The following is a 366,890-nucleotide window of genomic DNA, read 5'->3' on the forward strand; positions in this document are numbered from 1 at the left end:
GTTCGGGGATCGCCATGCTGTGCAGCACCGGGACAGGCACGCCCAGCGACACGGCCCAGATCGTCAGCAATATGGGCAGGGTCAGGGCCCCCAGGATCGAGCCGAGAAACAGGCATTGCATGGCAGCAAACCCTGCAGGACCCAGATCGCGCCAGAGCTGCGCGGGCCCGCGCATATGGACCACATAGGTGGCCATGTAGCCTTTGATCCAGCGGGAGCGCTGCTTGATCCAGGGCCAGATCCGGACATTGGCCTCTTCCTGCGTGACGGTGTCAATCAGCTGGACGCGGTAGCCAAAGCGATAGAACCGCATGCCGAGATCCGCATCCTCGGTGACGTTATGGGCGTCCCACGGTCCGGTCCGGTCCAGCGAGGCGCGGCGCAGGAAGAGCGTCGTGCCGCCCAGCGGGATCGGCAGGCGCAGCCGGTCCAGCCCCTGCAGCATCAGGCCGAACCAGCCCGCATATTCCGCCGTGAAGCACCGCGCGACGATGTTGTAGCGCGTGTTGAAGAAGTCGAGCCGCCCTTGCAAGCAGGCGACCTCCGGATCCGCATGGCGGAACCCCTCAGCGACCTTCAGCAGCTGGTCCGGGTCGGGCCGGTCCTCGGCGTCGTAGATCCCGATCACCTCGCCCTTGCAGAAGGGCAGCGCGAAGTTCAGCGCGCGGGGCTTGGTTTGCACCGTTCCGGCAGGCACTTCGAGCATGCGGAAGCTCTGCGGCAGGTGGAGCTGCGACAGAGCGTTCTTGGTTACATCGTCATCCGCCTCCACCACGAAGATCACTTCGAGCAGGGCACGCGGATAGCGCAACCGATCCAGATTGTTGAGCAGCTTGGCGGCGACCTCGGATTCCCGCAAGAGCGGCACGAGGACGGTCATCCGCGGCAGGGGGGTCCTGGTGTTCCGCGGCGCGGCTTCCGCAGGTGGGGGCGGCCGGGCGAGCAGGCAGGCCAGTGTCAGAACCAGCTTGAACGCCATGGTGATCGCCAGCGTGCCGAGGGTGATCCAGACCAGAGTGGTTGCCAGCAGCCCAGGCACCAGCATGAGAAAAGCCGCCCCCAGCGCCATGGTCAGCAGCCACAGGGCTGCCTGGGGCGGTTTGAGGCCACGGCAGCTCCAGCGCCAGGGCACCGCACTCTCGGCCTCGGCCACGAGGCGGCCCGCATGGGCGCTGCGCAGGGCCTCGATGATCTCGTTCATGGGCGCGACGGCGAGGATCGGACGCCCGGCAGAGGCCGGCAGACTGTCCTTCAGGGTTTCGAACTCTTCCGGTGCGGCGGTGATGAAGACCGTCGCCCCCGAGAGCCGCCGCCAGGGCAGGATCCCGTGTGTGATGCACCAATGCAGCCCGAAGTCGTCCACCAGGGCTGGGTCCGCCGGGCTGCGGTCCGGCACGATGCGCGATGCGGTCATGAGCGTGCAGCGGGCCCAGATCAGCGCCTCATCGCTCAGCCAGCCTTCGGCCACCAGCACTTCGAGGGGCGTGGTGCCATGGAGCCGCGCCATATGGGTGGCCTGCACCCGCTCGCCCGACGAGATATGTCCGTGGTTCACCAGCAGATCGAGCAACAGGTCGCGATGCGCACGCGGCTTGGCCGCGCGCCGGGGGCGCGCAGGCGTATTGGAAATCGGCCCCGGCTCGAAAGCGGGTTTGAGAGGCACGACGGACATAACACTCACTCAGCCGAACAACGGCCCAGCTAAAGTGAGAGTTCAGGGTTAAGAAACCGTAAAAAACAGGGCGCAAAGACTGGCCCATTCGGCCAGCCGGGGCCCGTTTCAGTCGGCAGAGACGGCCTGTTTCGCCTCGATTGCGGCGACGAAGCGCTCGAACAGGTAGTAGCTGTCCTGCGGGCCGGGGCTCGCCTCGGGGTGATACTGCACCGAAAACACCGGGCGGTCGGTCATCCGAATCCCGCAATTGGAGCCGTCAAACAGCGAGCGATGGGTCTCCATTACGCCCTCGGGCAGGCTCTGGCTGTCCACGGTAAAGCCGTGGTTCATGGAGGTGATCTCGACCTTGCCGGTCTCGAGATCCTTCACCGGGTGGTTCGCCCCGTGATGGCCGTGGTTCATCTTGACCGTTTGTGCGCCAAGCGCCAGCGCCAGCATCTGGTGACCGAGGCAGATCCCGAAGACCGGCAGGTCACTCTGTTCGAGCACGCCCTGGATCATCGGCACCGCATAGGCGCCCGTGGCCGCCGGATCGCCCGGGCCGTTGGACAGAAAAACACCGGCGGGGTTCTGGGCCAGAACCTCTTCGGCGGTGGTGCTGGCAGGCATGACCATCACGTCGCAACCCGCCGAGGCGAGACAGCGCAAGATGTTGCGCTTGGCCCCGTAATCGATGGCAACAACCTTGTGACCCGGGGTCTCCCGCCGTGCGTAGCCCTCGGGCCAGGCCCAGCGTTTCTCATCCCAGAGATAGGATTGCGCGCAGGTCACTTCCTTGGCCAGATCCACCCCCTCGAGCCCCGCAAAGCCCCGGGCCTGTGCCACCAGCGCCTCAAGGTCAAACTTGCCCTCGGGGTCATGGGCCAGCGCCACATGGGGCGCCCCCTGCTGGCGGATCTGCCGGGTGAGGCGCCGCGTGTCCACACCGCCGATCCCGATCCGCCCGGTCCGCGCCAGCCAATCGGTCAACTCGCCCTGCGCGCGCCAGTTCGACGGCTCGGTCGGATCCCATTTCACGACCATCCCTGCGGCCACCGGATCCGCGGTCTCGTCATCCTCGGCTGTGACACCGGTATTGCCGATATGCGGGAAGGTGAAGGTCACCACCTGTCCGGCATAGGACGGGTCGGTCATGATCTCCTGATACCCGGTCATCGCGGTATTGAAGCACAGCTCGGCCGAGGTCGTGCCGGTCGCCCCGAACCCGCGCCCGTAAAAGACAGTCCCATCTGCGAGAACGAGGCAGGCGGTCGGCGTGTCGGAGGGGGCGGACATGGGTGACTCCTTGAAGGCGGCAAAATCTGGCGGACCCTAAGGGCGGCGGGCAGGCGGGTCAAGCAACCATCGGGCCCGCCGCGACCCCACGACACCGTGCAATCCAAGATGGTTGTCATGGGGGGTGTCAGCTCCTAGATTATGCGCTCGAACCGTCACACGGGAACAGGTGATATGGATCTGCGAGACAAGATTTCTGCCGAGCTGAAATCCGCGATGAAGAGCAAAGAGGCGGCCAAGCTGTCGACCCTCCGGCTGATCAGTGCCGCGATCAAGGACAAGGATATCGCCCTGCGCGGGCAGGGCAAAGCCGATGGCGTGTCCGAGGCGGATATCCTTGGTATTCTTGGCAAAATGGTCAAGCAGCGCCAGGAAACAGCCCGGACCTATGAAGAGGCCGGGCGGCTGGAACTGGCGGAACAGGAACTTGCGGAGATCGAGGTGATCGAGGCGTTCCTGCCGACACCGTTGGACGAGGCGGAGATCGACACCGCGATCCAGGCGGCGATCACCGAGCTCAAGGCCGAGTCGATCCGCGATATGGGGCGGGTCATCGGTGCGCTGAAGTCGCGCTATACCGGTCAGATGGATTTCGGTCGCGTCGGCCCGATGGTGAAGGAACGCCTGAGCGCCTGACCGATGACGACGACCGACGCGCCCGACCTCCCCGCCCTGGACGCCAAGTACCGCCCTCTGCTGGATCGGGAAATGGCGGAGCTTGATCAGGTCTCGGACCAGAGCAGCGCGGATCGCAAGCCGGTCACGCTGGATCAGCAAAGCATCGGACGCCTGTCCCGGATGGACGCCCTGCAGGGGAAGGCCATGGCCGCCGCGCTGGAAGTTCGGCGGCGCGGGCGTCGCGCCCGGATCGTGGCGGCGTTGCATAGGCTGGAAACCGGTGAGTTCGGCTATTGCGTGGATTGTGGGGCGTTTATCGGGACGGGCCGTCTGGACGTTGATCCGACCAGTGCGCGCTGCAAGGATTGCACGACCTGACGGGTGCCTGAGCTGGTCGCTCGGGCACCCGCAGATCTGTCACTCGTCACTTCACAGGGTTGCGATACACGCGCAGTCACATAGGCAGGCTGCGTCGAGATCACGCGCAAAGGGTCAACGCGCGATCTCGCAGCAGGTCGTCACTAAAAAACTCTCTCCAAGGGGCTCCAGACGTGGCACCGGACCGAAGTCCAAATGCCACGCTGAAGTACTCAAGCACCGTTCACACTGAGACCGACCGGGCGGGCCCCCTGCTTGCGCAGTACACATGACCCTAAACCAAACCGAAAACCGGTCGCTCTCTACGTCGCTCCGACCCCGAGGGGCCGAAGGTGCAGATTGGCCATCACTCCGCACTGCACTGGTCGGCCCGAAATTACGGACCTGTCTCGTACCGGCGGGCGTTTCAGGAAAACCGAAGGTTTATTTCCATCAAATTTGCCGCTCAGCACATGACCGACATTAGGGATTCGGGGGGCTGGGGTATGTGAACTCGCTCACATTCACCGAAAAAACCGAAAAAAGTTTCCGTATCGGGATCAGAGCTGGTTCGGCTCAGCCAACGCACGCATGGCGCCGCGCTCCAGGATGCGCAGGGCGCCCCGGTTGGCCTCGATCACGCGGGCCCGCTTCCATTCACCGAGGGTCTTGGAGACCGCCTCGCGGGTCGCACCGACAAACTCGGCAAGCTGGGCCTGGGAGAGAAACAGCTCTCCCTCGGGATTGGCCTCGGTGAGGTAGAGCAGCTTGCGCGCAAGGCGGGTCGACAGGGGCAGAAAGGCCTGATCCTCGATCTGGGCGCTCATGCTGCGCATCCGGCGTCCGGCCAGATGGATCAGGTCCACGGCCATGTCTGGCGATTTGCGAATCGCGTTCATCAGATCGGCATTCTTCAACCGCCGCAGCCGGGTCGGCCCGACTGCGATCGCGGTCGCCGTCCGCACGCCCGGATCGAACAGCGCGATCTCGCCCAGCAGCGCGCCGGGCCGCATGATGTCGAGCACCAGTTTGCGCCCATCCGGAGACAGGACGCTGATCTCGACGATTCCCTCGACCACCGCAAAAAGCGCATCCCCCGGATCCCCCTGTTCGAAGAGGGTCTCGTCATCCTCCATGACCCGTTCCTGGGCGAGGGATTCGAGAAGTTGCCGCAGCTCCGGAGAGGTGTCGGCGAGAAATCCGGTATCGGGCAGAGGGGGGAGGGGCTTGGCTTGCATGGCTCGACTGTAGGGTTTGACCCGGAGGAGGGAAAGCCCCGCGCAGATCGCGCGGGCTGACATCCGCCGCGCGCGCTAGGGAATGCGGCGCAGCTGGTTGAGGCGGTCCTGCAGCTCTGCATGCAGGTCGAGCCGTTCTTCGGGCGACAGGAACGCGCCCAGCTCGACCTCGCGATCACTGCCGCGCAGGGTCAGGTAGTTCTCGACCGGCCCCTGTTTCGGATGCAGCCGCAGCTCGACCCAATAGGGATTGGCCTCCCAATGCTGGTTGTCGCGGCGCGGATTGTGCCGGGTCAGGGCGATCCGATCCTCTTCGAGCACCAGCACCTCATGCAGGCTCAGATCCCGTTGATTGCGCCGGATGCCGTACCAAACCCCGCCCAGCACCAGCAGCATAAAGGGCAACAGCCCCCAGAGCACCGCCGTCCCCAGCACCGCGATCAGGGGCAGCGACAGGGCCGTGGCCGTGATCCCGATGAACCAGGCAAACCCCTTGGCCGTCAGGGAACGGTGTGGCCAGAGATGGAGCTCTGCCACGGGAAAACAGGCCCCGGATTGCTCCGGAGCCTGCTGTGTTCGTGTAATCCACTCAAGCGGCATATGGTCAGTGCGAGGTCTGCTTGTCCCACATGTCCCGAGTCGGGAGCTGCTCGAACGTGTGCTCGGGCGGCGGGTTCGGCAGGGTCCATTCCAGCGTGTCCGCGTGCTCGTTCCAGTAGTTCTCTTCCTCGACGCGCTTGCCTTTGGTGATCGTGTAGAACACCACGCCGATGAAGAAGAGGAAGGAGGCGAAGGACAGGAAGGCGCCCCAGCTCGACACGTAGTTCCAGAGCGCGAAGGCATCCGGGTAGTCGATATAGCGGCGCGGCATGCCCTGACGGCCCAGGAAGTGCTGCGGGAAGAAGGTCAGGTTGGCACCGACGAAGAAGGTCCAGAAGTGCACCTTGCCTGCCCATTCCGGGTACTGACGGCCCGACATCTTGCCGATCCAGAAATAGATCCCGGCGAAGATCCCGAACACGGCACCCAGCGACATCACGTAGTGGAAGTGTGCCACCACGTAGTAGGTGTCGTGATAGGCCCGGTCCACGCCCGCCTGGGACAGAACGATGCCGGTCACACCGCCCACGGTGAACAGGAACAGGAACCCGATGGCAAAGAGCATCGGCGTTTCGAAGGTGATCGAGCCCTTCCACATGGTGGCGATCCAGCTGAAGATCTTCACCCCTGTCGGCACGGCGATGACCATGGTCGCGAGCATGAAGTAACTCTGCTGGGTCAGGGACATGCCCACCGTGTACATGTGGTGCGCCCAGACGACGAAGCCGAGGCCGCCGATGGCGATCATGGCCCAGACCATCGGCATGTAGCCGAAGATCGGCTTGCGCGAGAAGGTGCCAATCACGTGGGAGATGATGCCGAAGGCCGGCAGGATCACGATATAAACTTCCGGGTGTCCGAAGAACCAAAGGATGTGTTGATAAAGGATCGGGTCACCGCCGCCGGACGGGTCGAAGAAGGTCGTCCCGAAGTTACGGTCGGTCAGCAGCATGGTGATCGCGCCCGCCAGAACCGGCAGCGCCAGAAGGATCAGCCAGGCTGTCACAAAGATCGACCAGGCAAAGAGCGGCACCTTGAACAGGGTCATGCCCGGGGCACGCATGTTCAGGAAGGTGGTGATGATGTTGATCGCACCAAGGATCGACGAGGCGCCCGAAACGTGCACCGCGAAGATCGCGAGATCCATGGAGAACCCGTCTTCATTGGTCGAGAGCGGCGGGTAGAGCACCCAGCCCACGCCCGATCCGGTCTGGCCATTGCCGCCCGGTGCCAGCACCGAGGCCACGGCGAGAGAGGTGCCCGCCACATAGAGCCAGAAGGACAGGTTGTTCAGCCGCGGAAAGGCCATGTCCGGCGCACCGATGTGCAAGGGCATGAAATAGTTGCCAAATCCGCCGAAGAGCGCCGGAATGACCACAAAGAACATCATCAGGATGCCGTGGCCGGTAATCAGCACGTTCCAGAGGTGACCGTTGGGGGTACATACGTCGCCTGCGCCTGCCGCGATCAGCCGCGCGCCTTCTGCGCACATGAATTGCACGCCGGGGTTCATCAACTCCATGCGCATGTAAACTGTGAAAGCGACCGAGATGAACCCGGCAAGACCGGCCACCAGGATATACAGGATCCCGATATCCTTGTGGTTGGTCGACATGAACCACCGGGTGAAGAACCCGCGGGTGTCTTCGTGACCGTGGCCATGGACTGCTGCGTCTGCCATGCTGCGCTCCTGTTTGTCGTTCGTCGCGGGGGAGGCCGGCCGAAAGGTCGTTCAGACGGATCTGTCCCGATGTTTCCTGCAGGTCGTTCTATCCGCCGCTCCCGAATGCGGCAATGGCGTAGACCATGACATACAACAAAAAACGCATATGTTTTTGGCGATCTGGGCGCAAAGGTCGCATTCTATGCGTGTGCGACGCGACTTTGGTCGAGGGTGCTGGCGGTCCCGGACGCGGTGTGCTGCGAGTCAGTTAGCGCCGGAGCCCAGGACGGCATCATTTGTGATCACAAAGCGTGGGTAGCATGCCACCATGCGCGATCGCCGATATCTGGCCGCGACAGTCGGGCGGTTGTCGGGGTGCTACGCCTCCGCGGTCTCCGGGCGGGGCCAGGTCACGAGGCAGACGGAATTCGGCGTAAAAGACCGGGTCTTGCGCACGATGTCGAAATGCGCGCCCAGCCGCGTCGCCCACCAGCGCGCCGGGCGGACGGTGCAATGGGCGTTCTCGCCATTGGGCAGGATCTCGGCGGCTTTCACGCAGGAAATGTTGAAAAAGGCGTGGGGCGAGATGCTGCGGATCTCGGCCAGCACCCGGTCCACATCTTCGAGCGGGATATGCTCCATCACGTCTGTGCAGATCACCAGATCCGCTGTCACCTCCGGACGCTCCGCGTGATCCGGCAGACCCGGGTCATAGCGATAGGCCTCGGCGTCAAAGATCTTGGCGAGCCAATCCACGGTCCGCGCCTGTCCGCAGCCATAGTCGAAGATCCGGCGCGGCGGGGGCAGGAACGCCACCTGACGCAGGATATACCCCGTCAGCAGCTCGGAAGTCTGGCCATAGACCTTGCCCGCATGGACCTTGCGGTACTCAGAGATGAGGTCTTCGGATCGCGACACGGGCAAAGCTCCTTTGGTGCAGCGGAGCCTGCACCGCGCCGGGATGTCAAGCGGCCGCCCCGGGATCGGCGGGCGCGGGCGGATCAGCCGTCGGCGATCGGTCCGAACTGCTGCTCGAAGGTATATCGCAAGGCGACATCCACATCATCCATGGTGACCGGCAGGCCGAGATCCACGAGGCTCGTCACGCCGTGCTCGGAGATCCCGCAGGGCACAATGCCCGAGAAATGCGAGAGATCCGGTTCCACATTGATCGACAACCCGTGAAAGCTCACCCATTTGCGCAGGCGCACGCCGATGGCGGCGACCTTGTCTTCCGGGGGCTGGCCAAGGACGGTGAGCGGCTTGTCCCGCCGCTGCACCCAGACGCCGACGCGGCCCTCGCGCCGCTCGCCGGTGACATTGAACTCTGCAAGGGTCGCGATCACCCAAGCCTCCATCTGCGAGACGAACTTGCGGACATCGCGCCCGCGCTTGCCGAGATCGAGCATGACATAGACCACCCGTTGGCCCGGGCCGTGATAGGTATATTGCCCGCCGCGCTTGGCCTCGTAGACCGGAAAGCGGTCCGGATCGGTCAGATCCTCGATCTTTGCGCTGGTCCCGGCCGTGTAGAGTGGCGGATGCTCCAAGAGCCAGACCATCTCGGGCGCGCGCCCTTCGGCAATCGCGCTCACGCGGTCTTCCATGGTGGCGAGGGCGGTCTCGTAGGCCACCAGGCCGTCGCTAATGATCCAGTCCATGGGCCCCTCCAGCGGTTCAGATGCGTCGTGCCGCAATCCCCGGCGCTGGGCAAGAGAGCGTGCGGCACCACGAGGGCGAAAAATCCGCGCAGGGGGGCGTATTTCCCTCTTGGCATTGCCGAACAGTCCCGCTAAACCGCGCCTCATTCTCCAAGGCGTGCGGTCGTGGCGGAATTGGTAGACGCGCAGCGTTGAGGTCGCTGTGGGGTAACACCCGTGGAAGTTCGAGTCTTCTCGACCGCACCATTCTCCCCAAGAGACATATGATTGACGAGGCGGCACGTACAGCGCCGCTGCCATCATGCCGCGTGCCGCGTCACGGCTTTCTCATCCCACGCGATCCCCAGTCCCGGTCCCTTGGCCGTCAGGGTGCCCTGGGTAATCTCATAGGGCGCGGCCAGGATCCCTCCGGCCACATCGAGATATTCCAGCAGGTGCCGATTGGGGGTCGCGGCGAGGACACGGGCGCTCGCTTCCACGAAGATATGACTGGAAACAGGCATCGACGCGGCGTCTGCCAGAGGAGCGGCGCGCATCCAGCCGGTGATGCCGCCGATCTTCGTGATGTCCAGCATGGCATGGTCCGAGATCCGCGCCCCGATGGCCCGGGCGGCATCTTCGGGCAGCCACCAGTTCTCTCCGGCCTGCAGCGGCGTGCGGACCGCACTGCGCAGGGTCTGGTAGCCGGCGACGTCTTCGGCGGGCAAAGGTTCCTCGATCCAGGCGAGGTCGAACCGGTCTTCGAGTGCGCGGACCCGCCGGACCGCCTCGGGGGTGCTCAGCGATTGGTTGTAGTCCACCATCACGTCTACCTCCGGGCCAGCGATCTCGGTGATCTCGGCGAGGGCGCGGATGTCGTCACCGACCGTTCCGTTACCGATCTTGAACTTCACGGCGCGGAACCCCTCCTGCAGCGACTGCTCCAGCAGCGCGCGGTCGCGCCGCCCGTCAAAGATCCCGTGGCTGTCATAACAGGGCAGAGGCATCGCTGCGGCGCCGAGCAACTCGGCGACACTGCGGTTGCAGGATTTGCCGAGCGCATCCCAGAGCGCCATATCGAGACCCGCCATCGCCATGGCAACAAGCCCCTGCCGCCCCAGCAGTCGGAACATCCCGGTCAACTCGGCAAAGCGCGGCAGAGGATCCACGGTCTTGCCGATCAGGCCGTCCCCGATGTTCTGGATCAGGCTGCTCAGCGGGGCCAGTGCCAGCGGCGTGTAGGTGAACAGGTAGCTGCGCCCCACGACCCCCTCGCGCGTCTCGAGATCGATCAAGAGCAAGGGCGCCTTCTCGATCGCCGCCACAGCGGTGGTGATGGGCCGGGGCAGAGGGGCGAGGACAGCACGAGTTCGGATGGCGGTGATGGTGGGCGATGGCATGGGGATCTCCTGATGGCGTCCCCCGAGGGCTAGCGCGGCTGTCCTCGCGAATACGTTCACTGTTGAGCATAGAAACCCCATGTCCCGCTCCTCGGCCCCTACGATCAACCGGATTTTGACGGCCGCGTTCCGGCTGTTCTTTCGGCGCGGCTATTCTCGGGTCAGCATGGATGAGATCGCGTCAGAGGCGGGCGTGACCAAGCGGACGCTCTACAACCACTTCGCGAGCAAGGATGCCCTGATCGGCGCGGTGATGGACCGGCAGGCGGATCTGACCCTCGACACGGTCCGGGGGTGGGCCGACCCGGAGGCCGTGACGTCCCATGCCTTTCTCGACGGTCTGCTGGTGAAACTCGCTGACTGGGCGGGGGCACCGGGATGGACCGGGTCGGGCTTCACGCGCCTGACACTGGAACTGGCCGATCTGCCGGGCCATCCGGTCCGGGCCGCGGCGGATCGGCATAAGCGCGCGGTGCAGGATTGGATCGCGGCGGAGCTTGCGGCGCGGCACCATGCGCGCCCCGCGCGCGCTGCCGAAACCTTTTGCATCCTGCTCGAGGGGGCGCTGGTACTGACCCTGATCCACGGCGATCCGGGCTATATCATGCGCTTGCGGTCCGAGGTGCCGCGATTGACCGACGCCTGAGCCCGCTTCGGCGGGTTTGCCTTGCGCGAGAAGACCGGCCGTCAGAGTCCCTTTTCCGTCAGGGGGCGTCGCGCGCCATCTTGCTGTCAGGCCGCGCGCTGCCTGAGGTCCCGCGATAAACCCCCGGCAACGGAGCGGGTTTCAGGCGCTGCCCGGCGGACCGCTGCACGATCGTGGTGGCAGGTCAGGTCTTGCTGCGTGTCGGGACGCAGGCGGATTGGGTTTGGGGGGGGCAGCCGCCAGCGTAACAGCCCTTGCCATCGGGTCGCCATGCCGCGACATCTGTCACGTGCCGCGCAGCCGCTTGATGGAGACCCCGGACATGCTCGAAAGCTTTCACCACGTCGCCCTGATCGTCAGTGACTATGAGCGCTCCAAGCGCTTCTATACCGAGGTGCTGGGCTTGGCCGTGATTGCCGAGACCCATCGCGCGGCGCGGCACTCCTGGAAGCTGGACCTGCAGATCCCCGGGGGTGGGCAGCTTGAACTCTTCTCCTTCCCCGAGCCGCCTGCGCGTCCCAACCAGCCCGAGGCCTGCGGCCTGCGGCATCTGGCGTTCCAGGTGGCGGACATGGATGCGGCCATCGCGCGCCTGACCTGCCTGGACGTGGCGGTGGAGCCTGTGCGTATCGATCCCCTCACCGCGGCGCGCTTTACGTTTTTCAAGGATCCAGACGGTCTGCCGATCGAGCTGTACGAACTCGCGCAGAGCTGAACCGCCGCATCTTGGATGATCGCAAATTTTTTGCTTGCGCAATTTGGATCGTTCCAATAGCTACGGAGCTAACGAATATGGAACGTTCCAAGGCTTCGGGAGGAGGGGCAGATGAACTGGATCTTTGTCGGAGCAAGCACCATCGCCTCTCAGCACATGATCGCGGCAGTCCGGGCACAGCCCGCAGGCGCGGTAACCTGGGTCGTCAGTGGCAATGCAGACCGGGCGCAGGGCTGGGCCACGGATCACGGGATCGCGCAGGCGACCGATGATCTGTCTCAGGCGCTGGCCGATCCGGAGGCTGCCTGCGTCTACATCTCTTCGACCAATGAAAAGCACCACGCGCAGGCCATGGCGGCCATCGCAGCGGGCAAGCATGTGCTTTGTGAAAAGCCCCTTGGGCTGAGCCTTGCCGAAGCGGATGAGATGGTGGCGGCGGCCCGGGATGTGGGCGTTGTCTTTGCGACCAATCATCACCTGCGCTGCTCGGGCTCCCACCGGGCGATGCGTGCGCTGATCGATGATGGCGCGGTGGGGCGTGTCCTGTCCCTGCGGATTCACCACGCGGTGCATCTGCCGGAAAACCTGCAGGGATGGCGGATCAACGACGCCTCTGCCGGGGGCGGCGTGATCCCGGATATCACCGTTCATGACGCGGATGTGGCGCGCTTCCTGCTGGGTGAGGACCCGGTGGATGTGGTGGCGCAACTCGCAAGCTCCGGCATGGGGCAGGGGGTCGAGGATAGCTGCATGTCCGTCTGGGCCATGCCCTCGGGCGCCATGGTCATGTCCCATGAAAGCTTCACCCATCCCTTCGCCGGCAGCGGGCTCGAAATCCACGGCACCGAGGGCTCGATCTTTGCCCGCGATGTCATGACCCAGATGCCCGTGGGCACGATCACCCTGCGCACCGCAAGCGGGACGCGCGAGGTGCCCTATTCCGACCACTCGCTCTACGTGCAAGGGGTTGCGGATTTCTATGCCGCCGTGGCTGGGCGCGGCGCTCCGGCCGCCAGCGGGTCGGACGGGATCAAATCGCTCGCCGTGGCAATGGCCGTCCGCGCTGCCGCCCAGAGCGGTCAGAAGGTCACCGTCGCGTATGGAGAGGTGGCATGAGCAAGGTCCTTCCCGCCGCCGACGCCGTGGCCCGGATCCCCGATGGGGCCGTGATCTCGGTCTCTTCCTCCTCGACGCTGGGCTGCCCGGATGCGGTGCTCGCGGCCATCGGAGACCGGTTCGACGCCGAGGGGCACCCGCGCGGGGTCACCTCGCTGCATCCGATAGCGGCCGGCGATGTCTATGGCGTCAAGGGGATGGACCATCTGGCCAAGGACGGGCTGCTGCGCCGTGTGCTCGCGGGGTCCTACCCCTCGGGGCCGTCCAGCGTCGAGATGCCCGAGATCTGGAAGATGATCGTCGAGGATCGGGTCGCTGCCTATAACGTGCCCTCGGGCATCATGTTCGACATGCATCGCGAAGCTGCCGCCCATCGCCCCGGCGTGCTGACCAAGGTCGGACTGGAGACCTTCGTGGACCCCAACCTCCAAGGCTGCGCAATGAACGAGACCGGCGCGGCGACCCCGATTGTCGACCGGGTGGAGTTTGCCGGCGAAACCTGGCTGCACTTTCCCAATATCGTGCCGAATGTCGCCGTGATCCGTGCGACCACGGCCGATGAGCGGGGCAATCTCACCTATGAACACGAAGGCGCCTATCTCGGCGGGCTCGAGCAGGCGATCTGCGTGCGCAACAATGGCGGCATTGTCATCGCGCAGGTCAAGCGCGTCACAGCCAATGGCAGCCTGCGCCCCCACGATGTGCGCGTGCCCGGGCATCTGGTGGATTGCATCGTGGTCGACCCGGACCAGAAGCAGACCACCGAGACCGGCTATGACCCGGCCATCTCGGGCGAGATCATGCGCCCCTGGGACAGTTTCAGCCGCGCCGAACACGGGGTCGAAAAGGTTATCGCCCGCCGCGCTGCGCAGGAGTTGCGCCGGGGCATGACCGCCAATCTCGGCTTCGGGATCAGCGCCATGGTTCCGCGTGTTCTCTTGGAAGAGGGGCATCCGGACGCGGTCACCTGGGCCATCGAACAGGGCGCTGTCGGGGGCGTGCCGCTGACAGGGTTCGCCTTTGGCTGCGCGTCGAATGCCGATGCCTTCATGCCCTCGCCGCAGCAGTTCATCTACTTCCAGGGCGCCGGGTTCGACATGTCGTTCCTCTCCTTTCTCGAGGTCGATGTGGAGGGCAATGTGAATGTCTCGAAGCTCGGCAAGAAGCCCTATCTCACCGCCGGTTGCGGCGGCTTTGTCGACATTACGGCGCGGGCCCGGAACATCGTCTTCTCCGGCTGGTTCGAGGCCGGGGCGAAGATCAACCTGACCGATGACGGGATCGAGATCGCCGCGCCCGGACGCTTCACCAAGATGGTGGATGAGGTCGAGCATGTGACCTTCTCGGGCCGCCGTGCGCGCGAGCAGGGGCAGAACGTGCTCTATGTCACCGAGCGCTGCGTGATCCAGCTGACCGGGAACGGGCTGCTCGCGACCGAGATCATGCCGGGGATCGACCCGCAGGAGCATATCGTCGGAGCCTCCGGAGGCCGGGTGCAGGTGGCCGAGAACGCCAAGCTCATGCCGAAATCCCTGCTGGTCGATGCGCCCATGGGGCTGGCCCTATGACGGGCGTCAGCTGCACCATAACCGACGCGACGGCCGTGCTGACGCTGGAAAACGGCGCGAAACTCAACGCGCTCACCACGGGCATGCTGCGGGAGCTGGCCGCCCATCTCGACGCGCTGGAACGGCAGCCCGACATTCGCGCGGTGATCCTGACCGGAGAGGGGCCCAAGGCGTTCTGCTGTGGCGCCGATATCGCGGAATGGGGTGCGCTCGGCCCGGCGGAGTTTGCCCGCCACTGGGTGCGCGACGGGCACCGGGTCTTTGACCGGCTGGCAAGGCTCAGCAAGCCCGTGATCGGCGCGCTCAACGGGCATGCCTTTGGCGGCGGGCTGGAGCTTGCGGCCTGCTGCGATATCCGGGTGATGACCCCGCGCGCGACGCTGGCCCTGCCTGAGGCGAAGGTCGGGATCGTGCCCGGCTGGTCCGGGACCCAACGCCTGACCCGGCTCTTGCCGGAGCCGGTGGTCAAGGAGATGGCGCTGTTCGGGCGGCGTATCCCGGCACCCCGCGCCGAGGCGCTGGGCTTTGCCGCCGCGATTGCCGAGGACGTGCTGGCCGCCGCGCATGAGATCGCCGCCGCGCTGTCCGATGTCTCGCCCCGGGCCAATGAACTGGCCAAGGCGATGATCCACGGGGCCGTGGGCGAGGACCGCGCCGCCGCCATCGAGGCGCTGGGCAGTGCCGCCGCGGGTGCCAGTGCCGACCGGGACGAGGGCGTCGCGGCCTTCCTTGAAAAACGCTCCCCCCAATTTGACGGGCTCTGAACGCATGAACGACATGACCATCAACACTGCCATCGCCTATGACCTGCCGCCGGTTTTCACCGGACGGCACCTGATCGACGGGGCCTGGGTCGGCAGCGCGGCGCAGTTTGAGCGGCGCGCGCCCTCCCATGACCGGGTGGTGAGCCGCTCGGCGCTGGGGGGTGTGGCCGAAACCGAGGCGGCGATCGCGGCCGCGCGCCGGGCGTTCGAGGCCGGGAGCTGGAGCCGGATCTCCGGCAAGGCGCGGGCCGAGGTTCTGTTGCGCGTGGCCGATCTGATCGAGGCCAATGTGGACCGGATCGCGGTGCAGGAAACGCTCGAAAGCGGCAAGCCGATTTCTCAGGCGCGGGGCGAGGTTGGGGGCGCGGCGGATCTGTGGCGCTATGCGGCCTCGCTCGCCCGCAGCAGCCATGGCGACAGCCACAACACGCTGGGCGAGGACATGCTGGGTGTGGTTCTGAAAGAGCCCATCGGGGTGGTCTCGATCATCACCCCTTGGAACTTCCCGTTCTGGATCCTCAGCCAGAAGCTGCCCTTCGCCCTCGCGGCGGGCTGTACGGTCGTGGTCAAACCGTCCGAGATGACACCCTCATCGACGGTGATGATGGGCGAGTTGCTGATCGAGGCGGGCCTGCCCGCGGGGGTCTGCAACATCGTGCTGGGTCATGGCGATCCGGTGGGCAGCCTGATGTCATCCCACGCAGATGTGGACATGGTGACCTTCACCGGCTCCACGGCCGTGGGCAAGCTGATCACCCAGGCGGCCTCGGGGACGCTGAAGAAAGTCGCGCTGGAGCTTGGCGGCAAGAACCCGCAGGTGATCTGCCCGGATGCCGATCTCGACAGTGCGGCCGATGCCGTGACCTTCGGGGTCTATTTCAATGTCGGCCAGTGCTGCAATTCCTCCAGCCGGATCATCGTGCATGAGGATATCGCCGAGGCCTTCGTTGCCAGGGTCGTGGCGCTGTCGCGACAGGTGCGGTTCGGCGACCCGCTGGATCCCACGACGCAGGTCGGTGCCATCGTCACTGCCGAGCACAATGCCAAGATCGACGGCTATGTCCGCGATGCACGCAATGCGGGAGCCACGATCGCGCTCGGCGGCGCAGCCCTGCGGGTCGAGGGGCTGGGCCCGCAGTTTTACCAGCCCACGGTGGTCACCGGTGTGACGCCGGATATGGCCATTGCCCGCGAGGAGGTGTTCGGCCCGGTCCTGACCGTGCTGACCTATCGCACGCTGGATGAGGCGATCGCGCTGGTCAATGACAGCGAGTATGGCCTCTCCGCCGGGATCTGGAGCGAGAATATCCATACCTGCCTTGAGTTTGCGCGGCGCGCCGAGGCTGGCACGGTCTGGACCAATACCTGGATGGATGGCTTCCCCGAGCTGGCCTTCGGGGGCGTCAAACAATCTGGTCAAGGCCGCGAGATTGGTCATTATGGCTTTGAGGAATTTCTCGAGGTGAAATCGGTGGTGATGCGCATCGGGCGCAGCCGGGCACCTTGGGTCACAACACACGCATAAAGCGTGGGCATAACCAGAATGCAAAATGGGAGGATACCAAATGCGTTCGATCAAGAAGACCAGCACGGCTGTTGCGCTTGTCCTGATGATGAGTGGGGGCGCCGCCTCTGCGCAGGACGGAGGCGTCGAGGTGTTGCACTGGTGGACCTCGGGCGGTGAAGCGGCGGCGCTGAACGTCCTGAAGGGCGATCTCGAGGGGCAGGGCATCGGCTGGACCGACATGCCGGTCGCAGGGGGTGGCGGCGAGCAGGCGATGACCGTGCTGCGCGCCCGGGTCACTGCGGGCAACGCGCCCACCGCCGTGCAGGGCCTCGGCTTTGACATCGTGGACTGGGCCAAGCAGGGCTCGCTTGCGGATCTGAACACCGTGGCCGCCAAGGAAGGCTGGGACGACGTGGTGCCCGCCGCGCTGCAGGAGTTCGCCAAGATCGACGGCAAATGGGTCTCGGCCCCGGTGAATGTGCATTCCACCAACTGGGTCTGGGCCAACAAGGCCGTGCTCGACGCCAATGGCATCGCGGTTCCCACCACGTGGGAAGAGTTCACCGCCGCGCTCGAGACCCTGAAGGCGGCAGGCATCACGCCCATCGCCCATGGGGGTCAGGCCTGGCAGGACGCGACCGTCTTTGACGCGGTGGCCATGTCGGTGCTCGGTCCGGACGGCTATCAGGCGGCCTTCATCGATCTCGACGAGGATGTGCTCGGCGGCGCCAAGATGCAGGAAGCCTTCGAACGGATGGACGTGATCCGCGCCAATGTGGATGACAACTTCTCGGGCCGCGACTGGAACCTGGCCACGGCCATGGTGATCAATGGCGAAGCGGGCTTCCAGATGATGGGCGACTGGGCCAAGGGCGAGTTCCTGAACGCGGGCAAGGTGCCGGATCAGGACTTCCTGTGCTTCCGTTTCCCGGGCACGGCCGAGCAGGTCACGTTCAATGCCGACCAGTTCATGATGTTCGATCAGGGCGGTCAGGTCTCTGACGAGCAGGCCGCGCTGGCCTCGGCGATCCTGTCGCCGTCCTTCCAGTCGGCCTTCAACGTGGTCAAGGGCTCGGTCCCGGCGCGCACGGATGTCTCGGACGAGGCGTTTGACGCCTGCGGCAAGAAGGGGATGGCCGATCTCGCCGCTGCGGCGGCCTCGGGCAACCTTTTTGGCTCCATGGCCCATGGCCACGCGGCACCGGCCTCGGTGAAAAACGCGGTCTATGACGTGGTGACGGCGCATTTCAATGGCGAGTTCGACAGCGAAGAAGCTGTGGCGGAACTCGTGGACGCCGTGTCGATCGCGAAGTGATCCTCCCCGGTGGGGCGGCCCGACGGGCCGCTCCATCCCTGTGCCGTCCCGGCGGCACCAATCCCGACAACCTGACCCGAGGGGGAGTGTGATGGCCGTACACGCCAACGCAGATTTCAAGACGCGACTACAGGTATGGTTGCCCAAGCTGATCCTGTCGCCGTCCCTGGCGATGATCCTGGTCTTTGTCTACGGCTTCATCCTGTTCTCGGTCTACCTGTCCTTCACCGACAGCCGTCTGCTGCCCTCCTATGGCTGGGTCGGCTGGGAGAACTACTCCAAGCTCTGGCGTCTGAGCCACTGGGAGATTTCCCTCAAGAATATGGGGGTCTTCGCGGCGCTCTATATCGGGATCTGCACCTGTCTCGGGCTGGGGCTCGCGATCTTTCTCGACCAGAAAATCCGCGCCGAGGGGATGCTGCGGACGATCTATCTCTACCCCATGGCGCTGAGCTTCATCGTGACGGGGACAGCGTGGAAATGGTTCCTCGATCCCGGGATCGGGCTTGAGAATGTCATGCACACATGGGGGTGGGAGACGTTCAAGTTCGACTGGATCAAGAACCGCGACTTCGCGATCTACACGGTCGTGCTCGCGGCGGTCTGGCAGACCAGCGGCTTTGTCATGGCGATGTTCCTCGCCGGGCTGCGCGGGATCGATAACGAGATCCTGAAGGCGGCACAGATGGACGGGGCCTCGAACTGGAACCTCTATCGCCGGATCATCATCCCGCAACTGCGCCCCGCGTTCCTCTCGGCCTTCGTGATCCTGAGTCATCTGGCGATCAAGACCTTTGATCTGGTCATCGCGCTCACGGGGGGCGGGCCGGGGCGGGCGACCGAGCTGCCGGCCACCTTCATGTATTCCTATACCTTCACGCGGAACCAGATGGGCATCGGCGCGGCCTCGGCGGTCATCATGCTGATGACGATTGCCGCGATCATGATCCCCTATCTCTATGCCGAATTGCGGGAGAAGAAGTGATGTCTGTCGCAAGCCAAGATACTGCCATCCGGACCGGGCGCGTCATGCGCACCCTGATCTACGTTGTCCTGCTGCTCTTTGCGCTGTTCTACCTGCTGCCGCTTTACGTGATGCTGGTGAACTCGGTGAAGCCGCTCGACGAGATCACCGGCGGCGGGATGATGAACCTGCCGCAAGTCTTCACCCTGGAGCCCTGGGCCAAGGCCTGGTCCTCGGCGCAGATCGGCGTCGATCCCACGGGGCTGTCGCCCTATTTCTGGAACTCGATCAAGATGGTCGTCCCGGCGGTGATCGTCTCGACCATCCTCGGCGCGCTCAACGGCTATGTCCTGACGAAATGGCGGTTCCGGGGGGATACGATCCTGTTTGGGTTGATGCTCTTTGCCTGCTTCATCCCCTTCCAGATCGTGCTGATCCCCATGGCGCGGATGCTCGGTCTGATGGGGCTGGCGGGCACGACCTGGGGTCTGGCGCTGGTGCATGTGGTCTACGGGATCGGGTTCACCACGCTCTATTTCCGCAACTATTACGCGGTCTTCCCGACCGAGCTGGTGCGCGCGGCCCAGATCGACGGGGCCGGGTTCTTCCAGATCTTCTGGCGGATCCTGTTGCCGTCTTCCGGGCCCATCGCGGTGGTCTCGATCATCTGGCAGTTCACCAATATCTGGAACGACTTCCTGTTCGGAGCGTCATTTGCCGATGCCAATTCGCAACCGATGACGGTCGCGCTCAACAACCTCGTGCAGTCCTCGACCGGTGTGAAGGAATACAATGTCCACTTCGCCGGAGCGATCCTCGCCGCCCTCCCAACCCTGCTCGTCTACATCGTCGCGGGCCGCTACTTCGTGCGCGGTCTGATGGCGGGCTCCGTGAAAGGATAAACGTTATGGGCTTTCTCGATATCGACAATACCACAAAGTCCTATGGCGCCGTCGAGGTCCTGCACAAGGTCGACATCTCGGTGGAAGAGGGGGAGTTCCTCGTGCTTGTCGGCCCGTCGGGCTGTGGGAAATCCACCCTGCTGAACATGATCGCGGGGCTGGAGGAAATCTCCAGCGGCGAGATCCGGATCAAGGACGCGGTGATGAACGGGGTCCACCCGTCCAAGCGCAATATCGCGATGGTGTTCCAGTCCTACGCGCTTTATCCGAACATGACCGTGGGCAAGAACATCACCTTCGGGCTCGAGATGCATGGCGTACCCAAGGCGGAGCGCGACAAGGCCATGACCGATGTGGCCAAGCTGCTGCAGATCGAGCAGCTTCTGGACCGAAAGCCGGGCGCGCTCTCGGGCGGGCAGCGGCAGCGGGTGGCCATGGGGCGCGCGCTGGTGCGCAACCCGGATGTGTTCCTCTTTGACGAGCCGCTCTCGAACCTCGATGCGAAGCTGCGCGTGGATATGCGCACCGAGATCAAGAAGCTCCACCAGAAGCTCGGCACCACGATCGTCTACGTGACCCATGACCAGATCGAGGCGATGACCCTTTCGACCCGGATCGCGGTGATGAATGGCGGCTATGTCCAGCAGCTTGGCACCCCGCAGGAGATCTACGACACGCCCGCGAACATCTTTGTCGCGACCTTCATGGGCTCGCCGGCCATGAATGTGGTCCCGGCCAAGGTCGCATTGGAGAATGGCAGGCCCGTGGCGCAGGTCGCGCTCCATGACGGGAGCCATTGCGCGCTGCCCTTCAGCCAGGACAACATGGCAGCCTGGGCGGGCAAGGAGATCCTGCTCGGGATCCGGCCCGAGACGATCACCGACGAGGACGCGGCGGATCGCAAGTCGTCGAATATCGCACAGCTGACCAACCGGATCGTGGTGACGGAACCTGCGGGGTCGGACACCTTTGTGTCCATGAACCTCGGCGGGCGGGACGTGATCGCCCGGATGCGGTCCGATGCCGAGGTGGCGCCGGGGATCGATTTCACCTTTGCGGTGAACATGGAAAAGGCGGTGGCCTTTGACCCCGAAACCGAGAGCCGCATTGCGCCCTGATGCAACCTGATGTGGTTATCATTGGCTCGGGCATGGGCGGCGCGACCCTTGCGGCGGCGCTGGCGCCGTCCGGGCGGCGGATCCTGATCCTGGAGCGGGGGGAGCGGTTGCGGCCCTCGCCTCGGGACCGGGATGCCGGGGCGATTTTCGGCACCGGGCACTTTCGCCCGGACGAGAGCTGGCTCGACGGTCAGGACCGCCCCTTCAACCCCGGGAATTTCTATTATGTGGGCGGAAACTCGAAATTCTACGGCGCGGCGCTGATCCGCTACCGGGCTGAGGATTTCGAGGCGCGCGGCCATCCCGGGGGATCGACCCCCGGATGGCCGCTCGTCTACGGCGATCTGGAGCCCGACTATCAGGCCGCCGAGGAGATGTACCGCGTCCGCGGCGCCCTCGGCCAGGATCCCACCGAGCCGCCTCATTCCGGGACCTATCCCCACGGGCCCGTGCCCGACGAACCCGAGATCGCGGATCTGCGCGCGCGGCTGCAGCGCGTGGGCCTGACCCCCGCCAGCCTGCCGCTGGGCGTGGATCTGGACACGTGGCGCGGGGCCGGGGACACCACCTGGGATGGCTATCCCGATACCTGCGGCGGCAAGATGGATGCGGAAAGCTGCGGGCTCGCGCAGGCGCTGGCCCACCCGAATGTGGAGCTGCGAACCGGCTGCCGGGTGACGCGTCTGGAGGCCGGGGCCGGGGGGCGGATCACAGCGGTGCAGTATGAGGCTGACGGGAAAGCTGAGACGCTGCGGCCTCGGATTGTCGGGCTCGCCTGCGGGGCGGTGCAGAGCGCGGCGCTCCTTCTGGCTTCGGCCGATGAAGCCCGTCCGACCGGTCTTGCCAATCGCTCGGATCAGGTGGGGCGCAATTTCATGAACCACAACTGCTCGGCTGTGCTGGCCCTGCATCCGCTGCGCCGCAACCGCGCGATCTATCAGAAGACGCTCATGGTCAATGACTACTATAACGGCGATGGGGCGGGGGGGCTGCCTCTCGGCAATATCCAGCTTCTGGGCAAGATCACCGGGCCGATCCTCGCCGCCAATTCAAAGCTGCCGGGCTGGCTCGCGCAAGCCGTCGCGGCGCGCAGTGTCGACCTTTATGCGATGTCCGAGGATCTGCCCAATCCCGACAGCCGTGTGACCCTGAAAGATGGGCAGATCCGGCTCGATTGGCAACGCTCGAACTGGGAGGCCCATCTGCAGCTGGTCGCGACCCTCAAGGCCAAGCTGCGCGCGGCGGGCTTTCCGATCGTGCTGTCCCAGCCTTTCGACCGGCGCACCCCGTCGCATCAATGCGGCACGGCGCGGATGGGGGCGGATCCGGCCACCAGCGTTGTGGATGTGTTCTGCCGCAGCCACGACCACAAGAACCTTTTCATCACTGATGCGTCGGTCCTGCCGACCTCGGCCGCGGTGAACCCGGCCCTGACCATCGCCGCATTGGCTCTGCGGGCCGGGCGTCACATCACCGAGACGGAGCTTGCGGCATGAGCGGCGTCGCCCTGATCACCGGCGGGCAGCAAGGCATTGGCCTCGCCATCGCAACGGAGCTCGCAGCGGCGGGGTTCAAGATCGCCATCGCCTCGCTGCCCGCGCCTGACGCGGCCCCGGTGGCGGCGTCCCTCGCCGCGCTGGGCCAAGACGCGCGGTACTATCAGCACGACATCCGCGATATAGCGGCGGTGCACGGGCTACTGGCGCGCATCGAGGCGGATCTCGGTCCGGTCACCACGCTGGTCAACAATGCCGGGATGGGCGCGCCCGCCCGTGGCGATATGCTGGAGATGGCGCCCGAGAGTTTCGATCAGGTGATGGCGGTCAATCTGCGCGGCGGTTTCTTCCTGACCCAGGAGGTTGCCCGCCGGATGTGCGCCCTGCCGCAGGCGCCCTATCGCGCGATCATCTTCATCACCTCGGTGAGTGCGACCATGGCCTCGGTCGAGCGGGCGGAATACTGCATCTCCAAGGCGGGCGCCTCGATGGCGAGTACGCTCTTTGCCCTGCGTCTCGCGCCCGAGGGGATCGGGGTGTTCGAGCTGCGCCCGGGCATCATCGCCACCGAGATGACCGCCGGAGCGCGGGACAGCTACACCCCCCGGATCGAGAACGGGCTCGTCCCCGCCAGACGCTGGGGAGAGCCCGAGGATATCGGCCGGGTCGTCCTGCCGCTGGTCACCGGCCAGATGCCCTTTGCCACCGGCGCGGTCATTCCCGTCGATGGCGGGCTCTCCATCGCCAGATTGTGAGGCTTGAAGATGGCTGAAGGATACGACTTCATCGTGATCGGTGGCGGCTCGGCGGGCTCGGTTCTGGCCGCGCGGCTGAGCGAGATCCCCGAGGCCTCGGTGCTGTTGCTGGAGGCCGGGGGCGGTGATCGCCATCCGTTTTTCCACCTGCCGGCCGGGTTTGCGAAGATGACCAAGGGCATTGGCTCCTGGGGCTGGTCGACCACGCCGCAAGGGGCGATGCAGGACCGGGTGTTCACCTATACGCAGGCGAAGGTGATCGGCGGCGGCTCGGCCATCAACGCGCAGATCTACACGCGCGGCGCGGCGCAGGATTACGACGAGTGGCGGCAAATGGGTTGCGACGGCTGGAGCTATGCCGAGGTCCTGCCGTACTTCAAGAAATCCGAGGACAACGATACCTATTCCGGAGAGTTTCACGGGCAGGGCGGCCCGCTGGGCGTGTCCATGCCCGCAGCCCCCTTGCCGATCTGCGATGCGTTCATCGCGGCGGCTGGCGAGATCGGGATCCCCAAGACCACGGATGTGAACGGGGCCAAGCCCGACGGGGCCGGGTATTATCAGCTCACCCAACGCAACGCCCGGCGGTCTTCGGCGGCCATGGCCTTTCTCGGCCCGGCCAAGGGGCGGCCCAACCTGACGATCCGGATGCAGGCACAGGTCCGCCGGATCACCGTCGCAAACGGGCGCGCCACGGGGGTGGAGATGGCCGATGGCAGCCGGATCACCGCCGATCGTGAGGTCATCCTGTCCTCGGGGGCAATCGGGTCTCCGAGGCTGCTGCAATTGTCGGGGATCGGTCCGGCCGAGGATCTGCGCGGACTTGGGATCGAGGTGGTCTGCGACCAGCCCGGTGTCGGTGCGAACCTGCAGGATCATCTGGATCTCTACGCGATCTGTGAGGTCACCGGCCCGCACACCTATGACCGCTTTGCCAAGCTGCATCTCTCGGCGCTGGCGGGGCTGCAATACCTGTTCACCCGCAAGGGGCCGGTGGCCTCCAGCCTGTTTGAGACGGGCGGGTTCTGGTACGCGGATGAAAACGCGCGCTCGCCGGATATCCAGATGCATCTGGGCCTGGGCACCGGGATCGAGGCGGGGGTCGAGGCGATGCCCAACGGCGGTGTCACGCTGAACGCCTGTCATTTGCGGCCCCGTTCGCGCGGGACGGTCCGGCTGCAAAGCGACAATCCCGCCGACATGCCGCTGATCAATCCGAATTACCTGTCGGACCCTTATGATCGCGAGATGTCGATCCGGGGCCTCAAGCTGGTGCAGGAGATCCTTGCCCAAGACGCCTTGAAGCCCTTCATCCTCGCCGAACGGTTGCCCGGGCCGGGCGTGCGCACGGATGCGGAGTATTTCGATTTCATCTGCGCCCATTCCAAGACCTCGCACCATTGCGCGGGCACCTGCCGGATGGGCAGCGATGCCGAGGCCGTGCTCGACCCGCGGCTGCGCTTCAGCGGGATCGACGGGCTGCGCGTGGCCGATGCCTCGGTCATGCCGCGCGTCAATTCCTCCAACACCAATGCACCAACGATCATGATCGGCGAGAAAGCTGCCGATATGATCAAGCAAGATCAGGGGTTTCTGCAATGATCCGACATATCGTCCTTACCAAGTTCAAGCCCGGCACCCCGGAGGCGAAGATCGCCGAGATCTATGGTGGCCTCGCCGCCTTGACCGAGCAGCTGCCAGGGGCCCGAGGGTTTACCGGTGGACGCTCGGAAAGCCCCGAGCAGATCGAGCGCGGCTTTATGCATGGCTTCGTCATCGATTTCGACAGCTGGGAGGCGCTGCAGGCCTATGCCGAGAACCCCGACCATCAGGCGCTGGGCGGGCAGTTGGTCGAGAACGCCGTGGGCGGGATCGACGGGCTCTGCGTGCTTGATCTCGATGTGTGAGGCGCGCCGATGCTGACCCTGCCAACTGCCGAGGGCGGGCTTGCGCCCTACAGGATGCGGGCCACGCCGCTGGTGGCGCGCGCGCCCCGCGTGCCCCTGACGCGCACCGCCTTTGCCGCCGCCCATGTGGTCAGTGACCCGCTGCGTGAGCGCAACCCGTGGGACGGCCGTCCCGCCGTGGACTGGGAGGCGACCTTGCGGTTCCGCACGGGCCTCTGGGATCAGGGGCTCGGGTTGGCCGAGGCCATGGATACGGCCCAGCGGGGCATGGGGGTGGACTGGTTGACGGCGAAGGAGCTGATCGAGCGAACCATGGTCGCAGCCAAGGCGCATCCGCTACGTCCACGCGTGGCCTGCGGGGCCGGGACCGATCACAAGGATATGGCCGATCTCGGCAGCCCCGAGGCGATCCTCGCAGCCTATCAGGAGCAGGCCGAGGCGATCGAGGCGGCAGGCGGGCAGCTGATCCTGATGGCGTCCCGCGCCTTCCCGGCCATGGGGGCGACGCCCGACGACTATCACAAGGTCTACCGCGCGTTGATCGATGGCGCGCAGGCGCCGGTCGTGCTCCACTGGCTGGGCGAGATGTTCGATCCGGCCCTGACCGGCTATTGGGGTCACACGGGTCTGGAGGCGGCCAATTGCTTTGTCCTCGACCTGATCGCCGAGAACCCGGGGCAGGTGGACGGGATCAAGATCTCCCTCCTCGATCAGGCCCATGAGGAGGCGTTCCGGGCCCGTCTGCCCGAGGGCGTGCGGCTCTATACCGGGGATGATTTCAACTATGCGGACCTGATCGCCGGGGATGGGGCGCATTACAGCCACGCGTTGCTCGGGATCTTCGCGGCCATCGCCCCCGCCGCCAGTCAGGCGCTGGAGGCTTTGGCCGAGGGCGACACGGACCGCTATCACGCGCTCTTTGCGCCGACGGTGCACCTGAGCCGCGAGATCTTCAGGGCGCCGACCCGGTTCTACAAGGCCGGGATCGCCTTTCTGGCCTGGCTGAACGGGTCGCAGAGCCACTTCATCATGCCCGCAGGATTTCAGTCCAGCCGCGACATCACCCATTATGCACAGGTCTTTCGGCTGGCCGATCAGGCCGATCTGCTGTTACAGCCAGATATGGCCGAGGCGCGGATGAAGGCCCTGCTGGCCACCCACGGGATCGACCACTGAGGAGCATATGGCCCGCCGACCGACCATCCTGGATGTTGCCAAGCAGGCCGGCGTGTCGAAATCCACGGTCAGCCTCGTCCTGCAGGGCAGCAACACGGTCAAGGACAGCACCCGGGCCCGGGTGCGCGAAGCCATGGGCGAGATCGGCTATGTCTATAACCGCTCGGCGGCGACGCTGCGCTCGGCCTCTTCGGGGCTGATCGGGCTGGTCATCAACGATCTGCGCAACCCGTTCTTCACCGAGTTCGCGGCCTCGCTGCAGATGCAGCTGGCGGATGCGGGCTATGCCACGGTGATTGCCAACACCGATGAGGACCCGGCCCTGCAGATCCGGATGATTGCCTCGCTGGTCGAGCATGGTGTCTCGGGGCTGATCCTGTCCCCGGCCTATGGCCAGCATGCCGAGACCCTCGCGGCGCTACAGGCTGCGGGCACGCCGACGATCCAGGTTCTGCGGCAGCTCGAAGGCTCCTGCGCCGAGGTCCCCTTCATCGCGCCGGATTTTCAGCGTGGCAGCGCGCTCGCAACCCGTCACCTGATCGAGGCCGGGTGCCGCAACATCGCCTTTCTCGGCGGGCTGGAAGGGCGGCCCGTCACCCAAGAACGCATGAGCGGCTATCTGGAGGTTCTGGACGCGCATGGCCGCGACCCGATCATCCTGACCGGGCAGGCGACGCGGGCCTTCGGCAAGTCCGTCGCGCGCGATCTGCGGGATCGTCAGCCGCAGGTCGACGGGGTGTTGTGCTTCAACGATCTGGTGGCGCTGGGGGTGCTTGCGGGCTGCGCCGAACATGGCCCCCGGGTGGGGCGCGAGCTGCGGGTGATCGGGATCGACGATATCGAGGATTGCCGCGACAGCTTTCCGGCGCTGACCTCGGTCAGCTGCAACATCCCCGAGCTCGCCCGGACCACCGCCCAGAGCGCCCTGTCCTGGATCAAGACCGGCATCGCACCGGCGCCGGTCACCCGGATGCCCGTGGCGCTGGTGCGCCGCGCCTCGAGCGGGCAGGGCGACTGACGCAGGCCACCCGGGCGCCTGCGCCTATGGTGCTACATCTTGCGCACCCGCAAGTGCTTGACCGCGCAAATCCGATGACATACGACCTTCATGCTACGCGGGCGTTGTGTAGTGGTAAGACCTTAGCCTTCCAAGCTAATGACGCGGGTTCGATTCCCGCCGCCCGCTCCAAGCACCCCGGCCGGACGGGCCGTCTCTGAGCGGAGGCAGCCACACGGCCGAGACCTGAGACTGCTGGCGGAGCCGGGACAGGAGCCCCGATCTGCCGGTGCGGCGGATCCGCCCCTCGGGCAGGCTGTCGTTTGAGTGACCTTCGGGGGACATGCAGCGGGGCGTGGGGCCGCGCACGTGCTCCGCACAGTGTGAGAGCTGCCGCCGATGGCCAGACAACCCGCGCCGAGCGCGCCCAATACCGCTTCCGAAGAGCGCGCGAAATCCAAGAATATCAGTGCGCTGAAGACGCTGTTTCCCTTCATCATGCCCTATCGCAGCCTGTTGACGGCGGCGGGCGTGGCGTTGGTGCTGACGGCGTTTCTGTCGCTGCTGCTGCCCATGGCGGTGCGTCGCGTGGTCGATGGGTTCGATGCGCGGGACACGGCACTCCTCGATCAGTATTTCGGCGCGGCCATCGCCGTGGCGGCCCTGCTCGCGATCGGCACCGGCCTGCGCTACTACCTCGTGACCCGGCTGGGCGAGCGTGTGGTGGCCGATATTCGCAAGGCTGTCTTCGACCGCACCCTCGGGATGAGCCCGGCCTTTTTCGAGAAGGTCATGACCGGCGAAGTGCTCAGCCGTCTGACCACGGACACCACGCTGATCCTGTCGGTAATCTCATCGTCCGTGTCGGTTGCGCTGCGGAACTTCCTGATCCTGCTGGGCGGCATGGTGCTGATGCTGCTGACCTCCAGCAAGCTGACGATGCTGGTGCTGTTGCTGGTGCCCATGGTGCTGGTCCCCATCGTCGTGCTGGGCCGCAAGCTGCGCAAGCTGAGCCGCGCGAACCAGGACTGGATCGCGGCGAGCTCGGGCAATGCCTCCGAGGCGCTCTTGTCGGTGCAGACCGTACAGGCCTTCACCCATGTGCAGGAGAGCCGCGCCGAGTTCGACCGGATGACCGAGGCGTCCTTCGACAGTGCCAAGCGCCGCATCGGTGTGCGCTCGCTGATGACAGTAATCGTGATCTTCCTGATCTTCACCGGCATTGTCGGCGTGCTCTGGATGGGTGCGCGGGACGTGCGCGACGAGCTGATGACGCCCGGGGGTCTGGTACAATTCGTGATCTATGCGGTGATGGTGGCTGGCTCGGTCGGTGCGCTCTCGGAGATCTGGAGCGAGCTGCAGCGCGCGGCAGGCGCGACCGAGCGTCTGGTCGAGCTCTTGACCATGAAGGACAGTGTCGAGGACCCCGCCGATCCCAAGCCGCTGCCCAACGAATGCGTCGGCCATATCCAGTTCGAAGGGGTGAGCTTCAGATACCCGGCCCGGCCCGATACGCCTGTGCTTGACGGGATCGACATCGATATCCAACCGGGCGAGACCGTGGCCCTCGTGGGCCCCTCGGGCGCGGGCAAATCGACGATCCTGCAACTGCTGCTGCGCTTCTTCGATCCGTCCGAAGGCACGGTGAAACTTGACGGGATCGACCTGCGCGAGACCGAGCGGGATGCCTTCCGTCGCAAGATGGCTTTCGTGCCGCAGGATGCGGTGATCTTTGCCGCCAGCGCGCGGGACAATATCCGCTTTGGCCGCCCCGAAGCCAGCGACGCCGAGGTGGAGGCCGCCGCCAAGGCCGCCGCCGCGGATGAGTTCCTGACCCGTCTGCCCGAAGGCTATGACAGCTATGTGGGCGAGCGCGGCGTGATGCTGTCGGGTGGGCAGAAACAGCGCATCGCGCTGGCTCGGGCGATCCTGCGGGATGCGCCGGTGCTGCTGCTCGATGAGGCGACATCGGCGCTCGACGCGGAATCCGAATTGGCCGTCCAGCGCGCGGTGGAACAGCTGTCCGAAGGCCGCACGACCCTGATCGTGGCCCACCGTCTGGCCACGGTTAAGAAGGCCGACCGCATCCTCGTCTTCGAAGAGGGCCGGATCGTGGCCGAGGGCACCCATGACGCGCTGGTGGCGCAGGGCGGGCTCTATGCCCGGCTCGCGCGGCTGCAATTCACGGCCGGGCTCGCCGCGGAATAGCCTCCGTTTCCGGCCCATTGGGCCCCTTGACGTCGCGGCGCGCGCGGTTCGACGTAACGTTGCCAAGTTGCGCGGTGGGTTGCGTCACTCTGTCATTTGCGTATCTCTGGATCCCGGATCAGCGCCCGGTTGCGGGCAGAAAACAGGCTGACAGGGAAAAACAGGGGGGAAGGCGCGATGGGAGTTTCCATTTCGACGCTTGCAGACAAGGCCGATCTGGAGGCCGCACATCCGTGGGACACCGCGCAGCCCGCGCAGACCATCTATGAGCTGCTGACCAAGACCAAAAACGCCCATGGCGACCGCAAGGCGGTGACCTTCACGCTCACCTCGGACCCCAAGGATGCGGGAGAGACTCTGACCTGGCGCGAGCTGCACGGCAAGGCGACCCAGGCGGCGAACCTGTTCCGCGCGCTGGGCGTGGGTGAGAATGACGTTGTCGCCTATGTGCTGCCCAACACCTCGGAGACGGTCTGGGCCTATCTCGGCGGGTCCGTGGCCGGGGTGGTCAACCCGATCAATCCCCTGCTCGAAGCCGAGCAGATCGGGGCCATCCTGAACGAGACCAAGGCCAAGGTCGTCGTGACCCTGAAATCCTTTCTCAAGACCGATGTTGCCCAGAAGACCGCCGAGGCCGTCGCCATGGCGCCGGGCGTGACCCATGTGCTTGAGATCGATCTCTTGCGCTATCTCAGCCCGCCCAAGAGCTGGATCGCCGGTCTGCTCCGGCCCAAGAACCCGGTCTCGCACCGTGCGACGGTGCTGAACTTCAACACCGAGATCGCCCGCCAGCCCGCTGATGGCCTGACCTTCCCGGACAGTTTCGAGGACCGGGTGGCGGCCTATTTCCACACCGGTGGCACCACCGGCATGCCGAAGGTGGCGCAGCACACTTATTCAGGGATGCTCTATAACGGCTGGCTCGGCTCCGAGCTGCTCTTTACCCATGACGACACGCTGATCTGCCCGCTGCCGCTGTTTCACGTCTTTGCCTGCTATCCGGTTCTGATGTCCGTGCTCACCTCGGGCGGCCATGTGGTCTTCCCCACGCCCCAGGGCTATCGCGGCGAGGGCGTGTTCGACAATTTCTGGAAGCTGATCGAGCGGTGGGACGTGACCTTCATGATCACCGTGCCCACGGCGCTCTCAGCGCTGATGCAGCGCCCGGTGGATGCCAATGTCTCGTCCCTGCGGATCGCGATCTCGGGCTCGGCGCCGCTGCCGCTGGAGCTTTATACGAGGTTCCAGAAAGCCACGGGCGTGAACATTGCCGAGGGCTACGGGCTGACCGAGGCGACCTGCCTTGTCTCCTGCAACCCGATCGATGGCGTTCAGAAGGTCGGCTCCGTCGGCATTCCGCTGCCCCATACAGATGTGCGGATCCTCCATTGCGGGGAGGATGGCAGCATCACCTATGAATGCAGCACCGATGAGGTCGGCGAGATCTGCATCGCCAATCCGGGCGTCAATGACGGCTCGACCTATACGGAGGCGGGCAAGAATCTCGGGCTTTATGCGGACAAGGTCTACCTGCGGACAGGGGATCTGGGCCGGATCGATGACGAAGGCTATCTCTGGATCACCGGGCGGGCCAAGGACCTGATCATCCGGTCGGGCCACAATATCGATCCCGCGGTGATCGAAGAGGCGCTGATGGCGCATCCGGCCGTGGCCATGGCCGGGGCGATCGGCCAGCCGGATTCCTACGCGGGCGAGTTGCCCGTGGCCTATGTGGAACTCGTGGGCGGGGCCGAGGCGACCTCGGAGGAGCTCATGGCCCATGCCGCCGGGATCGTGACCGAGCGTGCAGCCCATCCCAAGCGGATCGAGGTTCTGGACGAGCTGCCCAAGACCGCAGTGGGCAAGGTGTTCAAGCCCGATCTGCGCAAGCGCGCCATTCGGCTGGTCTATGACAAGGCCCTGAGCGAGGCGGGCCATGCCGCCGAGGTGGCCGAGGTGGTCGAGGACAAGAAACGCGGTCTGGTCGCGCGGCTGCGCAAGACCGGTGACGTGGATACCGAGGCGCTGGGCCATACGCTGGGCAACTTCACCCGGCCATGGGAATGGGCCGACTGACGGATCGGAACAATTGAAGGCGTTTCGGCGGTCCCGAGGTGCCTTCCGTAAACCTTCGTTAAGACTCTGGTAAGATTCGCTAAGCTACCCTTCATTTGTACCAACCCGATGGAGGACTGCATGATCTACGCGCTCATAGGAACGGTTTTCGGCGTTCTGAGCGCAGGCATGTCCCTTGTCCTCGGCGCCCCGCTTTTCGTTGCCCTGCTGATCTATGCCGGGACGGGCGCGGCCTGTCTCGGCGGTGGCTTCGCGGTGGCCGCCTTCTGCCTCTGGCGCAACGGCTCCGATGATCGGGAGCTTCCGCTTCAGGGCTGAGCTGTTTCGCTCTGCCCGGGTCGCCGCCCCCCCCTGCAAGACCCTCTCCGCACTGACTGTGGCTGTCCGACCGAGCCCCTTCGGCCGGCCTAACCCGCCCCGGTCTGACTGAGCTTCCCCGGATCTGCGTGATCCGTTCCGGTCCGCAGATTCCGCGACCTGCTCAGGCGGCGTTTTCTACCGGGATCATGTCCACACCCTGCGCGCTCGTACCCACTGCGGCCGTGCGCAGCACGCCCTTGATCGGCGAGACATCCGAGTAGTCCCGGCCATAGGCCACCACCACGTGATCGGTCTCGATGGACAGGTCATTGGTCGGATCGTACTCGATCCACCCCATATCCGTGCCGCACCACGCGCTGACCCAGGCATGCATGGCATCCGCCCCCTCCAGGCGCGGTTTGCCCGGCGGCGGCAGGGTGCGCAGGAAGCCCGAGACATAGCGCGCCGGGATCCCGAGGCTGCGCAGCGCGGCGATCAGGATATGGCTGAAATCCTGACAGACCCCGTGACGCTTCTCAAAGGCCTCGATCATCGGGGTCTCGACAGTGGTGGCGGTGGCGTCGAACTTCATCTGCCGGTGCAGCGCCCGGCCGAGCGCCCGCATCTGCGGCAGTGCCCCGCCGCGGGTTTCGGCCACGATCTCGCGGGCGAATTGGGCGATCTCCGAGCGCAGGGGCACCCGCGGCGAGGGGCCGAGAAAGTGATGCGGCGCGGCGGGTCCGAGGGCCGGGACCTGCGCAATCTCGCGCGTCAGCCGAGCGCGGTCGGGGGACATGTCCAGCTTGGCCTCGGGCGCGTCGCATTGCACCCGCGCCTGCATGGTCACGATCATCTCGTCATGGGGCCGGTCATGATAGAACACGGTCGCCTCATTGCCGAAGAAGTCGCGAAACCCGTGGCGCGTATCGGCCAGCGGCGCGCAGCTCAGCAGGCTGGTGCGCACCACCTGCCGGCCGGGCAGGTTCGCAGGGACGACCCGCGTGAGGTGCCGCGCCCCGCTGGCACGCCCGGAATAGCTGTGGCTCAGCTCCAGCCGGATGTCATAGAGCATCCCGTTCCCTCAGCGCATATAGGTCTCGGACAGAAGGTCCGAGAGCGTCCAGATCTGGGCCCGCAAGGCTCGCAGCCTCGCGGGGTCGAGGCTCTCAGCGCTTTGCACGGCGAGATCCGTATGGGCCTGCAACATGCAGCGCGCAACGGGCGACAGGGTGTCGTCCTGCCGGGTCCGGGGCAGGGCGTCGATATGATGTTTCAACCGTTCCAGATGATACAGGACCGAGCGCGGGTTCAGGCTATCCAGGGCAAGGATCTGGGTCAGGCTCTCGGGCGTGGCGGGTTTCATGAAACGGCCACGATGAGCCATGACGCTGTCGCCCAGCTCGAGCGCGAGATCGAGCGCCCCCTCGGGCGCATCCGGATCGCCGATCCGGGCGAGCGTCGTGCACATGGCGCTGGCCCGTTCGATCGACATGCCCGCGCTCATGAACCGCCAGCCCGTGGAGCGGTACATGTTCTCATGCACCAGCCCCGAAAACCCGGTCAGCTTGCGCAGCAGGATCCCCGTGGCCGGGGCGGCCTCCTCGATGGGGATCGGCGCCTCGATGAGTTTCTGCACCGCTTTCGAGACGTCTTTCAGCGCCAGCAGGCCATCCACCGAGATCCGGTCGCGGATCCGGGCACCGCAGGCCAGCGCGGCCTCGAGCGGCTCCTGAAACTGCGCGGCGAGCACCTTTGGATCCGCGCTGCGCGCCCGGAGCAGATCCGACAGGATGAAGGTCGGCAACTCGGCCTCCGCCACGACCCCTGCAGAGAGCAGCCCGAAAAACGCACGATAGGCGCGCATGGCGCCTTCGGCCCGTTCCACGTAGCGCCCCAGCCAGTAGAGGTTGTCCGCCGCCCGGCTCGGCAGGGAAGCCGCGTGCCCATCTCCGCTGACGCCGGGGGTGGGCGTGGCGATCATGGTTGGTTTCGGGACCGGCCCGTCGCTGACGATCCAGACATCCGAGACCGCGCCGCCCGCCTGCATCGCGATGGCCGAGGCGTTGTTCTGGGCGGCCACCCTCGCGTATCCGCCGGGCATGACCCGCCAGCCCGTCGGCGTGCGCGCGAGGAAGACGCGCAGGGACATCGGCCGCGGTGCGAGGCGGCCCTCGTCCCAGACCGGCGTGGTCGAGAGGGTCACGATTTCCTGGCCCACAAGGTCGCGGCCCTTGGTCTGCAGAAGCTCTGCAACCCGGTCGCCGCCCTCGCTGCGCAGGTCTTCGGGGACGCTCGTGCCGCCCGGATCGTCATAGGGCAGGCGCGTGGCATAGGCCGAGCTGATCATCATCCGGTCGCGGTTGGCCAGAACATGGGCGCGCTCGGCCTCCTGCCCGCACCACCATGTGGCGATATTGGGCAGGGCCAGCGGCCCGCCGGTGAGCGCGCGCGAGATCTTTGGCAAAAAGGCCAGCATCGCCCGGGTTTCCAGCACCCCGGCGCCGAGCGCATTGACGCTCGCCACCTCGCCGCGCCGGACCACATCCACAAGGCCGGGAGTGCCCAGTGTCGAGCTCTCGTTCAGCTCCAGCGGGTCGCAGAACTCGGCATCCAGCCTGCGCCACAGGACCGAGATGGGCCGCAACCCGTCCACGGAGCGGACCTTGAGACGGCCCTGATCCACGGTCAGGTCCTCGCCCTCCACCAGCAGCATCCCGAGATAGCGGGCGAGATAGGCATGCTCGAAATAGACATCGTTCATCTGCCCGGGCGTGAGCAGGGCGATGGGCTCGTCCCGGTCCCGGCGATGGCCGACCAGCCCCTCGCGAAAGGCCTGAAAGAACCCGGCGAGGCGGTGGACATTCGCCTTGGCATAGAAATTCGGAAAGATCCGGCTGGTCGCGATCCGGTTTTCCAGCGCGAAGCCTGCGCCGGATGGCGCATCCGTGCGATCCCCCAGCACCCACCATTGCCCCGAGGGCGCGCGCCCGACCTCGAAGGCGATGAAGTTCAGAAAATGCCCCGAGGACGGCGTGACCCCGACCAGCGGACGCAACCAGGCCGGGTTCTGGGCGATCAGCTCGGCGGGCAGATGCCCCTCGGCGAGCAGACGGTTCTCGCCATAGAGATCCGCGACCACGCGCTCCAGCAGGTCCGCACGCTCGATCAGGCCAGAGGCGATCCGGGTCCATTCCTCCTGGCTGAGCAGAACGGGAATATGGCTCAGGGGCCAGTCCCGCTCGCTCGCCGCCTCTGCGCCGTATTTGCGATAGAAGACGCCCGCATCGCGCAGGTATTGCTCGCCGCGATTGAACCGGTTGGCGATGCCGCTCTCGTCCAGCCGTGCCAGATGGCGGACGAAGGCGCGCCAGACCGGGCGGATCTCGCCCGCGCTGTCATAGAGCTCGTCGGCGACGCCGGGCTGAGGGGTATATCCCGACAGCAGCGCCTGCGTCTCGATCGGATCGTCCGCAGGCGCGGCCAGGGGGTCAGACATTCGGGGGCCGTCTCAAATCCAGGGTCATCGGGAATTCCGGGTGCGGGGTCTCCGCAATCGGGGCGTAGGTCCCGGCATTATGGCCATGGGCCTCGAACCGGGCAAGGCGGCGCGCCTCGGCCTCGTTGCCATTGATGGGGAAGGTGTCGTAGTTGCGCCCGCCCGGATGGGCCACGTGGTACCGGCACCCGCCCAGGGCGCGCCCGGTCCAGGTATCGAAGATGTCGAAGGTCAGGGGCGCCTGCACGGGCAGGGTCGGGTGCAGGGACTCGGCAGGTTGCCACGCCTTGAACCGCACGCCCGCCACCGCTTCCTCAGGCGAGGCGGTGGGGCGCAGGGGCACCCGCCGCCCATTGGCGGTCACCACATAGCGGTTGGGGTCGGCGCCGCTCAGCTTGACCTGCATCCGCTCCACCGAGCTGTCGGTGTAGCGCACGGTCCCGCCAATCGCGCCTGTCTCGCCCAGCACATGCCACGGCTCCAGCGCCTGACGCAGCTCCAGCGTCATGCCCTCATAGGTGACCTCGCCGCAGAACGGGAAGCGGAACTCGGACTGCGCCCTGAACCATTCGGGATCGACAGGCAGGCCATGGGCGGCCAGATCGCGGCAGACCTCGGTGAAGTCCTCCCAGAGGAAATGGGGCAGCATGAACCGATCATGGAGCTGCGTGCCCCAGCGCGTCAGGTTGCCCGAAAGCGGCGCGTCCCAGAACCGCGCGATCAGGGCGCGGATCAGCACCTGCTGGGCCAACGACATGCGCGGGTTGGGCGGCATCTCGAAGCCGCGGAATTCGACCAGCCCGAGCCGCCCGGTGGGACCATCGGGCGAGTAGAGCTTGTCGATGCAGATCTCCGAGCGGTGGGTGTTGCCGGTCACGTCGATCAGGGCGTTGCGCAGCAGCCGGTCCACCAGCCACGGGGGCGGGGCCTGCCCGGCGCTGGGATCGGGGATATTGGCCAGCGCGATCTCAAGCTCATAGAGCCCGTCATGGCGGGCCTCGTCGATGCGCGGGGCTTGCGAGGTCGGGCCGACAAACACGCCCGAGAAGAGATAGCTCAGGCTCGGATGCCGGTTCCATTGCAGGATCAGCGATTTCAGCAGATCGGGCCGCCGCAGGAAGGGGCTGTCCTCGGTCGAGGCGCCGCCCACCACCACGTGGTTGCCGCCGCCGGTACCGGTGTGACGTCCGTCCACCATGAACTTGTCCGCGCCGAGCCGGGATTGCCGCGCCTCTTCATAGACGGCTTCGGTGATCGCCACGCAATCGTCCCAGCTATGGGCCGGATGGATGTTCACCTCGATCACGCCCGGGTCCGGGGCTACGCGGATCACGTTCAGCCGGTCATCGCCCGGGGGGGCGTAGCCCTCGATATGCACCGGCTGCTCCAGCGCCGTGGCCGCCGCCTCAGTCGCGGCCAGAAGTTCGAGGTAGTCCGCCGCGCTTTCGACCGGGGGCAGGAAGACGCAGAGCTTGCCATCGCGCGGCTCGACGCTGATCGCGGTGCGGACCGGGCCGCCCAGCTCGGTCAGGTATTGCCCGGTCTGGGCCTCCCCCGCTGCGGCGACGCTGGTCTGGGCCGGGGCCAGTTCACGCCGGTCGCGCAGGCGCTCTGCCTCCTTGGCGACGAGGTCGGGCTCGGGCAGGGGGGATTTCTCGGCAAAGGGATCCGCCGGATAGGTATAGGGATAGGCCGCAGGGGACACATGGGGCAGGGAGCCCAAGGGCAGGCGGTAACCCACGGGGCTGTCCCCGGGGGTCAGGAACAACCGGCCACGCCGCAGGCTCCAGCGCTCCGAATGCCAGCCCGCGCCGGATTTCGCCTGCCAGCGCTGCACGGGCAGGACATAGCCCGAGGGCGTGGTCAACCCGCGCTCGAACACCCGGGCGATGCGGTGCCGTTCTTCCGGGTCCTTCAGCTTGGAGTTCTCGGGCGTGACATTCTCCGGCAGCCTGGCCTCGCGCACGAGCCATTCGGCAGGGTCCTCGAAGGCCGGGGTGACGTTCTCTTCGGGCACCTCGAGGGCGGCGGCAATCGCGCCAAGCAGCGCTTCGGCATCCTCGGCACCCGGGGTCGCGTCGCTCTCCTCGCGCGCGATCAGGTCCGAGTTCGACCAGAGTGGTTTGCCATCGCCCCGCCAGTAAAGCGAGAAGGTCCAGCGCGGCAAGGTCTCGCCGGGATACCACTTGCCTTGGCCGTAATGCAGGAACCCTCCGGGCGCGAACCGGTCGCGCAGCTTGCGGATCAGCTCGTCCGCCAGGGCGCGCTTGGTGGGGCCCACGGCGGCCGTGTTCCATTCGGCGCTCTCGAAATCGTCGATCGACACAAAGGTCGGCTCGCCGCCCATGGTCAGGCGCACATCGCCCTCGGCCAGTTTCTCATCGACCTTGTGCCCCAGCGCATTGAGCGCGTCCCAGGCCTGATCTGAGAACGGCTTGGTGATACGCGGATGCTCGGCGGTGCGGGTCACCTGCATGTCGAAATTGAACGTAACATCCGCAGCGCTCGCCATGCCCGCAATGGGCGCGGCGTTGCGGTAATGGGGCGTGGCGGCCAGGGGAATGTGGCTTTCGCCTGCCAGCAGCCCGCTTGTGGGGTCGAGCCCGATCCAGCCCGCCCCGGGCAGATAGACCTCGGCCCAGGCATGCAGGTCGGTGAAGTCGTGATCCGTGCCCGAGGGGCCGTCCAGCGCCTTGAGGTCCGGTTTCAGCTGGATCAGGTAGCCCGAGCAGAACCGAGCCGCAAATCCGAGGTTGCGCAGGATCTGGATCAGCAACCACGAGCTGTCCCGGCAGGAGCCCTTGACGCTGGTCAGGGTCTCTTCGGGGGTCTGCACCCCCGGCTCCATCCGGATGACATAGCCGATATCGCTGGCGATCTTGGCGTTCAGCCCCACGAGGAAGTCCACGGTCCGCTCAGTCTCGCGCGGCAAGGCGTCGAGATAGGCGCGCAGCTTCGGTCCGACCGGTTCGGGCGTCTTGTAGATCACCAGATCCGGCGCCAGATCCTCGGGATAGTCAAAGGGCCATGTCTCGGCGGTTTCCTCGACGAAGAAATCGAACGGGTTGTAGACGCTCATATCCGCGACCAGATCGACCTCGATCTTGAACTCGCGCACGGGCTCGGGAAAGACGAAGCGCGCCAACCAGTTGCCATAGGGGTCCTGCTGGTGGTTCACGAAATGCCCGCCGGGCGACACCTTGAGCGCATGGGAGATCACCCGGGTCCGGCTGTGCGGCGCCGGGCGCAGGCGGATGATCTGCGGGCCAAGCGTGACCGGGCGGTCATACTGGTAATGGGTCAAATGATAGATGCTGGCGGTAATGGACATGGGGGATTCTCGACCTGTGCAGGGATCTATCGGTCCTACCCCATGGGCGCGGTATTGCAAGAGACTGCGCCATCCCCCCGGGGCAGGCGGTCGCAGATGGTGGCAAATGGGGCAGCCTGAAAACGGCTGATCCGGATTTGCCGGTTTCTGCAGCGGCAAGAATTGCGATTTGCGAGGCGGATCCTGCCGGATTTCGGGCAAATGCTCGAAAACCGGCCCGGAATCAGCCGAAATCACGGACAAAACGCCGTCAGCGCCTAATTTGAGCGCGCACCCCGGAGAGAGCGGTCATTTCGCGGTCATCGTCTCGGCATTCTGCCGCAGTGCCGCTAATCCCTTGGTTGAACGCCGCGCAGCCATGCTACGCCAGAGGCAACCCCGAGACACAGTCGTCTCTCAATGCGGAGCAAGGACGTTCCGTTTCGACTGGCAGCAATGATGCGCCACACGCCCACCGTTTGCGCGGTGAGGATGGTTCTCCTGCTGCATGAGGATTTCCCCATTGTCCTTGTCCGACCCCGGATTTTTGAGCGACCCCGTTTCTGAACCTGCCCCCCCCGGCGTGGTGGTGGTGGGCGGTGGCCCTGTCGGTGTCCGCGCCGCCAACGAGATCGCCCGGCGCGGTCAGCCTGTCACCCTGCTGACGGCGGAGCCCTATCAGCCTTATAACCGTGTCCGCCTGACCCCGCTGCTGGCCGGCGATGTCCAGTTCGGCGAGATCGAGGTGCCCCAGATGGGCGGCGCCGAGGGCGTGACCTGCCTCACGGGCCTGCCGGTGACGGCCATCGATCGCGACGCGTGCCAGGTCCGTACTGCCGATGGCGGGGTCTGGCCCTATGACAAGCTGGTGCTGGCCACCGGGTCGCGCGCTTTCGTGCCCTCGATCCCCGGCGCGGATCTGACCGGGGTCTATACCTTCCGGACGGCAGCAGATGCCTCTGCCCTTCTGGCGCGCAGCTTTTCGGCGCGCAAGGTGGTGGTCATCGGGGGCGGATTGCTCGGGCTCGAGGCCGCGCGCGGGATGCGCCAGCGGCAGGCCGAGGTGACCGTGATCGAACATGAGGGCCGGGTGATGCCGCGCCAGCTCGATGCCGAGGCGGGGGCGCTTCTGGCCCAGAGCATCGAGGCGCTGGGCGTCAAGGTCTTCACCGGAGTGGCGGTGAAATCCATCGCGGGCGAGAATGGCAAGGTCACGGGGCTCGCGCTGGCCAACGGGACCGAGATCGAGGCCGATACGGTAATCATCTGCACCGGGGTGCGTGCCAATACCCAGATCGCGCTGGCGGCGGGGCTGCCGGTCGGGCGCGGCGTCATCGTCAATGATGCGATGCAGACGGCGGATCCCGACATCTATGCCATTGGCGAGTGCGCCGAGCATCGCGGGCAGGTCTATGGCCTCGTGGGGCCGGGCTATGCCCAGGCGGATGTGGCCGCCGCCGTCCTGAGCGGCGGGACGGCCAGCTATTCGGGTACCGCTCCGGCCACCAAGCTCAAGGTGATCGGCGCCGAAGTGTTCTCGGCAGGCGAGGTCGAGCAGCTCGATGCGCGCCCGGATGTGCGCAGCCATGTCTGGCGCGGACCGGCGGGATACCGGCGGATCTTTCTCGCGCGGGGCAAGCTCAAAGGCGCCATGGCCGTGGGTGGTTGGGGCCAGTCGAGCCGGGTTCAGAACGCGGTGCAGAGCGAGATGCCGGTCCATCCTTGGCAAGTCTGGCGCTTTCGCACAACGGGTCAGCTTTGGCCCGATGAGGATCTCGGGGTCGCGGACCTGCCCGAGGAGGCGACCGTGTGCAACTGCACCGGTGTAACGGCGGGCCGTCTGCGGGCCTGCCAAGCGGCCGGGGCAGGCGACGCGCCTGCGCTGAGCCTCGCCACGGGGGCGGGCACGGTCTGCGGCAGTTGCGTGCCGCAGCTGGAGGAGCTGGCAGATGCGGGCGGGCCGCCCAAGCCGGTCCGGCTCTTCACGGCGCTGATCGCGCTCTCGTCTCTAGCGGCGCTTCTGGCGCTGGCGCTCGCGTTGCTGCCGCGGGTGCCGTACCCGACAAGCTTTGATGCGGCCTCCCTGCGGGACTGGCTCTGGCGCGATCCGATCGTCAAGCAGTGGACGGGCTGGACCCTGTTCGGCATCGCGGTGGCGGCCATGGCGGTGGGGCTGCGCAAGCGGCTGCGGATCACGGACCGTCTGGGCGCCTATGACTGGTGGCGGGTGATCCATCTCGGCATCGGGCTGCTCGCCGCAATTGCGCTGGTCGTGCATACCGGTCTGCGGCCCGGGGCGAACACCAATCTCGCGCTCTTTGTGGCCTTCACCGCAACGCTGGTGATGGGGGCCGTGGCGGGCATGGCCACGGGCGGGGATCACGCCCTGCGCGCCCGCCGGATCGGCACCGCGCGCAAGCCGGCGCGCGCCTTGCCCACCTGGCTGCATATTCTTGCGATCTGGCCCTTGCCGGTCCTGATCCTCGTCCATGTCCTGACCGTCTATGCGTATTGAGGAGGCCGTTCGATGACCCGTACACAACTCCTCTGGACCCTCTGGATCATTGGCACTCTTGCCCTGGCCGGGGTGGCCGGCGCGCGGATCTTCGTGACCGGCGACCGCACGGCCTTTCTGCCGGGGCAGACCACCGGTGTCCACCATCAGCTCGAGATTGCTTGCGAGACCTGTCACACCTCGAAACCCTTCGCTTCGACCACGAAGGTGCGCAAGGACATCAACAAGACCTGCGTGACCTGTCACAAGGACGAGCTCAAGGCCGCCGATGACAGCCACCCGAAGAAGAAATTCACCCCGCCGCGCATGGCGCAGTTCTGGGACAAGGTGGATGGGCGGTTCTGCACGACCTGCCATTCCGAGCACCTGCCGGAGGTGACGTTGGCCGGGATGGTCACGATCCAGGGCGACTACTGTGTCGCCTGCCATTCCGAAGGCGAGCAGGACGTCCGGGTCAACCGCGCAAGCCACGCGGACCTGACCTTTGACACCTGTGCTTCGTCGGGATGTCACAACTACCACGACAATCGCGCGCTTTATGAGGATTTCCTCGTTAAACATGCGGACAGTCCCTGGATCGCCGAGGATCCCGTCCACGCGGCCTCGGCAGCGGCGCGCCAACGCCCCAAGCCTGATGCAGACGCAATCCGAACCTATCTCGCCGCGCTGCCGCCTGCGCCGGAGCCCCATCCCCAGGACGAGGCCATTGCCCATGACTGGGCAGGTTCCGCCCATGCAGCGGCGGATGTGGGCTGCGCCTCCTGCCATGCGCCGAAATCCGAGACGGCCGAAGAGATTGCCGCGAACTGGGTCGAAAGCCCCGACCCTCAGGAGATCTGTTCAAGCTGCCACAAGGCCGAGGCCAAGACCTTCCGTCTGGGGCGTCACGGCACGCGCACCCATCCCAAGCTGGGCAAGCCCCGCGATGCCAAGCACATCACCCGGGATGTGGGCTGGAAGGCCGACAAGGAGCTGCTGGCCCAGCTCGATGCCTATCTCAGCGACGCCACGCCGCCGCCCCTCATGAGCACCGCCGAGGCGCGTGTGCCTCTCCACGCAGAGGCCATGGGCCAGGAGCTGACCTGCACCACCTGCCACGGGCCCCACAAGGTCGATGTGGTGAAGGCCCAGGTGGAAAGCTGCACCAGCTGCCATGCGGACGACCATTCCATGGCCTATGAGGGCAGTCCCCATCACCAGCTCTGGCAGGCCGAGCTTGCGGGCGATCTGCCCCCGGGCAGTGGCGTGACCTGTGCGACCTGCCACATGCCCAAGGAAGAGACCTCCAAGGGCGTGGTTTCAAACCACAACCAGAACGACACCCTGCGACCGAACGAGAAAATGATCCGGCCCATCTGCATGGATTGCCATGGCCTGCGCTTTGCCATCGATGCGCTGGCGGATCCGGATCTCGTGGCGAACAATTTCGCAGGCCAACCTTCCCGCACGATCGAAAGTGTCGATTGGGCGGTCCGTCGCGTGGACCAACCGGACGAAGGCTCCAACCAATGACCCGGCTGTTCCACGCATCCCCCACCTCCCGTAGAAAATGAGGACACTCTCTATGTATACCAAAATGCGCAAGTTCAAAGCCGCCGCCCTGCTTGCGGCCGGTCTGTCGGTCGTGGCCCCCGCCACCCAGGCCGAAGATATGGAATACCAGCAGGTCGCGGATCTTCTGCACCTCGTGATGAGCTCGGACCGGACGGTCTATACCCGCATGATCGTGAACCGCCTCGCGGTGAAGGAAGGCGTGATCAAGGCTTCCGAGCATTTCATGGATGACAAGGCGCTCGTGCTGCCCGCGCAGATGTTCCGCTTTGGCGCCGAGATGGTGGCCGAAGAGACCGACGCCTTCTCCTACTCGCTGCTGTCGCTCTGGCCGATCAACAAGCAGAACGCGCCGACCACCGATCTCGAGAAGGAAGGCCTGCAGTATATCGCGGACAACCCGGGCGAGAATTTCTACGGCGAGGAAGAGCTGGGCGGGACCACCTATTTCACCGCGTTTTACCCGGACATCTCCGTCGCCGAGGCCTGCTCCTCCTGCCATAACGAGCATAAGGACAGCCCGCGCACCGACTTTGAGGGCGGCGACGTGATGGGTGGCGTGGTCATCCGGATCCCGGTCGATTGATGCGCGCCTGGCGATGCTGGGTGGTGGCCTGCACCACGCTTGTGCTGAGCGCGCAGGCCGGGGCTGAGGGCGTGGCATCGCCAGAGGGTCTGCCGGGGCTGGTGGCGCTGGAGGCGCTGCCGGTCCCGGACGATCCGGTGCTCGCCCTGGGCCGCGAGGTTTGGGGCGGGCCCTGTGTGAATTGCCACAATGGCAACCGATACACCGGTGCGCCCAAGGTAACCTCGACCGAGGCTTGGGCCCCGCGGATCGCCAAGGGCTTTCCGCAGCTTTTCATCCACGCAACCGAGGGGTTCGTGGGCCCGAAATTCACAGAAATGCCCGCGCGGGGCGGCAATCCGGACCTGACCGACCGGCAGGTCGCGGCTGCCCTCGCCTTTATGGTCTGGGCCAGCGGAGGCGCGGAAGACGCCCTGGCCTATACCCAATCTCCTGACTTCCCGAGGGACTGACATGACACCTGATCAAGTAAACCTGGTCCAGACCAGCTTCAAAAGCGTGGCGCCGATTGCCGAGACGGCCGCGGATATCTTCTATGCGCGGCTCTTCGAGATCGCGCCGGAAACCCGGGCGCTCTTTCCCGAGGTGATGACCGACCAGAAGAAAAAGCTGATGCAGATGCTGGGGGTGGCGGTGAACGGGCTGACCAATCTGGAGGCGATCGTGCCCGCCGTGCAGGAGCTCGGCGCACGCCATCAGGGCTACAAGGTGACTGATGCCCATTATGACAGCGTGGGGGCGGCTCTGCTCTACACGCTCGAAAAAGGGCTGGGTGACGCTTTCACGCCCGAGGTCGAAGCGGCTTGGGCCGAGACCTACGGCACCCTGGCCAGCGTGATGAAAGACGCGCAAAAAGCCGTCGCTTGAGCCTCTTCGGGCGGTGATCCAAAGGCGCGCCTGCGGCGCATATCACTCTGCACTGCGTGCCAGAGGGGGCCCCGCCCCCTCCGACGCCGGGGCGGCGTCGCCCCCGGTGCTCCTCGCCCGACCCGTCAGCGTGCTCGACCCGAGGGGGCCAGTGCGACCCGTCTGCCAGACTTAAGTCCGGAAATATCCCGGGGGTGCGGGGGCTGGCCCCCGCGATCCTGACCTTGTCGCCCAAACTAGACCCCGAGCCAGCGCGCGGCGCTCTCCGCGTCCAGCCCGGCCATCTCTCCGGCCCAGACGGTTTTGCCCCGGGCGAGGATCACCGCCTGATCCGCGACCTGCCGCAACTCGCGCAGGGACTTGTCCACAAGGATCAGGCTCAGCCCTCCTTCGGCGCGGAGCTGGGCCACGGCTGCCCAGATTTCCTGCCGCACCACCGGGGCGAGCCCTTCTGTCGCCTCGTCCAGTACCAGGAGCCTCGGGTTGGTCATCAAGGCGCGGCCGATCGCGAGCATCTGTTGCTCGCCCCCGGACAGGGACGCCGCGCGCTGGTCCCCTCGTTCGGCCAGACGCGGGAACAGGGCCGCGACGCGGTCCAGATCCCACGGGCCCGGCCGCGCCGTCGCCATCAGGTTCTCGATCACGGTCAGCGGGGCGAAGCACCGGCGTCCCTCGGGCACGAGCCCGAGCCCGAGCCGTGCGATGCGATGCGCCGGCAGGCCCGCCGTCTCGACCCCGGCAAACCGGATCTGCCCCGCGCTGGGCGGCAGGAGCCCGCAAAGTGTCTTCAGCGTTGTGCTCTTGCCCATGCCGTTGCGGCCCATCAGCGCCAGCGCGCCGCCCTCCGGCAGGGTCAGGTCCACCCCGAACAGAGCCTGAGACGCCCCATAGCTTGCGGTCACGCCGCGCATCTCGACGAGGGGCGCGCTCATGGGTCCTCCTCCCCGAGATAGGCGAGGCGCACCGCCGGATCGGCGCGGATTTCGTCCGGTGTCCCCGAGGCGATCACCGCCCCCGCCACCAGCACCGAGATCCGGTCCGCCAGCGCAAAGACCGCATCCATGTCATGCTCGACCAGCAGGATCGGCGCTTCAGTGCGCAAGCCGTCGAGCAGACGGGTCATCGCTGCCGTCCCCTCAATCCCCAGCCCGGCCATGGGCTCATCCATCAGGAACAGCTTGGGCGACAGGGTCAGGGCCACCGCGACCTCGAGTTGCCGCCGTTGCCCGTGGGAGAGGGTCGCCGTGATGGTCCCGGCCTGGTCACCCAGACCGACCCGCTCCAAGGCCGCTTCGGCCACGGCGCGCAGCCCGGCAGCCCGCTGGATCGGGCGCCAGAGCGACAACCGCCCGCCCCGCGCCCCCTGCGCGCCGAGCAGGGCGTTTTCCAGCGCCGTATGCTCCATGGCCAAAGCGGAGATCTGAAACGTTCGGCCCAGCCCGCGCCGCGCCCGCGCGGGCGTGTCGAGCGCGGTGACATCCTCGCCCGCCAGCCACACGCGCCCAGCATCGGGGCGCAATGCCCCGGCGATCTGCGCGATCAGCGTCGACTTGCCAGCGCCATTCGGCCCGATCAACGCGTGGATCTCACCGGGGCGCAGATCGAGGGTCACCGCGTCGCTCGCCACTAGCGCGCCGAAGCGCTTGGTGATCCCCTCCAGTGCCAGCACGCTCATGAGCGCCCCCGCACCAGCGTGCCCACCAACCCACCCCGGGCGAACAGAACCACTCCCAGCAGGAGCGCGCCGAGATAGATGTGCCAATAGTCGCTGAGCCCGCCCAGCCAGTGTTCGAGCAGGATGAAGAGCGCGGCACCCGCCACCGGCCCAAAGAGCCGCGCAACCCCGCCGAGGATCACGAAGACCATGATCTCGCCCGAGGTGTGCCAGCTGAACATGGTCGGGCTGACAAAACGGTTGAGATCGGCAAAGAGCGCCCCTGCGAGCCCGGTGATCGCGCCCGAGATCACGAAGGCGATCAGGCGCAGGCGAAAGGGCGAGAAGCCCAGCGTCTCGGCCCGGGCGGGGCTTTGGCGCGCGGTGCTGAGGGCCAGCCCGAAGGGCGAGGCGGCGATCCGCGCGCTTACGAACAGCGCCAGCAGCAAAAGCCCATAGCAGATCCCGAAGAACTGGATCGGGTCGAGCGTGTTCAGCCCGGGAAACCCGTTGCGCACATAGATCGACAGCCCGTCCTCGCCGCCATAGGCCGGCCAGGAGATCGCGAAGTAGTAGAACATCTGACCGAAGGCGAGCGTGATCATGATGAAATAGACGCCCGAGGTGCGCAGGGACAGGGCTCCTACGGCGAGAGCGGCGAGCGCGCTTGTCACCATGGCCACCAGCCAGATCACCGGCATGGATTTCGTCCCCTCGATCAGGAATGGCACCTCCATCAGGGGGGTATAGGTCTGGGCGTGATGGGCGAGAATGCCCATGGCATAGCCACCGATCCCGAAGAAGAGCGCATGTCCGAGGCTCACCAGCCCGCCGAGCCCCAGCGCGAGGTTTAGCCCCACACCCGCCAGCGCGAGGACGGCCACCCGGGTGGCCAGCGTGATCGTGAAGGGCTCATCGGCCCAGAGCGCCCAGAGCGGCACCGCCAGCAGGCCCGCCGCGATGGCGGCGTTCAGCATCCCCTCGCGTGTCATCTCAGGCCCGCCCATAGAGTCCCGTGGGCCGCAGGACCAGCACGCAGGCCATCAAGATGTAAATCGCCATGGAGGCGATGGCCGAGCCGACACTCGTGGCGGCCGAGGGCTCCATCACCGTTCCCAGCAGCACCGGCAGCAGGGTCCGGCCCAGCGTGTCCGTCAGCCCCAGCAGTATCGCGCCCACAAGCGCGCCCTTGATCGAGCCGATGCCACCGATCACGATCACCACAAAGGCGAGGATCAGCACCGGCTCGCCCATGCCCACCTGCACCGATTGGATCGCGCCGACCAGCGCGCCTGCAAGCCCGGCAAGGGCCGCGCCCAGGGCAAAGACCAGCGTATAGAGCCGGTTGATGTCCACCCCGAGCGCGCCGATCATCTCGCGATCGGCTTCGCCCGCGCGGATCTGCACGCCGATCCGCGTCCGCCCGATCAACCAGAAAAGCCCCACCGCCACGGCCAGCCCGACACCGATAATCGCCAGCCGGTAGGCCGGGTATTGGATCCCGCCGGGCAGGGTGACCGGCCCCGCCAGCGCGGCGGGGACATCGAGAAAGAGCGGGAAGGACCCGAAGATCCAGCGCGTGCCCTCGGAAAAGATCAGGATCAGCGCGAAGGTCGCCAGCACCTGATCCAGATGGTCGCGATCATAGAGCCTGCGGATTACCGTCACCTCGATCAGCGCGCCTGCCGCTGCCGCCGCCGCAAGGGCTGCCGCGAGGCCCAGCAGGAACGACCCCGTCGCCCCGGCTACCGCCGCCGCTGCGAACGCGCCCACCATATAGAGCGAGCCATGGGCCAGATTGATCAGACCCATGACCCCGAAGATCAGCGTCAGACCGGCGGCCATCAGGAACAGCATGATCCCGAATTGCACGCCGTTCAGCACTTGCTCGATCAGCAGAACCGCACTCACCGTCTAGGCCACCCCGACTGGGCGCCCGGCCCGCAGGCCGGGCCACCGATCACATCTTGCACTCGGCCGCGTAGGCGTCCGCATGGTCCGTCAGGGCCGCGCCGAGGGTCTTGTTGGTGAAGACATCGCCCTCCTGAATGACCTCGCGGATATAGATGTCCTGGATCGGGTGGTGGTTCGGGCCAAAGGCGAAATCCCCCCGGGTGGAAGCGAAATCCGCCTCTTTCAGGGCCGCGCGGAAGGCATCCGCATCCGCCACATCGGCCTTGGCCATCGCGCTCAGGAGCAGGTTCGCCGTGTCAAACCCCTGGCTCGCATAGAGCGAAGGCAGGCGGCCATACTCGGCCTGAAAGCTTTCGACAAAGGCGGCGTTGGTGGGGTTGTCCAGATCCTTGTTCCACTGGCTGGTGTTTTTCACACCAAGCGCCGCATCGCCCACGGCCTGCAGGATGCCCTGATCAAAGCTGAAGGCGGGTCCGACAACGGGCAGGTCCACACCCGAGGCCGCGTATTGCTTGAGGAAGGAAATCCCCATCCCACCGGGCAGGAAGAAGAACACGCTATCGGCACCCGAGGCGCGGATCTGCGCGATCTCGGCGGCGTAGTCGGTCTGGCCCAGCTTGGTATAGATCTCACCAGCCAGATCACCCTCGTAGAACCGCTTGTAGCCGGTCAGCGCATCCTGACCCGCCGGGTAGTTCGGCGCGAGGATAAAGGAGTTCTTCAGCCCGGCCTCGTTGGCATAGGCTCCTGCCGCCTCGTGCAGGTTGTCATTCTGCCAGGCCACGTTGAAGTAATTCGGGTGGCAGCCGCGCCCGGCCAGCGCCGAGGGGCCCGCATTGGGCGACAGGTAGAACTTGCCCTGCGCCGTGGCCGCCGGGACCACCGCCATGGCGAGATTGGACCAGATGATGCCCGTCAGCACGTCGACCTTTTCGGACTGGATCATCTTGTCGGCCAGCTGCACCGCGATATCCGGCTTGCGCTGATCATCCTCGATCACCACCTCAAGCTTGTCATTGCCCGCCTGCTTCACGGCCAGCATGAAGCCGTCGCGCACATCGATCCCGAGGCCCGCGCCGCCGCCCGACAGGGTGGTGATCATCCCGACCTTGACCGCGCCGCCATGGCCCTCGGCCAGGCCCATGCCCGCGGTCGTTGCGGCCAGAAGTGCCGCGACTAGCGTTGTTTTCAGTGTCATCTCGTCTCTCCCGTTGGTGTCCGGCGTTTCTCAGAACGCCTTGAACGTCAATGTGGTCAGCGTGCGTTCGATCCCGTCGATATCCAGCAGGTTCTCGTTGATGAACCGGCCCACATCCGCGTCCTGCGGGATGTAGAGCTTCAGCAGCAGGTCATACTCGCCGCTGGTGGAATAGAGCTCGGAATGGATCTCGCGCAGGGTGATGTCATCGGCCACGCGATAGGCTGTCCCCGGTCGGCACCTGATCTGAACGAACACACAATTCATCGCTTTCCCTCCATCGCTGACGCGCATCACGCACGGGCCAAACGGAACCGGGTTTTGCGCCGAAAGGCCAGAGGGATCATGCCTTTGACCGCGATTTTTCTCTGAACCCCCGCGCATCTCGGTTTCGAGAAAACAACCAATGTGCGTCAGCGCGCGGAAATAGCGCTAAACAAATCGCCATTCGGGGTTAAGTTAGAGCGTCTAACACCACAGATCCGATGACGGGGAGGTCTCGATGGTCAGCTTTACGCTTAATGGCGCGCCAACCACGGTCGATGTCGAAGAGGACATGCCGCTGCTGTGGCTGTTGCGCGACGAACTCAAGATGACGGGAACGAAGTTTGGCTGCGGGGTGGCCTCCTGCGGGGCTTGCACCGTGCATGTGGACGGGGTTCCGACCCGGTCCTGCCAGATCGCGGTGGGCGATCTCGAAGGGGCCGACGTGACCTCGATCGAAGGCGTCGACACCAAGGCCGCCGCCGCGATCCAGGCCGCCTGGGTCGAGATGCAGGTGCCGCAATGCGGCTATTGCCAGTCGGGCCAGATCATGTCCGCCACGGCCCTGTTGGCTGAGACGCCGAAGCCCTCGGATGAGGACATCGATTTTGCCATGGAAGGCAATGTCTGCCGCTGTGCCACCTATGCCCGGATCCGCAAGGCGATCCACCGTGCATCCGAAATCATGGAGGCCTGAGATGCTGCATTATCTGGAACAGGCCCTGACCGCTCCGGCCCCGTCGCGCCGGACCTTTCTGAAGCTGTCTGCGGGCGCGATCGGCGGGCTGCTGATCGGCGCGAGCCTACCGCGCGGGGCGCAGGCCATGGGCGAGGGCGGCTTCACGCAACCTTTCGTTCATATCACACCCGACGGCACCGTGACCGTGCTGATCAAGCATCTGGACAAGGGGCAGGGGGCCGCGACCGGTCTCGCCACGCTTGTCGCCGAAGAGCTTGACGCCGATCCCGATCAGGTGGCGGTGGAATTCGCACCGTCGAACCCGCAGGTCTATGTCAATACCGCCTTCGGTGTGCAGGGCACGGGTGGCTCGACCGCCATGGCGAATTCCTTCATGCAATATCGCGAGGCCGGAGCGGCTGCGCGCGCCATGCTCGTGGCGGCGGCTGCCGAGACCTGGGGTGTCGCGCCCGAGACCATCTCGGTCGCCAAGGGTCAGGTGACCAGCGGCGATGACAGCGCGAGCTTCGGCGATCTGGCCGAGGCCGCGGGTCGTCAGGCCGTCCCTGAAAGCGTGTCCCTGAAATCTGCTGCGGATTGGACGGTGATCGGCAAGGACATGGCCCGGGTCGAGCTGCCGCTCAAGACCCAAGGGTCCGTGGGCATGTTCGGCATGGATGCCAAGCCCGAGGGGATCCTGATCGCCGTGACCGCGCGTCCGCCGAAATTCGGGGCCACCGTGGCCTCGGTGAATGCCGATGCGGCCAAGGCAATGCCGGGTGTTTCGGCCGTTCTGACCATCCCCCAGGGCGTGGTCGTCGTGGCCGACAACACATGGCGCGCGATGATGGCGCGCGATGCGTTGGACATCGAATGGGACATGTCCACCGCCGAGACCCGCAGCACGGACACCCTCACCGAGGAGTTTTCCGCCCTGCTGGACACGCAAGGGAACACGGCCGTCGCGCGTGGCGATGCCGCGGGCAAGCTCGCAGGGGCCGCGCAAGTGGTCGAGGCGAGCTACCATTTCCCCTATCTCGCCCATGCCCCCATGGAGCCGCTCAACATGACCGTCCTCTTTGACGGCGAGACGGCGACGTTCTGGGGCGGCAGCCAGATCCAGACGATCGACCATAATGTGGCCGCCGCCGTGCTCGGGATCCCGTTCGAGAATGTGGCGATCAACACCATGTGGGGCGGCGGCTCTTTCGGGCGGCGCGCCACGGCGGACGGGCATCTGGTGGCCGAAACCGCGAGCATCGGGGCCGCATGGCTCGCCGAGACCGGCTCCGCGGCGCCGATCAAGCTGGTCTATTCCCGCGAGGATGACATCCGCGGCGGCTATTACCGTCCCCTGACCCTGCACAAGGTCCGCGCGGGCGTGGATGCCGAGGGCAAGATCTCGGGCTGGGAGCATCGCATCGTCGGCCAGGGCATCATGATCGGCACGCCCTTCGAAAGCTTCCTCGTCAAGGACGGCGTGGACCATTCCAGCACCGAGGGGGCTGCGGATTCCACCTACAGCCTGCCGGACATGGCCATGGATGTGCACCACCCGAACGTCGGGATCCCGGTGCTGTGGTGGCGCTCGGTCGGGCATACCCACTCCGCCTATGTGATGGAGACCATGATGGACCAGCTCGCCGAAGCGGCGGGGCAGGATCCGGTGGCCTTCCGTCTCGCGCATCTGGGTGATGATCCGCGCCTTGCGGGCGTGCTTCGTCTGGCGGCTGAAAAGGCGGGCTGGGACAGCCCTGCGCCCGAGGGCCTGCATCGCGGCGTCGCGGTCCACAAGAGCTTCAACAGCTATGTGGCCGAGATCGCCGAGGTGCGCATGCGCGAGGACGGTACGGTGAAGGTCGAGAAGGTCACCTGCGCGGTGGATTGCGGCATCGCCGTGAACCCCGACAATATCCGCGCGCAAATCGAAGGCGGGCTGGCTTATGGCCTGTCCGGGATCCTGCGCGAGGAGGTGACGCTGACCGACGGGGAAGTCGACCAGTTCAACTACCCCGACTACATGCCCCTGCGCATCACCGACATGCCCGTGGTCGACGTCCATATCGTCGCCTCGTCGGAGGCACCCACGGGTGTGGGCGAACCTGGCACCCCGCCCATTGGTCCGGCTGTGGCCAATGCGGTGGCCCGCGCCACCGGGCAGCGTATTACCGAACTGCCCTTTTCCAAGCACGGGCTCGCCTGAGCCCAAAGCCAACCACTCACGACCGGCCCCGTCCTGCGACGGGGCCGTTTGCGTTTTCCCCACTGCCCTTTGGTCGGGGCTGCGGCCTGCGCAGATGAACCAACCGCCGCCGCCTGCGCCATGAGGCTCGGGGTCGGAGCCTCGCCGCGCGCCCGGGCCGGTCCGCCGTCTTTCTCGGAATCAGGACCCCCCGACCCCGAGGACGCCGGGATGTCTCATCCCCATGCCACGCCCGGCCATGTGCGCAGAGCTTTCGCAGGCGTTTGGGCCTTGCTCCACGGCTCGTGCCAGTGGCGCCTTAGCGTGCCGCATCGCGATTGCGGGCGCGCGCTCCGGCGGCCTTGACCCCGGGCATGGCGCTCGTCACGCTGCCGCCATCTCATGCAGGAGCCGCCCGATGCCCGACCCACAGCCGACCACCGTCTGGATCCATGGCGCGGGGCTGTCGGCCCAGACATGGGAGGGGCGGGCCGAGGGCCTCTGCCTCAACCTGCCGGGCCATGCGGGCCAGCCCCGCGCGCGGCAGGCCTCGGTGGCGGGCTTTGCCGAGATGCTGCTGCCGCAGCTGCCGCCCCGCTGCGCCTTGGTGGGGCATTCGCTGGGCGGGATGATCGGTCTGCATCTGGCCGCGACCCAGCCAGAGCGGATCACCCGGCTCGTCTTCGCCGAGAGCGCCTTCAGCATGCAGAGCCGCTGGATCGACCGAAAGGGCGCGGGCTTCGCCAGCTGGCTGACCGCCAAGCTCGGACCGCGGGGGACGGCCAAGCTCGCGGCCATGGGCGAGAAGGGGGCGGCAAAAAAGGCCTATCTGACCGAGGTGGCCCGGATGGATCCCGAAGGGCTCAACGACGCGATGACCGCAGCGCACGGCTTTGACGGGCGCGATCTGATCGCGCGGATCCGGTGCCCCGTGCTGATCCTGACCGGGCGGAACAACCCGCGCACCCATAAGCAGGCAATGGATCTGGCCCGACGCCTGCCTGAGGCCCGGCACCGCATGCTCGAGGCCGGGCATATGCTGCACAAGGATGCGCCCACGGCCTTTTATGGCGCGGTGCAGGCCTTTCTGGCCGAGGGCTAGCCCGGCTGCGGATGGCTGGACAAACCGCTCGTCCCCCGGTCAAGTCAGGGGCGCGTTTCCCTTTGCAGAGATCATGCCATGACCCCTTCCGATCCGATGCCTGCCGCCTTGCCCCCGGTGGCGCGCCCGCGCGCGCCCAAGGCCGCGATCCCGCAGGGGGCCTGCGATGCCCATGTCCATATGGTCGCCGATGACATCCCGCTTTGGGACGGGCGGGTCGAGGATCCGGCCCCCGGGACCCTGCAGGACTGGGTGGCCCGGCTGGAGACCCATCTCGACACGCTGCAGATGGCGCGGGTCGTGATCGTCCATTCCATCCTCTACGGCGGAGACAACACGGTAACGCGCGCCGCCGTGGCGGCTTTGGGAGGCCGCGCGCGCGGGATCGGGCTGGTGCGCGACGGCGCGCCCGATGCCGAACTGGCCGCGCTGGCCGAGGCCGGGGTGGTGGGCGTGCGCCTGAACTATGTCCATGGCGGCATCCTGTCCTGGGAGGGGGTGCGCGAGATGGCGCCCCGGCTCGCGGCCCATGGCCTGCATGTGCAGATGCTCATGAACACCCATAAACACATGATCGAGCTGGCGCCGGATGTGCCCGGGCTCGGGGTGCCGGTGGTCTTCGACCATATCGGCTGGCCCGATCTCGCGGCGGGACCGGCTGAGCCCGGATTTGCCACGCTCTGTCGTCTGGTGGCCGAGGGGCAGGCATATGTGAAGCTTTCGGCGCCCTACCGGCTGTGTTCCGCGCCCTATGACGGGGCGGCGGCGGCAGTCGCAGCGCTGGTGGCGGCGAACCCGGATCGGTGCCTCTGGGGCAGCGACTGGCCGCACCTGATGCTGGCCGATGCCGCCCAGCCCGATGCGGGCGACCTGCTCAATGCGTTTCTCGACGCGGTCCCCTCGACGGAGAACCGCCGACGCATCCTCACGGACACGCCGGCGGCGCTTTACGGGTTCTGAGACCACTCAGCTCAGGCGTCGGGGAAGCTGTAATCGCCATCCCAAGCCGGGTAGAGATAGCAGGTGTCGCCATCCTGCACCTCGGCGCAATTGGCCAGCAGCCAAGCCTTGGCCTGCAAACCATCGGCTTTCACGTCCAGTTCGCCGGCGCTGCGCGCGAGGCTGAGATAGCCCGCCACCAGAGCCGAAGCCGCCGAGGTGCCGCCGAAGCTGCAGAAATAGGAGCCGAATTCGCGCAGACCCGTTTCCGGCTCGAGCGAGCGATAGGGGCTGTCGGAGTAGCCATAGATCCCCGGCACATCCGTCGAGATGACGTCGTAATGGGAATACTTGTGGTTCTCATTGGGTTCCGGCACGCCGACCGGATCATAGTCATGGCGCCGCGTGTCGAGCCGCACCTGCGTGCGGTCGAACACTTCGGCATCGCCCGAGGGCGCCATCACCGTCAGACCCTGACTGGCCGAGAACCCCGCGAGGACCCCCTTGGCATTCATGGCCCCGACCGAGATGATCCCGTTATGGTCGGTGGCGAGGTTCGCGGGATAGATCCCGTTCTCCTCATTGGCGTTGCCTGCTGCGCAGACCACGGGCCGGGCCATCGAGATATTCACGATCAGTTCGGCCAGCTCGGCCCAGAGCTGCGCCTCCTCGGGGGTGGTGGCCGCCGGGGCGGTGGCCTCGCTCAGCGGGACGCCATCGATGGTGCGGGTGAAGATCTCGGGCACGGTCCGCACCGGGTCCGGCACGTTGCGCGGCAAGAGCACCACATCCGCATCGATCAGTTCCGCATAGAGGAACGCCACGATCAGGACCTCGGGATCCGGGTCGAAATTCGTCGAGATCGGCACGATCTCGCAGAACGGATCCACGCCCACATAAGGTAGGGGGATCGAGGTGATCTCGTCGGTCGGCTCGGGCACCACGGCCTGCACGCGGGTGGGTTTGGCACCGATCAGCCCGGCAATCGCCGTGCCATGGGACGAGAACTCGGCACCCACGCAGGGCTGCAGATTGTTCTGCCAGGCGAGACTGCCATGGCTGGTGCGGTCGATCAGACGGCCGAGGATCTCGGTGATCCCGGGCAGGCCATCGGCCACGCGGGTGCGGGTGTTGAGGCACAGATCCTCGAGCTTCTCATCGGGTTTGCGATAGGCAAAGCTGCCCAGCGGGGCCGAGAAGAGATCCAGCGCCAGCTTCTTGTTGATCGCCGGTTCGAGGTTGGGATGATCCACCGCCACCGAGGTGTCGATCATCGCCACCCGGGTGCGCTTGCGGTCACTGCGCTTGTACTTCCAGCCATTGGGCCGATGCTTGTCCGTGCGCACACCCATGGACTGCAGATGCCACAGCGCGTCGTATTCGGGGTAATTCTCACGTCCTGTTGTCATGCTCCGGTCCCCCTCACATCCACTCGGATGCCGCGGCGAGCATCTGTTTCTTCAACACTTTTTCCAGAACCGGGGTCACCATCCGCGCCAGTTGATAGCCCGCTTCGGTGTCCGAGGCGTAATGCACCCCGGCCCATTCCCGGTTCTCCGCGATGCGGCGGGCCGAGCGGAACAGCTCGGAGCTTGCCGGATGCTCGGGCAACATGCGCGAGAACACGAAGGCCAGCGAGAAGGACTGGAACGAGTGGTTGGACGGCTGGCTCTCATGGCCCGGATAAGGCAGGAACGGGCGCAGCCGGGGCTCGACCTGGTTCGGGCGTGGCGTGTTGAACCGGGCCTTGTAGCGCAGGCCGATCTCGTCGGTCAGCGCGAGCACGGTCATGAACAGCCCGACGGTCGCGTCATAGCCGCTGACCCCCTCGATGCCCAAGGGGCGCAGATAGCCCGACAGCTCGAACTCCGCCTCGCGCAGGATCTCTGCGCGGCGCTGGCCGCCCTCGGGGCGATGCAACAGCACCTGCTTTTCCAACAGGTCGACCGCCTCGGCGCGCAGTTGCTCCATATCGGGGGGCAGGGCCAGGGGCAGGTTGATCCATTCGCCGATGATCTTGTGCAGGGCCTCGCGCTCGCGCCAGGGCTCCTGCATGCTCATCCCGCCGCCATCTTCCATTGGCCCGCGATTGCGGTTCCGATTGCGGTTGCGGTTCCTGTTGCGATTGCGGTTCCGGTTTCTGTTCCGATTGCGGTTCCGGTTGCGGTTCAGCGCCACCATCACCGACCCCGACGCACCGCCGGGCCCGGCCGCATCCCCGACCGCGCCATCCCCCTGCGCGTCACTGGTGCCGGACAGTTTCAGGCCGACGCCCGTTACCGAAAATGTATGAGACAGCAGAATATCGTCGCTGTCAGGCTGGTCTTCCATACCGTGTCCCCTTCACGTGGTCAGTCGTTTCAAAATCCCCAAAACCGAGCTTTCATCCTGCTTGTGCGCGAAGCGGAACCGCTCCTTTTGCACTTCGGGATCGTGGAACTCGGGATCCACATCGAGCAGACGACCATAGATCGCCTGTGCCTCCGCCTCGCGGCCCAGCTTGGAATAGTTCAACAGAAGATACCGCATGGCCGCCGCAAAGCGCGGCTGTTTCCGCAAGGCCCGCTGGCCCGCCATGATCGCACGGCGGTGGTCGCCGGCCATGGTCGCGGCCATCGCGAGCGTGGTGTCATAGCTGTAGCTGATCGGGCTGAAACTGCCCAGGCTCGCCCCGCGCTCGGCAGCGCGGTAGGCGGCCTCGAACTCGCCGGTATAGAGCTTGTGCAGCGCATAGTGATCCCAGACGAAGGGCTGGGACTGGTTCAGGTTCAGTGCCTGTTCCAGCAACCCGCCCGCCAGATCATGCTCGTGGAACACATAGCCCAGCACATGGGCGATGCAGGCCAGCGAGATCGAGTTGAACGGGTTGTTGGCCAGCGCGCTCTCGGCGGCCAGCCGGGCATCGTCCAGCTCGCCCCGGTTCAGCACCCCGACATTCTCGCCGATCTTGAAGGTCGTCAGATAGGCCCGCAGCGCCGGATAGACCGAGGCCGCATCATGGGCGTCATCCCCCTGCAGCAGCATGGTCTCGGAATTGCTCAGCGCATTCTCGTCGAGCTTGAACATCAGGTTCAGCGCCGTGTAGCCGACCTTGGGCGGCCAGTCGTCGCGGCTGTCGAGCATCCGCAGCCGGTCCTCGAACATCGACTTGGCCATACGGTCCACATTCTGCGCGATGAACCCCTCGAGCATCATGGAATTCTGCATGATCTGATCGGCGGAGGTCTGGATCGACTGGGACCATTCCAGCGCCATCCGGCTGGAACGATAGAGGAAAAACGTCAGGGTCAGGCTGTCGCGCACCTGCATGGTGCGCACGCGGGTGTAGTACTCGGTCTCGAAGGCCTGGGTGAACTGGTCGGAATGCACGGTCGGGTCGCGGAAATCGAACACCGCGACCGGCTCGAACTCGCGCAGGTTCCGGGCGACCCCTTCCAGCACGTAATCCGCCAGATGCTGGGTATTGGCATCGCAGCCCTGCTGGATATTCGGCAGGAACCCGACACTGAAGGTGCCCGGCTCGGGGTTCTCCGACAGATCCTCGGTGCTGCGCGTCGGCACAAGCAGACCACGGGTCTGGGCGGGTGTCGGTTTGCTCGGGGCCGGGCGGGGATGCGCCTCAAGGATCTCGGTCGCCTTGTCGTACCAGATCTGGCGCTCCATCTGGAGCCAGTCCTCGAACTCCTCATCGGCGACATCGATGCCTTCGAGCAGTTCGGTGTCTTCGCTCACCTCCAGCTTGTGCAGGGCGGTGGGATCTTCGCTGACCACGTGATGGTCGATCCAGATCCGGTCGAGCCGCAGCCCGATGGACATCCGGTTGATGTCGAGGATTTCATCGGCCAGCGGCCCCAGATCCTTGCGCAGCTCGAACACGGTCTGGCGCAAGGACGACGCCGATTTCTGTTCGTCGCTGGCACTCCAGAGCTTGTCGCGCAGCCAGACCCGGGTGCGCTGTCCGCGCGGTGCCAGCGCCAGAAGCGCCAGCAGGCCTTGTGTCTTTTTCCCCCGAGGGGTCAGGTTCCGGTCGCCCGCCGAGAAAAGGCCCAGCGGACCAAGCACGTAGAGCTTGGCCAGCTGGGCAGTCCCCGATTGGGGCTCCGCACTCACTTCGGACCCCCGAGACGGGGTGAACAGAGGGGTAGGGAAGGTTTGGGAATGTACCCGCCCCTCTGTCTCCACCGGGAAGGGTGCATCTGAACAGGGTTTGGACACATCGAAGTCGAGCTCCAGGTTTTGGTTCTTCAAACGTATCGGGCGGGAACAGTGCCCTTGATCGAAAAGATTAGCTACTGAAAAATTGCTTTTGTTCAAAGGTTTGGAGCCCATCTTGTCAGCGTTAACCGCATCCTGTCCAGATGCCTGCTGACCTTGCGTCACGTACCGTTAGAGAACTGTTAGTGATTCTGAAGCTCAGCTTTGACGGGGGCCGGGCCGCGCCGGGCGGGGGGCGTTAACCTTTATTTCCAACATGTTGCACCGCGTGCCGAGGCCGCCATGTCGGTCGCGCGCAGAGGATGTGCGCCTGCCGGGCATTGGCCGAAGCGCCGAACCGGGGCAGTGTCCGTGAGACCAGGAGGAGAAAAAAATGCAAAAAACATCCGTTGCCAAACTCGACGCGCTCGCAGACCGCGCGCCAGCTTACGCTCTGGTGGGCGAGGTCGATCTGGTCGTGGTGCGCTTCGACGAGACGGTCTCCGTCTTCTATGGGCGCTGCCTGCATCGCGGGGCCCTGATGTCCGATGGCTTTGTGAAGGGCGACAACCTGATCTGCGGGGTGCATTACTGGGATTACCGGCTCGACAGTGGCGTGTCGGAATATGCCAATGAAGAGGCCTTGCCGAAATTCTCTTCCTGGATCGAGGCGGGGGAGGTCTGGGTCGATGCCGATGAGATCGCCGACTGGGCGCAGGCCAACCCGCAGCCTTTCGACCGGGACGCCTATCTCGGGCTCTATGCGGACACGTCCCACGGCACCGCCGAGGAACCCCATAACGGGCTGATCCAGCAATATGCCCGGGACGGGCTCAGCAAGACGGGCCATCACGGGGTGGTGTCGTCCATGGGCGTGCCCCGGGACGAGCTGCCGGTGTGGGACGACCTGCAGATCCTGACAGCGCAGCTTCACCGTGCGCCCCTGCTCGATGATGACCCGGTGGGCACGGATGTGGTGATCGGACCCAATGCCCAGAAACCTCTGCGGCTCAAGATCCCGCTCTTTGTGTCGGACATGTCCTTCGGCGCGCTGTCGGAGCCTGCCAAGGTCGCGCTCGCGCGCGGGGCCGAGCTGGCCGGGACGGGCATCTGCTCGGGCGAGGGCGGGATGCTCCCCGAAGAGCAGGCCGCGAATTCGCGCTATTTCTACGAGCTGGCCTCGGCCCGGTTCGGGTTCGACTGGGACAAACTCGCCAAGGTGCAGGCCTTTCATTTCAAGGGCGGCCAAGGCGCCAAGACCGGCACCGGAGGGCATCTGCCCGGCACCAAGGTCAAGGGCAAGATCGCCGAGGTGCGCGGGCTTGACGAGGGGCAGGACGCGATCTCGCCGCCGCGCTTTCCCGACTGGACCGAGCCGGCGCAGATCCGCGCCTTTGCCGACGAGGTGCGCGACCGGACCGGGGGGGTCCCCATCGGCTACAAGCTGAGCGCGCAGCATATCGAGAAGGATATCGATGCCGCGCTCGAGGTCGGGGTGGATTACATCATCCTCGACGGGCGGGGTGGGGGCACCGGGGCCGCACCGATCATCTTTCGCGACAACATCTCGGTCCCGACCATCCCCGCGCTCGCCCGGGCGCGGCGGCATCTGGACCGGCTCGGGCGCGGCGATGTCAGCCTCGTGATCACCGGCGGGCTGCGCAAACCGGCGGATTTCCTCAAGGCGCTGGCGCTCGGGGCGGATGCGGTGGCGGTGTCGAACTCGGCCATGCAGGCCATCGGCTGCCTCGCCATGCGGGCCTGCCATACGAATAACTGCCCCGTGGGGATCGCCACCCAGAAACCCCATCTGGTCAACCGGCTGGTGGTCGAGAAATCCGCGCGGCAGCTGGCCAATTTCTTCGACGCCTCGGTGGAGCTCATGCAGGTCATGGCGCGCGCCTGCGGCCATGATCACCTCTCGGGCTTCTCGGCCGAGGACCTCACCACCTGGAAACGGGACATGCGCGATCTGACCGGTGTGGCCTATGGCGGCATCGCCTGACGCCACAGCCCGATTTGCGATCAGGCCCCGGATCCGCGCCGGGGCTTGACGCGGGGGCGGGGCATTTCGGCCTTGCGTTCTGCTCCGGCCCCGTCATTCTTTTTCCCGGCGCCTGTCGAGGCGGTCACGCGAAGAGGACACCCGACAGCGCGGCGGATGGCGCGTTCTGCCACACCCGCCGAACCATAACTGGGAGATACGATCCATGAAAAAAACGACCCTCCTGCTGGCCACATCGGCGCTCGTCCTGACGCCGCTGCTCGCCAGCGCTGAAACCCTCAACTGGGCGCGCGCCGGTGACAGCCTCACGCTTGACCCGCACGCCCAGAACGAAGGCCCGACCCACACGCTCGCGCATCAGATCTACGAGCCGCTGATCATCCGCGATCACTTCGGCCAGTTCGAAGGCGCGCTCGCGACGGAATGGGCCCCCAAGGCCGATGACCCGAATGTCTGGGTCTTCAAGCTGCGCGAGGGCGTGACCTTCCACGATGGTTCCGCCTTCACGGCCGAGGATGTCGTCTTCTCCTTCGAGCGGGCGAAATCCGAGACCTCCGCGATGAAGGAACTGCTGACCTCGATCACCGAGGTGCGTGCGGTCGACGACATGACCGTCGAGTTCGTGACCGACGGGCCGAACCCGATCCTGCCGAACAACTTCACCAACCTGTTCATCATGGACAAGGGCTGGACCGAGGCGAATGGCGTGACCAAGGTGCAGGACATCGCCAATGGCGAGACCACCTTTGCGGCCACCAACGCCATGGGCACCGGACCCTATGTCCTGACCAGCCGCGAGCCCGATGTGCGCACCGTGCTCACGCTGAATGGCGATTACTGGGGCACGGACCAGTTCCCGCTGGGCGTGACCGAGATCATCTATACCCCGATCCAGAACGCCGCGACCCGCGTGGCGGCCCTGCTGACGGGCGAGGTGGATTTCATCCAGGACGTGCCGGTGCAGGATCTTGAGCGTGTCGGCGGGACCGATGGCCTCGAAGTGCGCACGGCCGCGCAGAACCGTGTCATCTTCTTCGGCATGAATTCCGGACCCGATGACATCACCCGCGACAATGTCGAGGGGGCCAACCCGCTGGGCGATGCCCGCGTGCGCAAGGCCATGAGCATGGCGATCAACCGCGATGCCATCAAACAGGTGGTGATGCGCGGCCAGTCCGCGCCCGCAGGCATGATCGCACCGCCCTTCGTCAATGGCTGGACCGAGGAAATGGACGGCGCGTCCATGACCGATATCGATGCGGCCAAGGCTCTGATGGAAGAAGCGGGCTATGCCGATGGCTTCTCGATCCAGCTCGACTGCCCGAATGACCGCTACATCAACGATGAGGCGATCTGTCAGGCCGCCGTGGGCATGATGGGTCAGATTGGCATCACCGTGAACCTCGACGCCAAGCCCAAGGCCCAGCACTTCCCGCTGATCCAGAATGGCGAGACGGATTTCTACATGCTGGGCTGGGGCGTGCCGACCTACGATTCCGAGTATATCTTCAACTTCCTCGTGCATTCGCGCGGCGGCGACCGGGGATCCTGGAACGGCACCGGCTTCAGCGACGCGGATGTGGATGCCAAGATCGTCAGCCTCGCCTCCGAAACCGATCTGGCCAAGCGGAACGCAACCATCGGCGAGATCTGGTCCGTGGTGCAGGAAGAGCAGCTCTACCTGCCGATCCACCACCAGGTGCTGAACTGGGGCGGCAAGACCACGGTCGGCTATCCGAACGTGTCTCCCGAGGATGATCCGAAGTTCAAGTATTTCACCATGAACTGATCCCTCTGACCTGAGGAATGACAGACCATGCCGGGCCCTCGGGTCCGGCATGTTTCGTTTCGAGCCGCGCAAATGGGCCGGTTTTGCCGCAGCTATGATCGGAACGGGCGCAGATTGATCCGTGCGGGCGCAGGCTTTCTCTGGCCGGGGCGGGGGGCTGCGCCTAGGCTGCGGCCCATGACCCATGCCATGCAGGATATCGCGCCGGGCTTTCACATCCGGCAATACCGCCGCGCCCGGTTCGATCGCCTGATCAGCCCGCTGCCGGCGGTGATCCGGGTCGAGGCGGGCGAAAAGCGCCTGACGGCGGCCGGTCTGACCGCCCGGGCCACGGCCGGAACGCTGATCCTTTTGCCCGAGGAGACGCCCCTGCTGGTGGAAAACCTGCCCCTCGGTGAGGCGCCCTATGCGGCCACGGTGCTGGCCTTTCCCCGCGCGGTCTTCGAGGCGGCCTATGCCCGCCTGCCGCGCGATGGCGCGCGCGCCCCCTATCCCCTGCAATCCTGCCTCGATCTGGGGGCCGCGGCCGAGGCGTTTGGTATGGCGCTCGCCGGGCTCAGTCAGGATCCGGAGCATCCCCGCACCGGGCTGCACTGCGAGGCGCTCGCCCTGGAAATGGCACTGGCGCGGGCCTGGCTGCCTCCGGCGCCCGCCCGCAGTCTCGCAGCTCAGGTGCGGCAGCATCTGGCCACGGATCTCGCCGCGCCCTGGACGGCCGAGACCCTGGCGCGCGCCCTGCAGATCAGCCCGGCGACCCTGCGCCGCCGCCTGCGCGCCGAAGGCTGCGCGTTTCAGGACATCCTGCGTGACTTGCGTCTCGGCAGCGGGCTGCATCTCTTGCAGACCACGCGCTGGCCCGTGGCCTCCGTGGCCGAGGCGGTGGGCTATCGCTCCGCCTCGCGCTTTGCCCGCCGGTTTCACGACCGGTTTGCCCTTTCCCCCGGCGCCGTGCGGCGCCCGCTTTCAGATCCGTCCAAGGAGACCCCGCATGAGTGACGACACCGCCTCCAAACCTAAGGCCGCACTGGCCACCGAGATCCCGGCCCGGGCCGCCAAATCGGGTTATCCCGCCCCCTTTGCCGCCCGGGTCGCGGGCCGGGTAAAGCGCCAGCTCGGCAATGCGTTCGGCCTGACGAATTTCGGCGTGAACCTCACGGATCTGGCCCCGGGCGCGGAATCCGCGCTGCTCCATCGGCACAAGACGCAGGATGAGTTCATCTATATCCTCAGCGGCCATCCGACCCTGAAAACTGATCAGGGCGAGATCCGCCTCGCGCCGGGCATGTGCGCCGGGTTTCCCGCAGGGGGCGTGGCCCATCATCTGGTCAACGAGACCGCGACGCCAGTGCGGTACCTCGAGATCGGGGATCGCAGCCCGGGCGATAGCGGCACCTATCCCGACGATGATCTGGAGGCCCATCTGGTGCAGGGCACCTACATCTTCACCCGCAAGAACGGCACGCCCTTTGAGGACTGACCGACCCGCGTTCGCCACCCCGTCACGCGGAAATCCGCGCCATCACAGCCCCGTGATCGCCGCGTTTTCGCGATGACCCTGCGACATTTTGGCGGCATGCTGCCCGGGTTGCTGCACATACCACAAAGGACAGATCATGACGCGATTGCTGACCTCGACCGCGCTGGCGCTGCTTGTCGCGGTTCCGGCTTCGGCCAACGAGTTCCGCTGGGCTTCGACCACCGATCCCCAGACCATGGACCCCCATGCGGTGAACTCCGCCCCGGTTCTCGGCTTTCTCAACAACGTCTATGAGGGGCTTGTCCGGCGCGGCAAGGATATGAGCGTAGAGCCTGCGCTCGCCACCAGCTGGGAGCCGATCGGCGATGGCGAGGGCTGGCGCTTCACCCTGCGCGAGGGCGTGACCTTCCATGATGGCGCGGCCTTCACCGCCGAGGATGTGCTCTTTTCCTATCAGCGCGCCTCGGACGAGACCTCCGACACCCGCAGCTGGTTCGCGCCCGTCTCTGGGGTGACGGTGGTCGATGACTACACGGTCGACATCATGACCTCGGCCCCGAACCCGATCTTTCCCGACAGCATCGCGAACTGGATGATCCTCGACAGCGGCTGGGCCGAGGCCAATGGCGCCGCCCTGCCGGATAAGGAAGCGGGAAACTACGCCACCCTGAACGCCAATGGCACCGGCGCCTTCCGGGTGACCGCGCGCGAGCCGGGCCTGCGCACCGTGCTCGAACCCTTCGCGGGCTGGTGGGGCGAGGCGGAGCATAACATCACCCGCGCCGAGTTCACCCCGATCCAGAACCCGGCCACGGCGGTGGCGGCGCTGCTGTCGGGGGATATCGACATGATCAACCCGGTCCCGATCCAGGACGCGGCGCGCCTGTCGGGGCAGGCGGGGGTGCAGGTCATCCAGGGGATCGAGGCGCGGGTCATCATGCTGGGCTTTCCCCATGAGGCCGAGACGCTGAAATACTCGCAATCGGATGATCCCGGAAACCCTTTCACCGATCTGCGCGTCCGGCAGGCCGTGTCCCACGCGATCAACGTGCCCGCGATCCTGCAGACGATCATGCGCGGCAATGCCGAGCCCGCGAGCCAGCTCGTGAGCCCCGCCATGCGCGGCTATTCCGAAAGCCTCGCCGCCCGGCCCGCCTATGACCCGGAGGCCGCGCGCGCGCTTCTGACCGAGGCCGGCTATCCCGACGGGTTCTCCTTTGGCCTGAAATGCCCCAATGACCGCTACCTGAATGACGAGGCCGTCTGTCAGGCGGTCACCTCCATGCTCGCACAGGTCGGGATCACCGCACAGCTTGAGGCGATGCCCGTGCGGGGCTACTGGCCGCGCCTGCGCGAGGATGATTTCGACATGTACCTGCTGGGCTGGTCGCCGGGCACCTTCGATGCCGAGCACCCGATCCGCTTCCTCGCCTCGACCCCGAATGCGGAAAAGAAGCTGGGCTCGTGGAATTTCGGCGGCTACTCGAATGCGCGGGTCGATGAGCTCCTGCCGATGATCCAGTCCGAGATCGACGACACGAAGCGGCAGGCCATGCTCGACGAGGTCACGCAGATCCTGCAGGACGACGCGGCCTATGTGCCTCTCTACGTCCAGCCGCTGGTCTGGGGCACCCGCGACACCGTCACCCTGACCCAACGCCCGGACAACTTCTTCATCCTTCGCTGGGTGACGATGAACTGAGCCGTCCCGGGCTGTGACAGAGTGAAACGGCGCGGTCCCGGACTGCGCCGTTTTCTTTTGCGCAGGCGCAGGGCCTCCTCCGGGGGATCCAAGGCCCGGCCCCGGGTGCACCCTGACAGGTCGGGCCGATCCATCGCGCCGGACCAGCCTTTGGCCGCGCCGGTCAAAACGCTGGCATGGCCGGTCAAGACCCGGCAGCCCCATGATCCCTAAACCTTGGCCATCAACTTCAGCCAAGGAACGTCACCATGCATCTCTCCCGTCTTCAGAAAATCGCCCTCGGTCTCAGCGGCTTCACGGCACTGGCCATCGGCCTGTCCATCCTGCTTGTGCCCCATGCCTTCTATGCCAGCTACGGCATCCCGCTCGATGACAACCCCAACCGGCTGAGCGAGCTGCGCGCGCCCGGCGCGGGGCTCGCCAGTTTCGGGGCCATCATGCTCGCCGGGATGATGCGCCCACGCCTTGCGCCGCTGGCCTTCAAGATCGCGCTGACGGTCTATCTGAGCTTTCCGGCCGGGCGCTGTGTCAGCCTTCTGGTCGACGGGGTGCCCTCGGCCAGCATTCTCGGCGCGCTCGCGGTGGAGCTGGCGCTGGCCGGGCTTTTGCTCTTTGCCTTCGGGTGGCGGTCCTCGGTGGACCCCCAAGGTCCGCGACTGGCCGGATCGTAATGCCTCGGGCGGCCCCGGCGGGCCGGTGTCGCCCGGATGCGCGGATGGGGTCCCGACCGGTTCAGACGGCGAGGATCCCCGCGTATTTCGTGCCACTGATCGGCCTGCCGTCATTGGCCAGCACGAAGCCCGAGATCACGCGGGTCAGGCCCCAGACCACGAGGAAGAGCCAGACGAAAAAGCCGATCCCGACGGCCAGAAGCACCACCGCCACGATCGCGAGCCCCAGACCGATCCAGAAGGTCCGGATCTGAAAGGTGAAATGGCTGTCGGCCACCGGGTCGGATCCGCGGGTGATATAGGCATAGATCAGCCCGGCGAGGCTTGTGAGCCCCACGAAATACCCCACCGCATAGAGACCATAGACGATCTTCACCGGCAGGAGCGGATCCTTGGAGGCCGGTGCCGGGGCGGGAGGCGGTGTCGTGGTCGGGTCGGTCATGGCAGGGTCCTTGTCTCTCTTGTGAACGCAAACGCCGCACGGGTCCCATGGTTCCCGGCGCGGCGCAGCGTGGCGCTGCGGAGTTATTCGAAATTCACCGTCAGGCTGGGGTTCCCCGGCAGGCCGAGATACTCGACCGTGGCCATGCCCTTGGCCTTGGCCGGCGGCATGAGCGGCCCGATGGAGCCCACCGAGATCATGTCCCCCTCCTTGAAGGTGATGCCGGTGCTGCGCAGCCAGATCACCGATCGCAGCGGGTTGCCCAGAACCGCCGCACCCGGCGCCTCGGACAGGACCGTGCCCTCGGCATCGGTGACGCGCACCTGCATCTCGGCCAGCAGGTCGATCATCGCGCCGCCATCCTCGAACGGGATCGCCGGGCCGAGCACACCCGCCCGCGCGCCGACGCCGCCCGCGGTGATCGTGGCACCGGTCAGGGGCTCGTCCTTGGCATACATCAGGTCCGGCAGCTCGATGAACCCGTGCACCGAGGCGATGGCATCCATCACATCCGCGCCGGTCTCGGCGGTGTTGATCGCGGCACTGCCCACGACCAGAACCAGATCCGCCTCGAACAGGGGCCGTGCCCCGTGGGGGCCGGTCACCGTCGCGCCGTCTTCGAGGAACATGTCGCGGTACAGAACGCCCGCCACCGGCTCGGAGACGCCAAAGGCCTCCATGGCGCGGTCGCTGGTCAGGCCCGCCTTGTAGCCCACGACCGGGCCCAAATGGGGCTCCAGCGCCTTGGCGACCTTGGCCTGGGTGCAGAACGCCTCCTCCATGGTGGCATTCACGCCAAGCGCCTTGGTCGGGGTCTTGGCGATGTAATCCGCAACGAAACTGGCAACCTCGTCATCGGTCGCGCAGGCCGCAAGCGCAGCCGAGGGCAGGGCGAAGGCCGCCATGGCGGCAAGAGCTGTCCAGGGTTTCATGAAATCTCCTCCTGAAATGGGCCGGGCATGGGTGGGCGCCCCGGCTGTCACACTGTCTCTGCGCGCCCGAAACCGGGCGGTTGCTGTGACCATGCCTTTCGCTTGGGCAGGGGGCAACGGTTTTTGCCTCAGGCCGCGCCACCTTCGGCTTGCCGTGACGGCGCGTGCCCGGCCGAGGAGACGGGCCTTGACCATGACCGCCCGGCGCGGGACAACGGAGAGCAGCTTGGGGAGGGTGCATGCTCGCATTTATCATTCGCCGCGTTGTGCAGTCGCTGGTCGTGCTGCTCATCGTCGGTCTGGTCGCGTTCTCGATGTTCCGCTTCGTCGGGGATCCGATCGACAACCTGCTGGGGCAGGAGCGCACGCTGGAAGATATCGAGCGTCTGCGCACGCAGCTCGGGCTCGATGACCCGTTCCTCGTGCAATACTGGAGCTTTCTCAGCCGCGCCTTTCAGGGCGATCTGGGGATCTCCTATCGCCAGTCCCGCCCCGTGGCCGAGATCCTGCTGGAACGCGCCCCTGCGACGCTGGAACTCGCCGCTGTCTCGGGCGTGCTGGCCATCGGGTTCGGCATTATCCTCGGCATCTTTACCGCGATCCGCCGCGATGGCTGGGCCGCGAGCGCGGTGATGTCGGTCTCGCTGATCGGGGTCTCCCTGCCGACCTTCCTGATCGGGATCCTCTTGATCTATGTCTTCGCGGTCGAGCTCAACTGGTTGCCCAGTTTCGGACGCGGAGAGGTCGTCGATCTCGGCGGGTGGAGCACAGGCTTCCTCACCGCATCAGGGCTCAAGGCGCTGATATTGCCCGCGATTACGCTGGGGCTGTATCAGATGACGCTGATCATGCGGTTGGTCAGGTCCGAGATGCTCGAAGTGCTGCGACAGGACTATATCCGCTTTGCCCGGGCGCGCGGACTGACCGAAAAGGCGGTGAATTTCCGCCACGCGCTCAAGAACACGCTCGTCCCGGTGATCACGGTCACCGGCCTGCAGCTCGGCTCGATCATCGCCTTCGCGATCATCACCGAGACCGTGTTCCAGTGGCCCGGTGTGGGGCTCCTCTTCATCAACGCGATCCAGTTTGTCGATATCCCGGTGATGGCCGCCTACCTGATGCTGATCTCGGTGATGTTCGTGGGCATCAACCTGATCGTCGATCTGCTTTATTTCGCGATCGATCCGCGCCTGCGCGTGGATCGCTCCGGGTCCGGAGGACATTGAGATGACGGATATGCCCAACGACACGCCCGCGCCGGTGAAAGAGCCCTCGCGCCTCGCCGTGGCCTGGCAGTCGGATTTCGCGTGGAAATTCCGCCGCTCGCCCGTGGCGCTGATCTCTTTCACATTGGTGGTGGTGCTGGTGCTCTCGGCGGTCTTCGCGCCGCTGATCGCGCCCTATGACCCGTTCAACCCGGCCTCGCTGAACCTGATGAACGGCTTCTCGCAGCCGATGCAGCCCAATGCCTTTACCGGCGATGTGTTCTGGCTGGGCACCGATGATCAGGGCCGGGACGTGTTCTCGACGATCCTTTACGGGATGCGGATCTCGCTCTTCGTGGGCTTCGCCGCGGTGATGTTCGCCATGGTGCTCGGCGTCACGCTGGGGCTGATCGCGGGCTATGTGGGCGGCTGGGTCGAGACGCTGATCATGCGTGTGGCCGATGTGCAGCTGACCTTCCCGGCGATCCTCGTGGCCATGCTGATCTTCGGGATCGCCAAGGGGATCACGCCCGTCGAATACCGCGACCAAATGGCGATCTGGGTGCTGATCCTGGCCATCGGCCTGTCGGACTGGGTGCAGTTCGCGCGGGTCGTGCGGGGCGCCACGCTGGTTGAGAAGAACAAGGAATACGTGCAGGCCGCGCGCCTGATCGGGCGCGGATCCGGCGCCATCATGCTGCGCCATATCCTGCCCAATGTGCTCTCGCCGGTGCTGGTCATCGCCACAATCTCGCTGGCCCTCGCGATCATCGCCGAGGCGACGCTCAGCTTCCTCGGGGTCGGTGCGCCGCCGACGCAGCCAAGCCTTGGCACGCTGATCCGCATCGGGCAGGGCTTCCTGTTCTCCGGCGAGTGGTGGATCCTGTTCTTCCCGGCGATCACGCTGCTGGTGCTCGCGCTCAGCGTGAACCTGCTGGGCGACTGGCTGCGCGACGCCCTGAACCCGAGGCTGCGATGACCGCTCAGTGGACGGGCGAGAACCGCGCCAATCGGTCGAGCTGGGGCGCCATGGTGCACCATTCATCATCGGATGTGAGCACCCAATGCACGTCGCCGGTCTCGGCGGCCACGATGATCCGTCCGGGATCGGTGGTCACCAGATCCGAGCCAATCAGGTTGAGGAACAGGACAAGGGCTTGGGTCGACAGGCACATGAGGGGCACTCCTTCGGCAGGTTCTGTGATGCGCGCCGGTCCCCCCGCATGGCGGCTTGAACGGACTATGCCACGGGACGCCCGCCGTTGCGGGATGGCTTATGCTGCGCTGCGGCATTCGTCCGCAGGCGCAACGGGCCCTGCTGCCCCTGGGGCACCGATTGGGCGCCTCTGCCCGGAAATGAGGCGCTTTGCGGTCCCCGCCACCGCCAGACCCGCCCCCGAAACAGGAGCCCGTCGCCCCAAATGACCGAACCGGTTCTCTCGATCCGCAACCTGACTGTGGATATTCCGACCCGTTACGCGGTGCTGCGGCCCGTGGACAACGTCTCCTACGACATCGCCCCGGGGGAGATCCTCGGCGTGGTGGGCGAATCCGGCGCGGGCAAGTCCATGGCCGGGAACGCGGTGATCGGCCTTCTGAACCCGCCCGCCCATATCTCCAGCGGCGAGGTCTGGCTCAACGGCAAGCGCATCGACCAGCTGGGCATCGACGCCCTGCGCCGGGTGCGCGGCAAGGATATCGGCATGGTCTTTCAGGACCCGCTGACCTCGCTCAACCCGCTTTTGCGGATCGGGGATCAGCTGACCGAGACGATGCTCGCCCATTTGCCGATCTCCCGGGCCGAGGCCGATGAACGCGCGGTTGCCGCCCTTGAGGAGGTCGGCATTCCCGCCGCCCGCCAGCGGGTGAACAGCTATCCGCATGAGTTTTCCGGCGGGATGCGTCAACGGGTGGTGATCGCGCTGGCGCTCTGTGCCGAGCCGAGCCTGGTGATCGCCGACGAGCCGACCACGGCGCTCGATGTCTCGGTGCAGGCCCAGATCATCGCGCTCCTGAAGCGGCTCTGCCGCGAGCGGGGGACGGCGGTGATGCTGATCACCCATGATATGGGCGTGATCGCCGAGGCCGCGGACCGGGTCGCGGTGATGTATGCCGGGCGTCTGGCCGAGCTGGGCCCGGTGCGCGATGTGATCAGTCAGCCGAGCCACCCCTATACCCACGGGCTGATGGGCTCGACCCCGCTCGCCTCCAAGGGGCTGGCGCGGCTCCACCAGATCCCGGGCTCCATGCCCCGGCTCGGGCGGCTGCCCGAGGGCTGCGCCTTCAACCCGCGCTGCCCGCGTGCGGCGGATCGGTGTCGTCAGGACCCGCGCCCGGTCATCGGCGCGACGGAGCGGGCCGCCTGCTGGTATCCGATGGAGGGCGCGCCGGCCGCAGCGGACGCAACACCACCGAACGCAGGTGCCCGACACTTGCCCGACACAAGTCCGACAGAAGGCCGACCCGGTGCCGACGCGGGTTTGCAGGGAGGAAATCCATGACCGCGCTTGTCTCCGTCAAAGAGCTGAGCCGCCGTTTCGACGTCTCGAAACCCTGGCTGAACCGCGTGCTGGAGCGTTTGCCCAAAGCGATCCTGACGGCGGTCTCGGATGTCAGTTTCGATGTCGAGGAACGCTCGGTCTATGCCCTCGTGGGCGAGAGCGGCTCGGGCAAGTCCACCATCGGCAAGATGGTGGTCGGACTGCTCGGCCCCTCCGAAGGCGGCGTTGAAATCAACGGGATAGACCTCGCGCGCGAGACCGACGAGGCGGCGCTGGACGCGGTACGCTCAGACATCCAGATGATCTTTCAGGACCCCTTCGCCAGCCTAAATCCCCGCTGGCGCGTGCGCGATATCATTGCCGAACCCGTGGCCGCCCGGGGGGGCGAGACGCAGGGCCTCGCCGAGCGGTTGCTGGAACAGGTGGGCCTGTCCGCCGAGGATGCGGGCAAGTTCCCCCACGAGTTTTCCGGCGGTCAGCGGCAACGGATCTGCATCGCCCGCGCCCTCGCCTCCGAACCCAAACTGATCGTCTGCGACGAGCCGACCTCGGCGCTGGATGTCTCGGTTCAGGCGCAGGTGCTGAACCTGATGTCCGACCTCAAGGATGAGTTCGGGCTGACTTATCTGTTTATTTCCCATGACTTGACCGTGGTCCAGCATATGGCGGACCGGATCGGGGTGCTCTATCTCGGGCGGCTGGTGGAGGAGGCGGATCCCGATACGCTGTTCGACACGCCGCGCCATCCCTACACCCAGATGCTGCTTGCCGCGGCGCCCAAGATGGATGGGTTCGGGCGCGAGGTAGACCCGCCCCAGGGCGAGATCCCCGATCCGATCAACCCGCCCTCAGGCTGTGCCTTCCATCCGCGCTGCCCCATCGCCGAGGCCCGTTGCAGTGCCGAGCGGCCCAAGCTGCGCGAGATCGGCGGCGCGCGGGTCGCCTGCCATCTGGCGGGCTGAGCGGGCGGGTTACTCGGCGGCCATGCGCGGCGCCTGACCGCCGATCCGGGCGGTGACCTCGGCTGCGGCGGCCCGCACGGCCTCGCCCAGCCCGGGCAGGGCAGCGGCCGAGAACCGCGCCGACGGGCCAGAGACCGAGATGCCTGCCACAGGCTCCTGAAAGCTGTCATAGATCGGGGCCGCGACGCAGCACATGCCCTCGAACCGTTCTTCATTGTCGAAGGCCCAGCCCCGCGCCCGCGCCGCCGCGAGATCCGACAAGAGCGCATCCGGCGCGGTCAGGGTCTTGGCGGAGAACTGCTCCAACCCCGTGCGCCGCAAGAGCTTTTCCGTATCCGGCTGCGCCATCGCCGCCAGCAGGGCCTTGCCGATCCCGGAGGCATGCATGGGCCCGCGCGAGCCCGGACGGTGAAAGGCGCGGATCGGGTTATGGGTCTCGACCTGCCCGATGAAGACCACATGGTCGCTGTCGGCGATGCCCATATTCGCAGTCTCGCCGGTCTGTTCCATCAGGGTCCGCATCGTACTGCGCCCGACCTCCAGCAGGTTCGTGCGTTGCATGAAGCTGGACCCGACGCGAAACGCCTCCAGCCCCACGCGCCATGTCTGTGTGGCTTCGTCCATATCCACGTAGCCATGTTTCTCCAGCGTTGCGAGGACACGGTGCGCGGTGGAGGCGGGCATGCCCAAGCGCATGGAAAGATCCGAGAGCGTCCCGCCCCCATCCCGGGCCAATGCGCTGAGCACCGAGAGCCCGCGGTCCAGCGCCTGAATCGTGCTGGTCTGCGTTTCGGAAAACGGGTTTTTCGGGCGTCCACGGCTGCGGCGCTGGGGGTTGGTCGAGTCGGTCATGATCTCTCCGGTCTGGCTGTCTATGAGTATCTCGCAGTGAAAAATATTTTCAATACCGGGATGAAAACTTTCTTTGGAAATTGTAAAATCACATGAAAACATGGGTTAAGGCAGATTTTTCCAAAAACGAAAAATGTTTTCGAAAAAATTGGAAAAATAGAAAGCCCTGTCTATGTTGCTGCTCAAAGGAGGACTGCACCATGTTTGAGCAAAACCCAGTTTTTATCCCGGGGCCGACCAATGTACCGGACCGTCTGCGGCGCGCCATGGATGTGCAGACCCGCGACCATCGCTCGCCGGAATTCGGCGCGATGCTGCCTGCGCTCTTTGATGGCGTGCGCAAAGTGTTCAACACCAAGACCGCCGAGATCATCACCTTCCCGGCCAGTGGCACGGGCGGCTGGGAAGCCGCGGTGAGCAACACGCTCTCGCCCGGAGATACGGTGCTGATCGCGCGCTACGGGATGTTCAGCCATCGCTGGATCGACCTGTGCGAGCGCCATGGCCTCAATGTCGAGATCATCGAATGCGCCTGGGGCTCCGGCGCGCCGGCGGACCTGTTTGCGGCCAAGCTGGCGGCGGACACGTCACATCGGATCAAGGCGGTCCTGGTGACCCATAACGAAACCGCCACCGGCGTGCGCTCGGATATCGGCGCGGTGCGGCGGGCCATGGACAGTGCCGATCACCCGGCGCTGCTGATGGTGGATTGCGTGTCGTCACTGGCGTCGATGCCCTTCGATTTCGACGGCTGGGGCGTGGATATTGCCATCACCGGCTCGCAGAAGGGCTTCATGCTGTTCACCGGCATGTGCATCGTGGCCGTCAGCCAGAAGGCGCTGGATTATCGCGCGACGGCGAAACTGCCGCGCACCTTCTTCAGCTTCGACGACATGCTCGCGGCCAATGGTGCGGGGGGCTACCCCTACACCCCGCCGATCCAGTTGATGTTCGGCCTCGCCGAGAGCCTCAAGATGCTGGCCGAGGAGGGGATGGAAAACGTCTATGCCCGCCACTTCCGTCTGGCCGAGGGTGTGCGTCGCGCGGTCTCTGCCTGGGGGCTGAGCCTCTGCGCCGAGCGGCCCGAGCTTTACTCCGACACGGTGAGCGCCATTTACGTACCCAAGGGCTTTGACAGCAACGCGCTGACCCAGCACGCCTTCGACACCTATGACATCTCCTTCGGGGTGGGTCTGGGCGAGATGAATGGCCGGGCCTTCCGGATCGGACATCTGGGCGCGCTGACGGATGTGACCATGCTGTCGGGGCTGGCGACCATCGAGATGGCAATGGCCGATCTCGACTATCCGATCGAGCTGGGCTCCGGCGTGGCCGCCGCCCAGCAGTTCTACCGGACCACGGCGGGCGCAAGCCTCGCCAAAGCAGCGTGAGGGCGTGATGAAAGACACGATCGAACCCGCGGTGATCCCGACCTATGAGGACGTGGTCGCCGCCCATGAGCGGATCAAACCCTATATTCACCGAACCCCGGTTCTGACCTCGTCCTATTTCAACGAGCTGACGGGCGCGGAGCTGTTCTTCAAATGCGAGAACTTCCAGAAGGCCGGTGCCTTCAAGGTGCGTGGGGCCTCCAACGCGGTCTTCGGGCTGACCGAAGAGATGGCCGACAAGGGCGTCGCGACCCATTCCTCGGGCAACCACGCGCTCTCGCTCAGCTACGCCGCCGGGCGGCGCGGGATCCCGTGCCATGTGGTCATGCCGCGCACGGCCCCCGAGGCCAAGAAAGCGGCTGTGCGGGGCTATGGCGGCATCATCACCGAATGTGAGCCCTCCACCACCTCGCGCGAGGCTGTCTTCGCCGAGGTGCAGGCCGCGACCGGTGCCGAGTTCGTGCACCCCTATAACGACCCGCGGGTCGTTGCGGGGCAGGGCACCTGTTCACGCGAGTTGATGGAACAGACCGACGGGCTCGACATGGTGATCGCGCCCATCGGTGGGGGTGGCATGATCTCGGGCTGCTGCCTGACGCTCAGCAATATCGCCCCCGAGGTAAAGATCATCGCCGCCGAGCCCGAGCAGGCCGACGACGCCTATCGCAGCTTCAAGGCCGGTCACATCATCGCCGATGATGCGCCGGTGACGATTGCCGACGGGCTCAAGGTACCGCTCAAGGATCTGACCTGGCATTTCGTGTCGAACCATGTGTCCGACATCCTGACGGCCTCCGAGCAGGAGATCATCGACGCCATGAAGATCACCTGGCAGCGGATGAAGATCGTGATGGAGCCGAGCTGCGCCGTGCCGCTCGCCACCATTCTGAAGAACAAGGAAAAATTCGCCGGCAAGCGCGTCGGTGTCATCGTAACGGGCGGCAATGTCGATATGGACAAGCTGCCGTGGATCATGGGCTAAGGGGAGCCAGGTTATGAACGCAGAAACCAAATTCGCAGAGCTCGAAGTGGGCTACAACATCCCGGCGGCGATTGGGATGGACGAGGCGGACATCCAGACCCCGTGCCTGGTCGTCGATCTCGACGCGCTGGAGCGCAACGTGGTCAAGATGGGCAACTTCGCCAAGGAGATGGGCGTCCGTCACCGGGTCCATGGCAAGATGCACAAATCCGTCGATGTCGCCAAAATGCAGATGGAGCTCGGCGGGGCCTGCGGCGTCTGCTGCCAGAAGGTCTCCGAGGCTGAGGCCTTTGCCCGTGGCGGCATCAAGGACGTGCTGGTCTCGAACCAGGTGCGCGACCCAGCCAAGATCGACCGTCTGGCCCGCATCCCGCGTCTGGGCGCGCGCGCCATCTGCTGCGTCGATGACATCGAGAATGTCGCCGATCTCTCGGCCGCGGCCACCAAGCATGGCACACAGATCGAATGCCTCGTGGAGATCGACTGCGGCGCGGGACGCTGCGGCGTCACCACCACCCCCGCCGTGGTCGAGATCGCCAAGGCCATTGACGCGGCACCGGGCCTGAAATTCTCGGGCCTGCAGGCCTATCAGGGCGCCATGCAGCACATGGACGACTACTATGACCGCAAAGCCAAGATCGACATCGCCGTGGCCATGGTGAAAGACGCCGTGGACACCCTGAAGGCCGAAGGTCTGGACTGCGACATCGTCGGCGGCGGCGGCACGGGGTCTTACTACTTCGAGGGCAACTCGGGCGTCTATAACGAGCTGCAATGCGGGTCCTACGCCTTCATGGATGCGGATTATGGCCGGATCCTCGACAAGGACGGCAAGCGCATCGATCAGGGCGAGTGGGAAAACGCGCTCTTCATCCTGACCTCGGTCATGTCCCACGCCAAGGCGGACAAGGCGATCTGCGATGCGGGCCTCAAGGCGCAATCCGTGGATAGCGGGCTGCCCTTCATCTATGGCCGTGACGACGTCACCTACGTCAAATGCTCGGATGAGCACGGTGTCATCGCGGACCCGGATGCCAAGCTCAAGGTCAATGACAAGCTCAAGCTCGTCCCCGGCCATTGCGACCCGACCTGCAACGTCCATGACTGGTATGTGGGCGTGCGCGGCGGCAAGGTCGAAGCCCTCTGGCCAGTCACGGCCCGCGGTCTGGCCTACTGATCCGGACCTCTGACAACGGTGGGGGTGGCACGCACCACCCCCCTCATTGTTCCTGAAATACTCCCGCCGGAGGCGTCCGACGCCCGAGGCAGAGCTGCCATCTGAGGGGAGGCACCCATGCTCAAGAAACTGGACACGGACGGGCTCGTCATTGTCACCGAAGAGATCTGCCAAAAGGTCATCGACCGCAATCTCGCCTTCACCGCCGTGCGCGACGTCTTCGGCGCCATGGCGCGGGACGACGCCTATAACTTCCCGGTGATCCGCGAAGCGATCGGCCATGAGGATGCGCTCTACGGCTTCAAATCCGGCTTCGACAAGGCAGGCATGGTGCTGGGCGTGAAGGCCGGCGGCTACTGGCCCAACAACATGTCCAAGGGCATCATCAATCACCAGTCCACGGTGTTCCTCTTTGACCCGGATACGGGCAAGCTCAAGGGGCTCGTGGGGGGCAACTACCTGACAGCGATCCGCACGGCGGCCTCCTCGGCGGTCTCCATCGACCAGCTTGCGCGCAAGGACGCCAAGGTGCTCGGCATGGTCGGCGCTGGGCATCAATCCACCTTCCAGTTGCGCGCCGCGGTCGAGCAGCGTGATTTCGAGAAGGTCGTCTGCTGGAACCCGCATCCGGACATGATCCCCAATCTGGGCAAGGTTGCGGATGAACTCGGCATCCCGTTTAAAGCCGTCACCCGCGAAGAGCTGGGCGCGCAATCGGACGTGATCATCACCATCACCTCGGCCTTCGAGCCGCTGATTGCAGCGGACTATATCAAGCCCGGCACCCACCTGGCTTGCATGGGCACGGACACCAAGGGCAAGCAGGAGGTCGACGCGGCCCTCGTGGCCAATGCGACCCTCTTCACCGATGAGGTGGCCCAGTCCACGACAATCGGCGAGACCCAGCACGCTATAGCCTCCGGCGCGATTTCCGAGGCCGATGTCACGCCGATCGGGCGCGTGATCAATGGCGATCACCCGGGGCGGACCTCCGAGGACGAGATCACGCTCTTTGATGGCACAGGCGTCGGGTTGCAGGATCTGGCCGTGGCCGCCGTGGCCGCCGAGCAGGCCGTGGCAACCGGCGCGGCGCAGATCGTTTCTCTGTAAGCTGAGCGCAAACAATCCAGCGAAAGGCGGCAACACTGTTTGCCGCCTTTTTTCGTTTTCACGCGTTAACCATGTTTCTGCCCGTGCCGTGATTTGCCGATGTTTTCCGGCCTGATCGAATTGGGGCCAAAAAGAAATTATATTTCAGAGCGCTATGAGAATTGCTGCAAATGCATACCCGCGGAATGCCCGCTCGCAATTGCGTGATCGTTAACTTGTTGCTTGACCGCCGAGCAGCCGTGATTAATCTTGTTACAGTTTCAAGGTGATGGAGGATCGCCGCTGGACTGTGTGTTCTGAAGTAACCTGCCGTATATTCAGCGGCTTTTATGGTTGTCTTGATGTAAATTGATTTTCGCCCTCTTTGGGTGTCAAGATGTTCTGAATTCGCACCTGTGGCGTTTCCTTTCGACGTGTCTGAAAGGATCGACTGCATGAATACCCCGCTGACCCCCGAAAAAATCATCAACGCATTTATTGTCGATGATCAGGACCTTCCGGCAATTACGACGCTGGCAGATGGTCGGTTTGTCGTGACTTGGCAATCCGATGGCCAGGATGGGGATCAGAACGCAATCGTCGCCCAGGTGTTCTCGGCCCAGGGGGAGCGGATCGGGCTCGAGTTTCTGGTCAACGACACCCGCGCAGGCGCGCAGAGCAACCCGGCCATCGCGGGGACGGAGGATGGCGGCTTTGTCATTGTCTGGGAGTCTGCCGATGGCAGTGGCACAGGTATCTTCTCGCAGCGCTATGATGTGAACGCAGAGCCCATCGGCGGCGAAGTCATCGTGAACGATACGCTCTCGTCGACCCAGAACGGTCCATCCGTGACCGGGCTGCCTGGGGGCGGTTACGTCGTGACCTTCTATGATGAAGGGTCCGGTGCGGATTTCAACGACGACGTTCGCGCCCGGATCTTCGACGCGAATGGCGTGCCGGCTGGCGCGCCTTTCACCGTCAACACGACCGGTGCGCAGTCAGGGGTGAACCAGACGGCTGCCGAGGTCGCCGCCATCCCGCCATCGGGTGCTGCGGACAATCTCGCTGCGGGCGGGTTTGTTGTCACGTTCATCAGCGGCTCGATGGCGTATCTGCAGGTGTTCGACACCTCCGGGAACGCCGTGGGAACCGAGACCTCCCTTGCATCGCTCGGCGTGGCAACCTCGTCCGAACCCGTGGTTGCCGGTCTGGTTGGCGGGGGCTTTGTCGCCGTGTTCCGCGACGCGGCTGGCGAGATTTCGGCGCATCTCTTCTCGGGCGATGGGACGCCCGTCGGGGGCGCGTTTCAGGTCAATGTCGAAACCCAATCCACGCAGTCTCAGCCGGAAGTGATCGGAACCCCTGACGGGGGCTTTGCCGTCGTCTGGACCTCGCGCACCAGCGGACCCGCCGGCGATGGCAGCGGGGAGGGTGTGATCGCGCGCAGCTTCGATGCGTCCGGAACTCCGACCACAGGTGAAGTGATCGTCAACGAGCAGATCGCAGGCGGCCAAACGCAGCCCGTGATTACGGCTCTGCCCGATGGCACCATTGCCGCTGCCTGGACAAGCGTTACCTCTGGGGCGTCCGGGGATGGCGACGGCTCTGGCGTTGTCCTGCGACTTCTGGGGGATCCGCAGACCTTTGTGGCCGCCCCCGCCTCGCCGGAAATCGAAGCCGTCTCGACCGAGCGGACCCTGCTCGAGGCAGATCTCAATGCCGGCCCGATCCTGATCGATGCGGATGGCGCAGCGGCTGTCTCGGATATGGATTCCGCCAATTTCGATGGCGGGCGCCTGATCGTGGGTGCGATCGCGCAATCGGCCAGCGAGGACGAGTTTCCGGATCAGGACGCGGATGCGCAGGACAATTTCGGGCTGAACACTGCCGGGGCCGTGGCGATCAACGGGACAGATGTCTCTGTCGACGGAACGGTGATCGGGACAATCGTGTCCGACGGGCAGGGCGGTGCGCCGCTTGAGATTGCCCTGAACAGCGATGCGGATGCGGACGCGGTCGAGATCCTTGTCGAAAACCTCACCTATGCCAATCCGTCCGATGATCCGCGCGACAGCGTGGTGGTGGGCATTCAACTCGAAGACGGCGATGGCGCCTCCTCTGATCCGGTGGTGGTGACCATCACCATCACGCCCGAGATGGATGCCGATCCCAAGATCCGCGGCGAGGTTCAGGTCAACACCGTCTTTTCCGCGGCCCAGAACGATTCCGACATCGCGACCCTGGCCGATGGTGGTTACATCTCTGTCTGGAACTCCACGAACCAGGACAATCCGGGCGACAGTAGTATCGGCATCTTTGCGCAGCGCTATGATGCGAGCGGTGCGGTTGTCGGCGATGAGTTCCAGATCAACACCACCGTTGTAGGCTCGCAATCCGACGCGTCCGTTGCAGGTCTCGACGATGGCGGTTTCGTAGTTGTCTGGGATGACAACACAATCGACAGCATCCGGTTGAGCCGCTTCGACGCCAATGGTGTCGAGACCATTTCGGAGTTGCAGGTCGCGACTAATCAGGCTGGCTCGCAATTCGAACCCCATGTCACCGCGCTGAGCAATGGCGGCTACGTCGTCACCTGGACCAGCAACGGCGGCGGCGGGGATGGCGATTTCAACGCAGTGAAGGCGCAGGTCTTCAACGCGGCAGGCGCGGCCGTTGGCGGCGAGATCCTGATCAACGAGTTCACCGATGGGGACCAGGACACCCCGCGGGTCACCGCCCTCGAGAATGGCCGCTTCGCCGTGGTCTGGGAGCAGAAAAACCCGGCCGACGGGGATGGCAGCGGCCTCTCTGTCGCGGCCCGTATCTTTGAGGCGAATGCCACCCCGGCGGGCGGCGAGTTCCAAGTCAATACATTTGCCGACGGTGCCCAGGCCCAGTCGGATGTGGCCACGCTGTCCAATGGCGACATTATCGTGGTCTGGCGCTCGGAGGACCAGGATGGTTTCTCGGGCGGGATCTATGGTCAGCGCTTTACCGATCAGGGCGTCGCGGTCGGCGGAGAATTCCGGATCAACGACTTCACCGGTAATAACGAGCGTGACCCCAAGGTGATCGGTCTCGATACCGGTGGCTTCGTCGTCGCCTGGGAGGCGGATACCAATGTGGGATCGGGCACGGATGTCATCGCGCAGGTGTTTGACGCCGATGGTACTCGGATTGACGGCGAAGTGCTGGTCAACACGCTCGTATCCAGCACGCAGGACGAGATTGCGCTGACGGCACTGCCCGACGGCAATTACGTGGTCCAGTGGACCTCAGACAATGGCGATGGCAGCGGCGATGGGATCTTCCAGCAGATCTTTGGCGATCCGAACGAAATCAACACCTCTGCCGCGCCGACCATCGAGGGTCTGGCGTCGAATATCGCGCTGACCGAGGCCGAGGCCAATGGGGGCGTGCTGCTCTTCCCCGCAGGAGCGGTGAGCCTGACAGATCTGGACTCCGCGGATTTGGACGGGGGGCAGCTGCGGGTGAACCGCATCGTCTCCGAACCCCTGCAGGAGCAGTTCAACGACCCTGACGGGCCGGAGCAAGACGCACTGACCGTCGCCGTTGGGGGCGATATCACGCAAGCCGGGGCGACCCTGTCCGTGAACGGCACGGCCGTGGCCACGGTCGTGTCCGATGGAGCCGATGGTACGTCCCTTGTTCTGGAGTTCCTGCCCGGCGCGACCGTCGAGGCGGTCGAGACCCTGCTCGGCGCGCTGTCCTATCAGAACTCCTCCGACAATCCGCGGGAGAGCCGCACCTATTCCGTGACCCTTCTGGATGGGGATGGCGGAGCCACCACACCTTTCGTGTTTGAGATCGATCTGAGCCAAAGTCCGGATCTCGTCGGGCTCGACAAGGTGGGGGCGGAGACACAGGTCAATAGCTTCACTCCCGGCTCCCAGTCGGATCCCGGCATCGCGGTTCTGGCCGATGGCGGTTGGGTCGTGGTCTGGACCTCCGTTGGTCAAGATGGATCGGGCAACGGCATATATGCGCAGCGCTACGCGGCGGATGGGGCAAACATTGGCGGCGAAGTCCAAGTTGCATCGACCTTTGACGGTTCGCAGGCCGATGCGGTGGTCACTGGTCTGAGCAATGGCGGCTACGCGATCTCCTGGGAGGGGAATGGCCCCGGGGACGGATCCGGTGTCTTCACCAAACTGTTCGACGCTGCCGGCGTTGCGATCACCGGGGACATTCTCGTCAATACCAATGTCAGCAGTTCACAAGTCGATCCGGCGATCACCGCGCTCGGCACCGGCTTTGTGGTCAGCTACACGTCCTTTAATGTGGATGGCAGTTCAGACGGCATCGCCTTCCAGCGCTTCGACGCAAGCGGGGTCCCGCAAGGCCCTGAAACAATTGCCAATGAAGAGATAGCGAGCAGCCAGTTCGACTCCGATATCGTAGAATTGGCCGATGGACGCTTTGTCGTCGTCTGGACGAGCGCCACCTCCGGGAGCGCCGGGGATGGCAGCTCCAACGGGGTGTTTGGCCGGATCTTCAATGCGGACGGTACGGCGGCGACCGGCGAGTTCCTGATCAACGAGATCACCCTGAATGCGCAGGGCACGCCCTCGGTTGTGGGCACCCCGGATGGCGGGTTCCTTGTGGCCTTCGAAGATAGTTCGAATGCGCTGGACGGCTCTGGCGTTTCGATCATCGCCCGCAAGTTCGACACGACAGGTGCGCCTGAGGACGATCAGTTTGTCGTCAACAGCTTCACCTCCAGCACGCAGTTCCAGCCTGACATCACCGTGCTTGCCGATGGGCGCTTTGTGGTCAGCTATATGAGCAACAGCAATGATGGGGACCGGAACGGGAACTCCGTCATCGCCCAAGTCTATGCCGCTGATGGCAGCCGCATTGACGAATCCTTCATCGTCAATTCCGAAACCGCCAGCTCGCAGGATCAGGGTCAGGTCGTGGCCTTGCCGGGGGGTGGCTTTGTGGTGGTCTGGTCCTCTGTCACCTCCGGGGATGCCGGGGATGGCAATGACCGCGGTATCTTCCAGCAGATTTACGGCGTTCCGGGTGATTTCAACCTCGACGAGGCACCGGTGATCATTGGGGTGGCAGGTACGCGCACGATTTCCGAGGCGGAGGCGAATGCGGGCCTCGTGGCGCTCGAGGCGGATCGCGCAATCGCGGTCGGGGATCTGGACGCGACCGACTATGATGGCGGTGTGCTCCAAGTGGAGATTGATCAGGTAGCGGATCTACTGGATCAGATCCCGGGCATTGATGGAGTCGCTCAGGACGAGCTTGGGTTGCTGACCGACGCGGTTGGCAATGGCGCGGTATCGGTCTCCGGAACCAGTGTTCTGGTGGACGGTGTCACGGTAGGGACCCTGACCAGTGACGGGACCGCGGGACAGCCTTTGACCATTGAGTTCAATGGCAATTCCACGGTGGAATCCGTCGAGGCGGTGATGGGCGCTCTGGCCTATGCGAACGCCTCGGACGGCCCCGCCTCGGATCGTCGGATCAAGATCCAGCTCACCGATCCCCAAGGCAATTCCGCGCCGGAACAGTTCATCGAGCTGACGATTGAGCCGAGCGCTGACAGCACGCTCGTGGCGGGCGACGAGATGCGTGTGAATGCCCACACCCAGAGCGAGCAGTCGATCCCGGTGCTGGCCGAACTGACCGGTGGCGGCCATGTGGTTGTCTGGTCTTCGGCCAGTCAGGACAACCTGAATGTCGAAGGCAGTACTGGCGTCTTCGCTCAGCTTTATGACGCGAACGGCGTGCCCGTGGGGCCGGAATTCCAGGTCACCACGGCCTTCGATCAGGCGCAAACGGACCCCAGCGTCGCGGCAACCTCGGATGGCGGCTTCGTCGTGGTCTGGGAGAGCATCAATCAGGACCAGCCCGGCTTCTTCAACAACGGTATCTTCGGACAGCGTTATGATGCGAGCGGGACCCAGGTCGGCAGCGAGTTCCAGGTCAACACCACGGTCGCTGCGCAGCAGTTCGATGCCTCGGTCGCAGCCTTTGCCGATGGTGGGTTCATCGTGGTCTGGAATGCCGATGCGGGCGATGGCAGTGGGGATGCGATCATCTCCCAACGCTACGATGCGACGGGTGCCCCGGTCGGTGGCGAGGTCACGGTCAATGTGGACCAGACCCAGAGCAATCAGTTCGATGCCGAGGTCGCGACGCTGGTCACGGCCGGAGGCCAGAGTGCCGGGCATGCGATCGTCTTCACGGGCCCCACATCGGGCGGCGATGGGGATGGGGATCGCAACGGTGTTTACCTGCGTGTCTTTGATGCGAGCGGTGCCGCGCTGGGCGCAGAGACCCTCGTCAATACCACGACCCTCGAGGATCAGTTCGACGCAGACATCACGGGTCTTTCCGGGGGCGGATTTGTCGTCACCTGGACCGATGACGAGGCCGACGGGAATTTCGACGGCATCTATGCCCAGATCTACACGAATGCGGGCGCGAAGGTCGGCGGCGAGTTTCGGGTCAACACCAACACGGACTCGAACCAGTTCAATTCCTCTGTGAAGGCCATGGCCGATGGCGGCTTCGTGGTCACATGGACCTCCTCAACTGGCGACGGATCAGGGCAGGGCGTCTTTGGTCAGCGCTACGACGCCAATGGTGTGCGCATTGATGGCGAGTTCCAGGTCAATCAGGAATTCTCCAGCACCCAGAGCCAGAGCGCCGCGCTCGGTCTGGCCGATGGCGGGCTCATCGTGTCCTGGCGCTCCGAGGCCAGCTCCACGGCAGGCGATGGCTCCGGCGGGGCGATCATACAACGGGTGTTCGATGCCACGCCCACGGCGGATACGTCGCCGGTTCTGTCCGACGTTGCGCGGATCTCGAATGTCGGCGCCAATGATGTGACTGGCGGGGCGATCGCCTTGCTGGATGCGGGCGTGTCGCTCGTGGATCCGGATGGCGGCAACTTCGACGGTGGCACCCTGCGGATCTACTACACCGCGGGCGAAACTGCGGATGATCAGCTCTCCGTGGTGGACAATGGTGTCGTGACGGTCGCGGGCGCTGTGGTCTCGGTCAACGGGACGGCGATCGGCACGATCAGCGGCGCCGAAGACGGTGTGAACGGCGTACCGCTTGCCATCGATCTGAACGCGAATGCGACCGCGACCGAAGTGGCCCTGCTCTTTGAGGCCATCGGCTTCAGCTTCGGCGGGATCGCCGGGGACATCCAGAACACAGATCGCGGGATCGGCTTTACCCTGACCGACGGGGCCGGCGGGCAGACACAGCCGGATTCCGTCTTCCTGAACTTCTTCCAGGGCTCGAACAACCCCGTTTTCCAGCTCTCGGATTTCGGTGCGGATGAGAACGGTTCTGGTCCGACCATCCTCGGCAGTGTCGCGGAATCCGACCTGCTGACAACGCCCCTCCGCCTCGATGCGGCGGTCAATCTGACCAACACCTCGGGTGTGACCTTCGCCTCGGGGCAGGTCACCGTCAGCAACAGTTCGGGCGGGCTCAGCGTCGATATCCTGTCGGTGGCCGATATCGGCACTGGGACTGGACAGATCGGCTTCAACGGCTTGGATGTGAGCTACGAAGGGATCTTGATCGGGACGGTGAACGCCACCAGCAATGGGCAGAACGGATCAGCGCTCGGCATTGATCTGAACGCCTCTGCGGATGCCGAGGCCATCGAGGCCCTGATCGAGGCCTTCACCTATGCGACCACGGGCGCGATCAACCGCACTGCGCAGACCTTCAATGTCTCTGTGTCCGGGTCCGGGGGCTCGACCTCCGCATCTGCTGTTCTGCAGATCGAGAATGATCTGGTCCTGCCCGCCACGGGCGAGGATGAGCAGGTCAACAGCTTCATCACCCGTGATCAGTCCAATCCGGTCATCGCCGAGCTCAGCACGGGCGGATACGTCATCGCGTGGACATCAACGAGCCAGGACAACCCGAACGCGACCTTTGAAACCGGCGTCTTCGCGCAGGTCTATAATGCGAACGGGTCTCCGGTCGGGGTCGAGTTCCAGGTCAATGACATCGCGATCCGCACCCAGTTTGAACCGAGCATCACCGGGTTGAGCAACGGCAATTTTGTCGTGACCTTCACGGACACCAATGGCGCACGCGATGGATCGAGCAGCGCAGTCGTCGCGCAGGTTTTTGACAGCAGCGGTGCGCCCATCGGGGCCAATTTCGTGGTCAATGAAGAGACCTCGAGCGTCCAGGACTTGTCCGAGGTTGTCGCGCTCGACAATGGGCGCTTCATGGTGCTGTGGGATTCCGAAACCTCCGGCAATGCCGGGGACGGCAACCGCGAAGGCGTCTTCGGCCGCGTCTTCGCGGCCAATGGCACGCCCGAGGGCGGCGAGTTCCAGATCAACAGCAGCACCATCCAGAACCAGCGCGAGGTTTCTGCCGCTGTGCTCGACAATGGCGATGTCATCGTTGTCTGGCAAGACAATGGCGGCGCAGATGGAAATTCCAACGGCATCTTCTCGCAGCGTCTGGATGACACGGGCACGTTGCTACTGATTGACGGGTCCGCGCCTGGCGCCGATGAGCAACAGGTGAATGTCGAAACCATCGGGGGCCAACTTCTGCCCGACGTGGCCGCGATTCCGCCGGGCGGAACCTTGTTGAACGGTGGCTATGTGGTGGTCTGGCAGGGGCCGGGCCAGAGTGGCACCGATATCTTTGGACAGGTTTTTGACGCGGCCGGCAACGGGCTGGGTGAGTTCCAAGTCAATGTGAGCGAGCGCTTCACACAGTCCGACCCGCAAGTGATGGCGCGTCCCGACGGGACCTTCACCGTGGTGTGGACGGATAACGACTCGCTGGATGGCAACGGAAATGCGATCATCGCGCAGAACTTTTCCGGTCTGGGCATTCCGCTGGGCGCGTCCTTCGTGGTCAATTCCGAGGGGGCCTCGAGCCAGAGTCAGCCGGACCTGATGGCACTGCCCGATGGTTCCATTGTCGTGGTTTGGAGCAGCGCGACCTCCGGAACGGCCGGGGATGGCAATGGCACCGGTGTCTTCCAGAAGATCATCGACGCGCCTCCGCCGGCTGCAGGCGCGACTGACCCGGTCGTCGAAGGGGTCTCTTCCGAGATTTCTTTTGCCGAGGAAGACGTCAATAGCGGCCTGCAACTGCTTGAAATCGATGGGGCATTGACGGTTGTTGATGTGGATTCTCCCAATTTCGACGGCGGTCAGCTCTCCGTTGGGCGGATTGTCGGTACGGGCGATGTTCTGGCCGCGCAGCTTGGTGCCGGTCTGGGCATCGAGCAGGACCAGTTGGGTCTGGTGACCGGCAATGGCGTGAGCATTGTCGGCAATACGGTGGAGGTGGATTCCGTCTCCGTCGGTGTGATCAGCTCCAATGGCGCGGATGGCGCGCTCTTTGTGGTGGACCTCAACGCGAATGCCACCCCGGAACTGATCGAGCGCGTGATCGCACAGCTCGGCTATGCCAACACCTCTGGCAACCCCACTGCTGAGCGCGAGATCGCCATTCGGCTCAATGATGGCGATGGCGGTGCCTCCGACACGATCCGCGTCAATGTCACGGTGGAGCCCTTTACGGATCGCACCCAGTTTGCCGTGGGCTCGGAAGAGCAGGTCAACACCACAAGCGAGAATACGCAAAGCGCGCCGGAAACCTCGAAAATCTTCGACAGCAACGGGGTGCAGGTCGGCTACGTGGTCGTCTGGGACTCTCTGGATCAGGACCGGGTGGCGGATGCGAACGCGGGTGTCTTTGCCCAGATCTATGACTTGAATGGCGACCCTGTGGGCGTGGAATTCCTGGTCAATACAGAGACGCAATTCACCCAGGATGACCCGCATGTGGCCGGGGTGCCGACCGGCGGGTTCGTCGTCGGTTGGAGCTCCAGCGCGGACAGCAATAGCTACCTGCGCTTCTTCGAGGCGGATGGCACACCGCGCACGGACGAGATCCAGGTCAACGATGTCACGCCCGGCACGCAGGACCTGACCGATATCGCGGTGCAGGATGATGGCACGGTGATTGCCGTTTTCACGGATAACAATTCGCGCGATAGCAGCGGCTCCGGTGTTTTTCAGGCTCGGTTTGACGCTGCGGGCAACGCCCTAGGGGGCAGCAGCCTCGTGAACACCCAGACCTCCAGCACCCAGAACGAGCCCTCGGTGACGGTGCTGCTCGATGGTCGCTATGTGATCAGCTGGACCTCCCAGACCAGCGGCAGCGCGGGTGACGGGTCCGGCGGAGGTATCTTTGCCCAGCTCTTCGAGGCGAATGGCACCCCGATTGGGGGCGAGTTCGGCGTGCCGACCTTCACCGATGGCAGCCAGTCGGATTCCTCCATCGCGGCACTGACGGATGGCGGCTTCGTGATCGTTTGGACGGATCAGAACGCGCTCGACGGCAGCGTTTGGAGCACGCAGCTCCAACGCTATGACGCGACCGGGGCCGCCGTGGGGCCGCAGGTGCGGGTCAACGAAACCACCGTCAGCAGCCAATTTCAAGCCGAGGCCATCGGCTTGGATACGGGCGGCTGGCTTGTGGTCTGGACGGATGATAGCGGCCTCGATAGCAGCGGGTCGGGCATCTTTGCTCAGGTTTATGACGCGACGGGCAACCGGATCGACGGTCAGTTCCAGGTCAACACGGAGGTCTCCAGCACGCAGAGCTTGCCGGTGGCGGTGGCGCTGCCCAATGGGGATTTCACGATCATCTGGACCTCGGACACCAGCGGTTCAGCCGGAGATGGCAGCAGCACCGGGATCTTCCAGCAGGTCTTCAGCTCGGGTGGTGTTGGCGGCTCTGCTGCGCCGATCCTTGTGGGTCTGTCCAGTGCGGTGACCTTCGATGAAGCCGATGTGAACGCGGCGCCGCAGCTTCTGGCGCCGGCCATCGCCCTCGGAGACGCGGACTCCGCGAATTTCGATGGCGGTCACCTGGTGCTTGCCATGCTGGACAATGCGACCGTGCAGTCGCAATTTGCCGCGCCGGACGAAGCCTCTCAGGATCAGCTTGCCGTTGATATGAGCGGCTCGGTCTCCGTCGTTGGCCAATCGGTCCGTGTGGACGGCACAGAGATCGGCACGATCGTGAGCGATGGCGTCGACGGAGCCCCGCTGCAGATTGATTTCAACGCCAATGCCACGCCCGAGCGGGTTGAGACCGTTATCGAAGCCTTGAGCTATGGCAATGCTTCCGATGACCCGGAGGCCGAGCGCAAGGTCGCCCTGCAGATTACCGATGGGGAGGGCGGGACTGTCCGCGAGGTGATTGATGTCACCATCACTCCCGAGACCGACGGTCTTGAGGCCATCGGCCCCGAGCGCCAGACCAACAGCTTCACGATCAACAACCAGTTCGACAGCCAGATCGCGAGCCTGGCAGATGGCGGCTATGTCATCGTCTGGACCTCTACCAATCAGGACGCGACAGGCGACAATAACAACGGTATCTTCCTGCAACGCTACGATGCCGCCGGAGCCCCGGTAGGTGGCGAAATCCAGGTCAACAGCACTGTGCAGAGTGCTCAGACCGATCCCGTCATTGTGGGCCTCGCCAATGGTGGCTTTGCGGTCGCCTATGAGGACAATTCCGGCATTCTGAGCCCGAATAATGACTTCGAGATCCTGCTGCAGGTCTATGACGCAAATGGGGACGAGGTCGGTGTCGAAACCGTGGTCAACAGCGCCTCGGTGAACCAGCCCTTCACCCCGGCGATGGCGGCCTTCGAGAACGGCAATTTCGTGGTCGTTGCCGAGAGCCGGACCAACGCGACGTTCCAGGACACGATCAACGGACAGATCTACGACGCGACGGGCGGACAGGTCGGGGTCGGTTTCGAGCTTCCGACAACGGGTAATAGGATCGGAGACCCCGACGTGGCGACACAGGCGGACGGCACCTTTGCCATCGTCTATGTCGAACGCAGTGTCGACAACGCGCCTGTGAGTGACGACGGTATTCTGTTCCAACGGTTTGCCGCAGACGGCTCGCTGGTGGGCGGCCCGATCGTGGTCAATACCCGGGTTGAGGGCGCCCAGAACGAGCCGTCGATTACGGCGCTGCAGGGCGGCGGCTATGTGGTCGTCTATACTGCGCCCGGCGATGACACGGGCGGGCAGACTGGCGTCTTTGGTCAGATGCTCGCGGCTGATGGCACTAAGATCAACGGCGAGTTCCTGATCAACGAGCAGGTCAATTCTAACCAGCGCGAAGCGGATGTGGTTGCACTGGACGGGGGCGGCTTCGCGGTCTCCTACACCGACGACAATAGCGCCGATGGCGACAGTTCGGGCGTTTTCGTTCAGCAGTATGACGCGGCTGGCAACCGCGTTGATGGGGCCGTTCTGGTCAATGAAGAAACCAGTGGCGCGCAGATCCAGTCCTCCATCGCAGCACTTCCGGGGGGCAACCTTGTAGTGTCCTACACCTCCGCCACCTCCGGGGCTGCAGGGGATGGCAACAGCAACGGGATCTTCCACCGGATCCTTGGCGATCCGGCAGATTTCTCCTTCGGGCTGGAGCCTGTGCTCGACGGTCTGAATGCCGAGGTGAATTATATCGAAGACGATGTGAACGGCGTTCCCCAGCTGATCGATGCCAATGGCGCCGTGGCCGTTTCGGATCCGGATTCCGCGGATTTCGAGGGTGGTTCGATCCTCGTGTCGAACCTCGTCTCCTCGGCGCCACTGATCGACCAGATCAACGCGCCCGATGACCTGACCCAGGACCAGCTCGGTCTGCGCCAGGCCGACGGGATCACGATCCTCGGGACGGATGTCTCGGTGAACGGGACGCTGGTCGGCGAGATCGTGCAGGGCGGGCAGAACGGCGCTCCATTCGAGCTGCTGCTGAATGCGAACGCGGATGTGGCGATTGTCGAGCTTCTGGTCGAGAACCTGACCTATCGCAATATCTCGGATGATCCGCTGGAGCTGCGGCAGCTGCGTGTGCAGATCACGGATGGCGATGGCGGGGCCTCGGATCCTGCGATTGTCACGGTCAACATCACCGCCTCGCCTGATGGGGCGCAGCCCGTGGGCGGCGAGCGTGTGGTCAACACCTCGACCGGGACGCAGGACAACCCCTCGGTCGCCGAGCTTCCGGGCACGGGCGGTGACTTCATCGTCGTCTGGGAGAATTTCGGCGCCGATGGCGACCGCGAGGGCATCTACGCGCAGCGCTTTGACGTGCTGGGCAACCCGATCGCGCGCGATGGCACAGGCCTGCCCGATGGGGTGACGGATGAGTTCCTCGTGAACTCCACGACGGCGGATGATCAATTCCAGCCGCAAGTGACCGGCTATGCCGATGGCGGCTGGGTGGTTGTCTGGACCGATGATTTGGAAGACGGGTCCAGCGACGGTGTCTTCCTGCAGCGCTACAATCCGGATGGCACGGTCAATGGGGGCCAGACCCAGGTCAACTCCTTCACCAGCTCGACCCAGAACGAGCCCGATGTGGCCGCGCTGTCCAATGGCAACACGGTCGTTGTCTTCAATGCGCAGAGTTCGGCGGGCTCCGGCGACGGCTCCAGCACGGGTATCTCCGCACGGATCTTCGATACCAATGGCAATCCGCTCGCGACGGAATTCGTGGTCAATATCGAGACCAGCGGGGCCCAGTCCTCGCCGGAGGTCACGGCGCTCAGCACGGGCGGCTTCCTTGTCACCTATGTCTCGCAGACCTCCGGTACGGCCGGTGATGGCAACAGCAATGGCATCTTCGCGCAGGCCTTTGACGCCAATGGGGCCGCTGTCGGATCCGAGTTCCAGGTCAACACGACCGTGGTCGGCTCGCAGGTGGCGCCGCAGATCACCGAGCTTGCCAATGGCGATCTGGTCTTCGTCTGGCAGGACGACCGGAACGACCTGAGCAGCACAGGGATCTTCGCGCAGATCTATGACGTGAGCGGCGCGCCGATCTCCGAGGAGTTCCGGGTCAATGACCGCCGCACGAGCTCGCAATCGGAGCCGGACATCGCGGCCCTCGATACGGGCGGCTTCGTGATCACCTGGACCGATAATGGCGGTGCGGATGGCAGCCAGGGTGCGGTCTTTGCCCAGCAATATGATGGCACAGGCGCCCGGATCGACAGTCAGATTCTGGTCAATACGACGACCTCGGGAAACCAAAACCAGCCCAGTGTCACGAGCCTGCCCGAAGGCGGATTTGTCATCACCTACAGTGGTGTGGATGCAAATGCTCAGATCCTGCTGCAGGTCTATGGCAATGATGCGCCCATCGTCTCGCCGGTCTCGGCCAGCGGCGACGAGGATACGGCCATTGTGCTGGATGCGTCGATCTTCGACGCGGGCTTCAGTGATCCCGATGGCAACAGCCTGCAGGCGATCCGGATCGAGAATTTCCCGACGGGCGGCACCTTGACGCTCTCGGGTGTGCCGGTCTCGGTCGATCAGGTGATCAGCCGTGCGGACCTTCTGGCGGGCAATCTCGTCTATCTCGGCGCGCAGGATTTCAACGGGCCGGACAGCTTCCTGTGGTCGGGCTCGGACGGGATCGTGTTCTCGAATGACGTGGTGGCCGCCGAGATCACCGTGAACCCGGTCAATGATGCCCCGGGCCTTGAAGCCGGGCCGAACCAGACCCTCGAGGAAGGGCAGAACCTGAACCGGGCGATCACCCTGACGGATCCGGACACCGATAACCGCACCTTCACGGTCGACTTCGGAGATGGCGATATACGGGTGTTCAACTCGACCAATGTGAACCAGGTTCTCAACAAGACCTATGCGGGCGAAGGCGTGTTCACGGTCACCGTGACCGTGGATGACAATGCCGGCGAGGCCAATTCCGTCGAAACGGACAGCTTCGAGGTCACGGTCGAGAACGCGCCGCCCCAAGTGGTCGACAACAACGACAGCGTGCGCGAGGACGGCCCCTCCACCACAGGCAATGTCCTGACCAATGACTCGGATCCGGGGGGCGATGCGCTGACCGTGACCGAGGTCAACGGGGAGGCGGCCGATGTCGGGGTGGAGATCACGCTGGGCTCCGGCGCGCTCTTGACGCTGAATGCCGATGGCAGCTACGACTACGACCCCAACGGCGCCTTTGAGGATCTCGGACGGTTCCAGTCCCGCACCGACAGCTTCACCTATACGGCCGATGACGGGGATGGCGGATCGGGGCAGGCCACCGTCAGGATCCGGGTCGATGGCGACAATGACGACCCCGAGGGCGTGGATGATACCTTTGCCACCAACGACACGGATGTGGTGTCGGGCAATGTCCTGACCAATGACACGGATGTGGATACGGGTGATGTCCTGACCGTCACCGAGGTGAACGGCGAAGCCGCAAATGTGGGTGTCGAGATCACGCTCGCCTCGGGGGCATTGCTGACGCTGAATGCCAATGGCAGCTTCGATTACGATCCGAGCAGTGCGACGATCCCCGGCGGGTCGGACAGCTTCACCTATACGGTCTCGGACGGGCTTGCCTCGGACGGGGCGACGGTCACGCTGAACATCGTGACCACGAACCAGTCGCCCGTCGCGCAGGATGACGATGTTTCGGCCAGTGAGGACGGGGTCTCCAACGGCAACCTCTTTGCCGATAATGGCAATGGGGTCGACAGTGACCCGGATGGCGACACGATCGAGGTCAGCCAGGTCAATGGATCGGCCGCGAATGTGGGCAACCAGATCGCGCTTTCGGGTGGCGGGTTGCTGACCGTGAATGCCGATGGCAGCTACAGCTTTGATGCCAATGGCGCCTATGAGGACCTGGCCTTCGGTGAAAGCACGCAAGAGACCTTTGCCTACACGATCATCGACGGCAATGGCGGCAGCAACGCGGCGCAGGTGCTCCTCACGATCAACGGCGCTAATGACCAGCCGGACGCTGATACCGACACGGCCACCACGGATGAGGCCACGGCCATCAACGGCAATGTCCTGACCAATGACGACGATCCGGACACGACGGACGCGCTCGAGGTGATCGAGGTCGGAGGCTCCAGTCTTGCCGTGGGCCAGTCGGTCACCGGCAGTGCGGGTGGCACCTTCATCATCGAGACGGATGGGTCCTATACCTATGATCCGGCGGGCGCGCTCGAAGGTCTCGATGACAATGAGAGCACGGTCGATATCGTCACCTACCGGATTTCGGACGGCAATGGCGGTGAGGATACGGCCCAGCTCCGTGTGACAGTGAACGGTCTGAATGATGACCCGGTGGCGCAGGATGACGACTTCACCCTCGGCGAAGACGACACCGTGAATGGCAACCTGCAGGACGATAACGGCAACGGACCGGACAGTGATCCGGACGTGTCCGATATCGGCGTCGTGACGGCGGTCAATGGTCAGGCGACCAATGTGGGCAGCCAGATCACGCTTGGCTCGGGGGCGCTACTGGTGGTGAATGCCTCGGGCACCTTCACCTATGACACCAATGGCGCGTTCTTCATGCTCTCGACCGGCGATACGGCGACCGAGAGCTTCACCTACACCCTGACCGACGATAGCGGGGTGAGCGATACGGCCACGGTGACCTTCACCATCCAGGGCAACTCCTCCAACCCGGTTGCGGTCGATGACAGCGTGACCACCGATGAGGACAGCGCGGTCAATGGCGCGGTTCTGGGCAATGACAGCGATGGGGATGCCGATCCGCTGGTGGTGTCGGCGGTCAATGGCAATGGCGCCGCCGTGGGGACCCAGATCACTCTGGCCTCGGGCGCGCTGCTGACGCTGAACGCCGATGGCACCTTTGCCTATGATCCCAATGATCAGTTCGAAAGCCTGGCCGTGGGCGAGAGCGACACGGACAGTTTCACCTACACGATCAGCGACGGGAACGGAGGCACTGATACGGCGACCGTCACCATCGATATCGACGGGGTGAATGACGCACCGCGCGCCCGCCCGGATACCCTGACCACCAATGAGGATCAGGCCCTGACGGACGATCTGTTCGCCAATAACGGGGCAGGGGTGGATCGCGACCCGGATGCCTCCGACGTGATCGAGCTGGTCGAGGTCAACGGCTCAGCCGCGAATGTCGGGATGCAGATCGCACTGCCCTCGGGCGCGCTGCTGACGGTGCTGGCGGACGGGACGGTCGATTACGACCCGAATGGTCAGTTCGAAAGCCTCGCCCAGGGCGATACCGCTTCGGACAGCTTCACCTACCGGATCTCGGACGGGAATGGCGGCTTTGACGGGGCGAATGTCACGGTCCTGATCCGCGGCCAGAATGACGATCCCGACGCGGTGGATGACGATGTCGCCACGGCTGTGTCGAATGTCCTGAACGGCAATGTTCTGGTCGATAACGGCAATGGTCCGGACACGGATGTGGACGCCGGTGACACGATCTCGGTCAACGAGGTCGAGGGCTCTGCCGCCAATGTCGGCACGCAGATCACGCTCGCCTCGGGCGCCCTTCTGACCCTGAACGCGGACGGAACCTTTGCCTATGATGACAACGGGGTCTTCGGGATGCTGGGCGCGGGCCAGAGCGAGACCGACAGCTTCACCTACTCCATCATCGATGGCAGCGGGGCGAGCGATACGGCGACGGTGACGGTGACCATCGGGGGCGACAACCTTCCCCCTGCGGCCATCGACGACCCGGTGACCACGGACGAGGACACGGCCGTTCAGGGCAATGTGCTCGACAATGACACCGACCCGAACGCGGATCCGCTGACGGTGACCGAGGTCAATGGCAATGCCGCCGATGTCGGGATGCAGATCGCACTGGCCTCCGGGGCTCTGCTCACGCTCAACTCGGATGGGACGTTCGACTACAATCCGAACGGCCAGTTCGAGAGCCTGGCTGTGGGCGAAAGCGACACGGATAGCTTCACCTATACGGTCATTGACGGAAATGGTGGCACGGATACGGCCACCGTGACGGTCACGGTCAATGGGGTGAACGACATGCCCCATGCGCGTCGCGACGACCTGACCACCAACGAGGATCAGGCGCTGGCGGCCAACCTCTTTGACGATAATGGCAATGGGGCCGACCGCGATCCGGATGCGTCGGACATCCTCGAAGTGGCCGAGGTCAACGGCTCTGCCGCCAATGTCGGGACCGAGATCACCCTGGCCTCCGGCGCGCTGCTGACGGTGCTGGCGGATGGGTCGGTGGATTACGATCCCAATGGCCAGTTCGAGAGCCTCGCCATCGGCGAGAGCACAACGGACAGCTTCACCTATCGCGTTTCAGACGGGAATGGGGGCTTCGACGGTGCCACCGTCTTCATCCAGATCGATGGTCGCAATGATGCGCCCGTCGCCGCGGATGACGATGTGACCACCAATGAAGACACGGCGCTGATGGGTTCGGTCTTTGCGGATAACGGGTCCGGTCCCGATAGCGACGTGGATGCGTCCGACGTGATCACGGTCTCCGAGGTCAACGGCTCTGCCGCTGCGGTGGGCACCCAGATCACACTGGCCTCGGGCGCTCTGCTGACGCTGAACGCGGATGGAACCTTTGACTACGATCCGAACGATCAGTTCGAGGCCCTGGCCGTGACCGAAACCGCGACGGACAGCTTCACCTACACGATCATTGACGGGAATGGCGGCTCTGACATGGCCACTGTCACCGTGACGATCGAGGGCGTGAATGATGCGCCGGTCGCCGCGGATGACGCCGTCAGCACGGATGAAGACACCGCGCTGAGCGGATCGGTTCTCGTGGATAACGGGTCCGGTGCGGATAGCGATGTGGACGCCTCCGACACGCTGACGGTGAGCCAGGTGAATGGCGCGGCCGCCAGTGTGGGCACCCAGATCACGCTGGCCTCGGGCGCTCTGTTGACGCTGAACGCGGATGGGAGCTTCGATTATGATCCGAACGATCAGTTCGAAGCCCTAGCTGTGGGCGAGAGCGATACGGACAGCTTCTCCTACACTGTCTCTGACGGGAATGGCGGGAGCGATACCGCGACGGTGACCGTGACGATCAACGGGGCCAATGACGCGCCGGTCTTCGTTTCGAGCGATGCGTTCTCGCTGCCGGAGAACACCAGTTTGGTGGGCACGGTGGCGACCACGGATCTGGATGCGTCGGACGATGTGACCTACGCGATTGCGGGCGGGGCGGATGAGCTTCTGTTCAACATCGACGCGGATACGGGCGAGCTGTCCTTCATCACCGCGCCCGATTTCGAGATGCCCGGCGATGTCGGGGAGGACAACACCTACAATGTCACGGTTTCCGCCTTCGATGGCACCGACACCGTGACCCAGGATGTCACCATCTCGGTCACCGATGTGGACGAGACCGGCGGCCCGACGGTGCTGACGGGGACCAGCGGGTTCGATGTTCTCTTCGGGTCTTCGGAGGACGAGATCTTCCAGACCCTGGGCGGGCGCATCGACCAGAGCTTCGCCGGAGGCGGCGCGGATGTGTTCGAGTTCGGCAGCGAGACCAGCAATGGTCAGCGCGAGTTCGACTTCATCTTCGGCTTTGACGGGGACGACGCGCTCGATCTCGGCACTGCCTCAATTTTGCTCGAAGTGAACCGGCCCGCAGCAACCTATCTGGTTCTGGACGGAGACTTCGACATCGTTGTGCTGTTCGGCACGGCGGACTTTGACGAGACGACGCAACTGCTATGATAACAGGAGACATTCAATGCCAAGGCATAGACAGATGGCCCCGGTTATCCGGACAGGTTTTCAAGGAAGACGCGCAGGGCTGCGCAGGAGTGTATCATGATTAAGCAAGTGTTCGCAGCGACGGTCCTCGCCCTTGGACTGTCAAGCATGGGCGCCAAGGCGGTCACGCTCGATCTGGGCAATTTCGAGCTCGGGTCAGAAATCGTCAGCGCCACAGGGGCGGCGGATATCATCGCGGGCGGGATGATCCCGGCCTCTTTCCTTGGGATCGGGGCCTCGTTTGGCCCGTTCGAGGTCGTCACTGTCACCGGGTTCGACCCGTTCGATGCCGGTGATTTCTCTGTGACCTACGCAGTGCCTTCCACGACCAGCAGTCTGTCCGGCATCGCCACGGACTTGGTCACCACGGATACGACCATCGAGATCCTGTTCGATGTGGCGGCGGGCAATATCGCCATCCCGTCGGGCAAATTCGTTGTCGTGATCGAGGATATCGATCCGGTCAACGATTACGGCGCCGACCCGTTCGGCTTCATTGGTGCGGCAACCCTGGGACCTGACCCTGTTCTGAGCTCCTTCACACTCACGGCGCTTGTGCCGATCCCGTTGCCGGGCGCTTTGCCGCTTCTGGCATTGGGACTGGGATCCCTGGCGGTGGCGCGGCGACGCAAGACCGGCTGATCCCGCTCCGGGGCGCAGATCCCGGGCGGCATGACCTCACCAATCACGGCGGCGCAGGTACTCTGCGCCGCTTTGTGGTTCCGGCGGACTGGATCAGCGCTGCCAGAGGGGATGATCCGAGGGCACATGCCCATTCTGCGCCGCATGGGCGCAGTCAGAGAGGCTGCCGAAGCGCACGCGACGCCCGCTCAGCCCCGGCGCGTAATGGGCGTATTTCCCGGAATTGGTCATCAGCACGGTGGTGTCCGGCGGAAAGACCGGTTCCACGATCGAGCACCAGCAGAGATCCGCGTGAAACCGCACGCCCGTGGCCTCCAGCGCGGCGACCAACCCCTCGGCCATGGCGCTCTGATACACGTCGCGACCCAGAGTGATGATCACCGAGACCCCGGCCCGCACCGCCCCGCCGGACATCAGCGCGGCGAAGGCGCGGGTTTCCTCCAGCGAGAAATGCGGGCTGCCAAGCGCGATCAGGTTCACGTCGGCGGGTCCGCCATTGAGTTGCGCCCAGGCGTCGCTCAGATCCGCCTCGGTGATCCGCAGGTGCTGCGCATCCTCCAACGGGGGCAGGGTGCTTTCGGGCGTGACCCCCGCTATATGAAGCATTGGCGCCGCCGAGGTCGTCCCGAAGGCTGCGCAAATCGCGCGCAGGTCGTCGCGGCTGGGCGCAGCCTCGGCCAGCCCGGTCAGCAGGGGGATCCCCTCGGGCGACATCCGGCCCGCGAGCCAGCCGATCAGGGGCCAGATCCCATCATCGTAGCGCGCGGGCAGATCCACCTCGAGGATCACGTTGGGCCGCCGTCCCTCGGTCAGGTAGACGCCGGTTTCCGGCGCTCGCCCGGTCATCGCGATGAACAGGTCAAGGTAGTCGGGATGCTTGGCCGTGCGCGCACCAAGCACCGTGTTGGCAAAGATCACTGCGTTGGATTCCGACCAGCCGATATCCTCGCCACGGCGCGGGACATCCTCCAGCAGATAGGGCGCGCAGGTGAAGGTCGGGCGCGCGCCCATCTCGACATAGGCATCCGCCAGCGCGCTGGCCGCCGCCCCGAACGCCGGCGGGAGGGAGGGCTCGGGGCATGCCGCGCGATCCACCGAGACCGCGTTGATCGTCGTGGGGATCGCCACCCGCGCGCCCATCTCGGCCATGGCCCGGGCAAAGGTCAGGTTCGCGGGATGGGCATAGATGCAGCCATCAATATGTCCGCGCATCACATTCCGCAGACCCGTCGCCCCCTGGGCCGTGGCAATCGTGGCGATCACATCCATGGCGAGAGCCACGGGCGCGCCCTTTGCCCCGTCCAGCATGGCCCGATCCGCCTCGGACAGGGCGAGATCGGTGGCCGAGGCGCGGTGCAGGGGCAGATCAAGCCCCGGCGCGACGAGCCGCCCGCCCGCGATCCGGGCCGAGGGCTGTGCGGCCAGCTGGTCATAGGCCGCAGGGGGCAGGCGCAGGATCCCGATCGTCTTGTGAAACATCCGGTGCGCGATCAGCGCGCCCAGGGTCAGGATCTCTTCCGCCTCGCGAAAGACCAGCGCGGCGGGCGCATGGCCGTTCAGGGCAAGCTCCAGCAGGACACCGCTGCCCGAACAGGACCCCCGGCTCGTGGGCATCAGGACAATCCTGTCGGCCAGCGATTGTCCGTGGAGGGGGTGATGGGCGTCGATCACCTCGCCGGTTTCGGGATCGACCCCGCCCCAGAAGCTCAAGCCCTCCGCCAAGACGAGGATGTCTCCGGCCAGATCAGCGGGCAGGATCATGCGGGCAGGGGGGGCGGTCATGGCGGTCCTCGGGGCTCGGATGGACCGACCCCGCGGGGGCAGTCCTCGGGGCGCAGCTTGGGCCAGCGATGTGGGGCGCAGCAAGGCGAGATCTGCCCTTGCGGGGTTTTTCGACGCCACGGAGCGCGCGCGCCCCTCGCCAAATGCCTCCGCAGCGCGGATAACGGGCATGTCCGTCAAGGGAGACGCCCATGCGCAGCCGCAAAACCATCCATGTCGTGTCCTGCCATGCGGAGGGCGAGGTCGGCGATGTGATCGTCGGCGGTGTCGCGCCGCCGCCGGGCGACACGCTCTGGGCGCAACGCAGCTGGATCGCGCAGGACCAGAGCCTGCGCAATTTCGTGCTGAACGAGCCGCGCGGCGGGGTATTCCGCCATGTGAACCTGCTGGTGCCGCCAAAGCACCCCGAGGCGCAGATGGGCTGGATCATCATGGAGCCGGAGGACACGCCCCCCATGTCCGGTTCGAACTCGATCTGCGTGTCGACGGTGCTGTTGGACAGTGGAATCCTGCCCATGACCGAGCCCGAGACCCATATGGTGCTCGAGGCGCCGGGCGGGCTGGTGCGCGTGCGCGCCGAATGCGCAGACGGCAAGGCGCAGCGGATCCATGTGCGCAACCTGCCCTCCTTTGCCGCCGAGCAGGGGGTGACACTGGACGTGCCGGGGTTTGGCCCGCTCACGGTGGACACCGCCTATGGCGGCGATAGCTTCGTGATTGTCGACGGGGCCGCGCTCGGTCTCAGCTTTCAGCCGGACGAGGCGCGCAAGCTGGCGGAGTTCGGGGTGCAGATCACCAATGCGGCCAATGAGCAGCTGCGTTTTGTCCATCCGGAGAACCCGGATTGGGCGCATTTCTCCTTTTGCCTGTTTGCCGGACCGCTGAGCGAGGTCGCCGGGCGGTTGACCGCGCCCTCGGCGGTGGCGATCCAGCCGGGCAAGATCGACCGCTCCCCCACGGGCACTGCGGTTTCGGCGCGCATGGCCCTGCTCCATGCGCAGGGGCGGATGGCGGTGGGCGACCGGTTCGAGGCGCGCTCGCTGATCGGTTCGACCTTCACGGGCCGGATCGTCGAGGAGACCATGGTCGGGGCGAGCCAAGCGATCATCCCCGAAATCTCGGGCCGGGCCTGGATCACCGGCACCCATCAGCACATGCTGGACCCGGACGATCCCTGGCCCGGTGGCTATCGCCTGTCGGACACATGGCCCGGGGCAGGCGGGGGCGGCTAGCCCCCGCAGCCCCTATTGCGCGGCCAGAAGGGAGGCATTGCCTCCCGCCGCCGTGGTGTCGATGCAAAGATGCCGCTCATGGGTGCAAAGCTCCGCCATCGCATCCGTCGCGATCAGGGGCAGGATCGCCCCCTGGCGCGCCGCAAGCGCCTTGCGGGCCTCGGTCAGGAGCGTCCGATCGGCCCAGAGCGCCACAGCCGCAAACCCCCGGAGCGTTTCCAGCGCGGCGGGTGGCAGGACCCCGGACAGGGTGTCCGGACCCTCCGCGCCCAGTGCGATGCCGAGGACCGGGCATCCCATGCGCCGGGCGATCTCCATCTGTGCGGTCATGTCCGCGAGGCTGGGACCAAGGCAGAGGATCGTGCCCCGTGGAACCAGCGACCAGCGGTTCGACTCCCCGGTGGGCCCGGGCATGTCCCGCGTCTCCAGCGGCGCATGGGTGACACGGGCCCGGGCGTCGAGCGCTGCCTGCACGACCAGCGGGTCCACCGCATCGCCCGGTATGAGGCGGTGATCCGGCAGGGCCAGACGCTTGAACCGCTGCACATATTTCGGACCGCCCGCCTTCGGGCCCGTCCCCGAGAGCCCCTCGCCGCCAAAGGGTTGCGAGCCGACCACCGCGCCGATCTGGTTGCGGTTCACGTAGAGGTTCCCGACTTTCAGGCGGCTGGTGATATGCTCCACCCGGTCATCGATCCGCGTGTGCAACCCAAAGGTCAGGCCATAGCCGCTGCCATTGATCGCTTTGAGGATGCTGTCGATCTCGTCCGCCTCGAAGGTGCAGACATGCAGGACCGGGCCGAACACCTCGCGCTCCAGATCGGCAATCCCATCGACCCGGATCACTGCGGGCCCGATAAAGAGCCCGTCCTGCGGCACGTCGAGCTGTTTGAGCAGGCGCCCTGCCTTGCGCGCGGTCTCCACATGGGTGGCGATGCCCTGCCGCGCGGCCCTGGTGATGACGGGCCCCAGATCCGAGGACAGGTTCCAGGGGTGGGAGACCTCCAGCTCGTCCATGGCCCCGTAAAGCATCTCGAGGAAGCCTTCGGCGATGTCCTTTTGCAAATAGAGAATCCGCAGGGCCGAGCAGCGTTGCCCGCAGGACCGAAAGGCGGAATCCACGATATCACGGATCGCCTGCTCGGGCAGGGCGGTGGAATCCACGATCATCGCGTTCAACCCGCCGGTCTCGGCGATGAGGGTCGCGTCGGGTTCGAGGGTCGCAGCCGCCGCGCGATTGATGGTCTGGGCCACGCCCGTGGACCCCGTGAAGCAGATCCCATGGACCCGGGGATCCGTGGTCAGCTTGGCTCCGACCACGGGCCCTGCGCCGGGCACCAGCTGCAAGGCGGTGTCGGGCACCCCGGCGGCGCGCATCAGGCGCACGCCGATGGCGGCGGTGATCGGGGTCGGATCGGCGGGCTTGGCCAGCACGCCATTGCCCGCCGCAAGTGCGGCCGCGATCTGGCCCGAGAAAATCGCCAGCGGGAAGTTCCAGGGCGAGATACAGGTGATGATCCCGCGTGGCGCCTGCGCACCGTTGCGGATGGCCTCAGCCCCGTAGTAGCGCAGGAAATCCACGGCCTCGCGGATCTCGGCAATGGCATCCAACCCGGTCTTGCCCGCCTCGCGACACAGGGCGGCAAAAATCTCGCCCGCGTGTTCTTCGTAAAGGTCTGCGGCGCGTTTCAGGATCCGGCACCTCTCTGCCGGGGGCGTGTCCTGCCAGGGCCTTGCGGCGGCGAGGGCCTGCTCGGCGGTCTCCAACGTGGCCAGCGCCACGGTGCCAAGGCGGTCCGCCTGATCGTTGGGGCTAACCACGGGTGTCGCCTCCAGCGTCGGGGCGGTTCCGGCGATCATCGGGCCCACATGCCACTCATGGGTTTTGAACTGGTCGCGCGCGGCATGGAAGGCGGCCACGTCATCGGTATTGCGCAGATCCCAACCGAGGGAATTGGGACGCTCGGGCTGGTAGAGATCCGCAGGCATGGTCACGAGGCCCGGGTCCGACGGGTCCGCGTCGAGCGATGCGAAAGGGTCCTGTGCGATCTCGGCGGGATCGACATCCTCATCCACGATCTGGTTCACGAAGGACGAGTTCGCCCCGTTCTCGAGCAGCCGCCGCACCAGATAGGCGAGCAGGTCGCTATGGGCCCCCACGGGCGCGTAGATCCGGCAGCGCGTGTCGTGGCGATCCAGCACGATCTTGTGCAGGGTCTCGCCCATCCCGTGCAGCCGCTGGAATTCATAGGCCTCGCGCGGCGCGCCCATCTCCAGAATGGCGCAGACCGTATGGGCGTTATGGGTGGCGAATTGCGGATAGATCCGGTCCGCATGGTCCAGCAGCTTGCGCGCGCAGCAGATATACGAGACATCCGTCGCCGGTTTGCGGGTATAGACCGGGAAATCGGCCACCCCATCCACTTGTGCCTGCTTGATCTCGGTGTCCCAATAGGCACCCTTCACCAGCCGCACCATGATCTTGCGATCCAGTTCGGTGGCCAGTGCCGCGAGCCAGTCGATCACCGCCGGGGCGCGCTTGCCATAGGCCTGCACCACCACGCCGAACCCGTCCCAGCCCGAAAGGCGGTCATCGCGCAGCACGGCCTCGATCACGTCGAGCGAGATGTCGAGTCGGTCGGACTCTTCGGCGTCGATATTGAGGCCCATCTGCGCCGCCTTGGCCATGAGCGCCAGCTCGGTCACCCGCGGCACCAGCTCGGCCATGACCCGCGCGCTCTGGCTCAATTCGTAACGCGGGTGCAGCGCCGAAAGCTTGATCGAGATGCCGGGATTGCGCCGTGTATCCGCCTGGGCGGCATGGGCCCCGAGCTGCGTGATCGCATCCGCATAGGCGTCGTAATAGACCTTGGCATCCCGTGCCGTCAGCGCGGCCTCGCCCAGCATGTCATAGGAATAGGTGAAGCCCTTCTTCTCCATGCCCTTGCCGCGGGTGATGGCCTCCTGCGTGGTCTGGCCCAGCACGAATTGATGCCCCATTTCCTTCATGGCGCGCTTGACGGCGGTGCGGATGACCGGCTCGCCGAGGCGCTTGACCGCGCTGCGCAGGGTGTCGGCCAGCCCGTGGGCGCCGGGCTCCTGCAGGACCTTGCCTGTCAGCATCAGCGCCCAGGTCGAGGCATTGACCAGCGACGAGCTCGACTGTCCCAGATGCGCGCCCCATGCCGAGGGCGCGATCTTGTCCTCGATCAGCTCGTCAATCGTAGCGGCATCTGGCACCCGCAACAGCGCCTCGGCAAGGCACATCAGGGCGACGCCCTCATCGCTCGACAGGCCGTATTCGGCGAGGAACACCTCCATCAGGCCCGGCGTTCCACTGGCGCGGATGTCCCGGATCAAGCCCTCGGCCGCGGCGCAGGCGGCCGCGCGCGTCGGGGCATCGGGGCCATGGGCTGCGGCCAGTGCCGCAAGGGTGGTCGTTTCCTCGGCCCTGTGCAGGTGCCGGATCCGGGTTCTGAGGTCTGACAGCTGGCTCATTCTCACGCTCCTTGGTGCCTGCCACAGAGGGTATCATTGACCGCGAAGTCGATTTCACTTAGTTTTCGGAATTCCAGGGTGGTCCGGCTTATTTTGGGCCTCAATTGGGAAGAAGTGGCTATCAGAACCGACCCAAATAGTGAACTTGACCGCATCGATCGTCGGATCATCGACGAACTGTCGGTGGATGGTCGCATGACCATCACGCAACTGGCGCAGCGGCTGGGGCTGTCCAAGACCCCTTGCACCGTGCGCCTGAACCGTCTGATCCGGGATGGTTACATCCTTGGATTTCGGGCGGTGACCAATCCGGTAAAGCTGGACCGCAGCCATGTCGCCTTTGTCGAGGTTAAGCTCAGCGACACCAAGGAGGCCGCACTGCGCGCCTTCAACGAGGCGGTCCGGGCGCTGCCGGAGGTCGAGCAATGCCATATGATCGCCGGGCCGTTCGATTATCTGCTGAAGGTCCGCTCGAAGGATATTCTGGAGTATCGCCGAGTGCTGGGGGAGCGGATCTCGACCCTGCCTTACGTGTCGAACTCCTCGACCTATGTGGCGATGGAATCGGTGAAGGAAACCGGCGCTTAGGATACGGTTTGCCCACAGAACGTGCGCCAAGCCCGGTGCGGCGCCCGATGCGCGATTCAGAAATGCGCATTCGAACAGCAGGTTGCGCGAAGTTCGGGAGGCGCCGTCGTTCCCCTTGATTTGTCGACAGGCTGTATGCAACGCTCGGGCAACTCGCATGAGGACCGTGAATGGAGCGCACGAAGTATCGACGAGGATCCGCCGGGACGGAGATCTGCGACCGTCTGCGCACGGAGATCCTGACGCTCCAGCTGGAGCCCGGGAGCCCGCTGGACGAGACGGCCCTCTCCGAGCGGTTCGGGGTGTCCCGCTCGCCGATCCGCGAAGCGCTGAACCGCTTGCTGGTCGAGCGGCTGGTGCAGACCCTGCCGAACCGCTCCACCGTGGTAGCACCAATCGACCTGCGCAATTTCCCGCAATTCATCCAGGCCTTCGACGTGCAGCAGCGCTTTGCCACGCGGCTCGCGGCCCAGCACCGGACCGAGGATGATCTTACCCGTCTGAGGGCCCTTGCAACGGCCTATAACGAGCACGCGATTGCCGGGGGCGGGCTTGCGATCATCCATGCCAATTACGAGTTCCACGCGGCGGTGGGCGCGGCCAGCCGGAACAAGGTGGTCCAACGGCAATATGGCGAGCTGCTTTCGGAAACCCGGCGACTTCTGCATATTCACATCGACTATCTCGACACGAAGCGGGATCGCTCGCTGCTGCGGGATCAGCATTTCGACATCGTGGATGCGATCGAGGCACAGGATGTGCTGCTCGCCGACAAGCTGGCCCATGCTCATACGATGCAGTTCCACGACCGCTTTCTCAAGGCGCTGCAGCACCAGCCCGAAGAGCGGCTGATGGCACTCGACCTCTGGCCCGAGGAGAGGCCATGACCCGGATCGCGCGCGTGGAACTCTATGCCCATTGCAACGCGCTGGGCGGCAAGGTCTGGAACCCGGCGATCCGCTGGTCCGACAAATTCGCGATCTTCGTGGTCGTGCGCGACACGGCGGGGCAAGTTGGCATCGGGGAATGCTGGTGCTTTGACGCGGCGCCGGATGCCCTGGTGGCATTCTTGCGTACCGAGGTCGTGCCGCAGTTTCTGGGCGCGCCGCTCGCAGCCATGGAAGAGATCGCGCGCGCCATGCTCGACAAGGCGACGCTGACCGCCCGGCACGGGATCCTGAGCTCGGCCCTGTCGGGGCTGGATCTGGCGATCTGGGATCTGCGGGCGCGCCATGCGGGACGTCCCCTGTGGCAGCTGCTCAACCCTGCGGGCACGGGCCGCGCGCCGGTCTATGGCAGCGGCGGGCTCTACGGGGTCGATAAAACTCCGGCGGATCTGCGGGACGAGGTGGCGGGCATGGTCGCGGCGGGCCACAGCATCGCCAAGATGAAGGTCGGGGCCCTGAGCCCGGACGAGGATCGCCTCCGCGTCGAAGCCTCGCTGACGGCCTTGCCCCCGGGGCGCAGCCTGATCATCGACGGGGTCTACAGCTATACTGCGGCGGAGGCCCGCGCCTTCTACGCATGTCTGCCGCAGGACCGGATCCTGGCCTTTCAATCGCCCGTGCCCGCCTCGGACCTTGCGGGGATGCGCGCCCTGACCGCGGCGGGCGTGCCGGTCATGGCGGTGGAGGCCGAATACCGCCCCGAGCTGCAGGCGCAGCTTGTGGACGAGGGGTGTGTGCGCTTCCTGCAGGTCGCGCCTATCGCTGTGGGGGGCGTGTCGCGGATCCGGGCCTTGTGCGATCTGGTGGCGGGGACGCCTGTGGATCTGTCGCTCGAGGTGTCCTCGACGGCCCATGCCTTTGTCGCGGCGGCGCATATGGCGGCGGCCTATCCGCAGATCGCCCATGTGGAATACCACTTTGTCCACCATGTCTTCTTCGATCACCTGAGCGCCCAACCGGTCGGAGGGGCTTTTGCCCTGCCGATGCGGCCCGGCATCGGGATGGCGCCGCCGCTCGATCAGCTCACCCATCACGCGACCCTGACCCATGAGGGCGCTGCCCCCGTACCAGACCTTCAGCCATCGATTGAAGCTTAACCTGTCCAACTTCAGGAGGACCAAATGATTGGAAACCTATTCACACGCCTGACCGCGACCGCTGTGGCGTTCGGCATGGCCACGGCGGCCCAGGCCGCCGATCCCGGCCCGACCGTCACCGCGATCAAGGAGCGCGGGACGCTGCTCTGCACCGGCCATAACGGCAGCTATCTGGGCTTTGCCGAAGTCGACGACCAGGGCGAATGGACCGGCTTCGATATCGAGTTCTGCAAGGCGCTGGCCACCACCATCCTCGGCTCGCCCGACGCGCTGCAGATCATCCCGGTGAGCTGGGCCCAGCGGTTCCCGGCGCTGCAATCAGGCGATATCGACGTCATCATCAAGGTGACCGGCTGGACCCAGAGCCGCGATACCGAGCTTGGCCTGCAATACGGGCGGACCTATTTCATCGGGCCGACCAATGTGCTGGTGCGGTCGGATCTGGGCGCCGAGAGCACGGCGGATCTCGAAGGCGGTGTGTTCTGCATCAATGCGGGCACCTCGATCGAGCGGATCGTGGCCGATTACATGGGCGCACGCGGGATCTCCTACGAGGCGCTGAACTTCGAGAAGGGCGAAGAGCTCCGCGCGGCTCTCTATGCTGGGCGTTGTGACGCGCTGGCGGGCTTCGGGCCGTTCCTTGCGGCGACGCGGTTCAACGCACCCAATGCCGAGGATTTCACCATTCTCGATGAGGTGCTCGCACTTGAGCCCGAGGGCATTGCCGCCCGCGAAGGCGATGACGGCTTCATCGACATCATCAACTGGATGGTCTCGGCCCTGCTCATGGCCGAGCAGAACGGCATCACCATGGCCAATGTGGACGAGATCCGCGCCAATCCGCCCTCGGCCTCCATCGAGCGGCTTCTGGGTGTCAGCCCGGGTGTGGGCGAGCGCCTCGGCCTGTCTGATGACTGGGCCTATAACATGATCAAGGCCGTCGGGAATTACGGCGAGATCTATGACCGCACGGTGGGCGAGAACAGCCCCTACAAACTGCCGCGCGGCAAGAACCACCTGTGGACCAATGGCGGCATGCTCTACCCGCTGGTCCTCGACTAAGGGAGACGGGTGCGGGCGGCCTCGGGTCGCCTGCATCCACCATGCACCATGGCTCAAACCGCCCCGAAACGCATCAATGTCAAGCACTGGCTGATCCAGGGCACCTTTCTGGTGGCCGTGATCGGGGTGGTGGTCAGCTTCACGGTGATTGCCCGTGACAACCTGCTCTCACAGGGCATCGCCACGGGTTTCGGCTTTCTGGAGCGGAGCACGGGCTGGCCCATCAATTTCGCCCTGATCGAGGTCTCGGACCGGTCGAGCTATGCGCGCATGCTGAGCGCGGGCCTGCTCAACACCCTGGTGGTCGGGCTGCTGGGGCTGTTTTTCGCCACCCTGTTCGGGGTGGTTCTGGCCCTCGCGCGGATCTCGAGCAACGCGGTGCTGAACCTGATCGGCACGGTCTATGTCGAGGTGTTCCGGAACGTCCCGCTGATCCTGCAGGCGTTTTTCTGGTACGCGGTCATGACCCATCTGCCGCGCCCGCGCGAGGCGATCTCGCTGGGCGGGTTTGGGTATATCTCGAACCGCGGCATCATGCTGCCGGGTCTGGATTTCGGGCTCTGGGATCTGGTGCTGCTGGTGGCGGGGCTGGGGCTTCTGTGGGTCGGGCTGCGGTGGCTGGTCCAGCAGGGACGGCTGCGTCCGACCCTGTTCTGGCCGAGCCTTGTGGGGATCGGCGCGCTCCTCTTTCTCGTGCTGCTCCTGACCGGGCGGACGCCTGACGCGGCCCTCGTCTCGATCCCGGAACTCAAGGGCCTGCGCTTTGTCGGCGGCTTTGCCATCAAACCCGAATTTTCAGCCCTGCTGATCGCGATCACGGTTTTCGGGGCCGCTTATGTGGGCGAGATCTTTCGCGGCGGCTTCCTGTCCGTGGATGTGGGCAAGACCGAGGCCGCCATGGCGCTGGGCCTTTCCCCGTGGCAGGTCAACCGGCTGATACGGATCCCGCTGGCGATCCGCGCGGTGCTGCCGGCGCTGTCGAACCAGTATATCTGGCTGATGAAGGCGACGACGATCGGGATCGCCATCGGCTTCCCGGATTACTTCATGATCGTGTCGACCTCGATCAACCAGAGCGGCCAGACCATGGAGCTTCTGGGCCTTCTGATGGCGGGCTTTCTGCTGATCAACCTGTCCATCGGGACGGTGATGAACATCATCAACAAGCGTTTGGCGATCAAGGGACGGGAGGCTGAGTGATGGCGATGATGACCGACACCCCCATGGCCCCGCCCGTGCGGCTTGGCCTGCTGAGCTGGATCCGCAAACGCCTGTTCGCGACTTGGTTCGACGGGATCGTGACGCTGCTCTTCGGCATCGGCGTGGCCTGGGGGCTGTGGCAGGTGCTGGAATGGGCGCTGGTCGACACGGTGCTCGAGGCCGAATCCGGCGCCGCCTGCCGCGAGGTGAGCGGGGCCTGCTGGGCGGTGATCAACGCGCGCGGTCGGCTTATCCTGTTCGGGCTCTACCCCTATGAAGCACACTGGCGCTCGGCGCTGGCCTGTCTTGCCATCATCATCGTGGCGGTCTGTTCCTGCATCCCCTGGTTCTGGCGGATGAGCCGTCTGGCGGTCCTCTGGGTGTTGGGGTTCGGCACCTTCCTTGCGCTGATGTATGGCGGGTTCCTCGGGCTCGAGGTGGTCACGACCGAAAAATGGGGCGGGCTGTCCCTGACGGTGCTGCTCTTTGCCTCGGCGCTTGTCTTCGGGATGCCCCTGGCGATCTGCCTTGCGCTTCTGCGGCGGTCGAAACTGCCGGTGATCCGCAAGGTGGTCGGGCTGTTCATCGACACCATTCGGTCGCTGCCCCTGCTGACCCTGCTCTTTGCGGCGGCGGTGGTGGTGCCCTTCGTGGTGCCGGACTGGGCCCAGGGCGACAAGCTCGTGCGGGTGATCATCGCCTTCACCATCTTCTTTTCCGCCTATCAGGCCGAGATCATCCGCGCCGGCCTGCAGGCCATCCCCGAAGGCCAGGAGGAGGCGGGTGCCGCCCTCGGCCTGCACTATTTCGGTGTGGTCTTCCTGATCCTGCTGCCGCAGGCCTTCCGCAATGCGTTGCCGGCGACGATCAACCAGGTGGTGATCACCTTCAAGGAAACCTCCATCGTGACGATCATCGGCTTTTTCGAGATCATGGCCTCGGCCAACGCGGCCATCGGGCGCGGCGACTGGAGCGGCCAGTTCATCGAGGTCTACGTCTTTGTCGGCGCGATCTACTTCGCCTTTGCCTTTGGCCTGTCGCGCTACGGTGCCTATCTCGAACACCGCGCGAAACGCGCCGATCGATGACACCGATTCCGTACCCCATGCGAAACCCTATGACTGAGAAAGATCCGCGCCGATGAGCCAGGACACGCACACCACCCACAGCGCCGAAGACGATATCCGCAATCGCGACATCAAGATCTATGTGAACGGCGCGCTCCTGCATCGGGATGAGGCCAAGGTCTCGGTCTATGATGCGGGCTTCATGCTGGGCGACGGGATGTGGGAGGGGATGCGCCTCTATAATGGGAAATGGGCGTTCTTCGACGAGCATATGGACCGGTTCTTCAACTCCTGCAAAGCGGTCTCGCTGGATGTGGGGATGGACGCGGACGGGATCCTCGAGGCGCTGACCATGACCGCCGAGGCGAACGGGATGACCGATAATGCCCATTGCCGGATGATGCTGACCCGGGGGATCAAGGACAAACCGTTCCAGCACCCCTCGCTCAGCCGCTCGGGCCCGACCCTCGTGATCATCATGGAGCATTCGCGCCCGGTCGAGGCCCTGCAAAGCCGGGGGATCCGTCTGGCCACCGTGCCCCAGGCGCGCGGGCTGCCCATGACCCAGGACGCCAAGTATAACAGCCATTCCAAGCTGAACTGCGTGATCGCCTGCCTGCAGGCCGAGCAGGCCGGGGCGGATGAGGGGCTGATGCTGGACCCCCATGGCTTCGTGAACACCACCAATGCCTGCAACTTCTTCATCGTGCGCCGGGGCGAGGTTTGGACCTCGACCGGGGATTACTGTATGAACGGCGTGACCCGTCAGAAGGTCATCGACCTCTGCCGGGCCGATGGCATCCCGGTCTTCGAGAAGAACTATTCGCTCTACGAGGCTTACGGCGCCGAGGAGGCCTTCCTGACCGGCACCTTCGGTGCGCAGACCCCGGTGAGTGAGATCGACGGCAAGCCCATCGGCAGCGGGGAACGCCCGATGACCGCGCGGATCCGGGCGCTCTACAAGGCGGCCATTCAGGAAAATGTAGGAGCAGTCCCATAGAGCCCACCACCGACCTGTCCCTCGACGAGATCCACGCGCTCGTCCTCGCCGTCTTGCAGGCCCATGGCGCTGACGAGGCCAATGCCGGGGCGGTGGCCGAGACCGTCACCCGGGCCGAGCGCGACCGGGCACTGTCCCACGGGCTGTTCCGGGTGCCCGGTTACGTCAAGGCACTGCAAAGTGGCAAGGTGAAGGGCGATGCCCGCCCCGTGCTGAACGCGGCGACCCCGGCGGTCATGCGCTGCGATGCGGGCAACGCCTTTGCCCCCATGGCGCACAAGACCTGCCTGCCGCCGCTGATCGAGGCCGCGCAGACCTTTGGTCTTGCCGGTGTTTCGATCCAGCGCTGCCATCATTTCGCAGCCCTCTGGCCCGAGATCGAAACCCTCGCCCAGGCCGGGCTCGTGGGCATCACCTGCGTGTCCTACCTGCCCTGGGTGGCGCCCCATGGCGGGCAGGTGCCGATCTTTGGGACCAACCCGTTCGGCTTTGCCTGGCCGCGCCCGGGGCGCGATCCCATCGTGATCGACATGGCCACGGCGGCCATGGCCATGGGCGAGGTGCAGATCGCCGCCCGTGAAGGGCAGGCGGTGCCCCTCGGTACAGGCCTCTCCCCCAGTGGGGAGCTGACAACCGATGCGGCGGAGATCGCGAAGGGGGTGCTCTTGCCCTTTGGCGGGCACAAGGGCTCGGCGCTCGCGCTGATGATCGAGCTTCTGGCCGGTCCCATGGTGGGGGAGGCTTTCTCCTTTGAAGCGCAGGCGCGCGACAATGGCGATGGCGGCCCGGCGCAGGGCGGGCAGTTCATCCTCGCCATGTCGCCGGCGGTGTTTTCCGACGCGGATTGGGCCGCGCAGACCGAGCGCTTTGTCGCGGTCTATGACGGCATCGAAGGCGCGCGCCTGCCCGGGGCCAAGCGCCATGCCGCGCGGCGCGATCCCGGCGTGCGGGCGGTGAACACGCCGCTCCTGACGGAGATTCGCGGCCTGTTGTCCTGAAACCGCGCGCAGTGAAGGGGTGCGCAGGACGGGGCAGGGCCGGAGCGGGCGCGCGAGTCACCTGCCTCATGGCGGCGAACGGCGCTGCGCTTCGCGCGCTCTGTCATCGTCTTGTCTGTGTGGGAAAGCGCGTTCAGGATCAACGCGATACGATCGGAAAATGGCAGCCCGTAGGGGAATCGAACCCCTCTTTCCAGGTTGAAAACCTGGCGTCCTAACCGATAGACGAACGGGCCACTCAGATCGTGGAGAGGTTACTAGGCAAAGCCTGCCACGCGCGCAAGCGGAAAATGCACGAATTTGCGTGGCAAATTTTGCCGCGCTTCAGGTGGCCTCGGCCGCGTCCTCGATCCGCAGTTGCGGCGTCTGGCGACCACCCCATGTGTTGATCTCCACCCGGCCTGCGAGATGCATCGGCGGCGCGTTCGTAGCGGACAGAACCGGGCCGAGCGGACCGTCAAATGCGCCAAAGGCGATGGCGTTCATCCGCGTGCCGCAGGGGCCTGCAAAGGTCACGCGCAGATGGCTTTCCCCCACCCGTTTGGCAAAGCTGATCCGGACATTCGGGAAGGCAAAGCGCGGGGCAGGGGCGGCAGCGCCGAAGGGACCGGCGGCCTCGATCTGGGTGATGAGCTCGGGCGTGATCGCCGCCGGGGCGAGCAGACCGTCGAGCTTCAGCGAGCTCGGCCCCAGCTCATCTGCGCCCTGCTGCGCGAGCAGCTCCGTCAGGCGCGCCATGGCCGGGTCGAGCTGCGCACGGCTCAGGGACAGGCCCGCCGCCATCTTGTGTCCGCCCCCTTTCGCGATCAGCCCTTCCTGGGACAGACGCTGGATCGCGGCGCCAAGATCGATTCCCGGGACCGACCGGCCCGACCCCTTGCCGTCATCGCCATCGAATCCGATGACGATGGCCGGGCGCTGGGCGGTTTCCTTCAGGCGCGAGGCAACAATGCCCACCACGCCGGGATGCCACCCGTCGCCAGCAGCCCAGGCCAGCGGCTTGTCGAGACCGCGCGCCTCAGCCTGGTCGAGCGCCTGGGCGCGGACGCTGGCCTCGATCTCGCGCCGCTCGGTGTTGAGCGCATCGAGGCGTTCGGCCAGGGCGGCTGCCTCGTGCGGATCATCCGTGGACAAGAGCCGCGCACCGAGATCCGCCGCGCCAATCCGGCCCCCGGCATTCACGCGCGGACCCAGCACGAAGCCCAGATGGTAGGCCGAAGGCGCCGTGTCGAGCCGCGCCACATCCGCCAGCGCCGTCAGGCCCGGACGCGCGCGCCGCCCCATCACCGACAGCCCCTGCCGCACGAAGGCGCGGTTCACCCCGGTCAGCGGCGCGACATCGGCCACCGTAGCCAGCGCCACCAGATCCAGCAGGCCCATCAGGTCGGGCGTCTGCTGTCCGGCGGCACGCAATTGCCGGTTGGCCTCGACCAGGGCGAGAAACACCACTGCCGCCGCACAAAGATGGGCAAGCGCGCCATCCTCGTCCTGCCGGTTCGGGTTCACCACCGCGAGGGCGGCTGGCAGCTCTTCGGCGCCCAGATGGTGGTCGAGCACGATGACATCGGCCCCCTCGACCGCGGCAATGGGCTCGAAGGACAATGTCCCGCAATCGACGCAGAGGATGAGGTCATGCGCCGCCGCGAGTTTGGTCATGGCGGGCGTGTTCGGGCCATAGCCCTCGTCGATCCGGTCGGGAATATAGAGCGTCGCATGTCGCCCGAGGGCACGCAGCCATGACAGCAGCAATGCTGCGGACGACCCCCCGTCCACATCGTAATCCGCAAAGATCGCGATGCGCTCGTTCTGCGTGACGGCGGCGTTCAGCCGGGCTGCGGCGGCCTCCATATCCCGGAGGGCGCGCGGATCAGGCAGGAGATCCCGAAGGGTGGGCGCGAGAAAGGCCTCGACCTCCTCCGGGGAGACGCCGCGCCGGGCCAGAACGCGACAGAGCGCGTCCGGCAGCCCGGTCATCTGCACCAGATGTTCGGAGGCGCGATCCTGATCCGCGGACAGACCTGTCCACCGCCGACCCGTGATCGACGTCTGGACCCCCAGAAACGCAGGGGGCGTGGTCATGTCAGGCGGCGGATGTGGGGTTCCGATAGATCATGCGCCGCACGGAGCCGGTCTTGGACCGCATCAGGATCGTCTCGGTGGTCAGGTAGCCGACCTCCCGCTTGATGCCCGACACGACCGATCCATCGGTCACGCCCGTGGCGGCAAAGATCACATCGGCGGTCACCAGCTCGTCACGGGTATAGATCCGGTCGAGATCCTCGATCCCGGCCTTGCGGGCGCGGCCGATCTCGTCGTCATTCCGGAAGAGCAGTTTGCCATACATCTGCCCGCCCATGCATTTCAGGGCTGCCGCGGCCAGAACGCCCTCAGGTGCGCCGCCGGAGCCCATATACATGTCGATCCCGGTGATCGCGGCCTCGGCGCAGTGGATAACCCCGGCCACATCCCCATCGGTGATCAGGCGGATCGCGGCGCCGGTCTTGCGGATCTCTGCAATGGTCTCTTCGTGGCGCGGACGTTCCAGAACGCAGACGGTCACGTCCTCGGCGGACCCGCCTTTGGCCTTGGCGAGGGCATGGACCCGCTCGGACGGGCTCATGTCGAGGGTCACGGTGTCTGTCGGATAGCCCGGCCCGATCGCCAGCTTGTCCATGTAGACGTCCGGCGCATGCAGCATCGAGCCCCGCGGACCCATGGCAATCACCGTCAGGGCATTCGGCATGTCCTTGGCGGTCAGGGTCGTCCCCTCCAGCGGGTCCAGCGCGATATCCACCGCGGGGCCGGTCCCGGTGCCCACCTCTTCGCCGATATAGAGCATCGGGGCTTCGTCCCGCTCGCCTTCGCCGATCACCACCACGCCGTTGATGTCGAGCATGTTCAGCTGGTCGCGCATGGCGTTCACGGCGGCCTGATCCGCCGCCTTCTCGTCACCGCGCCCGATCAGGCTGGCGGAGGCGAGAGCAGCCTGCTCGGCGACACGGGCCAGGCCCAGGGAAAGCAAACGGTCGTTAAAATCGGCAGGGGCGGTCATGGAGTGTCCTTGTCAGCAGAAAAAGTCGCTGGCGTATGGATACCGATGCTGCACTGCAAAGAAAACCCTGCGCCTGAGAGAGCTGGGCGGAATGGCGCTTTCGTCACAGCGGCAAATGGGCCGGTCAGTCGGCCTCGATGCGCAGGGCGACCGGGTCTCCGAGGACCACGCCGGTCTTGGGCAGGGCTTCGAGGGCGGCGTCGATGGCGTTACGCGCGGCCTTGTGCGTCACGATCAGCACCGGGGCCGAGGCATCCTCGTGGCCGTATTGACGCATCCGGTCGATGGAGACGCCGGCATCGCCGAGCACGCTGGCGACCTTGGCGAGGGCCCCGGGTTTGTCCTCCAGCTCGAGCCGCAGGTAATAGGGCGCCGCCACGGCGGATTGCGCGCGGATCGGGGTGACCAGCGCGGTGGCCGGTTGCCCGAAGGTCGAAATCCGGTCGCCGCGCGCGATATCCATGACGTCCGACAGAACCGCCGAGGCGGTCGGGCCTTCGCCAGCCCCTGCGCCGCGCAGCACGATCTGGCCGACCTCGTCGCCCTCGATGACCACCATATTCGTGCCGCCCTCAAGCTGACCAAGGGGCGATGTCGCCGGAACGAGGCAGGGGCGCATGCGTTGCTCGAGCCCGCGACCGCTGCGCTGGGCGACACCCAGCAGCTTGATCCGGAACCCCATATCGGCCGCATGGCGGATATCGTCGAGGGTCACGCGGTCGATCCCCTCCAGCTCGACGCCCTCGAAATCCACCTTGGTGCCAAAGGCGATGGATGCCAGCAGGGCCAGCTTGTGGCCCGCATCGATCCCGCCCACATCGAGCGACGGATCGGCTTCCAGATAGCCAAGCTTGCCCGCTTCTTCGAAGAGGATGTTGTAGCCCAGGCCCTCGGCCTCCATCCGCGTGAGGATGTAGTTGCAGGTGCCATTCATCACGCCCATGACGCGCAGGATCTCGTTGCCGGCGAGCCCCTCGGTCAGGCCTTTGACCACCGGAATCCCCCCGGCCACGGCGGCCTCGAAGCGGATCACATGGCCTGCGGCTTCGGCCATCTCGGCCAGCGCCTGCCCATGGATCGCGAGCATCGCCTTGTTCGCGGTGACCACATCCTTGCCCGCTTGCAAAGCGGCTTCGGTTGCGGCCTTGGCCGCTCCGGCCTCGCCGCCCATCAGCTCGACAAAGACATCCACGTCATCGCGGGTGGCCAGCGCCACCGGATCGTCTTCCCAGGCATAACCGCTCAGATCGACGCCGCGATCCTTGTCGCGGCTGCGTGCGGAGACGGCGGTGACCACGACCGGGCGGCCTGCGCGGGCGCTCAGCAACTCGGCCTTGCCGGCTACGATTTTGACGACACCGGCACCAACCGTGCCGAGCCCGGCGATGCCTAGGCGAAGGGGGGACGTCATGGGGCTGCCTCCGAGGGTGAGCGATGAGCAAACAGAACTTGCGTTCTCGTAATCAATCAGATCGCCGCATGCAACGCGGTAGCTCTATTGCGCCGCCGCGGCGCGACGCTGCAGGGCCGCGCCCCGGTTCAGAAGACGCTCGGTCTCCTCGCTGGGTTCGGCATCCTCCGCGGTCGGCAGGTCAAGCTGTGCGCGCGGCAGCAATTCCGGCGCAGGCTCCGTGCGTCCGGCCTCGGTCACCGCCGCGTCGAGAAATGTCAGGTCCGTGCAACCCGCAAGCAGCAGGGTCATGGCCGCGATGGAAAGGAGGGGTCGACGCATGGTGGCAGCTTATGTCGGCGCAGCGGGGCGCTAAAGTGAAAAAAGCCGCTGTCAATTGAACGATCGTTCACCTAGGCTCGGCCCATGGCGCGGAAAACCGGATCCCATTCTGACATCACCGGACCCAAGGTCCGGGCGGCGGCGCAGCAGCTGATCGCGCGCGATGGGTTCGCGGCGGTCTCCATGCGCCAGATTGCCCGCGAGGTCGGGGTGCAGGCCGGGGCGCTCTATCTCTATACGCCGGACAAGCAGACACTGCTGTTCGATCTGATGCGGGTGCATATGGAGGAGTTGATGGAGGCCGTGGCCGCGCTCGACCTGAGCGGGCCGCCGCAGGACGCGCTGGAGACCTTTGCGCGCTTTCACATCACATTTCACCTGGACCGGGCCGAGGCGGTGTTCATCTCGTATATGGAATTGCGCAACCTGACGCCCGAGAACTTCGCCCATATCGCGGACTTGCGCCTGCAATACGAGACGCTGCTGGAGACCATCCTGAAACGCGGCAAGGCCGCCGGACGCTTCACGGTGCCGGACACGAAACTCGCGACCATGGCGCTCATCGCCATGCTGACCGGGTTGACCACGTGGTACCGGGATGACGGGCGGCTGGACCGTGCCGAGATCGAGCGGATCTATCTCACCATGGTCCGTCAGATGGTCAGTGACGGGGCGACGGAGCGGGTCGAGCCCCTCGCGGTGCCTCTATGAGCGATCCTGAGGAGTTCGAGCTGCCGGAGCGGCCCGTGCTGCACCTGACGCCCGCGCCCTTCAAGCGCGGTGTGTCGGCGGCGATGCTGTTTCTGCTGGCGTTCCTGCTGGGCTACGTGCTGCTTTTGCATCCGCCCGCGTCCTTCGGGTGGATGGCGTTCCTGGGTGTCATGACCGCCGGGGCGGGCTGGCTCGGGATCTCCATGGCTCAGGCGCGCCCTCAGGGGCTGGAGTTGCGGTCGGATGGGCTCTACCGCGCCGATGGCGAGGTGATCTGCCTGCTCTCCGAAATTGTCTCGGTGAACCGGGGGGCCTTTGCATTTAAGCCATCAAACGGGTTCCTGCTGCGTCTGGCCGAGCCGCGGGACCGGGCCTGGATGCCGGGGCTCTACTGGCGGCTGGGGCGGTTTGTCGGGGTCGGCGGTGTCACCCACAAAGCCCAGGGCGACATGATCGCCGAGACCATTGCCCTGACCCTGTCGAGCCAGGGCAAAGACTAGCTCTGGGGCGGGTAGACGACCCGCGGCGCGAAGCGCGGCGAGGTCACCATGTAATTGTGAAACTCGAGCCCCTGGGACACGCCGACGGAAAACAGCGTGTTGTAGGTCGACCAGCTTTCCACCAGCAAGACATGCTCCCCATCCACAAGAACGGGCAGACGATCGCTCATGCCCGCCAGATCCGCGGTTGTCAGCCTGTCCCGCTCGCCGGTCGCATAGGACCAGTCGACTTCATAGCGGGACTGCGCGGCGACCCATTTCAGCGAGGTATAGCGCAGCTCGGCGTCGCTGCCGAACTTGATCAGGTACTCATAGAGCCCCTGCAGGCCGTTGAGGAAACTGTCATCGATCTCGACCATCTGCCGCGACAGGATATCGCCCACAGTGTAGGTCGCCTTGATCGAGGCGTTGTACTGGCGGAACCCGTCGAAGATCGCGAAGCTCGCCACGTACCACCAGCAGAGCCAGCACATGGCAAAGAGGAACTCGGTGATGACAAGACCGTCTTCATCGCGGGCAAAGCGCCTGGCAAGGGGGCGGATCCGGAAGGCTTTCATGCCACGCTCCTCAAGGCTCTGCCACAAAGGCCGAGGCCGTGGTCATCTGGTAGCCGCCGCTCTCGTCTTTCGACAGGGCAAGCCCCAGACCGGTGAGGGGGAACCAGGGATCCACGATGGTGCAGAGGCGCACCAGCACGAGCTTGTTGGCCTGGGCTTGCGTGTAGGTGACCACGGGCAGGGTGTCGTTGATCCGGTCCGCACAGGCCGCGCGGGTCGCGGGCCAGGTCCAGACCGGCGGATTGATCTCGCTCATCTCGACCACGATGGTGGAGCGGCAATCGGAGATCAGCAGGGTTTCCTGACAGATCATGTCCTTCACATCGCTCTCGCTGAGCGGGGTGTCGGCATTCAGCCGCAGCTCGCGGATCGTCAGGTCCAGTGCGCGCTCCATCATGGTGTATTTCGCCGTCAGCATGGCGGCCTCGAAGGTCGACATGAATACGGCGATGATCAGCGGAAACACGATCACGAACTCGATCGTGGCCGTGCCCCGCTCGTCATGTCGTAGAAATTTCCGCAGGGCGTGGATCACAGGGACAACCTCAGCTGCTGGATCGTGTTCGCGATGGAGCTGAAGGCCTGCGAGATCTCGACCCCCTTCACGTCGAAGTAATGCCCGGACGAGGAGGCGCAGTACTTCATCAGGGTCTGACCGCGGGCCGGGGCTTCGAAGCCGATGGTGAAGATCACCACGTCCTTGGCCTTGAGCTTGTCGCAGAGCGCCTCGGTGTAGTCGTCGGCAGTGCCATCGCCGGTATATCGCGTCACCGCGTTGCGATAGGTGCTGCGCGTGCTGGACTGGCTGTCATTCTCGACCCGGAAGAAATACTCCGAAATGTAGCGTACGCTGAAGGTCCCGAAGAGCTCTGCATGGCTGAGCTGTCGGGCATCCGGGCGTTCGATCGCCGGATCCCAGTCACCATCGCCGTATTTGGCGTCGTTGCCGTTCGTGTCACTTTCCGGTGTGCGGCCCACATCCCACCAGGGTTGTTTGTTCTGGTTCGCGCGGTTCTGGAAATAGACGAAGAACTCGTCACTCGGCTCGTGCCACCAGACCGGCGACATGGTCCCCTTGAAACTGTCCTTCAGATCGTATTGCGAGGTGTTTTCCCCGTCGGTCATGAGCACCACGACCTTGATCGTCTCGGTATCCTCATAGGCCACGGGCCGACCGGCGAGCGCGCCGTCCAGATGCCCTTCGGTGATCAGGTCGGTGACAACACTCTGGGTGCCGGGGTCAAGGAGTGCGGCCGCCCATTTCATGCCCAGATCCGTCGCCGTGTTGCCGCTGGCCCCGAGGGAGGCAACCTTGGCGGTCAGGTCCGTGAGATTCGTGGACAGGGGCAGGATCGCGCCGTAATCGCCGACCTGACACCAGGGGCGCTTGATCTTGCGATCGCCATTCTGGGTGTAGAGGTTGCTGTTATTGCGGTCGAAATGGGCCAGCCGATCCAGGGGATCGGTGGTGCTGAGCGAGATCGACTGGAAATCGCTGGGGGCAAAGCGCACGCAATTGCTGACCTCCTGCTGGGTCGAGACATTGTATTTCGCGATCAGGTAATCGGGCAGGCTGACCACCGCGTGATAGGGGATGATCGAGACCGAGGTCAGGCCGGTGCCGTCGGCGGTGATGTTGTCATTCGCGGCCATCATCGTGCGCACGAACTTGTCCGCCGCCGTGCGCAGGTTCTGGATCTTGTTGTTGCTGCCCATGGAGCCTGAGATGTCCACGACCAGAGAGACCTCGATATTCTGGATCCGCTCCTCCGCCTTGCTGCGGGCAAAGGCGTTCAGGGTGTCGATGCCGGACATGTTCATGAACCAGGTCGGGATTTCCGCACTCACGCGGGCCTCGACCTCCTTGTAGTTCAGGCCCTTGGAGACCTGCACCCCTTCGAGATAGTCGGCCATTCCGGCTTTGGCGAAGTAATCCTCGACCACGGCGACGGCGTCGGTTGTCTGGTCGAGATCCGCCGCCGCGAGAACCGCGCGATCGGAGGTGGCCTGCAGCCGCGTGCGCACCGCTTCATAGCGCATGACGTCGATGGTCAGGCCTGCGATCATCATCATCAGGATGAAGATATAGAGGGAAAACCCGGTCAGAACCCCGGCCTCGTCGCGCCAGAACGCCACCACTGCGCGCAAGGGGGTTGCGCGTGCCCTTGGGTCGTGGCCTTCGTTTTTGCCCGTACTCATCACACACCTACTTTCACACGTTCCACGGAACGCAAATCCGCCCCGCCAGTCTCTGCGATATTGCGGCAGAAATCGGGCAAAGCTGGTCAGGAACCGGGACATGCCTGTCAAATGCAGGGGGTTTCCGGGCTCCGGGATCTGCGCGCTCTTATGCCGTGCATTCAATGAAGGGCGCGTTAAACGCCCCGGGCCGGGCGTCGCAACCAGACCGGAAAGCGGTGAAATCAGGGGCGTGCAAGGTGTTGCGGCTTTGCTAAGCTGCAGGCAAAGGCCTGGACGCGAGGTCGAACACGGGAGAGCCATGCGCTATTCGGCTTTTGAACTTCTCAAACAGGGCTTGCGCGGCAATCGCGGCTGGCCGGCCCTGTGGCGCAGCCCGGAGCCGCAAGCGGCATATGACGCGATCATCATCGGGGGCGGCGGTCACGGGCTCTCGACGGCGTATTACCTGGCGCGCAACCACGGCATGACGCGGATCGCGGTGCTGGAAAAAGGCTATCTCGGCGGCGGCAATGTGGGCCGGAACACGACGATCGTGCGGGCGAACTACCTGTTACCGGGGAATTCCGAGTTCTATTCCCATTCCCTGAAGCTCTGGGAGGGGATGGAGGCGGATCTCAACTTCAACGCGATGCATTCCCAGCGCGGGATTATCAACCTGTTCCACTCCGACGGCCAGCGCGATGCGGCGGTGCGCCGGGGCAACGCCATGATCACCCAGGGCGACGACGCGGTGCTGCTGGACCGGGACGCGCTGCGTCGGATGGTGCCCTATCTCGACTATGACCAGACGCGGTTCCCGATCTATGGCGGGCTCTGGCACAAGCGGGGCGGGACCGCGCGCCATGATGCGGTGGCCTGGGGCTATGCCCGGGCGGCGGACCGGCTGGGCGTGGATCTGATCCAGAATTGCGAGGTCACCGGCTTTCGGATCGAGGGCGGCGCGGTCAAGGGGGTTGAGACCACGCGCGGGCCCATCGCCGCGCCCAAGGTCGCGATGGTTGTGGCAGGGCGTTCCAGCCAGGTGGCCGAGATGGCCGGGTTTCGCCTGCCAATCGAGAGCCATGTGCTCCAGGCTTTCGTGACCGAGGGGCTCAAGCCCTGCATCGATCAGGTCATCACCTATGGGATGGGGCATTTCTATATCAGCCAGTCCGACAAGGGCGGGCTGGTCTTTGGCGGCGATCTGGATTTCTACGCCTCCTATGCCCAGCGGGGCAATCTGCCCATGGCAGAGCATGTGGCCGAGGCGGGCATGACCCTGATGCCGATGATCGGCAAAGCCAAGATGCTCCGCTCCTGGGGCGGGATCATGGACATGACCCCGGATGGCTCACCTATCATCGATCACAGCCCGGTCGCCGGGCTCTATGTCAATGCGGGCTGGTGCTATGGCGGGTTCAAGGCGGTGCCGGCCTCGGGCTGGTGTCTTGCCCATCTGATGGCCACCGACCAGCCCCATGAAGTGGCCCGTCGCTTCCGGCTGGACCGGTTCCGGACGGGCCATCTGATCGACGAAGAGGCAACGGGCAGCCAGCACAACCTGCACTAGCACCGCCCCCAAACCGGCCTCAGGGCGTGTCCGGAAGCGTCGGCGCGGCCATGCCTGTCAGGACGATCACCTGCTCGCGCCGTCCGTTGAAGGATTGTGACCACGCATTGATCGTCATCGTCCCATCGGTCGTGAATTCGGTGGCCCCTGTTTCGATCCACATGAACCGCATATCCTCCGGTTGCCGTTCCGCACCCGGGGGGCCGACGGCGCCCAGTGTCGTCTCTTCGCGATTCAGGTTGAACGTATGGGTGATCCTGTCGCCGTCGGGCGACCGGGTGAAGGTCGCGGGTTGGACCGTGCCGAGGCCATCGGTGCGGTAAGACAGCGCGACATCCTGAAGGCCGAAGCCGGTGGAGGTCACGTCCTCGATGCCGATGACGCTCCACTCGGACAAGACCGCCGTGACGTTGCGGATGCGCGGTGCGAACACCAGGGTGCCATCGGAGTCCAGTCGGACAACGCGGTCCTGAACCTCGCCCGTGATGGAGAGGTCTTCGTTCCCGCTGCCGCCAGTGATGAAGGTTGCCGAAAACGGGATGATTTCGTCCCGCACAACCGTTCCGGACAAATCGCCTTCCCGCAGTTCATTATCCGTGGGTGTCGGCGATCCGGTGGTCGTTCCGGTTCCGCACGCGCTCAGAATGGCAATCGCTGCGCATCCGGCGCTCAGGGTGCTGAACCGGCGAAACGACCGGGATGGGATCTGGTGATCGGGCGCGCGCGCAGTCAAAAATGGCATATATGATCCTGTAGCTTTGAGGTGAAGATGCCCGAAGTCTTGCGCGCCCACCGTGAGCCTTTCGTCATCGATTGGTCAGAAGGGCTGCGCGCGGTTTCCCCGCCGGGCGTCGCAAACCGAGGTACAGCGCGTCGCGGATGTGTTGTCAGGCGCGGATCGGGCGGCTTTAGTGAGGCCGAGGTTCCATAGAAAGGCGTCCGACCTGCGCATTCCCTGTCCCCTTTGCGGCCCGCGCGATGTGCGGGAGTTCACCTATCGCGGCGATGAGACCTATCTGGCCCGGCCCGCGCCCGGCGATGCGGCGGGCTATGACGGCTATCTGCATCTGCGCGACAACCCGGCGGGGGTGGTGCGCGAGCTCTGGTATCACGGCGCGGGATGCGGCAGCTGGCTGGTTGTGCGGCGCGACACCCGAACCCATGAGATCATCGGGGTGGCGCTGCCCTCTGCGGAGGCCGGGGCATGAGGCTCGACCGGGGCGGCCTGATCGACCGCGACGCGCCATTGCGGTTTCAGTTCGATGATGCCTGGATGGGCGGGTTTGCCGGGGACACGCTCGCCTCCGCCCTGATGGCGAATGGCGTCCGGGTGCTGGGGCGGTCGTTCAAGTATCACCGCCCGCGCGGGCTCTGGTCCGCCGGATCCGACGAGCCCAACGCCCTGATGCAGGTCGGGCAGTTCGCGCGGCAGGTCCCGAATGTGCGGGCCACGCAGGTCGAGCTCTCTCAGGGCCTGTACGCCCGCAGCCAGAACCGCTGGCCGTCCCTGCGGTTTGACCTGATGGAGGTGACGGACCTCGCCGCGCGCTTTCTCGGCGCGGGGTTCTATTACAAGACCTTCATGTGGCCGCGCCGGTTCTGGGAACGGGTCTATGAGCCCGCGATCCGCCGGGCGGCGGGGCTTGGCGCGCTGTCAGGGCAGGCCAATACCGAGACCTACGAGAAGGCATTTGCCCATTGCGACTTGCTGGTCATCGGCGCGGGTCCTGCCGGGTTGATGGCGGCGCTCACGGCGGCGCGGGCCGGGGCGGATGTGATCCTTGCCGAGGAGGATACGCGTTGCGGCGGGCGGCTCCTGTCGGAGTGCGAGGCGGTGGATGGCCAGCCCGGGCCTGTCTGGGCCGCAGAGATGGTCCGCAAGCTGGAGGCGACGGGCCGGGTCCGCGTCATGATGCGCACCACAGTGACCGGTGCCTATGACGGCGGCGTGTTTGGCGCGCTCGAGCGGGTGGGGCTGCATCTGGCGCAGCCGCCCGAAGCCCTGCCGCGGGAGTGTTTCTGGCGGATCACCGCACGCCGGGCGATCCTTGCGTCCGGCGCGCTCGAGCGGCCCATCGCCTTTCCGATGAATGACCGCCCCGGGATCCTGTCCGCGGCAGCGCTGCGCAGCTACGCCAATCGCTATGCCACCGCGCCGGGGCCGCGGGTTGCGGTCTTCGGGAACAGTGATGACGCGCATCGCACGGCGCGGGACCTGCAGGCTGCCGGGGTCACGGTCGTCGCGATGATCGACACCCGTCCGGAGGGGCCGTCCGGCGACTACCCTGTGCTGCGCGCGGCACAGGTGGTCGGCACCAAGGGGCGGCTCGGCCTGCGGGAGATCACGGTCCGCACCCCGTCCGGGCTGGAGAGGTTGCAGGTTGACGCGCTGGGCGTGTCCGGCGGCTGGAACCCGACGCTCCACCTGACCTGCCACATGAATGGCCGCCCCGTTTGGGACCCGGATCTGGCAACCTTCTTGCCGCGCCCGGGTGCGGTGCCCGGCCTCGCGGCGGTGGGCGCGGCGGCGGGCGTGTTTTCTACCCATGGGGCGTTGCGCTCAGGGTTCGAGGGGGCGCAGCGGGCTCTGGCCGAGCTGGAGCTCCGCGCGCCCGAGATCGCGCTCCCCGAGGCGGAGGATGCGCCCTATGCCCTCGCCCCGATCTATGCGGTGGAGGGGCTGCGCCCGGGCAAGGATCGCGCCTGGCTCGACTTGCAGAATGACGTCACGGTCAAGGATGTCCGTCAGGCCGCCGCCGAGAACATGACCAGCGTCGAGCATATGAAACGCTACACCACCCAGGGCATGGCCACGGATCAGGGCAAGAGCTCGAACCTTTTGGCGCTGGCGGTGCTGGCCGATGCGACCCGGCGCGGCATCCCCGAGACCGGCACAACCACCTACCGCCCGCCCTATACCCCCGTCTCGCTGGCCGCGATCGGGGCCGGGGCGCAGGGCAAGGGCTTTGCGCCCGAGCGGCGCACGACCGCGCACCGGGCGGCAACCGAGGCGGGCGCGCCCATGCTGGAGGCCGGTCTCTGGTACCGCCCGAGCCATTTCCCGCGCCCGGGCGAGCGGGACTGGCGCATCGCCTGCGCCCGGGAGGTCCGCTTTGTCCGCGAGACGGTGGGCGTTTGCGATGTCTCGACCCTCGGCAAGATCGAGCTGAGTGGGCCGGATGCGGCGGCCTTCCTTGATTTTGTCTATGCCAACCGGATCTCCACCCTGAAGCCCGGGCGGTGCCGCTATGGGATCATGCTGCACGAGGACGGGCATGTGATGGATGACGGGACCGTGGCCTGTCTCGGGCCGGATCGCTACCTGATCACCACCACGACCGCTGCGGCCGGGCAGGTGATGCAGCATCTGGACTTCGTGCAGCAATGCCTGCGCCCCGAGCTGCGTCTGCGGTTTCTGTCGGTGACCGAGCACTGGGCACAATTCGCGATTGCAGGCCCACAGGCCCGCGCGTTGCTGGGTGGGGTGCTGGGCACGGCACCCGAGGCGGCCCGCTTTCCGTTCATGTCCTGTGGGCCGGTGGCGGTTCAGGCGGGGGAGGGGCGCATCTCTTCCCGACGGGCGCGGATCTGACGCCGCAAACCAGTCAGGGCCATGTGAGCAGCAGTTGCTATTCCCCGACCCTCGGGACGCCCCTGGCGCTGGGGTTCCTGCGCGCGGGGCGCGGGCGGCATGGCGAGACGGTGCGGCTGGTGGATCACCTGCGCGGGGTGGCAACCGACTGCGTGGTCACGGGCCCGGTGGCCTATGACCCGGATGGAGGGCGCGCCCGTGGCTGACCTGCATGCTGAAACGCCCTTCGCGACCCTGAAACCGGTGCAGATCGGGCCTTGGGTGCTGACCGAGCCCGCACCGGAGCCGGTCCATGCGATCTTGCCCCTTCCGGGGGCGCACGAAGCCGCCTCCGACGCCTTGTGCGCGGTCACCGGGCTGGGGCTGCCCGGACCGGGCCAATCGGTGGAGAGCCCGCATCTGCGCTGTCTCTGGGCCGGGCGGGACCAGATCCTGGCGGTCGGGGCGCTGCCCCCGGGGGCGATCCCGCCGGACTGCGCGATGGTGACCGAGCTGTCCGATGGCTGGGCGCGGCTGCGCCTCGCCGGCCCGGGCTGGGAGGACGTGCTGGCGCGGGGCACCCCGCTTGACCTGCGTCCGAGCGCTTTTGCGGTCCATGCCACGGCGCGCACCGAGTGGCATCACATGGCGGTCCTGCTGGTGCGCCTGTCCTCGGCGGTCGAGCTTTGGGTCATGCGCTCTTACGCGGAGACGGCTCTGGCGCATCTGCGGCGGGACATGACCCAGCGCGCCGCGCGCCACCGCGTCTCGCCGCCGCAGGGCCGCTAGGCAAAGACTCTGACCGCGAGCGCTGGACTTCGCGGGGCAGGGCACCGATATTTCACAGATGAGTCTGCCACCCGGTTTCCTTGACGAATTACGCGGTCGCGTGTCCATGGCACAGGTGGCGGGGCGCAAGCTTGTCTGGGATATGCGTAAGTCCCAGCAGGGCAAGGGCGATATGTGGGCCCCGTGCCCGTTCCATCAGGAAAAGACCGCCTCCTTCCATGTGGATGATCGCAAAGGGTATTATTACTGCTTTGGCTGCCACGCAAAGGGCGATGCGATCTCCTTCGTGCGCGAAACAGAGAATGTCGGCTTCATGGAAGCGGTGGAGATCCTCGCCGCCGAGGCGGGCATGACCATGCCTGCCCGCGACCCACAGGCCGCGGCCAAGGCGGACCGGCGCACCCAGCTCAGCGAGGTCGCCGAACAGGCGGTGCAGTTCTTCCGGCTCAACCTCAAGGCCGGCGCGGCCCGGGATGCGCGGGCCTATCTGGCCGGGCGCGGCCTGTCCGAGGCCGCCTGCGAACGCTGGGAAATCGGCTTTGCCCCCGAAGGCTGGCAGCATCTCTGGGACCATCTGCGCGGCAAGGGCGTGGCCGAGGAGCTGATCCTCGGGGCCGGGCTCGCCAAGCCCTCGCGCAAGGAGGGCGGGCGGCCCTACGACGTGTTCCGCAACCGCATCATGTTCCCGATCCGCGATGCGCGGGGCCGGGCAATTGCGTTTGGCGGGCGGGCCATGGACCCGGAGGATGGCGCGAAATACCTCAACTCGCCTGAGACCGAGCTCTTCGACAAGTCGCGGGTGCTGTTCAATCATGCGCGTGCCCGGGAGGCGGCGGGCAAGTCCGATATGCTGGTCGTGGCCGAGGGCTATATGGATGTGATCGCGCTCTCGGAGGCGGGGTTCCCGGCCGCGGTCGCGCCTCTGGGTACGGCTGTCACCGAACCACAGCTGGAATTGCTCTGGCGGATTTCGCCCGAGCCGATCTTTGCGCTGGACGGGGACCGTGCGGGCCTGCAGGCCGGGCAGCGCGTGGTCGATCTGGCCCTGCCGTTGATCGAAGCGGGCAAATCCCTGCGCTTCTGCATCCTGCCGGAGAAGAAGGACCCCGATGACGTCATACGACAGGACGGGGCCGAGGCGATGGGCGCGCTGTTGCGGGACGCACAGCCCATGCTGAACCTGATCTGGCAGCGCGAGACCGAGGGGCGCGCCTTTGACAGCCCTGAGCGCAAGGCCGCCCTGGGCAAGGCGCTGCGCATGTCGGTGGCGAAGATCAAGGACCCCTCGATCAAGCAGCATTACGGGCAGGAGATCAAAGCCCGGCTCGATACGCTGTTTGGTTATGGCGGTGGCGAGGCGGTTCGGTCCGGCCCCTCGGGCGGGCGCGGCCCGGGCCGGGGCGGGGGCTGGAAATCCAAGGGGCCCGAACGCCCGACGGCGAACCTCAAGGCCTCGGCACTGGTCACCTCGGAGGCGGATGAGCAGCTGCAAGAGGCGCTGATCCTCGCGACGCTCTGCACCCATCCGGCCCTGATCGACGAGTTCGAAACCGCCCTGCTGGATCACCGGTTCGGGTCGACGGGCTACGGGCAGATCGCCCTGGCCCTGACGGCCACGGACCCGGAGGCCCGCAGCACACCGATCACCTTCGAGGACAGGGATTGCAGCGAGACCCTTGATCTCATCCTGCGCGAACGCCATGTGCAGATTGCGCCATCCCTGCGCCCGGGCTGCGACGAAGAGGTCGCCCGGCTCTCGGTCGCGGCGGCGTTTGCCAAGCTTTCGGCGCAGGTGGGATGGCAGCGGGAACTGGAAGAGGCCATCGAAGATTTCGCCTCGGCCTCAAACGAAGAACTCACCTGGCGGCTGGGGCAGGCCGCCGAAGCCCGCAATTCCGCGGGCCGTGTCGCCCAGGATGACAAGACCGAATATGACATTGCCGATAACGGTGCGCGAATCAGTCGGGACGAACGCAGCGCCTTTGACGACTTGCTCAACGGCATCAGCTTTGGCAAAGGACAGACAAACGGGGGCTGACCCCGCACGGAAAGTTAAGTAAACACGGATAAAAGCGGGAAGCGCGAATCACTTACGACCTGATTCGCATACGGGGTGGAACACGACGATGAACCGGCACGCTCCCCTTTAATCAAGGAAACCTGAATGGCCGCCAAAGACACTGACGACCGCAAGACCGACGACCAGGAAGCCGAAGCCATGCTCGACATGAGCCAAGCGGCGGTCAAGAAGATGATCGCCGAGGCGCGTGCGCGCGGCTACATCACCTACGATCAGCTCAACCAGGTCCTTCCCCCGGACCAGGTCAGCTCCGAACAGATCGAAGACGTGATGTCGATGCTGTCCGAGATGGGGATCAACATCATCGAGGAGGACGAGGCCGAAGAGGGCGACGCCCAAGGTTCGAACTCCACGCAGGTGGTCGAGGCCTCCGGCTCGCGCGAAGTGGCTGTCTCCACGACCTCTTCCGAGGCGCTGGACCGGACCGATGACCCGGTGCGGATGTATCTGCGCGAGATGGGCTCGGTCGAACTGCTGAGCCGCGAGGGCGAGATCGCCATCGCCAAGCGGATCGAAGCCGGGCGCAACACGATGATCGCCGGTCTCTGCGAGAGCCCGCTGACCTTTCAGGCGATCACGATCTGGCGCGACGAACTTCTGTCCGAGGACATCCTGCTGCGCGACGTGATCGACCTCGAGGCGACCATGGGCGGGGCGATGGAAGATGACGAGGAAAGCTCCTCGGTCGTCGAGATGGCCGCGAACAGCCCGACCGCCCCCTCGGAAAAGACCGCCGAGCCCGAGCTCGACGCCGATGGCAACCCGATTGCCAAGACCGAGGACGAGGATGACGAGGACGATCAGGCCAACATGTCGCTGGCCGCGATGGAGGCCGCACTCAAGCCCAAGGTGCTTGAGACGCTGGACCTGATCGCGCGGGATTACACCCAGCTCAGCGATATGCAGGATCTGCGGATTTCCGCGACCTTGAACGAGGATGAGAGCTTCTCGATCGAGGATGAGGCGAATTACCAGAAACTGCGTGCCGAGATCGTGCTGCTGGTCAATGAGCTGCATCTGCACAACAACCGGATCGAAGCGCTGATCGACCAGCTCTACGGGATCAACCGGCGCATCATGTCCATCGACTCGAACATGGTGAAGCTGGCGGATCAGGCGCGGATCAACCGGCGCGAATTCGTCGAGGCCTATCGCGGTTACGAGCTTGACCCGACCTGGGTCGAGCGGATGTCCGCAAAGCCCGGGCGCGGCTGGCAGGCTTTCATCGAACGCTCCAGCACCAAGATCGAAGAGTTGCGCGCCGACATGGCGCAGGTCGGCACCTATGTGGGCGTCGACATTACCGAGTTCCGCCGCATCGTGCAGCAGGTCCAGAAGGGCGAGAAAGAAGCCCGGCAGGCCAAGAAAGAGATGGTCGAGGCCAACCTGCGCCTCGTGATCTCGATCGCCAAGAAATACACCAATCGCGGGCTGCAATTCCTCGACCTGATCCAGGAAGGCAATATCGGCCTGATGAAGGCGGTCGATAAGTTCGAATACCGCCGCGGCTACAAGTTCTCGACCTATGCGACCTGGTGGATCCGTCAGGCGATCACCCGCTCCATCGCGGATCAGGCGCGCACGATCCGGATCCCGGTGCACATGATCGAGACGATCAACAAGCTGGTGCGGACCGGGCGGCAGATGCTGCACGAGATCGGCCGCGAGCCGACACCGGAAGAGTTGGCCGAGAAGCTCCAGATGCCGCTGGAGAAGGTGCGCAAGGTGATGAAGATCGCCAAGGAGCCGATCTCGCTCGAGACGCCGATTGGCGACGAGGAAGACAGCCAGCTGGGCGATTTCATCGAGGACAAGAACGCCGTTCTGCCCCTCGACAGCGCGATCCAGGAGAACCTCAAGGAAACCACGACCCGGGTTCTGGCCTCGCTCACACCGCGCGAGGAGCGCGTGCTGCGCATGCGCTTCGGGATCGGGATGAACACCGACCACACGCTCGAAGAAGTGGGTCAGCAGTTCAGCGTGACCCGCGAGCGGATCCGTCAGATCGAAGCCAAGGCGCTGCGCAAGCTCAAGCATCCGAGCCGCAGCCGCAAGCTGCGCAGTTTCCTGGACCAGTAAGCGCCTCGGGCGTGCCATCTCGGCGCGCCCGGACCGCCCGTTCCCCGCATGAGCAGCAAGTTTATCATTTTCGTCCTCGGCGTCGCGCTGGTGGTGTTCTGCGCCTATGTCTTCCGCGACCGCATCCCGAGCCCGACTGTCAGCGCCAAGCGACCCTATTCCGCGCCGAACGGCCACAAGGTCGCCCCGCTGGAGCAAGGTCCCGAGCAGTTCGAGGTGTGGGACCGTCCCGGTGCCATCGGGCGGGACTATTTCTGTGCCGCTGCGAAATATGCCGAGGCGGTTCTGCGGGCCGAGCCCACGGATCATCTCCGGGTGACAACAGCCTTCGGTCCGAGCCAGGTGCGGGACAATCGCCGCGCCGTGGGCTTCGAGTTGGTCTGCGCCGCTGAGCTGAGCGATTCAACTGCGCCCAATAATCGGGCACCGGTCATAGACCAGCCCGGAGAGTCCCGGTCTATCCTCGTATCTCGGCGGTTTTGCGCCTAATCTCACCGTTTGTGTCAGGATTGTTTTGGCTTCTCGCTGGCATCCACCGGTCAGCTGGCTAGGCTCCGTAGGAGAGGCACACTTGGGGGAGTGACCATGACACAATCTGTTCGACTGCTTTGCCTTCTGGGCGCCTGCATGGTTTTGATGGCCGCCGCGGTGGTCTTTCCCTAGACCCGCCACGGGCGACACACGGGACCGTTATTGTGCAGCCGGTCGATCCGGGCGTAGGCTGCTGCGACCCAGACCATTCGCAGTGTCGGGCCTGATCCGCAAATCCACAGGAGCGTGTTTCATGATGTCTCGACCCGGCTTTCATGGGCTCACCCGCATGACCTCCACTTGTTTGGTGGCCGGTCTCATGATCCTCACCTCCGCCTCCGCCGAGGCGCGCAGCCTGTCGGAACGCTATACGCCGACATCTCCCTATCGTGCGCTCAACGAGTTCGGGGTGATCCTCAGCGCCGAGGAGGGCGCCGTGCTTGAGGTTTATGCCAAGCCGAGCGCATCCGGGATGAAGTATTTCTGCGCGGCAGCGGAATTCGCGCAACGCTTCCTGCGGGCCCAGCCCAGCGACCGGCTTGTCATCACACGCGCCGAGGGGCCCAGCACGACGCGGGATGGGGCCACCAGCGTCTTGTTCGACATCGTCCCGCGCGCCGAGGCGCAGGGCCTGCCATCGGGGGGCGTCACCCTCAGCCCAAGGCGCGTGGGTGAGAACAGAAGCGTCAATTCCGGCAAATCCTTTTGCAAGCCCGTGGATCGCCGTCGCGATGACGACTAGATAAGGTGCAGGGCAGGACGCATCGCTGTTGCGCGCCCGCCATGACATGAGGGTCAGATCACAGGGGGGCGCGATGCCATTTCTTTCAAAACTCTTTGGCAAATCCGAGCCCACCGGGGCCCCATCGGAAACCCATAAGGGCTTCACCATCACGCCGCAAAGCGTGAAGGAGGGCGGGCAGTACCGGCTGACGGCGCTGATCGAGAAGGATGGCAAGTCGCACGAATTGATCCGCGCCGACCATTTCGCCAGCGCGGATGAGGCCAATGCGGCTGCGCTCACCAAGGCCAGGATGCTCATAGACCAGATCGGCGATGGCCTGTTTCGAGGCTGAGGGACGCGCGCGGCTCTTTTGCGACGCAGACCGTAACTGGTTCACGGACCACCGGGCTGCCCCTCGCTATTCTGGGCGCAACCAGAGGATAGGGGTCTCATCATGCGTAAATTCGTCGTCTGCCTTTTCACCGCTCTCGGGCTGACCAGCGCGGCCAGCGCGGATACCACTTTGTTCTTTGATGATTTCGAGAGCTCTGCGCAGGGGCTGAATACAACGCCGTCAAATTGGGCCCTGATCAGCGGCACGGTGGATGTGCTCGGTGGCGGGGTTTTCGGGGGCTTCTGCAGCAACGGTACGAATTGCGTTGATCTGGACGGATCCTCGAACGCGGCGGGCGTTATCAACTCGCTGGCGACGTTCGATCTGGACGCGCAGACGACCTACACGCTGTCCTTTGACTACACGAACAATGGCAACGGCACGAACACGCTGAATTGGGGGCTGGCCACGCTCAGCGAGACGCTGGTGGTCACAGGACCGTCGAACCCCTATGCCTCGGCCAGTGCGACCTTCACCGGGCAGAGCACGTTGAACGCCGCGATCATCTTTTCCCATGAGGGGGCGGACAATCAGGGGGTGATCATCGACAATGTCCGTCTGACCGCCTCGGTTGCCCCGGTTCCGCTTCCGGCGGCGGGTCTTCTGCTGCTGGGGGGGCTCGGTGGTCTTGTGGCCCTGCGCCGCAAGCGGGCGGCGGCCTGATCCAACGGCATTTGTGACCCCTCTTGCGTCCGGCCCGAGGGTCGGGCGCCACGACATGCGCGCAGTTTCGACTTGCCCTGACAGTGTCGGCGGAGAACACTTCGCCCCATGGCGCATAGGATCTTCACAGTCACGACACGCGGCCCGGGCCTCACGGAGATGACCCGAGACGTGTCCCGCTGGGTCGCGGAACAGGGCCCGGACGAGGCGCTGCTGACCCTGCAGATCCAGCACACATCGGCGTCTCTGCTGATCCAGGAGAACGCGGATCCCGAAGTGCAGACCGACCTGCAGGCCTTCTTTCACCGGCTGGTGCCGCCCACCACCGACCCGACCATGGCCTATCTCACCCATACCTATGAGGGGCCCGATGACATGCCGGGCCATATCAAGGCGGCCTTGCTGCCCACATCGCTCCAGATCCCGGTGATGGCGGGGCGGATGGCGCTGGGCACTTGGCAGGGGATCTATCTGGTGGAACATCGGGATCGCCCCCATGATCGACGGGTTGTGGCGCTTTTGCGCTGAGCCTTGCCCGGTGAGTGCGGCATTCCGGACTCAGGTCCCGCCCCAAGATAAGCCCTGTCCAATTGCCCTCTACCCAAGCCATAGAGAGCTACCTATAGTGCCTGTGGATAACTGGGGGCCAACCCCAAGAGCAGGAACACGAGGGAGCAACCATGCGCTGCCCATTTTGCGGAAATGTCGATACGCAGGTGAAAGACTCGCGCCCGGCGGAAGACCATGTCGCCATCCGGCGGCGTCGGTTCTGCCCGGCTTGCGGCGGGCGGTTCACCACCTATGAACGAGTGCAGCTCAGGGATCTGATCGTCATCAAATCCTCGGGCAAGCGCGAGGATTTCGACCGCGACAAGCTGGAGCGTTCGATCCGTATCGCGATGCAGAAACGCCCGGTGGAGCCGGACCGCCTGGATCAGATGATCTCGGGGATTGTCCGGCGGCTCGAAAGCATGGGCGAGACGGATATTCCCTCGGCCACGATCGGCGAGATCGTGATGGAGGCGCTGGCCCGGATCGACACGGTCGGCTATGTGCGTTTCGCAAGCGTTTACAAGAACTTCCAGGCGGCGGATGACTTCGACAAGTTCGTCAGTGAACTGCGTCCCCCGACCAGCCCGGACAACTGAGCCATGACCGCAGACCTGCGCTGGATGCAGGTTGCGCTGACCCTAGGACGCCGCGGGATGGGCCGGACCTGGCCCAACCCGGCGGTGGGCTGCGTGATTGTCAGCCCCGAAGGGCGTGTCGTCGGGCGCGGCTGGACCCAGCCCGGTGGGCGTCCCCATGCCGAAGTGATGGCCCTGGGGCAGGCCGGGGATTCGGCCCGAGGCGCGACGGCTTATGTCACGCTGGAGCCTTGCGCCCATCACGGTAAGACCGGCCCCTGCGCCGAAGCCCTGAGTCAGGCCGGGATCGCCCGGGTCGTCTCCGCCTTGCAGGACCCCGATCCCCGCGTCTCCGGCGGCGGACATGACATCCTGCGCAAGGCGGGGATTGCGGTCACCGAAGGGGTCGGCGCGGATCACGCCCGGATCGATCATAAGGGCTTTCTGACCAGGGCGACCCTGGGTCGTCCCATGCTGACACTGAAGCTCGCGCTGACACTGGACGGACGGCTTGCCACGGCGCGCGGGGAAAGCCAGTGGATCACCGGGCCCGAGGCGCGCCGCGCCGGGCACGCGATGCGGGCGCGCCATGATGCGGTGCTGATTGGCGCCGGCACGGCCCGGGCCGATGACCCGACGCTGACGGTCCGGGACATGGGTGTTGCGCAGCAACCGGTGCGGATCGTGGCGGCGCGGGGTCTTGATGTTCGCTTGCCCTCGCGGCTCAGCGAAACGGCCAGCGACGCAGCGCCGGTCTGGATCTGCCATGGCGAGGATGCGCCCGCGGCGCGGATTGCCGCGGCAGAGGCGCATGGCCTGACCTGCCTCGAAACCCCGGAGGGCCCGGACGGGCTCGATCCGGAGGGGTTGTTGCAGGTCCTCGGCGCGCAAGGCGTGACCCGGGTCTATTGCGAAGGCGGTGGCGCGCTCGGCGCTGCACTCATGCGCGCGGGGCTGGTGGACCGGCTCGCCGTGTTCCACGCCGGTTGCGCGATCGGGGCGGATGGCCGCGCCGGGCTCGGCCCCATGGGGCTCGAGCGGTTGGCGGAGGCACCGCGTTTCGACCGGGTGCGGAGCGCGGTTCTGGGGGCGGATGTCTTGACGGAATGGCGCCGCCGCTAGCGCCAGAGCCAGCTCTGCGATGCAAGCACCCCTTGCAGTTTGGACAATAGCCGCAGGGGCGGGGCCGGGGTCGGCGGGCCGCTCTCCAACCGGTCGAGGATGACCTCGACAGGGCAGGGCAGGTTCGTCACCGGGTCGTGGTAGCGCGGGTAGTCGATCAACACGGCCTCGACCAGTGCGGCCAGATCCGGTCGTGCCGCCCGTCGCGCGAAGGCCGGATGAGGGGGCGAGGTCAGATCCCGGGCCAGATCCCGGGTCAGCCCCCAGCCTGCATAGAACGGCAGTCCGGCACAGGTCACCGGGCGGCCCCGTATCAGTGCTTCGAACCCGAGAAGAGAGGACAGCGTCCAGACCTCATCCGCTGCCATCACACAGGCCACCGGGTCCGCCCCGCGCGCGATGCTGTCGGCCAGCGGGGTCTCCGTGAGGCCGGGGCGCAGGCCTGCCTCCACATCCGGGTGGGGCTTGTAGAGGATATGGGCCGCGGGATTGGCAGCGCGGGCCGCTGTGAGCAGAGCCTCCATATCCCGGACCTCGCCCCCGTGGCCGAGCGTGACCGAGGCATCATCCGCGACCTGCCCGATAACGAGAAGTGTCCTCGCGCCGTCGGGGGCGGGGTCGGGGGGCCGCCCGTCCGTGTTGTACTTCGTCAGCCCGCCCGCGCGCAGCCGCGCAAGCAGCGCGCGGCCCCGGGGCGAGGCCCCGCGCGCAGCGGCGCGGGTGATACAGTGCTCAAGATCGCTGGGGCCCGCCGGATCGTAGTAGATCCCCGTGCCATCGCGCACCAGAGACAGGGGGGGCACGAGCGCTGCGCCCAGCCCCTTGGAGCGCAGGAAGCCGTCCTCCACCCGGTAAAGCGGCGCGCGTGCTTCGGCCATCTCGGGACGTACCGCCTGTGCCCAGCTCAGGATGGGGCGCCCGGTCGCCTGTGCCGCGCGGCCCGGATCGAGCGGGAAACTCAGCCCGCCGCTGCCAAAGACCTTGCGGATCGTTGGGCGCTTCCACAGGCGCATGCCATGGGCGACATAGCCGTGGTGGTCCTCCCGCCAGGCCCGCGCGCGACTGGCGAGTTGGGCGATGACCTCCTCGACCTCGCAAAGCCGGTCGCGAAAGGGGTCATACCAGACCGGGTAGAGCGCGAGGGTGCCGAGGGCCAGCTGCGCCGCGCTCAGCACGCGCTGGCGTCGGGGCAGGGGCGCGCGATCCTCGCTGAGGCCCCATCCGGCATAGAATGGCTGGCCAAAGACATGGGGCCGGTGGCCAGAAAGGATGGCCTCGAACCCGACCTGCGAGCTGACGGTGTAGACCTGCGCAGCACCCGCGAGCAGGGGCCAGATCGCACAGGGTCCGCAGCCATCGGGCCCCAGATGTCCGGGACGGTCCGACCGCGCCGCCGGGTGCCCCTTGATCAGGATTTCGCGCCCGGGGTTCTCGTCGCGCGCGGCCTGCAGCATGGCGTCAAACCGGGCGGCATCCGCGCCGCCATAGCGGATCGACGCGTCATCGCGGAGCTGGTCGACCACCAGCACATAGCCCGGGGCGATTGCGGGGGGCGGGGCCGTGGCGGCGTTGTACTTGCTGAGCCCTGCCTCCTGCAGTGCGGCGATAAGGGCCTCTCCGCGGGCAATGTCCTGCAGCGGGTGGGTGGCGAGCAGATCCTCAAGATCGCTGGGACCCGTCGCATCGTAATAGGGCCGTTGCTGGTCGAGGGTGATCCCGTGGCGCGGCCCACCTGCCTTGCCCGGCAGCACTGAACGCAGAAACGCGTCCTCGAGATAGAGCGGTTTGGCACCGCTGCGACGGGCGAGGGCCTCGCCCCGGGCCCCGGTGCGCCCAGAGCGCCCCCAGATCGCCACATGCCCGCCGGGCTTGGGCCAGCCCAGACGCAGCTCCAAACCCTTGAGCGAGAGGATCCGGCGCAGGTTTCGGTCGGTCAGGTGACTGAGCGAGGACAGGTAGACCGGGGTTCCGGGACGCAAAAAGGGCGCGCGCGGGTCTCCGCGCACGCCCTCCTGTCTGTCGCTGTCCCGCGTCAGTTGCTTGTCAGCGTTTCGATATTGGCTGCGGGCTGAACCACAGCACCCAGCAGCAGGCTGACAGTCTTGTTCCAACGGGCGATCGGCGCTTCGGTCACGTAGAGCGTGTCACTGTCCTTCACGAGGAAGTCCTCGGCCACGAAGAGCCCGGTCGGTTGGGTCAGATCGAGGATGTAGACGACGCGCTGTTCGCCCTGCAACTCAGGGCGACCCAGAACGCGGCGGGCCACTTCCTCGTTTTCATCCCGCAGGATGAACACGCCGGTGGGGTCCGCGAGATTGGGGTCCAGACCACCGACCTGCGCCAGGGCTTCCAGCGCCGTCAGGTCTTGGGAGTCGAAGCGCACCCGTGTCTGGCCGCGCGTCGCACCAAGAGCGATGAAGCTGCGCGGATCCTGCTCGATCACGATGCGGTCGCCGCCCCGCAGGGCGATGTCGAGCTCGGGGTTGCTGTAGAGATCGGTGAGCCAGATCGTGCCCATCTGACCCTGGCGGATCACGCGGACGAGAACCTGCTCGTAATCGGCGAACTCGGCATTCACGCCACCGGCCCGTGCGATCATCGAGGACAGGGTCCGGGTCGGACGCTCAATCGTGTAGACGCCCTGACCGTTGACATTGCCCACCACGGTGACGGTCGCGCCGTCGCCGGCGATGCGGCGCACGCTGACCTGCGGGTCCGGTGTCTGGGTTTCAAGCTGGCGTGTGATGATCCCGCGCAGGGCTTCGGGGGTGTTGCCCGCGGCCATGATTCGGCCCGCATAGGGCACGAAGATGAACCCGGCGCTGTCCACCTGGACCTCGTCGATCACCGAGGCGGCGGCCCCGCCGCGGGCCAGAAGGCCCTCGACCACGTTTTCCCAGATGGTCAGTCCCAGCGTGTCACCGGGGCGGATCGCATCGGGGCTTACGGTGCCTGCACCCAAGAAGTTGCTTGAAAAGCCGAGCTGGTCCCGGAGCACCGTCTGCTGTGCCACCGCATCATTCACGGGGACGATATAGGCATCGCCCAACTCCGTGACGGATGCGTCAAACAGTTCGTTTTTGACCGGGCCGCTGCGCGGTAGCCCACAGGCTGCGACCGCTCCAGCGATGACCAGCACCATGCTTGCCCGGCTGATGCGGGCAATGAGACTTGTTCTGCCGAACATGATGTTTCTGCTCCTCGAGACGCATTGCGTACATTTTTCCCAAAACCCTAGGTATCTGGTCTGGCTTTGAAAAGCAGGAACGCCGCCCCTGCGCCAAACAGCAGCAGAACCGTGGTTATTTGACAACGCGTAGGGGGTGGCGACGGCGTGGCGACCCGGTTTCGAGCGCCTCATAGGGGTCTTTGGCCGACAGGATCATATCCGTGACCTGCCGCAGCAGGTGACGCCGACCCTCGGCCGAGTAGAACCCCCCGGTTACCTGGCTACTTTCGAGCAGGAAGTGCCGGAAATCGCGATAGGCGCGCATATCCGGCGGGGACGGGTCGCGGAAAAACGCGGGCAGGGTCTGGGACGAGACAAGCTCCGGCTTGCCGTAGATCGCCTGGCCGAGACACTTCACCGGCAGGCCGCGCCAGAGCGCCTGCTGCGCGGCGGTGGAATTCACCGTCAGGACCGAACGCGCCTGATCGAGGATCCGCGCCAGTTTGCCGCCCGGCACGTAATGCACCCGGTCCGACACCTTGTAGCGCCGGGCAATGCGCCGGATCTGCGCGCGGATATGGGCGCGGCCATCCTCCAGCGGGTGGGCCTTGAACACGAGGTGATGGTGGCGCGGCGCCGCGCTGGCGAAGGCGGCCATCACCTCGACCAGCACTTCGGTCATCGTGTCGTAGTCGCTATGGGCCTGAAAGGCGCTGTCATGGTCGAGCTGCAGCAGGAAGAGGTGATAGGGATATCCGCCAACCCGCACGCGGCGCGTGGCCAGCCGGCGCTCGACCATGGTGGCAGGAAGCCTCAGCAACAGCTTGAGGTATAACAGAAACTCCCGCCGAACGCTCAGGGCGCGATGGGGCTTGAAAGCGGCGTAATCCGCATTTCGGAACAGCACGTGAAAATGATAGAGCGCGCCATAGAACATGTGCTGGCGCATGTCGCCCCAGCGCGCGGGCGCTGCGGGCAGTTCGGGCATATGGCCATTCAGGGTCTGGGTCATCTCGTCGATGCCGAGAGACATCAGCCGCGAATGACCATTCGCGCCGTCCCGTTCATAGGTCACCCAGGAGGGCCGGAGATAGCCCTCTTCGAAGACATGGATCCGCAGGCCCCGACGCTCCGCCGCGCGGATCGCGGCCCGGTGGATACCCCGCACATCCCCGTAGAGCACCAGATCGGTGATCGCGTGTTCGGTCAGGATCCGGGCACAGGCGGCGGGCCAGTCCTCGGGCCGCCCGTCATAGGGCAGATAGCTGCTGCGATCGGTCCAGAACCGGGCATCCCCCGCGTTGAACCCCACACGCCAGCAGCGCGCGCCCGATTGGGTCAGCAGGCTGGCGAGCTGCGCAAAGAATGGGCCATGGGGCCCCTGCAGGAACAGGAAGCGCCGCTGGCCTGGCGATGTGATCTCGGTCGGGTGCACCGGGGGATTGTCCGTGACTGCTCTGAGCGTGGTTACCGTATCCAAGAAGGAATAGAATGGTTTCCATTAAGTAAACTACCGCCCGAAGCCTTGCCGGTTTGCAGCGAAGTCTTGCCGGGGCTCGCCCGGCCCGCTAGCTGTGCCCTACGCGCAGACCATCGGGAGACTTGGGTTCATGTTCACGGGAATCATCACGGATATCGGCACCATCCGCGCGCTGGAACAGGCGGGCGATCTGCGTGCGCGCATCGGGTGCTCCTATGACCCGGCGGGGATCGATCTGGGCGCGTCGATTGCCTGCAATGGCGTCTGCCTGACGGTGATCGAAACGGGCGCGGATCCCGAGACCGGCCCATGGTTTGATGTGCAGATCAGCGCCGAGAGTGTGGACAAGACCAATATCGGCGACTGGACCCTCGGTCACAGGCTGAACCTGGAACGCGCGCTCAAGGTCGGGGATGAGCTGGGCGGGCATATCGTATCGGGGCATGTGGACGGGGTCGCCGTGGTCACCCGGATGCGCGATGAGGGCGACAGCACCCGGGTCACCTTCCGTGCGCCCGATGCGCTGGCCAAATTCGTTGCGCCCAAGGGCTCGGTCGCGCTGGATGGCACCTCGCTGACCGTGAACGAGGTCGAGGGCGCGGAGTTCGGGATCAACTTCATCCCGCATACCAAATCCGCCACGACCTGGGGCGATGTCGCCGTGGGCGACCGCATCAATCTCGAGATCGACACCCTCGCGCGCTATGTTGCGCGGCTCAAGGACTGGGGCTGACCGGCGAACCAGAGGCCGTGCGCCCGCCAAGAGACGTCCGGTCGCTCTGGCGCTTCCCGAATGGCTGAGGTATCTGGCGCGCAGCACGATAGGAGCGACGATGGCCGAGACACTTGAGACGGACTTCTCCGACGCGATTTCCAGCGTCGATGAGATCATCGAAGACGCGCGCAATGGCCGGATGTTCATCCTTGTGGACCATGAGGACCGCGAGAATGAAGGGGATCTGGTGATCCCGGCCCAGATGGCGACACCGGATGCGGTCAACTTCATGGCGACCTATGGCCGGGGCCTGATCTGCCTGACCCTGACCGGGGAGCGGATCGACCAGCTGGGGCTGCCGCTGATGGCGTCGCATAACTCCTCGCGCCATGAGACCGCCTTCACCGTCTCGATCGAAGCCCGCGAAGGCGTCTCGACGGGGATCTCGGCGGCTGACCGGGCCTTGACCGTGGCCGTGGCGATCGACGGCTCCAAGGGCGCCTCGGATATCGCGACCCCGGGCCACGTCTTCCCGCTGCGCGCCCGCGATGGCGGCGTGCTCGTGCGTGCAGGCCATACCGAGGCCGCCGTGGATGTGAGCCGTTTGGCCGGTTTGAACCCGTCGGGCGTGATCTGCGAGATCATGAATGATGACGGCTCCATGGCGCGGCTGCCGGATCTGGTGGCTTTCGCCCAGCGGCACAACCTCAAGATCGGGACGATCTCGGACTTGATTGCCTATCGCCGCCGCAACGACAATCTCGTGAAGGTGACCAAGGAAAGCACGCTCACCTCGGAGTTTGGCGGCGAGTGGTCGCTGAAGATCTACACCGACGAGACCCAGGGCGCCGAGCATATCGCGCTGATCAAGGGCGACATCACCACGCCGGAGCCGGTGCTGGTGCGGATGCATGCACTCGATCCGATGCTCGACATCGTGGGCACCGGCGGGGCCGGGCGCGCCGGTGAGTTCGGCGATGCCATGCGCTGTGTCGCCGAAGAGGGGCGCGGTATCGTGGTCTTGCTGCGTGATACGACCATGAAGCTGGTGGCCGATGAAGAGGTCTCGCCGCAGACCCTGCGCCAATACGGGCTGGGGGCACAGATCCTGTCCTCGCTCGGCCTGTCGGAGCTCATCCTTCTGACCAATTCCCCGTCGCCCAAGGTGATCGGCCTCGAGGCTTACGGCCTCACGATCCTGGGCACCCGCAAAATTCCGATACAGAGATAATCATGGCCCAGACAGACGCCCATACCGAGCTGCCGACGCCGCAGTTTGACAAGCCGGTGAAGCTGCTCATCGTGCAATCGCCCTATTACAAGGAGATCGCCGAGGGGCTTCTGACCGGTGCCAAGGCCGTGCTCGACGCGGCCGGGGCCAGCTATGACGTGGTCCAGATGCCCGGCGCGCTGGAGATCCCGCCCGCGATCCGGATCGCCCATGTGCAGTCGAACTATGATGGCTATGTGGCGCTAGGCTGTGTGATCCGGGGCGAGACCACCCATTACGAGACCGTCTGCAATGACAGCTCGCACGGGCTGATGCTGCTCGGTCTGCAGGGGGCCTGCCTCGGCAATGGCATCCTGACGGTGGAGAATGAGCAGCAAGCCCTCGTGCGCGCCGATCCCGAGGGCCAGAACAAGGGCGGCGGGGCTGCGGCGGCGGCGCTGCATCTGATCGCCCTGTCGCGCTCTTATGCCAGCGAGACCAAGGGCGTTGGCTTCAAGCCCAAATCCGAGACCATTCTGGTGGCGGGCCGTGGCGAAGGAACGACCACCGCATGAGCAAGGTACCGGCCAAACTCGCCGCCAAGCGGCAGGCGAAATCCGCCGCGCGCCTCTATGGCGTGCAGGCCCTGTTCCAGATGGAAGTCTCGGGGCAGATGACCGATGACGTGATCCGCGAGTTCGAAGATCACCGGTTCGGCGCGACCTATGACGAGGTCGAGATGGCCGAGGGCCATGTGGACCTCTTTCGCCGGATCGTGCGCGATGCGGTGAACCTGCAGGCGAAGATCGACCAGATGACCGACCGGGCGCTGGCCTCGGCCTGGCCCATCGACCGGATCGACCCGACCCTGCGCGCGCTTTTCCGCGCCGCGGGGGCCGAGCTGTCGGATGCGGGGACACCGCCCAAGGTGGTGATCACCGAATATGTGGATGTGGCGCGCGCCTTCTTTCCCGAAGGCAAAGAGCCGCGTTTCGTCAACGCCGTGCTCGACCACATGGCACGCGAAGCGCGCCCCGAAGACTTCGCCTAACGCAAATGGGCCCCGGGTGGGGCCCATGTCTTACCGGACACCCCTGTCCATCTGTGGCCGTTGGTGCGCGGCCTAGAGCGCGCGTGCCTGACGGAAGGAGACCAGCCGTCGGCTGCCTTCGTCCCACAGATGCAGGCGGGCGCAGGCAAAGCTTTCCCACAGGGTCAGGCGGCTGATCTCCACCAGCGATCCGTGATCCCGCAGGACCTCGGTCAGCCGATAGAACGGGATCCGGCTATAAAGGTGGTGCACATGGTGAATCCCGATATTCCCGGTCAGCCAGCGCAGGGGCTTGGGCAGATCGTAGTGGGAGCTGCCGGCCAGCGCGGCTTCATGCAGTTGCCAGTCCTCGGCCTCGTCCCAATGGGTCGTCTCGAACTGGTGCTGGACATAGAAGAGCCAGACGCCCATGGCTGCCGCGGCCGCTCCGGTGGGCACATAGATCGCCAGCACGACCGAGGAGCCGCCGAGATACCAGATCGTCGCGATCAGGCAGGCGAGCGCCAGGTTCGTGCCCATGGCGCTGATCCAGTAGCGCGCACCGGCCCGCATCAGGCCGATGGGCAGGCGGTGCTGGATGAAGAACTGATAGACCGGACCGATCGCGAACAGGGTCAGCGGATGGCGGTAGGCGCGGTAGCGCAGCTTCCCGAGCCAGTCGCGGGCATTGTATTCCGCCACCGTCAGGGTCGTCACATCGCCCAGCCCGCGCGCATCCAGGTTCCCCGAAGAGTTGTGATGGATCGCATGGGTCCGGCGCCAGTAATCATAGGGCGTCAGGGTCAGAACACCGATGCTGCGCCCGAGCCAGTCCGCGACCTTGCGGTTCTGCAGGTAGGATCCGTGTCCGCAATCATGCTGGATGATGAACAGACGGACCAGAAAGATCCCGTTGATCATCGCAATGGCCACCGCGGCGAGCACGCTGCTCTGCAGGGCCCAGACCGCCAGCGCCCACATGCCGAGAAATCCGGCCAGGGTCACAAGGAGCTCAAAGACGCTCCGGGCTGTGTTGGGGGTTCGATACGCGGCCAGAACACGGACCCAGTCCTGTGCGCTACGCTCTACGGGGGCTGGCGACGCCAGTGTTGTCTGAAAGGTCATTGTCCATCCGCATTACCTCGCAGACCCGACCTATAGAAAAACCCTGATTGCGCAAGCAGAATGCACCTTGCCCGCGAAATAGTCGCGCCGGAAACGCGGGCAAGATGGGGTCGTTTCGGGGGCTGTGCTCAGCTCATGCAGCCCGGAACGCGGACCAGCGCGCGGGCGCTGTCATCGAAGGTCCCTTCGAGCACGCCGGCCCCGGATTGTGCCACACGCGCCTTGGCGCCACGGATCTCGGCCCCCGAGACCACGGTGGGACGGCTGCCTGCGCTGTCATCCACATCGACGGTGAAGGCGGCGTGCTGCATCGGCATCATCCGGTCGAAGCGGATGGTGACGCTGCGATCCCCGTCGCGCAACTCGCTGACCCCGGCGATGTCTTCGGCACCCAGAATGACATCAATGGGTTGAAAGACTTCGACCCCGGCGCCGCCTTCGGCTACATCAAAGATCAACGCCCCGTCCGAGCCTTCGAGATCGACGATCACATCCGTCGGGCCCAGCGGGCATTCGCCGGTATAGACGATCATGAACCGGTCCTTGGGCGCGCCCTCGTCAAAGGCGATCGAGACATCCGCCAGGGCAAGGCTGCCGGATAGGCTGAGCGCCGCGAGGCCGAGGGCGGGGATGCGGGCGGATCGGGGAAAGGGCATGCTGTGTCTCCTATGGCTGAGGGACAGCTAGCGCGCGCTCCGGCTGCGTCCATATTAGTGCAAATCCCGCATCCGGGCGGTTTTCGGCTTATTTCTTCGGCAGAGGGGCCAATGCGCGCGCACCCCCGGTCGGTGGCTCTGGCAAAGCGCGTTGGGGATGCTATTTCTAGCAGGGAAAGGGAGTGCCCCAATGCCCGAACTCATTCGTCTTTATATCCGCCAGTGCTTCATCGGCTTTGGCATCGCAATCGCCTTTGTCGGCATGCTCTATGCCTTCGATATCGGCGGGCTCTGGTCGCTGGTGTCCCACTCGGATGAGGCAGTGCTCGTCACCGCGATGCTCGTCATCTCGAATGCGGTGGTCTTCTGCGGGGTGCAGTTTGCCATCGCCATCATGCGCATGGCTGAGCCCGAGGACAAGGACACGCCCCGCGGCGGGACCCGTGCGCGCTCGCCGCGCCTGCAGCCCAGCCCGATCCCGGTCGTGCGGCGCCCGCGCAAGCGCGGTCCGGATCTGCAAGAGCGGCATCTGGTCTGACGGGCAAGCGGCGGGACCACCCTGTACCGGGGAGGCGTTGAATTCCCGAGGACCTGTATATACAGGTGGGCGCCAGGTAAGTGGACCACGGTCCAAACAGAGCCAGCTCCCTCGGAGTTGCTTAAGGCCACCGGAATTTGGCCCATGTCGAGTACGGCAGTACCCGCCTTCTTGGGTACATAGGGCCTGCACCTGCCCCGAACAAGCGCGAAACGTCTGGACAGATGTTCATGACTTGTTCATATTTTCCGGTATGCCCAATGACCTCCAGCCCGGCCAGAAACTGGCCCGCGGTGTCAGCCGCCATCTGCGCAGCCTCGATTTCGCCTGTCTCGAGGAATTCGTGCCCGAACGCGGGCTGCGCGTGGATGTCATGGCGCTCGGCCCCAAGGGCGAGCTTTGGGTGGTGGAATGCAAATCGAGCCGCGCGGATTTCACCTCGGATGCGAAATGGGGCGGTTATCTCGATTGGTGCGACCGCTATTTCTGGGCCGTGGACGGGGCGTTTCCCTGTGATCTCTTGCCCGAGGATACCGGGTTGATCCTGGCCGATGCCTATGACGCCGAGATCCAGCGCATGCCCGCCGAGCACAAGCTGGCCGGGGCGAGGCGTACCGCGTTGACCCGACGGTTCGCGCGCACGGCGGCTCTGCGCCTGCATCTGGCCCGGGACCCGGAACTGGCGCTGGCCTGAGGGTGGTTGCGCGTTGCCAGATCGCTGTCTAACCCTGTGACGAGACCTGCCCAAGGAGCATCGCTGCCCATGTCCGCGCCCAGCCCATCCTATCTCGAGACCCCGCAGGGACGCCGCCTCGCCTATCATGCCACCGAGGGACAAGGGCCCATGGTGGTCTTTCTCGGTGGGCTGAAATCCGACATGGACGGCTCCAAGGCGCTCCATCTTGAAGCCTGGGCGCAACAGACCGGGCGCGCCTTTCTGCGGTTCGACTATTCCGGCCACGGCCAGAGCAGCGGCGTCTTCGCCGAGGGCTGCATCGGTGAGTGGAGCGAGGACGCCGCCGAAATGCTCGCGGCGCGCACCGAAGGGCCGCTCGTGCTGGTCGGATCTTCCATGGGCGGCTGGATCTCCTTGCGGATGGCGCGCGCGCTGCCCGAGCGGGTGGTCGGGCTCGTGACCGTCGCCGCCGCGCCGGACTTCACCGAGGATGAATGGTGGGAGGGCATGTCCGAGGCCGAAAAGGCGCAGATGGACCGCGATGGCTTCATCGCCCGGCCGTCGGATTACGAGGACAGCGACTATATCATCACCCGCAAGTTCATCGAGGATGGCCGTCAGAACCTCGTGCTGCGCGATCCGCTGCCCTTGCCGATGGTGACGCGGTTCCTCCACGGCACCGGGGATGAGACCGTGCCCACGCGGCTGGCCCTGCGGCTGCTTGATCATGCGCAGGGGCCTGATATGCGCCTGACCCTCGTGGATGGGGCGGACCACCGGTTTTCCGATGACCGCTGTCTGGCGCTGATCGCGGCCACGGTCGAGGACGTGCTGGCGCAAGCCGCAGCCGCCTGACGGAGGGCAGGGCGTGCTTCAGTCCCATGACCCGACCGGGGCCATCGCCGGGCTCCACCAAGCGCTCTACCATGATCTGGCAGGCGGGGCCGAAGCCGGGCGCGCGGCCTTTGCCGAGGGGGCCGCGATCCGTCTCTGTCACCCGCTGGGGGATCTGACCGGCTGGGACGGGCTTTGGTCCGGGGCGCTCGCCCCGCTGGCCGCGGCCATGCCCGATGCGGAGCGTCGGGACTACATCCGGATCGCCGGAGAGGATCATGACGGGGCCCTCTGGATCGGCAGCGCCGGTCTCTATCTCGGCAGTTTCATCGCGCCCTTCCTCGGCATTCCGCCGACCCAGCGCGTCGCCCATATGCGCTTCCACGAGTTTTTTCGCGTCGAGGCAGGCAGGATCGTCGAGATGCAGGCGATCTGGGACCTGCCGGAGCTGATGATGCAGGCGGGCGCCTGGCCCATGGCGCCGAGCCTCGGGCGCGATTGGTGCATCCCCGGCCCAGCCGATGGCAGCGGGCAGGGGCCACACGGGGATGAAGGGGCGGCCTCCTGCGCCCATGTGGTGGCCATGCTGGAGGCGATGATCCGGCATCCCGGGCAAGGCGGTCCCGAGGTGATGGAGCTCGACCGGTTTTGGCACCCGAAGATGATGTGGTACGGCCCGGCCGGGATCGGCACCGGGCGCGGGACCGCTGGATTTCGCCACCACCACCAGATCCCGTTCCTCAAGGCCATGCCCGATCGCGGTGCCTATCCGGAACGGGTCACGCATCACTTCTTCGGCGAGGGGGCGTTTGTTGGCGTGACCGGATGGCCCAACATGGCCCAGACGATCGCCGGCGATGGCTGGCTTGGGATCGCGCCCGCGGGGCAGGAGGTGACCCTCCGCTCGCTCGATTTCTGGCGGCTCGAGGACGGGCTGATCCGGGAAAACTGGGTGCTGGTCGATCTGCTCGACCTTTACCGCCAGATCGGCGTCGATGTGATGGCGCGGATGCGGGAGCTGCCACCCCGGGGCGGGATCGCCTTGCGATGAGCCGGGATCCGACCCGCATCCCCCGCAAAAAGCCCGGCACCTATGTCGGATTGGAGGATTTGGGTCGCGTTCGCCTCAGCAGATATTTCGCATTACGAGACTTTCTGGGCTCTGAAATCGGGAATTTCTATCAGATATCGAATATTCCCGACGATCCGGCCCTAGCAATCGCGGCTGGCCGGGCCTTGGCGGTCAATTTGCTGGATCCGCTTGTCGAAACCTTCGGGCCGATCGATATCCGCTCGGCTTATCGTGCGCCGGAGCTGAACCATTTCGGGGCCAGCTCGGTGCGCCCTCAGAAATGCGCGGCCAACCCGAAGAACTACGCGGGCCATATCTGGGACCGGCGGGATGCCAAAGGGCGGATGGGGGCCTGCACCAGCCTCTCGATCCCGTGGTTCGCGCGGCGCTATGCCGAGGGGCGCGATTGGCGCGATCTGGCCTGGTGGCTCTGGGATCACCTGGACTTCCACGAGGTGTACTTCTTTCCCAAGACGGCGGCCTTCAACCTGACCTGGCGCGAGGCACCGCGCAAACGGATCCTGTCCTATATCCGCCCCAAGGGGCTGCTGGCCTCGGCCCGGCATCCACCACCCCCGGACCGGGCCGAACGCTACGCGGATTTTCCGCCGTTTCGCGCCATAAAATATCCGGACTGAGCCTCGACAGGGCACAGATGGCAGGCTAGCACTTGGGCTTGCATAGGATTGCAAGAACGCAGAGCCCCGATGACCCTTCCCCGTACTCCTTCCTTTCGTCTCGATGGCCGCCGGGCCCTCGTCACCGGTGCCTCGCGCGGGATCGGGCTGGGCTGCGCCGTGGCGCTGGCCGAGGCCGGGGCCCATGTGGTGCTTGCAGCGCGCGGTGCCGAGACACTCAATGACGTGGTGACCGAGATGCGGGCCGAAGGCTGGTCGGTTGAGGCCAAGGCGCTGGACGTCACCGATCTGGCGGCGCAGAGCGCGTTCTTTGACGCGCAGGCGCCCTTTGATTGCCTCGTGAATTCGGCAGGGCTGGCGCGCCATTCGGCGGCGCTCGACACGGATCCGGCGGATTTCGACGCGGTGATGTCCGTGAACCTGCGCGCGGCCTATTTCCTTGCGACCAATGCGGCCCGGGACATGCCCGAGGGCGGCAGCATCGTGCAGATCAGCAGTCAGATGGGCCATGTGGGCGGGCTCGACCGGGCGGTCTATTGTGCCTCCAAGCACGGGGTCGAGGGGATGACCAAGGCCATGGCGCAGGAGTTCGGACCGCGCGGCATCCGCGTCAACACGCTCTGCCCGACCTTCATCCGCACCCCCCTGACGGAGCCGACCTTTGCGGACCCGGAGAAACGCGCCTGGATCATGAGCAAGATCAAGCTGCCCCGGGTGGCCGAGGTCGAGGATATCATGGGCGCGGTCGTGTTCCTCTGCGCGCCGGCCAGCGCCATGGTGACGGGCACCGGCCTCTTGGTCGATGGCGGCTGGACCAGCGGCTGACCATGGCCCGCGACAGGATCACCTCGACCGATGTGGCGCGCGCGGCGGGCGTCAGCCAGTCGGCGGTGAGCCGGGTCTTCACGCCGGGGGCCTCGGTCTCGCCCAAGACGGCGCGCAAGGTGCGGGATGCGGCGGATCAACTGGGCTACCGGCCCAACGTCCTCGCGCGGTCGCTGATCACCGGGCGGTCCAAGATCATCGGCCTCGTGGTCGCCTATCTCGACAACCAGTTCTATCCCGATGCTCTGGAGCGTCTGTCCACCGCCCTGCAGGACAAGGGCTATCACATCCTGATCTTCATGGCCTCGGGCACCGGCGCGCAGGTGGACAAGGTGATTGGCGAGCTGCTGGATTATCAGGTGGACGGGATCATCACCGCCTCGGTGGGCATGTCCGACGAGATCACCGCACGCTGCGAGGCGGCGGGGATTCCGGTCGTGCTGTTCAATCGCGGGCAGGATGATCCGCGCCTGTCCTCTGTCACCTCGGACAATTTCAACGGCGCGCGCGAAGTGGCGCGCTTTCTGGTGGCGGGGGGGCATGGGCGGATTGCCCATATCACCGGCTGGACCGGCTCCAGCACGGGTCGGGACCGCGAGGCGGGCTTTCTCGCGGGGCTGGCGGATCTGGGCCGTGCGCCCTGTGCCGTGCTCGACGGCCACTACCGGCGCCATGAGGCGGCGGAGGCCGCCAAGGCCCTGTTCGCGATGGACACGCCGCCGGATGCGATCTTTGTGGGCAATGACCATATGGCGTTTTCCGTGCTCGACGCGTTGCGGGGCCCGCTCGGCCTGCGCGTCCCCGAGGATGTTTCGGTCGTGGGATATGACGACGTCCCGCTTGCGGAATGGGGCGCTTATCAGCTGACCACGTGGCGGCAACCCTCGAACCGCATGGTATCGGAGGCGGTGGAGCTGATGCTCGGTCTGATCGAAGACCCGGACCGCCCGCCCGAGAAGAAAGAAATCACCGGGAGGCTCGTTCTGCGCGCCTCCGCACGCGTGCCGGAAGGATGGCCAGATGCAGGGCTTTGACCCCAAGTTTCAGGATTTCCCCGACTATATCATCGGGATCACCAAGGAGATCTGGGAGGATCGCGGGATCGCGACCCTCCACCAATACTATGCGCCGGATATCGTCGTGCGCTCGCCGGCCTCGGTGGTGATCGGGAATGAGGGGGTGATCGCGGCGACCATGGCGACTCTGGCGGAGTTCCCTGATCGCACGCTGCTGGGCGAAGACGTCATCTGGTCCGGGACGCCGGAGACCGGGATGCTCAGCTCGCACCGGTTGCTGAGTACCGCGACCCATATGGGCGACGGGGCGTATGGGGCGGCCACGGGCAAACGGCTGACCTATCGGATCATGGCCGATTGCCATGCGCGCGAGAACCGGATCGATGACGAATGGCTGATCCGCGATCAGGGCGCCATCGTGCGACAGATGGGCTGGGATCCCAAGGCCTTTGCCGCGGATCAGATCGCCCGTGAGGGCGGGCCAGAGCTCTGTCCGCGTCCGCTCAGCCCGGCAGTGGATCGACCGGGGCCCTATAAAGGGCGCGGCAATGCCAGTCGTTGGGGCGACCGGGCTGCCGAGATCCTGACCCGGATCATGGGGGCGGACATGGCCGTCATTCCCGAGACCTATGACCGGGCCTGTCAGGTCGAGTACCCGGGCGGGCTGACCGGGCATTCCCACGAGGCGGTGGACCGGTTCTGGATGCAGTTGCGCGCGGCTTTTCCCTCGGCGACGTTCCAGATCGATCACCTGATCGGTCGCGACGACCCGTTGATGCCGCCCCGTGCGGCCATGCGTTGGTCGCTCCACGGGCGGCATGATGGCTGGGGGGCGTTCGGGGCGCCGACCGGGGCCGAGGTCTATATCCTCGGGATCACCCATCTGGAGTTTGGCAGCCTTGGCGCCGCCGAACCCAAGGTTCGGCGCGACTATACGATCTATGACGAGACAGCGATCTGGAAACAGATCCTGCTGGCGACGGGCTAGAGGCCCGCGCCCACGCCCCCCGGGGGGACCGACGACCACGCCGCGCCGATCGGGGCGGCGGAGACGATCCGAGTGAGGAGGAACATCGGTGGCTATCAGAACAACCCATGTGGGCAGCCTGCCCCGCAGCCAGGAGGTGGTGGATTTCATCTTCGCCCGCGAGCAGGAGGCAGCCTATGACGCCGACGCCTTTGCAGCGGCCATGACCAAGGGCAGTGCCGAGACGGTGGCCAAGCAGGTTGCGGCGGGGATCGACATCGTGAGCGATGGCGAGACCTCGAAGATCAGCTATGCCACCTATGTGAAGGACCGCTACACGGGCTTTGCCGGGGACAGCAAACGCAATGCGCCTGCGGATCTGAAGATGTTTCCGGCCTTTCTGGAACGGCTGAAAGATGATGGCGGGACCCCGACCTATGCGCGGCCCATGTGCGTGGGCGAGGTGCGCTCCAAGGGGCAGGGCGAGCTGGAGATCGACATTGCCAACCTCAAGGCGGCCATGGCGGCGGAGGGCGCCTCGGAGGGGTTCATGAACGCGGCCTCGCCGGGGGTGATATCGCTTTTTCTGCAAAACGACTTCTACCCAACGCGCGACGCCTATCTCGCGGCGCTGGCCGATGCGATGGCCGAGGAGTACCGCACGATTGTCGATGCCGGGCTCTACCTGCAGCTCGACTGCCCGGATCTGGCCCTGTCGCGGCACATGCTCTTCACCGACCTGTCCGATCACGAATTCCTCAAGATCGCGGCCAGCCATGTGGAGGCGCTGAACCACGCGCTGTCAGGGATCGATCCGTCGCGGGTGCGGGTCCATATCTGCTGGGGCAATTACGAGGGTCCCCATGTCTGCGACATCGATATGGACAAGGTGTTCAGCACGCTGATGGGGGTGGGGGCGCAACAAATCTTGTTTGAAACCTCCAACCCGCGGCATGCCCATGAATGGACCGTGTTCCGCGACCGCAAGGCAGAGATCCCCGAGGACAAGATCCTGGTGCCGGGCGTGGTGGACAGCACCACGAACTTCGTTGAACACCCCGAACTGGTGGCGCAGCGGATCGAGACCTTTGCGGGGATCGTCGGAGCGGAGCGGGTCATCGCGGGATCCGATTGCGGTTTCGGGACCTTTGCCGGGTTCGGCGCCGTGGACCCGGATATCGCCTATGCCAAGCTTGCCGCCTTGTCGGAAGGTGCGTGGCGCGCGTCGGATCGCCTGGGGTGAAGCGTTACTTGCGCTTCTGTCTTCAGTTGCCTGAGTTAAAATGAAAAATGCCGCCCAGAGGGGCGGCATTTTGCGTCATTATTGGGGGCGCTCAGTTGGCGGCCGTGCCCGCATTGGTGTTGGCCGCCTTCGGCTCGAGATCGCTATTGGCGTCGATGAACTCCAGCACAAGCGGCCGGATGTTGTTGCGCCAGGAGCGGCCCGCGAAGATGCCGTAATGGCCCGCGCCCGGTTCCAGATGGCTTGCCTTTTTCGATTGCGGCAGGCCGGTGCAGAGGTCGAGCGCCGCGACGCATTGGCCCGGGGCCGAGATGTCGTCATCCATGCCTTCGACCGTCTTCACGGCCACGGTGGTGATCTTGCCCAGATCCACCTGCACCCCGTTCACGGTAAAGATATTCTTGGCAATCTCGCGGTTCTTGAAGACCCGCTCCACCGTCGAGAGGTAGAATTCCGCCGTCATGTCCATGACCGCCAGATACTCGTCATAGAAGCGGTTATGGGCGTCGTGATCCGTGGCCTCGCCCTTGGCAACGCGGACCACCTGATCCGTGAAGGCCTTGGAGTGCCGCTCGGCATTCATCGACATGAAGGACGCCAGCTGCAGCAGGCCCGGATAGACCAGCCGGCCCACGCCCGCATATTTGAAGCCGACCCGCTGGATCATCGTCTGTTCCAGCTGGCCCATGGTCACCCGGTTGCCGAAATCGGTCACCTCGGTCGGGGTGGCGTCCGGGTCGATGGGACCGCCGATCAGGGTCAGGGAGCGGGGCTGAGCGTCCGGCTCTTCGCCTGCCAGGTATGCAGTCGCTGCAAGGGTCAGCGGGGCGGGCTGACACACGGCGATGACATGGGTGTCGGGGCCCATCTCCTTGAGGAAGTCCACGAGGTAGAGGGTGTAATCCTCCACGTCGAACTTGCCCTCGGAGACCGGGATGTCCCGGGCGTTGTGCCAGTCGGTGATATAGACTTCGCAATCGGGCAGCAGGCTCAGCACGGTGGAGCGCAGCAGGGTCGCGTAATGCCCGGACATGGGCGCCACGAGCAGCACCTTGCGGCGCTTCTTCGGACGGCCCAACACATTGAAACGAATGAGATCTCCGAAGGGCCGCGGCACCACGATCTCGGTCTCGACCAGGTGGTCGCGGCCGTCCTCGGCGACCACGGACCGGATGCCCCAGTCGGGCTTCGCGACCATGCGCGCGAAGGTCCGTTCGGTCACTTCGCCCCAGCCGGCCATCACCTTGAAGAACGGGTTCGGGATCATGCCCGTGGCCGGGTAGGAGGCCATTGCACGAGCGGTCGCCCCCAGCCACTCATTCGTATTTCGCGCACTTTCCATCAGATCGTATGTCACGAGGTACTTCACGACGTCTCCTTCACTCCCGGTTGCCCGGATCAATTCGTCGCTTTGCCCCCCCGTGCAGGCGACGATAGTCTCAGGTCGCGGAACATACGGGGAAAGTGGTGGTATGACAACCGAGTCGAAGGAGCGCAGCGTCGCAGGCGAAGATATGGGCGAAAACTTAGAGAAATTGAATGCGAATGTTGCGAGAATGGAAGATCTTTCGCAACGATTGGTCCGAGCCATCTCTCAGCGTGAGTCCCATGATACCGGCCTTCAGGGGCCGGGAACGGACGTCTACATGAAGGCCGCATCGGCCTATGTGACGGAGGTTCTGAACAATCCTGCGAAGCTGATGGAGCACCAGGTCCAGTACTGGGGCAAGACATTGAAACACGTGGTGGAGGCGCAGCAGATGCTGGCCAAGGGCAAGCTTGCCGCCCCCCATGATGAGCATACGGGCGACCGGCGGTTCAAGAACCCGCTCTGGGACACCCATCCTTATTTTAACTTTGTAAAACAGCAGTATCTGATCTCTGCCGAGACCATCGAAAAGGCCGTGGCGGACCTTGATCATCTGGAGCCGAACGACAAGAAACGGGTGGAATTCTTCTCCAAGCAGATCGTGGATCTGTTCTCGCCGGCGAACTTCCTGTCGACCAATCCGGACGCGCTGGAGAAGGCGGTCGAGACCAATGGCGAGTCCCTTGTCCGGGGCATGGAGAACCTGGTCCGCGACATAGAGTCCAATCACGGCGAGCATCTGGTGACCCTGTCGGATCCGGAGGCGTTCCATGTGGGTCAGGATCTTGCCACCACCGAAGGTTCGGTCGTCTTCCGAAACCGCATGTTCGAACTGATCCAGTACGCGCCCAAGACGGAGACGGTCTGCAAGACGCCGCTCATCCTCTTCCCGCCCTGGATCAACAAGTTCTACATCCTCGACCTGAAGCCCAAGAACTCGCTGATCAAATGGATCGTGGAGCAAGGCTACACCCTTTTCGTGGTGAGCTGGGTGAACCCGGATGACCGCTATGCGGATGTCAGCCTCGATACCTATGTCGAAGAGGGCTACCTGACGGCGATCGAGGAGGTGAAGAAGATCACCGGCGAGAAGCAGGTCAACACGGTGGGGTATTGCATCGCCGGGACCACGCTGACCTCGGTGCTGGCGCTGATGAACAAGCGCGGCGATAAATCCGTGCGCTCGGCGACCTTCTTTACCACGCTCACGGATTTCGAGGATGCGGGCGAGATGGCCGTGTTCCTCGATGATGACTTCGTGGACGGGATCGAGCGCGAGGTGGCCAACAAGGGCTACCTGCACTCCTTCTTCATGTCCCGGACCTTCTCGTATCTGCGGGCCAATGACCTGGTCTATGGCCCCGCGATCCGCAGCTACATGATGGGGGAGGCGCCGCCTGCCTTCGATCTGCTGCATTGGAATGGCGACAGCACGAACTTGCCGGGCAAGATGGTGGTGCAGTATCTGCGCGACCTGTGCCAGGGCAACAAGCTCGCCAAGGGGGAGTTCGAGCTCTGCGGCGAAACCCTGTCCCTGTCGGATGTGAAAACCCCGGCCTATTCCATCGCCTGCGAGACCGATCATATCGCCCATTGGAAAGGGGCCTATGCCGGGTTCAAGCAGTTCGGCAGCCGTGACAAGACCTTTGTGGTCTCGGAATCGGGCCATATCGCCGGGATCGTGAACCCGCCGAGCAAGATGAAATACGGGCACTACACCAATGACGGCCCCATGGGCGAGGACGAGACCTGGCTGGCGGAGGCCGAGTTCCACGAGGGCTCCTGGTGGCCGCGCTGGTCGGACTGGCTCAAGCGGCGCTCCGGGGCACAGATCCCGGCCCGTCAACCGGGGGATGCGACTCACCCTGTTCTCGCTGCGGCACCCGGAAATTACGTGGTTTCCACGCCAAGCGACTGATAATTCGCAATTTAAAAAATACTGCACTGCAGCAATCACGACTTGATTTGCTGCAGTGCAGCACGTATATATCTTTCCAGACGCAGAAGACACCCGGCGGTCGGGTGGAAGCGCCGAGGAGAGAAACAATGGCTAAAGCTGAAGACTTCACCAAATACATGTCCGACCTGATGGCTTCGTTCCCGATGGACACATCCGCCATGACGGACGCCTTCAAGAACTCCGCCGCTCTGAGCGAGAAGCTGTCGAAAGTGGCTCTGGAAGCCGCTGACAAGTCGACCGAGATCTCCACCAAGTGGACCAAAGAGACCATCTCGAAGCTGGGCGACGTCACCGCCGCCAAGACCGAGCCGACCGACTACACCAAAGCGATGACCGATTTCGCCTCCGCACAGGCTGAAATGGCGTCCGAGAACATGGCTGCCTTCGCTGAAGTTGCCAAGAAAGTTCAGATGGAAACCGTCGAGCTGATGCTGGCCGCTGGCAAGGAAGTCCAGGAAGAGACCACCGCCGCTGTCAAGAAAGCAACTGCTGAAGCCACTTCCGCAGCCAAGAAAGTCGCTGCTGCAAAGTAAGCGCTTGTAACAGAACACCTTCCTCCTCCCAATCAGGTGTTCCGTTAGAAGGGGTGGGCCGCAAGGCTCACCTCTTTTTTTTATGCGGGCTGGGGCATATCGCTGCACTGCAGCAGAATCCTGTTGGAGGACCAAGCGGTCTTTCCGTACAGTCGTTGCGCGGTCTGTTAATGTCCTGCACGGACACATCTGAGGAAAAGAACATGGTCAAGAACGACGATTTCACCAAATACATCACGGACATGCTGGCGGCGTATAAAATGGACAACAGCGCCATGACCGGCGCGTTCAAGAATTCCGCCGAGCTGGCCGACAAGATGTCCCAGGTCGCTCTCGAAGCGGCGGAACGCGCCAATGACGTCTCCGCGCAATGGGCCAAGGACACGCTCAGCAAGATGGGCGACGTGACGACCTCCAAGTCGGATCCGGCCGACTACACCAAGGCGATGAGCGAGTTCGCCGCGGCGCAGGCAGAGATGTCCGCCGAGATGATGTCGGCCTATGCCGAAATCGCCAAGAAGGTGCAGATGGAGACGGTCGAGCTGATGATGGGCGCGACCAAGGACATGCAGGAGGAGATCGCCTCTGCAGTCAGCACGCCGAAACCGGCCGCCAAGAAAAAGGCCGCACCGCGCCGGAAGACCAAGTAAACGGTCGATTGTTTCCGGATCCGGGGCGCTGAACCGATCGCGCCCCGGGATTGGCTCACCCCCTCTTTCTTTTTCTGCAGCGCTGCCCTAAGCTTCGCTGCACCGCCAAAAGAAGGAGGGGTCTTGTGGCAGAAACTGATAAACCGCTGCTGATCAAGCGTTATGCGAGCCGGCGTCTCTATAACACCGAGACGAGTGACTACGTCACATTGGAAGATATCGCGCGGTTCATCCGGGATGGCCGTGAGGTCCAGATTGTCGACCTCAAGAGTGGTGACAACCTGACCCGCCAGTACCTGCTTCAAATCATTGCGGAACATGAGAGCCGCGGCGAGAATGTGCTGCCGATCTCCGTGCTGACGGATCTGGTCCGCAGCTATGCGGGGCAGTCCACATCCGTGGTGCCGCAGTTCCTGGCCGCGTCCTTCGAAATGCTGCGCGACAGCCAGGAGAAGATGATCAACAACCTCGGAGGGATGCCCAATCCCATGGCCGCCGTGCCCGGGTTCGATCAGATGCAGAAGCAGCAACGCGCCTTTCTGGAGACCATGATGGGGGGCTGGAAAACGCCCGGCACCGTGCCTGGTGCCGAGGGCGAGGAAGCTCCGACCGAGGAGACGTCGGATATCGACGATATCAAGCGCCAGCTCGCGGATCTGCAAAAGAAGCTCTCCGGCATGAGCTGATCCACGGGGCTTTGCCCGAAGCGAACAGGCCGCGTTTGCCCATTGAGCCGGCGCGGCTTTTTTCGTCAGAGGGGCAGGCGATCGCTCAGGGCCGCCGCGCTCATCGCGCCGAAGAGGAGCGGACCGCGCAGGGCAGGCCCCCCGGGAAAGGCCCGCACCGGCAGTTCGGCGAAGCGCGCGAACCGTCGATCATCGCCATCGATGGCTTGCGCCATGGCGCGCCCGAGCCAGATCGACAAGGCCACGCCATGCCCGGAGTACCCTCCCGCGCTCAGCACGCGCGGGCTGGGACGGGTGGCATAGGGCAGGCGGCTGCGGGTGATGCCCAGCGTGCCCCCCCATGCATAGTCGATCTCGACCTGCGCCAGTTGCGGAAAGATCTGTGCCAGCGGGCGGCGCACCTTCGCCGCGATATCCTTCGGAAAGCGGTAGCTGTAGCTCTCGCCACCGCCAAAGAGCAGCCGGCGGTCCGGTGACAGGCGGAAATAGTTCACCACGAAGCGGCTGTCGGCAACCGCGTGGCGCTGCGGCAGGATCTCGTCCGCCAAATCGCCCAGAGGCGCGGTCGCGATCATATAGGAGTTGATCGGCATGACATGGGCGGCGGTGCGCGGGTCCAGCTCCCCCAGATAGCCATTCCCGGCGAGGACCACATGCTCGGCGGTGATATTGGCCTCGGCCGTGGTGATCTGCACATGGGGGCCGTCATCGGTGATCCCGGTGACGCGACTGCCCTCGCAAAGCTGCGCGCCCGCATTCTGCGCCTGCCTTGCAAGCCCAAGGACCAGCTTGAACGGGTTGAGATGGGCCGCACCGGGATCCAGAACGCCGCCGCAATAGGCCGGGCTGCCGGTCAGGGCCTGAACCTCGGAGCGATCCAGCGGGGTGGTGACATAGCCATAGCGGTCGGCCAGATGCGCGGCGCTGTCCTGGGCCGGGCCGATATCGCCGCTCCGTTCGGTGGCATAGATCACGCCGGGGGTCAGATCGCAGTCGATCCCCTCGGCCACGAGGCTGTCCACAAGGGCGCGCGCCTCCTGCGCGCTGTCCCAGAGAAACCGCGCAGGCTCCGCCCCGTAGCGGGCCTCGAGCACTTCCTGTTCGAGCCGTTGGCCCGAGCCCACCTGACCGCCATTGCGCCCGGAGGCGCCAAAACCGAAGCGCTGCGCCTCGAGCACCAGCACGTCATAGCCGCGCCGCGCCAGATGCAGCGCCGCCGAAAGGCCCGTATAGCCGCCGCCCACCACGCAGACATCCGTGTGCAGGTGGCCTTGCGCGCCGGGGAAGGGGGCGAGGGGCGGGGTGGTCTCGGCGTAGTAGCTCGGCGGGTAGGTCCCGGGGCTGTCATTGACGTCGAGCAGGTTCACCTCAGACGTTCAGAAGCAGATGCTCCCGCTCCCATGGTGAGATGACCTGCAGGAATTCGCCATATTCGTGGCGTTTGACGATCTCGTAGACCCGGCAAAACTCTGGCCCGAGCACCTCGCGCAGCTCTCCGGCCTCGGCAAAGAGGTCCAGAGCCGCGCCCAGTTCGGGCGGCAAATCATCGGAGCCGGAATAGGCATCGCCGATATATTGCGGCTTGGGATCGGTCTGGGCCACAAGCCCGAGATAGCCGCAGGCCAGCGAGGCCGCGATCCCGAGATAGGGGTTGCAATCCATGCCCGCCAGCCGGTTCTCCACCCGCCGCGCCGCGGGGGTGGCCACGGGCACGCGCAGCCCGGCGGTCCGGTTGTCGCGCGCCCATTCGAGATTGATCGGTGCGGCATTGTCCGGGACATAGCGGCGGTAGCTGTTCACGTAAGGAGCATAGAGCGGCACCACGCTGGCCAGATGCCGCTGCAGCCCGGCGATGAAGTGCTGAAAGGCCGGGGTTTCAGAGCCGTCCTGGGCGGTGAAGATATTCGCACCGGTGACCGCGTCGATCACCGAATGGTGGATATGCATGGCCGAGCCCGGCTCGTCCTGAATCGGCTTGGCCATGAAGGTCGCGAAACAGTCATGGCGCAGGGCGGCTTCGCGGATCAGCCGTTTGAAATAGAACACCTCGTCGGCCAGCCGCAGCGGGTCGCCATGGCGCAGGTTGATCTCGATCTGCCCGGCGCCGCCCTCTTGGGTGATGCCATCAATCTCGAGCCCCTGCGCCTCGGCGAAATCATAGATGTCGTCGATCACCGGGCCGTATTCGTCCACGGCGGACATGGAATAGGCCTGCCGGGCGGCGGCCCGGCGCCCCGTGCGGCCCATGGGCGGCTGGATCGCAATGGCCGGGTCCACGTTGCGCGCGGTCAGGTAGAACTCCATCTCCGGGGCGACCACCGGGGTCCAGCCCCGCGCCTCATAGAGCCCGATCACCCGCTTGAGCACATTGCGCGGGGCGACGGGCATGGGCGCGCCGGTCTGATCCTCGATGTCGTGGATGATCTGCAGGGTCCAATCTGCGGTCCAGGGCGCGGGCATGGCCGTGCTCAGATCCGGTTTCAGTACCATGTCCGGCTCGGTGAACCCGTCGAGCGCGGCCTCGGCCCAACTGCCGGTGATGGTCTGAAAGAAGATCGAGTTCGGCAGGAAGAAGGACATCTGCCGCGCGAACTTGCCCGCAGGCATCGCCTTGCCCCGCGCCACACCGGCGAGGTCCGAGACGATGCACTCCACCTCGTCCAGTCGTCTGCCATCAAGGTAGTCCCGTGCCGTCTCGGGGACGGCGGTGAGCATCCGCTCAAGCGGCGTTTCGGCCATGATCCGGGGTCCTGTCCAAGTGGAAAAAGGCGGCAATCGCGTCGGCGATCTTTGCATTGTCCACCGGTTGATCCACTTGGAGCGCCGCCGTGTCAAGCTGGCTGGCGGGCACGTTGTCGATGGCCCGGCGCGAGGTGATCAGCGTGCTCAGCACCTCCGGCGTGAATTCCGGATGGGCCTGCACGCTCCAGGCGCGGGTGTCATAGACCAGCCCGGCATGGGCGCAGAAGGCGCTGGAGACGAAGGTCTCGGCGCTGGGCGGGGCCTCGACCACCTGATCGCGGTGCCAGGCGTTGAGATAGAGCGTACCGAGGGTCTCGGAATAATAGCCCTGCCGCCCCACGGCCCAGCCCCCGGCAAAGGGTTCGACCCGCCCGCCCAGGGCCTGGGCGATGACCTGGTGGCCGAAACAGATCCCGACCATGGGGATATGGGCGGCATAGGCGGCGCGGATGAACCGTTCCAGCGCCGGAATGAAATCGTGGCTTTCATAGGCCCCATGGCGCGAGCCGGAGACGAGCCAGCCCTGCTGATCGGTGGGGGCACTGGGGAAGGCCATATTCTCGACATCATAGGTCGTGAACCGCATGCCCGCCCCCTCGAGAAGCTGCGGGTAAAGGGTCTCGTATCCGCCATGGCGAGACCGCACCTCCTCCGGAGGCTCACCGCATTGCAGAATGCCGATATCCATCGTGACCTAGTGTTTCCCTGCGTCAGCCTAGTCGCATTAATCCTAGTGTCGCAAGCGTGGTCGAAAGGTTAACGGATAAGCTGAGGCCGATATTTCAGTTTTGGGCGCTGTTGCGGGGCCAGATGCCGGTTGAGACGGCGGTTCACGAGGCCAAAGCCCATGATGACCGCGAGGGTCAGCAGGATGAAATAGAAGGCCACGATCGGGTAGGGGATGAACGGGTTGAAGGTCTTGGTGGCGAAATAATTCGCGTAGTACAGCGCATCGCCCCGCTGCTGAAACGCGGGGAAGCCCGCGAAGAAGACCAGGGTTGTGGCGTGAAACAGAAAGATCGCCTCGTTCGTATAAGAGGGCCAGGCAAGCCGCAGCATGGTCGGCCATGTCACCCGCCGGAACTTTGTCCAGCCGGCAAGGCCATAGGCATCCGCAGCCTCCAGATCGCCCTTGGGCACCGAGCGCAGCGCGCCGTAGAAGATCTCGCCCGCATAGGCGGAAGTGTTGAAAAAGAGTACCACCAGCGCCCCGGCCCAGGCGGATGTGAAGGGGTCAAAGAAACCGGAGACGGATTTGAGCTGGATGAAGAAGAAATAGGCCAGAAAGAACTGGATGAAGAGCGGAGAGCCCCGGAACACGAAGATGAACCAGTCCGCCGGGCGCCGGATCCACGGTCTGTCCGAGGCCTTGCCCATGGCCACCAGCGTGGCGAGGAAAAACCCCAGCGCCAGCGCGCAGGCCCCGAAATAGATGTTCCAGATCAGGCCTGAGCCGATGAGGGTGAACTGCTCGCACAGGGTGAAATCCGAGCGGGGCAGCAAACGCTCCCCATAGCCGATGGACCGAAACGCGTAGTCCTGAATGGTCTGCCAACAGCTCATGCCGGGGCCGCCTTGCGCTGGGCCTCACCGGCCATGGTCGCCTGCCCATGACTGAGCCGCTGCATCAGCTTGCCAAAGAGACGCTCCGAGATCGATGTCAGGAACAGGTAGAAGACCAGCAAGCCGAGGAAGTAATAGAGCCGCCAATCCCCGTGCGGGTAATCGGTGAACCGCGCCGTCTTGGACCCGCCCAGTTCGCGCGCCCAATAGACGATATCCTCTACCCCCAGCAGGAACAGAAGCGGCGTCGCCTTCACCAGGATCTGCCACAGGTTCGACAGGCCGGGCAGAGCAAACAGCCACATCTGCGGAACCATGACGCGCCAGAAGCTCTGGCGCCGGGTCATGCCATAGGCTTCGGCGGTCTCCATCTGGGCGCGGGGCACGGCCTGCATCGCGCCAAAGAGCACATTGGCCGCAAAGGCACCGAACACGATCGCAAAGGCCAGCACGGCCAGCGAGAAGCCATAGACCTCATGCACCCATTGCGGGCTGGTCGAGAGCGGCAGCTTGGCCTCGGCACAGACCACGAAATCGCTGCCTTGCCGGATGGCCTCGGTCCAGTCGGGGCATTTCGCGTGGTGGCGCAGGTATTCCAGCCCCTGATCCAGTGCGATCGGCACGAACAGGAAGAACGCGATATCGGGGATGCCGCGCACCATCGAGCTGTAGCCCTTCCCGATCCAGCGCAGGGGCGCGAGGGTGGACCGCGCCGCCACCGCGCCGCCAAACCCGAACAGCAGGGCCGCCGGGGCCGTCACCGCCAACAGGATCATGACCGTCCCGAAACTGGCGTAGAAGGCCATATGCTTTCCGGTGGTCAGGTAGCAGGACAGCCAGGTCAGTCCCGAGAGCGTCGACGGATCAGTGCAGTAGGAAAACATCAGGCCCCGTTTGTTCCGGGGCGCAAGGTGCCGCGCCCCGACTGTCACGATGTTCCAGCTTGCGGGGGATTACAACAAATCCCGCAGGCCTAGCGCCGTTTTCTCCGCATGGCTGCGATCCCTGCCACTCCGCTGAGCAGAAGCAGACCGCCCGCGGGCAGGGGCACCGGTGTCGGGCTGGGGGCGTTGCTGAGCAGGGTCGCCCCGGCGATCAAGGCGTCGTCGAAGAGCACCTCGGCCAGACCGGTGTAGTTGTTTGAGCTTTGCACGGCCTCAACCTCGAAAAGGACACTGGTCACGTTGCTGACCACGGCATCGAAGGTGAAGGCCTGGGCTTTGTCCGTATCCGGCGACAGCGCGACATCGTCAAAGCTCTCGATCACCGTTGTGCCGTTCAGAAGCGTCAGGTCGAACAGCACCGGCTCGTAACCATCATTGCTGGAGATGACGTTGGAGCGGTGGTTCCAGATATAGATCCCGCCGAGATCGGACGGCCCGGCGAAGCTCCACTCGATCGAGGCATCTTCCGCTACGGTGTTGCGCGCCGTGGTCCAGTGATTGTTGACCGCGTAATCCGCATGGCTCGCGCCCGGATCACCCGGCGCAGACAGCCCGGAGCCGTCGATCGTGTTCTCAGCAACATATTGCAAGCTGAATTCGCTCGAAGCGCTCGCGCCGGTGGCCGAGAATGTGGCGGCGTGGCCGGTCGTGGCCAAGATGGCGAACAGACCGCTGAGAATGACTTTTTTCATGATCTCTCTCCCTCAAAATCGTACTCCTGTTAACCAAATCAGCAAAAAGGGGCGCAACCTGTCAAGTTGCGCCCCCGAAACCGTCTCGATTGTTTCCGATCAGAACAGCGGTGAGCCCGGCAGCCACTTTTTGATCAGTTCGTTCAAGGATCCGTCATCCTTCATGGTCTGGATCGCCGCGTCGAGCTTGGCCTTGAGCTCGGGGTCGCTCTCGCGGACCCCGATCCCGATGCCGCCGCCGAGGGGGACGTCCTCGCCAATGAACATCAGCGTATCGGATTCATCTGCGAAGGGAACGAGGAAGTCCTTATCCGCCAGCACCGCGTCCACTTCGCCGTTGGTGACGGCGGCAATGGTCTCGTCCGGGGTGGCGAACTCCAGCAGGGTCGCACCGGATTGCGCAACATGGGCGGCCTGGATCGTGCCGGTCTGCGCGGCAATCACAGCGCCCGAGAGGTCGAGATCCTCGGAGCTGCCGAGATAGGCCGAGGACACGGGCGGCACGTAGTTCTGGGTGAAGTCGATCACTTCATCCCGCTCTGCCGTGATCGACATGCCCGCGATGATCGTGTCGTAATTGCCCGAGACAAGGTTCGGGATGATCGAGTCCCAGTCATTGGTGACCCATTCGCAGGTCAGCTCGGCTCGCGCGCATACCTCGTCGCCAACCTCGCGTTCCAGACCGTCAACCTCACCGGCATCATTGATGAAGTTATACGGAGGATAGGCGCCCTCAGTGCCCATGCGGACGGTTGTGCCGTGGCCTGCTGCGAACGCCGCGCCTGCGGTGATCGCCAACAAAGCTGTGCCGAGGAACAGGTTTCTCATGTGAAGTCTCCCCTTAGGTGGATGGGTTTTTACCCGGTGTGTCAGTGTGAAACGGTGGCGCTCAGAAACTGTTTGAGCCGCGCGGATTGTGGATTGCCGAAGAGCGCATCGGGCGGCCCTTCTTCCTCGATCAGACCCTGGTGGAGAAAGACCACATGGTCCGAGACATCGGCCGCGAGCCGCATGTCATGGGTCACGATGAGCATGGTGCGGCCCTCGACGGCCAGATCCTTGATGACCTTGACCACTTCCTGTTCCAGTTCCGGGTCGAGCGCCGAGGTCGGCTCGTCGAACAGCAGCGCCTTGGGCTCCATCGCCAGGCCACGCGCAATCGCGGCGCGCTGTTGCTGCCCGCCCGACAATTGGGCCGGATAAACCTCGCACTTGTCGCCGATCCCGACCTTGTCGAGCAGCATCCGGGCGCGCGCCTCGACCTCGGCCGGGTCCTGACCCAGCACGGTGACCGGAGCCTCCATCACGTTCTGCAGGATTGTCATGTGCGACCACAGGTTGAACTGCTGGAACACCATGGAAAGGTTCGTGCGGATGCGGATCACCTGTTTTTTGTCCGCCGGCTCCCGGGCGCCGCCGGTCCCGGCCCAGCTCACGGGCTCGCCGCAGAAATGCACCTCGCCCTGCTGGCTGTGTTCCAGCAGGTTGCAACAGCGCAAAAGAGTGGACTTGCCGGAGCCCGAAGACCCGATCAGCGACACCACATCCCCCCGTTCCGCCCGGATGCTGACCCCTTTGAGCACTTCGAGCGCCCCATAGGCCTTGTGTAGATTCCGGATTTCAATCACGGGGGCTGTTGTGTCTGTCACGCCGCGCCTCTCTTCATAATTTGCAAAAGTAGGGCGAAGAACACGCCGGATTGCAAGCGGGCGCGGGGTCTGACGTACGGGAAAGCGATGGATTTCGATGCGAATGCTTCGATCATGGGCAATATTCTGCCCGGTCACGGGGATTGGCCTGCGCCTCTGGGCTAGCTCTTGGCTTCGACTCGCTGACGCGCCAGCGCGCTGTCGCGGTCATTCACCCCGAGCAGGTTCGCAGTCAGCCGCAGGAGCGAGTTCTCTTCAGGATCGCGCACGCCATCGGCGAGAACCACGCCCCAGAGCGCCTCGATCACCTCGATCCGTTCTTCGTAGATCACGCCATCCTTGATGGCCCGGGTGAACCGGACCGTGTCGGGTGCCTGGGATTCGAGGGTTTCCGCATCGCCGCGCATCTTCGCGGCCTCAAAGGGTGACAGTCCGTGGCGCGTGGCAAGGATCTTGTCGATCCGCGCGATCTCGGCTTCGGCGTAATCGCCATCGGACCGGGCAATGCGAACCAGCAGGGCCGCCATGGCCAGCTTGGCATCCGGTTCCGGAAAGGGCTCGGTTGCGGGCGTCGTCAGACGTTTGAGCAGATCAGCAAACATGTGGGGGATATAGACCCGGGTCTTCCGGGAGAAAAGGGCGCGACATTGCTGCGCGCCCGGAACTTGGTGTGGGGTGGCTTACGCCAGAGCGAGGTTCGTCGCGCTCTCCCGGCCGTCACGGCCAGCTTCGATGTCGAAGGTCACCTTCTGGTTGTCCTTCAGGCCGGTCAGACCGGCGCGCTCGACTGCAGAGATATGCACGAACACATCCTTGCTCGCCCCATCGGGTGCGATAAAGCCGTAGCCCTTCGTTTCATTGAACCATTTCACGGTGCCAGTGGCCATCCGCTTGTCTCCTCAAAGAATGCTGCCCGCGGATCTGCGGCAGCCTCGGCGTCATGTCGTGCAGGTCGAAACTGAAGCCGGTAGGGAGACAGTGGGTCGAGTGCGCCTCATTCGCCCACGACATGTGTGGCTGCGCGGGGCAAAAGGCAAGGCGAATTCCTGCGCATTTCACGCTTTTGGCGACCTATTTTTGGGCTTTTTCGCTGTTTTTGACCCGCGTTAAGCGCGGGCGGGGCGGTGGGGGCGCAGGAGGGCAGGGAGGGTGGCGAGGGTGAGGGCGGCTCCGGCGGTCAGGGCGATCCAGCCGAAATACCACATCTGACCGGCCAGCGCGTCCTCGGCATAGGAGGCGGCGAAGGCGATCCTGCCTTGGGTGGCCGCCCAGAACGCCGCCCCGCTCAGGGCCAGTCCGGCCAACGCGCCGATCCCGGGGCGGGCGCGCAGGGTGGCCAGCAGAGCAAGGACAAGGCCAAGCGGCGCGCCGATCCAGAGCACCTGCGTGGCCCAGAAGGGATGCGCCCCGAGCGTACGGGGCAGGCCGATCTGATTGGCAAGGGCGAGCAGGGCCACGGCCAGCGCAGTCCCGATCAGGGCGGAAGAAAAGCGAGACATATCAGGGTCCTTCATGGTGATGGACCCCATATGGGGCGGGCGCGTCCCCCGCGCCCGTTTATGTCGCGATGCTGGCGCGCATGTGAGGGTGCGTGCGTTTGGTGTGAGCGCTTACTGCGCGGCTTCGGCGATGGCGTCGCCTGCGTCGGAGAGGTCTTCGCCCACGCCCTCGACGGTGTTGCACGCGGCCAGAAGGAAGGGTGCGGTGAGCAGGATGGCGAGGAAGGGTTTGATCTTCATGGATTCTTCTCCGAGTTGGTGTTGGCCATATTTAGGCGTGGTTTTGCAGGAGGGGCAAGGGCCGGCCGTTCAGCATTGGGGCGCTGCGGGGGGCCGAAGGGTCTGACCCGCTGTCGGCGGGGTGTCGGCCCCCTGTCGGACATGTGTCGGGCAAGTGTCGGGCACGGGCGCGCGTTGGTCTCAGGCCCTGTTAACCGCTCTGCGGCATGGTTTTCGCCCAGATCCCCCGCGGCGTCCGCCCCGCATCCCCACCATCCGGCCCGGAGACCACGCCATGCCGACCCTGCCTCCCCACCCGCTCTGGCACGATGCCAAGGGCGAAACCCGGACCCAGCGCCTCGCGCGGGAGCGGCTGACCCTGTCGCTCTATGGTCTGTCGCGGGATGACGACTGGCTGGGCGAGATCCAGCGGCTGGTGCCGGAGGCGTGGTACACGCTCGAAGCGGATGTGCCGGTGGTGGAGAAGAAGGAGAAGGTGACGCTGCGGCTCGATGAGAGCGTGGCGAAATTCTTCCGCGCCATGGGGCCGGGATACCAGACACGGATCAACCGGCTGCTTGCGACCTATGCGCAGATGCGGATCGCGGAGGTCTATAAACAGGAACGCTTCGCCCGGAGCCGCAAGGAAACCCTCGGGATCAGGTTGCCGGGGGAGTGAGCAGCGGTTCGGCCAAAGGCCGACAAAAGGTCCGGGGGACCTTTTGAGCTGCGAACGCGCGGAGCGCAAGCCGAGTCGCCGGAGGCGGTGAAAGGTCCGGGGGACCTTTTGAGCTGCGAACGCGCGGAGCGCAAGCCGAGCCGCCGGAGGCGGTGAGAGGTCCAGTGGACCTTTCAAGGCGTGAACGCGCGGAGCGCAAGCCGAGCCATCGCTGGCGGAACGTCCAGTGGACGCTCCGAGGTCCGCACGCGCGGGGGTGAGGGCCGGTCCGCGTAGCGGCAAACCGTCCGGGGGACGGTTTGAGGCCTGAACGCGTGGAGCGCAGTCCGAACCTTACGTTTCTCGTGAGCCTGCCGCGCGGGGCGCGGTCGGGGCGGGCGTTAGCTGGGGAGGCCTGATGGTTTTTGGTGCTGCGTTCGTGTCGTATGGGGGCGGCGAGATATGCGACCAGTGTTAGCCCTATATCGGCCACGCTGCGCGTGCCTCTTGCGCCATCGTCCGCCAATCGGTGCGCCCCTCTTTGTGACCGTCGACCAATTGCTGCAACCGACGGGCGTAGTGTTCGTTTGCCCCATCTTCCTGCACGTCGCCGCCAGAGGCGAAGTATTGGAGGGAGCTGTTGTAAGTTTCCGGTCGGTCGAGGTGGTGAATATCAGCCAGGCATTCTTCGGGCATTCCTGCGTTTTGGAGATACTGCACGTGTTTCAGGATGTCTTCTTTGCGCATGTGTAGAGTCCATTGTGACGTTTGGTCGATGGTACCGTTGCGATGACGCCCTTTGCCAGTGGTTTGCAGAAAACAGGCCAGATTTGGGGTCTGCTACGGTCGCGCAGCAAATCCAGATGGCGGCATGGGGTCTGAACTGGTGGAGCCACGGGGAAGCGAATGTCACAAGTAGCGCGGTCGAACCGAGGCCAGCGTCCGGCCTGATGGGGTGAGCGCCGGTCCGGCTTGCCGGTGAAACGTCCAGTGGACGTTTCAAGGCGCGAACGGGCGGAGCCCCGGGGGCGTTTGTCTGATGTACCACGGTTGAAATTATGCCAGCGCCCGGCCCGAGGGTGGGAAGCGAAGCGCCCGCCCTGGGGGTCGGGTCGGGCGCTGCCCGCGCTCTGCGCGGGCTTTCACTTTCGGTTGAAGGTGCTCTGAGTGGGAAGGGCGGCCGAAGCCGCCCGACGTCACAAGATCAAGCCAATGACCGTCAGAATAAGCGCGATGGTTCCGACTATGTCAGAATACCGCACTCTCCCTTCCACCTTGAATGAAAATCGCATTGGAACTTTTCCTAAGCGATGCCCATCCGGATGAGCGATTAAAGTCGCTCAGTATTTATATACCGCCCTAATTCCAGCGGTTCGCAAATCTCTATGATCACTCGAGACTCGCAGTTCGGCGCGCCCCAACAACTCTTCGAGTTGCCTGACCGCCTTAGCCTACTCACCGCTAGGCTTTCGACACAGCGCCGCTAAGCACTTCCTATGTTCAGGCGGCTGGAAAGGCTACCCAAATGGGATCTGACCGCTGCCTCACGAAACGCTTCACGCGCCTCTCCATAGGTGCGTAGAGCTTACAACCATTCACTCTGTGCTTCAACTACATTTTGTGCCTGGGCTGGTTGAGGGGCACAAAATGGTCTATGGCTCAAATCGACTGACGCTGAAGCCAAAGAATGACTATCGTTTGGCGTCTCGCTGGTAACATTCAGTGCGAGGATGAAGCACTCGCAACGACGAACTTGAGAAAGTCGAATTGCTCGTTTGGTCTCTAGCTAGGGGCTGCCGTTGAAACTTTTGACCAGCAGGCAGCCGAAAAGACCGGAGAAAACGACAGTGCAAATAAGCAGATCCACTTGGCTCGGCTCCGGTGAGAATTCGAAAAATTCCGTGAAAACCAGTGCAATCACAAAGCCGAGGAATGAAGTGACAGAAGAGAAAGCCGCAGCAGATTTTCGCCTCGATCGATGGCTATTTTCGCGTTCCGCAGCGTTTCTTAGGGTTGATCTCAGCGCTTCAATTTCTTCGGCTGCATCGGCTTTCATGCGTGCTTCGTCGAATTGACCCGGAGCCGATCTTAGTTTTGAGACGATGTCGTGCTTGTCGTACGAGGCCATATGATAAACTCCACCAACCCACGTCCATAATCTGCACCGAGTGCGCCCGCGATTTCGCTGCGCAAAACTACTGTTGCGCACAGCGCACCCCTTGGCCGACCTACAATACGTTCCCCCTAACGGGTAAACTTCTTGTACTTCACGCGCTTGGGCTCCAGGGCGTCTGGTCCCAGTCTGCGGGCCTTGTCCTCTTCATAGGCCTCGAAGTTGCCCTCGAACCATTCCACATGGGCGTCGCCTTCAAACGCGAGGATATGGGTGCAGAGGCGGTCGAGGAAGAAGCGGTCGTGGCTTATGATCACGGCGCAGCCGGCGAAATCCTCGAGCGCGTCTTCGAGGGCGCGGAGGGTTTCGACGTCGAGATCGTTGGTGGGCTCGTCGAGGAGCAGCACGTTGCCGCCGGATTTCAACAGTTTCGCCATGTGGACGCGGTTGCGTTCGCCGCCTGACAGGAGGCCGACCTTTTTCTGCTGGTCGCCGCCCTTGAAGTTGAAGGCCGAGCAATAGGCGCGGGAGTTCATCTGGGCGTCGCCGAGCTGGATGATCTCGCCGCCATCGGAGATTTCCTCCCAGACGGTTTTGTCCGCCTCGAGCGCGTCGCGGGACTGGTCGACATAGGAGAGCTCCACCGTGTCGCCATAGCTGAGGCTGCCGCCATCGGGCTCTTCCTGGCCGGTGAGCATGCGGAAGAGGGTGGATTTGCCCGCGCCGTTCGGGCCGATCACGCCGACGATGCCGCCGGGGGGGAGGGAGAAGGAGAGGTCCTCGATCAGGAGCTTGTCGCCATAGGCCTTGGAGAGGCCGTCGATCTCGATCACCTTCTGGCCGAGGCGGGGGCCGTTGGGGATGATGATCTGGGCGCGGCTGAGTTTCTCGCGTTCGGACTGGCCGGCGAGTTCTTCATAGGCGTTGATCCGGGCTTTCTGCTTGGCCTGGCGGGCCTTGGCGCCGGCGCGGATCCATTCGAGCTCCCGTTCGAGGGTTTTCTGGCGGGATTTGTCTTCCTTGGCCTCGCGTTCGAGGCGTTTGGCCTTCTGTTCGAGCCAGGCGGAGTAGTTGCCCTCGTAGGGGATGCCGCGGCCGCGGTCGAGCTCGAGGATCCAGCCGGTGATGTCGTCGAGGAAGTAGCGGTCGTGGGTGACGATCAGGATGGTGCCCTTGTACTCGATCAGGTGCTTTTGCAGCCAGGCGATGGTCTCGGCGTCGAGGTGGTTGGTCGGTTCGTCCAGCAGCAGCATGTCGGGCGCTTCGAGCAGCAGCTTGCAGAGGGCCACGCGGCGGCGTTCCCCGCCCGACAGGTTCTCGGGCATGGCCTCGTCGGGAGGGCAGCGCAGGGCCTCCATGGAGACGTCGATCTGGGCGTCGAGATCCCAGAGGTTCTGGGCGTCGATCTCGTCCTGCAGGGTCGCCATCTCTTCGGCGGTCTCGTCGGAATAGTTCATGGCCAGCTCGTTATAGCGGTCGAGGATGGCCTTCTTCTCGGCCACGCCGAGCATGACGTTCTCGCGGACGGTGAGGGTCTCGTCGAGATGCGGCTCCTGGGGCAGGTAGCCGACCTTGGCGCCCTCGGCGGCCCAGGCCTCGCCGGAGAAGTCCTTGTCGAGCCCGGCCATGATCTTCATCAGGGTGGATTTACCCGCGCCATTGACGCCCACAACGCCGATCTTGACGCCCGGCAAAAAGGACAAGCGGATGTTCTCGAAGCATTTCTTGCCGCCGGGATAGGTCTTGGAGACGCCATCCATGTGGTAGACGTATTGATAGGCTGCCATGGGTCACTCCGCCCTGAAGGTTCCGGTTTTCCCGGGTTCTATCCAGTCTCGGCGGGCGGGGCAATGGAGGGTGATTGCGCGGTGATCGGGGGGCGGCTCCGCCTTTGAGCGGCCCTCTCCATCGCGGGGATGTTCCTCAGCCGAACCACGCATGGCCGCAGAGAAACCCAAGTGGGGGGCGAAACGGCCCTGAGCGCGGGCCTTCCCCTTGTGGTGCTGCGGCTTTGGGCCGGGCGTCCGGTCGGTGGTCTGGCTTTGTGGTCGCGTCTGTGTTTCGATCCGCCGGATGCTGGGCGGTGACGTGGGGTCCAGCCTGTCGAGGGGCGCGCGCCCGCCCTGATCAACCGGACGAGGAAAAACTCCGATATGTCGCTGATCCCGAACACGCCCTATGAGGTCCTGCGATTTACAAACCCTGTTTTGAAACCGGTCGTGCCTGTCTTGCTTTGGGCCGCGGAAAAGCTCGGGCTCTGGAAAACCCCAAGACCAGGCTCTGCCAGTGACATCACGCAAATGGGGGTGCTGGATAACCTCTACTGGGTCTTCAAGAGCAAGAACCTCGTGCGGCTTCCGGATCCGGAGCTGGACACCTCCGAATTCATGACCTCCGATCAGGCGCGGATTTCATTGGCCGATGGCGATGGGGCGCAAACCGTCACGCTGAGCTTCGTCGGCGATATCCTGAGATGTCACCGGGCTGATGTGGCGCGGGATGAGGTCTATGCCGAGGTGGCGGATCTTTGGTCCCGGAGCGATCTCAGCATTGCCAATTACGAGTCGCCCGTCACAACGCAGCCTTTGGTGGACGAGGTCATCGGGGATGCGGGGCCGCCCACGGAATGTGCGTCCGAGGCGCAGTTCGATGCGCTGACCAGCTATGGAGGGCGGCCATTCGACGTTCTGAACCTTGCCAATAATCACATCCTGGATATGGGCGCCGAAGGGGTAGAGACCACGTTATCTGCCCTTGAGGCGCGCGGCATTCTGCAGGTCGGGATCCAGGAGAACCGGGCGGATCCGACGCGTATCAAGACATTGGACCGGAACGGCATCCGGGTCGGATTTGCGACCTGCACCTTCGGGACCAACGGGCATTCCCTGCCAAAGGACAGCGCGCGGGCGGTATTGGTCGCAAACCTGTCCTCCAAACACGAAGCGCCGGAGACGGGCTTGCTCAAGCAGCAAATCCGCGAGGCGAAGCAATCGGGCTGTGATGTGATCGTGGCGATGATCCATTGGGGTTACGAGTTCGAGATGTTTCCCCGGCGCGCGCAGCAGGACGCCGCGCAGGACCTGGCGGATTGTGGCGCCGATTTGATCGTGTGCCACCACCCGCATGTGGCGCAGCCGGTGCAGCTTTACCGAACACGGGACGGGGATCGTATCGTTCCGATCGCCTATTCGCTCGGCAGCCTGCTCTGGGGGTTCGGGCATGAGGCCATCGCGCGCTCGCTGGTTCTGAGGGTTGCGGTGGAAAAGACGTCGGATCGGGCCAGGCTCACGGAGCTTGAGATCGTTCCGGTGCGTGCGCGGGCCTATGAGGTAAACGGGCAGGTGTTTCAGAAGGTCGAGAGAGTTTAGGGGGCGCGCATGGGCATCAGGGTCATCGGTCTCTATCGGCGCAGGACCGGCGGTGCTGGGCCGCTCCTTTCCGGTCGGGACGTGCTCGGACCCGCGCAGCTCCAAGGTTGCATCGCCCCGGGACGCCAGAGCGGACTGGGAGGCGGCCATGTCTGAGCTTCGCAAGATGATGGCCCGGCGGGCGCAGGCGGGGCGGCTGGACTGGATCGGTCTGCGCCCGGCGCGGCGGGCCGGGATGGTGCCGGTGGAGGCGGTCGAGGTGACGGGCTCAGGTCTGGACGGGGACCGCGCGAAGCCCGGCAAGCGGGCGGTGACCCTCATTCAGGCCGAGCATCTGCCGGCGATCGGGGCCTATCTGGGGCGCGCTCCGGTGCCGCCGGACCTGCTGCGCCGGAACCTGGTGATCTCGGGTTTGAACCTGCTCTCGCTGCGGGACCGGGATCTGCGGATCGGTGCGACGGTTGTCCTGCGGATCAAGGGGATCTGCGCGCCCTGTTCCCGGATGGAGGAGGTGTTCGGCCATGGCGGCTATGCGGCCGTGCGCGGGCATGGCGGCATGGTGGCCGAGGTGCTGGCACCGGGGCGGATCGCGCTTGGGGACGGTGTCGATCTGGTCCCTGCGGCCCAGTCGGGTTGAGGCCTGCGCCTCAGGCCCCGTGCTCAGCCCGGCCCGACCCCGGGGGCGCCGCGGTCAGGCGCGTTGCGCGCGCCTGCGGGTGACCCAGCCGAGCCCGCCGAGCGCCAGAACGCCCAGAGGCAGGGTCGCGGGCAGCGGGATGGCCTCGACCGGGACCTCTTCGAAGCTGACGCATCCGTTGCAGAAGATGAACTGGGAGCTTCCGGGGTTGGCCACAAGGAAGGTGTTGTTCGTCGAGCCGCGGACTTCGCCAGCGCCACTGGAGAGGATGAAGCCGAAATCGAGCACCTCATTGGCGTCGTCGATCTGGATTCTGTCCAGAAGGGAGTTCGGCTCCACATCTGCGAGGGACCAGGATTGGGTGCCCGTCGTCAGGGTAAAGGACAGCAGAACGGGTTGCAGGTCGTACGTCCCGGCGCCCGAGAAGCTGGAATCGTCGAAGGTGAAACTGCCGCTGACGCTGTCACCGGTGGACAATCCGAAGGGCGCGCTGCGTGCGGATTGGCCGAGGGGATCGGCGGTGAAATTGATCTGGCGGGTTGCGGCTGATGCGGCGGTTGCCGCCATGAGCAGACAGGTCGTCGTAGCGAGAAGGACGGGTTTCACCGGGGTCTCCTGAGTAACGGGCTGGGCTTTATTGCAAATTTCATAAAAGTTTAGTGTCTGCAAGAGGCTATGGTGTCCGCGACATTCGGTGGGTCCGGGCTATTGCGGGGGTGCTGCGAGCGGGGTCAGTTCGGGCCAGATCCGCACGGCATCGGGCGCATGGTGGGAAATCCAGAGGCCTAGATCCGTGGAATCCGTGTCCGGCACCTGTTTGCGCCATGTGGGCGTGTAGGTGCCGTGGCGGCGCGGGACGCGCAGGTCTCGGGCGCCACAGGCCGCGCGGTCGGGGATGCCGCTGGCGAACAGGACGGCGATCACATGCTCCTCGGGGCCGTCCGGACCGTCGAGCTTGGCCAGCAGGGGGCTGCCGCTGTCGCCGGTGAGGATCCGCTCGCCATTCGGGCGGACCGGGGGGAGGGCCACGAGGTTACAGCGGGTCTTGCTGAAGCCGCGCACTGGGCCAGTCTGGCGTTTGGCGCCTGCCTCGGGGCCGCCTTTGGGCGCGCCCCAGCCGGCATGGCGCAGGGTCATGTCGCGCCAGGGCGGGGCGACCTGGCGGTGCGGGGCGAGGACCAGCACGGGCAGGGGGCGGGCCACGGCCTCGGGCACGTCATGGGCGAGCCGCAAGAGCGCCATGTCGGCGCAACGCGGCAGGCTGTAGGCCTCGGCGCGCATGGAGATCCGCCGCGCCCCGCTATCGGCACCGAAGCGCGCGGTGGGGGCGGCGCGGGCCTCGAACGCGGTCCATTCGAACGGGTTCTCGTGTGGGGATTTGGCGAGGCTGTGCTGATGGGGCAGGGCGAGGCAGCGGTCCCGGGGCGGTGTCGCCGGGGCCTCGGCCCGCAGGCCCACGGGGATGCAATGGGCGGCGGTGAGGATCACCCGGCGCGTGATCAGCGTCCCCGTGCAGCGGCCCAGCGAGACCACCGCATTGCGCAGGGCCGTGTCGCGGTCATTCTGGACCTGGGCTGTGGCGGGCGCGCAGAGCAGGAGCGCGGCGAAGCTGCTGACAAGGGCCGATCTTAACCAATTCATGATTTCAAGTTTAGGCTGTCTTGCGGCGCGGTCCAGACAGTTGAATTGACTTCGCCGAGATCAGGCCGCAAGAAACCCATCGGCAAAAGGAGAGCCAGATGCGGTCAGGGCAGCCCTGGGCCGGGCGGGGTCAGGTCGTGGGATTGCTGGGCGGATCCTTTGACCCGGCGCACGAGGGTCATGTGCATATCACCGAAGAGGCGCTGCGGCGGTTCGGGCTGGATCGGGTCTGGTGGCTGGTGAGCCCGGGCAACCCGCTCAAGCCCGATGCGCCTGCGGCCCTAGAGGCGCGGATGGCGCGGGCGCGGACGATCATGGATCACCCGGCGGTGACGGTCACCGATCTCGAGGCACAGCTCGGGACGCGTTATACCGCCGAGACGCTGACCGCCCTGAGGCGGCACGCGCCGGGACAGCGGTTCGTCTGGCTGATGGGGGCGGATAATCTCGCGCAGTTTCACCGCTGGGAGCGTTGGCGCGATATTCTGGCCCAGGTCCCCTTGGGCGTTCTGGCGCGGCCCGGGCAGCGGCTGGCGGGTCTGACCTCGCCCGCGGCGCGGTACATGGCCCATGCAAGGTTGCGCGGGAATGAGATGCACCTTCTGGGCCGGACCGAGGCCCCGGCCTGGGCCTTTGCCACGATCCCGATGCTGCGGGCCTCGTCGAGCGCGATCCGTGCCGCGGGCGACTGGACCGCGCGCCGCTGACCCGCGCAAGAAAAACGCCGCGACAGGGCGCGGCGTTTTCCGGTTCGTCATGGGAGTGTCGGTCAGATGCGGGCCGAAGCGCCGCCCTTGGGACCGGCCACCAACCAGGCGATAAAGCCCAGAACCGGCAGCAGCACGATCACGACCGTCCAGATGACCTTTTCAAGCGTCGATGCGCCGCTCGTCAGCACGCGGTAGATCGCATAGATGTCCGCGATCAGGATCAGAAGCCCGATGATACCATATTCCATGTCATATTCCTTTGATGCGAAGTGTCTTGTTCTGGACACTCAACCATCAAGGGCTGAATTGGTTCCATCGGGCGGATCGTGGGGTTCGTCGCCGGGCCCGGTCAGTCGAGGGTGCGGTGACGCGCGCTGGCGCCCCGCTCGATCGCGGCGGCACTGAGCCGGTCGATATTCAGCTCGAACCGGATCTCTTCGAGAAAGCGCAATTCGGGCTCGTCAAGCTGGCCATCGGCGGCGGCCACATCGCAGGCCAGGGCATAGGCGGTCTCGTTCAGCTCGGCGGGCAGCGCGTCGCGCAGCAGGCCAAACAGCGCGTCGAGGCCATCCTCCTCCTCAAAGAGGTCGAAGACCAATCGGGTCAGGACCGGCGTGCGATCGGCGTCGAAGGCCGCAAAGATCGGCAGGTGGTTGATGATCTGGGTGATCTTCACCAGTTCCGAGGTCTGGATGTCCTCATTCGAGGCGGAGGCGGCGACCATGAGCGCGACAAGGGCGTCTTGTGGGCTGAGAAGCGGGTTCGCGGTCATCTGTCTGGGTCCTTTCGCAGAGCTTAGGGGCTAGATATTGACCCGAGGCCGCGCCCGCAATAGGCAGCGCGGGTCCGGGCGCTCGAATGCCCGCCAAGCAAGGAACCCGATCCCCATGTCCGCTCACTCTTCTGACACCCGCGACCTTGCCATGTCCTCCAAGGCCTGGCCGTTCGAAGAGGCGCGGCGGCTGCTCAAACGCTATGCCAAGGGCGCGCCGGAGAAGGGCTATGTGCTGTTCCAGACGGGGTACGGGCCCAGCGGTCTGCCGCATATCGGGACCTTTGGCGAGGTGGCGCGCACGACCATGGTGCGCCGCGCCTTCGAGGTGCTGTCGGACATCCCCACCAAGCTGATCTGTTTTTCGGATGACATGGACGGGTTCCGCAAGGTGCCCGGCAATGTGCCGATGCAGGAGGAGCTGGCGCAGGATCTGAACCTGCCGCTGACCAAGGTGCGCGATCCGTTCGGCACCCATGCCGGGTTCGCGCAGCACAACAATGCCCGGCTGTGCGAGTTTCTCGACAGCTTCGGGTTCGAGTACGAGTTTGCCAGCGCCACCGAGTATTACACCGCCGGCAAGTTCGACGAGATGTTGATGGTCGCGCTGGAGCGGTTCGACGACATCCAGAAGATCATGCTGCCGACGCTGGGCGCGGATCGTCAGGCGACCTATTCCTGTTTCCTGCCGGTCTCGCCCAAGACGGGCCATGTGTTGCAGGTTCCGACGCTGGAGCGGAATGTGGCCAAGGGCACGATCGTCTATGAAGAACCCGATGGCGAGCGGGTCGAGATCCCGGTCACGGGTGGCAACGTCAAGATGCAGTGGAAGCCCGACTGGGCCATGCGCTGGGCCGCCTTGGGCGTGGATTACGAGATGTCCGGCAAGGACCTGATCGACAGCGTGACCCAGTCGAGCAAGATCTGCCGCGCGCTGGGCAAGCGCCCGCCGGAGAGCTTGTCCTATGAGCTGTTCAATGACGAGCAGGGCCAGAAGATCTCCAAATCCAAGGGCAATGGCCTCTCCATGGAGGAGTGGCTGACCTATGCCGCCCCCGAGAGCCTGCAGTATTTCATGTACCAGAAGCCCAAGACCGCCAAGCGTTTGTATTTCGACGTGATCCCCAAGGCGGTGGATGAGTATCACCAGCAATTGCGCGGCTATCCGGGCCAAGAGCCCAAGGCGCAGCTGAACAACCCGGTGTTTCACATCCATGGCGCGGATGTGCCCGCCTCGAACCTCGATGTGCCGTTTGCGATGCTGTTGAACCTCGCGAGCGTGGCCTCGGCCGAGGATAAGGGGACGCTCTGGGGCTTCATCCAGCGCTATGCGCCGGAGGCTTCGGCCGAGACCCATCCGGATCTGGATGCGGCGGCGGGCTTTGCGGTGCGCTATTACAATGACTTCGTGAAGCCCACGAAATCCTATCGCGCCCCCACGGATCTGGAGCGTGAGGCGCTGGAGGATCTGCGCGACCGGCTCAAGGCCTGGGATGGCGGGCTCGATGCCGAGGCCCTGCAATCGGAGGTCTTTGCCTGCGGGCGCGAGCGGTTCGATCCGCTGCGCGGCTGGTTCACGGCGCTTTACGAGGTGTTGCTGGGGGCGTCGCAGGGGCCGCGCTTTGGCGGGTTCATCGCGCTTTACGGTGTGGACGAGACCGTCGCCCTGATCGAGGCGGCGCTGGCCGGTGAGTTGACCGGATAAGGGCCGGGCCTAGGTTTTGCCGGGATCAGACCCCGGGAGAGACCGAATGCGACCCATCCTTGCCGGCCTGCTGGCCCCTGTTTTTTTGGCGGTGTTCCTCTTGGGCACCGGCCCCGCCGCCGCGCAGGAGCGCGACGGCATCACCGCCACGATCCAGAGCCAGATCGACGCGTTCCGTGCGGATGATTTCGCGCAGGCGTTCACTTATGCCTCGCCCAACATTCAGGGCATGTTCGGCAATTCCGAGCGGTTCGGGATGATGGTGCGCAACGGCTATCCGATGGTCTGGCGCCCGGCGGAGGTGCAGTATCTCGAGCTCGAGGATCGGGGTGGATTGCTGTACCAGAAGGTGATGATCCGCGACGGACAGGGCGGGTTGCACCTGCTGGAGTACCAGATGGTGCAAAATGGTGGCGACTGGCGGATCAACGGTGTGCAGCTGCTGCGCATGCCTGGCATCGGCGCCTGAAGCGCGGCAGGCCACGCGCCAGATCGGGACCCGGCGCGCGGCTGGCGGGCATGTCAGTCGAGCGCGAAGGTCTCGAGCAGGTAGCCATTGTCATAGGTCCGGACGCTGAGCCGGGTGACGTCGCGGGGCTGTGTCGCCCCGTCAAAGAGCGGCACACCGGCCCCATAGCAGACCGGAGCGCGTTTCAGGATCAGGCGATCGATCAGGCCGCGATCCAGCGCCCAGCCCGCGAAAGCGCCGCCTCCGCAGAGATAGATCGGGCGATCTGCGCGGGATTTCAGGGCGCGCAGGGCCTCGGCCCACTGCCCTGGGACGACCGAGACCGGGCTGCCATCGGGAAGGCGCAGGCCCCGCGAGAAAACCAGCGTGTCCATGTGGGGATAGGGGGGGTGGCCCGGGGTCAGACCGTAGGCATAGCCAAACCCATAGGTCTTTCGCCCCATGATCGCGGTGCCGTAGCCGCCGAGCCGGGCGGCGTAGTCGTCGACCACCGGGCCGGTCTGGGCGAAGCGGGAAATGTCCCCATCGGGACCGGAAATAAAGCCGTCCAGCGAGACGGCCACATCATAGATGACGGGTTGCATGGTGCACTCCTGCAGTAAATCCAAATGCCGCATGGGCGGTGGGGTGGGATTTACTGGATCATTGGCAGGGCGCTCCTTTGGTGGGTGAAGTCTATCCAATGCACTTGGACCGGCCCAGAGCCGCGCGCCTGCGGGCGCGTGTGCGGCCTAGACCTCATCCGGAAGCATGGGCAGATCCGTGGCGCCGGGATCCACCCCGGCAGCGGTGAGCATGGCATGGACCTGCCCCCGGTGGTGGGTGGCATGGTTGAACATGTGGATCAGGTTGAGGGCAAAGGGGGTTTCGACCGTCTCGGGCCCCCGTTGCCAGGTCACGTCGCGCGCGATGTCCGTGGCGGTCAGCCCGCTGACCCAGCTGCGGATCCCGTCATCCAGTGCGGCGCGCGCGTCCTTGTAGGTCGCCCAGTCGCGGGGCCCATCCGTATAGGGGTGGCGCTGGTTCAATGCGCGCGCGGCGTCGGTATCGCCTTGCTGGCGCGCCAGCCAGACCCGGTGATCCCAGAGGATATGATTGAGCGTTTCGGCGATGGAGCGAAAGAACGCGCCGCGATCCTGCCAGCGTGCCGCATCGTCCAGCCTGTCGGCGGCGGCGATCAGGGCGCCGTTCTGCCAGCGGTCATAGCGGGCCATCAGGCGGGCGTAATCCGGGGTGATCATGGTCGGTATCCTCGTCGGGGTTGGGAATGCGCAGGGTCTGCGGGCGCAGGTGCATGGGCAGGATCGGGCCCCAGGCTGTCTCTTCCACCGGACCCGCGGGGCGGAAGCCGAGCTTGCCATAGGCCGCAATCGCGCGCTGGTTCTCCGGATGCGGATCCGTGGCGATGAGCGGTGCGCCCTGCGCCAGCAAGCTGCGCAGATGCGTGGCGAGGAAGGCCGGTCCATGGCCGCGCCCCAGCAGCTCTGGCGGGCCGATATACTGGTCGATCCCGCGCGCAGCGGCGGGCAGATGGGCGAAGTGATGCCCCTCGTCCCAGCCATGGACGCTGTAATCCTGCAGAAAGGCCATGGGGCGGGTGTTCAGCGCCACGATCCAGCGGGAGACGCGCGGGTCGCGGAGGGCGTCGGCGTCATAGGGGCGCTCCTCCCCCCACCAGCGGTGGACATGGGGCTGTGCACGCCACCGCGCGAGCAGGGGCGCATCCGCTAGGGTCATGGGGCGAAAGCTGTAGCGGGCCGGGCGCGTCATGGCCCCTCTCTAGCACGGGCGGTCGTGGCAGGCTCAACTGCTGGCGAGGCGGCTCCAGCGGAGCACGAGGTCGTTCTGCAGCTTGCGGGCGCGGCGGGCCCAGGCGCGACCGCCATCCGGACGCTCCCGTTCCGCGCGGGTCAGCCGGGCGCGGCGCGCGAGATCGGCAGAAAAGATCGCGAAGGCGAGGGGGCGGCCCGAGGGCGGGGTGATATAGCCCGACAGGCCCGAGACGAAGTTGAGCGTGCCGGTCTTGGCAACGACCTGTGCCGGTTGAAGGCCATGCGGCGTGCCCTTGGCGTCACGGGTCAGATAGGGTTTCAGGAGCGACGCAAGGGCCGGCGCGCTGCCATGGGTCGCGAGCAGCAGGGCCATATCCGCGCTGGAGATGCGCGACTGTTCCCCCAGGCCGGAATGGTCTACAAAGCCCAGCTCCGAGCTGATCGGGAGTTGGGCGCGGTGCCAGGCGGACATCTGCGCGCCAGAGGCAGCGAGGCTATCGGGGCGTGCGCCAAGGCTGCGGGAGGTCGCGAGGCCAAGGCATTCCGCCGTCAGGTTGGTCGAGTATTTCAGCATCCCCCGGGCGATCTCGGTCAGGGGCGGGCTGAGATGTTCGGCAAGTCGTTGTGCGCCGTCGGGGAGGGTACGGCTGCTGGAGCCCAGGGTCAGGCGCAGGCCCTGTGCGCCTGCGAGGGTCTGGAACACATCCGCCGCATAGCCCGCCGGGTTGCGCACGGGCAGCCAGCGCCCGCCCTCGACCCCGAGGGCGCCGCGCGCGACGGTCCAGTGATCCTCGGCTCCGCGCTGCTCATAGGTGTAGATCGGGACGTCGCGCGGCTGCACGGACATGGATGAGACCCGGACCTGCGGGCGCAGATCGCCCGCGCGCGCATCCATCGTCACGGCATAATCGCTGCCTAGACGCCGCCATTCGAAATAGACCCGGTTGAAATTCAGGTTCAGGCCAGAGATCGCGGGAGAATAGCCCAGATGATCCGGTTGGCCGGGATCGATGGTGCGGATCGCAGGCAGGGCGCTGTCCACCACGCGCAGGGCTCCGGTCACTTCGGTGAGCCCCGCTGCGCGGAGCTGGGCAACCAGCCCGCCGAGCGCGGCCGTGTCGAGCACGGGATCACCGCCGCCCATGAGGTAGAGATCCCCGTCGAGCCGCCCCCCGGAGATCACGCCATCCGCCATCACCCGGGTGGCAAAGCGGTGGGACGGGCCCAGCACCCGCAGGGCATAGAGCGCGGTCGCGGCCTTTGCCACACTGGCCGGGGGCAGGGCGGTGGCGCTGGCATACCCTTCGAGCGGCTGGCCGGTTTCCATATCGATCACGGTCAGGCTGGTCTCTCCTCCCAGCCCGGCGCGGTGTACCAGCGTGCCAAGCTCCGCCAGGCTGCGCCGCCACAGGCCCGTGGGGCGCGGGGCCGGATGGGGCGAGGAGGTCAGGGCATGGGCCGGGTGCGCGAGCGTGCTGCCGGCGGCGAGGAGGCCACCGAGCATGCCGCGTCGTGTCAGGGACGTGTGCGGGCCGGTCATGGTTCAACTAAAGCGCAACCTGCCCGTTCGGGCAAGCGACATGACGTCCGCTTGAATGCGTTAACTCTTTGTGTCCTAAGGCAGGTTCACCCCGGACGCCCCCTCTCAGACAGATTGGATTCGCCATGGCCCGCACGGTCGCCATCATGCTTCTGGCCATGAGCCTGATCCCGTTCGGGGACACGGCGGGAAAGATCCTTGTGGCCTCTGGGGTCTCGCCCTTCTTCGTCGGCTGGAGCCGGTTTGCCCTCGGCGCGCTGATGGTGCTGCCGTTTCTGGCGGGCTCTTTGGACCTGCAGCTCTACCGCAACCCGAAGATCTGGCTGCGCGGCGCGCTGATCGCGGGCGGGGTTGCCTGCATCCTGTCGGCCCTGCGCACGGAGCCTTTGGCCAATGTCTTTGGCGCGTTCTTTGTCGGGCCGATCTTGTCTTACTTTCTGTCCGGGCTATTGCTTGGAGAGCGGTTGAGCGCATCGCGTACCGTTTTGTTATTGATTGGTTTTCTTGGTGTTCTGCTGGTCGTCAAGCCCGGCTTCGGGATGACGCCGGGGCTTGCCTTTGCGGTGGCGGCGGGCGTCTTTTACGGGCTGTTTCTGGTGGCGAGCCGATGGGTGGCGGGGGTGGCCTCGTCCCCCGTGCTGCTCCTGTCGCAGCTTGTGATCGCGGCGCTTTTGCTCGCGCCGCTGGGCCTTGCGACGATCCCGGAGCTGAGCGCGCCCGTGGCGGGTCTGGTAATCTGGAGCGCCGGAGGCTCGATGCTGGGCAACCTGCTGCTGGTGGTGGCGTTCCAGCGCGCCGAGGCCGGGCAGCTCGCGCCCTTTGTCTATTTTCAGCTGATCGCGGCCACCGCGCTGGGCTGGCTGTTTTTCGGCGATCTGCCCGATGGTCTGGCCCTTCTGGGTCTCGGATTGTTGATCTCGGCGGGCTTCGGATCGCTGGTGTTGCGCCGGGCCTGAGCGCGCGCAGGGTTTCGAACTCGTTAAGACGCGCCCCGTAATCTGCGCGCAATGCCGGTCTCATCCGGCGCAATTTTCCGACAGAGCACAGCCCTGATGATCCCGGCGCGTGGGCGCGCTGGGCCGCTGCGCCTGTCTGCCATGTGAAAGGGGTTCGGATGAACAAGGCGATCACGGATGGATTGGACCTGATGCCGCCGCAATTTGCGGATGGGCTCGAGGTCTGGTCCCAGGGCAATGGCACACCGGCGACCGCAACCTGGGAGGGTGCCTCCAACGCCACCCTTGTTCCCGCGGATGCGGATTTCGGCAGCTGTCTCGAAATCCAGAAGCAGAATGACCTGACGCGCGTGCGCTACAAGGGCGAGACGCCGATCCTGCCGGGGTGCTACCTGCGCATCACCGCGCGGGTGAAGGTCCTGTCGGGCGCGCTGCCGAATGCGCGGATCGGCTCCTGGGCCGGGGGCGCGGGCGGCTCGAGCGTCGGCGGCATCGTCGAGGAGGGCCCCCTGGTCGCTCTCGACGCCTATGGCGAGGTGTTCGAAATCAGCGCCATCGTCGGCAGTGGCAGCCGGGGCGGGGTTGACCTCGTTTGGGGCACCACGCCGATCTATGGCCATTTCGGGGTGGATTTCACCGGCGCGAATGGGGGTCTGATCCGCATTGATGACATCACGATCGAGGATGTGACCACGGTCTATCTGCGCAAGATGATGGATTGGGTCGATGTGAAGGATTACGGCGCCAAAGGCGATGGCGTCACCGATGACACCCTGGCCTTCCGCGCCGCCGATGCGGCGGCAAATGGCCGCCGCGTGCTGGTGCCCGAGGGGATCTATCGCCTCACGAGCAACGTCACCATGACCGCCGAGACGCGGTTCGAAGGCACGGTGTCGATGCCCGATGACAAGCGGCTGTCGCTGACGCGCAATTTCGACCTGAACGCTTATTACGACGCGTTTGGCGATGAGGTTCTGGCCTTCAAGAAGGCTGTGCAGTGCTACCTCAACTTTTCGGACCATGACGCGCTGGATCTCTGCGGGCGCTCGATCGAGCTGACCGAGCCAATCGACATCCATGCGGCTGTGGGCAATCAGGATACGTTCACCATCCGCCGCGTGATCCGCAATGGGCAGTTCAACTGCTCGGCCAGCCCGGCCTGGGACACGGTGGTGACCACCTCGAAGGCGACCTATGCCACTTCGAACCCGCTGGAGCTGAGCGGTGTGGTCAATGTCGCCCAGATCGTGCCGGGCAGCCTCGTGGAGGGCAATGGTGTCGGGCGTGAGGTCTATGTGCGCGAAGTCAATGTCGGAGCGGCCCGGGTGACCCTGAGCCAGCCCTTGTACGATGCCGAGGGCACGCAGACCTTCACCTTCCGCAAGTTCCAGTATGCGCTGGATTTCAGCGGCTTCTCGCGGTTGGCGAAATTCACCCTGCAGAACATCGATCTGCGGCTGAACGAGCATGCCTCGGGTATTCTGCTGGCCCCGGATGGGGATGTCTTCGCGGTCGAGGAATGCGATTTCACCAAGCCCAAGGATCGTGGCATCACCTCGCACGGGGTCGGCTGTCAGAACCTGCATGTGGATCGCTGCCAGTTCCTGTCGCCGGAGATCGATCTGGACGTGTCCGAGCGCAACTCCATCGGGATCAACATCAATGCCAATGATGCCAAGATCCGCGACAACCGGGCGGTGCGGTTCAAGCACTTCATGGTGGTCCACGGGGCGGGCCATATCTTCACCGGGAACCATTGGTTCCAGGGCGATGGCACCTCGGATGGGCCGCGCACGGCGGGGGTGGTTCTGACCAATCTCAACGTCAAGACGACCTTCACGGGCAACTATCTGGACAACAGCACGCTGGAATGGACCAACGAGCATGACGCGGAGCCGGATTTCGGTGTCGAGCTGTCGTTTGGCGGGCTGACGGTGACGGGCAATATCTTCACCGTGAATGATGCGGGCGCGTGGTTCCGGTTCATCCAGATCAAGCCCTATGGCGCGGGACATTTCATCCAGGGGCTCAGCGTCTCAGACAATGTGTTCAAGTCGATCAACGGCACGATCGAGCGGGTGGACGGGGTCGACAGTTCCATCGCGCCGCTGGATGTAAGCCGGACGCGCAACGTGACCTTCGATGCCAATGCCTATAACGCCGTGGATCGGATCACGGTGAACCCGGTGACCCTGCCGCTGGAGCAGAATACCGAGGCGCGGCAATGGGTTCTGTCCACGGATGGCTACCTGCCTTTCGAGGGGCGGGCGCGCTTTGTCACCGGGGTGATTGCTGAGGGCAACATCACCACAGCGACCGGGCAGCTGGTCTATGCGATGCCGACGATGAACTTCAACCATGGTCCGGACAAGGATCAGGTGCGGCTCAACTGGCCCGACGAATGCAAGGGTACGGTCCATGTGACTGTGCGCGCGGATCGTCCGGTCTGAGCCACCGCGAGAGGGCTGGTTCGGAGGCGGGGGGTCTGATATCGTTTTGTGGTCGGCTCCCTGCCACTGCGCCCTGTTCGACGGCGCCCCTCCATTGAGATTGTGTTCATGACGGTCCTCCCGGTCGAGAACGTTCAGGACTACCCGCGCCCGCCTGCTCTTGAGCCGGTGGGCGTTCGGCTGCGCGTGATCCTGTCGGGGACGGTGGTGGCCGAGACCCGGGCCGGGTTGAGGGTGCTTGAGACCCATCACGCGCCAACCTATTATTTCCCGCCGACGGATATTCGCCCCGGTGTCCTTCAGCCCGCGCCGGGACGCTCGTTCTGCGAATGGAAGGGGACCGCGCAGTATTTCGACGTCGCGGCGAATGGCATGGTGAGCCACAAGGCCGCTTGGGCCTATGCCGACCCGACCGCGCGCTTTGCCGAGCTCAAGGATTACGTGGCCTTCTACCCCGAGCGGATGGAGGCCTGTTTCGTTGGCGATTTGCTGGTGACGGAGCAGCCCGGTGCCTTCTATGGCGGCTGGGTGACGCCGAACCTGCGCGGCACGGTCAAGGGCGCGCCCGGCACCCGCGGCTGGTAGCGCCTAGCCGAGGCCCAAATCGCCGGGTGTCAGCGTAAAGGCCTTGCCGAACCCGCCATTGAGCGCGGCCGCCTGCACATCGAACAGGGCGAAGTGGAAATCCGTGAAATCGATATAGAGCTGCGCCTTGGGATGCGTGGTCAGGTAGTGACCCCGCAGGGCGGCGTAATCGGCGGTGCCATTGGCCACGAAGCCCGCGCGCATCTGCAGCGTGATACGGGGATGGGTGAGCGGGTCGCCTTTCTCCCCCGGCTCCCCCAAGAGCAGCGAGCACCGGGGGTCCGCGCTCAGCGCCTTGGTGTGCAGGGAGAGCTCCGAGATCAGGGTGAGGGGTCGCCCGTCCGGCGCGGTCCCCACGGCGACCCGGGTCACCATGGGGCCGCCGGTCTCGGGATCCACGGTCCCCAGCGCGCCAAACCGTGCGTTGCAGACCAGCCCGCGGGCAAGCGCGCGCGCGTCGTCATCGGTCGGTCGGATCGGATTGATCTTGTCGGGCATGGGCGTCTCCGGATCATGATTTCAATCAAGGTGCGAACGAGTCAGCTTTGCTAGAACAGTCTCGAAAGCCCAAGGATGAGACAAGGAGCGATCCCATGTACAAGAACGTTTTAGTGGCCGTCGACGTGGATCACGCAGAAACCGGACGCGACGCGCTGGCCTTGGCGCGGGCGCTCTGCGCCGAAGGGGCGGAGATCACGGCGCTCTACGTGCTGGAAGCCTTGCCGAGCTATGCGACGCAATACCTGCCGGATGATCATGGCAAGGCGCAGATCAAGGAATACGAAACCGCTCTGGCCGGCGAACTGGGCATGCCCGAGGACATCACCGTCAAGGTGGTCACGGGCCATTCCGGCGCGACACTGGTGGATTACGCGATTTCCAAGGAGATCGATTGCATCGTGCTCACCTCGCATAAACCGGGGATCCAGGACTACTTCCTGGGATCCACTGCCGGTCGCGTGGTGCGTCATGCGCCGTGCTCGGTCCATGTGATCCGATAGCCGGGCCTGATCGGCGGATCTGTGCTAGAATGGCGGGGGAGGAGACCCCGCCATGCCACAAATTACCAAATCCGCCGATCTGCAAACCGTCGTGACCACGTTCGAGGTCACGCCGGGCACCTGTCAGGACCTGCTCGAGGCGCTGACCGATGCCTATGCCAGTTTCATCTCGCAACAGCCCGGCTTCATCTCTGCCGGGTTGCATGTGAATGACGCCCAGACCCGGATCGCCAATTACAGCCAGTGGAACCGGCGCGAAGACTTCCAGGCCATGTTGCGCACGGATGAGATGCGCGACCGCAATCGCCAGATCAGCGCATTGTGCCGGAGTTTTGAGCCGGTGCTTTACGACGTGGCCGCGGTGTTCGACTGAGCACTAGAAGCGCGACCAGACCCCGAATTTGACCCGCGGATCCTCATCCCCGAGGATTGGTAGGGTCACGGCGGTCTCCACCTGAAACAGGTCCGAGAAGTGCCAGACATAGGTCGGTACGAGCTTGGCGAGCGGGTCCTGATCGTATTCCTGCGAGGTCTGGAGTTGCAGATAGACCAGATGCTTGTTCTCGCGCTGCCAGCCGATGGTGGCATCGACCTTGATCAACCGCCTGCTGCCGAAACTGTCCTTGTGCCGAAATCGCGCGCTGGCATCCACCGCCGTCCAGCCATTGCCGAAAGGGTAGCTCAGCCCGCGCCCCCAACTCGCCCCGATCACCCAGAGCGGCTTCGGCGGGCGCACCAGATTGCCCGAGGCGCCCACGCCGCCCAGAATCGCAAAGCGGTGCGGGCCGTCGTTTTGAAACACCGGATAGCGGGCAAAGGCGTATCCCTCGGCCACGAAGGCGTTGGCGCTGCCGTCAAAGCCGAGGGTCAGATTCTCGGTCAGACCGTATTCCGCATAAAGCGTGGCGACCCAGTCTTCCTCTTCCCCGGCGGTTTCCTGCGCGGCGGTGACGAAAAGGCGCCCGTCCTCCTGCGGCCACGGACCCGCAAGGGCTGCAGACGCGCAAAACGCGGCGCAACCGGATCGTGCAAGAAGGCGAAGGAGCGGTCGGATCATCTCTTGCCTAAATTCCCGACAATTGAGCGCATCTGTCCAGCCTGCCCCCATATTTCGCGTGCACCCCCCTCAGAATCACCGCAAGTTGTGACCGCAAGAGCGCATGGGGGGCAGAATGACCGGTAAAATCTTAACGATTGCTCAACAAAAGGGAGGATCGGGCAAGACCACGCTGGCGGTCAACCTGGCGGTGGCCGGTCTGCGCGCGGGGCAGAGCGTCGCGGTGATCGATACCGACCCGCAGGGCTCGCTGGGACGCTGGTTCATGACCCGGCTCGAACGGCTGGACGGGGAGCCCGATATGGAGTTTTCCACCGCGTCGGCCTGGGGGGTCGGCTACGAGGTGGGCAAGCTCGCCAAGGCCTGCGATCTGGTGATCATCGACACGCCGCCCAAGGTGGATAGCGACCTGAAACCGGCGCTGCGCGCGGCGGATCTGGTGGTGGTGCCCGTGGCGACCTCTCATGTGGATCTCTGGGCGACTGAGGGCGTGCTCGATCTGGCGGACCGGGTGGGCAAGCCGACGCTTCTGGTTCTGAACCGGACGCGGGCGGGGACGCGTCTCGGGGCCGAGGTGGCGGAGGCCGCCGCCGAGACCAGCGCGGATCTGGCGGAGGCGCAGCTCGCCAACCGGATCGTCTATGCCGAGACGCTGGGCCAAGGGCTCGGCGCGCCGGAGGCCGCCCGCAAGGGCGCGGCGGTGGCCGAGGTCGACGCGCTCTATGCCGAGATCATGGGGATGTTCACCTGAACTTGCGACCCGCCGTTTGATCCCCATCTGTAGAGGGAGCAACACGGAGAAACGCCCATGAAATGCCCGATCGACGGAACCGAGCTTGTGATGACCGACCGCAGCGGGGTCGAGATCGACTACTGCCCGAGCTGCCGAGGTGTCTGGCTGGATCGCGGCGAGCTCGACAAGATCATCGAGCGCTCGGTCCCGGCGTCAGCCCCGAAACCGACGCGGGATTTCGACGACGATTACCCGGGAGGCCGCGCGCCCCGGCGGAAGAAGAAAGAGAGCTTCCTGATGGAGCTGTTTGATTTCTGAGAGGTGGTTTTGCGCCGGGCTGCGCCCGTCGCCCCGGCGAGAGGGGCCAGCCCCTCTCGCGCTCTCCCCGGGATATTTGGAGACTTAAGAAACGAATGTGCATTGAGCAAAGGCTGCCGAAGAGACTTCGGGAGCAGCACCGTCGCTTAGAGTACTGCGAGGCTATCTCCATACCAGTGAATAACCTCAACCCGAACGCGAATTTCTAAAATGAAACTGGAAAAATCTCTCGGCTAGGTGGGCCAAAATTTCCCGGAGTGATCGCTTCGGCGTTTGTGTCAGATACCATACCGGAACTAGTTTAAATCCGTTGCAATGTTTGGCGATTGTATATTTGACAAACCCAAGCGGAGTGACTATCTTTAACTCAACAAGTTAGAGGTCTCCGCTATGTCCGTTCTGTCCGCCAAGTACATGTATGACGAAGCCGCTGCGTTCGAGCACGTGGAGTCTATGCTGTGGGCTGACGGTCCGGCGTGCCCGCACTGTGGCGTTGTGGATTGCGCCTACCGCCTGACGGGCGTCCGCACCAAGCCGAGCAAGAAGAACCCTGAAGGCAAGGAGCGTCACGGCCTGTGGAAGTGCCGCGAGTGCCGCAAGCAGTTCACCGTTCGCAAAGGCACCATTTTTGAGGAAAGCCACCTGCCGCTGCACCTGTGGCTGCAAGCCATTCACCTGATGGTTTCCAGCAAGAAGGGCATCAGCAGCCACCAGCTTCACCGCGTTCTGGGCATCACCTACAAGTCCGCGTGGTTCCTGACCCACCGCATCCGCGAGTGCATGCGCTCTGACACTCTGGCCCCGTTTGGCAGCAACGGCGGCGCGGTTGAGGTTGACGAGACGTTTATTGGCAAAGAGCCGGGCGTCGTCAAAGCCAAGAACGCGCGCGGCGGCTCTCACAAGATGAAGGTTCTGACATTGGTGGATCGCGACACCAAGCAGGCAAAGAGCATCGTAGTAGACGACCTAAGAAAGTCTACGCTGATCCCGATCCTACAAGACAATATTGCAAAGGAAGCGTTCGTTCTGACCGACGAGGCCAGCCAGTACCAAGGCATCGGCGCTGGCCGCGTGTTTGAGGCCCATGACTGGACCAATCATAGCGCTGGTGAGTACGTCCGCTACGAGGCCCCCGAGGTCCACACCAATACGGTTGAAGGGTTCTACAGCATCTTCAAGCGCGGCATGAAGGGCGTGTACCAGCACTGCGGCAAGCAACACCTGCACCGCTACGCGGCGGAGTTCGATTTCCGTTACAACAATCGAAAGGCAAATGGTGTAGACGATTCTCAGCGCGCCGAGAACGTGCTATCATCGGCCACTGGCAAGCGTCTGACATATAAATTGCCTCACTGAGAAACCTATGGCACCGCCCGGCGGAACTGATCTTAAATTCACACTGTACGGCCTTGAGCACCATGGAGATGGCGAGGTTGACGGTGAGATATTTGCGGCAAAGCTGAAGAAACTGATTGCTGGTCTCAAACGCCTCGATAGCGACTACAATACTCGGGGACAGCATCGCTTTATGATAAGTGATCTTGAGTTTGCTAGCGCCACCGTGGTCCTTCGCGAAAAGAGCCTAAAGCCCAGAGCGGTCAGAAAGTCGCCATCGCAAAGGTTTGCCGAAATAGGCGCAGCGGCAAATTCCGCGACACCTTTCGCTGTTCAAAATGCGGCAGACGAGTATGCGCTAGGTATATACAAGAGCCTCTCGACGGGAGCGGGCAAAACCTTTTCATACGGCGTCGTGAGCGCACCAGAAATATCTGCCGTCAGGATTGATGATCTTCTCAAGGCACGAGTAGAGGGTATTATCTCCAACGCTCTTGAAATCGCTCAAGGCGCAGAACCTAAGTACTTTCGTGGCGTGTCTTTCGACACCTATGACGGCACGATGAAGCTGGTAGACCTTCGCGGCCTGTTCCCTGAGGCCAAGCTAGTTCTGTCCGCTGGTGGCAAAGAGGTTAGTTGCGTTGTGCCTCGGTCAGACGTCGAAATGCTGCGAAACGCGCTGAACCGACGCGTCCTTGTATCGGGCCAATCCCAATATGACGGCCACAGCATGGTTCCCTCTCGAATTGACGTGAGCAACATCAGAATTGTAGGCGACGGTCATAACATTCTAGAGTTTCGCGGTAGCCTCAAAAATGCCGATCCCTCAGCAATCGAGGGGATTGGCTGATGGCTTCTTCATCGTTTCTCTGGGACACCTGCGTTCTGTACAGATTTCTAAACGGGGAACCGGAGGAGTGGCTGGATCATATTGAGGCCCACTTGTCTGATGTCCAGTCGGGCAAATCCGATATCTTTGTTTCAACTACTATTCTTGCTGAAATTCGCCCTTCGAAGGTTTTCAAGCCGGGGCAAACACCATTGCAAATCGTTCAGGCCGTCAGCGCGGCGTTTAAGTACATTCCTCCATCGCCAGACATTATGTCGCTGGCCGGGCACCTGCGAGACCAAGAGTACACGTACATAAACGGGCCCGAAGACAAAGCCAGCACCAGAGAACTTAGTTTAGGAGACGCGATACACTTAGCGACTGGCATCGCGTTGCAGGAGGAGTTTGGGGTTCAAAACCTGACAGTTCACTCCTTTGACGAAGGTAAGACGAAAGACGGGCAAATAGGAAAGAAAACTGTCCCGATGGTTGGTTTTCATAACTGGTGCCGCAACAACAAAAACGATGAAGAAATACAGCGGGTGCTGTCACTCAAAATCACCAAGCCGGAGCATCCTTCATGCAAGCTGCCGAAGACAAATCCCAAGCCGACAAGTTCCGCGAAGCCGCCCGCCAGCTAGAGACGGACGACGACGAAGCGAAGTTCAACGAAAAGCTGGGCAAGCTGGTGAAACAGAAGTCAGTCGAGAAGAAGGACGACTAAGGTATTATAATACCGTCCATTGTGTGGTATCTTATACCCATGAACGCTTCGTCACTCGAATTAACGATGAATCTGTAAGGCTTGTTGTGCTCAGTCTGGCCCGAGAATGTCATGATTTTGCTATTTCTTGCGGTATCGCGAGCCATTCTGTTGAGCATCAACTGGAGCTCGTCCTTGGCATAATCGACAGCCATAGAAGCGACCTTCTCGACGTCCGCGATGTTCCCGCACTCAACACAACCGACATCGCCGCCATCCGCATCGGCTTCTCCGATGAAGGCTACCTTCTGCTTGCAGAGGCCGCAAAGGATCGGCTGACTAACTCCCTCAACGTTGATGCAGACGTCTTCTGACATTTCTCGAATCCCCGTAACCAGTGGAGTCCGAGCCTGTCGCTACACGACTGGTTTGTCAAATATACAATCGCCCAATGTTTTCCTAAATGCTTCTTCATGCAAATCTATCTTATGGTCTAGCCAGTCCAAAAAGTTCAGAGATTTATTTGCTTGGTGTTCGTCCCTGAGCATGGTTACGAGGCGCATAGCGTTCTCAGTATTAAGGAATCTCACTGCGCCGAAGTACTGGCGAACGCCATCAGATTTCAATAACTTGTGGAAATGACCCGATTGAATGAGTGGATCCATCGCCGAGTAATTGAACGAATCCATTGAGATGAAAAGCTCCGAATCTTGAACTTGACCAGCTGAAATTCTTCCACGCAGCAATCGGAGCTGGGTTCTGAGGTTTTCCAGTTCGCTAGTGTTAAGTTCTACTTCACTTCTCAAGATTTCAATTGCGTTTTTTGTCTGGAAGTGAAACATGATAAAATGTGCCATTAGTTGCACAAAAACTCCTGCCACAATTCCTAGGAAAACTCCCAAGCCCGTTATCATCTCAGTATGCATGCCTTTGAGTGTCCAATTTCTTTAAGCCGAGCGTCCATTTTTGAACCGTGACTGTCTTCAGGGTCGTTTCCGCCGCTTCACATTCCCACCCCTTTGCCCCGGCCTTCCGGCGGTGCTTCGGCCCGAGGCCTTGGCGCTTTCTTCGACGGCGGCCTCAACGGCTGACTGGCGCGCCAGCGGGTCGTCGGCGATGGCCAGATCGACGGCTTCGAGCCGTTTGACCTCGTCGCGCAGGCGGGCGGCTTCTTCGAATTCCAGGTTCTCGGCGGCCTTGCGCATATCCGTGCGCAGCCCGTCCAGCACGGCTTCGAGGTTGCCGCCATGGAGCGGCTTGTCGACCTTGGCGGTCACGCGGTTCATGTCCACATCGCCCTCGTAGAGCCCGGCGAGCACGTCTTCGACGTTCTTCTTCACCGTCTCCGGGGTGATGCCGTGTTCCTTGTTATAGGCGATCTGCTTCGCGCGGCGGCGGTTGGTTTCGGCCAGCGCACGCTCCATGGACCCGGTGATCCGGTCGGCATACATGATCACGCGGCCCTCGGCGTTCCGCGCGGCACGACCGATGGTCTGCACCAGCGAGGTTTCCGAGCGCAGGAAGCCTTCCTTATCCGCATCCAGGATCGCCACCAGCCCGCATTCCGGGATGTCGAGCCCCTCGCGCAGCAGGTTGATCCCGATCAGTACGTCGAAGGCCCCGAGCCGCAGGTCGCGCAGGATCTCGATCCGCTCCAGCGTGTCGATGTCGGAATGCATGTAGCGGACGCGGATCCCCTGTTCATGCATGTACTCTGTCAGGTCCTCGGCCATGCGTTTCGTCAGAGTCGTCACCAGCGTGCGGAACCCGTCGGCGGAGACCTTGCGCACCTCGTCCAGCAGGTCATCCACCTGCATCTCGACCGGGCGGATCTCGACCTGCGGATCCAGCAGGCCGGTGGGGCGGATCACCTGTTCGGTGAAGATGCCGCCGGTCTGTTCCAGCTCCCATGCTGCGGGGGTGGCCGAGACGAAGACCGATTGCGGGCGCATGGCGTCCCATTCCTCGAATTTCAGCGGGCGGTTGTCCATGCAGGAGGGCAGGCGGAAGCCGTGCTCGGCCAGCGTCATCTTGCGGCGGAAGTCGCCCTTGTACATGCCGCCGATCTGCGGAACCGAGACATGGCTTTCATCGGCGAAGACGATCGCGTTGTCGGGGATGTATTCGAACAGGGTGGGGGGCGGCTCGCCCGGGGCGCGGCCCGTCAGGTAACGCGAGTAGTTCTCGATGCCATTGCAGACGCCCGTGGCCTCCAGCATCTCGATATCGAAATTCGTGCGTTGCTCCAGCCGTTGCGCCTCCAGCAGCTTTCCCTCGGCGACCAGTTGGTCGAGCCGTATCCGCAGCTCCTTTTTGATCGACACGATCGCCTGCTGCATGGTGGGGCGGGGGGTCACGTAATGCGAGTTGGCGTAGATCCGGATCCGGTCCACCGTGTCGGCCTTGGCCCCGGTGAGCGGGTCGAATTCGGTGATGCTCTCGAGCTCTTCGCCGAAGAAGGAAAACTTCAGCGCGCGGTCCTCCAGGTGGGCAGGCCAGACCTCGAGACTGTCGCCGCGCACCCGGAAGGACCCCCGCTGGAAGGCGGCATCGTTGCGGCGGTATTGCTGGGCCACGAGATCGGCCATGATCTGGCGCTGGTCGTATTCGTTCCCGGCGATCAGGTCCTGTGTCATCGCGCCATAGGTTTCCACCGAGCCGATACCATAGATGCAAGAGACGGACGCCACGATGATCACGTCATCCCGTTCCAGAAGCGCCCGCGTCGCCGAGTGGCGCATGCGGTCGATCTGCTCGTTGATCTGGGATTCCTTCTCGATATAGGTGTCCGAACGGGCGACATAGGCCTCGGGCTGGTAGTAGTCGTAATAGCTGACGAAATACTCGACCGCATTGTCGGGAAAGAAGCCCTTGAACTCCCCATAGAGCTGCGCCGCCAAGGTCTTGTTGGGTGCAAGGATAATCGCCGGGCGCTGGGTCTCTTCGATCACCTTGGCCATGGTGAAGGTCTTGCCTGTCCCCGTGGCGCCCAGCAGAACCTGATCGCGCTCGCCATCGCGTACGCCCTGGCTCAGCTCGACAATCGCCGTCGGCTGGTCGCCTGCGGGGGAAAAGCTGGTCTCCATGCGAAAGGTCTGGCCGCCCTCGAGTTTCGGGCGACTGCGGACGTCTTCGGCAATGGCATTCAGAACGGGCTGGTCCATGGGTCGATTCCTTTCTGGACCTCTAAGGTGATCTGTTTTTGTTCTCTTGCAAGGGGGCGCGACGCGTCAACGCGTTGCAAGATGCGAAGATTATGGGTTGAGTTGTTGACCGCGATCAATAATATCGCCCCTGCGCGGCGTGCATCAAAAAAAACCTCTAAGACCAAGGTCTTGGGCCATAATGCCGCAACTGAACAAATTTAATAAAAAAATCAAATAATTAAAGGTGACTCCTGAGCGAAGCTTTGTTTGGGCTCTCAACCAAGGCGAGAAAATTCAATTGTATTGAGTGTACCGAGCGCCTAACTTTCTACTGCAAGCAGCAAATGGCTGTCGGTCGGTCTCGCACCACCCACCCCACCCCTCGCTCCCTCGAGGCTGATCGGCAGTCGCTTGTAATCCCCCTCAGATCCGGATCCGAGTGTCGCCGTCGCGGCTCTGCGTCGCAGAACGCGTGGCTTGCATCGCAGCGGGCCAATGGTGATAGTGCCGCCAAGCAGAGAAAGGGTCGCTATGCGCGCGCGAGTTTACCAGCCAGCCAAAACCGCCATGTCCTCGGGTCAGGCGAAGACCAAGGGATGGGTGCTGGAGCATGCGCCGAACAGCGCGCGCGAGATCGATCCTCTGATGGGCTGGACGAGCTCCGACGACACGCAGAGCCAGGTGAAGCTGCGGTTCGACACCAAGGAAGCCGCGCTGGACTACGCCCGTGAGAAGGGGATCGAGGTCACGGTGACCGAGCCCAAGAAGCGCAAGGTGAATATCCGCCCGGGCGGCTATGGCGACAACTTCGCAACCAACCGCCGGACGGTCTGGACTCACTAGTCCCCGCGCGGATCTACACCCTCACAAGATGATTGTCCCAGGCGAGGCCCTGGGCATTGGCGCTCTGGGCAACGGCCCTCTCTGACAGGGTGCGCAACGCGCCGGTGCCCGACGTTACGGCAAAGCCATCAGGGTGGGTGTCGATCCCGCTGACATCCGCAAGCGCGCGCGTGTCCGCCAACTGGCCCGTGGCCCCATCATAGATATGCACCAGCCCCCCGCGCGGTGAGGTGGCCGCGATGCGCGCAGCGTCCGGTGTGATCGCGATGCTGCCGATATAGCCGCGCAGGTCACGCAGGGCGTCCCGCTCCGCCTGGCAGAGCCGGATCTGCGCGCCCCTCCGGTGCAGCCCCACGAGGGCCGGGCTCGGCCCATCCCCTTGCCATTGCATGCCGAAGGCCACGGTCCCGTCCTGCGCAACCGCCATGTGGCGGATGGAGTTCAGGTGCATCTCCTGGGGCAGGGCCACTGTTTCGACGATTTCGCCCGCGCGCAGGTAGCTGAGGTTCGGTGCCATGGTCGGCAGGTTCAACTTGGTGCGCCCGGTGTCGGGATGCGTCTCGATCCCGCCATTGGCCACCACCAGCGTCTCGGTCCCGGGCAGACGGCGGATGTCATGGGGGCCGACGCCGCCGCTGGCGACACTGCCAGCCCGGCGATAGCCCGCCGCCACGTCCCAGATGCCGACGGCGCCGGTTCCGGCCTCAAAGTCATTCTCGGTGGTGAAAAGCCACTCCCCTGCGCCGGAGAACACCCCGTGCCCGTAGAAATGCCGCCCCGCGGGCGCATCCAGCCGAGCGATGGCCCGGCCGGAGCGGCAATCGATCACCTCGGCAAAGGTCCCGGGCCGCCGGGCAAAGGCCACGGCCTCGGGGCGCATCGGATGTGCCGCTGCTGCGTGGCCCCGGGCGGGAAGGGGCAGCTCGAACAGGATCTCGAGCTCGGCACTCAGCCCGCACAGCACCGAGCGGCCATCGGACCGGCCCGCTGCGCTGAGATAGGCTGGCGCTCCGGCGTCAGACCAGCTCGGCGCGGGCATCACCCCTGCGGCGAGCAACCCGCCCAGAAAGGCGCGGCGACCCGGGCCCGTCCCGGGCATCAGTCCCCGTCCAGCGCGTTGAACCCGGCCGCCACGCCGAGGGTCGGGCCGAGCGATCCGCTGACGAGGGCGCGGATTTCCTCGATGCTGTATTGCAGGGCCTCGACCCGGAATCGGCCAGCGGGCTCGGCCACCGTCGCAAAGACCGGATCCTCCAGCGCCGCGAGCCGCGCGAGACTGCGGTCGAAATGGGCCGCGAGATCGGCATTGAGCTTTGGGTCGTTCCGCGAGAGCCGGTCCGCCAGATCCGCAAGCGCGGTCAGGCTGACCGCCACATGGTGGCCTGAGCGGCCCGAGCGCCGCGCCTCGGCGCGCGCGGGGCGGGGGCGTTCAAAGGTGCCCATGGGCCGCCCGAGCCGCGTCTCGGAGGTGAATTGCAACCCGGTCGAGAGGGCCTTGAACCCCTCTTGCAGCACTTCGGTCTCGCTGCGATAGATCGCGTCCGGGCCGGGCTGGGTGAAGGCCTGCGCATAGCGCTCGCGCCAATCGGCGGCCATCGCGGCGCTGGTCGCGGCGATATCGGCGGCAATGGTCTGGACCAGCTGGCAATGATAGGCCGGATCCCCGGCGGTCATCAGCGTCGGGTCGTAGAGCAACAGTTCCAGCGCATAAAAGCCACGCGCCGCGATGGAGACCTGCGCGTAGTCCGTAACCGTCTCGGCGATCGGGTCCGCCTCGGCGAGCAGCCCGGCCAAAACGCGCGGCCCGGTGCTGCGCGGATCGGGCCAGAAGGCCAGGGCAAAGGCGCGCTGCTCGGCCTCGGAGGGGCCAAAGCGCAGATGGCTCATGGCGATCCAGGCGTCGAAGGCGCTGGCAAATGCCGCGCGCAGCTCCGCATCCTCGGGCGCGCAGTGGGTCGATGCGGTCTCGGAAAGAGCCGCGCCGGTGGCTGCGAGGCTTTCGACCCGGGGCAGGATATGCCCGGTCAGGATGTCCTCGATCATCACCGAGGCCATGGGCGCTTCGGGTGGGGCCGAGGGCGTATCGGCGTGCAGGGCGGGGCCGGTCAGGGCAAAGGTGGCGCCAAGCAGGGCGGCGGCGATCAGGGCCTGTGTCATAAACTCTCCAGAAACGCGATGAGTGCGTTACGGTCTTCGGTGGGCAGTCGGGCGACCCTGTCGCGGGCGCGCTCGGCCTCGCCACCATGCCAAAGGATGGCCTCCAGAATGGAGCGCGCCCGTCCGTCATGGAGGAACTGGCTGTGCCCGCTGACCTTCCATGTCAGTCCGATACCCCAAAGCGGCGGCGTGCGCCACTCGCGCCCTGTCGCACGGGCCTCGGGACGGTTGTCGGCCAGACCGGGACCCATGTCATGGAGCAAAAGGTCCGTATAGGGCCAGATCAGCTGGAAGCTTTGCGCCGGTTGGTCAGGCAGGCGGTGGGTGACGAAACTCGGGCGGTGGCAGGCGGCGCATCCTGCGGCGTGGAACACGGCCTTGCCGCGCAGCACCTGCGGGTCACCGGCATCCGGGCGGGCGGGCACCCCGAGATTGCGGCTGTAGAACACCACGAGATCCATCGCATCCGCGGCGATTTCGAAGCTGCGGACATCCTTGTCGCCATGCGGCGCGTCACGGCAGGCCGCCTGTGCGGCGGTGCAGTCCCCCCAAGGGGCCGGGCGCAGGGGGCTCGAGATGCCGATATCGCCAGAGAACGCGTCCGCGACCTGCGCGCGCAAGCTGGGCATGCCCGCTTTCAGACCGAAGCGGCCCAGCATGGGTTGGTTGAACTCTGTGGACCAGACGATGTTCGGACGCCCTGAGATGCCGTCCCCATCGGCATCCTGCGGGTCGGCAAGGGCAAGGATATCCGCAGCCGGGATCGCCTCCAGCAGGCCGAGGCCGATCATCTGTGGCGCGACCCGGGCGCTGATCTTCGCCTCGGGTCCGAGAGGGCCGTAGCGCAGGTCCGCAAGGCCGTAATCCGGGCGGCGCAGCTGCACGACCTCACCATCGGGCAGGGTCACGCTCTGCTCGGTATAGGTGACTTCGAGCCGGTACTCGCCCGCCTGGCCGGGCGTGCCGAGATCCTGCAGCTGCCCGCCATAGACCGGGTGCGGCTGGTCCCCGTGAAACCCGGGGATCGGGGGCAGGGCGTCGTCCTGCGCGGCCGGGACCGATAGGCGCAGCAGCATGGAGGTGGCATCATCCTCCGGGCCCTCGGGCGCATGTCCGCGCCCGTCATTCACATGGCAGCGTTGGCAGGAGCGCGCATTGTAGAGCGGGCCAAGCCCGTCCGAGGCCAGGGTCGAAGAGGGCGAAGAGACCCAGAGCTTGGCAAACATCGCGTCGCCCAGATGGAAGGTCATCTTGGCGTCATGGGCAAGATTTGCCGAGGGCTGCGAGAAGGCCGCGTCCCCGGGGGTGCGGGGCACGGTGGCGGCCCCTGCGGGCATCGCCTCGAACCGGTGCGGGGTGTCGAACTGGGTCGGCGGGGCGAGCACGGCCTTGATCCGCGCGGTTTCTGCCGCGCTGCGGGGCGCGGGGTTCAGATGCAGATCCGCAAGGGCGGGCAGCGGGGTGGTTTCGAGACCGGTGGCGCTGCACGGCAAGCCGAGCAGCGCGGTCGCGATCAGAACGAAACGTGGCATCAAATAGGCTCCGGATCGACAGGGCGTGCGCGTATGGGGCAGCCGGATGTGGGGAGAACCGCCCCGTTTGGGGCGGTCCGGATATCACGGGCGCGCGGGGCCGGGGACCCCGGTGCGGGCCGGTTTACTCGAAGACAGCGCCGGGATTGTCGAGGCTGTCGGAGCCTTCGAACGCGATCGAGCTGACACCGAGGGCGGCGACCACACGTTCGATGGAACGGGTTTGGTCCACCAGCCCGTTCACACCGCCCATGACCAGCGCTTCGCCGGCGGCATTGCCCTGCTCCAGCATCATGTCATAGCTGAACCCGGCTTCGGCGGCGGTCTTGATCCGCGCCAGCGCCATCATCGTGGTCGACAGCTTCTGGCTCATCTCGGTGTCGAGCGCCGGATCCGCCGCGGCGACGAGATCCTGCAGGGAGGGGCCTGCCACCAGCGAGCCGTCCACGCGGACATACTCGCCCAGATAGACGTTCTGCACGCCCAGCCCGTCATAATAGTGGCTGTTATGGGTGTTGTCGGAGAAGCAGTCATGCTCTTCCTCGGGATCGTTCAGCATCAGCCCGAGCCGCATCCGTTCGCCCGCCTGTTCCCCGTAGGAGAGCGAGCCCATCCCCGTCAGCATGGCCGAAAGCGCTGCGGTTTCGTCTGCGATGAGTTGGTTGCGGGCTGCTCCGCCTTCCTGCCATTGCGCGGTCATCCACTCGAGATCCGAAACAAGCAACGCCGTTGCTGCTTGGAGATAAGCCGCGCGACGGGCGCAGTTCCCGCCCGTGCAGGTGTCACCCCCCGCGTAATCCGTCCAAGGACGGTCACCTGCACCGGGGCCGTGACCATTCAGGTCCTGACCCCAAAGGAGAAATTCGATGGCATGATAGCCGGTGGCCACGTTCGCCTCGACCCCGTCCGCCTCGTGCAGGGTCTCCGACAGGAGGGCGGGCGTGATGTCGGTGGCATCCACGTCGCTTCCGGCGACCGAGAACATCGGGGTTGCCACCACGTTGAGCACTGCGAGCTCGTTCTCGTCGGTCGGGCCGCCATAGCCCGCATCCACATAATCGATCAGGCCTTCGTCGAGGGGCCAGGCATTCACCTTGCCTTCCCAGTCATCGACGATGGCGTTGCCGAAGCGATAGACCTCGGTCTGCTGATAGGGCACGCGCGCGGCGATCCATGCGGCCTTGGCGGCTTCCAGCGCCTCCGCAGAGGGGGTCTCGACCAGCGCGTCCACGGCCGTCAGCAGGCGCTGGGCGGTGGTCAGGCTGTCTTCGTATTTGGCAGCGGCAATATCGGCGTAGTTGGCAACCACTGCGCCGGGTTCGACGGCGAGGGCCGGGGCGGTGAGCCCGAACATGAGAGTCGTTGAAAGAAGAGCCTGGCGTTTCACTGGTCTGGTGTCCTTTGGGTTAGTGAAGTGTCGGAGAGACGGCGGGGCGTCGTGGGTCGACCGGCGTCTCGCAGAGATGCATCCGCTTGAGCGCATGGCCGAAATCGGCCGCAAGGGCGGCGATGAGAGGGGCAACATCCGGGCGCACCATGAGGATCGCGATCAGCATCGCGTCCTCGCGGTCGCCCTCGGTGGCGGTGGTGATGAACTGGGCGAAACAGGCCTCGTCCGCGCCCAGACAGCGGCAATTCACGCCGTGGCAGGCCAGCGGGCGGCGGCCATGGCGCGCGCAGAGATTGACCAGATCCTCGAAAGTGGACATGACCCGGCGCCCGTCCTCGAGACCGAGGCCGCTGGCCAGGGCATTCCAGAGCCGGGCGCGGGCCTCGGGGCCATCGCGCCAGAGCCGCAGATAGCACACGGCGGTCGCTGCCGGGCGGTCGAGATCGGCCACAAGCCCGATCGGCGCGCCGCCGGGAACATACTGGGGCTGCCGCCTCATTGCGCGTCTCCGAGCGGGCCCGCAACGGGCTGGTTCTGCAGGACGCGGTTCACTGGTCCCGATCCTTGCGCGTGTCGCGATAGGCCAGCATCCACTCCATGGGGAGGCCTTCTGTGCTGGCGATCTCTTCGATCAGATCAAACGCCTCGGCCCGGTCAAAGGCGGGCAGGTCGTCCGGATCTGGCGGCGGTGGCGGGGTCGGGGCAGCAGACATGGCGGAAGTCCTCACAAACAGGGCGTGTCGGGCTTCCCTGATCTGCAACCGGGGTGGCTGGACTTGGCGTAAACTTGAGTGAAACGATAGGGAATGTCAATCCGACAAGTTTTGTCGGAAATAGATTTTCTGTCGCATCGCTCCGCACCGGTGCCTCTCTGCACAGACACAGAGACGGGCCAGACATGGCCCGTCACGGGGGGACGGAGGTTCGGGCAGGACGTGAAAAGACCCGCACGACGCCATACGCGGTGCGGGTCGCGCGGCCAGAGGCCGCGCCACCGAAAACCGGGGCAGCGCGCGTTAGAGGATCTGCGCCAGCAGAGCGCGCGTGTTCTCTTCGGTCATCTCGATCGGGTTGCCGCCCGTGCTCGGATCGGCGAGGGCCCCGGCCACGACCCGGTCCATGTCCAGATCTTGCACCCCCAGCCCGGACAGGCTGGTCGGAATCCCGAGGCTGCCATTCAGCGCATCCACAAAGGCGCAGAATCCGTCAAACCCGCCCTCGATGCCGAGATAGGCCGCCGCATTGTCGAACCGCGCCGCGATCGCGGGCCGGTTGAACTGCAGGACCGCGGGCATGCAGACCGCATTCGTGGTGCCATGATGGGTGTGATAGATCGCGCCGATGGGATGGGACAGGGCATGGATCGCCCCCAGCCCCTTTTGAAAGGCCGTCGCCCCCATGGCCGCCGCCGACATCATATGCGCCCGCGCCTCCAGATCCGTGCCATCCGCATAGGCGCGGGGCAGGTAGTCCTTGACCAGCCGCATCCCCTCCAGCGCCATGCCCTGGGACATGGGGTGGTAATGGGGCGAGCTGAACGCCTCGACACAATGGGCGAAGGCATCGAGCCCCGTGCCCGCTGTGATCGTCTTCGGCATGCCGACTGTCAGCTCCGGATCGCAGATCACCTGCGCGGGCAGGAATTTCGGATGGAAGATGATCTTTTTCTCTTCGGTCTCGGAATTGGTGATGACCGAGGCGCGCCCCACTTCCGATCCGGTCCCGGCGGTGGTGGGCACGGCCACGATGGGCGCGATGGCGTCGGGATCCGCGCGGGTCCACCAGTCGCCGATATCCTCGAAATCCCAGAGAGGCCGCGTCTGGCCCGCATAGAACGCCACCAGCTTGCCGAGATCGAGCCCGGACCCGCCGCCAAAGGCCACCACCCCGTCATGGCCGCCCTCCTTGAAGGCACGCACGCCGGCCTCGGCGTTCTTCTCGTTGGGGTTCGGATCCACATCCGAAAAGAGCGCGCGCCCCAGCCCTGCGGCCTCCAGCAGATCGAGCGTGCGGGTGGTGATCTCCATCTCCGCGAGCCCGCGATCCGTGATCAGCAGTGGCTTGGTGATGCCAGCCGCCGCGCAGGCTTCGGCAATCTCGGAAATACGGCCCGCCCCGAACCGGATGGCGGTGGGGTAGGACCAGTTGGCAGTGAGCGACATGGGCGTCAGGCCTTCTTCAGGTGGTAGGATTTCGGTCGGGTCAGGTTGTGATAGCCGATGAGCGACAGGCCCCCGCCGCGCCCGGTATCCTTGCAGCCGGTCCAGCACAGGCCCGGATCCAGATAGTCGGCGCGGTTCATGAAGACGGTGCCGGTCTCGATCTGATCGGCGATGGTCTCGGCGCGGGCGGCATCCTGGGTCCAGACCGAGGCGGTCAGCCCGAAATCGCTGTCATTCATCATGGCAATCGCCTCGGCATCGTCCTTGACGGGCATGATCCCGACCACGGGGCCGAAGCTTTCCTCGCGCATCACGCGCATCTCATGGGTCACCCCGGTGAGGATTTGCGGGGTCAGATAGGCGCCGCCATCATCCTCGGCAAAGGTCGGGATATGGGCCGTGGCTCCGGCGGCCACCGCCTCGGCGACCTGACCGCGCACGGTCTCGGCAAAGCGGGCATGGGCCATGGGACCCAGCGTCGTTTCCGGATCCAGCGGGTTGCCCAGCTTGTAGCCCGAGACAATCGCCACGGCCTTCTCGACAAAGGCCTCAAACAGCGCTTCGGCCACATAGATCCGCTCGATCCCGCAGCAGCACTGGCCCGAGTTGAACATCGCCCCGTCGATCAGGGTCTCGGCCGCCGCATCCAGATCCGCATCGTCGCAGACATAGCCCGGATCCTTGCCGCCCAGCTCCAGCCCGACACCGGTGAAGGTGCCCGCCGCCGCGCGTTCCATCGCCTGTCCGCCGGGGACGGAGCCGGTGAAGTTTACAAAGCCGAAGCTCCGCGCCGCGATCAGCTCGGACGTGGTCTGGTGGTCGAGAAAGACGTTCTGGAACACAGCCTCCGGCACGCCCGCCGCATGAAACGCCTGCTCCATGCGTTCGCCCACAAGCGGTGTCTGGCTCGCATGTTTCAGCACCACCGCATTCCCGGCGATGAGCGCGGGCGCGACCGTGTTGATCGCGGTCATGTAAGGGTAGTTCCACGGCGCCACGACCAGCACGACGCCGTGGGGCACGCGCTTGATCACCCGGCGAAACGCGTCGCTGTCCTCGACGATGATATCGGCCAGCGCCTCTTCGGCGATCTCGGCCATGTAGCTTGCCCGCTCGTCAAACCCGCCGAACTCGCCGCCATAGCGGATGGGGCGGCCCATCTGATGGGCGAGCTCCGGTACGATCTCGTCATTCATCGCGCCCACATTGGCGACACCCGCACGCACCAGCGCGATCCGTTCAGCAAGCGGACGGGCGGCCCAGTCAGCCTGCGCCGCGCGGGCCTGCGCGACCTGCGCATGGGCGGCCTCGGCGGTCAGAGGCGTGCGCTCGGCATAAACCGAGCCATCGATTGGAGAGATACAGCGGATCATGTCAGGCCCTTTCAAAGCCGCGGGCGATTTCCCAGTCGGTGACGACGCGGTCGAACTCTTCCTGTTCCCATTCGCAGGCGCGGGTGTAGTGGTCGATCACACCGTCCCCCATGGCCGCGCGGAGCATGGCCGAGCCGCGCAGGGTCTCGGTGGCCGCGCGCAGGGTCTGGGGGATGTCCTGCGCCTCGGCGGCGTCATAGACATCGCCGGTGGTGGCTGGGGCGAGTTGCATCTTGTCCTCGATGCCCTTGATCCCGGCGGCGAGCATGGCGGCCTGGGCGAGATAGGGGTTCAGGTCCGAGCCGCCGATCCGGCACTCAACCCGCACGCCCTTGGTTCCGTCGCCGCAGAGCCGGAAGCCCGCCGTGCGGTTATCCACGGACCAGACGGTCTTGGTCGGCGCAAAGGTCCCCTTGGCGAAGCGTTTGTAGCTGTTGATGTAGGGCGCAAGGAAAGCGGTGTAATCGGGCGCATAGGCGATCACGCCCGCCATGTAATGCTCCATCAGCTCGGACATGCCCAGGGGCCGGTCCGCGTCGTAAAACGCAGGCTCCCCATCGCGCCAGAGCGACTGGTGTACATGGGAGGACGAGCCCACCTTGGTGTGATGCCATTTCGGCAGGAAGCTCGCCGCATGGCCATGCTGCCAGGCGATCTCCTTGATGCCGTTCTTGGCGATGGTGTGGTGATCGGCGCAGGCCAGCGCCTCGGCGTAACGAATGTTCAGCTCTTCCTGACCGGTCTCGGCCTCGCCCTTGGAGTTCTCGATCGGCAGGCCCGCACCGTAAAGCTGGTTGCGGATCGGGCGCATCACGCCCTCTTCCTTGGTGGTCTGGAGGATGTGGTAATCCTCATTATAGCCCGAGATCGGCGTCAGCTCGCGGAAGCCGCCCTTGCGGATCTCGTCAAAGGATTTCTCGAAGAGAAAGAACTCCAGCTCGGTGGCCATCATTGCCGTCAGACCCATCGCCTCGAGCCGGGCGATCTGCGCCTTCAGGACCTGCCGCGGGGCATGGGGCACGGGCGCATGGGTGTGGTGGTCGAGAATATCGCAGAGCACCATCGCTGTCCCCTCCAGCCAGGGGAGCACGCGGATCGTGCTCAAATCCGGGGCCATGATGTAATCGCCATAGCCTTGCGACCAGCTGCTGGAGGCATAGCCATCGGGCGTCGCCATCTCGAGATCCGTGGCCAGCAGGTAGTTGCAGCAATGGGTCTCCTTGAACGACGTTTCCACGAAATTCACCGCGTGGAAGCGCTTGCCCATCAACCGCCCCTGCATGTCGGGAAAGCAGGTCAGCACGGTGTCGATCTCGCCCGCGGCGACGGCCTCTTTCAGCTCTTCAAAGGTCATCGGTGTCCCTTATCCATTCTCTATCGTCAGGCCCTCATGGGCGATTTCCAGTGTCTCGATGGCCACTTCATTGCCGTCGGATTTCAGGTCTGTGCCGGTGATTTTCGTAGGAAAGGCATTGGTCAATCTCCACACCATCGTGGGCTTCCCCTCTTCGTCCAACAAAGAGATCTCGACGGGCTCGCGCTTGATCGTGTTCATCTTGATCTGCTGGAACCAGTCCCAGAACCGGTTGTCCTTCACACAGACGCCCTTCTTGAGCGTGACGTTGCGCGTCTGGCTCAGGCCCGGCGTCTTGATGGTGGAAAACACCTTTGAGTTGCCCGCGCGGTACTCGATGATCTGGGTCTCGATGTCGAGGCCCGAGACCTCCTGGAACGCGATCGCGTCGCGCGCGCCGATTTTCACCGAGAAGTAGAATTTCGGCAGGGGCCAATTGGTGTCTTGGATTTCACCGGACATGTCAGGAGGTCTGCATTTTCAGTTGGAAGGGGATCTCGATGAACTCGGCAGGGCGGGTGATCGCGACCTGGACCACGATGCGCATATAGCCATCGAGGATATCGTTGCCTGTCATGGTCGATCCCAGACCGACGCTGACCCGATAGGCTTCCTCCGCGGTGGCCCCGGCCAGCGCACCGGCCTTCCATTGGTTGGTCAGAAAGTTCTCGATCACCGTTCTCACGAGCCCCCATGTGTCCGCCGTATTGGGCTCGAATACACAGGCCTGCGCGGCGTTCGCGATGGACTGCTCCAGCATGATCATCGTGCGACGCACGTTCACGTAGCGCCAGTCCTGGGAATTTCCGTCGAGTGTGCGCGCGCCCCAGACCACATTTCCCCGGCCCCTGAAACTGCGGATCGCGTTGATGGCCTTCCCGTCCAGCGGCACGTTCAGATCTTCCTGCTCGGTGTCGTTGATCGTAATCGCGGGGCCGACCGTGCCTGCGACTGCGGTATTGGCCGGGGCTTTCCAAACGCCGATGTCCACGTCTGTCCTGCTCCAGACACCGGCCATTGCGCCGCTCGGCGGAATGATATTGATCTCATCCGCAAGGGCGGACATCACCGACCAGTAGGTTGTGGAGACGACAGACAGATCTTTGTGGCATCTGGTGCAGTCCTCCGCGCTGATCTCGGACTTGGTCAAGAGCGTCAGGAGCGCCTCGGTGTCGGAGGGCAAGGGGCCTGTCTTGGGGGTCAGCTCCGCTGTGATCTGAGCTGCGAGGGAGGCGCGGCTGTCTGCATCGAGCATCGCAAAGCTGACCTCGTGCTCTGAGATCAGGCTTGAATTGAGCCAGGGGAAATAGGCCGCGCCAAAGCTCGCTTTGTCGCCCAAATCGATCGCGCGGAACCCGGTGGGACCGTTGATCGCCTCGGCATGCCAGTCGAACTCGGCGGGGGACATGCCCGCGGGCACGCGCCCGTCATAGATGTCGAGGATCGCCATGCGGTCTTGCAGTTTCTGGCATTCCTGCATCATCCGTTCGGTGATCTTGCGATGATCGTCACGGCTCAGGGCCACGGCATCGGGCATGACATAGGCGGTGGGCTCGGGCTCTTTGGCCAGTGCGTCCCAGATCGCATCGCTTGCATCCGCCGCGCCATAGCTCTCGGCCTCAAACCCGCCAAGGGAGATAACCCAGCAGGCGTTACCGCCGTTGTCGAAGAACATCCGCATGGCCAGATCGAGGTAAAAGCGCTGCCCGACGGGGGTGAAGAACACGTCCCCGTCCTCTGTTCGGGACATCGCGAAACGCCGCGCCGGCGCCTCGCCAAAGACCTCGAGATACTCGGCATAGCTTGCGATCCGCTCCGGAACACCGGTGACATCCTCGGACCAGCGCGAGGCCTGAGCCGTGTAACCAAGAAAGGCAGGGAACGCCATGGGCACTTCGACCACAGCGCTCGGGAAGGCGTTTCTTTCGGTGATATAGACGCCTGGTGTTTTGTACTGCGCCATGTCGGTCCCCGCTCAAAATGTGGACGGGGCGCGTGACTGCGCCCCGTTCCGGTTGGATCAGGTATACCGGTAGGGCCGTCCGGCCTTTTCCATATCCGCGTTATACTTCTTGAAGATCTCGACCACCTTGCGCTTGGTCTCGCTCTCGGCGGCGATCTCTTCCCAGAACTCGCGCCCGGCGGCCTCGACCGTGGCCCATTCCTCGTCCGGGATGGAGGTCAGCTCCATCTTGGTGCCGTTGACGCGCAGGTCGGCCTCGCCGCCCCAATACCAGTGCTGGCGATAGTAATGCGACTGCTCGCAGCACACTTCGAACAGCGTCTTGAGGTCATCCGGCAGCTCGTTCCAGCGGTCCATATTCGCAAAGAAATGGCCGATCCACGCGCCCGAGATGTTGTTGGTCAGGAAGTAGTTGGTCACATCCGCCCAGCCGACGGTGTAATCCTCGGTGATGCCGGACCATGCGATGCCGTCGAGCTCGCCGGTCTGCACCGCGACCTCGATATCCTCCCAGGGCAGGTTTACCGGCACAACGCCGAACTGGCTCAGGAAGCGCCCGGCAGTGGGGAAGGTGAAGACGCGCTTGCCCTTGAGGTCCTCGAGCGAGCGGATCGGGTCCTTGGTCGCGAAGTGGCATGGATCCCAGGCACCGGCAGAGACGTGCTTGACGCCCACGGCGCTGTATTCTTCGTCCCAGATCTCTTTCAGGCCATAACGATTAAAGAGCACCGGCACATCCAGCGAATAGCGCGAGCCGAAGGGGAAGTAGCCGCCGAACACGGTCACCTCGGTCGGCGAGGCCATGGAATCGTCGTCCGATTGCACCGCATCGATCGTGCCGCGCTGCATCGCCTGGAACAGCTCGCCCGTGGGCACCAGCTGATCGGCGTAAAAGAGCTCGATCTGCATCCGGTCGCCGGCGATCTTGTTGAACATGGCAATGGCCGGATCCACCACCTCGGCGGCCAGAGCGGCCCCCGCATAGGTCTGCATCCGCCACTTGATCGTGCTCTGGGCGAGCGCGGGCGCGGCGAGGGCGGCGGGGGCAGTTGCGGCCCCGGCGATAAACTTACGTCTTGTGGTCATCCCATTTCTCCTTGTTTTCAAAGCAGTGAACCGGTTGGTCCGGTTTCGTGATTTCATTTTCCGTAAACATAATCGGGCAGCCATGTCGCCAGGCCCGGGAAGACCATGACAAGCGCGAGGGCCAGCACCATCACCAGAACAAAGGGGGTGATCGAGCTGTAGATATCGCGCAGGCTGATCTCTTTCGGGGCCATGGCGCGCATCAGGAAGAGGTTATAGCCGAAGGGCGGCGTCATATAGGCGATCTGCGTCGTGATCGTGTAGAGGATCCCGTACCAGATCAAGTCAAAGCCGAGCGCCCCCACCAGCGGCACATAGAGCGGGGCGACGATCACGAGCATGGCCGTGTCGTCGAGGAAGGTCCCCATCAGGATGAAGCTCAGCTGCATCAGGATCAGGATCATCCAGGGATTCAGGTTCAGCTTTTCGGTGAACAGGCTCTCGATGGCCTTCACCGCGCCCAGCCCGTCAAACACCGCGCCAAAGGCCAGTGCGGCGAGGATGATCCACATGAACATGCAGGTGATCCCGAGCGTGTTGCGCACCGAGTTCTCGAAGACCTCTTTCGTCATGCGCCCCTTCAGGACCGCCGCCGCGAAGGCCGCAAGCGCGCCGATGGCCGAGCTTTCGACCAGCGAGGTCCAGCCATTGACGAAGGGCACCATCATCACCGCGAAGATCACCAGCGGCAGCAGTCCCGCGCGCAGCAGACGCAGCTTCTCGGCGCGCGGGATGTCGCGATCCGCGTCGTCGAGCACCGGGCCGAGGCTCGGGTTCATCCGGCAGCGGATCACGATATAGGCCACGAACATCGCCGCCATCATCAGCCCCGGCACCACGCCCGCGAGCCAAAGCTGGCCCACCGGTTGCCGTGCGATCATCGCATAGAGCACCAGTACCACCGAGGGCGGCACGAGGATGCCCAGGGACGAGCCCGCCTGGATCACGCCCGTGACCATGCGCTTGTCGTAACCGCGCTTCAGCAGTTCCGGCAGGGCGATGGTGGCCCCGATGGCCATGCCCGCCACCGACAACCCGTTCATGGCCGAGATCAGCACCATCAGCCCGATCGTCCCGATCGCCAGCCCGCCGCGCAGCCCGCCCATCCAGACATGGAACATCCGGTAGAGGTCATCGGCGATCTTGCTCTCGCTCAGCACGTAACCCATGAAAATGAACATCGGCAGGGTCAGCAGCGGATACCATTTCATCAGCTTCATCGCCGCCGCGAAGCCCAGGTCATAGCCGCCGCGGTCCCCCCAGAGCAGAAGCGCGGCGATCACGGCCACAAAGCCGATGGCCCCGAACACGCGCTGGCCGGTCAACAGCATCAGCATCATGGTCGAGAACATCAGGGTGGCGATCAGCTCATAGGGCATCAGATCTCCTCACCCCGGATCCGCAGGATATCCTTGCAGAGCTCCGAGACGCATTGCAGCAGCATGAGCGTGAAGCCGAGGATCATCACCGCCTTGACCGGCCACATATAAGGCCGCCACGCGGAGGAAGAGCGTTCGAGCCGCCCGACCTCCTCGGTGCCGGTCACGAGGCCAAGGAAATAGGAAAACGGCTCGGTTTTCCAATACCCGAGCGAATAGGCCGTCGAGCCCACCGCGCCATAGATCATCACGCAGAGATAGAAGATCAGGAAGAGGACCGTGATCGCGTCGAACCACGCTTTGCGCCGCATCGACCAGCCGCCATAGAGCAGATCCATCCGCACATTCGAGCCGAGCTGCAGCGAGTAAGGCCCGCCAAGGATGTAATAGCCCACCATCACGAACTGGGCCATTTCCAGGGTCCAGAGCGAGGGCAGAAAGAAGGTCTTGGACACCGAAGACCACAGCAGGATCCCCATCAGCACGAAGATCCCGTACATCACCACCCGGCCGAGCCGGTAGTTCACGGCATCGACGCCGCGGATATAGCCGCGCATCACGCCGTGCATGGGCTCTCTCCGATCCGGGCGCAGGCCACGCGCAGCCAGCCTGCCAGCAGCTCGGCGATCTTGTCCTGATCCTCGGGGGTGGTCAGCAGGTCGTTGCGGATCTCGATCATCACATTCGGATGGCCTTGGGGCAGGGCCTGATCGCGCAGGGTGTGGGTGACGCCATGCTCGGGACCGTAAGGTTCATTCCGCGCGACCTGCAGGGCGGTGGTGCCCTCCGCCGCCTCCAGCAGGGCATCGGCCAGCCGCGTATCCGTGTCATGGAGGATTCCGATCTGCACCGCGCGGGTCTGGCCGTGATAGATCGGGGTGAAACTGTGCATGGTAACGAGGATCGGCGCGGGTTTGCCTGCCAGAACCTCCCGAAGGGTTTCGCGGAACGGGGTGTAATAGCGGTGCGCGCGCTCGGCGCGCTCCGCGTCACTCAGGCCCTCATTGCCGGGCACCCGGATCACTTCGCTCCGGGCGGGCATGGCATCGGGGGCGTCGGGCGGACGGTTGCAATCATAGACCAGCCGCGACACCGTCGCGGCCACCAGCGTCGCGCCAAGGCGCTCGGCCAGACCTTCTGCCACGGCCAGAGCCCCCGGATCCCAGACCGCATGGCTCTGCCGGACCTCGGGCGCGAGGCCGAGATCGGCAAACCGCGCCGGAATATGGGCGCTGGCATGTTCGCAGACCACCACGATGGCACTGTCGCCCGGCGCGTTGCGCACGGCGATCGGGTGATCGGGCTTGGTGTGGTCTTGCTGATTCATCTGTGCTCCTGCGTCACAAAAGTCTTGCCAGCGTCGCGTTCTGTCAACAGAATTGTGAAATAATTATCACTCGATGACGCGCTCTGATATTTCTGTACAAGAAAGAGGCAGCATGACCCCTCCGGCCCAGACCATCGCGGACCGCATTCAGGCCCAGCTCGACACGCTGACCCGCGCCGAACGCCAGCTCGCCCTGTCGGTGCTTGAGAATTATCCGGCCTCGGGCCTTGGCCCGCTCGCGGCTTTGGCCAAGGGGGCCGGGGTCTCGGTCCCGACCGTCGCGCGCATGGTGCAAAAGCTCGGCTACAAGGGCTATCCGGAGTTTCAGGCCGAGCTGCGCGAAGAACTGGGCGCCATCGGCAAGGGCCCCATCGCCAAGCATGAGACCTGGGCGGGGGCCGCGCCCTCGGGCCATATCCTGAACCGCTTCACCGAAGCCGTGATCGACAATATCCGCAACTCGCTGGCCCAGATCGACCCGGCGGAGTTCGACCGGGCCTGCGCGCTGGTCGCGGATCGCGACCGTGCACTCTATATCGTCGGCGGGCGGATCACCCATACCCTGGCCGAGTATCTCTTCCTGCACATGCAGGTGATCCGCCCGGATGTGATCCATGTGCAATCGACCTCGAACACCTGGCCCCATGACCTGCTCAACGCGGGGGAGGGGGATGTCTTCGTGATCTTCGACATGCGCCGGTATGAGAACAACACGCTCAAACTGGCCGAGATCGCCCGGGATCGCGGAGCGCAGATCATCCTGTTCACGGATCAGTGGCGCTCGCCGGTGCACCGGCTCTCGGATATCTGCCTGTCGAGCCGGATCATCGTGCCTTCGGCCTGGGATTCGCTGGCCACCTGCATGTTACTCGTCGAAAGCATGATCGCCGCGGTGCAGACCCTGAACTGGGAAGACACCAAGGACCGGATGCAGGAGCTCGAAGAGATCTTCGATCAGACCAAGCTCTTTCGGAAGTTTACCTGAGCGGTCTAGCGCGCCGGATCGATCCGCGAGAGGGCCTCGGCCACATGCGCCCCGATCACCGCCGAGCCCCGCGCATTGGGGTGGATCAGGTCCGAGGAAAAGAGCTCCGGCGTGCGCGGCCCCATCACCGGATCCGCATCGACGAAGAACACCCCCTCCCGCGCGGCGGCCAGCTGGGACAGGCGCGCATCCACGATGGCCAACTCATCGGCACAGCGGTCCGTGCGCCCGCCGCGTCCGGTGGGGCCATAATATCCGACGATCATCACCCGTTCCGCGCCGCCCGCCCGCAGGCCCGCCACCAGGTCCGGCCAAGTGCCGCGCTGCCCATCGGCCGAGATCATGGCCGCGATCTCGGCGTCACAGCGGTTGCAGCCGCAATTGCGGTTCAGGTCATTGGCCCCGCCATTCACGATCACCCAATCCCAGCTCCCACGCCGGAATTGCGCCTCGACCGAGCGGGCGATCAGGCTGCTGCGGGTCAGACGGGCACCGGCGCGCGCGTTGTTGTCCACCGGCTCGCCCAGAGCCCGGGCGATCACCTCGGGAATGGCGTTGCGCCCATTCCAGGTCATGACACTGTCGCCCACGACCTGGATCTTCGGGTCCGCCGCGACGGCCTCCGGCGCGGCCCCGAGCATCAGTGCGACAACCCCCAGCAGGGCCCAAACGGGGCGACGACGGGTCTGGCCGGGGACGGTTATCTGCATGGCGCGGTCTCCTCGAACGGGCGCGACGGGCCGCCCGCCGACCAGATAGGCCGCGCGCCGCGCCCTCCCAGCCCCCATGTCTCGGGACAGGATCACGAGCCCGTGGGCGCAGATCGACTTGCACTCCCCCCGGCGGCGCGCAACAGTCTGGCAAATGCGTTTGGGAGGATCGTCATGACATTTCTGAAGACACTGACCGTGACCGCCGCGGCGGCCTGCGTGCTCAGCAGCGCGGCCTGGGCCGAGACCCGGGTCACCTACAAATCCGCCAAGGCGGGCTCATCCTATTTCCAGATGGCGGTGCAGATCGCCGAGGCCATGAAAGAAGGCTCGGGCGGCGAGATCTCGGTCACGGTCGAGGAAAGCCAGGGCTCGGTCCAGAACGTGATGGAGGTGCGCGCGCGGGGCGGCGATTACGTCTTCACCACGCCGCCGGCCCTCGTGGGGCTGGCTCAGGGCGGGCGCGCCATGTTCGAGGGCAAGGGCAACCCGGCCTTCGACGAGATCCGCGCGCTGTTCCCGATCCCGTCTTTGACCATGCATTTCGTGATGTCCGCTGACAGCGGTGTCGACAGTTTCGAGGATATGGCTGGCAAGACCATCCTGCTCGGCAGCGGGTCCTTCGGCGCGCGCGAGGGGGCGAAGTATCTCGACCTTTTCGGCGTCAAGGATCAGGTGAAGATCGCCGATAGCGAGCTGTCCAACGCCGTCAACGCGCTCAAGAACGGCCAGATCGACGGCTTTGTCACCGCCGGGTCCTATCCGGCCCCGAATGTGATCGAGGCGGCGGCCTCCACAGGCGTCAAGGTGCTCTCGCTGACGCCGGATCAGGTGGCAGCATCCAAGCGGACCGAGCTGACGATCCCGGCGGGCACCTATGCGGGTCAGGACGCGGATATCACCACAACCTCCCTGCCGGTGGTGGCCTATACCACCTCCAAGATGGATGAGGACACGGCCTATGCCCTGACCAAGACCTATTGGGAGACCAAGGCCGACATGGCGGGCGACGCCAAATGGTGGGACGGGGTCTCGGTGGACATGCTGGCCAATATCACCAGCCAGATCCACCCGGGTGCCCTGCGCTATTACAAGGAAATCGGCGCAGCCCTCAGCGACGCGCATATGTAAGCGCGCACCGGGATGATCGGCACTGACGGGGAGATCCCGGCGCGACGGATCTGGATCGCGCTGGGCACGCTGACGGCGGTCTTTCATCTCGGGCTGATTTTCTACGGGCTGGTCCCCAATCTGGTGGCCCGCCCGTTGCATATGGCGCTGACCCTGCCTTGGGTCTTCCTGTTCGCGGCCACGGGACCGGTGTCCCGGGCCAGCGGGGCGATCCTCGCCGGGCTAGGGATCGCGGGCTGCCTCTGGATCGCGCTGAACCACCAGATGCTGCGCAACCAGTACGGCTTTCTCGAAAACCAGTTTCAGGTGGGTCTCGCCATCCTGCTGCTCGGCGTCGCCATGGAAGGCGCGCGGCGCGCCATTGGCTGGCCCTTGCCGCTGGTGGCGTTGGCCGCGCTGCTCTATGGCCTCTACGGCCAGCATATTCCCGGCGAGTTCGGCCATGCGGGAACCCCGCTGCAGAGCTTTCTCGGCACGCTGATCGTGGCCGAAGGCGGGCTCTGGGGCAGTCTCACCGGGGTCTCGGTGGGGGTCGTGGCGATCTTCGTGATTTTCGGCGCGGTGCTGAATGCGGGCGAGGCGGGGCAGGGCTTCATGAATGTCGCCGCCGCTGCCGCCGGGCGCTTAACGGGCGGGGCGGCCAAGGTCTCGGTCCTGTCCTCGGCGCTCTTCGGGTCGATCTCGGGCTCTGCCTCGGCCAATGTCGCCTCCACCGGGGCGATCACCCTGCCGGCCATGACCAAGCTCGGCTATCCCAAGCGGTTGGCGGCAGCAACGGAGGCGGTGGCCTCCTCGGGCGGGCAGATCATGCCGCCCCTGATGGGGGCCGGGGCCTTCGTGATGGTCGAGCTGACCGGCGTGCCCTATTCCGAGATCATGCTCGCGGCGCTTCTGCCCGCGATCCTCTATTTCGCGACGGTCTGGCAGGGGTTGAACGCGTTCGCCTCGCGCTTTGACCTGCAGCCTATCCCCGAAGAGGACCGCCCCGCGCGCCGTCAGGTCCTGATCACCTCGGCGTTCTTCATGGTGCCATTCTCGACCCTGCTGATCGCAATGTTTGCGCTGGGCTACACGCCGCAATACGCCGCCGCTCTGGCGATCTTCACCGGGCTCGCGCTCTTGTTCATCGACGTGTCCCTGCGCCCGAACCCGGGTCAAGGGCTCGCGCGGCTGGGGGATGCGATGCTCAATGCCGGGCGGCAGGTGGCGATGATCGCCTCGATCATCATCTGCGCCTCGATCATCATCGGGGTGCTGGGGATCACCGGGCTGGGGGTCAAGATCACCTCCGTCATCCTGTCGGGCTCGGGCGGGGAGCTCTGGCCTGCGCTCATGCTGACCGCTCTGGCCTGCCTGCTTTTGGGGATGGAGGTGCCGACGACGGCGGCCTACGTCATCTGCGTCTCGGTGGCCGGGCCCGCCCTGATCGAACTGGGGCTGGAGCCCTTGCAGGCGCATCTCTTCGTTTTCTGGTTCGCGCTTTTGTCGACCATCACCCCGCCGGTCTGCGGGGCGGTCTTCATCGCCTCGGGCATGGTGCAGGAGAACTGGCTGCGCGTGGCGCTGACGGCGATGGCGCTCGGCGTCGGGCTTTACATCATTCCGCTGGCGATGATTGCCAATGACGCGCTGATCCGGGTCTCGACCGAGCCCGTCGCGGCCTTGCTGGCCATGGCGATGGTCGGACTGGGGCTTGGCGGGATCTCGCGCGGGCTGATCGGGCGCGGACCCTGGTGGCGTCGGCTCGCCCTGGGCGGGCTGGGAGGATCGCTCTGTTTCGCGGGGCTGTGGCTTTAGGGCAAACGGGCGGTTGCTAATTCCCTGCCGCGACGTAATGTCATGGGTAGCCCCACATAAATGACGACTGGGAGGAATGTCATGTTGAGGAATACCCTGATCTTGGCCGCGTGCGCGTCCGTACTGGGTTCGGCGGCGATCTCTGCCGAGAAGATGCGGATCTCGCTCCAGCTGCCGCTGACCAGCCATCTGGGCGAGAACCTGACCCTGTTTGAAAAAGAGGTGGAGGAGCGCACTGGCGGCAAGATCGATGTCGAGATCTATGACAGTGCGACGCTCTACAAGGATAAGGAAGTGCCCGCCGCGGTGGGCTCCGGCGCGATCGAGGCCGGGGTTGCATCGCTGACCCGCTATGTGGGCGACGCGCCGGTGGTGGATGTGTTCTACATGCCCTTCCTGTTCAACACCGAGGACAAGGTCCGCGCGGCGGTGGCCGAGGGCTCGCCCGTGCGCGAGGTGCTGGAAACCGAGATCGCCAAGACCGGCGGCGAGGTTCTCTACTGGCAGGCCTATGGCGGGGCGATCCTGCTCAGCCAGGATGATCCGATCCGCACACCTGCGGATATGGAGGGCAAGAAGGCCCGCGTCTTCGGCAAGACGCTGGGCGATTTCGTCTCCGCCGCCGGTGGGGCCCCGACGCTGATCTCGGGCTCCGAGCAGTACCTCGCCTATCAGCGCGGCACGGTCGATGTGGGCATGACGGGCGTGTCGGGTGTGAAATCCCGCAAGCTCTGGGAGGTGATGGACACGATCACCAAGACCAACCACGCCAATATCGAATTCGTCGTTGTGGTGAACAGCGAGTGGTGGGACGGGCTCGATGCCGAGACCCAGGGCCATATCAACGCCGCTGCCAAGGTGGCTCAGGATGACGTGCGCGACCGGATGGCCGCCATCGAGGCCGAGGCCTATGCCGCCGCCGAGGCCAATGGCATGACCATTGTCGAGCTCACCGACGAGGAGCTTGCCAAGTGGCAATCCGTGGCCCAGCCGGTCTATGACGGCTATCTGGCGGCAACCGGCGATGCGGGGCAGAAGATCCTCGACGCGCTGGGCGTCGGCTCCGGTTCCTGACGCCGATCGTCAGCCAAACCTGAACTCGGGCGGTCCTTCGGGGCCGTCCGAACGGTGTCTCCATGTCCCTGATAAGCTCTGTTTCCCGTCTCGCCTGCCTCTTGGGCGCGGTGCTGATGGCCGCCACCGGCGTGATGCTGACCTATGAGGTCGTGGCGCGCTATTTCTTTGTCAAACCAACGATCTGGGCGGCGGAGCTCAGCCAGCTCTGCCTGATCTGGGGCTGTCTCTTGGCCATGGCCCATCTGCTGACCTTGCGGCGCCATATCACCGTGAACGCGGTCACCGGCCTGCTGCCGCCCGGCGCGCAGAAGATCTGCGCGATGGTGGCGCTGGTGGTGGTGATCCTGTTCTCGGCCATCGTCGCGATCTACGGGTTTGACATCTTTTATGACAGTTTTGAACGCGGGCGGACGACCGGGTCCCTCCTGAACTTGCCGGTCTGGATCGCGGAGGCCTCGGTGCCCGTGGGCTTTGGCCTGCTGACCATCCAGGCGGTGGTGGAGCTGATCCGGATGCGCCACGGGGATGCGGCCAGTCTCGGAGCGACCCACGAATGACCATCATCCTGATCCTCGTGGCGCTCTTTGTGCTCTTGCTGCTGGGCGTGCCGGTGGCCTTTGCCCTGGGGGGCATGGGGCTGGCCATGCTGATCCTTGGAGGCTTCTCGCCCCTGATGGCGCCGCAATCGATCCTGTCGACGCTGGACGGGTTCATCCTGCTGGCGGTGCCGCTGTTCCTGCTGATGTCGAACCTGCTCTTGAAAGGGGGCGTGGGGCGCGATCTCTTTGCCGCCGTGCAGGCCTGGGTCGGGCATTGGCCCGGCGGGCTCGCGGTGGCGACAATCCTGAGCTGCGCGCTGTTTGCGGCGATCTCGGGCTCGTCGGTCGCGACGGCGGCCACGATCGGGACCGTAGCCATCCCCGAGATGATCAATCGCGGCTATGAAAAGAAATTCGTCTACGGGCTACTGGCGGCGGGGGGGACCCTCGGGATCCTGATCCCGCCCTCGATCCCGATGATCGTCTACGGGTTCGTCACCGAGCAGTCGGTGATTGCGCTCTTTCTCGCGGGGATCGGACCGGGCCTTGTGCTGGTCACGCTCTTTGTCCTCTTCGCGATGCTCCATGCCCGGCTCTCGGGGCATTACACGCCGGTGCCCAAAGCCACCACGGCCGAGCGGATCGCGGCGTCGAAACGGGCGCTGCCCTCGGTGGCGCTCGCCGCGCTGGTGATCATTGGCCTCTATTCCGGGGCCTTCACCCCGACCGAGGCCGCCGCAGTGGGCTTTGCCGCAGCCCTGCTGATCACGACGCTCTGGCTGCGCACGCTCACCTGGGCAACCTTCTGGGAGGCGATCCGCGAAAGCGCGATCACCACCGCCGCGATCCTGCTGATCGTCGCGGGGGCGAAGGTGTTCGGCAAGGCCATCGCGCTGTACCGGATCCCGCAGGATATCTCTGCATTCCTCGCGCAGGTGATCGATGGGCCGATCATGTTCATCATCGTGGTGTCCCTGGTGCTCTTGCTGATGGGGCTCGTCTTCGAGGCGCTCTCGATGATCCTGATCATGACGCCGGTGCTCTTGCCGGCGGCCATGGGGCTGGGTTTCGATCCGATCTGGTTCGGGATCTACATGGTGATCATGGTGGAATGCGCCCTGATCACGCCGCCCGTGGGGCTCAACCTCTATGTGATCCAGTCCGTCGCGCGCACCACCTTGTCCAATGTGGCGCGCGGGGTCTGGCCTTTCCTTGCCCTGATGCTGGTGACGGTGGCGATCCTCTATGCGTTCCCGGGCCTCGCCCTTTACATCCCTTTCCAATGGTGACCCGATGACGACCCCCGCCCAGACCTTGCGAAGCCTGCTGGCGCAGGACCGCTGCCATGTAATGCCCTGCTGTTACGACGCGCTCTCGGCCAAGCTGATCGCGCAGGAAGGGTATGACCTGACCTTCATGTCGGGCTTTGCCGCCTCGGCCAGCCGGATCGGCGCGCCGGATCTGGGGCTGATGAGCTATGGCGAGGTGGTGGATCAGGCGCGCAATATCACCGATGCGATCTCGATCCCGCTCATTGGGGATGGCGATACGGGCTATGGCAACGCGATGAATGTGCGCCGCACGGTTGCGGGCTTTGCCAAGGCGGGTTGCGCGGCGGTGATGATCGAGGATCAGCTTGCGCCCAAACGCTGCGGCCATACGCCGGGCAAGGCGGTGGTCGGGCGCGACGAGGCCTTTGACCGGATCCGGGCGGCGGTGGATGAGCGCGAGGCCCTGCGTGCGGCGGGCGGTGACATCCTGATCCTTGCACGTACCGATGCGCGCCACGAACACGGGCTGGCCGAGGCCATCGACCGGGCGGGCAGGTTCGCCGAGCTCGGTGCCGATATCCTCTTTGTCGAGGCGCCGCGCAGCGCGGCGGAGATGCGCGAGGTCTGTCGCAACCTGCCGGGCCCCAAGATGGCGAATATAGTCGAGGGCGGGGACACGCCGGACCTGTCGAATGCCGAGCTGCACGAGATCGGCTATGCCATTGCCGCCTATCCCCTGTCCCTGATGGCGGCGGCGATGCAGGCCATGGTCACGACGCTGAAATCCATGCGCTCCGATGCGCGGCCGGACCTGATGGATTTCGTCGAACTGCGCGACCGGATCGGGTTTGACGCCTATTACGACGCCTCCGAGCGCTATGCCTCGGCCCGGCGCGACAAGGGCTAGGCGCTGGGGGCGGGCGGCTCAGGCGGTGGGACGCCCCCGCCGCCAGACCACGGCGCTATCCTTGCGTTTCAGCCGCGCCCAGAGTGCTGTCGAGACAAAGACCGTCACATAGGCGATCCCGTCCAGCGGATGGGCCAGCAGCGTGCGCAGCGAGGCGCGCAGATCATTGCGCGCCCCGTCATTGACCAGCAGCTCGGGATAGAGACCCGCGAACTCGCGATTGCCCTCATTCCAGCGCAGGCGCACCCTGATCAGGTTGCCCAGACCGTCCGGCACGGGCCAGACATAGGGGGCGGGGACCTTGCGACGCTCTTCGGGGGCGAATTGCAGGCGCACGAAGCGGTCATCGGAATGGATCAGCGGAAAGCTTCCCCAGCGGCTGCGCGCGGCGGCCGTGACACCGTAGAGCCCCATGCCGGGCACGCCGTCGCGCACGAAGGGCATGGCGAGCATGAAGCGGCCATAGGCCCGGCTGACCCAGCTCCGGGCCGGGGCGACCTGGATCGTGGCACTGCAATAGATCTCCTCGTCGCTCAGAAGCAGGGGGAGGAGCTGCGCGAGGACCTCGGGCGCGAGCGTGACATCGGCATCCACGTAGAGCCGCGGCGCAAACTGCGCCCGCGCATCGGCCGTGTTGAGCGCGCCCGCCTTGCCGGGCTCGGGAAGGTCGATGACCCCAAGGGAGAAGCCGGCCGCCTCGAGCGCCGCGCGGGCCTCTTCGGCCACGGCGCAAGTCCGGTCCTTGCAGGCATTGGCCACCACCAGAATTTCGATCCGGTGATCCTCCGCGAGGTCCGTCTGGGCGGCGAGCGAGCTCAGGAGCGCCCCGAGCACGAGTTCCTCGTTATGGCAGGGGATGATGAGCGAGATCATCCGGCCGTTCCTTGTGCGGCGCGGGCAGCGAGCCGGGCGCGGATGTCGTCCAGCGTATGCCGCAATCCGTCTGCGAGCGGGACGGACGGCGCCCAGTTGAGCTCCGCCTTGGCGCGCGTGATATCCGGGCAGCGCCGCCTCGGATCGTCGGTCGCCGCTGGACCGGACACGACCGGACTGTCCGAGCCGGTCAGAGCTTTGATCTGCTCGGCCAGCGCGCGCACGGTGATCTCACCGGGATTGCCGATATTGTAGGGTCCGGTCTGGGTGTCGTCGCTGTCCATTAGCGCCAGCATGCCCGCGATCGTATCGCTGACATAGCAGAAACTGCGCGTCTGGCTCCCGTCGCCATGGAGCTGAAGCGGCGCATCGCGCAGGGCAGCCGCCAGGAAATTGGTGACGACCCGGCCATCCTCGATGTCCATGGCCGGGCCATAGGTGTTGAACAGGCGCATGATCTTGACGCGCACCCCGTGGCGTCGGTGATAGTCGAAACACAAGGTCTCGGCCGCGCGCTTGCCCTCGTTGTAGCAGGCCCGCGGACTGAGCGGATCGATCTGACCAACATAGCTCTCGGGCTGCGGGTGGCAGTCTGGGTCGCCGTAGATCTCCGAGGTGGAGGCCTGGATCATCACCGCACCGCAAGTCTGCGCCACGCGCAGCGCGTGATCCGCGCCCAGCACATTTGTGCGCAATGTGTGGACCGGGTCGATCTGATATTTCGGGGGGGAGGCCGCCGATGCCATGTTGAAAATGACGTCCACTTCCGCCTCGTAGGGCAGCGAGACATCCCATTTGCGGAAGGAAAACCCCTTGTGCTCGAGCAGATCATGGAGCGTTTCCATGCGCCCGGTCAGCAGGTTGTCCATCGCGAGAACCTGATGGCCCCGCCCCAGCAGGGCACGACATAAATGGCTGCCCAAAAATCCCGCACCACCGGTCACCAACACACGCATCTACTCAACAATACCTTTGGAATGATTTGATCGTTACGCAATTCTCCATTGCCCTTTCAGTATATTCACAGGCCCCGGAGGCTGGCTATAGCCGGGCAGATGTTTATTCGGGTCTTTAGGGATCATTAAGGCTTTTTCCCACTTCGTTTAATTCGGGGACTTGCGGGATATAGCGCTGTAGTTAAATGGTTTTGTTCCGGACAGGCTCGGGAAAACCCCATGGCAGGATTGAGAAAATGCCGCAGGTGCCACATTTATGCGCGTGTGCGGCAAGCCGGGCGAACGACAGCGCTCTGAAGGCGTCGCGAGCTCGGGACGCGGCCGCGCGCAGGGCGCCGTATTGTTCTGTGTTTCGGGACAATGCCAGAGACATTCGAGCCTGATGAGGTTGTCTCAAACGCTTAGACCACCCAGTGCAGACGGGCGTTCCGGGCAGCCGCAGATGGCCGGAGAAGGGGGGGCAGGCCCGGCGCGCATGTCCCAAAGGGCAGGGCCCGGCACTGGGTGCAGATTGGCGAAGATGCGCCGATGGGGCCGGGCCGATCCTTGTCGGATTAGGGCCAACATGGTATAAATCCAATTATTGTTTCTATTTGCTGAACGCTGTGTGTTTGTCACGGTGCCTTATTTGATCGGCGATTTGAGGTTTGAATGTTTATTGGAATGTCCACGGAGTTTGGGCAAATAAGTGCCTGTGTCGCGGCCGCAAAAGACCGTCTCTCCCATCGTGCTGATGCACTCCTTCTGCGGGACCCGCCCATTGACCGGGATGTCCCCGAGAACTCGGATCTCGATTTTCTGGCAATCGGCGCTGCGGAAGACTTTCTGCCCGAGCGGCTGACGCTGCCGGGGGAACGCCGCATCGATGTGATGTGGGTGCCGCAACGCGATCTGCAGGACCTTCCGGCGCTGGCGGTGCGGGGCCTGATCCCGCACCGGATCCTGAGCTCGCGGCTCGTGCATGACCGGGACGGAACCTGCGCCCCGGCCCTTGCAGAGCTCGGCAGGTTGTTCGAGACCCCGGAGCTGCGCGCCCGGCGGGTCGCGGGGCTGCTGGAGATGGGCTTCGCCACGGTGCGCGAGATCGGGGTGAGCTGGGACAGCCCGGCGGTGGCCTTGTTCTGGTTGCACATGGCCCACTCGGCCTGTCTCGCGGCGCTGGCGGATGGGCTCGGCATGCTCTGTCCGAATGTCTATACGCGGCCCACCGAGACACTCCGCCGGGTCGATGTTGTGCTGGGGCGCGACGAACGCGCGGGCATTGGCCGGGCGTTGCGGCTTGAGGGCGATCTCGAGGGGATGATCGCGCGCCTGCGGCGCTTCCACGGTCAGCTTCATGCCCGTTTCCCCGAACCCGACTGGCCCGAGGCGATGCGACAGATGACCCGATGGGAGTACCGCTATTTCGCGGCCCCCGACGAGCTCGACTGGCGCATCGCCATCGCGCGCGAACTCGCCGCCGGGGGCGACCTGATGGGGGCGATGTTTTACCTGCGGTTTCACGCATATGCGTTGACCCGTTTGCCGCTGGTGGCGGCGCGGGCCGAGGCGGGCGGTGACGAGAACTTCCTGCGGCCCTCCGAACGGGTCGGTCCGGAATTCGCGCGGCTCTGCCCGGATCTGGCCGAGGACATGGCCCTGCTCCTTGCCGGGCCGGATGTCGGGCGGCCCGAGCTCGATGCCGCGCTGGATCATCTGCAGGGGTTTCGCGCCCGCACCCTTGGCGCGCTCGCCGCGCGCGGCCTGCGCCTGCCGGAGCTGCCCCCATGGGCGCCCTTCGTGGCACCCCCATCCCCCCACAACACGCCCAAGAATTACAAGGAGGAGACACATAATGCCCATTCTTGATTTGGTCTGCGACCGCTGTCGCCAGGAGATCGAGACCCTGATCGGTTCGGATCCACGGCAGTCAGAGGTCATCACCGGGGACTTCCCGGTCCATGAATGCTGCTTCATCCGCGACGAGATCCGCTTTCTGAACAACGGGCGGCTGATCTTCGAACCCCAGAAGCGCGACGATAACGAAGGGGATTACTGCCGGGATTACACGGTCGTGTGCCGTCGGCTGGTCGTGGTGGGGGGCGGGGCGCCGATCACCCTCAACCCTTGCGGCCCCGAGGATCCGGGCAACCAGTACACCAACAAGAATGTCATCACATGGCGGCAGCGCCTGATCGTGAATGACCAGCCCATTCCCAACCCTCTCAAGGCGCCGGACGGCCAGGATTTCGGCAATTGGCAGGATCAGGGTCAGGGCAATAGCGGCGTCACCGGCGGCGCGGGCACCAACGGCAATCCTGGGAACAAAGGGGACAATGGCCGGTTCGCGCCGAATTTCGCGCTGATCGCGCTGGAGGTCGTGTTCGAGGGGCTGGACGGTCACCTGATCATCGACTTTGACGGACAGGTCGGCGGCCGCGGCCAGCGCGGCCAGAATGGCGGCAAGGGCGGCAAGGGCATGAATGGCCGACAGGGCCAGTCCGACAACAGCTGGCCCGGCGAGGGCTGCGACCGGCAGCCCGGCCATGGCGGCGACGGTGGCAGCGGCGGCGATGGCGGCAAGGGCGGTCAGGGCGGCGATGGCGGAAATGCGGGCAACATCACCATCGCCTCCGGCGCGGATGTGATCGCCTCGGGCATCTTCGTCGGCGGCAAGTTCACCTATGTGAATGACGGCGGCAACGAGGGCAGCGGGGGTCTGGGGGGCTTTGGCGGCCTGCCGGGTGGCGGCGGTCAGGCGGGGTTCAAGACCAACCAATGCGACGCGGCCTCCAATGGCGAGACGGGCAATCCCGGCTTCCCGCCCTCGGGTCTCGGCGCTGGCTCGAATGCCAATGAAGGCGGGATCGGCGCGGCAGGGGCGGCGGGCTCGCTAACCTTCGAGACGCTGGTCGATCCGGGTTGTCTCGATGGGCTGGCACTGAAGCCGGTGGTCAACATGGTCGAGCCCACCGTGCTCTGCCGGGGTTTTGCAAGCCCGGCGAACAATGTCTCGGTCAGCCTGTTTGGCCAGAACCTGGCTCAGGTGACGGCGGTAAGCACCACGCTCGGCGGGGTCAGCATCTCGATCCAGCCGACGAGCACGGATACGGAGCTCAAGCTTTCGGTGGATATTCTCGGCACCTCGGATCTCGGGCCGGGCGATCTGATCCTGTCGCGGCCACTCGCCTCGGACGAGGTCTTTGGCAACGCCATCGAGGTGCGCCGTTTCGAGGTCACCGCCGTCACACCGAATTCGGTGGCCCGGGGGGAAAGCGGGGTGCTGAACATCGACGGCAGCTGCTTTGACCCAAGTGCGGCCATCCTGCAGGTCAATGTCTCGGGCATCGGGGTATCGACCAACTCGGTGGTGATCCTGAACGACACCCAGATCCAGGCGAATTTCGACGTGGGCAATGCCGCGCCGACCGGGCAGCGGGATGTGACCGTGGTCAACGGCACCACGTCCCACACGCTCGTCAACGCGCTGACCGTGACCGGGTGAGCCTGCGCGCGGCCCTCGGCCCGGCGATTGACCGGGCCGGGGCGTTTCTCGAGGCCGAAGGGGCGGCGGGGTTTCCCGAGGCGCATCACCGCATGAGGTTCCCGCGCTGGGCCGGGGTCGGGGGCGGGTCTGTGGAGCATGTGGCCGAAGTCTTTGCCCCGGCGGTGATCGCCGATCTGCTGGTTGACGCGGCGGATCTCTGCGAGGGGGAGGCGGCGGTGCGCTGGCGCGCGGTGGCCCGGAGGCAGGCAGACCGGGTGGCCCAGGCGCGGCTGAGCGACCGGCCCGGCGGCTGGAGCTATTTCCCGGACCTGCCAGACCTGCCACCGGACCTCGACAGCCTCGGGGCGGCGATCCGCCTCTTTGCCCGGGCCGCGCCGGAGCACCTGCCTCTGGTCGGGGACCCGATCAGAATAGCGCTTGCGGGGACCGAGGCGAACGGGCTGCCGCGCACCTGGATCATCGCCCCTGACGCGCCGCTCAAGGCGCGCAAGCGGATGAGGCGTGGAGTGCGCTGGCATTGGGGCGATACGGTGGATCCGGAGGTTTGCGCGCGGTTCTTTCTCGGCCTGCATGCGATGGATGCGGCGCGCTTCGCGCCCGAGATTGCCCGCGGGGCCGCAGCCATAGCCGCGGCGCAAGCGCCCGGCGGGCTTTGGCCGGCCACGTGGTATGCCGGACCGGTCTATGGCACCGCGCTGTGTGCCGAGTTGATGGTGGCCACGGGCCATACCCGCGCCGCAGAGGCAGGGTGCGCAGCCCTCGCGAAGGCCGTGCATCCGGCGGGCGGTTGGGGGATGTGGGAGGCGGTCCCGCTGGATACCGCCATGGCACTGGCCCTGTTGGCGGACGGTTTGCCGCCAGAGGCCGTGACCCGCGCGGTCGAGCTGTTGCTGAGCTATCAGAACCCCGATGGTAGCTGGCCCGGCACCCAGTGGATCCAGATGGAGGTTGGGCGCGCCCTGGGTCGGGTCCGGCGCCGGATCACATGGCAAAGTGATACGGTCACGACTGCCTTTGCATTGCGGGCTCTGCTGGCCGTATCGCGTCGGATCGACCCCGATATGACAACCGAGAAGGCCGAGACGGCCTGAACGGCAATGGCCCGCCCGAAGGGTGTCCGGGTGGGCCCTGTGCTGTGGCTGCGGGCTTAGCCGCGCAGGCGGTGGTGCAGGATGATCGGCACGGCCAGATCCTCCTCATCGCCGAGATGGCGCTGCAGAAAGGCCTCGATCACGGCGCTGGTGCCCTGCACCTGCGCGACCTCCTCGCGGGCTTGCGGCGGGTCGAGATGGCTCAGTTGCAGGACCCGGTTGGCATGTCGGGTAAACTCCGCCAGCACCTTGTCGAGATCCACATGATCCTGTTCCAGCACTGCGAGCCCGGCATCAAACCGGGGATCAGCCGCCGAGAGCTCGGGGAAGTAGCTGCGATCTTCCCAGCCGTGATGACCATGCAGATTGCCCACGAGCGCACCGCCATACTGCATGAGCCGCTCGGCATGGGTCTCGGGGGACAGGTCGCGGTCGAGACAGGCCTCGGCATCCAGCCGGACCCGTTCGGCCAGCTGGCGGAACATCTGATGCGCCCCCAGCCAGTGGCGGGTTTTCTCTGCAAAGCCGGGATGGGCCGCCCAGCTGTCGCGCGGGTATTGGTCCAGCAGGACCCGCATCTCGTCGGGCATATCGGTTTTGCGCATGTCATAAGTGTCGAGCATCGGTCTACTCCTTTCCCCACAGACGTGGGGACGTGTGCCGGGCCCGGTTAGAGGGGGCGTGGCAAGGCCGCTATGCGTCTGGTGACGTAGCGGCAGCCGCATCCGCGCGAGATCCACGCCCCCATTGCAACAGCCCGGCGCAGGGGGGATGCTCGGCCCGGGGGCAGACCCCGCGGGACAGGAGAGGGGGCCATGTCATGAGCGAGCTACGCCGGAGCTGGGTCGAGAGCGCGAATAGCGCGGCGACGCCCTTTCCGTTGAACAATCTGCCCTACGGGGTCTTCTCGACCGGACCCACGCCGCCGCGCTGCGGGGTGGCCATCGGCGACCGGATCCTGGATCTCGCCGGGTTGGAGGCTGCGGGGGCGCTGGCCTTTGGCGGCGTGTTCGCGGAGGCAAGCTGGAACCGGTTCATGGCGCGGGGACAGGCCGACTGGGCGCGGTTGCGCGCCGCGCTGACCGCAGCCCTGGCCGAGGGATCGGACCAGCGCGCGGCGCTTGCCCCCCATCTGGTCCCCATGGACACCGCCAAGCTGCATTTGCCCTTCGAGGTGCGCGAATACACGGATTTCTATGCCAGCCGGCACCATGCCACCAATGTCGGCACTATGTTTCGCGGCGCCGACAAGGCCTTGCCGCCGAACTGGCTGCATATTCCTATCGGCTATAACGGTCGGGCCTCCTCCGTGGTGGTCTCGGGCACGGATGTGATCCGGCCCCATGGTCAGATCAAGGGGCCGGACGATGTGCTGCCGCGCTTTGCGCCCTCGGCCCGGTTCGATCTGGAGCTGGAGCTGGGCGCGATTGTCGGTCAGCCTTCATCGGGACCCCTCAGCGTGGCCGAGGGGTTTGCGGCGATCTTTGGCTACGTCTTGCTGAATGATTGGTCGGCGCGGGATATTCAGGCTTGGGAATACCAGCCGCTCGGCCCGTTTCAGGGCAAGGCAACCGCGACCACGATCAGCCCCTGGATCGTCACCGTCGCCGCGCTCGCACCGTTTCGCGTCGCAGCCCCGCCGCGCGAGGTGCCGCTCTTGCCCTATCTCGAAGAGCCGGGGCCGATGCTCTACGACATCGCGCTGGAGGTCGGTCTGACACCCGAGGACGGCGTCGAAACGATCCTCGCACGGACCAATGCGCGCGAGCTTTACTATTCCGCCGCACAGCAATTGGCCCATCATGCGAGCTCGGGCTGTCCCATGCGGGTCGGGGACCTTCTGGGATCGGGCACGATCTCTGGGGCGGGACCGGAGGCGCGGGGATCGCTGCTTGAGATGAGCTGGGGCGGGGCGGAGCCGATCACCTTGGCCGATGGCCAATGCCGGCGCTTTCTCGAGGATGGTGATACGCTGACCCTGCGGGGGGCGGCCCGGGGCGCGGGCTATCAGATCGGATTCGGCCCCTGTCGCGGGCGCGTCCTGCCCGCGCGCGCGCTCTGACGACCACGTCCCCTTGCACCCGCGCGCCATGGCCAAAGCGTCTGCGTTTCATCTGGCCCGTCCGCGTGGGGCGCTGCGGGGTTGCGAGACCTGAAAGGATTATGAAAGCGAAAGGCTCTATCCTGTGAGAGAGGGGTGCTCTGGGGGAGGCCACGGCATGCTGATCGCGGTCGTCGAAGACAATGAAGGGCTGGCGCAGGCGATTGCCGATGTTCTCACCGATGGCGGGCACGGGGTGGACGTGATCCATAACGGGCACGATGCGGACCAGTTCCTGAGCCGCGAGGATGTCAATCTGGTGATCCTTGATCTCGGTCTGCCGGGCATTGCCGGGCTCGAGGTTCTGACCCGCATGCGCGCGCGGGGGATTCCACGCCGGTGATCATCCTGACGGCCCAGAGCGATACGAAGGACGCGATTGCCGGGCTGAATGCCGGGGCCGACGACTATATCGGCAAGCCGGTCGAGATCGCCGAGCTGGTCGCGCGAGTGGCGGCGATGTTGCGCCGGAGTGTGAAATTCACCGAGACCGAGCGCTTTGGCGCCATCGATTTCGAGCGCGAGAGCCGCTCGCTCAGCGTGGCGGGCACGCCTCTGGATCTGCCGCGCAAGGAGCTTGCCGTGTTCGAATGCCTCGCCAACAGCAAGGGCCGCCTCGTGTCCAAGGAGGCGCTGTTGAGCTTCGTCTATGGCTCGGGCGCGGATGTCAGCGCCTCGGCGATCGAGGTCTATGTCTCGCGCCTGCGCAGCCGGATCGGACCCCATGGGGTCTCGATCAAGGCCGCGCGTGGCATCGGATACCGACTGGAGTGCTGACGCCGCGCAACTCTGTGCGCTCGCTCAAGCTGCGCCTGCTGATCCGGATCGTGCTGCCGCTCTCTGCGGTTGCGCTGGCGCTGGGCGGGTGGCGGACCTGGTATGTGTTCGAGACCGCCAAGGAAATCTTCGACCGCAACCTGACGGCCGTGTCCCTGGCTGTGGCGCGGGATCTGGCCTCCTCCGGGGTGGAGCTTCTGTCACAGGAGACGCTGCTTTTGCTGACCAATGCCAGCGGCGGCAAGATATTCTATCATGTCCACGGCCCGGACGGCGCCTATGTGGCGGGGTTTGGCTATCCGCCCCGCAGCGCGGTCACCCCGCTCTCGGGGGCGACGGCGCCGGAGCTGTTCGACTCGACCCATCTCGGGCGGCCCGTGCGCGCGGTTGCCCTCGGGCAGCTGGTCAATTCCGCCGGGCTGGAGGGGATCGCCACGATCACCGTCTGGCAGGAGCAGGCCGTCCGTCAGCAATTCGCGATCTGACAGGCGGTCTCCTCGGCGGTGATCATCGTGCTGCTGGTGGGGGCGGTGATCGCCTTTGTCTGGTTCGGGGTCAGTTCCGGGCTCGCCCCGCTCAACCAGATGCGCAGCGCAGTGGGCCGACGCAATCCGCAGGAGTTGCGCCCGATTGCCCAGGCCGTCCCGGAGGAGGTGCAGCCCCTCGTGGGTACGCTCAATGATCTGTTTCAGGAGGTGCAGAACTCCATCGATGCGCGGGACCGGTTCATCAGCAACGCCGCCCATCAGCTGCGCAATCCCATCGCTGCGGTGCAGGCCTTGGCGGAATCCGCGCTCAACGCGAAGACCACCGACGAGATGACCCGCCGCGTCGGCAAGACCCTGACGGAGGCGCGCCATACCTCGCAACTGGCCGAGCAGCTTTTGATGCTCGAACGGTTGCGTCATTCCCCCGAAAGCTTCAAGCGCGAGCCCTTCGATGCGGCGGACAGCCTTCTCTACGTGGCGCAGCGGTTCAGCGACCGGGCATTGGACCGCAATGTGGAGTTCGGGTTCGACCAGGATGACCAGCCCGCCCCGCTCGTGGGGGATCCGGAGCTTTTTGGCGAGGCCATCGAGAACCTTCTGGACAATGCGCTGGCCCATGCGGGTCCCGGGCTGCGCGGGATTGCCCTGATCCTTGGCAGTGCCGAGGGCGAGGCGCGGATCACCGTGCGCGATGATGGCCGCGGGATCCCGGAGGCCGATCGCGAGATCATCTTCGAGCGGTTCACCCAGCTCGATTTCGGCCGGGGCAGTGGGCTCGGACTTGCCATCGCGCGCGAGATCCTGCGCGCCCATGGCGGCGAGATCCGCGCCACCGGGGGGTTGAGCGACACCGGGGCCGGGTTCGCCATCACTCTGCCCCTGCGCAATTCGCCCGGAAGCTGAACCGGCAACAAGTTCGTTCCATGAAAAGTTGATGAAAGGAACTTGGTGTAAGCTCGCCATGCGCGGGCTCCGAGCACTGCGACAGATTTACGAACAAGCGGCAAAAGCCGTGACCTGGGAGGATAACATGAATTCAATCGCGAAAGCGGTGCGCCTTTTTGCGGCCGCCTCTTGTGTGACCGGAATGACCGCGGCCAGCGCGCTGGCAGAGGTCGATTTATCCGGCAAGACAGTGGAATGGGTGATCCCCTTTTCCGAAACGGGCGGCTCCGCCAAATGGGCGAATTTCTTTGCGCCACTTTTGTCCGAGGCCCTGCCGGGCGCGCCGACCGTGGTGGTGAAATTCATGCCGGGTGCGGGGTCGACCAAGGGGGCGAACTGGTTCCAGCGCGAAGAGCACGAGGATGGCACGCTGCTGTTCGGGACATCCGGCTCGACCCAGTTCCCCTATCTGCTGGGGGACCCGCGGGTGCGCTATGAATATGGCGACTGGCATGCTGTGATGGCCTCGGGCACGGGCGGCGTGGCCTATCTGAACGCCGAGGCCGGCGCGATGTTCGATGGCTCGGCCAACAAGCTCAAGGAGATCGATTTCGTCTATGGCAGCCAGGGCGCGACACGCCTTGATCTGGTGCCGCTGCTGGCCTGGCAGATGCTGGGCATGACCGTGGAGCCGGTCTTTGGCATCAAGGGGCGCGGCGACGGGCGGCTGATGTTCGAGCGGGGCGAGGCCAATATCGATTACCAGACCTCGTCGGGCTATCTCTCGGGATCGGCGCCACTGGTCGAGGATGGCAGCGCCGTGCCGATGATGTCCTGGGGCGCACTGGATGCCGAGGGCAATATCGTCCGCGATCCGACCTTCCCGGATCTCCCGACCTTCAAGGAGGTCTGCGAAGCGACGGAGGGCTGCGAGACCTCGGGGGATTCCTGGGATGCGTGGAAAGCCTTCTTCATTGCCGGGTTCCCGGTGCAGAAGCTCGCCTTCCTGCCCGCGGGCACGCCCCAGGAGGTGATCGACACCTACACCGCCGCCTTCGAGGCGGTCACCGAGCGCGCCGATTTCGCCGAGATTTCGACCAAGCGCGTGGGCAAGTACCCGGTCTTTGTCGGGGGCGGGGCCCAGGATGCACTGGCCACCGCCACGGGTGTCCCGGACAGCGCGAAGACCTTTGTGACCAACTGGTTGCAAGAGGAATACGGCGTCCGCCTCAAGTAACCCTTTGAAAATCCTTATGCCCGGCGCACGCGCGCCGGGTTCGTTCCTTGAGCTCTAGGGGAGGGGCAGGATGGAGACGTTGAGTATCGCGTTGCCGGCATTGAGCGAGGCCATCGGACTGATCTCGCAACCGATTGTGCTCGGCTACCTCGTTCTGGGGGTGGTGATGGGGCTGTCCATCGGGGTCTTTCCGGGGCTTGGCGGGATTGCCGGGCTGTCGCTGCTGCTGCCGTTCATGTTCGGGATGGACCCGGTTCTGGGCCTTGCGCTGATGATCGGAATGGTGGCCGTCGTGCCCACTTCGGATACATTTGCCTCGGTCCTGATGGGGATCCCGGGCTCGTCGGCCTCGCAAGCGACAGTGCTGGACGGCTTTCCCATGGCCAAGAAGGGCGAGGCGGCGCGGGCGCTCTCGGCGGCCTTCGCCTCGTCACTCTTTGGCGGGCTTGTGGGCGCGACCTTTCTGACGGTCTTCATCCTGATTGCGCGGCCACTGGTGCTGGCTTTTGGCCTGCCCGAGATGCTGATGGTGACCATTCTGGGTCTGTCCATGGTGGCGATCCTCGCCGGGCGGGTGGTCTGGAAAGGGCTTGCGGCGGCCGGGCTGGGCCTGATGGTGGGCACCATCGGCGAGGCAGATGCGGGCGGCAGCCTGCGCATGGCCACCTATGACCTGCCCTATCTGACGGACGGGCTGAAGCTGGTCATCGTCGGTCTCGGCATCTTCGCGGTACCCGAGATCGTCTCGCTCCTGCGGCAGGACAGCTCGATTTCGAAAAGCGCCACCTTGGGCAGCGGCTGGATGGAGGGCGTGCGCGACTGGTTCAGGAATATCTGGCTCAGCATGCGGTGTTCGATCATCGGGGTGATGGTCGGTGTGATCCCCGGCCTGGGCGGATCCGTGGTCGACTGGATCTCTTATGGCCACGCGGTGCAGACCACCAAGGACAAGAGCCAGTTCGGCAAGGGCGAGATCCGGGGGATTGTCGGTCCGGAAAGCTCCAACAACGCCAAGGAGGGCGGGGGCCTCGTGCCGACGCTCCTCTTCGGGATCCCGGGATCGGGCTCCATGGCGATCTTCATTGGGGCCATCGCCCTGCTCGGTTCGGGCGATATCGAGGTCGGCCCGGCCATGCTCAAGAACAATCTCGACATCACCTATTCCATCGTCTGGCTGCTGGCGCTGGCTAATGTGGTGGGGACGGTCCTGTGCATCGCCTCTTCGGGGATGATCGCCAGGCTGACCACGATCCGTTTCACCCTCGTGGCACCGTTCCTCTTCATGCTGATTGCCTTTGCGGCCTTCCAGTCGGGGCAGAACCTCGCGGATCTGGTGGCGCTCTTCGTGATCGGGCTGATCGGGATCTTCCTGCGCCGGTTCGACTGGTCGCGCCCGGCCTTCCTGATCGGCTTCGTGCTGTCCAACCCGGCCGAGACCTTCACCAACCAGGCCTACCAAATCGCCGCCAGCCGCTTCCGCAAGAGCTTTGAGGAGGGCATCGACTACATCTTTAGCCCGATCGTCATCGTGCTGCTGATCGTGACCGTGCTCTCGGTGTTTTTCGGTCTGCGTCAGGCCAAGATGCTGCAGGCGGAGGGTGATGTGAAATCGGGCTCCAAGCGGGCGCCGGTCACCTTTCTGCTGGTCGTGACCGCCTATCTGGCCGTGGCCGTAATCAACGCGTCGTTCATTCCGAACTACGCCTTTACCGACAAGGTCTTTCCGCTCTTTGTCGGGTCGGTCGCGCTGGTCTGCTGCCTGATCCTGGTGTTCCAGATGATGATGAAGCCCGAGGCCGATGTGATCTTTGCGGACAAGGAAGCGCAGGGCGAGGATGCGGATGCGCCCCATGGCCTCTGGTCGACGCTGGCATGGTTCGCGGGGTTGCTCGCGCTCTCGGCGCTCTTTGGGTTCATCATCGCGCTGGCGCTGTTCCTGGTCTCGTTCTTTCGGGTGCGGGCGCAGGTGTCCTGGACCAAGGCGGTCTTGCTGGCGGCGTGCGGGATCGGGTTCATGCTGGTCATGGCCGGCGCGCTGAACCGCGACTTCCCGCCGGGACTGTTGCAGAGCCTCGTCGATCTGCCCTGGCCGCTGACATGACACAGACGGGAATCCCTTTCGTCTTCATGCGCGGCGGCACGTCGCGCGGGCCTTATTTCCGGCGCGAGGATTTGCCCGAGGATCGTGAGACCCTCGCGCAGGTGCTGGTCAGTGCCTTGGGGTCGGGACATGCGCTCAACATCGACGGGATCGGCGGGGGGACCGCCGTGACCACCAAGGTGGCGATGCTGTCGAAATCCAAGGATAACTGGGCGGATATCGACTACTTCTTCGCGCAGGTCTCGGTCGAGGATCAGCTGGTGGACTTCAAGCCGACCTGCGGGAACATCCTCTCGGGCGTCGGGCCGGCGGCCATCGAGATGGGGCTCTTGGAGCCGGACACGGATGTCACGCGGATCCGGATCAACGCGGTCAATACCGGTGCCCGGATCGAGGCGCGGATCCAGACCCCCGAGGGCCGGCTGACCTATGCGGGCGAGACCGAGATTGCCGGGGTGCCGGGGCAGGCCGCGCCGATCGAGCTGACCTTCATGGGGGTTGTGGGGGCCGCCACGGGGGCCTTCCTGCCTACGGGGCAGCTGCGTGACCGGATCGACGGGATCGAGGTGACCTGCATGGATGTGGCCGTGCCCATGGTTCTCGCCCGGGCGGAGGATTTCGGGCTCAGCGGCTATGAGAGCTGCCAAGAGCTCGACGACCACACCGCGTTCTTCGCCCGGATGGAGGCGATCCGGATCGCGGCTGGGGCCCGCATGGGGATGGGTGATGTTTCCAGCTCGGTGACGCCGAAATTCGGCCTGCTGGCACCGCCCTCCGGGTCCGGATCCATCGCCGCGCGCTATTTCATGCCATAAAAGACCCACCCGACCATGGCCGTCACGGGCGCGCAATGTCTGGCCTCTTGCGCGCTGACACCCGGCACCATCGCCGACGGCATGATGGCCCCGCCAGAGACCAGTCCGGCGCAGCTTGTCCTTGAGCATCCCTCGGGCACGATTGACGTGCTGGTGGAATTCTCTGCCGAGGACGGCTTTGACCTGCAGGCGGCTGGGCTTGTGCGCACGGCCCGCAAACTCGCGGAGGGCCATGTCTATGTCCCCGCCGCGATCTGGCCCGGATTTGGGAGTTGAACCATGAGCCTCAGGAACATCCTCGCCGCCTTCAACGGCACCGAAAGCGCCGTCTCGGCGATGCAATATGCCGCGGGAATGGCGCGCGGCCACGGGGCCCATGTGACGGCGCTTTTGGCCTATGCCACCCATGACGCCCTCAACAGCCATGCGGCCTGGGCGCCCCGCGAGGCCACCCGCATCATCGCCGATGCCAGCGCCGAGTTCCTCGACGGGATCGAGGCGCAGTTCGAGGCGCAGTTCGAGGCGCTGCGCCCGAGCCTCGAGCTGGGTGACAGGCTGCAGTTTCGCAGGGTGCCGGGCAGGGTCGATACGGTGCTGTCGGACTGCGCGCAGGTTCACGATGTGCTGGTCGTCGGACAGGATCAATCCGCCGAGACGGACAGCCATGTGTCGATCCATAATGACCGCATCGCGCTGATGAGCGGACGACCGGTGCTCGTCATCCCCAAGGGCTGCGTCGAGCGGCAATCGGGCCACTCGGTGCTCGCCTGGGATGGTGGCCGCGCGGCGGCACGGGCCATGGCCGATGCGCTCGACATGCTGACGGGGCAAACGCGCATCGACGTGCTCACGGTGGGAAACCCGAGCCTCGCGCGCCCGATCGATGAGGTCCTGCAGCATCTGACGCGCCACGGGATCGAGGCCAGCCACGCAGAGCGCGCCGTGGAAAAGAGCATCGCTGAGACGATCCTCAAGTACTGCCGGAAGCATAAGCCGGGGACCCTTGTGATGGGTGCCTACGAGCATTCGAAGTTCCGCGAGGATTTCTTTGGCGGTGTGACCGCACGGATCCTTGTGGACGCGCCGATCCCCATCCTGCTCTCGCACTAGCGGGAGGGGCCGAGGTGCCCGAGTGCACGGGCCCCGCCCCTAAATAGCCGCAACGCCGCGTCTCCTATGCCCGCCCCAACCGATGATGATCTTTCGCCTCGGTCGGCCTTCGCAGCCGAGGGCAGGCGCGTCGCCGTTGCGGACGGATCCCGGGGCCCGTCCGGAATGTTGCCGCCGCGAGGCGCCGCACAGGACCAAACAGACCCGCACCCGGAGCTTTTTCTTTGGGCTGGTTCAGCTGAGCCAAAGCAACTAGGTCCGGCGCGCGTCCTTCGCTTGATCCAGCGTTTCTGCATGCGCCAAGTTAAAGTCAAAAGAACCTCTGTTCTTGCGAGGTTAAGGCTGACCCCATCATACTCCTCGCGATGAACACGGTTGCGAGTATCACAGTGTCAAACCTCTTGCGTCGATCTGTGTCGATCGATCTCGAGGTGACCCCGGAGGAGGCGCAAATCTTTGCGCTTGCGGCGGTCGCGTTTGACGCGAACGGTCCCAAACTGGTCGCGCGCGCGGATATCCCCACAGCTTCCGGCGCTCTCGCGGTTTGACAAGACCGGGGCGCTGACGGTCGTGATCTCTCCGTTGGTGGCGCTGATGGCCGATCAGGTCCAGGGAATGGCACGGGCCGGCATCGCCTCGGCCGTGACCATCAACGGCATGCTCTCTCTCCCGGAACGAAGCGTTGCCCTCGACAAGGTCCGACTGGGCGATGCCGCCATTCTCATCATCTCGCCGGAGCAACTTCGGAGTGTCTCCGTCCGGTCAGTACTGGCCCAACGCGAGATCGGTCTATGGGTCCTCGACGAGGCGCATTGCGTTTCGAAATGGGGGCATGATTTCCGACCGGACTATCGCTATATCGGCCGGTTCATCAAGGAAAGCTCGGGCGACGAGATCGCGCCTGTTCTCTGCCTTACCGCAACCGCTAAGCCCGATGTCGTCGCGGATATCTGCGAGCATTTCAATGCGCGCCTGGGGCTTGAGCTTCTGCGCATTGATGGCGGTGCAGCCCGGTCCAACCTGAGTTTCGAAGTGTCCCCTACGGGCCGCAGCTCCAAGAACGCGGACATTCTGGAGGCCATCGAGGCCCATCTCCCCGAAGCTGGTGCTTCCGGTGCCGTGGTCTACTGCGCCACACGGAGCAATGCAGAGAACGTGGCCGCGTTCCTGAAGACCTATGGTCTTGCGGCTGACTACTACCATGCAAAGCGCACAGCCGAAGAGAAGACCGACATTCAAGAAGAGTTTCGGGTCGGCGAGCTTCGCGTTATTGCTGCGACGAATGCCTTCGGCATGGGGATCGATAAGCCGGATATTCGGCTTGTCGTTCATGGCGATGTGCCCGGATCCCTTGAGCATTACCTGCAAGAAGCGGGGCGAGCCGGACGTGACAGAGCACCCGCCCATTGCGTCCTGTTGTTCAACGCCGAGGATGTGGACCGTCAATTCAGTCTCAGCGCGCGTTCCCGGCTGGCGCGCCACGAGATCGGCGCCATTCTGAAGGCGGTGCGCCGATTGGATAGCCGCACCCGCCGCAGCGGAGAGGTCGTGGCGACACCCGGCGAGATCGTCAAGGAAGAGCGAGACCACGAGTTTCAGCGGGATGACGCGACCGATGACACGCGGATGAAAACGGCCGTTGCCTGGCTTGAAGAGGCAAAGCTTCTTCGGCGGGAGGAAAACCGGGTTCAGGTCTTTCCGGCCTCCCTGACGGTTCGGGGGCTCGAGGATGCACAAGCTGTTTTGGCCCGCGCAGAGATATCCGAGACGCGACGCGCAGACCTTCTCCGGGTCGTCAGCCACATCATCAATGCGCCAAAGGAAGAGGGCATCTCGACCGAAGAGCTCGGCGGAGCGAGCGGGCTATCACTCCCGGCTTTGCGCAAGGCGCTCACCGATCTCGAAGCGCTTGGCCTTGCAACCGATGACACCAATATCACGGTGTTCGTGCATGTGGGCGTCGAGGACCGCTCGAGCGTGCGTTTGGAAGCCGCGGCGCGTCTCGAAGCTGAGTTGATCGCACTCCTGCGGGAGGAGGCACCGGACGCGGATAGCGGCACGCTTTACCCCTTTAATCTGGCAGCAACCTGTCAAGCGCTCCGCGAAAAGGGGTACACAGCAGTGCGCCCCGACATCGTGTCAGGTTTGCTTTATGGGATGACGCAGGATGGGCGCGATCTGGATGGCGAACGGGGCAATATCCATGTGCGTCGCGCTTCGCGTGGCAGTCTCTTCGTTCGCCTTCAGCGGACCTGGGATGTTGTCGAGAAATCTGCGGAGCTGAGGCGTCAGACGGCGTCTCGACCGCTGGCGCATTTGACCGACAAGGTGCCGAAAGGCGTTCGTGGAAAGGATGTCTCGGTCGAGACCACTCTGGGGGATCTACTGGCCGGTATCAGCGGCGACGCGATCCTGCGCGCTTCGGTCAATGACCCCAACAAGCTGATGGACCGAGCCCTGTTGTGGCTTCACGAGCAGCATGTCGCAACGCTTGGCAAAGGATTGTCGGTGTTCCGCCCTGCAATCACGCTGCATCTCAACCCGAACGGTGGTGTCTTCACGGTCGACGATTTCGCGCCCCTTGAAGAGCACTACGCGGAACAGACCATACGGACCCACGTCATGGCCACCTATGCGGAAAAGGGCTTGGAGAACATGCCGGACGCAGAACGGCTGGCACTGGACTACTTCGATCTGGACCGCGATCGCTTCATGCGCAGGTGGGTGCGCGGGCGCGGAACCGAGTTCCGTCGGCAGGCGACGGGCGAAACCTGGAACCGGATCGTTGCGGCGCTGAACAACGCCACGCAAGGGCAGATCGTAAGAGACAACCGCGAACAGACAAACGTCCTTGGTCTGGCGGGGCCGGGGTCCGGGAAAACCCGCGTTCTCGTCCACCGCATCGCGTATCCTGTAAAGATCAAGCGGGAGGATCCCAGGGGCATCTTGGTTCTGGCCTATAACCGACATGCTGTTGCGGAAATCCGGGAGCGGCTCCGTCAGCTGATTGGCGATGAAGCGCGCTTTGTCGCTGTATCGACCATCCATACCCTTGCCATGCGCCCTGTCGGCGCCAGCTTCGCCGGTCGCGCCAGCGGCGATCGGCAAGACTTCGACACGCTTCTTCTGGATGCGGTCAAGCTCGTCCGAGGCGATGGACCAGACCGCAGCACGGCAGAAGCCCTGCGCGAAACGCTCGTGCAGGGATATCGCTGGCTATTGGTCGACGAGTATCAGGATGTCGGTCCCGAGGAATATGCCCTCATCTCCGCAGTGGCCGGGCGCAGCTTGGACGATCCCGACCTCAGGATCAGTCTTTTCGCCGTCGGGGATGATGATCAGAACATCTATTCCTTCTCAGGTGCATCCGTCCGCCACATTCGCCAGTTTGAGGAGGATTACGCCGCGAAACCGGTCTACCTCACGAGCAACTATCGGTCTTCGCAACACATCATCACGGCGGCGAATGCCGTCATCGGACAGTGCTCTGACCGCATGAAGGTGGATCATCCCATCGTCATCAATGATGCGCGCCAACAAGCGCCGCATGGGGGCGAGATGACCGGGCGCGACCCCGTGGCCCAGGGGCGCGTGCAAATCCTGGAATGCCCGCCCGGCAATGACGCGCAAGCGATGGCGGCCATAGACGAGTTGCGGCGGCTCTCGACCCTTGTTCCGGATTGGAACTGGGCGCGGACCGCGATCATCTCACGCGATTGGTGCAAACTTGCACCCGTGCGGGACTATGCAGAGGCTCTGGGCATTCCGGTGGAACTGGCCAGCGAGCGGCTCCCTCGCCTGTGGCGGATGCGAGAGATGCAAGACTTCGTCGCGGCGGTGCGCGCCTCCCGTGGTGAGCTTCTCGGCATTGGCGATCTGACAGATCGGCTCAACCAGATCCCGTCTTCACGATGGACCGACCGGATTGGAGAAGGCCTTGGACTTCTCGCAAGGGAGATTAACACTCGGCCTTGCCGGCGGAGGACATCATCGAGTAGCTGGCGGAATGGGCGGACGAGACATGGGGGGAACAGCGCGGGCTCAAGCTCGTGACAGCGCACAGTGCCAAAGGTCTCGAATTTGACGACGTGATCATTCTTGACGGCGGCTGGGAGCGCCCGGGCAAAAACGAGGATCAAGATGCCCCGCGACGCCTGTTTTATTTCGCCATGACGCGCGCTCGCCGCAACCTGATCGTGATGAGCAACGACAATCACGAATACCTGCCGGCGCGGTCACCTGCCATTGTGAGCCGGGCCGTTGCCACGGACATCAATGCATTCCCGAAACCAAGACATTTCTTTCAATCCGCCGAGGCGCGTATGGTCGACCTGTCCTTTGCCGGTCGCCTTGCGAACACCAACCCGTCGCTTGCGGCAATTCGCGAGGCGCGGATTGGGGATCCCGTCACGTTGGAGCGACAGGAAAGCGGTGTCTGGGTTCTGGCGGATATCAAGGGGCGCATTCTCGGGCGCATGGCAAAGAAGAGCTCCGCGCCCCCGGAGAGGGCCGTCTTCGCGCATGGCGAAGTCGCCGCCATCCTGCGGCGATACCGATACGACAACGAGGAGGCGTTCCTGCACCTTCTGAAGTGAGACGTATGGGAGGTGATTGTTCCCGAGTTGGTGTTTGAAGAAGCACCGTGAAAATCGGCATCTTACGTCGTCGTCCGGAGCCGGTTACCGACAAGGTGCCTTCAGAAACGGATCAGATCCCGAAATCGTATCTGGTCCGTACCGTGCGATCCAACCGAAGAGGAACGGTTCGGCAAAGCTCCTGGTCTTTTGCGCGCGTGGCCGAAAGACCCGAAGTGAGGTCTGGGCGTGATATCGCGCGAAGCTTTCCAAACACCGGTGGCCCGTATCCGGTCGCGGCCGCCAGAGCGGAGGTTGCGTCGCCGTTTCCGCGCAACTGATCTTCGCTAAGGGCGCAGTTCTGTCGCGCCGGGGCAGGGGCGCGGGGCGCGAAAACGACCGGGTTTCCTCCGTCTCTTCATCCCAATCCACGTGATCTGGCGGCATGCTCATGCCGCCCCAACCATTGCGATTAATGGCAGGAAGATCCAAATTTGCGGCAGACCCTGATAGAGGCTCATCTCATCTATCGCAAAGCCAGTGGCGTTGGCCGCCACCAAGACGCGAAAACATCCAAAGAAGAAATACGCGAAGGTTTTGCGTGCTAGGGTCAGGACACACAGCCAATAGATGGCGGTAACTGCGAAGGCGATGGCAGAAAGGAAGACCTTCGGACGCTTGTCGTATCGTGTCGCAACGCGTCACCAATCCTTTAGCCGGCCGAATATGATCGCGATCCGGTTCCGGCGTTTGTATCGGCGCGTGTTGTATTTCACCGGCTTCTTGCACTGCTTACGTCCGGGGATGCAGGCGCGTATGTCCTTGTCTTCCAATGCTTCTCTGAACCAGTCGGCATCATAACCGCGGTTCCCGAGCAACCAATCGACATCCAGCTAGCTACCGAAAAGTGCCCGTGCGCCGATGTAGCCACTGACTTGTCCGGCGGTGACGAAGAGGTTGAGCGATCGACCCTGGCTGTCGCAGATGGCGTGCAGTTTGGCCCCTCTCGGTGATTGTTCCAATCACCTGCCGATCAAGGGTTCATGCCGCCCTTCGTTCGACCAAGCAGGCGCCCACGCCCCCCTTTTCCATGCCCAAGCCGGTCGCTGTTCGGTGGGACTTGAGATACGTTGCGTCGATCTTCACGGTCTTCGTATCACCGTACTCGGCAGCCAGACCGGCCATCATTCGCGCGAAGATACCGTTGTCGCTCCATCGTTTCCAACGGTTATAGAGCGTCTTATATGGCCCGTAGGTGGTGGGGGCATCCGGCCACCGCAAGCTATTGCGATTGACGAAGATAATCCCACCTAGCAAACGTCGGTCATCGACCCGCGGCTTGCCGTGTGCCTTGGGAAAGAAGGGCTCAAGACGCGCGATCTGGGCGTCGGTCAGCCAGAACAGATCAGACATGCTCACCGCTCGTTTTTCGGACCGTGACACACGCCAGAGAAATCAATGGGTCCTGACCCTAGTGTGGCAGCATGATTGCCGAAGTCTTTGACAAAACTAGAGCCGCAAGCCTGTCGCAAGGCTGCTGTATACTCTCTGTGGTTTGGCCCCGTGCCCGCGGAGCAGATGAGGGCATGCGGCGCAGGGTCAAAGTCCACACGCCGTGATCTATCGCCTTCGAGGCGAGGGGGGGCAAAATGCGGTTGGGATCTCTGGGGTGACAAGCGGGGCAGGGTCCGAATTGGGATTTTGACGGTTCTGGACGAACACACCGGCTGATGAACGTGCCTCTCACCTGTCGATCAAGCGGAAGTCATGCGGCCTCGTTTGGGCGTCTCGTCATTGCCTTTCACGCCAACCCTGCCGTTCGGGGATCCAAGAGGTCTGGTTGTCATCGGGCACCAGCGACGCGCACAGGCGTGCCGCCGCAAAGGCCCAGGCCCCGACCGCGTGGGCGGGGGTCGTCATACGCTGCAGGAGCGCCTCGCGCTGGCCGGGCGGGCGTGGGAGCTCCAGCCCCATGGCGAGCAACTCCCGTTCGCCGCGTTTCCAACGGGCGCGCATTCGAACCCATCCGGCAAAATCAGACGGAGGACATGTGCTTGCCGTCACCTCCGAGAGGATCAGGCGCCGGTCTGCGGGGATGTGAGACGCAGCGAAGATATCGTCGCCGGAAACCTTGGGCCACGCGCCCCACTGGCCGCGCCCTGCCGCAGAGAGACCGACAGCCCCCAAAAACCCCGTATGATGTGCATGGGGCAACGCATCCCATGTCTGCGCCATCGCAGCTGAGAGCCAGGAGACCCCTTCGGTGCGGTGCACACGCCGCGCGCCCACAAGGTCCATTTCCCCATCGCATAGCGGGCGCAGAAGCTTTTGGAATGCTCCGTCCTGCAGCACGACATCCGCGTCGAGGTAGAAGCGCGGAAAGAGATCGCCAAGGACGACATCGCCGGCCTGCAACGCGCCCGTCTTTCCCGGGCGCGGCAGCTCGATCACGGTGACACGATCCCCGCCCAGCTCTCGGATGGTCCGGGCCGAGTCGTCCTGGCACCCGTTGCAAACGCAGACCAGTTTGGCGGGCAGTCCGCTCAGTTGCCGCAGCAGCGGGGGCAACGTCCTGCGCAGAGCGTCGGTTTCGTTTCGGACCGGCATCACGACACCGAAGGGGGGCGGCGACGCGGACATCCCTATTCCTTCGGGTTGGAGATCAGGAGATAGGCCGCAAAGCTCCAGACGGCGGCGGAGCACAGCAGGGGCAGCAGCTCCGGTGGTCCCGTGAACACAGCGTCCAGCAGGAACATGCCCAGTCCGAGACCGAGAAACACGCCTTTGGTGGATATTTGCCAACGCGACCCGAGGAAGGTTTTGGGGCGATGCGCGGGCAGCCAGCTCTCCCAGTTTCCATGCGTCTCATCGGCGTTGATTTCCTGAAGATACGCCTTGATCTGAGCCGTGCGCACACCGTGGTGGCACCATTGGCTGGCCCCACTCAGCACAACGCACTGAAACGCGAAATGGAGCAGGGAGGACGCCTCCGGCACCACCGCAACTGCGATGGCAAAGGCCGAAAATAGGACGAGGAGAGCTTGCAGCAGCATGTTCTGAAACAGGATTCTCTGCTTGAGTTCCTGCCTCAGGGACTGAATTTCAACCGGAACATCCTGCATGTCTACCAAGCCATCCTTTTCCAGATTTTCCAGCGGCGTTGCACCCGGTCCACCCATCCGGAGACGCGGTTGCGGTAACTATCGCCGTACCAGGGCATCAGGCGCAGCCCGTCAGTGCCCCGCTCCCGGTAGAAATTCGGCACCGGGTGAAAGTTGCGCATTTTGAGGTGAAAGACGTCATGCGCGGACCCGGCCTGCGGGGGCACGATCCAACGCCAGTCCCCGGCGACCCGGCGTCCGCGCGCCTGTTCACGGCTGTGGAAGGTCATGAATTGCTCCGACGCCTTGTGGTGATCGATGATCGTCGCCCGGGCGGTCTGGAAGGATTGCAGCACCGCGCGGTTCAGCTCGGTCAGCGCCACATCCTGCCAAAGGGAGGATCCTTCGGAGACCCCGATCGCGCGCGCCACTTGCGGCAGCAGGTCATAGCGTTGGGCATCCGCGAGATTGCGAGAGGCAATCTCTGTGCACATGTAGTGACCGTTGAACGGCGCACAGGGATAGTCCACGCCGCCAATGGTCATGATCATGTTGCTGACAAGCGGAACCGCATACCAGCGCAAGCCCAACGCATCGAAATCCGGGTATTGCGGATGGCGGATGTCGACCTGCCGGATGGCCTCGACAGGGGCATCAATCATGATGCGCCGATCCTTGGGGTCGCGCATGAAATAGGGCAGCAGATCAAAGGCGCCAGGCTCCTCTGGAGGTGTCCAACCCATTGACCGCGCGAGCTTTGTGGATTCCGCGTTCTGCCGGTCTCCCAACGTGCGTCCGTTCTCCAGCGTGTGGCAGGCATAGCGCGAAATCTGCCCGCTTTCGATCCAGCTCGGCATCGCGTCGCCCTGGATTGGTGCGAACACCGAGATGATCGACCGAATGCCCTTGCCGGAATCAGCCTCCCTGAGGTGATCGGCCATCCGCGCCGCCATGGCATCGGGGCTTGTAAGCTTTCGGCAATCATTCACCTCAAGGCTTTCCCATGGCAGGCGACCGATGCATTTGCCCGTGTTGCGCCAGGCAAGCCGTGCCCCGAAGGCCAATTCTTCCAGGGTGTGTTCGTAATATCCGTGCCTGCGCAGGTCGCTCCGAACCTCGGCCCACCTGCGTTGCCGGAGGGTGCGTCCATGGCCGGATGCGTCATGAAACGTGTTAAGGAACGCTTTTGCTTCCTCCTTGCGTTCCAGCGCAGACAGCGTCCGGATGCGCCGCTGGAGGGATGTGCCCCTGCTTGCGTCGGAGCGGACATAGAACTTTCGGCGCATGGTCTTACATCAGCCCATCAAACTGCCGCGCCGCATCGCTCAGAGCCTTGCGATTGATGTCATAGACGATCGAGAGCGCGCGGGCTTTCGCCCGACGATAGGCCCGGTCGCGCGGCACCGTGTAGCGGTACTCCGAACGTGCCCGTGCGTGGCGATGCTCACGAATATGCAGCGGCAGATCCTCTTCCCCGGCCTTGTCCTGCATCGCCTGCCAGATCGGCGTGTCCGTATGCAGCGTGAAGTCATTGAACCGGACCCGGCCGAGATAGGGCGCATGCTCCTCGAGAAAATCCGCCGTGGCTTTCATGTCCTGAGCCGTCTCGCCGGGAAATCCCTTGAACATGGTGCAGCGCACCGAGATGCCTGCCATATGCGCGTCGCGGATGAACTGGGAGTTGCGCTCGACCGAGCTGCCTTTGCGCATCGCGTCCAAGAGTGTCTGGCTGCCACTTTCGAGCCCGAAGGAAATGCGCCGCATCCCGCCATCCGCGGCCGATTGCAGATCGGCCCGGGACAGCCCGTTATCCCGTCGCGTGTCGACATGGACGGTGCCCACCCATTCCGCGCCGCGGACATAGCGCCTGATATTCTTACCGATATCGCGCAACATGCCGGGCCAGGAGTTCAGCTTCAGATCCAGGAAGAGAAAGTTGGTGGTCTCGTGCCGCCGTGCCTGTTCTTCGATCTCGTAGAGGACGTTTTCCACGCTGCGCGTCCGGAATGTGCGGCCCGATGCGGAAATGACATCAGAGCAGAACAGACACTTGTCCCATTGGCATCCCCGTCCGGTCATCACTGGGACGATGCGCACCGGATAGCGGTCCCAGGGAAAGTCGGAAAAGTCGGGAAGGGGGATCTGGTCCAGCGGGCGCAGCGGGCGCGCCGGAGCCGAGGATCGCCCATCCGGCAATTGCACCCCCGGAAACTGCAGCAGGTCTTCACCAGCATGGAGCGCCCGAACGATCTCGGGGAGGTTCAGATCCACCTCGGCCCCGACAATTGCCGACAACCCCGGGAGGTCTCGCCACGCTGCCGCCACGTCGGGCAGATTGAACATCGGCCCGCCAAGCACCACCGGAACTCCATGCTCCTTGGCCCGTCGTCCGATCTCACGGATGGTGGTCTGGTGGTGCAGATAGGCAGACAGAAGAATGGCATCGGGCTTTTTCTTCAACGCATTGGTGACTTCTCGCAGAACCGTCGCATGGGGGCGCTCCGTATAGCGCTGTCGGCTCCGGCGGGCGTAGTCACGCAATGTCAGAGCAGGCTGCCAATCGGTGAGATGGATGCGGCGCCGAACGTGATCAAACAGCCATTCCCGGCGTTCCCGTTGCGTGGCCGGCGCATCAAAGGCGAGCGGGCAAAGCACGCTCACACTGTGCCCGTTCTCGCGCAGGCTCGCCGTCAACAAGCCGATTGCGAGCGTTGGGAAGGATGCGAAATTGTTGAGATCGACGATAAAAATATCCAGCGCGTCGCCGCGGTCCGCCGATGCCTCGCGAAGGCCTGTCGCGTCGTCTGGAGATGCTGCCGCGATCCGGTTGGCTGGTCGTAATCCACGCAGGCTTTGCCTCATGATCAGCTCCCAAACACCAAATACAACTACACGCGGGGCTATTAACCACTATCACGAATTCGAGAGAATCAAACAAAAAAGGACATGGACCTCACGCCCCGAGGGGCGTGGAGACAGTGCCGATCACTCGGATGGAAGGGTGGGTTTCACTGCCACGGGAGGAGCATCGCGGTGGGGCGATCGTGGTAAGGAGGCCCTTCAGCCGCCTACAGAACCGCGGTGCCATGCTCCAACAGTCTCTGAGCCCGCTGAGCTTGATGTCCATGCAGATGTGGAGTGTGCCTGTTCGTCGCAGGTTTCGAGCATCACGCTCGATCTAGGAGAAATGCGCGTAGCCCTATGGTTCGCAAAGTTGTTCTGAGCCACTCCACGTCACAGCCGTCAAAGCTGTCATCGCCGAGCAGCCGAGACCTTTTCAAAGCATTGCTTGGTCTCCCACCGCTCCCTACATGAGACGGGAAAAAGCCCAACAGCAGAAAACGAATATAGGCGGCCCTTTGATCTTTCGAACGAAGTCCTCGCGCGTCCTCGATCAACATCGTGCAATGGCACCATGTAAGCGCTGCATCTCTCGCAATAGTGCGCCCTCAACACCGCCGTCACACATACGAAACAAGCGTGACAGAAACCCCGGTTCCTCATCGCTGCTGGAAGCATTGAGGGAATTTAGGGCAAATGGTTTTTGTAATGGTGCCCGGGGGCGGAATCGAACCACCGACACGAGGATTTTCAATCCACTGCTCTACCCCTGAGCTACCCGGGCACGGGACGGCTGGGCCGTCTCAGGGTGCGAGCGTTCTAGACGTGAGAACGGGAAGTGTCCATAGGGGTTTGGGGAAAAAACTTGGTCTCAATGTCGCGTTTTTTGCGCGTCTTGGAACGCCGGGTCTGCCGCATCGTCGGACGGGGTTTCGGCGAGCCGCGCCATGGCCTGTTCGGCCTCTTCAACGTCCTCATCCCGCTCCGAGGCGATGGCGTAGCCGCCGGTCATCCAGCGCCCCAGATCCACATCTGCACAACGTTTGGAACAGAAGGGGCGGTAGCGGTCTGCGGCGTCTTTCTGGCAGATCGGGCAGCTCATGGCAGGTCTCTCCGGCGCAGCGGGATGCGGTCGCGTTTGCGCTGCAGCTCATAATGGCCAAGCGGGGTCCAGCCCACCAGCGACGTCTCGGTAGCGTCCTGCCGGAAGGCGGTGCGCAGGGCCTGTTCCAACGCTTTGCGGTCCTTCTTGGGCATCGGGGCGAAATCCACGGTGATCTGTCCGCCGAGCCCGCGCAGGCGGAGCTGCCGGGGCAGGGCGCGCGCCGCAGCGATGTTGGCCTTCATCCCCGCGGCGGGGGAGGTGTCATTGCCGGTATTCACATCCACCGCGATCAGGGCGCGGGTCGGCTCGACCACGAGGCTGCCGCCCCCGGGCAGGGCCGCCTCGGGATCCGCCAGATCCGCCAGCGCGTCCAGCACGCCCAGATCCTCGAACCCGCCGGCCTGCGTGATGATCTCGTCCGGGGCGGGATCGCTCCAGTCGCGCCAGGCCAGGTGATGTGCGTCGGGCGCGTCGATCAGCAGGGCAGGCGCGTCAGCTGTGCGCTCAGCCGTGATCGCCTCGGCCAGCGCCAGGGTTTCGGCGATATCCTCGGCCAGTTCGTCCTCTGGGGCGTCTGCGGCGGCCGAACGCAGGATCATGCCGGTCTGATCCGCAGGGGCCAGGTCCTCGGCCAGGATCCGCAGGCGGGCGCGGATCTCTTCGTCGCGAATCGAGCGCGCGATGTTGAGGCCGGGGGCGCCCGGGCTGACGATCACGTAGCGGCTCTTGAACAGCACCCGGTCCGTCACGGGCACGGCCTTGCCCGGCTCGGCCACGCCCGAGACCTGCACCAGCAGGGACTGGCCCGGTCGCCGTCCCCCGCCGCCGCGCAAGAAGCCCTGCATCCCGCCGAGCTTGACGAAGGCGCCGCCCTGACCCTTGACCGGACGGTCGACAATCGCGCGGAAGATGGCGCCGGGCAGGGGCGGGTCGCCCTCATCCGGGTCGAGGGTGAAATCGTGGAGCCGCCCCTCCACCACGCGGGCGGCGGCGCGCCGGCCGTTCAGGTGGTCGAGGATGATCATGCAGCCCTTCATGTGCCGCGTCCTTCTGGGGGCGCATGTCCCGAGGGGCCCGGCGCGACGATACCGGCATGTGTGAGAAGCGCGGCGGTTTCCGCCAGGGGCAGGCCCACCACCGCTGTATAAGAGCCGCTGATCCAGGGGATGAAGGCAGCGGCAGCGCCCTGGATGCCGTAGCCGCCCGCCTTGCCGACCCAATCCTCGCTGTCGAGATAGGTGGCGATATCCGCTGGGCTCAGGTGGCGCATGCGCAGGGTCGTCTTGACCTCGCGGCTCACCAGCCGGTCGCCATGGCGCAGGGCGATCGCGGTGATTACCGCGTGCCGGCGTCCGGACATCAGGGTGAGAAAGGCCTCCGCCTCGGCGCGGTCTTCGGGCTTGCCGAGGATCCGCAGCCCGACACTGACCGTGGTGTCGGCCGTCAGCAGCACCTCATCCGGCGCAATCTCGAGCGCTTCGGATTTCTCGCGCGCCATGCGCTGCACATAGGGCAGGGGCCGTTCGCCCGCATGGGGCGTCTCGTCGATATCCGCCGCGCGCACGGCATCAGGCACCAGCCCGATCTGAGCCAGCAGCTCCAGCCGCCGGGGCGATCCCGATCCCAGGATCAGGCGGGGTCGGGGCGTCACCGTTACTTGAAGCGGTAGTTGATCCGACCCTTGGTCAGATCATAGGGGGTCATCTCGACCTGCACCTTGTCGCCCGCCAGAACACGGATGCGGTTCTTGCGCATCTTGCCTGCCGTATGTGCGATAATCTCATGGCCGTTCTCAAGCTCGACCCGGAATGTCGCGTTCGGCAGGAGTTCCTTCACGACGCCGGGAAATTCGAGCAATTCTTCCTTGGCCATGGTGTCTCCAACTAAAACTGCCCGCTCAACGACGGGCGCGCCAGCATATGCGCGGATTTCCCGAAGTTTTCAAGCGTGTTTCTGCGCAAAGGGCGTGAGCTGTGCCATATTGTGCTGCCCATCCCATGCCGACGCGATGTCAACCTGCTCCGGGAGGCGCGGGGAGACCGGGGCGCGGGCCCAACCGAGGGTGTCGGGGGCGGTTTCAGCGAGGATGCCGTCGGGGGGCGCGCCGCTGTCCGGGGCCACATAAATCCCGGCCCGCCCGGCGGAACGGTCGAGATAGGACGACATGGCGCAATCGCCTACGGTCTGGGCGAGGGCCACATGTCCGCCGCTCTCGAGGGCTCGGGCCCGGGCAGCGATGCGGACACGGCTGGCCCCGGTGGCCCCTTCCGTCGCCGAGGGCATCAGGAGAAGCTGCGCGCCGGTCTGCCGGATCGCACGCGCCTGAGACGGAAATTCCCCGTCATAGCAGATCAGGACACCAAGCCGGGGCAGGCCGGGCGGATCGAATACCGGCAGGGCCGTGCCGGGGCAGAGGGGCGTCTCGGCCTGCTCCCACGGAGTGAGCTGGCGCTTGTCGACAAAGGCGACCCCGCCCTGCGGCGTCACCAGAGCGGCCCGGTTGACCAGATCACCCGTCTCGCTGCGCGCGGGCAGGGATCCGGCCAGCAAGGTGATCTTGTGCGCCCGGGCGATCGCGGTGACCATCTGCCAATAGCGCGGGGCGGCCTTAGCCGCGCGGTCGGTTTCCTCGGCAGTGCCGAGCGGGGTCGTGGCCCCGATCAGCGCCGCCTCGAGCCCCGCATATTCCGGAAAGACCACAAGCTCTGCATCCGCCTCGGCCACCCACTGCGCGATCTTGCGGTGCAGGCTGTCCCAATCGGGCAGGACCTCGACCGGATAGGCGGCTGCGGCGATGCGCATGATCACGCCCCGGACCCTCTGGTGCGTCCCCGGCTCACAGGGCCCGCATCCAGATCTGCAGCGGTTTTTCGGTTTCCTCTGATGCGCCGACATCCAGCCAGCGCATCCGCAGCGCGGCCCCGTCCACCGGCGCATAGCCGCGCTTGCGCCAGAACGGCTGCAGATCCCGCGCCTCAGCCGGGCGCGCGGGATGATCCGCAGGTCGCGTCACCGCACAGAAACTGGCATGGGTCGCGCCGAGCGCGCGCGCATGGGCCTCGCGCGCATCGAAAAACCGGTGCCCCGCCCCCTGCCCGCGATAGGCCGGGTGCAGCACCGATTCCGCGCAATAGAAAATCTCCATCCCCGGCTTGGACAGGGGGTCATAGGCCTCGGCCACATCCGCGTGGTCCCGTGCGGGCATGCCGGTGGCCGCCCCGACAACCTCGCCCTCTGCGGTCTCGGTCAGAATCACCACGGACTGCGGGCAATCGCGGTAGCATTCCAGATAGCGCGCCTCATAGGCGACATCCCCGTCATAGAGATAGGGCCAGTCACGAAACACCGCGATCCGAAGGGCGGCCAATGCCGGGATCGCCTCGGCCACCTCGGCCCCGCGCAAGGTCCGAAACCGCAGGCTCATGCCACATGCCCCGGTGGGCCGAACCGGGCGAGCATCCGCTCGCGGATCTGGTCACGGGTCTGGCGATAGCTGCGCAGCTTGGCCTCGCGGGTCTCGGCCATCCCGGCTGGATCCATGACCGGCCAGTATTCCACATCGAGGTGAAACAGCCGGGTCAACTCCAGGGCCTGCCGCTGGCTCGCAGGCGAGAGCGCCACGATCAGATCGAAAGAGGACAGGTCATCGCCCCAATTGTGCATATCCTCGAAGGACCGCGTGCGGTGCGCCTCCAGCGTCACGCCGATCTCGTTGCACACGGCCACGGCAAAGCCGTCGATATCGAGATCGTTCTTCACCCCCGCCGACTGGATATAGGCGCGCTGGCCGTAAAACTTCTTCATCATCCCCTCCGCCATGGGCGAGCGGATCGCATTGTGGTCGCAGCAGAACAGGACCGAGGAGGGGAAGGGCATGGCCTAGCCCCCGAAATGCAACACGCAAATCAGGGTGAACAGGCGTCGGGAAGTGTCGATATCCACCTCCGCCTTGCCATCGAGCCGTTCGAGCAGAAGCCGCGCGCCCTCGTTATGAATGCCGCGTCGGGCCATATCGATGGCCTCGATCTGGCTCGGAGGCAGGCGTTTGACCGCGTCGAAATAGCTCTCGCAGATCTGGAAATAGTCCTTCACCACCTGACGGAACGGCCCGAGCGAGAGGTGGAATTCCGCAACCTGCTTGGCTTCGGCATCCGACAGGTCAAAGACCAGCCGCCGTTCCCGGATCGCCAGAAGCAGGCGGAAAGGCCCGGGCGGCACGTCGCGATCCTCGCGCGGCGGCAGCTTGAAGGCATTGTCCTCGAGAAGATCAAAGATCGCGACCTTGCGCTCTTGCTCGATCTCGGGCGTCGGCGGGGGCAGGGCGCTGTCATCAATGGAGATGTCGATCAGATAGCTCATTCCGCAGCCTCCCCGCGGTTCAGGCGGTCGAGGCGGGCGCGGACGCTGAGGCCATGCGCCTCGAGGCTTTCGGAAATCGCCAGCCGTTCGGCGGCGGGGCCGATCTCTGCCAGCGCCTCGGGTGTCATCTTGGCGAGCGTCGTGCGCTTGACGAAATCCATCACCGAAAGGCCGGACGAGAACCGCGCCGAGCGTGCCGTGGGCAACACGTGGTTCGGGCCACCGATGTAGTCGCCGATCGCTTCGGGCGTCCAGGCGCCGAGAAAGATCGCACCGGCATGGGTGATCTTCTCGGCCAGCGCATCGGGATCGGCCACGCAAAGCTCAAGATGTTCCGGCGCCACACGGTTCGACAGGGCGGCGGCCTCGTCGAGATCGCGGACCGTGACCACAGCTCCGAAATCGCGCCAGCTCGGGCCCGCAATCGCGCGCCGCTCGAGGGTTTCGAGCCGGGTCTCGACCGCGGCGGCGACCGCGCGTCCAAACTCCGCGTCATCGGTGATCAGGATGGACTGCGCGCTCTCGTCATGCTCGGCCTGGCTCAGCAGGTCCACGGCGATCCAGTCCGGGTCATTGTCGCGATCGGCGATCACGAGGATCTCTGACGGGCCGGCAATCATGTCGATCCCGACGCGGCCAAAGACCCGGCGCTTGGCGGCGGCCACATAAGCGTTGCCCGGCCCGGTGATCTTGTCCACGGTCGCGATGGTCTCAGTGCCATAGGCCAGCGCCGCAATCGCCTGCGCCCCCCCGATCCGGTAGACGGTGTCGACCCCCGACAGTCGGGCGGCCAGCAGGACCAGCGGGTTCACCACACCGTCCGGGGTCGGCGCGCAGATCACGAGCCGTTCCACCCCGGCCACCTGAGCGGGGATCGCATTCATCAGCACCGAAGACGGGTAGGAGGCCAGCCCCCCGGGCACATAGAGCCCCGCCGCCGAAACCGGGGTCCAGCGCCAACCCAGCTCAGCCCCGGTCAGCTCGGTCCAGCGGGCATCTTCGGGCATCTGGCGGGCGTGGTAGGCGCGGATGCGCTCGGCGGCGAGTTCCAAAGCCGCGCGTTCATCGGCGGGGACCTTGGCAATCTCGGCCTCGATCTCGGCGGGCGAGAAGGCCAGCGTCTCGGGCGTCAGCTCCAGCCGGTCGAACTTCGCCGTCAGCTCGAGCACCGCGGCATCGCCCCGGGCGCGCACATCGGCGATGATCGCGGCCACCGTGTCGTCCACATCCACGGCATCCTCGCGCTTCATCGTCAGGAGCTGTGCGACCTGCGTTTCGAATTGCGGATCGGTGCTGGACAGGAACATCGGCATGGGGCTCTCCTTTGTGGGGCGAGACATAGCCGCCGCCGCCAGCCACCTCAAGCGCGCGCGTTACGGGTGCGAGGGGGATTTCCGCGAGGGCGCGAGATAGGGGCGGGTCACATCCTGCAGGGTGACGTTGATGCACTCGACCGACAGAGCAATCGCCCCATCCCCCGCCAGCGTCAGCTCCAGCGTGCCCGCGCCATCCTCAGTGGCGGCAAAGGACAGTGACAGCAGCGACAGGATCGTGTCCGCATCACCGCGCACGACACCCGCACTGCGCACCGCCAGCGCATCATCGATAACCAGCATGGATTGCACCCGCTCGACGGGGCGGCCCCGCGCCTCGGCGCGGTCGCGATCCTCCCAGCGGAAGCGGTTGAGCAGCAGGGCAAAGCGCCGTTCAGATTTCCGCCAGCTCATCTCGCTGGCCGGAAACACGGCGTCCTGCACCAGCGCGGAGATCACTTCCAGATCCTTGGCATCCTCCGCCATCAGGCGCAGGGGGCTCTCGCCGCCATCTTCGAAGGTTGCGTCTTGGCTCATTGCTCTTTCACCCGCTCGATACTCGCCCCGCAGGCGCTCAGCTTTTCCTCGACCCGTTCATAGCCGCGATCCAGATGATAAACCCGGCTGACAACGGTTTCCCCCTCGGCGGCCAGGGCCGCGAGGATCAGCGAGACACTGGCGCGCAGATCCGTCGCCATGACCGGCGCGCCCTTGAGACGCTCGACCCCGGTCACGGTGGCCGTACCGCCATGGACGTCGATCTGCGCCCCCATGCGGATCAGTTCCGGCGCGTGCATGAAGCGGTTCTCGAAGATCTTCTCCTCGAGCACCGAGACCCCCTCGGCGGTGCAGAGCAACGCCATCATCTGGGCCTGCAGATCCGTGGGAAAGCCCGGGAAGGGCTCGGTCACCACATCCACGGCCCGCACGCGACCATTGGCACGGGCCACGCGCAATCCGCCCTCGGTCTCGGTCACGCTGATGCCTGCCGCATCGAGCTTTTCGGCGAAGGACGCCACGAGGTCCATGCGCCCGCCCAGCAATTCAACCTCGCCGCCGGTGATGGCCGGGGCCAGCATATAGGTGCCCAGCTCGATCCGGTCGGTAACCACAGGATGGGTCGCCCCATGCAGCCGGTCGACGCCTTCCACGGTGATGGTCGATGTTCCGGCCCCGTCGATTTTCGCGCCCATCTTGGTCAGGCAGGCCGCCAGATCGACGATCTCGGGCTCGCGCGCCGCGTTCTTGAGCACCGTGGTGCCCTTGGCGAGGGTCGCCGCCATCAGGATGTTCTCGGTGGCCCCGACCGAGACAAAAGGAAACTCGAAGGTCGCGCCCCTGAGCCCGCCGGGGGCCTTGGCATGGACATAGCCCTCGCGCAGATCGAGCTCGGCCCCCAGCGCCTCAAGACCCTTGAGATGAAGGTCCACGGGCCGCGCGCCGATCGCGCAGCCACCGGGCAGGGACACGACCGCATGCCCGTCCCGCGCCAGCATGGGCCCGAGGACGAGGATCGAGGCCCGCATCTTGCGGACGATGTCGTAATCGGCGGTGTGGTTGTTGATGTCATGGCTCGACAGGGCGAGGACCTTGCCCTCCTGCAGGCTGCTCACTTCGGCCCCCAGCGAGCCCAAAAGCGCCGTCATCGTCGCGATATCGCTCAGCCGCGGGGCATTGGTCAGCGTCAGGGGCTCATCGCTGAGCAGCGTGGCAGGCATCAGCGTGAGACAGGCGTTCTTCGCCCCGGCAATCGGGATCGCGCCCCTCAGAGGTGCGCCGCCGCGAATGATAATCTGGTCCATCTGTGCCTGTCCTTATGCCCGGCCATTCTCGTCGGTCGGAGTCTGATCTGCCTCGGGGTCTGCCGCTCTGCGCGCCCTGGCCTGCGCCTTGCGCCGCTGCATGTTCGCCTTCAGCGCATCCTTGAGACGCGCCGCGCGCGCATCCTTTTCGGTTGGCCTGTCGCCCAAGCTATGTCCAGAGTTTTTTCGCCCCATGGGGGACGTCTTATCGCAGCCGGAAAAAAGGGTCCAGATTGCGCTTGCGCCGCTCTGCGTTTGGGCGTAATCAGCCGCCCATCGCGAAGGCCACTTCGCAGGCTGCTGCTGTAGCTCAGAGGTAGAGCACTCCCTTGGTAAGGGAGAGGTCGAGAGTTCAATTCTCTCCAGCAGCACCATCTCGCTTTTCAGTCCCGAAAATCCCCCTAAGTATCTGAAAGGGAACGATAATTCGGGAGTTCCATACATACCATTTGGACAGTATCGAAGTGGCTCAGCAAACGCCAACCGAAGCACGGTTTGGCGCATAGCGTAGTCACCATTTTTGTATATTTTCCAAGGACTTGATAGGAACCGCAAGGCGAGTTCCATACAATCCTCAAACCGACCCTTTTCAGGGACGGAATTTTCAATCTTCTCCTTCAGCAGAATCTTGTCTCGTTCGAGCTTTTCGATCTTGTCTTCATAGGCGCTGACGACCGAGGCGTTGTTCGCCTCAACTATGCGATCCAAAAGGCTTTCGATCTGACGGTTCAGATCATCAAGCTGATTTTTGAGCGCCGTCTTCTCACCCTGCACGATGGCAAAGCGTTTGTCCCAAGCATCGCGCATCATGGCCTTGGCGAGTTCAAAGAAACTCTCGGCAGGCGCGAGCGCCTTCATGATCTCGGCAAAGCCGTCCTCCATCTTGGCGCGTGGCACCGACTTGCTCTTAGCTTCGCAGCCGCGTGTCTCACACCGATAGTATGCAAAGTACTTGGTTTTGCCCTTCGTCCAAGCTGCCGTCATGTTGTTGCCGCAGCAGTCGCAACGAACGAACCCACGCAGCGGAAAATCTTCGTTGTAGTCTTTACGCGCCGGAGCGTTTCTTTTTTTGCCTTCGATGTTCTCGATGATGCGCTGATGCGTTTCAAAGCTGATCAGGCCTTCATGATAGCCTTTGCGCACACTCACACCCCATTTTGGCGCTTCGACATAACCTGCATAGACGACCTTCTTGAGAAGCCTGTTCACCGTCATTGGACGCATGGTTCCGTCTGACTTGTCCTTCGGAAACTCTGGCTTGCTTTCGAGGAAGCGTTGCACTTCGGCCTGAGAGGCGAAGTGTCCTTTCGCGTATCCTTCGAGCGCTTCGCGCACGATTGGACCAAGCACTTCATCGGGAACAAGTACTCTTCCACCGCCTGACGGCGCGTTCACATAGCGATAGCCGACTGGCGCACGGAAAACCCAATAGCCATTCTCGACGCGCGCCTTCATCTTCTGGACGACCTGACGGCGGTTTTGTTCTCGTTCAAGCTCGCCTTGCGCGGCAATCACTGTCTCGATGAACTTACCCTCAGGAGAGTCCTCAATACGGAAATTCAGGCACTCGATTGTCGCGCCGCGCGTTGCGAACTCTCGGCGCAGTTTTAGGTGAAATTCGGTATCGCGCGCAAAGCGTTTCAGATCATCAAAGATTACTTTGTATGAGACTCCTGGCTGCGCATCGATGTAGCTAAGCAGCGCTACCATCCCGGGGCGGCGCATGAAGTCTCCGCCACCACTGACATCATCAGGAAAGACGGCTTCGACTGTGTAGCCTTTCTCTTCCGCATAGGCGCGGCAACGCTGTTCCTGGCTTTCAAGGCCGCTGCCTTCTAGCCGTTGCTTGGTGGAAGAAACGCGGCAATAGATCAGTGCGCGTTTGATTTCAGTGCTTCTTGTGTATTCATCCTTCATGGCATCTCCAGACCGCCCCTATGGGGTTGGCCTCTTCGGTTTTTCTTCTTGTTCAGCTTCCCCTGAGCTTACCGCATTCATCGCCTCTTTGGCACGGCCAGAAACCGATCCAGCGTCTTTTCCACAGACTTCTTGGAGGGGATGAACGCCGTAGCCGAGTTCGACAAAGCTCACGATGATCTGCCAGAGCGCTTGAAGGAACTCTTCCTTCTCCGCTTGGTTCATATCCGATCCATCGAGAAATTTTTGGTATCTCTCCACATCAACCGTCATCGTCGGCTTTGCGGAGAGATCAAACGTAGGGCTCAGGCCTTCACTACCTGATTTGTTTTTGTCATCATCATACATTACTTCCTCCTTTCGGAGGCAGGTTTTTACACCTTGCCCCATTGTACCATAATTCTCGAAAAACCCCTAATTTCTGCGGGTTACAGAGGGTTTCGCGCCTTAGGTTTCCCATCAACGGCTCCATGAGCGTGTGCGCCGTTCTTGGCCCACCCGCCGATCAGTTGCCGTCTGAAAATCACCGATCAGCTTCTCGCGTCGCTTGCCTCGCAGCAGAGCCTTATCGAGGCACAAGCGCGTGGCTTCGGTCTCTCGTTTGTCGATTTTGGCGAGTTCGGATTTATGCGCTGCGCGCACTGCAAGCTTTGCCTGAGTACGAATACGCTCACGATTGAACCCGTCACCGCCAAGTCCGCGCGGCGTCAGGTGGCGTTTCACCGAACCCGCTTCGTTGATCAGTCTCTGACTGACCCTAGCAACGCGACCTTCAAATTCTTTCTCGTAAGAGCGCTTCACGGCGCGGCGTTCTTGCTCGAACTCTTCCGATGCTTTCTTCAATGACTTCCACTCGTCCGCATTCAAAAGCTTGGCGGCTTGAACACGCAGCTTGTTCAGTTCGGATCGAGGTTCAAAGAGCTCTCTGACTTCCTGAGACAAGCTGGCCATCACAAAAGCCCACCACATGGCCGCGAAATTTGCGTCGGAAGAATCCGATCTGGTAGGATTAATACGCGATGAAATTCAAAGACGCCGATGATGTTGTAGCGTGGCTTGAGCCGATGGATTACGAGACCTTCTGGAAGGAAATTAAACCCTTCGGTCTGATCCTTATCCCCCGCGAAAAGTGTGACCGCGATATTGCGAGCGGAGCGACTGACGAAGAAACCGTTCTCTACGTCATGAAGAACCTTGTGCGCGTCGAGCTGAGTTCGATTCTGAAGCTCGAATGGCGAGAGCCCATGCCGTCCCATGCTGTGCATTAGCGCGCCTCCTTTTTGAAAAACCGAACCCAGCCGCACTTGCCGTTTTCGGCAGGCCGCTCGAATTCGCCGTAAGGACCGATGAAGTGGCAGCTCGTGTAGGTGCGGTGTGCAAACACATCGTGACCCTGGCCTTCATCGATCCAAGAGTAGGACCAGATCGCATGTGGTAGGCCGAACGCCTGATGGGTCAGCCAAAGGCTCACAGGTACGATGAGCCAGAAGAAGTAGCTGAGCTTGATGAAACGCGGCTTCATGATCCGCCCACCTTCTGAATGTCAATGGTGACTTTCGGATCGGCTGGCCGTTGCGCGCCCTCCAGAGGATTGGCGGCAAGCTCGCCGTGACAGAACGGGGCAATTTGGTGCTGGCCAACTTTTTCGCAGAGTATCCAGCCGACATTTTTCACATGGATTAGTTGCTCGTTCGGCTTCATCCGCATGAGCCGCTCGGCTGGAATGCGGCGATCCTTGCTGGTGCCGATGCTCGCATTGTAATCAAGCCCCGCGCTGCTCAGGCTAAGGCTGTGTTGCTGCACCAAGGTTTCTCCGATTGCGCGCGAGACGCGCTCGCACTCTTCGAAGGAAGAGAAGCCAAAATACTGTTTTACAACAGCATTCTCTTCAATCGTGGCCGTCTCCTTGTCAGAGTAAGCGCGCTGAATCTCAGAGCGTGACTGCGCGATGAAATGCAGATTGCCGCCATAGCCACGAAGAACCGTCATCGCCGAGATCAGGGATTTGAGCGGGGCGTTTGTTGCCTCATCCAAGATGAAATCAACAGGCACGCCCGCGCCCGACAACACAACATCGATAAAGGATTGCAGGTGCAACGCATAATGCGGGCCGAGACGCGCCATATGACGCTGCGGCCCGACGATGAATATCACGTAGCGGCCATGTATTAAGTCTTCATGCGTCAGCTTTGCGTGACGCCCCGCCCGATGGAGTGGACTGCCTGCACTGTAAATTCGCAAGGACTTCAGGGCGGCAGCGCGGTGCTGCCCCCAATGTTCTTTATTCTCATGCATGTCGAGAACATGCGCGCCGAGGGCTTTACGCACCTCATCGCCATCTTCGACGGCAATGCGCGCAGCGCTCAATAGCACGTCAGGATTGGCCAGCATCGACCACACCATGCCAGGGCTCAGCATGCGGGGATCACCGCTCAAAAGTTCGTTCTTGCAAAACTCCAAAAGCGTGCGCGGCTCATCCCTGAAATATTGGTTCTTGCCATCATTTGGTGGCTCAGGGATCAGCGCGTGGTTGGCATTATCGATGGCAAAGACCAACTCGCCATTTTCTTTTTCAAAGGCATCACGCACGCTGCCATAGGGCGATAAATCTACCCGAAAAGGATTGTCCTCACCCGTGATTGCCGTCTCATCAAGGATCGCGACATTGCGACCGTATCGGGCGCACATCTCTGCAGACTGAATGGCCGCTTCACCATCTTTACAGTCATTGATGACGATTGCTCGGTTTGTATCGGGGAGCAAAGAAAACAGCCACGGCATCGCGCCGCAGGTGGTCTTACCGCCGCCCGCTGCAGAAAGCAGTAGGCTATGAGAGTCACGCGGCGCGTAGATCGGCTTGCCGTCCGCAGGGTTGATGCCGAGCAGTCGTTTGACGGGCTTAGTCATCGATCATCCCCGCATCTATAAGGGCATTTTGATCGGCAAGGTCAGACGGCGCAGGGGCGCGGCTTGTAGCCGCAAATCGCGCCAGTTCTTTTTCACGACCATAGAGTTTGACCATTGCGCGCAGCGCCATCAGCAGTTTGTTCAAAGATGCTGCGCCGAGCACGATGCTCAGCACGCCAAGCCCCCACCATTCAGGCGAAGACGGCCAGAGCCACCTGGCGCATGCACCAAACAGGAAGGCTTGGAGCAGATAGCCGTTGACGCTCAGGATGCCACTTTTGGATGGCGTGCTGATTTCCATCGGAAAACCCTCCTTAAAAGTTGAAGAAGCTGCCAGTGACGAGAACTGAGTCAGCGCCTGCCGCTTCGAGGAACTCCTCCCACTGAGGAACAAGACGGCCTGCCAAACCTTCGGCGCTCAGCGTGCCTTTAACTTGGCCAACGCCAAGCATTTCGACATGACAGCCACGCAAATATTCATCGCGCGGCGCAGGGAGAGACGCAGCGCCGCTCATCAGGGCGCGACCATCGACCGTTGAACTCCACTCGATGCCATCGGTGAACATGACAATGCGTGTGCCACCCCGTTCGCAGACAGGTTCGACAGCTTCGAGAAACTCGATTATCGATGTTGTGTTTTGCGGGCTCAGATCACCGCTTTGCACCAGACCAGGCAGTGCACGGAAATATCCACCGAACATCGCTGACAAAGTGCGGGCGCTCGAGGAACGTCGATCCGATATGTCTGCTTTAATGTTGATGATGCGGTGAGCCAGACCTGGCTCACCGAAAGATAGCATCCAAAGCCTGTGCGGATGATCAAGCCCGGCAATGTAGTCTTCGACATATTCTGCCGTTTCATCCGCCACGATCTGATCAAACAAATGACCGACCGAGCCCGAGATATCGACCGCAAATAGAGTTGCGCTGATATCGTCTTGAGCCGTGGCGGCGCTCGCTGCCAGCGTCAGGCTGGCAGCAACAGCAATCTCTTTGAAAGTCATTGTGTTTCTCCTTTTTCTGGAAGGCCTGTGAGGATGCGCAGCACGTTGTGAATGCGCATCTGGTCGATCTGATCCGCCATGTGGCGACAGAACTCTTCTTCGGTTTTGAACCTGCTTGGAATGCTGGCCGCATCGGCGTCGTGGAAGGCCATCGCCAGCGGATCATCCATGCGGATCGGATCGAATTTGCGCTGCGCTGCTGCGAGCTTGGCCTGCAATACCTCCCAACTCACATGGAAGGCTTCGCGGGCGAACTTGTGCTTCATATCGAGGGGCATCTTCCAGCGCGCCGCTTCGTCTTCGCTTTGCAGCGCGCGGAAGACGCTCATTTCGCGCTTGATGACATCGACGTTTGACTTGAGCTCTGCGCTGATCGGCGGCGTGAGGGTCAAGAGATTGAAGGCTTGAAGCGCCCGCCCAAGGCAGAACGAGGCAAAGTAGATCGTGATGATCATCCCGAAGGACAAACCAAGGAACAGTAGACCGTTGGGGATCACGCTAATCCAACTCGCAAAGCCCGCCGTCTCGGCAGGCTGCGCCTCAATGGCGCGTGCACCCAGCATGCCCGTTGGACCCGTTGATACGAACGAGACGGCATCGCGCGCCGCTTGCCATGCCGAGTAGCCCACCATAAGTGACATACCGAGCGCGAAGACGAGAACGCCGATCCCGCTCAGCTTCTTCAGCCACATCTTGGTGAAGTGATCGCTTTCTTGGTGGAGCTTAACATGCACCGTGGCAATCACCACGGGCACCATCAGGGCAAAGGCAGCGCCCGAGACGACTTTGCCCAAGACTTCGACCTGAATGATCGAAAACATCAGCGTCGCAAACAACGTTTCGCCGATCAGTAGCGCGACGAATATCGCAGCGAAGAAGCTGCCGACGATCACGGCCACGCGCCTGCGGTGGATCGCTAAGCGCACTTCATACTCAAGGCCGCTCAGGACAATCATGAGCTTGTCCAGACCACTTGCCGTTCGAAAAGCGGGCATCAGAAATCCCCCTTATGATCGACAAAGCGGTTCAGTTCGAGGCGATGCTTCGCGGCTGCGCGCTCGACCATGTCGGGCGCGAGTGACTGGATGCGGGCAAAGCCAGAAGCGATGTTCGAGAAGCGCTCGCTCATCAGGCGACGCCGTTCGTTGAACGGCCCGTTCAGTTCTTCGCAGTAGAGATCATAAGCATGCAGGATCACCTCTTCCGACGGGGCGAGCGCGTTCGCCTTGAGAGACGCCGTCAAGACTTGCTGCCACGCGGGAACTTCGTGCTTTGCGGCAAGCTGCACTGCAGGCTTGGGCTTTGGCTCGGTTTCTTCAACAGGAATAGCCGCTCGCTTTGGCACCAAGCGGTAGACAACATAGATGAGTCCAGCGGCAGCTATGATGATCGCTGCCAAGCCAAAATCACCTGTCAGACCGACTAAGCCAAATAGCTTGATGAGCCACAAACCAAGCATCAGCGTGGACAGCAGCAATCCAATGAAGAAAAGTGTCTTCATGCGAGAGCCCAGCGACTTGACTGATTTTCTTGGTGTGCGGATGTGTAGATTTAGATTTTCATCGTTCATGAAGGTACACCTCATCTGTTGCCTGACCATCAATGATCACGCGTTTCGCGGAAGCTCGATTAGGAGGTTCGTCAGCTCTCAGATTTGGCGATTGCCAAGATTCTTTGCCATCAGAAGTTCATAAGAACCATGGCTGTAGATGATCCAAGAAGTTACGAGCGCTATGATGAGGACCCGAGTGTTGCCGGCACGAGGCTCATGCACCGCGTCAATATCGAGCGCCTGCAAGATGAAATGCGAAGGATCAAAATGTCGCTGAGTTTTGATGCCATGGCCAGGCTCATTCCAAAGACCGTAGCGCAATGGGCTCCTCAATTTCCAAGCGGTGGCGATCTTGTATCCCAGAACATCTATGATTTCTTGAAACTCAGGTCGCCGAGTACACCATCGCCTCCGCGCCGTCTGGCATTTCATGCATTCATGATGGTGGTGGATAGGCCTTATCGCGAGAAGTGGAACTACGACTACTTCGTTCGGAACGCAGGACTGACGTTGTGCGATTTCTTTGCGAGCACCAAAGGGGCGAGCCCTTACGAACACAGCCTGAATCTCCAAAAAGCATCAGGCTTTTTCACCTATATGGAACCTGAGAACATCGCAGCACCAAGTTGGAAGGCTGGTTTTGAGTTCAGGTGCCTCTTGCTTAAAGCACCAAAAGATTTGCCGTTCTTGTTGGCTTATGACTTCGACTATGTTGCTCCGAACAAGGCAACAAGCGATCTGTCGGAAGAAGAAATCAAGCAGTATGGAACGTATGTTTCAGAAAGCAGAGACCTCGACGCACGAGTCGGTTTTTACATACCGAAGAGGTCCGCTGAGGAAGGCATCTTGCTATTGAATAGCTTCAAATGGGATTGGCCCACCATTTACGGATCAATTTTCAACTACGTCACGGACGATTTCGCGGACAGCAACAGCGGCCAAGTGATCGATTTGATTTTGGCCGATGTCAACTCTAGGCAGATCATTGACCGAACCGAACGCAGTTATCATGCATCAGACTACGAGGTGCCTGATGACCGTAAGGTCTTTGTGAAACGCAGTGCTCTGAAACCGCATGACTTTGGTCCACTAGCTTCACTTTTCGAAACCCGTTTCTCGTGGGGGATTGATCTGTGAGTGATACTTCAATCGTTGCGAAGCCTGACAAGAAAAGTCATGAGTTCGACATCTACTACGGCGCAGATGCGAACGATCTTGCCGAGATCAATGGAGCGCTCATCAACGATCCAATGGCCTTGGACCGCCCCGAAGAACTGACGGGAAAGACCGCTCTGACCATCGCCGCAGCCGACGGTAACTATCTTGCCGCTTGGTATCTCTTGGTTGAGAAAGGTGCCGATCCTTGGATCGCCGATAATCACGGATGGATGGCACTCGATTATGCCCGAGCCATCGGGCATGAGCGACTTCGCCAAATGCTCTTGGAAGCGATGCACGACGATTTGGATGGACCGGAAGGAAACGTGGACGTCATTTCCGTTTTCCCAAGGCGATAGCCAGAGAGAATGTATTGAACTCTCATGGCCACGGACCTGCACTGCGACACCCAGAGAGAGCAGATTTTGGCCATTCATCCGCACCCGCAAGATGTGTTTTGTAGTACAAAACCATCTTGGCAAGGGGGCCGCTGCGCACCCCCGTTGCATCCCCCAGGCTGTGGCTCTTTCAGGGCGTTGAACCCGTTTCAGAGCCAGTAGATCGTATCGCCGATCAATCACTCGCGGTAGACTTCGCTCTCCCTGCACCCATCGATCAATGGGCTATCGCGCTCCTTGAAACCCACTCGCACCGTCTGGCCGTTGCATCACCAATCAGGGGCGCGTTCCTGCTCCCCCGATACCCCCATGACCATTTCATGGAGACGATTTCATCGAGACCGAATGAAGGGAGCATTCGCGCTACCCTTCCTTGGAACCATCCCATCGACCAAGAAGCCTTTGAACCCCTTGGAACCCTGACCAACCTTGCGCTGATTGGATACGTCCATGAGCTATGCCATTTGGCGCTCAAGTTTGAGTTTTCTCTTCTCCCAATCTGGCATCACACGGCGCAAAAGATCAAAGAACTCACGCCCGTGATGAGGATGCTCGATATGGCAAAGCTCGTGGGTGATTACGTAGTCAATCGCTTCCGTTGACGCACCTATCAATGACCGATTGAGGACAAGATTACCTCGCCCAGTCATCGATCCCCATCGATGGGACAGATCGCGAATAATAAGGCTTTGCGGTGTCATTTTCTCTTTGTTTGCGAACCGTTCCTTCGATACCTCAAGGCGCTCAGCAAACTTGATCTTTGCCCGCTTGAGTAGCCACAGGCGCAATAGCTCGCGAGTTTGTTCTTCGCGTCGTGGCCTAGTGCTGCTTACAACGATCTGACCTCGCTGCATTTTGACTGTATTCTGAATGCTGGGCTGAACTTTCAGTTTGTATTGTCGCCCAAGGTAAAGGTGAGTTTCGCCCCCAATGTAGCGTCGTTCAGGGGTTCTCGGCTGGAACTGATCAAAATAGCGAAGCTGCTTCTGTATCCAGGGTGCGCGCTTTTTCACCCGATCAATGATTTGCTCAACGCAAGCGTCTATAGGTGCAATTACTTCGACCGATTGATCGGGCAAGACGCTAATCGATAGCGTCTTGCGATCTCGACGCTCGACACCGAATCTTATCGTTTCACTGCCGAAGCTCGTCTCAAGCAGCTCGGCGCTCATCCTGGAAACCTCGCGCGCGCGACATCCATAATGCGAAGCTCAATATCATCGAGCTGATCCAGCGGAATCTCGATGCCTTTTTTATCCCGCACAACATCGAAGAAGTAGTCGTCGATGGCGTTGCGCATTTTGTTTTGGGCTACTTCGTTCGACCAGACATCGACAATATGATGATCCTTCACGATGGCGATGATCGACTGCGCTACGTCAGCTGTGATGGCATCATCGACACCGTCGTTGATTGATTTAAGGATTGGCTCAAGGACACCGAAGACAGCTTGCGCATCCGCATCGCCTTTGATGCTTTCCGGCACATCCCGACCGTGTTCGCGGCGAGCGACCCGTCCAGCTAGATCGACAACGGACTTAAGATAATCCTTCTCGGATATCCGCTTCTCGCGATAGTCGCGGATTGTCTCGGCTAGCATTTCCGAAAACTGCATATAGAAAGACGGGTCTTCATCCATCTTCTCGGTGATCGTTCGCTTAGTTGCGCTCGCGATCCTATCCGCTTTGGATGCCGCCGTTGTTCCTTCTTCTTCGATCACGGCATTAAGCGCATTCGGATCGTTAATATTCACCAGATCAATAATGACCTCGGCAGGCTTGGCCGTCACATGATCATCAAGCAGCTTTTGGATCTTCGGTTCGAACTCCTTCACATCGACCGTTTCCTGATAACGCAGCTGAACGGAGCGCTTTAGCTCAGAAAAAGCCTTCCAGTCCTTGGTAAAGGTCGTCACTTCTTTCTCGTCAAAAACATCGTAAAGCTTCTCAGATGAGAGCGAGATGTGAAGGCAGCGACCGTAGTCTTTCAGACGCCTATAGAAGTCATGGCGCTTCGCTTCGTCTGCAAGGAATTGCTCGAACTGCTCCATGTCCTTCTTGTTTCGGACCTCCTTGAAGACATCCCAGAGCTGCCCGTGCAGCTGGGGCAGTCTTCGGATTTCCTCACGGATATCATGCAGTGTTCCTGCGACATCATCGCCGTCGAAGCCTGCAAAGGCGCTGTAAGTTGTTAGCGCTTTGTCGAGCTCGCCAAGCAGCCCCTCATAGTCGATAATAAAGCCGAATTGTTTCTCTTTGTCTTCGTCCTCGAACAAACGGTTCACGCGAGCGATGGCTTGCAGAAGATTGTGTTCGCGCAGCGGCTTGCACACGTAGAGCACGGTGTTGCGCGGCGCATCGAAGCCCGTCAGGAGCTTAGAAACAACGATCAGAATTTCAGGATCGCCCGAGCCTTTGAATGCGCTGATGATCTGGCGATTATACTCATCCTCGCTTTTGTACTTGGCCATCATCTTGTCCCAGAACTTGCGAACCAAATCCTTGGATTCCTGATCGACTTCCTCATTTCCTTCTTTGTCATCAGGTGCGGAGATCACGATCTCGCTTGTGACATGACCAATCTCGTCGAGTACTTCCTTGAAACGCACAGCGGCAGCCTTTGAGGGTGCAACAAGTTGCGCCTTAAAACCTGTGCCTTGCCAGTATTTGCGGAAGTGCTCTGAGATATCGAAAGCCTTTGCGCGGATCGCTTGACCTGTCTTGGAGAGAGCGTCCATTCGCGAAAACTTGCGCTTTAGGTCAGCCTTCTGCTTGTCGGTCAGACCTTCGCTGATCTTCTCAAACCAGGTGTCCACGACATCGCCGCTGACCTGCTGCTCGACAATCCGCCCCTCATAAAGAAGAGGGACGACCGCCTCGTCCTCGACCGCTTCATCAATTGTGTATTTGTGGATGAGTCCGCCGAATGTATCGAGCGTATTCTTCTCTTTTTTCAGAAGCGGCGTGCCCGTGAAGCCGAGGTAGCAGGCGTTGGGCAGTATCCGCCGCATCTTCAGTGCAAACTTACCGTGCCCGCCGTAGCGACCTGTTTGACTACGATGGCTTTCGTCCACGAGGACGAAGATGTCTGCGCTCTCATCCTTGAAGTCGCTCGCCTTCATCGCAGTATCGAACTTATTGATGATCGTTGTGATGAGCGGTGTCTTGTTCGAAATCAACTCGATCAAGTTGGAACCCGTGGCTGCGCGGACGGGCTCAAGTTCACAAGATTTGAAAGTTCCTTTTATTTGTTTGTCGAGGTCATCGCGGTCAGTGACAATGAGGATGCGTGGGTTCTTGACCTTCTTATCGAGCGCAAGCGCCCGACCGAGCATGACCATTGTCAGGCTCTTGCCCGATCCTTGAGTGTGCCAGATGACACCGCCCTTACGGCGTCCATCTACATCGCGCCTTTTCAGGCGCTCAATCGCGGTTCGGATACTGAAGAACTGTTGGTGACGGGCAACTTTTCGTACACCAGCGTCGAACACGGTAAAACGGCGAACGAGATCAAGTAGGCGATCAGGACGGCAAAGCGCATAGACTGCGCGATCTTGTTCGCTAATTGAGCGATCCCCAGCCGCCGCAAGTTCATCAAAAAATCGGCGCGCGTCAGCCAGATCACCAGAAAAGACAGCCTTCTTTTCTTCGTCTGTCAAAGGACGATTGATGGCAGTCTCGATGTCACTGTCCTGGTCTTCCTCGTCCCGCCAAATCTGCCAAAACTTGCGCGGCGTTCCAACGGTCGCATAGCGGGCTTCTTGCCGCTTCATGCTCATCAAGAGCTGCGCGTAATGAAAAAGCTGCGGGATATTGTCTTCGTTCTGATATTTGATGAGCTGGCTATCGGCCTTCTTCAATGACTCCGTAGGGCGTTTATTTTCGATTACGATGAAGGGGATGCCGTTAACAAAACAGACGATATCACAGCGGCGCGTCGCCGTGCTGGCTGTCCTCTCGACCGTCATTTCTGCGGTCACGTGGAAAACGTTATTCTCGGGTTTTTCCCAATCGATGTATTTGAAAGAATAACTCTTGCTGTCTCCCTCGATGGCCTTAGAGATTGTTGTCCCTAACACCATCAAGTCATACAAATCCTGGTTCGTCCCGCGTAGTCCCTTCAGCTTGTCGGGCGTCGGTTTAAGGCGGCGCAACGCCTCGTGGGCGTCCTCAAGATCAAACGCATAGCTCTTTCCCCGATAGCTATAGCTGTTCAATTCGAGCATCCGTTCAACAACGATGTCATCGAGGATAACATTGCGGGTCTTGCCGCGCAGCCTATCGACTTGAGCTTGAGACAGCGGCTTGAATCCAAGCGCAGTAAGAGTCTGGATCGCAGGAATCTGCGACTGATGTTTTTCGGCGGGGTTAAAGCCTTGCGTGCTCACAGCTGCCACCCCGCGTGCTTCGCTTGCTCATAGAATTGATTGCAGACAGCGCCTGGCGTTCGCCCGATCTTCTCGCGTGCCCTTTCTAGGATATCTACAAGCCCCGCATAATATGCTTGCTCGCCTGGATATGCTTCCGCCTCGTCCATCAGTTCCAGATGCCGACGATACACATAAGAAAGTGCATCAGCGACCTGCACCAATGACGAGTGGTTCGACTTGATGGCAAAGGACGTGTTGATGATGTGATCGAAGCGGTTTCTTGCAGTTCTATCGACCCAGACCATTGAACCCCGTCTGCGCTTTTGGATTTGGTATAGGCCGTCATACCAGGGATCGCAGCTGTACAAAGCGTCGGAATAGTTCGCCATCTCGCGCTTGTTGTCGTCCATGATGACGACCGTAAGCCCCTTGCCACCACTGACGCCCTGCATTTTTTTCTGCACGATTGAGCTGGTAAACATCGCCGAGCCGATCCAATAGCTGTTTCCAAACGGGTGCTCGTGCCCGTTGTTCGCAGCCGTATCGAAGGCTTCAAACGAAAGACCAATGCCGAATATCTTCCCGCCATTGGCGACTGCCAGCTCACAGACTTCCGTCAAGAACTGTTTGCGCTCCTCACCGTCGATCTGACCCCAAGCCCCAGCCCCGTTGATAAAGCGTTTTGTCTTTAGCTCCGTCCGCGCGCCAGGATGGCGCGCGAACAACTCTTCGAGCTTGGCGTCGAAATCCGCCGTCTTCTTACGCAACTTGTAGGCATCCACCATCAAGCCACACATTACGAAGACATCGCCTTGGTCGCTGGCACCGCTCTCATCGACATAGATGAACTTCATGCCGCAGCCTCGCCTTCGTCAGAAACTTCGACACGCCATTCGCCCGTCAGTAGCTTTTGCATGAGGCCGCGCTTTTGGTCTGTCACGGCTTTGATCTCGGCGTCCAAACAGGCGAGCTCCGCGTGTGAGGTGTTCACGACATCGGCGATTGCAGCTTGTTCGTTGGGGTCCATTGGCAGATAAAGCTTTCCTTCGAGGAACTGCTTGTTGGTCACGGCAATCGTGTTCTTGGCTCCCTTTTGCACCAGCGGGTGCAAGTAATTGCGCGCAGCCAAGGGTGACTCGAAGAGTGCATCGAGGATGATGCCAAGCGCGAAGGTTTGCGGGGTGAAAACACCGTAGAGTGGTGAGACGATGACCTCGCTGTCGATCTTGCTCTGTTTGATGATGCCAAGCGGGAAGTCGCCAGTGGGGCTCTTTGTGTAGACGATATCCCCAGGGAGAACACGGTTGTAGTGATCCGTGCTCGCCGCCGAGAATGAACGTCCGAGATGCTCGACCTGATTGACCAGCCCCTTGTGAACCGAAACGGAGTAGACTTCCTCAGCGCCCGTGGACTTTGAGCCATGCTCATGCAGCACATTGCTCAGGGGCACTTTGTGCCATTCGCCCGCAAACCCCGGCAAGCGCACCTTACCCGTGAAGAGATGGGTGCGCAGCCAAACACGGCGACGGAGATTCAGTGCCCGGAGGGCGTAGAGCTTTTCAAGTGCCTCGTCCCAGGTTCGCAAAAGCGCAGCAATCTTTTGCTGCTCGGTAAGCGACGCGACAGGGATGCGGATTTCTCTAACAAGCTCCGCACTTAAGTTATCTTGTCCGCCAGAGTTTGAAAGCGCACGGATACGCTGATAGTCGTTCTGAAGCACGTAAAACATGAATTCAGTATCAAAATCCGAATTCGGCAGAATCGCTGCGCATGCTTGGTTCGTTGCTGCATCTACACCAAGAATACCTACTTGGCCTCTTGTTTTGCCTTGGCCGTAGAGCGCTATGAGCAACGTGCCCTTCGGAAAGATTTTGGCCGCTGAATTGCGCAAGCCTTCTTCAGAAATCTGCTCTTTTGTTTCGCAAATCACAGAGTAATTCACTTCGGACGTTGTTGCCCAAGGAATCCCGCCGTTCTGCCAGTACTTAGAGTTTTTCCTGTCCGGCGTACCGCCAGATTTTATGGTCGCAACACTACCGAGTGCCACCGTTTTTCTTTCTTTTGATTGGTCAAGCATCAATCCCGAGCTCCCTGAGGTAGCCCGACATTTTGGCGCGCACATCCGCCAGCTCACCTTCAATCCGCACGATGTCCGCCTGCACGGCGGCAACGTCGATCTCTTCCTCCGGTTCGAAGGTGTCCACATAGCGTGGGATGTTGAGGTTGTAGCCGTTCTCGGCGATCTCCTCGGTGCTGGCGAGGTGGGAATACTTCTCGACCTCGGCGCGGGCGTTGTAGGTGTCGAGCACCTTCTTGATGTGGGTATCTTCCTCCATCACGTTCTGGGCCTTGCCAGGCGTGAACTCCTTGCTCGCGTCGATGAAGAGCACGTCCTTGCGATCTGCGTTTGCGCCGCCTTCCTCGCGGGAGCGGTCGAAGATCAGAATGGCGACAGGGATGCCTGTCGTGGTGAAGAGGTTGGCAGGTAGACCAACAACGGCGTCGAGAAGGTTCTCCTCGATCAGCTGCTGGCGGATTTTGCCCTCTGCCCCGCCACGGAACAGCACGCCATGCGGGACGATCACTGCCACGCGGCCTGATTGGCGCTTGGCGATCTCGATCATGTGCGTGATGAAGGCATAATCGCCCTTAGATTTGGGCGGAATGCCCCGCCAGTAGCGGTTGTACTGGTCTGTATCCGCACCATCCGCGCCCCACTTGTCGAGGGAGAATGGCGGATTGGCGAGGACGACATCGAACTTCTGAAGGTGGTCGCCTTCGATCAGCGCGGGGCTGTTTAGGGTATCGCACCACTCAATCCTGGCGGCATCCTTGGCATGCAGGAACATGTTCATGCGCGCCAGCGCCCAGGTCGCACCGTTAACTTCTTGCCCGTAGAGAGCGAAGTTGTCTGAGCCGACTTCCTCGGCAGTTCGGATCAATAGCGAGCCCGAGCCACACGCGGGGTCACAAATGGTGTTGCCTGCCTTCGGTGCGGCAAGCTTTGCTAGAAGCCCCGACACAGCAGCTGGAGTAAAGAACTCACCAGCTTTTTTTCCCGCATCTGAGGCGAAGCGCGAAATCAGGTAGATATAGCACTCACCGATAATGTCTTCTTTGACGCGCGAAGGACGTAGGTCGAGCGCTGGCTTGTTGAAATCTTCAAGCAGGTTCTTCAGACGGCGGTTGCGATCCTTGGTGCGGCCAAGGTTCGATTCCGAATTGAAGTCGATGTTGCGAAACACGCCTTCAAGCTTGGCGCGGTTCGAGTCCTCAATTTTTTCAAGCGACATGTTGATGAGTTCGCCGATGTTCGCTTCGTTGCGCTGGTCGTAGAGGTCATAGAAGCTCGCGCCTTCGGGAAGATAAAAGCGTTCGCGTTCCATGCGACGGCGAATACGCACGTCATCATCGCCGAACTGCTCGCGGTAGGTCTCGAAATGGTCGTTCCAGAGGTCTGAAATATACTTCAAGAACAACATCACGAGGATGTAGTCTTTATATTGTGCAGGATCGACTGCGCCTCGGAACGTGTCGCACGCAGCCCACGCTGCATTGTTCACTTCCGCCTGTGTCAGTTTGTCATTCATTCTTAATTCCTTTCGCGTCTCATATTGAGGCGGGAAACTCTCCCGCCCCAACAAATTTCTCAAATCAATCCACAAGGCGGTTTGTACTGCGAGCGCAATTGTCGCTCGATGAGCATGCGGTTCTGCTCGTCAGCGTAGATGGCAGCCACGCTCAGCTCGGCATGCCCCTGACCACGCCAGCAAGGCGCACGGTCGTGATTGGCGACGCGCTCACGAATGTTTGCTGACTCGCCAACGTCTACAACATTCCAAGTGGCCGCCATGCTCCGACGGCCAAGGATCACATAGACGCCCGAGCAAGGCTGTAGATAGTTGTCATTGCCGAAGGGCCCTTCGGCGTGATAGTTTCCGATATTGATCGGCATTATTCACCTCATGTGTTTGTCGGTTGATTTTTGCCCGCACGCTTGGACGGCTGACGGGCTCCAGGATGCCCAGCTTCATTGCCGTGAAGCTGGGCGTTTCGCACCTGACGCAGCAGGACGAAGCTCGTAAATTCTTCTTTCTTTCTCGCGAGTTCGCGCAGCAAGGCCGACTCACGCTCAGCGAGACGCCCAACCTCAACCACCAACTTCTGCGTTGCCAGATCGGGGATGCTGACTGGCATTTTCTCAAGCGCCTTACGCTTGATCATCCGAAGCTTGGTGCCTTGCGCAGAGCTATCCAAATAGCGCTGCGCCTCGGGCTGATTGATGAGCCACATTAGAAACTCAGGAAGCACCGCGTCTCCGTGCGCGCGAAGGATCATCAAGGGCAGCAGCGCGACCGCTCTTTCACCTTCGCCACCAACAGCAACCGTCGCCGTATTGTTCTCACCCCGCGAGCGAAAAAGCACATCTCCAGGCGCGACCATGTACCGATCCAGCTTTCCTTCCAGCCTAAATCGGGACGCAGCGCTCAACTCCACCAACCCATCACCACGCAGATCGCCAAGCTGAAGGGCGGGCACTCCGGTATGCTCATCACCGATGAGCGCAGAGCGGGCAGTAAAGCCGCTTTGTATGTCGCATACATCCGCGAGGGTCGTATTTTTATCTCTGTAGATCATTCTCATACATTACAACCCAACCCAACTGCTGTCAAGTCATTTTTTTGCAGTAGCTATACCTACAGATTTTCTGGCGCTCCTTTCAGGTCGGGCTGTCGTGAACCGAGCCTGTCGTCTCGGCCCTGCGGCTTCCATCCCTTGCGCGTGATCTGATGCCAGCCCAGGGGGCTGACTTTCTCTTTCTTCTTGCTTGGGGTCTGCGACCCCGTCCTCCGTCAAGACCAAGCCCTTCGTTTGATCTTCGGGCGCATCCAGCGGTCTCCCCGTCCTTCCGCATCTTCGATTTGTGCAGGGCGGGTGATCCCCCTCCGCTGGATGCGGTCTTGACGGTCTCCCCCCGCTCATTGGCGCGGGCCTAGTCCGGTTGCATGCGCAACCGACTAACCAAAGAGAAGGAAAAGCCAATGAAACAAGATATTTATCAAAAAGTGACGGACAAAATCATTGCCGATCTGGAACAAGGCGAGCTGACTTGGCTCAAGCCTTGGTCAGCAGGAAGCCTTGACGGGCGGATTGTCAAACCGCTGCGCCATAACGGTATGGCCTATAGCGGCATTAACGTCTTGATGCTTTGGGGCGCAGGCCTCGAGGCGGGTTTTCTCTCGCCCTACTGGATGACCTTCAAACAGGCCAAAGAACTTGGAGCGCACGTCAAGAAAGGCGAGCGCGGTAATCCCGTAGTCTATGCAAACACTCTCACCAAAACAGAAGAGCAAGAAGACGGCAGCGAGGAAGAGCGGAAAATCCCCTTTTTGAAGGCTTACACCGTCTTCAATGTCGAGCAGATTGAAGGGCTGCCCGAGCACTACTACGCCAAGCCTGAGCCCGTGATTGATGGGGCGCAGCGCATCGACCATGCGGAGGAGTTCTTTGCGGCAAGCGGCGCTGATGTCAGGCACGGCGGCAACCGCGCTTACTATTCAGGCGGCAGTGATCATGTGCAGATGCCGCCCTTTGAGTGCTTTCATAGCCCCGAGAGCTACTACGCAACCCTTGCCCATGAGCTGACCCATTGGACAAAACACCCAACCCGCCTTGACCGCGAATTCGGGCGCACGAAATGGGGCGATGAAGGCTACGCCCGTGAAGAGCTTGTTGCCGAGCTTGGCGCAGCGTTCTTGTGCGCTGATCTGGGACTGACCCCCGAGGCGGGCACCGATCATGCGGCTTATATCCAGAGCTGGCTTAAAGTCTTGAAAGACGACAAGCGCGCGATTTTTTCCGCTGCGGCGCATGCACAGAAGGCTGCCGACTATCTGCACAGCTTCCAAGCCACTCCGGAAACCCAAGAAGAAGGAGTCGCCGCGTAAGCGGCGGCTCCCCTGACAGGAGGAGGCAAGAGGCATGGAACAGCACACAATCATATGGCGGCACGTCGAAATCGAGATCACATACACCCCTGAAAAATGGATTGTGGTCGATCACATCGAACTGAGAACCAAGAACAAGGCCGCACTGCCTGTCACCGAGACAGGCTATCGCTCACACTATGTCGATGTCGGGACGGTCACGCACTATGGCGGCGTGGTCGCCTTCGTCACCGCGTGGCTTGATCATGAGGCCGAGCGCACGGGCTGGAGCAATGATCAGTTGAGCTTGTTTTGAGGGAGAGGAAAAATTTTCGGCTGGCCAGTCGGTCAGCCACTAACAACTCATTCTAGACAGATTTTCGATCATGGGTAATTTTATGGACAGAATCTGATTATCTATGGTAAAATAAGTAATGAAATCAATTCTTTGCTCGAAAAGCATTATTACTCTGTTTGCTTGGATGTCCGCAGCTTTTCCCTACATCTTCTATGGCTTGCTGCCTTATCAGCACTCCTATTGGCCTGGCTTAATATCGGTCTCATTTAGCGCGCTATGTTTTATCTATCTCTTTTTTCAGTGGGGGTACTTTGAAAAATCTCACAAATAGATCCGAGCTTAAAGAAGTTAGGGCATCGGGAAATGTTTTTGTCCTGATTTTCATAGCAGTAATTTTATTTGGATTATTGGGATATACCTTCACAAAGAGCGCAAATAAGGGCACTGGGAACCTCACAAAACAACAATCAAAGCTATACGCACAGCGGCTCATTTCATTCTTTAACCTTGTCGACGGAGCATTCAACAAATTGCGTCTGAAAGGCTGCTCCGAGAACGACATCAGCTTCTCAAATAGTGCAGATACGGGCCCTTTCGTTTCGGACAATGACTCGGTAACAGCGCCATTAGATAATTCTTGTCATATTTTTTCTGACAATGGCGGCAAGGTGGTCTTCAATATGAATTGGTCAGATTATCAGGTAGAACAGAGCGAGATGCCTTCGCCCAACAACCATGGGAACATCTATTTCTTACAACGCAACGGGAAAACTTTAGGTGTGGGAACGGCGGCTAATGACCTGATGGTTCATTTAAATTATGTGCAAGAAGATATTTGTCGAGCGTATAATGATGCTCTGAATCTAAGTATTGATTATACTGTAGACGACACAGGTTCAGTCGTTGGGGATGAGAATCCAGACTACATTGGCCTTGAAAATTTTTGCAGATATAATGTTAGCGATCGGCGCGGCCAGATCAGGAAAACTTGGATTGCAAAATAGATGAGCAATCACAAGAACCTTCGAGATGGTGAGACTGCCTTTGGTACGATCAACTACTATCTTTCAAAGCTATGGCGAACGCTTCGCGAGTTCGCTTTCGATGGCACGCATCGAGGCAAGAGCGTTGCGTTGCTCCTGAGAGCCGCGCGCAGCAGCCGAAAATGCGATAAACGCTTCTTTGCGCAATCCATATAGTTCTGCGGTGCCAAGTGTTGCCGCTTCAAATCGTGAGACGAGTTTCATCGTATCCTCCTTTTGTTCAAGGAGGCCCCGAACCGCTCAGGGCCTTTCGGCCCCGAACATCATCATCCGACTATGAAGGCTCTGATGGGTCGGGCGTCTCTACGGACAAAGGAAAAGGATACGCAGGTCTCGCATCACTGGTTTGCAGCAAGCATCACAGCGGCAGCTCTGGACTATCTGATTGATCGAAAAAGGGCGCGGTTGGCGCGTTATGGCTGTGCCGTCTCAAAGCGAGTGGCACGCGCCACTATTCCATGCGGATTATCGAACTCGGAAGAACAGCGAGGCTGCCCCAGGAGGATCGGTTTGGCTCAGGTGCAGCATGTCTTTGCTTCAGCCGCATCCCTGATCCCCTTGGTCGAGATGGGCATGCAAGAAAACACCCATGAATCCCTGACCGAAGGCGGCGTCGCATATCAATGGCCTGCCCGCACCACCTGCCCGAGGGCAGCCGTGTTGACCATGACCTGCGAGCCTATGCCTTCGGCCCAACGGGAGGGCGTTAGCAAGCCAACCCAAACAAAGGAGATCACATCATGGCACGCGAAAAAACCAACAACACCCAAGCACAAAACGCCCCTCAATATCTGGCCTGGCACGTTACAGAGAAGGGCGAGAAATCCTACTGGAACAAAGTCGGTGCAGCCTGGCCGCACAAGGACGGCAAAGGCTACACGCTCCAGCTCGAAACTTGCCCGATCAATGGACGCATCGTCCTGCGGCTTCCTTTGGAAGATACCCCAGAAGAGCAAACCGAGGGGCGCGCGTAAGCGCCCCTTGCCATTGCCTACGGCCCCGATGGGCGGCGTGTCCTTTGACGAGATCGACGCCGCTCTTCTTTGCGGCCTCGCTCAGGATCAGGGCGCTCGATCTCTCGATAGTTTGCCACGTCCTTGCGCAGTTGCATCAGTTCGCTGCTGGCAAGTGATCTCTGACGCTTGATATCGCGCTGTAAAGCTTCACGCTCTTCGATCTGCTTGAATATCAGTGCGTCTTTTTCCGCGCGATCACGCTGCCATGCCAGCAGTGTCTCTTGCTCATTCTGTTCTTTGATCTTGGCATATTGCCCAGTCAGGCGATGCCATATCCCAGAAAACCCACTTGGCAATCGCCGAGCGCGCTGTTGGCCTTCAGCCTGCCAACGCTTATCATGAGATGCGTAGAGTTTCGCGCGTTCTTCTTGATGCCGCGCGACCATCTCGGTCTTGCGAAAATCCAGCATGGCAAGGCGCTGCCTTGTGCTGGCTTCTGCTTCTTTGATGAAATCCTGAACTTTACGCGTCATGGCTTGCGCAATCGTCGCTTTGACCTGCTCGGTAGATGGCAGGGCTTCACGATTTCCAAGACGCGCTTCGAGCTCTTTGGTCTTCAGCCCCACATAGCGCGAGAGCGAATAGACCTCGCCGCGATAATCAAGAGCCACAAACCCGCGACGATCACCTCTTGCCAGCCAGAAGCCCCGTTCTTTCAGTGCCGCTTCGAACGAGGCGCGATTATCGGAGTGCTTCCAAGTATCTTGGAGCGCAGCCTTAATCTCGCGAGGATCGACACCTGAGCGCTTTGCTTGCTGCCACTCTTCGCGCGTGAAGTTCAGCGGATCACGAAGGCGACGATCCTGTAGGCCGCGCGGCATGTCCCATCCATGTTCCAGATAGAGAGAACGCGAGACATCGCGGAGCTTCGTCTTGTAGTGCGGCAAGTTGATCGCGCGCATCTTTTCGGCATCGATGCGCGACCAGACAACATGTGCATGGCGTCTGCCATCTTTTTCGTGAAAGACGATGGCACGGGGTTGGTTTTCAAGACCGAGCTTCTTCTCGATCAGGTCAGCGGTCTTCTCAAAGACTTCGGTTTCGACGCAAGCGCCCTCTGGTGGGTTCAAACTCATTGAGAACAGGTAGTTCTTGCAGCGCGTCCCGCGAGCGATGGCATCAGCTTCATGGAAGGCATCTAGGAGATCATCACTGACAAAGCCCGAGACTTCGTGCAGTGCGACATGTTCATTGTCGCGCGTGGCCATAAGATAGCGCGCAAGTTGTCCTCCATCGCCCCGTTCTTTGGCCTTCAAGATCATGGCGAAGCTCCTGGCGATTTGCCAAGCGCTCGCATGAGTTCAAGGCGCAGTTCTCTGATCTCTTCGCATGCGGCGACCAAGTCAGCTTCGGTCTCAGGTGTGACAGGCAGTGAGCCTGTGTTCACCGCCTTAGCAAGTTGGTTGATGTTCTGAGATAGACGCGAGTTACCCAACGCGCCCAGCACGCGTCCCAAAGCTTCGGCATCCCCTACAGACGTGTTTCCTGGCTTCTTGCGGATAGAGGCTTCATCACCGAACAGGCGCTCTCTGATATGTGCGGCCAGCGAATGCCTACCGCGCTCAGCATCTAGACGCGCCCGCTCTTCGAAGGTGAAGCGGATCGAAAACGGCGGCGGATAGCTGGCACTACGTGCCTTATCCTCTGCTATCTCGTTGAAGTTATGGTCTAAAGTGCTCATCATCGCACTCCAGACTTGGCATGTCTGATCGTACGAGATGGTATTCCCAAAGTTCGAGCGTGTCGAACAAAAGTGTTATTTCTTCATCGGTTAGGGAATCGAACTGGGAGTTCAATCTTTCTCCCGACGAGCGCACCATTTCGCATTTCCCGGATAACCCTCCTAACACCTTAAAACGTAAGGTCGTTTTTGGAGTTCCGCACACACCTTCCGGCGTGTGGGTCAGCGGATCAGAAAATGCCCGTCTGAGCGTCGTCTGACGAACCGCACAGCTTCCACTTTTGTATATATCCCAAGGCCTTGAGGGGAGCCGCAAGGCGCGTTCCATGCATTCTTCAAGCTTCGCCGCGTTCGGGGTTGGTTCTTCGGCCTTGGCGACTGACACCAACTTCTTACGTTCGAGCTCTTCGATCTTCGCTTCCAGCGCTTTGAGAACGGACGAGTTCCTGGTCTCGACCATACGATCAACGAGTATCCAAGATACTCTCATCAGCAGCTTTCGATTGCCGCGCCCATTCGGCGCGCTCCGCTGTTGCTAGCTCCAAAGATCCGTTCCAGCCGTCTTTGAATATAGCGATTGCCAGATCGACCAAGCGTAGTTGACTGGAGGCTTTTGAGGACATCCTCGAAACCACCTTCAAGTCTGGCTTGCGGGATCGACTTGCTCTTTTGCGAGCAACCGAGTGTTTCGCAGCGGTAGTATGCGTAATGCTTGTATTTGCCTTTGGACCAAGCACCTGTCATCGCGTTTCCGCACGCGCCGCAATGAACGTGACCGCATAGCGGGAAGTCAGGAAAGAAGTCAGCTCTTGCTATGGGACGCGCACCCTCTTTCAGGTTCCGCAAGATTTGCTCATGGGTCGCATGACCAATCAGCGGTTCGTGATGGCCACGACGGAGCGAAACTCTCCACTTCTTGGCCTGAACATGCCCCGCGGCTTTGTTGCGCAAAGCGTGTAGATGCCGAATTTCCCCTTTCCCCAGAGATAGTTATCCTGCGGGCTCGGTGACGGGTACGCCGAGCGCGGTGTAGCCGTTGAGCACGGCGGTGCGGATCTGTAGTTCGGCAACCTGACGATCGAAATCCCGTGCCATAGGCTCTGCCCCAACAGCTTCACGCAGTGCATATTCGTCTCGGCGCGGCTTCGGCGCTGATAGCTGCTCCACATTCGCCAGATCGCGCGGCCGAGGTAATTGGACGTGCGTAGAGCCTCGTTCCGGGCAATCGCGCCGGCTGTTGAGGGCTTCCCCGGTTTGGCGTTATTGCGTGTGTGCCATGTCTTTCCTCCGTTTTCCTTAAACACAGCGGAGGACCAATCCAGTGGGGAAGACTAGGTCAGCCAGAAAAGACCAGACATGTTTACCGCTCGGTTTCCGAGCCGTGAAACTCGCCGACAGAGGGAAATCAGCGGCTCCTGCGCCTAGGTTTCACTGAAATCGGTTCGCGTTTGTCGCCAAACAGAGCGATCCGAGCGGTCGCCAGTGGAAGGACCTTCGAAGCTCGCATGCGCGGCGATCATCACCCGCGGTCGACCTAATTCAATAGAGCCTTACCCCAGGCCATTTCTATGATCTTGCGGACCAACTTGACCTCGCCGCTTGCGTCTAAAGCAGACCAATGGGCCTTCATTGCCCGTCCAAATGATGCAACGTCGCGTTGAACACGATGGTGTGGGATGCCAGTGTTGGTGCGGCGGATACTGCGTCGGCAAGCGCGTGAGGGGCCTTGGAGGATTTCGAGCTCATTCGGCGGATCGGGCGGGGCGACACCCGGGCGATGCGCAGTCTCTACGAGAGGCATAACGGGGCGGTTTACGCCTTCGCGATGTCGCGCGCGAAAAATGCGGAACTGGCTTCGGACTGTGTCCATGACACGATGATGGAGGTCTGGCGCACTGCCGACAGGTTCGCCGAGAGGTCCTCGGTGCGGACCTGGCTCTTTGCCATTGCGCGCAACAAGCTCGTTGATGCTTTGCGGAAACGGGGTCGTATGTCCTATGTCGAAGACGTGCCCGAGACCGAAGATCCGGCCCCCAGCCCGGAGGCAGCGGCCATCGCAGCGGCGGAGCGCGGGCGCCTTTATCGCTGTCTCGAGGGGCTATCCGGACCGCATAGCGCGGCGATCCGGCTCGCGTTTTTCGAGGAGTTGACCTATCCGGAAGTGGCCGAGGTCGAAGATGTGCCCGTGGGCACGATCAAGACGCGGATCTTTCACGCCAAGCAGGCGCTGATGCGATGTCTTGAAACGGGGCTGCGGAAAGCGCGCTAATCCGCGATCAGCTCCACAAGCTCGGGACGCGCGGCAAGCGCCTGCCGCGCGGCTGCAGCGGCGTCGGCATCCGGGAAGGACAACTGCACAAACCCGAGCGCCGTGGGCCCGTCGGTGATTGTGCCGCCGAGAGGCGTGAGCGCCTCGGCGATCTCCGCCAAGGTCGCGGTTTCAGCAAAGCGGACCTGCAACGCGGCCTCGACCTGAGCATCACTGGCCGTGCGGAAATTGCCCTCGCCCTGGAGGAAGCGTGGGCCGAGCGTGACCTGCCAGACGGCGATTGCCAGCACGGCCACCGCCGCGTAGCGCAACGCCTGAGCCCAGGGGCGGCGGTTCTCGTTGGCGGGTGTCGGCATCTCAATCTGTGCGGCGATCCGATCCCATACGGCCTCGGCTTGGTGATGCTCCGGTCCGTTGGCCAGCTCTGCCTGAACCTTGCGCAACAGGTCGACCTCAGCCGCGAGCGCGGCATCGCGGGTCATCTCAGCCTCGAACGCGGATTGCGCCTCGGGGCGCATCCGGTTCTGCAGGTAGTCGAGAATATCCTGTTCGCGATCCACGGTTTTCCGCTCGTTTTTGGCTGTTTAAAATTGGTTGTCGCACAAACCGGGCCGAAGGTTCAAAATTATTGTGATCGGAGGGGCATTGACCGCGGGGGTGCGTCGATGTCCCCAACGGAGTGTCGCCGAGCAGGAGAGTGCCATGCCAGTTCAATCGTCTCGGGCCGTGCGGTTCGCCCTGCTGATCGCGGCGCTTGCGCTGGCCGGATGCGCTGCGCTCCTCGATGACGCGGGGTCTCAGGATACGCCAGACCTCGTGAACCCACGGCAGGTGATCGCGCTCTTGCCCGATGCGCAAGGGGTGGCGCAGATGCGCGCCGAGACCGAGGCGGAGGGCTATCGCGAGCTGCGCGTCACGCGGCTTGCCGGGCTGGGCTTGACGATGATGACCTACCGAATGCCCGACGGGGTCACCGGGGAAGAGGCGATCTTCGCGCTGGAGACGGCGGTTCCGTCCTCGTCGGTGGGCCTGAACCACGCCTATCGACCACAGCAGGCCGGCGCGGTGCGGGGGCTCGACTATGCCGATGGGTTGATGGGCTGGACCGAAGGGGCGTGCCGGGCGCAGATGGCCATCGGGATGATCGACACTGCCATCGATCCCTTGACGCCGAGCCTAGCAGGGGTGCGGGTCGAGACGCGGCAGTTCTTCGACGGCCCGGCGGCAGACCCGCAGCACGGCACGGATGTCGCCTCGATCCTCGCAGACCCGGCGCGGTTGCGCGATGTCACGCTCTACAGCGCGAATGTGTTCGGTGGCTCGGGGGGCGGGGACCTCGTGACCGGGGCGGAGGCGCTGGTCCGCGCGCTCGACTGGCTGGCAACCGAGGAGGTTCGGCTGGTCAATCTTGCGTTGGCGGGCCCTTACAACAAGCTTCTGGATCTTGCCGTGGCGCGGGCCAGCGCGCGCGGGCTGATCCTGGTGGCGGCTGTGGGGAATGATGGCCCGGCCGTTGAGCCGATGTATCCGGCAGGCTTCGACAATGCGATCGCGGTGACAGCCGTCGATGTAGACCGGCGGGTCTACCGAAATGCGGTGCGCGGGCCCCATGTGGACGTGGCCGCCCCGGGGGTCGATGTCCGGATCCGCGGAGCCGGAGGGGCACGGTTCGTGACCGGCACCTCGATCGCGACCCCGTTTGTCACCGCCCGGCTCGCCGCCGATCCCGACGTGGTGGCAGCACGAAACACGGACGAGGTGCGCGCCCTGCTGGCCCGCACCAGCGCCGAGTTGGGCGCGTCGGGCCGCGATCCGACTTTCGGCTTTGGTCTGGCCAAGGCCGAAGGCGTCTGCGGGGGCTGACGCGGCATTGCTGCCGCGTGTTTTTCTAAAATGAACCCCCGCCAGGAGGGCGGGGGTGAGGACCGAACCCGGGTTCGGTCAGGCGATCAGGAACATGTCGGCGGTGAAATCGGCGACCGCAACATCCTCGAAGGTGATGAGCTTGTTGTTCAGCGCCAGTTCCACGTCATCGCCCGTCTGGGACAGGCTGTCCAAGAGGTTGGCCTCGGTCACATCCGGGTCGTTGGTAAAGAAGGCCAGCTGGTCGATGCCGACTTCGAAATCGAGGATCACGTCGACGCCCGCGTCCTCCTGAAAGAAGACGAACGTATCCGCCCCCTCGCCGCCGCTCATGGTGTCGTCGCCCGACCCGCCGCGGATCACGTTGTCCGCGTCATTGCCGGTCAGGATGTCATTGCTGGCCGTGCCGGTGACGTTTTCGAAGTTGATGGCGTGACCGTCCGGGCCCGCACCATTGTCGATCTCGATCACCCCGGTGGCAAGGTCCACACTGACCGGCCCGGAGGCCGCACCGAGGTCGAGCGTGTCGACACCCGCGCCGCCGTCGAGGTCCAGCGTGATCGCATTCACCACATCGCCCTCGAGGACTGCGGTGTCATCGCCGCCGCCGAAATTGGTCTCGAGCGTTTCGGTATTGCGGATGTCGAGCTGGAAGAGCCCGTTCACCGACTGGTCATTGACCTCGACGCGGGCGAATTGCACACCCTCGGCGCTGGTCGCGAAGGTGGCCACGTCCTTGTTCTGCAGGTCCGTATTCACGAGATCCGTATCGAAATTGACCTGAACCCGGTCCTCATCCGCGCCCCCGTCGAACAGGTCCGAGCCGTCCCCGTTGTTCCAGATGATCGTGTCGTCCCCGGCGTCGCCCTGAACCGTGTCGCCGCCCTTGTTGCCGATCAAGGTGTCGTCTCCATCGCCGCCCAGGATCCGGTCATCGCCTTTCCCACCGGAGATCACGTTATCCGCGTCGTTGCCGATGATCTGGTCGCCGCCCGCGGTGCCGATCACGTTCTCGAACCCGATTGCCTTTGAGGTTTCGACCGCAGGTCCGAGGTCCAGACCTTCGAGGTCTTCGGGCGCAATGACGCCATTCGCGAAGAACACGTTGTCGACAAAAGCGCCGCTGTCGAGATTGACCGAGATGTTGCTGGTGATGCCGCTGAAATCGAGCGTGTCGATGCCTGCGCCGCCATCGAGCTGCAGCCGGATCGCGTCGAGCACCCCGTCGCCGATAATCGCGGTGTCCTTGCCACCGCCAAAATTCGTCTCCTTCACTTCGGTTTCGCGGATATCGAGTTGGAACAGACCCCGCTCGGTCTGACCGTTCAATTCGATCCGGGCGAACTGGATCCCGTTTTCGGTCGTGGTGAAGGCCGCCACATCGTCGTTTTGCAGATCGGTATTCACAAGGTCGGTGTCGAAATTCACTTGCTGGCGGTCCGTGCCGTCCCCGCCGTTCATCAGGTCCGAGCCGTCCCCGTTATTCCAGACCAGAAGGTCATCGCCCGCGCCGCCGAACATCCGATCGTTGCCGGTATTGCCGATCACCACATCGGCGCCAAATCCGCCAAAGAGGCTGTCGGCCTCTGCGCCGCCAGAGATCTTGTCATCGCCGAACAACCCAAAGGCAATGTCCTTGCCGTCGGATCCGAGGATGTGATCGCCTTTGACAGAGCCAAAAATAAGCTGAAAAAGTGTAAGATAAGACATTGGGGTCTCCGTTCTGGTATTGTCCTCAACACATGCCCGCCGACCTCTCAGAGGCGCTCTTCTGCGCGTGGAGCCGGCCAAGTGTGCGGTGGTCGCGAGAGCGCGCGGAACGGTTCAAAAGTTTTTGCGATTTTTTGGGCTGCGGCGTTGCCGGGGCAGTTCTGACCCTTGAAGTCGGTTCGACCCTTTGGCAGGCGCGTGGTGCGCAGCGAGGATGCCCGTCTACCGACGGTGTCTCTCGCCTGCAGTGCCAGCATGCTCACCTATGCGGCCATCGGACCCCATGTGGAAAAGAGGCGGCTGAGTGGAGTGAAGATCGATGGCACGCGGGCTCGTGTTGAAAACCGCGCGCCGAACGCGGCGGCCATCGGATCGCGGCTGGGATCCGGGACCATGCGCCTGTCGCCGCTGAATACGGTGGAGGGGTCCGGCGCTAGATCGCGCTGGAAACGCGTGGGGTCGAGCGTTTCAAAAGGCGTCCCTTAGCCAGCCTCGCCTTGTCGAACCCACCCGTCCTGTCTTGGCAAGAAGGCCTCCACGGACGCGCTTGCGATCACGATCAGGCCGCCTGTCTCGGGGTTGGGGACGTTGAGCCCGCCCTTGACGGCGCGAACCGTGACCCGCCCCCTTGGGAGCTTCGTTGTCAAAGCCTCGCAGTCCACGGCCTCGGGCTCCTGAACGCCGACGGTCACCTGAACCCGCATCTGGTCGTGAGACAGGCCCACGGCCTCGAAGATCGGCAGGGCAGAATGGCGGATGGCGTCTTCAATCGCGCGCGCGGCCGCTTTCGTATGGTCTTGCCCGTACTGGTCGTTGCCCATGCCCATTTCAATGATGAAGCGCTGTTCACTCATTGCGCAGGCTCCATGTCAAAGCTGACCGAGAGGGCGACATTGGCGATGATCGTCGGATTGCCCGAGCCCTCGGGGCGCGGGATGTCGAGCCCTCCCGTGGTGACGTGAAACTCCGTCTGGCCGTAGGGAAAGACCTTTTCGAGCTCTGCGATCTCCACAGCGCCCGGGTTCTGCACCCCAACATCGACGCGGATCCGCATATCGGTTTTCTCGAACCCGAAAAGCTCCGCCAGGTTGATGGAGTTGTGCCACAGGGCGTCCTTGATGCCGCGTTTCACGGCCTCCGTATAGTCACCGCGCCGCAGGGAGGTGCCAATCCCGAATTCGGTAATCAGTCTTGGCATCAGTCAGCACGTCCCTTGCTGCAGGATAAGAGATGGATGAGCACTCGTTCGACCCGACATGCTCCGGTGTGCCAAGCCTAGCGGCTTCAAGACAAACTGCAATCATGGCGCCGAAAGTCGATGATCCGGGGCGGCCTTGATCCGCAAACATCTCGTCCGCCCCGCGACGAGTATCTGCGCCCATGGCGGATATCGCGCGCGCCGCCGTCGCAGCCGGAGCCACGCGATGAAAGGCCGGAAGGGTCCGCAGATGAGACGCTCAAAATGATCCGGAGCAAGGCTTGGCGTGCACGTAATCGTCCCTGGGCAAGTGAGGGCGTCCAAAGCCGAAGTTTTTGAACCGTTCGCGGCACTCGCACGACCTTTGAGCGATCCGGCCTGCTGGTCGATCCGCAAACACCAACGCATAAAGGCAAAAGACATGGCAAAGACATCGAATGCATTGATCGAGGGTGGCGACGGGTTCGGCGACCCGGTTGCGCTGTTCACTCCGGACCAATCCCGCACGGAAAACGCACCGAGAGCATGGCCACAGGCCCTTTCCAGGACAGTTGGCTCGCAACGGTTTGCACGCGCCATCGAACAGGCAAGGCAGACCATGTCGCTGGCACCGTGGCTTCAGTACAGTGCCAATCCGGACTTGGAGCAAGCCGCCGCCGAACGACAGCTCAAGCACCAGATCGCCGCCGCGCTGGATCAGGGATTTGTCCTGCATGACCCCTGTTTCCCCGAGTTTGCCCGGCTTGATAAGCACAACCAGTTTGGCTTGGTGAACCCGGACAACCTCTATTTCCTGGCCAGTATCGAAACGCCCGGGAGCTACGTGATCTCCGGCAAACGGGGAACCAGCGCTGACCTGCAGATCCAAGTGGGCGCAGGTGAACCGGGCTTTGACCCAAACCTTACGAGCCCGATCCCGGTCAGCGAACTGGACCTGAGTGCCTTGTCGGTCAAACGGAACGGCGAATTCACCCTCCTCATCAGTGACACCCAGCCCTGTGACCTCAAGCGCGGGGAAAACTGGCTTTGCAACACCAAGGGAGAGCTTCGCGCGAACAGCGTCCTGATCAGAGAAAGCCTGATGGACTGGGACACAGAGACGGGCGGCACGTGGCGGATCGAACGCGTTGACACCGTGGGCAAAAGAAACCCACTTCCGACCCCTGAGCTGGTGGACCTGCAATACGAACGGGCGGCGCGCTATCTCACCGGCTCAACGACAGGTTGGATAAAATTCGTCGAGCAACTCAGGGTCAATCTGCCTGCCAATCACATCAGTGCACCGCGCAAGACCGGGCAAGGCTTGCCGGGGCAGTTCAACTCCGCTGGTCATTTCCGGATGCGCCCTGACACGGCAATCCTCATCACGGTGGAGGAATCCGACGCGCGGTATCAGGGCATCCAACTCGGCGATCTCTGGTTCAACGCCCTCGATTTCCGCCGCCGGCAAACGAGCCTCACGACGAAACAGGCGTATCAAAGCGAGGATGGCAAGTACCGCTTCGTGATCAGCGCGGAAGACCCCGGATTTGAAAACTGGCTGGACCCAGCTGGCGCCTCCACAGCTTTTGTTTTCATGCGCTGGCAAGGCATCCCGCACGGCCCGGGAGAAGACCCGAAGGCACCAAACGCGCCTGGCAGCCAAGTCTTGACGTTTGATCAGCTTGCCGAAGAGCTGAAATGCGAACCTGTTTTCTCGCCAGAACAACGAAGAGCTCAACTCGCCGCTCGCCACGTGAGCGCGATGAAGGTTCCCCGAGGGTTTTGATGACCTCGAAGACTGAGGGATGCGCGCGTGTATCCCCGACAGGACGCAGCGTGAAGACCACCGCGCAGCACGACAAGCGTCGCTAACATCGCCCCTCTTGAGACAGTGTTGCGCGATGCCCTGCCGGGCAGTGGTCAAAATCATGTCCGGCGGGCTGAAAAATTGGCGGCGCGTCGCCGCCCCGAAGGCTCATCGACCTGCGGGGACTGTGCGGCGCGCTCCAAACGCCAGTCCGGCATGTCGTGACACCCCGCATGTGCCGACGGGGCAGATGACAGGGACAATCCGACTGCCCCGCTGCCGAGCCGCGGCTCACTTGCCTGTGAGCCCTTGCCAGATGCTTCGAAACAAAGTTGCACCGAATCTCTACCTAGTGGTAGGTAGGCTTCATTGGGGTGGAGAAACAACTGGAATCGAAATCCGGGGCGCACATGCTGTGGCGGATCCGCATGGGGTTCGGCCGCTCGCCAGCATCGCTGATGCCACCGACGCCGTTTCGACGCCCTGCGCAGCGCAGGCAAGACAACCGCGTACCGGGGCAGGGCGACGCAGACAGATGAAACGCCATCTCGAAAGGTCAGGGCCATGGAATTGAACGCAGATTTTACGCAGCGCGTGGTCATCCACTCCGATCAGCTGGACTGGGCGGCCTCGCCGATGCCGGGCGTCGACCGGCGCATGCTGGACCGTATCGGCGGCGAGGTTGCGCGGGCCACGACCATCGTGCGTTACGCGCCGAACAGCAAGTTTTCCGCCCACACCCATACGGGTGGCGAGGAATTCATCGTGCTGGGTGGCGTGTTTCAGGATGAGCATGGCGATTTTCCCGAAGGCACCTACGTGCGCAACCCACCGACCAGCGCCCATACGCCCGGGTCCGATGCGGGGTGCACGATTTTCGTCAAGCTCTGGCAGTTCGACATGGCCGATCGCACTCAGTTTCGGAAATCCATGGCGGATGAGCTTGCGGCACCGGTGGATGGCGTTGCGCGTGCCATTCTCCACGAGGATCCGCGGGAAATTGTCAGCTATAGCCATCTCGATCCGGGCGCGACCTTGCGCGATGCGGCGGAGGGCGGCCTCGAACTGCTGGTGATCGCGGGCAGCCTGACCGAGGGCGGGGATGTGCTCGGCAAAGGCGGCTGGCTGCGCCTGCCCGAGCGGCAGCCTCTGGTCGCCGAGGCAGGACCGGAGGGCGCAAAGGTCTGGATGAAAACCGGCCATTTACGCTACGCCAAGCCGCCGGCTGTCTGATGGTGGCGCAGAACCGACTGGCGCTTGTTGCCGGGGCGGGGCCGGGATTGGGTCAGGCGCTGTTGGCGCGCTTCGCCGCCGGCGGGCTCACCCCGGTTGGTCTCGGACGCACGCGGCCGGATCAGACCAACGGGGCGTTCCACGCGCTCGACCTCGCCGATCCGACAGCCGTCGCGCCGGTGAACGCAGAACTGATGGCCGAGCACGGTCCGCCTGCGGTCGTGGTGCACAATACGGCGGAGCTTGTGATCGCACCCTTCGCCGACACCACGCTGGAAGATCACCAACGCTGCTGGAGCTCCATGGTGCAAACGGCCATCGTGCTGGCTCAGGCCACGCTGCCGTCCATGGCGCAGACCGGGGGCGGGGCGTTCCTCGTTTCCGGGGCCACGGCCTCGCTCCGGGGTGGGGCGCGCTTCTCGGCCTTTGCCATTGGCAAATTTGCGCTCCGGGGGCTCACCCAGTCTCTGGCGCGCGAGTATCAGACCGCTGGTGTGCATGTCTGCCACGTGATCCTCGATGGCATCATCGACACCGCGAGATCCCGCGACCGGCATGGCCTGCAGCCGGGCAAGATGATGCAGCCCGCCGATATTGCCGAGGCCTATTGGCAGCTGGCCGGTCAACCCAGATCCACATGGACGCATGAGTTGGATCTGCGTCCCGCAAGCGAGGTGTTCTAGTCGATGACCACCCTGATTATCGGCGGCGGGCTCTCCGGTCTTGCCTTGGCCGAACGGATGGAGGCCGAGGGCCGGGATTACCTGCTGGTGGAGGCCCGTGATCGGTTCGGCGGGCGCATTCTGACCGAGCATGTCGGGGCAGGGGCGTTCGACATGGGTCCCGCCTGGTTCTGGCCGGGACAGCCGCGCATCGCCGCGCTGATCGACCGGTTGGGCTTGGAGAGGTTCGATCAGGTCTCTGACGGGATCCTGACCTTCGAGGATGAACAGGGACGCGTGCAACGGGGGCGCGGCTTTGCCTCCATGGAAGGGTCCTGGCGGCTCAAGGGCGGGCTCGGCGAGGTGACGGATGCGCTTGCCAGCCGCCTGCCGACGGGGCGCAAGCGCCTGTCGGCGCAGGTTGCCGCGCTGGACCAGACGCCGGAGGGCATCGTTGCGACCCTGTCCGCGGCGCAGACCCTGAGCGCGGCTCAGGCGGTGGTCGCGCTGCCGCCCCGTGTAGCGGCGGGGATCCGCTATGCCCCCGCGCTGCCGGAGGACGCGCACGCGGCCCTGCGCGGCGTGCCCACTTGGATGGCGGGGCAGGCCAAGGCGGTGGCGGTCTATGACAGGCCCTTCTGGCGCGATCAGGGACTGTCCGGCGACGCCATGAGCCGCCGGGGACCGATGGTCGAGATCCACGACGCCTCCCCGGACCGTGGCGGTCCCTATGCGCTGTTCGGGTTCATCGGTGTGCCGCCCCAGGCGCGCCGCGACGCACCGGCTCTGCGCGCCCATCTGCTGGCGCAGCTGGAGCGGTTGTTCGGCGCGCAAGCGGCCACGCCGCGAGAGCTGCTCGTCAAGGACTGGGCGTTTGATCCGCTCACGGCCACGCAGGCGGATCACGCGCCGCTCCATGCGCATCCGAGCTATGGCCCGCCCGGCGCCCTGGACGGCCTTTGGCAGGGCAGGCTGCAGTTCGCTGGCACTGAGATGGCGCCGCAATTCGGGGGCTATCTCGAGGGCGCGCTCGAAGCGGCAGAGATCGCCTTCGGCAAGCTGGACGCCACATCCGGAAGCCGCGCCCATGCGCACTGACACGAAAACCGCCCTGTTGGTCTCTGCCGAACGTGCGGCGCGGGCGCGCGGCTTCGACGGGTTCAGCTATGCGGATCTCGCCGCAGATGTGGGTATCCGCAAGGCGAGCATTCACCACCATTTCCCGAGCAAGGCCGCCCTGGCCGTCGCCTTGATGGCGCGGTACCACGCGGAGCTCGAAACCGCCTGCGCCGGGATCGACGCGACCCACGAGACCGGGGGCGCACGCCTGACCGCGCTGATCGACCTCTACCGGCGCGCGCTGGATGAGGGCAGACGTCTCTGTCTCTGTGTTTCTTTCTCGACCAGCCGCGACAGCCTGCCGACCGAGGTGGTGGGGCAGCTCCAGCAGTTCCGTCAGATGATGCTGGGCTGGATCGCGGATGTCTTTGCGCGGGGCCAGCAGGACGGGACGATTGCCGGGGTCAAGGACCCCGAGCTTGAGGCCGCCGCGACCTTGCCGCTTCTCGAAGGGGCCCATCTCGCCGCGCGGGCGCAGGAGGATGCGTCACTCTTCGATGCGGCGGTGCGGATGCTGGCGCAGCGGGTCCAGGGCGCGACCGGCGGGGCGGAGGCCTCTGGCCAAGCATAGCGCCCCGCCTTGCGCAGCGAGGCGGGCGCCCACCCCATGATGCGCCCATGGCAGCCGGTCACCGCGTCGGGCGCAGGCCGCACTTGCCCTGAGGCCCGTCCCTATGCACACTCGACCATGAGGCAGGGATGTCCGGTCTCCCGCAGGGGCTTTGTCGAACAACGCCGCGCGGTGCCATGCTTTGGGAGGAGTGTGCCATGACATCCAAAACCACCGGAACGACGCCATCGGCCCCGATCACACCGCAGGGGCAGGGGTTGCCCGAGGTCAACACCCTGACGGCAGAGGACATCAAGGCGTCCCTCAAGGCCGGTTTCGCGGACTTTCTCGCGCGCCCGGTCATGAGCGGGTTTTTCGGCCTCTTCTATGCGGTGTTCGGGATCCTGCTGGTCTGGTGCTTGGTCTGGCTGGGCAAGATCTGGATGATCATCCCCGCCGTGATCGGCTTTCCGCTGGTGGCACCCTTTGCTGCGGCGGGCCTCTATGAGATGTCCCGCCGGATGCAGCGGGATGAGGGGTTCGGCTGGTCCGAGATCCTGACGGTCATGGCGCGGCAGCGCAAACGCGAGATGGGCTGGATGGCCTTTGTCACGCTCTTCATCTTCTGGGTTTGGATGTACCAGGTGCGGCTGTGGCTGGCGATCATCCTGCAGGATTCCTCCTTTTCGGATTTCGACGGCTTCCTGCACATCGTGTTCTTCACCTCGCAAGGCTGGACCTTCCTCGCCATCGGAACCTGTGTCGGGGCGTTTCTGTCGGCTGTCCTGTTCACCGTCACCGTGGTCGCCATGCCGCTGCTGCTGGAGCGAGAGATCGACTTCATCTCGGGCATGCTCACCTCCATACGCGTTGTGACGGAGAACCCGGTGGTGATGCTCTCCTGGGCGGCGATCATCTCGGTCACCATGCTGCTGTCGCTGGTTCCGGCGTTTCTCGGCCTGATCTTCACCTTGCCGATCCTGGGGCACACCACCTGGCATCTCTACCAGCGGGCCGTCGCCCCCATGGGGGAGTAGCGGACCCTGCGGCGGGGCGCAGTCCGCGACGGAACGCGCCGCGCTAGTCGCGCGGTGAGATCCGGAGCCGGGCGGCATCCTCGACGCTGAAAAAGCCCCGCAGCTCGTCCACGAACATCCTGACCAGGCGGCGCGGGTTGTCCGGAAGATGGCCCAGCACGATCTTGAAGGGCTCGATCGCCGGCTGCAGCGGAATGGCGGTGACCCGGTCGCCCGCATAGGTGATGTTGGTTTCGGTCACCATATGCAGCACCGAGCAGCCGATCCCGTCGCCCACAAGACTGCGCACCATCTCCAGCGAGGTGGCGGTTGCGACGACCCGTGGCGCCACCCCCGCCTGATCGAACTGGGTGGCGTAGTATTCGCTGATCACCGGCAGATCCAGCAGCACGAGGCTCTGATCCGCGAGATCCGCCAATGACAGGCTGCGCCGCGCGGCGAGCCCGTGATCCACGGGCAGCAGCACATAGGCCGGAACCTCCAGCAGCGTCTCATAGGTGATCCCGGGCTTCATCGCATTGGCGACGCAGACGATCACGTCATAGATCCCGGACAGCAGCCCGTCCTGCGCGCTCTGGGTGTCGCATTCAAAGAATTTCACGGTGACGCCCTCATTGTCGGACATCATCTGACCAAGGATCCTGGGCATGAAGGCGGGGGCCGCCGGGGCGTAGTAGCCCACGCGCAAAGTGCCGGTCAGCTGCGAACGCATGTCGCTGCCATCCCGCATCAGGCTCTCATACTCGTCCAGCAGGCTCTGGATCTTCGCCTCCATCTGCTGGCCTGTGGCGGTCAGGGAAATGCCCGTCGCCCGGCTTCGAATGGTCAGCTGCAGCCCGAACGCCGCCTCGACCTGATTGATCGCCGTATGCACCGCCGAGGGGACCACATTCACCACCCGCGCCGCTTCGGTGATGCTGCCGACACGGATGGCGGTCATGAAATAGCGGAGCGCCTTGAGGCTGACATCGGCGGGCATTGGGGATCCTGAATTCTGATTTTCCGAATATAGTATTCCAATCATTGTGTTTCATGAAAGACGTGATTGCGTGGATACTCGCCTGGATTTGTCAGCAGGAAAGAGTCCCCCATGCGCAGTTCAGCAAAAGTGGTCATTGTCGGCGGTGGTGTGAGCGGTCTGTCCGCCCTCTATCATCTGACGCTGGAGGGCTGGACAGATGTCATGCTGTTGGAGCGGAACGAGCTGACCTCGGGCACCACATGGCATTCCGCAGCGCAATGCCCGCAACTGGCCTTCAACCAACTTCTGCTGCTTTTGCGGAAATACACGATCGGGCTCTACAAGGAGCTGGCCGAGGATCCCGATTACCCGATCAACTACCACCACCGCACCGGGGGGATGCGGCTGATCACGGATCAGGACAATATGGACGCGTCCCATCATATCATCTCGGTGGCCAAGGGGCTGGGGATCGAGTTTGACCTGCTGGATCCGGCCGAGGCAGTGCGGCGGAATCCTCTGATCAACCAGGATGGATTGCTGGGGGCTCTCTGGGACGATCTGGACGGGGATATCGACCCGGCGCAGCTGTGCCAGGCCCTCGCGCGGCGGGCCCGGAAGGCCGGGGCCGAGATCACGCGCAACTGTCCTGTTACGGGGCTGATCCAGAAGCCCAATCACGAATGGGTCGTGCATACGGATCGGGGAAATGTCGAGGCCGAGCATGTCGTGATCGCCGCCGGCTACCGGGCCAACGAGGTCGGTGAAATGCTGGATATCACCTATCCGGTGATCAGCCTCGAGCATATGTATTTCGTCACCGAGGATATCCCCGATCTGCTGGCGCGCGACACCCGCGTTCCCATGGTCCGCTGCCCGCGCGACACCTTCTACATGCGGCAGGAAAAGAAGGGGCTGCTGGTCGGCATCTACGAAGAGGACTGCAAGACCTTCGGGATGGACGGCATCGATCCGGATTTCGTCAACGCGCTCTGCCCGGATGATCTGGACCGCCTGCTGCCCAAGATGGAGCCGATCTTCGAACGGCTCCCCTGCCTGCAGGAGGTGGGCATCAAATCAGTCGTGAACGGCCCGATCGCCTATGCCGCCGATGCCGGACCGCTGGTGGGAAAGCAGCCCGGGCGCCGCAACCTGTGGTCCATGAACGGTATCCGCGTCGGGATCGGCGAGGGGGGCGGCTATGGTAAGATGCTGGCGCAGATGATGGTGCATGGCGAGACCGAATGGGACAGCTGGCAACTGGACCCGCGCCGGATCACCAGCTTCGCCAATACCGAATACACCGCGCTCAAATCCATCGAGGACTACCAGATGGAGTTTCAGTGGCACCTGCCCCATGAGCACCGCCCCGCCGGTCGCCCGGCAAAAACCACGCCGCTCTATCCGGTCCTGCAGGCGCAAGGCGCGGCCTTTGGCGTGGTCAACGGGTGGGAGCGGACGAGCTTTTACAAGCCGAGCTCCGACTTTGTCGAAGAGCACAGCTATCATTTCTGCAACTGGCACGATGTCGTGGCCGCCGAGGTCGCGGCGGTGCAAACCCGTGTCGGCCTCGCCGAGCTGTCCGGGTTCAACCGGTTCGAGATCACAGGGCCACGCGCGGCGGCCTGGCTCGACAGCCTGACCTGCTCTAAACTCCCCAAGAGCCCGGGGCGCGTGGGCCTGTGCTATTTCCTCAGTTGCAACGGCAATATCGACGCCGAGGCGACCGTTGTGAAGTTCAGCGAGGACAGGCTCTGGTATTGCTCGGCGGCAGCCGCTGAAGACCATGACATGGATTGGCTGACCGAGCGTCTGCCCTCGGGCTCCGACATTCGGATCACCAGCCTGACCAACACCCATACGGTTCTGATCATCGCGGGCCCCCAGGCGCGCGCCCTGATGGACGCTGCCTGTCCGCGCACCAGCTTTGCCCAGGCCGATTTCCCATGGATGACCGCCCGATCCTGTTTCGTTGGTCATGTGGAGGCGATGGTCATGGCCGTCAGTTTCTCGGGGGAGCAGGCCTTCGAGGTCCATATTCCCAATATCCAGTTGCACGCGGCCTATCTGGCCCTCACCCGCGCGGGCGAGGCCCATGGGCTCGCACATTTCGGCATGTACGCCATCGAATCCATGCGCATGGAAAAGGGTTACGGCCATTGGAAAGGCGACTTCATCACCGAGTTCAACCCGATCGAGGCCGGGCTGGAGCGGTTCGTGGATCTGTCCAAGTCATTTCCCGGCAAGGCCGGGCTGGAGCGTCAGATCGCGCTGGGCAACCGGCGCAATCGGGTGTTGCTCGCGCTGGACAGCACGACCACCCCGGCCCATGCGGGCGAGACGGTCTTTGACGGGGACAAGCCGGTGGGTACGATCACCTCCGCCGCCTGGGGATACCGGGTCCGGCAGAACCTCGTCATGGCCTATGTGGATCCGGCGCAGGCGGGGATTGGAACAGAGCTCTCCGTTCTGTTGATCGGGCAGAAAACCGGTGCCACCGTGGTCGCGCCCTGCCTCTATGATCCCGAGCACGCCATCCCACGCGGGCGCGCCTAAGGTCCCACCCGTCCGGTCTTGATCGGCGCGCCGGGCGACACGCCCACGCGCCGTGGGGCAGGGGCGGGCAACCACCTCTGTTGCGATGGCATCGCCTCGGGCCGTCGCGCGCGCTTTCGCGCAGGATCCCGTTGCATGATCAGTAAATCTGATCATCCTGATCCGCATGATAAAGAGTCAGATCACCCTAAAGCAGTTGGAGGCCTTCGCCTTCGTGGTCGATACGGGCACCTTCCGGGCCGCTGCCATGGCGCTGGGCACGACCCAGCCCAACATCTCCTCTAGGATCGCGGCGCTGGAAGGGGCCCTGGGTGTCACGCTGCTCTATCGGGATGCAGGGTCCGTGCGGCTGACCGCCCGGGGGGCCGAATTGCTGGAGCGCACGCGGGATGTGCTGCGCGCGGGCGAAGCCTTGCTCGAAGCGGCGGGCCAGCAGGCGCTGATCGAGGAGCGGCTGCGGCTCGGGGTGACCGAGCTTGTCGCCTGCACCTGGCTTCAGCCCTATCTGCGCCTGCTGCGGCAGGCCTATCCGAGCCTGCGGGTCGAGCTGCAGGTGGATCTCTCGGACCAGATCGAAGAGCGCTTGCGCGAGGGGCAGCTTGACCTCGCGCTGCAGAACGGACCCTTCGCCTTTCAGGCAACGGGGGAGCGGGTGCTCGCGCAGGAGGCCTATCTCTGGGTCGCGGCACCGGACCTTGCGGCCTCGCTGGCCGAGGGGCGTTCGGTCGCCCGGTTCTTCGACAGCGCGGTCATCACCCATGCCCGGCAAACCACGGCGGGGCGCGCCTTGCATACGCTGGCAACCCAGCACGGCTATGATCCGAGCAAGATCGTGCATTCCAGCTCGCTCTCGGCCTGCCTGCCGCTGGTCCGCGAGGGGATGGGCGTGGCACTTCTGCCGGAGGCGCTGGTGGCGGAGGACGTGGAAAGCGGTCGCCTCCGGGCCCTTGCGGCCGACTGGACGGCGCCGCCGCTGGCCTTCTTTGCCCGGTTCAACGCCGACCGCGCGCCGCGTTTCGTGGAAAAGGCCTGTGATCTGGCGGCGTCCCTCCGCCCGCCGACCGTCCAAGGATAGGGAAAATTTATCAGGTGGAGAAAATCAATTGATTTGATTTCTGCTCTCTTCCGGTCCCTTCTTCCCATGCAAGACGGGTGCAGGCGGAAACACGGATGAAGGATCAATCGATCAGGCTGGGCGTCGATATCGGGGGCACCTTCACCGATGTGGTGCTGGAAAAGGCGGGCGTGCCCGTCTCGGTCAAGGTTCTGACCACCTATGCCGCGCCCGAAGATGCGATCATCGACGGAATGCATCAGGTCTGTGCCAAGGCGGGGATCACGCCATCCCAGATCGAGCAGATCATCCATGGCACCACGCTGGCGACCAATGCCCTGATCGAGCGGCGCGGGGCGAAGACCGCGCTGATCACCACCGAGGGGTTTCGCGATGTGATCGAGATGCGAACCGAAAGCCGGTTCGAGCAATATGACCTGAACCTTACCCTGCCGGAGCCGCTCTTGCCGCGTCAGATGCGGTTCACCGTGCCGGGACGTGTGGATGCCAAGGGGCAGATCCTCGTGGATCTGGACCGCCGGGATGTCGAGGCCGTGGTGGACAAGATCGCCGAGGCGGGCTTCACCTCGGTCGCCGTGGGGCTGATCCATTCCTACCTCAACCCGACCCATGAGCTGCTGGTGCGCGAGGTGCTGGCCGAACGCCTGCCAGAGGTCGCGATCTCGATCTCATCCGAAGTATCCCCGCAGATGCGCGAGTACGAGCGGTTCAACACGGTGGTGGCCAACGCCTATATCAAGCCGCTCATGGCCTCCTATCTCGGTCGGCTCGAAGACCGTATGCGCGGCGAAGGCGTACAGTGCCGGATCTTCCTCATGCATTCGGGCGGCGGCATCATCTCGCTCCAGAACGCGGCCGAGTTCCCGGTGCGGCTGGTCGAGAGCGGCCCGGCCGGTGGCGCGGTCTTCGCAGCGCATATTGCGGCGCGCTACGGGCTCGACAAGGTGCTGAGCTTCGATATGGGCGGCACCACGGCCAAGATCTGCCTGATCAAGGATCAGACCCCCAAGACCAGCCGCGTCTTCGAGGTCGCGCGCACCTATCGGTTCAAGAAGGGCTCTGGCATGCCAATCTCGATCCCCGTCATCGATATGGTCGAGATCGGTGCCGGGGGCGGCAGCCTTGCCCATGTGGACGGGATGCGCCAGATCCGGGTGGGCCCTGAAAGCGCGGGGTCCGAGCCCGGTCCGGCCTGCTATGGGCGCGGTGGGACGCGGCCCGGGGTCACGGATGCGGATCTGGTCCTTGGCAAGCTCGATCCGGACAATTTCGCGGGCGGCTCGATTGCCCTGCACCCCCAAAGCTCTCGCTCGGCGCTGGCGGACCATGTGGGCGACAATCTGGATATGGACCCGGTCGAGGCGGCCTTCGGCGTGGCCGAGGTTGTGGACGAGAACATGGCCAATGCCGCCCGGGTCCATGCGGTGGAGAATGGCGAGGATCTGTCCGAGTATACGATGATCGCCTTTGGTGGCGCGGCCCCGCTGCATGCCGGACGGCTCTGCGAAAAGCTCGGGGTGACGCGCCTTCTGGTCCCGCCCGGCGCGGGCGTGGGCTCGGCCATCGGGTTTCTGCGCGCGCCTTTCAGTTTTGAGGCCAACCGCTCCGTCTATATGCGGCTCAGCGATTTCGATCCGGGCCGGATCAAGCAGTTGCTCCTTGATCTGAAAACCGAATCCACCGGGTTTGTCCGCACCTGCGACGCGGTCAGCCCGATCCACTGCGCGTTCAAGGTCTATATGCGCTACGCGGGGCAGGGCTGGGAAATCCCGATCACGCTGACCGAGGCGCAGGCCATGGCCCCGGAGGCCGCGACCTTCGAGGCCCGGTTTGAAGAGGACTATGCCAAGCTCTTTGGCCGCCCGGTCGCCGGGATGGATATCGAGATCACGGTCTGGTCCGTGAACGCCACCACGCCCCCCGAGACGGTGGCCCCCATCGCGGCGGCGGCGGGTAATGGGCTGGCGCCTGTGGTCGGATCCCGGAGCCTCTTTGACGCGGCCTCCGCGCGCTATCTCGAGGCGCAGGTGATCGACCGCAGCGCCATGGAAACGGGCCAGCGCGCCCCGGGGCCCGCGGCAATCACCGAGGCGGAGACCACCATCATCATACCGGCCAGCCGGGAGGCCATCCGCCAGCCCGATGGCTGCATCGATCTTGTGACCAAGGGAGCTGTCCAATGACGAAAGAGCACTCCAGGGTCGCCTATCAGGTCATGTGGAACCGCCTGATCTCGGTGGTCGAGGAACAGGCGCAGGCCTTGATACGCACCGCGTTCTCCACGTCGGTCCGCGAGGCGGGCGATCTCTCGGCGGGGGTGTATGATCCGCAGGGCAACATGCTGGCCCAAGCGGTCACAGGGACACCGGGGCATGTCAATGCCATGGCGGATGCGGTCGCCCATTTCATCCGCCGGATCGGGCGGCAGAACATGTTCGAGGGCGATGTCTACATCACCAATGATCCCTGGGAGGGGACCGGTCACCTGCATGACATCACCATGGTCACCCCCTCCTTCCACAAGGGCGTATTGGTCGGCTTCTTCGCCTGCACGGCGCATATCGTGGATATCGGCGGGCGCGGTTTCGGCGCGGATGCGCAAAGCGTCTACGAGGAAGGGCTCTATATCCCGATCATGAAGTTCGCGGAGCGCGGCAAGGTCGATGAGACCCTTGTCCGCATCATTCGCGGCAATGTCCGCGAGCCCGATCAGCTGATCGGCGATATCTATGCGCTGGTGACCTGCAACGAGATCGGCCATCGCCGCCTGATCGACATGATGGAGGAATTCGCGCTCGACGACCTTAACGGGATCGCGACCTTCATCCTCGACAATTCCCGCCGCGCCACGCTGGAGGCGATCGCGGCCCTGCCGCAGAAATCGGCCAGCGGCGAGATGACCATGGACGGCTTTGACACCCCGATCACGCTGAAGGTCACGGTCCGCGTCGAGCCGGACCGGATCATCACCGATTTCACCGGCACCTCTGGGCTGGACCGCAAGGGGATCAACTGCCCGCTGGTCTATACCAAGGCCTATGCCTGCTACGCGCTCAAGGTGGCCATCGCGCCCGAGATCCCGAACAATGCCGCCTCTCTGGCGCCGTTCGAGGTGACCGCGCCCGAAAACTCCATCGTGCATGCGCTCCATCCCGCGCCGGTGGCCTTGCGGCATATCGTCGGCCATTTCGTACCCGACGCGGTCTATGATGCCTTCGACAAGATCGTGCCGGGTCTGGTCCCTGCCGAGGGGGCGGGCTGCCTGTGCAATTTCCAGGTCAGCCTGCGGCCGCGCTCGGATGCGCCCGCCCCGCCCGATGCGCGCCGGTCCGAGGTTCTGACCTTCAATTCCGGCGGATCGGGCGCGCGCCCGGCCCATGACGGGATGAACGCCACCGCCTTTCCCTCGGGGGTGATGACCATGCCCATCGAGGCCACCGAGCATGCAGGCCCGGTCATCATCTGGCGCAAGGAGTTGCGCCCCGATAGCGGCGGCGCAGGCAGGACCCGGGGCGGGCTCGGGCAATACATGGAAGTCGGCGCGCAGGAGGGGCATGAATTCGACATCCAGGCGATGTTCGACCGTGGCCAGCACCCGGCCCGGGGCCGCCGTGGTGGGCAGGACGGTGCGCGCACCACCATCGCGCGCAGCGATGGCGCCAGCATGCAAGTGAAGGGCAAGCAATTCGTCCCCCATGGCGCGCGCGTCGTCATGGCCTTCCCGGGGGGCGCCGGCTATGGCGACCCGTCCGAACGGCCCGTGGATCAGGTCAAACGCGACCTCGCACGAGGTTATATTTCCGACAGGATCGCAGCGGAGGACTATGGCCTCTCCGCCGAAGAGATCGCTGCAATTCATCAGGCCGTCGCGAAGGGAGAACCCCTGTGAGCACCCAAACCCCGGCACAGCAAAGCCCTGCGCAAAAGAGCTATGACGTGGTCATCATCGGGGGGGCGATCATGGGCGCCTCCACCGCGTGGTTCCTGTCGGACAATGCCGATTTCGACGGCTCTGTCCTGGTGGTCGAGCGCGACATGACCTACGAGACCTGCTCGACCACCCACACGAATTCCTGCATGCGCCAGCAATTCTCGACCGAGCTGAATGTGCGGATCAGCCAGTTTGCCGCCGATTTCGTCAAGAATATCAGGACCTATATGGGCGGAGACACGCGCGTGCCCGAGCTCGGCATCCGGTCCTTCGGATACATGTATCTCGCCGATACCGAGGCCTTTGCCGATGTCCTGCGCAGCAGCCTGAAGGTTCAGCAGGCTGCCGGGGCCGCAACGCAGCTGATGACGCCGGACGAGATCCGCGCCGCCTATCCGTTCTACAATGTCGAGGACGTGGTGCTCGGCTCGATCAACCTCGTGGATGAGGGCTATTGGGATGGGGCTGCGGTCAATGACTGGTGGCGGCGTCAGAGCCGCGAGCGCGGGGTCGAATGGATCCAGAACGAGGTGGTCGCCATCACCCGCAACGCGGCAGGCACCCGGGTCGAGAGCGTCACGCTCGCCTCGGGCGAGGTGATCGCCTGCGGGCAGGTGGTCAATGCCTCCGGCCCGCGGGCCGCGCGCACCGCCCGCATGGCGGGGATCGATGTGCCGGTCGAGCCGCGTAAGCGCTATTCCTGGGTGTTCAAGGCCGAGCAGCCTCTGGATCGCGACCTGCCCCTGACCATCGACCCCTCGGGCGTGCATGTCCGCGAGAATGGCGGCGGGACCTACCAGTGCGGCGGACATGCCGAGATCGATCCGGCGGTGGCGTATGACGACCACACAATGGATCACAGCCTGTGGGAAAGCCATGTCTGGCCCGTGCTCGCCACCCGCATTCCGCAATTCGAGGCGATCAAGGTCCAAAGCGAATGGGCGGGCCACTACGCCATGAACACCTTCGATCACAACGCCATCATGGGGCCCCATACGGAGCTTGCGAATTTCATCTTCCTCAACGGCTTCTCCGGTCACGGGTTGCAGCAATCCCCGGCCATGGGGCGTGGCACGGCGGAATGGCTCACCTATGGCGGCTACCGCGCGCTCGACATGACGCCGTTCCACTTCGAGCGCATCCCGGCAGGTCGCCCGATCATCGAGACGGCGGTGATCTGATGGAGCTTCCCGCCAACCGCTTCACCCGCGCGATTGCAGCGGGGGAGGCGCAGATCGGCCTTTGGATCAGCCTGTGCAGCAATCTCGCCGCCGAGGTCGTCGCGACCGCAGGGTATGACTGGGCGCTGATCGATATGGAGCATAGCGCCAACGACTATTTCAGCGTGCTGAGCCAGTTGCAGGTGTTCGCGGCCAGCCGCACAACCCCGCTGGTGCGCGTCGAATGGAATGATCCCGTGGCGGTCAAGCGCCTGCTCGATCTCGGGGCGCCGGGGCTGCTCTTTCCGATGGTCCAGACCGTGGCGGAGGCCGAGCGCGCCGTTGCCGCCACGCGCTACCCGCCGCGGGGCATGCGCGGTGTCTCGGGGGCGACGCGAGCCACGGCCTTTGGCCGGATCCCGGACTATGCGACCCGCATCGAAGACGAGACCACCATCCTGCTGCAGCTTGAAACCCGTGCCGCCCTTGCCCGCGCCGAAGAGATCGCGGCGGTGGACGGTGTCTCCGGCATCTTCTTCGGGCCCGCGGACATCGCGGCGGATATCGGCAAGCTGGGCCGACCCATGGATCCGGAGGTCTGGGCCCTGATCAAACCCGCCGCGCAGAAGCTGATCGCCCGAGGCATGCCCGTGGGCACGCTGGTCATGGACCCGGCCTTTGCCGCCGAACTTTTGAACGAGGGCTTCACCTTTGTCGCCATCGCGACCGATACGGGCCTGCTGGCCCGGGCGGCGGATGCGGCTCTGGCCCAGACCAAGGGCGCCCTGGAATGAGTTTCGCGGCCGCGCGCCTTGCGGCAGTGAATCCCTCGGCCTCGGCCTGGGTCAGCCAGGCCGCGCGCGAGGCCCGCGCCCGGGGGCAGAACATCATCGATCTCGGTCTCGGCGAGCCGGATTTCGACACGCCGGACCACATCAAGGCCGCCGCCCATCAGGCAGCACTGGCGGGCGAGACGAAATACCCGCCGACCCAAGGCACCCACGCCATGCGGCAGGCCGTGGTCGGCAAGCTCGCGCGCGAGAACGGCCTGAGCTACACGCCGGAGGAGGTGATCGTCTCGAACGGTGCGAAGCAGGTTCTGTTCAACGCGCTCATGGCCACGCTGGAGCCGGGGGATGAGGTCCTGCTCTGTGCGCCCTATTTCGGGCAATACAAGGATATCGTTCTGCTCCTCGGGGGCAGGCCGGTGCCGATCCCGTGCCCGGCAGAGGCCGGGTTTCGTCTGACCCCGGCGCAGCTCGCCGGGGCCATCACCGCCAAGACCCGCTGGCTGCTGTTCAACCAGCCGGGCAATCCGTCCGGTGCGGTCTATTCCGAGGATGAGATCACCGCCCTTGGCGCTGTGTTGCGGGCGCATCCGCGGGTCCTCATCCTGTCGGACGAGATCTATGAACATATCCTCTTTGACGGGCGCGTCTTTCGGTCTTTCGCGGCCCTGTGCCCGGATCTCAGGGACCGGACCCTGACGGTGAACGGGGTCTCCAAGGCCTATGCCATGACCGGCTGGCGCATCGGCTATGGCGCGGGACCGGAGGCACTGATCGCGGCCATGACCAAGGTCCAGAGCCAGATCTCTTCCGGGGCCTGTTCGATCGCACAGGCAGCGGCGGCCGCTGCGCTGACCGGGCCGCAAGAGTGCGTGCGCGCCTTTTGCGCGGCCTTCGCCCGGCGGCGTGATCTGGTTGTGGCCCGTATTGCAGACATCCCCGGCCTGACGCTGGACCCGCCGGGCGGGGCCTTCTACGCGCTGATCGGTTGCGCGGCCCTGATCGGGACCAGATCGCCGGAGGGCGAGACGCTGGCCTCCGACGCGGATGTCACCGCCTATCTGCTGCGCGCAGCCGGGGTCGCCGCCGTGCCCGGCAGCGCCTATGACCTGTCACCGTTTTTCCGCATTTCGACAGCCGCCTCCGACGCGGTGCTGGAGACCGCGCTGGATCGTATCGCGCGGGCTGTCGCTGACCTGAAAGGATTTCGCCCATGAAGAAACTCGTGCTCACCGGTGCTGCCGGGCGTCTCGGCTCCTATCTGCGCGGGCCGCTCGCACAGCTCTGCGAGGAGTTCGTCTCCTCCGATCTGGCCGAGAGCGTGTCGGATCTCGCCCCGAACGAGACCTATGTGCAGGCGGATATCACCGATCTCGACGCCATGGTCGCGCTGCTGGAGGGGGCGGACATGGTCATCCATTTCGGCGCTGTGGGGGACGAGGCCCCGATGGAGGTGCTCTGGGGGCCGAATTTCTACGGCGCCTACACGGTCTGGGAGGCCGCCGCGCGCAACAAGCTGCGCCGGGTGGTCTATGCGTCCTCGATCCATGCGGTGGGCATGCACAGGAAAACCGATTTCATCGGCATCGATGCCCCCCACAAGCCCGACACGTTCTACGGCCTCGCCAAATGCTTTGCCGAGGATCTCGCCTCGCTCTACTGGGACAAGCGCGGGCTCGAGGCGGTCTGCATGCGGATCCTGTCCTGCGCACAGGTCTCCAACAGCCGGGCGGTGGGCAGCTGGCTGAGCTATGACGACCTCGTCCATCTGGTGGAACGGGCGATCTCGACGCCGATCACCGGGTTCAGCATCGTCTATGGGGTCTCCAACAATGACCGCGCCCCGGTGGACAATGCCAAGGCCCAGCATCTGGGCTACCGACCCAAGGACAATGCCGAACAGTTCGCCGAGGCGATTTATGCGCAGGACGGCCCGCTCGACCCCCATGACCCGGCCAATACCCACCATGGCGGGCCCTTCGCCGCGGTGGAGCTGGGCAATAGCGGCGTCGCACATCTCAATCTGAACGCGGAGGATACGGCGAAAGGCTGAGCGCATAAGCAAGCCGCCAAACTTCCGGCGGCGGGGCACCGGCGTCGACCACACCCGTCAGGCCAGTCAGAAGACCCCCATGCTGAGCCCGGCCCCGAGGGCGGCCCCAAGGTCGCGGCACCGCGACAGGTCTGTTTCGGGGATGGTCTTGGCGGCGAGGATGGCCTCGGGCGTCTGGGCATGGGTGCAGATGATCAGCGGCTCCTGCACCTGCCGCAGCCGCCAGCCCTGGGCGATGCGCGCGGTCTGGCGCGCTGCGCCCGCGCCGTCGGATCCGGCACAGATCATCTGCGCATAGGGCCGGCCCTCGATCTGACCCAGCACCGGGTAATAGCAGCGGTCAAAGAAATCCTTCATCACCCCCGACAGCGCGGCGAGGTTCTCGGGCGCGCAGAAGATGTACCCGTCCGCCCTCAGCAGGTCCTCGGGCCCGGCCTCCGCCGCCGGGATCAGGGCGGTGGCGATTTCGGCGCGCGCGCCCTGTTCGGCAGCCTCGGCCATCTGCCGACTGCCGCCCGTGCGGGAGTGATAGACGATCAGGATCCGGGCCATGGCACCTGTGTAGGTTGCCCGCCCTTTGCCCGCAACGCCGAAGGGGGCAGGCGATTGGCTGCCCCGCACGACAGGGCAGGGGCCCCGCCGCCCGGACTGCGCCTCATAGCGTCCCGTTTTGCCATCTCTCGCCATATACGGGCCCGGCTCCGGGCGTATAGGCTGGGCGCATGTCAGGATCTGGGAGGACAGGGACATGGAAACGCGGGAAGTCGGGCAAACGGGCCTTCGGATCGATACGCTGGGGCTGGGCGGCGCGCCGCTTGGCGGGAACTTCGTGGACCTGACGGATGATGACGCCAAGGCCCTGGTCCAAACCGCCCGGGCGGCGGGGATGCGGTACTTTGATACCGCGCCCTGGTATGGGTTCGGACGATCGGAGCGGGTGATGGGCGATGTCCTGCGCGGCACCGATTACGTGCTGTCGGACAAGGTCGGGCGGCTTTTGAAATCCGGCGGCGTTGCGGATCCGATGGCGTTCGGGATGGTCGATCCGCTGCCTTTCCACGTGACCTATGATTACAGCTATGACGGCATCATGCGAGCCTTCGAGGACAACCTGCAGCGTCTGGGCCTCGACCGCATCGACATCCTGCTGGTCCATGACATCGGCACCATGACCCATGGCGCCGAGAATGCCCGCCATCTGGAGGATCTGACCCGGGGCGGGTATCGCGCGCTCGACACTCTGCGCGCCTCGGGCGCGGTCACGGCCATCGGGATCGGGGTGAACGAAAACGCTGCCTGCATGGACGCGCTGCAGATCGGGTCGTGGGATGTTTTCCTGTTGGCGGGCCGCTACACCTTGCTGGAACAGACCGCGTTGAACGCGCTCTTTCCGGCCTGCGCGGCGGCGGGGACGACGATCATCTGCGGCGGGCCGTTCAATTCTGGCATTCTCGCCGGGCGCGACACCTGGAACTACGCCAAGGCGCCCCCCGAGATCATCGCGAAGGCGCGCAAGCTGTCTGAGGAGGCAGACGCGTTTGGCATCCCTCTCGCGGCGGCGGCGCTGCAGTTCCCGCTGGGCCATCCCCTTGTCACCTCGGTCATCCCCGGGCCCCGTGACGTGGCCGAGCTGCGGCAGATCCTCGACTGGGTCGAGACCCCCATCCCCGCCGCGTTCTGGGACAGCCTGCGCGCCAAGGGGCTGCTGGCGGAGGGCGCGCCGGTGCCCGGCCCTTAGGGCGAGTGATTGCGTAAGGGCGGTGCGCCTGATCCGCCCGCGCGTGTCCGGCGCGGGGCGGCGGGTCAGCTCGCCGGGCCGAAGCTTTCCGTGTGGATATGCGTCAGGGGAACGCCAGCAACCTCCAGCCCGTGACGCAGGTCTGCGACAAAGCCCGTCGGCCCGCAGAGCATGTACTGCGCCTCCGGCCCCAGCGCGAGATCGCCAAGGGTCTGTGCGGTGATCCGCCCCGCGATGTCATAGTCGCGCCCCCGCTGGTCCCCGGCCCGTGGGCGGCTGAAATGGGTTTGCATCTGCGCCGCCCCATGGGTGCGGGCGAGAGTCCTGAGCTCTGCGCCATGGGCGTGATGGGCCCCGTCCCGCGCGCCATGGAGGAACCAGACAGGCCGCTGCGGGCTCTGCGCGGCCAACTCGTGAAGCATGGAAAGCATCGGCGTCAGCCCGATCCCGGCGCTGACCAGAACCACCGGGCCGGACCCGTCTGGCAGTAAAAACCCGCCCGCTGGACTGCGCGCCCGCAACCGGTCCCCGATCCGCGTCACATCATGCAGATGCCGGGAGGCGAGGCCCTGCGCCTCGCGCTTGATGCTCAGACGGTAGGTCCCGGTTCCCGGCGCGCCGGAAAGCGAATAGGTCCGCCGGACCGGGCCGCGCTGTCCGGGGATGTCCAGCTCGATCGGCAGGTACTGCCCGGCCCGAAAGCCGGGAAGGGGCGCGCCATCGGGGGCGGCCAGCTGGAAGGAGGTGATGTCCTCGGCCTCCTGCTGTTTGTCGATCACGACCAGCTCCCGCAGATCCGCGACATCGGCCTGCCACCGCAAGGACAGGGCAGCGGGCCGCTCCAGTACGGCCTCGACATGGATATCGATCATGCGCAGCGCGTTCGGATCGCCGCTGTCGCGCGCGTCCCAGTCGATGCTGGCGCGTCCGGACAGATGCAACAGGCCGCCGGTGTCGAAATCCACGAAGACCAGACCGATGGCGGGGTTTTCGAGCAGATTGCCGATGGTGTTGAAGAAATTGTTACCCGCATAGTCCGGGATCCGCAGATGCCGGTCGCCGATCACCTGCACGAAGCCCGGCGCGCCGCCGCGGTGGGAGGCGTCGAACCCGTTGGACGGGTGCGTGCCCGCGCGGCTCTGCCCCGTGCCGATAAAGAGCGTATCCGCAGCGCGGATCCGGGCGATCTGTTCGGGGCTCAGGTCCGAGCTGGCGCGGGCCGGGGAGGCCGCGCGCGGCGCGACCCGGTGCCAGATCCGCTCAGAGATATATTGCGGGCAATTGCCGAAGCTCTGCCGCACGTCGATGGCAAATCCCGCCCCGCGGCGGCGCGCCACCCCGCTCAGGCGGTTGCGCCGCCGTGTGGCCAGCTCGATCCCCAGAAGACCGACCTCCCCGCCCTGCGCGATGCGTTCGGCCAGCGGATCCTGCGGGTCCGGGCGGGCATCGACGGTCAGCGTTGCGGGATCCGGCGAGCCTATGAAGCCATCGGGACCGTCGAGCAGGGTCACCCAATGGCGTCCGGCCCCATCGTCACCGGCGAGCACGAGAAAGGGCAGATCCGCAAAGAAGCTGCGATGCTGCGCCGGCATGAACGGGCGTATGAAGCCCGCCACGCGCGCGGCAAGGCCCGTCACACCGGCGCGGGTCTGGGCGCTGTGCTCTCCGGGATGAAAGGGGGTGGTCGCAAGCGCCATGGGGTGTCCTTTCTTCGCTGAGGGCGGCCCGCGCCGGGCCGCCGCCGGGGGGTGTCAGGCCGCGCTCGGGATCGGTGATCTGGCCATGGGGATGAACCCCGGCAGTGCCTCGATCCGGCCGATCCAGGCGACGATATTGGGATAGCCTGCCAGCGACACGCCCCCCTCCGGCGCGTGGGCCACGTAGCTATAGGCCGCGATATCCGCGAGGGTCGGGCGCTGGGCTGCCAGAAACGGCTGACGCCCGAGCACGGCGTCCATCACGGCAAAGAGCTTGTGCGCCTTCGCCATCGCCGCCTCTCGATCCAGAGGCGCGCCGAACACGTTGGCCAGACGGGCCGCTGCCGGTCCCGAGGCGATCTCGCCCGCGGCAATCGACAGCCAGCGCTGGATTTCGGCCTTTTCTACCGGGGTCGACCCGGTCCATGTTGCAGCATCGCCATAGCGGTGAACGAGATAGGTCAGGATCGCGTTGGAATCCGACAGGATCGTGCCATTGTCGTCGATCGCGGGGACCTGCCCGAGGGGGCTGAGTTTCAGGTAGTCCGGCGCCTTGTGCGCACCGTTCATCATGTCGAGATCGATGGTCTCATAGGCGACGCCCAGCAGGGCCAACATCAGCTCGACCCGGTGGCAATGGCCGGATTTCGGGTTGCGGTAGAGTTTCACGGGATCGGTCATCGGAACTGTCCTTTCGTCCTGAACCAGGCATGGGGCGTGCTGCGCCGTGCCGGGGGCACAGCGTGTGTGGGGTCCTCCGGTCGCGCTTGGGGCACTCCCGGAGGGGGCCGCCTTCCTGCGTCGCGGCGGTGTCTTGGAGGTGTGAACGAGGCTGTTCTGGCCTCTGCGCTGAAACTAGATTGATCTGATTGGCAAATGAATATGAGAATTTCAAAATAGATTATTTCGCATTGTGATGATAATTTGCTGCTATGGACCGCCTTCAAAGCCTCGAAGTCTTTATCGCTGTCGCCGAAGCCGAGAGCTTCGCCGGGGGCGCGCGCAGCCTTGGGCTCAGCGCGCCTTCGGCCACCCGCGGGGTCAACGCGCTTGAGGAGAGGTTGGGCGCGCGGCTCTTTTCGCGCACCACGCGGAAGGTGCGCCTGACCGAGCTGGGCAAGGCCTATCTCGAGGATGCGCGCCACGTCCTGGCGCAGCTGCAGGCCGCCGATGATGCGGCCGCTGGCGCGGCCCTCACCCCGGTGGGTACCCTGCGGATCACATGCTCGAACGAGTTTGGCCGGATCTATGTGGCGCCCGTGCTGACCGAGTTTCTCGACACTTACCCGGATGTCAGTGCGCAGGTCCTGATGGTCGACCGGATCGTGAACATGATCGAAGAAGGGTTCGACGTGGCGGTCCGTATCGGGCCTTTGCCGTCCTCTGGGCTCTCGGCGGTGCGGGTGGGTAGCGTGCGGCGCGTGGTCTGCGGATCGCCCGACTATCTTGCCCGCCATGGTGTGCCCCGCAGCCCGGCGGATCTCGCCGCACATCAGATCGCCGCCGCCGCGCCGGTCACGCCGGTCAGCGAATGGCGGTTTGGTAGCCAGACCCCGCAGACGGTGCGCGTGCGCCCCCGGCTCACGGTCAGCAGTGCCGCCGCCGCCATCGCCATCGCGCGGGAGGGGTGGGGCCTGACCCGGGTGCTGTCCTATCAGATCGGGCCGGACCTGCAGGCGGGAACGCTGCAGACCGTGCTCGAGGCGTTCGAGCCCGAGCCGTTGCCCATTCATCTCGTGCATCTCGAGGGGCGCCGCGCCCCGGCCAAGATCCGCAGCTTTGTCGATTTCGCTAAGGCGCGTTTGCGGGCGATCTCAGTCCTGAACTGACGCTGGGGCGCTGTCCCGACATGGCACCCACAAGTCATGCGCAGCGGGGACGCTACTCAGCGCAACCGCCCAGAACCTGTCCCCTTCCGGCGTTTTCCCTCGCCGCCCCGTCGCCCGATGGCCGGGACGCCCCCGCGCGAAAGGCCGGGGTTCGCCCGGCGGTGCTAGGTCGGGGCGAAGAGAAGTTTCAGATAGGTGCGGAACAACATGATCTGCTCAGAGGCATTGTTGTGTTCCCGCAAGGCGCGCTGCAGCACAAGACCGCCCTCGACCACGCCTGACACCATATCCCCCAGCGCATCCATATTCACCGGCTCGCGCGGGGTATAGACCTCGGCAATCTCCTCGAACATCCCCCGGAACCGTTTGCGCCAGCCCAGAATGGCCTGCCGGTTGAGGTCGCGCACCCCCGCATCAAACAGCCGGTCCTGATAGGCGGTCGAGGCGATCACGCAGCCCGGATGCCCCGTGGGCATCTCCGCGAGCATCTCGGCCAGCAGTTTCAGCCCGATCAGCATGCAGTGCAGCGGATCGTCATTCAGCTCGCGCGCCCGGGCGAAAAGATCGTCATAAAGCGCGTTCTCGACCTCGATATAGCGTTCGAGCATGGCGCGGGCCAAAGCGTTCTTGTCCTTGAAATGGTAAAAGAACCCCCCGCGCGAAATTCCGGCCCCGGCGACGATCTCGTCGATGGAGGTGGCCTCGAAACCTTTCTCGAGCACGGCGGCCTCGGCGATGTCGAGGATTCTGCTCCGTGTATCGGTTTTCTGATCCATCCTTCGATCCTGACTGTACTGCGAGTCCAGTTGACGGCCCGCGCGCGCAGAGGCAGGGCGGATGCAGGCCGCTGAGCCACTGAAATTACAACGAAAATTCGTTTCAGGCAACCGGACCACGCGGCAACTATCTGTCAGAGCCGGTCCCGGGCTAGTCCTGCCGCATCAACGGAGAAGGATAGCAGTCATGCGAATTCAACAACTTAACGAGGCGCGCCGCTTCTTCCTGACGGATGGCGGGTTGGAGACCTACATGATCTTCGACAAGGGCTATGAGCTGCCCTGTTTCTCGGCGGCAGTGCTGCTGGACACGGCCCAGGGGCGCGCTGACCTGACCGCGTATTTCGAGCGCTTCATCGGGATCGCCAAGGCAGCCGGGCGCGGGTTCATCCTCGACGCGCCGACCTGGCGGGCGGGCACGGCCTGGGCCGGGCCGCTGGGCCAGAGCCTCGGGCAGGTGATGGAGACGAATGCGCGGGCGGTCGCCTTTGTCTCGGCCCTGCGCGCGGCCCATGAGACCGATAGTTGCCCGGTCCTGATCAACGGGCTCGTGGGGCCGGCGGGCGATGCCTATGCGCCCGATACGCAGATCGCGCGTCAGGACGCGCTGCTGATCCATGCACCGCAGATCCATGCGCTGGGCAAGGCGGGTGTCGATCTGATCAGCGCCATGACCCTCACCCATGCGGACGAGGCGATTGGCATCGCGCAGGCGGCAGGCGAGATCGACATCCCCGTCGTGATCGCCTTCACTCTCGAAACCGACGGGCACCTGCCCTCGGGCCAGCCCCTGGGTGAGGCCATCGCCGAGGTCGACGCATCCAGCGGGACCCGGCCGCTTTACTACATGATCAACTGTGCGCATCCCGACCATTTTCGCCATGTGCTCGACCCGCGCGCGGACTGGATCGGGCGGATCGGCGGGCTGCGCGCCAACGCATCGCGCCTGAGCCATGCTGAGCTTGATGCCGCCGAGACGCTGGATGACGGCGATCCGGTGGAGCTGGGCCAGCTCAGCGCCGCCCTGGTCGCGCGGTTGCCCCATCTCCGCGTGATCGGGGGCTGCTGCGGCACGGATCATCGCCATCTCGGCTGCATCGCCGGGCATGACCCGGCCCTGAGCGCCGCCTGAAACCCCAACCCAATATCATGATCAAAAAGGACATTCCCATGATGAAGACCCTATTCACCGCCGCTGCCCTCACCCTCGCGCTGGGCAGCATCGCGCAGGCCGAGGCCCCCAGGGCCTTTGACGTGGCCGAGGATCACACGCGCATCTTCATGGCCGACGCGCCCCTGCACGAAAATGGCATGCCCGCCCATGGCAACGCCTTCATCAGCCAGGGCTATATCTATCCCGCCGGAACGCTGGAGGCAGAGACGGCCGGCGTGCTGCCCGATGGTCGCCCGGCCTTTCCGGATCTGGTGCTCGGCCAGTGGACCTGCGACGGATACTTCGTGGGCGAGGGGGCCAATGCCACGAGCGGCGTGTGGATCATCAGCCGACAGGTCTTTGCTTTCGAAGGGGGCGAGACCATCGTGACCCAAGGCACCGAGATCGTCGATACGGGTGTTGAAAACCTGCGCCCGATCACCGGCGCGACCGGGACTGTTGCCGCAGGAGCGGCAGGCATGGTGCAAACGCTCCTAGGGTTCAGCGAGCAAATGACCGTGAACATCACCTTTCGGATCGCCGATGCGGGATGGGATGACGCCGCCGCACCCGCCGGAGCATCGACCGAGATCCATGAGGCGCTCTACAGACCCGTCTCGCAGGACGCGGTGGACTAGAACATCGCCTCGACAAACGGACCCGCCTTGCACTGGGGCGGGTCCGTCCCGGCAGGATGATACCGTGATCGCAACGGCGATAGCATCGCGCGAGGATCACATTTGGCCAGAAAGGACATGCGCCATGACCGACCCGATACTCCCCCTGATCCGCCCGGCGGTGCCCGACGACGCCCCGGCGCTCGCGCAGCTCATCGACATCGCCGGGGAGGGGATCCCCAACTGGCTCTGGACCCGGGCCTGTACCGAGGGGCAGACCCCGCTGGAGATCGGCACCGAACGGGCGAGGCGTCCGGCGGGCGGGTTTTCCTACACAAATGCGCTGGTCGCCGACGAGGACGGGGCGCCGCTTGGCATGGTGTTGAGCTATGCGATCACCGAGGCCCCGGAGGAGGATCCGGAGGATCTGCCCGCGCCGATTGCCCCCTTTATCGCGCTCGAGAAACACTCGGTCGGGACCTGGTATATCAACGCCTTGGCGGTGTTCGAGGCGGCGCGCGGCACGGGGCTCGGCACCCGGCTTCTGCATGCCGCCGAGGGGCTCGCCAAGGCGCGGGGTCTGCCCGCCATGAGCATTCAGGTCTATGGCCAGAATACCGGTGCTGTCCGGCTCTACGAGCGGATGGGCTACGGCTTCGTGGCGTCAGAACCCGTGCGCCTGCATCCGAGCCCGCCCTATTACACGGGCGATGTTCTGCTTCTGAAAAAGCCGCTCGTGTGATCCGGCGCGCGAGGGTGGTTTTCGGATGCGGTCTGACCTGCCGGCGGGGCCGCGCCGATCACGTCTCGGCAGGCAGGTCCGGCAACGGGCTCTGGGCCAGCAGATCCGCCAGCAGCGGGTTGGGGAAGCGTCGCGGGCGCGTCACCGCATAGAAGCTCTCCCGGATCTCGGGCAGGGGGGCAAGCTCGACCAGTTCGCCAGATTGCAACTCGTCGCGCACGACAATCGGCGGCAGGACCGCGAGACCCAGATCCTGCCGCGCCAGAAGGCGCAGCATCGCCATATCATCGACCTCTGCCGCGATGCGGATCGCCACGCCGAGCCGCGCGCTCAGCGCGTCAAAGGCGACCCGGATCAGACTGGAGGGCAGGGGCAGGATCACCGGATGCCGGGCAAGATGATCGGCCACGCTGTCCCCGGCATCGCCCCCGCGTGCGGGCGTGCCGATCAGGCTGACACGCTGGGCGCCAAGCTCTTGGGCGCGATAGGCCGTCCCGGCATCGCGCAGGGGCGGCTGGTTCGTCAGCACCACGTCATGGGCCAGCGCGTCGAGTCCGCGAAAGAGCTCTTCGACACCCCCCGAGCGGAGGATCACCTCCACATCCTCGCGGTGCAGGACAGGGTCGAGAAACGCGATCTGGAAGTTCCGCGAGAGCGTCGACTGCGCCCCCACCCGCAGGATCTGACGTGCTTCGCCGGTCTCCTGCAGGGTCGCAAGCAGGTCATCACCCGTGGCAAAGATCGTGTCCGCATGATCCAGCGTGATCCGCCCGGCCTCGGTCAGCAGAAGCTGCCTGCCCCGCCGCTCGAACAGGGCGTGGCCCATCCGGTCCTCCAGCTTGCGGATCTGCACCGAGAGCGCGGATTGCGACAGGTTCAGGCGCGCCGCCGTACGCGTGAGGTTTCCGTCATGGGCCACGGCCCAGAAATAGCGCAGGTGATTGTAGTTGAGATCCGCCATTCATTCGTTTTAAGCGAACGGTTTCATGCGAACAATGAATTTTATTTCATGATGCGCAGGCCCTACTTCCTCGTCAACACCGTTAACCTGTCGAGGATCCCCCATGTTGCTCACCTTGCTTGCCTTGCTCGTTCCCCTTGCTCTGGCCGGTCTCGGCGTGGCGCTGTTGCGTCAGCCGGACCTTGTGCGTGGCCAGACCCGCCCGATCTCCGCTCTGGCCGGGGGACTGGGCCTGCTGGTCGCTCTGACCTCTGCGATCGTCGGACTGCCCGAGGGCGGGTTCGCGCGGCTCGATCTGGTCAGCGCGGTGATGGTCCCGCTGGTGGCCGGACTGGGCTGGGTGGTTCTGTCCTTTTCCAGTGTTTCCCTGCGGGACGAGCCCGAGGGCGCGCCCTTCATGGGCTGGATTTCCCTCGCGCTGGCGGCGGTGCTGACCATGGTGCTTGCGGCGCATGTCGTCGTCCTCTGGCTGGCCTGGATCGCTCTGGCGGCCTGTGTCTACCGGCTGTTCCTGACATACCCGGAGCGGCCCATGGCCCGGGCGGCGGCGCGGAAATACCTGCTGAGCGCGGGCATCGCCTCTGTGGCGCTGGGCCTTGCGCTGGCCGGGTTTGCAAGCGGCTATGGCACGGTCTCGATCGCGGGCATCGCGGCAGCCGCCGAGGCCGGGATCGCGCCGGACACGCTCGGCTGGAGCGTCGCAGCACTGATCCTTGCGGCCATCACGGCCAGCGCGCTCTTCCCGCTGAGCGGCTGGCTGACTGAGGCCATGGAGGCGCCGACACCGTTTTCGGCGCTGCTCCATGCGGGGATCGTGAATGCGGGCGGCGTGTGGCTTCTGATCTTTGCCGACCTGCTGGTTCTCGCCCCGGGGGGCCTTGCGGTGCTGGCCCTGATCGGCGGGGCCTCGGCTCTGGTGGGGGCGCTGGTGATGCTGACCCAGCCCGCGATCAAGACGGCGCTGGCCTGGTCGACCGTGTCCCAGATGGGGTTCCTGATGCTGCAGATCGGCCTCGCGCTCTTCCCGCTGGCGCTGCTGCATATCGTGGCCCATGCGCTCTACAAGGCCCACGCGCTTCTCAATTCCGGCACGGCGGTGGCGGCGGTGACCGAGGCGCGCGGAGCCGGCCCTGTGGCACTGCCCGACGCCCGGGTCGTGGCGGGGGCCTTTGCGCTGGCGCTGACGATCTACGGGCTGGGAGTGGTGCTCTTCGGTGCGCTGGACAAGGCCCCGCAGGCGCTGGCGCTCGGGATGATCCTGATCCTCGGCATCGCCTATCTGATCGCCCAGGGCATGGCCGGTGGCGCGCCCCGGGCGCTGGCCCTGCGGCTGGCCGGGTTCTCGGCCGCCGCGACTGTGGCCTATCTCGCCCTGCAGGGGGCGGCTGAGGCACTGGCGCGCGGGCATCTGCCGGTGCCGCCTGCACCGGGGGCCGCAACCTGGGCGGTGATCGCGCTGGCGCTGATCAGCTTCACGCTGGTCGCGGTGGCCCAGACCCTGCTGCCGCGCTGGTCGCACCATCCGGTGGCGCGGGCGATGCGGGTGCATTTGTCCAACGGCCTCTATGCCACGGCGATCCTCGACCGGCTGCTGCGGCGTGCTGCGGCCTGATCTCTCCTCTCTCAGACATTCAAGGACACTTCCCATGACCCATGCCGTTCCCGCTCTGAGCGCAGAGCAGATCTCTTCCCTGACCGAAACCGCGATCCGGGCAATCCCGCCCGCCTTCCCCTTGGCCGCGACGGTGGCGGTGAACCCGTTTCTCGGGCAAAGCGAAACAGGATTGCCTGAGACCGCCGCCCTTTTGTCGCGCGTGGCAGGTTGCGCCGTGACCGCATCGCGGCCCTCTTTTGCGAACCGCATCGCGCGGGGGGAGATCACCGCCGCCGACATCGCCGCAGCCCTGACAGGCTGCGGGGCGACGCATAACGTGGCGGAGGTTCTCGCAGCCGCAAAGCAGGAGCGCCCGGCGCCCGCGGCTCTGCCGACGGTGTCGGCGCTGGAGGGGCAGGGGCTGGCCGAGGCACGGATCGGGGCCTGGGCTGCGGGGTATTTCGATCAGGGGCAAGCGCTCTGGTCGGCGCAACCTGCGGAGGGGGCCTATGCCAACTGGCGGCAGTTTGCCTGCCATGACCTGCAGCCGGAACTGTCCGGCCTGCCGGGGATCCGCGCCAGTTTCGCGGCCCTGCCTGAGAGCGCCGAGGGGGCCTTGGCCTGGGCCCTTGCCGAGCTGGGGATCACCGAGGCGGCCGCGCCGCTCTACAGCCACCGGTTGCTGATGTCGCTCGGCGGGTGGGCGCAGGCGGCGCGCTACCGGCTCTGGCAGGCCGAGCTGGCCGGGGAGGCTGAGACCAGCCTGCCTGAGCTTCTGGCGATCCGGGCAGCCTGGGATGCGGTGCTGCTCGCCCATCGCCCCGGGCTTGGCGAGGGCTGGGATGCGGCCAGAGCGGCTTATGCGGCCCCGATCACCCCGTCCCGGGACGACGAGATCGACGCGATCCTGCAGGAGGCTGCTGAGCGCAGCGCCCAGCGGGCCCTCGCGGAGACGCTCGGTGCCGCGCCCGCGCAGACCGAAACGGTACGGCCGACGCTTCAGGCGGCCTTTTGCATCGACGTGCGCTCCGAGGTGATGCGGCGGGCGCTGGAGAGCCAGTCTCCCGAGGTCGAGACCCTGGGCTTTGCCGGGTTCTTTGGCCTCACTGTCGCCCATACCCCCGCCGGGATCTGCGGCGCCGAGGCGCGGTTGCCCGTTCTGCTGACGCCGGGGCTCGAGAGCCGGGCTGAGGGCGATCATGCCGGGGCCCGGATCGCGGGGCGCGCCAAGCGGGCCTGGGGGCGGTTCCGGCAGGCGGCCGTGTCGTCCTTCGCCTTCGTTGAAGCGACGGGGCCGCTTTACGCAGGCAAGCTCGTGCGCGACACGCTGGGGCTCGGTCAGGAGGCGCAGGTCGCAGCCAAGCCGGTGCTCGACCCGCCCCTGCCGCTTGCCGCGCAGATCGAGGCGGCGGCGACGATCCTCGGGGCGATGTCCCTGCGGGAGAACTTCGCGCAAGTGGTGCTGATCGCGGGGCATGGCGCGCATGTGACCAACAACGCCCATGGCAGCGCGCTGCAATGCGGGGCCTGTGGTGGGTATAGCGGCGATGTGAATGCGCGGCTTCTGGCGGACGTGCTGAACCAGCCCGAGGTGCGGACAGGTTTGGCCGACACCGGGATCGTCGTGCCGCAGGATACGGTGTTTCTCGCCGCGCTGCACGATACGGCGCAGGACAGCGTGACGCTTTATCTCGACGACCTCACCGAGGCGCAGCGCGCCGGGGCGGCTGCTGTTCTGGCTCAGGTCGAGGGCTGGTGCAGGGGGGCTGGGGCGCTCGCGCGGGCGGAGCGGCTCGCGACGCTTCCCGGTGCGGCGTCGGAGGGTGCGATCGCCCGGCGGGCCCTGGACTGGGCCGAGACGCGCCCGGAATGGGGCTTGGCCGGGTGCAAGGCCTTTGTGGTGGCGCCCCGGGGCAAGACGGCGCGCGCACGGCTCGACGGGCGGGTGTTTCTGCACAGCTATGACTGGCGGCAGGACGAAGGCTTCGGCGTGCTGGAGCTGATCCTGACCGCGCCGGTCGTCGTGGCGAGCTGGATCAGCCTGCAATATTACGGCTCGGTCGTGGCGCCAGAGGTGTTCGGCAGCGGCACCAAGCAGGTCCATAACGTGACGGGCGGAATGGGTGTGCTGGATGGGGCCAGCGGTGCGTTGCGGGTGGGGCTGTCACGGCAGTCGGTCCATGATGGAGCCGCCTTCGTGCATGACCCGCTGCGGCTGAGCGTTGTGGTGGACGCGCCGGCAGAGGCGATCACGGAGATACTCGCGCGGCATCCGGGGGTGCAGGCGCTGTTTGACAATGGCTGGCTGAAGCTCCTGCGGATGGATGAGAGCGGCGCCATCGCCGAGCGCTATGCGGGCGCGCTGCGGTGGGAGGCGTTTCACGACGCGCCGAAACCGTCGCTTGCGGCAAGGTGATTTTGCCCTGACGGGCCATGGCGCGGTCCCGTTCCGGGACCTCGCGGACGCGCGCCGCTTAGACCGGGCACGACCACCTACAGCTATGACAGGCACGCCCTACGAAGTGAAGCGCGTCCGCGCGTCCGGCCTCTGGCCGGGCGCGCCACCTCACGCGATGATCTCGAACCGGGTGACGTCGACCATTCCGCGATCGGTGATCTTCAGCGCCGGGATCACTGGCAGTGCCAGGAAGGCCAGCTGCAGGAACGGCTCCTCCAGCGTGACGCCAAGGCTGCGGGCCGCTGCGCGCAAGCTTACCAACGCATCGCGCACCTCCTCGAAGGGGGCCTCGCTCATCAGACCGGCCACGGGCAGGGCAAGCTCGGCCAGCACCTCGCCCCCGGCGACCACCACGAACCCGCCCTCGATCTCGGCCACCCGGTTTGTGGCATGGGCGAGGTCGGCGTAATCGGCCCCGACGCAGACGATATTGTGGTGGTCATGGCAGACTGTCGAGGCAATCGCCCCTTTCTGCAGCCCGAAACCGCGGACGAACCCGGTGGCGATGTTACCGTTCTTGCCGTGCCGCTCCACCACCGCGATCCGCATCAGGTCGCGCGCGGTATCGGGCAGCTTGTCGCCATCGCGGATCGGGATCACCTCGCGCAGATGCTCGGTCAGAATCTTGCCCTCGAGGATCCCGATCACATCGGTCTCTTCGCGGTTGCCCCCGGCGCGGAACGCCTCGGCGGTGACACGCGGCGCATGGACCGAAGCACGGCCCACGGCCGGGATTTCCTTTCGTGCGGCGAAGGCGTCCGCATCCACCCGCACCCCGCCGCAGAACACGAGCTCTGCCCGGCAATCCTCCAGCGAGGGCAGAGCTACGATATCGGCGCGCAGGCCCGGCGCGATCAGCCCGCGATCCTTGAGCCCGAACGCCTCTGCCGCCGACAAAGACGCCGCGCGATAGACCGCGAGCGGCGGCACGCCCCGGGCGATCAGCGTCCGGATCATATAGTCCAGATGCCCATGCTCGGCGATGTCGAGCGGATTGCGGTCATCGGTGCACAGGCACATATAGGGCGCGGTCCGCTCGGTCAGGAGCGGGGCGAGGGCCTCGAGATCCTTGCTGACAGAGCCTTCGCGGATCAGGACCCGCATCCCCTTTTGCAGCTTCTCGCGCGCCTCCTCGGCGCTGGTCGCCTCATGCTCGGTGCGGATCCCGGCGGCCACATAGGCGTTCAGGTCCTTGCCCGACAGGAGCGGGCAATGCCCGTCGATATGGCCCCCTTCAAACGCCTCCAGCTTGGCCATCACACCTGCATCGCGGTAGATCACGCCGGGATAGTTCATGAACTCGGCTAGACCGATCCCGGAGGGATGCCCGCGCAGGGGGGCGAGATCTTCGGCCTCGATCCGGGCGCCGGCGGTTTCCATTTCGGTGGAGGGCACGCAGGAGCTGAGCTGCACCTTGATGTCGAGCACCGTGCGTTCGCTGGCCTCTTGGAAATAGCGGATGCCGTCCGGGCCGATCACATTGGCAATCTCATGGGGGTCGCAGATCGCCGTGGTGACCCCGCGCGGGGTCACGCAGCGGTCGAACTCGAATGGGGTGACCAGCGAGCTTTCAATATGCAGATGGGTGTCGATGAAGCCGGGCACGAGGGTCAGCCCGCTGACATCCACCACCTCGCGCCCCTCATAGTCGGCGCCGGTGCCGACGATGCGGTCGCCGCAGATCGCCACATCGCCCGGAATCAGGTCCCCGGTCACCAGATCGAGCACCTGTCCCCCGCGCAGGACCAGATCCGCAGGCGCATCGCCGCGCCCCTGAGCTATCCGTGATGCGAGGTCTGACATGGGCGCGCTCCTATCTGCTGTGCCAGCAGCAGACACGAGGCGCGCGCCCTGCGCAAGTTAGAGACGACGCAAACGGGACCCGGACCGGGCCGCTAGAGCAGGCTGTCGGGCATCTTCTGTTCGGCGGCGGTATTGGCGCGGCGGAAGATCATCGTCACGACGCTGGCCACGATGATGATGAAGAGCGAGTAGAGCACCGGCACCGCCATCACCGCCTGGGCCTCGGTGCCCTCGAAGGTGAAGACGATGATCGCCACGGCGAGCGGGCCGTTCTGGATCCCGGTCTCAAGCCCCACGGTGCGCGCATTGCGCGGATGGAGCTTCAGCGCCCGGGCAAACCCGTAGCCGATGGTGATCCCCACCGCCCCGAGCCCGATTGCCGCCAGATAGGTCGCGCCAGAGGTCTCGAGCAGGAATTGCCAGTTCCGGGGGATCCAGCTCACCATCAGAAACGCGATGAAGAAGAGCGCGAGCGCCGAGCCGAAGAACTCGGTCACGGCCCCCACATTGGCATTCATCTTGCGCAGGACCATCCCGATCCCCACGGGCACCAGCAGCAAGACCAGCGTCACGATGATGTTCTCGCGCGGAATGCTCAGATCCAGCGCCGTGGCATAAAGGACCAGCACCAGCGGGATCATGATCACCCCGGTCACCGTCGAGGTCACCGTCATCAGCACCGAGAGCGCGAGGTTGCCCTTGGAGAAATAGGTGAAGATGTTCGAGGTCGTGCCCCCGGGCATGCAGGCCATGATCAGAATGCCGATGGCAATCGTCTCCGGCACGGTCAGCAGGGTGGCCAGCAGAAACCCGATAAAGGGCATGAACCCGTATTGCGAGATCACCCCGATCGCGAGCCCGTAAGGCCGCCGCAGGGCGAGGTAGAAGTCACGCGGGGTGAGCGATGCGCCCATGCCCAGCATGATGACGAAGATCATCAGCGCCAGCAGCGCCTGTTCAAAGGCTCCGACCATGCTCAGACCTCCCCTGTCTGCGCGAGGTCCTCGGCGCGCAGGTCTTTCCGCAGGATCTTGCCCACATTGGATTTCGGCAGCTCATCGCGGAAGGCCACCCGCTTGGGCACCTTGTAGGCGGTCAGATGCGCCTTGCAATGGGTCCGCAGCTCCGCCTCGGTCAGGCCGGGGTCGCGCTTGACCACAAAGGCCTTCACCGCCTCGCCGGTGCCTGCATCCGGCACGCCGATCACCGCGACCTCATCCACGCCCGGATGGGTGGCGAGGCAATCCTCGATCTCGTTTGGATAGACGTTGAAGCCCGAGACGACGACCATGTCCTTCTTGCGATCCACGATATGGAAATAGCCATCCTCGTCCATCACGCCGATATCCCCGGTCAGGAACCAGCCGTTCTTCATGACCTTCGCGGTCTCCTCGGGTTTCTGCCAGTAGCCGGCCATGACCTGCGGACCCCTGGCGGCGATCTCGCCGCGCGCGCCCTGGGCCACGGGCATACCCTCTTCGTCGAGGCAGGCGAGCTCCGTCGAGGGCAGAGGCACCCCGATGGAGCCTGGCCGCGTCTTGTTCAGGGGCTCGAAGGTCAGCACCGGCGAGGTCTCGGTCAGGCCATAGCCCTGCAACACCTGCGCCCCGGTCACCTCCTGCCAGCGCTCGGCCACGGAGGATTGCAGCGCCATGCCCCCGGCGGAGGCGAATTTCAGGTGTTTGGGCGGGCTGTCGCTGAACCAGACCTCGTTCATCAACCCGTTGAAGAGCGTGTTCACCCCGCTCATCCAGGTGATCTTGTAGTTCTCGAAGGCGCGTTTGAGGTTCGCCAGCGGCCGCGGCGAGGGGATCAGGATGTTCCGCGCGCCCAGCCAGTAGAAGCCCAGCAGGTTCACCGTGAAGGCAAAGATATGGTACATCGGCAGAGCGGTCAGCGCGACCTCCTTGCCCTTTTCCATCCCCTCGATCAGCTCCATCACCTGTTCCATGTTCAGGATCAGGTTGGCATGGGTCAGCATCGCGCCCTTCGAAACCCCCGTGGTCCCGCCGGTATATTGCAGGCAGGCGACATCCTCGGGGGATACCGACTGGCGATAGCTGTCCACCGCGATCTTTTCCGCATCCGCATGGAGCCGCCCGACCTGCAGGGCATCGGGCAGGCGGATATGGGGGACCTCCACGGGCTTCACGGACCGGTCCCAGTATTTCTGCACCAGCCCGACGATCCCGCGGGGCAGGGCGGGCAGGAACTCCGCCACCCGGGTGACGATGATGTTCGGGATCGGATGGCCCCGGGTCGCCTCAGGGATCTTGTCGGCGAACATGTCCACGATGACCAGCGCATGGGGCTCGGCATCGGCGAACTGGCGGGCCATTTCCTCGGCGGTGTAGAGCGGATTGACATTCACCAGCACACAGCCCGCCTTCAGGATCCCGAAGGCGGCGATGGGAAAGCTCAGCCCGTTGGGCATCTGCACCGCCACCCGGTCGCCCTCGTTGAGCCCGGCCACCTCGCGCAGATAGACCGCAAAGACGTCGGACATCTCGTCCACTTCGCGAAAGCTGAGCGTGCCGTTCATGCCATTGGGCAGGCAGGTGGTGAAGGCGGGCGCGGCCCCGAAACTGTGCGACACCGCGCTGATCATGTCGCCCACGGTGCGGTAAGCGGGCGTGTCGATCTCGGCCCGCATGTCAGGTCCGTAGAACGCGGTCCATGGTCGGTCTGCCTCTGTCATTCTGCCCCTCCCGCAAAACATGTTCCCCTGATGTAGGGGGTATATCATCCGGATCGACCGGAGGCCTGCTTTTTCATGGGTTTGGCGGCGCATCTTTCCGCGCGCCGCCTGACCCGGGTCTCAGGGCAGCGGCACGTTCAGCACCTGCCCAAAGAGCAGCGTCACCGCCAGGATCGTGCCCACCACCCCGGCCAGCAGCAAGGCCCAGCCCTTGGGCGTGAAGGCGTCATGCTGGGCGGGGATAATCAGCGCGGCCCCCAGCAGGACCGCCGCAAGCTCGAACCCGAGAAGCGGGATCAGCGCCACCGCACCCAGCATCAAAAGCGGCACCGCGACCATTCGGGTGCGCGTGCCCTCGACCGGGGTCTCGGTCACCTGCCGCGTCGCGATCAGCTGCACGACCGCAAGGATCGTCAGGCAGAGCATGCCGATGGCGATGGTGCGCGGGAAGACCGCCGCATCCTGGTTGAGCCCCGCCGACTGCACGATCACGATCAGGGCCACCGCGCCGAACACGGCAAAGGAGATCAGGTCGCGGGTGATGGCGGCGCGGCTTGCCGGGGGCAGCGCCTCGGACGGACGGCCCGGACGGCGGCTCAGGACGCTGCGGATCCGGGGCCAGAACGGATAGAGGAAGCTCACCAGCGTCAGCGCGATGATCACCATCGACAGGGGCCGGCCAAAGAACTGTCCCGGCAAATCACCAATCGCATCGCCGATGGTCCAGCTCTGGACAAAGCCCTGCTCGGCGATCCGCCCGAGGATCAGGCCTAGCACGATGGGCGAGGGGGAGAAGCCGCGCTTGGCGGCAACCCAGCCGATCACGCCGAGCACGATCATGATCACGATATCCGAGACCGAGTTGCGGATTGCGAAAGAGCCGATCACGGTCATGAAGGCTACGATGGGCACGAGTGCCGCCTTGGGCGCGCGCACGATGGCCCCGTAGGCGAACCGCCCGATCAAGAGCCCCACGGGCAGCATCAGGATCGTCGCCAGCAGCAGACCGAAGATGAAGGTGTAGACGATATCCGCCCCTTGGGTGAAGAGCGTCGGACCCGTCCTAACTCCCTGCACCAGAAGCGCGCCGAGGATCACCGCATCGGGCGGAGTGCCCGGAATGCCCAGCACGAGGGTCGGGATGAACCCGCCGCCCACGGTGGCATTGTTCGCGGATTCCGTGGCGATGATGCCGCCGGGATTGCCCTCGCCGTATTTCTCCTCGCCCTTGCCGACCCGGCGGGCCTCGGAATAGGCCACGAGCCCGGCGATGGAGCCGCCCGCCCCGGGCAGGGCGCCGACCATCGTGCCGATGACCGAGCTGCGCAGCACGTTGAACTTGTTCTTCATCAGCGTCCCGATCGCCTCGGGCAGGCGGAAGCCGCGGGTCTGTTCCGGGGCGGCCAGATGGCGGTTCGGCGTGGCCACCAGATCGATCAGCACTGGGATGCAGTAGAGTCCGATCAGGGCCGAGACCGTATCAATGCCGCCGAGCAAGGTGTTGGATCCAAAGGTGAACCGGACCTCGGCGCTCGTCTCCGACACGCCGATCATCGCAATCAGCAGGCCGAAACAGGCGCCGATCATCCCCTTGACGAAGTCGCCGGTGGACAGGGCCGCGATCATCGACAGGCCAAAGATCGCCAGCCAGAAATACTCCACCGGCCCAAAGGCCAGCGCGGCCTTGGCCAAGGGCGGCGACAGCAGCAGAAGCGCCAGCGCCCCCACCAGACCGCCCACGACCGAAGCGAGGCAGGCGGTGGATATCGCAAGGTCTCCATCTCCGCGCTTGGCCATGGGATAGCCGTCAAAGGTGGTGGCAATGGCCGAGGGCGTGCCCGGCGTGTTCAGCAGGATCGCCGCATAGGCCCCGCCATAAATCGCGCCCGTATAGATGGCCCCCATCAGGATCAGCGCGCTGTCGGGGGACATGGTGAAGGTCAGCGGTACCAGCACCGCCACGGCCATGGTCGCCGTCAGGCCCGGGATCGAGCCAATGATCGTGCCCGCCGCCACGCCGAACACGGCCAGCATCAGGTTCAGGGGCGTCAGCGCCGACGCGATATACTCGAGCATCCGGGGTCTCCTGATCCGGGCATGGCGTGGCCCGGACCGCAACAGGGAAGCGCGCGCAAGAAGCCTCGCGCGCGCCTGTCAGTCAGCGTGTCGGTTACTCGATGATGCCGGCCGCCTTGGCCGCATCGATATAGCCCGAGGCCTTCTCGGCCATGAACGCATCCATGTCCGGGCCATAGCCCACATCCACGAGGGCAAAGCCGCCATCGATCATCTGCTTCTGGAAGTCCGCATCCGCGTTGATCGCGGCAATGGCTTCCGAGACCTGCATGCGGGTCTCATCGCTGGCCGAGCTCGGCACGGCGATGCCGCGATAGGCGCCCGAGACCATGTCAAAGCCCAGCTCGCGGAAGGTCGGCACATCCGGGAAGGCCGGGTGACGGTCTTCCATGGCCACGGCCAGCATACGGACCGCATCGCCCTGGGCCGCGCCCACGGTGGTATAGCCCCAGGCCGCGCGGACCTGATCGCCAAGTAGGGCCGTGACAGATGCGCCCGTGCCCTTGAAGGCCACATAAGTGGACTCGATGCCCGCCAGCTTGTCGAACTGAACCTGAGCGAGATGGTTCGCCGTGCCCTTGCCCGAGCCCGAGAAGATCACCTTGCGCGGGTTGGCTTTGGCGTCATCGATCAGATCCTGCAGGGACATGAAGGGGCTGTCTGCCTTCACCACGATCGCATCCGGCGTGTAGTGGAACCAGTAGACCGAGGTGATGTCCTCGGTGGTGAAGCCCACATCGCCCTGCTGCGGCTTGATCACGATATGGGGCAGGTTCACGCCCATGATCTTGGTGCCGTCCGAGGCCATCCCGTTGAGCTGGGACCAGCCCACAGCGCCACCGCCACCGGGCTGGTAGGACACGACCAGCTGCTCGCCAAAGAGCTTTTCGAAGAAGGGCTGCTGGAAGCGCGCGGTGATGTCGCTCTCGCCGCCGGGGCCGAAGGGGATGATATAGTCGACGCTGGATTTCGGGAAGTCTTCGGCGCTGGCGACGCCCGCCATCGCGGTCATCGCGGCGGCCATCATGAAGGTCTTGAAGATCATAGGGTTTCTCCTCCTCTGTGTGATCTTTGGGGTGCCCGGATCCGGGCTGCGGCCCCGGCTTATCTGCCGGGTGCCACCAATGGGGTTAGGGGGCCTTGGGTCTGTCCTCAGCTGGGGCGCGCACGGGGCGGGGCGTCATGCCACCGGCTCCGTCAGGGCACGGTCCACGTTTTCGACGGTGATCCGGCTGACGCGGACATTCGCCTCGGCGGTCACCCCCGCGATATGGGGCGTGAGGATCAGGTTGGGCACATCGGCAAAGCGCGCACCGGCATTGGCGTCCAGCGGTTCGGCGGCGAACACATCGAGCGCCGCGCCCCCGAGATGACCTGCGCGCAGGGCGTTGCAGAGCGCGTCCTCATCGACGATCCCGCCGCGCGAGGTGTTGATCAAGATCGCCCCGGGCTTGAGCTTGGCCAGGGCGGCGGCATCCAGCAGACCGGCGGTTTCCGGCGTCAGGGGCACATGGAGGCTCAGGATATCCGCCTTCCGGAGCAGCGTCTCTCGCGCGAGACGCTGGACGTCCCGCCAGGCGGGATGGTCCGGCGGCAGATGCGGATCAGCGGCCATGACGCGCAGGCCCAGCGGGGCTGCCAGCCCCGCCACCGCCTGGGCAATGGCGCCGAAACCCAGCAGGCCCAGGGATCGCCCGGCGATCTCGCCCCCCTGGCCCAGCGTGCCTCGGGGCCAGTCGCCCGCGATCATCCCCGGGGTCGCGGCATAGGCCCCGCGGCTCAGGCTGAAGGCCGTTCCGATCACGTATTCTGCCACCGAGCGCGTATTGGCGCCGGTCGCGGGGTACACGGCGATCCCGCGCGCGGCGCAACCGGCCATGTCGATATTGTCGAGCCCCACGCCCAACCGCCCCACGACGCGCAGTCCGGGGGCCGCGGCCAGCAGTTCGGCATCGACCTGGGTTCGGTTGCGCACAATCAGCGCCTCTGCCCCCGAGGCGGCAGCCAAGAGGGCCGCGCGGTCCTCGACCAGCTCGGGTGCGTAGCGCACATCAATCCCGGCGCTGAACCCTGTCAGCGCGTCCGTGTCCATGAACTCGGTGATCACAACTTTCATGCGGGTGCCCCCCCTCCCAAGGCGGCCTGCGGTGGTCCGGCGGAGCGGTCGGGTGTCCGCCGCTCTCTGTCATTTGTGCCAAGTATGCACGTTTGTCGCAGGCCCGCCAGCCCCCATGTAAGCCCTTACATCGCGTATTTTTCGTGCTTTAGCCCAAAGCCTGATCGAGATCGCGCCACAGATCTTCGGGCGCTTCGATTCCCACCGAGAGCCGGAGGAGGGTTTCGGGGATGCCGGTATCCGGCTCGATGCTCTGGCGGTGTTCCACAAGGCTTTCGACCCCGCCGAGCGAGGTCGCGCGCTGGAACAGGCGAAGTCGTCCCGCCACGTCCAGCGCGTCCTGACGGCTGCCACGCACGAGGACGGAGAGGAGCCCACCAAAGCCGCCGCGCATCTGGCCGACGGCGATGTCATGGCCCCGGTGACCGGGCAGACCGGGATAGAACACCTCCGTCACGCGTGCATCGGTGGCGAGCCGTTGGGCCAGATCCAAGGCGCTGGCGCTCATGCGCGTCACCCGCAGGGGCAGGGTGCGCATGCCCCGCAGCAACAGCCAGGCCTCGAACGGGCCGAGGATCGCGCCCGCGTCATGGCGGTCCATGGCGATGGCCTGCCATTGGGGATGCTCCGGGTCGCGGGTGACGAGCGCCCCGGCCAGCACATCGGAATGCCCGTTGATACCCTTCGTGGCCGAATGCATCACGAGATCCGCCCCCAGCGTCAGGGGCTGTGTCAGGACCGGCGTGCTGGCCGTGCTGTCCACCACCAACCGCGCGCCCGTGGCATGGGCGGCCTCGGCGGCGGCGCGGATATCCACGGTCTTAAGCCAGGGGTTGGACGGGGTTTCCACGAAGACGAGATCCGGGTCATGGGCCGTGCAGGCGGCCTGCAGGGCTTGTGTGTCGGCGGCATCCACCTCCAGCAGGGAGAGCCCGCGCCGGGCGCAGAAATCGCGCACCCATTTCGTCGTGCCCCAGTAGATCCCCGATTGCAGGATCACCCGGGCCCCGCCGGGCAAGCTGCGAAACACTGCCGCGGTGGCCGCCATGCCCGAGGGGAAGGCGAGGGCCGCTTCCCCCTGTTCCAGCCGCGCGAGCAGGCTCTCGACCGCACGGAGCGCCTCGCTGTCATCGCGGCTATAGATATTCGCCGGGTTGATGAGGTCATAATTCGGATCGCGCAGAAAGGTCGTCGCGGGCTGGATCGGCGGCACGACCCCGGCCGAAGCCGTATCGGTGGCACCACCGCCATGGGCGGCGAGGGTCGCGGGATCCAGATCGTCGGGCAGGGGCATGGGAGGGCTCCGGTCTCAGAAACTCAGGTCAGTCACGGCCAGCCCGCGCCGGGCAAAGGCGCGCGCCAGTGGGGCAAGATCAGCGGCGTCGCGATCTGCGGCACTGCCCGCCGCCGCGCGGTCGGCAATACCCACGAAGATCACGGCGAAGCGGAACATGGCAAAGGCCACGTGAAAGGGCCGCAGGGGCGCGGTGACTGGCGCGGTTTCGTGATAGGCGGCGACGAACGCGTCCATCCGGGGCAGGGCCTCGGCCGCCAGATCGAGCCCGAGGATCCCGCCATATTCCTCCGGGGCCGAATGCCAGGCCATGCAGGCAAAGCCCAGATCGGCCAGCGGGTGGCCGAGGGTCGACAGTTCCCAGTCCAGCACGGCAATCACCCGGGGCGCGGTCGGGTGGAGCATCATGTTCCCCATGCGGAAATCCCCATGGGCGATGGCGACGGCCCCGTCATCCTCGGGCATCGCCGCGCTCAGCCAGTCGCGCAACGCGTCGAGTTCCGGGATGGGATCGGCGGCGGAGGCGGCGTATTGCCGGGACCAGCGCGACATTTGCCGCTGGAAATAGTCGCCGGGCCGTCCGTAATCGCCGAGGCCAACCGCGTCAGGCCGCACCGCATGGAGCCGCCCCAGCGTGCGCGCCATGTCGCGCAGCGCAGGCCCCCGATCCGCCGGGGCCAGCTCGGGCAGGGCATAGGTTGGACAGACCCGCCCCTCCAGCCGGGCCATCACGTAGAAGGGCGTGCCGAGCAGGGCGGCGTCGGGCTCAAAGGCCAGCGCCTCGGGGACCGGCACCTCGGTATCAGCCAAGGCGCGCAGCACGCGGAATTCGCGATCCACCGCATGGGCCCCTTTCAGGAGCGGCCCGGGCGGCTGTTTGCGCAGGACGAGGCGGCGGTCCCCATGGGTGACGTAGAAGGTCGGGTTGGATTGCCCGCCGCTGATCCGCGTGATCTCGGGCGGGGTGTCCGCCGGGCCGAACTGCCGGTCGCACCAGCGCCGGAGTGCGGCTGGATCAAACTCGAGGCTCATGGGGCCGCGACCGGCCAGCGCCAGAAGTCGCGCCCCTCTTCGGTCAGCACCCGGTTCAGCACCATGCGATGGACCTCATCCGCGCCATCCACCAGCCGGGCCTGCCGCGCATAGCGGTAGATCCATTCGAGCACCGTGTCCTTGGAATAGCCCCGCGCGCCATTGATCTGGATCGCCGTATCGGCGGCCTCATGGAGCAGGTTCGCCACATGGACCTTGGCCATCGAGACCTCCTTGCGGGCAAAGCCACCCTGATCGATCTCCCATGCGGCTTTCATGGTCAAAAGCCGCCCGATCTCGATATCCATGGCGAGCTTGCCGAGCATGAGCTGGATGCTCTCGCGGTCGGCGAGGCGCATGCCGAACCCCTCACGCTCGGCGGCATAGGCGGTGGCAATCTCGACGCAGCGCTTGGCGAGGCCGAGCCAGCGCATGCAATGGGTGAGCCGTGCGGGGCCGAGCCGGGTCTGGGTCACCTTCATCCCGCGCCCTTCGGCCATCAGCACATTGTCCTCGTGGATCTCGAGCCCGTCGAATATCAGCTCGCAATGACCGCCATGTTCTTCGGGGCCCATGATCGAGATGCGCCGCTCGATCCGCCAGCCGGGCTGGTCCGCGTCGAACAGAAACGCCGTATGCCCCCGTTTCGGGTCGTCCGAGCTTCGCGCCAGCAGGATGAAATGCTGCGCCTCGGCCGCGCCGGTGATGTACCATTTATGGCCATGGACCACATAGGTGTCGCCGCGCTTCTCGGCCCGGGTCCGCATCATGCCCGGGTCCGAGCCGCCGCCGGGATGCGGCTCGGTCATGGCAAAGGCCGAGCGCACCGCGCCGTCGATGATCGGCTGCAGCCAGCGGTCTTGCTGGGCCGGCGTGCCGAGTTTTGCCAGAACGGCCATGTTGCCGTCATCGGGCGCGGCGCAATTGAAACAGACCGGACCGAAGATCGATCGGTTGGCCTCTTCGTAGAAGACCGCCCGGGACACGGTGTCGAGGGCCATGCCGCCCCGGTCGCGCGGCGCTTGCGGGGCCCAGAGCCCGGCGGCCTTGGCCTTGGCACGCACGGTGTCCAACACCGGCAGGGCGATGTTCTCATGGGCGTCGAAATTGGCGCGATCGGCCTCGAGCGGCAGAATCTCCTCCGCGACAAAAGCCGCGACCCGGGCGCGCAACGCCTCCAGCTCGCTGGGCAGCTGAAACTCCATCTCGATCCTCCCTCGGTGATCCCCGGGCCTCTGACGGGCCTGATCTGCGGGAAATTCCCGCACTGCGGCAGTTTACCCATGGGCGAGGGGATGCAAACCCCACCCGTGACGCTTGACCTCGCGGCACGGAGCGCGTCCCCTAGCACGCAGGAGCTTGACCCATCCCGGAGGCGCGCCCCATGCCCGTTTTGTTCAAACATGACCGATCCCAGTGGTTCGCGGCCCTGAAGGCCGTGGGCGGCAAGATCGATGACTGGAATCTGGGCCTGATCTCGGCGGGGGTGGCGTTTTACGGGCTGCTGGCGATCTTTCCGGCGCTGGCGGCGGTGATCGCGATCTGGGGGCTGGTGGCCGATCCGCTGGTGGTGGATCAGCAGATGGCGCTCTTGGCCAATATCATGCCGGGGGATGCCTATCACCTGATCGATGCACAGATCGATGCGCTGACCCATACGACCTCGGCCACGCTGGGAAAGGCGACCATCATCTCGATCCTTGCCGCGCTCTGGTCCACGCGGGCCGGGGTGAGCGCGCTGATGCGCGGGCTCAACGCGATCTATGGCACGCCGAACCGCAAGAGTTGGCGCCACTACCTGGCGGCGCTGTCGCTGACCGGGGTGCTGGTTCTGGTGGCGCTGGTCGCGCTGACGGCGGTGGTGGTCACGCCCATCGTGCTGTCCTTCTTGCCGCTCGGGCCCTGGGCTGAGCTGGCGCTGCGGCTGGCGCGCTGGATCGTGGCGATCGGCGTGCTGCTGGCCGGGCTGGCCATCGTCTATCGCTATGGCCCGAACCGGAGCTGCGTGCGCATGCGGTGGTTGACGCCGGGGGCACTGGCGGTGGTCGTGCTCTGGGCAGCGGCCTCACTGGGCTTCAGCTTCTACCTGTCGAATTTCGGCAATTACAACGAGGTTTACGGCTCGATCGGCGCGGTGATCGCTCTGCTGATGTGGCTTTATATCAGCTCGTTCCTCCTGCTTCTCGGGGGCGGGCTGAATGTCGAGCTGGAGCAGCGCGCCGGGATCGGGCCGCAGGTTCAGGCCCCGCCTGGCGCGCCCGTAGCGGGTCTAATCAAAGACGATGACGTTACGGCGAGCCTGTCCTGAGTTTGTGTCCGCGATTGCGGAATTGATCTGGTCCAGCGACCAGCGTCCCGAGATCAGCGGCTCCAGCATCAAGCGCCCCTGACGCCAGAGATCGACCATCCAGGGGATGTCCCGCGCCAGCACCGTGTCGCCCATCATCGAGCCGCGCAGATCCTGTCCGCACATAGCAAGGATCACCGGTTCATAGCGCGCGGTCTCGCCGGAATGGGGCATGCCAACCATGACTAGCCGTCCACCGCGTGCAAGGTATCGCGGGGCCGTGTCATAGACCGCTGTCGTGCCGACGGTCACAAAGACCGCATCCGCCCCGCGCCCGGTCACCGCGCGGGCCAGCGCCCAGGGTTTCTCGGCGCTGGCGAGGATGACATCCGTCGCGCCAAAGTCGCGGGCCTCGTCGAGCTTGCGCGGCAGCAGGTCCACCGCGATGATCCGCGCTGCGCCCGCCAGTCGCGCGCCCTGGATCACATTGAGCCCGACCCCGCCCGCACCGATCACCACGACGGTCTCGCCCACGCGGACCTGTCCGCTCTGAACCACCGCGCCGACCCCCGTGGTCACGCTGCAGGCCAGCAGGCAGGCGGCCTCGAGCGGTATATCCGCAGGCAGCGGCGCGAGTTGGGCCGGGGTGACCAGCACCGCTTCGGCAAAGGCCCCGCAGGCAAGGCCCTGGGCCACGGCCTGCCCATCGGGCAGGTGCAGGGGCGCGGGCAGATCGGGCGGCGTCTCGCAGGTCGCGGGGTGCGCCGCACTGCAGGAGGGACAGGTGCCGCAGCTCCGCAGGAGCGTGACCAGCACCGGGTCGCCGATGCTGTAGCCGGTCACGCCCGGGCCGAGGGCCGAGACATGGCCCGCCGCCTCATGGCCATAGATCGCAGGCAGGGCACCGCCCCAAGCGCCTTCGGCGTAAGAGATGTCCGAGTGGCAGAGCGCGACGGCACCCAGGGTGACCTCGACCTCGCCGGGACCGGGCGCGCGCAGATGGACGGTTTCCACCGAAAGGGGCGCGCCGAAGGCATGGCAGACAGCGGCGCGGATCGGGCGGCCCATGACGGGCTCAGACCGCGGCGCTCAGGGCGCGGCGGGGCAGGAAAATTCCGAGGCAGAGCGCCATGATCGCCATGGACAGGAAGAACGGCGCGCCCGGCTGGTTGAGGCCGATCTCGGCATCTGTCGCGAGAAAGAAGATCTGGGTCATGACCAGCGGGGACAGGATCGCCGCTACGGATCGGAAGGAGGAGACGAGCCCCTGAAGCTCGCCTTGCTGGTCTGCGCCGGCGGTCTGGGACATCTTGCCTTGCAGGGCCGGGGTGACCACCGCGCCAAGGGCTGTGAGCGGGGTCAGCAGCAGCGCCAGCGCACCGGAGGTGACCAGCCCGAGGGCCGCGAAGGCACAGAAATTAAACACGAATCCGTAGAGGATCACCCGCGTCTCCCCGAACTTGGGCAGGATGATCCGGATCAGCCCGCCCTGCACGATGGCGATGGCCACACCAAAGAGCCCGAGGGAGAGGCCGACCATGCCCGGCTCCCATCCGAACCGCGCGCGGGTGAAATAGGCCCAGATCGCCGGATAGATGAAAAACGCGAATTCATAGAGGAAGAAGAGCGCCAGATATCCCTTTAATCCCGGGAGTTTACCGAGATGTTTGAAGGCGCCCAGCGGGTTGGCGCGGCGCCATTCGAACGGGCGGCGGATGGCGTCGGTGACGGTCTCGGGCAGCACGAAGTATCCGAGGATGAGGTTGAGCGTGGCCAAAGCGGCGGCGGCATAGAAGGGGGCACGGGTCCCGAACTCCCCCAGCGCGCCGCCAATCAGCGGGCCGACCACGAAGCCGATCCCGAAAGCCGCACCGACAAGGCCGAAGTTTTTGGACTTGTCCTCGGGCTTGGAGATGTCGGCGATGAAGGCTGTCGCCGTGGATTGGGTGGCCGCCGCGACCCCGCCCACGATCCGCGCCACCAGCAGGAGCCAGATCGACCCGGCAAAGGCCATCACCATGTAGTCGACGGCCATAAATGCCAAGGAAACCAAAAGGATAGGGCGGCGGCCAAAGCGATCCGACAGGCTGCCGATGGTGGGGCCACAGAGGAATTGCATCACCGCAAAAGAGGTCGAAAGCACCCCGCCCCAGATCGCCGCCTGTCCCAACGTGCCGCCGCTCAGCTCGCCGATCAGGTCCGGCAGGATCGGCAGAATGAGACCGATGCCCATGGCGTCGATCACCAGCGTGATGAGGATGAACACGAAAGGCAGGCGAGAGGACATGGAGGCTCCGGGGGCGACGGGGCCAAGCCTATCCTAGCGCGAAACTGTAAGCAATGGATTACAGTTTCGCGTCAAGTGTAAGCTCAAGATGACAGGCGCGTGCCCGCCCGGATCTCTCAATTCAACGCCCCAAGACCCCGCCCGACAGCCGTCGGCACCCTGTCGGCCTTCCGTCGGACACCTGTCGGGCAAGTGTCGGGCACCTGCGCGCGGTCGGGCAAGACCCGGTTAAGCTTTCGAGCATGGCTCAGGTCGGGGTTGGAACCATATCTTTGTTTGATGCTGCATCCAAAACCAATGTTGGCAATGCATCGGTCTGATTGGAGGGTCTCAAAGCTTTTTTTGAAGTCTAGCTAGCCTCTGAGGTGTCATTCGAAAGCCCTTAAATTCGGCTCTGGCGGTTTGAAACATGACGTTGGCGGTCGTCAATTCGGAAGAGAGTTGGTCGGAATTCGAGCTCTCGTACCTAGCGCCCAGAACAACCTCTTTAAGGATTGTCATGTTGTTGAAAGCCGCAAAGTAGTTTTCACCTTCTCTGATGCACTTCTCCAATGGGCGAACCAACCGATACTCGTCCTCGTAAGACCACTCTTTATGCTTTGTTCGCAGTAACTGGTAAATTAAGTCTTTCATCGAAGTCTCGGATGCATCGACATCGTTTTCAGGCTTTATCCGATTTTCGACGTAGTTGATCTTGAACAAAAGCTTGTCAGGGACTTCAAAACCGAGCGCGAGGCCTTTGTGCGAGTCGGCGTAGTGCGCCCACATCAAAGGTTGATGCCAACTTTTTGAAAACGAAATGATGCCGGTGTCTTGAGAGACGATTTTCCGAAAATGTGTCGCCCAAGCGCGTACACTCTTGTCCCCTAAATCAAGCGACAAATACTCAAACGGATCATTAAGTTCGTCGATTGGGGATACTTTGAGGCGTCGCTTCGACAGAGCTTCAAGGCCCCATCTAGCTGGGTAAAATTTGTATAAACGCATGTTGTTTGGCTAACATTGGTAGATTGATGGGGCAACACTATGGGTCAGTGATGGACTTTGGCCGTGCCCGAACGAACTGGCGCTTCATTTCGTGTCTCCGCTGTTGCTCCTGGTGCAGAGTGTGGTGGTTGCCGTCGGCAATGCAAGAACTCCACGACATGACTTCATGGCTTCCTCTGGGTCTTGCTTTTGAATGCGCCGAGGCCCGGCGGCTCTCAAGAGAGCCGGTGGCGTGTGGGCGTGATCTGGTCAGAGGGGCGTCGCGGCGGCAGTGTCATGAGGCTGCGGGGGCGAGGGGGCGTCCGGTGGTCGGGTTTGGGATATGCGCCCGAGCCAGGCCGGGGGTGGTCGTCCTGCGCTGGGGCGCGCGTCGGGTTATGCTTCGGGGGGGAGGTGGCCGGTTTCATGCATGAATGTGGTGAGGGCCTCGGCGTAGCCCTCGGGTTGCTCCACATGGGGCAGGTGGCCTGCGCGGCGCAGGAGGACGAATTTCGAGCCGGGGATCAGGTTTACCGTCTCGCGCACGAGGTCCGGGGGCGTCGAGCTGTCCTCGGCGCCGGCGATGCCGAGGGTTGGCAGGCGCAGCCCGCTGGTCGGGGTATAGAAATCGGTTCCGGCGATTGCTGCGCTGCAGCCGATATAGCCCTCATCCGGGGTGCTTGTGACCATGGCGCGCCAATAGGGCAGACGCGGATCGGTGAGGAAGGCGCGGGAGAACCAGCGCTCGAGGATGGCATCGGTCAGGGCCTCGACCCCGCCGGCGCGGACGCCGGCAATGCGGTCCTCCCAGAGCTTCGGGGATCCAATCTTGGCAGCGGTGTTCGACAGGACCATGGCGCGGACCTGATCGAGCCGTTTCACCGCGAGGCCCTGGGCGATCATCCCGCCGATGGAGAGGCCGACAAAGAGCGCGTTGCGCACCTCCAGATGGTCGAGCAGCGCCTCGATATCCGAGACCAGCGCGCCCATGGAATAGGGCGCGGCGGGCACGTCCGAGGCCCCGTGGCCGCGCATGTCATAGCGGATGATCCGCAGGCCGTCGGGCAGGAGCGGCAGGATCGGCTCCCACAGGCGCAGATCGGTGCCCAGCGAGTTGGAGAAGACGACGATCGGGCCGTCGCGCGGCCCTTCGTCCAGATAATGCAGTGCGACCCCGTCGCGGGTGAATGTCGCCATATCCATGCCCTCCGCTTGTCTGGCGGCAGGGTGCGCGCAATCGTGGGGCGGTGCAATCGGTTAAGCGACGGGGAGGCTCAGAGGTTCTCGACCTGCGGCATGCCGAGGACGTGGTAGCCGCCATCGACGCGGACGATCTCACCCGTGGTGCAGGCCCCGGCCGGGGAGGCGAGCCAGACGGCGGTGCCGCCCACGGCCTCAAGCGTCGCATTGGCGCGCAGGGGCGCGTTCTGCTCGGTCTGGCGGTAGGTCTTGCGCGCGCCGCCGATGGCGGCCCCGGCGAGGGTCTTCATCGGGCCGGGGGAGAGGGCGTTCACGCGGATCCCGTCCGGGCCGAGATCATTGGCGAGGTAGCGCACGGCGCTTTCCAGCGCGGCCTTGGCCACGCCCATGACGTTGTAGAACGGGGTGACGCGGTTCGAGCCCTGGAACGTCACGGTCAGGATCGTGCCGCCCTCGGTCATCATAGGATGCGCCCGGCGGGTCACCTCGATCAGCGAGTAGCAGGAGATGTCGAGCGAGGTTTTGAAGTTCTCGCGGCTAGTGTTCAGGAACCGGCCTGTCAGCTCGGTCTTGTCGGAAAACGCGATGGCGTGGACGAGGAAGTCGAGCTTGCCCCATTTCTCGCCCAGTGTCTCGAAGGCGCGGTCCAGCGAGGCGTCGTCGGTGACATCCACATCCACGAGGATGTCCGAGCCCACGGAGGCCGCGAGCGGGGCGACCCGCTTGCCGAAGCCTTCGCCCTGATAGGTGAAGGCCAGCTCGGCCCCGGCCTCGGCCATGGCCTTGGCGATCCCCCAGGCGATGGAACGTTCATTCGCCACGCCCATGATCAGGCCGCGCTTGCCCTGCAACACACCGGTCATCTGGTTTCCCCTTTGGGCCTTGGTTCTAGTCGAGATAGCGCGACATCAGCAGCGTCGCATTGGTGCCGCCGAAGCCGAAGCTGTTGGACAGAACGCTGTCGAGGGTGACGTCCTCGCGCAGCTCGGTCACGATTTCTTCGGGTTTGATCGCCGGGTCGAGCTCGGTGATGTTGGCGGAGGCGGCGATGAAGCCTTTCTCCATCATGATCAGCGAATAGATCGCCTCGTGGACACCGGTCGCGCCCAGGGAATGCCCGGTCAGCGACTTGGTGGAGGCGACGGGCGGGGTGCTGCCCTCGCCAAAGACGCGGCGCACGGCCTCGATCTCGGTCACGTCGCCCACGGGCGTCGAGGTGCCATGGGCGTTGATGTAATCCACGCTGCGGCCGTCGGGCAGGGTGGCCAGGGCCTGCCGCATGGAGCGCTCGCCGCCCTCGCCCGAGGGGGCGACCATGTCATAGCCGTCGGAGGTAGCCCCATAGCCGGTGACCTCGGCATAGATCTTGGCGCCGCGGGCCTTGGCGTGCTCGAGATCCTCGAGCACGACGACCCCGCCACCGCCGGCGATCACGAAGCCGTCGCGGGTCGCGTCGAAGGTGCGCGAGGCCGTGGTCGGCGTGTCGTTGTATTTCGAGCTCATGGCGCCCATGGCGTCGAAGAGGCAGGACAGGGTCCAGTCGATTTCCTCGCCGCCGCCGGCAAAGACGATGTCCTGCTTGCCCATCTGGATCTGCTCGACACCATTGCCGATGCAATGGGCGGAGGTGGAGCAGGCGGAGGTGATCGAGTAGTTCACGCCCTTGATCTTGAACGGGGTCGCGAGGCAGGCGGAGTTGGTCGAGGACATGCAGCGGGTGACCATGAAGGGCCCCATCCGCTTGGGCGCGCCCTTTTCCTTCACCGTGGTGAAGGCCTGGAAGAAGTTCGAGGTGGACGGCCCGCCCGAACCCATCACGAGGCCCGTGCGTTCATTGCTGACATCGCTGTCCTCAAGCCCGCTATCGGCGATGGCCTGCTCCATGGCGATGAAGTTGAACGCGGCCCCGGGGCCCATGAAGCGCAGCTGGCGCTTGTCGATATGCTCGGTCAGATCGATCTGCGGCACGCCATGGACCTGGCTGCGGAAGCCGTTCTCGGCATAGGTCTCGGAAAAGGAAATCCCCGACCGGCCCGCGCGCAGGGACGCTTCGACCTCGGATACGGTGTTTCCGATGGGCGAGACGATCCCCATTCCTGTGATGACGACACGGCGCATGGCGCGACCCTCCTCTTCGCTCAGCTCTCGGACAGAGCGACTTTCATATCTTTGACCTGATAGATCAGTTCCCCATCGGCCTCGACCCGGCCATCGGCCACCCCCATGGTCAGGCGGCGGGTCTGCACGGCTTTGGTGAAATCGACGTAGTAGCGCAGCAGCTTGCGGTCCGGGCGGACCATGCCGGTCAGCTTGACCTCGCCCACACCCAGCGCATAGCCGCGCCCCTGCCAGCCGCGCCAGCCGAGGTTGAACCCGGTGAGCTGCCACAACCCGTCAAGGCCGAGACATCCGGGCATGATCGGGTTTCCGGGGAAGTGGCAGTCGAAGAACCACAGGTCCGGGGTGATGTCGAATTCCGCCACCACATGGCCCTTGCCATGGGGGCCGGCATCGCCGCTGATCTCGGTGATGCGGTCCATCATCAGCATGGGCGGCATGGGCAATTGGGCGTTTCCCGGACCGAACAAGTCTCCTTGCGCGCATTTCACGAGGTCGTCCTTGTCGAAGGAGGTCGGAAAATCTGCCATGTGTCGCTCGGTCCTCGGGTCTGCCTGATGTGGTGCGCTCCCTTATCACCCCCGCTTCGGAAGTGACAAGAGGCAGCCATGCGGCCAGACGCCCCCGCATCGCACCCGCATCGCACCCGCAGGCAAGTGGGTCATGGGCGCCGCGATTGCAAGGGGCGGGGGTGCGGCCCCGTGGCGGGGGCGGGGGGCTGCGACCCTATTGCGAAGGGTTTGCAATTGATATTTAGCCCGCAGCCGTCATATAAGGGGGAGACCAAAAGGATGACGACGCCCATGCGCACCACACGTCTGGAACGGGGAACCGAATGGCTGGCCACAGGAGATGTGCGCCCGACCAAGCAGCGTGTCACGCTTGCGGCCCTTCTGGTGGGCGACGGGCATGACCGTCATGTCACCGCCGAAAGCCTTTATGCCGCTGCTTTGGAGCGGGGCGAGAAAGTCTCGCTGGCGACGGTCTACAACACCTTGCGGACTTTTTGCGAGGCCGGGCTCGTGCAGGAGATCACAGTCGATGGCTCCAAGAGCTATTTCGACACGCGGATCGACGATCACCCGCATTTCTACTGGGAAGATTCGAACCTGCTGACCGACGCGCCCGCCGAAGAGCTTGAAATCGCGCGCCTGCCGGAGATCCCCGAGGGGACCGAAATCTCCAAGGTCGATGTGGTGATCCGCCTGCGCAAGGCCTGATTTCTCGGCGCTGGGTCCGCGTTTGGCGGGCCGGCTTTCCTGAGCCAGATCGATCCGGTGGTGGATAACTGAACGACGAAGCTGACCCGGAAGCGTCTAGGCCGAGCGCGAGGGGATCTCATGCCCAGACCCGTTCAGACCCCGCGCGCATTTCCCTTTGCACCCCCTGACTGACCCAAGCGCGCCACGCGCGCGGCAGCGGTGTGCCCGGTCTTGCGCGGCTCCGTTTCGCCGACCATCCGCCCCGAAGCGGGTCCGCGCGGTCGGCCCCCGACCGCGCGCCCGATTGCGCCCCCGACACTCGGACCGGAGTCAACGCAAAAGGCCCCGCGTCTCCGCAGGGCCTTGTCAGATAACGTCGTAGCCTCTGGCTCAGACAGCGGCCTTGAGCGCGTCGACCAGATCGGTGCGTTCCCAGCTGAAGCCGCCATCCGCATCGGGCGCGCGCCCGAAATGACCATAGGCCGCCGTGCGCTGATAGACCGGGCGGTTGAGCTGCAGATGCTCGCGGATGCCCCGGGGCGACAGGTCCATCAGCTCGGCCACCGCCCGCTCGATGGCGGATTCGTGGACCTCGCCCGTGCCATGGGTGTCCGCATAGATCGAGAGCGGCTTGGCCACCCCGATCGCATAGCTGAGCTGGATGGTGCAGCGATGCGCCAGCCCCGCCGCCACCACGTTCTTGGCCAGATAGCGCGCCGCATAGGCCGCCGAGCGGTCCACCTTGGTCGGGTCCTTGCCGGAAAACGCCCCGCCGCCATGGGGCGCCGCGCCGCCATAGGTGTCCACGATGATCTTGCGCCCGGTCAGGCCCGCATCCCCGTCCGGGCCGCCGATCACGAACTTGCCCGTGGGATTCACCCACCATTCGGTGCGGGCATCGATCCAGCCCTCGGGCAGCTCGGCCCGGATATAGGGTTCGACCACGGCGCGGACATCCTCGGAGGTCATCTCCGGGTCCAGATGCTGGGTCGAGAGCACGATCGAGCTCACGCCCACGGGCTTGCCGCCCTCGTAGCGCACGGTGAGCTGGGATTTCGCATCCGGCCCGAGGGTCGGCTCGGCCCCGGATTTGCGGACCTCGGCCAGTTTGCGAAGCACCGCATGGGAATAGCAGATCGGGGCCGGCATCAGCTCGGGCGTCTCATTGACCGCGTAGCCGAACATGATCCCCTGATCCCCGGCGCCTTCTTCCTTGTCCTCGGCCGCGTCCACCCCTTGGGCGATATGGGCCGACTGGGCGTGCAGCAGGTTGGTGATCTTTACCGTTTCCCAGTGGAACTTGTCCTGCTCATAGCCGATATCGCGGATGCAGTCCCGGGCGATGCCGTCGATCCGCTCCATGTAATCCTTCAGGCGTGCCTGATCGCTCAGCCCGACCTCGCCGCCGATCACCACCCGACCGGTCGTGGCGAAGGTTTCGCAGGCCACGCGGGCTTCGGGCTCTTCGGAGAGAAACGCATCCAGAACCGCGTCGGAGATCCGGTCGCACACCTTGTCCGGGTGCCCCTCGGAGACGGACTCGGAGGTGAAGAGGTAGTTTTGCCGCGCGGTCATTGAGGTCTGCTCCGTTCTAGTTACGTCGCCACGTCAGGAAGCCGTTGTGGCGACAGATCGCTTGCCGGGGTATCCCTCTGGACCAGAAGGGTCAATCGCGTTCGACAGGGCGCGCTGTCAAATAAACTGTACGCAACACCCCAAGGGCGAGCGCCAGCGACAGCAGAATCGCCAGAGGCAGATCGCCCATGCGCGCATAGGGCGGCGGGGTGCTGCGCGGGGGCAGGGGGGCGTCCAGCGCGCCGAGCGTATTGAGCGGCAGATGCGCCCCCATTGCGCCGCGGCTGTCGATCACCGTGCTGATCCCGGTATTGGCCGCGCGCACCAGCGGCAGGCCCCGCTCGATGGCGCGGAAGCGCGCGAGGATCAGGTGCTGCTGCGGCCCCGCGAAGCTGCCGAACCAGGCGTCATTGGTGATCTGCAGCATCCAGTCCGCCGCGCGCGCCTGGCTCCGCCCGAACTGCGGAAAGATCGCCTCATAGCAGATCAGCGGCAAGGCCTGCCCCAGTGCGCCGAGATCCAGCAGGACCGGGCCGGGGCCTGCGTGAAACCCGCCGCCCTCGGCCACTGCGAGGCCGCGGATCCCCAGCCGCGCGGCGAGGTCGCCAAAGGGGATATACTCGCCGAAGGGTACGAGATGCGCCTTGTCATAGATCGCGCCGGGCCGCCCGTCCGGGTCGATCACCGCGAGGGCGTTGGTGGGGCCAGCGGGGGTCTGGCGCACCGCACCCAGCACAAGCGGCACGCCGCCCGCGGCCTCGGCCCCCTGAATCAGCAGGGGGCGCGCGCCGCCGAGGCGATAGGCGATTGCCGTCTCGGGCCAGAGGATCAGATCCGGCGCGGGTCCCTCAGGAGGCTGTGCCGTCAGGGTAAGCTGTCGCTGAAAGAAGAGCGGGATCATCTCGGGATCCCATTTCAGATGCTGGGCCGCGTTGGGCTGCACAAGGCGCAAAGTCGGGGCCTCGGGCGGGATCGCGGGGGCTGGGGGGCGCAGGGCGCCAGCCACGGCCAGCAGTCCGAGCAAGGCCAAGCTGCCCAGCAGGCCCGCGCCGGTCGCGACCGCGCGGCCCCGCACTTGCAGGCGCGCGCCGAGGGCGAGCCCGGCAGAGAGCGCACCGAGGGTCGCCAGGCCCAGCCCGTGCAGGCCCCAATAGGCCACCGTTTGCGCCGGGGCCGTGTCGATCCAGATCGTGCCGATCAGGCCCCAGGGAAAGCCGGTGAAGATGTAGCTGCGCAGCATCTCGGCGAGGGTGAAGGCCAGCGCGAAACCTGCCATGGCCGACCCGCGTGCCTGCCAACGCGCCGCGGTCCAGCCCGCGAGCCCCCAGAACAAAGCGAGCCCCCCGGCCATGAGCACCAGCGCGAAGGGCGCCATCCAGCCATGGCGGGGCACATCGACCAGAAACGGCTCCACGATCCAGTGCAGCGTCACCGCGAAATAGGCCGCCCCCGCGCGCCAGCCGCGCGCCGCGCGGGCCCGGCCCGAGCCCGGGGTGCTGACCCGCCAGATCATCCCCGCAAGCCCGATCAGGGCGGCGGGGATCACCCCGAACGGCGCCTGTCCAAGGGCGATCAGCGCGCCGAAAGCCGCGTCGAGCGCCCAGCCCCTGCGTCTGGTCATCGCCTCTGGTGCATCCTATTCGGCGGCGGCGGGGCTCAGCGCCCGTTCCGCCGGGCGCAACCGGATGCGCACGCGCTTGATCCGTCGCGGATCAGCATCCACCACCTCGAATTCCACGCCGCTGTCATGGGGGATCACCTCGCCGCGCACGGGCACGCGGCCCGTAAGCTTGAAGACCAGCCCGCCCAGCGTGTCGATCTCTTCCTCGGTGCCGGGCTCGATCAGGGCGACGCCCAGCTCTGCTTCGAGATCGTCGAGCGGGGCCTTGGCCTGAACCAGATAGACGCCCGGCTTCTCGCGCGACCAGAAGCGGTCCTCGGGCTCGTCATGCTCATCCTCGATCTCGCCGATCACCTGTTCGATCAGATCCTCGATGGTCACCAGCCCGTCCGTCCCGCCATATTCGTCGATCACCAGCGCCATATGCATCCGGTCCTTCTGCATCTTCTGCAAAAGCACCCCGATGGGCATGGAGGGCGGCGCATAGAGCAGCGGGCGCAGCATCCCCTTGAGGCTGAATTTCCGCGAGGTCCCGTTGAACCCGAAATTCAGCGCCAGATCCTTGAGATGGACCATGCCGAGCGGGGTATCCAGCGTGCTGCGATAGACCGGCAGGCGGGTCATGCCGCTGTCGCGGAAGACCTGCACCAGCTCGGTCTGGGAGATATCCGACGGCACGGCCACGATATCGGCCCGCGGGATGGCCACATCGACCACGCGCATGCGCCGCAGATTGCCGATGCCGAGCCCGGATGCCCGTGCGTCATTGGCCGCGTGGCCGCCATGGGCCTCGCCTGCGGGTTCTGTTTCTTCGGGGGAGGAGAACGCAGCCAGAATGCGTCGCAAAAGCGAGGGTCTGGCAGCTGTGGTTTCGTCGTTCAGCGCGCGCCGCGCCGCGGAAGACGATCCGTCAGAGGTGTCGGCCATTGATCCTTTCCGGTGTGATGCCGTAACGGCTTGATCCGAGACTATACCACAGGAGTTTCGTAAGGGTTAGCCATGTTTAGCGTCGCAAGGATCTCGACCTCGAGACCCTCCATAAGCGTCGCATCCGGGTCGGTTTCGTGATCAAACCCCAATAAATGCAGGGTCCCGTGGACCAGGAGGTGGGTCAGATGGGCCTCGAACGGCTTGTCGGCCTCGGCGGCTTCGCGCGCACATGTCTCATAGGCGAGGGCGAGATCCCCGAGCTCGGCTGCCATGGGATCCGCCGGATCGGGCAGGTCGGGCATCGCACCGGGGGTCTCGGGCGCGCGCTCTTCGGCGGGCCAGCTCAGCACATTGGTGGGGGTGGGCTTGTCGCGAAACTCCGCGTTGAGCGTGGCGATCCTTGCGTCGTCACAGGCTAGGATCGAGACCTCGAACGCCCCGGCGGGCAGGTCGAGCCGGGTCAGGGTCGCGGTGACCGCCCGGGTCGCCAGCGCCTGCAGGTCGGGCGGATCCCAGTGCGGGCTCTCGACCGCGATCTCGATGACAGACGCCCCGGGCACAGGCCCCGCAGGGGCCGGGTCAGCTGGGGTCATCGGCGTCATAGGCTTCGATGATCCGGGCCACGAGCGGGTGGCGCACCACGTCCTTGGCGGTGAAATAGGTGAAGTTCACGCCCTTCACGTCGCGCAGGATCCGTTCCGCATCCCGCAGGCCGGAGGTGACGCCGCGCGGCAGGTCGACCTGGCTGCGATCGCCGGTGATCACCATGCGCGAGCCCTGGCCCAACCGGGTGAGGAACATCTTCATTTGCATGGAAGTTGCGTTCTGCGCCTCGTCCAGCACCACGAAGGCATTTGACAGGGTCCGGCCGCGCATGAAGGCCAGCGGCGCGATCTCGATCCGCTTCTCTTCGCGCAGCTTGGCAACCTGCTTGCCCGGCAGGAAGTCGTTGAGCGCGTCATAGAGCGGCTGCATGTAGGGATCGACCTTCTCGTCCTGGGTGCCGGGCAGGAAACCGAGCTTCTCGCCCGCCTCGACCGCCGGACGGCTCAGGATGATCCGGTCCACATGGCCGCCGAGGAACATGGTCACGCCAACGGCCACGGCGAGATAGGTTTTGCCCGTCCCGGCGGGACCGATCCCGAAGGCCAGCTCATTGGCAAAGAGACCCTCCACATAGGCCTTCTGCATCTCGGTGCGCGGTTCGACGGTCTTCTTGCGGGTCTTGAGCTCAACAGAGCCGCCCTTGAAAAGCTCCATCTGGTCGCCGGATTCCGGGGCGCTGTCCTCTTCGGGGATGCCGAGACGGATCAGCCCGTCGATATCCCCGGGCTCGGAGGACTTGCCCGATTCGACACGCTGGTAGAGCGCGTGGAGCACGCTTTCGGCCTTGGTCTGGGCATCGGCCTCGCCAAAGACCGCAAGCTGGTTGCCCCGGCGCAGGATCTGCACGCTGAGCTGATGCTCGATCTGGGCCAGATTTCGGTCGTACTCACCGCAGAGATCGATCAGCACGCGATTGTCGGGAAATTCGATCAGACGCTCCGGGGCGGGCGGCTGGGGCGGTGGCGGGGTCGCAGCACTCAGGGCCAATAGGAACTCCGTTCAGGTGGGCCTGACCCGAGCGTGCCAAGTCGTGCGCGCGCTGGCAAGCGCACAATGCGCAAACGGCGAAAAAACCCCTTGTGCTGCGATCTCTGCCGGATCCCGCTGCGGCATTATGTGCGGCAGGCTTTTGGCAAAGGCACACTTGCGCTGGCGGTTAATCTTTACCAAAGCGCTCGGAAAATACCCATCATTGCAAGCTCTCTCGTTTGGATAGCCAGCAGGTCCCCTGACTTAGCGAGGTTTTCCATGACGAAACTGCGTCGTCTCTTATGTTCCACCGCCCCCTTGTGCCTCGCCTCTGCAGCCTTCGCGCAATCTGCCGAAGAGCCTCTGGTGTTCTCGCAACCCGAAGAGCCCGCGGTGGCAGAGCTGCGGAAGCACGACCAGTCAGACGCTGTTCTTTGCACCCGGTGTGCCGGTCGCAGACCCCGACGGGTTCATCGCCTTTCAGCCGGGCGGCATCGACGAGAACATCGCGATGTTCGTCCAGGCTGAGATCGAAACCTCCTTTGGTCTCACGATCATTCCAGGGATCCGCTATGAATGGGAGACCTTGTCACCGGCCTCGAACAATTCGCGCTTTGACAGCAGCGATGAGGTCAAGAACGAGGCCTTCGCGTCCAAGCTCGCGTTGATCTGCGAGCTGACCGACTATGCACGGGGGCGGAACATCTCCGTCAGCGTGGCCGCGAATTTCTGACCCAAGTCATTTGACCCCAGAAGCTTAGCGCGACGTTCCCTCGCGACACCTTGAGGACGCAGTTTCGGGCTGCGTCCCTTTTTTGATGGGCGTGCGGGGTGCTGCGCTCGGGTCAGGCCGCGTGGATCAGCTTGCCGCGCAGGGAGTTCGCGGCGCTTTCCTCGATGCGGACGCGGACCAGATCGCCGCGCGCTGCGTTGGGGGCCTCCACATGCACCGCATGGAGATGCTCGGATTTGCCGACCATCTGGCCGGGCAGGCGGCCGGGCTTTTCAAACAGCACCTGCGCCTCGGTGCCGACCTTGGCGTCCTGAATGGCGCGCTGCTGGCGGGTGAGCAGGGCTTGGAGCTCCTGCAGGCGGGCATCTGCGATCTCGGCGGGGACGTCCTCTTTCTCGGCTGCCGGAGTGCCCGGGCGGGCCGAGTATTTGAACGAATAGGCCTGCCCGTATTGCACGGCCTCGACCAGCGCCATGGTATCGGCGAAGTCCTGATCGGTCTCCCCGGGGAAGCCCACGATGAAATCCCCCGAGAGCAGGATGTCGGGCCGTGCCGCGCGGATCCGCTCGATCAGGCGCAGGTAGCTCTCGGCGCTGTGCTTGCGGTTCATCGCCTTGAGGATCCGGTCGCTGCCCGACTGCACCGGCAGGTGGAGATAGGGCATCAGCTTGGCGCATTCGCCATGGGCGGCGATCAGCGCGTCATCCATGTCATTGGGGTGCGAGGTGGTGAAGCGGATCCGCTCCAGCCCGTCGATCTCGGCCAGATCCCAAATCAGCCCGGCAAGCCCCTTGGCATGGCCGTGATAGGCGTTGACGTTCTGGCCCAGCAGGGTGATTTCGCGCACCCCACGCTCCACCAGATCGCGGGCCTCGGTCAGAACGCGCGCGGCCGGGCGGCTGACCTCGGCGCCCCGGGTATAGGGCACTACGCAGAAGGCACAGAACTTGTCGCAGCCCTCCTGCACGGTCAGGAACGCGGTCGGGCCGCGCTTCGCCTTGGGGCGCGCCTTGAGATGGTCGAACTTGTCTTCCTCGGGGAAGTCGGTGTCGAGTGCCTTGGCCCCGGTCCCGGCCTTCGCAGTCAGGTCCGGCAGGCGGTGATAGGCCTGGGGGCCGACCACCAGATCCACCATGGGCTGGCGGCGCATGATCTCTGCGCCCTCGGCCTGGGCCACACAGCCCGCGACCCCGATCTTGAGGTCGGGCTTGGCGGTTTTCAGCGGCTTGAACCGGCCCAGCTCGGAATAGACCTTCTCGGCGGCCTTCTCGCGAATGTGGCAGGTGTTCAGCAGGATCATGTCCGCATCTTCGGCGCGGTCGGTCTGCACATACCCTTCGCCGCCCAGCGTCTCGGCCATCCGTTCGCTGTCATAGACGTTCATCTGACAGCCATAGGTCTTTATGAAAAGCTTCTTGGGATCGGCCATGGCGCGGGTCTCAGTGCTTTAAGGGAAGAGTTACGAAGCTTCGCATACACAAAGGGCACAGACCTTGCAATCGCGGGGCCGGGGGAACATCCTGCGGGATGGGCCCGCACCGCCTGATCCTGTGTGAGATCCGACCATGAAGATGGACCCGATCGACCTGACTGCGCCCGTGGCGCGCGCCGCTGCCCCGGATCTGGGGCGGTTTCTGGCCACGCGCGGCGAGGTGCTGACGCGGGGGCCGGTCGCGCTGATCTTTGCCGAGGACGATGTGGAACTCGCCTCGACCCTCGCGCATCATCTGGATCTGGGGTTCCGGGCGCTGGTGCTGCTGGTGGCGGAGGCGACGCCGCTGCCGCTGGACCTGCCGGGGCGGGTGCATCCCGTGCGCTGGGACCGGTTCGACGCGGCCAGCGTGGCCGAGGCCGTCAGCGCCTTTGCCCGCGCGGCACCGGGGACGTGGTTCTATTACGGCTACAACGCCGAATACCTGTTCTTTCCCTATTCCGAGACCCGCAGCATTGGCGAGATGCTGGCCTTTCACAGTGAGGAGCGGCGCGATGCCATGCTCACCTATGTGATCGACCTCTATGCCGGGGATCTGGCCAAGGCGCCCTCGGGGGTGTGCCGCCAGAACTGCTACATGGACCGCTCGGGCTATTACGCGTTGGAGCGGTTTGGCCCGGACGGGGCGCGGGCCGAGCGGCAATATGATTTCCATGGCGGGTTGCGCTGGCGGTTCGAGGAGCATGTCCCCGCCGACCGCCGCCGGATCGACCGGGTGGCGCTCTTTCGCGGCAAGCGGGGGCTGACCCTGCGGCCTGATCACATGTTTTCGGACCCGGAATACAACACGGTGTCCTGCCAATGGCACAACAACCTGACCGCGGCGGTCTGCTCGTTCCGGGCGGCCAAGGCGCTCAAGGCCAATCCGGGCAGCCGACATGAGATCCCGACCTTCTGGTGGCAGAATTCGGTGTGGTTCGAATGGAAGAGCCGCCAATTGCTCGATCTCGGGCTGATCGAGCCGGGGCAGTGGTTTTAAGTGTGTGTTGGTCGCGTGCTGCTGGGCGGGGCGCCATCGTATCGTAAAAAGGAGTGTGGCGTGGTGGCCTTGTCGGGACGGGGTCAGCGGACCCTCGTCTCTTTCGAACCCCTAACCTTCTGGGAAAAAACGTCTGGCCATAAAGCTGCCGTTGCGCGTGGTAGCGTGTGGTCTGCTGATTGGGATCCAGATGCTGGCCTCGGAAAGCCAGGTGGAGGGCATTGGGTTCTCGGCTGAGGCGCGCGCCACGCTGGATGGCGCGATGGGGGGCGGGGGGCGCTGGGCTCTTTCTGGTCGTCGCGCCTGTGTTCGATAAGCTCTCGTTCAAATGGCCGTTCTTTGCGGTTGCGCGTATCCCGTTCCTGCTCGCTCTTTTGATGTCGACAGGTTTGGCGGGGCTTGCCTTGCTGTCCTAGGGGAAACGCGGAGGTCTTGACACAAACAACATGTTTCGGCGATGAGGTCCCACCGGGCAATGGCCCGGCAACGGAGCTATTTATGCAAGAGACTGTCATCCGCGACTGAGCCCCTTTCCGAAGGTGCGCTCATGATCGTCCGACCGGCTGCCGCGTGACGCCAGCCGTCAGGCCTGTCTTTGCCTAAATTCCGAGAAGACCCATGAACATCTCCAAGCAGGAACAGCGTGTCCTGCATGTCCTCGCACAAGGCGGGGCCATTCATTTCGAGCGCGCCGAGAATGGCAAGGTGCGCGATGTCGCCTGCATGACCCGCGAAGGCTACCAGCTCGCCGATTGCAGCCTGCCGATCTTTGACCGGCTGAAGAAACGCCGACTGATCCGTTCCGTGCGGGGGCGGCCCTATCACATCACGCGCGCAGGTCTTGAGGCCGTGCGTGCGCAACTCGACAATCGCTAGGAGGTCACGATGACCGAACTTCAAATCACACCGACCGTGGCGTCGGATCTTGCCGCGCTCGCCCTAGTGGTGGACGCGACCGGACTTTTTCCGTCCGAATACCTGCACCCGCTCTGGGAAGAAGGCCAGGCGGAGGGGCAGGTCTGGCGCACCGCAACCGGGGAGGGGCGCCCGGTCGGGCTGGCCTTTGCCGGGCTTGAGCCCCTGACCGAGGGCTGCTGGAACATGCGCGCGCTTTGCGTGGCGCCAGACCTGCAGGGCCAGGGGATCGGCCGGGCGCTGGTGCGTGACCTTGAGGTCGCGCTGGCCGGGCAGGCGCGGCTGCTGCTTGCGGAAACCTCGGGCACGGATCCCTTCGCCACGGCCCGCGCCTTCTACGCCGCGCTGGGCTATGCGCGCGTCGCCGAAATCCCGGAGTTCTGGGCCGAAGGGGATGCCAAGATCATCTTTGCCCGGGATCTGCGCTAGGCCGCTGCGAGATGCGCTGAGCGGTGGCCCGACCCTTTCCAGGGTCGGGCCATGGCCGCCCCGGCCTCCGGGGCGGCCCCCCGGCGCCCGAAGCTGGGCGCGTTGCGGCACTCTCCGCCCTTGACCAGCGGCCCGGGCTTTGCGAGGTCCCGCGCCATGAGTGATACGCCTCCGATCTCCCCCAAGGGCGCCCCGTGGCGCAATTTCTATGGCCGCCGCAAGGGCAAGGGTCTGCGCGCGTCGCAGGAAACCTATCTCGCCGAGGACCTCGCGGCCCTCTCTCCGGGGCCGGTGGACTGGGAGGAGAACCCGGATCGGACCCCGCTCGATCTCGCGGCGCTGTTCGGCGGGCGCGAGGTCTGGCTGGAGATCGGGTTCGGCGGCGGGGAGCATATGGTCCATCAGGCGGCCCGGACCCCGGAGGTCGGGATCATCGGCGCAGAGCCTTACATCAACGGCGTCGCCATGCTGCTGGGCAAGATCCGCAGCGCGAAGCTCGACAATGTCGCTGTCCATCCCGGCGATGCGCGCGACCTTTTCGATGTCCTGCCTGCGGGCAGCATCTCGCGGGCCTTCCTGCTCTATCCCGATCCCTGGCCCAAGGCGCGGCACCATCGCCGCCGCTTTGTCACGCCCGAGCATCTGGAGCCACTGGCCCATGTGCTCGCTCCGGGCGCGATTTTCCGGATTGCTACCGACATTCCTGATTACGTCCGGCAAGCGCTGGAAGAAGTGCCGCGCGCGGGCTTTGACTGGCTGGCCGAAGGGCCCGAGGACTGGCGGACCCCGTGGTCGGACTGGATCTCGACCCGCTATGAGCAGAAGGCCCTGCGCGAGGGGCGGACCCCGCATTACCTGACCTTCCGCAAGCGCTAGGCGCGCCCGGCCTGCGTTGCGCGCCGCCGCACGGGCCGTGCGCCGTGCTTGCGAATTCTCAACCGGTTTCGCGTCCTCTCCGGCGATCCTTTGCCCGAGCGGAGCCGCATCGCCATGTCCCATTTGCGCATCACGAATTGCCATATCCACACCTTCACCGCCGACCACGTGCCGCGTTGGTATCCCCATCCGCTGCTGACGCCGTTCAAGGCCGTGCCGACGCTCGCCAAGGGGCTCGCGGTGCTGCTCGATCTGGTCGGGCAGGAGCGGCGCGCAGACACTGTCCACCGCCTCTATAAGTTTCAGGAGACCGGCAGCGGGGTCGGGCAGGAGGAGGTCTTTGCCTCGATCCTGCCCTTCTATCCCGGCGACACGCGCTTCGTGGTGCTGCCCATGGACATGTCGCAGATGGGGTATGGCCCCGTGCGCGAGGACATCGCCGCCCAGCATGACGGGCTGGCCCGGCTGGCGGCGCATCCGCTCTACGGTCCGCAGGTCATTCCCTTTGCCACGCTGGTGCCGGGAAAGCCGGGGGCGGTGGCGGAGTTCAAGCGCGCGATCGAGGATCTGGGGTTTCGCGGGCTGAAGCTTTATCCGCGCCTCGGCTACGCGCCGGATCACCCGCAGCTGATGGAGGAGGTCTATCCTTACCTGGCGGAGCGGAACCTGCCGGTTCTGTCCCATTGCGCGCGGGGCGGGGTGGCGGGGCGCAACCTGTCCGCGGCGGAGGCCGATTGGTTCACGGATCCGCGCGCCTTCATCCCGGTGCTCGAGGCCTTCCCGGATCTGCGGGTGAATTTGGCCCATTTCGGCGGGCTCGCGGATTGGCAGGCCTATGTGGAGGAGGGGATCGACCCCCATGATCCGCAGGCGCGGACCGAGAACTGGCTGGCCGCAATCCTCGATCTGCTGCGGTCAGGCAAGTATCCGGGGCTATATACGGATATCTCCTATACCGTGTTCAACTTCACGGCGTTCCTGCCGTTTCTGCGGGTCTTTCTCGAGGACAGCCGCATCGCCGGGAAGGTGCTCTTCGGGTCGGATTACTACATGACCAAGCAAGAGCAGCTCTCGGAACGGGCGGTTTGTTTCGGGCTCAGGGACGCGCTGGGCGAGGGGCTGTTCCGCCAGATCGCCGAGACGAACCCCGCGCGCTGGCTGGGGGAGCGCGCGCCCGGGGATTAAAATCATCATGGACGCCTGTGCGGCCTTGGTCTACTCAGCACCACGCTTTGACGACCCCGCGCAGGAGAGACCATGTCCGCCCACGGTGACCCCATTCCGATGACCGCCCATCCTTCGGGCCCGCTCTCCGGGACCGCCGAGGTGCCCGGTGACAAGTCCATCTCGCACCGCTCGCTGATCCTCGGGGCGATGGCCGTGGGCGAGACCAAGATCACCGGTCTGCTCGAAGGGCAGGACGTGCTCGACACCGCCAAGGCCATGCGGGCCTTCGGTGCGGAGGTCACGCAGCACGGGCCCGGGGCCTGGTCGGTGCATGGCGTCGGGACCGGCGGGTTCGCCGAGCCCGAGGACGTGATCGATTGCGGCAATTCCGGCACCGGCGTGCGGCTGATCATGGGGGCGATGGCCACCACGCCGATCACCGCGACCTTCACCGGCGATGCCTCGCTCAGGGGGCGCCCCATGGGGCGGATCACCGATCCGCTGGCGCTGTTCGGAACGCAAGCCGTGGGCCGCGCGCAGGGGCGTCTGCCCATGACACTGGTCGGGGCCGCCGACCCAGTGCCCGTGCAGTACACCGTGCCGGTGCCGTCGGCGCAGGTAAAATCCGCCGTTCTGCTGGCCGGGCTGAACGCCCCGGGGCAGACCGTGGTGATCGAGGCCGAGGCGACCCGGGATCATTCCGAGCGGATGCTGCGCGGCTTTGGCGCCGAGCTGAGCGTCGAGGCCACGCCCGAGGGCAATAATGTCATCACCCTGACCGGCCAGCCCGAGTTGAAGCCTCAGACCATCGTTGTGCCGCGGGATCCGTCCTCGGCAGCCTTTCCCGTGGCCGTGGGCCTGATCGTGCCGGGGTCGGACGTGCTGGTGCCGGGGATCGGGCTGAACCCGACCCGCGCGGGGCTCTACACCACCTTGCAGGAGATGGGCGCGGATCTGGTTTTCGAGAACATGCGCGAAGAGGGCGGCGAGCCGGTCGCAGACCTCAGGGCGCGCTTTAGCGACGGCATGCAAGGCATTGAAGTGCCACCGGAACGGGCGCCCTCGATGATCGACGAGTACCCCATCCTGAGCGTCATCGCGGCCTATGCCCATGGCAAAACCGTGATGCGCGGTGTCAAGGAGCTGCGCGTCAAGGAAAGCGACCGGATCGATGCCATGGCCCGGGGGCTCGAGGCTTGCGGTGTGACCATCGAGGAAGAGGAAGATGTCCTCATCGTGCACGGGATGGGCCCGGGCGGGGTGCCCGGCGGCGCGACCTGTGCGAGCCATCTCGACCACCGCATTGCCATGAGTTTCCTGTGCTGCGGTCTGGCGGCCAAGTCCCCGATCTCGGTGGATGACGGCGGCCCGATTGCCACCAGCTTTCCGATCTTCGAGCCCCTGATGACCGCGTTGGGAGCCACGCTGGAGCGGACCGGGTCATGACCGTGACGGGCGGCTGCCTCTGCGGAGAGATCCGCTATGAGGTCACCGGGCCGTTGCGCCCGGTCGTGGCGTGCCACTGCCATCAGTGCCGCCGGACCTCAGGCCACTACGTGGCCGCCACCTCTGCATTGAAACGGGATGTGACGATCACCGGCGCGCCGCGCTGGTTCGCCTCGTCGGACACGGCGCGGCGCGGGTTCTGCGGGACTTGCGGGTCGAACCTGTTCTGGGACGGGCCCTCCAACGAGATGGCCATTTTCGCCGGGACGCTGGACGGCGATCCGGGCCTGCGGCTCGAGACGCATATCTTCTGCGCGGATAAGGGCGCGTATTACGAGATCACCGATGATCTGCCGCAATCCGAGGGGGATCATCCCCTGCCGTGGGTGGGGGACCGTCTATGAATTTTGCCATCGCAATTGACGGGCCTGCCGCGGCGGGCAAGGGGACGATCGGGCGTGCCATGGCGGCGCGGTTCGGCTTTCCGCATATGGATACGGGGCTGCTCTACCGGGCGGTGGGCAAGAAGGTTCTGACCGGTGCGGATGCCACCGCAGCGGCGCGCGCACTCACTACGGCGGATCTGGAGGCGGGCGATCTGCGCACGGCCGAGGTCGGGCAGGCGGCCTCCAAGGTCGCGGCACTGCCCGCGGTGCGGACCGCGCTGCTGGATTTCCAAAGGGCCTTTGCCCAGAGGGCCGGGGGCGCGATCCTCGACGGGCGCGATATCGGCACGGTGATCTGTCCGGATGCGGCTGTGAAGCTCTTTGTGACCGCCAGTGACGAGGTGCGTGCTCAGCGGCGCCATGCAGAGCTGTCGGCCAAGGGATCTGACCTGAGTTTGGCCCAAGTGCTTGCGGATTTGCGCGCCCGGGATGCCCGCGATACCCAGCGCAGCGATGCCCCATTACGGGCGGCGGAAGACGCGCTTTTACTGGATACATCGCAATTGAGTATTGAGGATGCTGTGGCGCAGGCCGTGGCCTTGGCAGAAACGCGTATGAATGCTTTGCAATTCATCCCAAGCGCTTTGAATTAATCATATATGCGAATGCCAATTGAGCCATATCCTGCCTAGCTGGAAATGGTGACTTGCAGCCGGTTTGGAATGCCTTTACCCTAGCTTGATCGAAATCAACACCAGAATGGGAATGAAGATGGGGTTCGACCTTTCGAAAATGACTCTGGATGAACTGAACACGCTCGAAAAAGATGTTCAGAAAGCCAAAGTCGCCGTTGAAAAAAAGCGTGTGGTGCAAGCCCGCAAAGCGCTGGAAGAAACGGCCAAGCAGCATGGCGTGTCGCTGGAAGAGATTTTTGGCGCCAAGTCGGAGATCAAAGGAGCCTCCAAGAGTGCTCCGAAATATGCCAATCCGGACAATCCGGAGCAGACATGGACCGGTCGCGGGCGTCAGCCCACGTGGTACCGCGAAGCCGTTGGGGCGGGAACAGACCCAAGCGCGCTGGAAATCTGACCGGCATTGCCTGGGCGGGGTTGCGTCTTGGCGCGCCCCCGCCTATAGACGCGCCTGTCGAGCAGGCGGCGTAAGATCGCAGGACGAAAACCGCAGGGTCGGGCGCAAGCCGCGGCCCTTGTTGTTTTCGGATTGCACCGTCGGCCACAAACCCAAAGACCAATGGATACAACCATTCGGCCCGTAAAAAACACGATGTAAAGGAAACACGAGACCACATGGCTCAAAGCGCATCTATGGAGGAATTCGAAGCCCTCCTGCAAGAAAGCTTCGAAATTGACACGCCCTCCGAGGGTTCCGTTGTCAAAGGCAAGGTTATCGCAATTGAAGCGGGCCAGGCCATTATCGATGTCGGCTACAAAATGGAAGGCCGCGTCGAACTCAAAGAATTCGCAAATCCCGGCGAAGCTCCCGAAATTGCTGTTGGTGACGAAGTCGAGGTTTTCCTCGATCGCGTTGAAAATGCCCGCGGCGAAGCGGTTATCTCGCGCGACAAGGCGCGTCGCGAGGAAGCCTGGGACCGTCTGGAAAAAGCATATGGCGACGATGCCCGCGTCGAGGGCGCGATCTTCGGCCGCGTCAAGGGCGGCTTCACGGTCGATCTCGGCGGTGCCGTGGCCTTCCTGCCCGGCTCCCAGGTTGACGTGCGCCCCGTGCGCGACGCCGGCCCGCTTATGGGCCTGAAGCAGCCGTTCCAGATCCTCAAGATGGACCGTCGCCGGGGCAACATCGTTGTGTCGCGTCGCGCGATCCTCGAAGAGTCCCGCGCCGAGCAGCGCGCCGAGGTCATCGGCAAGCTGAACGAAGGCGATGCGGTGGACGGCGTGGTCAAGAACATCACCGAGTACGGCGCATTCGTCGACCTGGGCGGTGTGGACGGCCTGCTGCACGTGACCGACATGGCCTGGCGCCGTGTGAACCACCCCTCCGAGATCCTGTCGATCGGCGAGACGGTCAAGGTTCAGGTCATCAAGATCAACAAGGAAACCCACCGTATCAGCCTCGGCATGAAGCAGCTGCAGGACGATCCGTGGAACCTTGTCGAAGGCAAGTACCCGCTCGACAGCACCCATACGGGCCGCGTCACGAACATCACCGATTACGGTGCCTTCGTGGAGCTGGAGCCGGGTGTCGAGGGCCTCGTGCACGTCTCCGAGATGTCCTGGACCAAGAAGAACGTCCATCCGGGCAAGATCGTGTCCACCTCGCAAGAGGTTGAGGTCATGGTGCTCGAGATCGACACGGTCAAGCGTCGCGTCTCGCTCGGTCTCAAGCAGACCATGCGCAACCCGTGGGAGGTCTTTGCCGAGACCCATCCCGAGGGCACCGAGGTCGAAGGCGAGGTCAAGAACATCACCGAATTCGGTCTGTTCATCGGTCTCGACAACGACATCGACGGCATGGTCCACCTCTCCGATCTCAGCTGGGATCAGCGCGGCGAGGAAGCCATCCAGAACTACCGCAAGGGCGACATGGTTCAGGCCGTTGTCTCCGAGGTGGATGTGGACAAAGAGCGGATCTCGCTCTCGGTCAAGGCTCTGGGCGGTGACAAGTTCGCCGAGGCCGTGGGCGGCGTGAAGCGCGGCTCGATCATCACTGTTGGCGTCACCGCCATCGAGGATGGCGGCATCGAGGTGGAATACGAAGGCATGAAATCCTTCATCCGCCGCTCCGATCTCAGCCGTGACCGTGCCGAGCAGCGCCCCGAGCGCTTCGGCGTGGGCGACAAGGTCGATGTGCGCGTGACCAACGTGGACAGCAAGACCCGTCGTCTCGGCCTGTCCATCAAGGCGCGCGAGATCGCCGAAGAGAAAGAAGCCGTTGAGCAGTATGGCTCCTCGGATTCCGGTGCGTCCCTCGGTGATATTCTGGGTGCCGCGCTCAAGGGCGACGACTAACCCGATCCGACGGATTGAATTGAAGGCCCCGCTGGCGACAGCGGGGCCTTTTTTCGTCCAATGTTTCGCAACCCGGGGCGGGTACAGATTTTTCTTTGGACCGGGCGCGCGCTGATCTAGGCTGGTCCGACTGTTCAAGGAGTAACCAATGAAGCCCTTTACCACTGCCCTCGCGTCCTTTTCCTGCATGATCGCGCTGGGCTCTGCCGCACAGGCGATAACCATCGATGAGACCACGGATTTCACGACCAATGGCGATTGGAGCCTGAGCGTCCCGGTCACGGCACCGGCGCTGAGCTTTGCGGATATCGGCGCCCATAGCGTCACCGGCAGCCTGAGCGCGCCTTGCGATCCTTTTGGTGGCCCCGATTGTTCCGGCGGTGACTTCGCCGATATCTTCACGATCCTCGTGGCGCCTGATCAGGTGGTGGAATCCATCGTCTTTACAGTGAGCAACGGCATGTCGTCCTTTGGCGGCACCCCCAACACGGGTTTGCCGAATTTCGAGACGATCGTGGATGCTGCCGGCGTTGCCTTTGCCTTGCAGGGCATCACGGGCAACGGAACAGCGGATTATTCCAACAGCTTCGACAAGGTTCCTCTGAACGGCAACTATTCCTTCGGGATCCAGCAGGGCAGCTTGCCCTTCCCGACGGACCAGTTCTCGGCGGATTGGCGGCTCGACATCGTTCTCGGACCGGCGGATATGGCCGCGGTGCCGCTCCCGGCCTCCAGCCTGCTGCTCTTGGGGGGGCTCGGAGCGCTGGGATTTGCCCGTCGCGGGCAGCGCAAAACATGGCGCGCCGCCTGAATACACCCATGGCGTGACGGGCCTGTGCGCCCGTCCGTCCTGCGCGGGGCCGCAACCTCCTGCAGCCTCGCGGATCGTTTCCGCACCTTTTCCGCACGGGTCCGACCGCTTTTCCTATGGCCAAAGCCGTGGCATTCTACCTGCCATTATTTGAGACTTTGGAGGTATTTTTCCATGCGGACCGCTTTTATGTCCTTGGCTCTTGCCGTCCTTGCGGGCGTTGCTCAGGCCAGCACCGTCACCCTTTCAGAAGAGACCTTTGCGCCGGGAGATGTGACGCCCGTACGGTTGTCCGGGCCGGTGAATGGCCAGATCGCGTCTCAGGCGGCGGGAGACGGTAACCCGGCGCCGTCGCTGACGGTGGACACCACGACAAACATCGAGACATTGAACGCCTTCATGGTGGATGGTCTGACCTATGACCTGTCCATGGGCGGGCTGCAGTCGCTGTCCTATTCGGTCGATTACGATCCCTTTCAAGCCTTCGGTCAGGGTCAGGCCTATGGCATCGTCGTCGAGCAGAACGGCAGCTATTTCGCCTCGGCCGCTGGGGTGACCTTTGCGACGCCGGGATGGCAGACCGGCGGGCAGCAGGGGCTGGTGGCCGTGAATTTCTCGCGCCTGCTGGGCGATGGGACGCTCGATTTCTCGCAAGGCGCGGCGCAGCTCAGCTTCGGGCTCTACTCGGGCAATAGCGGCGGCAACGGGATTTCTGTCCGGTATGACAATCTCGAGGTGGTTCTCGCCAAGGACATGGCGGCGATCCCGCTGCCCGCGAGCTTGCCGCTTCTGTTGCTCGGGCTGGGCGGTCTTGCGCTGCGGGCGCGTCGGGGCTGAGTCACAACCGGGCCGCGACTCGCGCCTCCGAATCGGACAATCAAACGCGCCGCAGCTTGGCACCTGCGGCGTGCTCTCGTTGCGGCAGCAGGAGGCATGTCGGCCTAATGCGCGGTTTTCGCGCAGGATTCTCTGAGCGTAAGCCCGCTTTAGCGTTTTCCAGAAGCGCGCTTTGGAGCTATAGTCGGCCTCGTGGACCGGGGTGGATGCCGGTGCTGCACGGCAAGGGAGGGTGGCCAATGATCCGTTCGGAACTCATTCAGATTGTCGCTGACGAGAACCCGCATCTGTACCAGCGGGACGTCGAGCGCATCGTGAACACCGTGTTCGACGAGATCATCGAGGCCATGTCGAACGGCGATCGGGTCGAGCTTCGCGGCTTCGGGGCCTTTTCGGTCAAGCATCGCGACGCGCGCACTGGGCGCAACCCCCGCACCGGCGAGGCCGTGTCGGTCGAAGCCAAGTCGGTGCCGTTTTTCAAGACGGGTAAGCTGCTTCGCGACCGGTTGAACGGAAAGGAAGACTGACCTTATGCGTCTGATCAAGTACCTGTTTCTTGCAGTTCTGGCGATCTGCCTGCTGACGATTGCTTTCGCCAATAACGGGCCGGTGACCCTGACCCTGCTGCCTCCGGAAATGGGCGCCTTTGCGGGCTTCAACATCTCCCTCGACATGCCGCTCTATTTCGTGGTCTTCGCCGGTATCGCCGCGGGTCTGCTGATCGGGTTCTTCTGGGAATGGCTGCGCGAGACCAAGCATCGCAACGAGGCCTCTCGCCAGCGCACCGAGGCGCGCCGTCTCAAGCGCGAGGTCGAGCTGATGAAGAACCAGAAGGCCATGGCCGATGGCAAGGACGAGATCCTTGCCCTGCTCGAAGACAGCTCGAGCGTGCGCTGATCGCGCGACCCCCATGCCAGTTCTGATCGATCCCTCTCCGCGCTCCGGCGCGGGGTCCAGCGCCCATGCGGGACAGGTGCAGGTGAAGATCTGCGGCCTGCGGAGCGCTGCGGATCTGGCCGCCGTGGCCGAGGCCGGGGCGCGCTATGCGGGGTTTGTGTTTTTCGAGAAATCTCCGCGTCACCTATCCTTGGAGGCGGCCCGCGCCCTCGCGGCTGAGGCGCCCCTGGGCCTCGCCAAAGTGGCCCTGGTGGTCGATGCCGATGATGCGGTGCTCGATGCGCTGACCGAAACGGTACCTCTCGACATCCTGCAACTTCACGGCCGCGAGACGCCCGCGCGCGTGGCCGAGATCCGGGCCCGCTATGGCCTGCCGGTGATGAAGGCCGTGGGGATCGCCGATGCTGAGGATCTGCCTGCGCTGGCCGATTACGAGGCTGTGGCGGACCAGATCCTCGTGGATGCCAAGCCGCCCCGCAACGCCGATCTGCCCGGCGGGAATGGGGTGAGTTTCGACTGGCGGCTGATCGCCGGGCGCAGCTGGCGCAAGCCCTGGATGCTGGCGGGCGGTCTGACCCCTGACAACGTGGCCGAAGCGATCCGCTTGACCGGCGCGCCCCAGGTCGATGTCAGCTCCGGCGTCGAGAGCGCCCCGGGCTTCAAGGACCCTGATCGGATTGCGGGGTTCGTGGCCGCGGCCCAGGCGGGTCCCGTTCCCGAGCTATGAGCGCCGGTCTGAGCTTCCGCCCGGCGAGGCAGGCGGATATCGCCGACATTCTGGCGCTGCTGCGCGATGATTTTCGCGGCCAAGGGCGCGAGGGCGGCGACATGGCCGCCTATGACGCGGCTTTTGCCCGGATGCAGTCCGGGCCGGATGCCCACCTGATCGTGGGGGAGCGGGACGGGCGCGTCATGGCCACCTACCACATGCATGTGATGTACGGCCTGTCCCGTGCGGGCACCACCCGGGCGCAGATCGAAGCGGTTCGTGTGTCGGCCGATCTGCGCGGGCAGGGGGCGGGCAAGGCCCTGATGGCGGATGCCGAGGCCCGGGCCCGGGCCGCGGGCGCAACCCTGATGCAGCTCACCTCGGACAAGGCCCGGGACGGGGCGCATCAGTTTTACGTGTCGCTTGGCTTTACCCCCTCGCATATAGGCTTTAAGCGAGAGCTGTCCTAAGGGGAGTGACCAATGCCTGACGACCTGATCAATTCCTTCATGACCGGCCCCGATGAGAATGGCCGGTTCGGCGATTTCGGCGGGCGTTTCGTGTCCGAGACCCTGATGCCGCTCATCCTCGAGCTGGAGCGTCAATACGAGTACGCCAAGACCGATCAGAGCTTCTGGGACGAGATGCATGATCTCTGGACCCACTATGTGGGCCGCCCCAGCCCGCTCTATTACGCCGAGCGTCTGACCGAGCGTCTGGGCGGGGCGAAGATCTACCTCAAGCGGGACGAGCTCAATCACACGGGCGCGCACAAGATCAACAATGTGCTCGGCCAGATCATCCTCGCCCGCCGCATGGGCAAGAGCCGGATCATCGCCGAGACCGGCGCGGGCCAGCACGGGGTGGCGACCGCCACGGTCTGTGCCAAGTTCGGGCTGAAATGCGTGGTCTATATGGGGGCCCATGACGTGGAGCGTCAGGCCCCCAACGTGTTCCGCATGAAGCTGCTGGGCGCCGAAGTGGTGCCGGTGACCTCCGGGCGCGGCACGCTGAAGGACGCGATGAATGACGCGCTGCGCGACTGGGTGACCAATGTGCGCGACACCTTCTATTGCATCGGCACGGTGGCCGGGCCGCACCCGTATCCGGCCATGGTCCGCGATTTTCAGGCGATCATTGGCAAGGAAGCCCGCGAGCAGATGCTCGCCGCCGAGGGGCGTCTGCCCGACACCCTGATCGCGGCGATCGGCGGGGGCTCGAACGCCATGGGGCTGTTCTATCCGTTCCTCGACGACAAGGATGTGGGGATCATCGGGGTCGAGGCTGGCGGCAAGGGCGTCAACGAGAAGATGGAGCATTGCGCCTCCCTGACCGGCGGGCGTCCCGGGGTGCTGCATGGCAACCGGACATATCTTTTGCAGGATGGCGATGGCCAGATCCTCGAAGGGTTCTCGATTTCGGCCGGTCTCGACTATCCGGGCATCGGGCCCGAGCACGCTTGGCTCCATGATATCGGTCGGGCGAAGTATGTCTCGATCACCGATGCCGAGGCGCTGCAGGCCTTCCAGCTGAGCTGCGAGACCGAGGGCATCATCCCCGCGCTGGAGCCGTCCCACGCGCTGGCACATGTGGCCAAGATCGCGCCGGAGCTGCCCAAGGATCACCTGATCTGCATGAACATGTGCGGACGGGGCGACAAGGATATTTTCACCGTGGCCAAGGCCCTTGGCGTGGATATGTCCGGCGCTCTCTGAGCCAAACGCATCGCGATTTCAAAGCCCGGCGTTGGTCACTCCGCGTCGGGCTTTTGCGTGGAATCCACCGCGTGTTCGGCCAGCACATCCAGTGTCACCGCCTCCAGCGCGCGGGCATGGGTGGATTCCAGCCGGACCTTGGGGGCGCAGCCTTCTTCATGGGCCTGCTGGAACCGTCCGGCGCAAAGACACCATTGGTCCCCGGGTTTGAGACCCGGGAACATGAATTCCGGCCGCGGGGTCGACAGGTCATTGCCGACATATTTCGAAAAGGCCAGGAACTCCGCCGTCATCACGGCGCAGACCGTGTGATTGCCATGATCCATTCCGGATGTGTCGCAACAGCCATTGCGGAAAAACCCGGTCAGAGGCTCCTCGGAGCAAGACTGCAAGGGTCCGCCCAGGACATTCACCGATTCGGCACGCTCATAATTCATCACTCGCCCTCCGTCGCCGCAGTGTAACGCCCGCCCGAGGGTCGGCAAGCCTGCCGGGCCCGGCCTAGCGGAACTTGTCCGCGAGCTTTTGCAGGGCCGTCCGCGTATCGGGCGCGGGGTCGGGCTCCGGCGTGGGGGCAGGGGGCTTGGCGGCTGCTGCGGGTTTGGCGGCGGTGGGTTTGGCAGCAGTGGGCTTGGCCGTCCCGCCGCCGGGCTTGCCCTGTCCGCTCCCCGACGAGCGCGGCGGGGCCGTGCGCAGGGCCACCGCATTCATGAACTTGCCCGCATCCCCCGCAGCCAGCTCTGCAGCGCCATCCCCGATCCCGCGCAACAGGTCATCGAGCCACTCGGCCTCGGCCTTGGCGAAATCGCTCAGCACATAGCCGGAGACCCGGTCCTTATGTCCCGGATGCCCGATCCCGAGGCGGACGCGCTGATAGTCCGCACCGATATGGCTGTGGATCGAGCGCAGCCCGTTATGGCCCGCATGCCCGCCGCCGGTCTTCACCCGGCACTTGCCCGGCGCGAGGTCGAGCTCGTCGTGAAAGACGGTGACATCGCCGGTCTCCAGTTTGAAGAACCGCATGGCCTCACCCACGGATTGGCCGGAGCGGTTCATGAAGGTCTCGGGCTTGAGCAGCACCACCTTGGTGGAGCCGAATTTGCCCTCGCTGAGCTGTCCCTGAAACTTCGACCGCCAGGGCGCAAAGCCGTGATCCGCCGCGATCTGGTCCAGCGCCATGAAGCCGATATTGTGGCGGTTGCCGCTATATTTCGCGCCGGGATTGCCCAGCCCCACGAACAGTTTCATCGCGCTCTCCGTCTCTCTTGCGGGCCTGTCTAGCGCCTGTATCGGACAAAGGGGAGTCCATCCAAAGAGTCGCATTGCATTGAACGGGCCAGATTGGTAACAAAGATTTACCAATACAGAGGGAAGAGATGAATGGCGGTGATCACCGAGATCGAGGATCTGCGAAAGATCTACAAGCGGCGCGTGCCCAAGATGTTCTACGATTACGCCGAAAGCGGCAGCTGGACCGAGCAAACCTTCCGCGAGAACAGCTCTGACTTCGATCTGATCAAGCTGCGCCAGCGCATCGCCATGGATATGGACAACCGGTCTACAAAAACGACCATGGTCGGGCAGGAGGTCGCCATGCCCGTTGCCCTCGCGCCTGTGGGGCTCACCGGGATGCAGCATGCCGATGGCGAGATCAAGGCCGCCAAGGCCGCCGAGAAATTTGGGGTGCCCTATACGCTTTCGACCATGTCGATCTGCTCGATCGAGGATGTGGCCGCGCATACCTCTGCGCCCTTCTGGTTTCAGGTCTACACCCTCAAGGATGATGACTTCATGAAGCGGCTCTTTGATCGCGCCAAGGAGGCCAAGTGCTCCGCCCTCGTGATCACAGTCGATCTGCAGCTTCTGGGCCAACGTCACCGGGACCTGAAGAACGGGCTCTCGGCCCCGCCCAAGCTGACCCCGGCCTCGGTTGCCAACATGATGACGAAGATCCCCTGGGGGCTCGAGATGCTGGGCACCAAGCGGCGGTTCTTCGGCAATATTGTCGGCCACGCCAAGGGTGTGACGGACCCGAGCTCGCTGAGCTCCTGGACCGCCGAGGCGTTTGACCAGTCGCTGGATTGGGAGCGGATCAAGCAGTTCCGCAGCTGGTGGGACGGCCCCGTGATCCTCAAGGGCATTCTCGACCCCGAAGACGCCAAAATGGCGCTGAATGTGGGGGCGGATGCGATTGTCTGTTCGAACCACGGCGGGCGGCAGCTGGACGGCGCGCTCAGCTCGATCCGGATGCTGCCGCAGATCATGGATGCGGTGGGCGACAAGATCGAGGTTCATCTCGACAGCGGGATCCGTTCCGGCCAGGACGTGCTCAAGGCCGTGGCACTCGGCGCGAAGGGCACCATGATCGGGCGCGCCTATACCTATGGCCTCGGGGCCATGGGCGAGGCGGGCGTGACCAAGGCGCTGGAGGTGATCCACAAGGAGCTGGATCTGTCCATGGGCCTCTGCGGTTGCCAGAGTGTCGAGGATCTCGATCCGTCCAACCTGCTGATCCCCGAGGATTTTGCCACCCGCTGGCAGGCCAGCGTGTGAATTGACATTCCGCCCCGCTCCCCCGCACTCTGCGCGGGAACGGAGGCGGCGATGCTGGTCTTTCACAACCACGGGCTCGTGGTGTTTTCCATTCCGAAAACCGGCAGCACGGCGCTCGAGGCCGCGCTGCTGCCCCATGCCTCGCTCGCTGTGCAGGCCCCGCCGGAACATCGCCATATGAACCGCCAGGTCTTTGCCGCCCAATGGGAGGAGATGCTGACGCGCCGCTATGACCGTCGCTTTGACGGGGTGGCGCTGGTGCGCGAGCCCGTGGCGCGCCTGCGCAGCTGGTATCGCTATCGCGGGACGGCGGCTTTTGCGGGCACACCGCTCTCGACCCAAGGGATCAGTTTCGACGATTTCATCGCGGCGAGCCTGACAGAGACCCCGCCGCCCTATGCAAGGATCGGGGCGCAGGACCGCTTTGTCGCCAAGCCCGGGGGCGGGATCGGCATCACCCATCTGTTCGATTACGCGCAGATGGATCTGGCCCGGGACTGGCTGAGCGCGGCCCTCGGGCGCGATCTGGAACTGCCGCGCCGGAACGTCTCTCCAAAGCGGGCCGCGCCCCTCTCGGCGGAGTTGCGGGCGCGACTCGAAACCGCCCGCGCGGCGGAGTTCGCGCTCCATGCGCAGGTCTCCGGGGCGGGTCATCTGGTCACGCCTCAGGGCTGAACCCGCGCCAACCCGTCAGATGGGCCAAAAAACCGCGCTTTGCCCTGATTTATCTGCCTCTGCCCCCTTCCACCCATGGCGCGATTGTCCTATGAGCGCGGTCTGTTGGGCATACACCCTTGGAGGATGCCCGTTTTTGCAATGTTAGGAGAATGCAATGGCTGGAGAGATTCCGGATCTTGTCGCCGAGCCGCGTTCGGGGACCGGCAAGGGGGCCGCCCGTCAAGCGCGTCGCGACGGGTATGTCCCGGGCGTGGTCTATGGAGGCGGGGCTGAGCCTGTCGCCATCCAGATCAAGTTCAACGAGCTTCTGCGCCGCCTGAAGGCGGGCCGCTTCATGTCCACCCTGTTCAACCTGCAGGTTGAAGGCCAGGAAGACGTGCGCGTGATCTGCCGCGGTGTGCAGCGTGACGTGGTGAAAGACCTTCCCACCCATCTCGACCTGATGCGTCTGCGTCGGACCTCGAAGGTGAACCTGTTCATCCCTGTGGATTTCGTGAACGAGGGCGCTGCCCCCGGCATCAAGCGCGGCGGTGTTCTGACTGTTGTGCGCCCGGAAGTGGAACTGGTTGTGACCGCGGGCGATATCCCCGAGAGCATCACCGTCGACCTCACCGGGCTCGACATCGGTGACACCGTCACGATCAGCTCTGTCAGCCTGCCCGACGGGGCCAAGCCGACCATCGACCGGGATTTCGTGATTGCGAACATCCAGGCACCGTCCGGCCTGCGCTCCTCTGATGGCGCGGAAGACGATGAAGGTGAAGAGGGCGAGGCGGAAGCCGAAGCCTGATCCATCATCTTGCCGCCGCGCAAGCGATAAGCCGCGCTCCGAGGGATCGGAGCGCGGCTTTTTCGTGTGGGTGCGAGGGCGAAACGACCGGCCCCCTGGACTTCGGGGGACCGGTCTTTCGCGACGCACCTTGGGATTTTGTCCGTTTCAGGGGGAGGCTGTCGGGGACGGGGTGCGGTGTCGCGTGGGGCGGCCGGTTGGGAGGGTCCCGGGCGCCGGGATGGGTCTGGGGGGAGGGAAACGCCCGCCCGGCGGGAGGAGGCCGGGCGGGGTTTGGGGGATGTTAAGGATTACTCGTTAGACGAACCCTTGGCGCCTTTGATCGCGGCCAGCTCGGCGAAGCTGTAGTCGTTTGCGTCCAGCCCGAGGGAGGCTGCGAGCTGTGCGCTTGCGCCGGTCACGCCCACGGATTGGGTCGAGACGACTGCGCCGCGCTCGGCCACGTTATAGCCGGTGTCGGTGTCGAAGCTGCCCTTGATGGCGGCCAGTTCGCCGAAGCTGTAGTCATTGGTGTCCAGGCCCAAGGTCGCGGCCAGCTGTGCATGGGCCGGGGAGATGCCGACCGACTGGGTCGAGACCACGTCGCCGCGGGGCGGGATGTTGTAGCCATTGTCGGTGTCGAAGGAGCCTTTGATCGCGGCCAGTTCGGAGAAGCTGTAAGCGCCGGGCTCGACGCCGAGCTGACGCTCGAGCTGGGAGGAGGCGAAGGCCGGAGCGGTCAGGGCGATCACGAGGGCGGATGTCAGAGCGAGTTTCATTTCAGTAGTCCTTTCAGTGTGTTACGCGGCCTGAATGTGCGTTGCGAGCCGCGGTGTTGTGTGTGTCGGCGGTGTGTGTCGCTGCCGATGAGTTGGATTTGGGGCGGTTGGGCCGGGAATGAAATGGCGATGATGAGAGAGGCTGTTGCGCGCTGACGCACATCACGCTCGCGCGATCAGGCCTTCTGCGCGGGGCGCCGGTGCCTGTCGGGAAAACG

At 64.3% G+C, this 366,890-nt stretch carries 331 protein-coding genes, 5 tRNA genes, 1 other RNA gene, 7 pseudogenes and 1 riboswitch (1 of these 345 cut by a window edge); of the genes and pseudogenes, 181 read left to right on the forward strand and 163 right to left on the reverse strand.

The annotated features are described in order from the left end of the window. Together ACP15I_RS11300 and carA are read right to left on the reverse strand one after the other, a co-directional pair. Nucleotides 1–1,672, reverse strand: partial view of a glycosyltransferase family 2 protein gene (locus ACP15I_RS11300; protein ID WP_424975162.1) — the 5' portion only. It extends 242 nt beyond the left edge of the window; the window shows 1,672 of its 1,914 coding nt (coding positions 1–1,672); the start codon lies at nucleotides 1,670–1,672; its stop codon lies off the left edge, out of view. Between the two features lie 108 nt (nucleotides 1,673–1,780). Continuing rightward, complete coding sequence (gene carA / locus ACP15I_RS11305; protein ID WP_424965794.1) at nucleotides 1,781–2,950, reverse strand: glutamine-hydrolyzing carbamoyl-phosphate synthase small subunit; 1,170 nt, start codon at nucleotides 2,948–2,950, stop codon at nucleotides 1,781–1,783. Between the two features lie 174 nt (nucleotides 2,951–3,124). Here carA and ACP15I_RS11310 point away from each other — a divergent pair, with 174 nt between their 5' ends. Together ACP15I_RS11310 and ACP15I_RS11315 are read left to right on the forward strand one after the other, a co-directional pair. After that, the gene (locus ACP15I_RS11310) at nucleotides 3,125–3,586 is read left to right on the forward strand and encodes a GatB/YqeY domain-containing protein (RefSeq protein ID WP_424965795.1); all 462 of its coding nucleotides are present in this window, start codon (nucleotides 3,125–3,127) and stop codon (nucleotides 3,584–3,586) included. A 3-nt stretch (nucleotides 3,587–3,589) separates the two neighbouring features. Continuing rightward, nucleotides 3,590–3,946, forward strand: a complete 357-nt coding sequence (locus tag ACP15I_RS11315) for a TraR/DksA family transcriptional regulator (RefSeq protein WP_424975163.1) — start codon at nucleotides 3,590–3,592, stop codon at nucleotides 3,944–3,946. A gap of 539 nt (nucleotides 3,947–4,485) precedes the next feature. Here the strand turns inward: ACP15I_RS11315 and ACP15I_RS11320 are convergent. From ACP15I_RS11320 to lipB, 5 genes are all read right to left on the reverse strand, one after another. Next, nucleotides 4,486–5,163 (reverse strand): Crp/Fnr family transcriptional regulator, encoded by a 678-nt coding sequence (locus ACP15I_RS11320; RefSeq protein ID WP_424975164.1) that lies wholly within the window; start codon nucleotides 5,161–5,163, stop codon nucleotides 4,486–4,488. Nucleotides 5,164–5,238: 75 nt separating this feature from the next. After that, complete coding sequence (locus tag ACP15I_RS11325; RefSeq protein ID WP_424965798.1) at nucleotides 5,239–5,763, reverse strand: DUF2244 domain-containing protein; 525 nt, start codon at nucleotides 5,761–5,763, stop codon at nucleotides 5,239–5,241. Between the two features lie 4 nt (nucleotides 5,764–5,767). Beyond that, nucleotides 5,768–7,444, reverse strand: a complete 1,677-nt coding sequence (gene ctaD, locus ACP15I_RS11330; RefSeq protein ID WP_424975165.1) for a cytochrome c oxidase subunit I — start codon at nucleotides 7,442–7,444, stop codon at nucleotides 5,768–5,770. 360 nt (nucleotides 7,445–7,804) lie between these two features. Next, nucleotides 7,805–8,344 carry a class I SAM-dependent methyltransferase gene (locus tag ACP15I_RS11335; protein WP_424975166.1) on the reverse strand — a complete coding sequence of 180 codons (540 nt, stop codon included), beginning with the start codon at nucleotides 8,342–8,344 and terminating at the stop codon, nucleotides 7,805–7,807. A gap of 83 nt (nucleotides 8,345–8,427) precedes the next feature. After that, the gene (gene lipB / locus ACP15I_RS11340) at nucleotides 8,428–9,087 is read right to left on the reverse strand and encodes a lipoyl(octanoyl) transferase LipB (RefSeq protein ID WP_424975167.1); all 660 of its coding nucleotides are present in this window, start codon (nucleotides 9,085–9,087) and stop codon (nucleotides 8,428–8,430) included. A gap of 159 nt (nucleotides 9,088–9,246) precedes the next feature. Between lipB and ACP15I_RS11345 the strand changes: the two genes are divergently transcribed. Beyond that, nucleotides 9,247–9,333: transfer RNA gene (locus ACP15I_RS11345), tRNA-Leu, on the forward strand. A gap of 53 nt (nucleotides 9,334–9,386) precedes the next feature. Here ACP15I_RS11345 and ACP15I_RS11350 read toward each other — a convergent pair. After that, entirely contained in the window at nucleotides 9,387–10,466 is a 1,080-nt protein-coding gene (locus ACP15I_RS11350) for an enolase C-terminal domain-like protein (RefSeq protein ID WP_424975168.1), read from the reverse strand. A 79-nt stretch (nucleotides 10,467–10,545) separates the two neighbouring features. On the opposite strand from ACP15I_RS11350, the gene ACP15I_RS11355 reads away from it, so the two are divergent. The 20 genes from ACP15I_RS11355 to ACP15I_RS11450 all read left to right on the forward strand — a co-directional run bounded on the left by ACP15I_RS11355 (nucleotide 10,546) and on the right by ACP15I_RS11450 (nucleotide 32,014). Next, nucleotides 10,546–11,112, forward strand: a complete 567-nt coding sequence (locus ACP15I_RS11355) for a TetR/AcrR family transcriptional regulator (protein ID WP_424975169.1) — start codon at nucleotides 10,546–10,548, stop codon at nucleotides 11,110–11,112. Nucleotides 11,113–11,401: 289 nt separating this feature from the next. Then, nucleotides 11,402–11,827, forward strand: a complete 426-nt coding sequence (locus ACP15I_RS11360; RefSeq protein ID WP_424975170.1) for a VOC family protein — start codon at nucleotides 11,402–11,404, stop codon at nucleotides 11,825–11,827. A gap of 111 nt (nucleotides 11,828–11,938) precedes the next feature. Next, nucleotides 11,939–12,943, forward strand: a complete 1,005-nt coding sequence (locus ACP15I_RS11365) for a Gfo/Idh/MocA family protein (RefSeq protein ID WP_424975171.1) — start codon at nucleotides 11,939–11,941, stop codon at nucleotides 12,941–12,943. Further along, nucleotides 12,940–14,511 carry an acyl CoA:acetate/3-ketoacid CoA transferase gene (locus tag ACP15I_RS11370; protein WP_424975172.1) on the forward strand — a complete coding sequence of 524 codons (1,572 nt, stop codon included), beginning with the start codon at nucleotides 12,940–12,942 and terminating at the stop codon, nucleotides 14,509–14,511. The genes ACP15I_RS11365 and ACP15I_RS11370 overlap by 4 nt, the downstream gene beginning before the upstream one ends. Then, nucleotides 14,508–15,275, forward strand: a complete 768-nt coding sequence (locus ACP15I_RS11375) for an enoyl-CoA hydratase/isomerase family protein (RefSeq protein WP_424975173.1) — start codon at nucleotides 14,508–14,510, stop codon at nucleotides 15,273–15,275. Before ACP15I_RS11370 ends, ACP15I_RS11375 begins: the two co-directional genes overlap by 4 nt. Nucleotides 15,276–15,279: 4 nt before the next feature. Then, complete coding sequence (locus ACP15I_RS11380; protein WP_424975174.1) at nucleotides 15,280–16,800, forward strand: aldehyde dehydrogenase family protein; 1,521 nt, start codon at nucleotides 15,280–15,282, stop codon at nucleotides 16,798–16,800. A 40-nt stretch (nucleotides 16,801–16,840) separates the two neighbouring features. After that, the gene (locus tag ACP15I_RS11385; protein ID WP_424965809.1) at nucleotides 16,841–18,097 is read left to right on the forward strand and encodes an ABC transporter substrate-binding protein; all 1,257 of its coding nucleotides are present in this window, start codon (nucleotides 16,841–16,843) and stop codon (nucleotides 18,095–18,097) included. Nucleotides 18,098–18,188: 91 nt separating this feature from the next. Beyond that, nucleotides 18,189–19,082 carry a carbohydrate ABC transporter permease gene (locus ACP15I_RS11390; RefSeq protein WP_424965810.1) on the forward strand — a complete coding sequence of 298 codons (894 nt, stop codon included), beginning with the start codon at nucleotides 18,189–18,191 and terminating at the stop codon, nucleotides 19,080–19,082. Continuing rightward, nucleotides 19,082–19,963, forward strand: coding sequence for a carbohydrate ABC transporter permease (locus ACP15I_RS11395; RefSeq protein WP_424965811.1), 882 nt, complete (start codon nucleotides 19,082–19,084; stop codon nucleotides 19,961–19,963). The genes ACP15I_RS11390 and ACP15I_RS11395 overlap by 1 nt, the downstream gene beginning before the upstream one ends. Nucleotides 19,964–19,968: 5 nt before the next feature. Next, a complete protein-coding gene (locus ACP15I_RS11400; RefSeq protein WP_424975175.1) occupies nucleotides 19,969–21,081 on the forward strand; it encodes an ABC transporter ATP-binding protein in 1,113 nt (370 codons plus the stop codon). Beyond that, nucleotides 21,081–22,577 carry an FAD-dependent oxidoreductase gene (locus ACP15I_RS11405; protein WP_424975176.1) on the forward strand — a complete coding sequence of 499 codons (1,497 nt, stop codon included), beginning with the start codon at nucleotides 21,081–21,083 and terminating at the stop codon, nucleotides 22,575–22,577. The genes ACP15I_RS11400 and ACP15I_RS11405 overlap by 1 nt, the downstream gene beginning before the upstream one ends. Further along, entirely contained in the window at nucleotides 22,574–23,332 is a 759-nt protein-coding gene (locus tag ACP15I_RS11410) for a 3-ketoacyl-ACP reductase (RefSeq protein WP_424975177.1), read from the forward strand. The genes ACP15I_RS11405 and ACP15I_RS11410 overlap by 4 nt, the downstream gene beginning before the upstream one ends. Before the next feature lie 9 nt (nucleotides 23,333–23,341). Continuing rightward, complete coding sequence (locus tag ACP15I_RS11415) at nucleotides 23,342–24,934, forward strand: GMC family oxidoreductase (RefSeq protein WP_424975178.1); 1,593 nt, start codon at nucleotides 23,342–23,344, stop codon at nucleotides 24,932–24,934. Then, nucleotides 24,931–25,239, forward strand: coding sequence for a Dabb family protein (locus ACP15I_RS11420; protein ID WP_424965817.1), 309 nt, complete (start codon nucleotides 24,931–24,933; stop codon nucleotides 25,237–25,239). Before ACP15I_RS11415 ends, ACP15I_RS11420 begins: the two co-directional genes overlap by 4 nt. A gap of 9 nt (nucleotides 25,240–25,248) precedes the next feature. Continuing rightward, a complete protein-coding gene (locus ACP15I_RS11425; protein WP_424975179.1) occupies nucleotides 25,249–26,415 on the forward strand; it encodes a dihydrodipicolinate synthase family protein in 1,167 nt (388 codons plus the stop codon). A 7-nt stretch (nucleotides 26,416–26,422) separates the two neighbouring features. Next, nucleotides 26,423–27,433, forward strand: coding sequence for a LacI family DNA-binding transcriptional regulator (locus ACP15I_RS11430; RefSeq protein ID WP_424965819.1), 1,011 nt, complete (start codon nucleotides 26,423–26,425; stop codon nucleotides 27,431–27,433). Nucleotides 27,434–27,530: 97 nt separating this feature from the next. Further along, nucleotides 27,531–27,604 (forward strand) — tRNA-Gly (locus ACP15I_RS11435). Between the two features lie 207 nt (nucleotides 27,605–27,811). Then, nucleotides 27,812–29,620 (forward strand): ABC transporter transmembrane domain-containing protein, encoded by a 1,809-nt coding sequence (locus ACP15I_RS11440; RefSeq protein WP_424975180.1) that lies wholly within the window; start codon nucleotides 27,812–27,814, stop codon nucleotides 29,618–29,620. A 177-nt stretch (nucleotides 29,621–29,797) separates the two neighbouring features. Continuing rightward, a complete protein-coding gene (locus tag ACP15I_RS11445; protein WP_424975181.1) occupies nucleotides 29,798–31,696 on the forward strand; it encodes an acyl-CoA synthetase in 1,899 nt (632 codons plus the stop codon). 120 nt (nucleotides 31,697–31,816) lie between these two features. Then, entirely contained in the window at nucleotides 31,817–32,014 is a 198-nt protein-coding gene (locus tag ACP15I_RS11450) for a hypothetical protein (RefSeq protein ID WP_424965822.1), read from the forward strand. A 163-nt stretch (nucleotides 32,015–32,177) separates the two neighbouring features. On the opposite strand, the gene ACP15I_RS11455 is transcribed toward ACP15I_RS11450, so the two are convergent. From ACP15I_RS11455 to ACP15I_RS11465, 3 genes are read right to left on the reverse strand one after another with little or no spacing between them, the layout of a single operon-like run. Further along, a complete protein-coding gene (locus ACP15I_RS11455; RefSeq protein WP_424975182.1) occupies nucleotides 32,178–33,068 on the reverse strand; it encodes a transglutaminase family protein in 891 nt (296 codons plus the stop codon). A 9-nt stretch (nucleotides 33,069–33,077) separates the two neighbouring features. Then, a complete protein-coding gene (locus ACP15I_RS11460) occupies nucleotides 33,078–35,492 on the reverse strand; it encodes a circularly permuted type 2 ATP-grasp protein (protein WP_424965824.1) in 2,415 nt (804 codons plus the stop codon). After that, nucleotides 35,485–38,823, reverse strand: coding sequence for a DUF2126 domain-containing protein (locus ACP15I_RS11465; protein WP_424975183.1), 3,339 nt, complete (start codon nucleotides 38,821–38,823; stop codon nucleotides 35,485–35,487). The genes ACP15I_RS11460 and ACP15I_RS11465 overlap by 8 nt, the downstream gene beginning before the upstream one ends. Nucleotides 38,824–39,349: 526 nt before the next feature. On the opposite strand from ACP15I_RS11465, the gene ACP15I_RS11470 reads away from it, so the two are divergent. Genes ACP15I_RS11470 through ACP15I_RS11490 form a run of 5 tightly spaced genes read left to right on the forward strand, consistent with a single transcriptional unit; the run spans nucleotide 39,350 to nucleotide 44,321 of the window. Then, complete coding sequence (locus tag ACP15I_RS11470) at nucleotides 39,350–41,317, forward strand: FAD-dependent oxidoreductase (protein ID WP_424975184.1); 1,968 nt, start codon at nucleotides 39,350–39,352, stop codon at nucleotides 41,315–41,317. A gap of 12 nt (nucleotides 41,318–41,329) precedes the next feature. Beyond that, nucleotides 41,330–42,829 (forward strand): ammonia-forming cytochrome c nitrite reductase subunit c552, encoded by a 1,500-nt coding sequence (locus tag ACP15I_RS11475; protein ID WP_424975185.1) that lies wholly within the window; start codon nucleotides 41,330–41,332, stop codon nucleotides 42,827–42,829. 52 nt (nucleotides 42,830–42,881) lie between these two features. Continuing rightward, entirely contained in the window at nucleotides 42,882–43,454 is a 573-nt protein-coding gene (locus tag ACP15I_RS11480) for a Tll0287-like domain-containing protein (RefSeq protein WP_424965829.1), read from the forward strand. After that, a complete protein-coding gene (locus ACP15I_RS11485) occupies nucleotides 43,454–43,906 on the forward strand; it encodes a c-type cytochrome (protein WP_424965830.1) in 453 nt (150 codons plus the stop codon). Before ACP15I_RS11480 ends, ACP15I_RS11485 begins: the two co-directional genes overlap by 1 nt. A 1-nt stretch (nucleotide 43,907) precedes the next feature. Next, complete coding sequence (locus tag ACP15I_RS11490; RefSeq protein WP_424965831.1) at nucleotides 43,908–44,321, forward strand: globin family protein; 414 nt, start codon at nucleotides 43,908–43,910, stop codon at nucleotides 44,319–44,321. Nucleotides 44,322–44,557: 236 nt separating this feature from the next. Here the strand turns inward: ACP15I_RS11490 and ACP15I_RS11495 are convergent, their stop codons facing one another. From ACP15I_RS11495 to ACP15I_RS11520, 6 genes are read right to left on the reverse strand one after another with little or no spacing between them, the layout of a single operon-like run. Next, nucleotides 44,558–45,253: an ABC transporter ATP-binding protein gene (locus ACP15I_RS11495; RefSeq protein WP_424975186.1), complete on the reverse strand. Its 696-nt coding sequence runs from the start codon at nucleotides 45,251–45,253 to the stop codon at nucleotides 44,558–44,560. Continuing rightward, nucleotides 45,250–45,996 carry an ABC transporter ATP-binding protein gene (locus tag ACP15I_RS11500; protein ID WP_424975187.1) on the reverse strand — a complete coding sequence of 249 codons (747 nt, stop codon included), beginning with the start codon at nucleotides 45,994–45,996 and terminating at the stop codon, nucleotides 45,250–45,252. The genes ACP15I_RS11495 and ACP15I_RS11500 overlap by 4 nt, the downstream gene beginning before the upstream one ends. After that, nucleotides 45,993–46,967 carry a branched-chain amino acid ABC transporter permease gene (locus ACP15I_RS11505; protein ID WP_424975188.1) on the reverse strand — a complete coding sequence of 325 codons (975 nt, stop codon included), beginning with the start codon at nucleotides 46,965–46,967 and terminating at the stop codon, nucleotides 45,993–45,995. Before ACP15I_RS11505 ends, ACP15I_RS11500 begins: the two co-directional genes overlap by 4 nt. 1 nt (nucleotide 46,968) lies before the next feature. Next, entirely contained in the window at nucleotides 46,969–47,886 is a 918-nt protein-coding gene (locus ACP15I_RS11510; protein ID WP_424965835.1) for a branched-chain amino acid ABC transporter permease, read from the reverse strand. A gap of 49 nt (nucleotides 47,887–47,935) precedes the next feature. Continuing rightward, the gene (locus tag ACP15I_RS11515; protein WP_424975189.1) at nucleotides 47,936–49,087 is read right to left on the reverse strand and encodes an ABC transporter substrate-binding protein; all 1,152 of its coding nucleotides are present in this window, start codon (nucleotides 49,085–49,087) and stop codon (nucleotides 47,936–47,938) included. Between the two features lie 30 nt (nucleotides 49,088–49,117). Then, the gene (locus ACP15I_RS11520; protein WP_424965837.1) at nucleotides 49,118–49,354 is read right to left on the reverse strand and encodes an Lrp/AsnC ligand binding domain-containing protein; all 237 of its coding nucleotides are present in this window, start codon (nucleotides 49,352–49,354) and stop codon (nucleotides 49,118–49,120) included. A 235-nt stretch (nucleotides 49,355–49,589) separates the two neighbouring features. Here ACP15I_RS11520 and ACP15I_RS11525 point away from each other — a divergent pair, with 235 nt between their 5' ends. The 4 genes from ACP15I_RS11525 to ACP15I_RS11540 all read left to right on the forward strand — a co-directional run bounded on the left by ACP15I_RS11525 (nucleotide 49,590) and on the right by ACP15I_RS11540 (nucleotide 54,274). Next, nucleotides 49,590–50,048: a (2Fe-2S)-binding protein gene (locus tag ACP15I_RS11525; RefSeq protein ID WP_424965838.1), complete on the forward strand. Its 459-nt coding sequence runs from the start codon at nucleotides 49,590–49,592 to the stop codon at nucleotides 50,046–50,048. A 1-nt stretch (nucleotide 50,049) separates the two neighbouring features. Then, nucleotides 50,050–52,233, forward strand: coding sequence for a molybdopterin cofactor-binding domain-containing protein (locus ACP15I_RS11530; RefSeq protein ID WP_424975190.1), 2,184 nt, complete (start codon nucleotides 50,050–50,052; stop codon nucleotides 52,231–52,233). Nucleotides 52,234–52,630: 397 nt separating this feature from the next. After that, entirely contained in the window at nucleotides 52,631–53,314 is a 684-nt protein-coding gene (locus tag ACP15I_RS11535; RefSeq protein ID WP_424975191.1) for an alpha/beta fold hydrolase, read from the forward strand. Nucleotides 53,315–53,392: 78 nt separating this feature from the next. After that, a complete protein-coding gene (locus ACP15I_RS11540; protein WP_424975192.1) occupies nucleotides 53,393–54,274 on the forward strand; it encodes an amidohydrolase family protein in 882 nt (293 codons plus the stop codon). 11 nt (nucleotides 54,275–54,285) lie between these two features. On the opposite strand, the gene ACP15I_RS11545 is transcribed toward ACP15I_RS11540, so the two are convergent. From ACP15I_RS11545 to ACP15I_RS11555, 3 genes are read right to left on the reverse strand one after another with little or no spacing between them, the layout of a single operon-like run. Next, nucleotides 54,286–55,662, reverse strand: coding sequence for a S8/S53 family peptidase (locus tag ACP15I_RS11545; RefSeq protein ID WP_424975193.1), 1,377 nt, complete (start codon nucleotides 55,660–55,662; stop codon nucleotides 54,286–54,288). A 13-nt stretch (nucleotides 55,663–55,675) separates the two neighbouring features. Continuing rightward, nucleotides 55,676–56,584, reverse strand: a complete 909-nt coding sequence (locus ACP15I_RS11550) for a phosphatase PAP2 family protein (RefSeq protein WP_424975194.1) — start codon at nucleotides 56,582–56,584, stop codon at nucleotides 55,676–55,678. A gap of 12 nt (nucleotides 56,585–56,596) precedes the next feature. Then, nucleotides 56,597–58,363, reverse strand: a complete 1,767-nt coding sequence (locus ACP15I_RS11555; protein WP_424975195.1) for a transcriptional regulator — start codon at nucleotides 58,361–58,363, stop codon at nucleotides 56,597–56,599. A 478-nt stretch (nucleotides 58,364–58,841) separates the two neighbouring features. Between ACP15I_RS11555 and ACP15I_RS11560 the strand changes: the two genes are divergently transcribed. The 6 genes from ACP15I_RS11560 to ACP15I_RS11585 all read left to right on the forward strand — a co-directional run bounded on the left by ACP15I_RS11560 (nucleotide 58,842) and on the right by ACP15I_RS11585 (nucleotide 66,091). Continuing rightward, entirely contained in the window at nucleotides 58,842–60,452 is a 1,611-nt protein-coding gene (locus ACP15I_RS11560; RefSeq protein WP_424975196.1) for a glutamate synthase-related protein, read from the forward strand. 205 nt (nucleotides 60,453–60,657) lie between these two features. Then, nucleotides 60,658–62,241 carry an ABC transporter substrate-binding protein gene (locus ACP15I_RS11565; protein WP_424975197.1) on the forward strand — a complete coding sequence of 528 codons (1,584 nt, stop codon included), beginning with the start codon at nucleotides 60,658–60,660 and terminating at the stop codon, nucleotides 62,239–62,241. A 177-nt stretch (nucleotides 62,242–62,418) separates the two neighbouring features. After that, nucleotides 62,419–63,237, forward strand: coding sequence for a helix-turn-helix transcriptional regulator (locus ACP15I_RS11570; protein ID WP_424975198.1), 819 nt, complete (start codon nucleotides 62,419–62,421; stop codon nucleotides 63,235–63,237). Then, the gene (locus tag ACP15I_RS11575) at nucleotides 63,230–63,718 is read left to right on the forward strand and encodes a cupin domain-containing protein (RefSeq protein ID WP_424975199.1); all 489 of its coding nucleotides are present in this window, start codon (nucleotides 63,230–63,232) and stop codon (nucleotides 63,716–63,718) included. The genes ACP15I_RS11570 and ACP15I_RS11575 overlap by 8 nt, the downstream gene beginning before the upstream one ends. A 136-nt stretch (nucleotides 63,719–63,854) precedes the next feature. Continuing rightward, on the forward strand, nucleotides 63,855–65,420 hold the full coding sequence (locus ACP15I_RS11580; RefSeq protein ID WP_424975200.1) for an ABC transporter substrate-binding protein: 1,566 nt from the start codon (nucleotides 63,855–63,857) through the stop codon (nucleotides 65,418–65,420). A 248-nt stretch (nucleotides 65,421–65,668) separates the two neighbouring features. Then, complete coding sequence (locus tag ACP15I_RS11585; protein ID WP_424975201.1) at nucleotides 65,669–66,091, forward strand: DUF4345 domain-containing protein; 423 nt, start codon at nucleotides 65,669–65,671, stop codon at nucleotides 66,089–66,091. A gap of 61 nt (nucleotides 66,092–66,152) precedes the next feature. Here the strand turns inward: ACP15I_RS11585 and ACP15I_RS11590 are convergent, their stop codons facing one another. Both ACP15I_RS11590 and ACP15I_RS11595 read right to left on the reverse strand, forming a co-directional pair. Continuing rightward, nucleotides 66,153–66,533 (reverse strand): DUF4870 family protein, encoded by a 381-nt coding sequence (locus ACP15I_RS11590; protein ID WP_424975202.1) that lies wholly within the window; start codon nucleotides 66,531–66,533, stop codon nucleotides 66,153–66,155. Nucleotides 66,534–66,616: 83 nt separating this feature from the next. Next, a complete protein-coding gene (locus tag ACP15I_RS11595) occupies nucleotides 66,617–67,465 on the reverse strand; it encodes a 2-keto-4-pentenoate hydratase (RefSeq protein ID WP_424975203.1) in 849 nt (282 codons plus the stop codon). 239 nt (nucleotides 67,466–67,704) lie between these two features. Between ACP15I_RS11595 and ACP15I_RS11600 the strand changes: the two genes are divergently transcribed. Further along, nucleotides 67,705–68,691 carry an ABC transporter permease gene (locus ACP15I_RS11600; RefSeq protein ID WP_424975204.1) on the forward strand — a complete coding sequence of 329 codons (987 nt, stop codon included), beginning with the start codon at nucleotides 67,705–67,707 and terminating at the stop codon, nucleotides 68,689–68,691. 1 nt (nucleotide 68,692) lies between these two features. Beyond that, nucleotides 68,693–69,649 carry an ABC transporter permease gene (locus tag ACP15I_RS11605; RefSeq protein ID WP_424975205.1) on the forward strand — a complete coding sequence of 319 codons (957 nt, stop codon included), beginning with the start codon at nucleotides 68,693–68,695 and terminating at the stop codon, nucleotides 69,647–69,649. A gap of 4 nt (nucleotides 69,650–69,653) precedes the next feature. On the opposite strand, the gene ACP15I_RS11610 is transcribed toward ACP15I_RS11605, so the two are convergent. After that, complete coding sequence (locus ACP15I_RS11610) at nucleotides 69,654–69,845, reverse strand: hypothetical protein (RefSeq protein WP_424975206.1); 192 nt, start codon at nucleotides 69,843–69,845, stop codon at nucleotides 69,654–69,656. A gap of 246 nt (nucleotides 69,846–70,091) precedes the next feature. Between ACP15I_RS11610 and ACP15I_RS11615 the strand changes: the two genes are divergently transcribed. Continuing rightward, nucleotides 70,092–71,171 (forward strand): ABC transporter ATP-binding protein, encoded by a 1,080-nt coding sequence (locus tag ACP15I_RS11615; RefSeq protein WP_424965856.1) that lies wholly within the window; start codon nucleotides 70,092–70,094, stop codon nucleotides 71,169–71,171. After that, nucleotides 71,168–72,133: an ABC transporter ATP-binding protein gene (locus ACP15I_RS11620; protein ID WP_424965857.1), complete on the forward strand. Its 966-nt coding sequence runs from the start codon at nucleotides 71,168–71,170 to the stop codon at nucleotides 72,131–72,133. Before ACP15I_RS11615 ends, ACP15I_RS11620 begins: the two co-directional genes overlap by 4 nt. A gap of 9 nt (nucleotides 72,134–72,142) precedes the next feature. Here the strand turns inward: ACP15I_RS11620 and bhcR are convergent, their stop codons facing one another. Next, nucleotides 72,143–72,985 (reverse strand): HTH-type transcriptional regulator BhcR, encoded by an 843-nt coding sequence (bhcR, locus tag ACP15I_RS11625; protein ID WP_424965858.1) that lies wholly within the window; start codon nucleotides 72,983–72,985, stop codon nucleotides 72,143–72,145. Between the two features lie 200 nt (nucleotides 72,986–73,185). Between bhcR and bhcA the strand changes: the two genes are divergently transcribed. The 6 genes from bhcA to ACP15I_RS11655 all read left to right on the forward strand — a co-directional run bounded on the left by bhcA (nucleotide 73,186) and on the right by ACP15I_RS11655 (nucleotide 97,894). Further along, nucleotides 73,186–74,376, forward strand: coding sequence for an L-aspartate--glyoxylate aminotransferase BhcA (gene bhcA, locus ACP15I_RS11630; protein ID WP_424975207.1), 1,191 nt, complete (start codon nucleotides 73,186–73,188; stop codon nucleotides 74,374–74,376). Between the two features lie 7 nt (nucleotides 74,377–74,383). Beyond that, entirely contained in the window at nucleotides 74,384–75,358 is a 975-nt protein-coding gene (gene bhcB / locus ACP15I_RS11635) for a beta-hydroxyaspartate dehydratase BhcB (protein ID WP_424975208.1), read from the forward strand. Nucleotides 75,359–75,371: 13 nt separating this feature from the next. Beyond that, a complete protein-coding gene (gene bhcC, locus ACP15I_RS11640) occupies nucleotides 75,372–76,535 on the forward strand; it encodes a 3-hydroxy-D-aspartate aldolase BhcC (protein ID WP_424975209.1) in 1,164 nt (387 codons plus the stop codon). 117 nt (nucleotides 76,536–76,652) lie between these two features. Further along, the gene (gene bhcD / locus ACP15I_RS11645) at nucleotides 76,653–77,645 is read left to right on the forward strand and encodes an iminosuccinate reductase BhcD (protein WP_424975210.1); all 993 of its coding nucleotides are present in this window, start codon (nucleotides 76,653–76,655) and stop codon (nucleotides 77,643–77,645) included. Nucleotides 77,646–78,079: 434 nt separating this feature from the next. Continuing rightward, a complete protein-coding gene (locus ACP15I_RS11650; RefSeq protein ID WP_424975211.1) occupies nucleotides 78,080–97,213 on the forward strand; it encodes an Ig-like domain-containing protein in 19,134 nt (6,377 codons plus the stop codon). Nucleotides 97,214–97,309: 96 nt separating this feature from the next. Continuing rightward, nucleotides 97,310–97,894: a hypothetical protein gene (locus tag ACP15I_RS11655; protein WP_424975212.1), complete on the forward strand. Its 585-nt coding sequence runs from the start codon at nucleotides 97,310–97,312 to the stop codon at nucleotides 97,892–97,894. A 93-nt stretch (nucleotides 97,895–97,987) separates the two neighbouring features. On the opposite strand, the gene ACP15I_RS11660 is transcribed toward ACP15I_RS11655, so the two are convergent. Further along, nucleotides 97,988–99,676, reverse strand: coding sequence for an aconitase X (locus ACP15I_RS11660; RefSeq protein ID WP_424975213.1), 1,689 nt, complete (start codon nucleotides 99,674–99,676; stop codon nucleotides 97,988–97,990). Between the two features lie 191 nt (nucleotides 99,677–99,867). Here ACP15I_RS11660 and ACP15I_RS11665 point away from each other — a divergent pair, with 191 nt between their 5' ends. Beyond that, complete coding sequence (locus tag ACP15I_RS11665) at nucleotides 99,868–100,908, forward strand: trans-3-hydroxy-L-proline dehydratase (RefSeq protein ID WP_424975214.1); 1,041 nt, start codon at nucleotides 99,868–99,870, stop codon at nucleotides 100,906–100,908. A 12-nt stretch (nucleotides 100,909–100,920) separates the two neighbouring features. On the opposite strand, the gene putA is transcribed toward ACP15I_RS11665, so the two are convergent. After that, complete coding sequence (gene putA, locus ACP15I_RS11670) at nucleotides 100,921–104,406, reverse strand: bifunctional proline dehydrogenase/L-glutamate gamma-semialdehyde dehydrogenase PutA (protein WP_424975215.1); 3,486 nt, start codon at nucleotides 104,404–104,406, stop codon at nucleotides 100,921–100,923. Nucleotides 104,407–104,526: 120 nt separating this feature from the next. Here putA and ACP15I_RS11675 point away from each other — a divergent pair, with 120 nt between their 5' ends. The 8 genes from ACP15I_RS11675 (at nucleotide 104,527) to ACP15I_RS11710 (ending at nucleotide 112,365) form a co-directional block, all read left to right on the forward strand. Further along, a complete protein-coding gene (locus tag ACP15I_RS11675; RefSeq protein ID WP_424975425.1) occupies nucleotides 104,527–104,994 on the forward strand; it encodes an Lrp/AsnC ligand binding domain-containing protein in 468 nt (155 codons plus the stop codon). A gap of 170 nt (nucleotides 104,995–105,164) precedes the next feature. Next, on the forward strand, nucleotides 105,165–105,881 hold the full coding sequence (locus ACP15I_RS11680) for a GntR family transcriptional regulator (RefSeq protein ID WP_424975216.1): 717 nt from the start codon (nucleotides 105,165–105,167) through the stop codon (nucleotides 105,879–105,881). After that, nucleotides 105,878–107,038: a mandelate racemase/muconate lactonizing enzyme family protein gene (locus ACP15I_RS11685; protein ID WP_424975217.1), complete on the forward strand. Its 1,161-nt coding sequence runs from the start codon at nucleotides 105,878–105,880 to the stop codon at nucleotides 107,036–107,038. The genes ACP15I_RS11680 and ACP15I_RS11685 overlap by 4 nt, the downstream gene beginning before the upstream one ends. A 24-nt stretch (nucleotides 107,039–107,062) precedes the next feature. Then, on the forward strand, nucleotides 107,063–108,100 hold the full coding sequence (locus ACP15I_RS11690; protein ID WP_424975218.1) for a transporter substrate-binding domain-containing protein: 1,038 nt from the start codon (nucleotides 107,063–107,065) through the stop codon (nucleotides 108,098–108,100). A gap of 48 nt (nucleotides 108,101–108,148) precedes the next feature. Further along, the gene (locus ACP15I_RS11695) at nucleotides 108,149–109,300 is read left to right on the forward strand and encodes an amino acid ABC transporter permease (RefSeq protein WP_424975219.1); all 1,152 of its coding nucleotides are present in this window, start codon (nucleotides 108,149–108,151) and stop codon (nucleotides 109,298–109,300) included. Continuing rightward, nucleotides 109,300–110,388, forward strand: coding sequence for an amino acid ABC transporter permease (locus ACP15I_RS11700; protein WP_424975220.1), 1,089 nt, complete (start codon nucleotides 109,300–109,302; stop codon nucleotides 110,386–110,388). Before ACP15I_RS11695 ends, ACP15I_RS11700 begins: the two co-directional genes overlap by 1 nt. Before the next feature lie 52 nt (nucleotides 110,389–110,440). Next, nucleotides 110,441–111,367, forward strand: coding sequence for an aminotransferase class IV (locus ACP15I_RS11705; RefSeq protein WP_424975221.1), 927 nt, complete (start codon nucleotides 110,441–110,443; stop codon nucleotides 111,365–111,367). 29 nt (nucleotides 111,368–111,396) lie between these two features. Then, the gene (locus tag ACP15I_RS11710; RefSeq protein ID WP_424975426.1) at nucleotides 111,397–112,365 is read left to right on the forward strand and encodes an Ldh family oxidoreductase; all 969 of its coding nucleotides are present in this window, start codon (nucleotides 111,397–111,399) and stop codon (nucleotides 112,363–112,365) included. Between the two features lie 161 nt (nucleotides 112,366–112,526). Here ACP15I_RS11710 and ACP15I_RS11715 read toward each other — a convergent pair. The 5 genes from ACP15I_RS11715 to ACP15I_RS11735 all read right to left on the reverse strand — a co-directional run bounded on the left by ACP15I_RS11715 (nucleotide 112,527) and on the right by ACP15I_RS11735 (nucleotide 117,149). Then, a tRNA-Glu gene (locus tag ACP15I_RS11715) sits at nucleotides 112,527–112,601 on the reverse strand. Nucleotides 112,602–112,689: 88 nt separating this feature from the next. Continuing rightward, the gene (recJ, locus tag ACP15I_RS11720; RefSeq protein WP_424975222.1) at nucleotides 112,690–114,444 is read right to left on the reverse strand and encodes a single-stranded-DNA-specific exonuclease RecJ; all 1,755 of its coding nucleotides are present in this window, start codon (nucleotides 114,442–114,444) and stop codon (nucleotides 112,690–112,692) included. 1 nt (nucleotide 114,445) lies between these two features. Next, nucleotides 114,446–115,417: a class II fructose-bisphosphatase gene (gene glpX / locus ACP15I_RS11725; protein WP_424965876.1), complete on the reverse strand. Its 972-nt coding sequence runs from the start codon at nucleotides 115,415–115,417 to the stop codon at nucleotides 114,446–114,448. Nucleotides 115,418–115,541: 124 nt separating this feature from the next. After that, nucleotides 115,542–116,828 carry a homoserine dehydrogenase gene (locus ACP15I_RS11730; RefSeq protein ID WP_424975223.1) on the reverse strand — a complete coding sequence of 429 codons (1,287 nt, stop codon included), beginning with the start codon at nucleotides 116,826–116,828 and terminating at the stop codon, nucleotides 115,542–115,544. A gap of 84 nt (nucleotides 116,829–116,912) precedes the next feature. Continuing rightward, entirely contained in the window at nucleotides 116,913–117,149 is a 237-nt protein-coding gene (locus tag ACP15I_RS11735) for a hypothetical protein (RefSeq protein ID WP_424975224.1), read from the reverse strand. Nucleotides 117,150–117,233: 84 nt separating this feature from the next. On the opposite strand from ACP15I_RS11735, the gene ACP15I_RS11740 reads away from it, so the two are divergent. Further along, nucleotides 117,234–117,860 carry a TetR/AcrR family transcriptional regulator gene (locus tag ACP15I_RS11740; protein WP_424975225.1) on the forward strand — a complete coding sequence of 209 codons (627 nt, stop codon included), beginning with the start codon at nucleotides 117,234–117,236 and terminating at the stop codon, nucleotides 117,858–117,860. After that, complete coding sequence (locus tag ACP15I_RS11745) at nucleotides 117,857–118,360, forward strand: hypothetical protein (RefSeq protein ID WP_424975226.1); 504 nt, start codon at nucleotides 117,857–117,859, stop codon at nucleotides 118,358–118,360. The genes ACP15I_RS11740 and ACP15I_RS11745 overlap by 4 nt, the downstream gene beginning before the upstream one ends. Here the strand turns inward: ACP15I_RS11745 and ACP15I_RS11750 are convergent. The 3 genes from ACP15I_RS11750 to ACP15I_RS11760 are packed head-to-tail and all read right to left on the reverse strand — an operon-like array spanning nucleotide 118,357 to nucleotide 121,116. After that, on the reverse strand, nucleotides 118,357–118,917 hold the full coding sequence (locus tag ACP15I_RS11750; protein ID WP_424975227.1) for a TadE/TadG family type IV pilus assembly protein: 561 nt from the start codon (nucleotides 118,915–118,917) through the stop codon (nucleotides 118,357–118,359). The genes ACP15I_RS11745 and ACP15I_RS11750 overlap by 4 nt on opposite strands. A 10-nt stretch (nucleotides 118,918–118,927) precedes the next feature. Next, nucleotides 118,928–119,452 carry a TadE/TadG family type IV pilus assembly protein gene (locus ACP15I_RS11755; protein WP_424965882.1) on the reverse strand — a complete coding sequence of 175 codons (525 nt, stop codon included), beginning with the start codon at nucleotides 119,450–119,452 and terminating at the stop codon, nucleotides 118,928–118,930. Continuing rightward, on the reverse strand, nucleotides 119,449–121,116 hold the full coding sequence (locus tag ACP15I_RS11760; protein ID WP_424975228.1) for a pilus assembly protein TadG-related protein: 1,668 nt from the start codon (nucleotides 121,114–121,116) through the stop codon (nucleotides 119,449–119,451). The genes ACP15I_RS11755 and ACP15I_RS11760 overlap by 4 nt, the downstream gene beginning before the upstream one ends. A 301-nt stretch (nucleotides 121,117–121,417) precedes the next feature. On the opposite strand from ACP15I_RS11760, the gene ACP15I_RS11765 reads away from it, so the two are divergent. Further along, nucleotides 121,418–122,668 carry a sarcosine oxidase subunit beta family protein gene (locus ACP15I_RS11765; RefSeq protein ID WP_424975229.1) on the forward strand — a complete coding sequence of 417 codons (1,251 nt, stop codon included), beginning with the start codon at nucleotides 121,418–121,420 and terminating at the stop codon, nucleotides 122,666–122,668. A 19-nt stretch (nucleotides 122,669–122,687) separates the two neighbouring features. On the opposite strand, the gene ACP15I_RS11770 is transcribed toward ACP15I_RS11765, so the two are convergent. After that, nucleotides 122,688–123,410, reverse strand: a complete 723-nt coding sequence (locus ACP15I_RS11770; RefSeq protein WP_424975230.1) for a hypothetical protein — start codon at nucleotides 123,408–123,410, stop codon at nucleotides 122,688–122,690. A gap of 169 nt (nucleotides 123,411–123,579) precedes the next feature. Between ACP15I_RS11770 and ACP15I_RS11775 the strand changes: the two genes are divergently transcribed. The 12 genes and pseudogenes from ACP15I_RS11775 (at nucleotide 123,580) to ribD (ending at nucleotide 135,748) form a co-directional block, all read left to right on the forward strand. Next, the gene (locus ACP15I_RS11775) at nucleotides 123,580–123,876 is read left to right on the forward strand and encodes a sarcosine oxidase subunit delta (protein ID WP_424975427.1); all 297 of its coding nucleotides are present in this window, start codon (nucleotides 123,580–123,582) and stop codon (nucleotides 123,874–123,876) included. Continuing rightward, a pseudogene (locus tag ACP15I_RS11780) lies at nucleotides 123,873–126,466 on the forward strand (2Fe-2S iron-sulfur cluster-binding protein). The gene ACP15I_RS11775 and the pseudogene ACP15I_RS11780 overlap by 4 nt, the downstream one beginning before the upstream one ends. Further along, a complete protein-coding gene (locus ACP15I_RS11785) occupies nucleotides 126,459–127,028 on the forward strand; it encodes a sarcosine oxidase subunit gamma (RefSeq protein ID WP_424975231.1) in 570 nt (189 codons plus the stop codon). Before ACP15I_RS11780 ends, ACP15I_RS11785 begins: the two are co-directional and overlap by 8 nt. Nucleotides 127,029–127,086: 58 nt before the next feature. Further along, nucleotides 127,087–129,066 (forward strand): DNA primase, encoded by a 1,980-nt coding sequence (gene dnaG / locus ACP15I_RS11790; protein WP_424975232.1) that lies wholly within the window; start codon nucleotides 127,087–127,089, stop codon nucleotides 129,064–129,066. A gap of 126 nt (nucleotides 129,067–129,192) precedes the next feature. Next, nucleotides 129,193–131,187: an RNA polymerase sigma factor RpoD gene (gene rpoD, locus ACP15I_RS11795; protein WP_424975233.1), complete on the forward strand. Its 1,995-nt coding sequence runs from the start codon at nucleotides 129,193–129,195 to the stop codon at nucleotides 131,185–131,187. A gap of 48 nt (nucleotides 131,188–131,235) precedes the next feature. Next, nucleotides 131,236–131,676 carry a hypothetical protein gene (locus ACP15I_RS11800; protein WP_424975234.1) on the forward strand — a complete coding sequence of 147 codons (441 nt, stop codon included), beginning with the start codon at nucleotides 131,236–131,238 and terminating at the stop codon, nucleotides 131,674–131,676. Nucleotides 131,677–132,037: 361 nt separating this feature from the next. Then, nucleotides 132,038–132,460 carry a hypothetical protein gene (locus ACP15I_RS11805; protein WP_424975235.1) on the forward strand — a complete coding sequence of 141 codons (423 nt, stop codon included), beginning with the start codon at nucleotides 132,038–132,040 and terminating at the stop codon, nucleotides 132,458–132,460. A gap of 73 nt (nucleotides 132,461–132,533) precedes the next feature. Then, nucleotides 132,534–132,794 carry an HlyU family transcriptional regulator gene (locus tag ACP15I_RS11810; RefSeq protein ID WP_424975236.1) on the forward strand — a complete coding sequence of 87 codons (261 nt, stop codon included), beginning with the start codon at nucleotides 132,534–132,536 and terminating at the stop codon, nucleotides 132,792–132,794. Nucleotides 132,795–132,896: 102 nt separating this feature from the next. Continuing rightward, the gene (locus tag ACP15I_RS11815) at nucleotides 132,897–133,499 is read left to right on the forward strand and encodes a VPLPA-CTERM sorting domain-containing protein (protein ID WP_424975237.1); all 603 of its coding nucleotides are present in this window, start codon (nucleotides 132,897–132,899) and stop codon (nucleotides 133,497–133,499) included. 108 nt (nucleotides 133,500–133,607) lie between these two features. Further along, complete coding sequence (locus tag ACP15I_RS11820; protein ID WP_424975238.1) at nucleotides 133,608–134,027, forward strand: secondary thiamine-phosphate synthase enzyme YjbQ; 420 nt, start codon at nucleotides 133,608–133,610, stop codon at nucleotides 134,025–134,027. A gap of 152 nt (nucleotides 134,028–134,179) precedes the next feature. Next, the gene (gene nrdR, locus ACP15I_RS11825; protein WP_424965898.1) at nucleotides 134,180–134,647 is read left to right on the forward strand and encodes a transcriptional regulator NrdR; all 468 of its coding nucleotides are present in this window, start codon (nucleotides 134,180–134,182) and stop codon (nucleotides 134,645–134,647) included. A 3-nt stretch (nucleotides 134,648–134,650) separates the two neighbouring features. Then, entirely contained in the window at nucleotides 134,651–135,748 is a 1,098-nt protein-coding gene (gene ribD, locus ACP15I_RS11830) for a bifunctional diaminohydroxyphosphoribosylaminopyrimidine deaminase/5-amino-6-(5-phosphoribosylamino)uracil reductase RibD (protein WP_424975239.1), read from the forward strand. Here the strand turns inward: ribD and ACP15I_RS11835 are convergent. From ACP15I_RS11835 to ACP15I_RS11845, 3 genes are all read right to left on the reverse strand, one after another. Continuing rightward, nucleotides 135,745–137,754: a capsular polysaccharide biosynthesis protein gene (locus ACP15I_RS11835; protein ID WP_424975240.1), complete on the reverse strand. Its 2,010-nt coding sequence runs from the start codon at nucleotides 137,752–137,754 to the stop codon at nucleotides 135,745–135,747. The genes ribD and ACP15I_RS11835 overlap by 4 nt on opposite strands. A gap of 26 nt (nucleotides 137,755–137,780) precedes the next feature. Then, nucleotides 137,781–138,935, reverse strand: a complete 1,155-nt coding sequence (locus tag ACP15I_RS11840; RefSeq protein WP_424975241.1) for a polysaccharide biosynthesis/export family protein — start codon at nucleotides 138,933–138,935, stop codon at nucleotides 137,781–137,783. A 115-nt stretch (nucleotides 138,936–139,050) separates the two neighbouring features. Continuing rightward, entirely contained in the window at nucleotides 139,051–140,337 is a 1,287-nt protein-coding gene (locus ACP15I_RS11845; RefSeq protein ID WP_424975428.1) for a capsule biosynthesis protein, read from the reverse strand. Nucleotides 140,338–140,527: 190 nt separating this feature from the next. Here ACP15I_RS11845 and ACP15I_RS11850 point away from each other — a divergent pair, with 190 nt between their 5' ends. From ACP15I_RS11850 to nusB, 4 genes are all read left to right on the forward strand, one after another. Beyond that, nucleotides 140,528–141,130 (forward strand): riboflavin synthase, encoded by a 603-nt coding sequence (locus ACP15I_RS11850; protein WP_424965903.1) that lies wholly within the window; start codon nucleotides 140,528–140,530, stop codon nucleotides 141,128–141,130. 100 nt (nucleotides 141,131–141,230) lie between these two features. Further along, nucleotides 141,231–142,343 (forward strand): 3,4-dihydroxy-2-butanone-4-phosphate synthase, encoded by a 1,113-nt coding sequence (gene ribB, locus ACP15I_RS11855; RefSeq protein ID WP_424975242.1) that lies wholly within the window; start codon nucleotides 141,231–141,233, stop codon nucleotides 142,341–142,343. A 2-nt stretch (nucleotides 142,344–142,345) separates the two neighbouring features. Further along, entirely contained in the window at nucleotides 142,346–142,897 is a 552-nt protein-coding gene (locus ACP15I_RS11860; RefSeq protein ID WP_424975243.1) for a 6,7-dimethyl-8-ribityllumazine synthase, read from the forward strand. After that, on the forward strand, nucleotides 142,894–143,373 hold the full coding sequence (nusB, locus tag ACP15I_RS11865; protein ID WP_424975244.1) for a transcription antitermination factor NusB: 480 nt from the start codon (nucleotides 142,894–142,896) through the stop codon (nucleotides 143,371–143,373). The genes ACP15I_RS11860 and nusB overlap by 4 nt, the downstream gene beginning before the upstream one ends. 72 nt (nucleotides 143,374–143,445) lie before the next feature. Here the strand turns inward: nusB and ACP15I_RS11870 are convergent, their stop codons facing one another. Both ACP15I_RS11870 and ACP15I_RS11875 read right to left on the reverse strand, forming a co-directional pair. Next, entirely contained in the window at nucleotides 143,446–144,477 is a 1,032-nt protein-coding gene (locus ACP15I_RS11870) for a fatty acid desaturase (RefSeq protein ID WP_424965907.1), read from the reverse strand. A gap of 128 nt (nucleotides 144,478–144,605) precedes the next feature. Then, nucleotides 144,606–145,133 carry an aggregation factor core gene (locus tag ACP15I_RS11875; protein WP_424965908.1) on the reverse strand — a complete coding sequence of 176 codons (528 nt, stop codon included), beginning with the start codon at nucleotides 145,131–145,133 and terminating at the stop codon, nucleotides 144,606–144,608. A 190-nt stretch (nucleotides 145,134–145,323) separates the two neighbouring features. Here ACP15I_RS11875 and ACP15I_RS11880 point away from each other — a divergent pair, with 190 nt between their 5' ends. Beyond that, entirely contained in the window at nucleotides 145,324–145,671 is a 348-nt protein-coding gene (locus ACP15I_RS11880) for a hypothetical protein (protein WP_424975245.1), read from the forward strand. A 9-nt stretch (nucleotides 145,672–145,680) separates the two neighbouring features. Here the strand turns inward: ACP15I_RS11880 and ssrS are convergent. Beyond that, nucleotides 145,681–145,837, reverse strand: a non-coding RNA gene (gene ssrS / locus ACP15I_RS11885) — 6S RNA. An 87-nt stretch (nucleotides 145,838–145,924) separates the two neighbouring features. Here ssrS and ACP15I_RS11890 point away from each other — a divergent pair. The 8 genes from ACP15I_RS11890 to ACP15I_RS11925 all read left to right on the forward strand — a co-directional run bounded on the left by ACP15I_RS11890 (nucleotide 145,925) and on the right by ACP15I_RS11925 (nucleotide 152,942). Next, nucleotides 145,925–146,365 (forward strand): MmcB family DNA repair protein, encoded by a 441-nt coding sequence (locus ACP15I_RS11890; RefSeq protein WP_424965910.1) that lies wholly within the window; start codon nucleotides 145,925–145,927, stop codon nucleotides 146,363–146,365. A gap of 69 nt (nucleotides 146,366–146,434) precedes the next feature. Beyond that, entirely contained in the window at nucleotides 146,435–147,202 is a 768-nt protein-coding gene (locus tag ACP15I_RS11895; RefSeq protein WP_424975246.1) for an alpha/beta fold hydrolase, read from the forward strand. A gap of 13 nt (nucleotides 147,203–147,215) precedes the next feature. Next, nucleotides 147,216–148,232, forward strand: coding sequence for an ester cyclase (locus ACP15I_RS11900; protein ID WP_424975247.1), 1,017 nt, complete (start codon nucleotides 147,216–147,218; stop codon nucleotides 148,230–148,232). Nucleotides 148,233–148,429: 197 nt separating this feature from the next. Beyond that, a complete protein-coding gene (locus ACP15I_RS11905; RefSeq protein WP_424975248.1) occupies nucleotides 148,430–148,891 on the forward strand; it encodes a hypothetical protein in 462 nt (153 codons plus the stop codon). A 69-nt stretch (nucleotides 148,892–148,960) separates the two neighbouring features. Then, complete coding sequence (locus ACP15I_RS11910; RefSeq protein WP_424975249.1) at nucleotides 148,961–149,716, forward strand: SDR family NAD(P)-dependent oxidoreductase; 756 nt, start codon at nucleotides 148,961–148,963, stop codon at nucleotides 149,714–149,716. Between the two features lie 2 nt (nucleotides 149,717–149,718). After that, nucleotides 149,719–150,750: a LacI family DNA-binding transcriptional regulator gene (locus ACP15I_RS11915; protein ID WP_424975250.1), complete on the forward strand. Its 1,032-nt coding sequence runs from the start codon at nucleotides 149,719–149,721 to the stop codon at nucleotides 150,748–150,750. Next, nucleotides 150,737–151,720: an ester cyclase gene (locus ACP15I_RS11920; RefSeq protein WP_424975251.1), complete on the forward strand. Its 984-nt coding sequence runs from the start codon at nucleotides 150,737–150,739 to the stop codon at nucleotides 151,718–151,720. The genes ACP15I_RS11915 and ACP15I_RS11920 overlap by 14 nt, the downstream gene beginning before the upstream one ends. Before the next feature lie 88 nt (nucleotides 151,721–151,808). Then, on the forward strand, nucleotides 151,809–152,942 hold the full coding sequence (locus ACP15I_RS11925) for a cobalamin-independent methionine synthase II family protein (protein ID WP_424975252.1): 1,134 nt from the start codon (nucleotides 151,809–151,811) through the stop codon (nucleotides 152,940–152,942). A gap of 91 nt (nucleotides 152,943–153,033) precedes the next feature. On the opposite strand, the gene phaZ is transcribed toward ACP15I_RS11925, so the two are convergent. Then, a complete protein-coding gene (gene phaZ / locus ACP15I_RS11930; protein WP_424975253.1) occupies nucleotides 153,034–154,311 on the reverse strand; it encodes a polyhydroxyalkanoate depolymerase in 1,278 nt (425 codons plus the stop codon). Nucleotides 154,312–154,414: 103 nt separating this feature from the next. Here phaZ and ACP15I_RS11935 point away from each other — a divergent pair, with 103 nt between their 5' ends. From ACP15I_RS11935 to phaR, 4 genes are all read left to right on the forward strand, one after another. After that, the gene (locus ACP15I_RS11935) at nucleotides 154,415–156,229 is read left to right on the forward strand and encodes a PHA/PHB synthase family protein (RefSeq protein WP_424975254.1); all 1,815 of its coding nucleotides are present in this window, start codon (nucleotides 154,415–154,417) and stop codon (nucleotides 156,227–156,229) included. Nucleotides 156,230–156,357: 128 nt separating this feature from the next. Beyond that, on the forward strand, nucleotides 156,358–156,804 hold the full coding sequence (locus ACP15I_RS11940; protein ID WP_424965920.1) for a Phasin: 447 nt from the start codon (nucleotides 156,358–156,360) through the stop codon (nucleotides 156,802–156,804). A 203-nt stretch (nucleotides 156,805–157,007) separates the two neighbouring features. Continuing rightward, nucleotides 157,008–157,454 (forward strand): phasin, PhaP, encoded by a 447-nt coding sequence (locus ACP15I_RS11945; protein WP_424975255.1) that lies wholly within the window; start codon nucleotides 157,008–157,010, stop codon nucleotides 157,452–157,454. 125 nt (nucleotides 157,455–157,579) lie between these two features. Continuing rightward, a complete protein-coding gene (gene phaR, locus ACP15I_RS11950; protein WP_424965922.1) occupies nucleotides 157,580–158,140 on the forward strand; it encodes a polyhydroxyalkanoate synthesis repressor PhaR in 561 nt (186 codons plus the stop codon). A gap of 65 nt (nucleotides 158,141–158,205) precedes the next feature. Here phaR and ACP15I_RS11955 read toward each other — a convergent pair whose 3' ends face one another. The 12 genes from ACP15I_RS11955 to ACP15I_RS12010 form a co-directional block, all read right to left on the reverse strand. After that, a complete protein-coding gene (locus tag ACP15I_RS11955) occupies nucleotides 158,206–159,507 on the reverse strand; it encodes an FAD-binding oxidoreductase (RefSeq protein WP_424975256.1) in 1,302 nt (433 codons plus the stop codon). A 1-nt stretch (nucleotide 159,508) separates the two neighbouring features. After that, nucleotides 159,509–160,879: a glutamine synthetase family protein gene (locus ACP15I_RS11960; RefSeq protein WP_424965924.1), complete on the reverse strand. Its 1,371-nt coding sequence runs from the start codon at nucleotides 160,877–160,879 to the stop codon at nucleotides 159,509–159,511. Beyond that, nucleotides 160,860–161,570: a type 1 glutamine amidotransferase gene (locus tag ACP15I_RS11965; protein WP_424975257.1), complete on the reverse strand. Its 711-nt coding sequence runs from the start codon at nucleotides 161,568–161,570 to the stop codon at nucleotides 160,860–160,862. The genes ACP15I_RS11960 and ACP15I_RS11965 overlap by 20 nt, the downstream gene beginning before the upstream one ends. Nucleotides 161,571–161,638: 68 nt before the next feature. After that, nucleotides 161,639–162,445 carry an ABC transporter permease gene (locus ACP15I_RS11970; RefSeq protein WP_424975258.1) on the reverse strand — a complete coding sequence of 269 codons (807 nt, stop codon included), beginning with the start codon at nucleotides 162,443–162,445 and terminating at the stop codon, nucleotides 161,639–161,641. Then, nucleotides 162,442–163,329: an ABC transporter permease gene (locus tag ACP15I_RS11975; RefSeq protein WP_424975259.1), complete on the reverse strand. Its 888-nt coding sequence runs from the start codon at nucleotides 163,327–163,329 to the stop codon at nucleotides 162,442–162,444. The genes ACP15I_RS11970 and ACP15I_RS11975 overlap by 4 nt, the downstream gene beginning before the upstream one ends. Nucleotides 163,330–163,418: 89 nt before the next feature. Beyond that, on the reverse strand, nucleotides 163,419–164,081 hold the full coding sequence (locus tag ACP15I_RS11980; protein WP_424975260.1) for a VPLPA-CTERM sorting domain-containing protein: 663 nt from the start codon (nucleotides 164,079–164,081) through the stop codon (nucleotides 163,419–163,421). Nucleotides 164,082–164,180: 99 nt separating this feature from the next. Next, nucleotides 164,181–164,909 (reverse strand): transporter substrate-binding domain-containing protein, encoded by a 729-nt coding sequence (locus tag ACP15I_RS11985; protein WP_424975261.1) that lies wholly within the window; start codon nucleotides 164,907–164,909, stop codon nucleotides 164,181–164,183. Nucleotides 164,910–164,950: 41 nt separating this feature from the next. Further along, entirely contained in the window at nucleotides 164,951–165,730 is a 780-nt protein-coding gene (locus tag ACP15I_RS11990) for an ABC transporter ATP-binding protein (protein ID WP_424965930.1), read from the reverse strand. Nucleotides 165,731–165,891: 161 nt separating this feature from the next. Then, nucleotides 165,892–166,332, reverse strand: coding sequence for a TerB family tellurite resistance protein (locus ACP15I_RS11995; RefSeq protein WP_424965931.1), 441 nt, complete (start codon nucleotides 166,330–166,332; stop codon nucleotides 165,892–165,894). 78 nt (nucleotides 166,333–166,410) lie between these two features. Beyond that, on the reverse strand, nucleotides 166,411–166,617 hold the full coding sequence (locus ACP15I_RS12000; protein WP_424965932.1) for a cold-shock protein: 207 nt from the start codon (nucleotides 166,615–166,617) through the stop codon (nucleotides 166,411–166,413). 219 nt (nucleotides 166,618–166,836) lie between these two features. After that, nucleotides 166,837–167,229: a hypothetical protein gene (locus tag ACP15I_RS12005; protein ID WP_424975262.1), complete on the reverse strand. Its 393-nt coding sequence runs from the start codon at nucleotides 167,227–167,229 to the stop codon at nucleotides 166,837–166,839. Between the two features lie 111 nt (nucleotides 167,230–167,340). Continuing rightward, nucleotides 167,341–167,469 carry an entericidin A/B family lipoprotein gene (locus ACP15I_RS12010; RefSeq protein WP_424965934.1) on the reverse strand — a complete coding sequence of 43 codons (129 nt, stop codon included), beginning with the start codon at nucleotides 167,467–167,469 and terminating at the stop codon, nucleotides 167,341–167,343. Nucleotides 167,470–167,743: 274 nt separating this feature from the next. Between ACP15I_RS12010 and ACP15I_RS12015 the strand changes: the two genes are divergently transcribed. Then, a complete protein-coding gene (locus ACP15I_RS12015; protein ID WP_424975263.1) occupies nucleotides 167,744–168,127 on the forward strand; it encodes a BrnA antitoxin family protein in 384 nt (127 codons plus the stop codon). A gap of 459 nt (nucleotides 168,128–168,586) precedes the next feature. Here ACP15I_RS12015 and ACP15I_RS12020 read toward each other — a convergent pair whose 3' ends face one another. The 3 genes from ACP15I_RS12020 to ettA form a co-directional block, all read right to left on the reverse strand. Then, nucleotides 168,587–168,853 (reverse strand): hypothetical protein, encoded by a 267-nt coding sequence (locus ACP15I_RS12020; protein WP_424975264.1) that lies wholly within the window; start codon nucleotides 168,851–168,853, stop codon nucleotides 168,587–168,589. Nucleotides 168,854–169,892: 1,039 nt separating this feature from the next. Continuing rightward, on the reverse strand, nucleotides 169,893–170,234 hold the full coding sequence (locus ACP15I_RS12025; RefSeq protein ID WP_424975265.1) for a hypothetical protein: 342 nt from the start codon (nucleotides 170,232–170,234) through the stop codon (nucleotides 169,893–169,895). Nucleotides 170,235–170,350: 116 nt separating this feature from the next. Further along, nucleotides 170,351–172,006, reverse strand: a complete 1,656-nt coding sequence (gene ettA / locus ACP15I_RS12030) for an energy-dependent translational throttle protein EttA (RefSeq protein WP_424975266.1) — start codon at nucleotides 172,004–172,006, stop codon at nucleotides 170,351–170,353. 366 nt (nucleotides 172,007–172,372) lie between these two features. Between ettA and ACP15I_RS12035 the strand changes: the two genes are divergently transcribed. Both ACP15I_RS12035 and ACP15I_RS12040 read left to right on the forward strand, forming a co-directional pair. After that, on the forward strand, nucleotides 172,373–173,587 hold the full coding sequence (locus ACP15I_RS12035; protein WP_424975267.1) for a CapA family protein: 1,215 nt from the start codon (nucleotides 172,373–172,375) through the stop codon (nucleotides 173,585–173,587). Between the two features lie 148 nt (nucleotides 173,588–173,735). Beyond that, the gene (locus tag ACP15I_RS12040) at nucleotides 173,736–174,224 is read left to right on the forward strand and encodes an MOSC domain-containing protein (protein ID WP_424975268.1); all 489 of its coding nucleotides are present in this window, start codon (nucleotides 173,736–173,738) and stop codon (nucleotides 174,222–174,224) included. A 54-nt stretch (nucleotides 174,225–174,278) separates the two neighbouring features. On the opposite strand, the gene ACP15I_RS12045 is transcribed toward ACP15I_RS12040, so the two are convergent. Together ACP15I_RS12045 and ACP15I_RS12050 are read right to left on the reverse strand one after the other, a co-directional pair. Then, a complete protein-coding gene (locus ACP15I_RS12045) occupies nucleotides 174,279–174,830 on the reverse strand; it encodes a hypothetical protein (protein WP_424975269.1) in 552 nt (183 codons plus the stop codon). 99 nt (nucleotides 174,831–174,929) lie between these two features. Beyond that, on the reverse strand, nucleotides 174,930–175,865 hold the full coding sequence (locus ACP15I_RS12050) for a trypsin-like serine peptidase (RefSeq protein WP_424975270.1): 936 nt from the start codon (nucleotides 175,863–175,865) through the stop codon (nucleotides 174,930–174,932). A 98-nt stretch (nucleotides 175,866–175,963) separates the two neighbouring features. On the opposite strand from ACP15I_RS12050, the gene ACP15I_RS12055 reads away from it, so the two are divergent. Continuing rightward, nucleotides 175,964–176,572 carry a nicotinate-nucleotide adenylyltransferase gene (locus tag ACP15I_RS12055; RefSeq protein ID WP_424975271.1) on the forward strand — a complete coding sequence of 203 codons (609 nt, stop codon included), beginning with the start codon at nucleotides 175,964–175,966 and terminating at the stop codon, nucleotides 176,570–176,572. Between the two features lie 62 nt (nucleotides 176,573–176,634). Here the strand turns inward: ACP15I_RS12055 and ACP15I_RS12060 are convergent, their stop codons facing one another. Next, nucleotides 176,635–176,823: a PLD nuclease N-terminal domain-containing protein gene (locus tag ACP15I_RS12060; protein WP_424965944.1), complete on the reverse strand. Its 189-nt coding sequence runs from the start codon at nucleotides 176,821–176,823 to the stop codon at nucleotides 176,635–176,637. Nucleotides 176,824–176,924: 101 nt separating this feature from the next. Beyond that, on the reverse strand, nucleotides 176,925–177,347 hold the full coding sequence (locus ACP15I_RS12065; protein WP_424965945.1) for a tellurite resistance TerB family protein: 423 nt from the start codon (nucleotides 177,345–177,347) through the stop codon (nucleotides 176,925–176,927). Between the two features lie 115 nt (nucleotides 177,348–177,462). Here ACP15I_RS12065 and ACP15I_RS12070 point away from each other — a divergent pair, with 115 nt between their 5' ends. Beyond that, the gene (locus ACP15I_RS12070; RefSeq protein ID WP_424965946.1) at nucleotides 177,463–179,052 is read left to right on the forward strand and encodes a lysine--tRNA ligase; all 1,590 of its coding nucleotides are present in this window, start codon (nucleotides 177,463–177,465) and stop codon (nucleotides 179,050–179,052) included. A 46-nt stretch (nucleotides 179,053–179,098) separates the two neighbouring features. Further along, entirely contained in the window at nucleotides 179,099–179,521 is a 423-nt protein-coding gene (locus ACP15I_RS12075) for a DUF4864 domain-containing protein (protein WP_424975272.1), read from the forward strand. A 53-nt stretch (nucleotides 179,522–179,574) separates the two neighbouring features. Here ACP15I_RS12075 and ACP15I_RS12080 read toward each other — a convergent pair whose 3' ends face one another. From ACP15I_RS12080 to dacB, 4 genes are all read right to left on the reverse strand, one after another. After that, nucleotides 179,575–180,105: a dihydrofolate reductase family protein gene (locus ACP15I_RS12080; protein WP_424975273.1), complete on the reverse strand. Its 531-nt coding sequence runs from the start codon at nucleotides 180,103–180,105 to the stop codon at nucleotides 179,575–179,577. A 147-nt stretch (nucleotides 180,106–180,252) separates the two neighbouring features. Further along, nucleotides 180,253–180,762, reverse strand: a complete 510-nt coding sequence (locus ACP15I_RS12085; protein ID WP_424975274.1) for a DinB family protein — start codon at nucleotides 180,760–180,762, stop codon at nucleotides 180,253–180,255. Further along, nucleotides 180,722–181,291 (reverse strand): GNAT family N-acetyltransferase, encoded by a 570-nt coding sequence (locus ACP15I_RS12090; RefSeq protein ID WP_424975275.1) that lies wholly within the window; start codon nucleotides 181,289–181,291, stop codon nucleotides 180,722–180,724. Before ACP15I_RS12090 ends, ACP15I_RS12085 begins: the two co-directional genes overlap by 41 nt. A gap of 33 nt (nucleotides 181,292–181,324) precedes the next feature. Then, nucleotides 181,325–182,833 (reverse strand): D-alanyl-D-alanine carboxypeptidase/D-alanyl-D-alanine endopeptidase, encoded by a 1,509-nt coding sequence (gene dacB, locus ACP15I_RS12095; RefSeq protein WP_424975276.1) that lies wholly within the window; start codon nucleotides 182,831–182,833, stop codon nucleotides 181,325–181,327. Nucleotides 182,834–182,958: 125 nt separating this feature from the next. On the opposite strand from dacB, the gene ACP15I_RS12100 reads away from it, so the two are divergent. The 3 genes from ACP15I_RS12100 to ACP15I_RS12110 all read left to right on the forward strand — a co-directional run bounded on the left by ACP15I_RS12100 (nucleotide 182,959) and on the right by ACP15I_RS12110 (nucleotide 186,824). Continuing rightward, nucleotides 182,959–183,789: a DMT family transporter gene (locus tag ACP15I_RS12100; protein WP_424975277.1), complete on the forward strand. Its 831-nt coding sequence runs from the start codon at nucleotides 182,959–182,961 to the stop codon at nucleotides 183,787–183,789. 158 nt (nucleotides 183,790–183,947) lie between these two features. After that, nucleotides 183,948–186,239, forward strand: a complete 2,292-nt coding sequence (locus ACP15I_RS12105) for a glycosyl hydrolase family 28-related protein (RefSeq protein WP_424975278.1) — start codon at nucleotides 183,948–183,950, stop codon at nucleotides 186,237–186,239. 108 nt (nucleotides 186,240–186,347) lie between these two features. Further along, nucleotides 186,348–186,824 carry a DUF427 domain-containing protein gene (locus tag ACP15I_RS12110; RefSeq protein WP_424965954.1) on the forward strand — a complete coding sequence of 159 codons (477 nt, stop codon included), beginning with the start codon at nucleotides 186,348–186,350 and terminating at the stop codon, nucleotides 186,822–186,824. 3 nt (nucleotides 186,825–186,827) lie between these two features. Here ACP15I_RS12110 and ACP15I_RS12115 read toward each other — a convergent pair whose 3' ends face one another. After that, on the reverse strand, nucleotides 186,828–187,322 hold the full coding sequence (locus ACP15I_RS12115; protein WP_424975279.1) for a HugZ family protein: 495 nt from the start codon (nucleotides 187,320–187,322) through the stop codon (nucleotides 186,828–186,830). A 95-nt stretch (nucleotides 187,323–187,417) separates the two neighbouring features. Between ACP15I_RS12115 and ACP15I_RS12120 the strand changes: the two genes are divergently transcribed. Then, nucleotides 187,418–187,825, forward strand: a complete 408-nt coding sequence (locus ACP15I_RS12120; protein WP_424975280.1) for a universal stress protein — start codon at nucleotides 187,418–187,420, stop codon at nucleotides 187,823–187,825. A 52-nt stretch (nucleotides 187,826–187,877) separates the two neighbouring features. Further along, a complete protein-coding gene (locus tag ACP15I_RS12125; RefSeq protein ID WP_424975281.1) occupies nucleotides 187,878–188,198 on the forward strand; it encodes an antibiotic biosynthesis monooxygenase family protein in 321 nt (106 codons plus the stop codon). Between the two features lie 3 nt (nucleotides 188,199–188,201). Here the strand turns inward: ACP15I_RS12125 and ACP15I_RS12130 are convergent, their stop codons facing one another. Next, nucleotides 188,202–188,882, reverse strand: a complete 681-nt coding sequence (locus ACP15I_RS12130; protein ID WP_424975282.1) for a hypothetical protein — start codon at nucleotides 188,880–188,882, stop codon at nucleotides 188,202–188,204. 115 nt (nucleotides 188,883–188,997) lie between these two features. On the opposite strand from ACP15I_RS12130, the gene parA reads away from it, so the two are divergent. The 6 genes from parA to ACP15I_RS12160 all read left to right on the forward strand — a co-directional run bounded on the left by parA (nucleotide 188,998) and on the right by ACP15I_RS12160 (nucleotide 193,174). Next, on the forward strand, nucleotides 188,998–189,633 hold the full coding sequence (gene parA / locus ACP15I_RS12135; protein ID WP_424975283.1) for a ParA family partition ATPase: 636 nt from the start codon (nucleotides 188,998–189,000) through the stop codon (nucleotides 189,631–189,633). A 57-nt stretch (nucleotides 189,634–189,690) separates the two neighbouring features. Next, a complete protein-coding gene (locus ACP15I_RS12140; RefSeq protein ID WP_424965960.1) occupies nucleotides 189,691–189,933 on the forward strand; it encodes a zf-TFIIB domain-containing protein in 243 nt (80 codons plus the stop codon). Nucleotides 189,934–190,323: 390 nt separating this feature from the next. Then, complete coding sequence (locus ACP15I_RS12145; protein ID WP_424975284.1) at nucleotides 190,324–191,289, forward strand: IS1595 family transposase; 966 nt, start codon at nucleotides 190,324–190,326, stop codon at nucleotides 191,287–191,289. 7 nt (nucleotides 191,290–191,296) lie between these two features. Beyond that, nucleotides 191,297–192,118 (forward strand): hypothetical protein, encoded by an 822-nt coding sequence (locus ACP15I_RS12150; protein ID WP_424975285.1) that lies wholly within the window; start codon nucleotides 191,297–191,299, stop codon nucleotides 192,116–192,118. Next, nucleotides 192,118–192,738: a type II toxin-antitoxin system VapC family toxin gene (locus ACP15I_RS12155; protein ID WP_424975286.1), complete on the forward strand. Its 621-nt coding sequence runs from the start codon at nucleotides 192,118–192,120 to the stop codon at nucleotides 192,736–192,738. The genes ACP15I_RS12150 and ACP15I_RS12155 overlap by 1 nt, the downstream gene beginning before the upstream one ends. Nucleotides 192,739–192,844: 106 nt before the next feature. Next, entirely contained in the window at nucleotides 192,845–193,174 is a 330-nt protein-coding gene (locus ACP15I_RS12160; RefSeq protein WP_424975287.1) for a hypothetical protein, read from the forward strand. Nucleotides 193,175–193,216: 42 nt separating this feature from the next. Here the strand turns inward: ACP15I_RS12160 and ACP15I_RS12165 are convergent, their stop codons facing one another. Then, on the reverse strand, nucleotides 193,217–193,726 hold the full coding sequence (locus ACP15I_RS12165; RefSeq protein WP_424975288.1) for a hypothetical protein: 510 nt from the start codon (nucleotides 193,724–193,726) through the stop codon (nucleotides 193,217–193,219). A gap of 57 nt (nucleotides 193,727–193,783) precedes the next feature. Beyond that, nucleotides 193,784–195,964 (reverse strand): excinuclease ABC subunit UvrB, encoded by a 2,181-nt coding sequence (uvrB, locus tag ACP15I_RS12170; RefSeq protein WP_424975289.1) that lies wholly within the window; start codon nucleotides 195,962–195,964, stop codon nucleotides 193,784–193,786. Nucleotides 195,965–196,477: 513 nt separating this feature from the next. On the opposite strand from uvrB, the gene ACP15I_RS12175 reads away from it, so the two are divergent. Next, the gene (locus ACP15I_RS12175) at nucleotides 196,478–196,789 is read left to right on the forward strand and encodes an ETC complex I subunit (protein ID WP_424975290.1); all 312 of its coding nucleotides are present in this window, start codon (nucleotides 196,478–196,480) and stop codon (nucleotides 196,787–196,789) included. 13 nt (nucleotides 196,790–196,802) lie between these two features. Here ACP15I_RS12175 and ACP15I_RS12180 read toward each other — a convergent pair whose 3' ends face one another. The 15 genes from ACP15I_RS12180 to ACP15I_RS12250 form a co-directional block, all read right to left on the reverse strand. Next, complete coding sequence (locus ACP15I_RS12180; protein WP_424975291.1) at nucleotides 196,803–197,888, reverse strand: DUF1513 domain-containing protein; 1,086 nt, start codon at nucleotides 197,886–197,888, stop codon at nucleotides 196,803–196,805. After that, a complete protein-coding gene (locus tag ACP15I_RS12185; protein ID WP_424975292.1) occupies nucleotides 197,888–198,946 on the reverse strand; it encodes an imelysin family protein in 1,059 nt (352 codons plus the stop codon). Before ACP15I_RS12185 ends, ACP15I_RS12180 begins: the two co-directional genes overlap by 1 nt. Next, complete coding sequence (locus tag ACP15I_RS12190; protein WP_424975293.1) at nucleotides 198,943–200,478, reverse strand: di-heme oxidoredictase family protein; 1,536 nt, start codon at nucleotides 200,476–200,478, stop codon at nucleotides 198,943–198,945. The genes ACP15I_RS12185 and ACP15I_RS12190 overlap by 4 nt, the downstream gene beginning before the upstream one ends. Nucleotides 200,479–200,602: 124 nt before the next feature. Continuing rightward, nucleotides 200,603–201,832, reverse strand: a complete 1,230-nt coding sequence (locus tag ACP15I_RS12195; protein WP_424975294.1) for an imelysin family protein — start codon at nucleotides 201,830–201,832, stop codon at nucleotides 200,603–200,605. Nucleotides 201,833–201,884: 52 nt separating this feature from the next. Beyond that, nucleotides 201,885–202,367, reverse strand: a complete 483-nt coding sequence (locus tag ACP15I_RS12200; protein WP_424975295.1) for a hypothetical protein — start codon at nucleotides 202,365–202,367, stop codon at nucleotides 201,885–201,887. Between the two features lie 49 nt (nucleotides 202,368–202,416). Next, a complete protein-coding gene (locus tag ACP15I_RS12205) occupies nucleotides 202,417–202,581 on the reverse strand; it encodes a hypothetical protein (RefSeq protein ID WP_424975296.1) in 165 nt (54 codons plus the stop codon). A 303-nt stretch (nucleotides 202,582–202,884) separates the two neighbouring features. Further along, the gene (locus ACP15I_RS12210; RefSeq protein WP_424975297.1) at nucleotides 202,885–204,030 is read right to left on the reverse strand and encodes an iron-containing alcohol dehydrogenase; all 1,146 of its coding nucleotides are present in this window, start codon (nucleotides 204,028–204,030) and stop codon (nucleotides 202,885–202,887) included. Nucleotides 204,031–204,035: 5 nt separating this feature from the next. Beyond that, the gene (locus ACP15I_RS12215; protein WP_424975298.1) at nucleotides 204,036–205,403 is read right to left on the reverse strand and encodes an aldehyde dehydrogenase family protein; all 1,368 of its coding nucleotides are present in this window, start codon (nucleotides 205,401–205,403) and stop codon (nucleotides 204,036–204,038) included. Nucleotide 205,404: 1 nt separating this feature from the next. Further along, nucleotides 205,405–206,757, reverse strand: a complete 1,353-nt coding sequence (locus ACP15I_RS12220) for a glutamine synthetase family protein (RefSeq protein ID WP_424975299.1) — start codon at nucleotides 206,755–206,757, stop codon at nucleotides 205,405–205,407. Between the two features lie 9 nt (nucleotides 206,758–206,766). Beyond that, nucleotides 206,767–207,219: a phage tail protein gene (locus ACP15I_RS12225; protein ID WP_424975300.1), complete on the reverse strand. Its 453-nt coding sequence runs from the start codon at nucleotides 207,217–207,219 to the stop codon at nucleotides 206,767–206,769. A 1-nt stretch (nucleotide 207,220) separates the two neighbouring features. Next, nucleotides 207,221–208,720, reverse strand: a complete 1,500-nt coding sequence (locus ACP15I_RS12230) for a phage tail sheath family protein (RefSeq protein ID WP_424975301.1) — start codon at nucleotides 208,718–208,720, stop codon at nucleotides 207,221–207,223. A gap of 57 nt (nucleotides 208,721–208,777) precedes the next feature. Further along, nucleotides 208,778–209,806, reverse strand: a complete 1,029-nt coding sequence (locus ACP15I_RS12235; RefSeq protein ID WP_424965977.1) for a TRAP transporter substrate-binding protein — start codon at nucleotides 209,804–209,806, stop codon at nucleotides 208,778–208,780. A gap of 53 nt (nucleotides 209,807–209,859) precedes the next feature. Then, nucleotides 209,860–211,185, reverse strand: a complete 1,326-nt coding sequence (locus ACP15I_RS12240; RefSeq protein ID WP_424965978.1) for a TRAP transporter large permease — start codon at nucleotides 211,183–211,185, stop codon at nucleotides 209,860–209,862. Beyond that, nucleotides 211,185–211,754 (reverse strand): TRAP transporter small permease subunit, encoded by a 570-nt coding sequence (locus ACP15I_RS12245; RefSeq protein WP_424975302.1) that lies wholly within the window; start codon nucleotides 211,752–211,754, stop codon nucleotides 211,185–211,187. The genes ACP15I_RS12240 and ACP15I_RS12245 overlap by 1 nt, the downstream gene beginning before the upstream one ends. Continuing rightward, the gene (locus tag ACP15I_RS12250) at nucleotides 211,742–212,512 is read right to left on the reverse strand and encodes an N-formylglutamate amidohydrolase (RefSeq protein WP_424975303.1); all 771 of its coding nucleotides are present in this window, start codon (nucleotides 212,510–212,512) and stop codon (nucleotides 211,742–211,744) included. The genes ACP15I_RS12245 and ACP15I_RS12250 overlap by 13 nt, the downstream gene beginning before the upstream one ends. 112 nt (nucleotides 212,513–212,624) lie before the next feature. On the opposite strand from ACP15I_RS12250, the gene ACP15I_RS12255 reads away from it, so the two are divergent. Continuing rightward, on the forward strand, nucleotides 212,625–213,497 hold the full coding sequence (locus tag ACP15I_RS12255) for a MurR/RpiR family transcriptional regulator (protein ID WP_424965982.1): 873 nt from the start codon (nucleotides 212,625–212,627) through the stop codon (nucleotides 213,495–213,497). 5 nt (nucleotides 213,498–213,502) lie between these two features. Here ACP15I_RS12255 and ACP15I_RS12260 read toward each other — a convergent pair whose 3' ends face one another. Next, the gene (locus ACP15I_RS12260) at nucleotides 213,503–214,207 is read right to left on the reverse strand and encodes an SGNH/GDSL hydrolase family protein (RefSeq protein ID WP_424975304.1); all 705 of its coding nucleotides are present in this window, start codon (nucleotides 214,205–214,207) and stop codon (nucleotides 213,503–213,505) included. A 174-nt stretch (nucleotides 214,208–214,381) separates the two neighbouring features. Between ACP15I_RS12260 and ACP15I_RS12265 the strand changes: the two genes are divergently transcribed. The 6 genes from ACP15I_RS12265 (at nucleotide 214,382) to ACP15I_RS12290 (ending at nucleotide 220,929) form a co-directional block, all read left to right on the forward strand. Then, nucleotides 214,382–215,338, forward strand: a complete 957-nt coding sequence (locus tag ACP15I_RS12265; protein ID WP_424965984.1) for a TAXI family TRAP transporter solute-binding subunit — start codon at nucleotides 214,382–214,384, stop codon at nucleotides 215,336–215,338. Nucleotides 215,339–215,350: 12 nt separating this feature from the next. Next, a complete protein-coding gene (locus ACP15I_RS12270) occupies nucleotides 215,351–217,135 on the forward strand; it encodes a TRAP transporter permease (RefSeq protein WP_424975305.1) in 1,785 nt (594 codons plus the stop codon). 81 nt (nucleotides 217,136–217,216) lie between these two features. Then, entirely contained in the window at nucleotides 217,217–218,209 is a 993-nt protein-coding gene (dctP, locus tag ACP15I_RS12275; protein WP_424965986.1) for a TRAP transporter substrate-binding protein DctP, read from the forward strand. 62 nt (nucleotides 218,210–218,271) lie between these two features. Then, the gene (locus ACP15I_RS12280; RefSeq protein WP_424975306.1) at nucleotides 218,272–218,769 is read left to right on the forward strand and encodes a TRAP transporter small permease; all 498 of its coding nucleotides are present in this window, start codon (nucleotides 218,272–218,274) and stop codon (nucleotides 218,767–218,769) included. Further along, complete coding sequence (locus tag ACP15I_RS12285; RefSeq protein WP_424975307.1) at nucleotides 218,766–220,040, forward strand: TRAP transporter large permease; 1,275 nt, start codon at nucleotides 218,766–218,768, stop codon at nucleotides 220,038–220,040. Before ACP15I_RS12280 ends, ACP15I_RS12285 begins: the two co-directional genes overlap by 4 nt. 4 nt (nucleotides 220,041–220,044) lie before the next feature. After that, nucleotides 220,045–220,929 (forward strand): isocitrate lyase/PEP mutase family protein, encoded by an 885-nt coding sequence (locus ACP15I_RS12290; RefSeq protein ID WP_424975308.1) that lies wholly within the window; start codon nucleotides 220,045–220,047, stop codon nucleotides 220,927–220,929. 18 nt (nucleotides 220,930–220,947) lie between these two features. On the opposite strand, the gene ACP15I_RS12295 is transcribed toward ACP15I_RS12290, so the two are convergent. Together ACP15I_RS12295 and ACP15I_RS12300 are read right to left on the reverse strand one after the other, a co-directional pair. After that, on the reverse strand, nucleotides 220,948–221,802 hold the full coding sequence (locus tag ACP15I_RS12295) for a glycosyltransferase (protein ID WP_424975309.1): 855 nt from the start codon (nucleotides 221,800–221,802) through the stop codon (nucleotides 220,948–220,950). Then, on the reverse strand, nucleotides 221,799–222,758 hold the full coding sequence (locus ACP15I_RS12300) for a UDP-glucuronic acid decarboxylase family protein (protein ID WP_424975310.1): 960 nt from the start codon (nucleotides 222,756–222,758) through the stop codon (nucleotides 221,799–221,801). Before ACP15I_RS12300 ends, ACP15I_RS12295 begins: the two co-directional genes overlap by 4 nt. A gap of 663 nt (nucleotides 222,759–223,421) precedes the next feature. Between ACP15I_RS12300 and ACP15I_RS12305 the strand changes: the two genes are divergently transcribed. The 3 genes from ACP15I_RS12305 to ACP15I_RS12315 are packed head-to-tail and all read left to right on the forward strand — an operon-like array spanning nucleotide 223,422 to nucleotide 227,336. After that, complete coding sequence (locus ACP15I_RS12305; protein ID WP_424975311.1) at nucleotides 223,422–224,606, forward strand: hypothetical protein; 1,185 nt, start codon at nucleotides 223,422–223,424, stop codon at nucleotides 224,604–224,606. Continuing rightward, nucleotides 224,593–226,242 carry a hypothetical protein gene (locus ACP15I_RS12310; RefSeq protein WP_424975312.1) on the forward strand — a complete coding sequence of 550 codons (1,650 nt, stop codon included), beginning with the start codon at nucleotides 224,593–224,595 and terminating at the stop codon, nucleotides 226,240–226,242. Before ACP15I_RS12305 ends, ACP15I_RS12310 begins: the two co-directional genes overlap by 14 nt. Next, complete coding sequence (locus ACP15I_RS12315; protein WP_424975313.1) at nucleotides 226,239–227,336, forward strand: prenyltransferase/squalene oxidase repeat-containing protein; 1,098 nt, start codon at nucleotides 226,239–226,241, stop codon at nucleotides 227,334–227,336. The genes ACP15I_RS12310 and ACP15I_RS12315 overlap by 4 nt, the downstream gene beginning before the upstream one ends. A 56-nt stretch (nucleotides 227,337–227,392) precedes the next feature. Here the strand turns inward: ACP15I_RS12315 and ACP15I_RS12320 are convergent, their stop codons facing one another. Then, nucleotides 227,393–227,959, reverse strand: a complete 567-nt coding sequence (locus ACP15I_RS12320) for a hemerythrin domain-containing protein (protein ID WP_424975314.1) — start codon at nucleotides 227,957–227,959, stop codon at nucleotides 227,393–227,395. A 197-nt stretch (nucleotides 227,960–228,156) separates the two neighbouring features. On the opposite strand from ACP15I_RS12320, the gene fahA reads away from it, so the two are divergent. The 10 genes and pseudogenes from fahA to ACP15I_RS12370 all read left to right on the forward strand — a co-directional run. Then, nucleotides 228,157–229,398, forward strand: a complete 1,242-nt coding sequence (gene fahA, locus ACP15I_RS12325; RefSeq protein ID WP_424975315.1) for a fumarylacetoacetase — start codon at nucleotides 228,157–228,159, stop codon at nucleotides 229,396–229,398. A gap of 157 nt (nucleotides 229,399–229,555) precedes the next feature. Further along, nucleotides 229,556–229,830 (forward strand): annotated as a pseudogene (locus tag ACP15I_RS12330) (response regulator transcription factor); the annotation flags it as partial. A 66-nt stretch (nucleotides 229,831–229,896) separates the two neighbouring features. Then, complete coding sequence (locus ACP15I_RS12335; protein WP_424975429.1) at nucleotides 229,897–230,214, forward strand: winged helix-turn-helix domain-containing protein; 318 nt, start codon at nucleotides 229,897–229,899, stop codon at nucleotides 230,212–230,214. Then, nucleotides 230,208–230,699 carry a sensor histidine kinase N-terminal domain-containing protein gene (locus ACP15I_RS12340; RefSeq protein WP_424975316.1) on the forward strand — a complete coding sequence of 164 codons (492 nt, stop codon included), beginning with the start codon at nucleotides 230,208–230,210 and terminating at the stop codon, nucleotides 230,697–230,699. Before ACP15I_RS12335 ends, ACP15I_RS12340 begins: the two co-directional genes overlap by 7 nt. 18 nt (nucleotides 230,700–230,717) lie before the next feature. After that, nucleotides 230,718–231,605 (forward strand): sensor histidine kinase, encoded by an 888-nt coding sequence (locus tag ACP15I_RS12345; RefSeq protein ID WP_424975317.1) that lies wholly within the window; start codon nucleotides 230,718–230,720, stop codon nucleotides 231,603–231,605. A 184-nt stretch (nucleotides 231,606–231,789) separates the two neighbouring features. After that, complete coding sequence (locus ACP15I_RS12350) at nucleotides 231,790–232,824, forward strand: tricarboxylate transporter (protein ID WP_424975430.1); 1,035 nt, start codon at nucleotides 231,790–231,792, stop codon at nucleotides 232,822–232,824. A 70-nt stretch (nucleotides 232,825–232,894) separates the two neighbouring features. Next, the gene (locus tag ACP15I_RS12355; protein WP_424975318.1) at nucleotides 232,895–234,925 is read left to right on the forward strand and encodes a tripartite tricarboxylate transporter permease; all 2,031 of its coding nucleotides are present in this window, start codon (nucleotides 232,895–232,897) and stop codon (nucleotides 234,923–234,925) included. Further along, nucleotides 234,922–236,016 (forward strand): annotated as a pseudogene (locus ACP15I_RS12360) (4-oxalomesaconate tautomerase). Before ACP15I_RS12355 ends, ACP15I_RS12360 begins: the two are co-directional and overlap by 4 nt. Before the next feature lie 3 nt (nucleotides 236,017–236,019). Further along, nucleotides 236,020–236,850, forward strand: coding sequence for a universal stress protein (locus ACP15I_RS12365; RefSeq protein WP_424975319.1), 831 nt, complete (start codon nucleotides 236,020–236,022; stop codon nucleotides 236,848–236,850). Nucleotides 236,851–237,339: 489 nt separating this feature from the next. Beyond that, nucleotides 237,340–241,445: pseudogene (locus ACP15I_RS12370) on the forward strand (RecQ family ATP-dependent DNA helicase); the annotation flags it as partial. A gap of 599 nt (nucleotides 241,446–242,044) precedes the next feature. Here the strand turns inward: ACP15I_RS12370 and ACP15I_RS12375 are convergent. From ACP15I_RS12375 to murA, 17 genes and pseudogenes are all read right to left on the reverse strand, one after another. Further along, nucleotides 242,045–242,837, reverse strand: a pseudogene (locus ACP15I_RS12375) (IS5 family transposase); the annotation flags it as partial. Nucleotides 242,838–243,215: 378 nt separating this feature from the next. Continuing rightward, nucleotides 243,216–244,064, reverse strand: coding sequence for a glycosyltransferase (locus ACP15I_RS12380; RefSeq protein WP_424975320.1), 849 nt, complete (start codon nucleotides 244,062–244,064; stop codon nucleotides 243,216–243,218). 2 nt (nucleotides 244,065–244,066) lie between these two features. After that, entirely contained in the window at nucleotides 244,067–244,546 is a 480-nt protein-coding gene (locus tag ACP15I_RS12385) for a hypothetical protein (RefSeq protein WP_424975321.1), read from the reverse strand. A 2-nt stretch (nucleotides 244,547–244,548) separates the two neighbouring features. Beyond that, nucleotides 244,549–245,811 carry a nitric oxide synthase oxygenase gene (locus tag ACP15I_RS12390; protein ID WP_424975322.1) on the reverse strand — a complete coding sequence of 421 codons (1,263 nt, stop codon included), beginning with the start codon at nucleotides 245,809–245,811 and terminating at the stop codon, nucleotides 244,549–244,551. A 4-nt stretch (nucleotides 245,812–245,815) separates the two neighbouring features. After that, entirely contained in the window at nucleotides 245,816–247,387 is a 1,572-nt protein-coding gene (locus tag ACP15I_RS12395) for a B12-binding domain-containing radical SAM protein (RefSeq protein ID WP_424975323.1), read from the reverse strand. A 688-nt stretch (nucleotides 247,388–248,075) separates the two neighbouring features. Then, nucleotides 248,076–248,150 (reverse strand) — tRNA-Phe (locus tag ACP15I_RS12400). Between the two features lie 87 nt (nucleotides 248,151–248,237). Then, complete coding sequence (locus tag ACP15I_RS12405; RefSeq protein WP_424975324.1) at nucleotides 248,238–248,468, reverse strand: DNA gyrase inhibitor YacG; 231 nt, start codon at nucleotides 248,466–248,468, stop codon at nucleotides 248,238–248,240. Continuing rightward, a complete protein-coding gene (locus tag ACP15I_RS12410; RefSeq protein ID WP_424975325.1) occupies nucleotides 248,465–249,508 on the reverse strand; it encodes a ribonuclease E/G in 1,044 nt (347 codons plus the stop codon). Before ACP15I_RS12410 ends, ACP15I_RS12405 begins: the two co-directional genes overlap by 4 nt. After that, nucleotides 249,505–250,122, reverse strand: coding sequence for a Maf family protein (locus ACP15I_RS12415; RefSeq protein ID WP_424975326.1), 618 nt, complete (start codon nucleotides 250,120–250,122; stop codon nucleotides 249,505–249,507). The genes ACP15I_RS12410 and ACP15I_RS12415 overlap by 4 nt, the downstream gene beginning before the upstream one ends. A gap of 2 nt (nucleotides 250,123–250,124) precedes the next feature. Further along, nucleotides 250,125–250,343 carry a translation initiation factor IF-1 gene (gene infA / locus ACP15I_RS12420; protein WP_007205486.1) on the reverse strand — a complete coding sequence of 73 codons (219 nt, stop codon included), beginning with the start codon at nucleotides 250,341–250,343 and terminating at the stop codon, nucleotides 250,125–250,127. Between the two features lie 69 nt (nucleotides 250,344–250,412). Then, nucleotides 250,413–251,273, reverse strand: coding sequence for a nitrilase-related carbon-nitrogen hydrolase (locus tag ACP15I_RS12425; RefSeq protein ID WP_424975327.1), 861 nt, complete (start codon nucleotides 251,271–251,273; stop codon nucleotides 250,413–250,415). 34 nt (nucleotides 251,274–251,307) lie between these two features. Continuing rightward, complete coding sequence (locus tag ACP15I_RS12430; RefSeq protein WP_424975328.1) at nucleotides 251,308–251,895, reverse strand: GNAT family N-acetyltransferase; 588 nt, start codon at nucleotides 251,893–251,895, stop codon at nucleotides 251,308–251,310. Next, nucleotides 251,892–252,347 (reverse strand): low molecular weight phosphatase family protein, encoded by a 456-nt coding sequence (locus ACP15I_RS12435; protein WP_424975329.1) that lies wholly within the window; start codon nucleotides 252,345–252,347, stop codon nucleotides 251,892–251,894. The genes ACP15I_RS12430 and ACP15I_RS12435 overlap by 4 nt, the downstream gene beginning before the upstream one ends. Nucleotides 252,348–252,350: 3 nt before the next feature. Continuing rightward, nucleotides 252,351–252,830 carry a UPF0262 family protein gene (locus ACP15I_RS12440; RefSeq protein ID WP_424966013.1) on the reverse strand — a complete coding sequence of 160 codons (480 nt, stop codon included), beginning with the start codon at nucleotides 252,828–252,830 and terminating at the stop codon, nucleotides 252,351–252,353. Further along, complete coding sequence (hisD, locus tag ACP15I_RS12445) at nucleotides 252,827–254,143, reverse strand: histidinol dehydrogenase (protein ID WP_424975330.1); 1,317 nt, start codon at nucleotides 254,141–254,143, stop codon at nucleotides 252,827–252,829. The genes ACP15I_RS12440 and hisD overlap by 4 nt, the downstream gene beginning before the upstream one ends. 60 nt (nucleotides 254,144–254,203) lie before the next feature. After that, complete coding sequence (locus tag ACP15I_RS12450; protein WP_424975331.1) at nucleotides 254,204–254,680, reverse strand: DUF2948 family protein; 477 nt, start codon at nucleotides 254,678–254,680, stop codon at nucleotides 254,204–254,206. Continuing rightward, the gene (gene murA / locus ACP15I_RS12455) at nucleotides 254,677–255,945 is read right to left on the reverse strand and encodes a UDP-N-acetylglucosamine 1-carboxyvinyltransferase (protein ID WP_424975332.1); all 1,269 of its coding nucleotides are present in this window, start codon (nucleotides 255,943–255,945) and stop codon (nucleotides 254,677–254,679) included. Before murA ends, ACP15I_RS12450 begins: the two co-directional genes overlap by 4 nt. Nucleotides 255,946–256,244: 299 nt before the next feature. Here murA and ACP15I_RS12460 point away from each other — a divergent pair. After that, a tRNA-Thr gene (locus tag ACP15I_RS12460) sits at nucleotides 256,245–256,319 on the forward strand. Nucleotides 256,320–256,872: 553 nt separating this feature from the next. Here ACP15I_RS12460 and ACP15I_RS12465 read toward each other — a convergent pair. The 3 genes and pseudogenes from ACP15I_RS12465 to ACP15I_RS12475 form a co-directional block, all read right to left on the reverse strand. Further along, nucleotides 256,873–257,862, reverse strand: a pseudogene (locus tag ACP15I_RS12465) (recombinase family protein); the annotation flags it as partial. 18 nt (nucleotides 257,863–257,880) lie between these two features. After that, nucleotides 257,881–258,210 carry a hypothetical protein gene (locus ACP15I_RS12470; protein ID WP_424975333.1) on the reverse strand — a complete coding sequence of 110 codons (330 nt, stop codon included), beginning with the start codon at nucleotides 258,208–258,210 and terminating at the stop codon, nucleotides 257,881–257,883. A gap of 111 nt (nucleotides 258,211–258,321) precedes the next feature. Further along, nucleotides 258,322–258,813 carry a hypothetical protein gene (locus tag ACP15I_RS12475; protein ID WP_424975334.1) on the reverse strand — a complete coding sequence of 164 codons (492 nt, stop codon included), beginning with the start codon at nucleotides 258,811–258,813 and terminating at the stop codon, nucleotides 258,322–258,324. A 68-nt stretch (nucleotides 258,814–258,881) separates the two neighbouring features. Between ACP15I_RS12475 and ACP15I_RS12480 the strand changes: the two genes are divergently transcribed. Next, the gene (locus ACP15I_RS12480) at nucleotides 258,882–259,130 is read left to right on the forward strand and encodes a hypothetical protein (protein WP_424975335.1); all 249 of its coding nucleotides are present in this window, start codon (nucleotides 258,882–258,884) and stop codon (nucleotides 259,128–259,130) included. On the opposite strand, the gene ACP15I_RS12485 is transcribed toward ACP15I_RS12480, so the two are convergent. The 6 genes from ACP15I_RS12485 to ACP15I_RS12510 are packed head-to-tail and all read right to left on the reverse strand — an operon-like array spanning nucleotide 259,127 to nucleotide 263,343. Then, on the reverse strand, nucleotides 259,127–259,384 hold the full coding sequence (locus ACP15I_RS12485; protein WP_424975336.1) for a hypothetical protein: 258 nt from the start codon (nucleotides 259,382–259,384) through the stop codon (nucleotides 259,127–259,129). The genes ACP15I_RS12480 and ACP15I_RS12485 overlap by 4 nt on opposite strands. Then, complete coding sequence (locus tag ACP15I_RS12490) at nucleotides 259,381–260,769, reverse strand: type IV secretory system conjugative DNA transfer family protein (protein WP_424975337.1); 1,389 nt, start codon at nucleotides 260,767–260,769, stop codon at nucleotides 259,381–259,383. The genes ACP15I_RS12485 and ACP15I_RS12490 overlap by 4 nt, the downstream gene beginning before the upstream one ends. Next, a complete protein-coding gene (locus ACP15I_RS12495) occupies nucleotides 260,762–261,070 on the reverse strand; it encodes a hypothetical protein (protein ID WP_424975338.1) in 309 nt (102 codons plus the stop codon). Before ACP15I_RS12495 ends, ACP15I_RS12490 begins: the two co-directional genes overlap by 8 nt. Nucleotides 261,071–261,083: 13 nt before the next feature. Then, the gene (locus ACP15I_RS12500; RefSeq protein ID WP_424975339.1) at nucleotides 261,084–261,773 is read right to left on the reverse strand and encodes a hypothetical protein; all 690 of its coding nucleotides are present in this window, start codon (nucleotides 261,771–261,773) and stop codon (nucleotides 261,084–261,086) included. Further along, nucleotides 261,770–262,729 carry a hypothetical protein gene (locus ACP15I_RS12505; protein ID WP_424975340.1) on the reverse strand — a complete coding sequence of 320 codons (960 nt, stop codon included), beginning with the start codon at nucleotides 262,727–262,729 and terminating at the stop codon, nucleotides 261,770–261,772. Before ACP15I_RS12505 ends, ACP15I_RS12500 begins: the two co-directional genes overlap by 4 nt. Nucleotides 262,730–262,767: 38 nt before the next feature. Then, nucleotides 262,768–263,343: a hypothetical protein gene (locus tag ACP15I_RS12510; RefSeq protein WP_424975341.1), complete on the reverse strand. Its 576-nt coding sequence runs from the start codon at nucleotides 263,341–263,343 to the stop codon at nucleotides 262,768–262,770. Between the two features lie 129 nt (nucleotides 263,344–263,472). Between ACP15I_RS12510 and ACP15I_RS12515 the strand changes: the two genes are divergently transcribed. Next, entirely contained in the window at nucleotides 263,473–264,462 is a 990-nt protein-coding gene (locus tag ACP15I_RS12515; RefSeq protein WP_424975342.1) for a hypothetical protein, read from the forward strand. Beyond that, on the forward strand, nucleotides 264,459–264,842 hold the full coding sequence (locus tag ACP15I_RS12520) for an ankyrin repeat domain-containing protein (RefSeq protein WP_424975343.1): 384 nt from the start codon (nucleotides 264,459–264,461) through the stop codon (nucleotides 264,840–264,842). Before ACP15I_RS12515 ends, ACP15I_RS12520 begins: the two co-directional genes overlap by 4 nt. 494 nt (nucleotides 264,843–265,336) lie before the next feature. Here ACP15I_RS12520 and ACP15I_RS12525 read toward each other — a convergent pair whose 3' ends face one another. Genes ACP15I_RS12525 through ACP15I_RS12555 form a run of 7 tightly spaced genes read right to left on the reverse strand, consistent with a single transcriptional unit; the run spans nucleotide 265,337 to nucleotide 273,888 of the window. Then, nucleotides 265,337–266,053, reverse strand: a complete 717-nt coding sequence (locus ACP15I_RS12525; protein ID WP_424975344.1) for a M48 family metallopeptidase — start codon at nucleotides 266,051–266,053, stop codon at nucleotides 265,337–265,339. Beyond that, complete coding sequence (locus tag ACP15I_RS12530) at nucleotides 266,050–269,277, reverse strand: type I restriction endonuclease subunit R (RefSeq protein ID WP_424975345.1); 3,228 nt, start codon at nucleotides 269,275–269,277, stop codon at nucleotides 266,050–266,052. The genes ACP15I_RS12525 and ACP15I_RS12530 overlap by 4 nt, the downstream gene beginning before the upstream one ends. After that, a complete protein-coding gene (locus ACP15I_RS12535; protein WP_424975346.1) occupies nucleotides 269,265–270,104 on the reverse strand; it encodes a DUF3800 domain-containing protein in 840 nt (279 codons plus the stop codon). The genes ACP15I_RS12530 and ACP15I_RS12535 overlap by 13 nt, the downstream gene beginning before the upstream one ends. Further along, nucleotides 270,101–271,327 carry a restriction endonuclease subunit S gene (locus ACP15I_RS12540; protein WP_424975347.1) on the reverse strand — a complete coding sequence of 409 codons (1,227 nt, stop codon included), beginning with the start codon at nucleotides 271,325–271,327 and terminating at the stop codon, nucleotides 270,101–270,103. Before ACP15I_RS12540 ends, ACP15I_RS12535 begins: the two co-directional genes overlap by 4 nt. Further along, nucleotides 271,320–272,840, reverse strand: coding sequence for a type I restriction-modification system subunit M (locus ACP15I_RS12545; protein WP_424975348.1), 1,521 nt, complete (start codon nucleotides 272,838–272,840; stop codon nucleotides 271,320–271,322). Before ACP15I_RS12545 ends, ACP15I_RS12540 begins: the two co-directional genes overlap by 8 nt. 59 nt (nucleotides 272,841–272,899) lie before the next feature. Beyond that, entirely contained in the window at nucleotides 272,900–273,205 is a 306-nt protein-coding gene (locus tag ACP15I_RS12550) for a hypothetical protein (RefSeq protein ID WP_424975349.1), read from the reverse strand. Between the two features lie 8 nt (nucleotides 273,206–273,213). Beyond that, nucleotides 273,214–273,888: a restriction endonuclease subunit S gene (locus ACP15I_RS12555; RefSeq protein WP_424975350.1), complete on the reverse strand. Its 675-nt coding sequence runs from the start codon at nucleotides 273,886–273,888 to the stop codon at nucleotides 273,214–273,216. 404 nt (nucleotides 273,889–274,292) lie between these two features. Here ACP15I_RS12555 and ACP15I_RS12560 point away from each other — a divergent pair, with 404 nt between their 5' ends. From ACP15I_RS12560 to ACP15I_RS12570, 3 genes are all read left to right on the forward strand, one after another. Next, the gene (locus ACP15I_RS12560; protein ID WP_424975351.1) at nucleotides 274,293–275,198 is read left to right on the forward strand and encodes an ArdC family protein; all 906 of its coding nucleotides are present in this window, start codon (nucleotides 274,293–274,295) and stop codon (nucleotides 275,196–275,198) included. A 34-nt stretch (nucleotides 275,199–275,232) separates the two neighbouring features. Beyond that, nucleotides 275,233–275,493, forward strand: coding sequence for a hypothetical protein (locus ACP15I_RS12565; protein ID WP_424975352.1), 261 nt, complete (start codon nucleotides 275,233–275,235; stop codon nucleotides 275,491–275,493). A 293-nt stretch (nucleotides 275,494–275,786) separates the two neighbouring features. Beyond that, complete coding sequence (locus ACP15I_RS12570; RefSeq protein WP_424975353.1) at nucleotides 275,787–276,479, forward strand: hypothetical protein; 693 nt, start codon at nucleotides 275,787–275,789, stop codon at nucleotides 276,477–276,479. 69 nt (nucleotides 276,480–276,548) lie between these two features. On the opposite strand, the gene ACP15I_RS12575 is transcribed toward ACP15I_RS12570, so the two are convergent. Then, nucleotides 276,549–276,722 (reverse strand): hypothetical protein, encoded by a 174-nt coding sequence (locus tag ACP15I_RS12575; RefSeq protein WP_424975354.1) that lies wholly within the window; start codon nucleotides 276,720–276,722, stop codon nucleotides 276,549–276,551. A 536-nt stretch (nucleotides 276,723–277,258) separates the two neighbouring features. On the opposite strand from ACP15I_RS12575, the gene ACP15I_RS12580 reads away from it, so the two are divergent. After that, nucleotides 277,259–277,492, forward strand: a complete 234-nt coding sequence (locus tag ACP15I_RS12580) for a hypothetical protein (RefSeq protein ID WP_424975355.1) — start codon at nucleotides 277,259–277,261, stop codon at nucleotides 277,490–277,492. A 17-nt stretch (nucleotides 277,493–277,509) separates the two neighbouring features. Here ACP15I_RS12580 and ACP15I_RS12585 read toward each other — a convergent pair whose 3' ends face one another. From ACP15I_RS12585 to ACP15I_RS12605, 5 genes and pseudogenes are all read right to left on the reverse strand, one after another. Next, the gene (locus ACP15I_RS12585) at nucleotides 277,510–278,796 is read right to left on the reverse strand and encodes a relaxase/mobilization nuclease domain-containing protein (protein WP_424975356.1); all 1,287 of its coding nucleotides are present in this window, start codon (nucleotides 278,794–278,796) and stop codon (nucleotides 277,510–277,512) included. Further along, nucleotides 278,793–279,215, reverse strand: a complete 423-nt coding sequence (locus ACP15I_RS12590) for a hypothetical protein (RefSeq protein WP_424975357.1) — start codon at nucleotides 279,213–279,215, stop codon at nucleotides 278,793–278,795. Before ACP15I_RS12590 ends, ACP15I_RS12585 begins: the two co-directional genes overlap by 4 nt. Next, a complete protein-coding gene (locus ACP15I_RS12595) occupies nucleotides 279,196–279,675 on the reverse strand; it encodes a hypothetical protein (RefSeq protein ID WP_424975358.1) in 480 nt (159 codons plus the stop codon). The genes ACP15I_RS12590 and ACP15I_RS12595 overlap by 20 nt, the downstream gene beginning before the upstream one ends. A 29-nt stretch (nucleotides 279,676–279,704) precedes the next feature. Then, the gene (locus ACP15I_RS12600) at nucleotides 279,705–280,166 is read right to left on the reverse strand and encodes a zinc ribbon domain-containing protein (protein WP_424975359.1); all 462 of its coding nucleotides are present in this window, start codon (nucleotides 280,164–280,166) and stop codon (nucleotides 279,705–279,707) included. 39 nt (nucleotides 280,167–280,205) lie between these two features. Next, nucleotides 280,206–280,483 (reverse strand): annotated as a pseudogene (locus ACP15I_RS12605) (IS5/IS1182 family transposase); the annotation flags it as partial. A gap of 458 nt (nucleotides 280,484–280,941) precedes the next feature. Between ACP15I_RS12605 and ACP15I_RS12610 the strand changes: the two are divergent. Continuing rightward, nucleotides 280,942–281,484 (forward strand): RNA polymerase sigma factor, encoded by a 543-nt coding sequence (locus tag ACP15I_RS12610; RefSeq protein WP_424975360.1) that lies wholly within the window; start codon nucleotides 280,942–280,944, stop codon nucleotides 281,482–281,484. Here the strand turns inward: ACP15I_RS12610 and ACP15I_RS12615 are convergent. Continuing rightward, entirely contained in the window at nucleotides 281,481–282,044 is a 564-nt protein-coding gene (locus ACP15I_RS12615; protein ID WP_424975361.1) for a hypothetical protein, read from the reverse strand. The genes ACP15I_RS12610 and ACP15I_RS12615 overlap by 4 nt on opposite strands. A 142-nt stretch (nucleotides 282,045–282,186) precedes the next feature. On the opposite strand from ACP15I_RS12615, the gene ACP15I_RS12620 reads away from it, so the two are divergent. Continuing rightward, entirely contained in the window at nucleotides 282,187–283,347 is a 1,161-nt protein-coding gene (locus tag ACP15I_RS12620; RefSeq protein ID WP_424975362.1) for a S8 family serine peptidase, read from the forward strand. A gap of 78 nt (nucleotides 283,348–283,425) precedes the next feature. On the opposite strand, the gene ACP15I_RS12625 is transcribed toward ACP15I_RS12620, so the two are convergent. The 3 genes from ACP15I_RS12625 to ACP15I_RS12635 all read right to left on the reverse strand — a co-directional run bounded on the left by ACP15I_RS12625 (nucleotide 283,426) and on the right by ACP15I_RS12635 (nucleotide 286,255). Then, complete coding sequence (locus ACP15I_RS12625; RefSeq protein ID WP_424975363.1) at nucleotides 283,426–285,057, reverse strand: calcium-binding protein; 1,632 nt, start codon at nucleotides 285,055–285,057, stop codon at nucleotides 283,426–283,428. 482 nt (nucleotides 285,058–285,539) lie between these two features. Then, nucleotides 285,540–285,911 (reverse strand): Lin0512 family protein, encoded by a 372-nt coding sequence (locus tag ACP15I_RS12630; RefSeq protein WP_424975364.1) that lies wholly within the window; start codon nucleotides 285,909–285,911, stop codon nucleotides 285,540–285,542. Continuing rightward, nucleotides 285,908–286,255 (reverse strand): Lin0512 family protein, encoded by a 348-nt coding sequence (locus ACP15I_RS12635; protein WP_424975365.1) that lies wholly within the window; start codon nucleotides 286,253–286,255, stop codon nucleotides 285,908–285,910. Before ACP15I_RS12635 ends, ACP15I_RS12630 begins: the two co-directional genes overlap by 4 nt. Nucleotides 286,256–286,619: 364 nt before the next feature. On the opposite strand from ACP15I_RS12635, the gene ACP15I_RS12640 reads away from it, so the two are divergent. From ACP15I_RS12640 to ACP15I_RS12665, 6 genes are all read left to right on the forward strand, one after another. Beyond that, complete coding sequence (locus tag ACP15I_RS12640; protein WP_424975366.1) at nucleotides 286,620–288,023, forward strand: hypothetical protein; 1,404 nt, start codon at nucleotides 286,620–286,622, stop codon at nucleotides 288,021–288,023. A gap of 585 nt (nucleotides 288,024–288,608) precedes the next feature. Beyond that, nucleotides 288,609–289,277 carry a cupin domain-containing protein gene (locus ACP15I_RS12645; RefSeq protein WP_424975367.1) on the forward strand — a complete coding sequence of 223 codons (669 nt, stop codon included), beginning with the start codon at nucleotides 288,609–288,611 and terminating at the stop codon, nucleotides 289,275–289,277. Then, nucleotides 289,277–289,960 carry an SDR family NAD(P)-dependent oxidoreductase gene (locus ACP15I_RS12650; protein WP_424975368.1) on the forward strand — a complete coding sequence of 228 codons (684 nt, stop codon included), beginning with the start codon at nucleotides 289,277–289,279 and terminating at the stop codon, nucleotides 289,958–289,960. The genes ACP15I_RS12645 and ACP15I_RS12650 overlap by 1 nt, the downstream gene beginning before the upstream one ends. A 3-nt stretch (nucleotides 289,961–289,963) precedes the next feature. Beyond that, the gene (locus tag ACP15I_RS12655) at nucleotides 289,964–291,037 is read left to right on the forward strand and encodes a flavin monoamine oxidase family protein (protein ID WP_424975369.1); all 1,074 of its coding nucleotides are present in this window, start codon (nucleotides 289,964–289,966) and stop codon (nucleotides 291,035–291,037) included. Next, the gene (locus ACP15I_RS12660; protein ID WP_424975370.1) at nucleotides 291,027–291,629 is read left to right on the forward strand and encodes a TetR/AcrR family transcriptional regulator; all 603 of its coding nucleotides are present in this window, start codon (nucleotides 291,027–291,029) and stop codon (nucleotides 291,627–291,629) included. Before ACP15I_RS12655 ends, ACP15I_RS12660 begins: the two co-directional genes overlap by 11 nt. 197 nt (nucleotides 291,630–291,826) lie before the next feature. After that, entirely contained in the window at nucleotides 291,827–292,645 is an 819-nt protein-coding gene (locus ACP15I_RS12665) for a DUF2189 domain-containing protein (protein WP_424975371.1), read from the forward strand. A gap of 43 nt (nucleotides 292,646–292,688) precedes the next feature. Here ACP15I_RS12665 and ACP15I_RS12670 read toward each other — a convergent pair whose 3' ends face one another. Then, nucleotides 292,689–293,624 carry a LysR family transcriptional regulator gene (locus ACP15I_RS12670; protein WP_424975372.1) on the reverse strand — a complete coding sequence of 312 codons (936 nt, stop codon included), beginning with the start codon at nucleotides 293,622–293,624 and terminating at the stop codon, nucleotides 292,689–292,691. A gap of 111 nt (nucleotides 293,625–293,735) precedes the next feature. On the opposite strand from ACP15I_RS12670, the gene ACP15I_RS12675 reads away from it, so the two are divergent. The 8 genes from ACP15I_RS12675 to ACP15I_RS12710 all read left to right on the forward strand — a co-directional run bounded on the left by ACP15I_RS12675 (nucleotide 293,736) and on the right by ACP15I_RS12710 (nucleotide 305,169). Further along, on the forward strand, nucleotides 293,736–296,162 hold the full coding sequence (locus ACP15I_RS12675) for a GcvT family protein (RefSeq protein ID WP_424975373.1): 2,427 nt from the start codon (nucleotides 293,736–293,738) through the stop codon (nucleotides 296,160–296,162). A 166-nt stretch (nucleotides 296,163–296,328) separates the two neighbouring features. After that, nucleotides 296,329–297,237, forward strand: coding sequence for a LysR family transcriptional regulator (locus ACP15I_RS12680; RefSeq protein WP_424975374.1), 909 nt, complete (start codon nucleotides 296,329–296,331; stop codon nucleotides 297,235–297,237). A gap of 95 nt (nucleotides 297,238–297,332) precedes the next feature. Further along, complete coding sequence (locus ACP15I_RS12685) at nucleotides 297,333–299,420, forward strand: hydantoinase/oxoprolinase family protein (protein WP_424975375.1); 2,088 nt, start codon at nucleotides 297,333–297,335, stop codon at nucleotides 299,418–299,420. After that, entirely contained in the window at nucleotides 299,417–301,126 is a 1,710-nt protein-coding gene (locus ACP15I_RS12690; RefSeq protein WP_424975376.1) for a hydantoinase B/oxoprolinase family protein, read from the forward strand. The genes ACP15I_RS12685 and ACP15I_RS12690 overlap by 4 nt, the downstream gene beginning before the upstream one ends. Continuing rightward, nucleotides 301,123–302,349 (forward strand): NAD(P)/FAD-dependent oxidoreductase, encoded by a 1,227-nt coding sequence (locus ACP15I_RS12695; RefSeq protein ID WP_424975377.1) that lies wholly within the window; start codon nucleotides 301,123–301,125, stop codon nucleotides 302,347–302,349. The genes ACP15I_RS12690 and ACP15I_RS12695 overlap by 4 nt, the downstream gene beginning before the upstream one ends. Continuing rightward, nucleotides 302,349–303,122 carry an HpcH/HpaI aldolase family protein gene (locus tag ACP15I_RS12700; RefSeq protein WP_424975378.1) on the forward strand — a complete coding sequence of 258 codons (774 nt, stop codon included), beginning with the start codon at nucleotides 302,349–302,351 and terminating at the stop codon, nucleotides 303,120–303,122. Before ACP15I_RS12695 ends, ACP15I_RS12700 begins: the two co-directional genes overlap by 1 nt. Then, entirely contained in the window at nucleotides 303,119–304,333 is a 1,215-nt protein-coding gene (locus tag ACP15I_RS12705) for a pyridoxal phosphate-dependent aminotransferase (protein WP_424975379.1), read from the forward strand. The genes ACP15I_RS12700 and ACP15I_RS12705 overlap by 4 nt, the downstream gene beginning before the upstream one ends. Continuing rightward, complete coding sequence (locus tag ACP15I_RS12710) at nucleotides 304,330–305,169, forward strand: NAD-dependent epimerase/dehydratase family protein (RefSeq protein WP_424975380.1); 840 nt, start codon at nucleotides 304,330–304,332, stop codon at nucleotides 305,167–305,169. The genes ACP15I_RS12705 and ACP15I_RS12710 overlap by 4 nt, the downstream gene beginning before the upstream one ends. Nucleotides 305,170–305,235: 66 nt before the next feature. Here the strand turns inward: ACP15I_RS12710 and ACP15I_RS12715 are convergent, their stop codons facing one another. Beyond that, nucleotides 305,236–305,721 carry a flavodoxin family protein gene (locus ACP15I_RS12715; RefSeq protein WP_424975381.1) on the reverse strand — a complete coding sequence of 162 codons (486 nt, stop codon included), beginning with the start codon at nucleotides 305,719–305,721 and terminating at the stop codon, nucleotides 305,236–305,238. 196 nt (nucleotides 305,722–305,917) lie between these two features. Here ACP15I_RS12715 and ACP15I_RS12720 point away from each other — a divergent pair, with 196 nt between their 5' ends. Then, complete coding sequence (locus ACP15I_RS12720) at nucleotides 305,918–306,907, forward strand: aldo/keto reductase (protein ID WP_424975382.1); 990 nt, start codon at nucleotides 305,918–305,920, stop codon at nucleotides 306,905–306,907. 65 nt (nucleotides 306,908–306,972) lie between these two features. Here the strand turns inward: ACP15I_RS12720 and ACP15I_RS12725 are convergent, their stop codons facing one another. Next, the gene (locus ACP15I_RS12725; RefSeq protein ID WP_424975383.1) at nucleotides 306,973–308,604 is read right to left on the reverse strand and encodes a pyridoxamine 5'-phosphate oxidase family protein; all 1,632 of its coding nucleotides are present in this window, start codon (nucleotides 308,602–308,604) and stop codon (nucleotides 306,973–306,975) included. 54 nt (nucleotides 308,605–308,658) lie between these two features. Then, nucleotides 308,659–309,285 (reverse strand): glutathione S-transferase family protein, encoded by a 627-nt coding sequence (locus tag ACP15I_RS12730; protein WP_424975384.1) that lies wholly within the window; start codon nucleotides 309,283–309,285, stop codon nucleotides 308,659–308,661. A 251-nt stretch (nucleotides 309,286–309,536) separates the two neighbouring features. Between ACP15I_RS12730 and ACP15I_RS12735 the strand changes: the two genes are divergently transcribed. Then, nucleotides 309,537–310,433 (forward strand): LysR family transcriptional regulator, encoded by an 897-nt coding sequence (locus tag ACP15I_RS12735; protein WP_424975385.1) that lies wholly within the window; start codon nucleotides 309,537–309,539, stop codon nucleotides 310,431–310,433. Nucleotides 310,434–310,597: 164 nt separating this feature from the next. Here ACP15I_RS12735 and ACP15I_RS12740 read toward each other — a convergent pair whose 3' ends face one another. Continuing rightward, nucleotides 310,598–311,209 (reverse strand): TetR/AcrR family transcriptional regulator, encoded by a 612-nt coding sequence (locus tag ACP15I_RS12740; RefSeq protein WP_424968495.1) that lies wholly within the window; start codon nucleotides 311,207–311,209, stop codon nucleotides 310,598–310,600. A gap of 187 nt (nucleotides 311,210–311,396) precedes the next feature. On the opposite strand from ACP15I_RS12740, the gene ACP15I_RS12745 reads away from it, so the two are divergent. From ACP15I_RS12745 to ACP15I_RS12755, 3 genes are all read left to right on the forward strand, one after another. After that, the gene (locus ACP15I_RS12745; RefSeq protein ID WP_424975386.1) at nucleotides 311,397–312,341 is read left to right on the forward strand and encodes a homocysteine S-methyltransferase family protein; all 945 of its coding nucleotides are present in this window, start codon (nucleotides 311,397–311,399) and stop codon (nucleotides 312,339–312,341) included. A 38-nt stretch (nucleotides 312,342–312,379) separates the two neighbouring features. Then, nucleotides 312,380–313,000, forward strand: coding sequence for a hypothetical protein (locus ACP15I_RS12750; protein WP_424975387.1), 621 nt, complete (start codon nucleotides 312,380–312,382; stop codon nucleotides 312,998–313,000). 124 nt (nucleotides 313,001–313,124) lie between these two features. Continuing rightward, nucleotides 313,125–313,721 carry a GNAT family N-acetyltransferase gene (locus tag ACP15I_RS12755; protein ID WP_424975388.1) on the forward strand — a complete coding sequence of 199 codons (597 nt, stop codon included), beginning with the start codon at nucleotides 313,125–313,127 and terminating at the stop codon, nucleotides 313,719–313,721. Nucleotides 313,722–313,779: 58 nt separating this feature from the next. Here the strand turns inward: ACP15I_RS12755 and ACP15I_RS12760 are convergent, their stop codons facing one another. Continuing rightward, nucleotides 313,780–314,682: a LysR family transcriptional regulator gene (locus ACP15I_RS12760; protein WP_424968499.1), complete on the reverse strand. Its 903-nt coding sequence runs from the start codon at nucleotides 314,680–314,682 to the stop codon at nucleotides 313,780–313,782. Nucleotides 314,683–314,785: 103 nt separating this feature from the next. On the opposite strand from ACP15I_RS12760, the gene ACP15I_RS12765 reads away from it, so the two are divergent. Then, complete coding sequence (locus ACP15I_RS12765) at nucleotides 314,786–316,294, forward strand: proton-conducting transporter membrane subunit (protein WP_424975389.1); 1,509 nt, start codon at nucleotides 314,786–314,788, stop codon at nucleotides 316,292–316,294. A 34-nt stretch (nucleotides 316,295–316,328) separates the two neighbouring features. Beyond that, complete coding sequence (locus tag ACP15I_RS12770; RefSeq protein WP_424975390.1) at nucleotides 316,329–318,692, forward strand: YbcC family protein; 2,364 nt, start codon at nucleotides 316,329–316,331, stop codon at nucleotides 318,690–318,692. Between the two features lie 150 nt (nucleotides 318,693–318,842). On the opposite strand, the gene ade is transcribed toward ACP15I_RS12770, so the two are convergent. The 9 genes from ade to ACP15I_RS12815 all read right to left on the reverse strand — a co-directional run bounded on the left by ade (nucleotide 318,843) and on the right by ACP15I_RS12815 (nucleotide 330,958). Continuing rightward, entirely contained in the window at nucleotides 318,843–320,537 is a 1,695-nt protein-coding gene (ade, locus tag ACP15I_RS12775) for an adenine deaminase (protein WP_424975391.1), read from the reverse strand. A 92-nt stretch (nucleotides 320,538–320,629) separates the two neighbouring features. Then, nucleotides 320,630–321,511 (reverse strand): bile acid:sodium symporter family protein, encoded by an 882-nt coding sequence (locus ACP15I_RS12780; protein WP_424968503.1) that lies wholly within the window; start codon nucleotides 321,509–321,511, stop codon nucleotides 320,630–320,632. Nucleotides 321,512–321,513: 2 nt separating this feature from the next. After that, the gene (locus ACP15I_RS12785; protein WP_424975392.1) at nucleotides 321,514–323,235 is read right to left on the reverse strand and encodes an AMP-binding protein; all 1,722 of its coding nucleotides are present in this window, start codon (nucleotides 323,233–323,235) and stop codon (nucleotides 321,514–321,516) included. 120 nt (nucleotides 323,236–323,355) lie between these two features. Next, the gene (locus tag ACP15I_RS12790) at nucleotides 323,356–325,311 is read right to left on the reverse strand and encodes a tripartite tricarboxylate transporter permease (protein ID WP_424975393.1); all 1,956 of its coding nucleotides are present in this window, start codon (nucleotides 325,309–325,311) and stop codon (nucleotides 323,356–323,358) included. A gap of 94 nt (nucleotides 325,312–325,405) precedes the next feature. Then, entirely contained in the window at nucleotides 325,406–326,356 is a 951-nt protein-coding gene (locus ACP15I_RS12795; protein WP_424968506.1) for a tripartite tricarboxylate transporter substrate binding protein, read from the reverse strand. 135 nt (nucleotides 326,357–326,491) lie between these two features. Beyond that, nucleotides 326,492–327,427: a hydroxyacid dehydrogenase gene (locus tag ACP15I_RS12800; RefSeq protein WP_424975394.1), complete on the reverse strand. Its 936-nt coding sequence runs from the start codon at nucleotides 327,425–327,427 to the stop codon at nucleotides 326,492–326,494. A 148-nt stretch (nucleotides 327,428–327,575) separates the two neighbouring features. After that, nucleotides 327,576–328,721: a trans-sulfuration enzyme family protein gene (locus tag ACP15I_RS12805; protein ID WP_424975395.1), complete on the reverse strand. Its 1,146-nt coding sequence runs from the start codon at nucleotides 328,719–328,721 to the stop codon at nucleotides 327,576–327,578. 15 nt (nucleotides 328,722–328,736) lie between these two features. Beyond that, the gene (locus ACP15I_RS12810; protein WP_424975396.1) at nucleotides 328,737–329,753 is read right to left on the reverse strand and encodes a phosphotransferase family protein; all 1,017 of its coding nucleotides are present in this window, start codon (nucleotides 329,751–329,753) and stop codon (nucleotides 328,737–328,739) included. Beyond that, nucleotides 329,750–330,958, reverse strand: coding sequence for an acyl-CoA dehydrogenase family protein (locus tag ACP15I_RS12815; protein ID WP_424975397.1), 1,209 nt, complete (start codon nucleotides 330,956–330,958; stop codon nucleotides 329,750–329,752). The genes ACP15I_RS12810 and ACP15I_RS12815 overlap by 4 nt, the downstream gene beginning before the upstream one ends. A gap of 179 nt (nucleotides 330,959–331,137) precedes the next feature. Here ACP15I_RS12815 and ACP15I_RS12820 point away from each other — a divergent pair, with 179 nt between their 5' ends. Beyond that, nucleotides 331,138–332,061 (forward strand): YihY/virulence factor BrkB family protein, encoded by a 924-nt coding sequence (locus tag ACP15I_RS12820; RefSeq protein WP_424975398.1) that lies wholly within the window; start codon nucleotides 331,138–331,140, stop codon nucleotides 332,059–332,061. Here the strand turns inward: ACP15I_RS12820 and ACP15I_RS12825 are convergent. The 7 genes from ACP15I_RS12825 to fabA form a co-directional block, all read right to left on the reverse strand. Continuing rightward, nucleotides 332,023–333,108, reverse strand: a complete 1,086-nt coding sequence (locus ACP15I_RS12825) for a zinc-binding dehydrogenase (RefSeq protein WP_424975399.1) — start codon at nucleotides 333,106–333,108, stop codon at nucleotides 332,023–332,025. The two genes, ACP15I_RS12820 and ACP15I_RS12825, sit on opposite strands and share 39 nt — an antisense overlap. A 7-nt stretch (nucleotides 333,109–333,115) precedes the next feature. Continuing rightward, nucleotides 333,116–334,327 carry a TCR/Tet family MFS transporter gene (locus ACP15I_RS12830; protein ID WP_424975400.1) on the reverse strand — a complete coding sequence of 404 codons (1,212 nt, stop codon included), beginning with the start codon at nucleotides 334,325–334,327 and terminating at the stop codon, nucleotides 333,116–333,118. A gap of 330 nt (nucleotides 334,328–334,657) precedes the next feature. Further along, nucleotides 334,658–335,314: a DUF2971 domain-containing protein gene (locus ACP15I_RS12835; RefSeq protein WP_424975401.1), complete on the reverse strand. Its 657-nt coding sequence runs from the start codon at nucleotides 335,312–335,314 to the stop codon at nucleotides 334,658–334,660. 375 nt (nucleotides 335,315–335,689) lie between these two features. Further along, nucleotides 335,690–336,490: a 3-oxoadipate enol-lactonase gene (pcaD, locus tag ACP15I_RS12840; RefSeq protein WP_424975402.1), complete on the reverse strand. Its 801-nt coding sequence runs from the start codon at nucleotides 336,488–336,490 to the stop codon at nucleotides 335,690–335,692. A gap of 77 nt (nucleotides 336,491–336,567) precedes the next feature. Continuing rightward, nucleotides 336,568–337,356, reverse strand: coding sequence for an enoyl-ACP reductase FabI (locus tag ACP15I_RS12845; RefSeq protein WP_424968517.1), 789 nt, complete (start codon nucleotides 337,354–337,356; stop codon nucleotides 336,568–336,570). Between the two features lie 25 nt (nucleotides 337,357–337,381). After that, nucleotides 337,382–338,611, reverse strand: coding sequence for a beta-ketoacyl-ACP synthase I (gene fabB / locus ACP15I_RS12850; protein ID WP_424968519.1), 1,230 nt, complete (start codon nucleotides 338,609–338,611; stop codon nucleotides 337,382–337,384). 20 nt (nucleotides 338,612–338,631) lie between these two features. Beyond that, on the reverse strand, nucleotides 338,632–339,141 hold the full coding sequence (gene fabA / locus ACP15I_RS12855; RefSeq protein ID WP_424968520.1) for a bifunctional 3-hydroxydecanoyl-ACP dehydratase/trans-2-decenoyl-ACP isomerase: 510 nt from the start codon (nucleotides 339,139–339,141) through the stop codon (nucleotides 338,632–338,634). Between the two features lie 273 nt (nucleotides 339,142–339,414). On the opposite strand from fabA, the gene irr reads away from it, so the two are divergent. Then, nucleotides 339,415–339,831, forward strand: a complete 417-nt coding sequence (irr, locus tag ACP15I_RS12860) for a Fur family transcriptional regulator Irr (protein ID WP_424968521.1) — start codon at nucleotides 339,415–339,417, stop codon at nucleotides 339,829–339,831. Between the two features lie 372 nt (nucleotides 339,832–340,203). Here irr and metK read toward each other — a convergent pair whose 3' ends face one another. From metK to ACP15I_RS12885, 5 genes are all read right to left on the reverse strand, one after another. Beyond that, nucleotides 340,204–341,388, reverse strand: coding sequence for a methionine adenosyltransferase (metK, locus tag ACP15I_RS12865; RefSeq protein WP_424975403.1), 1,185 nt, complete (start codon nucleotides 341,386–341,388; stop codon nucleotides 340,204–340,206). Nucleotides 341,389–341,395: 7 nt separating this feature from the next. Next, nucleotides 341,396–341,444, reverse strand: a riboswitch (SAM-SAH riboswitch). A gap of 35 nt (nucleotides 341,445–341,479) precedes the next feature. Beyond that, nucleotides 341,480–343,009 carry an apolipoprotein N-acyltransferase gene (gene lnt / locus ACP15I_RS12870; protein WP_424975404.1) on the reverse strand — a complete coding sequence of 510 codons (1,530 nt, stop codon included), beginning with the start codon at nucleotides 343,007–343,009 and terminating at the stop codon, nucleotides 341,480–341,482. A gap of 15 nt (nucleotides 343,010–343,024) precedes the next feature. Beyond that, nucleotides 343,025–343,936, reverse strand: coding sequence for a hemolysin family protein (locus tag ACP15I_RS12875; RefSeq protein ID WP_424968524.1), 912 nt, complete (start codon nucleotides 343,934–343,936; stop codon nucleotides 343,025–343,027). A gap of 41 nt (nucleotides 343,937–343,977) precedes the next feature. Further along, nucleotides 343,978–344,541: an rRNA maturation RNase YbeY gene (gene ybeY / locus ACP15I_RS12880; RefSeq protein WP_424975405.1), complete on the reverse strand. Its 564-nt coding sequence runs from the start codon at nucleotides 344,539–344,541 to the stop codon at nucleotides 343,978–343,980. Then, a complete protein-coding gene (locus tag ACP15I_RS12885) occupies nucleotides 344,519–345,532 on the reverse strand; it encodes a PhoH family protein (protein WP_424968526.1) in 1,014 nt (337 codons plus the stop codon). The genes ybeY and ACP15I_RS12885 overlap by 23 nt, the downstream gene beginning before the upstream one ends. A gap of 427 nt (nucleotides 345,533–345,959) precedes the next feature. Between ACP15I_RS12885 and ACP15I_RS12890 the strand changes: the two genes are divergently transcribed. Next, nucleotides 345,960–346,247, forward strand: a complete 288-nt coding sequence (locus ACP15I_RS12890; protein WP_424975406.1) for a hypothetical protein — start codon at nucleotides 345,960–345,962, stop codon at nucleotides 346,245–346,247. 112 nt (nucleotides 346,248–346,359) lie between these two features. Here ACP15I_RS12890 and miaB read toward each other — a convergent pair whose 3' ends face one another. Next, a complete protein-coding gene (miaB, locus tag ACP15I_RS12895; RefSeq protein ID WP_424975407.1) occupies nucleotides 346,360–347,676 on the reverse strand; it encodes a tRNA (N6-isopentenyl adenosine(37)-C2)-methylthiotransferase MiaB in 1,317 nt (438 codons plus the stop codon). Between the two features lie 142 nt (nucleotides 347,677–347,818). Between miaB and ACP15I_RS12900 the strand changes: the two genes are divergently transcribed. The 3 genes from ACP15I_RS12900 to ACP15I_RS12910 all read left to right on the forward strand — a co-directional run bounded on the left by ACP15I_RS12900 (nucleotide 347,819) and on the right by ACP15I_RS12910 (nucleotide 350,062). Continuing rightward, nucleotides 347,819–348,718: a hypothetical protein gene (locus ACP15I_RS12900; protein WP_424975431.1), complete on the forward strand. Its 900-nt coding sequence runs from the start codon at nucleotides 347,819–347,821 to the stop codon at nucleotides 348,716–348,718. 618 nt (nucleotides 348,719–349,336) lie between these two features. Further along, on the forward strand, nucleotides 349,337–349,594 hold the full coding sequence (locus tag ACP15I_RS12905) for a YjhX family toxin (protein WP_424968529.1): 258 nt from the start codon (nucleotides 349,337–349,339) through the stop codon (nucleotides 349,592–349,594). 9 nt (nucleotides 349,595–349,603) lie between these two features. Continuing rightward, nucleotides 349,604–350,062, forward strand: a complete 459-nt coding sequence (locus tag ACP15I_RS12910; RefSeq protein ID WP_424975408.1) for a GNAT family N-acetyltransferase — start codon at nucleotides 349,604–349,606, stop codon at nucleotides 350,060–350,062. On the opposite strand, the gene ACP15I_RS12915 is transcribed toward ACP15I_RS12910, so the two are convergent. Next, nucleotides 350,059–350,220 carry a hypothetical protein gene (locus ACP15I_RS12915; RefSeq protein WP_424975409.1) on the reverse strand — a complete coding sequence of 54 codons (162 nt, stop codon included), beginning with the start codon at nucleotides 350,218–350,220 and terminating at the stop codon, nucleotides 350,059–350,061. The two genes, ACP15I_RS12910 and ACP15I_RS12915, sit on opposite strands and share 4 nt — an antisense overlap. On the opposite strand from ACP15I_RS12915, the gene trmB reads away from it, so the two are divergent. The 14 genes from trmB (at nucleotide 350,219) to trpB (ending at nucleotide 361,893) form a co-directional block, all read left to right on the forward strand. Beyond that, nucleotides 350,219–350,938, forward strand: a complete 720-nt coding sequence (gene trmB, locus ACP15I_RS12920) for a tRNA (guanine(46)-N(7))-methyltransferase TrmB (protein WP_424975410.1) — start codon at nucleotides 350,219–350,221, stop codon at nucleotides 350,936–350,938. The two genes, ACP15I_RS12915 and trmB, sit on opposite strands and share 2 nt — an antisense overlap. Before the next feature lie 114 nt (nucleotides 350,939–351,052). Beyond that, complete coding sequence (locus tag ACP15I_RS12925) at nucleotides 351,053–352,123, forward strand: amidohydrolase family protein (protein ID WP_424975411.1); 1,071 nt, start codon at nucleotides 351,053–351,055, stop codon at nucleotides 352,121–352,123. Between the two features lie 72 nt (nucleotides 352,124–352,195). Then, nucleotides 352,196–353,551 (forward strand): 3-phosphoshikimate 1-carboxyvinyltransferase, encoded by a 1,356-nt coding sequence (gene aroA / locus ACP15I_RS12930; protein ID WP_424975412.1) that lies wholly within the window; start codon nucleotides 352,196–352,198, stop codon nucleotides 353,549–353,551. Next, on the forward strand, nucleotides 353,548–353,955 hold the full coding sequence (locus tag ACP15I_RS12935; protein WP_424975413.1) for a GFA family protein: 408 nt from the start codon (nucleotides 353,548–353,550) through the stop codon (nucleotides 353,953–353,955). Before aroA ends, ACP15I_RS12935 begins: the two co-directional genes overlap by 4 nt. Further along, nucleotides 353,952–354,590, forward strand: coding sequence for a (d)CMP kinase (locus ACP15I_RS12940; RefSeq protein WP_424975414.1), 639 nt, complete (start codon nucleotides 353,952–353,954; stop codon nucleotides 354,588–354,590). The genes ACP15I_RS12935 and ACP15I_RS12940 overlap by 4 nt, the downstream gene beginning before the upstream one ends. A gap of 85 nt (nucleotides 354,591–354,675) precedes the next feature. Continuing rightward, entirely contained in the window at nucleotides 354,676–355,026 is a 351-nt protein-coding gene (locus ACP15I_RS12945) for an H-NS family nucleoid-associated regulatory protein (RefSeq protein WP_424975415.1), read from the forward strand. Nucleotides 355,027–355,157: 131 nt separating this feature from the next. Beyond that, nucleotides 355,158–356,924 carry a 30S ribosomal protein S1 gene (rpsA, locus tag ACP15I_RS12950; protein ID WP_424975432.1) on the forward strand — a complete coding sequence of 589 codons (1,767 nt, stop codon included), beginning with the start codon at nucleotides 355,158–355,160 and terminating at the stop codon, nucleotides 356,922–356,924. A gap of 148 nt (nucleotides 356,925–357,072) precedes the next feature. After that, nucleotides 357,073–357,735 carry a VPLPA-CTERM sorting domain-containing protein gene (locus ACP15I_RS12955; RefSeq protein ID WP_424975416.1) on the forward strand — a complete coding sequence of 221 codons (663 nt, stop codon included), beginning with the start codon at nucleotides 357,073–357,075 and terminating at the stop codon, nucleotides 357,733–357,735. A 189-nt stretch (nucleotides 357,736–357,924) separates the two neighbouring features. After that, nucleotides 357,925–358,572, forward strand: coding sequence for a hypothetical protein (locus ACP15I_RS12960; RefSeq protein WP_424975417.1), 648 nt, complete (start codon nucleotides 357,925–357,927; stop codon nucleotides 358,570–358,572). Nucleotides 358,573–358,811: 239 nt separating this feature from the next. Further along, the gene (gene ihfB / locus ACP15I_RS12965; RefSeq protein WP_424968539.1) at nucleotides 358,812–359,099 is read left to right on the forward strand and encodes an integration host factor subunit beta; all 288 of its coding nucleotides are present in this window, start codon (nucleotides 358,812–358,814) and stop codon (nucleotides 359,097–359,099) included. A gap of 4 nt (nucleotides 359,100–359,103) precedes the next feature. Beyond that, entirely contained in the window at nucleotides 359,104–359,469 is a 366-nt protein-coding gene (locus ACP15I_RS12970) for a lipopolysaccharide assembly protein LapA domain-containing protein (RefSeq protein ID WP_424968540.1), read from the forward strand. A 13-nt stretch (nucleotides 359,470–359,482) separates the two neighbouring features. Then, nucleotides 359,483–360,196 carry a phosphoribosylanthranilate isomerase gene (locus ACP15I_RS12975; protein WP_424975418.1) on the forward strand — a complete coding sequence of 238 codons (714 nt, stop codon included), beginning with the start codon at nucleotides 359,483–359,485 and terminating at the stop codon, nucleotides 360,194–360,196. Continuing rightward, a complete protein-coding gene (locus tag ACP15I_RS12980; RefSeq protein WP_424975419.1) occupies nucleotides 360,193–360,648 on the forward strand; it encodes a GNAT family N-acetyltransferase in 456 nt (151 codons plus the stop codon). The genes ACP15I_RS12975 and ACP15I_RS12980 overlap by 4 nt, the downstream gene beginning before the upstream one ends. Before the next feature lie 12 nt (nucleotides 360,649–360,660). Further along, nucleotides 360,661–361,893 carry a tryptophan synthase subunit beta gene (trpB, locus tag ACP15I_RS12985; RefSeq protein ID WP_424968543.1) on the forward strand — a complete coding sequence of 411 codons (1,233 nt, stop codon included), beginning with the start codon at nucleotides 360,661–360,663 and terminating at the stop codon, nucleotides 361,891–361,893. 35 nt (nucleotides 361,894–361,928) lie between these two features. On the opposite strand, the gene ACP15I_RS12990 is transcribed toward trpB, so the two are convergent. After that, on the reverse strand, nucleotides 361,929–362,330 hold the full coding sequence (locus ACP15I_RS12990; protein WP_424968544.1) for a DUF2237 family protein: 402 nt from the start codon (nucleotides 362,328–362,330) through the stop codon (nucleotides 361,929–361,931). A 64-nt stretch (nucleotides 362,331–362,394) separates the two neighbouring features. Continuing rightward, nucleotides 362,395–363,141, reverse strand: a complete 747-nt coding sequence (gene pth / locus ACP15I_RS12995) for an aminoacyl-tRNA hydrolase (protein ID WP_424975420.1) — start codon at nucleotides 363,139–363,141, stop codon at nucleotides 362,395–362,397. Between the two features lie 132 nt (nucleotides 363,142–363,273). Between pth and ACP15I_RS13000 the strand changes: the two genes are divergently transcribed. From ACP15I_RS13000 to ACP15I_RS13010, 3 genes are all read left to right on the forward strand, one after another. Then, nucleotides 363,274–364,446: an alpha-hydroxy acid oxidase gene (locus ACP15I_RS13000; RefSeq protein WP_424975421.1), complete on the forward strand. Its 1,173-nt coding sequence runs from the start codon at nucleotides 363,274–363,276 to the stop codon at nucleotides 364,444–364,446. A gap of 51 nt (nucleotides 364,447–364,497) precedes the next feature. Continuing rightward, a complete protein-coding gene (locus tag ACP15I_RS13005) occupies nucleotides 364,498–365,121 on the forward strand; it encodes a sulfotransferase family 2 domain-containing protein (RefSeq protein ID WP_424975422.1) in 624 nt (207 codons plus the stop codon). 157 nt (nucleotides 365,122–365,278) lie between these two features. After that, a complete protein-coding gene (locus tag ACP15I_RS13010; protein ID WP_424968548.1) occupies nucleotides 365,279–365,914 on the forward strand; it encodes a 50S ribosomal protein L25/general stress protein Ctc in 636 nt (211 codons plus the stop codon). 290 nt (nucleotides 365,915–366,204) lie between these two features. On the opposite strand, the gene ACP15I_RS13015 is transcribed toward ACP15I_RS13010, so the two are convergent. Beyond that, on the reverse strand, nucleotides 366,205–366,672 hold the full coding sequence (locus tag ACP15I_RS13015) for a hypothetical protein (protein ID WP_424974124.1): 468 nt from the start codon (nucleotides 366,670–366,672) through the stop codon (nucleotides 366,205–366,207). Between the last annotated feature and the right edge of the window lie 218 nt (nucleotides 366,673–366,890).

Origin of the sequence: Dinoroseobacter sp. S124A (genome assembly GCF_049801015.1) — a bacterium.
Lineage (GTDB): Bacteria > Pseudomonadota > Alphaproteobacteria > Rhodobacterales > Rhodobacteraceae > Dinoroseobacter.

Coding starts and splice junctions, on each gene's coding strand:
- carA (WP_424965794.1), bottom strand. CDS start 2,950: ATGTCCGCCCCCTCCGACACGCCGACCGCCTGCCTCGTTCTCGCAGAT.
- ACP15I_RS11310 (WP_424965795.1), top strand. CDS start 3,125: ATGGATCTGCGAGACAAGATTTCTGCCGAGCTGAAATCCGCGATGAAG.
- ACP15I_RS11315 (WP_424975163.1), top strand. CDS start 3,590: ATGACGACGACCGACGCGCCCGACCTCCCCGCCCTGGACGCCAAGTAC.
- ACP15I_RS11320 (WP_424975164.1), bottom strand. CDS start 5,163: ATGCAAGCCAAGCCCCTCCCCCCTCTGCCCGATACCGGATTTCTCGCC.
- ACP15I_RS11325 (WP_424965798.1), bottom strand. CDS start 5,763: ATGCCGCTTGAGTGGATTACACGAACACAGCAGGCTCCGGAGCAATCC.
- ctaD (WP_424975165.1), bottom strand. CDS start 7,444: ATGGCAGACGCAGCAGTCCATGGCCACGGTCACGAAGACACCCGCGGG.
- lipB (WP_424975167.1), bottom strand. CDS start 9,087: ATGGACTGGATCATTAGCGACGGCCTGGTGGCCTACGAGACCGCCCTC.
- ACP15I_RS11350 (WP_424975168.1), bottom strand. CDS start 10,466: ATGCCATCGCCCACCATCACCGCCATCCGAACTCGTGCTGTCCTCGCC.
- ACP15I_RS11355 (WP_424975169.1), top strand. CDS start 10,546: ATGTCCCGCTCCTCGGCCCCTACGATCAACCGGATTTTGACGGCCGCG.
- ACP15I_RS11365 (WP_424975171.1), top strand. CDS start 11,939: ATGAACTGGATCTTTGTCGGAGCAAGCACCATCGCCTCTCAGCACATG.
- ACP15I_RS11370 (WP_424975172.1), top strand. CDS start 12,940: ATGAGCAAGGTCCTTCCCGCCGCCGACGCCGTGGCCCGGATCCCCGAT.
- ACP15I_RS11375 (WP_424975173.1), top strand. CDS start 14,508: ATGACGGGCGTCAGCTGCACCATAACCGACGCGACGGCCGTGCTGACG.
- ACP15I_RS11380 (WP_424975174.1), top strand. CDS start 15,280: ATGAACGACATGACCATCAACACTGCCATCGCCTATGACCTGCCGCCG.
- ACP15I_RS11385 (WP_424965809.1), top strand. CDS start 16,841: ATGCGTTCGATCAAGAAGACCAGCACGGCTGTTGCGCTTGTCCTGATG.
- ACP15I_RS11390 (WP_424965810.1), top strand. CDS start 18,189: ATGGCCGTACACGCCAACGCAGATTTCAAGACGCGACTACAGGTATGG.
- ACP15I_RS11395 (WP_424965811.1), top strand. CDS start 19,082: ATGTCTGTCGCAAGCCAAGATACTGCCATCCGGACCGGGCGCGTCATG.
- ACP15I_RS11400 (WP_424975175.1), top strand. CDS start 19,969: ATGGGCTTTCTCGATATCGACAATACCACAAAGTCCTATGGCGCCGTC.
- ACP15I_RS11405 (WP_424975176.1), top strand. CDS start 21,081: ATGCAACCTGATGTGGTTATCATTGGCTCGGGCATGGGCGGCGCGACC.
- ACP15I_RS11410 (WP_424975177.1), top strand. CDS start 22,574: ATGAGCGGCGTCGCCCTGATCACCGGCGGGCAGCAAGGCATTGGCCTC.
- ACP15I_RS11415 (WP_424975178.1), top strand. CDS start 23,342: ATGGCTGAAGGATACGACTTCATCGTGATCGGTGGCGGCTCGGCGGGC.
- ACP15I_RS11420 (WP_424965817.1), top strand. CDS start 24,931: ATGATCCGACATATCGTCCTTACCAAGTTCAAGCCCGGCACCCCGGAG.
- ACP15I_RS11425 (WP_424975179.1), top strand. CDS start 25,249: ATGCTGACCCTGCCAACTGCCGAGGGCGGGCTTGCGCCCTACAGGATG.
- ACP15I_RS11430 (WP_424965819.1), top strand. CDS start 26,423: ATGGCCCGCCGACCGACCATCCTGGATGTTGCCAAGCAGGCCGGCGTG.
- ACP15I_RS11440 (WP_424975180.1), top strand. CDS start 27,812: ATGGCCAGACAACCCGCGCCGAGCGCGCCCAATACCGCTTCCGAAGAG.
- ACP15I_RS11445 (WP_424975181.1), top strand. CDS start 29,798: ATGGGAGTTTCCATTTCGACGCTTGCAGACAAGGCCGATCTGGAGGCC.
- ACP15I_RS11450 (WP_424965822.1), top strand. CDS start 31,817: ATGATCTACGCGCTCATAGGAACGGTTTTCGGCGTTCTGAGCGCAGGC.
- ACP15I_RS11455 (WP_424975182.1), bottom strand. CDS start 33,068: ATGCTCTATGACATCCGGCTGGAGCTGAGCCACAGCTATTCCGGGCGT.
- ACP15I_RS11460 (WP_424965824.1), bottom strand. CDS start 35,492: ATGTCTGACCCCCTGGCCGCGCCTGCGGACGATCCGATCGAGACGCAG.
- ACP15I_RS11465 (WP_424975183.1), bottom strand. CDS start 38,823: ATGTCCATTACCGCCAGCATCTATCATTTGACCCATTACCAGTATGAC.
- ACP15I_RS11475 (WP_424975185.1), top strand. CDS start 41,330: ATGACCCGTACACAACTCCTCTGGACCCTCTGGATCATTGGCACTCTT.
- ACP15I_RS11480 (WP_424965829.1), top strand. CDS start 42,882: ATGTATACCAAAATGCGCAAGTTCAAAGCCGCCGCCCTGCTTGCGGCC.
- ACP15I_RS11485 (WP_424965830.1), top strand. CDS start 43,454: ATGCGCGCCTGGCGATGCTGGGTGGTGGCCTGCACCACGCTTGTGCTG.
- ACP15I_RS11490 (WP_424965831.1), top strand. CDS start 43,908: ATGACACCTGATCAAGTAAACCTGGTCCAGACCAGCTTCAAAAGCGTG.
- ACP15I_RS11495 (WP_424975186.1), bottom strand. CDS start 45,253: ATGAGCGCGCCCCTCGTCGAGATGCGCGGCGTGACCGCAAGCTATGGG.
- ACP15I_RS11500 (WP_424975187.1), bottom strand. CDS start 45,996: ATGAGCGTGCTGGCACTGGAGGGGATCACCAAGCGCTTCGGCGCGCTA.
- ACP15I_RS11505 (WP_424975188.1), bottom strand. CDS start 46,967: ATGACACGCGAGGGGATGCTGAACGCCGCCATCGCGGCGGGCCTGCTG.
- ACP15I_RS11515 (WP_424975189.1), bottom strand. CDS start 49,087: ATGACACTGAAAACAACGCTAGTCGCGGCACTTCTGGCCGCAACGACC.
- ACP15I_RS11520 (WP_424965837.1), bottom strand. CDS start 49,354: ATGAATTGTGTGTTCGTTCAGATCAGGTGCCGACCGGGGACAGCCTAT.
- ACP15I_RS11525 (WP_424965838.1), top strand. CDS start 49,590: ATGGTCAGCTTTACGCTTAATGGCGCGCCAACCACGGTCGATGTCGAA.
- ACP15I_RS11530 (WP_424975190.1), top strand. CDS start 50,050: ATGCTGCATTATCTGGAACAGGCCCTGACCGCTCCGGCCCCGTCGCGC.
- ACP15I_RS11535 (WP_424975191.1), top strand. CDS start 52,631: ATGCCCGACCCACAGCCGACCACCGTCTGGATCCATGGCGCGGGGCTG.
- ACP15I_RS11540 (WP_424975192.1), top strand. CDS start 53,393: ATGACCCCTTCCGATCCGATGCCTGCCGCCTTGCCCCCGGTGGCGCGC.
- ACP15I_RS11545 (WP_424975193.1), bottom strand. CDS start 55,662: ATGACAACAGGACGTGAGAATTACCCCGAATACGACGCGCTGTGGCAT.
- ACP15I_RS11550 (WP_424975194.1), bottom strand. CDS start 56,584: ATGGAAGACCAGCCTGACAGCGACGATATTCTGCTGTCTCATACATTT.
- ACP15I_RS11560 (WP_424975196.1), top strand. CDS start 58,842: ATGCAAAAAACATCCGTTGCCAAACTCGACGCGCTCGCAGACCGCGCG.
- ACP15I_RS11565 (WP_424975197.1), top strand. CDS start 60,658: ATGAAAAAAACGACCCTCCTGCTGGCCACATCGGCGCTCGTCCTGACG.
- ACP15I_RS11570 (WP_424975198.1), top strand. CDS start 62,419: ATGACCCATGCCATGCAGGATATCGCGCCGGGCTTTCACATCCGGCAA.
- ACP15I_RS11575 (WP_424975199.1), top strand. CDS start 63,230: ATGAGTGACGACACCGCCTCCAAACCTAAGGCCGCACTGGCCACCGAG.
- ACP15I_RS11580 (WP_424975200.1), top strand. CDS start 63,855: ATGACGCGATTGCTGACCTCGACCGCGCTGGCGCTGCTTGTCGCGGTT.
- ACP15I_RS11585 (WP_424975201.1), top strand. CDS start 65,669: ATGCATCTCTCCCGTCTTCAGAAAATCGCCCTCGGTCTCAGCGGCTTC.
- ACP15I_RS11590 (WP_424975202.1), bottom strand. CDS start 66,533: ATGACCGACCCGACCACGACACCGCCTCCCGCCCCGGCACCGGCCTCC.
- ACP15I_RS11595 (WP_424975203.1), bottom strand. CDS start 67,465: ATGAAACCCTGGACAGCTCTTGCCGCCATGGCGGCCTTCGCCCTGCCC.
- ACP15I_RS11600 (WP_424975204.1), top strand. CDS start 67,705: ATGCTCGCATTTATCATTCGCCGCGTTGTGCAGTCGCTGGTCGTGCTG.
- ACP15I_RS11605 (WP_424975205.1), top strand. CDS start 68,693: ATGACGGATATGCCCAACGACACGCCCGCGCCGGTGAAAGAGCCCTCG.
- ACP15I_RS11610 (WP_424975206.1), bottom strand. CDS start 69,845: ATGTGCCTGTCGACCCAAGCCCTTGTCCTGTTCCTCAACCTGATTGGC.
- ACP15I_RS11615 (WP_424965856.1), top strand. CDS start 70,092: ATGACCGAACCGGTTCTCTCGATCCGCAACCTGACTGTGGATATTCCG.
- ACP15I_RS11620 (WP_424965857.1), top strand. CDS start 71,168: ATGACCGCGCTTGTCTCCGTCAAAGAGCTGAGCCGCCGTTTCGACGTC.
- bhcR (WP_424965858.1), bottom strand. CDS start 72,985: ATGACCGACTCGACCAACCCCCAGCGCCGCAGCCGTGGACGCCCGAAA.
- bhcA (WP_424975207.1), top strand. CDS start 73,186: ATGTTTGAGCAAAACCCAGTTTTTATCCCGGGGCCGACCAATGTACCG.
- bhcB (WP_424975208.1), top strand. CDS start 74,384: ATGAAAGACACGATCGAACCCGCGGTGATCCCGACCTATGAGGACGTG.
- bhcC (WP_424975209.1), top strand. CDS start 75,372: ATGAACGCAGAAACCAAATTCGCAGAGCTCGAAGTGGGCTACAACATC.
- bhcD (WP_424975210.1), top strand. CDS start 76,653: ATGCTCAAGAAACTGGACACGGACGGGCTCGTCATTGTCACCGAAGAG.
- ACP15I_RS11650 (WP_424975211.1), top strand. CDS start 78,080: ATGAATACCCCGCTGACCCCCGAAAAAATCATCAACGCATTTATTGTC.
- ACP15I_RS11655 (WP_424975212.1), top strand. CDS start 97,310: ATGATTAAGCAAGTGTTCGCAGCGACGGTCCTCGCCCTTGGACTGTCA.
- ACP15I_RS11660 (WP_424975213.1), bottom strand. CDS start 99,676: ATGACCGCCCCCCCTGCCCGCATGATCCTGCCCGCTGATCTGGCCGGA.
- ACP15I_RS11665 (WP_424975214.1), top strand. CDS start 99,868: ATGCGCAGCCGCAAAACCATCCATGTCGTGTCCTGCCATGCGGAGGGC.
- putA (WP_424975215.1), bottom strand. CDS start 104,406: ATGAGCCAGCTGTCAGACCTCAGAACCCGGATCCGGCACCTGCACAGG.
- ACP15I_RS11680 (WP_424975216.1), top strand. CDS start 105,165: ATGGAGCGCACGAAGTATCGACGAGGATCCGCCGGGACGGAGATCTGC.
- ACP15I_RS11685 (WP_424975217.1), top strand. CDS start 105,878: ATGACCCGGATCGCGCGCGTGGAACTCTATGCCCATTGCAACGCGCTG.
- ACP15I_RS11690 (WP_424975218.1), top strand. CDS start 107,063: ATGATTGGAAACCTATTCACACGCCTGACCGCGACCGCTGTGGCGTTC.
- ACP15I_RS11695 (WP_424975219.1), top strand. CDS start 108,149: ATGGCTCAAACCGCCCCGAAACGCATCAATGTCAAGCACTGGCTGATC.
- ACP15I_RS11700 (WP_424975220.1), top strand. CDS start 109,300: ATGGCGATGATGACCGACACCCCCATGGCCCCGCCCGTGCGGCTTGGC.
- ACP15I_RS11705 (WP_424975221.1), top strand. CDS start 110,441: ATGAGCCAGGACACGCACACCACCCACAGCGCCGAAGACGATATCCGC.
- recJ (WP_424975222.1), bottom strand. CDS start 114,444: ATGACCACGCCCCCTGCGTTTCTGGGGGTCCAGACGTCGATCACGGGT.
- glpX (WP_424965876.1), bottom strand. CDS start 115,417: ATGACCGCCCCTGCCGATTTTAACGACCGTTTGCTTTCCCTGGGCCTG.
- ACP15I_RS11730 (WP_424975223.1), bottom strand. CDS start 116,828: ATGACGTCCCCCCTTCGCCTAGGCATCGCCGGGCTCGGCACGGTTGGT.
- ACP15I_RS11735 (WP_424975224.1), bottom strand. CDS start 117,149: ATGCGTCGACCCCTCCTTTCCATCGCGGCCATGACCCTGCTGCTTGCG.
- ACP15I_RS11740 (WP_424975225.1), top strand. CDS start 117,234: ATGGCGCGGAAAACCGGATCCCATTCTGACATCACCGGACCCAAGGTC.
- ACP15I_RS11745 (WP_424975226.1), top strand. CDS start 117,857: ATGAGCGATCCTGAGGAGTTCGAGCTGCCGGAGCGGCCCGTGCTGCAC.
- ACP15I_RS11750 (WP_424975227.1), bottom strand. CDS start 118,917: ATGAAAGCCTTCCGGATCCGCCCCCTTGCCAGGCGCTTTGCCCGCGAT.
- ACP15I_RS11760 (WP_424975228.1), bottom strand. CDS start 121,116: ATGAGTACGGGCAAAAACGAAGGCCACGACCCAAGGGCACGCGCAACC.
- ACP15I_RS11765 (WP_424975229.1), top strand. CDS start 121,418: ATGCGCTATTCGGCTTTTGAACTTCTCAAACAGGGCTTGCGCGGCAAT.
- ACP15I_RS11770 (WP_424975230.1), bottom strand. CDS start 123,410: ATGCCATTTTTGACTGCGCGCGCGCCCGATCACCAGATCCCATCCCGG.
- dnaG (WP_424975232.1), top strand. CDS start 127,087: ATGAGTCTGCCACCCGGTTTCCTTGACGAATTACGCGGTCGCGTGTCC.
- rpoD (WP_424975233.1), top strand. CDS start 129,193: ATGGCCGCCAAAGACACTGACGACCGCAAGACCGACGACCAGGAAGCC.
- ACP15I_RS11800 (WP_424975234.1), top strand. CDS start 131,236: ATGAGCAGCAAGTTTATCATTTTCGTCCTCGGCGTCGCGCTGGTGGTG.
- ACP15I_RS11805 (WP_424975235.1), top strand. CDS start 132,038: ATGATCCTCACCTCCGCCTCCGCCGAGGCGCGCAGCCTGTCGGAACGC.
- ACP15I_RS11810 (WP_424975236.1), top strand. CDS start 132,534: ATGCCATTTCTTTCAAAACTCTTTGGCAAATCCGAGCCCACCGGGGCC.
- ACP15I_RS11815 (WP_424975237.1), top strand. CDS start 132,897: ATGCGTAAATTCGTCGTCTGCCTTTTCACCGCTCTCGGGCTGACCAGC.
- ACP15I_RS11820 (WP_424975238.1), top strand. CDS start 133,608: ATGGCGCATAGGATCTTCACAGTCACGACACGCGGCCCGGGCCTCACG.
- nrdR (WP_424965898.1), top strand. CDS start 134,180: ATGCGCTGCCCATTTTGCGGAAATGTCGATACGCAGGTGAAAGACTCG.
- ribD (WP_424975239.1), top strand. CDS start 134,651: ATGACCGCAGACCTGCGCTGGATGCAGGTTGCGCTGACCCTAGGACGC.
- ACP15I_RS11840 (WP_424975241.1), bottom strand. CDS start 138,935: ATGTTCGGCAGAACAAGTCTCATTGCCCGCATCAGCCGGGCAAGCATG.
- ACP15I_RS11850 (WP_424965903.1), top strand. CDS start 140,528: ATGTTCACGGGAATCATCACGGATATCGGCACCATCCGCGCGCTGGAA.
- ribB (WP_424975242.1), top strand. CDS start 141,231: ATGGCCGAGACACTTGAGACGGACTTCTCCGACGCGATTTCCAGCGTC.
- ACP15I_RS11860 (WP_424975243.1), top strand. CDS start 142,346: ATGGCCCAGACAGACGCCCATACCGAGCTGCCGACGCCGCAGTTTGAC.
- nusB (WP_424975244.1), top strand. CDS start 142,894: ATGAGCAAGGTACCGGCCAAACTCGCCGCCAAGCGGCAGGCGAAATCC.
- ACP15I_RS11870 (WP_424965907.1), bottom strand. CDS start 144,477: ATGACCTTTCAGACAACACTGGCGTCGCCAGCCCCCGTAGAGCGTAGC.
- ACP15I_RS11875 (WP_424965908.1), bottom strand. CDS start 145,133: ATGCCCTTTCCCCGATCCGCCCGCATCCCCGCCCTCGGCCTCGCGGCG.
- ACP15I_RS11880 (WP_424975245.1), top strand. CDS start 145,324: ATGCCCGAACTCATTCGTCTTTATATCCGCCAGTGCTTCATCGGCTTT.
- ACP15I_RS11890 (WP_424965910.1), top strand. CDS start 145,925: ATGCCCAATGACCTCCAGCCCGGCCAGAAACTGGCCCGCGGTGTCAGC.
- ACP15I_RS11895 (WP_424975246.1), top strand. CDS start 146,435: ATGTCCGCGCCCAGCCCATCCTATCTCGAGACCCCGCAGGGACGCCGC.
- ACP15I_RS11910 (WP_424975249.1), top strand. CDS start 148,961: ATGACCCTTCCCCGTACTCCTTCCTTTCGTCTCGATGGCCGCCGGGCC.
- ACP15I_RS11915 (WP_424975250.1), top strand. CDS start 149,719: ATGGCCCGCGACAGGATCACCTCGACCGATGTGGCGCGCGCGGCGGGC.
- ACP15I_RS11920 (WP_424975251.1), top strand. CDS start 150,737: ATGCAGGGCTTTGACCCCAAGTTTCAGGATTTCCCCGACTATATCATC.
- ACP15I_RS11935 (WP_424975254.1), top strand. CDS start 154,415: ATGACAACCGAGTCGAAGGAGCGCAGCGTCGCAGGCGAAGATATGGGC.
- ACP15I_RS11940 (WP_424965920.1), top strand. CDS start 156,358: ATGGCTAAAGCTGAAGACTTCACCAAATACATGTCCGACCTGATGGCT.
- ACP15I_RS11945 (WP_424975255.1), top strand. CDS start 157,008: ATGGTCAAGAACGACGATTTCACCAAATACATCACGGACATGCTGGCG.
- ACP15I_RS11960 (WP_424965924.1), bottom strand. CDS start 160,879: ATGGCCGAAACGCCGCTTGAGCGGATGCTCACCGCCGTCCCCGAGACG.
- ACP15I_RS11965 (WP_424975257.1), bottom strand. CDS start 161,570: ATGGATATCGGCATTCTGCAATGCGGTGAGCCTCCGGAGGAGGTGCGG.
- ACP15I_RS11970 (WP_424975258.1), bottom strand. CDS start 162,445: ATGAGCTGTTGGCAGACCATTCAGGACTACGCGTTTCGGTCCATCGGC.
- ACP15I_RS11975 (WP_424975259.1), bottom strand. CDS start 163,329: ATGTTTTCCTACTGCACTGATCCGTCGACGCTCTCGGGACTGACCTGG.
- ACP15I_RS11980 (WP_424975260.1), bottom strand. CDS start 164,081: ATGAAAAAAGTCATTCTCAGCGGTCTGTTCGCCATCTTGGCCACGACC.
- ACP15I_RS11985 (WP_424975261.1), bottom strand. CDS start 164,909: ATGAGAAACCTGTTCCTCGGCACAGCTTTGTTGGCGATCACCGCAGGC.
- ACP15I_RS11995 (WP_424965931.1), bottom strand. CDS start 166,332: ATGTTTGCTGATCTGCTCAAACGTCTGACGACGCCCGCAACCGAGCCC.
- ACP15I_RS12000 (WP_424965932.1), bottom strand. CDS start 166,617: ATGGCCACTGGCACCGTGAAATGGTTCAATGAAACGAAGGGCTACGGC.
- ACP15I_RS12005 (WP_424975262.1), bottom strand. CDS start 167,229: ATGTCTCGCTTTTCTTCCGCCCTGATCGGGACTGCGCTGGCCGTGGCC.
- ACP15I_RS12010 (WP_424965934.1), bottom strand. CDS start 167,469: ATGAAGATCAAACCCTTCCTCGCCATCCTGCTCACCGCACCCTTCCTT.
- ACP15I_RS12015 (WP_424975263.1), top strand. CDS start 167,744: ATGCCGACCCTGCCTCCCCACCCGCTCTGGCACGATGCCAAGGGCGAA.
- ACP15I_RS12020 (WP_424975264.1), bottom strand. CDS start 168,853: ATGCGCAAAGAAGACATCCTGAAACACGTGCAGTATCTCCAAAACGCA.
- ACP15I_RS12025 (WP_424975265.1), bottom strand. CDS start 170,234: ATGGCCTCGTACGACAAGCACGACATCGTCTCAAAACTAAGATCGGCT.
- ettA (WP_424975266.1), bottom strand. CDS start 172,006: ATGGCAGCCTATCAATACGTCTACCACATGGATGGCGTCTCCAAGACC.
- ACP15I_RS12035 (WP_424975267.1), top strand. CDS start 172,373: ATGTCGCTGATCCCGAACACGCCCTATGAGGTCCTGCGATTTACAAAC.
- ACP15I_RS12040 (WP_424975268.1), top strand. CDS start 173,736: ATGTCTGAGCTTCGCAAGATGATGGCCCGGCGGGCGCAGGCGGGGCGG.
- ACP15I_RS12050 (WP_424975270.1), bottom strand. CDS start 175,865: ATGAATTGGTTAAGATCGGCCCTTGTCAGCAGCTTCGCCGCGCTCCTG.
- ACP15I_RS12055 (WP_424975271.1), top strand. CDS start 175,964: ATGCGGTCAGGGCAGCCCTGGGCCGGGCGGGGTCAGGTCGTGGGATTG.
- ACP15I_RS12060 (WP_424965944.1), bottom strand. CDS start 176,823: ATGGAATATGGTATCATCGGGCTTCTGATCCTGATCGCGGACATCTAT.
- ACP15I_RS12065 (WP_424965945.1), bottom strand. CDS start 177,347: ATGACCGCGAACCCGCTTCTCAGCCCACAAGACGCCCTTGTCGCGCTC.
- ACP15I_RS12070 (WP_424965946.1), top strand. CDS start 177,463: ATGTCCGCTCACTCTTCTGACACCCGCGACCTTGCCATGTCCTCCAAG.
- ACP15I_RS12075 (WP_424975272.1), top strand. CDS start 179,099: ATGCGACCCATCCTTGCCGGCCTGCTGGCCCCTGTTTTTTTGGCGGTG.
- ACP15I_RS12080 (WP_424975273.1), bottom strand. CDS start 180,105: ATGCAACCCGTCATCTATGATGTGGCCGTCTCGCTGGACGGCTTTATT.
- ACP15I_RS12085 (WP_424975274.1), bottom strand. CDS start 180,762: ATGATCACCCCGGATTACGCCCGCCTGATGGCCCGCTATGACCGCTGG.
- ACP15I_RS12090 (WP_424975275.1), bottom strand. CDS start 181,291: ATGACGCGCCCGGCCCGCTACAGCTTTCGCCCCATGACCCTAGCGGAT.
- dacB (WP_424975276.1), bottom strand. CDS start 182,833: ATGACCGGCCCGCACACGTCCCTGACACGACGCGGCATGCTCGGTGGC.
- ACP15I_RS12100 (WP_424975277.1), top strand. CDS start 182,959: ATGGCCCGCACGGTCGCCATCATGCTTCTGGCCATGAGCCTGATCCCG.
- ACP15I_RS12105 (WP_424975278.1), top strand. CDS start 183,948: ATGAACAAGGCGATCACGGATGGATTGGACCTGATGCCGCCGCAATTT.
- ACP15I_RS12110 (WP_424965954.1), top strand. CDS start 186,348: ATGACGGTCCTCCCGGTCGAGAACGTTCAGGACTACCCGCGCCCGCCT.
- ACP15I_RS12115 (WP_424975279.1), bottom strand. CDS start 187,322: ATGCCCGACAAGATCAATCCGATCCGACCGACCGATGACGACGCGCGC.
- ACP15I_RS12120 (WP_424975280.1), top strand. CDS start 187,418: ATGTACAAGAACGTTTTAGTGGCCGTCGACGTGGATCACGCAGAAACC.
- ACP15I_RS12125 (WP_424975281.1), top strand. CDS start 187,878: ATGCCACAAATTACCAAATCCGCCGATCTGCAAACCGTCGTGACCACG.
- ACP15I_RS12130 (WP_424975282.1), bottom strand. CDS start 188,882: ATGATCCGACCGCTCCTTCGCCTTCTTGCACGATCCGGTTGCGCCGCG.
- parA (WP_424975283.1), top strand. CDS start 188,998: ATGACCGGTAAAATCTTAACGATTGCTCAACAAAAGGGAGGATCGGGC.
- ACP15I_RS12140 (WP_424965960.1), top strand. CDS start 189,691: ATGAAATGCCCGATCGACGGAACCGAGCTTGTGATGACCGACCGCAGC.
- ACP15I_RS12145 (WP_424975284.1), top strand. CDS start 190,324: ATGTCCGTTCTGTCCGCCAAGTACATGTATGACGAAGCCGCTGCGTTC.
- ACP15I_RS12150 (WP_424975285.1), top strand. CDS start 191,297: ATGGCACCGCCCGGCGGAACTGATCTTAAATTCACACTGTACGGCCTT.
- ACP15I_RS12155 (WP_424975286.1), top strand. CDS start 192,118: ATGGCTTCTTCATCGTTTCTCTGGGACACCTGCGTTCTGTACAGATTT.
- ACP15I_RS12165 (WP_424975288.1), bottom strand. CDS start 193,726: ATGCATACTGAGATGATAACGGGCTTGGGAGTTTTCCTAGGAATTGTG.
- uvrB (WP_424975289.1), bottom strand. CDS start 195,964: ATGGACCAGCCCGTTCTGAATGCCATTGCCGAAGACGTCCGCAGTCGC.
- ACP15I_RS12175 (WP_424975290.1), top strand. CDS start 196,478: ATGCGCGCGCGAGTTTACCAGCCAGCCAAAACCGCCATGTCCTCGGGT.
- ACP15I_RS12180 (WP_424975291.1), bottom strand. CDS start 197,888: ATGCCCGGGACGGGCCCGGGTCGCCGCGCCTTTCTGGGCGGGTTGCTC.
- ACP15I_RS12185 (WP_424975292.1), bottom strand. CDS start 198,946: ATGACACAGGCCCTGATCGCCGCCGCCCTGCTTGGCGCCACCTTTGCC.
- ACP15I_RS12190 (WP_424975293.1), bottom strand. CDS start 200,478: ATGCCACGTTTCGTTCTGATCGCGACCGCGCTGCTCGGCTTGCCGTGC.
- ACP15I_RS12195 (WP_424975294.1), bottom strand. CDS start 201,832: ATGTTCGGGCTCACCGCCCCGGCCCTCGCCGTCGAACCCGGCGCAGTG.
- ACP15I_RS12200 (WP_424975295.1), bottom strand. CDS start 202,367: ATGAGGCGGCAGCCCCAGTATGTTCCCGGCGGCGCGCCGATCGGGCTT.
- ACP15I_RS12205 (WP_424975296.1), bottom strand. CDS start 202,581: ATGTCTGCTGCCCCGACCCCGCCACCGCCGCCAGATCCGGACGACCTG.
- ACP15I_RS12210 (WP_424975297.1), bottom strand. CDS start 204,030: ATGTCGCTCACTGCCAACTGGTCCTACCCCACCGCCATCCGGTTCGGG.
- ACP15I_RS12215 (WP_424975298.1), bottom strand. CDS start 205,403: ATGATCCGCTGTATCTCTCCAATCGATGGCTCGGTTTATGCCGAGCGC.
- ACP15I_RS12220 (WP_424975299.1), bottom strand. CDS start 206,757: ATGACCTTTGAAGAGCTGAAAGAGGCCGTCGCCGCGGGCGAGATCGAC.
- ACP15I_RS12225 (WP_424975300.1), bottom strand. CDS start 207,219: ATGTCCGGTGAAATCCAAGACACCAATTGGCCCCTGCCGAAATTCTAC.
- ACP15I_RS12230 (WP_424975301.1), bottom strand. CDS start 208,720: ATGGCGCAGTACAAAACACCAGGCGTCTATATCACCGAAAGAAACGCC.
- ACP15I_RS12235 (WP_424965977.1), bottom strand. CDS start 209,806: ATGACCACAAGACGTAAGTTTATCGCCGGGGCCGCAACTGCCCCCGCC.
- ACP15I_RS12240 (WP_424965978.1), bottom strand. CDS start 211,185: ATGCCCTATGAGCTGATCGCCACCCTGATGTTCTCGACCATGATGCTG.
- ACP15I_RS12245 (WP_424975302.1), bottom strand. CDS start 211,754: ATGCACGGCGTGATGCGCGGCTATATCCGCGGCGTCGATGCCGTGAAC.
- ACP15I_RS12250 (WP_424975303.1), bottom strand. CDS start 212,512: ATGAATCAGCAAGACCACACCAAGCCCGATCACCCGATCGCCGTGCGC.
- ACP15I_RS12255 (WP_424965982.1), top strand. CDS start 212,625: ATGACCCCTCCGGCCCAGACCATCGCGGACCGCATTCAGGCCCAGCTC.
- ACP15I_RS12260 (WP_424975304.1), bottom strand. CDS start 214,207: ATGCAGATAACCGTCCCCGGCCAGACCCGTCGTCGCCCCGTTTGGGCC.
- ACP15I_RS12265 (WP_424965984.1), top strand. CDS start 214,382: ATGACATTTCTGAAGACACTGACCGTGACCGCCGCGGCGGCCTGCGTG.
- ACP15I_RS12270 (WP_424975305.1), top strand. CDS start 215,351: ATGATCGGCACTGACGGGGAGATCCCGGCGCGACGGATCTGGATCGCG.
- dctP (WP_424965986.1), top strand. CDS start 217,217: ATGTTGAGGAATACCCTGATCTTGGCCGCGTGCGCGTCCGTACTGGGT.
- ACP15I_RS12280 (WP_424975306.1), top strand. CDS start 218,272: ATGTCCCTGATAAGCTCTGTTTCCCGTCTCGCCTGCCTCTTGGGCGCG.
- ACP15I_RS12285 (WP_424975307.1), top strand. CDS start 218,766: ATGACCATCATCCTGATCCTCGTGGCGCTCTTTGTGCTCTTGCTGCTG.
- ACP15I_RS12290 (WP_424975308.1), top strand. CDS start 220,045: ATGACGACCCCCGCCCAGACCTTGCGAAGCCTGCTGGCGCAGGACCGC.
- ACP15I_RS12295 (WP_424975309.1), bottom strand. CDS start 221,802: ATGATCTCGCTCATCATCCCCTGCCATAACGAGGAACTCGTGCTCGGG.
- ACP15I_RS12300 (WP_424975310.1), bottom strand. CDS start 222,758: ATGCGTGTGTTGGTGACCGGTGGTGCGGGATTTTTGGGCAGCCATTTA.
- ACP15I_RS12305 (WP_424975311.1), top strand. CDS start 223,422: ATGTCCACGGAGTTTGGGCAAATAAGTGCCTGTGTCGCGGCCGCAAAA.
- ACP15I_RS12310 (WP_424975312.1), top strand. CDS start 224,593: ATGCCCATTCTTGATTTGGTCTGCGACCGCTGTCGCCAGGAGATCGAG.
- ACP15I_RS12320 (WP_424975314.1), bottom strand. CDS start 227,959: ATGCTCGACACTTATGACATGCGCAAAACCGATATGCCCGACGAGATG.
- fahA (WP_424975315.1), top strand. CDS start 228,157: ATGAGCGAGCTACGCCGGAGCTGGGTCGAGAGCGCGAATAGCGCGGCG.
- ACP15I_RS12335 (WP_424975429.1), top strand. CDS start 229,897: ATGTTGCGCCGGAGTGTGAAATTCACCGAGACCGAGCGCTTTGGCGCC.
- ACP15I_RS12350 (WP_424975430.1), top strand. CDS start 231,790: ATGACCGCGGCCAGCGCGCTGGCAGAGGTCGATTTATCCGGCAAGACA.
- ACP15I_RS12355 (WP_424975318.1), top strand. CDS start 232,895: ATGGAGACGTTGAGTATCGCGTTGCCGGCATTGAGCGAGGCCATCGGA.
- ACP15I_RS12365 (WP_424975319.1), top strand. CDS start 236,020: ATGAGCCTCAGGAACATCCTCGCCGCCTTCAACGGCACCGAAAGCGCC.
- ACP15I_RS12380 (WP_424975320.1), bottom strand. CDS start 244,064: ATGTCCGCGTCGCCGCCCCCCTTCGGTGTCGTGATGCCGGTCCGAAAC.
- ACP15I_RS12385 (WP_424975321.1), bottom strand. CDS start 244,546: ATGCAGGATGTTCCGGTTGAAATTCAGTCCCTGAGGCAGGAACTCAAG.
- ACP15I_RS12390 (WP_424975322.1), bottom strand. CDS start 245,811: ATGCGCCGAAAGTTCTATGTCCGCTCCGACGCAAGCAGGGGCACATCC.
- ACP15I_RS12395 (WP_424975323.1), bottom strand. CDS start 247,387: ATGAGGCAAAGCCTGCGTGGATTACGACCAGCCAACCGGATCGCGGCA.
- ACP15I_RS12405 (WP_424975324.1), bottom strand. CDS start 248,468: ATGAGCTGCCCGATCTGCCAGAAAGACGCCGCAGACCGCTACCGCCCC.
- ACP15I_RS12410 (WP_424975325.1), bottom strand. CDS start 249,508: ATGAAGGGCTGCATGATCATCCTCGACCACCTGAACGGCCGGCGCGCC.
- infA (WP_007205486.1), bottom strand. CDS start 250,343: ATGGCCAAGGAAGAATTGCTCGAATTTCCCGGCGTCGTGAAGGAACTC.
- ACP15I_RS12425 (WP_424975327.1), bottom strand. CDS start 251,273: ATGCGCATCGCCGCAGCCGCCTATCCGGTCGAGGTCCTGCCCGATTGG.
- ACP15I_RS12430 (WP_424975328.1), bottom strand. CDS start 251,895: ATGAGCCTGCGGTTTCGGACCTTGCGCGGGGCCGAGGTGGCCGAGGCG.
- ACP15I_RS12435 (WP_424975329.1), bottom strand. CDS start 252,347: ATGCCCTTCCCCTCCTCGGTCCTGTTCTGCTGCGACCACAATGCGATC.
- ACP15I_RS12440 (WP_424966013.1), bottom strand. CDS start 252,830: ATGAGCTATCTGATCGACATCTCCATTGATGACAGCGCCCTGCCCCCG.
- hisD (WP_424975330.1), bottom strand. CDS start 254,143: ATGCCGATGTTCCTGTCCAGCACCGATCCGCAATTCGAAACGCAGGTC.
- ACP15I_RS12450 (WP_424975331.1), bottom strand. CDS start 254,680: ATGAGCCAAGACGCAACCTTCGAAGATGGCGGCGAGAGCCCCCTGCGC.
- murA (WP_424975332.1), bottom strand. CDS start 255,945: ATGGACCAGATTATCATTCGCGGCGGCGCACCTCTGAGGGGCGCGATC.
- ACP15I_RS12470 (WP_424975333.1), bottom strand. CDS start 258,210: ATGTATGATGATGACAAAAACAAATCAGGTAGTGAAGGCCTGAGCCCT.
- ACP15I_RS12475 (WP_424975334.1), bottom strand. CDS start 258,813: ATGGCCAGCTTGTCTCAGGAAGTCAGAGAGCTCTTTGAACCTCGATCC.
- ACP15I_RS12480 (WP_424975335.1), top strand. CDS start 258,882: ATGAAATTCAAAGACGCCGATGATGTTGTAGCGTGGCTTGAGCCGATG.
- ACP15I_RS12485 (WP_424975336.1), bottom strand. CDS start 259,384: ATGAAGCCGCGTTTCATCAAGCTCAGCTACTTCTTCTGGCTCATCGTA.
- ACP15I_RS12490 (WP_424975337.1), bottom strand. CDS start 260,769: ATGACTAAGCCCGTCAAACGACTGCTCGGCATCAACCCTGCGGACGGC.
- ACP15I_RS12495 (WP_424975338.1), bottom strand. CDS start 261,070: ATGGAAATCAGCACGCCATCCAAAAGTGGCATCCTGAGCGTCAACGGC.
- ACP15I_RS12500 (WP_424975339.1), bottom strand. CDS start 261,773: ATGACTTTCAAAGAGATTGCTGTTGCTGCCAGCCTGACGCTGGCAGCG.
- ACP15I_RS12505 (WP_424975340.1), bottom strand. CDS start 262,729: ATGATTGTCCTGAGCGGCCTTGAGTATGAAGTGCGCTTAGCGATCCAC.
- ACP15I_RS12510 (WP_424975341.1), bottom strand. CDS start 263,343: ATGAACGATGAAAATCTAAATCTACACATCCGCACACCAAGAAAATCA.
- ACP15I_RS12515 (WP_424975342.1), top strand. CDS start 263,473: ATGGCTGTAGATGATCCAAGAAGTTACGAGCGCTATGATGAGGACCCG.
- ACP15I_RS12525 (WP_424975344.1), bottom strand. CDS start 266,053: ATGAGCGCCGAGCTGCTTGAGACGAGCTTCGGCAGTGAAACGATAAGA.
- ACP15I_RS12535 (WP_424975346.1), bottom strand. CDS start 270,104: ATGAAGTTCATCTATGTCGATGAGAGCGGTGCCAGCGACCAAGGCGAT.
- ACP15I_RS12540 (WP_424975347.1), bottom strand. CDS start 271,327: ATGCTTGACCAATCAAAAGAAAGAAAAACGGTGGCACTCGGTAGTGTT.
- ACP15I_RS12545 (WP_424975348.1), bottom strand. CDS start 272,840: ATGAATGACAAACTGACACAGGCGGAAGTGAACAATGCAGCGTGGGCT.
- ACP15I_RS12550 (WP_424975349.1), bottom strand. CDS start 273,205: ATGCCGATCAATATCGGAAACTATCACGCCGAAGGGCCCTTCGGCAAT.
- ACP15I_RS12555 (WP_424975350.1), bottom strand. CDS start 273,888: ATGATCTACAGAGATAAAAATACGACCCTCGCGGATGTATGCGACATA.
- ACP15I_RS12560 (WP_424975351.1), top strand. CDS start 274,293: ATGAAACAAGATATTTATCAAAAAGTGACGGACAAAATCATTGCCGAT.
- ACP15I_RS12565 (WP_424975352.1), top strand. CDS start 275,233: ATGGAACAGCACACAATCATATGGCGGCACGTCGAAATCGAGATCACA.
- ACP15I_RS12575 (WP_424975354.1), bottom strand. CDS start 276,722: ATGAAACTCGTCTCACGATTTGAAGCGGCAACACTTGGCACCGCAGAA.
- ACP15I_RS12580 (WP_424975355.1), top strand. CDS start 277,259: ATGGCACGCGAAAAAACCAACAACACCCAAGCACAAAACGCCCCTCAA.
- ACP15I_RS12585 (WP_424975356.1), bottom strand. CDS start 278,796: ATGATCTTGAAGGCCAAAGAACGGGGCGATGGAGGACAACTTGCGCGC.
- ACP15I_RS12590 (WP_424975357.1), bottom strand. CDS start 279,215: ATGAGCACTTTAGACCATAACTTCAACGAGATAGCAGAGGATAAGGCA.
- ACP15I_RS12595 (WP_424975358.1), bottom strand. CDS start 279,675: ATGGTCGAGACCAGGAACTCGTCCGTTCTCAAAGCGCTGGAAGCGAAG.
- ACP15I_RS12620 (WP_424975362.1), top strand. CDS start 282,187: ATGCCAGTTCAATCGTCTCGGGCCGTGCGGTTCGCCCTGCTGATCGCG.
- ACP15I_RS12625 (WP_424975363.1), bottom strand. CDS start 285,057: ATGTCTTATCTTACACTTTTTCAGCTTATTTTTGGCTCTGTCAAAGGC.
- ACP15I_RS12630 (WP_424975364.1), bottom strand. CDS start 285,911: ATGAGTGAACAGCGCTTCATCATTGAAATGGGCATGGGCAACGACCAG.
- ACP15I_RS12635 (WP_424975365.1), bottom strand. CDS start 286,255: ATGCCAAGACTGATTACCGAATTCGGGATTGGCACCTCCCTGCGGCGC.
- ACP15I_RS12645 (WP_424975367.1), top strand. CDS start 288,609: ATGGAATTGAACGCAGATTTTACGCAGCGCGTGGTCATCCACTCCGAT.
- ACP15I_RS12650 (WP_424975368.1), top strand. CDS start 289,277: ATGGTGGCGCAGAACCGACTGGCGCTTGTTGCCGGGGCGGGGCCGGGA.
- ACP15I_RS12655 (WP_424975369.1), top strand. CDS start 289,964: ATGACCACCCTGATTATCGGCGGCGGGCTCTCCGGTCTTGCCTTGGCC.
- ACP15I_RS12660 (WP_424975370.1), top strand. CDS start 291,027: ATGCGCACTGACACGAAAACCGCCCTGTTGGTCTCTGCCGAACGTGCG.
- ACP15I_RS12665 (WP_424975371.1), top strand. CDS start 291,827: ATGACATCCAAAACCACCGGAACGACGCCATCGGCCCCGATCACACCG.
- ACP15I_RS12670 (WP_424975372.1), bottom strand. CDS start 293,624: ATGCCCGCCGATGTCAGCCTCAAGGCGCTCCGCTATTTCATGACCGCC.
- ACP15I_RS12675 (WP_424975373.1), top strand. CDS start 293,736: ATGCGCAGTTCAGCAAAAGTGGTCATTGTCGGCGGTGGTGTGAGCGGT.
- ACP15I_RS12680 (WP_424975374.1), top strand. CDS start 296,329: ATGATAAAGAGTCAGATCACCCTAAAGCAGTTGGAGGCCTTCGCCTTC.
- ACP15I_RS12685 (WP_424975375.1), top strand. CDS start 297,333: ATGAAGGATCAATCGATCAGGCTGGGCGTCGATATCGGGGGCACCTTC.
- ACP15I_RS12690 (WP_424975376.1), top strand. CDS start 299,417: ATGACGAAAGAGCACTCCAGGGTCGCCTATCAGGTCATGTGGAACCGC.
- ACP15I_RS12700 (WP_424975378.1), top strand. CDS start 302,349: ATGGAGCTTCCCGCCAACCGCTTCACCCGCGCGATTGCAGCGGGGGAG.
- ACP15I_RS12705 (WP_424975379.1), top strand. CDS start 303,119: ATGAGTTTCGCGGCCGCGCGCCTTGCGGCAGTGAATCCCTCGGCCTCG.
- ACP15I_RS12710 (WP_424975380.1), top strand. CDS start 304,330: ATGAAGAAACTCGTGCTCACCGGTGCTGCCGGGCGTCTCGGCTCCTAT.
- ACP15I_RS12715 (WP_424975381.1), bottom strand. CDS start 305,721: ATGGCCCGGATCCTGATCGTCTATCACTCCCGCACGGGCGGCAGTCGG.
- ACP15I_RS12720 (WP_424975382.1), top strand. CDS start 305,918: ATGGAAACGCGGGAAGTCGGGCAAACGGGCCTTCGGATCGATACGCTG.
- ACP15I_RS12725 (WP_424975383.1), bottom strand. CDS start 308,604: ATGGCGCTTGCGACCACCCCCTTTCATCCCGGAGAGCACAGCGCCCAG.
- ACP15I_RS12730 (WP_424975384.1), bottom strand. CDS start 309,285: ATGACCGATCCCGTGAAACTCTACCGCAACCCGAAATCCGGCCATTGC.
- ACP15I_RS12735 (WP_424975385.1), top strand. CDS start 309,537: ATGGACCGCCTTCAAAGCCTCGAAGTCTTTATCGCTGTCGCCGAAGCC.
- ACP15I_RS12740 (WP_424968495.1), bottom strand. CDS start 311,209: ATGGATCAGAAAACCGATACACGGAGCAGAATCCTCGACATCGCCGAG.
- ACP15I_RS12745 (WP_424975386.1), top strand. CDS start 311,397: ATGCGAATTCAACAACTTAACGAGGCGCGCCGCTTCTTCCTGACGGAT.
- ACP15I_RS12750 (WP_424975387.1), top strand. CDS start 312,380: ATGATGAAGACCCTATTCACCGCCGCTGCCCTCACCCTCGCGCTGGGC.
- ACP15I_RS12755 (WP_424975388.1), top strand. CDS start 313,125: ATGACCGACCCGATACTCCCCCTGATCCGCCCGGCGGTGCCCGACGAC.
- ACP15I_RS12760 (WP_424968499.1), bottom strand. CDS start 314,682: ATGGCGGATCTCAACTACAATCACCTGCGCTATTTCTGGGCCGTGGCC.
- ACP15I_RS12765 (WP_424975389.1), top strand. CDS start 314,786: ATGTTGCTCACCTTGCTTGCCTTGCTCGTTCCCCTTGCTCTGGCCGGT.
- ACP15I_RS12770 (WP_424975390.1), top strand. CDS start 316,329: ATGACCCATGCCGTTCCCGCTCTGAGCGCAGAGCAGATCTCTTCCCTG.
- ade (WP_424975391.1), bottom strand. CDS start 320,537: ATGTCAGACCTCGCATCACGGATAGCTCAGGGGCGCGGCGATGCGCCT.
- ACP15I_RS12780 (WP_424968503.1), bottom strand. CDS start 321,511: ATGGTCGGAGCCTTTGAACAGGCGCTGCTGGCGCTGATGATCTTCGTC.
- ACP15I_RS12785 (WP_424975392.1), bottom strand. CDS start 323,235: ATGACAGAGGCAGACCGACCATGGACCGCGTTCTACGGACCTGACATG.
- ACP15I_RS12790 (WP_424975393.1), bottom strand. CDS start 325,311: ATGCTCGAGTATATCGCGTCGGCGCTGACGCCCCTGAACCTGATGCTG.
- ACP15I_RS12795 (WP_424968506.1), bottom strand. CDS start 326,356: ATGATCTTCAAGACCTTCATGATGGCCGCCGCGATGACCGCGATGGCG.
- ACP15I_RS12800 (WP_424975394.1), bottom strand. CDS start 327,427: ATGAAAGTTGTGATCACCGAGTTCATGGACACGGACGCGCTGACAGGG.
- ACP15I_RS12805 (WP_424975395.1), bottom strand. CDS start 328,721: ATGCCCCTGCCCGACGATCTGGATCCCGCGACCCTCGCCGCCCATGGC.
- ACP15I_RS12810 (WP_424975396.1), bottom strand. CDS start 329,753: ATGAGCCTCGAGTTTGATCCAGCCGCACTCCGGCGCTGGTGCGACCGG.
- ACP15I_RS12815 (WP_424975397.1), bottom strand. CDS start 330,958: ATGGAGTTTCAGCTGCCCAGCGAGCTGGAGGCGTTGCGCGCCCGGGTC.
- ACP15I_RS12820 (WP_424975398.1), top strand. CDS start 331,138: ATGCCCGTTTTGTTCAAACATGACCGATCCCAGTGGTTCGCGGCCCTG.
- ACP15I_RS12825 (WP_424975399.1), bottom strand. CDS start 333,108: ATGGGCCGCCCGATCCGCGCCGCTGTCTGCCATGCCTTCGGCGCGCCC.
- ACP15I_RS12830 (WP_424975400.1), bottom strand. CDS start 334,327: ATGTCCTCTCGCCTGCCTTTCGTGTTCATCCTCATCACGCTGGTGATC.
- ACP15I_RS12835 (WP_424975401.1), bottom strand. CDS start 335,314: ATGCGTTTATACAAATTTTACCCAGCTAGATGGGGCCTTGAAGCTCTG.
- pcaD (WP_424975402.1), bottom strand. CDS start 336,490: ATGGCGACATTCACCCGCGACGGGGTCGCACTGCATTATCTGGACGAA.
- ACP15I_RS12845 (WP_424968517.1), bottom strand. CDS start 337,356: ATGACCGGTGTGTTGCAGGGCAAGCGCGGCCTGATCATGGGCGTGGCG.
- fabB (WP_424968519.1), bottom strand. CDS start 338,611: ATGCGCCGTGTCGTCATCACAGGAATGGGGATCGTCTCGCCCATCGGA.
- fabA (WP_424968520.1), bottom strand. CDS start 339,141: ATGGCAGATTTTCCGACCTCCTTCGACAAGGACGACCTCGTGAAATGC.
- irr (WP_424968521.1), top strand. CDS start 339,415: ATGCGCACCACACGTCTGGAACGGGGAACCGAATGGCTGGCCACAGGA.
- metK (WP_424975403.1), bottom strand. CDS start 341,388: ATGACCGCGCGGCAAAACTACCTCTTCACCTCCGAGTCCGTCTCCGAG.
- lnt (WP_424975404.1), bottom strand. CDS start 343,009: ATGACCAGACGCAGGGGCTGGGCGCTCGACGCGGCTTTCGGCGCGCTG.
- ACP15I_RS12875 (WP_424968524.1), bottom strand. CDS start 343,936: ATGGCCGACACCTCTGACGGATCGTCTTCCGCGGCGCGGCGCGCGCTG.
- ybeY (WP_424975405.1), bottom strand. CDS start 344,541: ATGACGCCGATGACCCCAGCTGACCCGGCCCCTGCGGGGCCTGTGCCC.
- miaB (WP_424975407.1), bottom strand. CDS start 347,676: ATGGCCGATCCCAAGAAGCTTTTCATAAAGACCTATGGCTGTCAGATG.
- ACP15I_RS12900 (WP_424975431.1), top strand. CDS start 347,819: ATGGACCCGATCGACCTGACTGCGCCCGTGGCGCGCGCCGCTGCCCCG.
- ACP15I_RS12905 (WP_424968529.1), top strand. CDS start 349,337: ATGAACATCTCCAAGCAGGAACAGCGTGTCCTGCATGTCCTCGCACAA.
- ACP15I_RS12910 (WP_424975408.1), top strand. CDS start 349,604: ATGACCGAACTTCAAATCACACCGACCGTGGCGTCGGATCTTGCCGCG.
- trmB (WP_424975410.1), top strand. CDS start 350,219: ATGAGTGATACGCCTCCGATCTCCCCCAAGGGCGCCCCGTGGCGCAAT.
- ACP15I_RS12915 (WP_424975409.1), bottom strand. CDS start 350,220: ATGGCGCGGGACCTCGCAAAGCCCGGGCCGCTGGTCAAGGGCGGAGAG.
- ACP15I_RS12925 (WP_424975411.1), top strand. CDS start 351,053: ATGTCCCATTTGCGCATCACGAATTGCCATATCCACACCTTCACCGCC.
- aroA (WP_424975412.1), top strand. CDS start 352,196: ATGTCCGCCCACGGTGACCCCATTCCGATGACCGCCCATCCTTCGGGC.
- ACP15I_RS12935 (WP_424975413.1), top strand. CDS start 353,548: ATGACCGTGACGGGCGGCTGCCTCTGCGGAGAGATCCGCTATGAGGTC.
- ACP15I_RS12940 (WP_424975414.1), top strand. CDS start 353,952: ATGAATTTTGCCATCGCAATTGACGGGCCTGCCGCGGCGGGCAAGGGG.
- ACP15I_RS12955 (WP_424975416.1), top strand. CDS start 357,073: ATGAAGCCCTTTACCACTGCCCTCGCGTCCTTTTCCTGCATGATCGCG.
- ACP15I_RS12960 (WP_424975417.1), top strand. CDS start 357,925: ATGTCCTTGGCTCTTGCCGTCCTTGCGGGCGTTGCTCAGGCCAGCACC.
- ihfB (WP_424968539.1), top strand. CDS start 358,812: ATGATCCGTTCGGAACTCATTCAGATTGTCGCTGACGAGAACCCGCAT.
- ACP15I_RS12970 (WP_424968540.1), top strand. CDS start 359,104: ATGCGTCTGATCAAGTACCTGTTTCTTGCAGTTCTGGCGATCTGCCTG.
- ACP15I_RS12975 (WP_424975418.1), top strand. CDS start 359,483: ATGCCAGTTCTGATCGATCCCTCTCCGCGCTCCGGCGCGGGGTCCAGC.
- ACP15I_RS12980 (WP_424975419.1), top strand. CDS start 360,193: ATGAGCGCCGGTCTGAGCTTCCGCCCGGCGAGGCAGGCGGATATCGCC.
- trpB (WP_424968543.1), top strand. CDS start 360,661: ATGCCTGACGACCTGATCAATTCCTTCATGACCGGCCCCGATGAGAAT.
- ACP15I_RS12990 (WP_424968544.1), bottom strand. CDS start 362,330: ATGAATTATGAGCGTGCCGAATCGGTGAATGTCCTGGGCGGACCCTTG.
- pth (WP_424975420.1), bottom strand. CDS start 363,141: ATGAAACTGTTCGTGGGGCTGGGCAATCCCGGCGCGAAATATAGCGGC.
- ACP15I_RS13000 (WP_424975421.1), top strand. CDS start 363,274: ATGGCGGTGATCACCGAGATCGAGGATCTGCGAAAGATCTACAAGCGG.
- ACP15I_RS13005 (WP_424975422.1), top strand. CDS start 364,498: ATGCTGGTCTTTCACAACCACGGGCTCGTGGTGTTTTCCATTCCGAAA.
- ACP15I_RS13010 (WP_424968548.1), top strand. CDS start 365,279: ATGGCTGGAGAGATTCCGGATCTTGTCGCCGAGCCGCGTTCGGGGACC.
- ACP15I_RS13015 (WP_424974124.1), bottom strand. CDS start 366,672: ATGAAACTCGCTCTGACATCCGCCCTCGTGATCGCCCTGACCGCTCCG.